The 400,832-nt window shown below is 73.5% G+C and carries 351 protein-coding genes, 2 tRNA genes and 1 pseudogene; 149 read left to right on the top strand and 205 right to left on the bottom strand.

All coding sequences use genetic code 11. The features are described 5' to 3' along the window. The coding region (locus tag AB0K17_RS06075; protein ID WP_365982226.1) for a transglycosylase SLT domain-containing protein at positions 1-624 on the top strand (624 nt) is incomplete at its 5' end. A 31-nt stretch (positions 625-655) separates the two neighbouring features. On the opposite strand, the gene AB0K17_RS06070 is transcribed toward AB0K17_RS06075, so the two are convergent. Continuing rightward, positions 656-1,078, bottom strand: coding sequence for a MarR family winged helix-turn-helix transcriptional regulator (locus tag AB0K17_RS06070; protein ID WP_365968425.1), 423 nt, complete (start codon positions 1,076-1,078; stop codon positions 656-658). A 92-nt stretch (positions 1,079-1,170) separates the two neighbouring features. Between AB0K17_RS06070 and AB0K17_RS06065 the strand changes: the two genes are divergently transcribed. Next, a complete protein-coding gene (locus AB0K17_RS06065; protein WP_365968426.1) occupies positions 1,171-2,187 on the top strand; it encodes a hypothetical protein in 1,017 nt (338 codons plus the stop codon). Continuing rightward, positions 2,091-3,590, top strand: coding sequence for an aldehyde dehydrogenase family protein (locus AB0K17_RS06060; protein ID WP_365982243.1), 1,500 nt, complete (start codon positions 2,091-2,093; stop codon positions 3,588-3,590). The genes AB0K17_RS06065 and AB0K17_RS06060 overlap by 97 nt, the downstream gene beginning before the upstream one ends. Before the next feature lie 50 nt (positions 3,591-3,640). Here the strand turns inward: AB0K17_RS06060 and AB0K17_RS06055 are convergent, their stop codons facing one another. From AB0K17_RS06055 to cynR, 3 genes are all read right to left on the bottom strand, one after another. Further along, complete coding sequence (locus tag AB0K17_RS06055) at positions 3,641-5,215, bottom strand: FG-GAP-like repeat-containing protein (protein ID WP_365968427.1); 1,575 nt, start codon at positions 5,213-5,215, stop codon at positions 3,641-3,643. Positions 5,216-5,409: 194 nt separating this feature from the next. Then, positions 5,410-7,020: an ABC-F family ATP-binding cassette domain-containing protein gene (locus tag AB0K17_RS06050; protein ID WP_365982225.1), complete on the bottom strand. Its 1,611-nt coding sequence runs from the start codon at positions 7,018-7,020 to the stop codon at positions 5,410-5,412. A gap of 153 nt (positions 7,021-7,173) precedes the next feature. Continuing rightward, positions 7,174-8,088, bottom strand: a complete 915-nt coding sequence (cynR, locus tag AB0K17_RS06045; protein ID WP_365982224.1) for a transcriptional regulator CynR — start codon at positions 8,086-8,088, stop codon at positions 7,174-7,176. Positions 8,089-8,214: 126 nt separating this feature from the next. Between cynR and AB0K17_RS06040 the strand changes: the two genes are divergently transcribed. Genes AB0K17_RS06040 through AB0K17_RS06030 form a run of 3 tightly spaced genes read left to right on the top strand, consistent with a single transcriptional unit; the run spans position 8,215 to position 9,842 of the window. Further along, on the top strand, positions 8,215-8,835 hold the full coding sequence (locus tag AB0K17_RS06040) for a carbonic anhydrase (RefSeq protein ID WP_365982223.1): 621 nt from the start codon (positions 8,215-8,217) through the stop codon (positions 8,833-8,835). Positions 8,836-8,882: 47 nt separating this feature from the next. Continuing rightward, complete coding sequence (gene cynS / locus AB0K17_RS06035; protein WP_365968431.1) at positions 8,883-9,353, top strand: cyanase; 471 nt, start codon at positions 8,883-8,885, stop codon at positions 9,351-9,353. 15 nt (positions 9,354-9,368) lie between these two features. Beyond that, positions 9,369-9,842, top strand: a complete 474-nt coding sequence (locus AB0K17_RS06030) for a nucleoside deaminase (protein ID WP_365982222.1) — start codon at positions 9,369-9,371, stop codon at positions 9,840-9,842. 24 nt (positions 9,843-9,866) lie between these two features. Here the strand turns inward: AB0K17_RS06030 and bla are convergent, their stop codons facing one another. Further along, complete coding sequence (gene bla, locus AB0K17_RS06025; RefSeq protein ID WP_365968433.1) at positions 9,867-10,787, bottom strand: class A beta-lactamase; 921 nt, start codon at positions 10,785-10,787, stop codon at positions 9,867-9,869. 167 nt (positions 10,788-10,954) lie between these two features. On the opposite strand from bla, the gene AB0K17_RS06020 reads away from it, so the two are divergent. Together AB0K17_RS06020 and AB0K17_RS06015 are read left to right on the top strand one after the other, a co-directional pair. After that, entirely contained in the window at positions 10,955-11,893 is a 939-nt protein-coding gene (locus AB0K17_RS06020) for a LysR family transcriptional regulator (protein WP_365982221.1), read from the top strand. Next, positions 11,890-12,801 (top strand): serine hydrolase, encoded by a 912-nt coding sequence (locus AB0K17_RS06015; protein WP_365982220.1) that lies wholly within the window; start codon positions 11,890-11,892, stop codon positions 12,799-12,801. Before AB0K17_RS06020 ends, AB0K17_RS06015 begins: the two co-directional genes overlap by 4 nt. A 119-nt stretch (positions 12,802-12,920) precedes the next feature. Here AB0K17_RS06015 and AB0K17_RS06010 read toward each other — a convergent pair whose 3' ends face one another. The 3 genes from AB0K17_RS06010 to AB0K17_RS06000 are packed head-to-tail and all read right to left on the bottom strand — an operon-like array spanning position 12,921 to position 15,882. Next, positions 12,921-13,712 carry an ABC transporter ATP-binding protein gene (locus tag AB0K17_RS06010; protein ID WP_365968436.1) on the bottom strand — a complete coding sequence of 264 codons (792 nt, stop codon included), beginning with the start codon at positions 13,710-13,712 and terminating at the stop codon, positions 12,921-12,923. A gap of 8 nt (positions 13,713-13,720) precedes the next feature. After that, positions 13,721-14,800, bottom strand: coding sequence for an iron ABC transporter permease (locus AB0K17_RS06005; protein ID WP_365968437.1), 1,080 nt, complete (start codon positions 14,798-14,800; stop codon positions 13,721-13,723). After that, positions 14,797-15,882, bottom strand: a complete 1,086-nt coding sequence (locus tag AB0K17_RS06000; protein WP_365968438.1) for an iron ABC transporter permease — start codon at positions 15,880-15,882, stop codon at positions 14,797-14,799. Before AB0K17_RS06000 ends, AB0K17_RS06005 begins: the two co-directional genes overlap by 4 nt. Before the next feature lie 162 nt (positions 15,883-16,044). Here AB0K17_RS06000 and AB0K17_RS05995 point away from each other — a divergent pair, with 162 nt between their 5' ends. Genes AB0K17_RS05995 through AB0K17_RS05965 form a run of 7 tightly spaced genes read left to right on the top strand, consistent with a single transcriptional unit; the run spans position 16,045 to position 25,609 of the window. After that, on the top strand, positions 16,045-17,037 hold the full coding sequence (locus AB0K17_RS05995; RefSeq protein WP_365982219.1) for an iron-siderophore ABC transporter substrate-binding protein: 993 nt from the start codon (positions 16,045-16,047) through the stop codon (positions 17,035-17,037). Between the two features lie 11 nt (positions 17,038-17,048). Continuing rightward, on the top strand, positions 17,049-17,843 hold the full coding sequence (locus AB0K17_RS05990) for a 2,3-dihydro-2,3-dihydroxybenzoate dehydrogenase (protein ID WP_365982218.1): 795 nt from the start codon (positions 17,049-17,051) through the stop codon (positions 17,841-17,843). Between the two features lie 50 nt (positions 17,844-17,893). Next, entirely contained in the window at positions 17,894-19,090 is a 1,197-nt protein-coding gene (locus tag AB0K17_RS05985) for an isochorismate synthase (protein WP_365982217.1), read from the top strand. Continuing rightward, positions 19,087-20,727, top strand: a complete 1,641-nt coding sequence (locus AB0K17_RS05980) for a (2,3-dihydroxybenzoyl)adenylate synthase (protein ID WP_365982216.1) — start codon at positions 19,087-19,089, stop codon at positions 20,725-20,727. Before AB0K17_RS05985 ends, AB0K17_RS05980 begins: the two co-directional genes overlap by 4 nt. A gap of 15 nt (positions 20,728-20,742) precedes the next feature. Further along, the gene (locus AB0K17_RS05975) at positions 20,743-21,375 is read left to right on the top strand and encodes an isochorismatase family protein (RefSeq protein ID WP_365968443.1); all 633 of its coding nucleotides are present in this window, start codon (positions 20,743-20,745) and stop codon (positions 21,373-21,375) included. Positions 21,376-21,380: 5 nt separating this feature from the next. Further along, entirely contained in the window at positions 21,381-21,614 is a 234-nt protein-coding gene (locus AB0K17_RS05970) for a phosphopantetheine-binding protein (RefSeq protein ID WP_365968444.1), read from the top strand. Then, a complete protein-coding gene (locus tag AB0K17_RS05965) occupies positions 21,611-25,609 on the top strand; it encodes an amino acid adenylation domain-containing protein (RefSeq protein ID WP_365982215.1) in 3,999 nt (1,332 codons plus the stop codon). Before AB0K17_RS05970 ends, AB0K17_RS05965 begins: the two co-directional genes overlap by 4 nt. Here AB0K17_RS05965 and fes read toward each other — a convergent pair. Continuing rightward, the gene (gene fes, locus AB0K17_RS05960) at positions 25,549-26,805 is read right to left on the bottom strand and encodes an enterochelin esterase (protein ID WP_365982214.1); all 1,257 of its coding nucleotides are present in this window, start codon (positions 26,803-26,805) and stop codon (positions 25,549-25,551) included. The genes AB0K17_RS05965 and fes overlap by 61 nt on opposite strands. 93 nt (positions 26,806-26,898) lie before the next feature. On the opposite strand from fes, the gene AB0K17_RS05955 reads away from it, so the two are divergent. Both AB0K17_RS05955 and AB0K17_RS05950 read left to right on the top strand, forming a co-directional pair. After that, positions 26,899-27,936, top strand: coding sequence for a YncE family protein (locus AB0K17_RS05955; protein ID WP_365982213.1), 1,038 nt, complete (start codon positions 26,899-26,901; stop codon positions 27,934-27,936). Positions 27,937-28,255: 319 nt separating this feature from the next. Further along, positions 28,256-28,966, top strand: a complete 711-nt coding sequence (locus AB0K17_RS05950; protein WP_365982212.1) for a polysaccharide deacetylase family protein — start codon at positions 28,256-28,258, stop codon at positions 28,964-28,966. A gap of 363 nt (positions 28,967-29,329) precedes the next feature. Here AB0K17_RS05950 and AB0K17_RS05945 read toward each other — a convergent pair whose 3' ends face one another. The 4 genes from AB0K17_RS05945 to AB0K17_RS05930 form a co-directional block, all read right to left on the bottom strand. Next, positions 29,330-30,445, bottom strand: coding sequence for a glycosyltransferase family 2 protein (locus AB0K17_RS05945; protein WP_365982211.1), 1,116 nt, complete (start codon positions 30,443-30,445; stop codon positions 29,330-29,332). Between the two features lie 80 nt (positions 30,446-30,525). Beyond that, positions 30,526-31,878 carry a hypothetical protein gene (locus AB0K17_RS05940; protein ID WP_365982210.1) on the bottom strand — a complete coding sequence of 451 codons (1,353 nt, stop codon included), beginning with the start codon at positions 31,876-31,878 and terminating at the stop codon, positions 30,526-30,528. Between the two features lie 84 nt (positions 31,879-31,962). Then, the gene (locus tag AB0K17_RS05935) at positions 31,963-34,272 is read right to left on the bottom strand and encodes an NHL repeat-containing protein (protein ID WP_365982208.1); all 2,310 of its coding nucleotides are present in this window, start codon (positions 34,270-34,272) and stop codon (positions 31,963-31,965) included. A gap of 430 nt (positions 34,273-34,702) precedes the next feature. Next, positions 34,703-35,608: an MBL fold metallo-hydrolase gene (locus AB0K17_RS05930; RefSeq protein WP_365982207.1), complete on the bottom strand. Its 906-nt coding sequence runs from the start codon at positions 35,606-35,608 to the stop codon at positions 34,703-34,705. A 239-nt stretch (positions 35,609-35,847) separates the two neighbouring features. On the opposite strand from AB0K17_RS05930, the gene AB0K17_RS05925 reads away from it, so the two are divergent. The 4 genes from AB0K17_RS05925 to AB0K17_RS05910 all read left to right on the top strand — a co-directional run bounded on the left by AB0K17_RS05925 (position 35,848) and on the right by AB0K17_RS05910 (position 39,180). Then, entirely contained in the window at positions 35,848-36,081 is a 234-nt protein-coding gene (locus tag AB0K17_RS05925) for a hypothetical protein (RefSeq protein WP_365982206.1), read from the top strand. Further along, entirely contained in the window at positions 36,044-37,438 is a 1,395-nt protein-coding gene (locus AB0K17_RS05920) for an amidase (RefSeq protein WP_365982205.1), read from the top strand. The genes AB0K17_RS05925 and AB0K17_RS05920 overlap by 38 nt, the downstream gene beginning before the upstream one ends. 112 nt (positions 37,439-37,550) lie before the next feature. Beyond that, positions 37,551-38,117 (top strand): TetR/AcrR family transcriptional regulator, encoded by a 567-nt coding sequence (locus AB0K17_RS05915; protein ID WP_365982204.1) that lies wholly within the window; start codon positions 37,551-37,553, stop codon positions 38,115-38,117. 856 nt (positions 38,118-38,973) lie between these two features. Then, positions 38,974-39,180, top strand: coding sequence for a hypothetical protein (locus tag AB0K17_RS05910; protein WP_365982203.1), 207 nt, complete (start codon positions 38,974-38,976; stop codon positions 39,178-39,180). Here AB0K17_RS05910 and AB0K17_RS05905 read toward each other — a convergent pair. Further along, positions 39,132-39,689, bottom strand: a complete 558-nt coding sequence (locus AB0K17_RS05905; RefSeq protein ID WP_365982202.1) for a hypothetical protein — start codon at positions 39,687-39,689, stop codon at positions 39,132-39,134. The two genes, AB0K17_RS05910 and AB0K17_RS05905, sit on opposite strands and share 49 nt — an antisense overlap. 13 nt (positions 39,690-39,702) lie before the next feature. Here AB0K17_RS05905 and AB0K17_RS05900 point away from each other — a divergent pair, with 13 nt between their 5' ends. Together AB0K17_RS05900 and AB0K17_RS05895 are read left to right on the top strand one after the other, a co-directional pair. Next, positions 39,703-39,852 carry a hypothetical protein gene (locus AB0K17_RS05900; RefSeq protein ID WP_365982201.1) on the top strand — a complete coding sequence of 50 codons (150 nt, stop codon included), beginning with the start codon at positions 39,703-39,705 and terminating at the stop codon, positions 39,850-39,852. 574 nt (positions 39,853-40,426) lie between these two features. Beyond that, positions 40,427-40,810 carry a tyrosine-type recombinase/integrase gene (locus AB0K17_RS05895; RefSeq protein ID WP_365982200.1) on the top strand — a complete coding sequence of 128 codons (384 nt, stop codon included), beginning with the start codon at positions 40,427-40,429 and terminating at the stop codon, positions 40,808-40,810. Between the two features lie 52 nt (positions 40,811-40,862). Here AB0K17_RS05895 and AB0K17_RS05890 read toward each other — a convergent pair. Then, a tRNA-Pro gene (locus tag AB0K17_RS05890) sits at positions 40,863-40,936 on the bottom strand. A 322-nt stretch (positions 40,937-41,258) separates the two neighbouring features. On the opposite strand from AB0K17_RS05890, the gene AB0K17_RS05885 reads away from it, so the two are divergent. Continuing rightward, entirely contained in the window at positions 41,259-44,561 is a 3,303-nt protein-coding gene (locus tag AB0K17_RS05885) for an amidohydrolase family protein (RefSeq protein WP_365982199.1), read from the top strand. Positions 44,562-44,702: 141 nt separating this feature from the next. Here AB0K17_RS05885 and AB0K17_RS05880 read toward each other — a convergent pair whose 3' ends face one another. Together AB0K17_RS05880 and AB0K17_RS05875 are read right to left on the bottom strand one after the other, a co-directional pair. Then, positions 44,703-45,572, bottom strand: a complete 870-nt coding sequence (locus AB0K17_RS05880; RefSeq protein ID WP_365982198.1) for a chitosanase — start codon at positions 45,570-45,572, stop codon at positions 44,703-44,705. A gap of 171 nt (positions 45,573-45,743) precedes the next feature. Further along, a complete protein-coding gene (locus tag AB0K17_RS05875) occupies positions 45,744-46,928 on the bottom strand; it encodes an MBL fold metallo-hydrolase (RefSeq protein WP_365982197.1) in 1,185 nt (394 codons plus the stop codon). A 144-nt stretch (positions 46,929-47,072) separates the two neighbouring features. Here AB0K17_RS05875 and AB0K17_RS05870 point away from each other — a divergent pair, with 144 nt between their 5' ends. After that, complete coding sequence (locus AB0K17_RS05870) at positions 47,073-48,041, top strand: endonuclease/exonuclease/phosphatase family protein (RefSeq protein WP_365982242.1); 969 nt, start codon at positions 47,073-47,075, stop codon at positions 48,039-48,041. Here AB0K17_RS05870 and AB0K17_RS05865 read toward each other — a convergent pair. Next, on the bottom strand, positions 48,035-48,688 hold the full coding sequence (locus AB0K17_RS05865) for an alpha-ketoglutarate-dependent dioxygenase AlkB (protein ID WP_365966546.1): 654 nt from the start codon (positions 48,686-48,688) through the stop codon (positions 48,035-48,037). The genes AB0K17_RS05870 and AB0K17_RS05865 overlap by 7 nt on opposite strands. A gap of 117 nt (positions 48,689-48,805) precedes the next feature. Here AB0K17_RS05865 and AB0K17_RS05860 point away from each other — a divergent pair, with 117 nt between their 5' ends. Continuing rightward, positions 48,806-49,366, top strand: coding sequence for a carboxymuconolactone decarboxylase family protein (locus tag AB0K17_RS05860; protein WP_365966545.1), 561 nt, complete (start codon positions 48,806-48,808; stop codon positions 49,364-49,366). Position 49,367: 1 nt separating this feature from the next. Here the strand turns inward: AB0K17_RS05860 and AB0K17_RS05855 are convergent, their stop codons facing one another. The 3 genes from AB0K17_RS05855 to AB0K17_RS05845 are packed head-to-tail and all read right to left on the bottom strand — an operon-like array spanning position 49,368 to position 51,467. Next, entirely contained in the window at positions 49,368-50,288 is a 921-nt protein-coding gene (locus tag AB0K17_RS05855) for an SAM-dependent methyltransferase (RefSeq protein ID WP_365982196.1), read from the bottom strand. Between the two features lie 59 nt (positions 50,289-50,347). Beyond that, entirely contained in the window at positions 50,348-50,596 is a 249-nt protein-coding gene (locus AB0K17_RS05850; RefSeq protein ID WP_365966543.1) for a DUF397 domain-containing protein, read from the bottom strand. Positions 50,597-50,600: 4 nt separating this feature from the next. Then, positions 50,601-51,467: a helix-turn-helix transcriptional regulator gene (locus AB0K17_RS05845; RefSeq protein WP_365966542.1), complete on the bottom strand. Its 867-nt coding sequence runs from the start codon at positions 51,465-51,467 to the stop codon at positions 50,601-50,603. A 136-nt stretch (positions 51,468-51,603) separates the two neighbouring features. Here AB0K17_RS05845 and AB0K17_RS05840 point away from each other — a divergent pair, with 136 nt between their 5' ends. Beyond that, the gene (locus AB0K17_RS05840) at positions 51,604-52,059 is read left to right on the top strand and encodes an ATP-binding protein (protein WP_365966541.1); all 456 of its coding nucleotides are present in this window, start codon (positions 51,604-51,606) and stop codon (positions 52,057-52,059) included. 46 nt (positions 52,060-52,105) lie between these two features. Here the strand turns inward: AB0K17_RS05840 and AB0K17_RS05835 are convergent, their stop codons facing one another. After that, positions 52,106-52,897: an SGNH/GDSL hydrolase family protein gene (locus tag AB0K17_RS05835; protein ID WP_365982195.1), complete on the bottom strand. Its 792-nt coding sequence runs from the start codon at positions 52,895-52,897 to the stop codon at positions 52,106-52,108. A gap of 149 nt (positions 52,898-53,046) precedes the next feature. Here AB0K17_RS05835 and AB0K17_RS05830 point away from each other — a divergent pair, with 149 nt between their 5' ends. Next, a complete protein-coding gene (locus AB0K17_RS05830) occupies positions 53,047-53,844 on the top strand; it encodes a tyrosine-protein phosphatase (protein ID WP_365966539.1) in 798 nt (265 codons plus the stop codon). 10 nt (positions 53,845-53,854) lie between these two features. Here AB0K17_RS05830 and AB0K17_RS05825 read toward each other — a convergent pair whose 3' ends face one another. The 17 genes from AB0K17_RS05825 to AB0K17_RS05745 all read right to left on the bottom strand — a co-directional run bounded on the left by AB0K17_RS05825 (position 53,855) and on the right by AB0K17_RS05745 (position 74,243). After that, positions 53,855-55,249, bottom strand: a complete 1,395-nt coding sequence (locus AB0K17_RS05825; RefSeq protein WP_365982194.1) for an aspartate aminotransferase family protein — start codon at positions 55,247-55,249, stop codon at positions 53,855-53,857. Beyond that, positions 55,246-57,219: a 1-deoxy-D-xylulose-5-phosphate synthase gene (dxs, locus tag AB0K17_RS05820; protein WP_365982192.1), complete on the bottom strand. Its 1,974-nt coding sequence runs from the start codon at positions 57,217-57,219 to the stop codon at positions 55,246-55,248. Before dxs (AB0K17_RS05820) ends, AB0K17_RS05825 begins: the two co-directional genes overlap by 4 nt. A gap of 61 nt (positions 57,220-57,280) precedes the next feature. Then, positions 57,281-58,447: a flavodoxin-dependent (E)-4-hydroxy-3-methylbut-2-enyl-diphosphate synthase gene (ispG, locus tag AB0K17_RS05815; RefSeq protein WP_365982191.1), complete on the bottom strand. Its 1,167-nt coding sequence runs from the start codon at positions 58,445-58,447 to the stop codon at positions 57,281-57,283. Positions 58,448-58,452: 5 nt separating this feature from the next. Beyond that, positions 58,453-59,475 (bottom strand): adenosyl-hopene transferase HpnH, encoded by a 1,023-nt coding sequence (gene hpnH, locus AB0K17_RS05810; protein ID WP_365966535.1) that lies wholly within the window; start codon positions 59,473-59,475, stop codon positions 58,453-58,455. Between the two features lie 5 nt (positions 59,476-59,480). Then, positions 59,481-60,140, bottom strand: a complete 660-nt coding sequence (locus AB0K17_RS05805; protein WP_365966534.1) for a 1-hydroxy-2-methyl-2-butenyl 4-diphosphate reductase — start codon at positions 60,138-60,140, stop codon at positions 59,481-59,483. Next, a complete protein-coding gene (gene shc, locus AB0K17_RS05800) occupies positions 60,140-62,158 on the bottom strand; it encodes a squalene--hopene cyclase (RefSeq protein WP_365982190.1) in 2,019 nt (672 codons plus the stop codon). The genes AB0K17_RS05805 and shc overlap by 1 nt, the downstream gene beginning before the upstream one ends. A gap of 135 nt (positions 62,159-62,293) precedes the next feature. Beyond that, a complete protein-coding gene (locus AB0K17_RS05795) occupies positions 62,294-63,433 on the bottom strand; it encodes a polyprenyl synthetase family protein (RefSeq protein ID WP_365982189.1) in 1,140 nt (379 codons plus the stop codon). Next, on the bottom strand, positions 63,430-64,878 hold the full coding sequence (hpnE, locus tag AB0K17_RS05790) for a hydroxysqualene dehydroxylase HpnE (RefSeq protein ID WP_365982188.1): 1,449 nt from the start codon (positions 64,876-64,878) through the stop codon (positions 63,430-63,432). The genes AB0K17_RS05795 and hpnE overlap by 4 nt, the downstream gene beginning before the upstream one ends. Positions 64,879-64,960: 82 nt before the next feature. Next, the gene (hpnD, locus tag AB0K17_RS05785; RefSeq protein ID WP_365982187.1) at positions 64,961-65,899 is read right to left on the bottom strand and encodes a presqualene diphosphate synthase HpnD; all 939 of its coding nucleotides are present in this window, start codon (positions 65,897-65,899) and stop codon (positions 64,961-64,963) included. 8 nt (positions 65,900-65,907) lie between these two features. Further along, positions 65,908-66,774 (bottom strand): squalene synthase HpnC, encoded by an 867-nt coding sequence (gene hpnC, locus AB0K17_RS05780; RefSeq protein WP_365982241.1) that lies wholly within the window; start codon positions 66,772-66,774, stop codon positions 65,908-65,910. Between the two features lie 425 nt (positions 66,775-67,199). Then, a complete protein-coding gene (locus tag AB0K17_RS05775) occupies positions 67,200-67,988 on the bottom strand; it encodes an ABC transporter ATP-binding protein (RefSeq protein ID WP_365966529.1) in 789 nt (262 codons plus the stop codon). Then, positions 67,981-68,916 (bottom strand): ABC transporter permease, encoded by a 936-nt coding sequence (locus tag AB0K17_RS05770; protein WP_365966528.1) that lies wholly within the window; start codon positions 68,914-68,916, stop codon positions 67,981-67,983. Before AB0K17_RS05770 ends, AB0K17_RS05775 begins: the two co-directional genes overlap by 8 nt. A gap of 91 nt (positions 68,917-69,007) precedes the next feature. Continuing rightward, complete coding sequence (locus tag AB0K17_RS05765; RefSeq protein WP_365966527.1) at positions 69,008-69,910, bottom strand: glycosyltransferase; 903 nt, start codon at positions 69,908-69,910, stop codon at positions 69,008-69,010. 11 nt (positions 69,911-69,921) lie between these two features. Continuing rightward, positions 69,922-70,701, bottom strand: a complete 780-nt coding sequence (locus AB0K17_RS05760; RefSeq protein ID WP_365966526.1) for a CDP-alcohol phosphatidyltransferase family protein — start codon at positions 70,699-70,701, stop codon at positions 69,922-69,924. Next, complete coding sequence (locus AB0K17_RS05755; protein ID WP_365966525.1) at positions 70,679-71,740, bottom strand: iron-containing alcohol dehydrogenase family protein; 1,062 nt, start codon at positions 71,738-71,740, stop codon at positions 70,679-70,681. Before AB0K17_RS05755 ends, AB0K17_RS05760 begins: the two co-directional genes overlap by 23 nt. Next, positions 71,728-72,465 (bottom strand): phosphocholine cytidylyltransferase family protein, encoded by a 738-nt coding sequence (locus tag AB0K17_RS05750; RefSeq protein WP_365966524.1) that lies wholly within the window; start codon positions 72,463-72,465, stop codon positions 71,728-71,730. The genes AB0K17_RS05755 and AB0K17_RS05750 overlap by 13 nt, the downstream gene beginning before the upstream one ends. After that, entirely contained in the window at positions 72,462-74,243 is a 1,782-nt protein-coding gene (locus AB0K17_RS05745; RefSeq protein WP_365966556.1) for a DUF5941 domain-containing protein, read from the bottom strand. Before AB0K17_RS05745 ends, AB0K17_RS05750 begins: the two co-directional genes overlap by 4 nt. Before the next feature lie 274 nt (positions 74,244-74,517). Between AB0K17_RS05745 and galE the strand changes: the two genes are divergently transcribed. From galE to idi, 3 genes are all read left to right on the top strand, one after another. Further along, a complete protein-coding gene (gene galE, locus AB0K17_RS05740) occupies positions 74,518-75,504 on the top strand; it encodes a UDP-glucose 4-epimerase GalE (RefSeq protein ID WP_365966523.1) in 987 nt (328 codons plus the stop codon). Between the two features lie 145 nt (positions 75,505-75,649). Next, a complete protein-coding gene (locus AB0K17_RS05735) occupies positions 75,650-76,597 on the top strand; it encodes a cation diffusion facilitator family transporter (RefSeq protein ID WP_365966522.1) in 948 nt (315 codons plus the stop codon). A gap of 135 nt (positions 76,598-76,732) precedes the next feature. Next, on the top strand, positions 76,733-77,344 hold the full coding sequence (gene idi / locus AB0K17_RS05730) for an isopentenyl-diphosphate Delta-isomerase (protein WP_365966521.1): 612 nt from the start codon (positions 76,733-76,735) through the stop codon (positions 77,342-77,344). Here idi and AB0K17_RS05725 read toward each other — a convergent pair. Next, a complete protein-coding gene (locus AB0K17_RS05725) occupies positions 77,319-77,831 on the bottom strand; it encodes an ATP-binding protein (RefSeq protein WP_365966555.1) in 513 nt (170 codons plus the stop codon). The two genes, idi and AB0K17_RS05725, sit on opposite strands and share 26 nt — an antisense overlap. 205 nt (positions 77,832-78,036) lie before the next feature. On the opposite strand from AB0K17_RS05725, the gene AB0K17_RS05720 reads away from it, so the two are divergent. From AB0K17_RS05720 to AB0K17_RS05710, 3 genes are all read left to right on the top strand, one after another. Then, the gene (locus tag AB0K17_RS05720; RefSeq protein ID WP_365966520.1) at positions 78,037-78,789 is read left to right on the top strand and encodes an enoyl-CoA hydratase/isomerase family protein; all 753 of its coding nucleotides are present in this window, start codon (positions 78,037-78,039) and stop codon (positions 78,787-78,789) included. A gap of 87 nt (positions 78,790-78,876) precedes the next feature. Continuing rightward, positions 78,877-79,731 carry a hypothetical protein gene (locus AB0K17_RS05715; RefSeq protein WP_365966519.1) on the top strand — a complete coding sequence of 285 codons (855 nt, stop codon included), beginning with the start codon at positions 78,877-78,879 and terminating at the stop codon, positions 79,729-79,731. A gap of 120 nt (positions 79,732-79,851) precedes the next feature. After that, positions 79,852-82,227 (top strand): Tex family protein, encoded by a 2,376-nt coding sequence (locus AB0K17_RS05710; RefSeq protein ID WP_365966554.1) that lies wholly within the window; start codon positions 79,852-79,854, stop codon positions 82,225-82,227. Between the two features lie 73 nt (positions 82,228-82,300). Here the strand turns inward: AB0K17_RS05710 and AB0K17_RS05705 are convergent, their stop codons facing one another. Next, positions 82,301-82,714, bottom strand: a complete 414-nt coding sequence (locus AB0K17_RS05705) for an SsgA family sporulation/cell division regulator (protein ID WP_365966518.1) — start codon at positions 82,712-82,714, stop codon at positions 82,301-82,303. Positions 82,715-83,134: 420 nt separating this feature from the next. Here AB0K17_RS05705 and AB0K17_RS05700 point away from each other — a divergent pair, with 420 nt between their 5' ends. After that, positions 83,135-84,274 (top strand): oxidoreductase, encoded by a 1,140-nt coding sequence (locus AB0K17_RS05700; RefSeq protein ID WP_365982186.1) that lies wholly within the window; start codon positions 83,135-83,137, stop codon positions 84,272-84,274. A gap of 13 nt (positions 84,275-84,287) precedes the next feature. Here the strand turns inward: AB0K17_RS05700 and AB0K17_RS05695 are convergent, their stop codons facing one another. Beyond that, positions 84,288-84,587, bottom strand: coding sequence for a YciI family protein (locus AB0K17_RS05695; RefSeq protein WP_365966517.1), 300 nt, complete (start codon positions 84,585-84,587; stop codon positions 84,288-84,290). A gap of 72 nt (positions 84,588-84,659) precedes the next feature. On the opposite strand from AB0K17_RS05695, the gene AB0K17_RS05690 reads away from it, so the two are divergent. Next, on the top strand, positions 84,660-85,370 hold the full coding sequence (locus AB0K17_RS05690; protein ID WP_365966516.1) for an endonuclease V: 711 nt from the start codon (positions 84,660-84,662) through the stop codon (positions 85,368-85,370). 231 nt (positions 85,371-85,601) lie between these two features. On the opposite strand, the gene AB0K17_RS05685 is transcribed toward AB0K17_RS05690, so the two are convergent. Further along, on the bottom strand, positions 85,602-87,539 hold the full coding sequence (locus AB0K17_RS05685; RefSeq protein ID WP_365982240.1) for a Xaa-Pro dipeptidyl-peptidase: 1,938 nt from the start codon (positions 87,537-87,539) through the stop codon (positions 85,602-85,604). Positions 87,540-87,773: 234 nt separating this feature from the next. On the opposite strand from AB0K17_RS05685, the gene AB0K17_RS05680 reads away from it, so the two are divergent. Continuing rightward, positions 87,774-89,297, top strand: a complete 1,524-nt coding sequence (locus tag AB0K17_RS05680; RefSeq protein ID WP_365966514.1) for a M1 family metallopeptidase — start codon at positions 87,774-87,776, stop codon at positions 89,295-89,297. Between the two features lie 135 nt (positions 89,298-89,432). Next, a complete protein-coding gene (locus AB0K17_RS05675; protein WP_365966513.1) occupies positions 89,433-90,185 on the top strand; it encodes a MerR family transcriptional regulator in 753 nt (250 codons plus the stop codon). Between the two features lie 55 nt (positions 90,186-90,240). Here AB0K17_RS05675 and AB0K17_RS05670 read toward each other — a convergent pair whose 3' ends face one another. The 7 genes from AB0K17_RS05670 to AB0K17_RS05640 all read right to left on the bottom strand — a co-directional run bounded on the left by AB0K17_RS05670 (position 90,241) and on the right by AB0K17_RS05640 (position 98,685). After that, positions 90,241-92,412 (bottom strand): 3-hydroxyacyl-CoA dehydrogenase NAD-binding domain-containing protein, encoded by a 2,172-nt coding sequence (locus AB0K17_RS05670; RefSeq protein ID WP_365966512.1) that lies wholly within the window; start codon positions 92,410-92,412, stop codon positions 90,241-90,243. A gap of 61 nt (positions 92,413-92,473) precedes the next feature. Then, a complete protein-coding gene (locus AB0K17_RS05665) occupies positions 92,474-93,688 on the bottom strand; it encodes an acetyl-CoA C-acetyltransferase (RefSeq protein ID WP_365966511.1) in 1,215 nt (404 codons plus the stop codon). 56 nt (positions 93,689-93,744) lie between these two features. Then, positions 93,745-94,887: an acyl-CoA dehydrogenase family protein gene (locus AB0K17_RS05660; RefSeq protein ID WP_365966510.1), complete on the bottom strand. Its 1,143-nt coding sequence runs from the start codon at positions 94,885-94,887 to the stop codon at positions 93,745-93,747. Continuing rightward, positions 94,877-96,037 carry a CaiB/BaiF CoA-transferase family protein gene (locus AB0K17_RS05655; protein ID WP_365982185.1) on the bottom strand — a complete coding sequence of 387 codons (1,161 nt, stop codon included), beginning with the start codon at positions 96,035-96,037 and terminating at the stop codon, positions 94,877-94,879. The genes AB0K17_RS05660 and AB0K17_RS05655 overlap by 11 nt, the downstream gene beginning before the upstream one ends. Positions 96,038-96,130: 93 nt before the next feature. Beyond that, positions 96,131-96,511, bottom strand: a complete 381-nt coding sequence (locus AB0K17_RS05650; RefSeq protein WP_365966508.1) for an MmcQ/YjbR family DNA-binding protein — start codon at positions 96,509-96,511, stop codon at positions 96,131-96,133. A gap of 196 nt (positions 96,512-96,707) precedes the next feature. Next, the gene (locus AB0K17_RS05645) at positions 96,708-97,643 is read right to left on the bottom strand and encodes a dihydrodipicolinate synthase family protein (RefSeq protein WP_365982183.1); all 936 of its coding nucleotides are present in this window, start codon (positions 97,641-97,643) and stop codon (positions 96,708-96,710) included. Between the two features lie 70 nt (positions 97,644-97,713). Further along, a complete protein-coding gene (locus AB0K17_RS05640) occupies positions 97,714-98,685 on the bottom strand; it encodes an FAD-dependent oxidoreductase (RefSeq protein WP_365966506.1) in 972 nt (323 codons plus the stop codon). A 163-nt stretch (positions 98,686-98,848) separates the two neighbouring features. Here AB0K17_RS05640 and AB0K17_RS05635 point away from each other — a divergent pair, with 163 nt between their 5' ends. The 3 genes from AB0K17_RS05635 (at position 98,849) to AB0K17_RS05625 (ending at position 106,262) form a co-directional block, all read left to right on the top strand. Next, positions 98,849-100,486, top strand: coding sequence for an ABC-F family ATP-binding cassette domain-containing protein (locus AB0K17_RS05635; protein WP_365966505.1), 1,638 nt, complete (start codon positions 98,849-98,851; stop codon positions 100,484-100,486). Between the two features lie 299 nt (positions 100,487-100,785). Continuing rightward, positions 100,786-104,841 (top strand): Pls/PosA family non-ribosomal peptide synthetase, encoded by a 4,056-nt coding sequence (locus AB0K17_RS05630; protein ID WP_365966504.1) that lies wholly within the window; start codon positions 100,786-100,788, stop codon positions 104,839-104,841. Beyond that, positions 104,838-106,262 carry a M1 family metallopeptidase gene (locus tag AB0K17_RS05625; protein ID WP_365966503.1) on the top strand — a complete coding sequence of 475 codons (1,425 nt, stop codon included), beginning with the start codon at positions 104,838-104,840 and terminating at the stop codon, positions 106,260-106,262. Before AB0K17_RS05630 ends, AB0K17_RS05625 begins: the two co-directional genes overlap by 4 nt. Before the next feature lie 44 nt (positions 106,263-106,306). Here AB0K17_RS05625 and AB0K17_RS05620 read toward each other — a convergent pair whose 3' ends face one another. Together AB0K17_RS05620 and AB0K17_RS05615 are read right to left on the bottom strand one after the other, a co-directional pair. Further along, positions 106,307-106,807, bottom strand: a complete 501-nt coding sequence (locus AB0K17_RS05620) for an inorganic diphosphatase (RefSeq protein WP_365966502.1) — start codon at positions 106,805-106,807, stop codon at positions 106,307-106,309. Between the two features lie 81 nt (positions 106,808-106,888). Next, entirely contained in the window at positions 106,889-107,842 is a 954-nt protein-coding gene (locus tag AB0K17_RS05615) for a DMT family transporter (RefSeq protein ID WP_365966501.1), read from the bottom strand. A gap of 436 nt (positions 107,843-108,278) precedes the next feature. On the opposite strand from AB0K17_RS05615, the gene AB0K17_RS05610 reads away from it, so the two are divergent. Genes AB0K17_RS05610 through AB0K17_RS05600 form a run of 3 tightly spaced genes read left to right on the top strand, consistent with a single transcriptional unit; the run spans position 108,279 to position 114,330 of the window. Further along, positions 108,279-109,835: an NAD(P)/FAD-dependent oxidoreductase gene (locus AB0K17_RS05610; RefSeq protein ID WP_365966500.1), complete on the top strand. Its 1,557-nt coding sequence runs from the start codon at positions 108,279-108,281 to the stop codon at positions 109,833-109,835. Next, positions 109,835-113,113, top strand: coding sequence for a ferritin-like domain-containing protein (locus AB0K17_RS05605; RefSeq protein ID WP_365966499.1), 3,279 nt, complete (start codon positions 109,835-109,837; stop codon positions 113,111-113,113). Before AB0K17_RS05610 ends, AB0K17_RS05605 begins: the two co-directional genes overlap by 1 nt. After that, positions 113,110-114,330, top strand: a complete 1,221-nt coding sequence (locus AB0K17_RS05600) for a cytochrome P450 (RefSeq protein WP_365966498.1) — start codon at positions 113,110-113,112, stop codon at positions 114,328-114,330. The genes AB0K17_RS05605 and AB0K17_RS05600 overlap by 4 nt, the downstream gene beginning before the upstream one ends. A gap of 3 nt (positions 114,331-114,333) precedes the next feature. Here AB0K17_RS05600 and AB0K17_RS05595 read toward each other — a convergent pair whose 3' ends face one another. Together AB0K17_RS05595 and AB0K17_RS05590 are read right to left on the bottom strand one after the other, a co-directional pair. Further along, positions 114,334-115,917 carry an FAD-dependent monooxygenase gene (locus AB0K17_RS05595; protein WP_365966497.1) on the bottom strand — a complete coding sequence of 528 codons (1,584 nt, stop codon included), beginning with the start codon at positions 115,915-115,917 and terminating at the stop codon, positions 114,334-114,336. A gap of 145 nt (positions 115,918-116,062) precedes the next feature. After that, positions 116,063-116,150 (bottom strand) — tRNA-Leu (locus AB0K17_RS05590). Positions 116,151-116,353: 203 nt separating this feature from the next. Here AB0K17_RS05590 and fdhD point away from each other — a divergent pair. Next, positions 116,354-117,196, top strand: coding sequence for a formate dehydrogenase accessory sulfurtransferase FdhD (fdhD, locus tag AB0K17_RS05585; protein WP_365966496.1), 843 nt, complete (start codon positions 116,354-116,356; stop codon positions 117,194-117,196). A gap of 127 nt (positions 117,197-117,323) precedes the next feature. Here fdhD and AB0K17_RS05580 read toward each other — a convergent pair whose 3' ends face one another. Next, on the bottom strand, positions 117,324-119,744 hold the full coding sequence (locus AB0K17_RS05580) for a GTPase-associated protein 1-related protein (protein WP_365966495.1): 2,421 nt from the start codon (positions 119,742-119,744) through the stop codon (positions 117,324-117,326). A 274-nt stretch (positions 119,745-120,018) separates the two neighbouring features. Beyond that, the gene (locus AB0K17_RS05575; RefSeq protein WP_365966494.1) at positions 120,019-120,507 is read right to left on the bottom strand and encodes a MarR family winged helix-turn-helix transcriptional regulator; all 489 of its coding nucleotides are present in this window, start codon (positions 120,505-120,507) and stop codon (positions 120,019-120,021) included. Between the two features lie 152 nt (positions 120,508-120,659). Here AB0K17_RS05575 and AB0K17_RS05570 point away from each other — a divergent pair, with 152 nt between their 5' ends. Then, entirely contained in the window at positions 120,660-121,592 is a 933-nt protein-coding gene (locus AB0K17_RS05570; protein WP_365966493.1) for a zinc-binding dehydrogenase, read from the top strand. A gap of 25 nt (positions 121,593-121,617) precedes the next feature. On the opposite strand, the gene AB0K17_RS05565 is transcribed toward AB0K17_RS05570, so the two are convergent. After that, positions 121,618-122,715, bottom strand: a complete 1,098-nt coding sequence (locus AB0K17_RS05565) for a bile acid:sodium symporter family protein (protein WP_365966492.1) — start codon at positions 122,713-122,715, stop codon at positions 121,618-121,620. Between the two features lie 237 nt (positions 122,716-122,952). On the opposite strand from AB0K17_RS05565, the gene AB0K17_RS05560 reads away from it, so the two are divergent. The 3 genes from AB0K17_RS05560 (at position 122,953) to AB0K17_RS05550 (ending at position 126,756) form a co-directional block, all read left to right on the top strand. Then, positions 122,953-123,825 carry a LysR family transcriptional regulator gene (locus AB0K17_RS05560; protein ID WP_365966491.1) on the top strand — a complete coding sequence of 291 codons (873 nt, stop codon included), beginning with the start codon at positions 122,953-122,955 and terminating at the stop codon, positions 123,823-123,825. Positions 123,826-123,995: 170 nt separating this feature from the next. Further along, positions 123,996-125,819: an AMP-dependent synthetase/ligase gene (locus tag AB0K17_RS05555; RefSeq protein WP_365966490.1), complete on the top strand. Its 1,824-nt coding sequence runs from the start codon at positions 123,996-123,998 to the stop codon at positions 125,817-125,819. Between the two features lie 94 nt (positions 125,820-125,913). Then, the gene (locus tag AB0K17_RS05550; RefSeq protein WP_365966489.1) at positions 125,914-126,756 is read left to right on the top strand and encodes an aldo/keto reductase; all 843 of its coding nucleotides are present in this window, start codon (positions 125,914-125,916) and stop codon (positions 126,754-126,756) included. An 89-nt stretch (positions 126,757-126,845) separates the two neighbouring features. Here the strand turns inward: AB0K17_RS05550 and AB0K17_RS05545 are convergent, their stop codons facing one another. Beyond that, positions 126,846-127,151 (bottom strand): 4a-hydroxytetrahydrobiopterin dehydratase, encoded by a 306-nt coding sequence (locus tag AB0K17_RS05545; RefSeq protein WP_365982182.1) that lies wholly within the window; start codon positions 127,149-127,151, stop codon positions 126,846-126,848. A gap of 185 nt (positions 127,152-127,336) precedes the next feature. Between AB0K17_RS05545 and AB0K17_RS05540 the strand changes: the two genes are divergently transcribed. Next, positions 127,337-129,115: an FAD-dependent oxidoreductase gene (locus AB0K17_RS05540; protein ID WP_365982181.1), complete on the top strand. Its 1,779-nt coding sequence runs from the start codon at positions 127,337-127,339 to the stop codon at positions 129,113-129,115. 69 nt (positions 129,116-129,184) lie between these two features. Here AB0K17_RS05540 and AB0K17_RS05535 read toward each other — a convergent pair whose 3' ends face one another. Beyond that, positions 129,185-131,518 carry a collagenase gene (locus tag AB0K17_RS05535; protein ID WP_365982180.1) on the bottom strand — a complete coding sequence of 778 codons (2,334 nt, stop codon included), beginning with the start codon at positions 131,516-131,518 and terminating at the stop codon, positions 129,185-129,187. A 163-nt stretch (positions 131,519-131,681) separates the two neighbouring features. On the opposite strand from AB0K17_RS05535, the gene AB0K17_RS05530 reads away from it, so the two are divergent. Continuing rightward, the gene (locus AB0K17_RS05530; RefSeq protein WP_365982179.1) at positions 131,682-132,263 is read left to right on the top strand and encodes a TetR/AcrR family transcriptional regulator; all 582 of its coding nucleotides are present in this window, start codon (positions 131,682-131,684) and stop codon (positions 132,261-132,263) included. Between the two features lie 112 nt (positions 132,264-132,375). Next, a complete protein-coding gene (locus tag AB0K17_RS05525; protein WP_365982178.1) occupies positions 132,376-133,137 on the top strand; it encodes a glucose 1-dehydrogenase in 762 nt (253 codons plus the stop codon). On the opposite strand, the gene AB0K17_RS05520 is transcribed toward AB0K17_RS05525, so the two are convergent. Next, complete coding sequence (locus tag AB0K17_RS05520) at positions 133,127-134,557, bottom strand: amino acid permease (RefSeq protein WP_365982177.1); 1,431 nt, start codon at positions 134,555-134,557, stop codon at positions 133,127-133,129. The genes AB0K17_RS05525 and AB0K17_RS05520 overlap by 11 nt on opposite strands. A gap of 481 nt (positions 134,558-135,038) precedes the next feature. Continuing rightward, positions 135,039-135,899 (bottom strand): HAD hydrolase-like protein, encoded by an 861-nt coding sequence (locus AB0K17_RS05515; protein WP_365982176.1) that lies wholly within the window; start codon positions 135,897-135,899, stop codon positions 135,039-135,041. 216 nt (positions 135,900-136,115) lie between these two features. On the opposite strand from AB0K17_RS05515, the gene AB0K17_RS05510 reads away from it, so the two are divergent. From AB0K17_RS05510 to AB0K17_RS05500, 3 genes are read left to right on the top strand one after another with little or no spacing between them, the layout of a single operon-like run. Beyond that, positions 136,116-137,513 (top strand): hypothetical protein, encoded by a 1,398-nt coding sequence (locus AB0K17_RS05510; RefSeq protein WP_365982175.1) that lies wholly within the window; start codon positions 136,116-136,118, stop codon positions 137,511-137,513. After that, a complete protein-coding gene (locus tag AB0K17_RS05505) occupies positions 137,510-138,928 on the top strand; it encodes a CoA transferase (protein ID WP_365982174.1) in 1,419 nt (472 codons plus the stop codon). The genes AB0K17_RS05510 and AB0K17_RS05505 overlap by 4 nt, the downstream gene beginning before the upstream one ends. Positions 138,929-138,953: 25 nt before the next feature. Next, positions 138,954-140,837, top strand: a complete 1,884-nt coding sequence (locus AB0K17_RS05500) for a DUF5107 domain-containing protein (protein ID WP_365982173.1) — start codon at positions 138,954-138,956, stop codon at positions 140,835-140,837. Between the two features lie 43 nt (positions 140,838-140,880). On the opposite strand, the gene AB0K17_RS05495 is transcribed toward AB0K17_RS05500, so the two are convergent. Both AB0K17_RS05495 and AB0K17_RS05490 read right to left on the bottom strand, forming a co-directional pair. Beyond that, a complete protein-coding gene (locus AB0K17_RS05495; protein ID WP_365966477.1) occupies positions 140,881-141,231 on the bottom strand; it encodes a VOC family protein in 351 nt (116 codons plus the stop codon). A 33-nt stretch (positions 141,232-141,264) separates the two neighbouring features. Then, positions 141,265-142,077 carry a class I SAM-dependent methyltransferase gene (locus tag AB0K17_RS05490; RefSeq protein WP_365966476.1) on the bottom strand — a complete coding sequence of 271 codons (813 nt, stop codon included), beginning with the start codon at positions 142,075-142,077 and terminating at the stop codon, positions 141,265-141,267. 218 nt (positions 142,078-142,295) lie between these two features. Here AB0K17_RS05490 and AB0K17_RS05485 point away from each other — a divergent pair, with 218 nt between their 5' ends. Next, complete coding sequence (locus tag AB0K17_RS05485; RefSeq protein WP_365966475.1) at positions 142,296-143,504, top strand: aminotransferase class I/II-fold pyridoxal phosphate-dependent enzyme; 1,209 nt, start codon at positions 142,296-142,298, stop codon at positions 143,502-143,504. A gap of 99 nt (positions 143,505-143,603) precedes the next feature. Next, positions 143,604-144,608, top strand: coding sequence for an MBL fold metallo-hydrolase (locus AB0K17_RS05480; protein WP_365966474.1), 1,005 nt, complete (start codon positions 143,604-143,606; stop codon positions 144,606-144,608). 30 nt (positions 144,609-144,638) lie between these two features. Here the strand turns inward: AB0K17_RS05480 and AB0K17_RS05475 are convergent, their stop codons facing one another. The 10 genes from AB0K17_RS05475 to AB0K17_RS05430 all read right to left on the bottom strand — a co-directional run bounded on the left by AB0K17_RS05475 (position 144,639) and on the right by AB0K17_RS05430 (position 158,539). Then, positions 144,639-145,913, bottom strand: coding sequence for a hypothetical protein (locus AB0K17_RS05475; protein ID WP_365982172.1), 1,275 nt, complete (start codon positions 145,911-145,913; stop codon positions 144,639-144,641). Positions 145,914-146,252: 339 nt separating this feature from the next. Continuing rightward, positions 146,253-146,786, bottom strand: a complete 534-nt coding sequence (locus AB0K17_RS05470) for a GNAT family N-acetyltransferase (RefSeq protein ID WP_365982171.1) — start codon at positions 146,784-146,786, stop codon at positions 146,253-146,255. A 29-nt stretch (positions 146,787-146,815) separates the two neighbouring features. Beyond that, on the bottom strand, positions 146,816-148,813 hold the full coding sequence (locus AB0K17_RS05465) for a prolyl oligopeptidase family serine peptidase (protein ID WP_365966470.1): 1,998 nt from the start codon (positions 148,811-148,813) through the stop codon (positions 146,816-146,818). A gap of 48 nt (positions 148,814-148,861) precedes the next feature. After that, complete coding sequence (locus AB0K17_RS05460; protein WP_365982170.1) at positions 148,862-150,355, bottom strand: M20/M25/M40 family metallo-hydrolase; 1,494 nt, start codon at positions 150,353-150,355, stop codon at positions 148,862-148,864. Next, positions 150,348-151,181, bottom strand: coding sequence for a M55 family metallopeptidase (locus AB0K17_RS05455; protein ID WP_365982169.1), 834 nt, complete (start codon positions 151,179-151,181; stop codon positions 150,348-150,350). Before AB0K17_RS05455 ends, AB0K17_RS05460 begins: the two co-directional genes overlap by 8 nt. 53 nt (positions 151,182-151,234) lie before the next feature. Beyond that, positions 151,235-151,954, bottom strand: a complete 720-nt coding sequence (locus AB0K17_RS05450) for a class I SAM-dependent methyltransferase (RefSeq protein ID WP_365966467.1) — start codon at positions 151,952-151,954, stop codon at positions 151,235-151,237. Further along, complete coding sequence (locus tag AB0K17_RS05445) at positions 151,951-154,305, bottom strand: SpoIIE family protein phosphatase (RefSeq protein ID WP_365982168.1); 2,355 nt, start codon at positions 154,303-154,305, stop codon at positions 151,951-151,953. The genes AB0K17_RS05450 and AB0K17_RS05445 overlap by 4 nt, the downstream gene beginning before the upstream one ends. Positions 154,306-154,790: 485 nt before the next feature. Further along, positions 154,791-157,178: an MFS transporter gene (locus AB0K17_RS05440; protein ID WP_365982167.1), complete on the bottom strand. Its 2,388-nt coding sequence runs from the start codon at positions 157,176-157,178 to the stop codon at positions 154,791-154,793. A 215-nt stretch (positions 157,179-157,393) separates the two neighbouring features. After that, on the bottom strand, positions 157,394-157,852 hold the full coding sequence (locus AB0K17_RS05435; protein ID WP_365982166.1) for an SRPBCC family protein: 459 nt from the start codon (positions 157,850-157,852) through the stop codon (positions 157,394-157,396). A gap of 75 nt (positions 157,853-157,927) precedes the next feature. Then, complete coding sequence (locus AB0K17_RS05430; protein ID WP_365982165.1) at positions 157,928-158,539, bottom strand: HEAT repeat domain-containing protein; 612 nt, start codon at positions 158,537-158,539, stop codon at positions 157,928-157,930. Between the two features lie 338 nt (positions 158,540-158,877). Here AB0K17_RS05430 and AB0K17_RS05425 point away from each other — a divergent pair, with 338 nt between their 5' ends. From AB0K17_RS05425 to pssA, 9 genes are all read left to right on the top strand, one after another. Beyond that, positions 158,878-160,689: a 3-hydroxybutyryl-CoA dehydrogenase gene (locus AB0K17_RS05425; protein ID WP_365982164.1), complete on the top strand. Its 1,812-nt coding sequence runs from the start codon at positions 158,878-158,880 to the stop codon at positions 160,687-160,689. Positions 160,690-160,812: 123 nt separating this feature from the next. Further along, on the top strand, positions 160,813-161,670 hold the full coding sequence (locus AB0K17_RS05420; RefSeq protein WP_365966461.1) for a TetR family transcriptional regulator: 858 nt from the start codon (positions 160,813-160,815) through the stop codon (positions 161,668-161,670). A gap of 371 nt (positions 161,671-162,041) precedes the next feature. Then, the gene (ccrA, locus tag AB0K17_RS05415) at positions 162,042-163,379 is read left to right on the top strand and encodes a crotonyl-CoA carboxylase/reductase (RefSeq protein ID WP_365982163.1); all 1,338 of its coding nucleotides are present in this window, start codon (positions 162,042-162,044) and stop codon (positions 163,377-163,379) included. 132 nt (positions 163,380-163,511) lie between these two features. Continuing rightward, on the top strand, positions 163,512-165,521 hold the full coding sequence (locus tag AB0K17_RS05410) for a protein meaA (RefSeq protein ID WP_365982162.1): 2,010 nt from the start codon (positions 163,512-163,514) through the stop codon (positions 165,519-165,521). Continuing rightward, complete coding sequence (locus tag AB0K17_RS05405; protein ID WP_365966458.1) at positions 165,518-166,489, top strand: CoA ester lyase; 972 nt, start codon at positions 165,518-165,520, stop codon at positions 166,487-166,489. The genes AB0K17_RS05410 and AB0K17_RS05405 overlap by 4 nt, the downstream gene beginning before the upstream one ends. A gap of 5 nt (positions 166,490-166,494) precedes the next feature. Continuing rightward, positions 166,495-167,007 (top strand): MaoC family dehydratase, encoded by a 513-nt coding sequence (locus AB0K17_RS05400; RefSeq protein ID WP_365966551.1) that lies wholly within the window; start codon positions 166,495-166,497, stop codon positions 167,005-167,007. Then, a complete protein-coding gene (locus AB0K17_RS05395; protein WP_365966457.1) occupies positions 167,008-168,213 on the top strand; it encodes an acyl-CoA dehydrogenase family protein in 1,206 nt (401 codons plus the stop codon). It abuts the gene before it with no gap. Positions 168,214-168,393: 180 nt separating this feature from the next. Then, positions 168,394-169,050: a phosphatidylserine decarboxylase gene (locus AB0K17_RS05390; RefSeq protein WP_365966456.1), complete on the top strand. Its 657-nt coding sequence runs from the start codon at positions 168,394-168,396 to the stop codon at positions 169,048-169,050. Next, positions 169,037-169,894, top strand: coding sequence for a CDP-diacylglycerol--serine O-phosphatidyltransferase (gene pssA, locus AB0K17_RS05385; RefSeq protein ID WP_365966455.1), 858 nt, complete (start codon positions 169,037-169,039; stop codon positions 169,892-169,894). The genes AB0K17_RS05390 and pssA overlap by 14 nt, the downstream gene beginning before the upstream one ends. Positions 169,895-170,104: 210 nt before the next feature. On the opposite strand, the gene AB0K17_RS05380 is transcribed toward pssA, so the two are convergent. The 4 genes from AB0K17_RS05380 to uppS are packed head-to-tail and all read right to left on the bottom strand — an operon-like array spanning position 170,105 to position 174,077. Beyond that, positions 170,105-171,223, bottom strand: a complete 1,119-nt coding sequence (locus tag AB0K17_RS05380; protein ID WP_365982161.1) for a glycerate kinase — start codon at positions 171,221-171,223, stop codon at positions 170,105-170,107. Positions 171,224-171,268: 45 nt separating this feature from the next. Further along, positions 171,269-172,255 (bottom strand): Rieske 2Fe-2S domain-containing protein, encoded by a 987-nt coding sequence (locus AB0K17_RS05375; RefSeq protein ID WP_365982239.1) that lies wholly within the window; start codon positions 172,253-172,255, stop codon positions 171,269-171,271. A 45-nt stretch (positions 172,256-172,300) separates the two neighbouring features. Beyond that, positions 172,301-173,341, bottom strand: a complete 1,041-nt coding sequence (locus AB0K17_RS05370; protein WP_365982160.1) for a terpene synthase family protein — start codon at positions 173,339-173,341, stop codon at positions 172,301-172,303. Positions 173,342-173,354: 13 nt separating this feature from the next. After that, the gene (gene uppS / locus AB0K17_RS05365) at positions 173,355-174,077 is read right to left on the bottom strand and encodes a polyprenyl diphosphate synthase (RefSeq protein WP_365982159.1); all 723 of its coding nucleotides are present in this window, start codon (positions 174,075-174,077) and stop codon (positions 173,355-173,357) included. A 315-nt stretch (positions 174,078-174,392) separates the two neighbouring features. Here uppS and AB0K17_RS05360 point away from each other — a divergent pair, with 315 nt between their 5' ends. Next, positions 174,393-174,749, top strand: coding sequence for an SH3 domain-containing protein (locus AB0K17_RS05360; protein WP_365982158.1), 357 nt, complete (start codon positions 174,393-174,395; stop codon positions 174,747-174,749). 34 nt (positions 174,750-174,783) lie between these two features. Beyond that, entirely contained in the window at positions 174,784-175,656 is an 873-nt protein-coding gene (locus tag AB0K17_RS05355; RefSeq protein WP_365982157.1) for a helix-turn-helix transcriptional regulator, read from the top strand. Here AB0K17_RS05355 and AB0K17_RS05350 read toward each other — a convergent pair. Together AB0K17_RS05350 and AB0K17_RS05345 are read right to left on the bottom strand one after the other, a co-directional pair. Further along, positions 175,589-175,957: a nuclear transport factor 2 family protein gene (locus AB0K17_RS05350; protein WP_365982156.1), complete on the bottom strand. Its 369-nt coding sequence runs from the start codon at positions 175,955-175,957 to the stop codon at positions 175,589-175,591. The genes AB0K17_RS05355 and AB0K17_RS05350 overlap by 68 nt on opposite strands. 207 nt (positions 175,958-176,164) lie before the next feature. Further along, positions 176,165-176,527 carry a hypothetical protein gene (locus tag AB0K17_RS05345; protein ID WP_365982154.1) on the bottom strand — a complete coding sequence of 121 codons (363 nt, stop codon included), beginning with the start codon at positions 176,525-176,527 and terminating at the stop codon, positions 176,165-176,167. Between the two features lie 190 nt (positions 176,528-176,717). Between AB0K17_RS05345 and AB0K17_RS05340 the strand changes: the two genes are divergently transcribed. Together AB0K17_RS05340 and AB0K17_RS05335 are read left to right on the top strand one after the other, a co-directional pair. Beyond that, complete coding sequence (locus tag AB0K17_RS05340) at positions 176,718-178,406, top strand: BCCT family transporter (RefSeq protein ID WP_365982153.1); 1,689 nt, start codon at positions 176,718-176,720, stop codon at positions 178,404-178,406. A 64-nt stretch (positions 178,407-178,470) separates the two neighbouring features. Then, positions 178,471-179,202 (top strand): Sir2 family NAD-dependent protein deacetylase, encoded by a 732-nt coding sequence (locus AB0K17_RS05335; RefSeq protein ID WP_365969285.1) that lies wholly within the window; start codon positions 178,471-178,473, stop codon positions 179,200-179,202. A gap of 7 nt (positions 179,203-179,209) precedes the next feature. On the opposite strand, the gene AB0K17_RS05330 is transcribed toward AB0K17_RS05335, so the two are convergent. The 3 genes from AB0K17_RS05330 to AB0K17_RS05320 form a co-directional block, all read right to left on the bottom strand. Further along, positions 179,210-180,628 carry an NAD(P)/FAD-dependent oxidoreductase gene (locus AB0K17_RS05330; RefSeq protein WP_365982152.1) on the bottom strand — a complete coding sequence of 473 codons (1,419 nt, stop codon included), beginning with the start codon at positions 180,626-180,628 and terminating at the stop codon, positions 179,210-179,212. A 45-nt stretch (positions 180,629-180,673) separates the two neighbouring features. After that, positions 180,674-181,501, bottom strand: coding sequence for an inositol monophosphatase (locus tag AB0K17_RS05325; RefSeq protein ID WP_365982151.1), 828 nt, complete (start codon positions 181,499-181,501; stop codon positions 180,674-180,676). Between the two features lie 103 nt (positions 181,502-181,604). Next, positions 181,605-183,455, bottom strand: coding sequence for a gamma-glutamyltransferase (locus AB0K17_RS05320; protein WP_365982150.1), 1,851 nt, complete (start codon positions 183,453-183,455; stop codon positions 181,605-181,607). Positions 183,456-183,569: 114 nt separating this feature from the next. Here AB0K17_RS05320 and AB0K17_RS05315 point away from each other — a divergent pair, with 114 nt between their 5' ends. Next, positions 183,570-183,944 carry a hypothetical protein gene (locus AB0K17_RS05315; protein WP_365982149.1) on the top strand — a complete coding sequence of 125 codons (375 nt, stop codon included), beginning with the start codon at positions 183,570-183,572 and terminating at the stop codon, positions 183,942-183,944. Between the two features lie 150 nt (positions 183,945-184,094). Beyond that, the gene (locus AB0K17_RS05310) at positions 184,095-185,150 is read left to right on the top strand and encodes a biotin/lipoate A/B protein ligase family protein (RefSeq protein ID WP_365969290.1); all 1,056 of its coding nucleotides are present in this window, start codon (positions 184,095-184,097) and stop codon (positions 185,148-185,150) included. A 59-nt stretch (positions 185,151-185,209) separates the two neighbouring features. Here the strand turns inward: AB0K17_RS05310 and AB0K17_RS05305 are convergent, their stop codons facing one another. The 7 genes from AB0K17_RS05305 to AB0K17_RS05275 form a co-directional block, all read right to left on the bottom strand. After that, a complete protein-coding gene (locus AB0K17_RS05305) occupies positions 185,210-186,208 on the bottom strand; it encodes a TIGR03842 family LLM class F420-dependent oxidoreductase (protein ID WP_365982148.1) in 999 nt (332 codons plus the stop codon). Positions 186,209-186,222: 14 nt separating this feature from the next. Continuing rightward, entirely contained in the window at positions 186,223-187,623 is a 1,401-nt protein-coding gene (gene hydA / locus AB0K17_RS05300) for a dihydropyrimidinase (protein ID WP_365982147.1), read from the bottom strand. Further along, positions 187,620-188,894 carry an aspartate aminotransferase family protein gene (locus AB0K17_RS05295; protein ID WP_365982238.1) on the bottom strand — a complete coding sequence of 425 codons (1,275 nt, stop codon included), beginning with the start codon at positions 188,892-188,894 and terminating at the stop codon, positions 187,620-187,622. The genes hydA and AB0K17_RS05295 overlap by 4 nt, the downstream gene beginning before the upstream one ends. Before the next feature lie 41 nt (positions 188,895-188,935). Further along, positions 188,936-189,778: a nitrilase-related carbon-nitrogen hydrolase gene (locus AB0K17_RS05290; protein ID WP_365982146.1), complete on the bottom strand. Its 843-nt coding sequence runs from the start codon at positions 189,776-189,778 to the stop codon at positions 188,936-188,938. Positions 189,779-189,859: 81 nt separating this feature from the next. Next, on the bottom strand, positions 189,860-190,123 hold the full coding sequence (locus tag AB0K17_RS05285; protein WP_365982145.1) for a hypothetical protein: 264 nt from the start codon (positions 190,121-190,123) through the stop codon (positions 189,860-189,862). A gap of 318 nt (positions 190,124-190,441) precedes the next feature. Next, positions 190,442-192,295 (bottom strand): gamma-glutamyltransferase, encoded by a 1,854-nt coding sequence (gene ggt / locus AB0K17_RS05280; protein WP_365982144.1) that lies wholly within the window; start codon positions 192,293-192,295, stop codon positions 190,442-190,444. A gap of 90 nt (positions 192,296-192,385) precedes the next feature. Further along, the gene (locus tag AB0K17_RS05275) at positions 192,386-193,279 is read right to left on the bottom strand and encodes an SGNH/GDSL hydrolase family protein (RefSeq protein WP_365982143.1); all 894 of its coding nucleotides are present in this window, start codon (positions 193,277-193,279) and stop codon (positions 192,386-192,388) included. A gap of 196 nt (positions 193,280-193,475) precedes the next feature. Between AB0K17_RS05275 and AB0K17_RS05270 the strand changes: the two genes are divergently transcribed. Then, a complete protein-coding gene (locus AB0K17_RS05270) occupies positions 193,476-193,931 on the top strand; it encodes an Rrf2 family transcriptional regulator (protein WP_365982142.1) in 456 nt (151 codons plus the stop codon). Between the two features lie 93 nt (positions 193,932-194,024). After that, on the top strand, positions 194,025-195,215 hold the full coding sequence (locus AB0K17_RS05265) for a globin domain-containing protein (RefSeq protein WP_365982141.1): 1,191 nt from the start codon (positions 194,025-194,027) through the stop codon (positions 195,213-195,215). A gap of 23 nt (positions 195,216-195,238) precedes the next feature. Here the strand turns inward: AB0K17_RS05265 and AB0K17_RS05260 are convergent, their stop codons facing one another. The 5 genes from AB0K17_RS05260 to AB0K17_RS05240 form a co-directional block, all read right to left on the bottom strand. Next, on the bottom strand, positions 195,239-196,816 hold the full coding sequence (locus AB0K17_RS05260; RefSeq protein ID WP_365969297.1) for a hypothetical protein: 1,578 nt from the start codon (positions 196,814-196,816) through the stop codon (positions 195,239-195,241). 147 nt (positions 196,817-196,963) lie between these two features. After that, positions 196,964-197,830: an amino acid ABC transporter permease gene (locus AB0K17_RS05255; RefSeq protein WP_365969298.1), complete on the bottom strand. Its 867-nt coding sequence runs from the start codon at positions 197,828-197,830 to the stop codon at positions 196,964-196,966. Beyond that, the gene (locus AB0K17_RS05250) at positions 197,827-198,471 is read right to left on the bottom strand and encodes an amino acid ABC transporter permease (RefSeq protein WP_344437217.1); all 645 of its coding nucleotides are present in this window, start codon (positions 198,469-198,471) and stop codon (positions 197,827-197,829) included. Before AB0K17_RS05250 ends, AB0K17_RS05255 begins: the two co-directional genes overlap by 4 nt. A gap of 11 nt (positions 198,472-198,482) precedes the next feature. Next, on the bottom strand, positions 198,483-199,412 hold the full coding sequence (locus AB0K17_RS05245; RefSeq protein ID WP_365982140.1) for a glutamate ABC transporter substrate-binding protein: 930 nt from the start codon (positions 199,410-199,412) through the stop codon (positions 198,483-198,485). 17 nt (positions 199,413-199,429) lie between these two features. Then, the gene (locus AB0K17_RS05240) at positions 199,430-200,173 is read right to left on the bottom strand and encodes an amino acid ABC transporter ATP-binding protein (RefSeq protein WP_365969300.1); all 744 of its coding nucleotides are present in this window, start codon (positions 200,171-200,173) and stop codon (positions 199,430-199,432) included. A gap of 208 nt (positions 200,174-200,381) precedes the next feature. Between AB0K17_RS05240 and AB0K17_RS05235 the strand changes: the two genes are divergently transcribed. Continuing rightward, a complete protein-coding gene (locus tag AB0K17_RS05235; RefSeq protein WP_365969301.1) occupies positions 200,382-201,137 on the top strand; it encodes a GntR family transcriptional regulator in 756 nt (251 codons plus the stop codon). Positions 201,138-201,172: 35 nt separating this feature from the next. On the opposite strand, the gene AB0K17_RS05230 is transcribed toward AB0K17_RS05235, so the two are convergent. Then, the gene (locus tag AB0K17_RS05230; RefSeq protein ID WP_365969302.1) at positions 201,173-201,613 is read right to left on the bottom strand and encodes a DUF6278 family protein; all 441 of its coding nucleotides are present in this window, start codon (positions 201,611-201,613) and stop codon (positions 201,173-201,175) included. Positions 201,614-201,763: 150 nt separating this feature from the next. Between AB0K17_RS05230 and AB0K17_RS05225 the strand changes: the two genes are divergently transcribed. Then, complete coding sequence (locus tag AB0K17_RS05225; RefSeq protein WP_365982139.1) at positions 201,764-203,590, top strand: SGNH/GDSL hydrolase family protein; 1,827 nt, start codon at positions 201,764-201,766, stop codon at positions 203,588-203,590. A 22-nt stretch (positions 203,591-203,612) separates the two neighbouring features. Here AB0K17_RS05225 and AB0K17_RS05220 read toward each other — a convergent pair whose 3' ends face one another. From AB0K17_RS05220 to AB0K17_RS05205, 4 genes and pseudogenes are all read right to left on the bottom strand, one after another. Then, complete coding sequence (locus AB0K17_RS05220; RefSeq protein WP_365969303.1) at positions 203,613-204,392, bottom strand: exodeoxyribonuclease III; 780 nt, start codon at positions 204,390-204,392, stop codon at positions 203,613-203,615. 68 nt (positions 204,393-204,460) lie between these two features. Further along, positions 204,461-205,105, bottom strand: coding sequence for an MBL fold metallo-hydrolase (locus tag AB0K17_RS05215; RefSeq protein WP_365982237.1), 645 nt, complete (start codon positions 205,103-205,105; stop codon positions 204,461-204,463). Between the two features lie 19 nt (positions 205,106-205,124). Beyond that, a complete protein-coding gene (locus AB0K17_RS05210) occupies positions 205,125-206,450 on the bottom strand; it encodes a carboxymuconolactone decarboxylase family protein (RefSeq protein WP_365982236.1) in 1,326 nt (441 codons plus the stop codon). Then, positions 206,436-207,221 (bottom strand): annotated as a pseudogene (locus AB0K17_RS05205) (alpha/beta fold hydrolase); the annotation flags it as partial. The gene AB0K17_RS05210 and the pseudogene AB0K17_RS05205, both read right to left, overlap by 15 nt. Positions 207,222-207,736: 515 nt before the next feature. Between AB0K17_RS05205 and AB0K17_RS05200 the strand changes: the two are divergent. Next, a complete protein-coding gene (locus tag AB0K17_RS05200; RefSeq protein ID WP_365982138.1) occupies positions 207,737-208,114 on the top strand; it encodes a nuclear transport factor 2 family protein in 378 nt (125 codons plus the stop codon). Between the two features lie 89 nt (positions 208,115-208,203). Here the strand turns inward: AB0K17_RS05200 and AB0K17_RS05195 are convergent, their stop codons facing one another. From AB0K17_RS05195 to AB0K17_RS05150, 10 genes are all read right to left on the bottom strand, one after another. Beyond that, the gene (locus AB0K17_RS05195) at positions 208,204-208,740 is read right to left on the bottom strand and encodes a hypothetical protein (protein WP_365969306.1); all 537 of its coding nucleotides are present in this window, start codon (positions 208,738-208,740) and stop codon (positions 208,204-208,206) included. A gap of 5 nt (positions 208,741-208,745) precedes the next feature. Continuing rightward, on the bottom strand, positions 208,746-209,867 hold the full coding sequence (locus tag AB0K17_RS05190) for an ROK family glucokinase (protein WP_344437191.1): 1,122 nt from the start codon (positions 209,865-209,867) through the stop codon (positions 208,746-208,748). A gap of 158 nt (positions 209,868-210,025) precedes the next feature. Beyond that, the gene (locus AB0K17_RS05185; RefSeq protein WP_365982137.1) at positions 210,026-210,952 is read right to left on the bottom strand and encodes an ATP-binding cassette domain-containing protein; all 927 of its coding nucleotides are present in this window, start codon (positions 210,950-210,952) and stop codon (positions 210,026-210,028) included. Continuing rightward, positions 210,949-211,989 (bottom strand): ABC transporter permease, encoded by a 1,041-nt coding sequence (locus AB0K17_RS05180; RefSeq protein WP_365969308.1) that lies wholly within the window; start codon positions 211,987-211,989, stop codon positions 210,949-210,951. The genes AB0K17_RS05185 and AB0K17_RS05180 overlap by 4 nt, the downstream gene beginning before the upstream one ends. Next, on the bottom strand, positions 211,986-212,957 hold the full coding sequence (locus AB0K17_RS05175; protein WP_365969315.1) for a sugar ABC transporter substrate-binding protein: 972 nt from the start codon (positions 212,955-212,957) through the stop codon (positions 211,986-211,988). Before AB0K17_RS05175 ends, AB0K17_RS05180 begins: the two co-directional genes overlap by 4 nt. 272 nt (positions 212,958-213,229) lie before the next feature. After that, positions 213,230-213,979 carry a GntR family transcriptional regulator gene (locus AB0K17_RS05170; RefSeq protein ID WP_365969309.1) on the bottom strand — a complete coding sequence of 250 codons (750 nt, stop codon included), beginning with the start codon at positions 213,977-213,979 and terminating at the stop codon, positions 213,230-213,232. Between the two features lie 261 nt (positions 213,980-214,240). Beyond that, positions 214,241-215,455: a cytochrome P450 gene (locus tag AB0K17_RS05165; protein ID WP_365966167.1), complete on the bottom strand. Its 1,215-nt coding sequence runs from the start codon at positions 215,453-215,455 to the stop codon at positions 214,241-214,243. 82 nt (positions 215,456-215,537) lie between these two features. After that, positions 215,538-216,119 (bottom strand): DUF4865 family protein, encoded by a 582-nt coding sequence (locus AB0K17_RS05160; RefSeq protein WP_365966166.1) that lies wholly within the window; start codon positions 216,117-216,119, stop codon positions 215,538-215,540. A gap of 104 nt (positions 216,120-216,223) precedes the next feature. Further along, entirely contained in the window at positions 216,224-216,790 is a 567-nt protein-coding gene (locus AB0K17_RS05155) for a TetR/AcrR family transcriptional regulator (RefSeq protein ID WP_365966164.1), read from the bottom strand. An 88-nt stretch (positions 216,791-216,878) separates the two neighbouring features. Further along, complete coding sequence (locus AB0K17_RS05150) at positions 216,879-217,295, bottom strand: ribonuclease domain-containing protein (protein WP_365966163.1); 417 nt, start codon at positions 217,293-217,295, stop codon at positions 216,879-216,881. 142 nt (positions 217,296-217,437) lie between these two features. Here AB0K17_RS05150 and AB0K17_RS05145 point away from each other — a divergent pair, with 142 nt between their 5' ends. The 4 genes from AB0K17_RS05145 to AB0K17_RS05130 all read left to right on the top strand — a co-directional run bounded on the left by AB0K17_RS05145 (position 217,438) and on the right by AB0K17_RS05130 (position 219,201). Then, complete coding sequence (locus AB0K17_RS05145; RefSeq protein WP_365982136.1) at positions 217,438-218,079, top strand: XRE family transcriptional regulator; 642 nt, start codon at positions 217,438-217,440, stop codon at positions 218,077-218,079. Further along, a complete protein-coding gene (locus tag AB0K17_RS05140) occupies positions 218,076-218,201 on the top strand; it encodes a DUF6126 family protein (protein ID WP_344437179.1) in 126 nt (41 codons plus the stop codon). Before AB0K17_RS05145 ends, AB0K17_RS05140 begins: the two co-directional genes overlap by 4 nt. 20 nt (positions 218,202-218,221) lie before the next feature. Next, a complete protein-coding gene (locus tag AB0K17_RS05135; RefSeq protein WP_365982135.1) occupies positions 218,222-218,887 on the top strand; it encodes a transcriptional regulator in 666 nt (221 codons plus the stop codon). Positions 218,888-218,970: 83 nt separating this feature from the next. Further along, on the top strand, positions 218,971-219,201 hold the full coding sequence (locus tag AB0K17_RS05130; protein WP_365966160.1) for a hypothetical protein: 231 nt from the start codon (positions 218,971-218,973) through the stop codon (positions 219,199-219,201). A 44-nt stretch (positions 219,202-219,245) separates the two neighbouring features. Here AB0K17_RS05130 and alc read toward each other — a convergent pair whose 3' ends face one another. Together alc and allB are read right to left on the bottom strand one after the other, a co-directional pair. Continuing rightward, positions 219,246-220,340, bottom strand: a complete 1,095-nt coding sequence (gene alc, locus AB0K17_RS05125; RefSeq protein WP_365982134.1) for an allantoicase — start codon at positions 220,338-220,340, stop codon at positions 219,246-219,248. Then, positions 220,337-221,665, bottom strand: a complete 1,329-nt coding sequence (gene allB / locus AB0K17_RS05120; RefSeq protein WP_365966158.1) for an allantoinase AllB — start codon at positions 221,663-221,665, stop codon at positions 220,337-220,339. The genes alc and allB overlap by 4 nt, the downstream gene beginning before the upstream one ends. Before the next feature lie 195 nt (positions 221,666-221,860). On the opposite strand from allB, the gene AB0K17_RS05115 reads away from it, so the two are divergent. Then, complete coding sequence (locus tag AB0K17_RS05115; protein WP_365966157.1) at positions 221,861-222,643, top strand: IclR family transcriptional regulator; 783 nt, start codon at positions 221,861-221,863, stop codon at positions 222,641-222,643. Between the two features lie 29 nt (positions 222,644-222,672). On the opposite strand, the gene AB0K17_RS05110 is transcribed toward AB0K17_RS05115, so the two are convergent. Next, on the bottom strand, positions 222,673-223,047 hold the full coding sequence (locus AB0K17_RS05110; protein WP_365982133.1) for a DUF5955 family protein: 375 nt from the start codon (positions 223,045-223,047) through the stop codon (positions 222,673-222,675). Positions 223,048-223,229: 182 nt separating this feature from the next. On the opposite strand from AB0K17_RS05110, the gene AB0K17_RS05105 reads away from it, so the two are divergent. Further along, positions 223,230-223,874: a nucleotidyltransferase family protein gene (locus AB0K17_RS05105; protein WP_365966155.1), complete on the top strand. Its 645-nt coding sequence runs from the start codon at positions 223,230-223,232 to the stop codon at positions 223,872-223,874. Between the two features lie 132 nt (positions 223,875-224,006). Continuing rightward, entirely contained in the window at positions 224,007-225,602 is a 1,596-nt protein-coding gene (gene aceB / locus AB0K17_RS05100) for a malate synthase A (RefSeq protein WP_365966154.1), read from the top strand. Between the two features lie 24 nt (positions 225,603-225,626). Here the strand turns inward: aceB and AB0K17_RS05095 are convergent, their stop codons facing one another. The 7 genes from AB0K17_RS05095 to AB0K17_RS05065 form a co-directional block, all read right to left on the bottom strand. Further along, positions 225,627-227,081, bottom strand: a complete 1,455-nt coding sequence (locus AB0K17_RS05095) for a YfcC family protein (RefSeq protein WP_365966224.1) — start codon at positions 227,079-227,081, stop codon at positions 225,627-225,629. A gap of 254 nt (positions 227,082-227,335) precedes the next feature. Continuing rightward, complete coding sequence (locus AB0K17_RS05090; RefSeq protein WP_365966153.1) at positions 227,336-228,730, bottom strand: 8-oxoguanine deaminase; 1,395 nt, start codon at positions 228,728-228,730, stop codon at positions 227,336-227,338. 39 nt (positions 228,731-228,769) lie between these two features. Further along, entirely contained in the window at positions 228,770-229,672 is a 903-nt protein-coding gene (pucL, locus tag AB0K17_RS05085; RefSeq protein ID WP_365966152.1) for a factor-independent urate hydroxylase, read from the bottom strand. Positions 229,673-229,676: 4 nt separating this feature from the next. Continuing rightward, on the bottom strand, positions 229,677-230,015 hold the full coding sequence (gene uraH / locus AB0K17_RS05080) for a hydroxyisourate hydrolase (RefSeq protein WP_365966151.1): 339 nt from the start codon (positions 230,013-230,015) through the stop codon (positions 229,677-229,679). Beyond that, on the bottom strand, positions 230,012-230,545 hold the full coding sequence (gene uraD, locus AB0K17_RS05075; RefSeq protein WP_365966150.1) for a 2-oxo-4-hydroxy-4-carboxy-5-ureidoimidazoline decarboxylase: 534 nt from the start codon (positions 230,543-230,545) through the stop codon (positions 230,012-230,014). Before uraD ends, uraH begins: the two co-directional genes overlap by 4 nt. 90 nt (positions 230,546-230,635) lie before the next feature. Then, positions 230,636-230,938: a helix-turn-helix domain-containing protein gene (locus tag AB0K17_RS05070; RefSeq protein ID WP_365966223.1), complete on the bottom strand. Its 303-nt coding sequence runs from the start codon at positions 230,936-230,938 to the stop codon at positions 230,636-230,638. Between the two features lie 56 nt (positions 230,939-230,994). Next, positions 230,995-231,255 carry a hypothetical protein gene (locus tag AB0K17_RS05065; RefSeq protein WP_344437167.1) on the bottom strand — a complete coding sequence of 87 codons (261 nt, stop codon included), beginning with the start codon at positions 231,253-231,255 and terminating at the stop codon, positions 230,995-230,997. A gap of 128 nt (positions 231,256-231,383) precedes the next feature. On the opposite strand from AB0K17_RS05065, the gene AB0K17_RS05060 reads away from it, so the two are divergent. From AB0K17_RS05060 to AB0K17_RS05045, 4 genes are all read left to right on the top strand, one after another. Next, on the top strand, positions 231,384-232,184 hold the full coding sequence (locus AB0K17_RS05060; RefSeq protein WP_365966222.1) for a TIM barrel protein: 801 nt from the start codon (positions 231,384-231,386) through the stop codon (positions 232,182-232,184). Between the two features lie 42 nt (positions 232,185-232,226). Next, positions 232,227-233,135: a 2-hydroxy-3-oxopropionate reductase gene (locus AB0K17_RS05055; protein WP_365966149.1), complete on the top strand. Its 909-nt coding sequence runs from the start codon at positions 232,227-232,229 to the stop codon at positions 233,133-233,135. Continuing rightward, positions 233,132-234,859 carry a glyoxylate carboligase gene (gene gcl, locus AB0K17_RS05050; RefSeq protein ID WP_365982132.1) on the top strand — a complete coding sequence of 576 codons (1,728 nt, stop codon included), beginning with the start codon at positions 233,132-233,134 and terminating at the stop codon, positions 234,857-234,859. The genes AB0K17_RS05055 and gcl overlap by 4 nt, the downstream gene beginning before the upstream one ends. Positions 234,860-235,041: 182 nt before the next feature. Then, positions 235,042-235,809, top strand: a complete 768-nt coding sequence (locus tag AB0K17_RS05045) for a hypothetical protein (protein ID WP_365982131.1) — start codon at positions 235,042-235,044, stop codon at positions 235,807-235,809. Between the two features lie 308 nt (positions 235,810-236,117). On the opposite strand, the gene AB0K17_RS05040 is transcribed toward AB0K17_RS05045, so the two are convergent. Together AB0K17_RS05040 and AB0K17_RS05035 are read right to left on the bottom strand one after the other, a co-directional pair. Then, entirely contained in the window at positions 236,118-237,791 is a 1,674-nt protein-coding gene (locus AB0K17_RS05040; RefSeq protein ID WP_365966146.1) for an AMP-binding protein, read from the bottom strand. Continuing rightward, complete coding sequence (locus AB0K17_RS05035) at positions 237,788-239,485, bottom strand: AMP-binding protein (RefSeq protein ID WP_365966221.1); 1,698 nt, start codon at positions 239,483-239,485, stop codon at positions 237,788-237,790. The genes AB0K17_RS05040 and AB0K17_RS05035 overlap by 4 nt, the downstream gene beginning before the upstream one ends. A gap of 264 nt (positions 239,486-239,749) precedes the next feature. Between AB0K17_RS05035 and AB0K17_RS05030 the strand changes: the two genes are divergently transcribed. Next, positions 239,750-240,163 (top strand): SAV_915 family protein, encoded by a 414-nt coding sequence (locus tag AB0K17_RS05030; protein WP_365966145.1) that lies wholly within the window; start codon positions 239,750-239,752, stop codon positions 240,161-240,163. Positions 240,164-240,410: 247 nt separating this feature from the next. After that, positions 240,411-241,754, top strand: a complete 1,344-nt coding sequence (gene lysA / locus AB0K17_RS05025; protein ID WP_365982234.1) for a diaminopimelate decarboxylase — start codon at positions 240,411-240,413, stop codon at positions 241,752-241,754. Between the two features lie 52 nt (positions 241,755-241,806). Here the strand turns inward: lysA and AB0K17_RS05020 are convergent, their stop codons facing one another. From AB0K17_RS05020 to AB0K17_RS04960, 13 genes are all read right to left on the bottom strand, one after another. After that, entirely contained in the window at positions 241,807-242,838 is a 1,032-nt protein-coding gene (locus tag AB0K17_RS05020; RefSeq protein WP_365966144.1) for a glutathione synthase, read from the bottom strand. Further along, positions 242,835-244,016, bottom strand: coding sequence for a hypothetical protein (locus AB0K17_RS05015; RefSeq protein ID WP_365982130.1), 1,182 nt, complete (start codon positions 244,014-244,016; stop codon positions 242,835-242,837). Before AB0K17_RS05015 ends, AB0K17_RS05020 begins: the two co-directional genes overlap by 4 nt. Positions 244,017-244,073: 57 nt before the next feature. Continuing rightward, complete coding sequence (locus AB0K17_RS05010) at positions 244,074-245,093, bottom strand: TauD/TfdA family dioxygenase (protein WP_365982129.1); 1,020 nt, start codon at positions 245,091-245,093, stop codon at positions 244,074-244,076. After that, positions 245,090-246,217: an aspartate kinase gene (locus AB0K17_RS05005; protein ID WP_365982128.1), complete on the bottom strand. Its 1,128-nt coding sequence runs from the start codon at positions 246,215-246,217 to the stop codon at positions 245,090-245,092. The genes AB0K17_RS05010 and AB0K17_RS05005 overlap by 4 nt, the downstream gene beginning before the upstream one ends. Continuing rightward, positions 246,214-247,257 (bottom strand): aspartate-semialdehyde dehydrogenase, encoded by a 1,044-nt coding sequence (locus AB0K17_RS05000; protein WP_365982127.1) that lies wholly within the window; start codon positions 247,255-247,257, stop codon positions 246,214-246,216. The genes AB0K17_RS05005 and AB0K17_RS05000 overlap by 4 nt, the downstream gene beginning before the upstream one ends. 57 nt (positions 247,258-247,314) lie before the next feature. Further along, positions 247,315-248,010: an HAD-IA family hydrolase gene (locus AB0K17_RS04995; protein ID WP_365966138.1), complete on the bottom strand. Its 696-nt coding sequence runs from the start codon at positions 248,008-248,010 to the stop codon at positions 247,315-247,317. Positions 248,011-248,073: 63 nt separating this feature from the next. Next, on the bottom strand, positions 248,074-249,300 hold the full coding sequence (locus tag AB0K17_RS04990) for an MFS transporter (protein WP_365966137.1): 1,227 nt from the start codon (positions 249,298-249,300) through the stop codon (positions 248,074-248,076). 10 nt (positions 249,301-249,310) lie between these two features. Next, positions 249,311-250,726 carry a diaminobutyrate--2-oxoglutarate transaminase family protein gene (locus AB0K17_RS04985; protein ID WP_365966136.1) on the bottom strand — a complete coding sequence of 472 codons (1,416 nt, stop codon included), beginning with the start codon at positions 250,724-250,726 and terminating at the stop codon, positions 249,311-249,313. Next, positions 250,723-251,958 carry an MFS transporter gene (locus tag AB0K17_RS04980; RefSeq protein WP_365982126.1) on the bottom strand — a complete coding sequence of 412 codons (1,236 nt, stop codon included), beginning with the start codon at positions 251,956-251,958 and terminating at the stop codon, positions 250,723-250,725. The genes AB0K17_RS04985 and AB0K17_RS04980 overlap by 4 nt, the downstream gene beginning before the upstream one ends. Then, a complete protein-coding gene (locus AB0K17_RS04975) occupies positions 251,936-253,186 on the bottom strand; it encodes an ATP-grasp domain-containing protein (RefSeq protein ID WP_365982125.1) in 1,251 nt (416 codons plus the stop codon). The genes AB0K17_RS04980 and AB0K17_RS04975 overlap by 23 nt, the downstream gene beginning before the upstream one ends. After that, positions 253,179-254,420 carry an ATP-grasp domain-containing protein gene (locus AB0K17_RS04970; protein ID WP_365966133.1) on the bottom strand — a complete coding sequence of 414 codons (1,242 nt, stop codon included), beginning with the start codon at positions 254,418-254,420 and terminating at the stop codon, positions 253,179-253,181. Before AB0K17_RS04970 ends, AB0K17_RS04975 begins: the two co-directional genes overlap by 8 nt. Then, positions 254,417-255,448, bottom strand: a complete 1,032-nt coding sequence (locus AB0K17_RS04965; protein WP_365966132.1) for a pyridoxal-phosphate dependent enzyme — start codon at positions 255,446-255,448, stop codon at positions 254,417-254,419. The genes AB0K17_RS04970 and AB0K17_RS04965 overlap by 4 nt, the downstream gene beginning before the upstream one ends. A 137-nt stretch (positions 255,449-255,585) precedes the next feature. Then, complete coding sequence (locus AB0K17_RS04960; protein ID WP_365982124.1) at positions 255,586-256,719, bottom strand: hypothetical protein; 1,134 nt, start codon at positions 256,717-256,719, stop codon at positions 255,586-255,588. 256 nt (positions 256,720-256,975) lie between these two features. Between AB0K17_RS04960 and AB0K17_RS04955 the strand changes: the two genes are divergently transcribed. The 5 genes from AB0K17_RS04955 to AB0K17_RS04935 all read left to right on the top strand — a co-directional run bounded on the left by AB0K17_RS04955 (position 256,976) and on the right by AB0K17_RS04935 (position 262,791). Next, the gene (locus tag AB0K17_RS04955; RefSeq protein WP_365982123.1) at positions 256,976-257,470 is read left to right on the top strand and encodes a cobalamin-dependent protein; all 495 of its coding nucleotides are present in this window, start codon (positions 256,976-256,978) and stop codon (positions 257,468-257,470) included. Beyond that, the gene (locus tag AB0K17_RS04950; RefSeq protein ID WP_365982122.1) at positions 257,467-258,750 is read left to right on the top strand and encodes a methylaspartate mutase; all 1,284 of its coding nucleotides are present in this window, start codon (positions 257,467-257,469) and stop codon (positions 258,748-258,750) included. The genes AB0K17_RS04955 and AB0K17_RS04950 overlap by 4 nt, the downstream gene beginning before the upstream one ends. Before the next feature lie 105 nt (positions 258,751-258,855). Next, positions 258,856-260,853: an FAD/NAD(P)-binding protein gene (locus AB0K17_RS04945; protein WP_365966128.1), complete on the top strand. Its 1,998-nt coding sequence runs from the start codon at positions 258,856-258,858 to the stop codon at positions 260,851-260,853. A 35-nt stretch (positions 260,854-260,888) separates the two neighbouring features. Further along, positions 260,889-262,649 carry an AMP-binding protein gene (locus tag AB0K17_RS04940; RefSeq protein WP_365982121.1) on the top strand — a complete coding sequence of 587 codons (1,761 nt, stop codon included), beginning with the start codon at positions 260,889-260,891 and terminating at the stop codon, positions 262,647-262,649. 1 nt (position 262,650) lies between these two features. Then, on the top strand, positions 262,651-262,791 hold the full coding sequence (locus tag AB0K17_RS04935; protein ID WP_365966126.1) for a (2Fe-2S)-binding protein: 141 nt from the start codon (positions 262,651-262,653) through the stop codon (positions 262,789-262,791). A gap of 51 nt (positions 262,792-262,842) precedes the next feature. On the opposite strand, the gene AB0K17_RS04930 is transcribed toward AB0K17_RS04935, so the two are convergent. The 7 genes from AB0K17_RS04930 to AB0K17_RS04900 form a co-directional block, all read right to left on the bottom strand. Further along, entirely contained in the window at positions 262,843-263,796 is a 954-nt protein-coding gene (locus AB0K17_RS04930) for a DMT family transporter (protein WP_365982120.1), read from the bottom strand. Positions 263,797-263,979: 183 nt separating this feature from the next. Beyond that, complete coding sequence (locus AB0K17_RS04925) at positions 263,980-264,576, bottom strand: cupin domain-containing protein (RefSeq protein WP_365966124.1); 597 nt, start codon at positions 264,574-264,576, stop codon at positions 263,980-263,982. A gap of 52 nt (positions 264,577-264,628) precedes the next feature. Continuing rightward, on the bottom strand, positions 264,629-265,651 hold the full coding sequence (locus AB0K17_RS04920; RefSeq protein WP_365966123.1) for a helix-turn-helix transcriptional regulator: 1,023 nt from the start codon (positions 265,649-265,651) through the stop codon (positions 264,629-264,631). Positions 265,652-265,817: 166 nt separating this feature from the next. Beyond that, positions 265,818-267,017: an MAB_1171c family putative transporter gene (locus tag AB0K17_RS04915; protein WP_365966122.1), complete on the bottom strand. Its 1,200-nt coding sequence runs from the start codon at positions 267,015-267,017 to the stop codon at positions 265,818-265,820. Beyond that, positions 267,007-267,534, bottom strand: coding sequence for a hypothetical protein (locus AB0K17_RS04910; protein WP_365966121.1), 528 nt, complete (start codon positions 267,532-267,534; stop codon positions 267,007-267,009). Before AB0K17_RS04910 ends, AB0K17_RS04915 begins: the two co-directional genes overlap by 11 nt. 71 nt (positions 267,535-267,605) lie before the next feature. Further along, the gene (locus AB0K17_RS04905) at positions 267,606-268,088 is read right to left on the bottom strand and encodes a hypothetical protein (protein WP_365982119.1); all 483 of its coding nucleotides are present in this window, start codon (positions 268,086-268,088) and stop codon (positions 267,606-267,608) included. A gap of 157 nt (positions 268,089-268,245) precedes the next feature. After that, positions 268,246-269,070, bottom strand: a complete 825-nt coding sequence (locus AB0K17_RS04900; protein WP_365982118.1) for an SDR family oxidoreductase — start codon at positions 269,068-269,070, stop codon at positions 268,246-268,248. Between the two features lie 289 nt (positions 269,071-269,359). Between AB0K17_RS04900 and AB0K17_RS04895 the strand changes: the two genes are divergently transcribed. From AB0K17_RS04895 to AB0K17_RS04870, 6 genes are all read left to right on the top strand, one after another. Beyond that, the gene (locus tag AB0K17_RS04895) at positions 269,360-270,940 is read left to right on the top strand and encodes an AbfB domain-containing protein (RefSeq protein ID WP_365982117.1); all 1,581 of its coding nucleotides are present in this window, start codon (positions 269,360-269,362) and stop codon (positions 270,938-270,940) included. A 53-nt stretch (positions 270,941-270,993) separates the two neighbouring features. Further along, a complete protein-coding gene (locus AB0K17_RS04890) occupies positions 270,994-271,545 on the top strand; it encodes an RICIN domain-containing protein (RefSeq protein WP_365966117.1) in 552 nt (183 codons plus the stop codon). A gap of 32 nt (positions 271,546-271,577) precedes the next feature. Next, positions 271,578-272,222 (top strand): RICIN domain-containing protein, encoded by a 645-nt coding sequence (locus tag AB0K17_RS04885; protein ID WP_365982116.1) that lies wholly within the window; start codon positions 271,578-271,580, stop codon positions 272,220-272,222. Positions 272,223-272,236: 14 nt separating this feature from the next. Further along, positions 272,237-273,325: a hypothetical protein gene (locus AB0K17_RS04880; protein ID WP_365982115.1), complete on the top strand. Its 1,089-nt coding sequence runs from the start codon at positions 272,237-272,239 to the stop codon at positions 273,323-273,325. A gap of 180 nt (positions 273,326-273,505) precedes the next feature. Beyond that, positions 273,506-277,837 (top strand): polymorphic toxin-type HINT domain-containing protein, encoded by a 4,332-nt coding sequence (locus AB0K17_RS04875; protein ID WP_365982114.1) that lies wholly within the window; start codon positions 273,506-273,508, stop codon positions 277,835-277,837. Between the two features lie 42 nt (positions 277,838-277,879). After that, positions 277,880-278,515: a hypothetical protein gene (locus AB0K17_RS04870; RefSeq protein ID WP_365982113.1), complete on the top strand. Its 636-nt coding sequence runs from the start codon at positions 277,880-277,882 to the stop codon at positions 278,513-278,515. 54 nt (positions 278,516-278,569) lie between these two features. On the opposite strand, the gene AB0K17_RS04865 is transcribed toward AB0K17_RS04870, so the two are convergent. The 4 genes from AB0K17_RS04865 to AB0K17_RS04850 form a co-directional block, all read right to left on the bottom strand. Beyond that, entirely contained in the window at positions 278,570-281,344 is a 2,775-nt protein-coding gene (locus AB0K17_RS04865) for an NHLP bacteriocin export ABC transporter permease/ATPase subunit (protein ID WP_365982112.1), read from the bottom strand. Continuing rightward, positions 281,341-283,473, bottom strand: a complete 2,133-nt coding sequence (locus AB0K17_RS04860) for an NHLP family bacteriocin export ABC transporter peptidase/permease/ATPase subunit (RefSeq protein WP_365982233.1) — start codon at positions 283,471-283,473, stop codon at positions 281,341-281,343. The genes AB0K17_RS04865 and AB0K17_RS04860 overlap by 4 nt, the downstream gene beginning before the upstream one ends. 83 nt (positions 283,474-283,556) lie before the next feature. After that, complete coding sequence (locus AB0K17_RS04855) at positions 283,557-284,357, bottom strand: HlyD family efflux transporter periplasmic adaptor subunit (protein ID WP_365982111.1); 801 nt, start codon at positions 284,355-284,357, stop codon at positions 283,557-283,559. 103 nt (positions 284,358-284,460) lie between these two features. Continuing rightward, entirely contained in the window at positions 284,461-284,679 is a 219-nt protein-coding gene (locus tag AB0K17_RS04850) for a hypothetical protein (protein ID WP_365982110.1), read from the bottom strand. A gap of 589 nt (positions 284,680-285,268) precedes the next feature. Here AB0K17_RS04850 and proP point away from each other — a divergent pair. After that, positions 285,269-286,759 carry a glycine betaine/L-proline transporter ProP gene (gene proP, locus AB0K17_RS04845; RefSeq protein ID WP_365982232.1) on the top strand — a complete coding sequence of 497 codons (1,491 nt, stop codon included), beginning with the start codon at positions 285,269-285,271 and terminating at the stop codon, positions 286,757-286,759. A 43-nt stretch (positions 286,760-286,802) separates the two neighbouring features. Here the strand turns inward: proP and AB0K17_RS04840 are convergent, their stop codons facing one another. The 10 genes from AB0K17_RS04840 to AB0K17_RS04795 all read right to left on the bottom strand — a co-directional run bounded on the left by AB0K17_RS04840 (position 286,803) and on the right by AB0K17_RS04795 (position 296,690). After that, the gene (locus AB0K17_RS04840; protein ID WP_365966107.1) at positions 286,803-287,417 is read right to left on the bottom strand and encodes a LysE family translocator; all 615 of its coding nucleotides are present in this window, start codon (positions 287,415-287,417) and stop codon (positions 286,803-286,805) included. A 65-nt stretch (positions 287,418-287,482) separates the two neighbouring features. Continuing rightward, on the bottom strand, positions 287,483-288,304 hold the full coding sequence (gene trpC / locus AB0K17_RS04835; protein WP_365982109.1) for an indole-3-glycerol phosphate synthase TrpC: 822 nt from the start codon (positions 288,302-288,304) through the stop codon (positions 287,483-287,485). Between the two features lie 36 nt (positions 288,305-288,340). After that, positions 288,341-289,402, bottom strand: a complete 1,062-nt coding sequence (gene trpD, locus AB0K17_RS04830; protein WP_365982108.1) for an anthranilate phosphoribosyltransferase — start codon at positions 289,400-289,402, stop codon at positions 288,341-288,343. A gap of 14 nt (positions 289,403-289,416) precedes the next feature. After that, positions 289,417-291,522: an FAD-dependent oxidoreductase gene (locus tag AB0K17_RS04825; RefSeq protein ID WP_365982107.1), complete on the bottom strand. Its 2,106-nt coding sequence runs from the start codon at positions 291,520-291,522 to the stop codon at positions 289,417-289,419. Continuing rightward, positions 291,519-292,223, bottom strand: coding sequence for a YggS family pyridoxal phosphate-dependent enzyme (locus tag AB0K17_RS04820; protein WP_365982106.1), 705 nt, complete (start codon positions 292,221-292,223; stop codon positions 291,519-291,521). Before AB0K17_RS04820 ends, AB0K17_RS04825 begins: the two co-directional genes overlap by 4 nt. Continuing rightward, positions 292,220-292,957: a phenylalanine--tRNA ligase beta subunit-related protein gene (locus AB0K17_RS04815; protein ID WP_365982105.1), complete on the bottom strand. Its 738-nt coding sequence runs from the start codon at positions 292,955-292,957 to the stop codon at positions 292,220-292,222. The genes AB0K17_RS04820 and AB0K17_RS04815 overlap by 4 nt, the downstream gene beginning before the upstream one ends. Before the next feature lie 73 nt (positions 292,958-293,030). After that, positions 293,031-293,645, bottom strand: coding sequence for a pyridoxamine 5'-phosphate oxidase (gene pdxH / locus AB0K17_RS04810; protein ID WP_365966100.1), 615 nt, complete (start codon positions 293,643-293,645; stop codon positions 293,031-293,033). A gap of 56 nt (positions 293,646-293,701) precedes the next feature. Continuing rightward, on the bottom strand, positions 293,702-294,958 hold the full coding sequence (locus AB0K17_RS04805) for a hypothetical protein (protein ID WP_365982104.1): 1,257 nt from the start codon (positions 294,956-294,958) through the stop codon (positions 293,702-293,704). Between the two features lie 239 nt (positions 294,959-295,197). Then, positions 295,198-295,824 carry a phosphoribosylanthranilate isomerase gene (locus AB0K17_RS04800; RefSeq protein ID WP_365982103.1) on the bottom strand — a complete coding sequence of 209 codons (627 nt, stop codon included), beginning with the start codon at positions 295,822-295,824 and terminating at the stop codon, positions 295,198-295,200. Positions 295,825-295,886: 62 nt separating this feature from the next. Beyond that, positions 295,887-296,690 (bottom strand): MgtC/SapB family protein, encoded by an 804-nt coding sequence (locus AB0K17_RS04795; protein WP_365982102.1) that lies wholly within the window; start codon positions 296,688-296,690, stop codon positions 295,887-295,889. Positions 296,691-297,058: 368 nt separating this feature from the next. Between AB0K17_RS04795 and AB0K17_RS04790 the strand changes: the two genes are divergently transcribed. Beyond that, the gene (locus tag AB0K17_RS04790; protein ID WP_365966092.1) at positions 297,059-297,397 is read left to right on the top strand and encodes a nuclear transport factor 2 family protein; all 339 of its coding nucleotides are present in this window, start codon (positions 297,059-297,061) and stop codon (positions 297,395-297,397) included. A 162-nt stretch (positions 297,398-297,559) separates the two neighbouring features. Here AB0K17_RS04790 and AB0K17_RS04785 read toward each other — a convergent pair whose 3' ends face one another. Further along, on the bottom strand, positions 297,560-298,027 hold the full coding sequence (locus AB0K17_RS04785; protein WP_365982100.1) for a hypothetical protein: 468 nt from the start codon (positions 298,025-298,027) through the stop codon (positions 297,560-297,562). A 473-nt stretch (positions 298,028-298,500) separates the two neighbouring features. Between AB0K17_RS04785 and AB0K17_RS04780 the strand changes: the two genes are divergently transcribed. Next, on the top strand, positions 298,501-299,469 hold the full coding sequence (locus tag AB0K17_RS04780; RefSeq protein ID WP_365982099.1) for a hypothetical protein: 969 nt from the start codon (positions 298,501-298,503) through the stop codon (positions 299,467-299,469). Positions 299,470-299,479: 10 nt separating this feature from the next. Further along, complete coding sequence (locus AB0K17_RS04775; RefSeq protein ID WP_365982098.1) at positions 299,480-300,028, top strand: GNAT family N-acetyltransferase; 549 nt, start codon at positions 299,480-299,482, stop codon at positions 300,026-300,028. A gap of 263 nt (positions 300,029-300,291) precedes the next feature. Here AB0K17_RS04775 and AB0K17_RS04770 read toward each other — a convergent pair whose 3' ends face one another. After that, positions 300,292-301,200 (bottom strand): EamA family transporter, encoded by a 909-nt coding sequence (locus tag AB0K17_RS04770; protein ID WP_365982097.1) that lies wholly within the window; start codon positions 301,198-301,200, stop codon positions 300,292-300,294. A gap of 70 nt (positions 301,201-301,270) precedes the next feature. On the opposite strand from AB0K17_RS04770, the gene AB0K17_RS04765 reads away from it, so the two are divergent. Beyond that, positions 301,271-302,134: a LysR family transcriptional regulator gene (locus AB0K17_RS04765; protein WP_365982096.1), complete on the top strand. Its 864-nt coding sequence runs from the start codon at positions 301,271-301,273 to the stop codon at positions 302,132-302,134. 179 nt (positions 302,135-302,313) lie between these two features. Here AB0K17_RS04765 and AB0K17_RS04760 read toward each other — a convergent pair whose 3' ends face one another. Beyond that, the gene (locus AB0K17_RS04760) at positions 302,314-302,910 is read right to left on the bottom strand and encodes an HD domain-containing protein (protein ID WP_365966084.1); all 597 of its coding nucleotides are present in this window, start codon (positions 302,908-302,910) and stop codon (positions 302,314-302,316) included. 47 nt (positions 302,911-302,957) lie between these two features. Between AB0K17_RS04760 and AB0K17_RS04755 the strand changes: the two genes are divergently transcribed. Further along, positions 302,958-303,512 (top strand): GNAT family N-acetyltransferase, encoded by a 555-nt coding sequence (locus tag AB0K17_RS04755; protein ID WP_365982095.1) that lies wholly within the window; start codon positions 302,958-302,960, stop codon positions 303,510-303,512. Here AB0K17_RS04755 and AB0K17_RS04750 read toward each other — a convergent pair. Further along, positions 303,484-303,990 carry a hypothetical protein gene (locus AB0K17_RS04750; RefSeq protein WP_365982094.1) on the bottom strand — a complete coding sequence of 169 codons (507 nt, stop codon included), beginning with the start codon at positions 303,988-303,990 and terminating at the stop codon, positions 303,484-303,486. The genes AB0K17_RS04755 and AB0K17_RS04750 overlap by 29 nt on opposite strands. 220 nt (positions 303,991-304,210) lie before the next feature. On the opposite strand from AB0K17_RS04750, the gene AB0K17_RS04745 reads away from it, so the two are divergent. Further along, positions 304,211-305,296 (top strand): 3-oxoacyl-[acyl-carrier-protein] synthase III C-terminal domain-containing protein, encoded by a 1,086-nt coding sequence (locus tag AB0K17_RS04745; RefSeq protein ID WP_365982093.1) that lies wholly within the window; start codon positions 304,211-304,213, stop codon positions 305,294-305,296. A 234-nt stretch (positions 305,297-305,530) separates the two neighbouring features. Here AB0K17_RS04745 and AB0K17_RS04740 read toward each other — a convergent pair whose 3' ends face one another. From AB0K17_RS04740 to AB0K17_RS04715, 6 genes are all read right to left on the bottom strand, one after another. Next, positions 305,531-306,202, bottom strand: a complete 672-nt coding sequence (locus AB0K17_RS04740; RefSeq protein WP_365982092.1) for a hypothetical protein — start codon at positions 306,200-306,202, stop codon at positions 305,531-305,533. Positions 306,203-306,239: 37 nt separating this feature from the next. Continuing rightward, positions 306,240-307,355 (bottom strand): XdhC/CoxI family protein, encoded by a 1,116-nt coding sequence (locus AB0K17_RS04735; protein WP_365982091.1) that lies wholly within the window; start codon positions 307,353-307,355, stop codon positions 306,240-306,242. 16 nt (positions 307,356-307,371) lie between these two features. Next, entirely contained in the window at positions 307,372-308,832 is a 1,461-nt protein-coding gene (locus AB0K17_RS04730; RefSeq protein WP_365982090.1) for an NCS2 family permease, read from the bottom strand. Between the two features lie 86 nt (positions 308,833-308,918). Further along, on the bottom strand, positions 308,919-311,297 hold the full coding sequence (gene pucD / locus AB0K17_RS04725; protein ID WP_365982231.1) for a xanthine dehydrogenase subunit D: 2,379 nt from the start codon (positions 311,295-311,297) through the stop codon (positions 308,919-308,921). Positions 311,298-311,299: 2 nt separating this feature from the next. Then, on the bottom strand, positions 311,300-311,776 hold the full coding sequence (locus AB0K17_RS04720) for a (2Fe-2S)-binding protein (RefSeq protein WP_365970040.1): 477 nt from the start codon (positions 311,774-311,776) through the stop codon (positions 311,300-311,302). Next, positions 311,767-312,657 carry an FAD binding domain-containing protein gene (locus AB0K17_RS04715; RefSeq protein ID WP_365982089.1) on the bottom strand — a complete coding sequence of 297 codons (891 nt, stop codon included), beginning with the start codon at positions 312,655-312,657 and terminating at the stop codon, positions 311,767-311,769. Before AB0K17_RS04715 ends, AB0K17_RS04720 begins: the two co-directional genes overlap by 10 nt. Positions 312,658-312,865: 208 nt before the next feature. Here AB0K17_RS04715 and AB0K17_RS04710 point away from each other — a divergent pair, with 208 nt between their 5' ends. Both AB0K17_RS04710 and AB0K17_RS04705 read left to right on the top strand, forming a co-directional pair. Further along, positions 312,866-314,560, top strand: a complete 1,695-nt coding sequence (locus AB0K17_RS04710) for a PucR family transcriptional regulator ligand-binding domain-containing protein (RefSeq protein ID WP_365970042.1) — start codon at positions 312,866-312,868, stop codon at positions 314,558-314,560. 191 nt (positions 314,561-314,751) lie between these two features. Further along, a complete protein-coding gene (locus AB0K17_RS04705; RefSeq protein ID WP_365982230.1) occupies positions 314,752-315,519 on the top strand; it encodes a hypothetical protein in 768 nt (255 codons plus the stop codon). Between the two features lie 79 nt (positions 315,520-315,598). On the opposite strand, the gene AB0K17_RS04700 is transcribed toward AB0K17_RS04705, so the two are convergent. Further along, complete coding sequence (locus tag AB0K17_RS04700; RefSeq protein WP_365982088.1) at positions 315,599-316,318, bottom strand: GntR family transcriptional regulator; 720 nt, start codon at positions 316,316-316,318, stop codon at positions 315,599-315,601. 305 nt (positions 316,319-316,623) lie between these two features. On the opposite strand from AB0K17_RS04700, the gene AB0K17_RS04695 reads away from it, so the two are divergent. Beyond that, complete coding sequence (locus AB0K17_RS04695) at positions 316,624-317,685, top strand: DUF2637 domain-containing protein (RefSeq protein ID WP_365970044.1); 1,062 nt, start codon at positions 316,624-316,626, stop codon at positions 317,683-317,685. A 35-nt stretch (positions 317,686-317,720) separates the two neighbouring features. On the opposite strand, the gene AB0K17_RS04690 is transcribed toward AB0K17_RS04695, so the two are convergent. After that, on the bottom strand, positions 317,721-318,248 hold the full coding sequence (locus AB0K17_RS04690) for an ATP-binding protein (protein ID WP_365970045.1): 528 nt from the start codon (positions 318,246-318,248) through the stop codon (positions 317,721-317,723). A gap of 139 nt (positions 318,249-318,387) precedes the next feature. Next, the gene (locus AB0K17_RS04685) at positions 318,388-320,112 is read right to left on the bottom strand and encodes a protein phosphatase 2C domain-containing protein (protein ID WP_365982087.1); all 1,725 of its coding nucleotides are present in this window, start codon (positions 320,110-320,112) and stop codon (positions 318,388-318,390) included. A gap of 331 nt (positions 320,113-320,443) precedes the next feature. Between AB0K17_RS04685 and AB0K17_RS04680 the strand changes: the two genes are divergently transcribed. Further along, positions 320,444-320,947: a helix-turn-helix transcriptional regulator gene (locus AB0K17_RS04680; RefSeq protein WP_365982086.1), complete on the top strand. Its 504-nt coding sequence runs from the start codon at positions 320,444-320,446 to the stop codon at positions 320,945-320,947. On the opposite strand, the gene AB0K17_RS04675 is transcribed toward AB0K17_RS04680, so the two are convergent. The 4 genes from AB0K17_RS04675 to AB0K17_RS04660 all read right to left on the bottom strand — a co-directional run bounded on the left by AB0K17_RS04675 (position 320,917) and on the right by AB0K17_RS04660 (position 325,533). Further along, positions 320,917-321,411 (bottom strand): methylated-DNA--[protein]-cysteine S-methyltransferase, encoded by a 495-nt coding sequence (locus AB0K17_RS04675; RefSeq protein ID WP_365982085.1) that lies wholly within the window; start codon positions 321,409-321,411, stop codon positions 320,917-320,919. The two genes, AB0K17_RS04680 and AB0K17_RS04675, sit on opposite strands and share 31 nt — an antisense overlap. A gap of 4 nt (positions 321,412-321,415) precedes the next feature. Continuing rightward, complete coding sequence (locus tag AB0K17_RS04670) at positions 321,416-322,906, bottom strand: AlkA N-terminal domain-containing protein (protein ID WP_365970050.1); 1,491 nt, start codon at positions 322,904-322,906, stop codon at positions 321,416-321,418. A gap of 152 nt (positions 322,907-323,058) precedes the next feature. After that, positions 323,059-324,156 carry a ribosome small subunit-dependent GTPase A gene (rsgA, locus tag AB0K17_RS04665; RefSeq protein WP_365982084.1) on the bottom strand — a complete coding sequence of 366 codons (1,098 nt, stop codon included), beginning with the start codon at positions 324,154-324,156 and terminating at the stop codon, positions 323,059-323,061. A gap of 198 nt (positions 324,157-324,354) precedes the next feature. Beyond that, positions 324,355-325,533 (bottom strand): YihY/virulence factor BrkB family protein, encoded by a 1,179-nt coding sequence (locus AB0K17_RS04660; RefSeq protein WP_365966992.1) that lies wholly within the window; start codon positions 325,531-325,533, stop codon positions 324,355-324,357. Positions 325,534-325,769: 236 nt separating this feature from the next. Here AB0K17_RS04660 and AB0K17_RS04655 point away from each other — a divergent pair, with 236 nt between their 5' ends. From AB0K17_RS04655 to AB0K17_RS04590, 14 genes are all read left to right on the top strand, one after another. Next, a complete protein-coding gene (locus tag AB0K17_RS04655; protein WP_365966993.1) occupies positions 325,770-327,029 on the top strand; it encodes a GAF domain-containing protein in 1,260 nt (419 codons plus the stop codon). Positions 327,030-327,135: 106 nt separating this feature from the next. Then, complete coding sequence (locus AB0K17_RS04650) at positions 327,136-327,726, top strand: GNAT family N-acetyltransferase (protein ID WP_365966994.1); 591 nt, start codon at positions 327,136-327,138, stop codon at positions 327,724-327,726. A 102-nt stretch (positions 327,727-327,828) separates the two neighbouring features. Beyond that, positions 327,829-327,912: a putative leader peptide gene (locus AB0K17_RS04645; RefSeq protein WP_365967058.1), complete on the top strand. Its 84-nt coding sequence runs from the start codon at positions 327,829-327,831 to the stop codon at positions 327,910-327,912. Positions 327,913-328,070: 158 nt separating this feature from the next. Beyond that, positions 328,071-329,768: a nitrite/sulfite reductase gene (locus AB0K17_RS04640; protein WP_365966995.1), complete on the top strand. Its 1,698-nt coding sequence runs from the start codon at positions 328,071-328,073 to the stop codon at positions 329,766-329,768. Next, on the top strand, positions 329,765-329,932 hold the full coding sequence (locus tag AB0K17_RS04635) for a hypothetical protein (protein ID WP_365966996.1): 168 nt from the start codon (positions 329,765-329,767) through the stop codon (positions 329,930-329,932). The genes AB0K17_RS04640 and AB0K17_RS04635 overlap by 4 nt, the downstream gene beginning before the upstream one ends. After that, positions 329,929-330,612, top strand: a complete 684-nt coding sequence (locus tag AB0K17_RS04630; RefSeq protein ID WP_365966997.1) for a phosphoadenylyl-sulfate reductase — start codon at positions 329,929-329,931, stop codon at positions 330,610-330,612. Before AB0K17_RS04635 ends, AB0K17_RS04630 begins: the two co-directional genes overlap by 4 nt. Before the next feature lie 43 nt (positions 330,613-330,655). Then, positions 330,656-331,189, top strand: coding sequence for an adenylyl-sulfate kinase (gene cysC, locus AB0K17_RS04625; RefSeq protein WP_365966998.1), 534 nt, complete (start codon positions 330,656-330,658; stop codon positions 331,187-331,189). Continuing rightward, entirely contained in the window at positions 331,186-332,118 is a 933-nt protein-coding gene (cysD, locus tag AB0K17_RS04620) for a sulfate adenylyltransferase subunit CysD (RefSeq protein WP_365966999.1), read from the top strand. The genes cysC and cysD overlap by 4 nt, the downstream gene beginning before the upstream one ends. A gap of 11 nt (positions 332,119-332,129) precedes the next feature. Further along, positions 332,130-333,461 (top strand): GTP-binding protein, encoded by a 1,332-nt coding sequence (locus AB0K17_RS04615; RefSeq protein ID WP_365967000.1) that lies wholly within the window; start codon positions 332,130-332,132, stop codon positions 333,459-333,461. Between the two features lie 2 nt (positions 333,462-333,463). Next, on the top strand, positions 333,464-333,613 hold the full coding sequence (locus AB0K17_RS04610; protein ID WP_365967001.1) for a hypothetical protein: 150 nt from the start codon (positions 333,464-333,466) through the stop codon (positions 333,611-333,613). A gap of 75 nt (positions 333,614-333,688) precedes the next feature. Continuing rightward, a complete protein-coding gene (locus AB0K17_RS04605; protein WP_365982082.1) occupies positions 333,689-334,798 on the top strand; it encodes an aliphatic sulfonate ABC transporter substrate-binding protein in 1,110 nt (369 codons plus the stop codon). A gap of 58 nt (positions 334,799-334,856) precedes the next feature. Further along, positions 334,857-335,678, top strand: a complete 822-nt coding sequence (locus AB0K17_RS04600) for an ABC transporter ATP-binding protein (RefSeq protein ID WP_365967003.1) — start codon at positions 334,857-334,859, stop codon at positions 335,676-335,678. Next, on the top strand, positions 335,662-336,555 hold the full coding sequence (locus tag AB0K17_RS04595) for an ABC transporter permease (protein WP_365967004.1): 894 nt from the start codon (positions 335,662-335,664) through the stop codon (positions 336,553-336,555). Before AB0K17_RS04600 ends, AB0K17_RS04595 begins: the two co-directional genes overlap by 17 nt. Positions 336,556-336,596: 41 nt before the next feature. Continuing rightward, on the top strand, positions 336,597-337,370 hold the full coding sequence (locus tag AB0K17_RS04590) for a sirohydrochlorin chelatase (protein ID WP_365982081.1): 774 nt from the start codon (positions 336,597-336,599) through the stop codon (positions 337,368-337,370). Here AB0K17_RS04590 and AB0K17_RS04585 read toward each other — a convergent pair. Continuing rightward, on the bottom strand, positions 337,347-337,817 hold the full coding sequence (locus AB0K17_RS04585) for a MarR family transcriptional regulator (protein ID WP_365967006.1): 471 nt from the start codon (positions 337,815-337,817) through the stop codon (positions 337,347-337,349). The genes AB0K17_RS04590 and AB0K17_RS04585 overlap by 24 nt on opposite strands. Before the next feature lie 76 nt (positions 337,818-337,893). Between AB0K17_RS04585 and AB0K17_RS04580 the strand changes: the two genes are divergently transcribed. Next, entirely contained in the window at positions 337,894-338,739 is an 846-nt protein-coding gene (locus AB0K17_RS04580) for an NAD(P)H-binding protein (protein ID WP_365967007.1), read from the top strand. Here AB0K17_RS04580 and AB0K17_RS04575 read toward each other — a convergent pair. Then, positions 338,723-338,863, bottom strand: coding sequence for a hypothetical protein (locus tag AB0K17_RS04575; RefSeq protein ID WP_365982080.1), 141 nt, complete (start codon positions 338,861-338,863; stop codon positions 338,723-338,725). The genes AB0K17_RS04580 and AB0K17_RS04575 overlap by 17 nt on opposite strands. Before the next feature lie 57 nt (positions 338,864-338,920). Here AB0K17_RS04575 and AB0K17_RS04570 point away from each other — a divergent pair, with 57 nt between their 5' ends. Beyond that, complete coding sequence (locus tag AB0K17_RS04570; protein ID WP_365982079.1) at positions 338,921-341,758, top strand: NACHT domain-containing protein; 2,838 nt, start codon at positions 338,921-338,923, stop codon at positions 341,756-341,758. A 1-nt stretch (position 341,759) separates the two neighbouring features. Here the strand turns inward: AB0K17_RS04570 and AB0K17_RS04565 are convergent, their stop codons facing one another. After that, entirely contained in the window at positions 341,760-342,386 is a 627-nt protein-coding gene (locus AB0K17_RS04565; RefSeq protein ID WP_365982078.1) for a LysE family translocator, read from the bottom strand. A gap of 208 nt (positions 342,387-342,594) precedes the next feature. Between AB0K17_RS04565 and AB0K17_RS04560 the strand changes: the two genes are divergently transcribed. Continuing rightward, positions 342,595-343,464 carry an aminoglycoside phosphotransferase family protein gene (locus tag AB0K17_RS04560; RefSeq protein ID WP_365982077.1) on the top strand — a complete coding sequence of 290 codons (870 nt, stop codon included), beginning with the start codon at positions 342,595-342,597 and terminating at the stop codon, positions 343,462-343,464. Positions 343,465-343,556: 92 nt separating this feature from the next. Here the strand turns inward: AB0K17_RS04560 and AB0K17_RS04555 are convergent, their stop codons facing one another. Continuing rightward, positions 343,557-344,510: a zinc metalloprotease gene (locus AB0K17_RS04555; RefSeq protein ID WP_365982076.1), complete on the bottom strand. Its 954-nt coding sequence runs from the start codon at positions 344,508-344,510 to the stop codon at positions 343,557-343,559. 185 nt (positions 344,511-344,695) lie between these two features. Here AB0K17_RS04555 and AB0K17_RS04550 point away from each other — a divergent pair, with 185 nt between their 5' ends. Then, a complete protein-coding gene (locus AB0K17_RS04550) occupies positions 344,696-345,010 on the top strand; it encodes a hypothetical protein (protein ID WP_365982075.1) in 315 nt (104 codons plus the stop codon). 13 nt (positions 345,011-345,023) lie between these two features. Here the strand turns inward: AB0K17_RS04550 and AB0K17_RS04545 are convergent, their stop codons facing one another. Next, positions 345,024-345,761, bottom strand: coding sequence for an exonuclease domain-containing protein (locus tag AB0K17_RS04545; protein ID WP_365982074.1), 738 nt, complete (start codon positions 345,759-345,761; stop codon positions 345,024-345,026). A 94-nt stretch (positions 345,762-345,855) separates the two neighbouring features. Beyond that, a complete protein-coding gene (locus AB0K17_RS04540; protein WP_365967015.1) occupies positions 345,856-347,109 on the bottom strand; it encodes an SAV2148 family HEPN domain-containing protein in 1,254 nt (417 codons plus the stop codon). Between the two features lie 286 nt (positions 347,110-347,395). Here AB0K17_RS04540 and glgX point away from each other — a divergent pair, with 286 nt between their 5' ends. Then, positions 347,396-349,519 (top strand): glycogen debranching protein GlgX, encoded by a 2,124-nt coding sequence (gene glgX / locus AB0K17_RS04535; protein WP_365982073.1) that lies wholly within the window; start codon positions 347,396-347,398, stop codon positions 349,517-349,519. A gap of 30 nt (positions 349,520-349,549) precedes the next feature. Next, positions 349,550-351,871: a malto-oligosyltrehalose synthase gene (treY, locus tag AB0K17_RS04530; protein WP_365967017.1), complete on the top strand. Its 2,322-nt coding sequence runs from the start codon at positions 349,550-349,552 to the stop codon at positions 351,869-351,871. A gap of 113 nt (positions 351,872-351,984) precedes the next feature. Here treY and AB0K17_RS04525 read toward each other — a convergent pair whose 3' ends face one another. Next, a complete protein-coding gene (locus AB0K17_RS04525; protein WP_365982072.1) occupies positions 351,985-352,857 on the bottom strand; it encodes a polysaccharide deacetylase family protein in 873 nt (290 codons plus the stop codon). A gap of 9 nt (positions 352,858-352,866) precedes the next feature. Beyond that, complete coding sequence (gene zapE, locus AB0K17_RS04520) at positions 352,867-353,922, bottom strand: cell division protein ZapE (protein ID WP_365982229.1); 1,056 nt, start codon at positions 353,920-353,922, stop codon at positions 352,867-352,869. A 139-nt stretch (positions 353,923-354,061) separates the two neighbouring features. Between zapE and AB0K17_RS04515 the strand changes: the two genes are divergently transcribed. Together AB0K17_RS04515 and AB0K17_RS04510 are read left to right on the top strand one after the other, a co-directional pair. Continuing rightward, a complete protein-coding gene (locus AB0K17_RS04515; RefSeq protein ID WP_365982071.1) occupies positions 354,062-354,868 on the top strand; it encodes a pyrimidine reductase family protein in 807 nt (268 codons plus the stop codon). Between the two features lie 160 nt (positions 354,869-355,028). Beyond that, entirely contained in the window at positions 355,029-355,538 is a 510-nt protein-coding gene (locus AB0K17_RS04510) for an indole-3-glycerol phosphate synthase (RefSeq protein ID WP_365967020.1), read from the top strand. 54 nt (positions 355,539-355,592) lie between these two features. On the opposite strand, the gene AB0K17_RS04505 is transcribed toward AB0K17_RS04510, so the two are convergent. Continuing rightward, positions 355,593-356,264: an ABC transporter ATP-binding protein gene (locus AB0K17_RS04505; RefSeq protein WP_365967021.1), complete on the bottom strand. Its 672-nt coding sequence runs from the start codon at positions 356,262-356,264 to the stop codon at positions 355,593-355,595. Next, positions 356,261-357,325 (bottom strand): FtsX-like permease family protein, encoded by a 1,065-nt coding sequence (locus AB0K17_RS04500; protein WP_365982070.1) that lies wholly within the window; start codon positions 357,323-357,325, stop codon positions 356,261-356,263. The genes AB0K17_RS04505 and AB0K17_RS04500 overlap by 4 nt, the downstream gene beginning before the upstream one ends. A 174-nt stretch (positions 357,326-357,499) precedes the next feature. Here AB0K17_RS04500 and AB0K17_RS04495 point away from each other — a divergent pair, with 174 nt between their 5' ends. From AB0K17_RS04495 to msrB, 4 genes are all read left to right on the top strand, one after another. Further along, the gene (locus AB0K17_RS04495) at positions 357,500-358,732 is read left to right on the top strand and encodes a sensor histidine kinase (protein WP_365982069.1); all 1,233 of its coding nucleotides are present in this window, start codon (positions 357,500-357,502) and stop codon (positions 358,730-358,732) included. An 8-nt stretch (positions 358,733-358,740) separates the two neighbouring features. Beyond that, complete coding sequence (locus AB0K17_RS04490; protein ID WP_365982228.1) at positions 358,741-359,391, top strand: response regulator transcription factor; 651 nt, start codon at positions 358,741-358,743, stop codon at positions 359,389-359,391. Between the two features lie 93 nt (positions 359,392-359,484). After that, positions 359,485-360,879, top strand: a complete 1,395-nt coding sequence (murC, locus tag AB0K17_RS04485; protein WP_365982068.1) for a UDP-N-acetylmuramate--L-alanine ligase — start codon at positions 359,485-359,487, stop codon at positions 360,877-360,879. Positions 360,880-360,897: 18 nt separating this feature from the next. Then, positions 360,898-361,305 carry a peptide-methionine (R)-S-oxide reductase MsrB gene (gene msrB, locus AB0K17_RS04480; RefSeq protein WP_365967026.1) on the top strand — a complete coding sequence of 136 codons (408 nt, stop codon included), beginning with the start codon at positions 360,898-360,900 and terminating at the stop codon, positions 361,303-361,305. Between the two features lie 24 nt (positions 361,306-361,329). Here the strand turns inward: msrB and AB0K17_RS04475 are convergent, their stop codons facing one another. The 4 genes from AB0K17_RS04475 to lpdA form a co-directional block, all read right to left on the bottom strand. Next, positions 361,330-361,620 carry a hypothetical protein gene (locus AB0K17_RS04475; protein WP_344433627.1) on the bottom strand — a complete coding sequence of 97 codons (291 nt, stop codon included), beginning with the start codon at positions 361,618-361,620 and terminating at the stop codon, positions 361,330-361,332. A 39-nt stretch (positions 361,621-361,659) separates the two neighbouring features. Continuing rightward, positions 361,660-363,438, bottom strand: coding sequence for a malto-oligosyltrehalose trehalohydrolase (gene treZ / locus AB0K17_RS04470; protein ID WP_365982067.1), 1,779 nt, complete (start codon positions 363,436-363,438; stop codon positions 361,660-361,662). Between the two features lie 121 nt (positions 363,439-363,559). Beyond that, positions 363,560-364,471: a GNAT family N-acetyltransferase gene (locus tag AB0K17_RS04465; RefSeq protein WP_365967028.1), complete on the bottom strand. Its 912-nt coding sequence runs from the start codon at positions 364,469-364,471 to the stop codon at positions 363,560-363,562. 77 nt (positions 364,472-364,548) lie between these two features. Then, positions 364,549-365,964: a dihydrolipoyl dehydrogenase gene (gene lpdA, locus AB0K17_RS04460; protein WP_365982066.1), complete on the bottom strand. Its 1,416-nt coding sequence runs from the start codon at positions 365,962-365,964 to the stop codon at positions 364,549-364,551. Between the two features lie 85 nt (positions 365,965-366,049). Between lpdA and AB0K17_RS04455 the strand changes: the two genes are divergently transcribed. Then, positions 366,050-366,925, top strand: coding sequence for a LysR family transcriptional regulator (locus AB0K17_RS04455; RefSeq protein ID WP_365967030.1), 876 nt, complete (start codon positions 366,050-366,052; stop codon positions 366,923-366,925). Positions 366,926-366,973: 48 nt separating this feature from the next. Here the strand turns inward: AB0K17_RS04455 and AB0K17_RS04450 are convergent, their stop codons facing one another. Continuing rightward, positions 366,974-367,645 carry an ABC transporter gene (locus tag AB0K17_RS04450; RefSeq protein ID WP_365967031.1) on the bottom strand — a complete coding sequence of 224 codons (672 nt, stop codon included), beginning with the start codon at positions 367,643-367,645 and terminating at the stop codon, positions 366,974-366,976. Then, positions 367,642-368,469 (bottom strand): ATP-binding cassette domain-containing protein, encoded by an 828-nt coding sequence (locus tag AB0K17_RS04445; RefSeq protein ID WP_365967032.1) that lies wholly within the window; start codon positions 368,467-368,469, stop codon positions 367,642-367,644. The genes AB0K17_RS04450 and AB0K17_RS04445 overlap by 4 nt, the downstream gene beginning before the upstream one ends. Before the next feature lie 44 nt (positions 368,470-368,513). On the opposite strand from AB0K17_RS04445, the gene AB0K17_RS04440 reads away from it, so the two are divergent. Next, a complete protein-coding gene (locus AB0K17_RS04440) occupies positions 368,514-369,230 on the top strand; it encodes a peptidyl-tRNA hydrolase (protein WP_365967033.1) in 717 nt (238 codons plus the stop codon). Between the two features lie 29 nt (positions 369,231-369,259). Here the strand turns inward: AB0K17_RS04440 and AB0K17_RS04435 are convergent, their stop codons facing one another. Next, positions 369,260-369,604, bottom strand: coding sequence for a MerR family transcriptional regulator (locus AB0K17_RS04435; protein ID WP_365967034.1), 345 nt, complete (start codon positions 369,602-369,604; stop codon positions 369,260-369,262). Between the two features lie 883 nt (positions 369,605-370,487). Here AB0K17_RS04435 and AB0K17_RS04430 point away from each other — a divergent pair. The 4 genes from AB0K17_RS04430 (at position 370,488) to AB0K17_RS04415 (ending at position 373,310) form a co-directional block, all read left to right on the top strand. Next, the gene (locus tag AB0K17_RS04430; RefSeq protein WP_338781459.1) at positions 370,488-370,691 is read left to right on the top strand and encodes a cold-shock protein; all 204 of its coding nucleotides are present in this window, start codon (positions 370,488-370,490) and stop codon (positions 370,689-370,691) included. A gap of 337 nt (positions 370,692-371,028) precedes the next feature. Then, positions 371,029-371,343 carry an SCO5918 family protein gene (locus AB0K17_RS04425; RefSeq protein ID WP_365967035.1) on the top strand — a complete coding sequence of 105 codons (315 nt, stop codon included), beginning with the start codon at positions 371,029-371,031 and terminating at the stop codon, positions 371,341-371,343. Between the two features lie 209 nt (positions 371,344-371,552). Further along, positions 371,553-371,903 (top strand): MerR family transcriptional regulator, encoded by a 351-nt coding sequence (locus AB0K17_RS04420; protein ID WP_365967036.1) that lies wholly within the window; start codon positions 371,553-371,555, stop codon positions 371,901-371,903. A 150-nt stretch (positions 371,904-372,053) separates the two neighbouring features. Continuing rightward, positions 372,054-373,310: a hypothetical protein gene (locus AB0K17_RS04415; protein WP_365967037.1), complete on the top strand. Its 1,257-nt coding sequence runs from the start codon at positions 372,054-372,056 to the stop codon at positions 373,308-373,310. Positions 373,311-373,350: 40 nt separating this feature from the next. Here the strand turns inward: AB0K17_RS04415 and AB0K17_RS04410 are convergent, their stop codons facing one another. From AB0K17_RS04410 to AB0K17_RS04380, 7 genes are all read right to left on the bottom strand, one after another. Beyond that, the gene (locus tag AB0K17_RS04410) at positions 373,351-375,417 is read right to left on the bottom strand and encodes a transglycosylase domain-containing protein (RefSeq protein WP_365982065.1); all 2,067 of its coding nucleotides are present in this window, start codon (positions 375,415-375,417) and stop codon (positions 373,351-373,353) included. Between the two features lie 96 nt (positions 375,418-375,513). Further along, the gene (locus AB0K17_RS04405; protein WP_365982064.1) at positions 375,514-376,206 is read right to left on the bottom strand and encodes a nuclease-related domain-containing protein; all 693 of its coding nucleotides are present in this window, start codon (positions 376,204-376,206) and stop codon (positions 375,514-375,516) included. A gap of 178 nt (positions 376,207-376,384) precedes the next feature. Further along, the gene (locus AB0K17_RS04400; protein WP_365982063.1) at positions 376,385-378,511 is read right to left on the bottom strand and encodes a 3-hydroxyacyl-CoA dehydrogenase NAD-binding domain-containing protein; all 2,127 of its coding nucleotides are present in this window, start codon (positions 378,509-378,511) and stop codon (positions 376,385-376,387) included. Beyond that, positions 378,508-379,728, bottom strand: a complete 1,221-nt coding sequence (locus AB0K17_RS04395) for an acetyl-CoA C-acyltransferase (RefSeq protein WP_365982062.1) — start codon at positions 379,726-379,728, stop codon at positions 378,508-378,510. Before AB0K17_RS04395 ends, AB0K17_RS04400 begins: the two co-directional genes overlap by 4 nt. Before the next feature lie 230 nt (positions 379,729-379,958). After that, positions 379,959-381,230, bottom strand: coding sequence for a ribonuclease D (locus AB0K17_RS04390; RefSeq protein WP_365967042.1), 1,272 nt, complete (start codon positions 381,228-381,230; stop codon positions 379,959-379,961). Positions 381,231-381,422: 192 nt separating this feature from the next. Continuing rightward, positions 381,423-382,082, bottom strand: coding sequence for a response regulator transcription factor (locus AB0K17_RS04385; RefSeq protein WP_071963467.1), 660 nt, complete (start codon positions 382,080-382,082; stop codon positions 381,423-381,425). A 247-nt stretch (positions 382,083-382,329) separates the two neighbouring features. Continuing rightward, positions 382,330-383,013, bottom strand: a complete 684-nt coding sequence (locus tag AB0K17_RS04380) for a DUF3000 domain-containing protein (RefSeq protein ID WP_365967043.1) — start codon at positions 383,011-383,013, stop codon at positions 382,330-382,332. Positions 383,014-383,103: 90 nt separating this feature from the next. On the opposite strand from AB0K17_RS04380, the gene hemE reads away from it, so the two are divergent. Continuing rightward, entirely contained in the window at positions 383,104-384,180 is a 1,077-nt protein-coding gene (hemE, locus tag AB0K17_RS04375) for a uroporphyrinogen decarboxylase (RefSeq protein WP_365967044.1), read from the top strand. 49 nt (positions 384,181-384,229) lie between these two features. On the opposite strand, the gene AB0K17_RS04370 is transcribed toward hemE, so the two are convergent. From AB0K17_RS04370 to AB0K17_RS04350, 5 genes are all read right to left on the bottom strand, one after another. Further along, a complete protein-coding gene (locus AB0K17_RS04370; protein WP_365982061.1) occupies positions 384,230-385,603 on the bottom strand; it encodes an FAD-dependent oxidoreductase in 1,374 nt (457 codons plus the stop codon). A 30-nt stretch (positions 385,604-385,633) separates the two neighbouring features. Then, positions 385,634-386,086 carry a protocatechuate 3,4-dioxygenase subunit alpha gene (locus AB0K17_RS04365; RefSeq protein ID WP_365982060.1) on the bottom strand — a complete coding sequence of 151 codons (453 nt, stop codon included), beginning with the start codon at positions 386,084-386,086 and terminating at the stop codon, positions 385,634-385,636. A 1-nt stretch (position 386,087) separates the two neighbouring features. Continuing rightward, on the bottom strand, positions 386,088-386,789 hold the full coding sequence (locus AB0K17_RS04360; protein WP_365982059.1) for a protocatechuate 3,4-dioxygenase subunit beta: 702 nt from the start codon (positions 386,787-386,789) through the stop codon (positions 386,088-386,090). A 74-nt stretch (positions 386,790-386,863) separates the two neighbouring features. Continuing rightward, the gene (locus AB0K17_RS04355) at positions 386,864-387,469 is read right to left on the bottom strand and encodes a DUF4232 domain-containing protein (RefSeq protein WP_365982058.1); all 606 of its coding nucleotides are present in this window, start codon (positions 387,467-387,469) and stop codon (positions 386,864-386,866) included. 136 nt (positions 387,470-387,605) lie between these two features. Next, positions 387,606-388,799, bottom strand: coding sequence for a thiolase family protein (locus tag AB0K17_RS04350; RefSeq protein WP_365982057.1), 1,194 nt, complete (start codon positions 388,797-388,799; stop codon positions 387,606-387,608). Between the two features lie 121 nt (positions 388,800-388,920). On the opposite strand from AB0K17_RS04350, the gene hemG reads away from it, so the two are divergent. Then, a complete protein-coding gene (hemG, locus tag AB0K17_RS04345) occupies positions 388,921-390,366 on the top strand; it encodes a protoporphyrinogen oxidase (RefSeq protein ID WP_365982056.1) in 1,446 nt (481 codons plus the stop codon). A 5-nt stretch (positions 390,367-390,371) separates the two neighbouring features. Further along, positions 390,372-391,085, top strand: coding sequence for a hydrogen peroxide-dependent heme synthase (gene hemQ / locus AB0K17_RS04340; protein ID WP_365967051.1), 714 nt, complete (start codon positions 390,372-390,374; stop codon positions 391,083-391,085). Between the two features lie 188 nt (positions 391,086-391,273). Here the strand turns inward: hemQ and AB0K17_RS04335 are convergent, their stop codons facing one another. Then, positions 391,274-392,818, bottom strand: coding sequence for an alpha/beta hydrolase (locus AB0K17_RS04335; protein WP_365982055.1), 1,545 nt, complete (start codon positions 392,816-392,818; stop codon positions 391,274-391,276). Between the two features lie 171 nt (positions 392,819-392,989). Continuing rightward, positions 392,990-394,015, bottom strand: a complete 1,026-nt coding sequence (locus AB0K17_RS04330) for a hypothetical protein (protein ID WP_365982054.1) — start codon at positions 394,013-394,015, stop codon at positions 392,990-392,992. Positions 394,016-394,141: 126 nt separating this feature from the next. Here AB0K17_RS04330 and AB0K17_RS04325 point away from each other — a divergent pair, with 126 nt between their 5' ends. After that, positions 394,142-394,534 (top strand): NTP pyrophosphohydrolase, encoded by a 393-nt coding sequence (locus AB0K17_RS04325; protein ID WP_365982053.1) that lies wholly within the window; start codon positions 394,142-394,144, stop codon positions 394,532-394,534. 27 nt (positions 394,535-394,561) lie between these two features. Here AB0K17_RS04325 and AB0K17_RS04320 read toward each other — a convergent pair whose 3' ends face one another. Continuing rightward, entirely contained in the window at positions 394,562-396,106 is a 1,545-nt protein-coding gene (locus AB0K17_RS04320; protein ID WP_365982052.1) for an amino acid permease, read from the bottom strand. A gap of 202 nt (positions 396,107-396,308) precedes the next feature. Then, positions 396,309-398,246 carry a 1-deoxy-D-xylulose-5-phosphate synthase gene (gene dxs / locus AB0K17_RS04315; protein ID WP_365967056.1) on the bottom strand — a complete coding sequence of 646 codons (1,938 nt, stop codon included), beginning with the start codon at positions 398,244-398,246 and terminating at the stop codon, positions 396,309-396,311. Between the two features lie 455 nt (positions 398,247-398,701). Here dxs (AB0K17_RS04315) and AB0K17_RS04310 point away from each other — a divergent pair, with 455 nt between their 5' ends. After that, positions 398,702-400,660 (top strand): putative Ig domain-containing protein, encoded by a 1,959-nt coding sequence (locus AB0K17_RS04310; protein WP_365982227.1) that lies wholly within the window; start codon positions 398,702-398,704, stop codon positions 400,658-400,660. Positions 400,661-400,832: the final 172 nt, after the last annotated feature.

The raw sequence follows: 400,832 nt of genomic DNA, 5'->3' as shown, positions 1-400,832 counted from the left end.
GTCGTGCTCGGTGTCGTCCCCGCCGCCACCGCCGCCACCCACGCCCCGGTCAAGCCGGTCGCCTGGAACGCGGAGGCCTTCGGTCAGACCCAGGACGCCGAGCTGGCCAAGACCGCTGACGCCGCTGCCACCCAGGCCAAGACCACCGCCGCCGCCAAGGTCAAGGCCACCGCCGACGCCACCGCCAAGGCCAAGGCGGACGCCGAGCGCAAGACCAAGGAGCAGGCCGCCTCCCGCGCCCAGGCCCGCACCGCTCTGAAGCCCGCCGCCGCCAAGCCGGCCGCCCCGGCCCCCAAGGCCTACGGCGACAACCTGGACGGCTGGATCACCCAGGCCCTGGACATCATGAAGGCCAAGAACATCCCGGGTTCCTACGAGGGCATCAAGCGCAACGTGATGCGCGAGTCCACCGGTAACCCGCACGCGATCAACGACTGGGACGTCAACGCCGTCAACGGTGTCCCGTCCAAGGGTCTGCTGCAGATCATCGACCCGACGTTCAAGGCCTACCACGTCGACGGCACCTCCTGGGACATCTACGACCCGGTCGCCAACATCGTCGCGTCCTGCAACTACGCCGCCGACAAGTACGGCTCCATGGACAACGTCAACTCCGCCTACTGATCGACCCTGATCACTTCCGACGCCGCCGGCTTCAGCCGGCGGCGTTGTAGCGCTGCAGGTACCCCGCGAAGCGCTCCAGGTCGGTGTCGTCCCAGTCGGTGAAGCGGTCCTCGAAGATCGCCCGGCGCTGCCGGTGGGCCTCCGCGAGCAGCCGCAGGCCGTCCTGCGAGGGGCGCAGGATCTGCCCGCGCCGGTCCTCGGGATCGACTTCGCGCACGATCAGGCCCAGGCGTTCGAGGACCGCGGTCTGCCGGCTGACGGTGGACTTGTCGAGCAGGAAGTGGTCGGCGAGATCGGTGCCGCGGCAGCCGCCGGTCGCCTCCAGGTGGTCGAGCATGCTGTAGGTCACCAGGGACAGCTCGGGGTGGATCTGCGCGGCCTTGTGCCGGGCCCGGCGGGCGAACGCGGTCAGCTCGCGCTGGATGGTGCTCAGGGTCACATCACGGTCCGGCATATCTCCACCTTCCAATCGGTTGCATAATACATTCAGTATTGGTTGCATTTACCAACCTCTGAGACCCGCACCCGCCGGAGGAACCCCCGCTCATGACCGCTCACGCCGCCCACGGGCCGCGCCACCACCTCAAGCACGTGGCCGTGCACCTCCTGACCCCGCTGCTGATGTGCCTGGGCATGGGCCTGGCCTACCTCGGCGCCTTCCACTCCCCCGAGCCGCACGGCATGAAGGTCGCCGTCGTCGGCAGCACCGCCCGCACCCAGGTCCTCGCCCAGACCATCAAGGACCGGGCCGGCGACGCCCTGGACGTCACCACCGTCGCCGACCGCGCCACCGCCACCCGGCAGCTGCGGGACCGCGAGCTGGCCGGCGCGTACGTGCCCGGCCCCGAGCACCCCGAGGTGCTGGTGGCCAAGGCCGGCTCCGACACCACCGCCACCGCCGCCACGGCCGTCTTCCGCAGCGTCACCGACCACCAGGGCGTGCCCCTGAAGGTCACCGACCTCACCACGCTGTCCTCGGGCGACCCCACCGGGCAGGGCATCTTCTTCCTGCTCGTCGCGCTGAGCATCGGCTCGTACGGCAGCGTGGCGGCCATCGGCGCGGCCGGTGCCTCCTTGAGCCTGTGGACCCGCGCGGCTGTCGGCCTGGCCGTCTCCGTCGTGGTCAGCGCCATCGGCATGGCTCTTGCCGGCCCCGTCTTCCACGTCGTCGACCACGACTACGCCACCGTGTGGGGCATGGCCTGGCTCTACTCCGCGGGCGTGATCGCCTTCGGCATCGGACTGCACACCTTCCTCAAGCGCTGGACGACGCTGACAATGATGGTGCTGTTCGTGATGCTGAACTTCACGACCTCGGGCGGCGTGTTCCGCCCCGAACTGCAGAACGGCTTCTTCGGCTCCCTGCACGCCTTCTGGAACGGCGCCGGCTTCGTCGAGGGCGCCCGCTCCCTGCTCTACTTCGACGGCGGCGCGGGCTTCGACGGCCGCGTGCTGTCGCTGTTCGGCTGGCTGGCCGGCGGCCTGGCCCTGCTCGCCGTGGCGGCCGCAGCCGAGAAGCGCCGCGCCCGGCCCCGCCTGACCGCCGTACCGGCCGCCGCCTGATCCCCTCCCCTTTTTCGGCACGTCTTTCGGACCCTTCTTCGGAACCTTCTTCGGAACCTTTTTCGGAACGAGGCACCATGTCGCACCCCGCCCCCACCCCGGAACGGCCCGCCGAGGCCGTCGCCCGGCTCCGCGCCGCCTTCCGCACCGGCCGCACCCGGCCGCTCGCCTGGCGCACCGCCCAGCTGCACGCCCTGCGCACCCTTCTCACCGAGGAGGCCGCGGCGCTCGCCGACGCCCTCCACCGGGACCTGGGCAAGAGCGCGTACGAGGCCCACCGCACCGAGATCGGCTTCACGATCCGGGAGATCGACCACACCCTGGAACACCTCGAGGACTGGCTGCGGCCGCAGCCCGCGGACGTGCCGGAGCACCTGGCCGGGGCGAGCGCCTGGACGCAGTACGACCCGCTGGGCGTCGTCCTCGTCATCGCGCCCTGGAACTACCCGGCCCAGCTGCTGCTGACCCCGCTGCTGGGCGCCCTCGCGGCGGGCAATGCGGTCGTCGCCAAGCCCAGCGAACTGGCGCCGGCCACCTCCGCCGTCCTCGCCCGCCTGCTCCCGCAGTACCTCGACGCGGACGCGGTGGCCGTCGTCGAGGGCGGTGTGCCCGAGACCACGGAGCTGCTGGCCGAGCGCTTCGACCACATCTTCTACACCGGCAACGGCACGGTGGGCCGCATCGTGATGGCGGCCGCGGCCCGGCACCTGACGCCGGTCACGCTGGAGCTGGGCGGCAAGTCACCGGTCTTCGTCGACCGGGGCACCGACCCGCAGGAGGTGGCGCGGCGCCTGGCGGCCGGCAAGTTCCTCAACGCGGGCCAGACGTGCGTGGCCCCCGACTACGTCCTGACCGACCCGGAGACCGCCCGGGCCCTGGAGCCGGCCCTGGCGCGTGCCGTGGAGGAGCTGTACGGCCCCGACCCGGCGGCCGGCGACCGGTACGGGCGCATCGTCAACGAGCGCCACTTCGACCGGCTGACCGCCCTGCTCGACTCCGGCCGCGTGGTGACGGGCGGCGACAGCGACCGGGACACGAAGTACATCGCCCCCACCGTCCTGGCCGACGTCGACCCCGACGCGCCCGTCATGCAGGAGGAGATCTTCGGTCCCGTCCTGCCCGTCGTCACGGTGCCCGGTCTGGACGAGGCGATCGCCTTCATCAACGACCGCGACAAGCCGCTCGCGCTGTACGCCTTCACCGACTCGCCCGCCGTGCGCGAGCGCCTGGCGGCCGAGACGTCCTCGGGCGGCCTGTCCTTCGGCCTGCCGCTGGCCCACCTCACCGTCCCGGAGCTGCCGTTCGGCGGCGTGGGCGAGAGCGGCATGGGCAACTACCACGGCCGCTACTCACTGGAGACCTTCAGCCACCGCAAGGCCCTCCTGGCCGAGCCGCCGCGCTGACCTTGCGCGCGCTTCCCGGGCGCGGGCCCGGGAAGCGCGCCGGCACGACACTAGATCCGCACTTTGCTGCCGGGCTCGCCGACGCCGGTGGCGTAGGTGCCGAACTCGGTCCAGCGGTCGGCCGCGTCGACCCCGTTGTTGATCCACGCCTTCACGGCGCCGTCGTCCTGCACGACGAGGTAGTCGGCCCTGCCGTCACCGTTGACGTCCGCGAAGCGCACCGTGCTGCCCGGCGCGCCGACGCCGCCCGCGAAGCCCTTCACCTCGTTCCACTTGTTGGACCCGGGCGCGCCGCCGTTGATCCACGCCCGCACGGAACCGTCGTCGTGCACGACCAGGTAGTCGGCCTTGCCGTCGCCGTCGACGTCCGCGAAGCGCACCGTGTCCATGGGCTCGCCCACGCCCGAGGCGAGGGCGACGGGGTCCGACCAGCCGCCGTGTCCGGTCCCACCCCGGTTGAGCCAGGCCCGTACCGCACCGTTGTCCATGACGACGAGATAGTCGGCCTTGCCGTCACCGTCGACGTCCGCGAAGCGCACCCTGCCGCCCGCCTCGTGGACGCCCGTGGCGAAGGTGCCGAAGTCGTCCCAGCGGCCGGGACCGGCCTTGCCGTTGTTGACCCAGGCCTTGACGACTCCGTCGTCGTCGACGACGAGGTAGTCGACGAGGCCGTCACCGTTGATGTCGGCGAAGCGGACCCTCTCCCCCGGCACGCCGACGCCGCTCGCGAAGGCCATCGGGTCGGACCAGCTGCCGTGGCCGGTTCCGCCCTGGTTGAGCCAGGCCCTGACCGAGCCGTTGCTCTCGACGACGAGGTAGTCGGCCTTGCCGTCGCCGTTGACGTCGATCCGCTGGTCGCCGCGCGCCGGGGCCGGCCTGACGTCGACACGGGAACGTATCCATCCGTCGGCAGCCGCCCGGGCGAGCCCGTTGGAGAAAGCTTCCGCCATCTTGGCGTAACCGCTGTCGTTCGGGTGTATCCCGTCGGCGAGGTCACGGGTGGTGACGGCGCTCATGTCGACGAATCCCACGTGCCGGCCCTTGGCCCGCCGCTCGGCGACCAGCCCGGGCACCGCGGCGTTGAACGCCTCCACGCGCTTGTTCACGGCGGGATCCGGGGACGGCATGATCGAGCCGACCAGGACGGTCACGTCGGGGGCGGCGTCGGTGATCTTGTCGACGAGGGCGCCGAGTCGCGCGGGCGCCCCGTCCACCCGGTCGTTGCTGAGCATGTCGTTGGTGCCTATGTCCAGCAGAACGACGTTGGGCTTCGCGAGCGGGAGCCACGTCTCCACGCAGGCGGAGAGGTCGGATATCCGCCAGCCGTAGTGCCCCTCGTGGTCGAGGTCGGCTCCCGGCAGTTCGCCGTCCCTGCGGGACCCCACGAAGTCCAGGGAGTCGGCGTGCCCGGTCAGCCGCCGGCCCAACTCGCCGCGGTACCCGGTTCCGTTGGTGCTCTTCGCACCGAACGTGATGGAGTCCCCCAGGGGCATGACCGCGAGCCGGGGGACCTTCCAGCCGGCCGCGGACGCGGACGGTGCGGCGGAAGTGAGGAGAGCCGCCGTCAACGCGGTGGTGAGGATGCCCGCCTTCAGCCGCAGCGCGGAGCGGGAATGCGTGCTCAAAAAGTGATTCCTTATAACTGAACAACTAACGATCAATAATGATCGGCAGTAAACCATAAGGGGTAATCATGGTGAATCGTCGGCCAGTTGCCGCGCCGGTTCGCCCCGGCCCGGTCGGACACCGGGCCGGTCGGGCCCCGGCCCGGTCAGGCCCCGGCCCGGTCAGGCCCCGGCCCGGTCAGGCCCCGGCCCGGTCAGGCGAGGAAGACCAGGTCGCGGTAGTCCTCGCTCCACAGGTCCTCGTCCGCGTCCGGCAGGAGCAGGACGCGGTCGGGGCGCAGGGCGTCGACGGCGCCCTCGTCGTGGGTGACCATGACGATCGCACCCGTGTAGGCGCCGACCGCGGCCAGGACCTCGGTGCGGGAGGCGGGGTCGAGGTTGTTGGTGGGCTCGTCCAGCAGCAGGACGTTGGCGCCGCCGTGGACCAGCCCGGCCAGGGCCAGGCGGGTCTTCTCCCCGCCGGAGAGGACGCCCGCGGGCTTGTCCGCGTCGTCCCCGCCGAACAGGAACGAGCCGAGTACGTGCCGGGCCTCGCCGTCCGTCAGGTGCGGGGCGGCGGCCGCCAGGTTCTCCCGGACGGTGCGGGCCGCGTCCAGCGTGTCGTGCTCCTGGGCGAAGTACCCCAGGCGCAGCCCGTGCCCGTGCACCACCCGGCCGGCGTCCGGGGCCTCCGCACCGGCCAGGATGCGCAACAAGGTGGTCTTGCCGGCGCCGTTGAGGCCGAGGATCACCAGGCGGCTGCCCCGGTCGACGGCCAGGTCGACGCCGTCGAGCACGCGGTGGTCGCCGTAGGACTTGGCCAAGCTGATCGCACCCAGCGGCGTGCGGCCGCACGGCGCGGGTTCGGGCAGCCGGATGCGGGCGGTGCGCTCGGTGCGCCGGGCCGGCTCCAGGCCGGCCAGCATGCGGTCGGCGCGGCGCGCCATGCTGCGGGCCATGACGGCGGTGGCCGAGCGGGCCTTCATCCGGTCGGCCTGCGCGTGCAGGGCCGCGGCCTTGCGCTCGGCACTGGCCCGCTCCCGACTCCGGCGCCGCTCGTCGCTCTCGCGCTGGGCGAGGTAGGTGTGCCAGCCGGTGTTGTGGACGTCGATGGTGGCGCGCGTGGGGTCCAGGTGGAAGACGCGGTTGACGACGTCGGCGAGCAGCCCGGTGTCGTGGCTGATGACCACCAGGCCGCCCTGGTGGCCGTGCAGGAAGGTACGCAGCCAGGCGATCGAGTCGGCGTCCAGGTGGTTGGTGGGCTCGTCCAGCAGCAGGGTGCCGTGCCCGGCGAGCCCGGCGAAGAGGATGCGGGCGAGTTCGACGCGGCGGCGCTGGCCGCCGGAGAGGGTGCCGACCGGCTCGGTCAGCACGCGCTCGGGCAGCCCGAGCCCGGCCGCCACACGGGCGGCCTCGGCCTCGGCGGCGTAGCCGCCGCCGGCCTGGAAGGCGGCCTCGGCTCGGGCGTAGGCGGCCATGGCGCGCTCCAGCTCGGCGGGGCGCGCTGCGCGGGCCATCGCGGCCTCGGCGGCGCGCAGCGCGTGCAGGGCGCGGTCGAGGCCGCGGGCGGAGAGGATGCGGTCGGTGACGGTGACGGCCGGGTCGGCGGCGCGGGAGTCCTGGGCGAGGAAGCCCACGGGCCCGGTGCGGGTGATGGTGCCGGCGGCCGGGCCGGTGGCGCCGGCGAGGGCGGTCATCAGGGTGGTCTTGCCCGCGCCGTTGCGGCCGACCAGGCCGATGCGGTCGCCGGGGGAGACGGTGAAGGAGAGGTCGGACAGCAGCACGCGGGCACCCGCGCGCAGCTCGACACCGCGGACGGTAATCATGGGGAAACGCTCCGAAACAGCGAAAGGACACACTTCTGGCGGGGAAGCGGGTCCTCGGCTAGGAGATTCGGGGCGTAGACATGCCCCTACGGTAACGGGCGCCCCCGAGCGGACGCATCCGCATTTTCGCGGCGCCGCTGCGTCCTCACCGGTTCACCCGGCCGGGGTGTAGGCCCGGGCCGCGACGTGGTCGTGCGCGAGGCGGGTGAACGCCCGGGCGGCGGCGCTGCGGTAGGCGTCCGCGCGGGCGAGCAGGGCGACGGTGCGCGTGGGAAGGGGCGGGTCCAGGGGGACGCGCGTCAGGTGGGGGTGGTCGTCGGTGATCGCGTCGGGCAGCACGGTGACCAGCGGCGTGCACCGGACGATCTCGATCAGGGCCTGGACGGAGTCGGCCTCCACGGCGATGGACGGGTGGACGCCGTGGCGCCCGAAGTAGGCGTCGATATGGCCGCGCGTGGCGAAGTCCCGGCTGAGCAGCGCCAGCTGACGGTCGTTCAGGCTCTGTACGGGAACGGGTGCGCGGTCCGCGGGGGCGGCCGTGTGCGGGCCGGCGACCAGGCCGAGGGTCTCGGTGAACAGGGGCGAGGCGCCGATGCCGGGCAGGTGGGCGCCGGGACCGGTGAACGCGATGCCGAGGTCGAGGTCGTCGGCGAGGAGGGCGGCCTCGATGCCGTCCTGGGTCGTCTCGCGCACGGTCAGGGTCACGCCGGGGTGCGCGGCGTGGAGCGCGGCGGCGAGCGGTCCGACGAGGTAGGCCGTGAACGTGGGCGTGACGCCCACGCGCAGGTCGCCGCGCGAGAGGTCGTGCACGTCGTGGACGGCCCGCTCGGCGGCGGCCAGGTCGCGCAGTGCCCGGCGGGCGTGCTCGACGTACACCAGGCCGGCGTCGGTGGGCCGCACGGTGCGGCCCGTCCGGTCCAGCAGCTGTACACCCACCGTGCGCTCCAGCTGCTTGATCTGCTGGGACAGGGTGGGCTGGGAGATGTGCAGGTCCTCGGCGGCGCGGGTGAAGTTGCCGTGCTCGGCGACGGCGAGCAGGTAGCGCAGGTGACGCAGTTCGAGAGCCATGGAGGCAACTATAGGTGTCATCTATGAACTACATGCCCAACGACTCTTGGACGCTATAGGTCCAGCTCATGCATGGTGGAACGCGTCGGCCCCCACGGCCGACACCGCCATCGAAGGGAGTGACCCATGCATGACCTCGCCGAGGGCGTCGCACGGTTCCGGCGGGACGTCTTCCCCGCCAAGGAAGGGCTCTTCGCCCGCCTGGCCACCGAGCACCGGCCGCACACCCTGTTCATCGGCTGCTCCGACGCCCGTGTCGTGCCCGAGCTGATTCTGGGCTGCGAGCCCGGGGAGCTGTTCGTCGTACGGACCGCCGGCAACCTCGTCCCCGCCCATGCCCCCGGCACCGACGGTGTGGCGGCGAGCATCGAGTACGCCGTCGCCGTCCTGGGCGTGTCGCGCATCGTGGTCTGCGGGCACTCCGCCTGCGGCGCGATGACCGCGCTCGCCGAAGGGCACGACCTCGCCGCCGCTCCGGCGGTCGCCGAGTGGCTGCGCCACGCCGACGCCGCGGCGGCCCGGGCCGCCGGCGACGGCGGGACGTCCGTGCTCGTCCGCGAGAACGTGCACGCCCAGCTGGCGAACCTCGCCACCCACCCCTCCGTCGCCCGCGCGCTCGCCCGGAACACGGTGACGCTGCACGGCTGGGTCTTCGACATCGCCACCGGCCGCGTCACCGACGTGCACTCCGATCTGCACTCCGACGTGCACTCCGACGTGCATTCCGACGCGTTCGCCGACGCGTGAGCCGCACCCGCCACATAGTCCAGAAAGTCCAGAGAGGCAGAACCGCCATGATCCACGCCCAGCTCGACCCCACCGCCCGCCAGCTCCTCGCCGCCACCGCGGTCGAGGCCAAGACCCGCAAGAACCTCACCTGGCAGCAGATCGCCGACGCCTCCGGCCTGTCCGTCGCCTTCACCACCGCCGCCGTGCTCGGCCAGCACGCCCTGCCCGCGGCCTCGGCCGAGGCGGTGGCCGAGCTCCTCGGGCTGGACGCCGACGCCGCACTCCTCCTGCAGACCATCCCCACGCGCGGCTCGATCCCGGGCGGCATCCCCACCGACCCGACCGTCTATCGCTTTTACGAGATGCTGCAGGTCTACGGCACCACGCTGAAGGCCCTGGTCCACGAGCAGTTCGGCGACGGCATCATCTCGGCGATCAACTTCAAGCTGGACGTGCGGAAGGTCGCCGACCCCGAGGGCGGCGAGCGCGCCGTCATCACCCTCGACGGCAAGTACCTGCCGACCAAGCCCTTCTGAGCCCGGGAGACACCCATGGACTTCATCCAGCGCACCATCGACCTCGCCCGCCGCAACGTCGAGGAGGGCGGCCGCCCCTTCGCGACCGTCGTCGTCAAGGACGGCGAGATCCTGGCGGAGAGCGCCAACAAGGTCGCCCAGACCGGCGACCCCACCGCCCACGCCGAGGTCCTCGCCATCCGCGAGGCCTGCCTGCGCGCGGGCACCGAGCACCTGACCGGCACGACCATCCACGTCCTGGCCCACCCCTGCCCCATGTGCCTGGGCGCCCTGTACTACTGCTCCCCCGACGAGGTCGTCTTCCTCACCACCCGCGACGCCTACGCGCCGTACTACGTGGACGACCGCAGGTACTTCGAGCTCGCCACCTTCTACGACGAGTTCGCCAAGCCGTGGCAGCAGCGCCGCCTGCCGATGCGCCACGAACCCCGCGAGGAGGCCGTGGCGGTCTACCGCACCTGGAAGGAGCACAACACCGCCACGGCCTGAGGCCTCCTCCCCCCCCAGCCGCCGTCACGACAGGGTCCGTGCCACCACCGATGCCGCCTGCGCGATCAGCTTGTTGTCGTAGCCCGCGTCTTCCTTGGTGCGGTTGGACATGATCGCCACAACGATCGGGGCACCCTTCGGGCGCCAGAGCACGGCGATGTCGTTGCGGGAGCCGTAGCCCTTGCCGGCCCCGGTCTTGTCGCCGACCGTCCAGTCCTTGGGCACGCCGGCCCTGATGAGCTCGTTGCCGGTGGTGTTGGTCCTGAGCCACTGGGTGAGCCGGCCGCGTTCGTCCTTGCCGAGGACGTCTCCGAGGACGTAGGCGCGCAGGTCCCCGGCCAGGGCCCGCGGGGTGCTCGTGTCGCGCGTCTGGCCGGGGGCCCAGCGGTTGAGGTCGGGCTCGCGGCGCTCCATCCGGGTGGCGTCGTCGCCGATCTCCTTCAGTGCGGCGTTGAGGCCCTGCGGTCCGCCGAGGGCGTCGAGGAGCAGGTTGCCGGCGGTGTTGTCGCTGTAGCGGACGGCGGCGTCGCACAGCTCGCGCAGGGTCATGCCGGTGTCGACGTGTTTCTCGGTCACGGGCGAGTAGTCGACGAGGTCGTCCTTGGAGTAGGTGACCTGCTTGTCCATCCCGTTCGGGGAGTACGTGCGCAGGACGGCGCCTGCGGCCAGTGCCTTGAAGGTGGAGGCGTGGGGGAACCGCTCGCCGTCGTTGTAGGCCACGTCGCGCCCGGTGCCGGTGTCGACGGCGTAGACCCCCAGCCGCGCGCCGAATCGGCGCTCGAGCTCCTGGAAGTCCTTGGCGAACGGCTTCGCGGCCCGTTCGGCTCCGGCCGTGGCGGAGGACGACGCGGCCGGGGAGGCATCCTGGCCGCAGGCCGTGAGCGGGACGAGGGCGAGCAGGGCCAGCGTGCCGAGAACGGCGCGGCGGGCGCGGGTTTTCTGCATGGTCCGAACCTCCGAAGGCGCCCGGTGCACAGGGCGCGTAGGGAACGGGCGGGCGGCCCGTCCCGGTGCGTGGTCGTGACTGACGGGACCACCCTCGCCGCCGTACGGTCATGCGGTCCAATACGCCTGTGCGCGGTTCCATGCGGATCTGACATAGGCTCGGGGCCGTGGATCTGGTGGGAGCATGTCGCGCGTTCATCAGCGTCAGCAGGCACGGCAGCTTCACCGTCGGGGCGGCCGCTGCTCGCATGTCGCAGCCGGTGGCCAGCCGTCGCGTCGCCGCGCTGGAGGAGCACTTCGGGGAGCATTTGTTCGAGCGGACGTCGCGGCGGGCCGTCCTCACGCCCTTCGGCCGGGACATGCTGCCGGTGGCCCGGCAACTCGTGCAGGCGGCCGACGCGCTGCTCCACGAGGCGCAGACGGCCCGGCGCAAACCCTGGCGGCTCGCGGTTCCCGGCACCTGCCCCACCGTCCGCCTCGCGCGCCTGGTCGCCGACGCCCGCGAGCACGACGTCACGCTCGACCTGCGCATCGCGGCACCCGCCCGGCGCACGGAGCTCGTCCACACCCAGCAGGTGCGGGCCGCCCTGCTCGCGGTGCCGCCGGACGAGGCGACGTGGGTCCTGCCGCTCGGGGTCGCCACGGCCGACGACCCCGGCGTGCGACGCATCTACCTCGAAACGCTGCGGATCGGCCGCGCCTCGACCGGGCCGGCCCGCCGGGTGTGGATCCAGCCGGAGGACGACGTCCCGCACGTCCGCGACCCGCTCACACGCCTGCGCGACGCCATCGGCCTGCAGCCCGCGCAGGTCGTCGCCGGGGCCGACCTGACCACCGCCGCGGCGGACGTCCTGCGCACGCGCGACCTGCTGCTGTGCACCCCGGCGCAGGCGGAGGAACTCACCCTGCACTGGCGGCCGATCGGCGAGATCGCACTCAGCCGCGGATACGCCCTGGCCACCGCCGCGGACGGCAACCCCCTGCACATCGAGGCGCGCCTGGGGGACGCCATCGCCCGCTGCCTGGGGGCGTCCGCCCGTGCGCCCGCCCCAGAAGGAAGCACGGCAGGAAGCACGGCAGGAACCACGGGAGGAAGCACGCCGTGAACACCGAGGCACTGCTGCACGACCTGCGCGGCCGGCTGCACGACGGCGGCCTGCGCGCCTGCCTGCTCGTACGGGACCTGCGCACCGGGGACGAACTGGGCATCGAGCCGGACACCCCGCTGCCCTCCGCGTCGCTGGTGAAGATCCCGCTCGCGCTGGCGACGGTGGAGCGCATCCGGCGCGGCGAGCTCGACGGGGCCTCGGCGCTCGACGTCCGACCGGGCCTCATCACCACGCCCGGCCCCACCGGGCTGAGCCGCTTCCGCCACCCGGCCCGGATCGCGATCGACGACCTGCTCTATCTCAGCACCTGCATCAGCGACGGAACGGCCGCCGACGCGCTGTTCGCGCTCACCCCGCCCGCCCGGGTCACCGCCGTCCTGCGCGAGCTCGGCCTGCGCGGCATCACGGTCCGCCACACCCTCCGCGAGCTCTCCGAGACCCCCGCCGAACGCCTCGGCGCCTCCCAGGCCCACCTCGCCCATGCCCTGGCCATCGACGCCGGCACCAGCGGCCGCGGACACCGGGTGCCCCAACTCGACACCACCCGGGCCAGCTCCGGCAGCGCACGCGCCTGGGTCGAGCTGCTGCAGGCCCTGTGGATCCCTTCGGCAATCCACCCCGAGGCCGCCGCGCGCGTGCGCGACCTCATGGCCCACAACCTCCTGCGGCACCGGCTCGCCCCGGACTTCAGCTCCGACGCCACCACCTGGTCCTCCAAGACCGGCACCCTCCTCAACCTCCGGCACGAGATCGGCGTCGTCGAGCACGCCGACGGCCAGGCGTACGCCATCGCCGTCCTCACCGAGTCGCTCGTGCCGGCCGGCACCCAGCCCGGCGCCGAAGCCCTCATGGCCCAGGTCGCCCGCGCCCTGCGCGACCACCTGCGGCACCACGGCGCCCCGTAGGGGGCGCGGGGCGGCGTTCGCCACTGCCGCCGCGTGGGCGCGACAAGCCACGAGGTGCCCGCAGAGGCCCGGGGCGGCGCGTCGGCGGCAAGCCCTGGCCGAGTCCCGGAGGGTGCCGTTCAGCCGCGGGCGCGCGGGACGACCACCGGGGCGGCGTCGCCGGGGGCGTGCAGGATGTCGGCCTCCACGCGGTAGAGCTCCTTGACGAGTGCCTCGTCGACGGTGTCGCGGGGCGGCCCCTGGGCGATGACGCGGCCGTCCTTCATGGCGATCAGCGTGTCGGCGTACCGCGCGGCGGAGGCCAGGTCGTGCAGGACCATGACCACGGTCCGGCCGGCCGCGGCGACCTGGCGGACGAGTTCGAGGACGTCGACGACGTGGCCGAGGTCGAGGGCGCTGGTGGGTTCGTCGAGCAGGACGACGGGGGTGTGCTGGGCGAGCACCATGGCGAGCCAGCAGCGCTGGCGCTGGCCGCCGGAGAGCCGGTCGAGGCGTTCGGCGGCCAGTTCGGTGGTGCCGGTGGCCTCCAGGGCGTCGCGGACGGCGTGTTCGTCCTCGCGGGACCACTGGCGCAGCAGGCCCTGGTGGGGGTGGCGGCCGTAGCGGACGAGTCCGGCCACGGTGACGGCTTCGGGTGCGCGCGGGGTCTGCGGCAGCAGGGCGACCTTGTGGGCGGCCTGGCGCTGGGTCAGTTTCCACACGTCGGCGCCGTCGGCGTGCACGCTGCCCGCTGCGGGGCGGTGCAGCCGGGCGATGGTGCGCAGGAGCGTGGATTTGCCGCAGCCGTTGGGGCCGACGACGGCGGCGACGTGGCCTGCGGGGACGGCCAGGTCGACGTCGTGGACGACGGGCCGGCCGGGGTGGCCGGCGTGCAGGCCGCGTACGTCGAGGCCGGGGTGGGCGGTGGTCATGGGGGTGCTCAGGCCTTTCCGGTGGTGCGGTCCGCGCGGAAGAGGACCCACAGGAGGAAGGGTCCGCCGAGGACGCTGGTGACGACGCCGACGGGCAGTTCGACGGGGGCGGCGACGCGCCCGAGGGCGTCGGCCGCGGTGATCAGGGCGGCTCCGGTGAGCGCGGAGCCGAGGACGGGCACCCGGGTGGGGCCGGCGAGGCGTGCGGCGAGGATCGGTGCGGCGAGGGCGACGAAGGCGACGGGGCCGCCCACGCCGACGGCCAGGCCGGCCAGGACGACGGCGAGCGCGAATGCGGCGGCGCGCAGCCGGCGCAGGTCGACGCCCAGGCCAGCGGCCGTGTCGTCGTCGAACCGCAGCAGTTGCAGGCGGTGTCCGGCGGCCAGGGTGAGCGGGAGGAGGAAGAGCAGGGCGATCAGCAGTGGGATTCCCACGGCCCAGTCGCGGCCACTCAGGCTGCCGACGGCCCAGAGGAAGACGCCGCCCGCGGTGTTGTCGTTCTGGCGCGACATCACGAGGTCGCCGGCGGCCCCGAGGACGGTGGACACGCCGATGCCGGCGACGAGGACGCGGTAGCCGGCGCCGCCCGCCCCGCCCGCGCACAGGACGACGAGGACGGCCGCGGCCACGGCCCCGATCGGGCCGAGCCACCAGTGGCCGATCATGCCGGTCGAGGAGCCGGCGACGGAGGCCACCACCGCGGCGGTGGCGCCCTCGCCCACTCCCAGGAGGTCGGGGGTGGCCAGCCGGTTGCCGGCCAGGGTCTGGGTGAGGCAGCCGGCCGTGCCGAGTGCGGCGCCGACCATGACGCCGACGCACACGCGCGGCAGCCGGAACTCCCGTACGACCATGACGGTGCCGGGGTCGCCGGTGCCCAGCAGCCCGGAGAGGGTCTGCGTCGGGCTCATCCCCGTGGAACTGGCCATCACCGCGAGGGCGACGAGCAGCAGGAGCAGCGGCACCAGGAGGGCGGCGGCCAGCGCGCCGCGCCGGGGGAAGAGCCAGGAGAGCGTGCCGGTGCGCAGCACGAGGCTGTCCGGCGGGGCGATGTCCCCGGCGGCAGGTCCGCGGGCGGCGGGGGTGGTCATGAGGGGGCTCCGGCGGTGGACAGGCGGGAGGAGCGGGCGATCCAGACGAGCAACGGGCCGCCGACGAAGGCCAGCAGCACGCTGACCGGTGTCTCCCACGGGCGGATGACGACGCGGGCGAGGACGTCGGCGAGGGTCATCACGTCGGCGGCGATCAGGGCGGACAGCACGAGCTGGGCGGCGGTGCGTGCGCCGGCCAGGGCCCGGGCGGCGTGCGGGGCGAGCAGGCCGAGGAAGGCGATGGGGCCGGCGACGGCGACCGCGCAGCCGGCCAGCAGCGAGACGGCGCCCGCGACCACCAGGCGGGTGCGGCCGGGGTGGTGGCCCAGGGAGCGGGCGCTGTCGTCGCCGAGTCCGAGCGCGGACAGCGGCCGGGCGCAGCCGGCCGCGAGCAGCAGGCCCACGGCCGCGACGGGCAGCAGGGGCAGGAGGTCGGGGGTGCGGACGCCGGCGAGCGAGCCGATCGTCCAGTAGCGGTAGACGTCGAAGGTGGCCTGGCTGCCGAGCAGGACGTACGAGGTCATGCCGTGGAAGGTGGCGCCGAGGGCCGCGCCGGCGAGGACGAGTCGCAGCGGTGAGGCGCCGGTGCGTCCGCTCGCCGCCAGCAGCAGGACGACGGCGCTGGCGGCGATGCCTCCGCCGAGGGCCCACAGCAGCAGGTCCGTGGTGGAGGAGGCCCCGCACCAGGTGAGTCCGACGACGACGGCGAAGGCGGCTCCGGAGTTGACCCCGAGGAGCCCGGTCTCGGCGAGCGGGTTGCGGGTTGCGGCCTGCAGCAGGCAGCCGGCCGTGCCGAGGCAGACGCCGACGAGGACGGCGGCCAGGGTGCGGGGCAGCCGTACGTCCATGACGGCCAGACGCAGTTGGGGGTCGGCGCGGGCGGCGGGGTCGCCCAGGAGGTAGTCGAGGGCGCGGGCCGGTGAGCTGGAGCCGGTGCCGACGAGCAGTGACAGCAGGCACAGGGCCGGCAGCAGCAGGACGAGCAGGGCCACGCCGGACGGGACGGCGGGGTGCCCCCGGGGCGGCCGCTCCTCGCGGCGGCCGGATCCACGTCCCACCAGCAACCCCCTCGTCATCGTCATATGGTTAGCCTAACCTAAGTAACCGTCCGCCGACGGTCGGCCGCCGAGCATCCGCATGTCCGGAATGCCGGCTGTTCCGCATGCCCTTCGAGGAGTACACGGCGGACCGAACCCGGGTTCCCTCCCCGGGCCCTGACGGACGAACAACGGAGATTCCAGGCCATGACGCCGCCCCGCCCTGCTTCCCGATCCGCCCGCCGTGCGGCCGCCACGGCCCTGGCCCTCGCGTGCGGGCTCGTCCTGAGCGCCTGCGGCTCCTCGGACGACGCCGCCCCGCACGGGTCCCCGCCCCGCAGCGGTGCCCGGAGCGGGACGACGACGGTCACCGACGCCACCCACGCGTCCGTCGAGGTGCCCGCCGCTCCCGAGCGCGTCGTGGCACTCAGCGAGATGGACCTGGACTCCGCGCTGGCCCTCGGCGTCAAGCCGGTCGGCCTGGCCGCCGGGCGCGGGCAGAAGGGCGCCCCCGAGTACCTGGGCAAGCAGGCCGAGGGCATCCCCGTCGTCGGCGCGGTCACGGGCCCCGACATCGAGAAGGTCGTCCGGGTCAAGCCGGACGTCATCCTCGCCGGGCAGCTGTCCGACGAACAAGTACTGGCGCAGCTGCGCAGGATCGCCCCGACGGTCGTCACCATCGGCGGCGACAAGAGCTGGAAGAAGTCGCTGCAGCTGACCGCGAAGGCGCTGGGCAGGACGGACCGGGCGAAGAAACTCCTCGCGGACTACGACAGCGCCGCCGCGACGCTGAAGAAGGACCTCGGCGACGACGCGGGCCTGAGCGTGTCCGTCGCCCGCTACTCCGCCAAGGGCACCGCCGTCATGCAGCAGGGGGTGTTCATCAGCGACGTGCTGGGGGACCTCGGCTTCCGCCGCCCCGGCATCCAGAACGAGCCGGGCAAGGGCCACTCGACGCCGATCAGCGACGAGAACCTCCACGAGATCGACGGCGACTGGCTGTTCATCGGCACCCTGTCGTCGGCCGGCCCGGACGCCGGACTCCTCAGGACGCTCACCGACAAGCCCGCGTACCGGGAGCTGAAGGCCGTCCGCGACGGCCACGCGAGCGTGATCGACGGCTCCAAGTGGACGAGCCTGGGCGGCGCCGAGGCGGCCGCCTCCGTCCTCGGCGACATCCGGAAGGCCATGGTCAAGTGACGACGGAACAAGTGACGACGGAACAGGAACTGGCCGGACGCCTCGCCCTCGTCACCGGCGCGGCCCGGGGCATCGGCGAGGCCGTCGTCGCGGCACTGGCCGAACGCGGCGCCCGCGTCCTGGCCACCGACGCCGACGCCGACGCGCTGGCGGCCACGGCCGCACGCGCGGGCGAGGGGGTGACCGCACGCCCGCTGGACGTCACCGACGCCGCCGCCGTGGAGCATCTGGTCGCCGAGGCCGAGGACACCCTCGGGCCGGTGGACATCGCGGTCAACGTCGCCGGCATCCTGCGCACCGGACCCGTGCTGGAGCTCGACGACGCGGACTGGGCGGCCGTCTTCGCGGTCAACACCCACGGTGTCCTCCACGTCTCGCGCGCCGTCGCCCGCCGCATGACCGCCCGCGGGCGCGGCAGCATCGTCACCGTCGCCTCCAATGCGGCCGGCGTCCCGCGCAGCGGCATGGCCGCCTACGCCGCGTCCAAGGCCGCCGCGGTGATGTTCACCAAGTGCCTGGGGCTGGAGGTCGCCGCGCACGGCGTGCGCTGCAACACCGTCTCCCCCGGCTCCACCGACACCGCCATGCAGCGCGCCCTGTGGGCGGCCGCGCCCGGGGGCGCCGAACACGGCCGGCGGGCCGTCATCGAGGGCGACCCGGCCGCCTACCGCACCGGCATCCCGCTCGGCCGCATCGCCGAGCCGGCCGACGTGGCCGAGGCCGTCGCCTTCCTCGTCTCCGACCGGGCCCGCCACATCACCCTGCACGACCTGTACGTCGACGGCGGCGCCACGCTCCGGGCCTGACCCGCCCGGCCCGCGCACCCGCCCCGCTCCCCCACAGCCCTGGAGACCCCATGACTGCCTCCCTGAGCATCCAGTCCGCCCCGCCCCTGGTGACCCCCGGCGCGGCGGTCGCGCTGCTGGACGCCTACCGCCCCGGCGCGGACCGCTTCCTCGCCACGCCCCGGCGCACCCTGCTCGCCCACGGCACGGCAGCCGAAGTCCCGGACGGGAGCAGACCGTTGCCGCAGCGGGTGCACGCACTGCTGCACTCGCTGCGGGAGCCGGCCGCCCCCGCCCCGGTGGTCCTGGGCGCGATCCCCTTCGCCCCCGGCGCCCCGGCGGCCCTGGCCGTGCCCCGGAGGCTGCGCAGTGCCCCGCCCCTCGCCCAGGACCCGCTGATCGCGCTGCCCGCCCCCGACCCGGCGGACGGCGCCGACTGGCAGGTGCGCGCATGGCCGGCGGCCGAGGGGTACGCGGCGGCGGTGGCCTCGGCCGTCGAGCGGATACGCGCCGGGGAACTGAGCAAGGTCGTCCTCGCCCGCACCCTGGAGCTGACCGCGCCGCACGCCCCCGACCTGCCGGCCCTGCTGAACCGGCTCGCCCGCCGCGACCCCTCCGGCTACACCTTCGCGGTGCCCAGCGGGCCCGGCCGCACCCTCGTCGGGGCCAGCCCCGAGCTCCTCGTCGCCCGCCGCGGCCCCCTGGTGACCGCCAACCCGCTGGCCGGCTCGGCGCCGCGCAGCGCCGACCTGGCCGAGGACGTGCGCCGGGCGGTGGCGCTGCTGGAGTCGCCGAAGGACCTGCACGAGCACGCCGTCGTGGTGGACGCCGTACGGCAGGCGCTGGCCCCGCTGTGCCACCGCCTGACGGTGCCCGAACGGCCCACCCTGGTGCGGACGGCGACGATGTGGCACCTGTCGACCACCGTCACCGGCGAGGTCGCCGACCCCGGCGTCACCGCGCTCGACCTCGCCTCGGCCCTGCACCCGACCCCCGCGGTGTGCGGCACACCCACCGACGTGGCCCGCGCCGTCATCGCCGACTGCGAGCCCTTCGACCGCGGCGCGTACACCGGCATGGTCGGCTGGCAGGACGCCGACGGCGACGGCGAGTGGGTGGTGACCATCCGCTGCGCCGAGGCCGAGGACCACACCCTGCGGCTGTTCGCCGGCGCGGGCGTGGTGGCCGACTCCTGCCCGCAGGCCGAGACCGCCGAGACCGCCGCCAAGTTCCGTACGTTCCTCGACGCCGTGGGGGCCGCCCTGTGACCGCATCCGCACTCACCCCCGGCCTCGACGCCCCCACCTGGCCGCAGGAGTTCGCCGAGCGCTACCGCGCGGCGGGCCACTGGCGCGGCGAGACCTTCGGCGGCATGCTGCGCGAGCGCGCCGCAGCCCACCCCGACCGGATCGCCCTGGTCGACCCGGCGCCGCGGCGCCGCACCTGGACCTACCGCGAGCTGGACGAGGCCGCCGACCGGCTGGCCGCCGGCTTCGCGGCGCGCGGCATCGGCCGCGGCGACCGGGTGGTCGTCCAGCTGCCCAACGTGGGCGAGTTCGTCGAGGTGGTCTTCGCGCTGTTCCGTCTCGGGGCGCTGCCGGTGTACGCGCTGCCCGCGCACCGGGAGACGGAGATCGCGCACTTCTGCTCCTTCACCGAGGCCGTCGCCTACGTCGTCCCGGACGTGCACGAGGGCTTCGACCACCGCGCGCTGGCCGCCCGCGTGCAGCAGCGCACCCCCTGCCTGGAGCACGTCTTCGTGGCCGGCGAGCCGGGCGGGCACACCGCCCTGTCCGACGTGCCGTGCGAGCCGTCCGGGCCGCCTGCGGCGGGCCCGCGCCCGCACGAGCTGGCGTTCCTGCAGCTGTCGGGCGGGACGACCGGGGTGCCCAAGCTGATCCCGCGCACCCACGACGACTACCTCTACTCGCTGCGCGGCTCGAACGAGATCTGCGGCGTGGACGCCGACACGCGCTTCCTCGTCGTCCTGCCGGCGGCCCACAACTTCCCCATGAGCTCGCCGGGCTGGCTCGGCGTGCTGTACGCGGGCGGCACCGCCGTACTGTGCCCGGGGCCCGATCCGGCGACCGCCTTCCCGCTGATCGAGCGCGAGCGGATCACCATGACGGGGCTGGTGCCGCCGCTCGCCCTGGTGTGGACGGACAGCGCGGCCGCCGGCGCGTACGACCTCTCCAGCCTGGAGCTGGTCCTGGTCGGCGGCGCCAAGTACAGCGAGCAGGCGGCGCGGCGGCTGGAGCCGGCGCTGGGCTGTCGGCTGATGCAGGTCTTCGGCATGGCCGAGGGTCTGGTCAACTACACGCGCCTGGACGACGACACCGAGACCGTCGTCACCACGCAGGGCCTGCCGATCTCCCCCGACGACGAGATCCGGGTCGTCGACGACGCCGACCGGGACGTGCCCGACGGCGCGTTCGGCCATCTGCTGACCCGCGGCCCGTACACCATCCGCGGCTACTGGCGGGCGCCGGAGCACAACCGGACCGCGTTCACCGAGGACGGCTTCTACCGCACCGGCGACATCGTGCGTCGCGTACCGAGCGGGCACCTGGTCGTTGAGGGCCGGGCCAAGGACCAGATCAACCGGGGCGGCGAGAAGATCGCCGCGGAGGAGATCGAGAACATCATCCTCGCCCACCCGTCCGTGCACGACGCCTGCCTCGTCGCCGTGCCCGACGACTACCTGGGCGAACGCACCCTCGCCTACGTGATCCTGCGCGCGGACGCAGGCCCGCTGCGGCCCGTCGACGTCAAACGCTTCGTCCGTGAACGCGGCGTCGCCGCCTACAAGATCCCCGACCTCGTCGCCTTCGTCGACTCCTTCCCGCAGACCGGCATCGGCAAGGTCAGCAGGAAGCAGCTGCGGTCGACCGCCGAGCAGCGCTGAAAGGCCCCCCTTCCCATGGCTCTTCCCTCCATCCGCGCCTACCCCCTGCCGTCCGCCGGCGACCTGCCCGCGAACCGCGTGTCCTGGACCGCGGACCCGGCCCGCGCCGTGCTGCTCGTGCACGATCTGCAGCAGCACTTCCTGTCCGCCTTCCCGGCCGGGCAACAGCCGCTGACCGGCATGCTCGCCCACACCGCCCGCCTCCTCGCCCGGGCCCGCCGGCTCGGTGTGCCGGTGGTCTACTCTGTCCAGCGCGGCGGGCAGAGCCCGAAGGAGCGCGGGCTCCAGCTCGACTTCTGGGGCCCGGGCGTCGCCGACGACCCCGCGGCCCTGGCCGTGCCGGACGCCGTGGCACCCGTGCCCGGGGACACCCTGCTCACCAAGTGGAAGTACAGCGCGTTCGCGCGCACCGACCTGGAGGAGCGGATGCGCGGCTGGGGCCGCGACCAGCTGGTCATCACGGGTGTGTACGCCCACATCGGCGTGATGATGACGGCCGCCGACGCGTGGATGCGCGACATCCGGGCGTTCGTCGTCGCCGACGCCGTCGCCGACTTCTCCGCCGAGGAGCACGCCATGGCCCTGCGCTGGGCCGCCGGCCGCTGCGCCGCCGTGACTACCACCGACGCGCTCTTCCAGGAGGCCTGAGCCGCATGTCCCCGACCCTGACCCTGGAGAAGATCCGCGAGGACGTCGCCGACTGCCTCGGCGAGGACCCGGCGGACATCCCCGTGGACGAGAACCTCCTCGACCACGGCCTGGACTCGATCCGTGTCATGACGCTGCTGGAGCGCTGGCGCCGCGAACACGCCGTCACGGCCGACTTCGCCGATCTCGCCGAGCGGCCCGCCGTCGAGGCCTGGGCGGCGCTGCTGGGGGCCTCATGAGCGCCGCAGCGACCGCCGGCCCCCGCGTCGAGCGCGCCGCCCGCACCGCCCCCGAGGCCGTCCTGCCGCTGACGGCCGCCCAGTCGGGCATGTGGTACGCGCAGGCGCTCGACCCGCTCAGCCCCGCCCAGAACACCGCGGAGTGCCTGGAGATCGACGGCCCGCTGGACCCCGGCGTGTTCGCCGCGGCCCTGCGCCAGGTGGTGGCCGAGTGCGAGGCGCTGCGCGTGCGGGTGACGGACGGTCCGCAGGGTCCGCGCCAGCATGTGGCCGAGGCGATGGAGTTGCCGCTGACCGTGCGCGACCTGCGGGGCGCGGCGGACGCGGAGGGCGAGGCCGAGGCGTGGATGCGCGCCGACCTCGCCGAGCCCTGCGACCTGACGGCCGGCCCGCTGTTCCGGCACGCCCTGTTCCGCATCGGTGCGGAGCGCTGGCTGTGGTACCAGCGCATCCACCACCTCGTGATGGACGGCTACGGGTACTCCCTGCTGGTACGCCGCACCGCCGAGGTCCACACCGCGCTCGCCCGCGGCGAGGAGCCACCGCCGCGGCGGTTCGGGAGCCTTGGCGACCTGGTGGCGGACGATGCGGCCTACCGTGCCTCGGAGGCGTTCGCCGCCGACCGTGCGTACTGGGCGGCACAGTTCGCCGACCGCCCGGAGGTGCCCCGCCTGGCGGGACGCGGGGCGCTGCCCTCGCGCACGTTCCGCCGGCGCAGCGCCCGGCTCTCCCCGGAGGCCACCGAGCACCTGCGCGAGCTGGCCGGCCGGCTGCGGGCCACCTGGCCGGACGTGCTGATCGCCGCGCAGGCGCTGTACGTCGCGCGGGCGACCGGGCGTACGGAGGTGGTGCTGGGGCTGCCGATGATGGGCCGGATGGGGTCGGCCGCGCTGCGCGTGCCGGGCATGGTGATGAACGTGCTGCCGCTGCGGCTGACCGTCGCGCCGGAGGCGACCTTCGCCGAACTGGTGCGGCAGGTGGTCCTCGGCATCCGGCAGGTGCGCCGTCACCAGCGCTACCGCTACGAGGACATCCGCCGCGACCTCGGCCTGCTCGGCGAGAGCCGCGGCCTGGTGGGCCCGCTCGTCAACGTCATGCCGTTCGACTACGGCGTCGACTTCGCGGGTGCGCCGGCGCGGGCCCGCAACCTCTCCGCGGGCCCGGTCGAGGACCTGACCGTGGGCGTGTACGACCGCGCCGACGGCCGGGGCCTGGCGATCGACCACGACGGCAACCCCGCCCTGTACGACGACGCGGCCCTCGCCGCCCACCAGGAACGCTTCCTGCACCTGCTGGACGCGATCGCGCAGGCCGACCCCGGGCAGCCGACGGCCCGCCTCGGCATCGCCACGCCTGCGGAACGCGCGCTGGTCCTGGAGACGTTCAACGACACCGAGCACCCGGTGCCGCCGACGACGCTGATCGGTCCCATCGAGGCGCGGGCGATCCGCACACCCGGCGCGCCCGCCCTGGTGGACGGGCGGACCACGCTCACGTACGGCGAGCTCAACGTGCGCGCCAACCGGCTGGCGCACCACCTGCGCACGTTCGGGGCCCGGCCGGGCGAGGTGGTGGCGGTGTCGGTGCCGCGCTCGGCCGACCTGGTCGTCGCCCTGCTCGCGGTCCTCAAGACGGGCGCCGCCTATCTGCCGCTGGACCCGGACTACCCGGCGGCGCGGCTAGCGTACATGCTCCAGGACGCAGACCCGGTCTGCGCGGTCACCGACCACGCAGACCGCCTGCCCGAGGACGGGCGGACCCCGGTGGTCGCCCTGGACGGCCTCGACGTGTCGGACCACCCGTGGGTCAACCCGCCGAAGGCCCTCACGCCCCACCACCCGGCGTACGTCATCTACACGTCAGGCTCGACGGGCCGGCCCAAGGGCGTGGTGGTCGCGCACCGGGCGATCGACAACCGGCTGCGGTGGATGCAGCACGCCTATCCGCTGACCGGCGAGGACCGGGTGCTGCAGAAGACGCCGTCGTCGTTCGACGTGTCCGTCTGGGAGTTCTTCTGGCCCCTGCGGGAGGGTGCCACCCTCGTCGTCGCCGCACCGGACCTGCACAAGGACCCGCTCGGCCTGGCCCGGCTGATCCGGGAACAGGCCGTCACCACCTGCCACTTCGTTCCCTCCATGCTCCAGGTCTTTCTCGCCGAGGAGGAGGCGGGCGGGTGCGCGCACAGCCTGCGGCGGGTCTTCTGCAGCGGCGAGGCCCTGCCCCGGGAGACGGCGCACGCCTTCGCCCGCGCCCTGCCCGGCGTCGAGCTGCACAATCTGTACGGCCCGACGGAGGCCGCCGTCGACGTCACGTACCACGCCTGCGACCCGGCGGCCACCAGCCCGGTGCCGATCGGCCGGCCGGTGTGGAACACCCGTCTGTACGTCCTGGACGCCGCCCTGCAGCCCTGCCCGCCCGGCGTGCCCGGCGAGCTGTACCTGGCCGGGCGCCAGCTGGCCGAGGGCTACCTGAACCGCCCCGACCTGACGGCGACCCGCTTCGTCACCGATCCCTTCGGGCCGCCGGGCAGCCGCATGTACCGCACCGGCGACCTGGCCCGCTGGACGGACGACGGCGAGATCGCCTACCTCGGCCGCACCGACCACCAGGTCAAACTGCGCGGCCAGCGCATCGAACTCGGCGAGATCGAGGCGCATCTCGCCGCCCAGGAGGGCGTGACGGGCGCCTGCGCGCTGGTGCGCGAGGACCGGCCCGGCGAGCAGCTGCTCGTGGGGTACGTGACGGGCGGCGCCGACCCGGCGGCCGTCCGGGCGGCGGTGGCCCGGGACCTGCCCGAGCACATGGTGCCGTCCGCGGTCGTGGCCCTGGACGCGTTCCCGCTGAGCCCCAACGGCAAGCTGAACCGGCGCGACCTGCCCGCCCCCGTCTTCGCCGGGGCGCACGGGGGACGGGCGCCGGCCGACGCCCGGGAGGCCGCCCTGACCCGGCTGTTCGCCGAGGTGCTGGGGCTGGACGACACCGGGCCCGACGACTCGTTCTTCGACCTCGGCGGCACCTCGCTGCTCGCGGTGCGCCTGGTGACGCGCATCCGCGAGGAGTTCGGCACCGAGCTGACCATCGGCTCCCTCTTCGAGGCCCCGACCCCGGCCGCGCTCGCGGCCCGTACGGCCGCCGCCGCACCGGCCGCCGGCGACGCCCTGGGCGTCGTCCTGCCGCTGCGCGCCGGCGGCGAGGGCCCCGCGCTCTTCGCCGTCCACCCGGCCGGCGGCCTGGCCTGGTGCTACGCGGGCCTCGCCGCCCGGCTCGGCCCCGGCCGGCCGCTGTACGGCATCCAGGCGCGCGGGCTCGGCGACGACGAGCCGCTGCCGCGCACGCTGGCGGAGCAGGCGGCGGACTACGCCGCACGGATCCGCAAGGTCCAGCCGCACGGCCCCTACCGGCTGATCGGCTGGTCGGTGGGCGGTGTCCTCGCCCACACCGTGGCCGTCCTGCTGCAGGAGGCCGGCGAGCAGGTCGACCTGCTGGCGCTGCTGGACGCCTTCCCCGCCGAGCAGTGGCGCGAGCATCCCGCCCCCGAGGAGGGCGACGCGCTCACCGCCGTCCTGCGCATGGCCGGCTTCGACCGGGCCGGCGAACGCACCCGCGAGGACGTCCTGGCCACCCTGCGCCGGGCGGGCAGCCCGCTCGCCGGGCTGGGCGAGCGGACCCTGTCGAGGATCGTCGACATCGTGCCGAACCACGCCCGCATGATGCGCGCACACCGGCACCGGCGCTTCGACGGCGACATGCTCTTCTTCACCGCCGCCGCGCCCCGCGCCGAGAACTGGCTGACCAGTGAGGCGTGGCGAGCGCACCTCGGCGGCGGCCTCGACAACCACGACCTGGACTGCACGCATCCGCAGCTGCTCCAGGGCCGCCACCTGGACGCGGTCGCGGCCGTGCTGGCGGCCCGGCTGGAGGAACTGGACGCGGCTCAGCGCGGGGAGAGCAGCCCCACGAGCCCGTCGGCGAGTTCGGTGCGCCAGCACAGGTAGTCGTGGCCGCCGTTGAACTCGCGGTGGACGGCGTCCTCGTAGCCCGCCGCGGCCAGGGTCTCGCGCAGGCGCCCGGCCGCGGGCAGGGCCACCCACTCCTGTGCGCCGAAGGAGAGCCAGAAGCGCACCGGAAGCCGCTCGGTGGCGGCGAGGACGCCGGTCAGCCACTCGGCCTGCGGTCCGACGGGCCACCAGAACGAACCGGACTGGGCGAGCACGTTGCCGAAGCGGTACGGGCTGTGGACGGCCGCGTGCGCGGCGGCGAGCCCGCCAAGACTCTGCCCGGCCACGATCGTGCGCGCGGGGTCCGCGGTGAGCGGCAGCCGGGTCGCGGCCCAGGGCAGCAGCTCCTCCTCCAGGAAGGCCACGAACTCCGGGCGGCAGGTCAGCTGCGCCCAGCGGGTGGCCGCGTCCACGGACTCCGGCAGCACGGCGGCCAGCGGCGGGATGCGGCCGTCGGCGATGAGGTTGTCCAGGAGGTGGGCGATGCCCAGGTGCGGTTGCCAGTGCTCGCCGTCCAGCAGCACCAGGACGGGCAGGTCGGTGGCCTCGCGCGCTGCGGCCGGTTTGTACAGCCACACCCGCCGTCGGTCGCCCAGGTGGCTGCTCGTCACCTCGCCCTCGCTGACGGTGCCGCGCGGCACGTCCGCCCTGGGCAGCCAGTCGTCCGCGCCGGGGGCATCGGGCAATTCGGCGTAGGCGACGGGCTGCCCGCCCCAGCGCCGCGGCAGACGGCGCGGGTTGTACGGGTCGGGGCGGCGGTTGCCGCGCATCCACGGCCAGTACGCGGGGTCCTCGGGCCCCGGGCCGTCGCCCTCGTCCACGTGGATGTCGTAGGTGCCGCGCCAGTCCGCGCGCAGCCGTAGCGTCCAGTGCCACACGTCGGTGCCGGGGACGTGCTGCATGAGGTTGCCCTCGGGGGCCCGCGGGTCGCCGAGCTTGTTGGGCAGCACCTGCACCGCGCGCGTACGGGGCGAACCGCGCCACAGGAACGTCACGGCCCGGTGGTCCGCCCTGCCCAGCGGATCGGGCGCGACCAGGGGCGTACCGCGTCGGCGCACGTCCGCCCAGAACGCTGCCGCTTCGTCGGGGCCGGGCAGGGCGAAGGGCGGTGCGGCGAGCAGCGGCAGCGCCTGCGGGCGCGCGAGGCGGGGCGGGTGCTGCGGGGCGCCGTCGGGCGGGGTGGGCGAGGTCATGCGGGGCGGCTCCGATGCAAGTGGATAACTTAGGTAAGGCTAAGCTAACTTAAACCTCCTCCGCATTCCTTCCCTCAAGGAGACCGACGCAGCATGCCCTCGACCACCCGCCGTACCGCCGTCGTCGCCCTGGCCCTCGCCGCGGGCACCGTGCCGCTCACGACCGGCACCGCCTCGGCCGCCCCCCACCCCTCGACCGTCGTCTCGGCACCGCTCGCCAAGGGCCTGTACCAGTCGGCCTACTCCGAGCGCCATCACGTCCTGTGGGCCACCACGGCCGTCGGCCGCCCGCCGGTCACCTCCTCGGCCCTGCTCAAGGTCGACCCGAAGACCCTCGAGGTGAAGGCGACCTACACCCCGCCGGTGACGGACGCCGCCACCGGAGCCGTCGAGGCCGTCTACGGCGTCGCCGTCGACGACGAGCACGACACCGTCTGGACCACCAACACCCGCAACAACTCCCTCGCCGTCTACAGCCAGCGCACCGGCAAGCACCTGGCCACCCTGCCGAACGTGGCCCACGCCCGCGAGGTCGTCGTCGACGAGCGCCACGACCTCGCCTGGGCCGGCGGCTTCGGGGACGGCACGGTGGTCGCCTTCGACACGCGCACGTTCAAGGAGAAGAAGCGCGTGACCGTCCCGGGCGCGGCCCCCGCCGGCCTCGCGGTCAACGAGCGGACGGGCACGGTCTACGCGACCGACCTGAAGGGCAACCGCCTCATAGCCGTCTCCCCCTACGCCAAGGACCCGTCCTTCATCCCCGCCGGCAACGGCCCCATATCCGTGGCCCTCTCCCCCGACGGCCGCACCGCCTACACCGCCGACCAGGCGGCAGGCGGCATCTCGGTCGTCGACCTGCGCAAGAAGGCGGTCACCAGGACCGTCCCCACCGGCGCCGGCGCCCTGTCCGTGGCCACCGACCGCCGCACGGGCCGCGTCCTGGTGGCCAACCGCACGGCAGCCAACGTCACGATCGTCGACCCTGCCAAGGCCACCGTGACCGAAACCCTCCCGACGAGCCCCAACCCGAACCACATCACGGTCGCCGGCACCACCGCCTACGCGGTCGACAAGTCCGGCACCGGCCCGGAGGGCCGCGACCAGATCCACCGCATCCGGCTGGGGCGGTAAATCCGTCAGCGCATGAGCGGGTCCAGTGAGGTGAAGCCGTAGCCCCGGTCGCCGATGGCCTGGATCAGGTGGGGCACACACCGGCAGCGGCCCTGGTCGGCAGGTGCGGCATCGACAGGGCGGCGCCGCAGGCCGCGAGGAGCGTACGGCGGGGCAGACCGCTTCGGCCGCTGATCGTCACCGCGCCGATATGACGCACACCATGGCAGCCGTCGCCCCGCACCACTCGTCCGAGTGGCCAACTCGCCTTCCCTGGTTGACGGTAGCGTGAGGGACCATGGCCCGTTTCCCGCAAGCAGTCCGAAGGACGATGGCCGCGGTGGTGGCCGCCGCAGCCGTGTTCGCCGCGGCGCCGCCCTCAGTTGCCGTACCGGCAGAGGACGGCGTCTCGTCCCTGTACGGGTCGGAGAACCGCACCATGCCCACGCGGGCACGCGTGGTGGCGCTGACGTTCAACGCCGCCTGGGAGACGGAAGGGCTCGACACGGTGCTGGAGGTACTGCGCCGTCAGCACGCCCCGGCCACCTTCTTCCTCACCGGCGACTTCGCCGACCGCCACCCGGACGCCGCCCGCGCCATCGCGGCAGCCGGCCACGGCATCGGCAACCACTCCTACAACCACCCCCACTTCGAGACCCTGCAACCCGGCGAGCGCGCGGCGGAGGTTCTCCGCGCGGACCGCGCCCTCCGCGCCGCCGCGGGCACGACCCCGCTGCCGTTCTTCCGCTTCCCCTACGGCGACACCACCCCGCAGGAGATCGCCGAGGTCAACGCCCTGGGCTTCGCCGACATCGAGTGGACCACCGACACCAAGGGCTACCTCGGCCCCGCCGGCGGCATGACCGTACCCAAGGTCGTCCAGCGGGCACTGGACGCCCTGCGCCCCGGCGCCGTCATCCAGATGCACGTCGGCTCCGACGGCCAGGACACCGTCCTCGATGCCGACGCCCTCCCCCGGATCATCGACGCCGTCCGCGCCCGCGGCTACGAGATCGCCGACCTGCGCGACAGCCTCGGCGGCAGACGCTGAGCCGGGGCGTCACTGCAGGAGATCCGAGCGCCGCAGGACGGTGCGGCTGGGACGATCGCCCTGAGGCCATCGTTCGCGGCGGAAGTCCCCTCGTGGTGGCTGCACTGCGGTGAGTGCCCGGACGACCCGGCGCCTGGGTGGCAGGAGTTTGCAGACGGAGGCCCCCGCCATGACGAGGGTTGTCGCCGCGACCACCGTGGCCAGGGCCTGAAAGCCGGATCCGGGCCGCGCGAGGGCCTTCACCGAGAGCGCCGATGCCCCGCCGACACCCAGCGCTCCGGCTGGTGGCAATCCTCCGTACACGTGATCTCTGCCCCTCGATGATGGTGCCGAACTGTGCTGGACGGTCAGCCGCGTTGAGGCTCAGGTGGCGCGCCAGTGCTCTTCCCTGCCGCGGGCCATGTCCCACAGGGAGCGGACGTAGACGGCGTGCTGGAACATGTCGTAGGCGAGCTCGACGGCGAGCGTGCCGGCCAGCAGCTGGGACTTCCACCCGGCGCCGTGCGCGGTGACCACCTTCTCCGCGACGAAGACGAGGCCGACGGCGATCCAGAAGGGGGTGAACTGCGGCCGTCCACGGGCCAGCATCCAGCCGGTGAAGACGAGGTAGAGGGCGAGGAAGAGCACGGACAGGCCCATGAAGGCCTGCCGGACGATGTACGGGGCGGTGACCCGTGTCCAGCCGTAGTCGCGCAGGTTCTCCAGGGCGCCGCGCTGCCAGCGCAGCCGCTGGTGCCAGAGCTTGGGCAGACTGGTCATGACCTCGGTGACGACGCCGCAGCCGGGCGGGGAGACGGTCCGGTAGCCCAGCGTCCGCACGGCTTTGGTGATCTCGTCGTCCTCGGTGAGGGAGGCGAGGGAGTAGTAGGAGGTGCCGCCGCCGATGAGCCCGTCCAGGCGGGCCCGTCTGACCTCGCGCAGGGTCCCGACGCGAAAGAGGGTTGCGGTGCCGGTCAGCACATCGGCCCGGAACTCCCGCCGGGCTATCTCGCGGGCATAGCGGTGGAATTCGATGCGCTGCAGCGCCCCGAGCAGGCCGCCGCCCCTTTCGCCGTAGAAGATGCCGCCGACGGCTCCGACGGTGCTGTCCATGGCGGCGATGGCACTGGCGAGGAAGGACGGCTGGAGCACGGTGTCGGCGTCCTGGACGAGGACCAGGTCGGTGTCGTCGAGACCGGTCAGGAGCCGGCCGAGGGCCTGGTTGAGGGCGCCGGCCTTCTTGTGCCGGTTGTCCTGCGACTCGATGACGGTGGCCCCGTTGGCCCGGGCCGACTCCACGGTCTCGTCGGTGCAGTTGTCGGCCACGACGACGATGCGGTGCGGCGGGCGCTCCTGGCGGTGCAGCGCCGCGATGGCGGCGGCGATGCGCTCGGCCTCGTTGTGGGCGGGGATCAGCGCGAGGACGCGGGGAGCCGTGGCCGTCCCGTCGTGTCGGGCACGGGGAGCCGGGCGTCGTCGTCCGGGGCGGGGCCATCGCATGCGGGTGCTCCTGGAGCGGTGTGGTCCGGGTACGAGGAGGAGCGGGGTGCCGCGCGGGCGCGCGGCACCCGTGGCCCAGGTCAGCTCCTGGGGCGGATCTCGATGGTGTCCTGTGCGGTGGCGAAGACCGGTTCGCCCAGCTGGATGCCGACCGGGGCCCGTCCGGCGGGGGCCGTCGCCTCGACCTCCATCGCCGGGTAGACCGACACCCAGGCGTCCCTGCCGGGCCCGCTCGGCACCAGGTCCAGCGGAACGGCCGGGCAGGTGAGGGTGCGGTGGTCGGCCGACAGCACCCCCGGGGCGACGACCTCGCGGCTCTCGTCCTCCCAGCGGGTGAACGCCACCCGGTCCTCGGTGAACCGCATCCCCTCGGGGGCGGTGAAGACCGCCTTGACCGTGCCGATGGTGCGCCGGCCGGTGTTGCGGATGACGAAGGGCGGGTAGATCCAGCGATCCTGGCCGGCGGTCGCCGTCAGGGTCTGCGTCTTGATGGTGGCCCGCAGTCCGGTGTCGATGCTGCGCGGCGCGGTGTACCGGTAGTAGACGCTGCCGAGCTGGAAGGCGTCCTCCGGCTTGGCCTCGTCCCAGCGCAGACCGCTGGGCGTGCCGTCGGGGTTGGCGGACTGCGGCCAGACCAGGAAGCGGTAGTAGCCCGGCTTGTCACCCAGTTGCCGCAGGTCGATCGGGGGCAGGGTGACCTTGCGGCCGGTGCCGCTGTCCTTGTGGCCTTCGGCCTTCTGCAGCTGCGGGGTCGGGGTGTAGTGCGAGGGTGTGCCGTCCTCGTGGACGAGCTGGTAGTAGACGTGGTCACTGTTGTTGCTCGGCACGCCCTGCTCGCCCTGGCGCAGGTTCACCAGGTCGATGATGAACTTGTCGCCGGGGATGCGGCCGTTGTCCGTGACGAAGCCGAAGCCGGCCTGGCTGTTGGGGGCACCGCCCCAGTTGTTGTCGTAGGGCAGGCGGACGAAGGGCCGGCCGACCTTCTCCGGGTCGCTCTGCTGCCAGGCGCCGGCGAGCACCTCGATCTCAGGGCTCGCCGTGCGGACGTCCCCGTTGTCGAGGACGACGTCGACGCGGATCCGGTACGTGCGGCCGTACGCGGGGCGGGGGTCGGCGTCGACGTTGAGGTCGCCGCGCAGGGTGAAGGTGATCAGATCGGCGTCGTCGAGGAAGGTGAGGTCGACGACCTCGAACTCCTGGTCGATGCCGCCCCGGCCGCGCTTGACCTCGGTCGCGGTGATGTCCACCTGCCCGTTGCCCGTGTAGGAGTACGTGATCTCCTTGATCCTCACGCCCATCGGGACGCGGATGCGGCCGTCGTAGCGGAACTCGCTGTCCCAGACGGCGAACCGGTTGGCGTGGCCCAGGGTCCGGATGCCGGTGACCTCGGGGTCGGTCGGCGTGGAGTCCGGGGGTGTCGCAGCAGTGCTCATGCGTGCTGTCTCCGCTTCCTGCCGGGAGTGGGGTGGCGGTGCGGCGCGGGGGTCACCCTCGGTGGGGTGACCCCCGCGGTTGCGCTACGGCGTGTCGATGACGATCGAGGCCTGGCCCGAGGCGAAGGGCGGGGTGCCCAGGCGGAGGGTCACGCTGACCGTGCCGGGAGTCGCGAAGGAGTCGACCTCCATCTCCGGGTAGAGCAGGACCCACTTGCCGGGGGCGACGTCCAGTCGCGCCTGGCGGCAGGTGAGGGTGCGGCCGTCGGGCGACCGCTGGGCCGCGTTGACGACCTCCTGGCCGGTGTCCTCGTGCCACAGCACGAGCCGGTCCTCCGTGAACCGCATGCCGTCCGGGGCGGTCAACTCGATCTGCTCGGTGTCGATGGCGCGCCGGCTGGTGTTCGTGATCTGCAGGACCGCCGGGTACACGTACTGGTCGCCGGGCCGTAAGCGCGCTTGCTGCAACCTCGTCTGTGTCACCCGGGCGGTGAGGTCCGACTGGGTGCCGGTGATCGTGCCGGAGATCTGGACCGGGGCGAGGCGGCCGATGCTCGCCGAGCCGTTGTCGTAGCGGCCGGGCAGGGCGTCCGTCCGGGCCTGCACGGGAATGGTGTAGACGAGCGAACCGGTGTCGCTGGTGGTGGTGTTGAGGTGCGGGTTCCCCTCGATGATCAGGGTCTGCCCGGAGTCCTCGATACGGTGGGTGAAGTGGCCGGGGACGACGCCGTGGATGGTGTCGGGGTACGCGCACGCGGGCTGGCCACTGAAGACGAAGCCGTCCGGCGCGGTGAAACGCTGGACGATGTCCCCCGGGTTGACCGGCTGGCCGGTGGCGGAGGTGAACCTCATGGTGAAGACGGTCCGCTGGCCGGGCGCGGCGGCGGGGATCGTGTCCTGGATGACGGTGAGAGCGCTCTCGTCGCCGATCGGGGCGGGGACGACGACCGTCACCGGAAGATGCTCGATGTTGTCCTTGAGGTTGATGTCGCCGCTGTACTGGATCTCCAGGGTGGACCGGTAGACGCCCGGAGGCGTGGTGTCCGGGGCGCTGACGCGGAAGACACCGTCCAGGGAACCCTGGTTGGCCGGCAGTTGCTGGCCGGTGAAGCTGCGGCTGAGCCGTCGGCCGCTGCTGCCCGGGCCGCCCGACAGGCCGGCGGCGAGGTCCAGGACGACGGTGACGAACCGCCCGTCGACCGGGTTGGGCCCCCGGTTCTTGACCCGGACTCCGAGGTCGAAGTCCTGACCGCGCTGGACCGCGTAGGGGGAGACGCTCTCGGCGTACAGATCGGCTGCGGGCGGCAGTGGCGGCGTCATGTCGGCGACGGCCGTCACGCCGCGAACCCGGTGGTTACTGTAATCGCCGATGTACAGGTTTCCGGCGGAGTCCAGCGTCACTCCGCACGGGCTGTAGAGCCGGGTGGAGGCGGCCGGGCCGCCGTCGTCGACGTAGCCCGCGATCCCGGTGCCCGCGACAGTGGTGATGATGCCGTTGGCGGACACCCTGCGCACGCGGTGGTTGGCGCTGTCGGCGATGTACAGATTGCCCGCGGCGTCCAGCTCCACACCGTGCGGGTGGAAGAGGGTGGTGGCGACCGCCGGGCCGCCGTCGGAGACGTAGCCGGCGGTGCCGTTGCCCGCGACGGTGGTGATGATGCCGTTGCGGGACACCTTGCGGACCCGGTGGTTGAGGCAGTCGGCGATGTACAGAATTCCCTCGGCGTCCACCGCCACTCCGGAGGGGTAGTGAAGCCGGGTGGCGATGGCCGGGCCGCCGTCGGAGACGTACCCCGCTTCGCCGTTGCCGGCGACAGTGGTGATGATGCCGGCGGGAGACACCTTGCGGACCCGGTGGTTGGACCACTCGCTGAAGTACACGCTTCCCTCGTGGTCCACCGCGATGCCGTGGGGGTGGTGAAGCCGGGTGGCGATGGCGGGTCCGCCGTCGGAGACGTACCCCGCTTCGCCGTTGCCGGCGACAGTGGTGATGATGCCGGCGGGAGTCACCTTCCGGATCCGGTGGTTGCCGGTGTCGGCGATGAAGACGTTGCCCGCGTCGTCGACGGCCACGTCCACGGGATCGCTGATCCTGGTCGCGACGGCGGGCCCGCCGTCGGACACGTACCCCGCCTGCCCGTTGCCGGCGACGGTGGTGATGGTCCCGTCCGGGGTCACCTTGCGGATCCGGTGGTTGTGGCGGTCGGCGAGGTAGAGATTCCCCTGCTTGTCGACGGCGAGGCCCAGGGGGAGGTTGAGCCTGGTCAGTGGCGCGGGGCCGCCGTCGGAGACATATCCGGCGGCACCGGTGCCCGCGACGGTGGCGATGACACCGTCGGGCAGGCCGATGGGCTGGGGTCCGGTTCCGGTACTCGTACTCGATACGCCTGCCATCAGTGCTTCTCCCGTCTGCAGGCACGGCACATCGGGCGCGGGACATGCCGCGCCGATGAGGATGGGGTCGGTCCGGAGCAAGCCGGAGCCTAATCGCCGCGCTCCGGTGGCCCCGTACACCTCATCCGGACAATCCGGCCGAGACGGGAACGGCGTCCTTGCGCCGTGACAACGGATGCCAACTGGACCTCTGGCCTCCGGCGCAGGCCGGAGCTCGCCTTCCGGTCGCGGTTCGCATATGTCATGGGTCCAGGCCCACGGGACCTTGCCACCGTCGTGGCCACCTGGGCGAAGACCGGCTTCCGGTGCACCGGAATGCGCCGGGAACGGCCGGGCGCTGGTGGACCGGCGCCCTGCTCGATGGCCGGAACGCCGTGCCGCCCGGTCCATGCCGGTCACCAACGCAGTCGGACAACCGGGCGGCGCCGTCTCAGTGCGATGGGGCAGGGACGGACGAGAGCCGGTAGGCGTCCCCATGGGTGACCACGCGGCCGGCGGTGGGCGGTGCGAAGTGGGTACCGAGCAGGAGGGTGTCCGTGTCGGCCAGGGAGTCGAGCAGCTCACGGCGCGAGGCCTCCGACCGCGCCGGGTCGATGTCGACGCAGGCACCGACTGCGGGCCGGGCGAGCTGGACCGGGTGATGGATGCAGTCGCCGGTGATGAGTGCCCTCTCGCCCCGGCTGGTCAGCTCCACGGAGACATGGCCGGGGGTGTGGCCGGGCGTGGAGACCAGGCGTAGGCCCGGGGCGATCTCGACGCCCCCTTCCGGAACGTCGACGAGGTCGAGCAGCCCCGCCTCCTCGACGGGGATCACGGAGTCGCGGAACATCTGCTCACGCGGCTCGTCCATGTCGTACGTGGCCCAGAACTCCCGCTCGACCCGGGAGGTGAGGTAGCGGGCGTCGGGGAAGGTGGGGACCCATTCGCCGTTCGTCTTCCGGGTGTTCCAGCCCACGTGGTCGGCGTGCAGGTGGGTGAGGATCACCAGGTCGACGGAGTCCGGGGAGAAACCGGCGGCGGCAAGGCGTTCGAGGAAGTCCGTCCGCAGGTTGTGCCAGGCGGGGTTGGCCCGCTCCTTGCCGTTGCCGATGCCCGTGTCGACGAGGACGCGCAGCCCACCCACGACGAACGCGAAACTGTGGCTGTCGAGGCGCAGGGTGCCGTCGTGGTCGGCGTAGTCGGGGCGCAGCCAATCGTGTCCCAAGACCACGTCCGTAGTCGCGCCGGGCAGCAGCCAGGGTCCGGTCGCGGGCGGAAGCGGGACCTCGTCGATGCGGTGGACGGTGATGTCGCCCACGGCCCAGGAGGGAGCGGTGGTGGTTGGCGGGGTCTTCATGGGCTTTTCTCGCCTTCGGTCGTGGACGGTTCGCGGTAGCGGTGCGGGCGGCTCGGCCGGGGCCGTGCGCGGATGCGCTGACGCGGGACACGGGGCGGGAGGAACGCGACCCGCCCCCTTCACGCTAAACGCAATTCATTTGCTTTAAGTCACCGTAGGCCCTACAGTCGCCTAACGCAAACGATTAGCTTTTGCCGTCCGAGGGCATCCGCCGCTCCAGCTGACCAGGAGAACGATCCGTGTCCGCCGATGAACTCACTCCACCGGAGGCGGCCCGCTGGGCCGCCCGTGCCGGACTCCCTCTGCCGACCGACCGTCACGACACGGTCGCGGCCACCGCCGACCACATCCATTCCGTCGTCGCCGTCCTGCGGGAACTCGACTTCGAGGACACCCCACCCGCGTTCGCCTACCGCGCGGGAGAGGAGAAGCACCATGCAGCCGTTCGAACTGTCTCTCACCGCAGCCTCTGACGCGATCCGGACGCGGCAGCTGTCCCCCGTCGAGCTGGTGGACTCCGTCCTCGGCCGCATCGAGAAGGTGGAGCCGCACCTTCAGGCCTACGCCACCGTCACCGCCGAGCAGGCCCGCCAGGAAGCCCGCGAGGCCGCGAACGATGCCGCAGCCGGCCGGCTGCGCAGCCCGCTGCACGGCATCCCCATGGCGCTGAAGGACTTGATCGACGTCGCCGGTGCGGCGACGTCGGCCGGCTCCAGGGTTCGCGCGGGCCACCGCGCGGAGACCGACAGCACCGTCGCCGCGCGCCTGTCGACAGCCGGTGCGGTCCTGTTGGGCAAGACCCACACCCATGAGTTCGCCTACGGTCTGATCACCCCGCAGACCAACAACGCCTGGAACCGCGACCGGATCGCCGGCGGATCCAGCGGCGGGTCCGCCGTCGCCGTCGCCGCGGGCACCGCGACCTTCAGCATCGGCACCGACACCGGCGGATCCGTCCGCGTGCCCGCCGCGCTCAACGGGACCGTCGGCCTCAAGCCGACCTACGGCCTCGTCCCCCGCACGGGCATCACGTCACTGTCCTGGTCGCTGGACCACGTCGGCACGATCACCCGGACCGTACAGGACGCGGCCCTGGTCCTGTCCGCCCTCACCGGTCACGACCCCCACGATCCCGCCTCGCTGGTCGCGCCCGGGGTGGACTACCGGCCGGGGGCGGCGGGCGCGGATCTGACCGGACTGCGCGTCGGCGTGCCGCGCAACTACTACTTCGACCACGTCGACACGCAGGTGGAAGCCGCCGTGCGGCACGCCATCGACCAGCTGCAGTCCCTGGGCGCGCAGCTCGTCGAGGTGGAGATTCCGATGACGCGCTACATACAGGCCACCCAGTGGGGCCTGATGGTGCCGGAGGCCACCGCTTACCACGAGCAGACCCTGCGCACGGTTCCCGAGCTGTACCAGGCGGACGTCCGCATCCTCCTCGAGGCCGGTCAGCTCATGCCCGCCGGGGACTACGTGCGCGCCCAACGCTCCCGCACCCTCATGCGGCAGGCCTGGGCCCGCCTGCTGGACGAGGTCGACGTCATCGCCGCCCCCACGGTCCCGGCCACCGCGGCGGCCGCCGACCAGGAAGTGATCACCTGGGCCGACGGCACGGTCGAGAGCGTCTCCGACGCCTACGTACGCCTCTCGGCCCCGGCCAACATCACCGGCGTGCCGTCCCTGTCCGTCCCGGTCGGCCTCGACGCGGCGGGCCTGCCGATAGGCATGCAACTGCTCGGCCGCCCCCTGGGGGAAAGCGTGCTGCTGCGGGTCGGCCACGCCTACGAGCGGACCCGCCCGGCCCGCGAGCTCGCACCGGTGTCCTGAGGAAGAACGTGGGCCCGGGCGGAACGATCCACCCGGGCCCACTCCCCGGCTCCGCTCGGGCCGCATTCATCCAAACCCTCTAGATGCAACGACTTTGCTTTAAGCTGGTGGCATGAGTCGCCAGATGGCGCGCCCCGGCGGGCGCAGCGCCCGAGTCCAGGCATCGGTGCACGCAGCCGTCCGCGAACTCACCTCGGAGGTGGGTCGGGACGCCCTGACCGTACCGATGGTCGCCCAGCGCGCGGGCGTCACACCGTCGACGATCTACCGCCGCTGGGGAGACCTGCAGGAACTGATGTCGGACGTGGCGGTCGAGCACCTGCGCCCCGACACGGCGCCCAAGGACATCGGTGACCTGACGTCCGACCTGACCGCCTGGGCCGAGCAGTTCTTCGACGAGATGGCCTCCCCCGTAGGCCGCGCCTACATCCGCGACGCCCTGCTCGGCGATCCGGACGGCAGCAACGCCGGCCGGTGCTCCGCCTACGCCGCCGAGCAGATCGACGTCATCCTCACCCGCGCGAGCGAACGCGGCGAGCACACACCCGACACCGAAACGGTCATCGACCGCGTCGTCGCCCCCCTGATGTACCGCATCCTCTTCCGCCCCGACGGGCTCGACGCCTCCTACGCCCGCCGACTCGTCGCCACCGCGGTGGCACCGTCGGGCACGCCTTGAGTCGTGGCGCCCTGGTCCGACTCGGGCCAGGGCCCTTGCGTCGGGGCCCGGTGGATCCGCGCAACCGTGGAAAACACCCCAGGATCAGTACCGCCGGGCTGAGCACCGGCGACGAGGGCGTCGTGCAGCGGCCGACCACGAGCCCTGCACGAGGCGCCACCCTCCTCACCCGACACGGCCGCTGCGGCGGCCTGAAGCCTGTCCGTGGGTGGGCGGCTTCCTCACCCAGGCATCAGCCACTATCGCGGCCGGCGGAGATCGTGTCAGGAATCGCCTCCGGCCAGACGTGGGCGATGTGCATGCCGCGGTGCTCGTCGGGGTCCGCGCCGTGCTCGGGGCCGAATCCGCTGCGGCCGGGGTCGGAGAGGGAGACGGTGACGCTCTGCGTACCTGGGGCACCTGGAAGCGCAGGCGACGCTTGCGCCAGTTCGCCTGGTTGATCCGCTCGGCGCCCATGGACGCGGTGCCGTTCTTACCGGGTGCCTCCGCAGCACCTCGGCAGTCCCGTCGCCGGAGTCGGCCGGGCTGGAACTGCTGTACCGGATGGCAGACTTCTGCCGGCCCGACTGGGTCGTCGTGACCGACGACGACCAGTACTGGACGCCGAGGGCGACCTGCGGGCACGCCTGGCAGCCCTCCCGGACGGGGTGGCCGGCGTGCGGTGCCCACTGGTGTCGTCGTGGAACGACCCGCAGTTCCCGCGCATGGTGCCACTCATGGGCGCGGCAACCAGCATGCGCTGCGCGATCTGGCGGTACCGGCTTGGACTTGAGGCCGGGCGCAAGCCCCTGCACAACCATCACTGGCCGCTCAACCACACCGACCACGGCCGCCTTGAGGACATCGACGGGTACGGGTGGTGCATTCGGGCTGGGACACGCTCGACAAGCGCATCGCCCGGGTCAGGCTCTACCAGAAGCTCGACCCGGACAACGTGCACAACTTCGGCGCCGCCTACGACCGTGCCCTCCTCTTCGGCTACCGCCTGGACGAACTCGACCAGCTCAAAGCCGACTACGCCCGCCGCGCCGCAGCCGAAACCACCGGCGCCACCCCGCTGTGAACGGCGTCGTTGTGCAGCAGACGGGCGACCTCTCCCAGACACAGCTCCAGACGCCAGGGCCGCTCCGGCGCCGCGTTCCCCGACGGATGCAGGCTCAGATCGTCACGCCCGGCGGCCCGGGCCACGCGGGCGATGTCGCCCAGAGTGCGCTCGGTGTGCGGATTTCCGGAGACGACCAGGACGCGTGCCCCAGTGGCCGGGGGAAGGTGCACCAGCCGTTCCTCGGCGCAGCTGGCGGTGGTGTGCCGGGGCGACCCCTGGGGCCGGTGCCGGGCGGCGGCGTTCAGCACCGTCAGCTCCAGCCCGTCCACGGTGCGCAGTTGCTGCCACAGGACGGTGCGGCGAGGAATGCCCACGACGGTGGCCGGGCCGGTGGCCGGGTAGTGGGCGGTGACGGCCAGGGCAGGGCCGAATACGACCAGGGCGGCGACGATGGCCAATTCGTACTCGGTGGCGAACGGGCGCTCCCCACCGGTTGCCGTCCTCGGGGTCGCGGGCGAGTTCGGCACGTACCCAGGGGTGGTGGAGCAGCCGCGGATCGGCGGCGGCCAGCCGGCCGAGGATCTCCTCCAGGCTCCCGTCGCGCTCCTCCCGCAGCCGCTGGCCGCACCACAACGTCACCGGCCCGAGCCGGCACCCGTGCTCCTCCCGCAGCCGGCGCACCAGGCGTAACCGACGCTCGTTGGCCGTCCACAGACCCGCGACAACGGCTGTCTCACCGAAGACCGTGCCCGCCTTGGGCCAGGTCGCCTCCAACAGCCCCATCTCGCCGAACAGGCCCAGCGCCCGGGCCCTTTGGGCGTACAGGAGATGAGGGTCCGGCCGTGCTCCGGCACCATCCAGTGCCGCGCCGCCGCGGCGGCCAGTTCCCCGGCATCTTCGTGCCATGGCACGCCCAGGACCCCGAACAGAGCGCGCAGAGGGGATCGCTGGCGTCCGGCGAACGTCGAAGCAGCCGGGATACACACCGGCGAATCGGTGATCATTTGGCCGGAGCGTAGTCCATGGCGAACCGGTCCGGTCCAACGAGACGGACCCGGGAACGGCCGCCCGCTTCCTGCGGTCCGCCGTACCCGCCCGCCCACTCCTCGCCGCCGTCGTCATCACGCGGCGGACCGTGCCGCTCCCCATCGGCCACCGGTGATCTCCACGGATCAAGGGCACCTTCGGCGTCGCCCTGCGAGAAGGGCAGGTGAAGCCGGACGCTCGCATCCCAGCACGCCCGTCTCACCCCGTACTCGACGCCGTGGGCCACGACCCCATGGCCCGGCTCCTCACCGGGCCGCGCGGCGGGCGGATCATCACGGCCATCCTGCGCGACGCCACCCACTGGGACGAGGTCGCCGTCCAGCTCGGCTACGAACACCTGCGCCGTCACGACCTGCGGCACACCGGACCGACATGGATGGCGGACGCCGGCATTCCCGTGCGCGTCCTCCGCATGATCGCCGGGCACGGTTCGATCACCACCACCCAGCGGTACCTCCACCCGGACCGCCGCTCGATCCACCTGGCCGGCGCCGCCCTCAGCCGCTACCTCGTCGAGGGCCGCCGAGAGGCCCCTGGCCCCGAACCGGTCCCAGGGACCGCGCCCGTGCGGCACCTGCGACTTGTCCGCCGACCCCTATGAAAAAAGCCTCTGACCTGCGGTTTCCCGCTAGTCAAAGGCTTCTTTCACCGTGTCGGGACGGCGGGATTTGAACCCACGACCCCTTGACCCCCAGTCAAGTGCGCTACCAAACTGCGCCACGTCCCGGTGCTTGTCCGGCCCGGGATCTTCCCCGCGCCGACCGCGCACGAGAACAATACCGCACTTCGCGGGGTGGTCGCGCACCGCTTTCCGGCGGCCGGCCGGCGGAGGGTGGCGGTGGGGGTACGGAGGGTGGCCGGGTCGTCAGTGGGGCGGTGGGCTCGTCTTCCTTCGGGTGATCCTCGGTGTCGTTTTCTCGGTGATCAAATCCGTGCACTTCCCCCTTTCCGGACCCCGGGGTGTTGACCTCAGGCACATGAAGCATGCAACGATCACCTTTTGCATGTGATCTTCCGCCTCACGCAACTCCCCTGGACCAGGAGGAAAGTTGGACACGGACACCCACATCGCGGCGGCGGCCTCCGCCGCCCTCTCCCGTCGCGGGTTCCTGCAGGCCGCGGCGGGGGGTGCCGTCGTGGCCGGGGCGGGCGTCGCGCTGCCGGGGGTGGCCGGGGACGCCCTGGCCGCCGGGCGGGGCGGGCGGTCGGACGTGCTGTCGTTCACCGCGGCCACCAATGGGGCGGCGTCCATGGCGCCGGACGGGCGGCATCTGGTCGCCGAGGTGCAGAACGTGCTGTGGTCGGTGCCGCGGAAGGGCGGGGAGGCGGTCGCGATCACGCCCGCCGACCTGGAGCCGACCCGGCCGGTGCACGCGCCGGACGGCCGGCAGCTCGCGGTCTGCGCGTACCGGGGTGGCGGCTTCCACATCTGGGTGCTGCGGCCCGACGGCTCGGGGCTGCGGCAGCTGACGGACGGGCCGTGGGACGACCGGGGGCCGGCGTGGTCGCCGGACGGCACGCGGATCGCGTTCGCCTCCGAGCGGGACGGCGACCCGGTGGCGGGCAGCCCGTACCGCGTGTGGGTGGTGGACGTCCGTACCGGTGCGCTGACCAAGGTCACCGGGTTGCCCGGGCAGGAGGGCCCGGGGCAGGAGGGGGCCTGGGAGGACTTCGACCCGGTGTGGTCGCCGGACGGCCGGCGGCTGCTGTTCGTGCGCGGCCGGGTGGAGGGCACTGCGCTGCAGTCCCGTACGGTCGCGTCGGTGCCGGCGGACGGGCGCGGGCCGGTGCGGGTCGAGCACACCGAGGCGGCGGCCGCGCAGGTGATGACCCCGGCGGTCTCCCCCGACGGCCGGCTGGCGTACCTGCGGACGACGGCCGCGCCGGCCGCCTCCTGCACGCTGGTCGTGGACGGGGCGGCGGTGCCGGTCGAGGGGGACGTGGAGCCGGTGCCCCCGCGGTGGGTCTCGCGGGACGAGCTGCTGCTGACCGTCGGCGGGCACTTCACGATCGTCCAGGTGCCCGCGGGGGCCGGCAGGGCTCCGGCGGACGACCTGCCGCACCCCTCGGCCGCTCCGGCGCCGACCCCGCCGGCGAGCGGTCACGGGGTGACGGCGGTCACGATTCCGTTCCGTGCGAAGCTGCCGCTGTCCCGGCCGCGGTACGAGGTGAAGCGGTACGACTTCGCCGCCGAGGGCGGCGGCGTGCGGCCCGTACGGTCGCTGCATCTGCCGGCGCTGTCGCCGGACGGCCGCCGGGTGGTGTTCGCCGCGCTGAACTCGCTGTGGCTGGCCGACGCCTCCGGCGGCCGGGCGCCGCGGCGGCTGGTGAAGGCCGATCCCACGCGCTACCTGTTCGCGCCGTCCTTCTCCCGCGACGGCCGGGCGCTGATCTACGCCGACGACCGTGACGGGCTGCTGGCGGTGCGCCGCCGCGACCTGACCACCGGCGCCGAGACGGTTCTGGCCGGCGGCGGGCGCTCGCTGCCGGCGCTGTCGCCGGACGGCAGCCGGCTGGCCTGCGTCGACATGTCGGGGAACATCGTGGTCCGTGAGCTCGCGGCCGGCACGGAGAAGGTGCTGGCCGCCCCGCTGGGCGCGGGCGGGCTGCCCGGCAGACCGAGCTGGTCGCCGGACGGGCGGTACGTCGCGTTCTGCGACCGCAACCGTCTGAACCAGCGTTTCCGCGAGGGCTACAACCTCATCCGCGTCGTCGACACCACGACCGGCCAGGCCCGGCTGCATGCGCTCGCCCCGCACGCCTCGATCTCCGACCGCTACGACTCCGGCCCGGTCTGGTCGCCGGACGGCCGCACCATGGCGGTGATCAGCGAGTCCGCGCTGTGGCTGCTGCCCGTACGGCCCGACGGCACCCCCGACGGCGAGGCGCGGCGGCTGACGGACGAGGCCGCCGACCACCCGTCGTGGGCGGCCGACAGCCGCCGGATCCTGTACCTGTCCGCCGGGCGACTGCGGCTGCTGGACACCGCGAACGGCTCCGTGCGCACGGTGCCCGTCGCCCTGGACTACCGGCGCCCGGCACCCGTCGACACCGTGGTGCACGCCGGCCGGCTGTGGGACGGCACGGGCTCGCAGGTGCGCGAGGACGTCGACCTCGTCGTGCGGGACGGCCGGATCGCGGCCGTCGAGCCGCACCGGCCCCGGCGGGCGGCCCGGCGCACCGTCGACGCCTCGCAGCGGACGGTGATCCCGGGCCTGTGGGACGCCCACACGCACCCGTGGCAATACGTCTACGGGGGCCGGCAGACGGCCATACAGCTGGCGTACGGGATCACCACGGCCGTCTCGTTCGGCGGCTTCGCCTACGAGCAGGCGCGGCTGCGCGAGGCGGTGGCGGCCGGGGAGCTGGCGGGGCCGCGGCTGCTGACCGCCGGCGAGCTGCTGGACGGCTCCCGCGTCGCGTACAGCATGGGCCGGGCGCACCGCACGCGTGAGGGCCTGCGCCGCTCGCTGACCCGGGCGGCGGCCCTGGACTGGGACTTCGTCAAGACCTACGTCCGGGCGCCGGGCTGGCTCATGGAGGGGGCGGCGCGCTTCGCGCACGAGCGCCTGGGGGTGCGCAGCGGCAGCCACCTGTGCTCGCCCGGCGTGCAGCTGGGGCAGGACCTGACCACCCATCTGCAGGCCACCCAGCGCCTGGAGTTCGGGCACGCGACGACGGCCACGGGCCGGGCCTACCAGGACCTGGCGGAGATCTACACGGCCACGGACTTCCACATGGTCGCGACGATCTTCACCTCGATGCCGCTGCTGGGCGCCGACCCGGCGCTGGCGAAGGACCCGCGGATAACGGTGCTGACGCCGCCGTGGGACATCGCGCTGGTCGAGCAGACCGCCGCCAAGCCGCCGACCGAGCAGCAGCTGGCCACCCTGGAGCGCGAGGTGGAGGTCTACCGCACGGTGCTGGCGGGCGGCGGCATCGTGGCTCTGGGCACGGACGCCCCGCTGGTACCGGTGGGCCTGTCGCTGCACATGGGGCTGCGGGCGCTGCACCGCTACGGGCTGTCGGCCGCGCAGGCGCTGCGGACGGCGACGGTGCTGCCGGCGCGGGCGTTCGGCGTGGAGAAGGACCTGGGAACGCTGGAGGAGGGCAAGTTGGCGGACGCCGCCGTGGTCGACGGCGACCCCTTCGCCGACTTCGACACCCTCGTGCGCACGACGTCGGTGCTGCGCGGGGGCGTGGAGTTCGAGCAGCGCGCGCTGGTCGCCGCGTACGAGCACGCTCCGGCCGCCGCGGCGCTGCGCGTCGGCGAAGGCCGCCCGGACTGGCTGGCGATCGGCCGGCAGCTGCGCCGGGACTCGTGCTGCGACATGGAGCACCCGGCGCACTGACGCCGCAAGGGCCGCGAGGGCCCGGGTGCCTCCGCCGGGGGCACCCGGGCCGCAGCGGCCCACTGGGGTCTGCCGGGGGTCTGCTGGGCTTTGCAGGGGTCTGCAGGGGTCTGCAGGGGTCTGCAGGAGCCTGAAGGATCGTTACTGCTTGATCTCGTAGGAGTCGCCGTAGACCTTCCACTTCAGCGGCGGCTCCAGGTCGAGGTTGCCGTTGTCGAGGAAGACCCGCTGCGCGGTGTCGACGCGGCTGGTGTCGCTGTGCGCCTCCTCATGCTTCATGGCGACCTTGCGGGCGTCCAGGAAGGCGCTCAGGTACGTGCGCTCGTCGCCGCCCTGGGCCGGGGGCTTGGCCTTGGCCAGGGCCTTCTTGCGGATGTCGCCGAAGCTGTCGCGGCCGGTGCCGGGGCCGTGCATGACGATGGCGTCGTAGTAGGCGAACTGGCCCAGGGCGCGCAGGCCGTCCTGCTTGGCCTGCTTGACGGCGGGGTCGAAGTAGATGCGGTCGCGCTCGGCTTCCTGGGCGTCCTGGAATGCTTTGTCCTCGGCGGCCTTGTGCCAGGCGTCCTCGAAGGGCTTGCCGAGCCCGGCGTGGGAGTCGGTGCCGTTGACCTTGCGCAGGGCGGGGAGGTACTTGGCCAGGGGATTGCCGGGCTTCTGCCGGGTGTAGCGCTCGACGAGTTCGAGCATGTCGCCGGTGCCGGAGCAGAAGCCGATGATGCCTGCGGTGTAGCCGCGGCCGTCCTTGATGTCCTCGATGTAGGTGAACTGGGCGCGCCAGTCGAGCGAGGAGTTCTCCGCACTGGAGACCAGCCGCATGGCGATGTCCTTCTTGTGCGGGTCGTCGAGGCCGGCCCCCTGCGTCCGGGCGGCGGCCGCCGGCGCGGTGGCCGGGGACGACGCGGCCAGGCCGGGGTCGGCCAGGAGCAGTGAGGCGGGCAGGGCGGCGGCCACGCCCCACAGGGCGAGGCGAGTGGTCCTGGTCGTCGTCTTCTTCGTGGCGCGTGCGGGCATGCGCAACTCCGTTCCCGGTGGGTGGTTCTGGACCCTGCCGACACGATGTTAGGAAGGTTTCCTAACCTCGGCCCGGGCATTGAAGCGCCCCGTCCGCATGCCTGACAAGACATACGCGTCACAGATGTACGAGATTCCGCCAATGTTGGCGGTGGTTCTCCGGAACGGCCCTCAGGCCTGCAGCGCAACGTCGGCGGGCGAAGCGGCCTCCGCGCCGCCCTCCTCCACCACCGGGCCGGCCCCCGCGGGCCGCGCCGCCACCGCACGCCACCACGGGTCGAACGGCAGGCCCACGGCCGGCTCGAACGGCTGCCCTGGCCGCGGCACGACCAGGCGGGCGCCGGCGTCACGGGCGGCGGTGACACTGTCCTCGGCCGGCTCCTCCCACGGGTGCGGGGCGAGGTTGAAGGTCCCCCAGTGGATCGGCAGCATGACGCCCGCGGAGGCGTCGCCGCCCTGCAGGTCGGTGTGCGCCCGCACGCCCTCCCGGGGCGTCATGTGGATGTCGGGCCAGAACTCGGAGTACGCGCCGATCTGCACCATCGTGGCGTCGAAGGGACCGTGCTGCGCGCCGATGTCGGCGAAGCCGGGGAAGTAGCCGGTGTCGCCGCTGTGGAAGATGCGGTGCGTGTCACCGGCGACGACCCACGAGGCCCACAGCGTGTGCTGGGCGTTGCGCAGGGCGCGCCCGCAGAAGTGCCGGGCCGGGGTGGCGGTGAGGGTCAGGCCGCCGACGCGCGTCCGCTCGTGCCAGTCGAGCTCGGTGATGCGCCCGGCCGGTACGCCCCAGTGCTCCAGGTGGGCGCCGACGCCCAGGGGGACGACGAAGACCGCGCCGCTGCGGACGAGGGCCCGGACGGTGGGCATGTCCAGGTGGTCGTAGTGGTCGTGGGAGATGACGACGGCGTCCAGCGGCCCGGTCTCGGCGAGCGGCACCGGTACGGGGTGCAGGCGGCGGGGGCCGGCGAAGGCGAAGGGCGAGCAGCGCTCGGACCACACCGGGTCGAACAGCACCCGGTGCCCGTCGATCTCGGCCAGGACGCTCGAGTGCCCCATCCACGTCAGCCGCAGCCCGGAGGCGGCGGGGACGGCCAGGTCGGCGACGGTCGTGGGGTGCACCGGCACGGCGTGGGCGGGGGCGCGGCGGCGGCGTTCCTCGGCGCGGAAGTAGGTGGGCAGGAACGCCAGCATCGAGCCGGAGGGCGTACGCCGGGTGCCCTCGGGGTTGACGAAGGAGCCGTCCGCGAAGTGCGGCGAGCGCCGGATGCGCGCCATCCGCTCCCCCGCCGGATCGGCGCCGAAGGCGGCCGGGCGCAGCGAATCGAGGGGCGAGCGGTACGGACGGGAGCCGGTCACGGCACCTCCAGGGAGCACATCGGTCGGACCGGCCCATTATCCGCCGAGCACATCGCCGCCTTCGGCCGGGCGGGTGATCGCCCGGGCGCGTCCCGGCCGCCCGCACCTCCCCGGCGAAAGTCCGATGAAAAGACTGAAGCCATGGTGGTCATCGGCACATGGAACCTGCAGAACCTCTCCCGGCCCGGCGCCGGCCCGGGCACCCCCAAGGACGAGGCGGCGTACGAGGCGAAGCTCGACGGGCTCGCCTCCACCGTCAACCGCCTCGACCCCGTCCTGCTCGGCGTGCAGGAGGTGCTCGACCCGAAGGCGCTCGACGACCTGGTCGAGCGTCTGGACGGGCACTGGCACGTGCTGCTCTCCGAGCACCCCGACAGGGCTCCCCACCACCCCATCCGGGTCGGCTTCCTCAGTCGCAGGCCGATGAAGCGCCTGGCCGACGCCACCGCCTTCCCCAAGCGGCTGCTGCCCGTCCAGAGCGGGGACGGCGGCGGCACGATCCACGCCATGGGCCGCGGCGTGCTCGCCGTGGAGATCGAACCGGCAGCGGGCCACCGGCTCACCGCGGCGGTGTGCCACTTGAAGTCCAAGCTGCTGAAGTTCCCCGATGCGCAGCACCCGGGCCGGGACCGCTTCGACACGGACGACGAGGGCGAGCGCGCCCGCGTCGGCGCATACGCGATCTTCCGGCGGGGTGCGGAAGCGGCGGCCGTACGGGCGCTGGCGGACAAGCTCCTCGGGGGCCAGGGCGACACGCGCGACGTGGCCGTGCTGGGCGACTTCAACGACGGGCCCAAGGCCGCCACCACCCAGATCCTCTACGGCCCGCCCGGCTCCCAGCTGGACCATCCGCGGGGCGCGGCCCGGCCGGACCCGGGGGACGCGATGCGGCTGTGGAACCTGGCGCCGCTGATCAAGGAGAACGCCTTCTCCCGCGTCTTCGAGGGCGAGAAGGAGCTCATCGACCACATTCTCGTCAGCCACTCGGTGCTGGCCCGGGTGAAGAAGGTGTTCACGGGCGCCGGCGAGCCGCTGGAGAGCACCGGGGAGCAGCCCAAGGCCGGCAAGCAGCCGAGCGACCACGCGCCCGTCCTCGCGGAACTCGCCTACTGAGTCAGTCCGCTGACCCTCAGGGTGATGTTCAGCCGTCCGGTCAGGCCCAGCGGGGCCGGTGCCGTGCCGGGCAGGACGCGCGGCACGCCGTGGTACGCGAGCCGGGAGGGCCCGCCGAAGACGAACAGGTCGCCGCTGTGCAGCTCGACGTCCGTCCAGGGCCGGGTGCGGCCCTCGGTGTTGCCGAAGCGGAAGACGCAGGTGTCGCCCAGGCTGAGCGAGACGACGGGCGCGCCGGACTTCTCGTCGGCGTCGCGGTGCAGGCCCATCTTCGCGTCGGCGTCGTAGAAGTTCACCAACGCGATGTCGTACGCCTCGGGCCCGGCCGGGCGGCCGTACGCGCAGGCCACCGCGGCCCGCGCCAGGTCGTCCAGCCAGGTGGGGAACGGCTTGACCGGCGCGCCGTCGCCGTCGACGACGGTGCGGGCGTAGCCGTAGGGGAACCAGTGCCAGCCCAGGCCGACCGTGCGCACGGACATCTCGCCGCCGCTGGGCATGCGCACCGTGCGCAGGCCCGCCGGGGGCCGGGCCCAGGCGCGGCAGGCCGCCAGGAGGCGGTGCTGGGCGGCCTCGTCCAGCCAGCCCGGGACGTGCACCGCGCCCGGGGCGACCTCGGTCACGGGCCGGGGAAAGAGCTCACCGTCCATGCGGTCAGCCTAGGCCGGGGCACCGACAAAAGATTTTTCACCCGGTGATGTCACATCCGGGGGGGTCCGATTCGTCGTACGGGTGACAGCAACCGTTCTCCTCGGAAGGCACCGGCCATGGCCCGCGTTTCCCTCACCCCGCCCCGTACGTTGATCAACCGCCTCGTCGCCCTGTACAGCAAGCGGACGTACGGCAAGGTCATCGATCCCCTGCTGGCCATGGGGCACAACCGCAAGGTGCTGATGACCGACGCGCGCTTCGAGATGTCGCTGGCCCGGTGGAACAAGCTGGACAGCGGGCTGAAGGAGCTCGCCGTGATGGCGTCGGCGGCAGCGATCGGCTGCTCCTGGTGCATGGACTTCGGCTACTGGATCAGCCACGGCCAGGGCATGGCGCCCGAGAAGCTGCGCGACGTGCCGCAGTGGCGCTCCAGCGACGCCTACACGCCGCTGGAGCGCGACGTCATGGAGTACGCCGAGGCGATGAGCGCCACCCCGCCGGCCGTGGAGGACGAGCTGGCGGAGCGGCTGCGGCGGCAGCTCGGTGAGGCCGCGTTCGTCGAGCTCACCGCGATGGTGGCGGTGGAGAACCTGCGCTCCCGGATCAACTCGGCGCTGGGGCTGACCAGTCAGGGCTTCAAGGACAGCTGCGAGATCCCGGCCCGCCCCGGCGCCTGAGTCAGCCCTTGCGGCCCACCCCGCCGTAGAAGACGGTGTTGCTCAGCTCCTCGGGGCCGGGCACCGGGCCGTCCGGGCGCCACAGCGGCACCCGGACCAGGCCCGGCTCCAGGAGCGCGAAGTCGCCGAAGAGCGGCTCGATCGCGGCCCGCCCGCGCAGGTTCAGGGCGGCGGTGGCGTTCTTGTAGGCGTCGAGCACGCCGTCGCGGGCCACGACGTCGGTGCGCCCTTGGGCGTAGCCGGCGTAGGGCTCCTCCGTGGCGTGGGAGAGGACGAGCAGGCTGCCGGCGGGCAGGGCGTCGCCGAGGGTGGCGATGATGCCGGCGGGGTCCTCCTCGTCCTTCACGAAGTGCATGACGGCGACGAGCAGCAGGGCGACGGGCTCGCGGAAGTCGATGAGGTCGCGGACCACCGCGTTCTGCAGAATCGTTTCAGGCTGTCGCACGTCCGCGAGCGCGAAGCCGACGCCGCCCTCGTTGGTGAGCTTGGCCCCGGCGTGGGTGGCCACGATGGGGTCGTTGTCGACGTACGCCACCCGCACGCCGTCCGCCTCCTCGCGCGCGACCTCGTGGGTGTTGGGCGAGGTGGGGATGCCGGTGCCGATGTCGAGGATCTGCCGGATGCCGCCGCGCACGGCCTCGCGCACCGCCCGGCGCAGGAAGGCCCGGTTGGCGCGGGCGGACAGGCGCACCTGCGGGTGGGCGGCGATGACCTGCTCGGCGGCGAGGCGGTCGACCTCGTAGTTGTCCCAGCCGTCGAGGTAGTAGTCGTACATGCGGGCCGGGTGCGGTCTGCTGGTGTCGATCTCCTCGGCCGTGAAGCCCCCCGCCTCCAGGCCCGGGCCGCCGAAGCGCCCGTCGAAGCCCCACTCCCCCGCGCCCCGCTCGTCCGGGCCCTGCTCCCCCACGCCCTGCTCGCTCATGCCCTGTCCCCTTCGCTTCGCATGTTCTCTCCCCCGTTCCCTCGCGTGCGGTGGCGCGGTCAGTGCCCCGCGAGCAGGAAGTCGGCCTCGCCGGCCTTGGCGCCCCGGATGAAGGTCTCCATCTCGTGACGCGTGTAGATCAAAGCGGGACCCTCGGGGTCCGTGGACTGGCGCAGCGCCACGCGCCCGTCCACCAGTCTCATGGCCTCGACGCAGCTGCCGCCGTTGCCGCCGCTCCACGGCTTGCTCCACCCCTCGGTGCCGAGGGCGGAGGCGGGCATGCCGTTGTAGACGTGCTCCGGATCCATGGTTTCAGATCTCCTTACGAATGCCACCCAGGATTGCCTTGGTGGTGTGTGCCGGCGCGGCCTGCGCGCACATCCGGTCCAGTGCCTCCAGGAAGGACGAGACGTCCTCGCGCTGATCGAAGTACGAGGCACCGACGAGGTTCTCCGCGTACGCGATGTCCGGAAGCTCCTGAAGGGGGAACCGGAAGATGTGGAAGGGACCGTACATCGCCGGGTGCGGGCCGGCGGCGAACGGCATGAACTGCAGGCGGACGTGCGGCATCTCACTGGCCTCGATCAGCCGGTCGATCTGGGCCCGCAGGACGTCCGGCCCGCCGATGGGCCGGCGCAGCACGGTCTCGTCCATCACCACCCACAACAGGGGCGGCCGCTCCCGGGTGAGCAGGCCCTGGCGCTCCCGGCGCACGGCGACGGCACGCTCCACGTCCGCCTGGGGGGCGTGCGGCATGCCGGCGCGCAGCACGGCCCGGGCGTAGTCCTCGGTCTGCAACAGGCCCGGGACGTAGTGCGGTTCGTAGGCGCGGATGAGGTTGGCCTCCTGCTCCAGGCTCACGAACGCGCTGAACCACTCGGGCAGCACGTCCCGGAAGCGGTGCCACCAGCCGGGGCGGTTGGCCTCGCGGGTCAGTGCGAGGAAGCCCTCCACCTCCTGCGGGTCGCTCACCCCGTAGACGCGGAGCAGCTTCTCCACGTACGGGATCTTCAGCCCGACCTCGGCCTTCTCCATCCGCCGGACGGTGGCGTGGGTGACGTCCAGGGCGCGGCCGGCCTCCTCGTAGGAGAGGCCGGCTTTTTCCCTGAGGTCCTGCAGCCGCTTGCCGAGCACGACCCTCAGGACCGTCGCGGCCCCCGCCGGACGCGCGTCCGCCACTGTCCATCCCCTCCAACTGCCGTCATATGCCAGCAGTGTGCCACGCAGCCTGTCGACCCGACAGACTGTCCTTGCGATTCTGCAATTTACAGATTGAACCTTGCCACAGCTCGCACACATCGCACATAGTTGCGGCGTGGTCCCCTCCCATGACGCACCCTCGCCCGGGCTCTGCGGCAGCTATCTCATCGGCCATCTGCAGGACGCCTTCCACTTCCCGGCCCTCAACGCCTCGGTGGCGGAGGCGCGAAAACGAGTTCTCGCGCGGCTGCGGGAGTGGGGAATCGACGACGTCGCCTGCGACGACGCGCAGTTGGTGGTCTCGGAACTGTTCACCAACGCCGTGCGGCACACCGACAGCGACAAGGTCGGCTGCCGACTGCGGGTGAGCGGGGCGGCGCTGCGCATCGAGGTCGCCGACCAAGGACACGCCCCGACGGAACCACGGGCGCGCTGCAGCGGGGCGGACGAGGAGAGCGGACGCGGACTGCTCCTGGTCGGCGCCCTGTCGGCGGCGTGGGGGGTCCGGCCCGACGACAGCGGCCGCGGCCGTGTCGTCTGGGCGGACGTGCCGCACGGGCGGCTCCCCTGAACGGGCCCGCGCCGCGGGCCCGCAGGGGGCAGGTTGCGGCCGTGCGTTACAGCGGCAGCAGGTCCGGGCGCTTGGGCTCGACGTTGTCCCCCGAGGACTCGCCGCGCAGCCGGCGCCCGATCCACGGCACCAGGTGCTCCCGGGCCCAGTGGATGTTGTCGCGCCGCACCTCGGCGGCCGAGCGCTGCCCCTCCTCCGGCCACGGCTGGTCCGGGTCGGCCGGCACCTGAAGGCCCAGTACCTGCGCGGCGCGCAGCGCCACGCGCGTGTGCCCGTCCGCCGACAGGTGCAGCCGGTCCTCGCTCCAGGCCCGGCGGTCCTGCACCGAGCGCAGCGACCACAGGTCGAGCACCGGGCAGTCGTGCCGGTCGGCGATGGCCCGCACATGGGCGGTGTACGTCGCGATCTTGCCCCTCAGGTGCCGCAGGACCGGCACGCCGCGGGTGTCGAAGCCGGTGCACAGCAGCACGGTGCCCACCGTCGCGCGCAGCTCGGCCACGGCCGCCTCGTAGCGCTGGGCCACGTCGTCCGGGTCGCTGCCGGGACGCAGGATGTCGTTGCCGCCGGCGCAGAAGGTGACGAGGTCCGGGCCGAGCTCCTTGGCCCGGGGCACCTGCTCCTCGACGATCTGGTCCAGGAGGCGGCCGCGCACGGCCAGGTTCGCGTACCGGAAGGTGTGCTCCGGCTGCTGGTCGGACAGCAGGATGGCCAGCCGGTCGGCCCAGCCGATGAACGTGTCGTCGGGTCCCGGGTCGCCGACGCCCTCGGTGAAGCTGTCCCCGACGGCCGCGTACGACCCGATTGCGCTCTTGCTGAATGAATGCGAATCGTCTGCCACGTCAGTACATCTTTCACCTTCGCAAGTGACCTACGCCACCGTAACCAGGGGTTGACGTGCCGTGATGTATCCCACCCCGGCAATCTCGCGCCGTGCGGAATACGATGCGGTGTCGCATCGGCGCCGCATCTTTCGCAAGGGAGCAGCACGTGACCTGGACACCGCCCGCCCCGTCGACCGAACCCGAACTCGCGAAAGTCCGCAACTTCCGCGACCTGGGCGGCCTGCCGGCCGCCGGCGGACGGCAGGTGCGGCACGGCGTCCTCTTCCGCAGCGGCCACCTCGCGCACGCCACCGAGGCGGATACGGCCTTCCTCGAATCGCTCGGGCTGCACACGGTCTTCGACTTCCGCAACGCGGCCGACATCGCCCTCGAAGGCCCCGACGTCACGCTCACCGGCGTACGGAACATCAACATTCCGCTGTCGGACCCGGCCGACGGCAGCGAGTTCTGGCGGATGGTGCACGAGGGCGACCTGGCCACCTTGCGCGCGCTGCTCGGCGAGGGCCGGGCGGCGGACCGGATGGCCGACGCCTACCGCACGATGATCGTCACCCGCACCGCCGAGCACAGCCGCGTGCTGCACGCCCTCGCCGACGACAGCGTCCCCGCCCTGATGCACTGCGCCGCGGGCAAGGACCGGGCGGGGCTGTCGATCGCCGTCACGCTGCTCGCCCTCGGGGTGGAGCCGGAGGTGATCGAGGCCGACTACCTGGAGTCCAACGCGCCGCACCGGCGGTACGTGGTGCGGCGGGCGGACGGGGCGACTCCGCCGGAGGTGATGGAGCTGCTGTCCCCGCTGTTCGAGGCGAGGGCCTCGTACCTGCGGGCGGCGTTCGCCGCTGTCGCGCAGACGTGGGGGTCCGTGGAGCGGTACCTCTGCGAGGGGTTGGCCTTGACCCCCGGCACACGGGAGCGGCTGCGGGAGCGACTGCTGTCCGACTAGAAAACCGGACCTACTTCCCCATCGCCTGCTTCATCAAGGTCTTGCCGAAGTCCCACATCAGACCGCCGCCCTCGTGGGCCTCTTCCATGACCGCCGTGAAGGCGTCGACGAAGCGGTCGACCTCGCGCTCGCCGATGATCAGGGGCGGGATGAGCTTGATCACCTCCAGGTGGTCGCCCGAGACCTGCGTGAGGATGCGGTGCTTGCGCAGCAGCGGGATCACGACCATCTGGGCGAACAGGCCCTTGCGGGCCGCCTGCAGCATCGTCCAACGGCTGCGCAGGCCCAGCGACTTCGGCCGGCCGAACTCGATGCCGATCATCAGTCCGCGCCCGCGCACGTCGTGCAGCATCTCGTACCTGTCGGTCAGGGCCGCGAGGCGGGAGCGCAGCAGCTCGCCCGTGGTGCGGGCGTTGGCGACGATCTGCTCGTCCTCCATGACGGCGAGGACCGCCAGGCCGGCCGCCATGGCCTGGGCGTTGGAGCCGAAGCTGGCCGAGTGGACGAGCACCCGGTCCATGGAGGAGTAGACCTTCTTGAAGATCCAGTCCTTGCCGAGCGTGGCGCCGACGGGGACGTAGCCGCCCGAGAGGGCCTTGGCCACGCACACCAGGTCCGGTTCGACGCCGCTCTCGTGCTGGTAGGCGAAGAACTCGCCGGTGCGGCCGATGCCGGTCTGCACCTCGTCCGCGATGAGCAGGGCCTTGTGCCGGTGCAGCAGCTCCTGCGCCGCCCGCAGGTAGCCGGGCGGGGGAACGTGCACGCCCTTGCCCTGGACCGGCTCGATCACGAACGCCGCGACGTCACCGCGCGCCAGCTCCCGTTCCAGCGCGGCCAGGTCGCCGAGCGGGACCGCGGTGTCGGGCAGCAGGGGCGCGAAACCGTCACGGAAGCCGTCCTCGCCGTTGACGGACAGCGAGCCGATCGTCAGGCCGTGGAAGGCGTGCCGGCAGTACAGGATGCGCGGCCGGCCGGTGGCGTACCGGGCGAACTTCAAGGCGGTCTCCACCGCCTCGGTGCCGCTGTTGCCGAAGAAGACGCGGTCCAGGTGGGGGGCGTACGACAGCAGCCGCTCGGCGAGCAGGCCGGGCAGCGGCGGGCAGTCGAAGCGGGTGAGGTCGGCGAGGGAGGCGTCGAGGACGTCGTGCAGCGCCTTGCGCACGACCGGGTGGTGCCGGCCCAGGCCCATGACCCCGAAGCCGGCGAGCATGTCGAGGTGGTCCTGCCCGTCGGCGTCCCAGAAGTACGCGCCCTCGGCCCGTTCGTAGACCTTGTCGAAGCCGATGGTGCGCAGCATGCGCGGCAGCTGGTGGTTGAGGTGGCGGGCGTGCAGGTCGTAGCGTTCGCCGCCGCGCTCGGCCAGCAGCCCGGCCAGGTCGAATCCCTTGGTGCCCTCGGAGGTCATGCCTCGCTCGTCTCCTTCACGACCGCGGCCCGCACGGCCTTCCCCCGGCCGGCCTTCGTGCCGCCGGTCCTCGTCACGGTCTCCGGGGCGTCCTGCGCCCGGGCCAGGGCGGCGCTGATGTGCCCGGCGATCTCGGCCGGCGTGAGCCCGACGTCGGCGAGCACCTCGGACCGCTTGGCGTGCGCCAGGAACTGCTCGGGGATGCCGAAGGTCCGTACGGGCACGTGGACGCCCTCGTCGCGCAGGGCCTGGGCGACGGCCCAGCCGACGCCGCCGGTGCGGCTGTTGTCCTCCACCACGGCGACCAGCCGGTGCTGTGCGGCCAGGGGCGGCAGGGCCGGGTCGACGGGCTTGACCCAGCGGGGGTCGACGACGGTGCAGCCGGTGCCGCGGGCCCGCAGCAGCTCGGCCGCATCCAGCACCACCGGCGCCATGGCCCCGACGGCGACGAGGAGCACGTCGGTCGGGGTCCGGGCGGAGCCGGCCAGGACGTCCATGCCGCCGACACGGCCGACGGCGGGGACGGGCTCGCCCGCGTTCTCCTTGGGGAAGCGCACGACGGTGGGGGCGTCGTCGACCTCGACGGCCTCGCGGAGCTGGGCGCGCAGCTGGTCGGCGTCGCGCGGGGCGGCGATCCGCAGGCCGGGGACGACCTGCAGGATCGACATGTCCCACATGCCGTTGTGGCTGGGTCCGTCGGTGCCGGTGACACCGGCGCGGTCCAGGACGAACGTCACCCCGCACTTGTGCAGGGCCACGTCCATCAGTACTTGGTCGAAGGCGCGGTTGAGGAAGGTGGCGTAGACGGCGACGACCGGGTGCAGGCCACCGGTGGCCAGGCCCGCCGCGCAGGTGGCGGCGTGCTGCTCGGCGATGCCGACGTCCCAGACCCGGTCCGGATAGGCCTCGGCGAACCGGGTCAGGCCGACCGGGTCCAGCATGGCCGCCGTCAGGGCCACGACGTCGGGCCGCTCGGCCCCGATCCGCACCATCTCCTCGCCGAAGACCGACGTCCAGGACACCCCGGCGGGGCGGGAGAGCGGCTCGCAGGTGAGCGGGTCCATCACGCCGACGGTGTGGAAGCGGTCCGCCTCGTGCTCCAGGGCGGGCCGGTAGCCGCGGCCCTTCTGCGTGCGGCAGTGCACGAGGACGGGTCCGTGGAAGCGCTTGGCCCGGCGCAGCGCCGACTCGACGGCCGCGATGTCGTGGCCGTCTATGGGGCCGAGGTATTTCAGGCCCAGGTCCTCGAACATGCCCTGGGGGGCGAAGGCGTCCTTGAAGCCCTTCTTCGCACCGTGCAACGACTCGTAGACGGGCCTGCCCACGCCCGGCACACGCAGCAGGGCCTCCTTGCCGCGGGCGAGGAAGCGCTCGTAGCCGTCGGTGGTGCGCAGGGTGGCCAGATGGTCGGCGAGGCCGCCGATGGTGGGCGCGTAGGAGCGCTCGTTGTCGTTGACGACGATGACGAGCGGGCGGTCCTTGGCGACGGCGATGTTGTTGAGCGCCTCCCAGGCCATGCCACCGGTCAGCGCGCCGTCGCCGATGACGGCGACGACGTGGCGGTTCCATCGGCCGAGGACCTGGTTGGCCTTGGCCAGGCCGTCGGCCCAGCCCAGCACGGTGGAGGCGTGGCTGTTCTCGATGACGTCGTGCTCGGACTCCTCGCGGGAGGGGTAGCCGGACAGGCCGCCCTTGCCGCGCAGCTTGGAGAAGTCCTGGCGGCCGGTGAGCAGTTTGTGGACGTAGGACTGGTGGCCGGTGTCCCACAGGATGCGGTCCGCGGGCGAGTCGAAGGCCCGGTGCAGGGCGATGGTCAGCTCCACCACGCCGAGGTTCGGTCCCAGGTGGCCGCCGGTCCTGGCCACGGCGTGGATCAGGAAGTGGCGGATCTCCTCGGCGAGGTCGGTGAGTTCTTCTCCGTCGAGTGCCTTCAGGTCGCGTGGACCGCGGATGTTCTCCAGCAACGACACGCCGGCCCCCTCCTCCTTGGTCGGCCCGGCAGCCCGGGCTCGTTCCTGTTGCCGCCGCCGTTCAGACGACGGTGACGGCGGGCGGCCCGGAGGGGCCGCCGTCGGTCCCGGTCTTCTCGGCGAGCTTCATGGCCTCCTCGATGAGCGTCTCCACGATCTTCGACTCGGGAACGGTCTTGATGACCTCGCCCTTGACGAAGATCTGGCCCTTGCCATTGCCGGAAGCGACACCCAGGTCGGCCTCACGCGCCTCGCCGGGACCGTTGACGACACAGCCCATGACGGCCACGCGCAGCGGGACCTCCATGCCCTCCAGACCCGCGGTGACCTCGTCGGCGAGCTTGTACACGTCCACCTGCGCGCGGCCGCAGGACGGGCAGGAGACGATCTCCAGCCGGCGCTGACGCAGACCCAGGGACTCCAGGATCTGGATGCCGACCTTGATCTCCTCCACCGGCGGCGCCGACAACGACACCCGGATGGTGTCGCCGATACCCTCGGAGAGCAGGGCGCCGAAGGCGACGGCGGACTTGATGGTGCCCTGGAAGGCCGGACCGGCCTCGGTCACCCCCAGGTGCAACGGGTAGTCGCACTGCGCGGCCAGTTGACGGTAGGCGTTGACCATCACGACCGGGTCGTTGTGCTTCACCGAGATCTTGATGTCCCGGAAACCGTGCTCCTCGAAGAGCGACGCCTCCCACAGAGCCGACTCCACCAGGGCCTCCGGCGTCGCCCTGCCGTACTTCTCCAACAGGCGGCGGTCGAGGGAGCCGGCGTTCACGCCGATACGGATCGGCACACCGGCATCACCGGCCGCCTTCGCGATCTCCCTGACCTTGTCGTCGAACTGCCGGATGTTGCCCGGGTTCACGCGCACCGCCGCGCACCCGGCATCGATCGCGGCGAAGACGTACTTCGGCTGGAAGTGGATGTCCGCGATCACCGGGATCTGCGACTTCCTCGCGATGATCGGCAACGCGTCCGCGTCGTCCTGGGAGGGACAGGCCACCCGGACGATCTGGCAGCCGGAGGCCGTCAGCTCGGCGATCTGCTGCAGGGTCGCCCCGACGTCCGCGGTGACCGTGGTGGTCATGGACTGCACCGAGATGGGCGCGCCCCCGCCGACGGGCACCGTCCCGACCTGGATGCGCCGCGAGGGGCGGCGCTCCGCGAGCGGCCGGGGCGGCAGCGGGGGCAGGCCCAGGGAGACCGGCTCCGTGGTGGCCACGGCCCCTACCCCCGGTTCCCGGAGACGGTCTCGCGTGCCGCGCGCAGGGACTCCTTGAGGGAGCCCATGGTGGCCAGGACGGCCGTCGGCTCGTAGCCGCAGTGGGCCATGCAGTTGGCGCAGCGCTCGTCCCTGCCGCGGCCGTACTTCTCCCAGTCGGTCTCCTCGATCAGCTGGCGGTACGTCGGCACGTACCCGTCGCTCATGAGGTAGCAGGGGCGCTGCCAGCCGAAGAGGGAGTAGTTGGGAATGGCCCAGGCGGTGCAGGGGAAGTCCGCCTTGCCCTCCAGGAAGTCGAGGAACAGCGGGCTGTGGTTGAGCCGCCAGCGCCGCCGGTTGCCGCCGGAGAACGCCTTGCGGAACAGCTCGCGGGTCTGCTCGACGCCGAGGAAGTGCTCCTGGTCGGGGGCCTTCTCGTAGGCGTAGGCGGGCGAGATCATCATCTCGTCCACCTTGAGCTCGTCGTTGAGGTAGTTGAGCACCTCGACGACCGTCTGCGGGGTGTCGGTGTTGAAGAAGGTGGAGTTGGTGGTGACGCGGAAGCCGCGCCGCTTGGCCTCCTTGATGGCCTCCACCGCCTCGTCGAAGACGCCCTCCTTCGCCACCGACGCGTCGTGCCGCTCCCGCAGACCGTCGATGTGCACCGCGAAGGCGAAGTAGGGGGACGGGGTGAATTTCTCGATCTTCTTCCGCAGCAGCAGGGCGTTGGTGCAGAGGAAGACGTATTTGCGCCGGGCGACCAATTGGCGCACGATCTCGTCGATCTGAGGGTGCATCAGCGGCTCGCCGCCGGCGATGGAGACCATCGGGGCGCCGGACTCCAGCACCGCGCCGACCGCCTGGGCCACGGGCATGCGCTGTTTGAGCACGCCGGCGGGGTGCTGGATCTTGCCGCACCCCTCGCACTTGAGGTTGCAGGCGAACAGCGGCTCGAGCTCCACGATCAGCGGAAACTTCTCCCGCCGCCGCAGCTTCTGTTCGAAGAGGTAGGTTCCTACCCTGATGGTCTGACGGAGCGGCATGGCCATCTGGCTCACCTCCTGGGGAGCAGCAAAGAACGGTGCCATTCGAAAAAAGCCGGCAGGACGGTGCGCAGTACGCGGAAAGCTGATATTCCACCGCGCAGGGTCCCGATGCGGACGAGTTCGTGTTCCGGAGCGTCCACGACCACTCTTACGGCGGCAACGGGGCGCGCCCCGGCGCGCACGGCGCTTCGGAGCGTGGCCGCGGACTCCATGTCCACCGCCAGCGCGCCCGAGGCGTGCAGGGCGGCCCGCTCGGCGCCGCGCACGACGTGGTCCGAGCCCACGAGCGGCCCGGTGTGGATGACGCGCCGGGGGGCGACCCGCGTGAGCTCCTTGGCCAGCAGCTCGACGCCGACGCACTCGGTGCGCCCGGCGGCGTCGCGGGTCTCGTCGGCGACGACGAGGTCGCCGGGGTGCATCCCCGGCGCCAGCCCGGCGCAGAAGCCGGTGGCGATGACGGCGGCGTCGCGCATCTCGCCCTGCCGGCGGGCCTCGGCGAGGACCCGGGTGACGGCACGGTCCGCCGCCTGCGGCCCCATGCCCGTACGCAGTACGGTCACGGGCCCGGCGGCACCGCCCGCGCCCCCGCGCAGGGCCAGCCGCTCGATGCCGAGGGCACAGGCGATCAGCAGCGGTGCGGGGTCGGGCGTGTCCGTGCCGTGGGTCATCAGCCCTCCAGCCGTGGAGCGGCGGAGGGCTCGCCGTGCAGGTAGCGGCCGAGCGCGGTGAGCGGGAAGACCTGGCGGTAGAGGTGGTAGTTGATGGAGAAGTCCCAGGGGAAGCCGGTGCCGGTGAAGTACGGCTCGTCCCAGGCCCCGTCCTCCCCTTGCGTCTCCGCCAGGAACAGCACCCCGCGCTGGACGGCCTCGCTCTCGCGCTCCCCCGCGGCCAGCAGGGCCATCAGGGCCCAGGCGGTCTGCGAGGCGGTGGAGGCGCCGCGGCCGATCCAGGCGGGGTCGCGGTAGGAGCGCAGGTCCTCGCCCCAGCCGCCGTCCGGGTTCTGCACGCTCGCGAGCCAGGCGACGGCCCGGCGCACCGCGGGGTGGGAGGCGGGCAGTCCGGCGGCGGTGAGGGCGGGAACGACCGAGCCGGTGCCGTAGACGTAGTTCACGCCCCACCGGCCGAACCAGGCGCCGCTCTCCTCCTGCTCCGCGAGCAGCCACTCGATGCCGCGCCGGGCCCGGGGGTCGTGCTGCTTGCCGAGGAAGGCGAGCATCTCCACGACGTGGGCGGTGACGTCGGCCGAGGGCGGGTCGACGACCTCGCCGAAGTCGCAGAAGGGCAGTCTGTTGGGCAGGGTGCTGGTGTTGTCGGCGTCGAACGCCCCCCAGGCGCCGTTGCGCGAGCGCATGCCGACCGCCCACCGGGCGGCCCGGCGCACCGCCACCTCGACGCGGTCCGGGTCGGGGTGGTGCACCCGTTTGAGGGCGAGGACGACCTCGGCGGTGTCGTCGATGTCGGGGTAGGTGTCGTTGTGGAACTCGAACGCCCAGCCGCCGGGCTCCAGGTGCGGGCGGCGCACGGTCCAGTCGCCGGGGCGGGTGATCTGCTCGTCGAGCATCCAGTCGGCGGCGCGCACCAGGGCCGGGTGGTCGGCGGGCAGGCCGGCGTCGGCGAGGGCGGTGACGGCCAGGCAGGTGTCCCAGACCGGGGACTGGCACGCCTCGATCATCCGCACGGGCTCCCCGTCGGCGCCGGTGTGCCAGACGGCGAAACGGTCCAGCGAGGCCAGTCCCTCGCGCAGGACGGGGTGCTCCAGGTCGTAGCCCAGCAGGTGCAGGGCGATGACCGAGTAGACGGCGGGCGGCTGGATGCCGCCCCAGCAGCCGTCGTTCTCCTGCCGCTCGATGATCCAGCGCGCCGCGGTGTTCAGGGCGGCGCGCCGCAGCGGGGCGAGGGGCAGCCGGTGGTAGGCGTGCAGCGCCTTGTCCAGGCGCTGGAAGAGGCCGTCCCAGCTGGCGGCGGGGGCCAGCGGGCGCGGCGGGTTCGGCCGGTGCGGGTCGGTGTGCAGCTCGTCCAGGGCGAAGGGGCCGGGCCGCACGGGACGCAGGGCGGAGACGACGGTCAGGGGGACGATGGTCTGCCGGGCCCACTGGCCGAAGTCGTAGATGTTCAGCGGGAACCACTTCGGCAGGTACATGATCTCGGGCGGGAGCTCCGGCAGGTCCTCCCAGCGCCACCAGCCGAACAGGGCGAGCCACACGCGGGTGAAGACGCGGCTCGCGGCGATGCCGCCGTGCTCGCGGATCCAGGCGGCGGCCGCGGCCATGTGGGGGGCGGCGGGGTCGTCGCCGGCGAGCCGCAGGGCGACGTAGGCCTCGATGGAGGCGGACAGCTCGCCGGGGCCGCCGTGGAAGGTGGCCCAGGTGCCGTCGGGGCGCTGCTGGGCACGGATCCAGCGGGCGGCGGCCGCGGTGGTCCGCTCGTCGTCGACGCCGAGGAAGCGCCGCAGGAGGAGGTCCTCGGCGTCCATGGTGACGTTGGTCTCCAGGTCGCCCTTCCACCAGCCCTGCTCGTCCTGGCGGGCCAGCAGGTGCTCGGCGGCGCGGGCGGCGGCGCGGGCCGCCGCCTCCTGGATCTTCGGCGGCCCGGGGGGCGCCGTGGGGTTGCGCAGGACGGTCGTGCTCGTGTCGGCCTCGGCCGCGCGGGGCGGCGGGGCCCCGGTGCCGTCGGTCGTCGCTGTCATGTGGTGTCCCCTAGTGCAGTGAGTTCCTTCTCTGCCGTACTGCTGTGACTGCCGTACTTCGGGGTTCCGCCTCGGCCGGTGCCGCGCAATCAGGCACCGGCCGGCGACCGCGTCGAGGAATCAGGTGATGGGCGATCAACTCTTCCGTACGACGACGAAGTCGGCGAGGGCGGTCAGCTGGGCGCGGACCGCGGCGGGCATGTCGACTCCTTCGAGGGCGTCGATGGCGGTGGCGTGCTGGCGGCGGGCCTCCTGGGAGGTCCACTCCCGGCCGCCCGCCTCCTCGATCAACGCCGCCCGGCTGGCGAATTCTTCCTCGTCGAAGTCGGCCAGTTGGGCATCGGTGAGCTTGGCGTCGGCGGAGAGGATGCCGGCGAGGCGCTGGGAGGCCGGGCCGCCGGCCGCGAGGGCGGCGACGACCGGGAGGGACTTCTTGCGCTGCCGCAGGTCGCTCCAGGTCTGCTTGCCGGTGGCCACCGGGTCGCCCCAGATGCCCAGCAGGTCGTCGACGGCCTGGAAGGCCAGGCCCAGGTGGTAGCCGTAGGCCTCCAGCCGGTCGGCGGTGGCCTCGTCGGCGCCGCCGAGGACGGCGCCGATGGAGACGGCGCAGGCCAGCAGGGCGCCGGTCTTGTTGCCCTCCATCTCCAGGCACTCGGCGACGGTGACGCGCTCGCGGTGCTCGTAGGAGATGTCCTGGGCCTGGCCGTCGATGAGCTTGCGGGAGGCCGTGGTCAGGCGGCGGGTGGCGCGGCCGGCCTCGACGGTGCCGAGCTCGAGGAGCACCTCGTTGGCGAGGGCGAAGAGGGCGTCGCCGACGAGGATGGCCTGGGCGGGCCCGTAGGCCTTCCAGACGGTGTCGCGGTGGCGGCGCTGCTCGTCGCCGTCCATCAGGTCGTCGTGCAGCAGCGAGAAGTTGTGCACGAGCTCCACGGCGACGGCGCCGGGGACGCCCACCTCGGCGGGGGCGCCGGCGGCCTCGGCCGACAGCAGGGCGAGGGCGGGCCGGACGGCCTTGCCCTGGTCGCCGTCGATCGGCCGGCCGTCGCTGTCGATCCAGCCGAAGTGGTAGGCGGCGACGGTGTCCATGGGTGCGGCGAGCCGGGCCACGGCGGCACGCAGCACCGGCGTGGCAAGCGTCCGTCCGCGCTCCAGCAGGGCACGTACGCCCGCGGTGTCGACAGCTGGGATCGCCGATGTCACGGTCTCTCCTCTGGTGGTCGTGCTCGTGCGCGTCCCGCCCGGCGGGACGTGCTCCTTGAGGGCTCGCTGGTTCATACCGCCGCCTCCTGCAGGGGGTCCTGCTGCGGCCGGCCGAGCTCGGAGAGTGCTGCGCGGGCGGCGCTCGCACCGCTGCGCACCGCGCCCTCCATGGTCGCGGGCCAGCCGGTGGCGGTCCACGCTCCGGCCAGGTAGAGGCCGGGCGCGTTCGTGGGGGCGTCCGGCCGCAGCCGGCCGACGCCCGGGGTGGGGGCGAACGTCGCCGTGCGCTCGCGGGTGACGAAGAAGTCCTTCACGACCGCGGTGCGGGCGGCGGGCAGCAGCCGCTCGAGCTCGGGCAGGTAACGCGCGCGCAGTTCGGCGACGGGCCGGTCGATGTCGTCCTGGGCGGCCGACTGGGAGACGGCGAGGTACTGGCCGCCGCCGGCCGCGGCCAGACCGGAGGAGTCGGTGCGGTCGAAGACCCACTGCACGGGAGAGCCGAGGGCCGTGAAGAAGGGCTGCCGCAGCACCGTGCGGTCGTAGACGACGTGCAGGTTGAGGATGGGCGCGGTGCCGATGCGCAGCAGCCGGTCGGGGTCGTCCAGGGCGCCGGTGGGCAGCAGGGCGTGGGCCTCGCGCTGGGGCACGGCCAGCACCACGGTGTCCGCCGTGAGGCTCTCGCTCCGGTGCGGGCCGGATTCGGCGTCCACCTGCCAGGTGCCGTCGGGGCTGCGGGTGATGCGGGTGGCGCGGGTGCGCAGGGCGGTGCGCACGCCGGCCGCGTCGAGGGCGGCGCCGGCGCGGGTGTGGTGCAGCTCGCCGAGGGGGACGCGGGCCCAGCCGATGTCGGCGGCGCCGGGCTCGGAGAGCAGCCCCGTCCCGAAGACCTTGGCGGCCAGGCCGAGGGAGGCCTGGTCGGCGGTGGCGTTGAGGGTGGCGATGCCCACCAGGTCCCACAGGGCCTCGACGGTGCGGGGCGACTGGCCGTGGCGGTGCAGCCAGGTGGCGAAGTCGGTGCCGTCGAGGGCGGGGTCGGCCGGGTCGAGGGTGCGCAGCGCGAGCGCGGCGCGGCCGACGGAGGCCCGTTCGGCGAGCGAGAGGTGGGGGTAGGTGGCGAGGCTGGCCGCCAGGTGCAGCGGCACCGGCAGGGCGGTGCGGCGCAGCCGGCCCAGGCGGGGCCGCCCGGAGGGGTGGCCGACGTCGAGGACGGGCACGTCGAGCCGGTCCTGCAGGGGGGCGAGGTGGGAGGCGCCCACGCGGTCGAGGAACCACCGGTAGGCGGTGCAGCAGCGCAGGTAGACGTGCTGGCCGTTGTCGATGCTCAGCTCGCCGCGGGTGAAGGAGAAGGCGAGCCCGCCCAGGCGGGGCCGGCCTTCGAGCAGGGTGACGCGGACGCCGGCGGCGGCGAGCTGGAGGGCCGCGGTGATGCCGGCGAGCCCGCCCCCGATCACTACCGCGGCCGCCCCCTCGGGGCGGCCTGCTTCGTCTGTACGGGGCCGGGTGGTGTTCTGTGCTGTCATGCGCGCTTCCCCTCGGCTGCTGTCAGGGACGCGAGGGCCGGGCGGAGGGTTGCACACCGCTCGCCGTCGCGGGGGCGGGTCATCAGGCGCGCCCCCTGGCGGTCTGCCGGTGGACGCTGCGGGCGTCGTACCCGGACAGCCCGCGCACGGCGACGAAGGCCTTCTCCCGGCCGGGCAGCGAGACGCGGCCGCGCAGCACGGCGCCGGGGTCCTCGGCGATGCGCTCCAGCAGGCGGCGGTAGATGCCGGCCATGGCGGCGACGCAGGCGCCGCTGCGCCGGTCGAGCATGGGCAGCAGCCGGGTGCCCTCGGCGAACAGCGCGCGGGCCCGGCGGACCTCGTGCTGCACCAGGCCGGTGAAGTCGGCTCCGGCCGGGGGCCGGGGGGAGGCGAAGCCGGCGGAGCAGCCGAACTTGGCGAGGTCCTCGGCGGGCAGGTAGGTGCGGCCGTTGGCGGCGTCCTCGCGCAGGTCGCGCAGGATGTTGGTGAGCTGCAGGGCCAGGCCCAGGGTGTCGGCGTACTCGGGTGCGCGGGCGGCGTCCCGGGCGCCGGGGACGGTGCCGAAGACGCCGAGGGACAGGCGGCCGATGGCGCCGGCCACGCAGCGGCAGTAGCCGGCGAGGTCGTCCCAGGTCTCGTAGGTCTGGCCGCGCACGTCCATCTGGACGCCGTCGATGAGCTCGTCGAGCCCGCCGATGGGGATGGGGAAGCGGCGCACGGCGTGGGCGAGCGCGACGGCCACCGGGTCGGTGTCGTCCTCGTCGACCTCGCCGGCGCGGATGCGCTCCAGCGTGGTGCGGGCGTCCTCCAGGCGCAGCCGCTTGGCCTCGGCGTCCAGGGGGCCGTCCCCGATGTCGTCGACGCGCCGGGAGAAGGCGTACAGGGCGGACATGGCCCGCCTCTTCGCGGCCGGCAGCAGCCGGATGCCGTAGCTGAAGTTGCCCGCCTGTTGCCCGGTGACGGCCTCGCAGTAGCTGTACGCGGCGAGTACCGGTGGCGACGCGTGCGGTGTTGCGGTCATGATCCCGCTCACCCCTCTCTTCGCAGTGTCGCCCCCACCGCGCGCAGCATGCTGAGCCTGGTGGGCTTGGGCGGTCCGGGGAGAACGTCGTGCCCCGCGGCGGCGACCGCACGGAGTGCGGCCCTCCCCCCGCCCACGAACCCCGCGAGCAACAGCTTGAGCCTGCCGTGGACGCTACCCACCAGGGGGGTGCCTTCATTCAGCAGGCGCCCGGCGCGTTCGGCCTCGAACGCGACCAGGGCACGCACTGATGCGCTGGCCGTGGGCCGGGCGAGGTCGGGCACGGCGACGCGGAAGCGGCGCAGGTCCTCGGCGGGCAGGTAGACGCGGTCGCGCCGCAGGTCCTCGGCGACGTCCTGGATGTGTTCGACGATCTGCAGGGCGGTGCAGACCGCGTCCGAGCGGCGGATCCGCTCGGGGCTTGTGGTGCCGGTGATGCCCAGGACCAGGCGGCCGACGGGGTTGGCGGACAGCTCGCAGTAGGCGAGCAGGTCCGCGTAGGTCTCGTAGCGGCGCACCCGCTGGTCCTGGCGGTTGGCCTCGATGAGGCCGAGGAAGGGCTCGGGGGTCAGGCCGCACCGGCGCACGGTCGGGCGCAGGCGCATCAGGAGGGGGTGGCGGGGGCCGGTGCCGCCGTGGTCGAAGACGCGGCGCAGGTCGGCCTCGAAGGCGTCCAGCATGGCGAGGCGGTCGTCGCTCTGCTCGCGGTCCAGGCCGAGCAGCTCGGCGTCGCGGCCGCCGGGGGCGAGATCGCCGTCGCCGATGTCGTCGACGAGGCGGGCGTAGCCGTAGACGGCCATGAGGTCCTGGCGCCAGGCGCGGGGCACGAAGAAGGGCGCCACGGGGAAGTTCTCGTGCGCGGCCTTGTCGAGCACGGCGCGCGCGTGCGCGTCCGTCCCGGCGGTCACTGCGGGCTGCCCGGACCGGGGACGGCGTACGCGCCTGTGACCTGGAGAGGCCCCGTAGCCAATGCCGCCATTGCCGTCACATCTCCCGTTCTACACTGCCGACCCAGAACATCCTATTTCGGACACGCCGCAGGGCGGGCCGCGCCCCCGGCCTCCCTCCGGGTCGCCCCCTGCGAAGCCGGCCGCAAAACGGCCGCAAAAGAGCAGGCTACAGCGTACGCCGTACAAACGTCCGACGCCCGCCGGGGTACGTGCTTGATCCATACAATGCCACGCGGCGCGCGAATCAACCCTGCCAATAAGCCAGTTGATCGTCACGGATGGGTCAAGGCCCCCGCCGGAGGGCTCCGGCGGGGGCCTTGTACGTCACATTCGTACGTCACATTCGGACGTCAGCGGGCCGTCTCCTTCTCGTAGGCCCGCACGACCTCGTCGGTCGGCCCGTCCATCAGCAGTTCCCCGCGCTCCAGCCACAGCACCCGGTCGCAGGTGTCCCGGATCGACTTGTTGTTGTGGCTGACGAGGAAGACCGTGCCGGCCTCCTTGCGCAGCTCCCGGATGCGCTCCTCGGAGCGCTTCTGGAAGGCCCGGTCGCCGGTGGCCAGCGCCTCGTCGATCATCAGCACGTCGTGGTCCTTGGCCGCGGCGATCGAAAAGCGCAGCCGCGCGGCCATGCCGGAGGAGTACGTGCGCATCGGGAGCGTGATGAAGTCGCCCTTCTCGTTGATCCCCGAGAAGTCGACGATGTCCTGATAGCGCTCCTTGATCTGCTCCCGGCTCATGCCCATCGCCAGGCCGCCGAGCATCACGTTCTTCTCGCCAGTCAGGTCGTTCATCAGGGCGGCGTTGACGCCCAGCAGGGAGGGCTGGCCGTCGGTGTAGACCTTGCCGCGCTCGGCGGGCAGCAGCCCGGCGATCGCCTTGAGCAGGGTCGACTTGCCGGAGCCGTTGGAGCCGATCAGGCCGATGGCCTGGCCCCGGTAGGCGGTGAAGCTCACGCCCTTGACGGCGTGCACCTCGCGCACGCCGGCGCTCGGCTGCCGGCGGATGATCCGGTTCAGGGCGGCCGTGGCACTGCCCCGGCCGGTGTTGCCGCCGTAGACGCGGTAGACGATGTGGACGTCGTCCGCGATCACGGTGGGGACGCGCTCGGCGCCCTGGGGGGTGATCTGCTCAGCCACGGCCGTACTTCTCCTCAGCCTTCCAGAAGTAGACGAAGCCGCCGACGCCGATCAGCACGGCCCAGCCGACCGCCAGCGCCCACACGTGCGGCGGCAGGTGCTTCGCCCCGTAGTCGTCGATCAGCGCGTAGCGCATCAGGTCGATGTAGACGGCCGCCGGGTTGGCCCCCAGCAGATCGATCACCCACTGGGACGCGTGGGTCCGCTTGAGGTTGTCGACCAGGCTGTACATCACGCCCGAGGCGTACATCCAGGTGCGCAGCAGGAACGGCAGCAGCTGGGCCAGGTCGGGGGTCTTGCTGCCCGCGCGGGCCAGGATCAGCGCCAGTCCGGTGTTGAAGAGGAACTGGAACGCCAGCACCGGAATGATCATCAGCCAGGCCATCGACGGCATGTGACCGCAGGAGACCAGGACGAGGGCCAGCACGATCATCGAGTACAGCAGCTGCTGGAGCTGCTGGAGCGCGAAGGAGATCGGCAGGGCCGCCCGGGGGAAGTGCAGGGCCCGGACCAGGCCCAGGTTGCCCGCGATCGCCCGGACGCCCGCCATCGCCGAGCTCTGGGTGAAGGTGAAGACGAACACACCGGTCACGAGGAACGGGACGTAGGTGTTCGTCGCCATCGCGCGCTTCTGGTCCATCATCACGCCGAAGATGAAGTAGTACACGACGGCGTTCAGCAGGGGCGTGGCCACCTGCCAGACCTGGCCCAGCTTGGCCTGGCTGTACTGAGCGGTCAGCTTCGCCCGGGAGAAGGCGGAGATGAAGTGGCGCCGCTCCCACAGCTGCCGTGTGTACTCGGCCAGGGACGGCCGGGCGCCGCTCACCGCGAGGCCGTACTTGCGGGCCAGCTCGGCGGCGGACAGTCCGTCGTCGGGTGACGACGGCACAGTCAGGGCGACCGCACTGTCGTGCGTTGTCTCGCTCACAGTTGACACTTTCGTCCTCAAGGCGCGCCCCCGGGGCCGGACCCCGGGGCGCGCCCCATGCTCTTCGACACGACTCTCGGATACGAGCTTGTCAGATCACGGGCGGTCGACCCAGTCGGGTCAGGCGCCACACGGTACGCCACTTCATGGGGCGCCGCGGCCCGCACGGGGTCGTCCACCCCTCGCGGAAGCCGCCCATCCACGCGCGCAGCGCGGGCAGGGAGGGCCGCCGGGCCAGGGTCAGCAGCAGCCAGACCCCCACGTACACGGGGACCAGGGGGGCGGGCAGGTTGCGGCGGGCCAGCCAGACGCGGTTGCGGGCCACCATGCGGTGGTAGACCGCGTGCCGGCTGGGGGCGGTCGTGGGGTGGTGCAGGACCATGTCGGACCGGTAGTCGATCATCCAGCCCGCGTCCAGGGCCCGCCAGGCCAGGTCGGTCTCCTCGTGGGCGTAGAAGAAGTCGTCCGGCAGCCCGCCGACCTCGGCGAAGACCCGGGTGCGCACCGCGTTGGCGCCACCCAGGAAGGTGGTCACCCGCGAGGAGCGCATCGGGTCCGCGGCGCGCAGGCGCGGCACGTGGCGGCGCTGGGTGACACCGGTGTCCGGGTCGGCGATGCGGAAGCTGATGATGCCGAGCCTGGGGTCGGCGGCGAAGGCCGCGCGGCACAGGTCGGCGGTGTCCTGCCGGGGCAGCAGGCCGTCGTCGTCCAGGAAGAGCAGGATGTCGACGTCGCGGCCGGCCGGGCCGAAGGCCTCGATGCCGGCGTTGCGGCCGGCGGGGATGCCCACGTTCTCCGGCAGCTCGACGGTGCGGATCGCAAGGCCCGCCACGTTCAGCTCCGGCAGCGGGCAGCCATTGCCGACCACCGCGACCTCGATCGCGTCGCCGCTCTGCTTGGCGACCGACTCCAGCAGCGCCCGCAGGTCGTCGGGGCGGTTGCCCATGGTCAGCACGACCGCGCCGACCTTCGCGTGCTTGCGTGCGTCACTCATCGCGCCCCCGCTCATCGCAGCCTGCTCGACGCCAGGACGGACACCAGGTGCAGCACCGTCTGCAGCAGGGCGATGCCGGCCAGGACGGCGGTGCCCAGACGGGTGAAGAACAGATCGCCCCTGACCGCGTCCATGATCGCCAGGAGCAGGATCAGCAAGGACGCCTCGATGCCGAGGATCAGGCGGTGGAACTTCAGCGCCGCGGCGGCCTTGCGGGCCAGCGCCATGCCGGAGGAGCGCGGCTCGGAGGCGGCCTCCTTGACGGGCGGCAGACCGGCCTGGTGGCGGGCGACACCGACGAGGTCGGTCTCGGCCTTGATCAGGACGGCGCCGAGCGCGGCGAGGGTGCCGAGGAAGGCCCACAGCCAGTCGATGCGGCCGCCGCCCCACAGGTCGGCGGCACGCAGGCCCAGGCCCACCAGGACGGCGGCGTCGCACAGGTAGGCGCCGACCCGGTCCAGGTAGACGCCGGAGTTCGAGTACTGCTTCTTCCAGCGGGCGATCTCGCCGTCGACGCAGTCCAGCAGCAGGTAGAGCTGCACCATGACCACGCCGAGCACGGCGCCGGCGATCCCCGGCACCAGCAGGGCCGGGGCCGCGAGCACGCCCGCGACGGTCATCAGATAGGTGAGCTGGTTGGGCGTGACCCTGGTGTTCACCAGATGGCGGTCGACCCGCAGCGAGATCTCCCGCATGTACAGGCGGCCCATCCAGTGCTCACCACTGCGCCGGTCCTTCACCCCCTCGGGGTGGACGACCGGGCGGAGTTCAGCGACTGACGGTTTGTGCATAGTCGGCGTACGCGTCCCTGATCTGGTCGGTGGAGAGGTCGAGGTGCTCCAGGATGGTGTACCTCCCGGGGCGGGTCCGCGGCGCGTAGTCGACGACCTCGACGAATTCCTCGTCGCTGAAGCCGATCTCGCCCGGCAGCACGGGCAGGCCGTGCCGGCGCAGGACCTCGACCATGAGCGCGGCCTCCTCGTGGGCGCCGCGCAGGTGCATCGCGAAGGCCGCCCCCAGGCCGCACTGCTCGCCGTGGGGGGCGGAGCGCTTGGGGTGCAGCAGGTCGAAGGCGTGGTTGATCTCGTGGCAGGCGCCGGAGGCCGGGCGGCTGTCGCCGGCGACGGACATCGAGATGCCGGTGAGCACCAGGCCTTCGGCCAGCACCTGCAGGAAGCCGTCGTCGCCGACGCCGCCGGGGTGGCGCAGCACGGCCTCGCCGGCCTGGCGGGCCATGGCGGCGGCCAGGCCGTCGATGTCCTCGCCGGTCTCGCGGTGGGAGAGCTCCCAGTCGGCGACGGCGGAGATGTTGGAGATCGCATCCCCGATGCCGGAGCGCACGTAGCGCACCGGGGCCCGGCGGATGACGTCGAGGTCGATGACGACGGCGATCGGGTTGGGCACGCCGTAGGAGCCGCGGCCCGCGTCGTTGTCGAGGGTGGCGACCGGCGAGCACAGCCCGTCGTGGGAGAGGTTGGTGGCGACCGCCACGAGCGGCAGGCCGATGCGGGCCGCGGCGTACTTGGCGCAGTCGATGATCTTGCCACCGCCGAGGCCCACGACGGCGTCGTAGTGCCCCTTCTTCATGCGGTCGCCGAGCCTGATGGCGTCGTCCAGGGTGCCGCCGCCCACCTCGTACCAGGAGGCGCCGGGCAGCGCCGGGGCCAGGCGCTCGCGCAGCTGGGCGCCGGAGCCCCCGCTGATGGCGATCGCCAGCTTGCCGGAGCTGGAGATGCGCTGGTCGTGCAGGAGACCGGCGAGGTTCTCCAGCGCTCCGGGGCGGATGTCGACGACGACCGGCGAGGGGATGAGCCTCGTCAGTACTGGCACGCGATCTCCCGGCCCTTGGCGAGGTCGTCGTGGTTGTCGATCTCGACCCACCGCACGTCGCCGATGGGGGCCACGTCCACCTGGAAGCCGCGCTCGACGAGCTCCTGGTAGCCGTCCTCGTAGTACAGGTCGGGGTCGCGCTCGAAGGTGGCCTTGAGCGCGTCGGCCAGCTCGGCCGCGGCGTCGGCCTCGATGAGGGTGACGCCGATGTACTCGCCGGTGGCGTCGCCGGGCTCCATCAGCTTGGTGATCTTCTGGACGCCCTTGTCGGCGTCCACGACGACCTTCATCTCCTCGTCGGCGAGGTTCTTCACCGTGTCGAGGGCGAGGATGATCTTCTTGCCGTCGCCGCGGGCGGCCAGCAGCGTCTTCTCGACGGAGACCGGGTGGACGGTGTCGCCGTTGGCGAGGATCACACCGCGGGTCAGGACGTCACGCGCGCACCACAGGGAGTAGGCGTTGTTCCACTCCTCGGCCTTGTCGTTGTCGATCAGCGTCAGCTTCAGCCCGTAGGTGGCCTCCAGGGCCTCCTTGCGGGCGTAGACGGCCTCCTTGCGGTAGCCGACGACGATGGCGACCTCGGTCAGACCGACCTCCGCGAAGTTGCCCAGGGTCAGGTCGAGAACGGTGGTCTCACCGTCGACCGGCACCAGCGCCTTGGGCAGGGTGTCGGTGTAGGGACGCAGGCGCCGTCCGGCGCCGGCGGCCAGCACGAGGCCGATCATGCGGGTTCTCCTGTTTCGTCGTGGACTGCGGGCGCCCCGGCGGACACCCAGAACCGGATGCTCTCGAAGAGCACCAGGAGCGCGATGCCGGCCGCCAGGGCCGTCAGCGCCACGGTGAAGCCCTGGCCGTGCCAGAGGGCGGCGGCGATGGTCACCGCCACAGCGCGTCCCTCGTGCCCGCCGGTGGCGCGGACGAGCCACGGCGGGGGGGCACCGGTGCCACCGCGGATGCGGTAGACCGTGTCGTAGTGATGGTAGGCGACCGCGGCGACCAGCCCGAACGCCGCGGGCAGGGCCCCGGGGGCGTCGGAGCGGGCCGCCAGACCGAGGACGAGCCCGTACTCGGCGGCCCGCAGGATCGGCGGGACCAGCCAGTCCAGCGGGCCCTTCAGGGAGCGGTGGACGGCCATGGCCGAGACCACGGCGTACAGCCCGGCCTCCTCGACCGCCCGCCAGGTGCCGGCGGTGCCCAGCACCAGCGGGCCGACCAGGAGGACGAACGCGGCCAGCACGGCCAGCGCCGGTGCGGCGTAGGCCTTGCCGGGCGCCTTGCGGGCCGGCAGCAGCGTGAGCAGGAGCGAGTCGGTCAGCTCCCCCAGCGCCCGCGCGGCCCGGTCGGTGCGGCGGGCCTTGCGCGTGAGCGAGCGCAGGACGCGGCCCGCGGTCGTGTAGCAGGCGGCGAACGCACAGCCGATGAGCAGCACGACGAAGACGGTGCGGGGGGTGGTGAGCGCGGTGAGCACCGCTATCAGGGCCCAGCGCTCCCCGATGGGCAGCACGATCATGCGGCGGACCCAGACCGTCCAGCCGACGCTGTCGAGCCGGTCGGACAGGGCGGCGGTCGGGCTGGTGTTCGCCGTCGCGTCGTGGTTGGCCTCGTTGAAGGCGAAGTCCACGACGTGCCGGCAGGTCTGCAGCACCATCGCGCCCAGGGCCAGCGCCCAGACGTCGTCGCCGCCGCGGGCGGCGCCGAGTGCGAGGCCCGCGTAGTACGCGTACTCCTTGGCGCGGTCGAAGGTGGCGTCCAGCCAGGCGCCGAGCGTGGAGTACTGCAGCGAGTAGCGGGCCAGCTGGCCGTCGGTGCAGTCGAGCACGAACGAGGCGATCAGCAGGGCGCCGGCGGCGACGAAGCCGGCGCGGGTGCCGGTGGCCGCACAGCCGGCGGCGATCAGCGCCGTCAGCAGGGAGGCGGTCGTCACCTGGTTGGGGGTCAGACCGCGGCGGGCGCACCAGCGCGCGATGTAGCGCGAGTACGGGCTGATGAAGAAGGTGGTGAAGAAGCCGTCGCGGGACTTCACGGCGCTGCGCAGCCGCACGGCCTCGTCGTCGACGGCCGCGGTGGCCGCGTGGGCCTTGGCCCGGGCCTCCTCGTCCGCGGGCACCTCGGCGACGAGCACGCCGAGCTCCGGGCGGTGCACCGCGACGTCGGCGGCCTCCAGCCGGGCGGCGAGGAGGTCGGGCAGTGCTTCGCCGGGCGCCGGCGCGGCCGGCGCCAGGGCCTCGGTCAGTGCGGTCCGTGCCTCGGCCTGGACCGCGAGCGCGCCCGGCACGGCGCCCGCGGGGAAGCGGGGGTCGGTCAGGGCGAGGCGCAGGGCGTGGACGTGGCCGGTGAAGCGGGGGTCGACCACGGCGACGCGGTCGGCGGCCGGGACGGCGGCGAGCTCCACGGCGGTAGCGGCGGCTCCGGCCGCCGTACGCACGCTGAAGCCCAGCGACCGCAGGTCGTCCTCGACGGAGGACCCGGCGGGCGGCGTACCGGTGAGGATGGCGGTCGGCAGACGAACTCACTCCTTGCAGCTGACGTGGCCACCCCGACAGGCCGCGGGCGTCGCGGCGCGGTGGCCGGGGGTGCGGCGCGCGGGGCCCCGGCTGCGGGGCGGCGTACGGCACGTCGGCAGAGGCTATCGGATCAACGGAAGCCGCCGTTCACCGCACGTGCACCCAGCGGTCCCGTCGCTGACAGGACGCCCGCCGGGCGCCGGCGGTTCCCACGGACGGAGGATCCCCGGGAGGAAACGTTTCCCGTCAGTCGGCTGGATTAGGGTGCGGCATATGACGTGGCTGATCACAGGCGGAGCGGGATACATCGGGGCGCACGTGGCCCGGGCGATGACGGAGGCCGGGGAGCGGGTGGCGGTCCTGGACGACCTGTCCACGGGCACGGCCGACCGACTGCCCGAGACCGTTCCCCTGGTGCGCGGCTCGGTCCTGGACCGGGAGCTGCTCGACCGCACGTTCGCGAAGCTGGGCATCACCGGGGTGGTGCACCTCGCGGCGAAGAAGCAGGTCGGGGAGTCGGTCGAGAAGCCGCTGCTGTACTACCGGCAGAACCTGCACGGGCTGACCGTGCTGCTGGAGGCGGTGGTGGCGGCCGGGATCCGCAGCTTCGTCTTCTCCTCCTCCGCGGCCGTCTACGGCACGCCGGACACCGACCTGGTCACCGAGGCCACGCCCTGCCTGCCGATCAACCCGTACGGCGAGACCAAGCTGGCCGGCGAGTGGCTGGTGCGGGCGACGGGTGCCGCGCACGGGATCTCCACCGCCTGCCTGCGGTACTTCAACGTGGCGGGCGCGGCGCGGCCGGAACTGGCCGACACCGGCATCTTCAACATCATCCCGATGATGTTCGACCGGATCACCCGCGGGGAGCGGCCCCGGATCTTCGGTGACGACTACGACACGCCCGACGGCACCTGCGTGCGGGACTACATCCACATCGAGGACCTGGCGACCGCCCACCTCGCCGCGGCCCGCCACCTGCAGCAGCGCCCCGGCGCGGGCGACCTGACGCTGAACGTCGGCACGGGCCGGGGCGTCTCGGTGCGGGAGATGGCGGATCTGATCGCGGACGTCACCGGCAGCACCGCTCTGGCGCCGCTCACCGAGCCGCGCCGACCGGGTGATCCGGCGCGTGTCGTGGCATCGAACGAGCTGATCGCCAAGGAGCTCGGCTGGAGCGCCCGGCACGACCTTCGCAGCATGGTCGTCTCGGCCTGGGAGGGCTGGTGCCTGCACCACCCCGAGGCGCATCGTCGCTGATCACCCGCTTGCGGCATCGCCGCAGGTCAGAGGCAATGACAACGGTGTTCAGTGCCGCGTTGCCAATACCCCCCACCCGTAGTTCACTGGGCTCGGCCGGCGACCGCCGGCCGCGTCGCGGTACGGCCACGGAAGGCGGGTTTTCATGGGAGCGGGGCACGATCACGGTCACTCGCACGGGGGACCCCCGCCCGGGGCGAGCGGCACCGCTGCCGCCGCCTACAAGGGGCGGCTGCGCATGGCGCTGGGCATCACCCTGGCCGTGCTGCTGACCTACGCCGTCGGCAGTGCGCTCACCGGTTCGCTGGCGCTGTTCGCCGAGGCCGGGCACATGGCGACCGACGCCATCGGCGTGTCCATGGCGCTGCTGGCCATCCACTTCGCCGGCCGGCCGCCCTCCCCCCGGCGCACCTACGGCTACGCCCGGGCCGAGATCCTCGCGGCGCTGCTGAACTGCCTGCTGCTGCTGGGCGTGGGCGGCTTCATCCTCTACGAGGCCGTCCAACGGCTGACCAGTCCGATCGAGGTGCCGGGCGGGCAGACGGTGGTGTTCGGCCTGGTCGGCATCGTGGCCAACGGGATCTCGCTGGCCCTGCTGATGCGCGGGCAGAAGGAGAGCCTCAACGTCCGCGGGGCGTTCCTGGAGGTCCTCTCGGACGCGCTCGGCTCGCTGGCCGTGGTGATCTCCGCGCTGGTGATCATGACCACCGGGTGGACGCAGGCGGACCCCATCGCCTCGCTGCTGATCGGCCTGATGATCGTGCCGCGCACGGTGAAGCTGCTGCGCGAGGCGCTGGACGTGCTGCTGGAGGCCGCGCCCAAGGACGTGGACATGGAGGAGGTCCGGGCGCACATCATGGCGCTGCCGGGCGTGGAGGACCTGCACGACCTGCATGTGTGGACCATCACCTCGGGCATGCCGGTGCTCTCGGCGCACGTGGTGGTCGACCCGGCCGCGCTGGACTCGGCCGGCCACGAGAAGATGCTGCACGACCTGCAGGGCTGTCTGGGTGAGCACTTCGCGGTGGAGCACTGCACCTTCCAGCTGGAGCCCAGCGGCCACGCCGAGCACGAGGCGAGGCTGTGCCACTGAGCGCCCGGCGCCCGCCCCCGGACCGTGCCCGGGTCCGGAGGGCGGCGAAGGGTGCCGGTCAGGACTCATCCGGCCGTGCCGTGGGCATCTCGTACGGCAGACTGGAGGGTCGACGACCGGAAACGAGGATGGTCAATGCCGATCACATCAGCCACGGGCCGCTCCGCCGACTCGGCGCAGCCCCCCGCCGCCGACGACACCGCTGAACCCATCATGCTGGAGCTGGTCGACGAGAACGGCAGAACGGTCGGCACGGCCGAGAAGCTCTCCGCCCACGTCGCCCCGGGCCGGCTGCACCGCGCCTTCTCGGTGTTCCTCTTCGACGACGAGGGCCGGCTGCTGCTGCAGCGCCGCGCGCTGGAGAAGTACCACTCCCCCGGTGTCTGGTCGAACACCTGCTGCGGCCACCCCTACCCCGGCGAGCTGCCCTTCGTGGCCGCCGCCCGGCGCACCGGCGAGGAGCTGGGGCTCGCGCCGGAGCTGATGCGCGAGGCGGGCACGGTGCGCTACAACCACCCGGACCCGGCGTCGGGCCTGGTGGAGCAGGAGTACAACCACCTGTTCGTGGGACGGGTGGGCCAGCGGCCGCAGCCGGATCCGGCGGAGATCGCGGAGACGGCCTTCGTGACCCCGGCGGAGCTCGACGAACTGCGCGGGCGCCATCCGTTCTCCGCGTGGTTCATGACGGTGCTCGACGCCGCCCGGCCGGCGATCCGCGAGGTCACCGGGGCCGGCGCCGGCTGGTAGCCGGCGGGCGCAGCGGCAGGGCGGCCCAGACCACCTTGCCGCCGCCCGGCGTGTGCTCGACGTCGCACAGGCCGCCCGCCTCCTCGACGGTCGCCTGCACCAGCAGCAGGCCGCGCCCTCCGGTGCGCGGCTCGTCGTCGGGGCAGGCGGCGACCGGCCGCGGCCGGTAGGGGTGGCTGTCCTCGACGGCCACCCGGACCCACTCCGGGCCCAGGGAGACCTCGACGGCCACCTCGGGGGTCAGCAGCGCCGCGTGCTGCACGGCGTTGGTGACCAGCTCGGAGACGATCAGCAGCAGCCCGTACAGCAGGTCCTCGCGCAGGGGGACGCCCCGGCTCTGGATCAGGTCGCGCACCGCGCGTCTGGTGCGGGGCACCGAGCTGTCGAGTGCGGGGGCGAGATAGCGCCATGTGCCGTCGTACTCGGCCGGCTTCCGGGGCGGAGGCGCCTGCCCCGGCTCGGACGGGACGCTCCCGAGGCTCTCCATGTCCGATACCAACCCCTCGCCCTGGCTCGACAGCACAGCCATGAGTGTGGGAACCCCCGGGTGACCTGCGGCGAGCTGCTCGGAAGTCACCGTCTTTTCGGCGGCTTTTGACCGGGTGGTTATGCCGGAGTCACGCCACCGACTGTTCCTGGCGACCCCGTTCGGCGTTCCCTGCCCGGTTCCGGCCCCGGCTACCATCCGGCGCATGGAGCCCGCACTGCACCTGGACATCGACGGCCCCACGGCCACCATCCGCATCGCGCACCCCGCCAAGCGGAACGCCATGACCACCGACATGTGGCGCGACCTGCCGCGGCTCCTTCAGCGGTGCGCCACGGACGCGGCCGTACGGGTACTGGTGCTGACCGGCGAGGGCGGGACCTTCTGCGCGGGGGCGGACATCTCCTCGCTCACGGCCGACGGCGGCACGCTCTCCCGGGACCTGGCGGTCGCCGCCGAGGAGGCCCTCGCGGCCTTCCCCAAGCCGACGATCGCCGCGGTGCGCGGCCACTGCGTAGGCGGTGGCTGCCAGCTCGCCGCCGCCTGCGACCTGCGGTTCGCCGCCGAGGACGCCCTGTTCGGCGTCACCCCGGCCCGGCTGGGTCTGGTCTACCCGGCCTCCTCCACCCGCCGCCTGGTGGAGCTCGTCGGCCCGGCCACCGCCAAGTACCTGCTGTTCTCGGCCGAACTGATCGACGCCGAACGGGCGCTGCGCTGCGGCCTGGCCGACGAGGTGTGGCCGGCGCAGGGGCTGCAGGAGCGGGTGGCGCAGTTCGCGCGTGTGCTCGCGGCGCGCTCGCAGCTGACCCAGGCCGCGGCCAAGGAGTTCGCGGCGGGCCCGGTGGAGGCCGATCGCGTCGCACACTGGGCGCAGCGGGAACGCGGCAGCGGTGAGCCCACGGAGGGCGTGAGCGCCTTCCTCGACCGCCGTGCACCGCGCTTCACATGGACGGTCTGACGGGGCGTCGGCCCGTACGTTCGATGTGATCTTCATTGCGCTCTCCGCCCTTCCCGCTGTACCAACCAGTAGGTACAGTCACGGGACATGACATCTCTTCCCGACGGCGCCGTGCGGCGCTGCGCGATGCTGGTCAACCCCTTCCACTCGGCGCACTACTTCGCCCCCGAGACCCGGCAGGAGCTCACCGCGCTCGGTCTGAAGGACCAGGGCGTCTACTTCGCCGGCCGCTCCGCCGCCTTCGGCCGGGTCGGCGCCGGCGTGGTGACGGCGTCGTTCCACAACTTCAAGCCGGAGCTGGTGGCCCGGTACGTGCCCGCGGTGTGGGAGGTCACCTCCCCGCAGGACGTACTGGACGCGCGGCTGCGGGCCGTCGACGCCCTGCTGCGCCGGCTGCTGGGCGAGGACGCCCTGGCCTCCGCCGAGCTGGCCGAGGCCGCCACCCTCGCGCTGCGCGCGACCGAGGGCTGCCGGCCGGAGGGCCGGGCGCTGTACGCGGCCCTGGCCGAGCTGCCCGTGCCAACCGAGCCGCACCTGGCCTACTGGCACGCCACCACGCTGCTGCGCGAGCACCGCGGCGACGGCCACATCGCCGTCCTCCTCGGGGCCGGGCTCGACCCCGTCGAGGCGCTGGTCGCCCACGCCGCCACCGGCAAGGGCATGTCCGAGAAGTGGAACCGCGATCTGCGCGGCTGGAGCGCCGAGGAGCTGGAGGCCGGCCGGCAGCGGCTGCGCGAGCGCGGCCTGATGGACGAGGGCGGCGCGCTGACGGAGGCCGGCGCCGCGCTGCGCGAGGAGCTGGAGCAGCGGACCGACGAGCTGGACCGCGGCCCCTACGAGCACCTGGGCGCGGCCGGCACCGCGCGCCTGACCGAGCTGGCCCACCGCTTCACCACCACCGTTGTCGAGGCCGGAGCCTTCCCGGCGGACCTGCGCGGCTGACCCGGAGCCTGTGACCCCGCGCGGCGACGCCGCGCCGCCGCGCACCACGGCACCTGCCACAATGCAGATCACGACACGGGGCACCGCCCGTAGGACACCCGGAGAAAGCAGAGCGTGATCGTGACGACGCCGATGTCCATCGAAGGCAGGATCGCCGAGGAGCTCGGCGTACGGGAAGCGCAGGTGCGAGCCGCCGTCGACCTGCTCGACGGCGGCTCCACCGTGCCGTTCGTCGCCCGCTACCGCAAGGAGGCGACCGGGGCGCTCGACGACGCACAGCTGCGCACCCTCGAGGAGCGCCTGCGCTACCTGCGGGAGCTGGAGGAGCGGCGCACGGCCGTCCTGGAGTCCGTCCGCTCCCAGGGCAAGCTGGACGCGGAGCTGGAGGCGCGCATCCGCGCCGCCGACTCCAAGGCCCGGCTGGAGGACATCTACCTGCCCTTCAAGCCCAAGCGGCGCACCAAGGCGCAGATCGCCCGGGAGGCGGGTCTGGAGCCGCTCGCCGAGGGGCTACTGGCCGACCCCGGCGTGGAGCCGCTGGCGGCGGCCGCCGCCTTCGTCTCGGCCGACAAGGGCGTCGCGGACGCCGCGGCGGCCCTGGAGGGGGCCCGGGCCATCCTCACCGAGCGGTTCGCCGAGGACGCGGACCTCATCGGCGAGCTGCGCGAGCGGATGTGGGGACGCGGCCGGCTGGCGGCGAAGGTCCGCGACGGCAAGGAGGAGGCGGGCGCGAAGTTCGCCGACTACTTCGACTTCGCCGAGCCCTTCACCGCCCTGCCCTCGCACCGGGTGCTGGCCATGCTGCGCGGCGAGAAGGAGGAGGTCCTCGACCTCACCCTGGAGCCGGAGCCCGCCGACGAGCGCACCGAGGGGCCGGGACCGTACGAGCAGATGATCGCCCGCCGCTTCGGCATCGCCGACCGGGGCCGGCCCGCGGACAAGTGGCTCGGCGACACGGTGCGCTGGGCCTGGCGCACGCGTGTGCTCGTCCACCTCGGCATCGACCTGCGGCTGCGGCTGCGGCAGGCCGCCGAGGACGAGGCCGTGCGCGTCTTCGCCGCCAACCTGCGCGACCTGCTGCTGGCCGCCCCCGCCGGCACGCGCGCCACGATGGGCCTGGACCCCGGCTTCCGCACGGGGGTGAAGGTCGCCGTCGTCGACGCCACCGGCAAGGTCGCCGCGACCGAGACCGTCTACCCGCACGTGCCGCAGAACAAGTGGGACGCCTCGCTGGCCACCCTCGCCCGCCTGGCGCGCGAGCACGGCGTGGAGCTCGTCGCCATCGGCAACGGCACGGCCTCGCGGGAGACGGACAAGCTCGCCGCGGACCTGATCGCCCGTCATCCGGAGCTGAAGCTGACGAAGGTGATGGTCTCCGAGGCCGGCGCCTCGGTGTACTCCGCCTCCGCCTTCGCCTCCCAGGAACTGCCCGGCCTCGACGTCTCGCTGCGCGGTGCCGTCTCCATCGCCCGCCGGCTGCAGGACCCGCTCGCCGAACTGGTCAAGATCGACCCCAAGTCCATCGGCGTCGGGCAGTACCAGCACGACCTGTCCGAGGTGAAGCTGTCCCGCTCGCTGGACGCGGTGGTCGAGGACTGCGTCAACGGCGTCGGTGTCGACGTCAACACCGCCTCGGCGCCGCTACTCTCCCGCGTCTCGGGCATCGGCTCCGGCCTCGCCGAGAACATCGTCGCCCACCGGGACGCCAACGGCCCCTTCCGTTCCCGCAGGGCGCTCAAGGACGTGCCCCGACTCGGCCCCAAGGCGTACGAGCTGTGCGCGGGCTTCCTGCGCATCCGCGGGGGCGACGACCCCCTGGACGCCTCCAGCGTCCACCCCGAGGCGTACCCCGTGGTGCGCAAGATGGTGAAGGCCACCGGCGGTGACGTCGCCTCCCTCGTGGGCAACACGGCCGTGCTGCGCTCGCTGCGGCCCGAGGACTTCGTCGACGACACCTTCGGCCTGCCGACGGTCTCCGACATCCTGCGCGAGCTGGAGAAGCCGGGCCGCGACCCGCGGCCGGCCTTCCGCACGGCCACGTTCAAGGACGGCGTCGAGAAGATCGGCGACCTGGCGGCGGGCATGGTGCTCGAAGGCGTCGTGACGAACGTGGCCGCGTTCGGGGCCTTCGTGGACATCGGCGTCCACCAGGACGGGCTCGTGCACGTCTCGGCGATGTCCAAGACGTTCGTGAAGGACCCGCGGGACGTGGTCAAGCCCGGCGACATCGTGCGGGTGAAGGTGCTGGACGTCGACATTCCGCGCAAGCGCATCTCCCTGACCCTCCGGCTGGACGACGAGGCGACGCGCGAGCGGGGCGAGCGCGGCGAGCGGAGCGACCGCCGTGACCGGGGCGAGCGCGGTGAACGTGCGGAGCGCGGTGAGCGCTCCGAGCGACGGGCACCGCGGCAGCGCCGGCCCGAGCCGAAGACCGCCGCGGCGCCGCCGGCGAGCGGCGCCATGGCGGACGCCCTGCGTCGCGCCGGCCTGCTGTAGCGACAGCCTCCCCGGGGCCGCGGCCCCGGGGCTGTGTCCCCCGGGGCCCTCTCGCGCACCCGGCCTGCTGCGGTCAGGCCTCCCGCAGCAGGTCGGCGAGGTCGCCCTCCACGTCCAGGTGGCCGGCCTCGCCGCCCGCCGGCACCTGGGCGTAGGTGTGGGCGAGGAAGGAGCGCAGCTCCGGGGTGTCTATCTGCACCATCGCCACGCCCTCCGGCGCGTGGAACTCCAGCACCGTGCGGTGCGGGCCGCACGGCCACACCCGTACGTCACCGCCGCCCGCCGACCTCAGCAGGCCGCGGGCCAGCAGGTCGCGGGCGAAGGTCCACTGGACCTCGGCGCCGTCGAGGGAGGCCACCGGCGGGAAGGCGACGCGCACCGCGAAGGGGTCGGAACGCTCGTAGCACAGCCGCGCGGGAACCGTCCGGGACGGCGGGGCCGATGCGATGATCCGTGCCTGGACAGGCTGTTCGATGACAGTGGACAACGCCAGCTCCCTTGCGTGGTTTCCCTGGTGGTGCGCTTCCCGTGCCGCTGGGATTTCTGGGGCTTCCCTCTTCCCCGCATGGTGAGACGAGTGAACGATCGTGGTCGTGCACCGGACTCCTCCGTGAGTTGCGTCACGGACCTTGAGAGGCAAGACATTTACCTGTCAGTTCCGTCAATCGCCACGGAGCGGTAGGCCCATGAGCATTTCCCGGCCACTGCCGGGGGCGGGGCGTCAGGGGCATCTCGGTCATGCCTGCCACGTTAGGGGCCGGGACCGGCCCGGCGGATCGCCCGTGCGGCCACCGGCTCATGGCCGAAAGGATGAAAGTCCGATGGCCCCGGCGGCCCTCGACGAAGCCTCGGAGAGACTTTCGAATGGCCTGCCGGACCCGTCCGTCCTCCGTTAGCCTCCCCGCCCATGAGACGGATGGGGAAGTCCATACGAGCCGTACGAGCCATACGAGCCGCACGCGCAGCCGCCGCCACAGTCCTGGGAGCGGCGCTCCTCCTCGCGGGGAACGCGCCGGTGGGCGCGGCCGTCACGCCCGCCACCGCACCCGCCGCCGCGGACGCCGCGAACCCGGCCTGGCAGGAGCGGCCCACCGGCAGCGACGCCCGCTTCCGCGGCCTGGCGGCGGTCGGCCGCACCACCGCGTGGCTGGCCGGCAGCAAGGGCACGGTCCTGCTCACCCGGGACGGCGGCAGCACCTGGCGCAACGTTTCCCCGCCCAGTGCCGGTGCGCTGGAGTTCCGTGACGTGACGGCCTTCGACGCGCGGCACGCGGTGGTGCTGGCGATCGGCGAGGGCGAGGCGTCGCGCATCCTGCGCACGGACGACGCCGGCGCGACCTGGAAGGAGTCCTTCCGCAACCCCGACCCCAAGGCGTTCTACGACTGCCTGACCTTCTTCGACCACCGCCACGGCATCGCGCTCGGCGACCCGGTGGACGGCAGGTTCCGCGTTCTGGCCACGCGGGACGGCGGACGCAGCTGGCGGACGCAGCCCGCGGCGGGCATGCCCGCCGCGCTGCCGGGCGAGGCGGCCTTCGCCGCCAGCGGCCAGTGCGTGGTGAGTTCGGGCCCGCGCGACGCCTGGATCGCCACCGGGGGCGGGGCCGCCTCCCGGGTGCTGCACTCCGCGGACCGGGGCCGTACCTGGCACGCCGCCCAGGCGCCGCTGCCGGCGGGCGACGCGGCCCGCGGCGTCTTCGCCCTCGCCTTCCGCGACCGTACTCATGGGCTGGCCGTCGGCGGGGACTACCGTCCGGGGCAGCCCTCGCCACACGCGGCCGCCGTCACCGGCGACCGCGGGGCGAGCTGGACGGGCGCGCAGCGGCCGCCGGCCGGCTACCGCTCGGGCGTGGCCTGGCTGCCCGGCAGCCGCACCACCGCCGTGGCCGTGGGCCCGGCCGGCAGCGACGTCACCACGGACGGCGGGCGCACCTGGCGCGGCTTCGACACCGGCTCGTACGACACCGTCGACTGCGTCCCGGGCGGCTGCTGGGCGGCCGGCGAGAAGGGGCGGGCCGCCCTCCTCGTACCGCGGCGGGGGCGGTGAGCCGGCGCGGGCTTCAGGAGGGCAGTTCCTGGCGGTAGGCCTCCAGCGCCGGCGCGGTCTTGGTCGGGATGAACTCGGTGATGGTGTACTCGCACACGCCCGCCACCGTGAAGGGGTCGCTGCGCGTGATCTCCTCGATCTTGGCGCGGTCGTCGCCGAGCGCCAGGATGACACCGCCGTCGCGGGGCACCTTGCGGCCGGAGGCGATGAACACCCCGGAGGCGTAGTGCGCCTCCAACCAGGCGACGTGCTCGGGCAGGGCGGCGTCGATGCGCTCGATGGGCGCGATGTAGGTCAGTTCAAGTACGAACATGATCGACAGGCTACGCCCCGGCTCCGCCCCGCCCGACACCACGCCACGCCCGTCCCGTAGCGTGGACGGATCATGAGCGACGCACCGGCGAACACCCTGTACCCGCTGCCCGAGGGCTGGCCCTCGACGGAGGCCGAGGCGACCGCCGTCCAGAACGAGCTGCGCGGGCGGGTGGTCCTGGACGAGCCCGGACCGCCGCCCGGCGCCCCGCTGGTGGTCGCCGGCGTGGACGTGGCCTACGACGACGAACGCGACCTGGTCGCGGCCGCCGCCGTCCTGCTGGACGCCCGCACGCTCCAGGTCCTGGAGGAGGCGACGGCCGTCGGCCGCGTCTCCTTCCCCTACGTCCCGGGCCTGCTGGCGTTCCGTGAGGTGCCCACCGTCCTCGACGCCCTCGGGCGGCTGAGCGCCGAGCCCGACCTGGTGGTCTGCGACGGCTACGGGATCGCCCATCCCCGCCGCTTCGGGCTGGCCAGTCATCTCGGCGTGCTGACGGGCCTGCCCACCATCGGCGTGGCGAAGAACCCGTTCGTCTTCCGCCACGAGCCGCCCGGCCCGCGCCGCGGGGACGCCGCGCCCCTGCTGGACGGCATGGACGAGGTGGGCCGGGCGCTGCGCACGCAGGCGGACGTCAAGCCCGTCTTCGTCTCCGTCGGCCACCGGGTGACGCTGGACCGCGCGTGCGAGCACACGCTGCGGCTGGCGCCCCGTTACCGGCTGCCGGAGACCACGCGCGCGGCGGACGGCCTGTGCCGCGCGGCGCTGCGCCGCGCGGCCGGCTAGGACGTGTCCGGCGGATCTTCGTCGCGGGGCACCACGGCGCCCCGTAGGGGCGCGGGGCGGTGTCGATCAGCGGCTGCGCCGCGTGGGCGCGATCAACCGGCGACGGCCCGCACCTGACACGCCACCCCGGGGCCCGGACAATCTGCGGGCACGTCGTGGCTTGTCGCGCCCACGCGGCGGCAGCCGCAGATCGGACACTGCCCCGCGCCCCTTACGGGGCACGGTACGGGCTCAGGGCAGGTGCGGCGGGACCGCCGGGCGCAGACCGGGCAGCAGGCCGCCCGTGTCCGCCGACGGCCCGCCGGGGCCGCGGGTGGCGCGGGCGAAGGCCGCGTAGCCGCCCACGAACGGCAGCGTGGCCGAGGAGCGGGCCAGGTCGACGGTGACGTGCGGGGTGGTGGAGGCGGGCTCGATCAGGCCGGCGTCGGTGCCGGCGACGATCAGGGCGAGCCGGTGGCCCGCGGGCACGACGTGGTCGGTGGCGGCCAGGTCCAGGGTGATGTCGTAGGGTCGGCCGGGGGTCACGGGCCGGCCGTGGCGCCTGCTCGCCCAGTGGTCGAGGTCGGCCCAGCCGCGGCTGAGGACGGTGTGGCCCACCTGGGCAGTGCGTGCCGCGGTCTTCCGGAAGCAGCCGGTGTCGCCGGTGGTGCCGCTGCCCCAGCAGGTGCGCTCGGGCAGGGTGGTGATGCCCTCGCCGGTGTCGCCGTAGTCACGGATGGTGGCGGGGCCCATGTCGACGAGCACGGCCGACAGATGGGCGGAGGACGTGGAGGCGGTGACCGTCAGCCGGACCGTCGAGGAGCCCGACAGCCGCAGGTCGCGGGCGAGCGGTCCGGTGACGAAGCCCGTCTTCGCCGGGGTGGTCTCGTCGACGTGCGCGGCCCAGTCGCTCTCGCTCAGGGCGGGGTCGTCGGTGAAGGCCTCGGTGGCGCCGGCCGGGGCGGGCGCGAGGCCGAGGGTGCCGACGCCCGGCCGGGGGCCGGGTGCGGGGCGCAGGGTGGTGCCGAGGGTGCCGGCGGGCGGCCATGCGGTGTCGGTCGTCCACTGGTCGGGGGCGCGCTCGATGTCGGCGGCCGGTTCGCGCTCGATGCCGTTGTCGTAGCCGAGGAGGTAGTGGTCGAACCAGCGGTGCAGGGTGCTCACCCAGGCCTCGCGGCGGAAGTCGAACGGGTCGACGTGCCCGGTCTGCGACAGCCACACCTTGCGTTCGATGCCGTGGGCGGCCAGCGCGTCCCACCACTGGCCGAGGTGCTTGGTGCGCACGTTGAGGTCCTGCATGCCGTGGACGGCGAAGACGCTGGCGCGGACGTTGCCGGCGTCCTTGACGTAGTCGCGTTCGGTCCACAATGCGGTCCAGTCGCCGTTGCGCGGGGCATTGCGGACGAGTTCGTCCTGCACGGCCTTGCAGCGGGAGCGTGCCTGCGGGCTCTCGACGAGGGCGGCGAGGCCGTCGGGGCCGCTGCCGAAGAGGGCGGCGCCCTTGGCGAAGTAGTAGTCGTACCAGGAGCTGATGCCGCCGATGGGCACGATGGTGCGCAGGCCCTCGACGCCGGTGGCGGCGACGCCGTTGGCGATCGTGCCGTCGTAGCTCTTGCCGATCATTCCCACGTCGCCGGTGGCCCAGTCGGCCGTCACCGCGGTGGCCGACGTGCGGGTGGCGTAGCCGCGGGCCCGGCCGTTCAGCCAGTCGACCACGGATTTCGCGGACTGCACGTCGAGGCGGCCGCCGACGTCCGTGCAGCCGTCGGAGCGGTTGGTTCCGGCGAGGTCGACCAGGACGACGGCGTAGCCGCGCGGCACGAAGTAGTTGTCGTAGTACAGCGGGAACTGCACGGGCCGGCCCTGGGCGTCGTAGGTCTTCTTCTGGCTCTCGTTGCCGCGCCCGCAGCAGGCGTAGTAGGGGCTGGCGTCCATGATGACGGGCACCTTGTCGCCGGCCTCGGCGGGTTCGCGGGGCCGGATGACGTCGGCGGCGACCCGGTCGGTGCGGCCGTCGCCGTCGCCGTCGAGCCCGGTGTCCACCCACACGGTCTCGCGCACGGCACGGTCGTAGGAGTAGACGGGTCTGCTCTCGTCCGGTGGCCCGGCGGTGGGCGCCGCCTGGGCCGCGGCGGCCGGCAGCAGAACGGCCAGCACGGTGAGCAGGACCGTGGTCAGCGGCGTGCGCATGGAGGAACGGACGGGAGGCGCGGGGGAGTTGTTCGCACGTATCAGCACGGGCGGAAGGTAGCGCGGTCAACTGCGGTGCAGAAGAGGCGCTGCAGGCATCGCGAGGTGGCCGGTACCCCTCGCATGTCCACTGCGTGTCGATCAGATGTCAGTACGCGGCATGGACATACCCAAAGCGGTGATGAGTACATAGGCTGCGAGTGATCTTTCGCCCCCTACGAGTTGGAGTGACTCGTGCGTCACAGACTCATCGTTCCCAGTGCGGCCGCGGCCCTGATGCTGCTGGCGGTCCCGGCCTCGGCGGCCGACGCCACGCCGGGTGCTCCGGGTGCCGGGGACTCCTACTACCCGACCTCCGGGAACGGCGGTTACGACGTCTCCCACTACGACCTGCGCCTGAAGTACCAGCCGGCGACGGACCGGTTGGAGGGCACCGCCACCCTGACGGCCACCACGACGCAGGCGCTGTCCCGCTTCAACCTGGACTTCGCGCTGAAGGTCAGCGAGGTCCTCGTCAACGGCCGCCCGAGCGCGTTCACCAAGACGGGCGACCACGAGCTGGAGATCACCCCGGCCGCGCCGCTGCCGGAGGGCAAGCAGATCACCGTGGTGGTCCGCTACAGCGACATCCCCTCGCAGGTGAAGGTCGGCGGCTACTCGGCCTGGCAGCGCACGCCGGACGGGGCCGTGGTGGCCAACGAGCCGGAGTCGGCCGCCTGGTGGTTCCCGAGCAACGACCACCCGCGGGACAAGGCCACCTACGACATCTCCGTCGCGGTGCCCGACGGCCTGCAGACCGTCAGCAACGGCGAGCTGAAGTCGCAGTCCTCCAAGCTCGGCTGGACGCGCTACAACTGGCGCGCCACCAAGCCTCAGGCGACCTACCTGACCACGCTCGCGATCGGCAAGTTCGACATCGTCACCGACAGGACGGCGAACGGCCTGCCGGTCCTCAACGCCTACAGCAAGGACCTGGGCGACAACTACGATTCGGCCAAGGCGAGCATCGAGCGCACCTCCGAGGTCATCGACTGGGAGTCCACGGTCTTCGGGCCGTACCCCTTCAACGCCATCGGCGGCTACGTCCCCAACGTCAAGACGGGCTACGCGCTGGAGACCCAGACCCGGCCGTACTACAGCCCGTCCAGCTTCTCCAACGGCGCCAACGTCTCGGTGGTCGTCCACGAGCTGGCCCACCAGTGGTTCGGCGACAACGTCTCGGTGAAGAACTGGCGCGACATCTGGGTGAACGAGGGCTTCGCCACGTACGCCCAGTGGCTGTGGTCGGCCAAGGAGGGCGAGGGCACGACCCAGGAGCTCGCCGACTACGCCTACGCCAGCGTGCCGGCGGACAACCCCTTCTGGAAGGTCAAGCCGGGTGACCCGGGCCCGGACAACCAGTTCCACGGTGCGGTCTACCAGCGCGGCGCGATCGCGCTGCAGGCCCTGCGGAACAAGGTCGGCGACACGGCCTTCTTCAAGATCCTCAAGGGCTGGCAGGCGGACCACACGTTCGGCAACGGCTCCGTGCAGGACTTCGTGAAGCACGCCGAGAAGGTCTCCGGCAAGCCGCTGCAGAAGCTGTTCGACGTCTGGCTGTTCACCGACTCCAAGCCGAGTGCGGCCGTCGCGGCCGAGTACGGCATCGGCAAGCCGGCCGCCGGCGGCCGGTCCCTGGCGGCCGGCAAGGCCGCGAAGCCGGCGGAGCCCAAGTCCTGGAAGAAGATCCAGCAGGCGCTCGACAGCCACCGTCACTGATACACCGCGTGCCGCAGGGCCCGTCGCCACCAGGCGGCGGGCCCTGTCCCGTGCCGGCGGGCGGGCTTTCACAGTGCTGGTGGCACAGCAATACTGTGGGACCGAACGGCACGACGAGGAAGCGAGGCACCGCCGATGGCCGTGGACACCGAGGGCACCGCCGCGCCGCAGGATACGGCCGAATCCCATCTGACCGTCGACGAGTTGGCGGCCCGTGCCGGGGTGACCGTGCGCACGGTGCGCTTCTACAGTGCGCGGGGGCTGCTGCCGCCGCCCGAGATCGGTCCGCGGCGCGTCGGCCGGTACGGCTTCGCGCACCTCTCCCGGCTGGCGCTGATCGAGGAGCTGCAGCACCAGGGGCTGACCCTGGCCGCCATCGAACGCTACCTGAGCCGGCTGCCCGACGATCTCAGCGCCCACGACCTGGCCATCCACCGTGCGCTGGTGGCCTCCTGGACGCCCGACCAGGAGGCGCAGACCACGCGCGAGAAGCTGGAGCGGCGGGCCGGACGGTCGCTCACCGACGCCGACATCGACCGGCTCGCGGCCATGAACGTGCTGGAGCGCGTCCCCGGCGGGGACGCCTTCCGCGTCGATCCGGCGCTGCTGGGGCTGGGTGTGCAATTGCTGGACGTGCCGGTGGGCCTGGAGACCATACGTGCGGCCCGGACGGTGCTGCTCGAACACGCCCGCGCCACGGCCCGGGAGCTGACACGGCTGTTCCACGACGAGGTGTGGGAGCCCTACGAGCGCGGCGAGTGCGACCCCGAGCGGGTGGAGACGATGCGCTCGCTCTCGGCGCATCTGCAGCCGCTGGTGGTCCAGGCCCTGGTCACCGCCTTCCAGCGGGCGCTGAAGGACGAGTTGCGGGCCACGTACGGGGGCTGAGCGCCCGCCCCCGTACGCGCCTGGTGTGCGGTCCTCGGTCGGGTCCGTGCAGTCCTCAGTCCGTGAAGACCTCGCCCTTCTCCGCCTTGGTCACCAGCAGCTCGGGGGGCGCGAACCGCTCGCCGTACGCCTCCTGCAGCTGCTGCGCGCGGGCCAGGAAGCCGGGCAGCCCGCCCTCGTAGCCGTTGATGTACTGCAGGGCGCCGCCGGTCCAGCCGGGGAAGCCGATGCCGAGGATGGAGCCGATGTTGGCGTCCGCCACCGAGGTGAGCACGCCCTCCTCCAGGCAGCGCACGGTGTCGAGGGCCTCGGCGAAGAGCATGCGCTCCTGCAGGTCGACGAAGGGCAGCCGGCGGCCCTCCGGTGTCTCGAAGTGCTCGGCCAGCCCGGACCACAGGCCCGTGCGGCGGCCGTCGGCGTACGCGTAGAAGCCCGCGCCCCCGCTGCGGCCCGTGCGCCCGAACTCCTCCACCATGCGGTCGACGACGGCGTCGGCCGGGTGCGGGGTCCAGGTGCCGCCGGCCTCCTCGGTCGCGCGCCGGGCCTCGTCGCGGATCCGGCGGGGCAGGGTGAGCGTGAGCTCGTCCATCAGCGAGAGCACCTTGGCCGGGTAGCCGGCCTGGGCGGCCGCCTGCTCGACGGAGGCGGCGGGCACGCCCTCGCCGATCATCGCCACGCCCTCGTTGAGGAACCGGCCGATGACGCGGGAGGTGAAGAAGCCGCGCGAGTCACCCACGACGATCGGGGTCTTGCGCAGCTGCCGGACCAGGTCGAAGGCGCGTGCCACCGCCTCCTCGCCCGTCCGCTCCCCCTTGATGATCTCCACCAGCGGCATCTTGTCGACGGGCGAGAAGAAGTGCAGGCCGATGAAGTCCTCCTGCCGCTCCACCCCGCGGGCCAGGCCGGTGATGGGCAGGGTGGAGGTGTTGGAGCACAGCAGGGCATCGGGCGCGACGACGTGCTGGACCTCCTGGAAGACCGTGTGTTTGAGCTGCTGGTCCTCGAAGACGGCCTCGATGACCGCGTCGCAGCCCGCGAGGTCGGCGACATCGGCGGTCGGGGTGATGCGCGCGAGCAGCGCGTCGCGCTCGGCCTCGGTCGTGCGCCCCTTGGCCAGCGCCTTGCCGAGCAGCCCTGCCGAGTACGCCTTGCCCTGGGCGGCGTTCTCGGGCGAGACGTCCTTGAGCACGACCTCCATGCCAGCGCGGGCGCAGGCGTAGGCGATGCCCGCGCCCATCATGCCGGCGCCGAGGACGGCGACCTTGCGCACCGTGCGCTCAGGGACGCCCGCGGGGCGGCTGCGGCCGGAATTGACGGCCTGGAGGTCGAAGAAGAACGCCTGGATCATGTTCTTCGAGGTCTGCCCGATCACCAGCTCCGTGAAGTAGCGGCCCTCGATGACCTGCGCCGTCGCGAAGTCGACCTGGGCGCCCTCGACGGCGGCGGCCAGGATGCTGCGGGGGGCGGGGTAGGGGGCGCCGCCGGTCTGCTTGCGCAAGGTGGCCGGGAAGGCCGGCAGGGCGGCGGCGAAGCGGGGGCTCGCCGGGGTGCCGCCGGGGATGCGGTAGCCGTCCTCGTCCCAGGGCTGCCGCGCGGTGGGGTGCTCCGCGATGTAGGCCCGGGCGCGGGCGAGCATCTCCTCGGCGTCGGCGGCCACCTCGTGCACCAGCCCGGCCTCCAGGGCCCGGCGCGGTGTGTACTGCGTGCCCTGCAGGAGCACCTTCAGCAGCGCGTCGGCGACGCCCAGCAGCCGGACGGTGCGGGTCACCCCGCCGCCGCCCGGGAGCAGCCCCAGGGTGACCTCCGGCAGCCCGATCCTCGATCCAGGGGCGTCGAGGGCGATGCGGTGGTGGCAGGCGAGGGCGATCTCGTAACCGCCGCCGAGGGCAGCGCCGTTGATCGCGGCGACGACGGGCACGCCGAGGGTCTCGATACGGCGCAGGTCCCGCTTGATGCCCATGCCGGCGTCGAAGACGCGCTGGGCGTCGGCGGGGGTCGCGGCGATGAGGTCGCGCAGGTCGCCGCCGGCGAAGAAGGTCTTCTTGGCGGAGGTGACGACGACGCCGCGCAGGGTCTCCTTCTCCGCCTCCAGCCGGTCGGCGACGGCGGTCAGCGACGTCCTGAAGGCGTCGTTCATGGTGTTGGCGGACTGGGCAGGGTCGTCCAGGACGAGGGTGACGACGCCGTCGTCACCGCGCTCGTAGCGGATGGCGGTGGGGGTGGTCATGTCGGGTGCTCTCCTCGAGGAAGGGGTCGGGGGTGTGCGCAGGAACCGGTGGTGGCCCGCCCTACACCCGCTCCACCACCGTCGCGACGCCCATGCCGCCGCCCACGCACAGCGTGATCAGCCCGTACCGACCGTCCCGCCGCTCCAACTCGTCCACGACCGTCCCCAGCAGCATCGCCCCCGTGGCCCCCAGCGGATGTCCCATCGCAATCGCCCCACCGTTGACGTTGACCTTGTCCAGCCCGATGCCCATCTCGTCGGCGAACCGCAGCACGACGGCCGCGAACGCCTCGTTGACCTCGACCAGGTCCATGTCGTCGATGGTCAGCCCGGCCTTGGCCAGCGCCTTGCGGGAGGCCGGGGCGGGCCCGGTGAGCATGATGGTGGGCTCGGAGCCGGAGACGGCGGCCGAGACGATGCGGGCCCGGGGCCGCAGGCCGTACCGCTCCCCCACCTCGCGGTTGCCGATGGCCACCAGCGATGCGCCGTCGACGATGCCCGAGGAGTTGCCGGCGTGGTGGACGTGGTCGATCTTCTCGACCCAGTGGTACTGCTGCAGCGCCACGGAGTCGAAGCCGCCCTGCTCGCCGATGGCGGCGAAGGAGGGCTTGAGGCCGGCGAGGGTCTCGACCGTCGTGCCCGGCCGCATGTGCTCGTCGTGGTCCAGGACGAGCAGGCCGCTGCGGTCGCGCACCGGCACCACGGAGCCGGCGAACCGGCCCTCCTTCCAGGCCGCGGCCGCCAGCTCCTGGGAGCGGGCGGCGAAGGCGTCCACGTCGCGGCGGGTGTAGCCGCCCAGCGTGGCGATGAGGTCGGCACCGATGCCCTGGGGGACGAAGTTGACCGCCAGGTTGGTCATCGGGTCGTTGAACCAGGCGCCGCCGTCGGAGGCGATCGGCACCCGGGACATCGACTCCACCCCGCCGGCCAGGACGAGGTCCTCCCAGCCCGAGCGCACCTTGGCGGCCGCCAGGTTGACGGCCTCCAGCCCGGAGGCACAGAAGCGGTTCTCCTGGACGCCGGCGACGGTCTCGGGCAGCCCCGCGGCGAGCGCGGCGATGCGGGCGATGTCGGAGCCCTGGTCGCCGACGGGGCTCACGACGCCGAGCACGATGTCGTCGACGGCCGCCGGGTCCAGCCCGGGCAGCCGCCGCAGCAGCTCCCGGATCAGGCCGGTGACCAGGTCGATGGGTTTGATGCCGTGCAGCGCGCCGCCTGCCTTGCCGCGCCCGCGCGGGGTGCGGAGGGCGTCGTACACGTACGCTTCGGTGCTCAAGGTCGTTTCCCTTTCGGGGCGGCTTTCGGGGCGGGGGGGGAGGAGGGAGAAGGCGGTCAGGAGAGCAGGGAGCGGCCGATGATCTCCTTCATGATCTCGGTGGTGCCGCCGTAGATGGTCTGGATGCGACCGTCGGTGAACGCCTTGGCGACCGGGTACTCACTCATGTAGCCGTACCCGCCGTGCAGTTGCAGGCAGCGGTCGGCGACGCGCTTTTGCAGCTCGGTCGCCCACCACTTGGCCATCGCCGCGTGGACGGCGTCGAGCCCGCCGTCGACGTGCTCGGCGACGCAGCGGTCCACGAAGGTGCGGGTGACCGCGCACTCGGTGGCCATCTCGGCGATCTCGAAGCGGACGTGCTGCAGACGGGCCAGCGGCCGCCCGAACGCCTCGCGCTCCTTGACGTAGCGGGTGGTGATCTCCAGCAGGTGCTCGGCCGCGGCGACGGCGGCGACGGCGATGCTCAGCCGCTCCTGGGGCAGGCCCGCCATCAGGTGGCCGAAGCCGCCGTGCAGCTCGCCCAGCAGGTTCTCCTTGGGGACACGCACGCCGTCGAAGAACAGCTCGGCCGTGTCCTGCGCCTTCTGCCCGATCTTGTCGAGGTTGCGGCCGCGTGAGAAGCCGGGCATGTCGCGCTCCACCACCAGCAGGCTCAGCCCCTTGGCGCCGCCCTCCGGGGTCGTGCGGGCCACCACGACCACGAGGTCGGCGAGGATGCCGTTGGAGATGAAGGTCTTGGAGCCGTTGAGCACCCAGTGGTCGCCGCGGTCCTCGGCGGTGGTGCGCAGGCCCTGGAGGTCGGAGCCGGCGCCCGGTTCGGTCATGGCGACGGCGGTGATCGTCGCGCCCGTGCAGAAGCCCGGCAGCCAGCGCCGCTTCTGCTCCGCCGTGGCGAGCGAGGTCAGGTACGGGCCGACGATGTCGTTGTGCAGCCCGATGGCCAGGCCCGAGGCCCCGGCACGGGCGAACTCCTCGGCGATCACGGCGCCGTGGCGGAAGTCGGCGACGCCCCCGCCGCCGTACTCCTCGGGCACGGCCACACCGAGCAGGCCCTGGCGGCCGGCGGCAAGCCAGACCTCCCGGGGGACGATGCCGTCCTTCTCCCACCGCTCGTGGTGGGGCAGGACCTCCTTGGCGAGGAAGGTGCGGACGGTCTCCCGGAAGGCTTCGTGGTCGGCGGTGTACAGGTCACGCTTCATCGGTGCTCTTCCCCTCATCGGGCGGTACGAGGCCGGGCACGTTCCAGTCGCGCGCGACGTCGGCGGTGTCCGCACCGGGGCGGGCCGGCGGGCGGCGCACGGCGGCGGGGGTGGCGGAGAAGCGGGGCGCGGGGGCGGGCTGGGTGATGCCGCCGTCCTCGGTGAAGGTGCCGCGCGCGGCCAGGTGCGGGTGGTGGGGTGCCTCGCCCAGGGACAGCACGGGCGCCACGCACGCGTCCGTGCCGTCGAAGACGGCCGTCCACTCGGCGCGGGTGCGCTGCCGGAAGCGATCGGCGACCGCGGCGCGCAGCTCCTCCCAGCGACCGGGGTCCCCCCGGTCGGCCGCGGCCTGCGGCAGGCCCAGCAGGCGTACGAACGTGCCGTAGAAGCGCGGCTCCAGCGCCCCCACCGCCATGTGTCCGCCGTCCGCCGTCTCGTACGTGCCGTAGAAGGGGGCACCTCCGTCGAGGAGGTTGGCCGCGCGCCGGTCCTGCCAGCCGCCGGCGGCGAGCATGCCGTGGAGCATGGCGGTCAGGTGGGCGGTGCCGTCGACGATGGCGGCGTCCACGACCTGGCCGCGGCCGGTGGCGCGGGCGTGGTGCAGGGCGGCGAGCAGACCGACGACGAGGTAGAGGGAGCCGCCGGCGTAGTCGCCCAGGAGGTTGGCCGGGGCGTACGGCGGGCCCTCGGCGGGGCCGGTGAGGGCGAGGGCGCCGGTGACGGCGATGTAGCCGATGTCGTGGCCGGCCGCGTGGGCCAGGGGGCCGTCCTGGCCCCAGCCGGTCATCCGCCCGTAGACCAGGGCGGGGTTGCGGGCGAGGGCGGCCTCGGGGCCCACGCCCAGGCGTTCGGCGACGCCGGGGCGGAAGCCCTCGAGGAGGATGTCGGCGCGGGCGGCGAGGCCGAGGACCGCTGCGGCGCCCTCGGGCGCCTTCAGGTCGACCAGGACCGAGCGCTTGTTGCGGTTGGTGACGTCGTACGCCGGGTCGACGCCGAGCCCTTGGCCGCCGGGCCGGTCGACGCGTACGACGTCCGCCCCGAGGTCGCCGAGCAGCATCGCGGCGAACGGGCCGGGCCCGATGCCGGCGAGCTCCAGCACGCGCACCCCGGCCAGCGGGCCGCCGATGGGGCCCGCATCCGTCTGCACCATGCGGCCCCCGCATCCGATGTCCTGTGACACAACCGCTGTGACACCCGTGATGTTAGGAAGCGGCCGCATCGACCACAAGGGGCCGGACGACGGTCATTCCGCGTCGAGTTGGGCGACGAGCCGCTTGGGCGCGATGGTGCGGTAGCTCTCCTCGACCCAGTCGCAGTACACCTCCACGGCCACCTCCCCGGTGTCCAGCGGCACCGACACCCAACCGGAACGACCCAGTCCGTAGGCCGTGGGCGCCGCGCCCGGCACGGTCAGGGCATGGCCGTGGGCCGCCTCGTCCGTGAGCTTGACCGAGATGCCGGGGGTCTGCGCGTCGTCCGGGGAGCCGAGGAAGACGAAGATCTTCTTGTTGACCTTGACGACCGCGCTGTCGCCCCAGGGGAACTCCTCCACGGCGCCTGGCAGGGACAGGGCGAAGGAGCGGATGCGCTCGCGCGCGGCGAGGGGTGCGGGTTTCGCGGCCATGGTGCCTCCGGCAGTGCTGGTCGTGCGGACGGTACGCACGCGTGTGCCCGTGCGTGTGCGTCCACGCTAGGGCCTGTCCGGCGGCGGCCTGCAGCCGACATCTGCGGGATCGTCGTGGCGTCTCGCGCAGTTCCCCGCGCCCCTGACGGGACGCCGTGGTGCCGCATGGCGAAGATCCGCCGAAGGCTGCCGCCGGTCAGGTCAGCCCGGCCTCCGCCAGGAGCTGCCGCACGCGGGCCACCGCCGCCTCGGACAGGGGCTGCAGCGGGGCCGACGTCGCCGGGCAGTCGATCACACCCAGCGCGTGCAGGGCCGCCTTGTAGCCGCCGAGCGCCGCCGACGTCCAGCTCACCCCGTCCGGGCCGGCGGCCTCGACGAGCGCGAACAGCCCCGCCAGGCGGTCCTGTTCGGCCGCCGCCTCGGACCACCGCCCGGCGCGGGCGTGCGCGTGGAGCCGTACGTACCCGGCCGGGTCGACGTTGCCCAGGCCCGGCACGACGCCGTGGGCACCGGCCAGCAGGGCCGCGTCCACGGTGAGCTCGGAGCCGGTCAGCACGGTGAAGGCGTCCTGGAGCCCGCGGGTGCGCAGGCCGAGCAGCAGGCGGCGCAGGCCGCCCAGGTCGCCGGTGGTGTCCTTCAGGCCGGCCAGGGTGCCCTCGGCCGCGAGGTCGAGCAGGGTCCCGGCCGCCAGGCGGGTGTGCACGGTGCCGGGGTTGTCGTAGGCGAACAGCGGCAGGTCGACCGCGTGCCGAATGCGCCGGAAGTGCGCGGCGACCTCCACCGGGTGCGTGCCGGTGAAGAACGGGGCGGTGGCCACCAGCGCGTCGGCGCCCGCCGCCGCGGCGGCCCGGGCCTGGTCGACGACCCGCTCCGTGGTCGTGTCGATCACTCCGGCGAGCACCGGCACGCGGCCCGCGACGGCCTCGACGACCGTGCGCAGCACCGCAGTGCGCCGCCGGTCGGTCAGCTGGGCCGCCTCGCCGCTGGTGCCCAGGGCGAAGACGCCGTGGACCCCCGCGCCCAGCAGGTGCTCGACGAGCGCGGCGAGGGAGCGCGCGTCGACCTCCCCGGTGCCGGTCAGCGGGGTGCACAGCGGGGGGACGACGCCCCGCAGGGGCACGGGCAGGCGCATCGCGGTCCGCCTTCCAGGCTTCTGGGCACCGAATCTCGCGGCCGAATCTCCCGCCGGGCCGCCGGCGCTGTCAAGGCCGCACCGGATCCACCCCCTCCACCAGGTCCGCGGCCTCGTGGGCGCATCCCCACGCGACGGTGACCCCGGCGCCGCCGTGCCCGTAGTTGTGCACCACCACCCCTCCGTCCGGCAGCCGTTCGGCCTCCAGCCGTACGGCCGGGCGGGCGGGGCGCAAGCCCACCCGGTGGGCGAGCACCCGGGCGCGTCCCACTGCGGGGAAGAGCCGTGCGCAGCGGGCGATGATGGCGTGGGCGGTGCAGGGCGAGGGGGTGCGGTCCCACACGTGCTCCTGGGCGGTGCCGCCGAGGACGAGCCCGTAGGGCTGCGGGAAGAGGTAGGCCATGTCGGCCCTGCCGGCGTCGGCGGCGGTGAACCATTCGTCGATGCCGGGGTTCTCGACGACGACCAGTTGCCCGCGCACCGGGTGCACCGAGGGGTCGGGGACCAGCCGCCGGGCGCCCAGGCCGGTGCAGTTGACGACGGCGTCGGCCTCGGCGGCCGCCCGGGCGAGCGAGGGGACGGGGCGCAGGGCGACCCGGCCGCCCGCGGCGGCCAGCCGGTGGTGCAGGTGGTGCAGGTGGGTGGGCATGTCCAGCAGGGGCAGGCGGGCGCGCACGCCCCGGCCGTGCCCGGGCGGCAGCTCGCCGGTGGTGGCGGCGCGCAGGCCGGGTACGCGGCGGGCCCACGGCCCGAGCTCGTGCGGGGCCGGCCCGGCGTGGGTGCCGGTGACCAGGCGCACGCCGGTCTCCTGCGGCTGCTGCGCCAGCTCGGTCATGACCGCGAGGGAGTGCAGTGCCCAGGCGCCGGCCCGCTCCTCGGGGGCTATGCGGTAGGGCCACCACAGGCCGCCGGCGACGGCCGAGGTGCTCTCGGCCGTGGGCGAGCGCGTCCACACCCGCACCCGGTGGCCGCGCTCGGCCAGGACGACGGCGGTGGTCAGCCCGGCGACCCCGGCGCCGGCCACGATCACATCGCTTGCCATGCGCCGACGGTAGCGGCCAACTCCCGTGGGAGGGGCGGGTTGTGGCAATACCCCGCACAAGCACCCGCGCCGCGCGGCGCGCCGCGGAGGGTTCCCGCGGTCAGTGCAGTGGCCCGCGTCCCTTACGGGGCGCCGTGTGCGAGCGGTTAGAGTCGGTGGCCTCATGAGTGCCACTCTCGTAGCCAAGGATCTCGCCGCCGGCCACGGCGACCGTACGCTCTTCTCCGGCCTGGACCTCGTGGTCGCGCCCGGGGAGGTCATCGGCCTCGTCGGGGCGAACGGCGCCGGCAAGTCCACCCTCCTGCGCCTGCTCGCGGGCCTGGCCGCGCCGGAGGAGGGCACGCTGCGGCTGAGCCCGGCCACGGCGACCGTGGGCCACCTGCCGCAGGAGCCCGAGCGGCGCGAGGGCGAGACGGTCCGCGCCTTCCTCGCCCGCCGCACCGGCGTCGCCGCGGCGCAGTCCGCGCTGGACGCCGCCACCGAGGCCCTGGTCGCCGGCGCGCCGGGCGCCGACGACGCGTACGCCGTGGCCCTGGAGCGCTGGCTCGGGCTCGGCGGCGCCGACCTCGACGAGCGCGCCGAGGAGGTCGTCGGCTCGCTCGGACTGGCCGTCGGCCTGGACCGGCCCATGACCGCCCTGTCGGGCGGCCAGGCGGCCCGGGCGGGCCTGGCCTCGCTGCTGCTGAGCCGCTACGACGTCTTCCTGCTGGACGAGCCCACCAACGACCTCGACCTCCAGGGCCTGGAGATGCTGGAGAAGTTCGTCACCGGGCTGCGCGCGGGCACGGTGCTGGTCAGTCACGACCGCGAGTTCCTGGCGCGCACGGTCGACAAGGTGCTGGAGCTGGACCTGGCCCAGCAGCAGGTGAACCTCTACGGCGGCGGCTACGCGGCCTATCTGGAGGAGCGCGAGACCGCCCGCCGGCACGCCCGCGAGGCGTACGAGGAGTACGCCGACACGCGCGCGACGCTGGAGTCGCGGGCCCGTACGCAGCGCAACTGGATGGACAAGGGCGTGCGCAACGCCCGCCGCAAGGCGACGGACAACGACAAGATCGGCCGCAAGTTCCGGGCGGAGGCGACCGAGAAGCAGGCCGCGAAGGCCCGCCAGACCGAGCGCCTGATCGAGCGGCTGGACGTGGTCGAGGAGCCGCGCAAGGAGTGGGAGCTGCGCATGGAGATCGCCGCGGCGCCCCGCTCGGGTGCGGTGGTGGCGACGCTGCGCGGCGCGACGGCCCGCCGGGGGGCCTTCATCCTCGGCCCCGTCGATCTGCAGATCGACTGGGCGGACCGCATCGCCGTCACCGGGGCGAACGGCTCGGGCAAGTCCACGCTGCTCGCGGCCCTGCTGGGCCGGCTGCCGCTGGAGGCGGGCAGCGCGGCGCTGGGGCCGGGGGTGGTCGTGGGCGAGGTGGACCAGGCCCGTGGCCTGTTCTTCGGGCCCGAGACGCTGTTGGACGCCTTCGGCGCGGCGGCGGCGGAGCTGGAGCCGGCGGACGTGCGCACGCTGCTGGCCAAGTTCGGCCTGAAGGCCGCGCACGTGCTGCGGCCGGCCGCCACGCTCTCGCCCGGCGAGCGCACGCGTGCCGCGCTGGCGCTGCTGCAGGCCCGCGGCGTGAACCTGCTGGTCCTGGACGAGCCGACGAACCACCTCGACCTGCCGGCGATCGAGCAGCTGGAGTCGGCGCTGGCCTCGTACCAGGGCACCTTGCTTCTGGTCACCCATGACCGCCGGATGCTGCAGGCGGTGCACACCACCCGCCGTCTGGAGGTCGCGGACGGGCGGGTGCACGAGCGGTAGGCGGCGGCCGGGCGGCGGATGCTGTGGGCCGCCTGTGTGATCGCTGTCCGAAAAGACCCCCAGCCGATGACCAATAGTTGCCCAAGGAAAGGTCATGTCGGCAGGGGCGGTCGGCCATGGAATCGGTGGTGACGAGCCGGTAGCGACAGCGTTTTTGAAGAGCTGATGGGGTTACCAGCGGTCTGTTCGATTTACGGAACGTTGAATACCGGTCCCCGAACCGGTCCGGGGTGAGCGCCGTCTGTGGGTGCGGACGTCGCCGAGGCGTCCGTGACAAGAGGCCGAATAGAGGCGCACCGATGCCACCCACCCTTCCGGGCTCCCCGCCCGCAGCGCCCGCCCCCTCGGGGGCGCGGGCGCTGTACCGCGGCGCCCCGCCGCCGGCGGAGCGCACCCTCCTCGACGTGTTCGACGCCACCGCCGCCGCGCACCCGCAGGCGCTGGCCCTGGACACCGGCGCCCAGCGGTTCACCTACCGCGAGCTCGCCGCCCTGGTCACGGTCCGGGCCGAGCGCCTGCGCGCGGCCGGCGCCGGGCCCGGCGACCGGATCGGCGTCCGCATCCCGTCGGGCACCGCGGAGCTGTACGTGGCGGTGCTCGCCGTCCTGCGCTGCGGCGCCGCCTACGTGCCCGTCGACGCCGACGACCCCGACGAGCGGGCCGCGACCGTCTTCCGCGAGGCCGGCGTCTGCGCCGTCCTCGGGGCCGACGGCGCGATGGCCCCCGGCGTCGTGGCGCCGTCCGGCGCACCGCGCCCGCCGGGCACCGGGGACGACGCGTGGATCATCTTCACCTCCGGTTCCACCGGCGCACCCAAGGGCGTCGCCGTCAGCCACCGCAGCGCGGCCGCGTTCGCCGACGCCGAGGCGGCCCTCTTCCTCAAGGACTGCCCGCTCGGCCCCGGCGACCGCGTCCTGGCCGGGCTGTCCGTCGCCTTCGACGCCTCCTGCGAGGAGATGTGGCTGGCCTGGCGGCACGGCGCCTGCCTGGTGCCCGCCCCGCGCTCCCTGGTGCGCGCCGGCCACGAACTGGGGCCCTGGCTCGTCGAGCACGACATCACCGTCGTCTCCACCGTCCCCACCCTCGCCGCCCTGTGGCCGGTGGAGTGCCTGGACCGCGTGCGGCTGCTGATCGTCGGCGGCGAGGCCTGCCCGGCCTCGCTCGTCGAGCGCTTCGCCGTGCCCGGCCGGGAGATGTGGAACACCTACGGCCCCACCGAGACCACCGTCGTCGCCTGCGCCGCCCGGCTGCACCCGGGCGAGCCGGTGCGCATCGGACTGCCCCTGGACGGCTGGCAGCTGGCCGTCGTGGACGAGGCCGGCGAGCCCGTCGCACTCGGCGAGCAGGGCGAGCTCGTCATCGCCGGCGCCGGCGTGGCCCGCTACCTCGACCCGGTCAAGGACGCCGACCGCTTCCGGCCCAGCGCCGCCCTCGCCAGCCCTCGCGCCTACCGCACCGGCGACCTGGTGCGGGCCGACGCCGAGGGCCTGGTCTTCGCCGGGCGCGCCGACGACCAGATCAAGATCGGCGGCCGGCGCGTGGAACTCGGCGAGATCGACGCCGCGCTGGGCGCCCTGCCCGGCGTGCAGGGCGCCGCCGCCGCGGTCCGCACCACCCCGGCCGGCAGCCGGCTGCTGGCCGGCTACGTGGTGGCCGGCCCCGGCTGGGACCGGGACCGTGCCAGAGCCCTGCTGGCCGAGCGCCTGCCCGCCGCCCTCGTGCCGGTGCTGGCCGAGGTGCCCGAGCTGCCCACCCGCACCTCCGGCAAGGTCGACCGCGACGCCCTGCCGTGGCCGCTGCCCGACGCCGCGGGGGACGACGCGGGCGAGAGGCTGCACGGCACCGCCGCCCGGCTCGCGGATTTGTGGGAGGAACTCCTCGGCATCCGGCCCGGCGCCGGCTCCGACTTCGTCTCCCTCGGCGGCACCAGCCTGGCCGCCGCCCGACTGGCCTCCGCCCTGCGCGAGCACCACCCCGGCGTCTCCGTCGCCGACCTCTACCGCCACCCCGTGCTGCGGGACATGGCCGCCCACCTCGACACCCTCGCCCCGCGCGAGGCCGTCCGGCGCCCCGTGCGCCCGGTGCGCAGGCGCGCGGGCGCGGCCCAGATCCTCGTCCAGTGCGCGCTGTTCGGCGTCGCCGGCCTGCGCGGGCTGGTGGGCCTGGCCGCCGCCGACAACGTGCTCGGCCTGCTGGCCCCCGAGGCGTGGGCCCCGCACACCTCCTGGTGGCTGGTGCTCGCCGGGTGGCTGGTGCTCTTCAGCGCGCCCTCGCGCTTCCTCCTCGGCGCGGGCGCGGCCCGCCTGCTCACCCGGGGCATCGCGCCGGGCACGTACCCGCGCGGCGGACGTGCGCACCTGCGGCTGTGGACCGCCGAACGGGTCGTGGCCTCCTTCGGCGTCCCCGCCCTGCTCGGCACGCCCTGGGCGGCCTGGTACGCCCGGGCCCTGGGGTGTGCGACGGGCCGCGACGTCGCGCTGCACGCCATGCCGCCGGTCACCGGTCTGGCCTCGTTCGGCGACGGCTGCGCCGTCGAGCCGGAGGCCGACCTGGCGGGCTGGTGGCTCGACGGCGACACCCTGCACATCGGTGCGCTGCGCGTCGGCGCGGGCGCCCGGGTGGGTCACCGCAGCATGCTGATGCCGGGCGCCGAGCTCGGTGCCGGCGCCGAACTCGCCGCGGGCGGCTGCCTGGACGGCGCCGTTCCGCCCGGCCACCGCTACGCCGGCTCCCCCGCCCGCCCCGACGGCCTCGCCGAGGCCGCGCCGGCCACCGGGCGCCCGGGAGCGGTGCCCGCGCCGCGTGGGGCCACTCCGAGGGTGGCCGGCGCCGCCGAGTGGTACCCCGTCGAGCCGCCGGCCGCGTACGACGCGCCGCAGGCGCACGCGCGCGACGCCGCCTCGGCCTCCCGCCCGGCTGCGGGCGGGGAACCCGTGGCGGCCGGCGCCCCGCCGCGGCCGCGGCGTTCGCGGCGGTGGGACGCGGCGTACGCCCTGGCGCTGGGCGGCGTGCCGCTGCTGCCGCTGCTCGCCTCGCTGCCCGCGCTGGTGGGCGCGTACTACCTCGTCAAGGGCTGCGCCACGCTGACCGAGGCCGCGCTGTGGCTGCTGGCCGCCGTGCCGCCGTTCACGTTCGTCACCACCGTCTGCTGGATCCTGTTGCTGGCCCTGGTGGTACGGGTGCTGGGCCGGGGCATCACCGCCGGCGAGCACCCCGCCGACGGCGGGGTCGCCTGGCGGGTGTGGCTGGTGACGCGCCTGCTCGACGGCAGCCGTTCCGGTCTCTTCCCGCTGTACGCGAGCCTGGCCACGCCCGTGTGGCTGCGCCTGCTCGGGGCGCGGATCGGGCGGCGCGCGGAGATCTCCACCGTGCTGCCGCTGCCGTCGCTGCTGACCGTCGAGGACGGGGCGTTCCTCGCCGACGACACCCTCGTCGCGCCGTTCGAACTGCGGGGCGGCCGGATGCGGCTGGGAGCGGTGCGCATCGGCCGCCGGGCCTTCGTCGGCAACTCCGGCATCGTCGGCCCCGGCCGGGAGGTTCCCGACCACGCGCTGGTGGGCGTGCTCTCCGACGCCCCCGAGCGCAGCGAGCCGGGCAGCTCCTGGCTGGGGCGGCCCGCCATGCCGCTGCCGCGGGTGGCGGCGACGCCCGACGCGCAGCGCACCTTCGAGCCGCCCAAGCGGCTGGTCCTGGCGCGCGCCGCGGTCGAACTGTGCCGTGTGCTGCCGCTGATGTGCGGTCTGGCGCTCGCCGAGGCGGTGCTGGTGGCCGAGCAGGACGCCCTGGACGCCGGCGGCCTGCAGCTGGCCGCGCTGGTGGCGGTGCCGCTGCTGCTGGCCGCGGGTGTGGCCGCCGCGCTGACGGCGACGGCCGCCAAGTGGCTGCTGGTGGGCCGGTTCCGGGCCGGGGAGCACCCGCTGTGGAGCTCTTTCGTCTGGCGCAACGAGCTGTACGACACGTTCGTGGAGTCCCTGGCGGTGCCGTGGCTCGTGAGGCCGTTCCTGGGCACGCCCGTCCTCAACTGGTGGCTGCGCAGCCTGGGGGCGCGCATCGGCCGCGGGGTGTGGTGCGAGACGTACTGGCTGCCGGAGACCGATCTGGTGCACCTGGGCGACGGGGCCACCGTCAACCGCGGGTGCGTGCTGCAGACCCACCTCTTCCACGACCGGATCATGCAGCTGGACGGCGTGCACCTGGCCGAGGGCGCCTCGCTCGGGCCGCACGGCATCGTCCTGCCCGGCGCCACGGTCGGCGCGCACGTCTCCGTCGGCTCCTCCTCCCTGGTGATGCGTGGCGAGAGCGTGCCGGCCGGCACCCGGTGGGCGGGCAACCCCATTGCAGGAGCGGCGGCGTGAGTCCTGCGGAGCGCCCCCGGTGCAGCCGCCGCGGTCTGCTGGCGGCCGCGGCGGCGCTGCCGGTGAGTGCCGCCGCGGCGCTGTGCGCCGGTGACAGCCGGCGCACGCCGGACGGCGCACGCTACTTCCCGCGCCACGGTTCGTACGGACACCGCACCCTCGCCTACGACCTGTCGCTCGCCTACGACCCGGGGCGGGCGTGGCTGGAGGGGCGGGCCCGCATCCGCGCGGTGGCCCGCGAGCACACCCGCCGCATCGAACTGGACCTGTCGCGGCTGGCGGTGCACGGCGCGCGGCTGGACGGGCAGCCGGTGGCGGTCCGGCGCGAGGGCGGCAAGGTGGTGCTCACGGCGCCGCGCCCGCTCGCGCCGGGCCGGCCGCTGGAGGTCGAGGTGCGCTACGGCGGCCGGCCGGCGCCGCTGGCCAGCCCGTTCGGCTCCATCGGCTGGGACCGCACCGGCGACGAGCACGGGGGCACGCTCGTCGCCTCCCAGCCGCTGGGCGCGCCCTCCTGGTTCCCGTGCAACGACCGGCCGGACGACAAGGCCGCCTACACCGTCGCCGTGACCGTGCCCCGCGGCCACCATGCGCTGGCCAACGGCACGCTGCGCGAGTGCCGCGAGGACGGCGGTTCCGTGCGCTGGACGTACCACCACCCGGGCCCCATGTCGACGTACCTGGCCGCCGTCTACACCGGCCGGTTCACGCACGACACGCAGCAGCACGAGGTGGCGGGGACGCTGCGCAACGCCTATCCCCCGCACCTCGCGGAGCACGCCCGGCACGACCTGGCGCGTCAGCCGCGGATGCTGGAGCACTTCGCCCGCCTCTTCGGCCCCTACCCCTTCGAGTCGTACGGGGCCGTGGTGGTCGACGCCGAGCTGGGCGCCCCGGTGGAGAACCAGACGCTGTCCGTCTTCGGCCGCAACCACGTCGACGGGCAACGCAGCTGGGAGACGCTCGTCGCGCACGAGATCGCCCACCAGTGGTTCGGCAACAGCGTGGGGCTGGCCGACTGGCGGCACATCTGGCTCAACGAGGGCTTCGCCACGTACGCCGAGTGGCTGTGGTCGGAGCACCTGGGCGAGGACGACGCGGACACGCTGGCGCGGCAGGCATGGCAGGAGCTGGCCGGGCGCCGGCAGAACCTGCGCATCGCCGACCCGGGCAGCCGCCGCCTCTTCGACGACCGCGTGTACGTGCGCGGGGCGTGCGCCCTGCACGCGCTGCGGCTGGAACTGGGCGACGAGGCCTTCTTCGCGGTGCTGCGCGGCTGGCACGCGGCCCACCGCGGCGGCAGCGCGGACACCGACGCGTTCCTGGCCCACGCCGGGCGCACCGCCGGCCGCCGTGTGGACACCGTCCTGCTTCCCTGGTTGTACGACAAACGGCTCCCGGCGCTGCCGGACGCCGACGTGTGACGACGTGTAAGGCCCGCGCTCCATGGAGCGCGGGCCTTACCGGCTCACCATTCGGTCTCCTTGCCCGCCGCACGGGCGCGGGCACGGGAGGCGGTGATCTCCGCCTCCGCGGCGTCGCGGCCGGCCCAGCAGGCGGTCTCGCCGACCTTGCCGGGTTCGAGCTCCTTGTACACCTCGAAGAAGTGCTGGATCTCCAGCCGGTCGAACTCCGGCAGGTGCCGCAGGTCGCGCACGTGCTCGTGGCGCGGGTCGGCCGCCGGCACGCACAGGACCTTGTCGTCCTCGCCCTGTTCGTCGCGCATCCGGAACATGCCGATGGCGCGGCAGCGGATGACGATGCCGGGGAAGGTGGGGTCGCCGGCCAGGACGAGCGCGTCCAGGGGCTCCCCGTCGGCGCCGAGGGTGCCGTCGATGTAGCCGTAGTCGGCCGGGTAGCGGGTCGAGGTGAACAGCATCCGGTCGAGCCGGATGCGTCCGGAGTCGTGATCCATCTCGTACTTGTTGCGGCTGCCTTGCGGGATCTCCACGACGACGTCGAAGTCCACGGGCTCCTCCGGGGATTGGGCCGGAGCACCATGGTGACGCGCGGTGCGCACCGGGCGCCACGGTGCGCACGGGCCCGGGGCTCAGAGCCCGGGACGCCCGGGGCGCGCGGAGACCAGGAGGCGCTCGTGCCGCCGTGCGCCCGGCACCGCGGGCGCGGGCGGTGCGGCCGCCGCGGGCACGGGCCCTGCCTGCGGAGCCCGGCGGTCGGCGTCGTGCAGCGTCAGCAGGACCACGCCCGCCGCGGCGGCGGCGCCGGCCAGCGCGGCGAGGACGGCGCCGGGCACCCCGAGGCGGAACTCCTCGCCGCAGGCGGCGAGGCCGACGACCGCGGCGACCACGGGGTTGACGACGGTGACGGTGGCCAGCGGGGCGGCCAGCCCGGCGCCGCGGTAGGAGGCCTGGGACAGCAGCATGCCGGTGCAGGCCAGCAGCGCGGTGACGGCCAGGCCCGGGGCGAGGGCGGCCGGGTCCGCGCCGCGGGCGGCGAAGTCCTCGGCGACGGCCTTGGTGAAGACCGAGGCCATGCCGAACGCGGCGCCCGCCGCGCCGGCCAGCACGACGGCGCGCACCACCGGCCGGCGGGCCCAGCGCGCGGCCAGGGCGAGGGCGGCCGTGGCCGCCAGGGCCGCGCCGGCGAGCACGGGCCGCTGGGCGGCGGGCAGGGAGTCGGTGTGCGGCGGGCCGGTCAGGCTCAACAGGCCCGCGAGCCCTGCCGTGGCCAGCAGGGCGCCGCGCCAGCCGGCGGCGCCGACGGGGCGGTGCACGAGCAGGGCGGCCATGGGCAGCGCGAAGACGATCGTCAGGGCGCCCAGCGGCTGCACCAGGCTCAGCGGCCCGCAGGCGAGCGCGACGACGTGCAGGGCGGCGCCCAGCCCGGTGAGGGCGGCCGCGCCCCACCACCCCGCCCGGCGCAGCGCCGCCCAGGTCCCGCCGGAGGGCGCGCGGGCGGCCACGCGCTCCTGGACGATGGCCGCCCCGGCGTAGCAGACGGCGGAGACCAGGCTGAGCAGCACGGCGACCAGGAGGGCGCTCACGACCGCCCTCCGCGGCCGGCCGCGGCCGCGCGGTCCCTTGCGCCGGTGCCGTCCTCCCGGCCCGCCCGCCGGGGGCGGATCGTCTCCTGGTGTTCCATGCGTTCCACCTTGCCTTCATCGGCCGCTTTCGTCGTCGTACTTGAGTACGGGCTTTTCGGTACTCCCATAGGAGTACGGGCGGAGTGCGCGAGGGATCACCGGGTGCCGTGTGACGGCGGTGCGGCTCCGCGGACGACGGCGGCGCATGGTCCGTGGGCCGCCCGCACACACCGGGGCCTTATTTTCGGCGTACTTCGTCTAGACATTCGTCGACGCGCCCGGAAAAACCCCGGTCTGATGGTGTGCGACCTGAAATACCATTGCTGCGGGCCCACTGTTGTGAAATCTCTATGAGGGCTCAAACGGGGGAAACAGTAACATTCACGGGGGGACCGCAATGCCCGGCGACGTCTCGATTCACGCTGCCCACCCATTCGAAAAATTCGAACACCAGGGCCGTCGCGTCACCGTCATAGGGGCCGGCATATCCGGTCTCGTCACCGCCTACGAGCTCGAACGACTCGGCTACAGCGTCGAGGTCCTGGAGTGCGACGCACGCATCGGCGGCCGCATCCGCACCCACCGGTTCGGTCCCGGCCCGGACGCACCGTCCGTCGAACTGGGCGCCATGCGCATTCCCGCCCATCACCACCGCACACTGGAATACGTCCAGCGGATGGAGCTGGGCGGCGAACTGCGCGCGTTCAGCACCCTGATGTCGGAGGAGAACGCCTATCTCCGCACTCCCGGTGGTTTCCTGCGCATCCGCAACGCCTCCGCACCGCTGCTGGAGAACTTCCGCCGGGAACTCGCCCGGCACTGCCCCGGACACAATTCCGAACCTCTTTTCGGCGAACGACGGTACGACGATTCCGTGCTCGTCGTCGGGGCCTGGCTCACGGCCATCGTCGACGCGACCGCGCCCCCGGACCTGCGCACCGACCTGCGCGAGGACCTGCGCCGGCAGCTGCTGGACCTGCTGGCCGGCGTGGACCTCGCCCGCCACCTGCGCGGCCCGGCCGGCGAACGCGTCGACCTGCAGGGACTCTTCGCCGCCCACCCGGGCCTGCGCGCCGGCTGCAGCCTACGGCTGAACAGCTTCCTCGACGACATCCTCGCCGAGACCGCCCCCGGCCTGCTGCGGCTGCGCGGCGGCATGGACCGGCTGCCGGGCCGGCTGGCCCGGCGGCTGCGCGGCCAGGTCCTGCGCGAGCACCGGGTCACCGGCCTGGAGGTGCACGAGGACCACGTGGCCGTCCGCGTCCGGGCGGCCGGCCGCACCGGTGTCCGGCGCTCCGACTTCGCCGTGTGCACCGTGCCCTTCCCCGTCCTGCGCCGCATGCGGCTGCGCGGCCTGGACGCGGACAAGCTGGCCGTCCTGCGCGAGGTGCAGTACTGCCCGGCCACCAAGGTGGCCTTCCTGTGCCGCACGCCCTTCTGGCGGGAGTCCGGCATCCAGGGCGGGGCCTCCTTCGCGGGCGGCCGCATCCGCCAGACGTACTACCCACCCGTCGAGGGCATGCCCGGCCGCGGCGCGGCCCTGCTGGCCAGCTACACGATCGGCGACGAGGCCCGGTGCCTGGGCCGGATGTCGGCGCGCCGGCGCCACCGGCTGGTGCTGGACGAGCTCGGCGCCATGCACCCGGAGCTGACGTCCCCCGGCATGGTGCTGGACGCCGTCAGCGTGGCCTGGGGCAGCGACCGTGGCAGCGTGGGCTGCACCACGCGCTGGGGCAGGAACGCCGCCGAGAGCGAGAGCGAACGCCTGCGCGCCGCACGGCCGGTGGGCCGGCTGTTCTTCGCGGGCGAGCACTGCTCGACGGCACCCGCCTGGATCGAGGGCGGGATCGAGTCGGCGCTGCGGGCCGTCGAGGAGCTCGTCCGCTTCGAGCCCGTCCGCCGCCGTCCGGCCGTGCCCGCCCCCGGCCGGCCCCGACCCGCGGGAGCGCTGTGATGAGCGTCTTCGACCTGCCCCGGCTGCACTTCGCCGGCACCGCCACCGTCAAGCTGCCCACCGGCCCGCGCTGCGGTCTGTTCGACCTGGCCTCGGGCCGGGCGCTGACCGACGAGGGCCCCTTCCCGGCCGAGCGGCCCGCCCGCGAGTACCACGACTACCTGCAGCAGCGCGGTCCGCGCTTCGACAGCGCGGGCCGGCTGCGCCCCGACGGGGAGTTCAGCGCCGCCAAGGGCTGGAACTTCGACGGCAACGGGCACTTCCTGATGGACGCACGCGTCGTCGCGGCCGAGGGCCCGCACGCCGGGCCCGGCGATCCCCCGGACACCACCGACCCGGTCGTCGGCCGCTGCGTCGACGTCTGGGGCCACTACAACCCCTATCTGCACACCACCGTCAACCGCGCCCGCGCCTTCGACCTCGACCCCGCCTCGCACTGGACGACGGCCCTCATGGTCGGCCGGTTCGGCTTCGGCCGCCTGGGGCGCTCGCACGACGAGGGGTACATGCTCTCGGGGACCGTCGAGGGCATCCAGCCGCCGCGCTGGGTCGGCTTCCGCCGCATCCTCGACGTCGGCGAGCACGCCCTGGCCCGGGAGCTGCGCTACAGCGCGGTGCACCAGTTCGTGGTCGCCTGCGAGAGCGCCGCGGACGGCAGCGGCTGGCTGCCGGCCGCGGACCTCTCACCCGCCGTGCGCGCGCTGCGGGAAGCGGTGCACGGCGGCGCCGACGGCCTGGTGGTGCAGTTCGCCCTGGACGCCATGGCCTCGCCGACCGCGCCCGACACCCCCTGCGTCTTCCGTGTACGGGGCACGATCGCCCCCTGGTACGCCGGGGAGCTGCGCAGCTACCCCGCCGGCCGGCTGCTGGCCCCGGCCGGCGGGGGGCACGGCCCGCTGCACCACATGAGCGTGCAGCTGGCCGCAGACCGCGCCGTGTTCAACATGGTCACCGCCGTGCCGCACACCTCCCGCGCCCCGCACGCCGGCCCCGGCCCGCTGCACCGGCTCGGGCCCCTGCTCGACGCGGGCGACCTGGAGCTGCGTACCGCCCGCTCCGGCCGGCTGGTCACCCGGCTGCCGGCCGGCTCGTACGGCGGTGAGGCGACGTGCGGCATCGTCACCGTGCCGGCCGGGGCCTGCCCGGAGGCGGAGGAGGAGCCGCTGCTCCTGCTCGGTTGCCCGCCCGGCTGCGAGCAGCGGGTGCTGCTGGCGGAGCGGGAGGTGAACGTCCAGAGCGACGAGGCGCTGGTGGTCCTCCACCACCGCGACGCGGCGCGCGAGCAGGACCACGCCGTGGAGGTGCCGGTGCGCGCGTTCGTGCGCGGCCGCCCCGCCGGTGCCGGGACGGTCCATGTACGGCAGTACTACAACCCGCGGGCGCTGCCGGCCGATCGGCACGCCGGCGCCCCGCGGGCACGGTGCGAGGACGCCGTCCTGCTGGGGGTGGGCACGGGCAAGGACGCCTACGCGCCCGCCTGCACGCTGACCACCGACGAGGCCGGGTACGGGCTGCTCGTCCTGCGCGGCGAACGGGCGGGCGCCTGCCGGGTGCTGCTGGGCACCGGTCCCGGCGACGGCCCGCCCGTCGACCCGGAGGCGGCCGGCTCGGCCTGGGCGGCGTACGACGACGAGGACGCGCTCGGGTACTGGGCGGGCGCCGGCTGGCTGGCCGTGCGCGTTCTGCCCGACGACTGGTACCTGGACGACGTGCCGCGCGAGCAGGTGGACTTCGCGCTGTTGCACCGGGAGGTGTTCGCGCCCTACGAGCAGCTGTCGACGTTCATGCGCTCGGAGGTCTTCAGTCTCGCCGACCGGTGCAAGGTGGAGACGTACGCCGAGCTGGCCTGGCAGATGTGCGATCCGCGCAACAAGCCCCGCACGTACTACATGCCGCCCACGCGCGACCTGTCCGACCCCAAGGCGCGACTGCTGCTGGCCTACCTGCGCAACCTCCAGACCCGCCAGCGCCCGCCACTGACCGTCCCGGCCGTGCCGGGCACCGGACCGGCGATCGGCACCCGCGGGGAGCTGTGCCGCACCCTGCGGCAGGCCGCCACCCTGGAACTGGCAGTCACGCTCCAGTACTTGTACGCCGCTTTCTCCGTGCCCACCCACGGGGCGGGCCTGGAATACGTACGCCGAGGTGAGTGGACACCACGGCAGCTGGAGCTCGCCTGCGGACAGGGGGGAGTGCATCTGGACGACGGGATGCGGGGCACGCTGCTGGAAGTGGCCCGCGAGGAGATGATCCACTTTCTGCTGGTCACCAACATCCTGGCGGCCACGGGTGAGCCCTTCCATATCCCGCTGGTCGACTTCGGCACCTTGAACGACGAGCTGCCGGTACCGCTGGACTTCGCGCTGGAAGGGCTCGGCGCCGCCAGTGTGCAGCGCTACATCGCCATCGAGCAGCCCGCCGGGCTGGTGCCGGAGGTGCGGCAGGCGCAGGGCTCCCGGCCGGCCCCACCGCCGATCGGCTTCACCTGGAGCTCCATCAGCGAGCTGTACGCGGGCATCAGGGAGGGCCTGCAGCGCGTCCCGGACCTGTTCCTGGTGGAGAAGGGCCGCGGGGGCGGGGAACACCACCTGTTCCTGCGCGAGTCGGTCAACAGTGTCCACCCGGACTATCAGCTGGAGGTCGACGACCTCGCCAGCGCCCTGTTCGCCGTCGACCTGATCACCGAGCAGGGCGAGGGCGGCGTCCTGGGGACCACCGCCCCCTCGGACACCTCGCACTTCCGCAGCTTCCTGCGGATGGGCGAGGCGCTCACCGCCGAGCGCGTCCCCGGCCCGCACGGCCACCTGCTGCCCTGGAACCCCGCCTACCCGGTGCTGCGCAACCCCACCCTCGGCCCCGGCGGCGGCGCCAAGGAGGCGATCACCGCACCCCAGGCGCGGGCGGTGGCCCGGCTGTTCAACCGCTCGTACCATCTGATGCTGCAGCTGATGGCGCAGCACTTCGGCCAGAGCCCGGACGGCAGCCTGCGCCGCTCGAAGCTGATGAACGCCTCCATCGACGTGATGACCGGCATGATGCGGCCGCTCGCCGAACTGCTGGTCACCCTGGAGTCCGGGCGCCGCGGCCGCACGGCCGGCCCCACCTTCGAGCTGGACGCGGTGCCCGCCCCCGTCCCCCGCCCCGACGTCGCCCGCCGCGCGCTCGCCCTGCGCTTCGGGCACCTCGCCGCGGCGGCCCGCGCCTGCGAGCCGGTGCCGCGGCAGGTCGCCGACATGGCAACCTTCTACGCCGACTTCTTCGCACGGAACGGATCGTGAGCGCCGACGGCGGGCTGCCCGCCTTCCGCACGCAGGACGTGGACCCGCGCGACCCGTACGCCCGCTACCGCCCCTACCGGGAGCAGGATCCGGTGCACCGGGCCGGGGACACCTGGTACCTCTTCCGCCACGACGACGTGGCGCGGGTGCTCACCAGCCGCTCCTACGGGCGCGGCGCGCTGCCGGCCCGGCTGCCCGCGCAGTACGCGCACCTGCGGCGCGTCGTCGGCAACTGGATGGTCTTCATGGACCCGCCGCAGCACACACGGGTGCGCGCGCTGGTGGCCAGGAGCTTCACCCCGCGCATCGTCGAGACCCTGCGCCCCCGGATCCGCCGGCTCGCCGCCGACCTCGCCGCCGAGCTGTCCCGGCAGGTGACCGCGGACGGCCGGGCCGATCTGGTGGAGACCTTCGCCGCTCCCCTGCCCATCCTCGTCATCAGCGAACTCCTCGGCGTACGGGCGCAGGACCGCCCCTGGTTCCGGGCGCAGGCGGTGGACCTGCAACAGGCCACCAGCTCCCGGGTGGCCCGCCGGGCGGACGGGTACGCGCTGGCGGACGCGGCCGCGCGCGAGCTCGCGGCCTACTTCCGCGCCGAACTCGCCGCGCGCCGCGCCGGGGCCCGCCCCCACGCGGACGACCTCATCGCCGCGATGCTGCGCACGGAGGAACACCTGCCGCTGGGCGACGACGCCCTGGTGGGCACCTGCATCCATCTCCTGACCGCAGGTCACGAGACCACCACCAACCTGCTGGCCAAGGGATTGATGGCCCTGCTCGCCCACCCCGCCCAGCTCGCCGCGCTGCGGGCCGACCCGCACCTGCTGCCGCAGGCCGTGGAGGAGCTGGTGCGCTACGACTCGCCCGTGCAGATCGTCAACCGGTGGGCGGTGGCGGACGACGAGATCGGCGGGCGGCGGATCGGGGCAGGCGAGAAGGTGGCCCTGGTCGTCGGTTCGGCCAACCGGGACGCCGCCCGCTTCACCGACCCCGACCGGCTCGACCTCCGCCGCGACGCACGCCGGCACTGCGGTTTCGGCATGGGCCTGCACTACTGCGTGGGCGCGCCCCTGGCCCGGGCGGAGGCGGAGATCGGCCTGGAGGAGCTGCTGCGGATCGGCCCCGGTCTCGCCGTCGCCCCCGGCCCCGAGGCCGTGGTCTACGCCCACGACCTCGTCTTCCACGGCCCGGAGCGACTCGTGGTGCACCAGGCCTGAGCCCTACTGCCCGGCACCGGTCTTCGGCACGAACCACCGCCCCAGGTAGGCGTCCAGGGCCGCCCGGTCGGCGGCCGCGGCCCGCAGGCCGATGTGCCCGTCCGGGCGCACCAGCAGCATCGTGCCGGGCGCGAGCACACTGCCGTGACCGCGGCCGGCCCGGATCGCGCTCACGTCCACCGGCAGCGCGTACCGGCCGGCCGACCGGCGCAGCGCCGCGGCGTCGGCCGTGCCCTCGGCGGCGCCGTCGACCAGCAGCGTCCACCGGTCGTACGAGAGCATGTCGTGCAGCCGGCGCTGCCGGCCGCCGGCGCTGACCGGTACGTCCGGCACCCGGTCGCCCGCGCGCAGCCCGCGGCGTCCGGCGTACCCGGCGACATCCGTGGACAGCGCGCTGCGGCGGTGGGTGCGGGTCAGTTCGCTGAGCAGGGCCTGACCGCGCCGGTTGAAGCCCTCGCTGGCCAGCAGGGCGGGCCCCAGCAGCCGCATGCCGGCCAGGGTGGGGCGGGAGGGCGGCAGCTCCAGCAGGTTCCGCCGCATCTGGCGCATCACCTCGCGGGCGAGGGCGCGCTGTTCGGCGGAGTAGGTGTCCAGCAGGGCGTCGAGGGCCCAGCCGTGGTGCACGGCGGCCAGCTTCCACACCAGGTTGTGCGCGCCCCGGAGCCCGGTGTTGAGCCCGCGCCCGCCCACCGGCGCCCACAGGTGGGCGCTGTCCCCCACGAGCAGGGCCGGCCCCTGTCGCAGCGAGGCGGCCAGACGGTCGTGGAACCGCGCCCGGTTGAACCACGGCGGCACGGTGGGCACCAGCCGTACGTCCGGATCGTGCGTGGCCCGGGCGATCAGCGCGCGCATCTCCTCCAGCCCGGGCGGGCCCTCCTGCTGCGGCTCGGGATCGTCGCGGAAGCAGAAGAAGCGGTACCCGCCACCCGGCCGCGGCGAGGCGATCAGACAGGTGCGGTGCTCCAGGAAGAAGTACGTGGTGTCCGGCGCGCAGACGTACTTCCACTCCGCCTTGGCATTGATCTGCACGGCCTGCAGGTCGGTGCGCCGCTCCCCCTCGAAGCCGATGCCCAGCGTCCTGCGGACCAGACTGTGCGCCCCCTCGCAGCCGATCACCCAGCGGCAGGCGATCGTCTCCTTCCCCCCACCGGGCCCGCGCACGTCCACCTCGGCCCCCTCGCCGCGCACCCGCACGCCCAGCGCCTCGGTCGACCACCGCACCTCGGTGCCCAGCTCCGCCAGCCGCTCGGCCAGCAGCGACTCCATGGCGATCTGCTCGATGCTCAGCGGCTGCGGGAAGGCCGTCCCGGCCGCCGTCGTCGGATGCCGCCCCACACAGCGCCCGCGCACGTACATCTCGGCCTGCCGCAACTGCAGCCCCCGATCCAGGAACCGCTCGGCGCACCCGAGGTCGCGCAGCACCTCCAGCGCCCGCTGCCACACCACGCTGGCCCGCACCTCCCGCTTGGTGCCGGGCTCCTTCTCGACGACCACCACCCCGAGCCCGTACTGCCGCAACCCCACGGCCACCGCCAGCCCGGCCGGCCCGGCCCCGATCACCACGACATCCCTGCAGAAGTCGCCCATAGGCCGCTCTCCCCCTCTGTCAGCCCTTATCGTCCGGGATGGGAGGGGGAGGGATCAATGGGGCGCATCCGGAGGGCCTTGCGCCGGGGAAACGCCGGGTAACCGGGCAAAACGAAAGGACCCCAGCATCGCTGGGGTCCTTCTGTGGTGTCCGAGGGGGGACTTGAACCCCCACGCCCGATAAAGGGCACTAGCACCTCAAGCTAGCGCGTCTGCCATTCCGCCACCCGGACAAGGTGTCTGTCCTCCGCGGTGTTCCCCGCGGCGACATGGATAACTCTATCAAGGTTTCGGAGTGCCTTTGACCAGGGCTTTCGTCGCCGCATACGGGGCAATGACGGACAAGTGGGGGCGGGCGGGCCACGGGGGCGTCGTCGGCGGGGCGGGGGCATGAGAGCGTGCGGGCGGGCACTGTCATGTGAGGGGTTGGTTCTGGATGGGTCGGGTCACCGCACGCCGCCGCGTCGTCCGCGTGCGCGAGGGGGTCGCCGGGGCGCGGGCGGACACGCTCGTGGCCGAGGAGCCGCTGGAGATCCGGGTGGGCGGCAGACCGCTGGCCATCACCATGCGCACGCCCGGCGACGACTTCGACCTGGCCGCGGGATTCCTGGTGAGCGAGGGCGTCCTCGGCAGTGCCGAGGAGCTGGCGAACATCGTCTACTGCGCGGGGGCCACGGCCGACGGCGGCAACACCTACAACGTGGTGGACGTCCGGCTCGCACCCGGCGTGCCCCTGCCGGACGTCACGCTGGAACGCAACGTCTACACGACGTCCTCCTGCGGGCTGTGCGGGAAGGCGAGCCTGGAGGCGGTGCGCACCACGGCCCGCTGGCCGGTCGAGGACGGCCCCGGCGGGCCGCTGCGACTGGAGCCCGCGCTGCTGGCCGAGCTGCCGGACCGGCTGCGCGCGGCACAGCGCGTCTTCGACCGCACCGGCGGCCTGCACGCAGCAGCCCTGTTCACCGCGGCCGGGGAGCTGCTGGACGTGCGCGAGGACGTGGGCCGGCACAACGCCGTCGACAAGCTCGTGGGGCACGCCCTGCGCGAGGGGCTGCTGCCGCTGGCGGGCAGCGTGCTGCTGGTCTCCGGGCGCGCCTCCTTCGAGCTGGTCCAAAAAGCCGTGATGGCCGGCATCCCGGTGCTGGCGGCGGTCTCGGCGCCGTCGTCGCTGGCCGTCGACCTGGCCGTGGAGAGCGGGATGACGCTGATCGGCTTCCTGCGCGGTGCGTCGATGAACATCTACGCAGGCGCCGAGCGCGTGGTACTGGACGAGGGCTGAACGTCTACGCCGGCGCGGAGCGCGTGGTGCTGGACGAGGGCCGCGCCCCGTAGGGCGCGCGCGGAACTGCGCGACACTCCACGACGCGCCCGCAGATGAGGTGACGGGGCACCGGCGCGCGACCAGGCTAGGGCCGCAGGCCCCGCGTGCGCCAGCGGCCGCCGAGGCGGCCGAGCACGCCGAAGCGGTCCCACTCGTGGAAGATCTCGGCCCACTGGCCGCCGACCTGCCGCAGGCAGCGGCGGATCTCCTCGATCTCCTCGGTCGACATCCGGCGCACCTCGGGCCGCAGCACGCCCGAGAGCAGGTCGGTGCGGATCTCGTCCCACACCGGGCTGATGTCGGGCGCGGTGTGCCAGGCGACGAAGCACACGGCGGCGTAGGTGGGGGTGCGGTGCAGCAGCTCGCGTACCCGTTCGCCGCGGGCTTCGTCGGCGTACGCGGCGAGGAGGTGCTCGTCCTCGGAGTGGACGAGGTCGGGCAGTTCGGTGGGGGCCGGGGGCGGGTCCATGGACAGCAGGTGCCGGGCGAGGGCGTCGCACAGCCGCTCGTCGATGCCGGTCTCCAGCGGCCGGGCCTGGCGGCGCAGGGCGACCACGCGGGCGGTGCAGCCGGGCACGGCCTCGCCGCGGGCGAGGGCGCCGGCCTGTTCCAGCAGGAGCAGGGCGGCGCGGCGGCGGGGGTCGAGTTCGGCGCCGCCGGCGAGGGCGCCGCGCAGCAGCTTCCCGGCGAGGACGGGGGCGACGGGGTCGCGGGGGGCGCTGGTGAGGGCGGCCCGCATGAAGGGCTCCTCCAGGCCGGCCGCGTGGTGGGCGCCGGGCGGGATGCCGTCGAGGAGGGCGTCGGCCTCGGCGGTGGTCAGCGGCGCGTCGCCCCACACCAGGCGGAAGGCCGTGCGCAGGACGGAGGGGGCGTCCTGGTGGTCGGGGCCGGCGGTCTTCATCAGGACGTGCAGGAGGGCGGGGCGGTCCTCCTCCGGGTCCGCGCCGGCGCCGTGCCCCCCGTCGGCGCCGGCGGATCCCGCGGAGGGCGAGAGGGCCGCGGCCATGGCGGCGGCCATGCTCAGGTGGGGCCGGCCCGCGAGGTCGGCGCCGGGCAGTTCCGCGGCGAGCAGGCGGGCGATGGGGCGCGGGTCGTCGGTGGCGGCGGTGTGGTCGAGGGAGTCGAGGACGGCGGTGCGCAGCCGCGGGTGGGCGTCGATGGCCGCGCGGACGACCTTGTGGTCGGGGGACGCCTCGTTGAGCAGGGCGGTGGTCAGGCGGGCGGTGAGCACGGGCATGACCGGGCTGTGGTCGACGCGCAGGGCCTCGGCCAGGCGCAGCAGGGTCAGGAAGCGGACGAGGGGCGTGTCGGAGGCTTCGGCGGCGCGCTGGAGCTCGGCGCGCAGGTCGCGCCTGAGGGGGGCGACGGCCGTGCGGGCGCCGGGTGCGCACAGCTCGTCGGCGAGCGAGGCCAGGACGGTCCATTCCTCGGGGGTGCGCTCGGTGCCGCCGGCGGCGACGGTGGCCAGCAGCCGGGTGCGCACGGTGGTGTCGAGGCTGTCGCCGGGCTTGTGGGTGCGGGCCCATCGCGCGGCGGCCGTACGACCGTTCGAGTCAAGGGGGATGCCCTCGCGGGCGGCGAGGGCGGCGAGCCGGTCGGCCTCGTCGGCGCCACCGCGGCCGGTGGCGAAGGCGGGGGCGGCAGCGGGGCGGGTGGCCTCGGCGAACAGGGCGGGGCGACCGGCGAGCCAGATGCGTGCGGCGACGGCGGCCCACAGGTCGCGTTCGGCGCGGGCGGGGCTGGAGGGGCCGCCGGTGCAGTCGTGGACGCGGTAGCGGTGCTGGGCGGCGGCGGAGACGAACTCGAAGCGGGCGTCGGGGAAGATGCCGACGATCTGCTGCCGGGCCAGCATGGGGTGGCGGGTGTAGGTGGTGAAGGTGAGCCGGTCGGCGAGGTCGCGCGGGAGCACGGCGCTGGCGACGGCGACCCAGTGGGCGATGGCGGCGCTGTCCCGCTCGACGACGAGGATCTGCTGGGCGTCGGGGGTGCGGAAGAGGGTGCGCACGTCCGTCAGGAAGGGTTCGAGGCGCTCGGCGCGGGCCCGGACGAAGTCCAGCAGGCCCTGCTTGTCGATGAGCCGGGCCGGGACGACGGCGGTGAGCGGTTCGGGCACCCCTCCGTCGGGCGTCCGGTCCGACCAGGAGGGCGACTCCCACGCCTCGATGGGCAGCAGCCCGCCGGGCAGCCCGCCGCCCTCGGGCAGCCGCACGGCGTGGGCGTGGAAATTGCCGTGGCGGCCGACGCGCCCGGGCCCGGTGCGCACGGTGCGGCACAGCAACCGGCTGCCGTCGGAGAGGCGGTTGTGGCTGAACGCCACGGGAAACGCGGCCAGTTCCTCAGAGGACGGGCACTCGGGGGCGTCGGACGGGGGCTCGTAGCCGATGAGCTGCTCCGCCTCGCCGAGCAGGGTGATGGGCAGTTCGGGGCTGGCGGCGGTGAAGCGGAACCCGGATCCGTCCGGGCTCGTGGTGGCGGTCGAGGTGTAGTGCAGTTGCTGCAGGTTCACGCGACACCCCGTTCCGCCCTGGTCCACTGGTGGCTTGTCCGCCTCGTCCTCGTCTGCCTGCCCCGCCGGTGCCGTGCCGTACCGCACCGGGCGTCCACGCCGCCGGTTTGCGCCGCTTGAGCCCTGTGTAAGGGCAGCGGGCGCCGTCGGGTCGCCGCCACGCCGCCGCGTCCGCGGCTCCCCTCCGCCGCCCCACTTGCGGGTGACATCCCACCAGATCCGGCCGACCGCCGTCCGGGCTTTCGGGGGACTGCCGCCTGCGGCTCCCCCGACTTCAGCGCTCGTCCTGGCCGGCCACGCGGGCGAGGAGCGCGAGGAAGAGCTCGCGCTCGGCGGGGGTGAGGCCGGCGAGGAGGGCCTCGTTGGCCTGCTCGCCGAGCTCGGCGAGGCGGGCGAGGCGGTCGCGGCCGGCGGAAGTGAGGGTGATGGCGTTCTTGCGCCGGTCGGCGGGGTCGGGGCTGCGCGTGATCAGCTCCTGCGCCTGGAGGTCGTTGAGGATGCCGACCATGTCCTTGGGGTCGAAGCCCGTGGTGCGGCCGAGCTCGGCCTGGGCGACGGGGCCGAGGTCGGCGACGGCGGAGAGCACGGCGTGGTGCTGCATGCGCATCCCGTCCTCGGCGAGCGCGTCGGTGACGAGCCGGCGGCCGCGGGCGGAGGCGCGGTTGAGCAGCCAGCTGGGGAGGGTGCGCAGCCGCGCGAGGGCGGCCGGCCCGGCCTCGGGCGGCGCGGTCGTCACTCCTGCGGGGGAAGCCTTGTCTGCCATGGCACGAGCCTAACGGAAACCATTGGACTTCCCAATGAAGTTGAGTATCGTGGGGGTTGCCAACGTTGGAGTCCCCAACGAATGGCTTTCCGTCCGGTGTGCCTGCTTGGTGCGCCGGCTGGTGTGCCTGTCATGGGAGGGGTGCGTCGCTCATGCGTCGTGTGCGGTATTACGAGAACGGTGGGCCCGAGGTGCTGCGGGTGGAGGAAGCCGAGGTGCCCCGGCCCGGCCCCGGCGAGCTGCTGGTGCGCACGGAGGCGATCGGCGTCACGCTGCCGATGGTCCGCAAGGTGCGTGCGGGCGGCCTGCCGCTGCCCGGCAACCTGGGCGGCGAAGTGGCCGGTGGGATCGTCGCCGTGGGGCCGGACGTCACGGGCTTCACGGTGGGCGAGCGGGTCACGGGCCTGTGCTTCGGGGACGCGTACGCCGACTACTCCCTCCTGCACACCGCCATGGCCTCGCCGGTGCCGGCGGGCGCCGGCGCGGTGGACGCGATCGGGCTGGTGCGGGGCGGGCTGGTGGCGCGCGGCGCCCTGGAGGCGGCCCGGCCGCAGCCCGGCGAGTCGGTGCTGGTGACGGCGGCGGCCAGCGGGGCCGGACACCTGGCCGTGCAGCTCGCCCGGGCCCACGGGGCCGGGCGGGTGGTGGCCGCGGTGGGCAGCGCCGCCAAGGCCGACTTCGTCCGCTCGCTCGGTGCCGACGAGGTCGTCACCTACGAGCAGGAGTCATGGGGCGAGCCCGTCGACATCGTGCTCGACGCCGTGGGCGGAGAGCTCCTCGAGCCTGCGGTCGCCGCCCTGGCTCCGGGCGGGCGGCTGGTGGCCTACAGCTCGGGCGGCGGCACGGTCGCGACGTACGACCTGCTGGTGGGGGCCAAGTCGGTGATCGGCTTCCAGATGGCCCTGATCGCCCGGAACCGGCCGCAGCTGATGGAACGATGGCGGCAGGAGTTGTGGGAGCTGTTCGCCACCGACCGCATACGTCCCCGGGTGCACGCGGAGCTGCCGCTGGAGGACGCGGCGAAGGCCCACGAGATCATCGAGGGCCGCGCCAACCGGGGAAAGGTGGTCCTGCGACCGGTGTGAGCATCGCGCCGGGGGCGGTGCGGCGTTATGCCTTCCGCTGCACCAGGTCGGCCGCGGCCGGCCGGTCCTGCCCCTGCTCCTGCTCCTGCTCCTGCCCCTGCCCCTGCCCCTGCCGGTCCGACACCTCCGGCCGCTCCAGCCGCTCCTGTTGGCGGGCGAAGTGCTTGGCGAGCACGGCGCCGACCATCAGTTGCATCTGGTGGAAGAGCATCAGGGGCAGCACGGCCAGGCTCGCCTGCGCCCCGAACAACACGGTGGCCATCGGCAGCCCGCCGGCAAGGCTCTTCTTGGAGCCGGCGAAGGTCAGGGCGATGCGGTCGCCCCGGGAGAAGCCGAGCCGGCGTGCGCCGTGGGTGGTGAGGGTGAGCATGAGCGCCAGCAGGGCACCCTCGACGACCACCAGGGCGCACAGCTGCCACGGCGTCACCTGGTGCCAGACGCCGCGTGTCATGCCGGCACTGAACGCGGCGTAGACCACGAGCAGGATCGAGCCCCGGTCGACCAGTCCCAGCGCGGACCGGTGCCGGGCGAGCGGTCCGGCGAGCCAGCGGCGGGTGAGCTGGCCGGCCACGAAGGGCACGAGCAGCCGCAGCACCACGGACAGCAGCGAGTCCGCCGAGACGCCACCGCCGCTGCGGCCCAGCAGCAGGGCCGCCAGCAGTGGGGTGAGCACGATGCCCACCAGGGTGGAGTACGTACCGGCACAGATCGCGGCGGGCACATTGCCGCGGGCCACGGAGGTGAAGGCGATGGAGGACTGCACGGTGGACGGCACCAGGCACAGGAAGAGCAGTCCGGTGTACAGCCCGGGGGTCAGCACATGGGGCACCAGTCCGCGGGCGGCGAGTCCGAGGAGGGGGAAGACGGCGAACGTGCAGGCGAGAACCGTCAGGTGCAGACGCCAGTGGCGCAGTCCCGCCACGGCCTCGCGGGTGGACAGCCGTGCGCCGTAGAGGAAGAACAGCAGGGCCACGGCCCCGGTCGAGATCCCGTCGACGGCACTCGCGGCCGCTCCGCGGGCGGGCAGGAGCGCCGCGAGCAGCACGGTGCCGAGCAGGGCGGCTATGTAAGGGTCCAGCGGCACGCGGCGCAGCAAGGAGGGCAAGGACGGCAGAGCGGGCATGGCCTCAGCCTTCCTCCCGGCCGGCCCATCGGGAACCCTGTTCACCCCACTCACTGTTATCACCAATCGCGATAACGAGGGGGCCTTGGCGGCCAGGGCGGGCGCGGGGCAGTGCCGATCTGCGGCTCCGCCCCGTGGGCGCGACAGGCCACGCCGCTCCCGCAACGAAGTGCCGTGCGCCCGCGCCCCTGACGGGGCGCTGCGCGATCCGCCGGACAGGCCCTACGCTCACGGAGCATGTTCGATCCCGTACAGCTGCGGGCCTTCCTGGCGGTGGCCCGGACCCTGAGCTTCACGCAGGCCGCCCGCCGTCTGGGGGTGCGTCAGTCGACGGTCAGTCAGCAGATCCGGCGGCTGGAGGAGGCCGCCGGGCGGCAGCTGTTCTCCCGCGACACCCACGGCGTGGCCCTCACCGAGGACGGCGAGGCGATGCTGGGCTTCGCCCGGACGATCCTGGAGGCCCACGAGAAGGCCGCGCAGTGGTTCTCCGGTACGCGGCTGCACGGCCGGCTGCGGTTCGGCGCCTCGGAGGACTTCGTGCTCACCCGCCTGCCGGAGGTACTGGAGGCGTTCCGCCGCGAGCACCCCGACGTCGACCTGGAGCTGACGGTCGGGCTCTCCGGCGTCCTGCTCAAGCGGCTCGCGGCCGGCCGGCTGGACCTGGTGCTGGCCAAGCGCGACCCGGGCGAGCCGCACGGCCGCCTGGTGTGGCGGGACCGGCTGGTGTGGATCGGCGCGCAGGGGCTGCGCCCCGACCCCCGGCGTCCCCTGCCGCTGGTCGTCTTCCCACCGCCGGCGATCACCCGCGCCCGGGCCCTGGAGGTGCTGGGGCGGCACGACCGGGCCTGGCGGGTGGCCTGCACCAGCGGCAGCCTCAACGGGCTGGTGGCCGCCGCCCGCGCCGGGCTGGGCGTGATGGCCCACGCGCAGGGCATGATCCCGCCCGGTCTGGCACCGGTGCCCTCCCGTGCGGGCCTGCCGGACCTCGGTCCCGTCGACGTCGTCCTGCTGCACGGGGCCGGCACCGGGCGCGACGCCGCGGTGCGCGGCAGCGCGGAGGCGCTCGCCGACGCGATCCTGGCGGCCGGCGACCGCCTGCACTCACCATGAGCACCGGCGCACACACACCACAGTGAACACATGCGACAAATCCTGAAGAGATTGCGTGCAGATCCGCGCCCGGCGGGCCCCGCGCCGAGACGGTCCGCCCGAAAGGGTTCTGGCCGGGACGGGAACGGGTACGGTCACGGCGCTGTGCGAGCGTCCCGAGGAGCGAGAGGTTGCGCGAGTTCACCGTCCCTTCCCTGGTGACGGCGCCCCACGTCGGAGGGCTGGCGGACGTCGTCTTCGAGCATGCCGCGGCGGACCCGGACCGGGTGGCGCTCGGCCGCAGCGCGGACGGCGTCTGGCGCGACGTGACCGCGGGCGCCTTCCGCGACGAGGTGCTGGCGCTGGCCAAGGGCCTGCTCGCCCAGGGCGTCCGGTTCGGCGACCGGGTGGCCATCATGTCCCGTACCCGCTACGAGTGGACGCTGTTCGACTTCGCGCTGTGGACCATCGGCGCCCAGCCCGTGCCGATGTACCCCACGTCCTCGGCGGAGCAGGTCTACCGGATGCTGCACGACGCCCGGGTCACCGCGTGCGTCGTCGAGCACGAGGACCACGCGATGACCATCGGTTCGGTCGTCGACCGGCTGCCGTGCCTGGCGCGGCTGTGGCAGCTGGACGCGGGCGCGCTCGGCGAGCTGACCGCCGCAGGACAGGGCATCGCCGACGAGGTCGTGCACCGGCACCGCATGGCGGTCACGCCCGACTCACCGGCGACGGTCATCTACACCTCCGGCACGACCGGCCGCCCGCGCGGCTGTGTGCTCACCCACGCCAACCTCATGGCCGAGACCGACACCATCGTCGGCCGCTACGCACAGGTGTTCCGGGGCCGGCCGGGTGAGGAGCCGGCCACCTTGCTGTTCCTGCCGCTGGCGCACGTCTTCGGCCGCATGGTGCAGGTGGCGGCCGTCCGGGGGCGGATCCGGCTCGGCCACCAGCCGCAGCTGTCGGCGGCCGCGCTGCTGCCGGACCTCAGGGCGTTCCGCCCGACGTTCCTGGCGGCGGTGCCCTACGTCTTCGAGGGGCTGTACGCCGCGGCGCGGCGGGAGGCCGAGCGGGAGGGACGCGGCCGGCCGTTCGAGAAGGCCGCCGAGGTCGCCGTGCGCTACGCCGAGGCGATGGAGGAGAAGTCCTTCGGCACCGGACCCGGGCCCGGCACCGCTCTACGGGTGCAGCACCAGGTCTTCGACCGGCTGGTCTACGCCCGGATCCGGGAGGCGCTCGGCGGGCGGGTGCGGTATGCGATGTCGGGCGGCTCGGCGATGGAGCGGCGGCTGGGGCTGTTCTTCGCGGGCGCGGGCGTCACCGTGCTGGAGGGGTACGGCCTGACGGAGACCAGTGGGGCGGCGGTGGCCAACCCTCCCGAGCGTCCCCGGTTCGGCACGGTGGGCCTGCCGGTGCCCGGCACGAGCGTGCACATCGCGGACGACGGGGAGGTGTGGTTGCGCGGCGGGCAGGTGTTCGCGGGCTATCTGGGCGACCGGCGCGAGACCGCCGCCGTGCTGCGCGACGGCTGGCTGGCCACCGGCGACATCGGCCGCCTCGACGCGCACGGCTATCTGACGATCACCGGGCGGAAGAAGGAGATCCTGGTGACCTCGGGCGGCAAGAGCGTCTCGCCCCTGCTCCTGGAGGAGCGGGTGCGCGCCCATCCGCTGGTGGGGCAGTGCCTGGTGGTGGGCAACGACCGGCCGTTCGTGGCGGCGCTCGTCACACTGGACGCGGAGGGGGTCGCGCACTGGCTGGCGATGCTCCACCGCACCACTCCCGCATCTGCCGAACTGGTGAACGATCCGGAGCTGGAGGCCGAGATCCGGCGGGCCGTGGTGGCGGCCAACACCCTGGTCTCCCAGGCCGAGTCCATCCGCGCCTTCCGCATCCTGGCCACCCCGTTCGGCGAGGACCAGGGGCTGCTCACCCCGACGCGCAAGCTCAGACGCAGGGCCATAGAGCGGGCCTACGCGGCCGACATAGATGCGCTGTACACAAAGTGACGCATGCGACAACTGTGCCCCGGGAATGCATCCACCGGACCACGGGTTGACCCGTGGAGTAAGTGCTTCCATACGTACGTAAGGACGACTGCTCGTGAGCAAGGTCCCCAGCATCACCCTCAACAACGGCGTCGAGATGCCTCAGCTCGGCTTCGGCGTGTGGCAGGTCTCCGACGAGGAGGCCACCGCCGCGGTGGCCACCGCCCTCGAGGCCGGCTACCGCAGCATCGACACGGCTGCCGTGTACGAGAACGAGGAGGGTACGGGCAAGGCCCTCGCCGCCTCGGGCATCGCCCGGGACGAGCTCTTCGTCACCACCAAGCTGTGGAACAGCGCGAAGGAGACCTGGACGCGCGAGAGCGTCCTGCGCGAGTTCGACGCCTCCCTCGCCCGCCTCGGCCTGGACTACGTGGACCTCTACCTCATCCACTGGCCCCGCGCCATGCGCGACGACTACCTGACGATCTGGCGCACCTTCGCCGAGATCGCCGGCAGCGGCCGCGCCCGCGCCGTGGGCGTGTCCAACTTCCAGCCCGCCGACATCGAGCGGGTGCTGGCCGAGACCGACCTGGTCCCGGCCATCAACCAGATCGAGCTGCACCCGAACTTCCCGCAGGCCGAGCTGCGCGCCCTGCATGCGCAGCACGGCATCGCCACCGAGGCGTGGTCCCCGCTGGGCCAGGGCCGCGGCCTGCTGGAGGAGCCCGTCCTGGCCCGCATCGGCGCCAAGCACGGCAAGACCCCGGCCCAGGTCGTCCTGCGCTGGCACCTGCAGCTGGGCAACGTCGTCATCCCCAAGTCGGTGACGCCTTCGCGCATCCGCGAGAACGTCGACGTCTTCGGCTTCGCGCTGGACGACGAGGACATGGCGGCGATCGCCGGCCTCGACAACGGCACCCGTCTGGGCCCGAACCCGGACGAGTTCGACTGGAACTGACCTCCTGACCCGACGGGGCCCGACGACCCGGCGGGCCCCGACGACCCGGCGGCTCCCGGGACGGCACCGCGCCGGCCCGGGAGCCGGCGTCAGCGTGCCCCGTGCCCGTCGGCGACCGCCTCGATGCGGCGGGCCAGCTCCACGTCCAGGCCGGTGACCTTGCCGCCGACGCTGTGCGTGTTCACCGTCAGCGCGACGGTGTTGTAGCCGAGGGTCAGGTCGGAGTGGTGGTTCAGCTCCTCCTGGATCTGGGCGATGTGCACCACCATGGCCGCGGCCTGGAAGTGCCCGTCGAAGGAGTAGCGGCGCGCGATCCGGTCGCCGTCCAGCGACCAGCCCGGCAGCTCCTGGAGCCGTTCCTCCACGTCCTTCTGCGAGAGCGGTTCGACCGACATCGCGCACTCCTTGGCGTCTCGTGGGTGTGGGACCGGTGGGGCAAGCGTCCCACGTGACGGCAGCGGTTTCCCGCCAATGTGCGCCGGGGGACACGCATGAGCCGCGACCGCTCTTCCGGGGTGCGTGGGGCGCCCCTATGCTCCGCGCCGGACCTGACAGGTTACCGGCGGTAGGGGGCTGGGGCATGGTGGCAGGCACGCGCAGGGGGTTCATCGGCGGGGCCACGGCCCTCGCCGCGACGGCCGCGTTCGGCGGCGCGGCCCAGGCCGCACCCCGCCCGGCCGGCACCGGGCGGCGGCGGACCGCCCGGCGCAGCGTCGCCGTGCTCGGCGGCGGGGTGGCGGGTCTGACGGCCGCCCACGAACTGGCCGAGCGCGGCTTCGCGGTGACGGTCTACGAGCGCAAGGCGGCGCTCGGCGGCAAGGCCCGCAGCATGGACGTGCCCGGCAGCGCCCGCGGCGGCCGCAGGCCGCTGCCCGGCGAGCACGGCTTCCGCTTCATACCGGGCTTCTACCGCAACCTGCCCGACACCCTGCGCCGCATCCCCTTCCCGGGCAACGAGAACGGCTGCCACGACAACCTCGTCCCGTCCACCGAGGTGATGCTCGCCCGCATCGGCCACGAGGACATCCGCCTGCCGTTCCGCAGCATCGGCAAACCGCCGCCCGTCCTGACCCCGGACGCATTCGTGCGCATGCTGACGGCGCTGCTGGAGACCTTCGCCGGGCTGCCGCCCCACGAGATCGCCTACTTCGCGGGGCGCTTACTCGTCTGGTTCACCAGCAGCGAGCGCCGGCGGACGCAGGAGTGGGAGCGCGTGCCCTGGTTCGACTTCACCAGGGCCGGCCGGATGTCGGCGAACTACCGGCAGCTGCTGGCCATCGGCATCACGCGCAACATCGTGGCGACGAAGGCCGAGGTGGCCAGCACGAAGACCGTCTCCACCTGCGTGGAGGCGTTCCTCTACAACGCCCTGGGCCGCGGTGCCGACGGCGAGCCGGACCGGGTGCTGAACGCGCCGACCAACGAGGCGTGGATCGACCCGTGGGTGAGCCATCTGCGCACGCTCGGCGTGGAGTTCCGCACCGGCTGGGCCGTCCGCGAGCTGCGCCCGGCCGGCGGCCGGATCGCCGAGGCCGTGCTGGAGGACGCGACCGGGACGCGCCGGGTGGTCACGGCGGACCACTTCGTCTCGGCCATGCCCGTCGAACACGCCCGCAGGACCTGGAACGCGCAGGTGCGGGCCGCCGATCCGGCCCTGGCCCGCTGCGACCGGCTGCAGACGGACTGGATGACGGGGATCCAGTTCTACCTGACCGAGCCGACCCCGATCGTTCACGGTCACATCAACCACATCGACTCGCCCTGGTCGCTCACGGCCGTCGGCCAGGCCCAGTACTGGTCCGGGCGCGACTTCCGCCGCGACTACGGGGACGGCACCGTGGCCGACTGCCTCTCGGTGGACGTCTCCGAATGGGACCGGCCCGGCATCCTGTACGGCAGGACGGCCAAGCAGTGCACCCGTGAGGAGGTCGCCCGCGAGGTGTGGGCGCAGATGAAGGCGGGGCTGAACGATACGGGCCGTACGGTGCTCAGCGACGCGAAGCTGCACTCGTGGTTCCTGGACCCGGCGGTCGAGCTCGACGGCACCCGGGCGAGCAACGACGAGCAGTTGCTGATCCACCCGACGGGCACCTGGTACGACCGTCCCGCGGCCCGCACCGCGATCCCCAACCTCTTCCTGGCCGGCGACTACGTGGCCGTCGACATCGACCTGGCCACCATGGAGGGCGCCAATGCCGCCGCCCGGGCGGCGGTCAACGCGCTGCTGGACGAGGAGGGGTCGGGCGCACAGCGGTGCGAGGTGATCCCGCCGTACCGGGCGCCGGAGTTCGAAGGGCTCAAGCGGCAGGACGAGTTCCGCCACCGGCTGGGGCTGGCGAACGTCTTCGACCTGGGATAGCCCTCCCCGGCGCACCATCGGCCCGCGGACGCGTCGCGCGTCCGCGGGCCGGTGCGTCCCGGGTGGGGGTCAGCCCGTGCGCAGCGGGCCTTCGCAGGTGAAGTCGGCGGTGCCGGCCTTGCCGTCGGACCAGACACCGACGGTGCCGAAGGCGCAGTTCATGTCGGCGAAGTTGTCGGCGGCGGGCGCCGCGCGGTCGAGGATGAAGTAGTCGACGGTGTCGGACATGTCCTCGAAGACGTGGTCGGGACTGGTGGAGTCGCTGAGGTTGGCGGTGACGCGGCCGGTGCAGGTGAAGCGGGGGTGGCCGGTGTCACCGTTGGAGGTGCAGGCGGCAGGGGTCATGGAGGTGGCGGCTGCGAAGGCCGCGCGCACACCTGCCGGGTCGGCGTAGGTGAGCCGGTCGACGGGCTCGTGGGTGGTGGCGGGGACGTACAGGTCGGCGACGTGGCGGATCTGCTCGTCGAGGAAGGCGTCGTAACTCTTCTGCAGGGCGGCGTCCCGGCCCGTGCGGGTGCGCCAGGCGTCGAAGCCCTTGGGGTCGTCGGCGCGCTCGTAGCCGTACATCTCGCGCAGCAGCGAGGGGTGTTCGCGCCAGAGGAATTCGAAGAAGGTGCCGGCGTAGTCGTAGAAGCGGAAGCCGTCGCCGCCGTAGGTGGCGTGCAGCAGCTTGTCGACGGTCATGCGCGGTTTGCCGCCGGCGGTGTCGTTGATGATGCCCTGGACGAGGGACTTGCGGACCTTGATGCCCTCGTCGCGGGTGGAGCCGTCGAAGAACTCGGCGGTGCCCTCGTCCATGGCGGTGGTCAGGTCACCGGTGTACCAGGGGCCCTCGCCGAAGAAGCCGGGCACGGCCCAGCGGCCGTTGAGGTAGTGGGTGTACTCGTGGCGGAAGAGCTCTTCGAGGGTGAGCCGGGAGTCCTGCGGGACGCGGCGCTGGTAGGTGTAGAAGGTGGCGCCCTGTTCGATGTAGACGCCGCCGTTGTTGGTGGCCATGCCGGTCAGGAAGGGGTGGAAGACCTCGTAGTCGGCGCGCGAGGCGTACAGGTGGATGTGCAGGGTGCTGTTGGGGTCGCCGGCCAGCGGCCGGTCGGTGCCCAGGACCCGGAAGAATTGGTTCTTGACCTGCTTGCTCGCGTAGTAGAGCTGGTCGACGGTGGCGGCGTCGAGGGCGGTGCGCACCTCGATGCCTCCCTTGTCGTAGGTGTAGGTGCGCGGGAAGAGCCGGGTCTCGATCTGCGGCTTGCAGACGTTGTACGGGGCGCAGGCCTGGTAGAAGTTCAGCCACGAGGCGACGCTCAACCAGGGGGCGCTGAGCTCGCCGAAGGTGGTGCCGGTGGTACCGAGCAGGCTGCCGCCCAGCTCGGTGACGATCGCGGTGTGCAGGGCGTCGATCTGACCGAAGCGTCCGTACTCGCCCATGGCGTCGCGCGCGGCCCACGCGTTGGGGGTGTCCTTCAGGTGGCGGTAGCCGGCGAAGGCGCGGAAGGCGGCCCGGTAATCGGCGTCGGCGGCGACGGCCTGCCGGAAGGCGGTGTCGTTGTTGCCGGGGTAGACGCCGAGGTAGTTGACGGTGAGGGCGGCCAGGGCGGCGTTGCCCCAGGCCGGATCGGTGGCGGTGGCGGCGCCGGGCGCGAGGGTGCCCAGCACCTTGCGCACCAGGGCGAGCTGGTGCTGGCGCAGTCCGCCGGAGCTGGCGGTGTTCAGGGCCTCGCGCAGGGCGTCGGCGTTGGGCCGGGTGGGGTCGAAGGCGTGGGGGGCGTCGGCGAAGGCGGCGACGGCCGCGCGCAGGGCCTCGACGGTCGCGGGGTCGGTCAGGTCGATCTCGGTGCGGGAGAAGTCGTGGTAGACGGCGGCGTGGAGGTAGGTGAACAGCTCCACCAGATGGCCGTTGTCGGTGCCGTCGTGGCGGGGGGCGAGTGCGGTGATGCGGGCGGCGACGGCCTGGACGTGGGGTCTGGACATGACCGGTGCGAGCCGGGCGTCCCAGGTCCAGATCAGGCCGCGCAGGCAGCCGTCGGCGGTGACGGCGGGGTCGGTGAGGAAGTCCGCCAGCTGGTTCGGGGTCAGGCGGGTGAGGCCGTCGAGCGTGCAGGGGACGCTGCCGGCCAGGGCGGTGCCGTACGGCCGGCCGGGGGTGCCGGGGGCGGTGTCGCCGGGCAGGTGCCCGGGGGTGATCCTGCCGCCGCCGGGCACGGGGGGTCTGGAGTCTTCCTTGGGCGGCGCGGCGAGCCGGTCGACGTCGTCGTGGGGGTCGTGGACGGACGGGGCGGCCGGGGCCTGTGCGGTGCGGGCGGCGGGCGCCGCCGGGGCGGCGTGGCCGGCCTGGGCCGTCGGCAGGGCGAGGCAGGCCGCCGTGACGGCGGCGAGCAGCCCCTTGCGCGCAGTGCGTAACGCAGACACCTGTACTCCTCGGTGGGGTTGATGTGGCGTCAGGTACGGCTGGGTGTGCGGCGTAACATAGTAATGTGATATTTCACTGACAACCCATTGCGCAGCGGGTTGCTGTTTCTTGACCAGCCGTTAATTCTTGACCGATCGTTCTTGAAACGCCTAGCATCCCGGTGTGGCAAGGACCAAGGAGTTCGACCCGGACGCCGCCCTGCAGTCGGCCCTGGAGCTGTTCTGGCAGCGGGGCTACGAGGCGACGTCGATGGCCGACCTGGTGGCACACCTGGGCATCGCGCGAGCGAGCCTGTATGCGACGTTCGGCAGCAAGCACGCGCTCTACCTCAAGGCGCTCGAGCGCTACGGCGAGCAGCAGGACCCCCGGCTGACCGAGGAGCTCTCGCGGCCCGGCCCGGCACTGCCCGCCGTACGGGCCCTGGTCCGCCGCTTCGCCGCCGAAGCCGGCTGCGCAAGCGGGCGGCGGGGCTGCTTCGTGACGAACACGGCCGTCGAGCTCGGCCCGCACGACCCGGCGGCGGCCCGCCTGGTCGAGGCGTGCTGGGACGCCCTGGAGGGCCTGCTGATCTCCGCGCTGACCCGGGCCCGCGCGCAGGGCGAACTCCCGCAGGACAGCGATCCCGCGGCGCTCGCCCGGATGCTGCTGGTCTTCCTCCAGGGCCTGCGGGTGGCCGGCAAGACCGGCTCCCGGCCCGGCCTGCTGCACGACGCGGCGGAGCAGATCCTCACCCTGCTCGACTGAAGCCACCCTGCTCGACTGAAGCCAGTCGCTCGACGCAGCGGCTTCCGCACGCCCTCTTTCAAGACCAATCGTTCCAGAAATTCGGTTCCGGACATCCATGAGGAGCACTGACATGACCGCGCGTTTCACCGGCAGCACCGTCCTGGTCACCGGCGGCGGCACCGGCATCGGCCGGGCGATCGCCGTGGCCTTCGCCCGTGAGGGCGCCCGGGTGGTGGTGGCGGGCCGCAGGGCCGAGCCCTTGGCCCAGACGGTCGCCGCCATCCGCGCCGAGGGCGGCGAGGCGAGCGCCGTGACCGCCGACGTGACCCGCTCCGAGGACGTCCGGGCCCTGGTGGATCGGACGGTCGAGCGGTACGGAAGCCTGGACGTCGCCGTGAACAACGTCGGCATGCTGCCCCCGCTCGCGAAGACCGCCGATATCGACGAGGAGGACTGGCAGGCCGCTCTGGCCACCAACCTCACGGGCCTGTGGCTGTCGATGAAGCACGAGATCGGATACATGCGGGAGCACGGCGGCGGGGCGGTGGTGAACATCTCGTCCAACCTCGGCGCCCACCTGCGCGTGCCCGGCCTGGCGGCGTACGCCACCAGCAAGGCCGCCGTCTCCGCGCTCACCCGCAGTGCCGCACGCGACCACATCGGCGACGGCGTGCGGATCAACGCCGTCAGCCCGGGCCCGATCGAGACCCCCATGTCCAGCCGGCCCGGCGAGTCGGCCGAGGAGAAGGCCGAGCGCATGCGCGGCGCGGTACCGGCCGGCCGGGCCGGTACGCCGGAGGAGGTCGCCGCCGCCGTGCTGCACCTGGCCTCGGACGAGGCCGGCTACACGGTCGGCGCCGACCTCGTCCTGGACGGTGGCGTCACGGCCTGACGGGCTCCGCGGCCGCCGCCGCGTGCTCGGCGGCCTGCTCGGCGACGGGCGCCTCGGCGGGCCCGGCGGCGGGCTCGGCCGCGGCCTGCTCCCCCGCCGCGGCCGCCTTGCGGCGGGCCGCCAGCCACACGTAGACGAGGATGCCGGCGAAGAGGAACAGCGTGCCCTGGTAGACCGCCGCGTAGCCGGCGCCGGCCACCAGCCAGAAGGAGAAGCCGAAGCCGCCGAGCGCGAGGAGCATGTCGCGGGTCATCCGGCCCGGGTGGACCTTGTCGCGGGCGCCGGTGAGCAGGAAGTACACCTGCGCGGCGGTGGACAGCAGGTAGGGGACGGTGGCCGAGAAGGTCGTGACGAGCACGAGGATCTCGAAGACGCCGCCCACCCCGGTGGTGTAGTTGATCAGGGTCAGCAGCGTGGCCAGCACCGCCGCGGCGAGCACGCCCACCGTGGGCACACCGCGCTTCTTCTTGGCGAAGGACGCCGGGAACAGTCCGTCCTTGGCCGCCGCGTAGGGCGACTGGGCGCTCATGAGCGTCCAGCCGTTGAGGGCGCCCACGATCGAGATCACGGCGGCGAAGGCGATCAGGGTGCCGCCCCAGTGGCCGCCGAACATCGCGTCGACGGCGTCGGAGAAGGGCGCCGTGGACTTCACCAGCTTGTCGTGGGCGACCGTGCCGAAGACGGCCAGCGTGCCCAGCAGGTAGACCAGGGCGGCGCCGATGGTGCCGAGCACGCTGGCCCGGCCCACGTTGCGCTCCGGGTCGCGGACCTCGCCGGCGCTCATGGCCGCCGACTCCACGCCCACGTAGCTGTAGAGCAGGATGGCCGCGGAGGCCGACAGGCCGCCGGTCCAGCTGTGGCCGCCCTCGGTGAAGGAGCCCAGGTTGGACGGGTCGAAGAAGAAGATGCCGATGACGGCGACGAACAGCAGGGGCACGAACTTCAGCACCGTGGAGACCATCTGCACCACGCCCACCCAGCGCGTGCCGGCCAGGTTGGCCAGCGCCGGCAGCCACAGCATGAGCAGGGCCACGACCAGGTCGGTGCCCTTGGACGGGTTGCTGCCGGTGAGCACGTGGAAGTAGCCGACGCCGGCGACGGCGAGGGCGGCGTTGGACACCCAGGTCATCGTCCAGTAGGACCACGCCGACAGGAAGCCGGCGAAGTCGCCGAACGCCTCGCGGGCGTAGACGTACGGGCCGCCGGTGTGCGGATGGCGCTCGGCCAGGCGTCCGAAGACCAGGGCGAGGGCGATCGCGCCGACGGTGAGCACGCCGAAGGCCAGCAGGCTCACCGTGCCGAAGGGCGCGACGGAAGCGGGCAGCAGGAAGATGCCGCCGCCGATGATGTTGCCCATGACCAGCGCGGTGGCCGTGGGAAGTCCGAAACGGCGGCCGGAACGGCCGTCGGTGTCGTGCATGGGGTGGTGCGCCTCTCGTCCTGCGGGCAGGTCGCCGGTCTCGTGCGTCGCACATGTCGGTGCGAGTCCACATAGTGAATGGCACAGGGTGCGGCGCAAAATCAATGATTTTTGTCCCGTGATAAGCGCCACGTGGCCGAAAAAGGTGCGGAAAGAGAGCCTCGGGACCGTGATTCGTCCACCTCGCGACGATCAAGCGGAATCGTCCCGGCCGCTTTCCCGGTCGAGGGTCGGGTCGAGGGCGGAGTCGTACGCGCCGGTCCCCCGGCAGTGCCGACACTGCCCCGCGCGGTGCACCGTCTCGGCGGGGCCGGCGAAGGGATCGGGACCCGCGGTGCGCGCCAGGGCCCGGCTCACATAGCCCGAGCCGTGACACCACTGGCACGTCCTGCCCTCGGACTCCTCCTCGGGAAGGTCTTCGCATTCGCTCAACGGGACCGACCAGCCTCGCGCCACATGATCGCTGCCTGCACTCCTCAGCCTAGACCTCCGGCGGCACGGCGCCCGGCGCCTGCCGGAGAGCACCCGAACGGGTGAAACCGTCCCGGTGCAGGGCGTGCAGCAGCGCCGGGACGTCGGCGATGGAGTCGACGGTGTGCGCCGCCCGCCCGGCCGTCCCCTCGGCGGCCTGCCCCGCGTACTTCCCGGTACGGACCTGGATCGTCATGGCCCCGATGGCCCGGCCACCGGCGGCGTCGGTCGTGGCGTCGTCGCCGATCACGGCCGTGTGCCGGGGGGCGAAGCCCGTGGAGGCGGCGGCCAGTCCGAAGTACTCGCCGGACGGTTTGCCCAGCAGCCGGGCGGTGCGGCCGGTACCGTACTCCAGGGCCGCCACGATCGCCCCGGTATCGAGGAACTCCTGGCCGTCGGGGGTCCGGTAGAGCGCTCCGCGCTGCAGCGCGATGAGCTGCGCCCCGGCCCTGACCGCCCGGAAGGCGCGGTTCAGCAGCGGGTAGTCGAGCACGTGCTGGCAGTCTCCGACGACGACGTGCGTGTGCCCGCCGGTGCCGGCATCGAGCGGGGCGAAGGTGGCGCTCAGCTCCGCCGACATCAGCGCGAGCACCCGGGGGCCGGGGTGGTCGGCCAGGAGCGTACGGGCGGCCACCACGGGGGTGAAGAGCTCCGCCGGCTCGACGTGCAGACCGCAGCCGGAAAGGCTCTCCAGAGTGTCCTCGACCGTCCTGGATTCCGTATTGGTCAGGAAACGCAGCGTGTATCCCTCGTCGCGCAACCGGTCCACGGCCTCGGGGGCGCCGTCCACGGCGATCCCGTGGTCGAAGACCGTGCCGTTGATGTCGATCAGCAGTGCCCGGACGGGATAGTCCACGGCGTCGACGTCCACGACTTCCTCCCGCTCGCCGGCAAACCCTCATCGGCAAACGCTCGTCGGCAACCCTTGTCGGCAACCCTTGTCGGCAAAGCTCCGCGACGGGGTATTTCCCGGCAATTCCGCACCGATAAGCGCAATGTCACCAATGCTGCCATGATGAATTATCGGCCGCCTCCGGTCGTCCGCTGATCGCAGGTCGCGCGCCTGCCGCACGGAAGGTTCCCGGAGATGAGAGCAGGCTTCGATCCGGCACGGATGCACCGGCCGTTCCGGTCCATAGGAATCGCGGCGGAACACGAATCGCCGGAGAACCCCGACGGTTCGGAGGACAGGGTCGCGCTCACCCCCGGCGGTGTCGCGGCGCTGGTCGCGCACGGGTGCCGGGTGAGCGTGGAGCGCGGCGCGGGCGCCGGCACCGGTTATCCGGACGCCGCCTACGCCGCGGTCGGCGCGCGCATCGAGTCCCGGGACGCGCTGTATCCGGGAAAGGATCTCGTCGTCAAACTCAAGGGGCCCGCGCACCACGACCTCGCGCGCATGGACCCCGGTTCGAGCCTGTTGTGCATGGCCCATGTGCGCTCCCTTCCGCAGCGTGCGGCGATCGCCGGGGAGCGCGGTGTGAACCTCATCGCGATGGAACTCGTGCGGGAGTGCCCGGAGTTCGTCTCCGACGAATTCCTGCGCAGCCGGCTGGCCGCGCGCCGGTGGTTCGCGCAGCTGCCCGTCGCCGATCCCTCCCGGCTCTCGGTCGCCTTCATCGGGCACTCCCTGCGGGCCTTCGGCGCCCTGCAGTACGCCGCCCGGACGCGGCCGCGGTCGCTGCGGATCCTGCACGCGCCCCCGCCGCCCGGACCGGACACGGTCAGCGTGGAATTCGCCGAACTCGACGAGATGGCCGCGCGGTTGTCCGTGGAGGAGGTCGACCGCGACCGTGCGCACCACCGCCTGCAGGCGTACGGCAGGCGCAGGATCGAGTGCCTGCACGAGACGGGGCGGGCGGGCGCCCGCTTCGGAATCGCCCTCGCGCTGCGGCAGAACCCGGCCCTGGGAACCCCGGCCCGCATCCGCACCGCCGTCCTCGGCTACGGCAACGTCGCCTTCGGCGCCCTGGACGAGTGCGCCCGGCACGGCGTGGCCCACGTCGAGATCCTCACCAAGCGGACCACCACGAGGCCGGACGTCTGCCACCACCTGCACGCCAGCGACCTGGTGATCAACGGGGCCGAGCCCGCCGACCGGCGGCGGACCGGTTATGTGATCACCGAGGCCGACCTGGGCGGCGTGCTGCGGCCCGGCACCGTCGTCGTCGACCTCGTCGGCGGCTGCGCCACCAACCGCTCGGTGGTCGAGCCGCTGGTGGAGTGCACGCACCCGGGCGATCCGTATCTGGTGCGCAAGGGTGTGTTCCTGGCGGCGGTCTGGGGCTGGCCGCTGCTGGGCTTCAAACGGGAGTCGGTGGAGCGCTACAGCGACCAGATCACCGCGGTACTCCTGCACGAGGAACGACTCGCCGACGGGCTGGCCACGGCGCCGCCGGGCGTCTTGCGGGCCGTGGTCGCCGGCCCCATGCTCTCCCTGAGGCCCTCTTCCCAGCAGATGGCACTCAGTGCCACACTCGGGGGATGATCAAGAGGTCGTCCGAAACCGCCGCCCACGCCTGGCAGTTGCTCGGGGGTGATCCCGCGCTGATCGCCGCAGTCGCCTGCGGGGGCGCCGAGGGCGTGCTCCCGGCCCGGCTGCCCGCGCGCGAGCTGGCCCGGGCCACCGTGACCTGCGCCGCACTGGCCGCGGCCGAGTTGCAGGCCGCCCGGCGCGGCGGGGGCGCCCTGCCGGCGGTGCACGTGGACGACGGCGCCGTGGCGGCCGCCTTCACCAGCGAGCGGCTGGTCCGCGTCGAGGGCCGGGCCCCCACGACGTTCGCCCCGCTGTCGCGGTTCTGGCGCACCGCCGACGGCTGGCTGCGCACCCACGGCAACTACGCCCACCACCGCGAGCGTCTCCTGGCCGCGCTCGGCGTGCCCGACCGGGGGCCCGCGGACGATGCCGCCGCGGCCGAGCGCGTCGCCGCCGAACTGGCCGGCCGTACGGCGGCGGAGGCGGAGGAGCTGATCGACGCGGCGGGCGGGCTGGCCGTGGCCGTGCGCACCCCCGCGCAGTGGGCCGCGCACCCGCAGGGCGCCGAGGTGGCCCGCCGGCCGCTGCTCGCCGTGGAACGGTGCGCCGACGGGCCCCTGCGCCGGTTGCTCCCGGCTCCGGACGGCCTGCCCGCCGCGGGGCTGCGCGTGCTGGACCTCACCCGCGTCCTGGCCGGTCCCGTCGCCACCCGCACCCTGGCCCTGCTGGGCGCGGACGTGCTGCGCGTGGATGCGCCGTGGCTGCCGGAGAGCCAGGAGCTGCACGACGACACCGGGCTGGGCAAGCGCTCGGTGTGCCTGGACCTGGCGCGGCCCGCCGACCGGGCCGCCTTCGAGGACCTTCTCGCCACGGCCGACGTCGTGGTCACCGGCTACCGGCCGGGCGCCCTGGACCGCCACGGGCTGTCCCCCGAGGCCCTGGCCGAGCGGCGGCCCGGCCTGGTCGTGGGGCAGCTCAGCGCCTGGGGCACGTACGGGCCCTGGGGCACCCGGCGCGGCTTCGACAGCCTCGTCCAGGCGGCCTGCGGCATCGCGGTCACCGAGACGGCGCCGGGGGCGGACGCGGACGCGCCGCCCGGCGCGCTGCCTGCCCAGGCCCTCGACCACGGCACCGGGTACCTGCTGGCGGCGGCCGTGCTGAGGGCGGTCACCGAGCAGCACGCCACCGGCGGCACCCGCCTGGCCCGTCTCGCCCTGGCGCAGACGGCGGCCTGGCTGTGCCACGGCGTCGTCGCCGACGAGGGCGAGCCGGAGGGCGACCACGACGTCGCCGCGCACCTCACCGAGGGCGAGGGGCCGCTCGGCCGGATGCGGCACGCACGGCCTGCGGTGGCCTTCGACGGCAGTCCCCGCGACTGGGGCCGGCGACCGGGCCGGCTCGGCGCGGACACCCCTGTGTGGCTGTGAGCCGGCGAGAGGATCGGAAAGAGCCGTGGCAACGACCATCCGTCGCACCGTCCTGACCCTGCCCGCGGCACCGCTGGGCCCGGAGGACCCGCTGCCGCCGCTGGCGGCCCCCGCCGACGTCCACCGCCGCGGCCGCGGCCTGCCGCCGGACCTGCCGGCGGCGATGGCCCGGCGGATGCGCTACGAGCCGCTGCGCTCCCTGCTGCCGGTGCGCCGCCGCGACGGCTACGCACGCGAGCGGGTGCCCACCGACGTGGAGGCGATCGTGGTCGAGAACGACCGGCTGCGCGCCACGGTCCTGCCCGGTCTCGGCGGGCGGGTGCACTCCTTGGTGCACAAGCCCACGGGCCGCTCGCTGGTGTACACGAACCCCGTCCTCCAGCCGGCCGGGTTCGCCCTCAACGGCGCCTGGTTCTCCGGGGGCATCGAGTGGAACACCGGCGCCACCGGGCACGGCACTCTGTCGGTGGCGCCGCTGCACGCCGCGCGCGTACCGGCCCCCGACGGCGGCGAGATGCTGCGCCTGTGGGAGTGGGAACGGCTGCGCGACCTGCCCTTCCAGGTGGACCTGTGGCTGCCGGAGGGGTCGGACTTCCTGTACGCGGGGGTGCGCGTGCGCAACCCCCATCACCACACGGCGCCCGTCTACTGGTGGTCCAACACCGCCGTCCCCGAGGGGCCGGGCACCCGCGTCGTGGCGCCCGCCGACGCCGCCTGGTCCTTCGGACCGGAGCGGGCGCTGCGGCGCGTGCCGGTGCCGGACGGCGCGCACGGCTCGTACCCGCTGCGGTGCGAGCGCCACGGCGACTACTTCTACGACCTGGCCGCGGGCGAGCGTCCCTGGATCGCGGCGCTCGACGCGGACGGGCAGGGGCTGGTGCAGACCTCGACGGGCCTGCTGGGGGGCCGCAAGCTGTTCGTGTGGGGCACGGACGAGCCCGGGCGGCGCTGGCAGGAGTGGCTCACCGAACCGGGCACGGGCGGCTACGCCGAGATCCAGGCGGGCCTGGCCCCGACGCAGCTGGAGCACGTTCCGCTGGAGGCCGGCGGGGAGTTCGCCTGGCTGGAGGCGTACGGGCCGCTGGCCGCCGACCCGGCCGCCGTCCACGGGACCGACTGGGCGGCGGCGCGCGCGGAGGCCGCCGGCCGGCTGGAGGCCGCGCTGCCACGCGAGACGGTGGACGCCGCGTACGCCGCCTGGCGCCCGTACGCCGACCACGAGCCGAAGCAGACGCTGGCGACCGGATCGGGCTGGGGAGCACTGGAGGTCGAGCGGGGCCGCCTGGAGCTGCCGGGCACGCCCTTCCCCGCCACGACCCTGGGCGCCGAGCAGCAGCCCTGGCTCGCCCTGCTGCGCACCGGCACGCTGACGGAGGACGGGCCCGAGCCAGGGCCGTCCCTGGTGTCACGGCCGTGGCGGGAGATGCTGGAGACCACGGAACCGGGGCCGGCCTCGGCGTATCACCTCGGCGTGGCGCAATGGCATGCGGGCGACCGCTCGCAGGCGGCCCGCAGCTGGGAGACGGCCGAGCAGTTGGGCGCCGGCTGGCCGGCCCTGCGGTGCCTGGCCGCCGCGGACGCGCTGAGCGGCCATCCGCAGCGGGCCGCGCAACGGTACGCGGCGGCAGTCGTGGCGGCACAGGAGGGTCGCGCATCGCGGGCGGCCCGGGTGGCGCTGGCGCGGGAGGCGATCACGGCACTGCTGGACGCACGGCAGGTGGACGAGGCGGCCGCCGTCCTGGCGGGACTGCCGCCGGCGGCCCGCCGGCACGGCCGCTTCCGGCTGCTGGAGGCCCGGATCCTGCGGGCGCGCGGGGACGAGGAGGGGGCGCAGGCCGTCCTGGCGGAGGCGGAGATCGCGGACCTCGCCGAGGGGGAGGGCACGCCCGCCGCCCGGCCCCGCCCCTGAGCCGTTCGTGCGGGGCGGGGGCGGAGGCGGGCCGGATGGGGGATCAGCCCTCCTTGCGGTCCACGTACTCGAAGACGGACCCGTCGGGGTGACGGGCCACCAGGTTGCGTCCGATCGGGGTGCGCACCGGGCCCGCGACGATGTCCGCCCCCACGGCCTGCAGGTCCGCCAGCGCCTCGTCCACGTCGGTGACGGCGATGGTCGCCTTGATGGCGCGCAGCACCGACAGCTCCGCCTCCGGCCCGCTCATCAGGAAGAAGCAGCCGACGGCGGCCACGGACACGCCGCCGCGCCGGAAGCGCATGGCCTCGGCGCCGGTCAGCCGTTCGTACACCGCGATCGCCGCTTCCAGGTCGCCGACACACACCCGTAGCGAGGTCCCCAGAATGTTCATGAAAACAAGGCTAGTTGGCGGCGGTGGGCCCGGTCACCGGGGAACGGACGAGCCAATCCTGCACAACAGTTCGCCGTTGAGGACGGCGAACCACGCGTCCTCGTGCCGCCCCCACTCGTGCCACGCCTCGGCGATCGCCGCGAGCCGCGCCGCGTCCGCCCAGCCGCCCTCGACGGCGTGGCGGGCGAAGGGGGAGGCGAGGGTGCGGTCCGCCCACAGGCCGCTCCACCACTGCCGTTGCTCCGCGCCGGTGTAGCACCAGGCGCCGGCGGTGGCCGTGACGTCGGTCAGTCCGGCCTGCCGGGCCCAGGAGTACAGGCGGCTGCCGGCGTCCGGCTCCCCGCCGCCGGCCCGGGCGACCTCCACGTACAGCCGCTGCCAGTCCTCCAGGCCGGGCACGCGCGGGTACCAGCTCATGGCTGTGTAGACCACGTCGCGGACGGCGACGACGCCGCCGGGACGGCACACCCGACGCATCTCGCGCAGTGCGCCGACAGGGTCGTCGAGGTACTGGAGCACCTGGTGGGCGTGGACGACGTCGAAGGCGCCGTCGGGGAAGTCGAGGGCGCGGATGTCGCCGGTGGTGAAATCCACGTTGTCCAGGCCGCGTTCGCGGGCGGCCGCGCGGGCGGTGGGCAGGATGTCCGCCGCGGCGTCCAGGCCGGTGACGTGGCCCTGCGGGACGAGCGCGGCGAGGTCGGCGGTGATGCTGCCGGGCCCGCAGCCGATGTCCAGCACGCGGTGGTGCGGGCGCAGTTCGGGCAGCAGGTAGGCCGCGGAGTCGGCGGCCGTGCGGCGGCTGTGGGAGCGCAGGACGGATTCGTGGTGGCCGTGGATGTAGTGCATGGTGACCCCCCTCGGTCGCCCGGGTCGGACGCGGTGCCGGATTCACCGTACGCCGCTTTCTCGTATGGCGAGAGGGCGGTCTTGGGATGTGGGACGACTCCGGGGAACGGCTCGTCGTGCTGCCGCCCGTGTCGGCCACCGTCCTCGCGCCATGATCTGCGAAGGTGGGTCAGAGGACCCATCGAGGCGCCCGGCGCGGCGCGGAGGTGTGCGGACGGATGCAGCAGCGCTTCCCGGCACTGACCGGCCTGCCGGCCCCCGAGCGCGGAATGCCCGTCCTGCCGGAACTGGCCGAGCACCTCGCCGGGGCGGCCGCGCACGGCGACCCCGAACCCGTCGGCGGCGGCCCGCAGCTGCGCGAGGCCGCCTGCGGCCACTGGGCCCGCCGGGGCCTGCCCACCGACCCCGGGCAGGTGCTCGCCGCCCCGGGGGCCGCGCCGCTGCTGCTGGCCCTGCTGGCCTCGGCGGGCGGCGAGGTGCTGCTGACCCGGCCGTGCGCCGCCTGGTACGCGCCGGTCGCCCGGCTGGCCGGGCGGCTGGCCTACCACGTGCAGGTACCGGCCGAATGCGGCGGGGTGCCCGACCCCTTCGCCCTGCTGGAGACAGTGAGCCGGATCCGCACCGAGGGCGGCCGGCCGCGCTTCCTGGTGCTGTCGGTCGCCGACGAGACCACCGGCACCGTCGCCCCGCCGGAGATCGTGCACGAGGTGTGCGAGGCCGCGGCCGCCGAGGAACTGACCGTCGTCAGCGACGAGACCTGGCGCGACGCCCTGCACGACGCGCACGCCACCGTCCACGTCGGACCGGCCGAGATGTACCCCGACCGGGTCGTCGTCCTCACCGGCCTGGCCGGACCGCTGCTGCCCACCGCCTGGCCGGCCGCGGTGGCCCGCTTCCCCGCCGGCGGCACCGGCCCGGGCCTGCTGGCCCGGGCCGGCACGGTGCTGCAGGCGATCGGCGCCGAACTGCCGCCGCCGCTGGCGGCCGCCGCGCGGTGGGCGCTGACCGAGCCCGGGCCGGTACGCGCCCGCACCGCGGCCGCCGCCCGGCTGTACGCGGCACTGGGCGCCGCGGTGCGCGAACGGCTGGACGCGGCGGGCGTGCTGTGCCGGCCGCCGCAGACCGGTCCCCACCTCTACGCCGACCTCGGCGAACTGCGCGGCGCCCTGGCCGCCCGCGGCATCACCGACTCCGTCGAGCTGGAGGCGCACCTGGGCGAGGTGCTCGGCCGGCCGGTGCCGGGCGGCCACCGGTTCGGCGACGCCCCCGACGCGCTGCGGGTGCGGCTGTCCACCCTGCCGCTGCTCGGCCCGGACGACGAGCGGCGGCGGCGCGCCCTGGCGGCCCCCGACCCGCTGGCCGAGCCGGATGTCGCGGAGGCGTTGTCCGCTTTTGGATCGGCGTTCAGTGAACTCGCCCGCACCTGATCTACCGTCGACCGGTGAGCGTGCCACGGCGCGGGGCACGCACCCGGCGCGCCGCGAGCCCCGCGTCCAGGTTCCGGTTCCCCACGAATGGAGCCCCAGATGACCGAACAGACCGAGCGTCCCCTCGCGGAGCCGCGTCCTCTCGGTGAGATCCGCTCCTGGCCCCGGTCGTTCGCCGACCGTCTGACCGCCCCGCTGCCGGGCGTACGCGCCCTCGCGCGACTCGCCCGCGAGGGCCGGCTGCGTCCGAGCGCCGCCTCGCTGCACGAACTGGCCCTGCTGCCCCTGGAGCCGGGCCCGCTGCCCGCCGTGGACGCCGACTCCCTCGCCCTGACCTGGGCAGGGCACGCCAGCTGGGTGCTGCGCATCGGCGGGCTGACCGTGCTGACCGACCCGGTCTGGTCCCGCCGCATCCTGGGGACGCCGCCACGCGTGACGCCGGTGGGGGTGCGCTGGGAGGACCTGCCGCACATCGACGCCGTCGTCATCAGCCACAACCACTACGACCACCTCGACCTGCCCACCCTGCGGCGGCTGCCCCGCGACACCCATCTGCTGCTGCCCGCCGGCCTGGCCCGCTGGGCGCGCCGGCGCCGCTTCGCCCGCGTCACCGAGCTCGACTGGTGGGAGGCGGTGGAACTGCCCGGGCCGCGCGGCCCGGTGCGCTTCGACTTCGTACCGGCCCACCACTGGAGCAAACGGACACTGACCGACACCTGCCGGTCGCTGTGGGGCGGCTGGGTGATCACCGCGCCGGGGGGTCCGCGGGTGTACTTCGCGGGCGACTCGGGCTACGGCTTCTGGTTCGAACGGATCGGCGAGGCCTACGCGGACATCGATGTCGCGCTGCTGCCGATCGGGGCGTACGACCCGCGCTGGATGCTGGGGCCGGTGCACACGGACCCGGAGGAGGCCGTGCGCGCCTGCACCGACCTCGGGGCCCGGGTGATGGCCCCGATGCACTGGTCGACGTTCCTGCTGTCGGCCGAACCGCCGCTGGAGCCGCTGCGGCGGGTGCGCGCCGCATGGGAGGCGGCGGGCCGGCCCCGCAAGGACCTGTGGGACCTGCCGGTGGGCGCCTCACGGGTGCTGACCGCGGTGTGAAGTGGGGCGCGAACCCGTACGGCACCTGCGTCAGCGGCTCCAGAGGAACGTGAACCGGTTGGCGCCGTGGCCGGTGCAGGTGAGGTACGAGGGGAACCGGCTGGCCCGCGTGTCGATGCCCGTGGTGCGGGTGGCCTCGTCGTAGGTGAAGCGCACCGTACCCCGGCCCACCAGCTCCTCCCCGTGCCGGACCACCAGCTGCACGTCCTCGCCCTCGTGGACGGCGAAGTCCACGGCGCCCTGATGGGAGGTCAGCACGACGTCCGGACCGCCCCGCGGGTCCCGCAGCCGCAGGCTCAGGGCCCGCTCGGGGCCGCCCTCGCGGGTGCGGAAGTCCGCGCGGGCCGTGCGCCCGGTGGGGCCGTCGCCGGCGACGACGGCCAGACTGTGCCGGCCGCCCGCGGCGACGGCCGCGACGCGCCGCCCGGCGGCCGCGGCCAGCAGGCCCGAGACCTGCCGGTCGCCGTCCTTGCCCGCGCCCACGAGCTGTCCGGCGGAGGTCAGGGCGAGGCTGTGCAGGTGGCCCGCGGCCACGGCGGCCACGCGCTGCCCCTGGGCCGCGCGCAGGATGCCGGAGACCTGGTGGTGGGCGTCGTGGCCGGCGGCGAGGATCCGGCCGTCCTCGGTGACGGCCAGGCTCTGCAGGGCGGCCGCGGCGACGGCGACGACCTTGTGGCCCTCGGCCGCCGCCAGCAGGCCGGAGACCTGCTGGTCGTCGTCGCGGCCACTGCCGAGGAGACGGCCGTCCTCGGTGACCGCCAGGCTGTGGAAGTCGCCGGCGGCGGCCGCCACGACGCGGTGACCGCGGGCGGCCGCGCGGATGCCGGCGACCTGTCCGTCGCCGTCGTGGCCCGCGGCCAGCAGGTCGCCCTCCTCGGTCACGGCGAGGAGGTGCACCGCGCCGCAGTCGGCCCCGGTGACCTTCCTCCCGCGGGCCGCCTCGCGGATGCCGGTGACCTGATGGTTGCGGTCGTCGCCGGCGGCCAGCAGCCGGCCGTCGGCGGTCACGGCCAGGCTGTGCGAGCCGCCCGCGGCCACGGCCGCCAGGCGCAGCCCACGGGCGGCGGCGAAGATCCCGGTCACCTGGGCGTGGTCGTCGAGCCCCGCGGCGAGCAGCCGGCCGTCCTCGGTCAGCGCCAGGCTGTGGCGGTCGCCCGCGGCGACGGCGACGACGCGCTCGCCCTCGGCCGCCATCAGGATGCCCCGCACCTGCCCCTCGTGGCCCAGGCCCGCGGCCAGCAGCCGGCCGCCGGGGTGGCCTGCCCCGGCGGACGTGGCGGGCGGCGGGGGCGACACGTCGGACACGGCGGCTCCTTCGGCGCGGGGCGGGGGCGGCACGGCGCGTGCACCGCCCCCCGTCCACGCTCTTCGCTCGGCCGCCCGCGGGCACGTGCGGTGCGGCCGAACGTGTGAACCGCCGTCCCCCGACAGGGGGCCCGGACAACTGCCCGACAAGCCACGACGCACCCGCAGACACGGGACCGCGCGGCACCACGACGCCCCAAAGGGGCGCGGGGAACTGCGCGACAAGCCACGACGCGCCCGCAGACGGGGTGCCGTGCTTCGCCCGGCCCGCGGGCCCGCGCGGCGGCAGCCGCAGCGGCACTGCCCCGCGCCCCTATGGGGCGCCGTGGCACGCCCGGCCTACGGGCACGCCTCCAGGACATGGACGCACAGCGGCACCCCGTAGCGCGGGTGGGTGGTGCGGCGCTCGGGGCGCATGCCGAGCTTGCCCAGGACGCGCTCGCAGGCGTGGTTGCCGGTGGCGTGCACGCCCACGATCCGGGCCAGGCCGCGGTCGCGCAGTGCGAAGTCCAGCACGACGCGGGACGCCTCCGTGGCCAGCCCCCGGCCCCAGAAGGGCCGGGCCAGGCGCCAGCCGAGCTCCACGGCCGGCAGGATCTCCGGCAGGAAGGACGGCACGGACAGCCCGGCGAAGCCCACGAACTGCCCCGACTCCCGGCATTCGACGGCGAACAGGCCGACCCCGTGCTCCTCCCACTCCCGCTCGCTGGCGTCGATGCCGGCCCGGGTGCGGGCCCGGTCACGGACCGATCCGTCGTCGATCCAGCGCATCACCTCCGGGTCGGCGTTGATGGCCGCCATGGGGCCGAGATCGTCCTCGCGCCAGCGGCGCAGCGTCAGTCGGGGCGTCCGGAGCACAACGGTCGTCGTCATGGGCAGAGCCTGCCCACATCCCCCGCCGGCTACTTGGCCAACTCCAGCACGGGTATGCCGGGGACGTCGATGCCGAAGGTCTGGGCGTACAGGGAGAGCTCGGCCTCGAGGGAGCGCACGATGCTGGCGGCCTTGCGGAAGCCGTGGCCCTCGCCCTCGAAGGAGAGGTAGGCGAACGGCACGCCGCGCCCGGCCATCGCCTCGACGAACCGCTCGCTCTGCTCGGGCGGGCAGACCGCGTCCTCAAGGCCCTGCAGCAGCAGGAAGGAGGCGGTGACGCGGTCGGCGTGGGTGAGCGGGGAGCGGTCACGGTAGCGCTCGGGCACCTCGGCGAGCGGGCCGATCAAGTACTCCAAGTAGTGCGACTCCAGGTCGTGGGTACCGCCGTCAGCCCAGGTCAGCAGGTCGAGCACGGGGTAGGCGATGGTGGCGCAGGCGTAGGTGGAGGTGGTGGCGAGGGAGGCGGCGCTCGTCCAGCCGCCGGCGCTGCCGCCACGGACGGCGAGCCGGGCGCGGTCGGCGGTGCCCTCCTCGGCCAGCGTCTCGGCGACGGCGGCGCAGTCCTCCACGTCCACCACGCCCCACCGCTCGCGCAGCCGGTCGCGGTAGGCGCGGCCGTAGCCCGTGGAACCGCCGTAGTTGACCTGGGCCACGCCTATGCCCCGGGAGGTGAAGTAGGCGATCTCCAGGTCGAGCACGAGCGGCGAGCGCCCGGTGGGGCCGCCGTGCGCCCACACCACGAAGGGGGGCAGCTCGTCGGCGGGTGCGGTGTGATCGGGGCTGTGCGGCGGGTAGATGTGGGCGTGCACCTCCCGGCCGTCGGGGCCGGTGAAGGTGCGGATGAGCGGCTCGGGGTAGTAGGCGGGGTCCACCGCGTCGGTGTGCCGGGCGCCGATCGCCCGGGCCCTGCCGGTGCGGGTGTCCAGCTCCACGACCTCGTAGGCGGTGCGGGGGCTCGCGGCCACCCCGACGACCCGGGTGCCGCTGACGGCCAGGGTGGAGCGCCACTCGGTCCAGGGACCGGCGGCGTCCACCACTTCACCGGTCTCGGGGTCGAGTATGCCCAGGCGCTGGGCGCCGCGGCCGTGGACGACGGCGACCGTGCCGCCGGGCAGGGGCGCGAACCAGCGCTGCCCCGGCACCCAGGGGGCGCCGGCGAACTCCTCCTCGCGGCGGCAGAGGTTGACGGCCCGGCCGGTGCCCACATCGACGCGGTGCAGGTTCCACCAGCCGGTGCGGTCGGTGACGGCGAGGAGACTGCCGTCCGCGGCCCACTCCACCTGGGCGACGGACTCCCGCTCGCCGCCGGCGACAGTGCGCACGTCGTCGAAGCGGGCGCCGGCGCCGGGCGCGGTGACGTCGGCGACCTTCAGCTCGGTGCCCTCCCACGGCATGCGCGGGTGGTCCCAGGCCGTCCAGGCCGCGCGCCGGCCGTCCGGGGAGAGCCGAGGGCCGGTGACGAAGCGGTGCCGGTCGTCGGTGAGCTCCCGTACGGCGGCGCGGTCCTCGGCGGCGGAGCCGTCGAGCGGGACGGCGGCGATGACCCGGCGCACGTCCTGCGGGCCCTCGCCGGTGAACTCCTCCAGCACGCACCACACTTCGCCGCGCTCGGGCAGCAGCAGCGGGTCGGCCCAGCGCAGCCCGCCGCCGACGGCCGAGACGGGGGTCAGGGGCCGGGGCGCGCCGCCGGCCGGGTCGTCCGGCTCCCAGGCGTACAGCCTCTGGTCGGAGAACTCGGTGAAGACCAGCAGCGGGCCCCCGGTCTGCCGGGTGACGCCCGCCCAGGGCCGGCCGCCGTACTCCGTCAGCCGGTTGCGCACGTTCCAGGGCGCGGGCAGCGCCGGCGCCTCCGCTCCGTCGGAGAGGCGGCGCACCAGGGTCTTGCGGCCGTTCTCGGCCGGGCGCGGTGCGACCCACCACACCTCGTCGCCGATCGTGCCCACGTGCTCGGGGGCTCCCTCGTGCGCCGCGACGAGCGCGGCGTCGATGGGTGACTGCCAGGCTCCGTAGGGCACCGTGGACACCATGATTGCTACGCCTCCTCGTGAAGGGGGTCAGGGGGGATCGCTCGGGGATCAGTACGGATCGGCAAGGGGCTCGGTCGGGGTGCGGCCCAGCAGACTGCGGTCCGTCAGGCTGGGGTCCGTCAGGCTGCGGTCCATCAAGCTGCGGTCCATGAGGAAGTGGTCGAGCACCCGCACGCCGAAGTGCAGCGCGTCGACGGGCACCCGTTCGTCGACTCCGTGGAAGAGCGCCTGGTAGTCGTAGCCGGCCGGGAGTCTGACGGGCGAGAAGCCGTAGCCGGTGATGCCCAGGCGGGAGAAGTGCTTGGCGTCGGTGCCGCCGGACATGCAGAACGGCACCACGCGCCCGTCGGGGTCGAAGCGTTCGAGTGCGGCACGCATCCGGGCGAAGACCGGGGCGTCGACGGGGGCCTGCAGGGAGGTCTCCCGGTGGTGGTACTCCCAGTCGACGTCGGGCCCGGTGAGCTCGTCCATGATCCGCTCGAACTCCGCCTCGCCACCGGGCACGGTGCGGCCGTCGATGTGGCCGACGGCCAGCCCCGGGATGACGTTGATCTTGTAACCGGCGTCGAGCATGGTGGGGTTGGCGCTGTTGCGCACGGTGGCCGCCACCAGTGCGGCCGCCGTGCCGAGCTTGGCGAGCAGCTCGTCGGCGTCGAAGCCCGGCGCATCGGGGTTGGCCTCGATGCCGTGGACGGCGGCGATCTCCCGCAGCGCCGCACGAACGGTGGGGGTGAGCCGCACGGGCCACTTGTACTCCCCGATCCGGGTGACGGCGGCGGCCAGACGGACCACGGCGTTGCGCCGGTTGACCTTCGAGCCGTGCCCGGCGGTGCCCTGTGCGGTCAGCCGGACCCAGGCCGAGCCGCGCTCCCCCGCCGCCACGGGGTACAGCCGCAGGCCCCCGTCGGCGTGGAAGGTGTAGCCGCCGGACTCGCTGATGCCGACGGTGCAGCCCTCGAAGAGCGCGGCGTGCTCGGCGGCGAGGAAGGCCGCGCCGGGCAGGGAGGTGTCCTCCTCGTCGGCGGTGTAGGCGATCACCACGTCCCGCGGGGGGCGCACGCCCGCCCGGGCCCAGGCCCGGACGACCGCCAGGACCATGGCGTCCATGCCCTTCATGTCTATGGCGCCGCGCCCCCACACCACACCGTCGCGCACCTCGCCGGAGAAGGGGTGCACGCTCCAGTCGGCGGGCTCGGCCGGGACGACGTCCAGGTGGCCGTGGACCAGGATCGCCTCGGCGCCCGGGTCGGTGCCGGGGATGCGGGCGACGACGTTGGTGCGCCCGGGCTCCTGCTCCAGCAGCAGCGGCTCCAGGCCGGCGTCGGCGAGCTGCTCGGCGACGTACTCGGCGGCCGGACGCTCCCGGCAGTCGCCGCCCCCGCGGTTGGCGGTGTCGATCCGGATCAGGTCCGAGGTGAAGCGCACCGCCTCCGCCAGCGCACGCTCGTCGATCCGGCCAGAGATCCGGCCGGAGATCCGCTCGTCGATCCGCTCGTCGGGTCTGCTCGCTCCCCCGTTCCCCCCGTGGGTGGTTTCAGCCATACTGCTCCTCCACCGCCGCCGAGACGACGGTCGTGACCGCCTTGAAGCAGCGGATTGCCTCGTACATGGTGGGCAGGGTGCAGGCCACCAGCCGTTCACCGGTCTGGCCGACGCCGGGCACGGCCGTGGCCGCTCCGGCGAGGTGCTCGGCGTCGAACTCCACCTCGACGGTGAACGGCCCGCCGTGCACCGGCTCGTGCCGTGCCGCGAGCACGGCGGCGGCCTTGGCGGCGGACCGGATGTCCGCCGCCGTGCGGGCCGGCGGGCGGCAGACGGCCGCGTACCGGGAGACGTAGTCCTTCACGGCGACCGAACGGGCCTCGGGCGCATATCCCTTGGCGTCCTCGCACGTCCGGTCGTCGCCGGTCACCAGCACCACCGGCACACCGTATTCGGCGGCGACCAGAGAGTTGAGCAGGCCCTCGCTGGCCCGCCTGCCGTTCACCCGGACGCCGGTGATCGAGTTGGCCAGGTAGGTGTGCGCCAGCACGCCCTCGGCGCCGGCCGCCGCGTGGTAGCCCACGAACGCGATGCCGTCGACGTCTCCGTGCTGCACCCCCTCGACCATGCTGAGCGTCTTGTGCTTGCCGGTGAGCATTTCCGCTCGCTCGTCCAGCTGCTCCAGCAGCAGGTTGCGCATGCTCCAATGCGCTTCGTTGACGAGGACGGCATCGGCACCGCCGTCGAAGAACCCGGCGATCGCCGCGTTCACGTCGGAGGTGAACAGGTGGCGGCACCGCTCCCACTGCGCCGCACCGGGCAGCACGTCACCGGGCCAGGTGACGCCGGTGGCACCCTCCATGTCCGCGGAGATCAGGATCTTCATGTCCCGTCACGTTACGCGCCCGGGCAGATGCGGACCAGGCCTGTGGATAACCTTCAGCGCCCCGTCGTGACGAACCACCGGGCCGGCAGCCGGACCCTGCGGCCGTCCGGGTGGCAGGCGGTCATGGTCAGTTCCGTGTCGCCCTCGGCGAGGATCTTCAGCCCGGCGCCGGTCAGCAGTCCGGCCACCTCGCCGTCGGCCGCCTCGGCGGGCCGCAGCCCGTGCTCCAGAACGCGCCGGAGCCCCTCGGGCGGGCCGCCGGGCGCCTGCGCGAGCTCGGCCAGCACCGTACCGGCGGCGGGCTTGAGCTCCACGACGAAGGCCCGGCCGCGCTCCCCCGCCAGCCGCGCCACGGCCGCGGCGACCGGGCCGCGGTCGGCCGCGTCGCTCTGGTGGATCACGGCGCGCATGTAGACGTTGCAGTCGCCCAGTCTCTCGTGCAGGCTGCGCACCGCCGCCGCGTCGACCAGGTCGAGCTGCTCGTACTCCGCCAGGCCCTCGGGGTCGGCGCGCCGGGCGCGCTCGACCGCCGCGCGGGAGAGGTCGACGCCGACCGCGCGGGGGAAGTGCCCGGCCAGGTGCCGGGTGCGGGTGCCGTTGCCGCAGCCGAGGTCGACCACCGGCAGGGCCGGGTCGGCGTAGGGCAGCAGGAGGGTGAGGTGGGGCTCGGCGGCCAGGGCCGGGTCGGAGTCCCAGATGACCTCGCCGGGCGCCTCGGGGACGCCGCCCCAATAGCCTTCCCAGGCACTGCGGTAACGCTCCGTCACGCTCATGGATGCACCAGGGTCTGCTCGAACCACACCGTCTTCCCCCGTCCCGTGTGACTGGCGCCCCATTCCCGCGCCAGTGCGCTCACTACCCGCAGACCGCGCCCGTATTCCTCGTCCGCCTCGGTGCTCAGGAGCACCGGCAGGGTGTGGTCGTCGTCGGTCACCTCGCACAGCAGCACGTCCGTGCGCACCAGGCGGACGCCGATGCGCCAGGTGCGCGCGTGGCGCACGGCGTTGGCGACGATCTCGCCGACGAGCACCTGTGCGGTCGGGGCCGCCGCGGCCAGGCCCCAGCGGGCCAGTTGCTCGCCCACCAGGTGCCGGGCCCGGGCAACCTCGGCGGCCCGGGGCTCGATCTCCCACTCGGCCACCTGCCCGGGCGGGATGCCGTTGAGGCGGGCCATGAGCAGGGCCACGTCGTCCTTGCGTCCCTCGCGGGTGTTGAGGGCGCGGACGATGGCGTCGCAGGCGTCGTCCATGGAGGCGGCCGGATGGGCGGCGGACTCGCACAGCACGGCCAGCCCGGCGCCGATGTCCTGGCCGCGCACCTCGACGAGGCCGTCGGTGCACAGCACCAGCCGGTCGCCGGGGGCGACGCGCACGGTCACCGCTTCGAAGGGCACCCCGCCCACGCCGATGGGCGCGCCGGTGGGCAGCTCCAGCAGCCGGCTGCGGCCGTCCTCGGCCCGGACCAGGACGGGCGGGATGTGCCCGGCGTTGGCGAGGGTCAGCTCCGAGCGGATGGGGTCGTAGACGGCGTACAGGCAGGTGGCCAGGTAGTGCTCGCCGAGCCGCTGGGCGAGGTCGTCGAGGTTGCGCAGGAGCTGTTCGGGCGCGAGGCCCAGGGTGGCCATCGTCTGCACGGCCGTGCGCAGCTGGCCCATCATCGCGGCGGAGTGCAGGCCGTGGCCCATCACGTCGCCGACGACCAGTGCGGTGCGCGAGCCGGGGAGCTTGACGGTGTCGAACCAGTCGCCGCCGACGCGGCCGAGCCGGGCGCCCGGCAGGTAGCGGGTGGCCGTGTCGCAGCCGGGCGTGCGCGGGGCGACCTGCGGGAGCATGCTGTCCTGCAGCGTGTCGGCGACGTTCTCCTGGTGGGTGTACATCCGGGCGTTGTCGAGGACGAGCCCGGCGCGGGCGGCCAGTTCGGCGCCGGTGGTGCGGTCCATGTCGCCGAAGGGCTCGCGCCCCGGGCGGCGCAGCAGCACCATGAAGCCCAGCACCACGTTGCGTGCCTTCAGGGGTACGACCAGCAGGGAGCGGCCGCCGATCAGCGGTCGCAGGTCGCGCTTTTCGAACTGGCCGGAGATGCGGGCGGACAGCTCCTCGTCGATCCGCGGGATGAGCACCGGCTCGCCGGTGACCATGCACCGGAAGAACGGCGTGTGCTCGGGGAAGGAGATGGCCTCGCCCACGGGCACGGTGTCGTCCCAGCGGCCGGGCTCGTCGTTGTGCTCGACCCAGACGCGGTGCCAGACGGTGGTGACGTCGGGCGGGCCGTCGGGGAAGCCCTCGCCGGCCAGGACGGCGGCGCGCAGGTGGGTGCCGGCGAAGTCGGCGAAGCGGGGCACGGCCGCGCTGGTGACCTCGCGGATGGTGCGCTCGAGGTCCAGGGAGCTGCCGATGGAGCCGCTGACCTCGTTGAGGAACTCCAGCCGCTCGCGCACCGCGGCGTGTTCGAGGTCGGCCGCGATGTCGCCCTCGACGTCGGCCGCGAGCGGCTCGCCGGCCGGGCGCTGTGCCGGTACGGGCGGGCGGGTGCGCCGCCCGGCGCGGCGCGGCACGCCCCAGTCGGGGGTCACCGGCACCCTGCGGCGCCGGCTGAACTCCAGCACCGGGTAGCCCAGTTCCAGCACCTGGGAGACGATGCGGGCACCTGCCGCCGGGCCCATGTTGGGCAGGATGTCGGGCAGCCGGGCGGCGAGCTCCTCGGCGTCGGGGAAGCCGGTGTGCGGGGCGAAGCCGGGGGCGGCGACCACGGAACGTTCGGTGTCCTGTTCGACGTCCTCCGCCCGCGCGGCATCGGCAGCCAGCACGAGCAGCCGCTCGGGTCCGGACCCGATCAGGGGGTAGGCCCACCACAGCACGTCGAGCGGGCCGCTGCCGGGCACCTTGCAGTGGGCGCGGCCGGCGCTGGGGTAGCCGGGGACGCCCTGCAGGGCGCCGCATATGGGCATCAGGTCGACGGCGAGAGCGCCGACGGCCTCCTCCCGGGTGGGCCCGAAGAGCCGGCGGGCACCCGAACTCCAGTGCGTGACCGCTCCGGTGGGGCCGACCACGACCACCGCGAGCGGCAGGCGCCCCAGGGCGGCCGTGTGCCGGCCGTCACCGGGCTCCGGCGTGCCACGGTCCATGGGCGGTTGCTCCTTCGTACGCGTACGCCAAGATCTGCGCCCCCCGTCACCACGGTAGGGCCCGCGGGGCCGCGAGGGGGCGTCCTTGCGCCAAACGACCTTGCCGTGGCGTCCGGTTCGCCCCGCCGCGACGGTTCCACGGCCCGGGCGCCGGCGGCCAGGGCGTGTCCGGCGGGTCTTCGTCACGCGCCACCACGGCGCCCCATCAGGGGCGCGGGGCGGTGTCGATCTGCGGCTGCGCCGCGTGGGCGCGATCAGCCGGCGACGGCTCGCAGCTGATACGCCACCCGGGGTGGCAGGCATCTGCGGGCGCGTCGTGGCTTGTCGCGCAGTTCCCCGCGCCCCTTTCGGGGCACTGCGTGATCCGCCGGACACGCCTGGCCGTCGGTGGCTTGTCGCGCCCACGCGGCGGCAGCCGCAGATCGGCACTGCCCCGCGCCCCTACGGGGCGCCGTGGTGGCGCCTGACGAATGGCCGGACACGGCCTAGTCCGCGTGGCCCAGCTGGAGGTCCCTTTCGGTGCGGCCGCCACCGGCGACCTGCAGAACCGTGGCCACGGGCGGGTAGCCGGCGGCCACGACGGTGTACTCGCCGGCGGACAGGTCGACGAAGCGGAAGGTGCCGTCGGCGCCGGTGATGGCGGAGTCGACGACGTTGCCGGCGGCGTCCAGCAGGGTCACGCGCGCGTCCTCGACGGGCCGGCCGCCGCCGGCGCGGACGGTGCCGCGCAGCACCGCGCCGCCGGCGAGTTCGACGTCCTGGCGGGTCTCGCGCGCGGACTGGACGGTCACCTGCAGGGCCGCGGGCCGGAACGCGGGGGCGCTGGAGGCGAGGGTGTACTCGCCCGCGACGAGTTCGTCGATCACGTAGGCGCCGTCGGGGCCGGTGCGGGTGGAGGCGACCACTTCGCCGTGCACGTTCGTCAGGGTGACCAGGGCCTCGCGCACGGGGGTGCCGTCGGCGGTGCGCACGGTGCCGGCGAGGCGGCCGGCGCCGCCGAGGACGACGTCGAGCTCGACGGGCCGCTCCCCCACGGTGACGGTGACGGCCTGCGGCTGGTGGCCGCCGGCCGCGGCGATCAGGACGTACGAGCCGGTGCCGGGCGTGCTCAGGGCGTACCGGCCGTCCTCGCCGCTGGCGCCCCGGCCGATCTGCCGGCCCTGGACGTCGATGAGGGTCAGGGCGGCGCGCGGCACGGTGGTGCCGTCGTGGTGCTGGACGGAGCCGGTCACGGGGATGCCCGCGACGAGGGGCACCGGGTCGGCCGGCGGTGCGGGGCGCGCGGAGGGGATGGCGGCGCCGGGGGCGTTGTAGGACACCAGTGGTTTCTCTTTCAGCAGGAAGGCGAGCAGGAAACCGACGACGAGCACCGGTACGAGGACGAGGAGCACGTGGGGCACGGCCTGGGCGTAGGCCCGGACGTAGGCGTCGTGCAGCGGTGCGGGCAGGGCGCGGACGAGTTGGGCGGTGACGGCGCCGGGTGCCGGCAGCCCCGTACCGGGCGGGAGTTGGGAGGCCAGGGCAGAGCCCAGGCGGCGGGCGAAGAGGGCGGCGAGGACGGCGGCGCCGATCGAGGTGCCGAGCTGCCGGAAGAGGTGGTGGGCACCGGTGACGGCGCCGGTGTCGGCCGGCCGGGCGGAGTTCTGCACGGCGAGGACGAGCACGGGCAGGGTCAGGCCGATGCCGACGCCGAGGATGGCCATCCAGACGCTGTGCACGAGCCGGCCGGTGGTGGCGTCGAGGTGGGAGAGCAGGTACATGCCCTCGGCCGAGAGGGCACCGCCGAGGACGGGCAGGAGTTTGTAATGGCCCGTTCGGCTGACGAGGTGCCCACAGACGAGCGAGGCGACGGTGATGCCGCCCATCATGGGCAGCATGAGCAGTCCGGACTGGGCGGCGTCCACGCCGTCGGCCATCTGCAGGAACGTGGGCAGGTAGCCGGCGGCGCCGAAGAGGGCGAGGCCGCAGACGGCGCCGAGGAGCGCGGTGACGACGAAGACGGAGTCCCGCAGGAAGTGCGGTGGGATGATCGGTTCTGCGGCGAAGTGCTCGACGACGGCGAGGAGCAGGGCCGTGCCGATCGCCCCCGCGCCCAGTCCCAGGACGGTGCGGGAGGTCCAGGCGTACTCGGTGCCGCCCCAGGCGGTCAGCAGCACCACGCAGCCCGAGCAGGCCGCGAGCAGCAGGGCGCCCAGCACGTCGAACCGGGCCCGGCGCGACGGCGCGGGCAGCCGCAGGCTGCCGGCCACGACGGCGAGGGCCAGCAGGCCGAGCGGGACGTTCAGGTGGAAGCACCAGCGCCAGGAGGCGCGGTCGGCGACGATCCCGCCGAGCAGGGGGCCCGCGACGGCCGCGAGTCCGTAGGCGGCGCTGATCACGCCGAGGTGGCGGCCGCGCCGGCGCGCGGGCACGAGGTCGGCGACGGCCGCCTGGACGCCGGTGAGGATGCCGGCCGCGCCGAGCCCCTGCAGGGCGCGGAAGGCGACGAACTGGTCCATCGTGCGGGACCAGCCGGCCAGGGCCGAGCCGGTGACGAAGACGACCAGCGCGAGGACGAGGGCGGCCTTGCGGCCGCGCAGGTCACCGAGCCTGCCGAACAGCGGCAGGGCGGTGGTGGACGTCAACAGGTAGGCGGTGACGGCCCAGGAGGCCCGCTGCGGCCCCTGCAGCTCCACCGCGATCCTCGGCAGGGTGCTCGCCACGACCGTCTGGTCGAGGGCCGCGAGCAGCAGGGCCAGCAGCAGGGCGGCGAACGCCGGCCCCGCCCGGGTCGCGTCCCGGGCGGGTGGCGGTGCCGGGGCGGGCGGGGCCGGGGGCAGGGCGAGCGTGCCGTCGCTCTTCTCCAAGGTGGTCTCGAAGGTGGACCCGCCCACGAACTGCTCCCCTCGTCGCGCCTGCACTGCCGCCCATTTCTCGCATTACGCGACAACGGCCAGCAAGCGCGACGATTTGCGCGGGAGCGCCGGGCACGGCACTTTTTGCCGGTGGGAGGCGGTTTGGGCACAGCAGGACCGCACCAGGAAAACCACCCGAACCGGTGAGCCCGGCCGACCCCGCGGTATCACCGGGGAAGCGGTATCACCGGGAATCAGTCGAGGCCGGGCCTGCCCTCCACCTCGGCGGCGAGCCGGCCGAGCATCGCGTCGTAGATGCGGCCCAGGCCCTTGGGCGCGAAGGTCCGCTCGAAGAAGCCGCCGATGCCGCCGGCGCCCGTCCAGGTGGTGGTGACCACGACCCTGGCCCGGCCCTCGCCGGCGGGAGTGACGGTCCAGGTCGTGACCATGGAGGAGTTGCGGTCCTTCTCCACGAGCTGCCCGTCGGTGGGCTCGTCGACCTCCATCAGGCAGTCGCGCACGCGCTTGCTGGTGGCCTGGAGCTTCCAGTACACGACGGTGCCCTTTCCGTCGCCGCCCTCGCGCACCTCGTACTCGCTGAAGTGCTCGGGCAGCAGCTTGGGGCGGGTGCCGCTGTAGTCCGCGAGCGCGTCGAAGACGTCCTCCGCGCCTGCGGCGACGATGCGCTCCGTGGTGGCCTCGACCTGGCCCATGGGTGGTCCTCCCGGACGATGAGTGGTGCTGCGTGCAGGCCCGACCATACGGGAGCGCCGGACCGCCCGCGGGCGTCAGGGAGTCACCCCCCGGCGGCCCAGCCGGGCCAGGGCCGCGATCGCCGCGGGGCGCAGCTTCTCGTGCTCGCGTGCCGCCACCAGCGTCGCCTCGGCGCGGCGGTCGCCGAGGATCCCCAGCCCCTCCACGCACGCCCGCGCCACGGGCCACACGTGGTCGCGCGCCGCCAGCAGCCGCTCCAGCGTGGCCAGCAGGGCGGGGACGGATTCCGGCGCCCGCAGCTCGGTCAGCAGCCGCACGGGGTAGACCGCGTAGGCGGTGCGCAGCGGGTTGGTGGCGAGCGCGGCCGCGGCCTTGGCGGTGCGGGGGTCGCGCAGGCGGGCCAGGACGTGGGCGGCGGTGGCGCACCGTACGGGCTCGCGGTAGTTGAGGAGGAGGACGAGGGTCTCGAAGGCCCGCCGGTCGCCCTTGCTGCCGAGGGCGAAGGCGGCGATCTCGCGGGCCCACAGCGGGCGTTCGGGTGCGACGAGGACCTCGGCGAGCTCGTCGCGCGCCGCGCGGGTGTCGGAGCGCACGAGCGCGAGCAGCTTTTCGTACGCCGCGAACTCGGCCGGGGAGACCAGTTCGGCCCGGACCCGCTTCAGCAGCGCGCGGAATTCCTCTTCCATGTCCCGCTCTCCTCCCCGAGTGGCCTGGGCCACATCGTAAGTCGCGCGCACGACCCCTGGCGCTCTTGGTTACCCGTCGGTTAATCTCCGGCCGGAGCAGCATTCCCGCTCCGGTGGCCTGGTGACGCAGCCGCCGCAGCATTGACGTCGGTTCGGCATTCTCGAGTACGGCACGGCCCCGGGACAGGGCCCGCCGGTCGCACGATTCCCGCCCCCCGGGCGCCCCTTGGCGCGCCCCGGCGGCAGGGACCTGCTTTAGCGAGCCCGCCGCGCTGCGCGCGGCCCGCCCACCGCCGTCCTTCCCCTCGTGCACGGGGAACACCCACTGGAGTCTCGCGATGGACCGTTCGTCCACCTCTGACCCGTCCTCCCGGCCCCGCCTGCAGACCGTCGCCGTGATCGGCCTCGGCACCATGGGCACCGGCATCGCCGAGGTGCTCGTCCTGGCCGGACGTGACGTCATCGGCATCGACATCAGCGACGCGGCCGCCCTGCGTGCGGGTGCGGCGCTGGAGGCCGCCACCGCCCGCGCGGTGGAGCGCGGCCGGATCACCGAGGCCGAACGCCGGGCCGCCCTCGCCCGCTTCCGCACCTCCGGCGACCTGACCGCGGCCGCCCCGGCCGATCTGGTGATCGAGGTCGTGCCGGAGGACTACGCGCTCAAGCACGAGGTGTTCACCGCCCTCGACGCCGTCGTGCGCCCGGACGCCGTCCTGGCGACCGGCACCAACGCCCTGTCGGTCACCCGGCTGGCGGCCGACTCCGCGCACCCCGAACGGGTGCTCGGCCTGCACTTCTTCAACCCTGCGCCGGCGATGAAGCTGGTGGAGGTCGTCTCCTGCGTGCTGACCGACCCCGCGGCCGTCGCCGCGGTCACCGACCTGGCCCACGAGCTGGGCAAGGAGCCGGTGACCGCGGGGGACCGGCCGGGCTTCGTCGCCGACGGCCTGCTGTTCGGCTACCTCAACCAGGCCGCGGCCATGTACGAGTCGCGCTACGCCACCCGCGAGGACATCGACGCGGCGATGCGGCTGGGCTGCGGCCTGCCCATGGGCCCGCTCGCCCTGCTGGACATGATCGGTGTCGACACCGCCCGTACGGTGCTGGAGGCGATGTACGCCGCCTCCGGCGACCGGCTGCACGCCCCCGCACCGGTGCTGGGCCAGCTGGCGGCGGCCGGGCTGACCGGCCGCAAGGCCGGGCGCGGCTTCTACACGTACCAGGCGCCCGGCTCCCCGGTCGTCGTGCCGGACGCCCTGACCCCCGATGCGGCCGCCGCGGCGACGGGCGCCCGCGAGGTGCGCTCCGTGGGCGTGGTGGGGTCGGGCACGATGGCGGCCGGGATGGCCGAGGTGTTCGCCAAGGCGGGGTACGCGGTCGTGCTCGCCGCGCGCTCGCCCGAAAAGGCGGAGACGGCCAAGGGCCGGATCGCGAAGTCCCTGGACCGCTCGGTGGCCAGGGGCCGGCTGACGGCGGAGCAGCGGGAGGCGACGCTCGCCGCGATCACGCCGGCCGGTTCGCTGGAGGCCCTGGCCGCGGTGGACCTGGCGATCGAGGCGGTCGCCGAGGACCTGGAGGTCAAGCGCCAGTTGTTCGCCGCGCTGGACAAGGTCTGCAGGCCCGGCGCGGTGCTGGCCACCACCACCTCCTCGCTGCCCGTCATCGCGTGCGCCCGTGCCACCTCCCGCCCGCAGGACGTCATCGGGATGCACTTCTTCAACCCGGCGCCGGCGATGAAGCTGGTGGAGGTGGTGCGCACGGTGCTCACCGCCCCGGACGTGCACGCCACGGCCCGCGCGGTGTGCGCGAAGGTCCGCAAGCACCCGGTGGACTGCGGGGACCGGGCCGGGTTCATCGTCAACGCCCTGCTGTTCCCCTACCTGAACAACGCGGTGAAGATGGTGCAGGAGCACTACGCCTCGCTCGACGACATCGACGCGGCGATGAAGCTCGGCGGCGGCTACCCGATGGGGCCCTTCGAGCTGCTGGACGTGGTGGGCCTGGACGTGTCGCTGGCCATCGAGAAGGTGCTGCACCGGGAGTTCCGCGAGCCCGGCCTGGCGCCGGCGCCGCTGCTGGAGCACCTGGTGGCGGCCGGGTGCCTGGGGCGCAAGACCGGGCGCGGTTTCCGCGAGTACGCGAAGGCCTGACCGGCCGTGCCCGGCCAGGGGGCGGGTTGGGGCGGACTGCTGGGGCCCGGCGGGCCCCTCCCGGCGGCAGCCGGGGGAGGTCCGCCCCGGCACACCCACACGGACGCGTGTTACGTTCCCCACATGTCCCAGCCCGCCAAGTCCGCCCCCGCCCGCCGCGGGGCCGCCACCGAGCCGCCCGGAGCCGAGGGCCCGAAGGCGGCCAAGGATCGCCCGGAGCCCGGCGCCGTGAGCGCCGGCTCCCGCCGAGCCGCCGCCCAGCGGCTCGGCATGCGCCGCAAACTGGCGGCCGCCGCCATGGAGTTGTTCGCGACCAAGGGCTACGAGGGGACGACCGTCGACGAGATCGCGGCCACGGCCGGGGTCGCCCGCCGGACGTTCTTCCGCCACTTCCGCTCCAAGGAAGAAGCGATCTTCCCCGACCACGACGACACGCTGGTGCGGGCGGCCGCGGTGCTGGACGCCGCGCCGCCGCACGAGAACCCGCTGGACACCGTGTGCCGGGGCATCAAGGAGGTCATGCGGATGTACGCGGCCTCCCCGGCCGTCTCCGTCGAGCGCTACCGCCTGACCCGTGAGGTGCCGGCGCTGCGCGAGCGCGAGATCGCCTCGGTGGCCCGCTACGAGCGGCTGTTCACCCGCTACCTGCTCGGTCACTTCGACGAGACCGCCCACCACGTGGGCGACGACGACCCCCTGCTGGCCGAGGTCGCCGCCTCCGCGGTGGTCACGGCGCACAACCACGTCCTGCGCCGCTGGCTGCGCAGCGGCGCCGAGGGCGACCTGGAGGCCCAGCTCGACCACGCCTTCGCCATCGTGCGCGAGACGTTCGGTGCCGGCATCGGGGCGGGCCGCGCCGCCGAGGAGACGCCGGTGGCGTCCGCGCGCAGCGAGGGCGAGGTGCTGGTGGCGGTGGCGCGCACGGACGCCCCGCTGGAGGAGGTCATGCGCACCATCGAGAAGGCGCTCAGGAAGAAGTAGCCGTATAAAACCAGACATTTCCCAACAAAGGCCGCCCCTCGTGGGCGGCCTTTGTTGCTCATGCGTGCCCTCCGGATGACATCTGAGAGAAATTGTTGGCACGCAGTGTCTTGTCGCGTGGCACGCGGTGCCATACCTTGTCGGTGTCCGGGCGGCCGGCGCGCAGACACGATCGTCGCGTGCCGGCTGTCCCCGCAAGCACCTTGCGCGCCCGGACGCCTGCGTCACCAGGCACCGCACCCGCGCCCACCGGCGCGGCCCCCGCACCACCCCGCCGAACCGACGGCACCGCCTCGTGTTCCACCCGACGCATCACCCCCGACGTTCCCTCAAGCCCGTTCGCACCCGACGTGCTTCGCCGGAGGCCATCCGTGAACCAGATACTGGACGCCATCGTCGCGCCCGACACCAGCGCCGAGGACTTCGCCGCGCTTCCCCTGCCCGAGTCGTACCGCGCGGTGACCGTGCACAAGGACGAGGCCGAGATGTTCGCCGGCCTGCCCACCCGTGAGAAGGACCCACGCAAGTCCCTGCACGTCGAGGACGTGCCCCTGCCCGAACTCGGGCCGGGCGAGGCGCTGGTGGCCGTCATGGCCAGCTCGGTGAACTACAACTCGGTCTGGACCTCGATCTTCGAGCCCCTGCCGACCTTCGCCTTCCTGGAGCGCTACGGCAAGGCCTCGCCGCTGGGCAAGCGCCACGACCTGCCGTACCACGTCATCGGCTCCGACCTCGCGGGCGTCGTCCTGCGCACCGGCCCCGGCGTGAACGCCTGGAAGCCCGGCGACGAGGTCGTCGCACACTGCCTGTCCGTCGAACTGGAGTCCGCGGACGGCCACAACGACACCATGCTCGACCCGGAGCAGCGCATCTGGGGCTTCGAGACCAACTTCGGCGGCCTGGCCGAGATCGCACTGGTGAAGTCCAACCAGCTCATGCCCAAGCCCGGGCACCTGAGCTGGGAGGAGGCCGCGGCCCCCGGCCTGGTCAACTCCACCGCCTACCGCCAGCTGGTCTCCCGCAACGGCGCCGGCATGAAGCAGGGCGACAACGTGCTGATCTGGGGCGCGAGCGGCGGACTGGGCTCGTACGCCACGCAGTTCGCGCTGGCCGGCGGCGCCACCCCCATCTGCGTGGTCTCCAGCGAGCAGAAGGCGGAGATCTGCCGGCGGATGGGCGCCGAGGCGATCATCGACCGCACCGCCGAGGACTACCGCTTCTGGAAGGACGAGCACACCCAGGACCCCAAGGAGTGGAAGCGCTTCGGCAAGCGCATCCGCGAACTGACCGGCGGCGAGGACATCGACATCGTCTTCGAGCACCCCGGCCGCGAGACCTTCGGCGCGAGCGTCTACGTCACCCGCAAGGGCGGCACCATCACCACCTGCGCCTCGACCTCGGGCTACATGCACCAGTACGACAACCGCTACCTGTGGATGTCACTGAAGCGGATCATCGGTTCGCACTTCGCCAACTACCGCGAGGCGTGGGAGGCCAACCGCCTGATCGCCAAGGGGAAGATCCACCCGACGCTGTCGAAGACCTACACACTGGCGGAGACCGGCCAGGCGGCGTACGACGTCCACCGCAACCTCCACCAGGGCAAGGTCGGCGTGCTGTGCCTGGCGCCCGAAGAGGGCATGGGCGTGCGCGACGAGGAGATGCGCGCGCAGCACATCGAGGCCATCAACCGCTTCCGGAATGTGTGACCTCAAATGACCGAGCGTCAGACAGCGCCTGAGCCGAAGGGCGCGCCGGTGTCGAAAGAGACGAAGGCAAGGGAGCGAAGCGACCGCGGCCTGAGGAACGTCGACACCGGATCGCAGCGCCCGGAGGCGAAGGTGCGCAGAGAAAGGGACCGGCCGTGGCTCATGCGGACGTATGCCGGGCATTCCACGGCCGAGGCGTCCAACGAGCTGTACCGGCGCAATCTCGCCAAGGGCCAGACCGGCCTCTCGGTCGCGTTCGACCTCCCGACGCAGACCGGTTACGACCCCGATCACGTGCTGGCCCGCGGTGAGGTCGGGCGGGTCGGGGTCCCCGTCGGGCATCTGGGCGACATGCGGCGGCTGTTCCAGGACATCCCGCTGGAGCGGATGAACACCTCCATGACCATCAACGCCACCGCCATGTGGCTGCTGGCGCTGTACCAGGTGGTCGCCGAGGAGCAGGGCGCCGACGTCTCCACGCTGCAGGGGACGACGCAGAACGACATCGTCAAGGAGTACCTCTCGCGCGGGACGCACGTCTTCCCGCCCGGGCCCTCCCTGCGGCTGACCACCGACATGATCACCTACACGGTGAACACCATCCCGAAGTGGAACCCGATCAACATCTGCAGCTACCACCTGCAGGAAGCGGGGGCCACTCCGGTCCAGGAGATCTCCTACGCGATGTCCACGGCGATCGCCGTCCTGGACGCCGTACGGGACTCCGGGCAGGTGCCACCCGAGCGCTTCGGCGAGGTGGTGGCCCGCATCTCCTTCTTCGTCAACGCCGGGGTCCGCTTCATCGAGGAGATGTGCAAGATGCGCGCCTTCGGCCGCATCTGGGACCGCGTCACCCGCGAGCGCTACGGCATCGAGGACCCCAAGCAACGCCGCTTCCGCTACGGCGTGCAGGTCAACTCCCTCGGCCTGACCGAGGCACAGCCGGAGAACAACGTCCAGCGCATCGTGCTGGAGATGCTGGCGGTCACCCTCTCCAAGGACGCCCGCGCCCGCGCCGTCCAGCTGCCCGCCTGGAACGAGGCCCTCGGCCTGCCCCGTCCCTGGGACCAGCAGTGGTCGCTGCGCATCCAGCAGGTGCTGGCGCACGAGAGCGACCTGCTGGAGTACGACGACATCTTCGCCGGCTCGCATGTGATCGAGGCCAAGGTGGAGGCCCTGGTGGCCGACTGCCTGGCCGAGATCGAGCGGATCCAGGCCATGGGCGGGGCGATGGCCGCCGTGGAGTCCGGCTACCTCAAGGCGCAGCTGGTCTCCTCGCACGCCGAGCGGCGGGCCCGCATCGAGTCGGGCGAGGAGAAGATCGTCGGCGTCAACTGCTTCGAGGGCACCGAGCCCAATCCGCTCACCGCCGACCTCGACACGGCCATCATGACCGTGGACCCGGCCAACGAGGCCCGTGTGGTGGCCGCCCTGCACCGCTGGCGGGACAACCGCGACGAGGTCCGTGCGCAGGAGGCGCTCTCGGCGCTGAAGAAGGCCGCCGCCGGGACGCAGAACCTGATGCCCGCGACGCTGGAGTGCGCCCGGGCGGGCGTGACGACCGGCGAGTGGGCCTGGGCGCTGCGGGACGTCTTCGGCGAGTTCCGCGCCCCCACGGGCGTGGGCGGCGCCCCGGTGGCCGTGACCGCCGAGCCCGGCACGCCGCTCGCGGCCGTACGCGAGAAGGTGCGCCGCACCGCCGAGGACCTGGGCACCGGCAAGCTGCGGCTGCTGGTCGGCAAGCCGGGCCTGGACGGGCACTCCAACGGTGCCGAGCAGATCGCCGTACGGGCCCGCGACGCCGGCTTCGAGGTGGTCTACCAGGGCATCCGGCTCACCCCGGAGCAGATCGTCTCGGCGGCGGTCGCCGAGGACGTGCACTGCGTGGGGCTGTCCATCCTCTCCGGCTCGCACGCCGAGCTGGTGCCCGACGTGCTGGCGCGGCTGCGCCGGGCGGGGGCGGCGGAGGTGCCCGTGATCGTCGGTGGCATCATCCCCTCCGCCGACGCCACCGCCCTGAAGGCGGCCGGTGTCGCGGCGGTCTTCACCCCGAAGGACTTCGGAATCACGGAGATCATCGGCCGTATCGTCGACGAGATCCGCACTGCGAACAAGCTCGACCCCCTGGAGGTCACCGCATGACCGGCAACACCCCCGTGAACCGCCTCCGCCCGCGTCGCTCCTGCCTCGCCGTCCCCGGCAGCAACCCCCGTTTCCTGGAGAAGGCCCAGGGACTGCCGGCGGACCAGGTCTTCCTGGACCTGGAGGACGCGTGTGCGCCGCTGGCGAAGGAGGGCGCCCGGCACACGGTCGTCGACGCGCTGAACAAGGGCGACTGGACGGGCAAGACCCGGGTGGTGCGGGTCAACGACTGGACCACCCACTGGACCTACCGTGACGTGATCACCGTCGTCGAGGGCGCGGGGCAGAACCTGGACTGCATCATGCTGCCCAAGGTGCAGGACGCGCAGCAGATCGTCGCCCTGGACCTGCTGCTGACGCAGATCGAGAAGACGATGGGCTTCGAGGTCGGGCGCATCGGCATCGAGGCGCAGATCGAGAACGCCAAGGGCCTGGTCAACGTGGACGCGATCGCCGCGGCCTCGCCCCGGCTGGAGACGATCATCTTCGGCCCGGCCGACTTCATGGCCTCCATCAACATGAAGACGCTCGTGGTGGGCGAGCAGCCGCCCGGTTACCCGGCGGACGCCTACCACTACATCCTCATGCGCATCCTGATGGCCGCCCGCGCCCATGACCTGCAGGCCATCGACGGTCCCTACCTGCAGATCCGCAACGTCGACGGCTACAAGGAGGTCGCCGGCCGGGCGGCGGCCCTGGGCTTCGACGGCAAGTGGGTGCTGCACCCGGGCCAGGTCGAGGCGGCCAACGAGGTCTTCTCGCCCTCCCAGGAGGACTACGACCGCGCCGAGCTGATCCTGGACGCGTACGACTACTACACCTCCGAGGCGGGCGGCAAGAAGGGCTCGGCGATGCTCGGCGACGAGATGATCGACGAGGCCAGCCGGAAGATGGCCCTGGTCGTCGCCGGCAAGGGGCGGGCGGCCGGCCTGGCGCGCACCTCGCAGTTCGAGATCCCGGAGGCGTGAGCGCGATGCAGTTCGGACGGACCTACGAAGAGTTCACGGTCGGCGACGTCTACAAGCACTGGCCCGGAAAGACGGTCACCGAATACGACGACCACCTCTTCTGCCTGCTGACCATGAACCACCACCCGCTGCACATGGACAGCAATTACGCGGAGAAGACCACCGATTTCGGCCGGAACGTGGTGGTCGGCAACTACATCTATTCGTTGCTGCTGGGCATGTCCGTACCGGACGTCTCCGGCAAGGCCATCGCCAACCTGGAGATCGAGTCGCTCAGGCACGTCGCACCGACGTTCCACGGCGACACCCTCTACGGCGAGACGACGGTGCTGGACAAGACGCCGTCGAAGTCCAAGAGCGACCGCGGGATCGTGCATGTGGAGACCCGCGGCTACAAGCAGGACGGCACCCTCGTGTGCGTCTTCCGGCGCAAGGTGATGGTGCCCACCGCCACGTACATCGAGGAGCGCGGCGGGGAGCAGCCCGGCCGCCCCGAGCCGATCACCGGGGAGAAGTAGATGGGCCGGCTGGCGCAGACCGAGGGGCTGACGGACGTCCAGCGGGAGATTCTCGCGACCGTCCGCGACTTCGTCGACAAGGAGATCATTCCGGTCGCCACCGAGCTGGAGCACCGGGACGAGTACCCCACGCGGATCGTCGAGGGCCTCAAGGACCTCGGCCTGTTCGGGCTGATGATCCCGGAGGAGTACGGCGGGCTCGGTGAGTCCCTGCTCACGTACGCGCTGTGCGTGGAGGAGATCGCCCGCGGCTGGATGAGCGTGTCGGGGATCATCAACACCCACTTCATCGTCGCGTACATGCTCAAGCAGCACGGTACTCAGGAGCAGCGGGAGCACTTCCTGCCCCGCATGGCGACCGGCGAGGTGCGCGGCGCGTTCTCGATGTCGGAGCCGGGCCTGGGCTCGGACGTGTCGGCGATCACGTCCAAGGCGGTGCGCGAGGGCGACGAGTACGTCCTGACCGGCCAGAAGATGTGGCTGACCAACGGTGGCTCCTCGACGCTGGTGGCCGTGCTGTGCCGCACGGACGAGGGGCACCCGGAGGGCACCGCCCCGCACAAGTCCATGACCACCTTCCTGATCGAGAAGGAGCCCGGCTTCGGCCAGGTCCGGCCGGGGCTGACCATCCCCGGCAAGATCGAGAAGATGGGCTACAAGGGCGTCGACACCACCGAGCTGATCATGGACGGCCTGCGGCTGCCGGCCGACCGGGTCCTCGGCGGGACGACGGGACGTGGCTTCTACCACATGATGGACGGCGTCGAGGTGGGCCGCGTCAACGTCGCAGCCCGTGGTTGCGGCGTTGCCCAACGTGCGTTCGAGCTGGGTGTGGCCTATGCGCAGCAGCGCCGGACCTTCGGAAAACCCATTGCGCAACACCAGGCCATCCAGTTCAAACTGGCCGAAATGGGAACAAAGGTCGAAGCCGCCCATGCGATGATGGTGAATGCGGCCCGGAAGAAGGACTCGGGTCAGCGCAACGACCTCGAGGCGGGAATGGCCAAATACCTGGCCTCGGAGTACTGCAAGGAGGTCGTCGAGGATGCGTTCCGCATCCACGGCGGCTACGGATTCTCCAAGGAGTACGAGATCGAGCGGCTCTACCGCGAGGCCCCGATGCTCCTGATCGGTGAAGGTACGGCCGAGATCCAGAAAATGATCATCGGCCGGCGACTGCTCGAGGAGTACCGGATACAGGGATAATTGCCCGTTTTGGGGATGTTTGAAGGTGCGGTTGCAGAGAAGAAGATCACACCCTGTGATCGACGTCCGGCCAGTGACTGGCCCTGGCGCTTAGCCAGTTACCGCCCGCACCCGATAGCATCCCCGGAAAGCCGCCGTCCCCCAATCGTTACGCGGCACCCTCCGCTACGAAGGTCACCCATGCCCCACAGCTCTTCCTCTGCACATCGCGACAGCCTCCTCGGCGTACGCCTCGCGCGCGGAGCATCGCCGTGGCTCCTCCCCACCGTCGCCACCGCGGCGGTCAGCCTCGCCAAGGCCCGCCGCTCCGGCCGCTGGGCCGCGCTGGCCGTGCCCACCACCGCACTCGCGGCGGGCATGCTGTGGTTCTTCCGCGATCCCGAGCGCGAGATCGCCCAGGGCCGGGTCATCTCCCCGGCCGACGGCGTGGTGCAGAGCATCATGCCGTGGAAGGACGGACGCACCCGCGTCGCGATCTTCATGAGCCCGCTCAACGTCCACGTCAACCGCGCGCCCATGGCCGGCACGGTGACGTCGGTCGAGCACATCCCGGGCGGGTTCGTGCCGGCGTTCAACAAGGAGAGCGAGAACAACGAGCGCGTCGTCTGGCACTTCGACACCGAGCTCGGTGACATCGAGATGATCCAGATCGCCGGCGCCGTCGCCCGCCGCATCGTGCCCTACGTGCCGGCGGAGACCAAGGTGGAGCAGGGTGAGCGGATCGGCCTCATCCGCTTCGGCTCGCGCGTCGACATCTACCTCCCCGAGGGCGTCGAGGTCGCGGTCGAGGTCGGCCAGGCCACCACGGCAGGGGTGACACGTCTTGACCGTGATTGATCCGGACACCCAGGCCGCCTGGGTCCCCGAGGCGGAGGCCGAGGACGCGGACGACATGCCACTGTCGACGCGCCTGTCAATAGCGGACACCCTCACGCTCGGCAACGCGATCTGCGGCTTCATGGCGGTGTACTTCACCACCACCGGCGTCCTCATCCCCCACCTCACGGGCAACGAGGACGGCGGCATGGCCCGGCACAGCGCCGCCACCGCCGTGATACTGATGCTGCTCGCCTCCGTCTTCGACCTCTTCGACGGGCTCGTCGCACGCAAGCTGCGCAGCTCGGCGATGGGCGCGGAGCTGGACAACCTCTCCGACCTGATCAGCTTCGGCCTCGCGCCGGCGTACTTCGTGGTCGTCTGGGGCATGGTCGCCGACGACGCCATGCAGCGGGTCTCGGCGGTCGCCGCGATCGTGGTGCTGCTGGCGGTCGTCCTGCGGCTGGCGCGGTTCTCCTGCGTACCGATGCGGGACGGCATCTTCCAGGGCATGCCCAGCCCCTTCGGGGCGCTGACCGTCGTCTCGATCGTGCTGCTGGAGCTGCCGTTCGTGCCGACGCTGCTGGCGATCATGGGCGTGGCATGGCTGATGGTCAGCCGCGTCGAGTACCCCAAGCCGCGCGGGCCCCTGGCGGTGGCCATGCTCAGCTGGATCGTGCTCAGCATGGGCCTGCTGGCGGCGTGGGCGTTCGACGCCCCCGGCGGCGAGCTGCTCCTGCAGACGGGCTGCGCCCTGCAGGTCGTCCTGGGCGCGGTGATCCCCCTCTTCGCGACGGCACGACGGGTGAACACCTTCCGCGGCAACCGCCGCGAGGCGCGCGAGGCCGAGGCGCAGCTGCAGTAAGCACGATTTCGGACAACGGCGTGGGGCCCGGGCGAAAGCCCGGGCCCCACGCCGTTGCGCGTTGCGGGCCCCGCTGCGGGGGGCCTTCCACCCGTTACCGGCGGGGCCGGGTCCGGGCCGGGGGGAGCGGACGGTGCAGCCCGGCCGCGGGGCCGGCACCCCATCGGGGCCGGGTAGCGGGTGGGCGGGTGGGTGGGAACGGCTCCGGCCTCAGCCGAGGTGGTCGCGAGCGATCCGCATCGCCAGCCGCTCCAGCAGCGGCCCGGCGAGGGCCATGCACCGCTCCGGATCCGCCTCCAGCTCGCTCAGTGCGTACGCCCGCTCGATGCCCGCCCCCGCAAGGGCCTCCGCGTCCAGCGCCAGCCGCCCGCAGACGGCCACCACGGGCACGCCCCGCGCCGCCCGGGCGACGCCCACCGGCGCCTTCCCGTGCAGCGTCTGGGCGTCCAGGGAGCCCTCCCCCGTCACCACCAGGTCCGCCTCGGCGACAGCCGCGCCGAAGCCGACCACGTCGAGCACGACCTCGATCCCGGGCCGGAAGACGGCCCCCAGCACCGCCAGCGCGGCGTACCCCACGCCCCCGGCCGCCCCCGCGCCGCAGGCGTCCGCGAGACGCCCCCCGTCCAGCACCTGCGCGTAGTGGGCCAGCGCCGCGTCCAACGTGGCGACGTCCGCCGCGCTCGCCCCCTTCTGGGGCCCGTAGACGGCCGCCGCGCCGCGCGGCCCGGTCAGCGGGTTGTCGACGTCGCCCGCCAGCACCAGGCGCGTACCGGCCAGCCGTGGGTCGAGCCCGGTCAGGTCGGCCTCGGCGAGCCCGGCCAGCGGGCCGCCGCCCGGCCCGAGGGGCCGGCCCGCGCCGTCGAGGAACCGCGCGCCGAGCGCGGCCAGCATGCCCGCCCCGCCGTCGGTGGTGGCGCTGCCGCCGACGCCCAGCACGACGGTGCGCGCCCCTGCGTCGAGCGCGGCCCGCACCAGCTCGCCGGTGCCGTACGTGGTGGCCGTCAGCGGCGCGAGGCGCCCCGGCGGCAGCAGCCGCAGCCCCGAGGCCTCGGCCATCTCGACGACGGCCGTACCGTCGCCGCCGAGGGCGTAGCGGGCCGTGCGCCGCTCCCCCAGCGGCCCGGTGACCACGGCCTCGCGCCGCTCGTAGCCGGCCGCCACGGCCGCGGCCACGGTCCCGTCGCCGCCGTCGGCGACCGGCACCGTGGTCACGGCGGTGCCCGGCGCGGCCCGCCGCAGCCCGGCGGCCACGTGCCGGGCGACCTCGACGGCCGTGAGCGATCCCTTGAACTTGTCCGGAGCGACCAGTACGCGTCGTGTGTCCGCCACCGTCTCCTCGCCTTCCCCAGCCGGGTCCGTCGCGCCGCGGCGACCCTACCCGGGGTAGAACTGCCGGGCCCAGTGCCGGTAGGCACCGATGGGACCGTCGCCGTCGTTGAGGCGGGGGTGGGGCAGGTAGGTCTTGTGGTGCCACATCCGCAGGTCGTCGTTCAGGTCGTGCCGGGTCCACCGGTTGACCACGGAGCTCAGCGCGCCCTCGACGGCACGGTGCAGGGGTGCCGGGAGCCTGCCGCCCGTGGCGATGACATTGGCGGCCGTCCACACGCGCATGCGTCCGGTCGAGGTGGGAGTGGCCAGCAGCCACTGGGCCGCGCGGACCGGAAGGCGCGATGCGTGGAAAAGGATGAGCGTGCCCCCGAGACCGACGAGGTGGAAGGTGGCCTCCTGCACGGCGGGGGGAAGGAGGGGCAGACTACGCCCCACTCGGTAGGTCAGTGAGATGAAGGGACCGTCGCTCCTGGGTTCCTGTACCACCTCCATGGAGTCGAGCCTGTGAAGCACACAGGTGTGCCCGTAGTCGAGGAGGTTCTCCGCCACGTCCTGCGGATGGCCGGCCGCGTCCACCCCGAGGAAGGACCGAGGGCGGGCCACGGCGGGAAAGGCGGGGATCTCCCACGTAGGTGGTGTGTTCCCGGCAGAGTGCCACAACCAGACGATTCCGTGATCCTCACGAACGGGAAGCAGGTCCAGGGACGCCTTGGGGGGCTTGCCGTACGGTGTGCGCGCGCACCGTCCGTCGAGGGCGAAGGCGAACCCGTGGAAGGGGCACACCAGCAGGTCGCCCTCGACAGTGCCGCCGGCCCCCAGGTGGGCGCCGAGGTGCGGGCAATGGGGCCGAGTGGCCCGCAGTGCTCCGGAGCGCGACCGGTAGACCACGGCCTCGCCCCCCATGAACGGGCGGGTGCGCACGTCCCCCGGCGCCCACTCCCCGGAGAATCCGACACAGAACCACCCCGTGGGGTGGGGCAGCGCAGGTCCGGTCGTGGCCCGCGCTTCGTACCCGGATGTGAATGTACGCACACGCACGCGCACACGTGCCTCCTCTGGTTCGTGGGCGGCAGACGCTCACGGCGTCAGAAACCCTGAAGTACGCCGATAACGTGCGGTCGTCTCCTGCCAGCGGAAGTAGCCGGAGATCGCGTCCTCCAGCATCCCTACCGCTTTGAGCACCTCGTGCCGGGCGCCCGCGTGCGGATCGCAGGGCATGTCCACCAGCGTTCGCAGGCGATGGGCAACCCCGGCGAAGTCCCGCAGCCGCTGCTCGACCATGTGCACCGCCTGGTCGGCCGCCTCCTGGAGGGGCAGGCCCCGCGCAGCGCGCAGGACGAGGACGAGGTTGTGCGGATTGCGGTAGTGGAGGTCCTTCAGGACGGTGAACGTGTCGTTCGACCACAGCCACAGCTCACTGGCGAAGGCTCGCAATTCTCCGTACAAGCCGTGCCGCAGCGCGTCGGGGACCTCGACTCCCTGGAGGATCTCCAAGAGGTCTATGGAAGAGCGCGTCGCACCGTTGATCCGGCGCAGCCGGAGGTAGGAGTCGAGGTCCGGCACCGTGTCGGCGGCCCGGTTGCGCGTCTCTTCCGCCACCGCTCGCAGGTAGATGCGGACCGACTCCGGGAATCGCCGGCGAGTGACCTGCGGGGCGCGGGCATGGATGGTCCGCCAGAGATCCGCCAGGGCGCGCGCGAGCGGATGGGTCAGGGAGGGGTCCTGCGGGTCGGGGGGATCGGCCAGTGCGCGGTCGACGGGCCCGAGTGCCTGCTGCAGGGCGCGCAGATCACGACCGGATGGGCCGTCGTCGAAGGTGTCGTCCCAGAGGAACAGCCAAATGATCCACTGGGCCATGACGACCGCGCCCTCGCGGTCGGTGCGCGGGCAGTACAGCCCGGAGAACGTACCGCACTCCATGTCGGTCAGTCGTTGCCGTGCCGCCGGTGTGCGGCCCAGGCCGTGGCGGTGGGCCCAGGCGAGGGCGGCCTGTTGCGCGTACTGGTGGTGAGGGTTGAGGAGGGTCGGGAACGGGGCCGTGAAGACCGGGGCCCGGTAGGCGCTCACCGACTCGAGGGCACCGTCGAAGACTTCCGGGAAGAGCAAGGGTTTGGTCAACGCTCATCCCCCCTCAGAGACCGTACCGACGGTCGCGCTCCGCATAGGCCGCGAGCGCCCGGTCGAACTGGGTGCGGTCGAAGTCGGGCCAGCACACGGGGGTGAAGTACAGCTCCGCGTGGGCGCTCTGCCAGGGCATGAAGCCGGACAGGCGCATCTCGCCCGAGGTGCGGATGAGCAGGTCGATGTCGGGGTGACCGGCGGTGGAGAGGTAGGACGCCAGCAGGTCCTCGGTGATCTCGGCGGCCGGGTGCCGGGAGGCGCGGGCGGCCGCGGCGACGATGTCGCGGCGGCCGTCGTAGGCGACGGCCACTGTCAGGACGCTGCCGGGGGCGTCCGCGGTGCGGCGCTCCACCGAGCGCAGGGCGTCGGCCTGTTCGGTGTGCGGGAGCAGGTCGAGGGAGCCCGTCACCTTGATCGGCCAGCGTGCCTCGGCCGCCATGCGCCACAGGCCCTTGATGATGGCCTGGACGATCTCCTCCACCAGCCGGGGCGGCCGGCACAGGTTGTCGCGGGAGAGCGCCCACACGGTCACGAACCGGATGCCGGCCTCCTCGCTCCAGGTCAGCAGTTCCCGGACGCGCTCGGCGCCGGCCTCGTAGGCGTCGGCCAGCGGGCGGTTGCGGCCCTCGGCCCAGCGGCGGTTGCCGTCGAGGATGACGGCCAGGTGTCCGGGCACCGTTGCACCGCGGGTGGGCGGCCGGTCCGGGGACGGGGTGGGCGGTGCGGGCGTCATGACGGGCCTCCCGCAGGGGAGTCGACAATGGCTTATTTCTCTTTTCATCCTGACATCAGATGAACAGGGGGCCAGGGCGCAGGCGCGGGGCGCACGGTTGTACGGACGTCGCGCCCCGGCCGGCGCGGTGGCAGCGCATCGTCGTCGCGGCGCACACGCGCCGCACGCGCCCACGAATGGCGCGCAAGGCGGCCCGGGGGCCGGGAGGTTGTGACAGGGACGTGACAAGATCGCCGCCGGCTGGTCGATCCACGCCTCCTAAGCTGATCACCGCCGTGGCAGACGTCGCGGCGAAGAACCACCCTCGGAGGAACCGTGCGACGCATATCCCTCGCGCTCACCACCGCCGCCGTCATCGGCGCCACGGCCGCCATGGCCGCCCCGGCGCAGGCGGCCGGCCCCGCGGCCGCCCCGCAGGCCGTGCGGGCCGCCTCGGCGTGCCACGAGGACAACGCCATGATCTACACCGACGGCACCCGGCTGCGCACCAAGGCGAGCACCTCGGGCGGGGTCATCGGGCAGCTGTACTTCGGCGACCCGATCCGCATCCTGCGCTCGTCCGGCGGCTGGGACTACGTCCAGCTGAAGGAGAAGAGCAAGGGCGGTCTCGGCAAGGGCACCCGTGGCTGGGTGGCCCACAAGAACATCATCCCGCCCTTCTGCGGTCGCTGATTCGGCCGGGGGGCGTGCGGTTTACGGTCGGGGCATGACGACTGTCCCGTACGCCCCCACCACCCCCACCGTGGGCTCGCTGCTGCGCGAATGGCGCGACCGACGGCGGATCAGCCAGCTGGAGCTCGCGCTGCGCGCCGACTCCTCGGCGCGGCACATCAGTTTCATCGAGACCGGCCGCTCCACGCCGAGCCGGGAGATGGTGCTGCGGCTCGCCGACCGCCTGGAGGTGCCGGTGCGCGAGCGCAACGCGCTGCTGGTGGCGGCCGGTTACGCCCCGCAGTATCCCGAGCGGCCGCTGGACGACCCGGCCCTGGCGGGCGTGCGCGAGGGGCTGGAGCGGCTGCTGCACGGCTACGAGCCGTTCCCGGCCCTGGTCGTGGACGGCACCTACCAGGTGGTCGCCGCCAACAGCGGCATCGCGATGCTGCTGGAGGGCGTGGCGCCGCACCTGCTCGCGTCCCCGCTGAACGCCATGCGCCTGGCCCTGCACCCCGAGGGCCTGGCCCCGCGCATCGTCAACCTGCCCGAGTGGCGGGGCCACTTGCTCCACCAGATGGAGCGTCAGCTCGCCCTGCTGCGTTCGGCAGCGCTGCGTGAGCTGTACGACGAGGTCAGCGCGTACCCCGTACCCGGGCGCGGCGGGGTGCGCACGGGCGCCGGGGAGACGGGCCGGCCCTCGTTCGCGCTGCCGATGGTGATCGAGCACGCGGGCCGGGAGCTGTCGTTCGTCTCGACCATCGCGACGTTCAACACACCGATGGACGTGACCGTCTCCGAGCTGGCACTCGAGGCGTTCCTGCCCGCCGACCCGGGGACGGCCGCGTTCCTGCAGGGCCTCACACAGCCGGCACCCGGTCCAGGAAGCCCAGCACCGTGCGCAGGCGACCATCCTCGGCGAGGGTGACGACGTCCGACCCGGCGACGGGCGCCGACCCGTCGGCCACCGAGACGAGCTCCCAGGAGAAGCGCGCGATGCCGTGGTGCCCGTCGACGTCTCCGGTGAGCCGGAACTCGTGTCCGGGGAACTGCTCGTGGACCCCGGCGATGAGGCCGGCGATCCCCTCGTGTCCGCTGACGTCCGCGAGCGGGTCGATGTAGGCCCCGTCCTCGCTCCACGCGTCGGCGACGGCCTGCTTCAGGGCGACGGGCCCGGCGGCGTTCCAGGCGGCGAAGTAGCGGGCGACGGCGGTCTCGTACTGCGACATGGCGGTGGCTCCCCACGGGTTCGGTGACGGATCTGCCGGCTCCCCCGGACCCGAGTGCGCGGGTCCGGGGAAGCACTGCCCTCACCTTGCCGGGAAACGCCCGTACGGGGCGATTACCGCAGAGGTAATGGCCCCGCCGGCCTCGGAACCAGGCCTCGGAACCGGCCCTCGGAACCGGCCCTCAGGATCCGGCCGCGGAGCCCGTCCTCAGGACGCCGATGCCGCGCGGCGCCTGCCCAGGACGACCGCGACGGCCCTCACCGCGGTGGCGAGCACGATCAGCACCGCAGCCGCGAACGGGAGCCAGGGGGTCTCCTCGCCCCTGGACCAGCCGCCGACCAGACCCGCCCACAGGACGGCCCCGGCGGGCAGCACCATCCAGTGGGAGACGGTACGGGCCCGGCCGGCCGCCCGCTGTCTGCCGTGCGCCCGCAGCACCTCGTCCGCCGCGGACGGCCCGAGCATCAGCAGCAGGGCCGCAACGGTCCACTTGAACCCTTCACCCCGTGCCCAGTCGACGACGACGCTCACGGTCAGGACGGCGACGGAGACGGCGAAAACCCACGCCACGATCCTGCTCCTGCCCGCGGACACGGCCCTCGCCCCGTTCCTGCCACGGCGCAGCACCCTGCGCGCAGCCGTCATTTCCCGGATATCCGTCATGCGAGCAGCATAGGGACACCGATCGATGCGCCCCACGTCAACGGCGGCGGCGTGCCAGGGCGGCCATTCACCCCCATCCCGGGCATAGTGGGGCGCCATGAGCACCCAGAGCCCCGAGGTCACCGGCTCCCGCGCGTCCGAGGACGAGGCCCCCGACCCGCCCCTGGTCGTCATCGGCGGGGCCGCGGTGCTGGCGGTGGTGGGGTGGGCGGCGCTGGGAAAGCACTCGTTCGAGCGGGTGTCGACGGCGGCGCTGGGCTGGGTGCTGTCGAACTTCGCCTGGCTCTTCGTCACCGCGGCCGATGTCTTCCTCGTGCTGTGCCTGGTGATCGCGGTGAGCCGGTTCGGGCGGATCAGGCTCGGAGCGGACGGCGACCAGCCGGAGTTCGGCAATCTGGCCTGGATCGCGATGATGTTCAGCGCGGGCATGGGAATCGGTCTGATGTTCTACGGGGTGGGCGAGCCCCTGCAGCACTTCGTCACCCCTCCCCCGGGCAGTGGCGTCTCGGCCGGTTCGCCCGCGGCCGCCCGGACGGCGCTGGAGTACTCGTTCTTCCACTGGACGCTGCACCCGTGGGCGATCTACGGCATGTCCGGTCTCGCCCTGGCCTACGCCGGCTTCCGCAAGGGCCGCGGCAACCGGCTCAGTTCGGTGTTCGTGCCACTGCTCGGCGAGGAGCGGGCAGCCGGCTGGCCGGGCCGGGTGATCGACCTGCTGGCCGTCCTCGCCACCGTCTTCGGCACGGCGACCAGCCTCGGCCTGGGCGCGCTGCAGGTCGCCAAGGGGCTGAACATCACCACCGGGACGAAGGACTCCACGGCGCTGGAACTGGTCATCATCGCCGTGCTGTCGGCCGCCTTCGTGCTCTCGGCCTTCTCCGGGCTGCACAAGGGCGTCAAGTGGCTGAGCACGCTGAACATCGCGCTGGCCGCGTGCCTGATGGTCTTCGTCTTCCTGCTCGGGCCGACCGTCTTCGTCCTCAACGCCATCCCCTCCGCCACCGGCGGCTACCTCTCCGACCTGGTCACGATGGCCACCCGCACCGGCGCCTTCACCGACCCGGCGTGGCTCGGGGCGTGGACGGTCTTCTACTGGGCCTGGTGGCTGTCCTGGGCGCCCTTCGTGGGCACGTTCATCGCCCGCATCTCCCGGGGCCGCACGATCCGGGAGTTCCTCGTGGGCGTGCTGCTGGTGCCCAGCGGGGCGACGGTGGTGTGGTTCTGCGTGATGGGCGGCAGCGCGCTGCGGCTGGACATGACGGGGACGGCCGACATGGCCGGCACGGTCAAGGAGGGGGCGGAGGCGTCGCTGTTCGCGCTGCTGGACACGCTGCCGCTGGCCACGCTCACCTCCTGGATCGCGATGGCGCTGGTGATGACGTACTTCATCACCAGCGCGGACTCCGCCTCGCTGGTGATGGGCTCGCTGACCAGCCGCGGCGCCCTGCATCCGCGCACCTGGCTGGTGGTGGTGTGGGGGGTGCTGATGGCCGCGGTCGCGGCGGTGCTGCTGGTGGCCGGCGGACTGACGTCGCTGCAGTCGGCGACGATCCTCGTGGCGCTGCCGTTCGTGCTGGTGATGCTGGCCCTGTGCGGGGCACTGCTGTCGGAGCTGCGGGAGGACCCCGGCGCGGGGCCCGCCCGGCACCACGCCCTGCACGGGCTGCGGGACGCGCTGCGCACGATGGTCGGTGACGCCATGACCGGGCAGGGGCCGGTGCGCCACCACCGGCTGCGCCGGGTCGCCGAGAGCGCCCGCGAGCGCGGGGACGAGGGCCCGCGCTGACACCTCGCCGCCCGGCGGCAAAAGTCGGGTGCCCCGGCGGCGCGGCGCCCGTACGCTCGCGGGCATGACCGCAAAGCCCCTCGTGGCGATCCTCAGCGGGGCGGGGATCTCCACCGACTCCGGCATCCCCGACTACCGTGGGCCGAACGGCCTGTGGCGGCGCGACCCGGAGGCCGAGAAGCTCGTCACGTACGCGTACTACATGTCCGACCCGGAGATCCGCCGCCGTTCCTGGCGGATGCGCGGCGACGCCCCCACCCTGACGGCGCGGCCGAACGCCGCGCACGAGGCGGTGGTGCGCCTGGAGCGCTCCGGGGTGCCCGTGCGCGTGATCACCCAGAACGTGGACGGGCTGCACCAGATGGCCGGCATGCCCGAGCGCAAGGTGCTGGAGCTGCACGGCACCGCCCGGGCGGTGGTGTGCACCCGCTGCCACGCGCGCTCGTCGATGGAGGAGGCGCTGGAGCGCGTGGCCGCCGGTGATCCGGATCCGGCCTGTACGCAGTGCGGCGGCATCCTGAAGTCGGCGACGGTGATGTTCGGGGAGCGCCTGGACCCGATGGTGCTCGCCGAGGCGGTGGCCGTGGCCAAGGCGTGCACCGTCCTCGTCGCCGTCGGCACCAGCCTGACCGTGCATCCGGCCGCGGCCCTGGCCGGGGTGGCGGCCGACCACGGGGCACGGCTGATCGTCGTCAACGCCGAGCCGACACCGTACGACGAGCGGGCGGACGAGGTCGTGCGCGAGCCCATCGGCACGGCGCTGCCCGCGCTGCTGGAGCGGCTGGCCGCTGCCTGAGGACGGCTCAGGCCGAGCTCAGCCGCCGCCACACGGCGCGGGCGGCGTGGTGGCCCGACATGCCGTGCACGCCCGGTCCCGGGGGGGTCGCGGAGGAGCAGAGGTAGACCGCCGGGTGGGAAGTGGCGTACGGGACGCGGGCGAGCTTGGGCCGCACGAGCAGCCGCAGCCCGGCCACCGATCCGATGGCGATGTCGCCGCCGACGTAGTTGGCGTTGCGGGCGGCGAGCGACGGGGGGCCGGCGGTCGCGCGGGCCAGCACCACGTCGGTGAAGCCCGGCGCGAAGCGCTCGATCTGGCGCTCGATCACCTCGGTGGCGTCGCCCTCCCAGCCGTTGGGCACATGTCCGTACACCCAGAAGGTGTGCCGGCCCTCGGGGGCCCGGGTGGGGTCGGCGATCGTGGGCTGGGCGGTGATGAGGAAGGGGACGGCGGGGTCGTCCCCCTCGAGGGCTGCGCGCAGGGCCTCGCGGATCTCCCCGTACGTCGGGCCGATGTGCACGGTGCCGGCGCGGCGGGCGGGCTCGGCGGTCCAGGGCACGGGCTCGGACAGCGCGTAGTCGATCTTGAAGACGCTGGGGCCGTAGCGGACGCCCTCGTACGCCCGGCCCAGCCCCGCGATCCGGGCGAGGGCGGTCGGGGAGGTGTCGAAGACGAAGGCGCGGGCGGGCGGCAGGTCGTCGAGGTGCTTGACCTCGAAGCCGGTGTGCACCACGCCGCCGAGCTCGCGCAGGTACGAGGCGAGGGCGTCGGCGATCGACTGGGAGCCGCCGCGCGGCACCGGCCAGCCGCACTCGTGGGCGGCCAGCGCGAACATCAGGGCCATGCCGCCGCTGCCGAAGCCGGTGAGCGGGGCGATGCCGTGGGCGGCCAGGCCGGCGAGCAGGCCGCGGGCCTTCTCGTCGTGGAAGCGGGTCTTCGCCAACAGGGCGGCGGACTGGGCCGCGACCATGCCGAAGCGCGCGTAGGTGACCGGGTCGCGGGGCAGGCCGTCCCACTGGGGACGCAGGAAATCGGCGGCGAGGGTGTCCCAGTGGCCGCGGAAGGGCGCGAGCAGCCTGCGGTAGGCGCCGGCGTCCCGCGGTCCGAACGAGGCAGCGGTCTCACCGATGGAGCGGGAGAGCACGGCGGCCGTGCCGTCGTCGAACGGATGGGCCATCGGCAGGTCGGGGTGGACCCACTCCAGGCCGTGCCGCTCCAGCGGCATGGCGGTGAACGCCGGCGAGCGCACCCCCAGGGGGTGCACGGCCGAGCAGGGGTCGTGCCGGAAGCCCGGCAGGGTCAGCTCCTCGGTGCGGGCGCCGCCGCCGACGGCGTCGGCGGCCTCGAACACCTCGACGGACAGGCCCCGGCGGGCCAGTTCGACCGCGGCGGTCAGCCCGTTGGGACCGGCGCCCACTACGACCGCGTCGAGCATGGTGGCCACTTCGCCGACTCCCCTCGTCGTGCACGGGCCCCGGCTGAGGCCGTGTCAGCCGGCGGACGCCAGCAGCCCCAGGATATGCCGCAGGGTCTCCTCGTCCCGCGCGGCACTGAACGGCAGGGCGTTGCCGCCGGTGATGCGGAACGGCTCGCCCGCCACCGTGCCGCTCGCCCCGCCGGCCTCGGCGACCAGCAGCAGACCCGCGGCGTGATCCCAAGGATTTTCCCAGGAGAAGGCGACCGAATCCAACGACCCCTGGGCGATGTGCAGATACTCCAGGCCCGCCGAACCGCAGGGCCGCGGGGCGACGCCCTCGGTGTGCAGCGTGGCCAGGACGCGCTTCTCCTCGTCGGTGGTGAAGTCGAAGTGCGAGGTGGCCACCCGCAGCGGGCTCCCGGGCTCGGGCGAGCCGCAGCGCAGCGGCACGCCGTCCAGCAGCGCGCCCCCGCCGCGCCGGGCGACGGCGAGCCGGTCGAGCGCGGGCGCGTACGTCCAGGAGGCGAGCAGCTCGCCGCGGTGGGCCAGGCAGACCAGGGTGGCGAAGCCGGGGTCGCCGTGGACGAACTGGCGGGTGCCGTCGACGGGGTCGACGATCCACACCGGCGCCTCGCCGCCGAGAGAGGTCAGCACGGTCGGGTCGGCGTGCACGGCCTCCTCGCCGACCACGACGGAGCCGGGCAGCAGGGCGGTCAGGGCACAGGTCAGCTGCTCCTCGGCGAGCCGGTCGGCGACGGTGACCAGATCGTGCGGACCGTTCTTCTCGATGATCTCGTCGGCCCCCAGCTGCCGGAAGCGGGGCACGATCTCGGTGGCGGCCGCTTTGCGGATGACCTCCTCGACGTCGCTCAGATCACCTGCGAGGAACGTGTCGACCATGTGAACCATACGAACAATCGAACCACGCCCCGCCGACAAGCGGTGACGGCCCAGGGGCCGCACCATGAAGCGCCCGTGAACGCCCGGGCCGGCGGGGCCGCGCTCAGCGCCCGGTGGCGTAGCCCTGCATGCCCCGGGGATTGGCGGCGGCGAAGAGCACGCCCGTCCGCGGATCACGGGCCACCGCGCACAGCCGGCCCTCCGACCAGGGCGCGCCGACGGTCACCCGGTGGCCGCGGGCACGCAGGGCCTCGATCACGGCCCCGCCCAGCCGGGACTCGACGGTGACGGCTCCGGGCCGGGCGGTGCGCGGGTGGAAGGAGCCGGGAAAGGCTTCCTGGTGCCAGTTCGGGGCGTCGATCGCGCCCTGCAGGTCCGGGCCGCCGCGCACCGGCGGGCGCAGCGCGAGGGCGAGGAAGAAGTGCAGCTGCCACTGGTCCTGGCAGTCGCCGCCCGGGGTGCCGAAGGCCAGGACGGGCTCGCCGCCGCGCAGGGCCAGGGAGGGGCTGAGGGTGGTGCGGGGGCGGCGGCCCGGGGTCAGGGAGTTCGGCAGCCCGGCCTCCAGCCAGGTCATCTGCAGCCGGGTGCCCAGCGGGAAGCCGAGCTCGGGGACGACGGGATTGGACTGCAGCCAGCCGCCGCTGGGCGTGGCCGAGATCATGTTGCCCCAGCGGTCGACGACGTCGAGGTGACAGGTGTCGCCGCGGGTGGCGCCGTCCGCGGCGACCACGGGCTCCCCCGCTCCCAGGGCCGGTGCCGCATCGGGGACGGGCCCGTCGCTCACCTCGTGGCGGGCGATGCGCGGGACGCGCCCCCCGGGGCTGCCCGGGCGCAGGGCGTACGAGGCGCGCTCGCCGATCAGCGCGCGACGGCGGGCGTTGTAGTCGCCGGAGAGCAGCGTGGCGAGCGGTACGTCGCCGGTGGCGTCGCCGTACCACGCCTCGCGGTCGGCCATGGCCAGCTTGCTCGCCTCGATCAGCAGGTGGACGTACTCCGGTGTGCCGGGGCGCAATTCTGCGGAGCCGAGTTCGCCGGGGCCGAGTTCGCCGGGGTCCGGCAGCAGGGCGAGCTGCTGGGCCAGGACCGGGCCCTGGGACCAGGGGCCGGCCTTGCACAGGGTCCAGCCGTGCCAGTCGTGGGTGACGGGCTCCTCGAAGGCGGCGCGGTAGCGGGCGAGGTCCTCACCGGCGAGGGTGCCCGCATGCCGCTCGCCGCTGGTGTCCAGGGTGGGGCGGGCGGCGGTGCGCAGCAGGGCCTCGGCGACGAAACCCTCCCGCCAGATGCGGCGGGCCGCCTCGATGCGTGCCTCGCGGCCGCCGCCGGTGGCGGCACCGGCCCGCGCCGCGCCCTCCGCCTCGATGACCAGGCGGCGCCAGGTGGCCGCAAGCCGTGGGTTGCGCAGCAGCTCGCCGGGGCGCGGCGGGCTGCCGCCGGGCAGGTACAGGGCCGCGGAGGCCGCCCACTCCGGCTCGCCGGTCAGCAGCGGCTGCACCGCGCCGACCGCCGCGCCGACCCCCTCGACCGGGGCGTGACCGCGCTCGGCGTAGCCGATGGCGTACTCCAGCACCTCGGCCGGCGACTTGGTGCCGTGGTCGCGCAGCAACAGCATCCAGGCGTCGAACGCGCCGGGCACGGCCGCGGCGAGCGGACCGGTGCCGGGCACGCGATCCAGGCCGAGCGAGGTGTAGTGCGCCGCGCTCGCCCCGGCAGGGGCGGGACCCTGACCGCACAGCACCCGCACGGGCCCACCGGCAGGTGCCAGCACCGCCACCACCTCACCGGCCGGACCGTTGAGGTGCGGCTCGACGACGTGCAGCACGAAAGCGGCCGCCACGGCGGCATCGAAGGCGTTGCCACCGCTCTCCAGCACCGCCATCGCGGACTGCGAGGCCAGCCAGTGGGTGGAGGACACCATGCCGAAGGTGCCCTGCAGCGTCGGACGCGTGGTGAACATGAGTCCACCAAGGCAGAAGGGACGGCCGACGGCAAGACCGCCTCCGGCCGGAGGCGGGTCGCGCCGGCGTCGCTCGGGCAGCTCTGCGAGGGCCCTCGGCGTTATCGTGGCCGCATGGACGAGAAGCGAGCGCTTCACGTCGTGGACGCGCTGCGGCAGCGGGGCACGGATGCCCACCTGGCCCGTGAGGGCGTCTACCGGATCGGTGTGCGCGTGGTCCTGCATGACGGCCGTGAGGCGCTGTGGGACACCGACGACACGGCCGGCCTGGAAGCACAGGTGATGCGGGACGGCGTCCTGGTCGGCTTCGTGCCGTGCATCGAGGGTTCCGAGGACTTCGACGTCGACCGGACCGTCGATGCGATCGTCCGGGCCGACTACGACCAGCCGATCGCCCGCGAGCGGCCCACGGCCCCACCGCCGTCCGACCCGCTGCCCCGGGAGGGCGGCGTCTTCCGCCGCTTCCTCGGCGGGTTCCGCGAACGCTGAGCCATGGACGGGCTGTCAGCCGCGAGTGCGATGATCCGTTCCCCGGGCACTGACAGCACCTCCAGCCGCACCGCCAGGCGTCCTCGGCACGTACGGTGACTGTATCCGCCACTGGGGCCGGCTCAGCGGCATGTTTCTGGAGGGTGCGCAGTGCACGGGGAGTACAAGGTGCCGGGCGGCAAGCTCGTCGTGGTGGACCTGGAGGTCCGCGACGGAGCGCTGCGTGACGTGCGGGTGGCCGGGGACTTCTTCCTGGAGCCGGACGAGGCCCTGCTCGACATCAACCGCGCCCTGGAAGGGGCCGACGCGGACCTGCCCGCGCCTGAGCTGGCCGCCCGGATCGATGCGGCGCTGCCCGAGGGGACGGTGATGTTCGGCTTCTCGTCGGAGGCCGTGGGCGTGGCGGTGCGCCGGGCGCTGGCCAACGCCACCGACTGGCACGACTACGACTGGCAGCTCATCCACGACGGCCCCCAGTCCCCCGCCCTGCACATGGCCCTCGACGAGGTCCTCACCGCGGAGGTCGCCGCGGGACGGCGGCCGCCGACGCTGCGGGTGTGGGAATGGGGCGCGCCGGCCGTCGTCATCGGCAGCTTCCAGTCCCTGCGCAACGAGGTCGACCCCGAGGGCGCGGCCCGGCACGGCATGACGGTGGTGCGCCGCATTTCCGGTGGCGGAGCCATGTTCATCGAACCCGGATCGACCATCACCTACTCGCTGTCCGTGCCCGAGGCCCTCGTGCAGGGCCTGTCCTTCACCGACAGCTACGCATATCTCGACGACTGGGTGCTGGCGGCCCTCGGCGACATGGGCGTCAAGGCCTGGTACCAGCCGCTCAACGACATCGCCACGGACGCCGGGAAGATCGCGGGCGCGGCGCAGAAGCGGATGGTCGCGGGCGGCGGCGCGGTGCTGCACCACGTGACGATGGCCTACGACATCGACGCGGACAAGATGCTCGACGTGCTGCGCATCGGGCGCGAGAAGCTGTCGGACAAGGGCACGAAGAGCGCGAAGAAGCGGGTGGATCCGCTGCGACGGCAGACGGGGCTGTCGCGGGAAGCGGTGATCGAGCGGATGGTGGGGACGTTCCGGGGGCGGTACGGGTTGACCGCGGGGGCGGTGACGGCCGAGGAGATGGCGCGCGCCGAGGAACTGGCGGCGACGAAGTTCGCCACGCAGGAGTGGACGGCGCGCGTGCCGTAGGGGGCCTGCGGCGGGCCCCGGACGGGCCGGCTTCGTCGGGCCGTCCGGCGACCGCAGGCTCACGCCAGCGCCGGCAGCACCCGCTCGCCGTACGCGTCGATCGTCGCCTCCTTCGCATCGTGCATCGCGTACACCGCGAACTGGTCCACCCCCAGCTCCCGTAGCGCGCCCAGGCGTTCGATGTGGGCCTCGGCCGGGCCGAGCAGGCAGAAGCGGTCCACGATCTCGTCCGGAACGAAGTCCGTCGACGGGTTCCCGGCGCGGCCGTGGTGGCTGTAGTCGTAGCCCTGGCGTTGCTTGACGTACGCCGTGAGCGCCTCCGGCACCGCCGCCGAGTGCTCGCCGTAGCGGGCGACGAGGTCGGCGACGTGGTTGCCGACCATGCCGCCGAACCAGCGGCACTGCTCGCGCGCGTGGGCGAGGTCGTCGCCGATGTAGGCGGGGGCGGCGACGCAGATGGTCAGGGAGTTCGGGTCGCGGCCGGCGTCCTCCGCGGCGGTGCGCACCGCCTTGATCATCCACTCGGTCAGGTAGGGGTCGGCGAGCTGGAGGATGAAGCCGTCGGCCTCCCGGCCGGCCAGGGCCAGCGCCTTGGGCCCGTAGGCGGCCATCCAGACGGGGAGCCTGCCGTCGCGCACCCAGGGGATGCGCAGGGTGCTGCCGCCGACGTCGGTCTCCCGCCCCTCGGCGAGGTCGCGGATGATGCGCATGGAGGTGCTGAGCGCGGCGAGGGTGTTGGGCCGGCGGCCGGCGACGCGCATGGCGGAGTCGCCGCGGCCGATGCCGCACACGGTGCGGTTGCCGTACATGTCGTTGAGGGTGGCGAACGTGGAGGCGGTGACCTCCGGGGTGCGGGTGGAGGGGTTGGTCACCATCGGGCCGACGATCAGGCGCTCGGTGTGCTCCAGGATGCGGCTGTGGATGACGAAGGGCTCCTGCCACAGCACGGCCGAGTCGAACGTCCAGCCGTGCGTGAAGCCGGCGCGTTCGGCGCGGCGCATGAGCTCCACGACGGCGGTGGCGGGCGGGTCGGTCTGCAGGACGAGGCCGAAGTCCACGTGCGGTGTGCTCCTTACATGACGTACTGGCAGGTGGTGCGGGGCAGGTAACGCCCGTGTCCGGCGCGGCCGGTGAACGTGCCGCGGTCGAGGACGACCTCGCCGCGGGAGAGGACGGTCTCCACCCGTCCGGTGATCTGTTTGCCCTCGTAGACCGAGTAGTCGACGTTCATGTGGTGCGTGGTGGCGGAGAGCGTCTGGCGGGCGTGCGGGTCGTAGACGACGACGTCGGCGTCGGCCCCGGGGGCGAGGGTGCCCTTGCGGGGGGCGAGGCCGAACATGCGGGCGGGGGCGGCGCAGGCGAGCTCGATCCAGCGGCGGCGTGTGATGCGGCCCTCGACGACGGCCTGGTGGAGGAGGTCCATCCGGTGCTCCACGCCGGGCAGACCGTTGGGGATCTTGGAGAAGTCGCCGCGACCGAGCTCCTTCTGCCCGCTGAAGCAGAACGGGCAGTGGTCGGTGGAGACCACCTGCAGGTCGTCGGTGCGCAGGGCCCGCCACAGCGCGGCCTGGTGCTCCTCGGGCCGCAGCGGGGTGGAGCAGACGTACTTGGCGCCCTCGAAGCCGGGCTCGGCGAGCCGGTCGGAGGAGAGGAACAAGTACTGCGGGCAGGTCTCGCCGAAGACGGGCAGGTCCAGGGCGCGGGCCCGGGCGAGCTCGGCGACGGCCTCCTGGGCCGAGACGTGCACGACGTACAGGGGGCTGCCGGCGACGCGGGCCAGGGCGACGGCCCGGTGGGTGGCCTCGGCCTCCAGCAGGGCCCTGCGCACCTCGCCGTGGTAGCGGGGATCGGTGCGGCCGGCGGCCAGGGCCTGTTCGACGAGGACGTCGATGGCGATGCCGTTCTCGGCGTGCATCATGATCAACCCGCCGTTGGCGGCGGCCCGTTGCATGGCGCGCAGGATCTGCCCGTCGTCGCTGTAGAAGACCCCCGGGTAGGCCATGAACAGCTTGAACGAGGTGCAGCCTTCGGAGACGAGGTGGTCCATCTCCTTGAGGGTGGCCTCGTTGACGTCGGAGAGAATCATGTGGAATGCGTAGTCGATCGCGCACTGCCCCTCGGCCTTGGCGTGCCAGGCGTCGAGCCCCTCGCGCAGGGCCCCGCCGCGCTGCTGCACGGCGAAGTCGACGACGGTGGTGGTGCCGCCCCAGGCGGCGGCGCGGGTGCCGGTGGCGAAGGTGTCGGACGAGGCGGTGCCGCCGAAGGGGAGGTCGAAGTGGGTGTGGGCGTCGACGCCGCCCGGCACGACGTACTTGCCGGTGGCGTCGATGGTGCGCTCGGCCGTCCAACTCCCGGCGCAGGCGCTGCCGTGGGCCGCCAGGGCGGCGATGCGGCCGTCCTCGACGAGGACGTCGGCGCTCGTCTCCTCGGCGGCGGTGATGACGAGCCCGCCGCGGATGAGGGTGCGGGTCATGATCCGGCCTTCCCGTCGAGGTCCTGCTGGGTGCGGCGCAGGGCCTCGCCGAGGGCCGTCGCGCCCTCCTCGGCCTCGGCCACGGTGAGCGTCAGGGGCGGGGCGATGCGCAGGGCGTTGCCCTCGCGCCCGCCCCGGCCGACGAGCAGGCCCAGCTCGCGGGCGTGTTCGAGGGCGAGGGAGGCGGCCTCGGGCGAGGGGGTGCCGTCCGGGCCGGCGAGCTCGATACCGATCATCAGGCCGCGGCCGCGCACCTCCCGGACAACGGGCAGGCCGGCGGTCAGGGCGTGCAGCCGCTCGATCAGCAGGCCGCCGACGCGGCGGGCGTTGCCCTGCAGGTCGTGCTCCAGCAGGTAGGTGAGGTTGGCGAGGCCGGCCGCCATGGTGACGGGGCTGCCGCCGAAGGTGGAGATGGAGTTGGCGCCCAGGCAGTTCATGACCTCGGCGCGGGCGACGACGCCGCCGACGGACATGCCGTTGCCGATGCCCTTGGCGAAGGTGAGCAGGTCGGGCGGGCCGCTCGCGCCATGGGCCTGCCAGCCCCAGAAGTGGTCGCCGGTGCGGCCCCAGCCGGTCTGCACCTCGTCGCTGATCCACAGGATGCCCCGCTCGGCCAGCACCTCGCGGAAGGCGGCGTAGAGCCCGTCGGGCGGGGCGGTGAACCCGCCGACGCCCTGCACCGGTTCGGCGACGAGCGCGGCGACGGTGCCGTGCGCCTGCCCGAGGACGTCCTGAAGGTCCGCGACGCAGGCGTCGATGAACCCGGCGTCGTCGAGGTGGGCGTAGGGGCCGCGGCTGCGCACGCCGCCGTGGACGTAGAGCGTCTGCAGCGGCGAGAGGCTGGTGGGCGACCAGGCGCTGTTGCCGGTGATGGCGACGGTGGAGAAGGATCGGCCGTGGTAGCCGTTGCGCATGGCCAGGATCTGGTTGGAGCGCCGGTACGTGGTGGCCAGGAGCAGGGCGGCGTCGTTCGCCTCGGTACCGGAGGTGGTGAAGAAGACCCGGGCGTCGGGGATGCCGGACAGGGCGGCGATGCGCTCGGCCAGCTCGACCATGTGCCGGTCGAGGTAGAGGGTGGAGGTGTGCAGGATGCGCCCGGCCTGTTCGGCGACGGCCTTGGTGACCTCGGGCAGGGCGTGGGCGGTCATGGTGGTCAAAATGCCGCCGAAGAAGTCCAGGTAGCGCCGGCCGTGGGCGTCCCAGACGTGGCGGCCCTCGCCGTGGGTGATCTCGAGCGGCTCGCGGTAGTACAGGGCGAGCCACTGCGGCATGACGGCCCGGTGCCGGTCGTGGAGCGAGGCAACGGAGGTCGTCACGGCTGCACCAGCCCTTCGTAGGCGTCGGGCCGGCGGTCCTGGTAGAAGGCCCACTGCCGGCGGACCTCGTCGATCAGGCCGAGGTCGAGGTCGCGCACGACGAGCTCCTCCTTGCTGTCGCCGGCCACCTCGCCGACGAACTGCCCGCGCGGGTCGACGAAGTAGGAGGTGCCGTAGAAGTCGTTGTCCCCGTACTCCTCGCGGCCGACGCGGTTGATGGCGGCGACGAAGTACTCGTTGGCGACGGCCGCGGCCGGCTGCTCCAGTCGCCACAGGTGGGCGGACAGGCCGCGCGAGGTGGCCGAGGGGTTGTAGACCAGCTGGGCACCGGCGAGGCCGAGGGCCCGCCAGCCCTCGGGGAAGTGGCGGTCGTAGCAGATGTAGACCCCGATGCGGCCGACGGCCGTGTCGAAGACGGGCCAGCCGAGGTTGCCGGGCCTGAAGTAGTACTTCTCCCAGAACCCCTTGAGCTGGGGGATGTGGTGCTTGCGGTACTTGCCGAGGTAGCTGCCGTCGGCGTCGATGACGGCCGCGGTGTTGTAGAACACGTGCGGCTGCTCGACCTCGAAGACCGGCACGACGATCACCATGCCGGTCTCGCGGGCGAGGTCCTGCATCCGGCGGACGGTGGGCCCGTCGGGCACCGGCTCGGCCCAGCGGAAGTGCTCGCTCTCCTGTACCTGGCAGAAGTAGGGCGCGTTGAACACTTCCTGGAAGCCGATCACCTTGGCGCCCTGCGCCGCGGCGGCACGGGCGTGCTCCTCATGCTTGGCGATCATGGACTCGGTGTCGCCGGTCCAGGTCGCCTGAACCAGTGCTGCGCGGAGAACGTCGGTCACAAGCAGCTCCTCAGCCGGGGCGTCAGCCGGACGGACACACGGCAAGCGAAGATCCGCGTGTGCAAGCGACCGTAGGACCCGTCACAGCGCGTGGCAAGACCGTCGCAGAACCTGTGGAAAACCGTCGCTGCCGGCCCGCCAGCCGGTGAGGGCCACGTATCCCACCATCGCCCCGGCCGCCAGGACGTGGAGCACGAACGCCACCAGTGCGCCGCGGTGATGGAACCGCTCGGCCACGGCCGGGTCGCCGCCGTGCACCGTCCACCGCCCGGAGAGCACCGTTCCGCTGAGGTAGGCCCCGAGGGAGCAGCGCACGAGACCCGAGCGCACGGCATGCGCGCGCACGGCACTCGAGCCCGCAGCACCCGGTCGCAGGGCAAGGGGACGCACGGTGCCTGCACGGCGCGAGGCCGCGTGTGCGGTGGGGGCACCGACCGCGAGCCCTGTCACGCCTACGGCCAGCAGGGCCAGTACGGCCGATGTGATCGCCACGGCCGCCGGCGCCCTGCCCGGGCGCCCGGGGCCCGTCCGGCGGGTCGGTCCGGGTGGGACGGCAGCCCTATGCCTGTCGTCTCTCCCGGACCTGAGCGGAGGAACCGGTACCGTCGGTCGGTTCGCCCGTGTGGGGGATGGACCTCACGCGCCGGCCGGTCAGTCGGCCGGTCAGTCGGCCGGTCGCACCACCATCGCCGAGCCGCCCCCGCGGCGGGTGCGCTCGGCCGCGGCGAGCCAGCGGCCGTCCGGCAGCCGCTGGATACCGGTGGCGGCGCCGATCTCCGGATTCTCCTTGAACACGTGGCCCTTGGCCTCCAGCCGGCCGCGCAGCGGGCTGTTCCACAGTCCCGGCTCCAGCTCGGTGGCCGCCGCATTGCGCTGGCTGGCGCGCGGCGCGGCGATGGCGTCGACGAGCGGCATGCCGCGGTCGACGTGGTTCAGCAGGGTCTGCAGCACGGTGGTGATGATCGTGGCGCCGCCCGGTGAGCCGAGGGCGAAGGCCGGCCTGCCGTCGTCCAGGACGATCGTGGGTGCCATCGACGAGCGGGGCCGCTTGCCGGGCCCGGGCAGGTTGGGGTCGTGGGTGCCGGGGCTGACGGGGGTGAAGGAGAAGTCCGTCAACTCGTTGTTGAGGAGGAAGCCGCGCCCGGGCACGGTGATGCCGCTGCCGCCGGTCTGCTCCAGGGTGAGGGTGTAGGAGACGACGTTGCCCCACTTGTCGGCCGTCGTCAGGTGGGTGGTGTTCTCCCCTTCGTACGGCGTGGGCGCGGCCGTGCCGTACGCGTCGCAGCCCGTGCCCGGCCGGCGGGGGTCGCCGGGGGCGAGCGGGCTGGTGAGCACGGCGTCGTCGCGGATGAGGCAGGCGCGCGCGTCTGCGAACCGCTGGGAGGTCAGGCCCCGCACGGGGACGTCCTCGAAGGCGGGGTCGCCGACCCACCGGTTGCGGTCGGCGAAGGCGATCCGGCTGGCTTCGAGGTAGCGGTGCAGGTAGGTGGCCTGGTCGACGTCCTGGAGGTCGTCGTTCTCCAGGATGTTCAGCGCCTCGGCGACGGTGGTGCCGCCGGAGGAGGAGGGCGGCATGCCGTAGACGTCCAGGCCGCGGTAGGAGGCCCGGGTGGGGCTGCGCCGTTCGACGGCGTAGGAGCGCAGGTCCTTCTCCGTCAGGTCGCCGGGGCGGGCGACGCGCCCGGAGCCGGGGGCGACGGGGGGTTTGCGCACGGTGCGGACGAGGTCGCGGCCGATGGCGCCCTCGTAGAGCGCGTCCACGCCGTGCTGCTGCAGCTCCTGGTAGGTGCGGGCGAGGTCGGGGTTGCGCAGGGTCGAGCCGACGGCCGGGGGCCGGCCGCCGGGCAGGAAGATCCGGGCCGTGTCGGGGAAGTCCTTGAAGCGGTCCTGGTTGTCGGCGGTCTGCCGGGCGAAGGTGGCGTCGACGGTGAAGCCGTCGTGGGCCAGGCGCCGGGCGGGTTCGAGGAGCTGGGCGAGCGGGCGGCTGCCCCAGCTGCGCAGGGCGGCCTGCCAGGTGGCGGGCGTGCCGGGGGTGCCGACGCTCAGGCCGCTGGTGACCGCGTCGGCGAAGGGCAGGGGTCGGCCGTTCTCCAGGAACAGCCGGTCGGTGGCGCTCAGCGGCGCGCGCTCCCGGCCGTCGATGGTGGCGACCTTGTGGGTGCGGGCGTCGTAGTGGACGAAGTAGCCGCCCCCGCCGATGCCGGCCGAGTAGGGCTCGGTCACCCCGAGGGCGGCGGCGGTGGCCACGGCCGCGTCGACGGCGTTGCCGCCCTTGCGCAGCACGTCGATGCCGGCGGCGGAGGCGTCGGGGTCCACGCTGGCCACCGCGCCGCCGTAGCCGACGGCGACGGAGGCCTTGGCGGGCGTACGCACGGGCGCGGGTGCGGTGCCCGCGGCGGCGGGTACGGCCGCGCCGGCGATCAGTGCGACGGTCGCGACCAGGACCGGCAGTCTGCGGCGCCGGACGGGGGGTCGGGGCCGGCGGGCGGCCGGTCTTGCGAGGGCCGGATCTGCCATCTCTGCCTCCGTTTCGTCGGCATCAACCCCGATGGGGCGGACGGGCCCCGGAGCCTACCGGCACGGCCCGTCCGCCGACAGGTCATCGGCTCAGTGGCCGCGCAGCTCCTTCAGCACCGCGCCGGCCATGGCCTGTTCACCCTTGGCGTTGGGGTGGAAGGGGGCGGCGGGGCTCTCGGGGTTGGCGCCCTCGATCCAACGGTCCGCGGCCGGGGTGCACACGTCGTGGCCGACGGTGGGGCCGTAGGTGTCGGCGTAGTGGACGTGCGCCGCGCGGGCCTGCTCCTGGAGCATGGCGTTCAGGCGCTGCTCGGTGTCGCGCAGGTAGGTGGCGTCGCCGGCGGCGATGGGCACGGCCGGGAAGCAGGACGTGCCGCTGTCGGGCATGATCGACGGGTAGCCGACCAGGACGACGTCGGCGTAGGGGGCGCGCTGGTGCACGGCCTGCAGCACGCGGGCGATCTTGGGGGCGGCGTCGTTGATGCGCTGCGCGAGCTGGTCGCCGCCGTCGGGCGCGGTGTACTGCTTCTTGCAGGGCGCTCCGGCGGGGTCGCTCGCCGACAGCTGGGCGCAGGTGCCGATGATCGTGCCGAAGCCGATGTCGTTGCCGCCGATGCCCACGGTGACCAGGCGGGTCCGCTTGCCGAGGGCGTCGAGCTGGGGGGCGTTCTCCCCCTGGGTGCGCCACATGTCGTCGGTCGTCGCGCCGCTGCAGCTGACGTCCTTGAAGGCGGAGACCTTCAGGGCGGCGGCCGTCAGGGAGGGGTAGTTGACGCTGGAGCGGGCGCAGTCGCCGCCGCTCTGCTGGGGGATGCCGGGACCGGAGGTGTAGGAGTCGCCGAGGGCGACGTAGCGCGCGCCACTGGCGTACCCGGTCGCGTCGGCCGCCGTCGCGGGGCCGGTCGCCACCGCCGTCAGGGCCGTTGCCGCACCGAGTGCCGCCAGTACTCTCCCGTTTCGCGCACTGCGTTCGCGCTGTGCCACAAATTGCTCCAAAGGTGAGGGAATCGTGCATGGTTGATGATCGAACCGATCATGCGAGGGTTCAGACTCCCCGCCGGGTTACCGCCTGTCAATCCGGCTACCGATCAGTACGGGGTGGATACCCCACTTCCAGGAGCCCCGTCCCCAGCACCCCCTTAATGCGACTCCGAAATGCCAATTAGCTAGAATCGTGAGCGTGCGACTGACCAAGAGCACCGACATCGCCCTGCGCATCGCCATGCGCCTGGCCGTGGCCCGCGACGACGAGGCGCCGACCACCCGTGAGGTGGCGGCCGCGATCGACGTGCCGTACACCCACGCGGCCAAGGTCGTCAGCCGGCTGCAGCACCTGGGCGTCGTCGAGGCCCGCCGGGGCCGCGGCGGCGGCCTGACCCTGACCACGGCCGGGCGCCTGGGCTCGGTGGGGCGGCTGGTACGGGAACTGGAGGGCACCGGCGACGTCGTCGGCTGCGAGGACGAGCCCCCGTGCCCGCTGCGCGGGGCATGCCGGCTGCGCGGCGCCCTGCGGGCGGCACAGGAGGCGTTCTTCGCGGCCCTCGACCCGATCACGGTCGAGGAACTGACGGGCCCGCCGACCGGACCGGTCCTGCTGACCCTGGGCACGGGCCCCGCCCGCGAGAACACCTCCTGACACACCTTTCGAAACACCCTCTCCCGGGCGGGAGTTGCACGCACCCTTAAATACGACTCTTGAATACCACTTCACGGCGTCAAAGGAGCCTCCATGCTGTCCCCGAAGTCGGCCGGCACCGTCCGTGCCACGCTGCCCGCGGTCGCGGGCGCCCTCGGCGAGATCACCTCACGCTTCTACACCGGCCTGTTCACCGCGCACCCCGAGCTGCAGCGCGACCTGTTCAACCGGGGCAACCAGGCCGTAGGCAGTCAGCAGCAGGCCCTCGCCGGAGCCGTGGCCGGCTTCGCCACCGCGCTCCTGGAGCACCCCGACGAGCGTCCCGACGCGCTGCTCTCGCGCATCGCGCACAAGCACGCGTCGCTGGGCATCACCGCCGAGCAGTACAAGGTCGTCCACCACCACCTCTTCGCCGCCGTCGTCGAGGTCCTGGGCGAGGCCGTCACCGAGGAGGTCGCGGCCGCCTGGGACGAGGTGTACTGGCTGATGGCACACGCCCTCATCGCGCTGGAGACCCGGCTGTACGAGGAGGCCGGACGGGCCGCCGGCGACGTGTGGCTGCCCTGCCGGGTCGTCGCCCGGCACACCGGGACGGCCGACGTGACCACCTTCGTCGTGCGCCCCCTCGACGGCCGCCCGGTGCCCGCGCCCCGGCCGGGGCAGTACGTCTCCGTCCGCGTCACCCTTCCCGACGGGGCGCGGCAGATACGTCAGTACAGCATCTCCGGCTTCCCGGAGGACGCCCTGCAGTTCTCCGTCAAGCGCGTGGCCGGCGAGGTGGCCGGCGAGGTCTCCGGCCACCTGCACGCGGCCGTCGAGGTGGGCGACGAGCTGGTGGTGAGCGTCCCCTTCGGCGACGTGACCCTGGCCGACGACGACTCCCCCGTCCTGCTGGCATCGGCCGGCATCGGCTGCACGCCCATGATCGGCATGCTCGACCACCTGGCCGCCACCGGTGCGCAGAGCCGCGTCGTCGTCGTGCACGCCGACCGCAGCGAGTCCACGCACGCCTTCCGCTCCGAGCTGGAGCAGCTCGTCGGCAAGCTGCCCGACGCCGAGGCCCACGTCTGGTACGAGCACCCGCAGGGCCCGCACCCCGCCGACCGCACGGGCCTGGCCGACCTCTCCCGCATCACCGTTCCCGCGGGCACCACGGCCTACCTGTGCGGCCCGCTGCCCTTCCTGCGCAGCGCCCGGACGCAGCTGCTGGCGGCGGGCGTGCCCGCGTCCGCCGTCCACTACGAGGTCTTCGGCCCCGACCTGTGGCAGGGCGCCGAGGACTGAGCGGGCCGCGGGCGAGGGCGCGCTCAGCCGCCGAGCGCGCTGCGCACGGCGGCCTCGGCGGCGCTCACGCCGAGCCGCGCCGCCATGTCCAGCGCCCACGCCCCCGCCGCGCGCAGGTGCCGGCGCACCGCGCTCTCGTCCTGGGAGCGGGCGCCCTCGGCGGCGGCGCGCACGGCGCGTACCGCGGCGCGCTGGGTCTCGTCGGTGGCCGCCCCGCCCATGGTGACCGCGAGGTCCTCCAGCTCCTCGGCGAGGTGCCGGAAGTCGCCCGGGCGCAGCCCGGTGAACTGCTGGAACCGCTCGGCCCGCGCGCCGTCCCCCGCCGCGCCCACATTGGCGCCGGGGAAGTTGTAGGTGGAGTAGTGGTGCTCCTGGTTCTCGCTCATGTCGAGGCTCCCTCCCGTGCCGCCGCGGCCGCCCTGCCCTCCGTACCCTCCGTGCGAGTGGACCTCCACCCGCCCCTGGGCGCGCAGCTGGGCGGTCAGGCGCTCGATCTCCTGCCACAGTTCGCGCTCGCGCTGGTAGCGCCGCCGGCTGGTCTCCAGCAGCATCTCGATGTTGGACATCTCGAACGGCAGCGAGGCACGCCCGGTCACCGACAGCCGTGCGCTGAGATCGGCGCAGGCGGACCACGCCTGTTCGGCGCGCGTCAGGTGCTCGCGGCAGCGCTGCCAGTCGCGCCGCTCGCGGGCGACGTCGGCGCGCACCCAGCCCTGCCAGCCCCGCAGGTTGGACAGCTCCATGAGCATCACCCGCCGCTGAAGCGGGGCGCAGCCCTGGGCGATGACGAGGTTCATCCACTCCTCGTACAGGCCGACCGCCTCGCAGATGCACTCCTCGGCGCGGTCGGGGTGGCCGGAGCGCACATGGTCGAAGAAGCTGGCCAGCTGAAACATCATGTCGGCGTACGCCAGCTGGGCCTCCACCTCCCAGGCCACCTGGCCGGCGGGGGTGCCCGGACCGGGCGGGCCGCCTCCGACGTCCGGGACGTCGTCGGCGAGCTCCCGCCTGATCTCCTGGTAGGTGGCGCGCACCTGGCGGAAGATCTCGCGCGCCTGCTGGTAGGCGCCGGCGCCCATGGCGAGCACGCCCTGGCAGAAGCCGGCGTCGGTGCCGGACAGCAGGGCCTTGAGCTCGCCGAGTTCGCCGCGGGCCTCCGACTCCTCGGCCAGCTGGCCGAACTGCTCCTGGGCCTGCTCGTACAGGTCGACGGCGCCGCGCAGGTCGCCGGACAGGCGGCGCTGCATGGCCTGGGCCAGCAGGGCCTCGCCCTGGGCGTACACGGCCAGGTCGGCGGCCTCGGCGCGCCAGGCGATGAGGTCCGTGCGGTAGTCCGGGGCGACGCGCTCGGGGCGGGCGAGCTCGCGGTCGGCGCGGGCGAGGAGGGTCTCGTTCAGGCGGACGACCTCGGCGAAGCGCTCGGCGGCGCCGTCGGGGTCGAGCTCCTGGAGGAACTGCTGGGCCTGGGTGAGGTAGAGCTCGTCGAGCTCGTCGGCCACCGCGGCGTACTCGCCGAAGGCGTCGTGCCCCAGCCGGTCGGCCAGCTCGAACTGTTTGACGAAGGCTTCGAGTTGCAGGTGATCGGTCCATGGCGTGGTCATGGCTCCCCCGTCGGCGGGAGGCGGCCCCACCGCGGTTCCGCATCCTGCCTACGGTCATCGTAGGCCCGGGGCAAGGTGGAATACCGGGCGTTTTCTCGAAGATATGACGAGCGCGTCCGCACCGCGCCCGAGTCGGCCCGCCGCGCCCTACGGATGCGCCCCCGCGCCGGGCATGAGGGTGCCCGGTTCGGCCGGGGCCACCTCCACCGCCTCTGTCTTGACGCTGCGCCGCTGGCGTGCGGCCACCCAGGTGGCCAGGCGCGAGAGCAGCATGCACATCCCGATGTAGATCGGCGAGATGATCATCACCACGGGGATGAAGGGCAGGTCGTAGTCGAGGTTCCCGGCGATCAGCTTGCCGGCATGGAGGAACTCCTCGTAGGTGATGAGGAAGCCCAGGGAGGTGTCCTTCAGGGCGACCACGAGCTGGCTGATGATGGTCGGCAGCATCGCGCGCAGCGCCTGGGGCACCAGGACGTAGGCCATCACCTGCGTCTTGCGCATGCCCAGCGAGTACGCCGCCTCGCGCTGCCCGCGGTCGACGGCGCCCACTCCGGTGCGGAAGACCTCGGCGAGGACCGAGCCGTTGTAGAGGGTCAGCCCGGCAACCAGGGCGGGCAGCGGCTGGACCTTGAGGGCCACGAAGATGAAGAAGATCATCACCAGCAGCGGCATCGCCCGGAAGAACTCGACCACGACGGTGGCGGCCCAGCGCAGCACCCGGTGCTCCGACAGCCGCCCGCAGGCCAGCAGTCCGCCGAGGGCGAGGGAGAGCACGGCGGCGAAGCCGAACGCCCGCAGGGTGTTGGCCAGGCCCTCCAGGAGCATCTCCTGGATGCCCTTGTACGTGAACGGCTCCCACTTCGCGGCCGTGAACTGCCCGGTGTCGAACAGCAGGTACACCACCCAGGCGAGCAGCAGGACGATGGCGGCCGAGGCCAGGGTGCCGTAGAGGCGGTGGCGGCGCCGGGCGTGCGGGCCGGGGACGTCGTACAGGGTGGTGGAGGCGGTCATCGGGGCACTCCCCAGCGCTTCTCCAGCACGTTGAACAGCGCGCTGATGGTGAGGGTGACGATCAGGTAGCCGACGGCGATCCAGACGAACGACCACACGACGCTGTAGCCGAGCTCACTGAGGGGTTTGTACGTGCCGAGCAGCTCGGTGACGCTGAACGCCCCGGCGATGGCGGAGTTCTTCGCGAGCGCGATGAGCGTCGAGCCGATCGGCGGGATGACGGTGCGGAAGGCCTGGGGCAGGACGACCAGGGCGAGGGTCTGGCCGAAGGTCATGCCCAGGCTGCGGGCGGCCTCGCCCTGCCCGGTGGGCACGGTGTTGATGCCCGAGCGCAGCACCTCGCAGATGAAGGCCGAGGTGTAGCAGCCCAGGGCGAGGACGGCGAAGAGCTGAAAGGGCAGGACGAGTCCGAAGCGCGGCAGCCCCAGCATGACGGCGAAGAACAGCAGCGTGAGCGGGGTGTTGCGCAGGACGGCCACCCAGGCGGTCCCGAAGGCGCGCAGGGGCGCGACGGGGGCGACGCGGAAGGAGGCCATGACGCAGCCCAGGGCGAGCGCGAGCAGCGAGGCGTAGACGGTCAGTTCGACGGTGCCCAGCAGGCCGCGGCCGTAGAGGGCGAGGTTGTCGGTGAGGACGTTCAACGGTGCTCCCCTCAGCCCGCCGGGTAGCGGTCGACGGCGGGCGGCTGCGGTGCGGGCACCCCCGACAGCCCGAGGGTGGCGTCGTAGGCCTTCTTCCAGTCGCCGTTTCGCTCGTGGGCGGCGATGGCGTCGTCCAGGGCCAGGCGCAGCGCGGTGTCGCCGCGGGGCACCCCGATGCCGTACGGCTCGGTGGAGAAGGGCCGGCCGGCCAGCTTCAGCTCGTCCGGCGCCTTGGCCGCGTAGCCCATGAGGATGGTGTCGTCGGTGGTGACGGCGTCCACCTGGAGGCTGAGGAGGTTGTCGACGCAGATGGAGTACGTGTCGTAGGCGACGGCGTGGGCCTTGGGGTAGTCGCGCTCGATGCGCTGCAGCGGGGTGGAGCCGGCGGCCGAGCAGACGCGTTTGCCGGCGAGGTCACCGGGGCCGTCGATGCCCTTCTCGTCCTTGCGGACCAGCAGCGACTGGCCGGCGGTGTAGTAGGGCCCGGCGAAGCCGACCTGCTTCTTGCGCAGGGCGTTGATGGTGTAGGTGCCCACGTAGTAGTCGATCTGGCCGTTCTGCAGGGCCGTCTCGCGGTTGGCGGAGGCGATGGTGCGGAAGGAGATCGTCTTCGGGTCGAAGCCGAGGGAGGCGGCCATCATGCGGGCGATCTCGATGTCGAAGCCGGAGTAGGCGCCGGTGGCGGGGTCCTTCTCGCCCATGTACGGCTGGTCCTCCTTGGCTCCCACGACGAGGTGGCCGCGGCTGCGGGCGCGCCGCCAGGTGGCGGAGTCCGGCAGGGTGAAGCCGGTGGCGACGGTGTAGACGGGCAGCTGCCCGGGCTTCGGGCCCTTGACGGGCGGGCTGCCCTCCTTGCCGCAGCCTGCGGCGCAGAGGGCGGCGACGGTGAGCAGGGCGGTGAGTGCCAGGGCGGGCAGCAGGCGGTGGACAGGGCGTGGCATGGGCTTTCCTCACCGCCTCAGTGCTTGAGGATCTTGGAGAGGAAGTCCCTGGCCCGCTCGCTGCTCGGTGCGGTGAAGAAGTCCTCCGGCGGGCGGTCCTCGACGATGCGGCCGTCGGCCATGAAGACGACGCGGTTGGCGGCCGAGCGGGCGAAGCCCATCTCGTGCGTGACGACGACCATCGTCATGCCCTCGCGGGCCAGCTGCTGCATGACCTCCAGCACCTCGTTGATCATCTCCGGGTCCAGGGCGGAGGTCGGCTCGTCGAAGAGCAGGGCCTTGGGCTCCATGGCCAGGGCCCGGGCGATCGCCACGCGCTGCTGCTGGCCGCCGGACAACTGCGCCGGGTACTTCTCGGCGTGGGCGAGCAGGCCGACGCGTTCGAGCAGTTCGCGCGAGTGCCGGTCGGCCTCCTCGCGGCCGCGCCCGCGCACCTTGACCGGGGCGAGGGAGACGTTGGCGAGGACGGTCTTGTGCGCGAAGAGGTTGAAGGACTGGAAGACCATGCCCACGTCCGCGCGCAGCCGGGCGAGCTCCCTGCCCTCCTCCGGCAGGGGCTTGCCGTCGATGGTGACGGTGCCGGAGTCCACCGACTCCAGACGGTTGATCGTGCGGCACAGCGTCGACTTGCCCGAACCGGAAGGGCCGATGACGACGACCACCTCGCCGCGGCCGACGGTCAGATCGATGTCCTGCAGCACGTGCAGCCTGCCGTAGTACTTGTTGACGTCGCGCAGTTCGATCAGTGGCTCGCCGGCCATTCCGGCCTCCCCGCTCGCTCGGGACCTCGCGGTCGCCGCACCGTAACCGCGGTACGCCCGGGCAGGTGCCCGCTGACACGCGCGGCGCCGCGGGATTGAGCCGGATCGGGGGCGGACGGACCGCCATTTGCCCTAGGTACACAGACCGAGCCTGGGTACCTAGCCTGTGTGCTCCGGCCGGGGGACTTCGAGGGGGAAGGGAGCCCGCATGGGCGACAGCAGGCCCGTATATCTGCGCATCGCGGACGACCTGCGCCGAAGGATCGACGAGGGCGGGCTGAAGGTGGGCGACCGCATTCCCTCCCGCTCCGAGCTCAAACGCACCTACGGCGCGAGCGACCAGACGGTGGACCGGGCGGTACGGGTGCTGAAGGCCGCCGGCTACGCCGAGGGGCAGTTCGGGCGGGGGGTGTTCGTCACCGACCGGGCGCCGCTGGGCGCGCTGCTGCGCTCCACCGGCGCCGTGGACTCCCCCTTCGCCGCCGAGGTGCGCGGCCTGCGCGGCTACGGCGCCGCGCTCACCTGGGAGGCGTCCTCCAGCGAGACCCCGGCGCCGGCACCCATCGCCGAGCGGCTGGGCATCGCCCCGGGCGAGACGGTGCTGTGCACCCAGTACGAGTACCTGGCCAACCGGCACCCGGTGCAGCTCGCCACCAGCTGGGAGCCGCTGTCCATCACCGGCGGCACCGACGTCGTCCTGCCCGAGCGCGGCCCCTACGCCCGGCGCGGGGTGCGCGGCCGCCTCGCCGCCATCGGCATCCGGGTGGTGCGCGCCCGGGAGCTCGTCGGCTCCCGGCCGGCCACCACGCCCGAGGCCGAGGCCCTGGGCTGCGCCGCGGGCCAGTGCGTCACCGTCGTCGAACGCACGCACTTCGACGGCGAGAACCGGGCCGTGGAGACCTCCGACATCGTCGTGCGCGCCGACCGCTGGCGGCTGGAGTACACCATCGCGTTCACCAGCTGACGCGTCGTGGGGGCATCACCCCGCCCCCACGGGGCTCACCTCTCGGCGAGCTCGGCGTACACCTGCGACAGCTCCGGCGCGCCGTCCTCGGCCCAGGCGCGGCCGACCTCGACGACGTCCGCCTCCAGGCCGTTGGCGAGCCGTACGACGGGCTGCCCGTCGGAGCGGATCGACCAGCCGGCGCCGGCGACCGTGCGCACGACCACCGTGCCCAGGTACAGGCCGGCGTCGTTGCCGAGCCAGGGCACCAGTTCCGCGTCGTCGCGCCAGCGCGGCTGCAGCTGGTCCAGCCCCTCCAGGGACGCCGGCGAGTCGTCGAGCACGACCCCGGCCGACTGCGCGTGGGCACGCAGCAGTTCGCACTCCGAGAGCAGCTCCGCCAGGCCCTGCGGGTCCCGCTCGGCCCGCTCGGGCAGCGGCGTGCCGCCCGGCGTGCCGTGCCGCCTGCGCCAGCCGTCCAGGAAGGGAATGTTCATACCGGACAGGATCCCACCGGCACGGGTGCCGCCACCACCGACTCGGCGACGCCCGGCGTGACCGCGTGGCTTCCTTGACGTTCCCCTGGCGTCTCCCTAGCTTCATCCCGCCACGTGCACGCGCGGGGAACGCTGGGAGGCAGGACGCACATGCTCCGGACACCGACGCCCACCACACACCGCCCCGGGCGGCGCAGACGGGCGCTGCTCGCCGCGGCGGTGGCGGCGGGGGCGGCCTGCGCGCTCGTCCTGGCCTCCACGCCCGCGCCGGCCGCCCCCGCCGGGGCGGCGGCCCCGCTGCCGCTGGAGCGGCTCTTCGACAACCGGGGCATCAGCGACGACGACCGGCCGGAGGCGGCCGACCTCGACGGCTCCGGCGGTTCGCTCTCCGCCCAGGACCTCCGGGCCGCCGGCTGGACGCCCGGCCGCGCCCTCGTCCTGGACCGTACGGTCCTGCGCTGGCCCGCCACCGCCCCCGGCCGGCCCGACAACGTGCGCGCCGACGGGCAACGGGTGCGCCTCGCCGGGCGCGGCGACGCCCTGACCTTCCTCGTCGCCGGTACGGGCGAGCGGGCGAGCGGCACCGGCACGATCGCCTACCGCGACGGCTCGGCCGGCCGCTACACCCTCGCCGCACCCGACTGGCGGCACGGGCCGCTCGCCACCAAGGCCCTCGCCCTGCCGCACCGCAACACCGCCGACGGCGCCCGCGCCGGGACCGTACGGCTGTACGCGGTGACGGTGCCGGTCGTGCGCGGCCGCGAGGTCGCCTCCGTCGAACTGCCCGAAGCGCCAGGCCTGCACGTCTTCTCCCTGGCGCTGCGCTCTCCCTCGAACGGGTGGACCGGCAGCTGGGCGACCTCCACGTCCGGGTACTCCGCCGTCGGCCCGTGGACGGACCGCACCCTCCGGCTGATCGTGCACAGCAGCGTGGGCGGCCCGCGCGCCCGGATCCGGCTGGAGAACACCTTCGCCCGGCAGCCGGTGCGCATCGGGCACGCCAGCATCGCGCTCCAGGAGCGGGGCGCGGCGGCGACGCGACGGCCGGTGCCGCTGACCTTCGGCGGCCGAGCGGGCACGGACATCCCCGCCGGGGCCCAGCAGTTCAGCGACCCGGTGGGCTTCCGGGTGCCGCCCGACAGCAACCTGCTGGTGAGCATCCACCTGCCCGGTACGGTGCGGACGCTGCCCGTGCACAGCTACAGCAACCAGGTCTCGTACCTCACCGCCGACGCCCGCGGCGACCGCACGGCCGACCGCGAGGCCACGGTGTTCGACCAACCGCTCGACGGCTGGCCCCTGCTGACCGGCGTGGACGTCGCCGGCGGGGCGGGCTCGGTCGTGACCCTGGGCGACTCGATCACCGACGGCGAGCGCTCCACGCCGGGCGCCAACGGGCGCTGGCCCGACCTGCTGGCCCGGCGGCTGCGCGACCAGCGCGCCGTACCGGCCTACGGGGTGCTCAACCAGGGCATCTCCGGCAACCGCGTGGTGACCGACCGCTACCCCGGGGACGGCGTCAGCACCGTCAGGAGCGGCGTCAGCGCCGGTCACCGGCTGGAGCGGGACGTCCTCGCGCAGACCGGGGCCCGTACCGTCATCGTCTTCGAGGGCGTCAACGACGTGCGCGGCGACACCACGGCGGAGGAGATCATCGACGAGCTGCGGTCCATCGCCGCCCGCGCCCACGCACGCGGCCTACGGGTGCTGGTGGCCACCATCGCGCCCTGCGGCGGCTTCTGGGACTGCACCGCCGAGGCCGAGGACCGGCGCACCGCCGTCAACCGGCACCTGCGCGCGGCCGGGCGGGCCGGGAACGGGCCGTACGACGGGGTGCTGGACTTCGACGCGGCGGTGCGCGACCCGGAGCACCCCGAACGGATGCTGCCGCGCTACGACGGCGGCGACCACCTGCACCCCGGGAACGCGGGAATGCGGGCGTTCGTCGACTCCATCGACCTGCGCGAGCTGACCTGACGTCAGGCCCGGCGAGCCCTCATCAGAGCTCCAGGTCGACGACGACGGGCGCGTGGTCGGAGGCGCCCTTGCCCTTGCGCTCCTCGCGGTCGACGTAGGCGTCCTTCGCCGCCGCGGCGAAGGACGCGTTGCCGTAGACGAGGTCGATGCGCATGCCCCGGTTCTTCGGGAAGCACAGCTGACGGTAGTCCCAGTACGTGTACGGGTGGTCGTACTTCAGCGGGCGCGGGACGACGTCGCTCAGGCCCGCGTCCCGCAGGGCGCCCAGCGCGGCACGCTCGGCCGCCGTCACATGCGTGGAGCCCTCGAAGACGGACCGGTCGTAGACGTCCTCGTCGGTCGGGGCGATGTTGAAGTCGCCCAGCACCGCGAACGGCCGCTCCCCCGCCGCGTCCGTGGCGACCACGTCGCGCAGCGTCTCCAGCCAGTGCAGCTTGTAGCTGTAGTGCGCGTGGCCGACCTCACGGCCGTTGGGCACGTACACCGACCACAGGCGCACGCCGCCGCAGTCCGCGGAGACCGCCCGCGGCTCCTGCGCGCCGTCGTACTCCGGACCGCCGGGCAGGCCACGCACCACGTTCTCCAGGCCCACTCGGGAGACCAGCGCCACACCGTTCCACCGGCCGTCCGCGTGGACCGCGGACTCGTAGCCGAGCTCGCGCAGCTCCTGCTCCGGGAACTGCTCGGCGCTGCACTTGGTCTCCTGGATGCACAACACGTCCGTACCGCTGCTCTCCAGCCAGGCCAGCAGCCGCGGCAGACGGGCGGTGATCGAGTTCACGTTCCAGGTGGCGATGCGCATGCGGCCACCCTAACGGGAGGCACTGACAACGGGGCGGGGACAACGGGGCGGGCCCGCCCGGGCCCGGTTCAGAGCTCGACGCTGTGGCCCGGCGCCAGCCGCGCGTGCTCGGCCCCCGCGACGCCCGGCCCGTCCGCGCCCAGCATCCGGTCGTACACCGGCCGGGCCAGATCCGTCAGCAGCGCGTCGTGGATGTCGTACGCCCGGCGCGGCTTCACCTCACGGATGTAGTCGATGACCTCGGAGACCTTGTTCCAGGGCGCCATGACCGGGACCATCAGCGTGTCCACCGACTGCCCCGGGACCGTCAGCGCGTCCCCGGGGTGGAAGACGGAGCCGTCGACGAAGTACCCGACGTTGGTGACCCGCGGGATGTCCGGGTGGATCACGGCGTGCAGCTGACCGTGCACCTGGATGTCGAAACCGGCGGCCGTGAAGGCGTCGCCCTCGCCCACCGTGTGCACCCTGCCCGGGAACGCCGCCGAGACCTGCTCGGCGACGCTGCGCAGCGTCCACAGCTCGGCGGCGGGGTTCGCCTCCAGGGCGGCGCGCAGCCGGCCGGCGTCGAAGTGGTCGAGATGCTCGTGGGTGACGAGGACGGCGTCCGCGCCCACGGCCGCGTCCTCCTCGGTGAAGGCACCCGGGTCGATGACCAGGGTGCGACCGCCCTTCTCCAGGCGGATGCAGGCGTGACCGTGCTTGGTGAGCTTGATCGTCATGACGCCCATCCTGCTACGTGCCGGCCTCCTCGGCCATGACGCGGCCCACGGCGTCGAACGCCGCGCCGACGGCGGGCAGGCCGCAGTAGGGCGCGGCCTGCAGCAACGTTTCCTCTATCTCCTCGGCCGACACCCCGGCCCGCAGCGCGGCCCGCGCGTACGCGGCGAGCTCACCGGTGTGCCCGCCGACGGCGAGCGCGGTGAGCGTGACGAGGTACCGCGTCCGCGGATCGAGCCCGGGCCGCGCCCAGGGGCCGCCCCGGGCGAACCGCTCGACGAACTCCTCGTACGCCGCCCCGAACGGGCGCGCGGTGCGGGGGGCCTCCGGCCCGGCGGCAACCGGAACGGCGGCCCCGCCCGCCGGAACCGCGTCCGGGAGCAGGCCGCCGACGCCGGATGCGGCGTCCGCGGACGCACCCGCCTGCTGCGGTGCGCGCTCCCCGCACGCCTTCCCGGCACCGGGCACCGGCGGGCCGAGGCGGAAGGAGGTCATCGCCGAGCCGTCCGCTTGAAGGGAAGCAGCACCCGCGCGAACCGGATCCGCCTCGCCGGCCGGACCACCGCCCTGCGACGTACGGTCCGCGCCCGCCGGTGGCTCATACCGGAAGGAGTCGCCCGCCTCGGCCTGCTGCGGCCCGGCGGCGGCCCGCTCCGGGCCCGGCCGGTCGCCGGAGTGCCCCGCGGCGGAACCATCCGCGGACGCGGCCGCCTGATGCGGTGCGGCCGCCGCACCGCCCGGGCCCGATGCACCACCCAACGGCGCATGGCCCACACCGTCCGCTCCCGGCCGCCCGCCGGACCGGACCGCGGCGTCGGGAAGCCCGGAGACGACCGGCCCCGCACCGGTCACCGGCGGACCCAGCCGGAAGGTCGCCCCGGGGCCGGCGAGCGGCCCGGCAGCCGCCTCGGCCCCGTCCGTCCCCCGGCCGACAACCCTCGCGGAGCCGTCCGCGGACGCGCCCGCCTGCTGCGGTGCGGCACCCCCGTGAACGGGCTTCGGTTCGCCACCGCCCGACTGTGCCCCGGGGAACCCGGTCCCGGGCGCGGGCACGACGCCGGCGGCCGGGAAACCGGAGGGGCCGGCGATCGGCGCGGTGGCGCCCGGAGCCGCTGCTGCCCCCTCCGGGCCCCGGGCCCGGCCGGCGGGCGCCGGTCCGAAGCCCGCCGGGGCCGGCGTCGAGCCGGAGGAGGTCGAGGGGCCGGGGCGCATGGGAGCGCCGGACGCCGGCGGGAATCCGGCCGCTGCAGGCCCCGCGTCGGCGGGACCGGAGGGGGGCGGGGAGGCCGCCGCCCCCGACCCGGTCGCCGCCGGGCGGCGCTGCGCGGAGAAGTGGCGGATCAGCAGGTCCGTCACCGCGATCGGTTGCTCGACCGGGGCCAGGTGGCGGGCCGCCGGGACGACGGCCAGGCGGGCGTCGGGGATGCCGGCGACCAGGGTGCGGGCCTCGGCGGTCGGGGTGGCGGGGTCCTGGTCGCCGACGACGACCAGGGTGGGCACCGTGATGCGGGCGAGGGCGTCGCGCACGTCGTACGCGGCGAGCGCCTCGCAGGCGGCCGCGAAGCTGACGGGGTCGGTCGTGCGCACCATCTGCACGGCCCAGTCGACGATCGCCGGCTGGGCGCCGGCGAAGACGGGGGTGAACCACAGGCCGGGCGCCTGGCGGGCGACGGGTTCGAGTCCGCCGTCGCGGACGGCGGCGGCGCGCAGGCCGGCGTCGGGGGCCGTCTCGAAGCGGGCGGCGGAGCCGGCCAGGGCCAGGGCCTGCAGCCGGTGCGGGTGGCGCAGGGCGAGGTCGGTGCCGACGGCGCCGGACAGGCAGGCGCCGGCGTAGGAGAAGCGGTCGACGCCGAGGGCGTCGAGGGTGGTGAGCAGCCGGTCGGTGAGGTCGCCGACGGTGGCGGCGGGTTCCGCGGGGGCGCCGCCGTGGCCGGGCAGGTCGAAGCGGACGACGCGCCACCGGCGGGACAATTCGGGGACCTGCCGGTCCCACATGTGCCATGTCGTACCGAGAGCGGGGCCCAGAACCAGGACTGGGGTGTCCTGGGGCCCGTCGGAGCGGTATTGCAGGGTGTTCGGCGTACTCTCACTCACCCGTTCACGCTCCCACATCTCACATACTGCCCCTATGACGGGGGCATGGCTGTAGCGGAAGAGTTCCGCATTTGCCCCGTCCGTCCAGTTCTTCCCGCAGGTTCGGGTCGGCACTGAGCAGGACAGCCTTGAGCCGGTTGATCGCCTGGGTGCGGGCCTCGACCGCCGAGCCCTTGGCGAGTTTGTGCATCCGGGCGATCTGCACCGGTCCATCGTGTGACTTGCCTGCGGCCTGCAGCACGACTCCAGCTACGGGTAGCGCGCGCACAACTCCGAACTCAGTGCGCCAGTGCTGCCGCCAACTCTGGTTCGAGGCCCTGACGACTTTCGGCCGGTCGCCAGATCGCCAGGAGCGACATTCAAAAGTGCCTCGCGAGGCACCCGATGCTCTATCAGGTGCACTTGCAGCAGGGGGGGTTCAGCCGGCGCCGCTGATGCACGGGGATCTCTACTGCTGTGACCGGGATGGTTCACGGTGATCGGAAGGCGGATCGCGGGACGAGCGCGCGCGAAACGGCTGGTATTACTGGGGCATGCAGGAAGAGATTGCACGTTCCGCGATCGACACGTTCATCTCCGCGTTCAACGCCTCGGACGACAGCTATGTGCCTGCCCTGCTCTCCCAGGCTCTGACCTCGGACGTGGTCTTCTGGGGGCCGTTGGGTCGCAGCGAAGGAATCGCGGCGGTCGAGCGGTTCGTGCTGGACATCCGGCGCCACCCGGCGGGGCCCGGCACGATGGTGCGCTGCTCGGCGGTGGACATGCCCGACGAGTGGGCCCGGTACCAATGGGTCTTCACCACGCCGGATGGAGGTCCCCACCTGGCGGGAACGGACGTCGTCCATCTGCGGCGGAGCCTCATCGACCAGGTCATCGTCTTTGCAGGGGAGATCGAACCGTCCGCCTCCTGAGTCGTCCTTCTGCCGCTGCCCTTCTCCTGAACTTGCCCCCTTCGGCGCGCGGGCGCTGCGGTTCGCAGCCGCCCCTCGCGGCGGTGGTGTCAGGGGGTGGTGGTGGAGACGACGTAGACGCGGGGCCGCTCGGGGTCGTCCATGTTGGCGACGATCTCGAAGTTCGGCTTGGGCTTGTCCTGGTTGCGTACGGCGCCCTGCCAGTGGTGGCCGCCGGTGAACTTCCAGCCGACGACGGCGGCCTCGTCCTCGTCGATGGGCACCTCGCCGTCGCGCAGGGCGGAGGCGTCGGTGCCGATCTGCCGGAGCCAGGTGTCGAGGGCGCTGCGGGTGGTGGTGAAGCGCAGGTACAGCGAGCTGGCCTTCCACGAGTTGGTCTCGAAGGAGGCGACGTGCCGGGCGTAGGGCGGCACCGTTATCCCGTAGATGCGGCGCTGCGTGCGGGAGGGCCAGCCCGGCTCCAGGCCGGTGGCCGCGGCCTCCTCCCGCTTGGACTGGCTGCCGCTGCGGCTCTGCATCGCGGAGATGTAGAGGTAGCCGGCGGGGATGGCGATCAGCAGGAAGACGACGACGGGTTTGACCCAGCGCGGGCCGCGCCAGGGGACGGGCTGCTCGGTATGGTGCACGGCGCTCACCCCCGGCCGGCCCGGGAGTAGCGCTCGTAGCGTTCGGCGCGGCGCCGGTTGGCGCGGCGGAAGCGGCGGGCGACGAGGCGGGCGAGGTCGGCGGCGCCGACCATGCCGGCCTCGGGGCCGAGCTGGGCCTTGACGATGCGGGCCTCGGGACGGTAGCCGCGGCCGGTGAGGTGGCGGCGGAAGGCGTCGCGGGCGGGGCCGATGAGCAGGTCGTCGGCGGCGCTGACGCCGCCGCCGATGACGAAGCAGGAGGGGTCGAGGGCGGCGGCGAGGTTGGCGATGCCGACACCGAGCCACTGGCCGATGTCCTGCAGGAGCTCGACGCACATGGCGTCGCCCTCGCGGGCGAGCTCGGTGATCAGGGGGCCGGTGATGTCGGGGACGTGCCCACCGACGCGGTCGATGATCCCGTAGGCGACGGGGGATTCGGCGGCGGCCAGTTCGCGGGCTTCGCGCACGAGGGCATTGCCGGAGGAGTACTGCTCCCAGCAGCCGCGGTTGCCGCAGGGGCAGCGGTGGCCGCCGGGGACGACCTGCATATGGCCGAATTCGCCGGCGACCCCGAATTTGCCTCGCTTGACCTGGCCGTCCTCCAGGATGGCGCCGCCGATGCCGGTGCCGAGGGTGATCATGACGAGGTGGTCCTCGCCGCGGCCGGCGCCGAAGCGCCATTCGGCCCAGGCGGCGGTGTTGGCGTCGTTGTCGACCATGACGGGCACGGCGAGCCGGCCGGCGATGCGGTCGCGCAGGGGCTCGTTGCGCCAGGACAGGTGGGGGGCGAACAGGACGCGGTTGCGGTCGGCGTCGACCCAGCCGGCGGCGCCGATGCCCACGGCGTGCACGTCGTGGCGGTCGGAGAGGTCGAGGACGAGCTCGACGATGGTGTCCTCGACGACCTTGGGGCTCTTGGACTTGTCCGGGGTCTCGGTGCGCAGCTTCTCGAGGATGTTGCCGTCGGCGTCGACGACTCCGGCCATGACCTTGGTGCCGCCGATGTCGATGCCGACGGTGGGGACGCGGGGGGCGGTGAGGTGCGAGCGCCGCTCGCGTGTGCCGACCGTGCGGAGCACGGTCGCTCTGCCGGTGCCCCGGTGGACCCGCTCCCGGTACATGCTCATCGCGACTGTCGCCCCTGGAATGCTCTCGTGAGGCCGTGGCCTCGGTCTTTTCGTCGGTCCTGGCCGATTGTGCCTCACCGGCGAGGTGCCCCGCCAAACAGCGGGGGTGACCTCCGGGCCCGTGGCCGGGAGGTCACCCCCGCTGCGGAAGGGGAGCTTCAGCTCTCCTTTTCGGCCTTTTCCGCCTTCTCGGCCTTCTTCCCCGCGTTTTTCTCCGCCTTCTCCGCCGCCTTCTCCGCCGCCTTCTCCGCGGTCTTCTCCGCCGCCTTCTCCGCGGCGTCGAAGCGCTTGCCGCCGACGACGTCGGGCACGGGGGCCCGCTCCAGCTCGTGGCTGAGCTGTTCCAGCTCGCTGCCGCCGGCCATCTGCCGGGTGAGCTCGTCGAGGGCGATCTCCGCCTTGGTGTGGCTGCCGGCCATGGCGCCGCGCTTGAGCAGCACGAAGCGGTCGCCGACGAGGTAGGCGTGGTGGGGGTTGTGCGTGATGAGGACCACGCCGAGGCCGGCGTCGCGGGCCGCGGCCATGTACTTCAGGACGACGCCGGACTGCTTGACGCCGAGCGCGGCGGTCGGCTCGTCCAGGACGAGGACCTTGGCGCCGAAGTACACCGCGCGGGCGATGGCCACGCACTGCCGCTCGCCGCCGGAGAGGGTGCCGATGGGCTGGTCGACGTCGCGCAGGTCGATGCCCATGCGCAGCAGCTCGGCCCGGGTGGTCTCGCGCATGGTGCGCACGTCCAGGCGCTTGAAGGGGCCGGCGCCCTTGACGGGCTCGGAGCCGAGGAAGAAGTTGCGCCAGACCGGCATCAGGGGGACGACGGCGAGGTCCTGGTAGACGGTGGCGATGCCGCGGTCGAGGGCCTCGCGGGGGGAGGCGAGGGCGGCCTCCTCGCCCTCGATCTCGAAGCTGCCGGCGTCGTGCCGGTGCAGACCCGCGATGATCTTGATGAGGGTCGACTTGCCGGCGCCGTTGTCGCCCAGGACGCAGGTGATCTCGCCGGGGTGGACCTCCAGGGAGACGCCTTCGAGCGCGCGGACGTTGCCGTAGTACTTGCTGACGTCGGTCAGCTTGATCAGCGCCGTCATTTGCTCGCCTCCGCGCGCTTGCGGACCCACGCGTTGAGCAGGGTCGCCAGGAGCAGCATCGCGCCCAGGAAGAACTTGAACCAGTCGGGGTTCCACTGGGCGTACACGATGCCCTTGCTGGTCATGCCGAAGATGAACGCACCGACCGCGGAGCCGATGGCCGAGCCGTAGCCGCCGGTCATCAGGCAGCCGCCGATGACGGCCGCGATGATGTACAGGAACTCGTTGCCCACGCCCTCGCCGGACTGCACGACGTCGTACGACATCAGCAGGTGCTGGCCGGAGATCCAGGCGCAGAAGGCCACGGCCATGTACAGGCCGATCTTGGTGCGGTTGACGGGGACGCCGACCGCGCGGGCGGCGTCGGCGCCGCCGCCGACCGCGAAGATCCAGTTGCCGGCGCGGGTGCGCAGCAGGATCCAGGTGGCGAGGGCCACCAGGCCGAGCCACCACAGGACGGTGACCTGCAGGTCGACGCCGGCGATCGTGAAGTGGGAGGCGAAGACGGCGCGGGCGGAGGGGAAGCCCTCCATGTCGCCGATGGTCTTGGTGGAGACCGTGCCGCTGACGAGCTTGGTGAAGCCCAGGTTCAGGCCCGTGAGCATCAGGAAGGTGCCCAGCGTGATGATGAAGCTGGGCAGCTTGGTGCGGGTGAGCATGAAGCCGTTGAAGAAGCCGATGGCCAGGGTGACCAGCAGCGAGACCCCGACGCCGACCCAGACGTTAGCCGTCATCTGGTAGCTGAACATCGACGAGACCAGGGCCGAGCTGGTGACCATGACACCGGCCGACAGGTCGAACTCGCCGCCGATCATCAGCAGCGCGACGGGCACCGCCATGATCCCGATCGTCGAGGACGCGTACAGGACGGTGGAGAGGCTGGAGGTCTTGAGAAACGTTTCGGCCGCGAACGAGAAGAAGGCGAAGACCGCCGCCGCGCCCACGACCGCGCCGAGCTCCGGGCGGCCGATCAGGCGGCGCGTCCAGCCCCGGGTCATCAGGCGTTCGTCCGCCCCGGTGGTGGTCGCTGTCGTCATCGGGTGCCCCGCTTCGTGTACTCGGCCAGGGTCTTCGCGTCGTCCTTGGTGACGATCTGCGGGCCGGTCAGGACCGGGCGGCCGCCGCCGAGCATGTCGCGGTTGTACTTGTACAGCCACAACAGGTCGACGGCCTGGTAGCCCTGGAGGTACGGGTCCTGGTCGACGGCGAAGCCGAGGGAGCCGTCCTGCAGGCCGGCGGCGACCTTGGCGTTGAGGTCGAAGGTGTCGACCTCGGCCTTGCTGCCGGCCTGCTGGGCCGCCTTGACCGCGGTCGGCGCGAAGGGGGCGCCCAGGGTGACCACGGCGTCGACGTCCTTGTCGGACTGCAGCTTGGCCTCCAGCGAGGACTGGACGGCGGGCATGTTGGTGCCCTCGACGTAGAGGTTGTCCACCTGGCCCTTGAAGGACTTCTTCACACCCTCGCAGCGCTGCTCGTGGCCGACGTTGCCCTGCTCGTGCAGGACGCAGACGGCCTTCTTCTTCCCGCGCTGGTTGAGCTGCTCGCCGACGGCCTCGCCGGCGATGACCTCGTCCTGGCCGATGTGGGTCAGGGCACCGAACTCCTTGGACTTGTCGGAGCCCGAGTTCACCGTGATCACCGGGATGCCGGCCTTCTCCGCCTTGGCGACGACGTCCTTCATGGCGTCGGGCTTGGCGAGGGTGACGATCAGGCCGTCGACCTTCTGGTCGATCATGGCCTGCACGCTCTGCGCCTGCTTGTTGCCCTCGACGTCATGGGCGTAGAGGAACTTGATGTTGTCCTTGGCCGCCGCCTGCTTGGCACCGTTCTGCACGATGTCCCAGAACGTGTCGCCATCGCCCGAGTGGGTGACCATCGCGAAGGTCCACCGGGGAGTGTCGACCGCCGCGCGGCCCTGGGCCGCCTTGGCCGCCCGCTCCTCGGCGCGCTTGCCGCCCGTACTGCTGCACCCCGTCAGAGTGGCGCCGAGCACCGCTGCCAGCACGGCACTCACCGCGCGTACGCCTGTCCGAACCCTTGCCACGAGGACTTGCCCTTCTCACTGTCTGTCACGGTGCGGCCGGGTCCCTCGTTCCACGGACCCAACCGCCCAAGTATCCGTCACCATCCGTCACCGCTGTCGGCCGGGGCGTCGGCGGCGGCGTGCGGGCCGCTTCCTGTCCGTGGAGTTGTAGTGGCGCAGGCCACACGGCGTCAATACTTTGTCAGAACATTCTTACTGACTGACAGCGCGGGCCGGCACCGCGGCCCGGCCGCTCAGGACCGGGCCAGGAGCTGGAAGTCGAAGGCGTAACGCGAGGCGCGGTACAGGTGCGAGCCGAACTCCACGGCCCGCCCGGTGTCGTCGAAAGTGGTGCGCTCCATGGTCAGCAGCGGCGCCCCGGCGGGCTCGGCCAGCAGCGCGCCCTCGGCGGCGGTGGCCGCCCGGGCGCCGACGGTCTGCCGGGCACTGTGCAAGGTGATGCCGGCGCCGCGCATCAGGCGGTACAGGCCGGTCGCGGCGAGGGTCTCCTCGTCCAGGTCGAGCAGCCCGGCGGGCAGGTGGTTGCGCAGGTGGGCCATCGGCTCGCCGTGGGCCAGCCGCAGCCGCTCGATCAGCACCACCTCGGTGCCCTCGGCGACCCCGAGGGCGGAGGCGACCCGGGCGGAGGCGGGTTCGAGGCTGTGGCGCAGGACCTGCGTGGCGGGCTTCTGGCCGGCCTCCTCCAGGTCGTCGTAGAGGCTGCTCAGCTCCAGCGGGCGCTTGACCTGGCTGTGCACGACCTGGGTACCCACGCCGCGGCGGCGCACCAGCAGGCCCTTGTCGACGAGCGACTGGATGGCCTGCCGGACGGTGGGCCGGGACAGGCCCAGTCGCCCGGCGAGCTCGATCTCGTTGCCGAGCAGGCTCCCGGGCGCGAGCTCGCCGCGCTCGATGGCGGCCTCCAGCTGCTGGGAGAGCTGGAAGTACAGGGGGACCGGACTGCCGCGGTCGAGGGTGAACCGGAGGGGATGCTGCTTCGCCACGGAGGGAGCGTAGCTCCAGGACCTGATGACGGGAAGTCGTGAGGTCAGGATGTCCGGACATAGCGGCCCCGCGGCCGGGGCCGGGCGCCCCGCAAGGGGCGCGGGGAACTGCGCGACAAGCCACAGCGTGCCCGCAGACGAAGTGCCGTGCTGCGCCCCGGCCGCGGGCCGCCGGTGGCCGATCGCGCCCACGCGGCGGCAGCCGCAGATCGACACTGCCCCGCGCCCCTTACGGGGCGCAGCACTTCCGCAGGAGACCCGCTAGAAGCGGACCGGCAGGCGCAGGGGCCCCCGCATCAGCAGGCCCTCGCGCCAGGTCAGCGCGTCCGGGTGGCAGTCCAGGGCGAGGTCCGGGCAGCGCTCCAGCAGCGAGCGCAGGGCGATCCGGGCCTCCAGGCGGGCCAGCGGCGCGCCCAGGCAGTAGTGGATGCCGTGCCCGAAGGCCACGTGACCGCGCGCGTCGCGGCGTATGTCGAAGCCGCCGGGGTCGGGGAAGCGGGCCGGGTCCCGGTCGGCGTCGGCGAGTGCGACGAGCACCAGCTCGCCGCCGCCGGGCACAACGGTGCCGGCGATCTCGACGGGTTCTGTGGTGAAGCGGTACGTGGAGGTCTCCACCGGCCCGTCGTAGCGCAGCATCTCCTCGACCGCGCTCTCGTACAGGCCGGCGTCGGCCCGCAGGGCCGCCAGTTGCTCGGGGTGGGTGAGCAGGGCGAACACGCCGTTGGTCAGGAGGTTGACCGTCGTCTCGTGGCCGGCGACCAGCAGGATCCAGGCCATGCCGATGAGCTCCTCGGAGGAGAGCCGGTCGCCGTCCTCGGCCGTGGTGCGGATCAGTGCGCTCAGCAGGTCCTCCCCCGGGTCGGCCTGTTTGGCGGCGACCAGCCGGGCGAGGTAGGCGGCGACTTCCCGGGCGGAGGCGGCCTTCTCGGCCGGCGGCGCCGAGCCCACCGCGGTGGCCGTCCATCCGCGGAACGCCTCGCGGTCGAGGTCCGGCACGCCCAGCAGCTCGCAGATGACGCCCATGGGCAGCGGGAAGGACAGCGCGTCGACCAGGTCGGCGCGGCGGCCCGGCGAGGCGAGCATCGCGTCGAGGAGCTCGTCGGTCATCTCCTGCACGCGGGGCGCCATCGCCTCCACCCGGCGCGGGGTGAACTCCTTGGCGACCAGCTTGCGCAGCCGGGTGTGGTCCGGCTGGTCGGAACCGAGCATGTGCGGGCCGGCCGCCACCATCTCGATGCCCAGGCCGGCCGAGCGGTTGTCCCACCGCTTGGAGAGCCGGGGGTCGTTGAGGGTGGTGCGCACCTCGTCGTAGCCGACGACCAGCCAGCACACCGGCCCCTCCGGCATCCGCACCCGGTGCACGGGGCCGCGCTCGCGCAGCGCGGCGTACACGGGGTACGGGTCGCGGGCGAACGCCGCGCCCATCGCCGCCAGATCGACGACGCCGTCCTGCTCCTGCAGCAATGTCGTCACCATGCCATCCCCCTGGGCGTCTTTGTTCGGGCGAACGTCCGTTCAGAGTTCACCTTACGCGCCGGTAGGGGGAGTTGAGCAGGCGTCAGTGGTCGGTGATCTCCCGGAGGTGGGGATCGGACAGGTGCAGCACCTGGTAGCGCTCGCCGGCCTCGCTCTTGGGCACGGCCTCCTGCCACAGCACGAATCGCAGCAGCTGCCAGTCGCGGGGGTCGACGCCGACGGCGGCGGTGTGCACCCCCGCCGTACGGGCCAGTTCGGCCAGCCCGGCCAGCGCCTCGGCGACCGCCTCCGCGGGGTCGGTGTCGGCCGGCAGGGGCGTGAGCTGCCGAGAGGCGGCCTTCGGCACGCAGCCGCGGGCCGGTCCGCCCGCACAGGCCACGCCGGTCCAGTGCCGGACGGCGGGTCGGCCGAAGCTGGCGACGATGCGCTGGAATCCGCCCCCGCCGACCAGGAAGTCGCTCATGGCGCCGGTGTCCTGCCACAGGTAGAAGGGCGCGTACTGGTTGACCGGGGACCCGTCGGCGGTGCGCTCGCGGACGAGGTAGGCCTTCAGCCCCAGGCCGTCCCGGTCGTCGAGTATGTGGGCGCCGGCCGCGACCCGGTTGCGGATGATGCCCATGTCGTAGTCGGCGGGCAGGGCGATCTCGTACTGCATGGCGTACACGGGAGGCGTTCTCCTCGTTGTCGTTCGCTGACGCTGTCGTTCGCTGACGCTGTCGTTCGGTAACGCTGGCGTTCGGTTAACGCTGTCGTTCGGCGGCGGGACGGTCAGGCCGTGGCCTGTGCGGCCAGCAGGCCGAGCACACCGTCGACGGCGCGGGCGAACGGCTCGGGGGAGTTCGCGGCCCGGGCGAGGACGTAGCCGCCCTGGAGCACCGCCATCACGGTCGAGGCCGTGGCCTGCGGATCGAGCGTGGCGGGGAACTCCCCCGCGTCCCGCCCCTGCGCGAGCACCTCGGCGAGCCGCTCGCGCACCCAGGCGAACATCTCGTCGACCGGGGCGCGCAGCACGGGATCGGCCATGACGTCGGGGTCCTGGGTGAGGCGTCCGATCGGGCAGCCCTTGAGCACGTCGCGCTCGCGCCGCAGGTACGCGGTGATCCGTTCCAGGGCCGTGCCCGGCCCGCCCAGCCATGTCTCGGCGGCGGTGCGCATCTCGTCGGCGGTGCGCCGGATGGCGGCCAGGGCGAGGTCGGGCTTGCCGGAGAAGTGGTGGTACATGCTGCCCTGGCCGGCGCCGGCGCGCTGCTGGATGGCCTTGGGGCTCGTGCCGACGTACCCGCGCTCCCACAGCAGCTCGCGGGTGCTCTCGATGAGGCGTTCCGAGGTACTCATGATCGTATCGTACATACCAGTAGGTACAGTCGGGGAACGCAAAAGCCGCCGCCCGTGCGGGCGGCGGCCGGCCGGCGGCCGCGATGGCTCAGCAGCCGAAGTCGACCAGGTCGAAGGTCTCGTAGTGGTCGCCGGTGTAGTAGTCCTCGTGCGCGCCGCGGCCGGTGACGATGCGGCGGGCGCCGCGGTCACGGGAGCCCGGGGTGATGACGGTGTACTCGTGGTAGTAGCCGCTGTTCTGGTACGGCAGGACGCCCTCGCGGTTGGAGAAGACGACGCCGTCCTTGGGGTACGGGAACGGGCCGCCGTTGTCGATCAGCCGCAGGGTGTCGTGGGCCTGCGAGGGCAGCTCGGAGTAGCAGACGTCCCCGACACTGCTCGCGGCGGCGACCCGGGTGACCTGGGCGGGCGCGGCGGGCGCGGCGAGGGCGGGGGTGGCGGTCAGCAGCGTGGCGGCGAGGGCGGCGACGGCGCCGAGGCGCGCAAAACGATGGGGGGTTGACATGACCACAGCATCTCTCGCCGTGCGCATGTCACGTCAAGAGATGTCCGGAAACTTACCTTGCCGTTCACCGGACGGCGGCGGAATATTTGCCTCAGAGGCAAAGATTTTGCCCCCTGGACAACTTGGTGGCTATACCGGAAGCATGTCGCCACCACCCGCCTCCCCCGGCGAACCCGACACCGGGCACGTCCTGCCGCTCGTCGCCCCGCACCTGCGCGACCTGCGCCGGCGCAGCGGCCTGACCCTGGAGGGGGCCGCCGCCCGGGTGGGCCTGTCCCCCGCCCACCTCTCCCGGCTGGAGACCGGACAGCGCACGCCGTCGCTGCCGGTGCTGCTCTCCCTGGCCCGCGCCTACGGCACCACCGTCTCCGACCTGCTGGGCGAGGTCACCGCAGCGTCCGATCCGATCGTACGCGCAGAGCGCATGGCGCCCCAGGAGGCCGGCGGCTGGACCTACTGGCGGGCCGGCGGCTCCGGGCGCGCCATGCAGGCGCTGCGGCTGCACGTGCCGTACCACGGCGGCGGCCAGGAGGAACTGGTGCGGGTCCACCCCGGCGAGGAATGGCTCCACGTCACCCGCGGCCGGCTGCGGCTGGTCCTGGGCGATGCCACCCACCTGCTGGAGGTGGGCGACGCCGCCCACTTCGACTCGCTGACCCCCCACCGCATCGCCGCCGACTCGCCCGGCGGGGCGGACCTGTTGTTCGTGCACACGCTGATGCAGAGCGGCGTCGCCGGGCTGTGCCTGGGAGAGGCCGCATCCGACCGGAGGGCACTGCCATGAGCTTCCACGAGGAGGACCGCGCCCCCATGGGCATGACGGTCCGCGTCTTCATCTACCTCGTCGCCGTCCACTTCATCGCCGCCTTCATGTTCCTGCTGTTCTATCTGGGCGGCGCCGTATAGGCCTCGCTACGCTGGCTGCCATGGCCCGTACCGCCCGGGAAGTCGTCGACGAAGCCGTCCGCGCGCTCGCGCCGCGGGCTCAGGACAACCGCCTGGTCGCCCGGATCGCCGCGGGCCGGGCGCCGCTGGCGGCCGTGGCCGCCCTCGCACTCGAACAGCACCACGTCGTCCCCGCCGACCGCCGCAGCTTCGAGCACCTCGCCCGGCGGGCCACCCCTCTGGGCGGGCCGGCCGTCGTCGCCTTCTTCGACCACCTCGTGCACGGCGAGGACGCCGCGTACGCCCGCCTCGCCCCGCTCGCCCGCGCGTGCGGCCTGGACGAGGCGGCCGTACGGGCCCACGAGCCACGGGCCGGCTGCCAGGCGTACCCGGCGTACGTGGCCTGGCTCGCCCTGAACGCCGAGCCCGTGGACGCGGCCCTCGCACTGACCGCGAACTTCGCCGCCTGGGGCGACTACTGCGCCACCGTGGCCCTCGCCCTGCGGGAGCACTACGGCTTCGACGACGAGGCGTGCGGCTTCTTCGACCTCTTCGGCACGCCCGACCCCGAGGCGGCCGAACGGGCCCTCGCGGCCGTGGGCACGGGGCTGGTCGACGGCCACCTGTCGCAGGACCGGGCGCACCGCTACGGGCGGCTGCTGCAGGAGTACGAGGCCCTGTTCTGGCGCACGCTGGAGGTGCCCTGACGTCGCGCGCCCGCACCACACGGGCGGGTGCTGGATCACCGAAGTCCGGACGCCGCGTGCTGCGCCGCGCCACGATGGCGGCCATGTCGCCAGAGCCGTACAGCCAGCCCGCACCGGTGCGGTGCAATCGCTGCCACAACCCCCTGTGGTGGGACATGACGCCGGGGCAGCCGCCCTGCTGGTACTGCTCGGTGTGCAACCATCCGCCGGAGCGCAAGGTCAACGCCGCTGCGTTCCCGCCTCCGTGCCCCGCGGGGTGTTCCTCCCCCGTCTTCGAGATGAAGGACGGCGCGCGCCGGCCCATCTGCCACTAGGGCCGGTCGGGCGGATCATGCAGCGCCCCGTCAGGGGCGCCGGCTCAGCCCTGCGTCAGCGAACCGTGCACCCGCAGGCGCGCTATGCCGCCGTCCGGATGGATGTCCAGGCGCACGTGCGTGCCCACCGCGGCGTCCTGCGGCACGATCCTGTGCACCGCGTCGGGCTCCAGGCGTACGCGGGGCACGATCTGCCGCCAGGTCGCGTCGGTGGCGGTGTCGAGGACCGACAGGTCGGCCCACCCCGCCGCATTGCCCTTGTAGTGGCCCGTGTCGATCTCCACCGCCCGTATCCGCGCACGTCCCGTCAGCCGGTAGCGCACCCAGTCGTGTCCGTCGTCGCGGCGGCGGCGGGTCTCCCAGCCCTCGCCCATCGCGCGCGAGCGGCCGGGGAGGACGGTGCTGAGGGGGTCCGAGAAGAAGCGGTCGGACGCCTCCTCCACCATGCCGCCGTTCTCCAGCGCGACGAGGTCGAAGGTGTCCAGGGCCGCGAGCCAGGCGGGATCGGGCAGCGGTTCGCCGTGCACCCGCAGCCGGGCGATGCCGCCGTCGGGGTACTGCTTCAGACGCAGGTGGGTGAAGCGCTGCCGCCCGTCGAGCGGGAAGCCGTGGGCCGCGTGGCCGCCGACGGGTGTGCGCGGCACCAGCTGCGTCCATGGCACGTCGTCGGCGAGGAGGTCGGCCACGCCCGGCGTGCCCGGCAGGTCGGTGCCCTCCAGGGCGACCGCCTGCGGGTGGTTGCCGCGGAAGTGGGCCGTGTCGACGACGACGCCGTGCACCGTGCCGGGCACGCCGAGCCGGACGAGCGCCCAGTCGTGGTCGTCGTCCGCGGGGTGCGGGGCGGTGGCGGACGCACCGCGCCGGCGGCGGGTCTCCCAGCCGTCCATCACCTTGCCCTTGGGCCCGTACGCGGTGGGGTCGAACCGTGCGGGGCCGGGCACGAGCAGGTTCTCGCGGTCGGCGAAGAACTCGTCGTTGGCGGCGACGACGGATGCCCCGAGCCGCCGGTCGGCGAGGTCGGGCAGGTGGGTGAAGCCGAAGTCGGCCTCGGCGCCGCGGTAGTCGGCGTACGGGTCGCCGCCGGCGTACGGACGGGCGTTGCCGGTGAACGTCGGGAGGTGGCGCGGTGCGCTGCTCATGCACGCTCCAGGAGTCGGCCGGTGGGTTCGGTCAGGGGGGTGCCGTGGTCGGCGATCCGGCGCCCGCGCAGCCAGGTGGAGCGGACCACCCCGTGCAGTGTGCGCCCCGCGTAGGCGGTGACGGCGTTGCGGTGGTGGAGCCCGGCCGCCTCGACGGTGAAGGTCTCGTCGGGGGCGAGGACGGCGAAGTCCGCGTCGCGGCCCGGGGCGATGGCCCCCTTGGTGTGCAGGCCCGCGAGGGCGGCGGGGGCGGTGGCCATCCAGCGGGCGACGTCGCCGGGGCCGTGCCCGCGGCGCCGGGCCTCGGTCCACACGGCGGGCAGGCCCAGTTGCAGGGAGGAGATGCCGCCCCAGGCGCGGGCGAAGTCGGGCACCTTGAGGTCGGCGGTGCACGGCGAGTGGTCGGAGACGACGCAGTCGAGCGTGCCTGCGGCCAGCCCGCTCCACAACTCCTCGCGGTTGGCGGCTTCCCGGATGGGCGGGCAGCACTTGAACTCGGTCGCTCCGTCGGGGACTTCCTCGGCGGTGAGGGTGAGGAAGTGCGGGCAGGTCTCGGCGCTCACGGGCAGGCCCGCCGCCCGCGCCCCGGCGAGTACGGGCAGCACCCGGGCCGAGGAGACGTGCAGCACGTGCACGCGCGTGCCGTGCCGCCGGACGGCCGCCAACAGCGAGGTGACGGCGTCGCGTTCGGCGTCGTGCGGCCGGGAGGCGAGGAAGTCGGCGTAGCGCGGGCCGCCGGGCTGCGGGGCGCCGGCCAGGCGGCCGGGGTCCTCGGCGTGCACGATCAGCAGCCCGCCGAAGCCGGCGACCTCGGCGGCGACGGCGTCGAGGTCACCGGGCGCCAGGTGCGGGAACTCCTCCACGCCCGACGGGGAGAGGAAGGACTTGAAGCCGAGGACCCCGGCGTCGTGCAGCGGCCGCAGGTCACCGCGGTTGGCGGGCAGCGCCCCGCCCCAGAAGCCGACGTCCACGTGCACCCGACCGCGCGCGGCGGCCTGCTTGCGCCGCAGGTGGGCCACGGTGGTGGTGGGCGGCAGGCTGTTGAGGGGCATGTCGACGAGGGTGGTGATGCCGCCCGCGGCGGCAGCCCGGGTGGCGGTGGGGAAGCCCTCCCACTCGCTGCGCCCGGGGTCGTTCACGTGCACATGGGTGTCGACGAGCCCGGGCAGCAGCACGTCGTCCCCGAAGTCCTCGACGCGGGTGGCGCCGCCGGGCGGGGTGGCGTACGGCAGGACGGCCTCGATCCGGCCGCCGGTGACGGCGACGGCGGCGGGGCCGGTGCCGTCCGGCGTCACCACGCGGGTCGATCGCAGGAGGAGTTCCACGGTCCGCCTCTCGACAAGCCGGGGGAAGGGGTTCAACATTTCGTTGCACGCCGCTCGCCCGCAGTCTCCTGGGCCCCTTCCACCCCGTCAAGGCTTTTCCGGGACACGGAAGCTATATTTCACAAGCCAGAAACCGGTCGGCGGTACCTCGGATGGCCGGTAGGCTTCTGCCCCCATTCCCCCGGAAGGAGCGCCGTGCCCCCGTCCGCCGAGCCCCGAACCGCAGCCAGCAGCGGTGGAGTCCAGTCCCTCGAGCGAGCCTTCGACCTGCTCGAGCGGATGGCCGACGCCGGTGGCGTGGTCGGGCTGAGCGAGCTGTCCGCGAGCAGCGGCCTGCCGCTGCCGACCATCCACCGGCTGATGCGCACGCTGGTGGCCTGCGGATACGTCCGGCAGCAGCCCAACCGGCGCTATGCGCTCGGCCCCCGGCTGATCCGGCTCGGCGAGAGCTCCGCCCGGCTGCTGGGCACCTGGGCCCGTCCCCACCTGGCCCGGCTGGTGGACGAGACCGGCGAAACGGCGAACATGGCCCTGCTCGACGGCGACGAGGTCGTCTACGTCGCCCAGGTGCCCTCCCGGCACTCGGTGCGCATGTTCACCGAGGTCGGGCGCCGGGTCCTGCCGCACACCACGGGCGTGGGCAAGGCGCTGCTGGCCCAGTCCCCGGACGCGGAGGTGCGCGCCCTGCTGGCCCGCACCGGCATGCCGGCGGCGACCGAGCGGACCATCACCACCCCGGACACCTTCCTGGAGGAGCTCGCCCGGGTGCGCGAGGACGGCTTCGCCGTCGACGACAACGAGCAGGAGATCGGCGTGCGCTGCCTGGCCGTGCCGGTGCCGGACTCGCCCACCTCCGCGGCCATCTCCATCTCCGGCCCCTCGGGCCGGGTCACCGAGGCGGCGACGGACCGGATCGTGCCGCTGCTGCGGCAGGCCGCCGCGGAACTGTCGGCCGCACTGGCCGGTTCCGGCGCCTGACGCCCGACAGCGGGAACGGGACCGCGCGCCTACTGCCCCTCGCGCGGCCTGGGCACCTCGACGCCCGCGGCCGGCCCCGCCTCCTGCGCCGCGCCCTCCTGTGGCGCGGCGGAGCCGAAGCGCTCGACCGCGGCCCGCACCTCGCCCAGCGCCGGCGCGAGCGCGCTGACGGATCCGACGGCCCCCGCCACCAGCAGCAGCGAGCGGCGCAACCGGGAGACGTCGGGGTCGCCGGTGCGCACCATCGCGTCCAGGGCGGCGAGTTCGTCCTCGGCGACGTCCCGGTCGGGCAGGGCGGCGGGGTGGCCCGCGAGTTCCCGGCGCATCCGGGACACCGCGGCGCCCAGCTGGTCCACCCTCGGATCCGGCTCCCCGCCGGTCCGGCCCGCCCGTTGCGCGTCCACCACTACGGCGCCTTCCGCCACGACTGCCCCCCTCCCGTGCGCTCGCCCACCCGCCGGATCAGTTAACGCCACTTTCCGTGCGCCGCGCCACACGCACAGCGAAATTGAGGCTGCGCGTTCGCGTGCGGGTGACGAACTGGCGTACAGCGCACATCCGGCCGTGTGTGCGGTATGCAGGAGCCATGACGGCACCCCCTGTTCCCGCGGTCGCGGGGCTCCTGCTGGCCGCGGGCGGCGGCCGCCGGCTCGGCGGCCGCCCCAAGGCGCTGCTGCCGTACGGCGACGGGCTCCTGGTGGACCACGCGGTCCGGGTGCTGCACGCCGGCGGCTGCTCCCCGGTGCTGGTCGTGCTGGGCGCGGGCGCACAGGAGGTACGGGCCCGCCTCGCGCCCTCGCCCGGGGCGGCGATCCGGTGCATCGACAACCCCGACTGGGCGCGCGGGATGGGCACCTCGCTGCGTGCCGGTCTCGCGGCCCTGGCGGCGACGGACGCCGGCGCGGCGCTGGTCACGCTCGTCGACCAGCCGTACGTCGGCCCCGCCGCGGTGGCCCGCGTCCTGGCCGCGCACCGCGCGGGGGCGGGCCTGGTGGCCGCCGCGTACGACGGCGGGCGCGGGCACCCCGTGCTGTTCGGGCGCGAGCACTGGCCGGGCGTGGCGGCGGCCGCCGAGGGGGACCGCGGGGCGCGGGTGTACCTGCACCGGCATGCCGCCGCCGTACGGCTCGTGGAGTGCGGCGACGTCGCGGCCCCGGACGACGTGGACACCCCGGCCGACCTCGCCCTCCTGGACCGCCCCGGCGGCCGGAACGGCCCGGCGCACCATTGAACTTCCACGATGAGAAATCTATTCTCCACAGATCCCTTGCCCCGGTGGGAGGTTGACCGGTGGCAGGTGCACCGGTGGCAGGTTGCACCGGTCGGAGAACACTGTCGGAGATCACCAAGGAGTGAGCGCCCCATGCCCGTACCAGCGCCGTCCCCGCTGGCAGTCACCCGCGCCCCGCACGTGGCACGGCAGGAGGAGGTGCTGACCGACGAGGCCCTCGCCTTCCTCGCCGCCCTGCACCACCGCTTCACCCCGCGCCGCGACGAGCTGCTCGCCCGCCGCGCCGAACGCCGGGCGGAGATCGCCCGCACTGGACGCCTGGACTTCCTGCCCGCGACCGCCGGCATCCGGGAGGATCCGCACTGGCGGGTGGCCCCCGCCCCGCCGGCCCTGGAGGACCGGCGCGTGGAGATCACCGGTCCCGCCGACGACCGCCGGATGACCGTCAACGCCCTCAACTCCGGCGCCCGGATCTGGCTCGCGGACTTCGAGGACGCCTCCGCCCCCACCTGGCACAACGTCATCAGCGGTCAGTTGAACCTCCTCGACGCCCACCGGCGGCGCATCGACTTCACCACCCCCGAGGGCAGGACGTACGCCCTGCGGCCGGATGCCGAGCTCGCGACCGTCGTGGCCCGCCCCCGCGGCTGGCATCTGGACGAGCGCCACCTGACCGCCGGCGGCCGGGCCGTTCCCGGTGCCCTCGTCGACTTCGGCCTGTACTTCTTCCATAACGCCCGTCACCTGCTCGCGGCGGGCAAGGGGCCGTACTTCTACCTGCCGAAGACCGAGTCGCACCACGAGGCCCGGCTATGGAATGACATATTCCTCTTCGCCCAGGAGTACGCCGGCATCCCGCGCGGCAGCATCCGGGCCACCGTCCTGATCGAGACGATCACCGCCGCCTACGAGATGGAGGAGATCCTCCACGAGCTGCGCGAGCACGCCTCCGGGCTCAACGCCGGCCGCTGGGACTACCTCTTCTCCCTCATCAAGAACTTCCGTGACGCCGGCGAGGACTTCGTCCTGCCCGACCGCAACGCCGTCACCATGACCGCGCCGTTCATGCGCGCCTACACCGACCTGCTCGTGCGCACCTGCCACAAGCGCGGCGCCCACGCCATCGGCGGCATGGCCGCCTTCATCCCCTCGCGCAAGGAGCCCGAGGTCAACGCCGTCGCCCTGGAGAAGGTGCGGGCCGACAAGGAGCGCGAGGCCCGCGACGGCTTCGACGGCTCCTGGGTCGCCCACCCCGACCTCGTGCCCGTCGCCCGCGCCGCCTTCGACACCGCCCTGGGCGAGCGCCCCCACCAGAAGCACCGCCTGCGCGAGGACGTCCGCGTCAGCGCCGGCGACCTGCTCGCCGTGGGCGGCCTCGACGCCCGGCCGACCGCGGCCGGACTGCGCAACGCCGTCCAGGTCGCTCTGCGCTACATCGAGGCGTGGCTGCGGGGCATCGGCGCTGTGGCCATCTTCAACCTCATGGAGGACGTCGCCACGGCGGAGATCTCCCGCTCGCAGCTGTGGCAGTGGGTCCGCGCGGGCGTCGTGCTCGACACCGGCGAGAAGGTGACGGACGCGCTCGTGCGCAAGGTGGCCGCCGAGGAACTCGCGGAGGCGGGAGCGGACGGCGCCTGGCAGGAGGCCCACGACCTCCTGCTGGAGGTGGCCCTGAGCGAGGAGTACGTCGACTTCCTGACGCTGCCGGCATACGAACGGCTGGAGTGACGGCTGCCGGGGTCTGCGGCAGGCCTACGGCTCGGCCATGGCGCCCAGGGCCACGAAGCCGCAGATCAGAACCGCCAGGATGAGCAGCAGCGGCCACACGAACCGCAAGTACTTGTCGTAGCCCACCTTGGCCAGGGCCACGCCGCCCACCACCACCGCGGTGGTGGGCACCCACAGGTTCATCCAGCCGCTCGCCGCCTGCCAGGCCGTGACGACCACCGCCCGGGAGACGCCGGCGAACTGGGCCAGCGGGGCCAGGATCGGCATGGCCAGGGTCGCATGGCCCGACGTGGAGGGGATGAGGAAGGCCAGCGGCAGGTTGACCACGTAGACCATGACGCCGAAGAGGGCCTCCGGCGCGCCGCTGACCGCGCTCTCGACGGAGTGCAGCACCGTGTCGATGATCTTGGCGTTCGTCATCAGCACGGTGATGCCGCGGGCCAGCACGATCACCAGGGCCGGGGAGACGAAGTCGGCGACGCCCTGGACGATGGTCGCACTCAGACGTTGCTCGCCCAGGCGCCCGACCACGCCGACGAGCACGGCGGCGGCGATGAAGAGCGCCGCCAGCTGGGCGAAGGACCAGTCGAGTTCCCAGCCGTACGGGGTGGCGTCGGCCCGGCCCGTCAGTGCGCTCGCCCAGGGGATCACCGAGAAGATCATGAAGGCGAAGACCAGGGTCACCAGGACGAGCACGCCCTTCTGCAGCCCCGTCAGCTCCGGTGGCTCCTCGGCCTGGGCGGCGAGCTCGCGGTCGCCTGCGCGGAAGCCGACGAGCGAGCGATCCGGGTCGGTGCGCACCCGGTGGGCGTAGCGGACGACATAGGCGATGGTCACGGCGGTCAGGACGAGCCACATCGCGAACCGCAGGCCGATGCCGTCGCCGAGGGAGACCCCCGCCGCCGAGGAGGCGACCCCGGTGGCGAAGGGGTTGACGGTGGAGGCGAGGACGCCGACGCCGGCCCCGAGGATGATGGCGCCGGTGGCGACCATGCGGTCGTAGCCGAGTGCCAGCATCAGCGGCACCAGCAGTCCGTAGAAGCCGAGCGTCTCCTCCGCGAAGCCCTCGACGGTGCCCAGCAGGGAGAAGACGGTCATGACGGCGGCGATGAGCAGGCCGCCGCGGTGCCGCAGCCGGTGGGCGAGCCGTTCGATGCCACGGTCGAGGGCGCCGGTGGCGAAGACGACGGTGATGAAGGCGCCGATGGCGAGGACGAAGAGGAACACCGCGGCGCTGCCGTACAGCACGCCCACCCCGTCGGGGGCGACCTCGCCGGTCTTGAGGTCCCGCACGCCGTAGAGCCCGTTGACCGGGGCGAGGAAGAGCTGGCCGAGGCGGTGGCCGAAGCCGCCGGGCGCGGCCTCGCGGTGGTACGTGCCGTGGACGGGGCTGCCGTCGGGGCCGCGGTCGTAGGCGCCGGAGGGGATGAAGAAGGCGACGATCCACACCAGGACCGTGACGGCCGCGAGGACGGTCAGGGCGCTGGGGAAGACGAATCCGCGCTTCTCCCCCTCCCTCCCCTTCTCCTTCTGCCCCTTCTCGTTCCCCTCCTCTGGTTGCTCCTCCACGGCGGGACCCCTTCGGCACGGGCGGACGATCGTACCGATTGTCCCGTAATGAGGGTTTTCGCCCTAGCCGCCACGCGAGGACCGGGGCACGGCGGTGCCGCGCCCCGGTCCCGCCGGCCGAGGGCCGTCCCCCTCGGCGGCTCGTGGTGCCCCGCCCGGCCCGGTCAGCCGGCGGCCAGGCGGGCCAGGCGCCGGGCCTCGTCGCGCGCCCGGCGGGCGATGGCGTCCTCGTCGGCGGTCACCAGGTGCCCGTCCTCGACGACCGCCCGGCCGTCGACGAGGGAGAGGGTCACCGGCGCGGGCGGGCCGAGGACGAGCGCGGCGACGGGGTCGGCGATGGTGGAGTGCCCGAGCCCGTCCAGCTTCCACAGCACCACGTCGGCGAGCTTGCCCGCCTCCAGCGAGCCGGTCTCCGCCGCCCGTCCGAGCACCCGGGCGCCGCCGTGGGTGCCCAGGCGCAGCGCCCGGCGCACCGTCAGGGCGTGCTCGTCGCCGGCGAGGCGGTGGACGAGCAGGGCGTTGCGCAGTTCGGTGTGCAGTTCCCCGGACTCGTTGGAGGCGGTGCCGTCGACGCCGAGGCCGACGGGCACGCCGGCGCCCAGCAGGGCGGGCACGCGGGCGGTGCCGGCGGCGAGGCGGGCGTTGGAGGAGGGGCAGTGGGCCACGCCGGTGCCGGTGCGGGCGAAGGCGGCGATGTCGGCGTCGTTCATGTGGACGCAGTGGGCCATCCAGACGTCCTCGCCCAGCCAGCCGGTGGACTCGAAGTAGTCGGTGGGTCCCATGCCGAAGCGTTCCTTGCAGAAGTCCTCCTCCTGCAGGGTCTCCGAGCCGTGGGTGTGCAGGCGCACGCCCTTGCGGCGGGCGAGCGCCGCGGATTCGCGCAGCAGCTCGGTGGTGACGGAGAAGGGCGAGCAGGGGGCGACGCCGATGCGCAGCATCGAGTCGAAGGAGGGGTCGTGGTGGGTGTCGATGGCCTCCTCGGTGGCGATCAGGGCCTGCTCGGTGCTCTCGACGGCGAAGTCGGGGGGCAGGCCGCCGTCGGAGGCCCCGAGGTCCATGGAGCCGCGGGTGGGGCTGAAGCGCACGCCGAGCTCGCGCGCGGCGCGGATCTCGGCGCCGAGGAGGTCGCCGCAGCCGCGGGGGAAGACGTAGTGGTGGTCGGTGGTCGTCGTCACGCCGCCGCGCATCATCATGGCCAGCGAGCCGCGCGCGGCCTCGTACACCATGGGCTCGTCGATGCGGGCCCAGACGGGGTAGAGGGCGGCGAGCCAGTCGAAGAGGGCGGCGTCCTGGGCGAGGCCGCGCGTGAGCCACTGGTAGAAGTGGTGGTGGGTGTTGACCAGGCCGGGGGTGGCCAGGTGGCCGGTGCCGTCCACGCGGCGGACGACGTCGTCCAGGTGGCCGGGGGCCGGGCCGGGGCCGACGGACTCGATCCGGTTGCCGGCCACGACGACGTGCCCGACGGCGTGTTCGGTGTCGTCGGCGTCGACGGTGGCGACGGCACAGTTCTCGATGACGATGCGGCCCGTGGGGCGCTCCGTGGGGGCGGGGGGTGTCATGGGCTGACGTCCTCGTGCTCGCAAGGGTCGGGGGTCAGGCTAGGGGAGGTTGGTGACGTCGACCGGTATGCGGGGCCGGGCGCCGTCGCGCAGGACGGTGGCCTCGATGAGCCCGTAGGGCCGGTCGGCGGCGTAGTAGACCTCGTTGTCGTTCTTCAGGCCGAAGGGTTCGAGGTCGACGAGGAAGTGGTGCTTGTTGGGCAGGGACAGCCGGATCTCGTCGATGCCGGGGCACTCCTGGAGCACGCGCTCCCCCATGCGGTAGAGCGTCTGCTGCAGGGAGAGCGAGTAGGTGGCGGCGAAGGCCTGCAGGAGGTGCTCGCGGATCCGCTCGTAGGAGCCGTCCCAGGGGGTGGCGGGGTCCGGTTCCGCGTCACCGGGCGCGGCGGCGTGCCGCCAGACCGCGTGGACCTCGGTGGCCAGGACGCGGTCCCGGGTCTCGGGCAGGGTGGTGTAGCGGTCCTTGGCGTAGCCGGTGAACTCGGAGTCGGTGGAGTTCAGGACGGTCAGGTGCTTCAGGCCCGTCAGCACCTCCCAGCCGCCGTCGTCGTGGGTGACCTGGGCCGTGCGCGTCTCCTGGCTGCCGCGGACGAAGGAATGGCGCTTCGGGCCGTCGGTGGGGATGCGGCCCCAGGCGTGCTCCTCGATGCGGATGCGCGCTCTGGTGACGGGGTCGTGGTGGGTGACGAAGTGCCGGGCCAGCCGGATGCCGAACTGCTCGGCGGAGGTGATGCCGTGTTCCTTGGCGAAGGCGAAGACGGTGTTCTTGGTGGTGTCGGTGGTCAGGACGTTGGCGTTGGACCCCGACAGGTGGACGTCGGCCATGTCCCCGGAGAGCGCGACCGAGACGGTGAGGTCCTTGATGTGGTGGGTGGGGCCGTCGCGGGTGATGCGCACGACGCGGGTCTCGGCCTTGCCGTACTGGTTCTGGCCCAGGATCACGGTGCTAGCTCCCTCGGTAGACGGAGTACCCGAACGGGCTGAGCAGCAGGGGTACGTGGTGGTGCTCGCCCGGCGAGACGGCGAAGGTCACCGTCACCTCGGGGAAGAAGGCCGCGCCCGCACGGCGGGCCGCCACGTCGAAGCGCAGCCGGGCGGCGGTGGCGCCGGGCGGCAGGGGCGCGAGGCCCGTGCAGCGCCCGTCCGCGTCGGTCGTGGCGGATCCGGCCGGGGTCCAGTGGCCGGCGCACAGGGCGCTCAGCTCCACCGCGAGACCGGCGGCCGGGCGGCCCGCGGCGGTGTCCAGGACATGGGTGGAGACGGTCGTCCCCGGCTGCCCGGTCATGGCCGTACCGTCCCTTCCGCAGCAGGCGATTGCACGGCCAGGCGGGCCAGCCTGAGGCGGTTGATGCCGGCCAGCTCGCCGCGCAGGACCTCCCGCTCGCGCTCGGCGGTGTTGCCCAGGCGCCGGCGCAGCGCGTCACGCAACTGCTCGGCCGTCAGGCCGGTGGCGCAGATCAGGAAGACGTGCCCGAAACGCTCCTGATAGGCGAGGTTGAGCGCGGTCATCTCGGCCCGCAGGGCGGCGGGGGCGTCCGCCATGCCGCGCTGTTCCCGCGCGGAGACGGCATCGCCCGGCCGGGGGCGGCCGATCGGCGGGTGCCCGGCCATGGCCTCGGCCAGCGCGGCACCGCCGAGCCGGGCGACGGCCGCGTCGCTGGCGGTCAGCAGCTCCTCGGCGTCGCGGTACGGGCGGCCGGCGAGGACGTCGTCGACCCAGGCGGTGCTGGTGCAGATCTCGTGCAGGGCGGCGCGGGCGGCGTCCTCCCCGGCCGCGTTGAACCGGGCCAGGCCCGGCGGCGAACTCGCAGTCACGGTGCAGACCTCCGTGGCGCGTCGGACGAGCGTGCGGACAGCTAACGCCCTCCGGGGGACTGCGTCAACAGTTTGTTGAATAAACCCCGGTCATTCGGCCGCCCGTTGGCGGTTGAGGTAGTTGTAGATGGTGAAGCGGCTCACCCCGAGCGCGGCGGCCACGGTCTCCACCCCGTGCCGCAGCGCGAAGGCACCGCGCGCCTCCAGACTCCGCACGACCGCCTGCTTGGTGGCACGGTCCAGCTCCGCCAGCGGCCCGCCGTGCCGGCGCTCCAGTTCGGCGAGTATCCCGCCGAGCGAGGCCGACAGGTGCGGCAACCGCACGGCGACGACCTCACGGCCCTCCCAGGAGAGCACCACGTCGTCCTCACCGGCCTCCTCCGGCGCCAGCATGTCCCCGCCCAGCGCGTCGACGAGGGGGCGCAGGGCCGACCGGAAGGGATGCTCGCTCAACGGCCGCCCGCCTCTTCCCCGTTGATGACGTTGACCTGCAGCGACACCCGCGTGGCGCCGGCCTGCAGGGCCTCGCGCAGCAGCGTGTCCAACGCCCCTAGGACGCCCTCGGCGCCCCCCTCGACGGTGTTGCCGAACGGGCCGATCTCGACCGCATCCAACGCGGCGCGCTGCACGGCGTCACGGGCGGCGACGGCATGCGGCGGGGGCTCGTCGAGGTCGAAGGGCTCGGTGGTGAACTCCAGTCTCAGTCGCACGGGTTCACGGTACTTGACAGGCCGGCGGGGCGGCGGCAGCCTGCAGACACGCTTGAATCTTCGGAAATCCATTTCCGCATAGCGGAAGGAGGCGGCTTCCGGTGGACCGCTTCGCAGCGAACCTCTCGATGCTCTTCACCGAACTCCCCCTGCTGGAACGCCCCGCGGCCGCCGCGGCCGCCGGCTTCACGGCCGTGGAGATGTGGTGGCCCTGGCCCGGCACGCCCGTACCGGACCGCACCGAACTCGACGCTCTTGCAGTGGCGTTGAAACGCGCCGGTACGCAGCTGGTCGCGCTCAACTTCTACGCGGGCCGCCTGCCCGGGCCCGACCGCGGCGCCGCCTGCGTACCCGGCGAGGAATCCGCACGCTTCCGCGCCAACACCGGCATCGCCGCCGCCTTCGCCGGCACCCTCGGATGCCGGGCCCTCAACGCCCTGTACGGCAACCGGGTCGAAGGGGCCGACCCACGTCACCAGGACGAACTCGCCCTGGAAAACCTCGCGCTCGCCGCACGGGCCGCGGCCGACGTCGGAGCGGTGCTGCTGATCGAAGCCCTCAACTCGGCCGAATCACCGCACTACCCCATCACGTCCTCGGCGCGGGCCGCCCGGCTCGCCGACAGCGTGAACGCCGTGACCGGGCTGGACAACGCGCGCCTGCTCCTCGACCTGTACCACCTGGCGGTGGAAGGCGAGGACCTCGCCGAGGCCATCGCCCGCCACGGGGCGCGGGCCGGCCACGTCCAGATCGCCGACGCGCCGGGGCGCGGGGCGCCGGGGTCCGGCTCGCTGGACTTCCCTGACGTCTTCGCGCGGCTGGCGAAGGCGGGGTACGGCGGCTGGATCGGCCTCGAGTACCGGGCCGCGCCGGCGGACCGCTTCACGTGGCTGCGCCGACCGCCCTGGCCGTACCACGGCGCCCCGTAGGGGCGCGGGACAGGGCACCCCACCCCACCGAAAGGACACCGCATGGCCCCCGCAAAACCCGCCGTCGCCTGGATAGGCCTCGGCGTCATGGGCTCCCCCATGGCCGAGAACCTGCTCGCCGCCGGCTACCGCGTCACCGGCCACACCCTCGAACCGCACAAGCTCGACCGCCTCGCCGCCCGTGGCGGCGTTCCCGCCGCCTCCGTGGCGGAGGCCGTCGCCGGGGCGGAGGTGGTGGTCACGATGCTGCCCGCCGACGCCGAGGTGCGGGCCGTCGTCCTCGGGGACGGCGGCGTGCTGGAGCACGCCCGCCGCGGCGCGCTGCTCATCGACATGTCGACCGTCTCCCCCGGCACCGCCGTGGCCCTCGCCCGCGCCGCCGTCCCGCGCGGCGTACGCGTGCTGGATGCGCCGGTGTCGGGCGGGGAGGCGGGGGCGGTCGAGGGGACGCTGTCGGTGATGGCCGGCGGCGAGGCCGACGACTTCGCCGCCGCCCTTCCCCTCCTCCAGGCCCTCGGCACGACCGTCACCCACTGCGGCCCCCACGGCACCGGCCAGACCGTCAAGGCCGCCAACCAGCTCGTGGTCGCCGCCACCTTGCAGGCGTGTGCGGAGGCCGTCGTGCTGCTGGAGAAGTCGGGGGTCGACCTCGCGGCCGCGCTCGACGTGCTGGGCGGCGGCCTGGCCGCCTCCGCCGTCCTGTCCCGCAAGCGGGAGAACTTCCTTTCGCGCACCTACCCGCCGGGGTTCCGGATCGACCTGCACCACAAGGACATGGGCATCGTCCTGGCGGCCGCCCGCGAGGTGAGTGCGGCGTTGCCGCTGGGGGGTCTGGTGGCGGCGCTGGTGGCGGCGGCGCGGGCGCAGGGGGACGGGGGGCTCGACCATTCCGCCCTGCTGCGGGGCGTGGAGCGGCTCTCGGGCCTCACGCCAAAGGGGGAGGCGTCGTGAGCGTGCCGATCGTCCCGGCGATGGCGGCTGCCGTGCACATCCTGCGCGACGAGGGTGTGGACATTGTCTTCGGTTGTCCGGGGGCGGCGATCCTGCCGCTGTACAAGGCCATGGAAGTGGACGGGCGGATCGCGCACCTGATCGTCCGTCACGAGGCGGGGGCCGCCCACATGGCCGACGGCTGGGCGCGGACGAACGGCCGGGTCGGGGTGGCTCTGGCGACGTCCGGTCCGGGGGCCACCAATCTGGTGACCGGTCTGTACACCGCGTTCGCGGATTCGGTTCCGATGGTGTGCGTCACCGGCCAGGCGGTCTCCGGCAAGCTGCACCAGGAGGCGTTCCAGGCGGTGGACATCACCGCGGTGGTGCGGCCGGTCACCAAGTGGGCCGTGCAGGTCAAGGAGGCGGCGCAGGTCCCGTGGGCCTTCCGGGAGGCGTTCCGTATCGCGCGGGAGGGACGCCCCGGACCCGTCCTGGTCGACATTCCGCTCGACGTGGCGCGGCGGGAGATCCACTACGACGCGGGCCTGGACGCGCCCCTGCCGCTGCGGACGGCGGCCCCCCACCCGCCGAGGGTGGAGGCGGCGCTGGAGATGCTGCTGGCGGCCGAACGGCCGCTGGTGCTGGCGGGCGGCGGGGTGGTGCTGGCCGAGGCGGCGGCGGAATTGCGGGCGCTGGTGGAGCGACTGCGGGTGCCGTTCCAGGTGACGTTGATGGGCAAGGGCGTCGTCGAGGACGACCACGCGCTGAACATGGGCACCACCGGCATCCAGACGTCCCAGCGCTATGCCAACGCCTCCTTCCTGGAGTCGGACTTCGTGCTGGCGGTGGGCGCCCGCTTCGGCGACCGGCACACCGGTGACGACCTCGCGGTCTACCGGGGGCGGCGCACGTTCGTGCACGTCGACGTCGACCCCGGCCAGCTGGGCCGGGTCGTCGAGCCGGACCTCGGCATCGTCTCGGACGCCCGGCTGTTCCTCGCCGCGCTGCTGGAGGCGGCCGAGCGCCGGGGCGTACGGGCGCCGTCGCGGTGGCGGGCGTGGCGGGAGCGGTGCCGGCACCTGAAGGGCACCCTGACCCGCCGGGAGGACTTCGCGGAGGTGCCCGTGAAGGCGCCGCGCGTCTACAAGGAGATCAACGAGGCGTTCGGCGAGGACACGTACTTCGTGACCGCCATCGGCCTGTACCAGATCTGGGGCGGCCAGCACCAAAGGGCCCACCGGCCGCGGCACTACCAGGTGTGCGGGCAGGCCGGCCCCCTGGGCTGGGAGGTGCCGGCGGCCATCGGGGTGAAGACGGCGCTGCGGGGCATGGGGCGGGGCGCCACGGAGGTGGTGGGGATCGTCGGCGACTACGGCTTCCAGTACACGGTGGAGGAGCTGGCGGTGGCGGCCCAGTACGACATCCCGTTCGTCCTGATCATGCTCAACAACGAGTACCTGGGTCTGATCCGGCAGGCGTCCGTCGGTTATCGCATGAACTATCAAGTCGACGTGCACTACGACGAGCGGGGCACCGACAACGTGGCGCTGATGGCCGCGTACGGCTGCGCCGGCCGCCGGGTGGAGAAGCCGGAGGAGATCCGGCCGGCCGTCGAGTGGGCCCGCAAGGAGGCGGTGGCGACCTCGCGGCCCGTCCTCGTCGAAATCATGATCGACCGGGAGGCGAACACCCCGCATGGGCCGAACATCGATTCCGTGCGGGAGTTCGAACCACTTCCGTGACAGGAGCCCCTGTGGCCCCGGAAACCTCCGGGCGGCGGCGCACGACAGAAGACCGGTCGCGCCCGGCGCCGCCGTCCGGAGCACATGAGCCGCCCTGCCTTGCCGATTCGCTCCCCGGCCGCCCCTGCATCGTGGACGATGGGGATCCCCACTTCCCCTAGGACCCTTCGCTGGAGCCGAAGATGGCCAAGAGCGTGCCGGTGCACTGCCCCACGTGCCACCGGGAGCACTCCTTCACCCCACCGACCTTCCCCTGCGCCTGCGGAGCACCGCTGACCCTGCCCGTGCCGGCCGACGCGACGCCGGAGTTACTGGCCCACCGCAGCTGGCGCGACTCGTGGGTCGCGGTGCGCTGCCCCGCGTGCGACCGGCAGGGCCAGTGGCCCCGGCCGGAACTGGGCTGCGCCTGCGGCACCGTGGTCCGCCTGCCCGTCGTACCGGCCCGCGGGGACGCCGCCGGGCCGGGCTCGGCGGAGGCGGACGCGACGGAGCGCGGAGCCGCCGAGCAGGGCGCGCCCCGGTCCGCGGCCGGCCGGGAGCGGCAACGGCCGCGGGTCGCCGGGCCGTTCCGCCCCGTGCCCATCCGCACCGAGCGCGATGCGGTCATGTCGGCCGAGCGCTACCTGCGCTGGCTCGGCTTCACGGACGTGCGCCGGCCCGGCGTCCGCGCGGCCCCCACCGCCTCCGGAGTGAACCTCCGCGGCTCGCGGGTGATCGCCCGGATCGACCCCACGACCCTGCCCACCACGCTGCGTGACGTGGAGTGCCTGTGGCTGCGCAGTCTCATGGAGGACGTGACCGGCATCTGCTTCTCGCTCGCCGGCTACGCCCGGGACGCCCGGTGCCGGGCGGACGACCTGCGCCTTCCGCTGTTCGTGATGGACCTCACCGGTGCTCCGCAGGCCCTGAACGACTGGGCGGACGACCTGCTGCGCAGGGGCCGTCCCTGAGGCGCCCGCCCCCTGGGCGCACCCTGGGCATCACGGGATCCCCCACGCTGCGTGAAACCTCAATTCTTGCTCTGAACTGCCCTACGCCCCATGGCCAGTTGAGCGAATCGAGGCGGAGACTGGATACAGGGCCCGCGAGCCACGGGGGACCGCGGGCCCGTCCAACGGGGGAGCACGGGGGAACCAACGGGGGAAACGCAGAAGGGAACGGGGGACAACGGGGGGAACGAGGAAGAGTTCGACGGGGGAACCGGGGGTGGTGGGTACGGCCCGCGAAGGGCCGGCCCACCACCCCCGGCCCGTGTCCGCTAGCCGCCGGCCCTCACCGGCGCCGCGCCGCCCGCACCCGCCGGGCCCGTCCCGGCCAGCAGGGCCGCGCCCTGCTCCCGCAGCTCGACCTTGCGCACCTTGCCGCTGACGGTCATGGGGAAGGCCTCCATCACCCTCAGGTGGCGCGGCACCTTGTAGTGCGCGAGCCGGCCGTCGCAGTAGGCGGCGAGCTCCTCGCGCGTGAGGGGGTCGGCCGGATCGCGCAGGACGACGCAGGCCATGATCTCCTCGCCGTACTTGGCGTCGGGGACCCCGACGACCTGGACGTCCGCGATCTTCGGGTGGGTGTGCAGGAACTCCTCGATCTCGCGCGGGTAGACGTTCTCCCCACCCCTGATGATCATGTCCTTGATGCGGCCCACGATGCGCACGTAGCCGTCCTCGTCCATCTCGGCGAGGTCGCCGGTGTGCATCCAGCGCTCGGCGTCGACGACCTCGGCCGTGCGCGCGGGGTCGTCCCAGTAGCCGAGCATCACCCCGTGGCCTCGGGTGCACAGCTCGCCCGGCTCGCCCCGGCCCACCGTGGCGCCCGTCCCCGGGTCGGTGATCTTCACCTCGGTGTGCGGCAGGACCAGCCCCACGGTGCCGGTGCGGCGTTCGAGGTCGTCGTCGCGCCGGGTCTGGGTGGAGACCGGGGAGGTCTCCGTCATGCCGTAGCAGATGGCGACCTCGGCCATGTGCATCTCGGCGACCACCCGCTTCATCACCTCCGACGGGCAGGGCGAGCCGGCCATGATGCCCGTGCGCAGGGAGGACAGGTCGTAGGTGGCGAAGTCCGGCAGCCCCAGCTCGGCGATGAACATGGTCGGCACCCCGTACAGCGAGGTGCAGCGCTCGCGTTCGACCGCGTGCAGGGTGGCGGTGGGGTCGAAGACGGGTGCCGGGATGACGATGCAGGCGCCGTGCGAGGTGGCCGCGAGATTGCCCATGACCATGCCGAAGCAGTGGTAGAAGGGCACGGGCAGGGCGATGCGGTCCTCCTCGCCGTAGCCGAGGCCCTCCCCCACGAGGTAGCCGTTGTTGAGGATGTTGCGGTGCGAGAGGGTGGCGCCCTTGGGGAAGCCGGTGGTGCCCGAGGTGTACTGGATGTTGACCGCGTCGTGGCAGCTCAGCGTGGCCTCGCGGGCGGCGAGCAGGGCGGGGTCGGCGTTGCGGCCGAGGGCCACCAGCGCCTCCCAGGTGGGATCGCCGACGAAGACGACGTCGCGCAGGGCGGGGCAGTCGCCGCGCACCTGCTCGACCATGTGCCGGTAGTCGCTCGTCTTGTAGGCGGTCGAGGCGACGAGCACGGCGACGCCCGCCTGCCGCAGCACATACCCCAGCTCGTGCACGCGGTAGGCCGGGTTGACGTTGACCATGACGGCGCCGATGCGGGCGGTGGCGTACTGGATCAGCACCCATTCGGGGCAGTTGACGGCCCAGATGCCGACCCGCTCGCCCTTGGCCACCCCCTTGGCGAGCAGCCCGAGGGCGACCTCCTCCACGGCCCGGCCGAACTCGGCGTACGTCCAGCGGCGCCCGCCGCGGACGTCGACGAGCGCGTCCCGCTCGCCGAAGCGGGCGACGGCGCGGGCGAGGTTCGCCCCGATGGTCTCCTCCAGGAGCGGGGTGTCGGTGGGGCCTGCCGTGTGCGCGGGCAAGGTGCTGCTCACCGGTGGTCCTCCTCGCGGTACTCGGTTCCCTCGCCGCGTGCGGTGCGCTCGCGCAGCTCGATGCGGCGGATCTTGCCGGAGACGGTCTTGGGCAGGTCGGTGAACTCCAGGCGGCGCACGCGCTTGTACGGCGCGAGCACGGCCCGCGAGTGGGCGAAGAGGACCTTGGCCGCCTCCGGCCCCGGCTCCCAGCCCTCGGCCAGGACGACGTACGCCTTGGGCACCGACAGCCGCAGCGGGTCGGGGGCAGGCACGACGGCGGCCTCGGCCACGGCCTCGTGCTCCAGCAGGGCGCTCTCCAGCTCGAAGGGGCTGATCTTGTAGTCGCTGGATTTGAAGACGTCGTCGGCACGCCCGATGTAGGTGATGTACCCCTCGTCGTCCCGGGCGCCGATGTCGCCCGTGCGGTAGTAGCCGTCCGCCATGACCTCGGCGGTGCGCTCCGGGTCGCCCGCGTAGCCGGTCATCAGGCCCACCGGCCGCTCGCCCAGGTCGAGGGCGATCTCCCCCTCGTCGGCCGGCCGCCCGGTGTGCGGGTCCAGCAGGACGACCCGGTAGCCGGGGCTCGGGCGGCCCATGGAACCGGGCTTGAGGCGCTGCCCGGGCGGGTTGGCGATCTGCACGCACGTCTCGGTCTGCCCGAAGCCGTCGCGGACGGTCACCCCCCAGGCGCGCCGGACGGCCTCGACGACCTCGGGGTTGAGCGGCTCCCCCGCGGCCACGGCCTCGCGCGGCGGGGTGCGCAGGGCGCTCAGGTCCGCCTGGATGAGCATGCGCCACACGGTGGGCGGGGCGCAGAAGCTCGTCACCTTGCAGCGGTCCATCTCCGCCATGAGGCGGGCGGCGTCGAAGCGGGTGTAGTTGTGGACGAAGACGGTGGCCTCGGCGTTCCAGGGCGCGAAGAGGCTGGACCAGGCGTGCTTGGCCCAGCCGGGCGAGGAGATGTTGAGGTGGACGTCGCCGGGGCGCAGCCCGATCCAGTACATGGTGGCCAAGTGGCCGATGGGGTACGAGGTGTGGGTGTGCTCGACGAGCTTGGGGCGAGCGGTGGTGCCGGAGGTGAAGTACAGCAGCAGGGGGTCGTCGGCCCGGGTGGGCCCGTCGGGGGCGAAGTCCTCCTCGCCGTCGACCGGCTCCTCGTAGCAGACCCAGCCCTCGGGCGCTCCCCCGACGGCGATACGGGTGAAGTCACCGGTGAGCCCGGCGAACTTGGCGGTGTCCTGCGCCCGTACGACCACGTGCCGGGCGCCGCCGCGCCCGATGCGGTCGGCCAGGTCGGCCGGGCCCAGCAGCGGGGTGGCGGGGATGACGACGGCCCGCAGCTTCATCGCCGCCAACGCCGTCTCCCACAGCTCGGCCTGGTTGCCGAGCATGACCACGATGCGGTCGCCGGCCCGTACGCCGTGGGCGCGCAGCCGGCCTGCCACGCGGTCGGAGCGGCGGCGCAGCGCGTCGAAGGAGATGCGCTCCTCGCCGCCGTCCTCCTCCACGATCCACAGCGCCGTGCGGTCGTTGCCGCGGGCGATCGCGTCGAACCAGTCCAGGGCCCAGTTGAAGTGCGCCGGTCGGGGCCAGGCGAAGCCCTCGTACGCCCCCGTCCAGTCCTCGCGACGGGCGAGCAGGAAGTCCCGCGCCGCCCGGAACCCGCCCCGGTCCGGTGCATCCGCCGGGCCGGGGGCGCCGGTCGCGTTCATTGCCGTCACATGTCCTCCCTGTCGCCGGGCGCCTGTCGGGCCCGCACTCCAGCATCGTGCGCCGATGATCGCCCGCGGACCAGACCCGGGGGGAGTGGTTTCCCGCCCGGGCGGGGACCTCGGGCGGCGTCAGCGACGCGTCAAGGGACGGCCGGGCGGGGTCAATGTGCTGTCAAAGCGGCGTACGACCGCGCCGGGAACGGGCATACCGTGACCGACGAACCGACCGATCCTCCGACTGTTCTCCCGAGGAACGTCATGCATGTGAGCCGTACCCCGGCCGAGGCCGCCGCCGTCGCCGCGGCCGCCGCCGGTACCGACACCGACACCCCGCAGGGCCACGCCGGCCGCGCCGGCGAGGACGGGGAACCCTGCCATCCCGGCCCGGGCAAGCCCCTGTACGTACCCGTCAGGCCCTGCCCCTGGGGCTTCGCCCTCCGCGTCTTCCGCACTCCCCTCGGCACCCGGACAGCCGTCGCCTTCAGTAGCAGGCGACGGCTGTCGGACTGTCTGGGACCCGGCGTGCCCGCCGTGCGCCTGTCCCTGCCGGCCGTCCGGGCGCTGGCCGCGCCGCTGGGCGTCCGCGAGGTCTCGGTGGACCCGCAACTGAGCGCTCCCCCGGTGCGGCCGCTGCCGCCGGAGGACACCGCGCCCTCGCTGCCGGCCCTGCCCGCCTAGGCCGTGTCCGGCGGATCTTCGTCACGCGCCACCACGGCGCCCCTCAGGGGCGCGGGGAACTGCGCGATCAACCGGCGACGGCCCGCAGCTGACACGCCACCCCGGGGCCCGGCAATCTGCGGGCACGTCGTGGCCTCTCGCGCAGTTCCCCGCGCCCCTGACGGGGCGCAGCACGATCCGCCCGCGCCCCCTGTGCCGCGGGCGCCCGCCGTTCACTCTTCGTGCCTCTGGAGTCCTTGACGTGACCCTGCCTCTGTCCCCCGCCGCCCTGCCGCCGTTGCCGTCCCTGCTCGGGGCGCCCGCCGCGGTGTGGCCCGCCTCCACCACCGTCCCCTCCCCCGGCGATCCGGCTGTCGGCGGGGTCGGCCTGGCCGAGCTCGCGGACCGCTTCGGCACACCCGTGTACGTCGTCGACGAGGCGGAGGTGCGGGCCAGGGCCCGGGCCTGGCGGGCGGCGCTGCCGGACGCGGACGTCGCGTACGCCGGCAAGGCGTTCCTGTCCCGCGCCATGATCCGCTGGGTCGAGGAGGAGGGGCTCCTGCTCGACGTGTGCTCGGCCGGCGAGCTGGACCTCGCCGCCCACGCCGGCTTCCCCGCCGAGTGGATCGTCCTGCACGGCAACGCCAAGAGCCCGGCCGACCTGCGCGCCGCGCTGCGGCTGGGCGTGGGCCGCATCGTCCTCGACAGCGTCGGCGAGGTGGCCCGGCTGGCCGCGCTGGTGCCGGCCGGGACGCGCCAGCGCGTGCTGCTGCGGGTGGTGCCCGGAGTGGCCGCGGGCGCGCACGCGGCGGTGCGCACGGGGGTGGAGGGGCAGAAGTTCGGGCTGCCGGTCGCGGGCGGCGAGGCCGAGGAGGCGGTGGCGCGGATCCTGGGCCAACCGCGGCTGGAACTCGCCGGACTGCACTGCCACCTCGGCTCCCAGATCACCTCGACCGACCCCTACGTCGACGCCGTGCGGCGCCTGGTCGACCTGCTCGCCCGCATCCGCGACCACCACGGCGTCACCTTCCCCGAACTCGACCTCGGCGGCGGCTTCGGCATCGCCTACCGCGAGGGCGAACCCGCCCTGGACCCGGCCGCCTACGCCGCCCGCGTCACCGCCGAGCTGGCGCTGCGCTGCGCCCACGCCGACCTGCCGGTGCCCCGGCTGACGGTGGAGCCCGGGCGCTGGATCGCCGGGCCCGCCGGGGTGGCGCTCTACCGCGTCGTCGCCGTCAAGCACACCGGCGTGCACACCTTCGTCGCCGTCGACGGCGGTATGAGCGACAACCCGCGCCCGGCGCTGTACGGGGTGCGCTACACCGTACGGCTGGTGGGCCGCGCCTCGGCCCAGCCCATGCGCCCGGTGACCGTGGTGGGCCGGCACTGCGAGGCCGGCGACGTGCTGGCCGAGGGCGTGGCACTGCCGCGGGACGTACGCCCCGGCGACGTGCTCGCGGTCCCGGCGTCGGGCGCGTACCAGGTGTCGATGGCCTCGGCGTACAACCTCGTCGGCCGGCCGCCGGTCGTCGCGGTCGCGGACGGCCGCGCCCGGCTGCTCGTGCGCCGCGAGACCGCGGCCGACCTGCGCAGCCGCGACGTCGGGGCGTGAGGGCCGCGGCCGGGATCGGGCCGGCCGGAATGGCGGCCGGCCCGGGTGCCGGTCAGGAGATCTTGCCCGCCGCCCGCAGGGAGGCCAGGACGGCGTTGACGGCCTCGGAGGACAGGTCCTCGCCGGTGGCACGCCGGTGGTAGTTCAGGCCGCCGGGGTTCTCCATGTTGACCTCGATCACATAGGGGTAGGCCAGATCGATGCCGACGTAGAAGATGCCGTGGTCCATCATCCGCTTGCCGAGACGGCGCAGGAAGGCGTCCTCCTCCTCGGTGAGGGTCAGCCGCTCGAAGCGGGCGCCGACGGTGGCGTTGGCACGGTTGTCGTTCTCCCGGTGGAAGCGCAGGAAGCCGGTGACCGGTGTGTCGCCCGCGAGGATCACCCGCTTCTCGTTCTCGCGGACGTTGGGGATGTACTCCTGGATGGCGGTGTACCGCTTGGCCATGCCGATGATGTCGCGGCCGTAGCTGATGTAGCGCGAGGTGACGTTGCCGGTGGCGGACGCCAGCATGGCCGAGCGGTTGCGGTCGCGCTCGTTGACGACGTAGACGTTCTGGCCGCAGCCGCCGTTGGTGGGCTTGGTGACCCAGGAGCGGTCGGGGTCGGCCTCGACGAGCTCGTTGAGGAAGTCGTAGTCGTTGGAGACGTACGACACGGGCAGGTTCTCCCGGGGCACCAGCGCACCGAGGTTGATCTTCGAGTTGAGGTAGAAGAGGGCGGTGGCGTCGTTGACGAAGGGCACGCGCTGGTTGAGCAGCCACAGCAGCTGGAAGTAGTCGGTGAGGGCCTCGGGGTGGGTGCCCGCCAGCACCCACACGAGGTCGAAGTCCTCGGCGGAGGCGTAGGACTCGCTCAGCTGCGGGAAGGCGCCGCCGGCGACGAACTCCTCCGAGACCCGCATGCGGTCGCAGACGATGACGCCGTCGTGCAGGCAGAGGGTGTCGATGTCACCGATGTGGACGTCGTGGCCCTCGCGGTACAGGGCGCTGGGGATGATCGAGTGGTTGTCGAGCTTGAACTTGTACGCCTCGGACACCAGGACGAGGATCCGGTAGGCCATGGGGGTCGCCTTTCTCGTGGTCATGCGCTCGGCAGGTCTTCCAGGTGCTCCATCAGCCAGCTCTCGGCCTGAAGAAGCCGCTCCTCCACCTCGGCGGCGTCGCGGCCGCGGACGGTGACGAAGCACAGGTACGAGGCGCTGTGGAGGGTGACCGCGTCGGGCGCGATCTGTTCGTTGACCTCGTAGTGGTGCACCCAGTCGAACGGTGGCCGGCCGGGCAGGCGCACCGGCCGGCCCTGCGGGAGGATCGACACCGAGCCGTGCACCTCGGCGGGCGCGGCCGTGGTCGGGGGGTCGGCGGGCAGGCCGCTCGACAGGCGCAGGGCGGCGGTGTGCAGGTCCACGCCGTAGGTGGCGCGGGTCAGGACGGGGATGCGGTCGCCGCCGACGCGTGCGGCGATCTCGCAGAAGACCAGTTCGTCCCCGGGGGTGTGGAAGACCTCCAGGTGGTAGGCGCTGGCCTCGGGCACCTCGAACGCCTCCAGGACCTGATCGAGGTACTCCTCCAGGCGCTTGGCGAAGGGGTCGTCCGGTCGCAGCTGCACGGAGCCGTTGTTGTCGCCGGAGAAGACGCCGAGGCAGCTGCGCAGGTAGCGGGAGGAGGCCACGAAGCGGTAGCCGGGGCCGAGGACGGCGTCGACGTGGTACATCGGCCCCTCGACGAACTCCTCGGCCATGAGGTCCTCGCGCCAGGGGCGGCGGCTGAAGGCGACGAGGTCGTCGTCGCCGCGCAGGACGCAGATGTCGCGCGAGCCGCCCTGCTTGACGGGCTTGACGACCACCGGGTAGCCGGTCGCCTCGATGAAGTCGGTGAGGTCGGTGAAGACCTCCAGCCGGGCGAAGCGGGCGGTGGGCACCGTGCGCGCGGCGACGCGCTTCATGACGGACTTGTCGCGGAAGGACAGCGCGCTGGCGGACGACTGGCCGGGGATGCCGAGGTCCTCGCGCATGCGGGCCACCCGCTCCAGGTCGTACTCGTTGTCCGTGATGATGTGCGTGAAGGGCTTCTCGCGCGCCAGGCGGCGGATCATCAGCTCCGGGTACGGCACGGCCTCGCAGTTCTCGACGTACTCGTAGTGGGCCAGGCCCTCGGTGTTCTTCAGCTCGTGGTGGCTGAAGACGTGGAGCCGGTCCTTGGCGTCGGGGAACATGGCGGGGTAGTCGAGCCGGGGGCCGTAGTTGATCACGGCGACGTTGGTCATGGGAGTCGGCCTCTTCCTGTGGCGTGCGAGGGGCTTCGTCGGGGGGTGCGGGGCGGCTCAGTGGAGCCGGCTGCTGCCGGGGGCGGCCCGGTGGCGGATGTCCCACTGGTTGCGGCGCACGTAGGTGCGCTGCAGCCAGCGGTCCCGGCCGTCGTAGCGGGCGGTGAACTGCGAACGGGCGTGCAGGCCCTTGCGGTTGTTGATCAGCAGTGTCTGTCCGGGCCGCAGGAAGACCTCGTGGGCGACCTGGCGGCAGGCCACCTGCAGGCGGTCGAGGGCCGCACGGGCCTCCTCCGTCATGGGGTGGACGCCGTTGGCCGCGGCGGACACCTCGGGGAAGGCGTCCGGGCCGCTGATCATCGGGACGGGGTCGGAGAGCACGTCGACGCCGCCGGCGACGTCCCGGACGTAGCTGCCGGGGGCGTTCATGCGGAACAGCGGGCTGCGCAGGATCTCCAGGGTCGGGGCGTCGACGGCGCGGCAGATGTCGCGGGCGTCGGCGTAGTACGTACCGGCCACTCCCTCGTGGTCGGCCCGCAGGCAGCTGAGCACGAGGAAGTCGGGGCTGGCCAGGTCGTAGCGGCCGCCGGCGTCGTGGACGATGTCGTTGTGGAAGTTGAGGAAGACGGAGGAGCCCTGGTTGGTCTGGGTCATGGCGCCGCCCGGGACCGGCACGACGTCGTGCACCAGTTGTCCGTCCTTCTCGGTGGCGAAGCCGACGGGCTCGCCGAGCAGGCCGCTCAGGCCCAGCAGTACGCCCTCGGCGACGAAGGTGGTCTTCTCGCGGCTGGGGCGGCCGTCCGCCGGGGTGGCGGGCAGGTGTGCGTCGACGGGCAGGTTGCGCAGGTAGCCGACGCCCGGGGTGTCGCAGTGGCGGCCGAAGTCGAGGATGCGCTGGAGGAGATCGGTGGGCAGCTGGGCGAAGATCTGCAGGTAGCGGGTCATGGCCCGGTCGATGTCCGCGGTCGGCTCGCCCTCGGCGGCCAGTGCCGCGCCCAGGCCGTCGCGCACGTCGTCGGGCAGGGCGATCTCGATGAGGGTGGCTTCCGCGGTGGCCGCGGGGACGTGGACGGTCATGGGCGTGCTCCTGCGGGGAGGGGGAGGTCCGGGGAATCGGTGGTGGGCGGGGGCAGTTCGGCGTGGAGCCGGCGCGCGAGCGTGGTGGCCGCGTCCTCGTCGGCGGCGACGTGGACGGTGGCCCGGCCGCCGCGGATCTGCGTGACGGGGATGCCGACGACGCGCCCGGGGGCCAGGCCGTGGCGGCGCTGGGCCTCCTCCTGGTCCACGTAGCCGCCGACGACGGCGACGTGCGGGCCGTCCTCGAGCCGGAGGGCGTCGACGCCGTCGGCGCGGAAGGCGTCGAACGCCCGGTCCGCGGCCGTCGCGTCGGGGAAGGCCAGGACGAGGGAGCGCAGGTTGAGGACGACCGCGTCGGCGACGGCCTCTCCCGCGCCGATGACGGTGCCGCGCGCGAAGGGGGCCGTGTTGTGGCGGCAGACGATGGTGACGCCGTGCTGTTCGGCCAGGCGTACGGCCCGCCGGTGCAGGACCTTGGCGCCGTGCCGGGACATCTCGGCGGCGTCCCGGTAGGAGACGTGCTGCAGCAGGCGGGTGCCGGTGACCTGGTTCGGGTCGCTGGTGTGGATGCCCTCGACGTCGGAGTGGATCTCGCAGTGGGTGGCGCCCAGCGCGACGGCCACGGCGACCGCGGACAGGTCGGAGCTGTTCTTGCCCAGCCATGTGGGCCGGCCGCGCCCGTCGGCGGCCTGCCCGCCGGGGACGACGACCACGTCGTGCGCGGCGGCGGCCCGCCGCAGCGGTTGCGGGTCGATGTGCTGCAGCCGGGCCCACATGAACGTCTCGTCGGTGGTGAACCCGTTCTCGTGCCCGGCCAGGACGGTGGCGGACCTGCCGACCGCGTTCAGGGCGGCGGCCAGCAGGTGGGCGCTGACGGTGTCGGCGAGGGTGAGCAGGCCGGCGACGCGGTCGCCGGTGGGCCGGGGGTCGGCCTCGTGCAGCCGTGCGCGCAGCAGTTCCGTCTCGCCGGGCATGGCGCTGACCACGACGGCCAGCGGCCGGCCCTCGGCATCGAGGCGGGCGGCCAGTTCGTTCGCCAGCTCGCCGTAGGCGGCGGGGCGGGGGAAGCTGGAGCCGCCGAACTTCAGCACGGCGGGCGTGCGGGAGGGGTCCGCGGCGCTCACAGCACGCCCCGCTCGGTGAGGGCCTCGGCGATCTGGATGGCGTTCAGGGCGGCGCCGATGCGCAGGTTGTCCGCCACGACCCACATCCAGAAGCCGCGCGGGTTGTGCGGGGCGACGCGGACGCGGCCGACGTGCACGTGGTCGGGCTCGCCGGCGGTGCGCGGCGTGGGGAAGGCACCGGGCGTGGTCGCGTCGTGGACGGTGACCTCGGGCTCGGCGGCCAGCAGGCGGACGAGCTCGTCGCGGTCGACGACGTCGTTGCACTCCACCCAGGCGGCCTCGGAGTGGCCGTTGACGACGGGGACGCGGACGCAGGTGGTGGTCACGTCCAGGTGGGGCAGGCCGAGGATCTTGCGGGATTCCTGGAGCATCTTCTGCTCCTCCAGCGTGAACCCGCTCTCCAGCAGCTCGTCGATGAAGGGGATCACGTTGAAGGCGAGGGTGGGGGTGAACTCCTCGGCCGGCGCCTGGGCGGCGGGGTCCGCGAGCGTGACGCGGCTGGCCTCCTGCAGTTCGGCGATGCCGGAGTGGCCCCGTCCGGAGGCGGCCTGGTAGGTGCTCACCACGACCTGCCGGATGCCCCACCGGTCGGCGACGGGCCGCAGGAGTCGGACGAGCGGGATGGTGGAGCAGTTGGGGTTGGCGACGATGCCGCTGTCCGGGCGCCGGTCGAGCTCGTGGGCGTTGACCTGCGGGACGACCAGCGGGGTGGCCGGATCCATCCGGAAGGCGTTGGTGTTGTCGACGACGAGCGCGCCCTGTGCGACGGCGCCGGGCACCCACGTGCGGCTGACGGAGCTGCCGGCGGAGAAGAAGGCGAGGTCGACGGTGGAGAAGTCGAAGGTCTCCAGGTCCTCCACGCGGTAGGGGCGGCCGTCGACGGTCAGTTCGCGGCCGGCCGAGCGCGCCGAGGCAACCAGGCGTACCTCCCGGTAGGGGAAGCCGCGCTCCTCGATGAGGCGGATGAGCGTGGTGCCGACGGCGCCGGTGGCGCCGACCAGGGCGATGCGGGGGGCTGGGGCGTCGGTGGTGAGGGGCATGGCGGTGGTGTCTTTCCGTCCGTTCCGGATTCGGCCGGGCCGGCGGCCCGGCGCCGTTCACAGCAGGTGGGCGAGCACCGCGCGCAGCGCGTCGGGCCGCTCGGTGACGGGCAGGGGGTCCACGAAGTGGACGGGCGAGCCGAGGGCGGCGGCCCCGGCGTCGGCGACGCGGTCGTCGCCGACCATGGCGACGTCGGGCGCGGCCAGGCCGAGGAGGTCGCAGGCGATGCGGAACAGCCGCGGGTCGGGCTTTTGGATCTCGTGCTCGAAGGAGAGCACGAAGGCGTCGACATAACTCTCCATCCCGTGGTGGCGCAGGATGGGCCGCAGGTCGTAGCCGATGTTGCTGACCACGGCGACGGGCACGCCGCGCTCGTGCAGCGTGCGCAGCACGTCCAGGGTGTCGGGGTAGGGCTGCCAGGCGGGCGGGGTCATGTGCCGCTCGTAGAGGGGCTCGACGAGCTCGGGCCAGGGCAGGCCGGCGGCGCGCAGCAGACCGGTGTACGCGGCCCGGTGCCGGACGACGTCGAGGTCCCGTTCCTCCCACAGCCGCATCAGTTCGGGACCGGCGGCGGTGGGGGCCGGGCCGCCGGGCACGGCGCCGAACTCCCGCAGCCGCGCCGCCCACCTGCGCACGTCGTCCTCGCCGATGCCGAGTCCCGACTCCGCGGCGACCGCGCCGAGCCAGGTCTCGGCGTCCTCCAGGTGGAAGAGCGTGCTGGAGAAGTCGAACATGCATCCTTTGACGGCCATGGGGCCTCCTTCGGTCGTGACAGGTGGTGCGGCGCGGGGTGCGTGGTGGGCGGGGGCCGTTCCTCAGGCGGGTGCGCGGTGGCGCCGGGCGCGTTCCAGCAGGTGGCCGAGGAGCGCGGCGAGGGCGGCGAGGGCGGCGATGGTCGTCATGGCCCGGGGCAGGCCGAACGCCTCGGTGAGGAAGCCGATGGAGGGCGGGCCGAGCAGGATGCCGGTGTAGCCGAGGGTGGAGGCCACCGCGACGCCGTGGGAGCCGCCGAGGGCGCCGGCGCTGCCGACGGCGACGGGGAAGACGTTGGCGAGGCCGAGCCCGGTGAGCCCGTAGCCGGCGAACACCAGCCACGGCTCGGGGGCCAGGGCGGCGGTGAGCATGCCCACCGCGGCCAGCAGGCCGCCGGCGACCAGGACGGGGGTGCCGCCGAGGCGTTCCAGGAGCCGGGTGCCCGTGGCCCGGGCGAAGGTCATCAGCAGGGCGAAGAACGCGTAGCCGGCCGCCGCGACGCCGGGCCCGGTGTGCAGGTCCTCGGTGAGGTGGAGCGAGCCCCAGTCGGCGAGGGCGCCTTCACCGTAGGCCGTGCACAGGGTGATCAGGCCGTAGACGGTGAGGAACAGCCGTACCCGGCCCGCCGGCATTCCCCCGCCGCCCTGCCCGGCCTCCGCGGCGCGGGCCGCGGCGCCGCCGGCGGGCGGTGCGGGCGAGCGCAGCAGGACGCGTCCGGCGAGGGCGGTGACGAGCAGGCCGATCAGGGTCAGCAGCAACAGGTGCGGCTGGGGGCCCAGGTGGGGGGCGAGCAGCCCGCCGAGGCCGGCTCCGGCGAGGCCGCCCGCGCTGAAGGCGGCGTGGAAGGAGGGCAGGATCGGGCGCCGGACGGCCTCGGCGAGGTCGACGGCGGCCGCGTTGAAGGCGACGTTGAGGCCTCCGTAGGCGGCGCCGAAGACCAGCAGCACCAGTCCGAGGGCGAGCGCGGAGTCGGCGAGCGGGGGCAGGGCGACCGACAGCGACAGCAGGGCCGCGGTGACGACCGTGACGGGGTGGTTGCCGTAGCGGCGGCACAGCGCTCCGGTGAACAGCATCGTGGTCACCGAGCCCACCGACACGCCCAGCAGGGCCAGTCCGAGCGCACCGGCGGAGGCGTCGGTCTGTTCCTTGATGGCGGGGATGCGCACGACCCAGCCGGCGAAGACGAAGCCGTCGAGGGCGAAGAAGAGGCTGATCGCCCAGCGCAGCCGGGTCACGGGCAGGTCGGTGGCGGTCGGCGCGGGCCGGCCGGTGTCCATGAGCTGGTCCATGAGGGGGCCTTCAGTGGCTGGTGGGGGCGGTGTGGGCGAGCGGGGCGGCCAGGGCGGCCGCGAGGGCCTCGCGCAGGATGCGACCGGCGATCTCGACCTCTTCGGCCGTGCAGTTCAGGGGCGGCAGCATGCGCAGCACCCCGTCGTCGCGGCCGCCGAGTTCGATGATCAGTCCGCGCTGCAGGGCCTCGCGCTGGACGCGTCCGGCCAGGGCGGAGGCGGGCCGGCCGGTGACCGGGTCGGCGAGTTCGACGCCGAGCATCAGGCCGAGGCCGCGGACGTCGGCGACGTGGTCGGTCAGGCCGCGCAGGTCCTCCAGGTGCCGGGTGAGCTGTTCGCCGCGGTCGCGGACGTTGGCCAGGACGCCGTCGCGCCGTACGGCCTTGATGGTGGCGACGCCGGCGGCGAAGGCGGCCTGGTTGCCGCGGAAGGTGCCGGTGTGCGCGCCGGGGGCCCAGGTGTCGAGCCGCTCGTCGTAGAGGATGACCGCGGCGGGCAGGCCCAGGCCGCTGAGGGCCTTGGAGGCGACGACGACGTCGGGCTCGATGCCGTACTGCTCGAAGGCGAACCAGGTGCCGGTGCGGCCGCATCCGGTCTGCACCTCGTCGACGACGAGCGGGATGTCGAGGGCGCGGGTGAGCTCGCGCAGGCGGCGGACGAACACCGGGTCGGCGGGGATGACGCCGCCCTCGCCCTGGACGAGTTCGAGGATGACGGCCGCCGGCAGCGGGATGCCGCCGTTGGGGTCGCTCAGCGCCCGCTCCAGGTAGGTGGCGCAGTTGACGGCGCACGCGTCGCGCTTCAGTCCCAGGGGGCAGTCGTGGCAGTGGGGGTAGGGGAAGAAGTGCACGCCGGGCATGCGGCCGCGCACCGGTTCCTTCTGCTCGACGAGCCCGGTCAGGGACAAGGTGGCCAGGGTGCTGCCGTGGAAGCCGCCCTGGAAGGCGATGATCTCCTCGCGGCCGGTGGCCGTGCGGCAGAGCTTCAGCGCGGCCTCGACGGCGTTGGCGCCCGTCGGCCCACAGAAGTGGATCTTCGTGCGGTCGCGCATGGCGTCGGGCAGCATCCCGAGGGTCAGGTCGGTGAACTCGTCCTTGACCGGGGTGGGGAAGTCCAGGCCGTGGACCAGCTCGTCCAGCTGGCGGTGGGCCGCGGCCAGGGGCTCGGGCGGGTTGTGGCCGAGCGAGAGCACCCCCGCGCCGCCGAGGAAGTCGAGGAAGACGTTGCCATCGAGGTCCTCGACGAAGCTGCCGCTCGCCCGCCGGATCGCGATCGGCAGCCGGCGGGGGTAGCTGCGGGCGTTGGACTCGCGCCGGCTCTGCCGCTGGAGCAGCTGCGCACTGCGGGGGCCGGGCAACTCCCCGCTGACGAAGGGTTCCTTGTAGCGCGGGGCTGCGGGCACGGGAACGTCGGCGGTCTGGGTCACGATCCACTTCCCTCGGACGGGTGGGCGGGGACGGGGGTCCGGTCCCGGCGGGCGGGCCGGGCGGTGAGGAGGACGACGAGGCCCGCGGCGAGCAGGCCCTGCACCCCGGCGTAGAGCCAGAAGTCCTCGGCGGCGCCGCCGGACTGGGCGGCGGCGTACAGCTGGCCGCCGGCGATGCCGCTGGTGAAGGAGCCGAGGCCGAGCGCCAGGCGCTGGCTGCCGACGGCGAGCACCGGGCGGCCGGGGACGGCCGCGAGGGCCTCCAGCTCGTTCTTCAGGAAGATCACGCCCTCGCCGATGCTCATCAGCACGGTTCCGGCGAGGACGAACGGCACTCCCGGCTGCGCGAAGGCCAGCAGGCCGAGGGTGAATGCGGGGAAGGCGACGGCGACGGCGACCGGGTAGCGCACCCGGCCGATCCAGCGGGCCGCCGGCGGCTGGCCGAGGATGACCAGGGCGCTGTTGACGACGAGGGCCAGGCTGTAGACGAACGCCGGGTGTTCGGCGGTGACGAAGACGCCGAGGTAGTTCTGGAAGAACCAGAAGACGTAGGCGGTCACGAAGGCCACCAGGGCGGGCGGGGTGAGGAAGGCCCGTGCCCAGTCGGCGCGGGAGCCGCCCGCGGTGGGCCGGGTGGCCGATGCGCGCGGCAGCAGCACCGCGTGCAGCAGCGTCAGCGTGGCGAACATCGCCGTGACCACCGTGAACACCAGCAACGGCCAGGTGGCGATGAGCACTCCGGAGATCAGGGTGCCCAGCGCCATGCCCGTGCTCAGTGCCGAGTTGTTCAGCGACAGCAGGACGGGCCGGTGCTGCTCGGGCACCTCGCCCACGACGAACGCCTTGTTCGCCGGCGAGTACAGCGCGTCGCCCACGGCGGTGAGCAGGACGGCGACGACGGCGAGCCTCGGCACCGACAGGCCGGCGGCGAACAGGGCGAACCCGCTGGTGCGGACGGCGAGCCCGGTGACCATGGTGGTCTTCAGGCCGATGCGCTCGGCGACGAGGCCGCCGCCGAGCGCCCCGGCGAACTGCAGGAAGGAGGTCACGCCCAGCAGCAGGCCGACGGTGCCCATGGCCATGCCCATGCGCTCGTGCAGCAGGATCGCCAGGAAGGGCAGCACCATGAAGCTGGCGAGCGGCATGAAGAACGAGGTGGCGAGCAGGAAGCGCAGGGTGACGGGCAGGCCCGTCAGCTGCGCCCACAGCTCAGAACGACGGGTGCCAGACATCGCCGTCCTCGAACTCGACCCAGTAGGTGCGGGAGATCTCCTGCTTGGTCGCCTCCGCGGCGGCCTCGTCGGGCACGTGCAGCCAGATCAGGCCGGGCCGCTTGGTGTTGGCGGCGACGGGCAGCGGCACCTCGCCGGGCCGGATGTCGATCTCGAAGTCGTCCACGCCGTCGATGGCGCGCAGGAGTTCGGGGTCGGCGGTGCGGCGGATGCGCTTGGCGGGCGGGATCAGCGAGACGACCATGCCGATCGCGTGGGTGGGCGGCAGGTGGGGGGAGGTGACGTCCCGACCGCCCGGCAGCAGGCTGCGCAAGGCGGTGGCGATCTCGTCGACGCCGCCGGCGTGCTCGACCATCTTGAAGAGGCGGTAGCCGCCCATGCGGGTCTGGGACTCGATGATCACCGGTCGGCCGTCGCGGGCGATCTTGAGCTCGGTGTGGGTCAGGCCCCAGGTGTGCCCGATGACGTCGAGGAAGGTCAGGACGGTGCGGGCGAGGGCCGGTATGTGCCGGTCATGGGGGGCGGGCGGCGGTACGCAGACCTCGGTGATCGCCGGATTGGGGTGCGCCGCCAGGCGGCACAGCGACACGCCCGCGACCGCGTGCCGTCCGCCGAGGGTGACGGTCTCCACGCTGAAGAGCTCGTCGCCCTCGATGAACTCCTCGGCGAGGTAGGGGCCCTTGAGCCAGAAGGGGGCGTCCTCCAGGAGGGCGCGCAGCTCCTCGGGGGTGGTGACCTGGCGCACCCCGACGCTGCCGGACCCGGCGACGGGCTTGACGATCAGCGGCAGGCCGTGGCGGGCGTGGAACTTCTCCAGGTCCCCGGCGCCGGCGACCCGGGCCCAGCCGAGGGCCAGCTCGGGGTGGTCGGCGAGGATCTCGCGCATCCGGTCCTTGTAGCGGGTGACGGCCACCGATTCGAGCGGCAGGCCGGGAATGCCGAGGGCGTCGGCGATCACGGCGCAGCTCTCCAGGCCGAACTCGCCGAAGGAGACGGTGGCGTCCAGCCGGTGGGCGGCGTCGAAGCGGCGGGCGGCGCTCAGGCAGGCGACGACCTGTTCGGCGGGGATCGGGGCGACGAACCGGCAGCGGTCGAGGACCTCCATGTCGCGCGGGCTGAAGTCGGCGGTGTTGCCGATGAAGCTGACGTCGAAGCCCAGCGACAGGGCGGTCTCGACGACTCCGGCCCAGCCGCTGAGGACGAGCAGGTGCGGGGCGCGGTCAGTCACGGCACTCCCCCTCCATCCGGACGCTGATCTCGGCCGCGGCCGACAGGACGTTCTGCAGGGCCAGTTCGGAGGTGGCGCCGTGGGCGAAGACCACGGCGACGCAGCCGTCCTGGTGGGAGGTCGCCTGCACGACCGTGCCGGGCGGCAGGGCGGGGTACAGGGCGGGGTCGCCCGGGTGGCCGTCGAGCAGCTCCTCGCCCTCGACCGCGGTGAACAGGCCCGGGCACGGGGCGTACACCCGGGCGTGGGCGGTGCCGTGGCGCGGGATGAGCGGGGCGTCCAGCAGGGCGGGACGCCGGCGCAGGGCGAGATCGACGAAGGCCCCGTAGACGTTGACGCCGAGGGTGCGGCACATCTGCTCGCCGAGCAGGCCCCCGCCGAGGCGGGGGTTGATCTCGACGACCTCGAAGCCGTCGTCGGTCAGGATGAACTCGGTGTGGGCGAAGCCCTCGGTGTAGCCGACGGCCTTGAGGACCTGCTCGATCCATCCCGAGGCGTCCTCGGCGAGGGCGGGCGGCAGGGCGACGGGGAAGGCCAGGGCCTCCTCGCGCACGACGGGGGGCGCGGACAGGATGCGGCTGCTGACGCCCAGCACCCGGGTGCGGCCCTCCCAGGTGAGGGTCTCGATGCTGTACAGCGGCCCGAGGAAGTACGGCTCGGCGGTCGGCCGGCCGCGCAGCGAGGAGCGTCGGACCTGCTCGAGCGCGGACGCGAGCTCGTCGAAGGTGCGGGCCAGCCAGACGTGCTTGCTGCCGGTGCCGGCGCTGTCCTTGAGGACCAGGGGCAGGCCGACGCGGGCGGCGACCGCGCGGGCGTCGTCGTCCGGGGCCAGGGGGGAGGCATCCGCGCGGGAGAGCCCGTGCTCGTACAGCCGTCGGCGCAGCCGGGCCTTGTCGCGCACCAGGCGTACGCCGGCGGGGTCCTGGCCGGCCAGGCCGAGCTCCTCGCGTACGGCGAGGGAGACCAGGCTCCAGGTGTCGGTGCTGCTGACCAGGCCCGCCACGTCGCCGATGCGGCGGACGGCCGCGACGACCTCGCCCACGTCGTGGGTGTTGACGTCGTGGACGACCAGGTGGGGGCTGCGGACGAGGGACAGCTCGTGCAGGTACTCCGGCCGGTCGCAGGTCAGCAGGTGGACGGTCAGGCCCTCCTCGGCGGCCGCGGCCACGAGGCGACCGAGGCCGAACTGCAGCCACTCCAGGGCGATGATGTTCCGTCCCGAGGGCGTGTTCACTGGGCGTGCTCCTTGAGGTGGTGGTGGAAGGGCCGGCGGTCCCAGTCCATGACCGACCAGGGCAGGGCCAGCTGGTCGAGGGAGTCGATGCGCCGGGGGGCCAGGTCGAGGACGTCGTGGTCGAGCGCCCCCGGGCGGGCGTAGACGTTCTCGGCGTAGCGGTGCCCGGTGTCGGCGGCGAGGAAGACGCAGGGGCGTCCGGGGACCCGGGCCGCCTCCCAGCGGGCGGCGAGGAAGTTACAGCCCGAGGACAGCCCGGCGTAGACGCCGTGCCGGCTGAAGAGTTCGACGGTGGCGCTCACGGCGGCGTCGAAGCCCACCCAGTGCACCCGGTCGAACAGTTCGTGACGCACGTTGCCCATGACGATGGGGCTGCCGATGCCGGAGATGCTGGCGACGGGGTCCTCGACGGGGTCGCTGCCGAAGGTGACGCTCTCGAAGGGTTCGACGCCCACCAGTTGGACGTCGTCGTTGAGCTCCCGCAGGGCGGTGGTCAGGCCGCCGGAGGCGGCGCCGGTGCCCACCCCGGCGACCAGGGTGAAGGGCTCGCCGCCGAACTCCTTGTCCAGGAACTGGGCGCATTCGCGGTAGCCCAGGTAGTGCACGGAGTCGTGGTACTGGCGCATCCAGTGGACGCCGGGCTCGGTCTCGAGGATCTCGGCCACCCGGGCCAGGCGGGCGCCCTGGTCCATCTTGTCGACCAGCGGACCGGGCGGCACCCGGACCTGATCGACCTCGGCACCCAGCATCTCGAACTGCCGCCGGACATTGTCGTCGACCTTCGTCGAGCAGACGATGCGGCATTTCATTCCGTATTTGTGGCAGGCCAGTGCCAGGGAATATCCATAAGTGCCGCTCGAACTGTCCATGAGCGTATCGCCCGGTTTGACGACTCCGGTCGCCAGGAGATGCCGGACGGCTTCGAGTGCGGAATACAGCTTCATCATCTCGAAGCGCAGGACATAAGTGTCACGGTCCAGCCGGACCACATCCGGCTGCTTCATCGCGTCCGCGATGTGATCAAACACGGCCCCATCCTCCAGGGGGTTTCCGGGGATTTCCCGGGATTGTGCGCCGAGGCTGTGCCACTGGTTTCCCGGCGTGTGGGGGGACGCGGCCGGCGCCGGGGGTACGCCGGCCGCGCCGTCGGGGGGAAGGGCGGTCGTCAGGCCGCCACCATCGCCTCCGCGGCGATACCGAAGGTGCGGTGCGCGGTGCGGGCGATGAGGTACTGGATGTCCTGGTCGGACAGGCCGTTGGCCTTGGCGTTGGCGATGTGCCGGGCGAGCGGCTGGGAGCCGGCCGCCACGACGCCGTTCTCCTCGTACCACAGGCCGTTGTCGCCGGTGTGGTGCAGCGGCCGGCCGCCGAGGCGGGCGGAGTCGCACCGGTCGGTCATGATCATGGCGTTGCGCGGGCCCATGAGCTGGACGGCGCGGGTGGCCAGGGCCAGGTCGACGTGTTCGCCGTCGAAGTTGATGCAGGCGGCGATGCGGCAGTTGACGGCCTGCTTGATGATGGCGCCGGGCACGGGGCCGGCGATCTCGCTGATGTTGTCCAGCGTCCAGTTGGGCACGTCGTACGACTCGATGATGCGGTCGCGCTCGCGGCGGGCCCGCTCGGTGCGGAAGGCGTGCCGGATGTTCAGCGGCATGTCGTTGAAGAGGTGGTCGGTGGTCACGCGCACGCCGGTGCCGTTCCACTCCGACTGGTAGGCGGTCTCCACGATGGCGTCCACGGTGTCCGCGCTGCGCTGCGGGTTGTCGCGGGTGAAGTGGCCGAGGGCCGGGCGCACGCCGTGGGCCAGCAGGGTCGGCACGATCCAGGAGAAGTCGCTGGTGCGCAGGTTGGGGTCGTCCTGCAGGACGGACTCCGGGGAGTAGGCGTCGGGGGAGACCACGGTGTAGACCAGGCCGTGCTCGCCGAGGGCGGCCAGGCGCTCCCACTCCTGGCGGCTGGGCGCCCACACGGTGGAGGTCGGGGTGCCGCCGCGGTGGGAGAGCAGCGGGCCCTCCAGGGCCACGCCGGGTACGTGCGGCAGCAGACCGTCGGCCCGCATCTGCGCGTAGCGGCGCATGAACTGCTCGAACTCCGTGAGCCGGTCGCGGTGCAGGTACATGGTGGGCAGCGCGAGCACACCCTCCCCGGCACACCACTGGTCGAGGCGGGCCAGGTCCACGCGGGTGAAGTCGGAGAAGTCCACGTCGCCGAATCCGTGGCAGTGGACCTCCACCGGACGCATGCCGTTCTCGTCCGCCTCGAACGGCTTCATGCCGGTTGCTGCTTCTGTCGAACTCATCGCCCAAAGCTCCCTGTTCGGTCGGGGGGTCGGCATGATTCTGGGCCGCCCGAAGATGCCGTATCCAGTGCGGATCACGGTCATGAAGCTGCATTGCAGCTTGCTGAAGGAGCGGAGCCGCCGGGGCCGGGGCTTATTCTCACGATGCCGGACCACGGGATCTTCACGGGCGGCGGTCGCGTGAACGACGACCGGCCGCAAGGCCTTTCGCGCACGGCCCCGCCGACCCCCCTTCCTTCCACGGGAGTCAACCTCCATGTCCTCTCCTGCGGTCATATCCGACCGGGAATTCACCATGCCCCGCCAGGGGCTGCGAGTCCTCGTCTCCAGCGTTTCCTCCGATTCCCACACCTGGAATCTGGTCTATCTCCAGCTGCTGCTGGAGGAGATGGGCCACGAAGTGCACAACACCGGCGCCTGCGTGCCGGACGACCTCCTGCTGGGCGAGTGCCGCCGCCTGCGCCCGGACCTGGTGGTCATCAGCAGCGTCAACGGCCACGGCTTCCTCGACGGGCGGCGCCTGATCGGCCGGTTGCGGCGCGAGGCGGACCTCGCGGCGCTGCCGGTCGTCATCGGCGGCAAGCTCGGCACCGAGGGCGCGGGCGCCGGCCGGTACGGGCCCGAGCTGCTGGCGGCCGGCTTCACCGCCGTCTTCGAGGGCGACGACGCCATCGAGGACTTCCGCGCGTACCTCGACCCGCACGGTGCCCTGCTGCTGCCGGCGGCGCCGGCCCTGGCGGGCGTGGCGTGAGCGCCGGCCCCGCGGCGTCCGGCGGCTTCGTGCCGGCCGTGCCGTCCTTCGGGGCGGCGGTCGCGGCGGCCCGGGCGGCGGGCGAGCTGGTGGTCCAGCCGCGCATGGGCTTCGCCACCCGGCCGGCCATGCGGCGCGGGCTGGAGGCCGTGCGGGACGTGCCGGTGCGCACCGTCGGCACGATCACGCTGGACAGCTACACGAGGGTCGGCGACCACGCCTCCGCACGCCGGGCCCTCGACGGCGGCCAGAGCCTGAACGGCTATCCGCTCGTCGCCCACGGCGCCGCGGCCACGCGGGAGATGACCGCGGGCCTGGGCGGCGGGCAGCACTTCGCACTGCAGGTCCGGCACGGCTCGTCGCTGCCGCTGGACATCTTCCGCGCACTGCTCGACGCCGGGCTCGACGCCACCGAGGGCGGCCCCGTCTCGTACTGCCTGCCCTACAGCCGTACGCCGCTGGAGCATTCGGTCCGGGCGTGGGCGCGGTGCTGCGAGATGCTCGCGGCCCGCTCCCCCACCGCCCATCTGGAGAGCTTCGGCGGCTGCCTGCTGGGGCAGCTGTGCCCGCCGGGCCTGCTGGTGGCGATGACCGTGCTCGAAGGGCTGTTCTTCGAACAGCACGGGCTGCGCGACATCTCCCTCAGCTACGCCCAGCAGACCCACTTCGGCCAGGACGCGGCGGCGATCGCCGCGCTGCGCCGACTGGCCGGGGAGATGCTCACGCGCTCGCGCTGGCACCTGGTCCTGTACACGTACATGGGCGTCTTCCCCCGCACCGAGGCCGGTGCGCTGGCCCTGCTGCGGCACAGTGCCGCCCTGGCCGCGCACACCGGAGTGGACCGCCTGATCGTCAAGACCCCGGCGGAGGCCCACCGCATCCCCACCGTCGAGGACAACGTCCTGGCGCTGACGGAGGCGGCCCTGGCGGCGAGCGCGTACGGCACGCGGCCCGGTGCCGTGGCCGACGACGGGGTGTACGAGGAGGCCCGGGCCCTGGTGGAGGCCGTCCTGGAGCTCGACGCGGACGTGGGGCGGGCACTGGTCGCCGCGTTCGCCCGCGGCTACCTGGACGTGCCGTACTGCCTGCACGCCGACAACGCCCAGCGCTCGCGCAGCTGGATCGACGGCGAGGGCCGGCTGCGCTGGTTCTCGGTGGGGTCCATGCCCATCCGCGCCCAGGCGCCGCCGGGCACCTCGCGGCTGCGGGCGGACGACCTCCTCGGGATGCTCTCGCACGTGCAGTCGGCCTTCGACCACGCCGCCCTCGCCCGGATCTGACGCCCTCGCCGCAGCCCTGCCCCCGTTCCCCCAGCCTCTCGTTCCCCCACCCCTTCCGCCCCGTGCGGCGCGCATCGCACCCCACCGGGCACTAGGAGAGTCGCAGTGAACAGCCACGCACAGCCGCCCGTCCCCTACACCGTCGTCGTCGTCGGCACCGGGCCCCGGGGCGTCTCCGTCCTGGAGCGCCTCGCCGTCCTGCTGCGCGACGCCGGCACCGATCCGCATCCGGTCCACCTCTACGCCGTCGACGCCGTGGAGGTCGGGGCCGGCCGGGTGTGGCGCACCGACCAGGACCCCTGGTACACGATGAACACCGTCATCGGGCAGGTCACCATGTTCTCCGGTGAGTCCGACGGCGGCCGTCCGCGGCCCGGCGCCGGGCCCTCGCTCGGCCAGTGGCTCGGCCATTACGCACCGGATGCCGCCGATCGCCCGGCCCCCGACCCGGACGACTTCGCCTCCCGCCTCGACTACGGGCGCTACCTGCGCTTCGTCCATCGCACCATCGCCGAGGAACTCCCGCCGCACGTGCGCCTGTTCTCCGTGCGGGGCCGGGTCACCGCCGTGCGTCCGGGCGCTCCGGGCGAGTACCGGGTGACCCTGGACGACTCCCGCACGCTCACGGCGCACAAGGTCGTGCTCGCCACCGGGCATCCCCGCAACGAGCCCGACGACTTCGACCGGGCCATGCACGCCTTCGCCGCCGAGCACCCGGGCCTCGCCTACATAGCCGGCGACTCGGCCGCCGACATGAACCTCGCCTCGGCCGTGCCCGCCGGGGCCACCGTGGCGGTGCGCGGGCTGGGGCTGTCCTTCTACGACGTCGTGCTGTCGCTGACCGTCGGGCGCGGCGGCACCTTCACCCGCGGGGACGACGGCCGGCTGCGGTACGTGCCCGGTGGGCGCGAACCCCGCATCGTCGCCGGCTCCCGCAGCGGCCTGCCCATTCCGGCGCGCGGCCGCAGCCAGAAGGATCCCGGCTATGTGCACCCGGCGCTGTTCCTGACGAAGGAGGCCGTCGCGGCCGCCCGGGCCCGGCGGCGCGAGGCGACCGGCAGCGCGCTGCTGGACTTCGCCGAGGACCTGCTGCCGCTGCTGCTGAAGGAGGTGGAGCACGTCTACCGCACGACGTACGTGCGGATGCGCTCCGGCGAGGAGGCGGCGCAGGAGTTCGCCCGCGCGCACGCGCAGATGCTGCACGCGGACGAGGACACCTCCGTCCTGCTCAAGGAGGCCGGGCTGGACGACGTTCCCCCGCTCGACCTGTGGCGGCTGGCCCGCCCCTTCGAGGGCGAGTCGTTCGCCGGCCCCCTGCAGTGGCGCGAGCGCCTCTTCGACGTCCTGCGGCGCGACGTGGCCGAGGCCGCGCTGGGCACGGTGGACGGTCCGCTGAAGGCCGCCCTGGACGCCCTGCGGGACCTGCGCGGGATCGTCCGCTGGGCCATCGACTACGGCGGGCTGCTGCCGCACTCGCACCGCGACGCGTTCCTGCGCGACTACGTGCCCGTCAACGCCCTGCTCTCCGCCGGGCCGCCCATGGTCCGCACCGAGCAGCTGATGGCGCTGATGGACGCGGGCGTCGTGGAGGTCGCCGGGCCCGGCACCCGGTTCACCACCGACGCCGCCACCGGCCGCTTCGTCGTCGGCTCGCCGCAGGTGGCGGGCTCGGAGCGGACGGCCGAGGTGCTGATCGACGCCCGCATCCCCACCCCGTCCCTGCCCCGCGACACCTCGCCGCTGACGCGCCAGTTGCTCGCCGAGGGCGTCGTCCGCGAGTTCGTGAACACCGACGAGCCGTCCGGCACGCACTTCGCGACCGGGGGCATCGACGTCGTCGAGGGCTCCTTCCGGGTCCGCGACGGCCAGGGGCGCGTGCACCCCGGCCTGTACGCCCTGGGCATCCCGACCGAGCACGTGCGCTGGTTCACCCAGATCGGCAACGGCCGCCCGGGGGTGGCCACCGACTTCATGAAGGTGGCCGACACCGTCGCCCGCGACGTGCTGGCCCCGCTCGCCGCGGGGGGCGGCCCCCGGGCCCACCATGCGCTCGTCGCCGCGCAGGCCGCCCTCGCCGGGCCCGAGTCCCGTACGCACGGCTAGCCCACACCCTTCCACCACGAAAGGCACCACCGGCAATGACACTGCACGAGAGCGAGGCCACGCGCGCCTTCCGGCAGGCACGCGACGTCCTGCTCGACCACCGCGACGACCTCGACACGGCCCGGCGGCTCTTCCGCTGGCCCCGGCCGGAGCGCTTCAACTGGGCGCTGGACTGGTTCGACGTGATCGCCCGCGGCAACGACCGCCCCGCCCTGCGGGTCCTGGGCCCCGACGGCGTCACCGACCACTCCTTCGACGCCATGGCACGCCGCTCGGACCAGGTGGCGTGCTGGCTGCAGGCGCTGGGCGTGCGCCGCGCCGACCCGCTGCTGCTCCTGCTGGACAACCGCGTCGAGCTGTGGGAGGTGATGCTCGCGGCCATCAAGCTGGGGGCCGTCGTCGTCCCCACGTACACCACGACCACCCCGGCCGACCTGGCCGACCGGGTGGAGCGGGCCGGCATCCGGCACGTGGTGGCCGCATCCTCCCTGGTGGACCGCTTCGCGGGCATCCCCGGCGACTTCACGCGCATCGCGGTGGGCGACGACCGGCCCGGCTGGCTGCCGTACGCCGCCTCGCGCACCGCACCCGAGGAGTTCACGCCGGAGGGCGTCACCCTCTCCGGCGACCCGCTGTTCCGCTACTTCACCTCGGGCACCACCTCGCGGCCGAAGATGGTCGAGCACACCCACCTCAGCTACCCGGTCGGCCACCTGTCGGGCATGTACTGGAACGGTGTGCGCCCGGGCGACCTCCACCTGAACGTCTCCGCGCCCGGCTGGGCCAAGCACGCCTGGAGCTCGTTCTTCGTTCCGTGGAACGCCGAGGCCACGATCGTCGTCCTCGCCGACCCGCGGCCCGGGCCGGCCACGGTCCTCGACGCGCTGCGCACCCACGGGATCACCACGCTGTGCGCCCCGCCGACCGTCTGGCGCGGCATGGTCCAGCAGGGCCTGGGCGAGCGGCCCGCGCAGCTGCGGGAGGCGTCGGCCGTCGGCGAGTCGCTGGAGCCGGCCCTCTTCCACGCCGTCCACGACGCCTGGGGCATGCCGGTGCGCGACGGCTTCGGCCAGACCGAGACCACCGCCCAGATCGGCAACCCCCCGGGGCGGCGCATCACGCCGGGCCGGATGGGCTGGGCCCTGCCCGGTTACGACCTGGTGCTGATCGACAAGGAGAGCGGACGCGAGGTGCCCGACGGCACCCCGGGCGAGCTGTGCGTGCGCCTGGACCCGCGCCCCGCCGGCATGATGACGGGCTACGCGGGCGACACGGAGCGCACGGCCCGCGCCTTCGAGGGCGGCGTCTACCACACGGGCGACCTGGTGGTGCGGCACGAGGACGGCAGCTTCGCCTACCTCAGCCGCACCGACGACATGTTCAAGTCCTTCGACCACCGCATCTCGCCGCTGGAGCTCGAACGGGCCCTGCTGCGCAGCCCGCTGGTCGCCGACGCCGCGGTCGTGGCGGTCCCGCACCCGGTGGGTCTGTGGGAGCCGAAGGCGTACGTGGTGCCCGCCCGCGGCCACACCGCGGACGCGGCCTGCGCCGAGGCCGTCTTCCGCCGGGCCGTCGAGGAGCTGCCCCGCGAGAAGTGGGTGCGGCTGCTGGAGTTCACCGACCGGCTGCCGCTGACGCCCTCGGGCAAGATCCGCCGCGCCGAGCTGCGGGAGCGGGCCGAGGTGCCCGGCATGGTCCACCGGCTGCCCACCGCCTGGGAGGAGGAGAGTGATGCAGATGCACACCGAGGAGCCGAGTCCGCTGCTCTGCACGTGCCTGCGGGTGACGGAGCGTGAGGTGATCGAGGCCATCGAGGGCGGTGCCCACGACCTGCCGTCCGTGCGCGAGGCCACGGAGGCCAACACCGGCTGCGGTGACTGCGCCGACGACATCGAGGATCTGATCGCCGACCACGTCGAGCGCCGCCCGGCCTGCTGAGCCGGGCCGCGGGGGGCGGGGGCCGGGCCGGTGGCCCGGCCCCCGCGCCGTTCAGCGCCGGACACGGTTGGCCAGCAGCGTGCCGGCGGTGGCCAGGACGAGCCCGCCGAGGGTGAGCGGGCCGAGGTGCTGCCCGAGCACCAGGGCGCCCAGGACGGCGGTGCTCATCGGCACGAGGTAGAACAGGCTGCTGACCTGGCTCGTGCCGTGCCGCTGCAGCAGGTGGTAGAGCAGGCCGACGCCGACGATGGAGTTGATCAGTGCGCTCCACAGCAGCACGGGCGCGTAGCCGGCGGTGAAGTCCACGTCCCAGCCCTCGTACGCGAGCGCCGGGACGAGCGCGACCAGCGAGGCGGCCAGCAGCTGCACGGCGTTGCCGCCCACCGGTTCCATCCGGCCGCAGAACCGCTTCTGGTAGACGGTGCCGACGGAGATGCCCAGCAGGCCCAGGACGAGGAAGCCCAAGCCCAGCAGGTAGCCGCCGCTCACGTGGATGCCCTCGGCGACCGCGAGGGCCACGCCGCCCAGGCCGAGGACCAGCCCGAGGTACTGGCCGGCCGTCACGCGCTCGCCCAGCACCGGCACGGCCAGCAACGAGGCGGTCAGCGGGTACAGCGCGATGATCAGTGCCGCGAGGCCGGAGGGCACGCCGAGGTCCATGCCCACGTAGATGCTGGAGAACTGCACCGCCTGGACGAGGGCGCCCGCCACGCACAGGTGCAGCAGCTGCCGCCCGCGCGGGAGCCGGTCGCGCCGGGCGAGCGCGATGGCCAGGAGCACCAGGCCGGCGATGGCGAAGCGTAACGCCGCGAAGGTGTAGGGCGCCGCGTGCCGCAGCCCGAGCTTGCCCGAGATGAAGCCCGAACTCCACACCACCACCAGGGCGGCGCGGGCGGTGAGGTCGGCGGCGCGCCCGCCGGACGCGGCCGGGGCCGGGGCCGGGGCGGCTGCCACCGGGGCCGTGGGGCGCTCGGAACTGTGCACGGGCGGGTTCGGTATGGACACCGCTGACACTCCCTCCTGTTCGATAAAAAGCACTGTAGAGCAGAATATCGCTCAAGCTCAACGTCGTCCCGAAAGCCGAACAGCCCCACGGACCGTGGTCCGTGGGGCTGTTGAGCAGGAAACAGGAAGCAGGAAACAGGAAGCAGGAAACAGGAAGCAGGAACGCCTGCGGCAGCGGGCCGCTCAGTAGAGGCTGGAGAAGAGGATGCAGACCAACTGGGCCGGCTCGTCGGTGTCGTTGCGGAAACTGTGCGGATGGCCGGCCGACCACTGGGCGCAGTCCCCGGCGCGCAGCACGTGATCCACGCCGTTGTACCGCGCGACGATCACGCCGCGGGTCACCGTGACCAGGTCGGAGCCCTCGTGCTGAAGGTCCTCCGTCAGGCCGCTGCGGGGCTCGAAGTCGCCGGTGACGACCTGGTAGCCGAGCTCCGGCGAGCGCAGGACGCGGTAGAGCACGCCGGGCGCGCGGTGGAGCACCTCCTGCTTCTCCCGGGGGAAGAGCGAGGGGGTGGCCCGGCCCCGGGAGAAGCCGAGGAAGGAGCCGACGTCGTGGTCGAAGACCTTGGCCAGCCGGCCCAGGCGCTCCAGGGCGATGTCGGTCTCGCCCCGCTCCAGCGCCGCGAGGAAGGACACCGACAGCCCGCACTCGGCGGCCACTTGCCGCAGCGACATCCCCTTGTGCGTGCGCAAGCGGTGCAGCACCTCACCGGGAGGCGGGAAGCCCAGTTCCGGGTCCCGCGGGAGGGCGCCGGGCGTGGAGGGGGACGGGTCAGTCATACCCGGCATCCTAGAGGCTGCCGCCCGCCGGCCGACCGGCCCGCAGCCGGGCTCACCTCTGCCCGAGGAGGCCGGACTGGGCGATGAGCACACCCAGCTGGCAGCGGCTGCGTGCGCCCAGCTCCTCGTAGATCTTGGCGACGTGACTGCGGCAGGTGCGCACACTGACGCCGATGCGACGGGCGATCGCCTCGTCGGTCTCGCCCTCGGCCAGGAGCTGGATGATGGACATCCGCACACCGGAGATGAGTTCGCTCACGTCCGCCGCACGGTTGTGGCTCTCGAAGGGCCGGGCGGCCAGCCAGGCCCGCTCGAAGACGCCAGCCAGGTAGCCGACGACGGCGGGCTGGCGGACGACGAGGGCGGTGCCGCGGTCGCCGTCGGCCGGGATGACGGCCACCTCACGGTCGAAGATCAGCAGGTGCTCGAAGGAGTCGCCGAGGGTGCGCACCTCTCCCCCGGCCGCCGCGATGCGCTCGACGTGTTTCCTGGTGGGCGCATCGAAGCGGGTGGCGTGCTGGTACAGCGCCCGGGTGCGCACCCGGCGGGCGAGCTCGACCTCGGGCGACTCCCAGGCGATCTGCAGGATGTCGGCGGCGCTGCGACCGCCCCCGGGCCGGGCGATGAGGACCTCGGAGCGGCACTCCTCGGCGGCTGCCGCGATCTCCGCCGCGATGGCGTCCTCGCCGACCACCGTCTGGAACGGCTCCGCCACCCGGGCCTCGCGCAGCACCTGTTCGTGCAGTTCCTGGAAGACGGCCAGCTCCGCGCGGATCTCCTCCGACTTCCGCTCCATGCGCGCGATCTGCGAGTGCAGTGGGGCCAGCCGGCGGGAGGCGGCCGTGCGCGGGGCGACGGGGACGAAGACGCTGCGCCCGCTCGCCAGGGGCCGCAGCAACTGCCCCTCCACCAGCACCCGCACGGCCCGGGCCACCCGGGCCTCCGGCCAGTCCAGTTCCTCGGCCGCGCGGCTCAGGCACAAGAACTGCCGCCGTATCGCCAGTTCGTAGAGCTCTTCGACGTCTTCGGTCTCCCTTAACGGGTCGGCGTGCCGACTCTTGAGATCCGCCTGCATCAATCCCCCTTTGTGCGGCTGGGCGAGAAGCCAGTCGTCACTTATACTGGCCAATCGTCCTTAATATCGCACGCAGTTGATGCATCCGTCAACGACGGCGGATGAACACATCGTTTCATGGCAGCAGCCGTCCATCCTGGCGGATGACCGGCCGCCGGGCATCCGTTTATCCGGGCGGACGGAGCGCGGTGGCCGCATCACCTCGGCGCGCGAGCCAGGCGTTGAAGCCGCGCACCGCGGGAGAGGTGTACGCCGTTGCCACCTCGACCAGGAAGGACGTCTCCTCGCACAGGTCCGCGGTGCAGAAGTCGCCGACGGTGGACGGCTCCTCCCCCGGCGGCAGCCCGTCCAGTGCGGCACGCCGCGCCTGGCGCACCAGGCAGGCGAGCACGGTGGCGCCGTGGCCGACGAGCGGCGTGCGCACCGTGCGCAGGTACTCCTCCGCCAGGCCGGGCACCTCGGGTCCGCTGTGGGAGCTCAGGACGAGCAGGGCGTCGCGGATCTCGATCACCTTGCGGTACTGCAACAGCGAGAAGGACCCCTGAGGGCGCAGCAGTTCACTCAGCCGCGAGCGCCGCCGGACGAGGACGACGTGGGGGGCGAGCTCCGTCACATCGCGCCACAGCGGCCACAGCCGCCGGACCGTGACAACGTTTTCCCAGGCGCCGGTCACCGAGGTGACCACGGGCACGAGGACCGCCCCCGCCCGCAGCAGTCCGTGCAGGACCATGCAGTACGGCAGCAGCATGCCGATGCCCGGCACCGGCAGGGTCACCCGCAGCAGCTGACCGGACCAGTACAGGCCGGAGAAGGCGGTGCCCAGGCCGAAGAGCCACAGGCCGCGCCGGGCCGGACGGCTCGCGCTGCGGCGGGCGTAGTGGCAGCACACCCACGTGCAGGCCGCGTCCGCCGTCAGGTGGGTCCCGATCAGCAGCAGCCAGTACGCCGGTCCCGGGTGGCACAGGCCCACGCGGTGGATGGCGTGCAGCGCGTGCGCGTCGCCGGTCCGGTCGAGCACGACCAGCACGGCGATCACCACGGCGGTGGCCAGGTACAGGGCGCACCGGCGTCTTCGCCCCCTGCCCGTCGCGACCATGACAAAGTCCAGAACGGCGCCGGCGGAGACGACCCCGAAGAGGTTGGTGGCCAGCCCCAGGACCTCGGCGGTGCCGAAGAGGCGTTGCAGGAGGGGCGCCGGCACGATGCTGAGCGTCATGGCCGTGGCGGCGGTGGCCACCGCCAGCCACAGCCCGCGCTGCCGGGGCCGGCGGATCGACGACGGGGCGCGCAGCACCACGGCGATCCACAGGACGACGGCCGCCGCGATCTCGAGCCGGCGGCCGAGGGTGGTCAGCTCAGCGATCACGGGACGTTCCGACTCCCAGCGCCGCCTCCGGTCCGGCCGGCGACCCGGCGCCGCCCGGCGCCGGCGCATCGTGCCTGCCCTGCCAGGTCCGCAGCACGCTCGCGAACATCTCCGCCTCCTGCTCCTCGCGCGTGGTGTAGTCGGTGCGACCGAGGAGGCGCCGGATCAGGCGCGGGCTGAGATCCGGCAGCAGGGCGCCGAGCCCCCCGAAGTCGTCCGACCGCAGGGACCGGTGGTCGAAGAGCATGTGCCCGATCTCGTGGAGCACGATGTGCTCCTGGTGCGCGCGCGTGGTGCGCTGCTCGTAGAAGATGTGGTCGTCGGTGTCGGTGGCCAGCCACAGGCCGCACGCCCCCGACGCCGCCGCCTGCAACGGCAGCGGGTGTAAGTGCAACGGGCGTCCGCGCCGGCGCACCAGGGCGCGGCGGAGCTCGTCCAACGAGAACGGGCGGGGCGGGTCCAGCTCGTCCAGCATCGCCTCGCACCGGCGGCGAAGTTTGACATACCTGGCCGGCATCGACTGTTCCCCCGTGCTGTGTCGCGTCCGCTCCGAGCGCCCGTGAGCACCCGCGCCGGCGGATGGGCGGTTCAGTCCTGCGCGGCGGTCCGCGGGCCCTCACGCCCCTCGTCACCGATCCGCGGCAGGTCCTGCATCCGCCGGACGTCGTCCACCATCGCCAGCAGGGCGTCCAGGCTGGCCGGCGAGAGCCCCTGCGCGCGCAGCGCCAGGTTGCGCACCTGGGCGTCTCCGAGGGCCGAGGCCAACGCCAGCTGGGAGTTGACCCTATCCGCCACGCCGTCATTCAGGAAATACTCGGTGGGAACGCCGAAGAACTCGGCGAGCGCGTCGAGATGATCGAGCGTCACATTCGACTTCTTGCCCGTGGCCAGCTCCCACAGGTACGTACCGGAGATGGGCCGCCCGGTCGTCTCCCGTATTTCCTCGGCGAGTTTGGCGTACCCGGGCCGCTTGCGCTCGTCCGGGTAGACGGTGGCGATGAGCGCGGTGAGCCGCTCGTCGATCCTTCGTCCGGTGGCGGCCCCCGGGCGACGGGACTGGCCTCTCGTCATGTTCCTCTGCGCTCCTCGTTCATCGGACCGGCGCCGCGCGCCCTCCGCTGGCGTGGACGAGGACGGCGCCTATAGCAGTACAGCCAACCGCCAACGTTGACAAGCCGACCATGAACGCCATGCGCGAACACGCGCCGCGAAGCCGCGGCCGCCGCGGTCAGAGCGACGACGTACGCGGTTCGATGCGGAATCCGAAGCCGACCGTGCCGGGGTCGACGGCCGTGACGCCGCCGTCCACGGTGAGCACCGCGCCGTTGACGAACGAGGCGGCGGGCGAGAGCAGCCACGTGACGGCCTCGGCCACCTCGTCGGGTTCGCCGGGGCGGCCGGTGGGGATCAGCCGGGTGGCCTGGGCGTAGGCGGCCTCGATGCCGTCCTCGCCCGGGCCGAGGTCCGCGTCGTCGGCGAAGCGCCTCATGCGCCCGTCGGCCATGTCGGTGCGCACCCAGCTGGGGCACACCACGTTGGCCCGCAACCCCTGGGGGCCGTAGTCGACGGCCACCGAGCGGCACAGCTGCAGCAGGCCCGCCTTGGACGTGGCGTAGGCGGGGTTGCCGATGCCGTTGCGCAGGGCGGCGACGGAGGCGACGGCGACGACCGCGCCGCGGGTGCGCAGCAGGTGCGGGAGCGCGGCGCGCAGGAGCAGGAACGGGCCGGTGAGGTTGGTGCGCAGCACCGCCTCCCAGTCCTCGACGGGCAGCTCCCCCACCTTCCCGGGCCGCCCGGTGCCGGCGTTGAGGACGAGCCCGTCGAGCCGCCCGTACGCCGTCACTGCCGCCTCCACCAGGGCGGTGACGTCCGCGGGGTCGCCGGTGTCGGCCGGATGGGCCAGTGCGCCGCTCTCGCTCGCGAGGCGCTCCAGCGGCTCCGGCCGTCGCCCGCTGACGACCACGTTGTGGCCGGCCGCCCTCAGGGCGCGCGCGGTGGCCGCGCCGATGCCGGTGCCTCCGCCGGTGACGAGGTAAGTCTTCTGCTCGGCCATGGTGTTCATCCCTTCCCAGCCGGTCGGCGCAGGGTGCGGTGAGCACCTTACCCGTGGCCTTTACCGGCGGCCCGACAAAAAGCGGAATAAGCAATTCCGGCAATGGGCGCACCGAGGCCATTGTTCCTGCAACGCATGGAGTCGGCACAGGCGTTGCAAGTCATAGCTATGCTGATCATATCCATCACTTCCGGTTTGACTACCATCCGGTAACTCTTCAAGACTTCGCCTTCACCAGCCCTTTACTTACGGGGGGCTTATCGCGATGAAAAGGGTCAGTCGAACCAGCATGGACTTCAGACACACCACGTCCGCCCGCCTGCGGCGGATCCTCACGCACGGCCTTGTGACCACCACCGCCCTCGCCGCCGTCACCGCCGTGGCCGCGCCGCAGGCCGCCCTGGCCGCGCCCGCCGGCGCGGTCGCCGCCGCCGGCATCGGGACCACGGACACCCAGCGCGTCGACGCGGCCGCCGTCGTCCGTCTCGACCCCACCCCGGACGTGCTGCTGCTCAGCGACGAGGACTTCATCCACGCCCTGTGGCAGAAGGCCCGCGATGCCGGCGAGAGTCTGGAGGCCGTGCGCCTGGCCGCCGAGGAGGCCATGGTCGGCGCCAGCGCCGAGGACCAGGTGCGGTTCATCACCACCGGCATCCACGAGGCGTACGCCGTCGACAAGCAGCGGGAGAAGGACCGGGCCGACGCCGACCGCGCCGCCCGGCTCGCCAAGTCCCAGGCGCTGATCGCCGTGGGCATACCGAGCACCCCGGACCTGCTGGCGCTCAGCGACGACAACTTCATCCGCGCCGTCATGAAGCACGAGGCCGCGGGCCCCGAGGTGCGGGCCGCCGCCGCGGCCGCCCTGGCCGGCGACGCCGCCGCCTGGCAGGCGTTCATCGCCAACGGCGCCCGCGAGGCCCACCAGCGCGACGTGGCCAACGAGCTCAAGGACCTGGAGCAGAAGAACCGCGAGGAGGCGCAGCGCCGTGCGGAGCTGGCCGCCCGCAGGAACGCCGCGGCGCTCTTCGGCCTGACGCCCTCCGACGCCGTCCTGAGCCTGAGCGACGACAACTTCATCCGCGAGCTGCTGCGCAGCGTGCCGGCCGACGCCCAGGGCACCGAGCTGTACGCCGCGGCCCAGAAGGCCGTCCTGAGCCCGGACCCGGCCGTGTGGAAGGAGTTCATCCACACCGGCGCCGAGCAGGCGTACAAGCGCGACGACGAGGCCCGCCGCAAGAAGATCGCCGAGGTCAACCGGCGCCGCGCCCTGGCGATCCAGGCCGCCGCGGAGAAGACCGGCATGAACCCGTGGCTGGTGGCCCAGGCCAAGAAGGCGCTGGCCGGCAGCGACGAGGCCGTGGCCGCCTTCCTCAAGGACGAGGCCCAGTACCGCGCCAAGCGCCAGTCGCTGGCCCCGGCGAACGGCAAGCCCGCCGGCTTCCACGTCCGCCAGTCCTCCCCCGACGGCGGCGAGGTCTTCCTCGCCCCGGTCGACCCCAAGGGCAAGCAGGCCGACCGCGACGACGCCACCTGGGTCGTGGTGCCCTCGCTCAACGCCCAGCCCGGCTGCTACTCCTTCGAGTCCGTCCGCAAGCCCGGCTACTACCTGGCGCAGAAGGACCTGCGCGTGCGCCTGATGGCCGACGACACCGGCGCCGCCTTCCGCAAGGACGCCACCTGGTGCCCCCGCAAGGGCCTGGCCGGCGCCGGCACGTCCTTCGAGTCGGCCTCCCAGAAGGGCCGCTTCCTGCGCAGCTCCTGGGGTGACCTGTACGCGGCCTCCGGCAAGGGCGGCAAGAACCGCTACGACGCCGAGAAGGACTTCGCCCAGGAAGCCACCTGGAAGATCTCCGCTCCCCTCGCGCCCTGAGCCGTCCGGCGCCGCAACCCCCCATGAGATCTCCTGAGAAGAACGGAACACCCATGTCTCGGATCACCCGGGTCGCGCTGGCCATCGGCGCGAGCGTGGCCGCCCTCGCCGGCGGCGTGAGCGCCGCCCACGCCGACGAGGCCCCCGCCACCGCCGCGGGCAGCCCCTCGGTCGTACAGCTGCAGGCCGCGCACAGCGGCAAGTGCCTGACCATCGCGGGCGGCAGCCTGCGCAACGGCGCCGACGCCGTGCAGGCCAAGTGCGCCGACGGCCTGGACAACCAGCTCTTCGAGCTGGTGCCCGGCCCCTCCGCCACCTTCGAGCTGCGCGCCGAGCACAGCGGCAAGTGCCTGGAGGTCGAGAACGGCAGCATCAACTCCGGCGCCAAGGCCCAGCAGTGGTGGTGCGTGAACGCCCCGCACCAGCGCTGGCGGCTCGTCCTGGCCGACGTGACCAAGGACCTGTACGAACTGCACCCCGACCACGCCGACGCGCGCTGCCTGGACGTCAAGAGCTCCAGCAAGGACGACGGCGCCGTCATCCAGCAGTGGAACTGCAACGGCACCACCGCCCAGCAGTGGCGCATCCAGACGGTCAAGGGCTGAGCTCGAAAAGTCGAGAGGAAACGAGACACACCATGGCACGGATCACCCGGGCCGCGCTGGCCCTCGGCGCGAGCATCGTCGTCCTGAGCGGCAGCGCCCTGACCGCTTACGCGGACACCGACGACCCCTCCGACGCCGCCAAGAAGGCGGCCGAGGCCGCGTACAACGCCACCCAGGCGGCCGCCGCCGGCGCCCAGGAGGCCAAGAACCGCGCGGCCATGCCGGAGACGGTCGTGCGCCTGCAGGCCGCGCACAGCGGCAAGTGCCTGACCATCGAGGACGGCAAGACGGCCGACGGCGTCAAGGCCACCCAGGCCGCGTGCACGGAGGGCAAGCCGCAGGAGTGGCGCATGGTCCCCAGCGCCGGCTCCTCCTACCAGCTGCGCTCCGCGGCCAGCGGCAAGTGCCTGGAGATCGAGAACAGCGGCACCCAGCTGGGCGCCGACGCCCAGCAGTGGAAGTGCATCGACGGCGCCAAGCAGATGCGCTGGCAGGTCGTTCTCGTCGACCCGGTCAAGAAGCTCTTCCAGCTGCGGCCCACCCACGCCGAGGACCGGTGCCTGGACATCCCCGAAGCGAGCAAGGCCGACGGCGCCATGGCGCAGTCGTGGAGCTGCAACCAGACCCCGGCCCAGCTCTGGAAGATCGCCCCGGCCAACGTCAGAGGCCCGCAGTGAACCGTCGGTGGCGCGTGGCACAGGCCGTGACGGTCGTGCTGCTGGCGAGCGGCGGCGCCGTGGCCGGGGTGGCTCCGGCGTGGGCCGCCGGGCCCGTTGCCGTCGCCGTCACGGCCACCGGTCAGCCGGCCGGCACGGCCGCGCAGATGCAGGCCACGGCGGCGGAGGACGCGCGGGGCCGCGTGCTGTACTACGCGAAGTACCACCCGGCCGCGGAGGTGCGTGTCTCCGCGTGGAATGCGCTGCGCAGCTCCGGCGGGGATGCGGCGATCGCGCAGTGGCTGGCTCCGGGCGGTGGTTTCGACGCCGCCAAGCAGCGGGCGCGTGAGGTCCGTGCGCGCAACCGGGCGTTCTGCGAGCGGGTGGTGGCCACCCACACCAAGGAGTTCTCTCCTGAGGTGCGGGCGGCGGCCGAGCGTGCGCTGAAGGGTACGGCCGCGGACCAGGCGGCGTTCGTCAAGAGCGGGTACGCCGCGGCGCAGGAGCGCGACCGGGCCGTGCGTGAGGCGGATGCCGCGCACCGGGCGGAGGTCACTGCGAAGGACCGGGCGTTCGTCGGTTCGGTGGCCGAGCACGATCCGGGCGAGCAGGTGCGGGTGGCGGCGCAGTGGGCGCTGCGGCCCGGTGCCGCGGATGCGGACGTGGCCGAGTTCTTCGGCTACGGCTGGGCCACGGGCGGAACGCTGGACCTTGAGGCGTACCGGACGCGGGTGGCGGACGCGGAGATGCTGCGGCATGCCGTGCTGTCGCAGCTGATCGCGAAGGCGGCGGCCGCCGAGGAGGCCGTCAAGGGCGCGGCGGACGCGGCGAAGGCGCGGGCCGACGCGGAGGCGGCGTGGAAGGCGGTGGCCGATCACGCCGGTGCCGCGCGTGCGGCGTGGCTGGCGGAGCAGGCGGCCGCCGCCGCGCAGGCGGAGAACTGGCGCGCCATCGCCGCGGCGGCCCAGGAGTCCGCGGACGTGCTGTGGAAGAACATGGGCAAACCGGCCGAGGCCAACCAGAGCTCCTGGTCGCTGGAGCAGGCCGAGGCGGCCAAGGCCGCCGGTTTCTGGCAGGACATGGCCGATCAGGCCCAGGAGGCGGAGAACCGCGTGAGGGGCTGACCGGCCCCATCGCCCCGGTGCCCGGCCGGCCCGACCCGCCGGCCGGGCACCTTTTCGGCCTTCTGCCCGGCTCTGCATGCCGGGCAGGGGCGGCTTTTTCTTTTTCGTCAATTGAGGGGGATTCATCCCGTGATGGGTAGATTCCGGCCGAGGGCCGGAAGACCACGCAGCCGTTGGGCCGTGACGGCGTCGAGGACGGTGTCCGCGGCGCTCGCGCTGGCGATCCTGGGCGGTGCGACCGGCCAGGCGACCGCCGCCACGACCGCCCGCGCCGAGCAGGCCTCGTACGCGAACTCGCTGGCCGCGCTGGACAAGCTGGCCGCGGCGCTGCCGAAGCCGGCCGGCGCGCCGGCGGCCGCCGCCCCGAAGTCCGAGCTGGACAAGCTCAGTGCGGACCGGGACCGGCAGCTGGTGGAGGACTTCGCGGAGTTCGACGAGGAGGAGGAAGTCCGCGCGGCCGCCAAGGCTGCGCTGGAGAGCTCCGACCCGGGTGCGATCAAGGCGTTCCTGGAGCACGGCGAGGCCGAGGCCCGTCAGCGCGCCAAGGACAAGCGCGACGGCGTCGACGTCGAGAACCGCAAGAAGATCGAGGCGATGCGGGGCACCGGCGGCCCGGTGTTCAACGCCGAGGTCGAGCGCGTCCTGAAGCTGGATGCCAAGGCGCGGGCGGACTTCCTGGCCTACGGTGCGGACATCGCCCGCGCGCAGGACAAGAAGAACGAGCAGAACGCCAAGGACCGCGCGGCCGAGCTGCGCAAGCGCGTCGAGATGCTGGCCGCCTCCGGTGGCCCGGAGGTCAAGAAGGCGGCGACTGCCGCTCTGGCCACCAACGATGACAAGGTCATCGAGGAGTTCCTGGAGAAGGGCTACCAGGTCGCGGCCCAGAAGGACGCCGACGACCGCGCCGCCCACGAAAAGGCCCTGAAAGAGGCCCAGGAAGCAGCAGAGAAGCTGCGCCAGCTGGCGGAGAAGGCCGCCCGCGCGGCCGAGGCCCGCACCAAGCTCATCGCCGCCCACGGCACCGCGGTCAAGGCCCTCAAGGAGGCCTCCAACGCGATGACCTCGGCGGCCGCGCAGGCCCGCGAGGCCGACCGGATGCTCTCGGCCGACCGGGCCGGCAAGCGCCTGTCGTCCTACGACGGCGCCAAGGCCGAGGCCGCCCGCCAGGTCGAGATCGCCGGCGGCGCCGCGAAGGCCGCCCAGGTGGCCGCCGCGCAGGCCAAGGTCCAGGCCGACGTCCTGGTCGAGACGGGCCTGACGTACGGCACGCAGTGGTCGGACGTCGCCTCCGGCATCGCGGCCGCGGCGGACGCCGCCGTCCAGGCCGCGAAGACCGCGCAGAACGCGATCGACGCCACCGAGGCCGACGCCAAGGGCCTCAACGCCAAGAACCAGGCGGAACTGCACGAGCAGCAGGCCAAGCAGTGGCGCGCCAACGCCGAACAGCACGCCAAGACCGCCGCCAAGCTGGCCGAGGCCGCCGACAAGCAGGCCAAGATCGCCGCCGATGCCGCCACGCGGACCCGCGACGCGCGCATCGCGGCGGAGAAGGCCGAAGCGGAGGCGTGGGAGCACGCCAAGAAGACCCGTGAAGCCCGCCTGGAGGCGGAGCGCCAGGCGAAGATAGCCGCCGAGCAGCGCGCGATCGCCGAGCGCGAGCGCGACCTGGCCGCCGCCGCCCGGGCCCGCGCCGAGCAGGAACGCGACAACGCCGCCGCAGCCCGCGCCCGCGCCGAGGCCGAGGCCCGGACCGCGGCCGCGCAGCGGGCGGAGGCCCTTTCCGCAGCCGCCACGGCAGCCGCGGCGCGTGCCGATGCGGCGGAGAAGGAAGGCATCGCCGCCAAGGCGGACGAAAGCGCCCGGGGCGAGGAGAGCAAGGCTCGCGAGGCCCGCAACAAGGCCCGCGCGGCGGAGAAGGAACACCAGGAGAAGGAAGCCCGCGCCAAGGCGAGCGAGGCGTTGGCCGCAGCCCTTCGGGGTGATGCTCAGGCCGGTGTCGCCAAGTCCGCGGCCGAGGACGCCAGGGCGGACGCCAATGCCGCCGGCAGCGCCGCGGGCCAGGCCCGTGGTGCCGCCGACGCGGCCAGTGGTGCGGCTGTCAGGGCACGTTCCGCAGCCACCGAGGCTGCCGGTGCAGCGGCTCGGGCGCGGGCCGCGGCTGCCGAGGCCACCGCGCATGCCGCGCGTGCGAACGCCGCGGCGAACAAGGCGGAGGCCGCCGCGGCCGCCGCCAACGCCGCTGCCAACCGTGCCGAGGCCGAGGCCGCCGCCACCCACGCAGCCGCCCTGCGGGCGAACGTCAAGGCCGCCGAGGCCACCGCGCAGGAGGCCCGCGCGGGTGTCGCCGCCCACGAGGCCGCGCGACTGGCGGGTCTGGCCGCGATGGAGGCCAAGAACGCCCTCCAGGCCGCCAACCGCACCAAGGACGAGGCCGAAGGCGCCACCCGCGAGGCGGCCATGGCCAAGGTCCAGGCCACCGTGGCCGTACAGGCCGCCGCCGCTGCCCGCGGTACCGCCGCCGGCATCGCCGACCCGGCCAACACCGCGATCCAGCTGACCGCCCCCTTCGCCGGCAGCGACGTCGACGCGGACTTCGCCGCCGCGGTCGCCACCGCCGCCCAGGAAATGGGCGACGAGCAGGTCGCCTCCGCCGAGGCCAAGGCCGCCGAGGCCCTCAAGGCCGCCGACGCCGCCGCAGCCGCCGCCAAGAGCGCCAACGCCCAGGTCGCCCCCGCCTTCAAGGCCGCCGCCGACGCCGCCCGCTCCTCCGCCGACGCAGCACGCTCCATGGCCGCCGCCATGAAGTCCGCCGCCCAGGCCGCCGTCGACGGCGCCAAGGCACGCGCCGCCGCAGCCCGCGCCAACCAGGCCGACGCCCAGGCCCAGGCCGACGCCGACCAGGCCCGCAAGGCCGCCAACCAGGCCTACGCCGACGCCGCAGCAGCCCGCCAGGCTGCCAACGACGCCGAAGCCGAAGCCGCCCGCGCCCGCAACGCCGCCGCCCAGGCCGACAACGAGGCCGCCGCGGCCGACAGTGCCGCCAGCCGCGCCGAGAACGACGCCAGCGTCGCCCAGAGCGCCGCCACCCAGGCCGAGAAGGACGCCGCCGACGCCGGAAAGCTCGCCGATTCCGCCGAGAGCCACGCCAAGGCTGCGGAAGAGGCCGCCAAGAACGCGCACAAGTACGCGACCGAAGCGGACGAGGCGGCCAAGCGGGCCGAGGAGTACCAGAGGAAGCTGGAGGACGACGCACGCCGCGAGGCCGCCAAGGCGGGCAAGGAGCACGGCGAGAACCTCACGGACGAGGAGTTGGAGGCCCTCGCCGAAGCCGGCATGACGCGGGAGGAGTACGAAGAGGCCCAGAAGCTCTCGGACCAGGACCTCATCGACTACCTGATGGAGAACGGGGGCGAGCTGCTTGTCGAGCTCTTCCTCGAGGACATCAAGAAGTGCATTGAGGACCCCGACATCCCGACCTGCCTCTGGGCGATCGTCCAGAACGTAGGCCCGGGCAAGGCCCTCAAGCTCCTGGAGAAGTTCCCGCGGATCGCCAAGGCGATCAAGGGCATCACCGGCTTCCTGGACAAGGTCACCGAGGCCAAGGGGAAGCTCAAGAAGGCCCAGGAGATCCTCCAGAGCGTCTGGAAGAAGCTCGACTGCCCCCGGAAGCACAGCTTCCTGCCGGGAACGCAGGTCCTGCTGGCGGACGGAAGCCACCGGGCCATCGAGGATGTCCGCATCGGTGACCGGGTGATCGCCTCCGACCCCGAGAGCGGGCAGACCGAAGCCCGTCCGGTGACGAACCACTTCACCACTGAGGACGACAAGGACTTCACCCGCCTCACGGTCGCCACCTCCCAGGGACCCGCCACCATCACGGCGACCGCCAACCACCCGTTCTGGGCGACCGACCGCAAGCAGTGGGTGGATGCCGGGGACCTGCGCACGGGCAACATCCTGCGCACCCCGTCGGGTTCCGGCCTGGCGGTGACCGCGGTCGTCAACTACCACAAGCGCCAGCGGACGCATGACCTCACGGTCGGCGAATTCCACACCTACTACGTGGGTGTCGGCGCAACGGACGCCCTGGTCCACAACTGCGGCGACCTGTCGGCCGCGGAACGCCGTTTCGGGGAGGACTTCGCCCACACGCTCAAGGACCACGTCCGCATCACCAATGACCAGATGAGGGCAAAGGCCGCCAGGGACGGAATCGCCACCCGCTGGACGGACGCGGACACGGCGCAGAAGGCGGTCGACCACGTCCTGACCGACCCGGACATCAAGGAGTTCATCAGCAAGCGGATGGCCAAGTGGGAGGAGGGCCGTACGCTGGAACTTCCCTCCAGGTTCTACAAGGACCTTCCCTCGCTGGGCACGTACCTCAAGAGGGACGGCTCTGCCGGAGCCACGGGGAACAAGGTCAGGGTCGTCCTCATGAGGGCCAAGAAGGACCCGTCGGGCAAGAAGGTCCCGGGCGGTTTCTACGTCTACACGGCCTACCCGGAGTAGACAGGAACAACAGTTCCGTTCCGAGAGACGAAAGGGAGACAGTTGGAATTCGATTTCGGGCTGACCGCGCTGGGCGAACAGTTCCACATGGACTGGCGGTACAGCGGGGACACCCCTCAGGACGTGGTACGCAGCTGGGCCAGGACCGCCGGCGGCGACGAGGGAAGCCCGGAAGAGATTCGACTTCTCCGCGAGGACATTCAGCTGTTGCTCGCCTCATCGCTGTCCGATGAGGAGTTGCACGCCTTGTGGAGGGTGGCGGCCGCGTACTATCCGGATTTCCCGGCGGACGGCGTGGAACCCCCGCGTGGACGCGCCTGGCTGCAGGACGTCGACCGCGAGATCCGGCCGTTCCTCCGGGAACCGGTGGACGCAGCCCCCGCCCCCCGGGATGCGAGCGCATCGGCGCAGTCGGCGGTCTGTGCACTCGCCGAACGCCTGACGCCGCAGCGAGAGCTTCCGCTGGAGCCCCTGCCCGCCCGGGCGGTGATTGCGGCATTGCAGCGTTGCGCAACGGAGGTCGGCGCGGCCCTGGCCTTCCGCTTCCTCCTTCGCGCCTACGCCGCATACGAAAGTCCCGTGACCGCTGATTCCTGGCGCACTTTCGAAGAACTCAATCGCCATTTCGGATACGGCAAATTCCTGCTCTTGACGATCGACTACCTCAAGGAGGACTAGGCGAGAAGCGCGCGGTGCCCCGCCGGGATACTCCCGGCGGGGCACCGCGCGTTTTCACCTCATCTGCCGCCGCACCAGCTCGTGGAAGAGCCCGCCCTCATCGGCCAGCAGCTCCCCCGGCGTGCCCTCCTGGACCACGCGGCCCTCCGACATCACCAGCACCCGGTCCGCGTCCATCACCGTCGACAGCCGGTGGGCGACGACGATGCGCGTGGCCCGCAGCGCTCGCGTCGACTCGATGACGATGCGCTGGGCCTCGTTGTCCAGCGCACTGGTCGCCTCGTCCAAGAACAGCAGGCGCGGCTTGCGGACGAGGGCCTGGGCGATCATCAGGCGCTGGCGCTGGCCGCCGGAGACGGTGCCGCCGCCCTCCGAGAGCATGGTGTGCAGGCCCATGGGCATGGCCTTGATGTCCTCCGCCAGGCCCGCCAGGGCCGCGGCCTCCCAGGCCTCCTCCGGGGAGTAGCTCTCGGCGCCGCCGATGCACTCCAGGATGGAGCCCGCGAAGGGCTGGGCGTTCTGCAGGACGACGCCGCACTGCCGGCGCACCGCGGAGCGGTCGAGGGCGGCCAGGTCCTGGCCGTCGTACAGGACGGTGCCCGAGAGCGGGGTGTCGAGGCCGATGAGCAGGCGCAGCAGGGTCGACTTGCCGCAGCCGCTCGCGCCGACGATCGCGACGAACTCCCCGGGGTGGATGCGCAGGGAGACGCCGTCGAGGACGAGGGGGCCCTCGTCCGTGTAGCGGAAGGTGAGGTCGCGGGCCTCCAGGGCGCCGGTCAGTTCGCCCGGTGGGGCGTCGCCGGAGCGGGTCTCGGGGTGGGCCTGCAGGAGGGGGCGCAGCTGTTCGTACATCGGCTGCACGGCCGCCGCCGACAGCAGGGCGCCCGTCAGCTGCGTGACCGAGGTCAGCAGCATCGTCACCGACGTGCTGAACGTGAGGAAGTCGCCGGCCGTGAGGCTCCCCCGTGCCGGGCCCGCGAGCAGGACGAAGAGGACGAGCGTGCACAGGGGCAGGCAGACCGCGTTGAGCACGGTGACGGTGTTCTTCAGGCGGCCGATGCGCTGCTGCAGTTCCCTGGTGCGGGCGAATTCCTTGGCCCACGCCGCGTACGCGAAGCTCTCGGCCGCCGCGACGCGCAGTTTGGGCAGGCCGCGCAGGGTCTGGAAGGCCTGGTTGTCGAGCTTGTGGCTCAGGGCGACCAGCCGGCGCTGGTAGCGCAGCTGCCACCAGCCCAGGCCGAGGAAGACCACGGCGATCCCCAGCAGCATCGCGAGGGCCACCAGGGCGAGCGGCACGCTGTAGACGAGCAGCAGGACGAGGTTGACCGCGCCCACCGTGCCGGCCTGCAGGAGCACGGGGGCGATGCCGGAGACGGTGCGGCGGATGGCGCTGATGCCCAGGGCGGCGCCGGCCAGTTCGCCGGTGGAGCGGCCGGCGAAGAAGGCGGCCGGGAGCCTGAGGAGCCTGTCCCACACGGCCGGTTGCAGCGCGGCCTCGACGCGGCCCTCCAGGCGCAGGACGCCGATGTTCTGCAGGAGCATGAAGGCCGCCGAGACGATTGCCGCGGCCACCAGGGCCAGGCCGGTTTGCACGATGAGGCCGGTCTCGGCCCGCGGGACGTACACGCCGAGCACCCGGCCCGTTGCGACAGGGACGAGGGCGCCGAGGAGGACGGCGAGGAGGACGCCGAGCGCTATGGCGCGCAGTTCGCGGCCGCTGCCGCGCAGGCCGAAGCGCAGCAGGGTGCGCAGGGTCACCGGGCCGTCGGGCAGGGGGCGGTAGAACATGACGGCGCGGGGTGCGTAGTGGTCGTGGTTGTGCCGGCCGATGCGCTCGCGGCCGCCGGTCGCCGGGTCGAGGGCCTCGTAGCCGCCGCGGTGCCAGAGCAGGGCGACCGGGGCCGCGTCGTCCTCCCGGTGGCCGACGAGGGGGCCGGTGTCCTCCTGCCACCAGGGGCCGGCCAGGCGCACGGTACGGGTGCGGACGTGGGAGGCGAGGGCGATGCGGGCGACGGGGTCGTGGCGGGGGGCTGCGCCGGGGGGGTCGGCGGGTTCCCGCAGGGCGATGCCGGCCGCCTCGGCCACCAGGCGGCAGGCGGCGTACGTCGCGTCGGTGCCGGCGGCGGTGCGGCGGGAGCGGCGGCCGGGGCCGCCGATCGAGGCCAGCAGGGTGCGGTCGGCGCCGGCGCGGGCCGCCTCGCCGGCCGCGATGCCGGCCGCCGCCCGGTCCTCGTGGGCCCGTTCGCTCTCCTCGATCCAGCGGTCGACGGCGTACAGCAGCCGATGCTGCTGTTCGACCATGCCCTGCCACAGGGCGGGGTCGACCAGGAGCGTGCCGTCCGCGTACCCCTCGTACGCCGCGCCGTAGCGGACGCTGCCCGCGGGGACGTGCACGCCGAGGACGTCGTCGGGGGTCTGGCACAGCACGCGCAGTCCACGGCCCACGCCGAGCGCGAAGGACTGTTCGAGGGGGCCGGGTTCGCCGGTGCCGTACCAGGACCAGGCGTCCTGCTCGGTCCACTGCAGTTCGCGCAGGTCGATGCGGCGCAGGACGCAGCCGCGGCCGGGGCGCCCGACGAGGGTGTGCCGCGGGCCGGGGGCCGGGCCCAGCAGCAGGGAGCCGGGCGCCAGGCGGCCGAGGGGGTGCCAGGGGCCGGCCGCCTGCGCGTCCACGGCGAAGAGGTCCATCTCGCCGGCCGCGACGAGCCAGAGGACGTGCGGGCCCTCCAGAGCGAGGCTGCGCAGGCCGGTGCAGTCGACCGGGGTGCCGAGGGCGCCGAAGGCCGCAGCCACGGTGTCGTGGTGCCAGGTGGTCGTCTCGGTGGTCATGCCGGCAGTGCTCCTTGCCCGCTGATCAGCCGGGCGTAGGCGCCGCGGGCCGCGAGCAGGTCCTCGTGCCGGCCGCGTTCGACGACGGTGCCCCGTTCGAGGACGACGATCTCGTCGCTGTCGCGGACCGTGCTCAGGCGGTGGGCGATGACGACGCAGGCGCAGCCGCGGCGGCGCAGGTTGTCGATGACGAGCCGTTCGGTGACGGCGTCCAGGGCGCTGGTGACCTCGTCCAGGACCAGCACGCTGGGGCGGCGCACCAGGGCGCGGGCGATCTCCAGGCGCTGGCGCTGGCCGCCGGAGAAGTTGCGGCCGTCCTGCTCGACGCGGCTGCGGATGCCGCCGGGCCGGCGGGCGACCACGTCGTACACGGCGGCGTCGGTGAGGGCGGCGACGACGGCCTCGTCGGTGACGGAGGGGTCCCACAGGGCGACGTTGTCGCGGACGGTGCCCTCGAAGAGGAAGACGTCCTGGTCGACGAAGGAGACGGAGGCGGCCAGCGCCCCGCGCGGGATGTCCTCCAGGCGCATGCCGTCGATGCGGATGGTGCCCTCCCAGGGGGCGTGCAGGCCGGACAGGAGGCGGGAGACGGTGGACTTGCCGCTGCCGGAGCCGCCGACGAGCGCGACCTGCTGTCCGGGGCCGACGGTCAGGTGGAAGTCCTTGAGCAGGGGTGCGTCCAGGGGGCTGTGGCCGAAGGTGATGCCGTCCATCTCGACGTGGCCCGCGAGGCGGCGGGTGGTGCCGGCGGGTGCGGTGCGGGTGTGCAGGGGGTCGGCGGGGAAGTCCTCGACGTCCTTCAGCCGGGCGACGTCGGCGGCGAAGTCCTGGATGCGGCCGGCCACGCCGTTGAGGCGGGTCAGGGGTGCGGTGAAGCCGGTGATCAGGGCCTGGAAGGCGACGAGCAGGCCGATGGACAGGTGGCCCTCGACGGCACGGACGCCGCCGGTCGCCAGGATCAGCGCGCTGTCGATCGCGGCCAGCGCGGGCGCGGTGACCGCGAGCCGGGCGGCGGGCACGCCGAGGCGCTGCTGGACGTCGAGGGTGACCGCGTGCCGGCCGGCCCAGCGGCGGAAGAAGCCGTCCTCCGCGCCGGTGGCCTTCATGGTCTCGATGAGCTGCAGGCCGCTGTAGGAGAGGTTGGTGAGCCGGGCGTTCTCGGCGCGCAGCTTCTGCGCACCGGTGGCCCGTACGCGCACGGTGATGCGCAGGGCGACGACGTTGAGCAGGGCGATCAGGACGCCGAGGACGGTCAGTTGCGCGTCGTACGTCCACAGCAGCACCGCGTACAGGACGACGACCACGGCGTCCACCGCCGCGGCGGCCAGGTCCCGGGCGAGGGTCTCGGCGACCGCGTCGTTGGAGCGCAGGCGCTGGACGAGGTCGGCGGGGTTGCGCTGGGCGAAGAAGGCGACCGGGAGCCGGAGCAGGTGGCGCAGGAAGCGGGCGCTGCCGAGGGTGGAGGAGATGATGCGCCCGCGCAGGAGGTTGGCCTGTTGCAGGGCGGTGAGGGTCGCGGTGAGCACCAGGGCGGCCGCCATCGCCGTGAGCAGCACGCCGAGGGAGGAGGTCCGCCCGCCGATGAGGAACTCGTCGATGTACGTGCGGCTGAGCGCGGGCACCGCGGCGCCGGTGACCACCAGCAGCAGGCTGGCGAGGACGGCGGCGAGCAGGGTGCCCGACATGCCGCGCAGCCTGCCGCGCAGGGAGGTGGCGGGGCCGGGGCGGCGGCCGGAGCGGCGGAAGCCGGGGCCGGGCTCGAAGGTGAGGACGACGCCGGTGAAGCTGGTGTCGAAGTCCTCCATGGGCACGTGTCTGCGGCCGCTGGCGGGGTCGTTGACGTACACGCCGCGGCGGCCGGGGCGGCGGGCCGTGCCGTCGTAGACGACGTAGTGGTTGAACTCCCAGAACAGCACGGCCGGCGGGCGGACCCCGGCGAGCGCGGCCAGGTCCATCTGCATGCCCTTGGCCTGGAGGCCGTAGCTGCGGGCGGCCTTGAGGAGGTTGCTGGCGCGCGAGCCGTCGCGGGAGACGCCGCAGGCGATGCGCAGCTCCTCCAGGGGCACGTGGCGGCCGTGGTGGGCCAGGACCATGGCCAGCGCGGCGGCGCCGCACTCGACGGCCTCCATCTGCAGCACGGTGGGGGTGCGCACGGCCCGGGGCGGGCGGCCGGCGGGGCGGGTGCGGCGGCGGGCGCGGTGTGCGGTGGTGCTCACGGCAGGAGACAGTCGACGGGCCGGCGGTCGGCGAGGTGGACGGCGGCGGTGACGGCGGTGGTGGTGCGCGGGGCGTCGGGGGGTCCGCCGGCGCGGGACCAGCGGTAGCCGGAGGGGGTGGCCGCGCGGTCGAGGCGCACGACGACCGCGACGGGGTCGCCCTGGCGGGCGAACTGTGCGGCCAGGCGGGTGTCGCCGAGGAAGCCGGTGATCTGTTCGGGCGTCAGGGGGGTGCGGCCGACCTGGGCGACGTGGCCGCGCAGGACGCCGTACCGGGCGGCCGCGGTGGGGACGGTGAGGTCCACGGGGGCGCCCGCGGCGATGCCGGCGCTGTCCGCGCCCGGCAGGTACAGGACGGCCACCGGCGCCTCGGCGGGGTCCGTCACCTTCTCCACGGTCGCCACGTCCGCGCCGGTGGCCAGGACCGATCCGATCCGGGTGCGCAGGGTCGTCACCCGGCCGGCGGCCACGGCGCGCACCGTCTTCTCGCCCCGGTCGGTGGTGAGGGTGAGCAGGGGCGCGCCCGGGGTCAGCTGCTGGCCCTCGCGGGCGAGGACGGCGGTGACCTGTCCGGCGTAGGGGCTCTGCAGCAGGTAGCTGCCCTCGGCGTGGGTCAGGACACCGCTCGCGCCGAGCGTGGCCGGAACCGTACCGGTGAGCGCCCAGCAGCAGCCGGCGGCCAGGACGGCGAGGGTGACGGCGAGCACGAGCCGACCCTGCGGCCGGGCGAAACGCACGGGCAAATCGAGTTCTTCGGGCGATTGCAGCTTGGAAAGCGCCTTTTGGCGGAACTGCACGGATGGGTCCTTCAACTGCATTCGTGACGCGGCGGCAAAAAGAACGGAACGGCAATGAACCCCGGAACGGGGAGGGTTCCGGGGTTCATTTGCAAGCCGTCGCTCAGAGGCCGGCAATACCGACGTGGACGCCGGCGATGCCCTCGACCTGGCCGGGCAGGGCGGTGGCGGCGTGGACGGTGTGCAGGCCGGTCACGGTGCCCAGGACGGTGTCGACGTCGCCGGTCACGGCGCCGAGGAGGCCGCCGGAGATGCCGACGCCACCGGCCACGGCGTCCAGCTCGGCGTCGGCGATCTCGCGGGTCTCGAGGTTGTCACGCATGGGTGCGCACCCTTCTTTCGTGTTTTCCCGGGGGAATTCGGGCAGGAATCGGGCAGGCGCGGCCAAAGGCCGGCCATTCCAGCAGCGGCCCGGTCTGATCGACCACCGTTCGAAGAGCCGCTGCGGTGCGCAGATGTAAGCACGGGAACGGGTGGTAGTTCCAACCGCGTTGCCCTGCGGTGCCGCATGCACGGGCCACCCAAATGGCGCACTTTCCTGTTCCTTTACTGGATCATCACAACTTCTCCACATGATCGAGTAACAGATCCGGGCCGCCCGCCCCGCTCGGGGAACACATCCGGACACACGGTCACCAAGCGCGTGCGGCAAACCCGGCATTTCGCGGGACGGCCGTGTGGTGACGGACACACAGCTTCCGCCATGTGAAGATTCATTGAAGTGACGATGCGTGACCGGTCCACCACGGGCATCGCACGTGTGGGCCGCGCCCGGCCGGGCAGGAGCCACCGCGTCCCGGCCCCGAGCACAGCAGGTGAAGGATTTGAGCGCCGATCGCAGAAGATTCCCGAAGCGGCAGCCCGCGCCCGGGCGCACCCCGCAGCGCGGCGGCACTTCGGCCACCGACCGGATGCTCAGGACCGTGCTGCGGCGCGGCAAGAAGTCGCTGACCATCGAGGACGTCACCGTCACCGACCGCCCCGAGGTCCACCGCGCCGTCTCGGCCGCGGCGCTCGGGAACATGATGGAGTGGTTCGACTTCGGCGTGTACGCCTACATGGCGGCCACGCTCGGCAAGGTGTTCTTCCCCGCCACGTCCCCCGGCGCCCAGGTCGTCTCCGCCTTCGCCACCTTCGCCGCGGCCTTCGTGGTGCGCCCGCTCGGCGGCCTGGTGTTCGGCCCGCTGGGCGACCGCATCGGACGGCAGCGGGTGCTCGCGGCCACCATGATCATGATGGCGGTCAGCACCTTCGCGGTCGGCCTGCTGCCCGCGTACGCCACGGCCGGCTTCGCCGCCCCCGTACTGCTGCTCCTGTGCCGCTTGGTGCAGGGCTTCTCCACCGGCGGCGAGTACGCGGGCGCCACCACGTACATCGCCGAGTACGCCCCGGACAAGCGGCGCGGCTTCCTCGGCAGCTGGCTCGACTTCGGCACCTTCATCGGCTACGCCCTCGGCTCGGGCCTGGTGACCCTGCTCACCGCGGCCCTGGGCACCGACGGCATGACCGACTGGGGCTGGCGGCTGCCCTTCCTGGTCGCGGGCCCGCTCGGGCTGATCGGGCTCTACATGCGCATGCGCCTGGAGGAGACGCCCGCCTTCCGCGCGGAGGCCGAGAGCGAGGCCGAGGTGGCCAGCGCCGAGCAGGCCCGGCAGTCCGGGCACGGCAGACTGAAGGAGATCTTCACCGGGCACTGGCACGCGGTGCTCATCTGCATGGGCCTGGTGGTGGTCTACAACGTCACCAACTACGTGGTGACGTCCTATCTGCCGACGTTCATGACCGAGACGCTCGGTCAGAACCCCACCACCGCACAGCTGCTCGTCCTGGCCACGATGATCCTGGTGGCGCTGACCATCACCACCGTCGGCCGGCGCTCGGACACCTGGGGGCGCCGCCCGCTGTTCATGGCGGGCAGCGCCGCCCTGGTCGCCCTGGCCATCCCGGCGGTGCTGCTGATCCGGGCCGGCGGCGTGCTGCTGCCGGCGCTCGGCTGCTTCGTCCTCGGACTGCTGCTGGTGGTCTTCGCCGGCACCTCGGCGGCGACGCTGCCGGCGCTCTTCCCCACCCGGATGCGCTACGGGGCGCTGTCGGTGTCGTACAACATCTCCGTCTCGCTGTTCGGCGGCACCACGCCGCTGGTGGTCTCGGCGCTGCTGGAGAGCACGCACAACGAGATGATCCCGGCCTACTACCTGATGGGCGCGGGCGTCATCGGCTTCTTCTCGGCGTTCTTCCTGCACGAGACGGCGGGCAAGCCGCTGCGCGGCTCCGGCCCGATGGTCGAGACGCCGGAGCAGGCGCGGCGGCTGGTCGCCCGCAGCCGCACCGAGGCCGGCCGCCGGGCCCGGGACATGTGGATGCACCTGCGCCACCCCGCCCGCCGGCACGACGAGGAGTGAGAAGGAGTCCTGACGGCGGGCCGGCGGCCCGCCGTCCTCCGCCTCAGATGTTGGTGAACGCCAGCTTGGCACCCAGCGCCACGAAGGCGCCGGCGAAGGTGCGGCGCATCCACATCATCACGTGGGGCCGGGAGATGACGTGGTCGCGGACGGAGGCGGCCAGCAGGCCGTAACCGACGAAGACCACGAACGTCATCAGCATGAAGACGGCGCTCAGCTCCAGCATGCGCGGCACCGGGTCGGCCTCGTCGGTGCTGACGAACTGCGGCAGGAAGGCCAGGAAGAAGATGGTCAGCTTGGGGTTGAGGATGTTGAGCAGGATGCCGGTCAGCGTCACCCGAGCGGCCGAGGGCGGCTCGCCCTGCTGCTCGTCGACGCTCAGGGTGCCGCGGTCGCGCCAGGTGTTCCACGCGACGTACAACAGGTAGGCGACACCGAGGTACTTGAAGGTCTGGAAGGCGAGGGCGCTGGTGTGCATGAGCGCCGCCAGGCCCATGATGGTGGCGGCCATGTGGGGAACGATGCCCAGGGTGCACCCGAAGGCGGCCACGATGCTCGGCCGGAAGCCGCGCGAGAGCCCGGTGGCGAGGGTGTACAGGACGCCGGTGCCGGGCGAGACGGTCACGATTAACGACGTGACCAGGAATTCGATGCCCACGGGCGGTGCTCCTTAGCGACGGAGGCGGGATCGGATCGTACGGAAGTCACCGTACGAAAGACGTTCTACTCGATCGCCGCGTCGCGCTCGGGCGTTTCGCGCGTCAGGATCGCACGGGTGGCCGCCTCGATGTCCGGTTTCCGCATGAGCGACTCGCCGACGAGGAAGGCGGTGATGCCCACCCGGGCGAGCCGGGCGAGGTCGGCGGGGCCGGTCAGGCCGCTCTCCCCGACCACGACGCGCTCGGCCGGCACCCGCGGCGCCAGGCGCTCGCTGGTGGCCAGCGTCGTCTCGAAAGTGTGGTGGTCGCGGTTGTTGATGCCGAGCAGGCGCGAGCGCAGCCGCAGGGCGCGCTCCAGCTCCCCCTCGTCGTGGACCTCGACGAGCACGTCCATGCCGAGGCCGAGGGCGGTGTCCTCCAGATCCTTGGCGGTGGCGTCGTCGACCGCGGCCATGATGATCAGTACGGCGTCGGCGCCCCAGGCCCGGGCCTGGAGGACCTGGTAGGGGTCGTAGAGGAAGTCCTTGCGCAGCACCGGCAGGGCGGTCGCCTCGCGGGCCGCCGTCAGGTGCCCGGGGGCGCCCTCGAACGAGCGGGCGTCGGTGAGCACCGACAGGCCGGTGGCGCCGCCGGCCTCGTAGGCGCGGGCGATGGCGGGCGGGTCGAAGTCGGCGCGGATGAGGCCCTTGGAGGGACTGGACTTCTTGATCTCGGCGAGCACGGCGTACGCGCCGCTCGCCGTGCGGGCCTCGATCGCGGCGAGGAAGCCGCGCGGCGGCGGGGCCGAGGCGGCCTCGCGGGCGAGGAGGGCCGGCGGGCGCTCGCGCTGGGCCGCCGCGATCTCCTCGCGCTTGTAGGCCTCTATGCGGGACAGGAAGTCGGACAAGACACGCTCCTCGCAGGACGGTTGCGGTGGGGCAGGTCAGGCGTTCGAGGCGGCCACCAGGAGCTCCAGGCGGCGGTGGGCCTCGCCGGAGTCCACGGACTGCGCGGCCAGCGCCACGCCCTCCTCGAGGTCCGCGGCCCGGCCGGCCACCACGAGCCCCGCGGCCGCGTTGAACAGCGCCACGTCGCGGTACGGCCCCGGCTCACCGCGCAGCACGGCCCGCAGCGCGGCGGCGTTGGCCGGCGCGTCGCCGCCCCGCAGCCGCTCGGGGGCGACGCGGGGCAGGCCCACGTCCTCCGGGGCGACCTCGAAGGTCGAGACCGTGCCGTCCTCGAGCGAGGCGATCGTGGTGGGACCGGCGGTGGTGATCTCGTCCAGGCCGTCGGAGCCGTGGACGACCAGGGCCCGCTCCGAGCCGAGTTCGCCGAGCACCCTGGCCAGCGGCTCGGTCCACTCGCGGGCGAAGACGCCGACGACCTGCCGGCGCACCCCGGCCGGATTGGTCAGCGGGCCCATCAGGTTGAAGACGGTGCGGGTGGCGAGCTCGATGCGGGTGGGGTGCACGTGGCGGGAGGCCGGGTGGTGGTCGGGGGCGAACATGAAGCCGATGCCGGCCTCGGCCAGGCACCGTTCGATGGCGGCGGGCGGCAGCTGGATGCGTACGCCGAGGGCGGCCAGGACGTCGGCGGCGCCGCTGCGCGAGGACAGCGCCCGGTTGCCCTGCTTGGCGACGGGCACACCGGCACCGGCGACGACGAAGGCGGCGCAGGTGGTGATGTTGTACGAGCCGGAGGCGTCGCCGCCGGTGCCGAGCAGGTCCATCGCGCCGGGCGGGGCGGTCACGGGGAGCATCCGCGCGCGCATGGCCGTGACGGCGCCCGTGATCTCCTCGACGGTCTCGCCGCGCAGCCGCATGGCCATCAGCAGCGCGCCCATCTGGGAAGCGGTGGCCCGGCCGGCCATCATCATCTCGAAGGCGTGGGCGGCCTGTCGGCGGGTGAGCGCCGCCCCGGTCGCCACGGTGCGGACCACGTCCTTGAAGTCGGTGAACGCGGCGTCGGTGGATGCGGGGTCGGTGGATGTCGCAGCTCCGGTCATGGGCTTCGTCTCCTTCAGCGCGTGGCCCGCAGGTCGGCACCGAGCAGGGGCAGGGGCCGCTCCGGGCGGAGCTCGACGTTCTCCCGTCGGTAGGGCGTCTCGTCGGTCAGGGCGGTGTCGAGGGTGCGGGCGAACAGGTGGCCGCTGTGCACGGCGGCCGCGATGATGCCCGGCCCCAGGCAGTCGCCGACCCGTACGACACGGCGGATGCCCGCGGCCTCCAGCGCCTGCTCGCCGTGGGCGCGCAGGTCCCGGTAAAGATCGTCGCGCGGCACCATGCCGGTGACCAGGACGACGGCGTCCGCGGCGACGGTCCGCTCGCGGCCGGTGTAGGTGCAGGCCAGCACGGCGGCCTCCGGCTGGAGGCGGACGAGGGCCGTGGTCGGCAGGACGGCGGCGCACACCTCCATCACCCGCCGCTGCACCCGCTTGTGTTCGGCCGTGAACTGGGTGAAGGCCGACACCAGTGGCTCGGGGGTGACGAAGGTGACCTCGCAGCCGTGCGCGGCCAGCCGCTCGGCGAGGACCCCGCCCATGTAGTAGTGGTCGTCGTCGAAGACGACGACCCGGCCGGTGGGCAGGCGCCCGGCCATGATGTCGTCCGGGGTCCAGGCGGGCACGGCGCCCAGGCCCGGCAGGGGCTCGCTGTGGACGCGCCCCATGCCGTCGGCGCGCCAGGCGGCGCCGGTGGCCACGGCGACGAGCGAGAAACCGGCCTCCAGCACCATGTCCGCGGTGATCTCGTTGTCCGGCGCGATCCCGACGTTGCGCATCCGGCGCAGCTGCGTCAGGCGCCAGTCGCGTACCCGGGCCCACTCCCCCAGGCCGGGCAGCCGGCTCTCCAGGGTGACCCGGCCGCCGAGCTCGCGGGCGCGCTCGGCCAGCAGCACCTCGTACCCGCGCTGGCCCAGGGCGCGGGCGGCCTCCAGGCCGGCGGGGCCGGCGCCGACGACGAGGACGGTGTCGTCGGTGTCCTTGGGCGGGATGTACTCGGGGTGCCAGCCGCGCCGCCACTCCTCGCCCATGGTGGGGTTCTGGGTGCAGCGCATGGGCACCCCCGCCTTGTCCCCGGCCACGCAGATGTTGCAGCCGATGCACTCGCGCAGGTCGTCGAAGCGGCCTTCCTCGATCTTGCGGGGGAGGAAGGGGTCGGCGATGGAGGGACGGGCGGCGCCGATGAGGTCGAGGGTGCCGCCGTGCACCATGGCGGCCATGGTGTCGGGCGAGGTGAAGCGTCCGACACCGACCACGGGTTTGGTGGTGACGCTCTTGACGAACTTCACGTACGCGGCCTGGAAGCCCTCGGCGGCGAAGCGGGAGGTCTGCCCGTCGTTGTCGAAGTTGCTGAGGTTGACGTCCCACAGGTCGGGCAGCTCGGCGAGCATCTCGACGACCTCGCGCCCCTCGTCCTGCGCGCCGATGCCGCGCGGGCCCATCAGCTCGTCGACGCCGAAGCGCAGGGCGACGGCGCAGGTGTCGCCGACGGCCTCCTTGGCGTCCTCGACGAGCTCGCGCAGAAAGCGGACGCGGTTGGCCAGGCTGCCGCCGTACTCGTCGGTGCGGTGGTTGTGGCGGCGGGAGAGGAAGTGGACGGGCAGCGACATGTCGTGGCCGGCGTAGACGTAGATGATGTCGAAGCCGGCGCGCCGGGCGTTGAGGGCGGCGGTGCGGTGCCAGCGCCGGGCGGCGCGGATGTCGTCCTTGTCCATGGCCCGGGCGGTGACGGGCGCGATCCCGCGGGTGGGCCGGAGGCTGGGCGCGATGGGGACGGTGCGGCTTTCGAGGTTGGCGACGTGGAAGCCGTTGTGCGCGAGCTCGATGCCGGCCAGGGCGCCGTGGCGGTGGATCGCCTCGGCGGCCCGGGCGAGGTGGGGGATGTCCTGCTCGTCCCACAGGCGCAGCTCGCGCAGGTGGTTGCCGGAGTGGTGGACGTCGCACTGCTCGGTGACGACCACCCCCCAGCCGCCCTCGGCCTTCACCCCGCGCATGGCGGCCATGGAGCTGGGGAAGGCCCGGCCCATGCCGTTGCAGTGCGGCACCTGGAAGAAGCGGTTCTTCGCGGTGACCGGGCCGATGCGCACCGGCTCGAAGAGGATGTCGAAGCGCGCCGGCCTGCTCATGCGGCCGTCCACGGCGGCCGCGCACCGAATATCGCGCTGCCCACGCGCACATGGGTGGCCCCGTGCTCGACGGCACTGGCGTAGTCGCCGCTCATGCCCATCGACAGCAGGCCCAGCCCGTTGCGCTCGGCGATCTCCGCGAGCAGGGCGAAGTGCGGCTGCGGCGGCTCACCGGCCGGCGGGATGCACATCAGGCCGCGCACGTCGAGGCCGTAGGTCTCCGTGCAGGCGGCGACGAAGGCGTCGGCGGCGTCGGGCAGGACGCCGGCCTTCTGCGGCTCGGCACCGGTGTTGACCTGGACGAAGAACCGGGGCATGCGGCCCTGGCGGGCGCATTCGCGGGCCAGGGCCTGGCACAGGCTCGCGCGGTCCAGGGAGTGGACGACGTCGAACAGGGCCACCGCCTCGCGGGCCTTGTTGCTCTGCAGGGGCCCGATCAGGTGCAGTTCGAGCTCCGGACATCGCTCGCGCAGGGGCGGCCACTTGGCGCGGGCCTCCTGGACGCGGTTCTCCCCGTACACCAGGTGCCCGGCGTCGATCGTGCGCGCGAGGACGTCGGGCGGCACGGTCTTGGAGGCGGCCACGAGGGTGACCGAACCCGCCTTCCGCCCGGCGCGGGCGCACGCACGGTCCACGGCCTGCCGCACGGCCGCGAGGCCGGCCGCGGGATCGGTGCGCGGGGTCTCCTCGGTGGTGGTCACGGCCTCTCCTCGCTCGGGGATTCCTCGCTGGCGGATGGGGAGAAGAACTCCAGCCGGCGCTCGGTCGGCCGCACGAGCTTGGTGGCGCCGACGCGCACCCGGCACTCGCCCAGGACGGTGGTGATCTCCTGCTGGAGGGCGGTCAGGTCGGCCTCGGCGCTCGGGTGCAGGGCCTCGGCGACGATCAGGACGCGCTCGGTGTGCGGGCCGACCACCGAACGGGCGCTCTGCCGGAACGTCCAGCGCCGGGAGTGGGCGTACCCCGCGGCGTCGGTGAAGACGACCTCGCCGGGCGCGGGGTGCTCGCTCTCGCCCTGGAAGGTGGTGTACTCCTCGGTGCCCTCGGCGGGGCGGACGGTGATGCCCTCGGCGACGCGGTCGCAGTCGAAGACGGCGACGGGCACGGCGAAGGCCATGGAGACGGTGTTGAGGTAGTCCACCAGCGGGTGGAAGGCCGGCAGCGAGCGCTCCTTGCGGTAGCGGCGCAGCAGGGCCTCGGAGGCGCAGCGGTACTGGGTGGGCTTCAGGCCCATGGCGGAGAACGCCTCGCGCCAGGCGGAGATCTCCGGCATGGCGGATTCGCCGCCGGCGGCGAGGCGTTCCTCGATGCGCGGCAGGAGCTTGTCCTGGTAGGCGCGGGTGGCGGTGATGCCGAGGACGCCGTCGACGGCGATCACGGCGGCGCGCAGGCCCGGGTGGGCCTCCCAGACGGCATCGGCGTGCGTGAAGTACATGCGTGCTGTCCCTGAAGTGTGTGCCGGTTACGGGATCGTGCGGTGGTACGGGCCGCTGGGCGCGGGGCCGTCACTAGGGGTAGAGCCGGCCCCTGTCCCAGTCCCCTTCCGGCTTGTCCCGGGTGAACACCAGGCGGTCGTGCAGCCGGAAGGGCCTGTCCGTCCAGAACTCCAGATAGACGGGCCTGACACGGTAGCCGGTCCAGTGCGGCGGGCGCGGCACCTCGCCCGCGGCGAAGCGGGCGCTCTCGCGGGCCACGGCCTCCTCCAGCTCGGCGCGGCCGGACAGCGGGCGGGACTGCCGGCTGGCCCAGGCACCGATGCGGCTGTCGCGGGGGCGGGAGGCGAAGTAGGCGTCGGCCTCGCTGTCCGTGACGCGCTCCACGGGCCCGCGGAAGCGCACCTGCCGGCGCAGGGACTTCCAGTGCAGGACGCCGGCCGCCTGCATGTTGGCGGCGAGTTCGGTGCCCTTCTGCGACTGGGTGTTGGTGTAGAAGACGAATCCGTCGGTGTCGTACCCCTTGAGCAGCACCATGCGCACGTCGGGCAGGCCGTCGGGGCCCGCGGTGGCGATGGCCACGGCGTTGGGGTCGTTGGGCTCACCGGCCTCCGCATCGGTGAGCCAGGTGCCGAAGAGCTCGAAGGGGTCGCTGTCGGGTGAAGGCAGTGCTCGGTCGTCGGTGGGCACGGGCCCGCTCCTCGCCGTGGGGTGGAAATCGTCCGGACGCTGGTGGCGATCGGGCGCTAACGCCCGACGGGCTGCTTCTCGTGCAGCAGGTGCCGCCACTTGTCGAGGTCGTCGCCCCGGGCGGTGATCAGGTGCGGCGTTCCGGCGGTGTCGATGAGCACTTCGGCGGCCGGCGGGATGTTGAGGAACTCCATGTGCTGGGTGGCGCAGTAGGCGCCGACGTCGAGGATGAGCAGGTGGCCGCCGGCCCCCACGCCCTCGGGCACGGCGTACTCGCCGGGCAGGATGTAGTCGTGGCGCAGGATGCTGCGGCCGCGCAGCATCGCCTCGACGCCCTTGGTGCCGTCGCCCGGCGGGATCTCCTTCATGTCCGCGTCGAGGAAGACCACGTTGTGGCGGCGGTCGCGCAGCTGGGCGGAGGGCATGAGCATGCGGGAGCCGTCGGTGACGACGAGGCTGCCGACGGAGTGGGTGATGACGTTGCGCTCGACGCTCAGCAGCAGCGCACCGGTGTCGGCGAGGACGTCGCGGGCCGGCTCGAAGAGGAAGGTGACGTGCTCGGGGATGCCCATCCGGTCGGCGATCGCGCGCAGGGCCGCGAAGTACTGCCGCCAGTCGAAGTGCTTCTCCTCCTCGTCCCATTTCTCGTACACGAACCCGTGCCCGCCGGCGAAGTTGATGGACCGCGCGGTGGGGAAGTGGGTGGTGTGGATGCGGAACAGGTTTTCGATGATGCCGACCATGTCGTCGAGCGAGTTGCCGCTGCCGCAGTAGACCTCCAGGCACTCCAGTTCCCGCCCGTGGTCGGCGAGGAGTGCGGAGAGTTCGCCCAGCTGGCTGAACTTCACCCCGGGCTTGCCCGAGTCGAGGCTGTCGATGCGCGCGCTGATGGTCGGGGCGCCGGTGCGCAGGGAGTGGGCGACCTCGTCGAGGCTGGAGAGGAAGACGGGGTGGCCGGCGCGGTCCCAGAAGGTGATCTCCTCGTCGGAGACGTGGCCCGGCGAGACGATGAACTTCTCGAAGCCGAACCGCCGTAACAGCCGGTACTCGCTGGGCAGTTGCAGCAGAATCCCCACGCCGAGCTCCTGGAAGGGCTTCAGGACGTGGGGATTGGAGTTGGGGAAGAACGGTACGTACAGCTCGACGCGCGAGCCGAGCCCGGCGGCCTGAGCGGCCTCTTTGATGCGGGCTATGTTCTTGAGGATCTGTTCCTGGCTGTAAAGGAAGACCGGCGTCCCTACCTGATCGGCTATCAGCCGAAGATCGGCTCTGCCGACCCAGGAGCCGGTCAGCCTACAGTCGCTCGCGGTCATGTGCCGCCCTCGCTCTCGTGATTACCGAAGCTCTTGCCGTGTGTCGACGTGCCTTGGTGCGTGGAGAGAAACGGGAGGTGCGTGAAGGAGAAAACGCGCGGGAACGAGAAGTGGAAGGAAACCATCCACAAGGAAGCCGATGACGGAGCCACGGTCACCGAAATGACGTTCACTCATCGTGTCGGCGTTCGAAGCATACACCGGCACCGTGTTCCGCGCGGCGGCCGGTCTGATTCCGTTTATTCCCCGGAACGGACGGCGGCGGAGCGGGCCGCGGCAATGAACTCCTCGATGAGGACGGGGTCCTTGACGCCGCGGCTCGCCTCCACGCCGCTGGAGACGTCCACGCCCCAGCAGCCGGTGGACCGCACCGCCGCACGGACATTGCCGGGGGCGAGGCCGCCCGCCAGCAGCCAGGGGCCCTCGGGCGCGACGAACCCCTCGTCCCCCCAGTCCCAGGGCCGGCCCGCCCCCGGCGCCGGGGCGTCCAGCAGCAGGTGGTCCTCCCCCAGCTCACCGCAGCGCAGCGCGGTGCCCCGGAAGGACGTGGCACGGATCAGCGTCCAGCCCTCGGGCCGCAGCGCCTCGTAGTGCTCGACTCCCTCGTCGCCGTGGAGCTGTACCGAGCGCAGGCCCGCGGCACGGGTCAGCTCGCGCACCTCGGCCACGGACTGCCCGCGGAAGACCCCGACCGTCAGCACGTTGCCGGGCACCCGGTCGGCCAGGCGCCGGGCCGTGTCCGCGTCCACCCGGCGGGGACTGTCGGCGAAGACGAAACCGACCGCGTCGGCACCCGCCGCGACGGCGGTGTCGACGTCCCGCGCGGTGCTCAGCCCGCAGATCTTGATGAACAGCGACGATCCCACGCGCGGCGTTCCTCCCCCTGCGTCCTGCTGTGTCCCTCGGCCCCGAGAACGTACCCCATGTCTCACCCCCGGGTGAACAGGTTGCGCACCCTGCGCTGGGGGCGCCCGCCACGGCCGTAGTCGTCCGCCTCACCGTTGTCCTCGTCCGCCGGGCCGCTCAGCACCGTCCAGCTGACGGCCGAGACCGCCGGCTCCAGCGACAGCCTGCTGACGGCCTCCTCCAGCATCCGCTCGTCGCGCCGCTCGGTGCTGAGCTCCGCCGAGACCGTCACCTTCCCCGGCGTCTCGGCGTCCCTGCTGTGCACCGACCGCAGCAGGAACCCCGGCCGCGCCACCGCCTGCACCACCAGCGTGCGCACATGGGCCTCCTCCGGCTCGGTGCACACCACCTCGAAGAGATAGTCGGTGACGACCTCCGCGCCGCCCCGGCTCCCCCGGTCCAGCCCCCGCGCCAATGGCCGCAGCGCGGTGTTGGCCGCGATCACCCCGGCCGTGCCCAGCCCCGCCAGCACGTACAACCCCGTACCGGCCAGGGCGCCGACGGCGGCCGAGCACCACAGCGTGGCCGCGGTGTTCAGCCCCCGCACGTTCAGCCCGTCGCGCATGATGACACCGGCACCGAGGAAACCGATGCCCGAGACGATCTGCGCCGCGACCCGCGAGCCGTCGTAGCCCGCGCTGCTCGTCGCCGTCGAGAACCCGTACGTCGACAGCAGCACGAAGAGAGCGGACCCGGCGGCCACCAGGGCATTGGTACGCAACCCCGCCATCCGCGCCCGCCACTGACGCTCCAGCCCGATACACGCACCGAAGCCCAGGCCCGCGCCGATGTTGGCCGCCATGTGCCACTCGTTGATCACGGCCATGGTCCGCTCTCCTCCTTCGTCGTCTCCTCGCCTGCGTACCGGCGGATGCACACGACGGCACGGCGGCACAGCTGCATGATGAATTCAACGAAAACGAAAGCCGTGCCGGGCAGAATGACGGGCGGCAGAAATTCGCCCGAAAGAAAAAGCCCATCAGGGGCTCAGGGAACAGGAAATCCCGCGCAACAGCGCGACACGGCTCAGTGGGCCGAAAGGCTGATGCGAGGACTTCCCTCGGGACTCCGACTCCTCATCCCGACCACCTCCTCGCTCGCGGGCCACCGTCGGCCACCCAGGATGCCACAAGCGGTGCAGAGGGCCACCATGGGGAGGCAATGAACCAGCCAAAGGAAACGGAAAGGATTTCCATGAACGACACGCCGGCGAGCGTCGTCGCGGCGGCGTTCCACCACTACCGTTCCCAGAACCGCGAAGCGGCCCTGCAGCTGTACGCCGAGGATTTCACGTTCACCAGCCCCCAGGACGACCACATCGACAGGACCGCCTTCTTCGACCGCTGCTTCCCGACGGCGAGCCGTATGAAGGAACAACACCTGCTGCACATCACCCCCGCCGGCCCGGAGCTCGTCTTCGTGCTCTACGAGTACGAACTGACGACGGGCGCACGGCACCGCAACATGGAGGCGATCACGGTACGGGACGGCCTGATCCACGAGGCCCAGGTGTTCTTCGGGGGCCCGGCGTGACCGGCACCGGCCGGTACTCCACGACGCAGCGGTTGCACGCATAGACATGGGCGGCGACCTGATCGCCGTACACGACGTCCACGACGTCCACGACGTCCACGACGTCCACGACGAGGGCCTCCCCCGGCGGCACCATCTCCTGGTGCCAGGCGCACCACCGCATCACGATGCCGCCACCAGTGCAACCACGGCCGCGGCGCTGCACAGCTCGCCCGGCCCCTCCGGCGGGGGCAGCAACCAGTAGCTGCCGGGCGGTGCGTCCCGCTCCACGGCGGGTACGCCGAGGTAGTCCCCGGGCCCCGCACAGGCGATCCGGCCGTCGTCCCACGTGCGGGACGTACCGGGCGGCACGAGCACGTAGTACGACCGCCCGTGCACCCCCACGATCACCCCCCGCCCCACCCCACCCCGCCGCAACGCCTCCCGCACGACGCCCGGCTCCTCCCCACCGGCAACCCGATGCACGAGCCCGGCCGGCAACCGCAGCGCTTCGAGGTGCGCGCCCATGCGCAGCATGGCGGGCCGGCCGTAGGCCCACTCCTCCCAGGCGTCACGCGGGTGCGTCGTGCGGGAGACGAGCCAGCGGGCGGCGGCTTTCTCTTGAAGGGCACCAAGCCGGTCATGCGTCATCGATCGTCCTCCTGCCGGGGTCGGCGAGCACCGTCGGCACTCGCGACGAGACAACCGCCCCCGTCGCCTCACCGGCGGACACACGAGCGGACTTTGCGACGGACTTTCCGGAGAACGGACTTTCGCCGGGCGCAACGGTCGGTACCGTCGCGGTCGGGGCTGACTCGGGAGGGGAAACCGTGGCGGAGGGCAGGACGCTGTTCGCCCGTGAGTGCGCAGCGCGGGGCTGGGACCAACCCGCTGCCTTCCTGCGGGCATTCGCGAAAGCCGCCGACATGGCGGGCGAGTGCGTCGCGCTCACGGACCGACAGCTGCGCCGCTGGCGGCAGCCGAACCCGCCACGTCCGCGTCCCCGCGCCTGGCGCGTCCTGCACGCCATGTTCGGCATGTCCCCGGCGGAACTGGGCTTCCCGGAGCCTTCCTCCAGTGCCACGGTGGATGCGCAATACAGCCGGCTGTGTGAGGAGGGTGGCGTGGACCGGCGCTCCTTCGTATCCGATTCCCTGGGCAGCGCCGCTGCCCTGGCGTTCCGCCCTGCCGATGCCGTGGGATCGGCACACGTGGTCGAACTCCGCGAGGGCCTGCGCTCCCTGTACACCCTCGACGACGCCTACGGCGGTGATGCGGTGCGCTCACTGGCCGTCCGCCACCTGCGCCGGATCTCCCGCGTGATCAACACGGGCACGTTCAGCGACGCGATCGGAAGGCAGCTGCAACTACTGGTCGGTGAAACCGCCGAGCACTGCGCCTGGCTCCACTACGACGCCGATGAACAGGACACCGCTCGTCGCTACTGGGGCCAGGCCCTGGCCACGGCCACGATGCTGCAGGACGACGGCCTGGAAATCCTGGTCCTGGCCAGCCTCGGCATGCAGGCCATCCACGAGAACCGGCCACGCGAGGGCTACGACCTGGCAAGGGCGGCCCACCAGCGCGCCGTCCCCCTCGGGTCACCGACCCTGCTGTCACTGATCGCAGCCCGCGAGGCACGCGCCCTCGCGGGCATGCGGGACCACATCGGGGCCCGGAAGCGCCTCGCCGATGCCATGCGCCTTGCGGGACACCCCGGCCGGGGGCGACCTGCACCGGCCTGGGCCGCCTTCCATGGACAGGCCGAATTGGAGTTCGCGCAGGGACTCGTCAACACGGAAGCGGGCCACCACAAGGCGGCCGTGCCCTTCCTGCGGGCCGCTCTCGCCCGGCAGAACAAGGTGTACGGCCGCAACCGTGCCCTGTACCGCCTGACTCTGGCACGGGGGCTCGCCCGCGCCGGCGAGGTCGACGAGGCAGCAGCCGAGGCCGTCGGCAGCCTCGAACACCTGGCGGAGGTCGAGTCGGGACGCGTCATGCGTCGCTTGACGGAGGTACGGGACCTCCTGGCCCGGGCTGACACTCGCACCGCCCGGGAGTCCGTCGAAGCCCTCGAAGTCCACATCCGGTGAGGAAACCAGCGTGACCGAAGTGACCTACCAGCGCACCGACGGCCCCCAGGCGGCCGGGCAGCTCGATGCCTTTTTGCCTGCCTACGAAGAGGTGTACGTCGAGCCGCCGTACTGCGAGGGCCCCCGGGACGTCGCCGAGTTCCTGGAACGTTTCCGGCGCCAGGCGCGGCGCCCGGGCTTCCGCCTCGTGCTCGCCCGGGCCGGTGAGGAAGTCGTCGGCTTCACCTTCGGGTACCGGCTGCCCGCCGACACCACCTGGTGGAACGGTCTACTGGACCCGCTGCCCCAGGACTTCACGCGCGAAACCGGACACCGCACGTTCGCCGTCATCGAGCTCGCCGTGCGCAAGCCATGGCGCCGGCGGGGCATTGCGGCCACGCTGCACGCGCACCTCATCGATGGCGCCGGCGTCGAACGCATCACCCTGACCATGCGGCCGGAGCCCGAGGCCGCACCGGCGCAGTGCGCGTACCGCGCGTGGGGGTACGCGAAGGTGGGCCGGTCCCAGCCGTGGGACGAGGCCCCGGTGTACGACGCAATGGTGCTGCGGCTCACTTGATGTGCGGGACGAGTGGCGCAGTGTGCGCTGCGCCGCTGCGCGGCTGAAGAGCCAGCCCGCCGCTTCGCGGCTTGGCAGCGTTACCCCGCACCGTGGGGGCACCCCCACGAGGAGCTCCGCTGCCAAGACGGCACCCGTGACCAGCGCGGACCTCCTGGCAGCGCAGCGAAGCGGAGCGGTCTGCCCGCGGGGAGGGGAAACGCTGCCACTCTGGGACACGCCGCGCAGCGGCGAGCCCCGCTCCACCAAGCAAACGATTCCGCTCAGCCGCGCCGTCCCGTTCGTACCGCGCCCGCGCTCGCCGCCACCACCAGGGCGATTGCCGCGCACTGTGACAGCGACAGGGACTGGTTCAGGATCAGGAAGCCTGCCAGGGCCGCCACCGCCGGGGCGAGGCTCATCAGGACCGCGAACGTCGCTGCGGGCAGGCGGCGCAGGGCCAGGAGTTCCAGGGCGTACGGGACACCCGAGGACAGGAGGGCCACCGCCAGGCCCAGGCCCAGGACGTGCGGTTCCAGCAGCGTCGTGCCCGCCGCGACGGCGCCCAGCGGCAGGCTGACGAGTGCGGCCACCGTCATCGCCAGTGCCAGTCCGTCCAGGCGGGGGAAGCGGGCTCCCGCGCGGGAGTTGAAGACGATGTACGCCGCCCACAGGGCGCCCGCGCCGAGGGCGAAGGCGGCACCTGCCGGGTCGGTGCGGTCGAGGCCGTCCCGGCCGAGGAGGAAGACGCCGGCGAGAGCGAGTGCGGCCCACAGCAGGCTGGTCGCGCGGCGTGCGGCGACCACCGACAGAGCCAGCGGGCCGAGGACCTCCAGCGTGACCGCCGGTCCCAGCGGGATGCGGTCGATCGCCTGGTAGAAGAGGAGGTTCATGCCGCCGAGCGCCAGTCCGAAGGCGCCGACGACGGCCCAGTCGCCCCGGCTGTGGCCCCGCAGCCGGGGCCGGCACACGGCCAGCAGCAGGGCCGCCGCGAGGCTCACCCGCAGGGCGACCACGCCGAGGGCGCCGGCGCGCGGGAAGAGGAGGGCGGCCACGGCGGATCCGAACTGCACCGAGAGCGTGCCGGCCAGGACCAGGGCGATGCCGCCGAGGCTTCCGGGGCCGGGGGTGGTCGTCCTGCGGATGCGGGCGGGCGCCGCCACTGCCGCCACCGGGGACTTCGTTCGCGTCATGCCCTCCACGCTACGAAGCGGACCGGCCTCCCGTGAAATGCCGGTTCATCGGCCATTATGCTTGCCAGGCATGACCATGGAGCTGCGCCACCTCCGTGCCTTCCTCGCCATCGCCGACGAAGGCACGATCACGCGCGCCGCCGCCCGGCTGCACACCGGCCAGCCCGCCCTGTCCCGTACGCTGCGCCAGCTGGAGGACCACCTCGGTGTGCGCCTGATCGACCGTTCCACGCACCACTTGGAGCTGACGGCCGCGGGCCGGGCGTTCCGGGAGAGGGCGGCGGCCGCGCTGGCGGCGGTCGACGCGGCTCTCGACCCGCGCGCGCTGCCGGTGCTGCCGTTGCGCCTGGGGCACCCGTGGGCCGCGTTCGGGGAGCACACGGTTCCGCTGCTGCGCCGCTGGGACGCGGAGCACCCGGACGTACCGCTGCAGCTGCGCCGCATCGACGACCGGACGGCCGGGCTCACCCGGGGTGCGGTGGACGTCGCGCTGCTGCGCGGCGAGGTGACGGCGCCGGGGCTGGTGACGGAGCTGCTGCTGGAGGAGGAGCGGGTGGCCGTGGTGCCCGCGGGCAGCGAGCCGGCCGGCCACGAGACCCTCACGCTGGCGGATCTCGCCGCCTGGCCGATCGCGCTGAACACGGTGGCGGGCACCACGACGCTGGATCTGTGGCCGGCCGGGGCGCGCCCCACGCGCACCATCGAGGTGGCCAACACGGACGAGTGGCTGACGGCCATCGCCGCGGGCCGGGCGGTCGGCATCTCGACGGCGGCGACGCCCCGCCTGCACGACCACCCGACGATCGCCTACCGCCCGCTGGCGGACGCCCCTGCGGTGCCCCTGTTCCTGGCCTGGCGCGCCGGCGTCCCGGTCCATCCGGCGATCCCGGCGCTCGTCCGGTTGGTCCGCGAGATGGTGGCCGCACGTCCTTGAGGCGTGCTCAGGTGATGCGGGTGCATTCGACGAGCGCGGACTTGTAGACGGTCTTTTCTCCGCGGAAGCCGGGCTCGGACCAGAAGCAGATGTTGCCGGCCGTGCAGTCGTCGTGGGCGACGGCCTGCCCCCTGTCGTGGGCGCCCGCCGCGGCGCCACATGCGGCCCGGGGACGACCCTCAGCCGTCCAGGGGGTTCGTCGTGGCGCGCTCGGTGATGCCCCCGGCGATCGCCGAGGCCGCCGCGCTGCCCGGCTTGCGGGTGGCCTGGTCCTTGAAGCAGGTGATGAATTCGTCCGGGAGCCCCAGGCGCGGGTAGCGCTCCAGGACGTCGGTGCGCAGGGCCGCGGGGAGGGCGTCGGCGCCTCGGCCCGAGATGTCCAGGGAGGTGGCGTACTCCAGCAGGTGGCCCTCGGGGTCGTCGGCGAGGTCGACGCGGCTCCACATGTGCCGGACGATGACGTCGGAGACGCGCCGGCGCCGGTCCGCGGGCCAGCCGGCGGCGGCCGCGAAGACCCATGCGACGTGGCCGCCGGCCTCCTCGAAGGGCACGGTGTGGCTGTCGAACTCCGGCACCAGGCCGAGGTCGTGGAGGAGGGCTGCGACGTACAGCAGCTCCGCGTCGAAGGCGATGTCGTGGGCGGTGGCGTGGGCCGCGCCCCACAGGTAGGAGCGGATCGAGTGGTTCAGGAGGGCGGGCGAGCAGTACGCGCTCGCCACCTCCAGGGCCGCCGCCGAGGCCCCGGTGTCGGGCAGGACAAGATCGTCGATTCTCATGGCACGATTGTCGCCCACCGGCCACAGCCCTGGAGGGGGGCGTCACGGTGACAGTGACGTACGAACGGCACGAGGGCCCGGAGGCGGCGCGGCTGCCGGGCGCCTTCCTGCCCGCCTACGAAGAGGTCTACGCCGAACCGCCGTACTGCGAAGGCCCGCAGGACGCCGAGGCGTTCGTCGGGCGCTTCCGGCAGCACGCGCAGCGTCCCGGTTTCCGGCTGGTGCTGGCACGGGAGGGGGCGGAGGTCGTGGGGTTCGCCTTCGGCTTCCCGTTGCCGGCGGAGGCGACGTGGTGGGGGTTCATGCTGGAGCCGTTGCCGCCGGAGTTCACCCGGGAGACGGGGACGCGTACGTTCGCGGTCGTCCAGCTCGCCGTGCGCAGGCCGTGGCGCCGGTGCGGCACGGCGGCCGCGCTGCACGCGGCGCTCCTGGACGGCGCCGGCGTCGAGCGCGCCGCCCTCCACGCGTACCCGGCGGCGGGACCGGCCCAGGCCGCGTACCGCGGGTGGGGCTATGTGAACGTGGGCCGGTGCCGGTTCGCGGACGGCGGGGACGAGTTCGACGCCCTGGTGCTCACTCTGCCTCGATGCTCAGGTGCGTGAAGCCGGTGCTGTGCCGGATGCCGCCGGCCAGGGCGCAGTCGGTGGGCAGGCCGTCGGGCAGCGTCTGAATCGTCTTCTGCGCCGTGGAGCCCTTGCCGCGGCCGGCGACCACGACGCCGTGGAGGGTGGCGCGGTTGACGCCCAGCACGCGGGTGGATGTGCCGTTCTTGTACACGATGACCGACGTGGTCCCGTCGCTGTACCGCACGGTCTCCCGTGACTGGTTGGAGGCGAACAGCAGGCACGTGCCCGGCGTGGTGCCCTCGGTGTGGTACGGCGCCGTGGCCTTCCAGCCGGAGTCGTCCGTGCAGTGGTAGAGACCGTCCACCGACACCGTGGTGGGCTCGGACGACAGGCCCAGGCCGCCGTAGGTGATGTTCTCCTGGCCGGTGCACTCGAAGGACGACGACCCGTGGGCGTGCGCGGCCGGCGCCCCGAGGGCGGTCGCGGCGACCATCGCGAAGGAGCCCAGAACCATTCCGACACCACGCCTGCTGACCGGCATTGCTTCCCCCTCGTCCGTCTCCTCTTGAGCCTCCTGGCTACCCGGCCGTGCCGCGCGTTGCACCGTCCGCCCGAGCCCTTCCGAAGCACTGCCGGCCCACAGCGCCGGATCCCGCACTTCGCGCCCTGCCCGTACGCCCCGGCGCCCCCGCACCGTGAGGCGACGTGAGCCGCGCACGCACCCAGGGGGATCCGTGACCACCGATGCGCACGTCCCCGGTCCGCGCGTGGCCGCCGTCGCGGTCGCCGTACCGCCCCACCGGTACCCGCAGCGGGACATCGCGGCGGTGTTCGGGGAGGCGTTCCTGTCCGACGACGCCGCCGTGCGGCGCCGGTTCACCGCGATCGCCGCGCGCTGCGGCATCGCGCACCGCAACTTGTCGCTGCCGCTGGACGCGTACCGCCGGCCGCGCACGTTCACGGAGTACAACGAGGTCTGGACCGCCACCGCGTCCCGGGTCGGCCACGAGGCCCTGACCCGGGCGCTGGCGGCGGCCGGTGTGCGGCCGGACGAGGTCGGGGTGCTGGTGAGCACGACCACCACGGGCGTGTCCGTGCCCTCCTACGACGCCGGGCTCGTCCGCGACGCCGGGCTTGCGCCGGACGTCGTGCGCGTGCCCCTGCTGGGGCTGGGCTGCGCGGGCGGGGCGGCCGGCCTGGCCCGGGTGCACGACCACCTGAGCGCCCACCCGGAACGGGTGGCCGTGCTGGTGTCGGTCGAGCTGTGCTCGCTGACCTTCCAGTGCGCGGACACCTCACCGCCCAACCTCGTGGCCACCGCCCTCTTCGGCGACGCCGCGGCGGCCGTCGTCGTCCTCGGCGCCCGTCATCCGCGCGCGGCGGCGCACGGCCCGGCGCTGCTGGCCGGACGCAGCCGCCTGCACCCCGGTACCGGGCACCTGATGGGCATGCGCGCGGGGACGCACGGTCTCGCCGTCTTCCTCTCCCCCGAGGTGCCCGAGGTCGCGGAGAAGCACCTGCCCGACGAGGTCCACCGCTTCCTCGCCGACCACCGCCTGGCCGTGGAGGACGTCGCCGCGTGGATCGTCCACCCGGGCGGTCCCAAGGTCGTCGACGCCGTGGCCCGGCCCCTGGGCCTGCCGCCCGCCGCGCTCGTCCACACCCGCGCCTCCCTGGCCGAGCACGGCAACGTCTCCTCCGCCTCCGTGCTGGACGTCCTGCGCCGCCACATGTCCGCCCCGCCCGCCCCGGGGTCGGCGGGCCTGCTGGTGGCCATGGGCCCGGGCTTCACCACCGAACTGGTGCTGCTGCGCTGGTAACCGGGCACAGGAGCGGCGGGTGGCGCCCCCGAAGGGGCGCCCTAGGGCATGTCCGGCGGATCATGCAGTGCCCCGTAAGGGGCGCGGGGAACTGCGCGATCGGCCAGCGACGGCCCGCAGCCGACACACCACCCCGAGGGGCCGACTGCGGGCACGTCGTGGCTTGTCGCGCAGTTCCCCGCGCCCCTTACGGGGCGCCGTGGTGGCGCGTGACGAAGATCCGCCGGACACGCCCTAGAAGCCGCGGTTCCCCGCGCGGGCCTTGGCGATGCGGGGTCCCAGGACGCCCACCAGCACGGCCGGTACGGCCAGGAGGGCACCGAAGAGCACGTCGCCCACGCCGAGGGTGCCGAGCAGGACCGTGTCCGCGACGATGACGGCGGTGGGGGTCAGCAGCAGCCAGCCGGCGGCGAGGAAGCCCGCGGGCGGCCGGCGCGGCACCGCCGCGGCGAACGCCGCGACCCCGAGCAGGAGCCAGCAGACGGCGAGCCGCCACAGCAGCGAGCTGCCGGAGTCGGGCAGCAGGCGGGTGGTGCGGCCGCCGACCGCGACGCTGGTCACGGTGCCCTGCCACATGCGCAGGTCGGCGGGGGCGTGGACGTGCGCCGCCTCGAAGGTCTCCCGGTCGACGCTCAGCCAGGTGGACTCCTCTCCGTGGCGGACGCGCAGGCGGTGGTCCTCGTGGCACTCCTCGCCGGGGCATCCTCTGATGCCCTTGTCCACGACCTCGCCCCGCACCTGTGCGACGCAGTGGCCCTCGGCATGCGCACCGGCACACGCGGGCGCCTCGCGGTACGCGACGCGGTCGCGGTACGCCTCCTCCGCCCACGAGGTGGCCCGGACGAGGCCGAGGACCGCGACCGCCAGGATCACCACGCGCAGGCACACCGTGAGCCACCGGCTCATTTCCGGCTCTCCCCCCCTTGTACTGAACGGGCTCAGCCTAGGTACGCACCAGGCTGTGCGCATCGGGGTGGATCGGCATGGTGCCGGCCGTCAGGGGGGCGCCGGAGCCGCCGTGCCGTACGGCGACGATCTCGGCGGCGATGGACAGGGCGGTCTCCTCGGGGGTGCGGGCGCCCAGGTCGAGGCCGATCGGGGAGTGCAGGCGGGCCAGTTCGGCGTCGGTCAGGCCCGCCGCGCGCAGCCGGGCCAGGCGGGCGGCGTGGGTGCGGCGCGAGCCCATCGCGCCGACGTAGGCGACCGGCAGCCGCAGGGCGCGTTCGAGCAGTGGGATGTCGAACTTGGCGTCGTGGGTCAGGACGCACACCACCGTGCGCGCGTCCAGCTGCTGGCGTTCCAGGTAGCGGTGGGGCCAGTCGGCGACCACCTCGTCGGCCTCGGGGAAGCGTGCGGGGGTGGCGAAGACGGGCCGCGCGTCGCACACGGTGACGTGGTGGCCGAGGAACTTGCCGGCGCGCACCAGCGCCGCGGCGAAGTCGATCGCGCCGAAGACGAGCATCCGCGGCGGCGGGACGCGGCACTCCACCAGCAGCCGGACCGGCTCCCCGCAGCGGGCGCCGTCGGCACCGACCTCGACGAGGCCGGTGCGGCCGGCGTGCAGCAGGGCGCGGGCCTCGCGGACGGCTGTGGCGTCCAGTGCCGCGCCGCCGCCCAGGCCGCCCTCGTACGTGCCGTCCTGCGTGACCAGCAGGGCCCGGCCGAGCAGGCCGGGCGGGCCGGCCAGGAGGCGGACCAGCGCCACGCTCGCGCCGTCCGCCGCCGCGCGGACGGCCGCCGTGGTCACCGGGTCCACGGGCGCGACGAGCATCTCGATCTCGCCGCCGCAGGTCAGGCCGACGGCGAAGGCGTCGTCGTCCGCGTAGCCGAATCGCTGCAGCACCGGCTGCCCGCTCGTCAGGGCCTCGCGGCACAGCTCGTAGACGGCGCCCTCGACGCAGCCGCCCGAGACCGACCCGGCGGCCGTGCCGTCCGCGGCGACGGCCAGGGCCGCCCCCAGCGGGCGGGGGGCGCTGCCGTGCACGCCCGCGACCGTGGCGACGGCGAAGGTACGGCCCTGCGCGCTCCAGCGGGCGAGTTCCTCGGCCAGTTCCAGCACGGTGGTCGCACGCTCCTCACGTGACGCCGAGCCACTGCTCGATGGGGTGCAGGGCGAAGTAGCCGGCGAAGACGGCGGTGAGCACCCACATGAAGGCGCCCGGCTCGCGCCACCTGCCCTGCGCGGCCTTGATGACGGTGTACGCGATGACGCCGCCGCCCACGCCCACGGTGATGGAGTAGGTGAACGGCATGAGGACGACGGTGAGGAAGACCGGCACGGCGACGGCCCGGTCGGCCCAGTCGACGTGCCGGGCGTGGGTCGTCATCATGGCGCCGATGACGACGAGGGCCGCGGCGGCGATCTCGCCCGGCACGATGCGGGTGAGCGGGGTGAGGAACAGGCAGGCCGCGAACAGCAGGCCCGTCACGACCGAGGACAGGCCGGTGCGCGCGCCCTCGCCCACGCCCGTGGCGGACTCGACGAAGACGGTCTGCCCGGAGGCGCCCGCCACGCCCCCGACGGCTCCGCCTGCGCCGTCGACCAGCAGGGCCCGGCTCAGTCCGGGCATCCGGCCGCGCTCGTCGGCGAGCCCGGCCTCCGTACCGACGCCGATGATGGTGGCCATCGCGTCGAAGAAGCCGGCCAGGACGAGCGTGAAGACGGTCATGGCGACGGTGACGCCGCCCACGTCGGCCCAGCCGCCGAACTCGACGCGGCCGAGGAGGGAGAAGTCGGGCAGCGAGACGGCGCCGCCGTCGAGCGTGGGGGCGCCGTTCTGCCAGGCGCGCGGGCCGGGATGGAACACGGCGTCGACGACGACGGCGAGGACGGTGCCGCAGGCGATGCCGATGAGGATGGCGCCGGGCACCTCGCGCGCCTGCAGCACGAAGATCAGCAGCAGGGTGACGCAGAACAGCAGGACGGGCCAGCCGGCGAGTTCGCCGGCCGGCCCGAGGGTGACCGGGCCGCCGGCCTTCGCCGCGTGCACGAAACCGGCCTTCACCAGGCCGACGAGGGCGATGAACATGCCGATGCCGATGGTGATGGCGTGCTTGAGCGCGAGCGGGATGGCGTTCATGACGCGCTCGCGCAGCCCGGTGAGGACCAGCAGCATGATCACCACGCCGTAGACCACGCACAGGCCCATGGCCTGCGGCCAGGTCATGTGCGGGGCGACCTGGGTGGAGACGACGCCGGAGACGCCCAGGCCCGCGGCCAGGGCCAGCGGCACCCGGCCGACGAGGCCCATGAGCAGGGTGGACACCGCGGCGGCGAGGGCGGTGGCGGTGATCAGAGCGGTGCGGGCCAGGGTGTGCTGCTCGGCGTCGGGGCCGGAGAGGATCAGGGGGTTGAGCAGCAGGATGTAGCTCATTGCCATGAAGGTGGTCACGCCGCCGCGCACCTCGCGCGCGGGCGTCGAGCCCCGTTCGCCGATGCGGAAGTACCGGTCGAGCCGGGACCGTCCGGCGGGTGGGCGCGGGTGGGGGCCCGCCCGGTCGGCGAGGCCGTCCGGTTGCACGGGTGCATGGGTCATGGTGCCTGCTCCAGGGATGTCCGGGTGGGGGCTGCACGACCCGGCCCGGGGGACGGCCCGAGACGGTGGATGCGGGGTCGGGGGGTTCAGGTGCCGGTGAGGTGCTCCGGTCGCAGGGGTACGCGGGTCAGGGCCAGGCCCGTGGCCTGGCGGACGGCCGCCACGACGGCGGGCGTGGAGGAGAGCGTGGGGGCCTCCCCCACCCCGCGCAGTCCGTACGGGGCGTGGGTGTCGGCCAGTTCGAGGACGTCGAGGGGGATGGCCGGGGTGTCGAGGACGGTGGGGATGAGGTAGTCGGTGAAGGAGGGGTTGCGGACCTTGGCGGTCACCGGGTCGACGACGATCTCCTCCATGAGGGCCAGGCCCAGGCCCTGGGTGGTGCCGCCCTGGATCTGGCCGGCGACCGACAGCGGGTTCAGGGCCTTGCCGACGTCCTGGGCGCAGGCCAGCTCCACGACCTTGACCAGGCCGAGTTCGGTGTCGACCTCGACGACGGCGCGGTGGGCGGCGAAGGAGTACTGCACGTGCCCGCGGCCCTGGCCGGTGCGCAGGTCGAAGGGCTCGGTGGGGCGGTGGCGCCACTCGACCTCGGCGTCGACGCCCTCCTCGCCCAGGACGTCGGCCAAGGAGGCGAGGACCTCGCCGGCGTCGGTGACGACCTTGCCGTCCTCCAGCAGCAGTTCGGCGGTGTCCCAGGCCGGATGGTACGTGCCCAGCCGGGCCCGGCCGAGGGCCAGCACCTTCGTACGGACCTCCTCGCAGGCCCGCTTGACGGCGCCGCCGGTCACGTACGTCTGCCGCGAGGCCGAGGTGGAGCCGGCCGAGCCGATGCGGGTGTCGGCGGGGCGCAGGGTGACGCGGGCGACGCCGAGTTCGGTGCGCACGATCTGCGCGTGGACGGTCACCCCGCCCTGGCCGACCTCGGCCATGGCGGTGTGCACGGTGGCCACCGCCTCGCCGCCGACGATCCGAAGGTGCACGTGGGCGGTGGAGTAGTCGTCGAAGCCCTCGGAGAAGCCGACGTTCTTGATGCCGACGGCGTAGCCGACGCCGCGCACGACGCCCTCGCCGTGGGTGGTGTTGGACAGCCCGCCGGGCAGGGCGCGCAGGTCGGCGGCGCCGCCGGCGCTCTCCCACTGCCGCTCGGGCGGCAGGGGCATCGCCTTGACGCGGCGCAGGAGTTCGGCGACGGGGGCGGGCGCGTCGACGACCTGGCCGGTGGGCATGACCGAGCCCTGGGACATGGCGTTGCGGCGACGGAACTCGACCGGGTCCATGCCGAGTTCGGCCGCGAGCCGGTCCATCTGCGCCTCGTAGGCGAAGCACGCCTGGACGGCGCCGAAGCCGCGCATGGCACCGCAGGGCGGGTTGTTGGTGTAGAGGGCGAGGGCCTCGACGTCGACGTGGCCGACGTCGTACGGGCCGACGGCCAGGGAGGCGGCGTTGCCGACGACGGCCGGGGAGGAGGAGGCGTAGGCGCCGCCGTCGAGGACGATGCGGGCGCGGACGTACAGCAGCCTGCCGTCGCGGGTGGCGCCGTGCTCGTAGTGCAGGCGGGCGGGGTGGCGGTGGACGTGGCCGAAGAAGGACTCGAAGCGGTTGTAGACCATCTTCACGGGCCGGCCGGTGCGCAGGGCCAGCAGGCAGGCATGGGCCTGCATGGACAGATCCTCGCGGCCGCCGAAGGCGCCGCCGACGCCGGAGAGGGTCATCCGGACCTTCTCCTCGGGCAGGCCGAGGACGGGCGCGATCTGACGCAGGTCGGCGTGCAGCCACTGGGTGGCGATGTACAGGTCGACGCCGCCGTCCTCGGCGGGGACGGCCAGGCCCGACTCGGGGCCGAGGAACGCCTGGTCCTGCATGCCGACCTCGTAGTCGCCGGTGACGACGGCGTCCGCGAGCGCCTCGACGGCCGCGACGTCGCCGCGCACGACCGGCTGGCGGTGGACGACGTTGGGGTGCGGCACATGGCGGGCGTGGGCGTCGGTGCGGCCGGGGTGCAGGACGGGGGCGCCGGGGGCGGTGGCGCTGCGCTCGTCGGTGACGACGGGCAGGGGCTCGTAGTCGACGACGATCTTCGCGGCGGCGCGCCGGGCCGTCTCGGGGTGGTCGGCGGCGACCAGGGCGACGGGCTCGCCGTGGTGGCGCACGACGCCGTCGGCGAGGACGGGGGTGTCCTGGATCTCCAGCCCGTAACGGGTGGCGGCGGGCAGGTCGGCGTACGTCAGGACGGCGCGGACGCCCGGCGTGGCGAGGGCGGCGGAGACGTCGAGGGAGCGGATGCGGGCGTGGGCGTGGGGGCTGCGCAGGGTCTGGCCCCAGAGCATGTCCTCGTGCCACAGGTCGGAGGCGTAGGCGAACTCGCCGGTGACCTTGAGCGTGCCGTCCGGGCGCAGGGTGGACTCGCCGATGCCGCCCCTGGTGCGGCTGCTGCGGGTCGGGCCGGCGGGGGTGATGTCGCGCATGCTCACGGGGCCTTTCCGGTGCGGGCGGCGGCCAGGCGCACGGCGTCGAGGATCTTCTCGTAGCCGGTGCAGCGGCAGAGGTTGCCGGAGAGGGCCTCGCGGATGTCGGCGTCGGAGGGGTCGGGGTTGCGGGTCAGCAGGTCGTCGGCGGCGACGAGCAGGCCGGGGGTGCAGAAGCCGCACTGGACGGCGCCGGCGTCGACGAACGCCTGCTGCACGGGGCCGAGTTCGCCCTCGGTCGCGGCGAGGCCCTCGACGGTGACGACGTCGCGGCCCTCGGCCTGGCCGGCCGCCACCAGGCAGGCGCACACGGGCACGCCGTCCAGGCGGACGGTGCACGAGCCGCACTCGCCCTGTTCGCAGGCGTTCTTCGAGCCGGGCAGGCCGAGCCGTTCGCGCAGCACGTACAGCAGGCTCTCGCCCTCCCAGACGTCGTCGGCCTGCCGCTCGCGGCCGTTGACGGTGAACGTCACGCGCACCGTGCCGCCCTCCCTTCGCCCCGCCGGTAGGCGTCCCAGGCCCAGCCGAGCGTGCGGCGGGCCATGACGGCGACGGCGTGCCGGCGGTACGCGGCGCTGCCGCGCACGTCGTCGATCGGGTTGCAGGCGCCGGCGGCGAGGCCGGCGAACTGGCGTGCCACCGCCTCCGGCACGGCCGCGCCGGACTCCCACAGGCCCTCCTCGGCCAGGGCCGCGGCGAGGAACTCCTCGGCGGCCCGGGCCCGTACGGGCGTGGGCGCCGCCGAGCCGATGCCGGTGCGCACCGTGCGGCGGTCGGGGTGCAGGGCGAGGGCGAACGCGCAGACGGCGATGACCATCGCGTTGCGGGTGCCGACCTTGGAGAACTGCTGGGGGCCGGTGGCCTTGCGCACGCGCACCGCCCGCACCAGCTCGTCCGGGGCGAGGGCGTTGCGCTTGACGCCGGTGTAGAACTCCTCGACCGGGATCAGCCGCACCCCCCGCACGGACGCGGCCTCCACCTCGGCGCCCGCGGCGAGCAGCGGCGGGTGGCTGTCGCCGGCCGGGGAGGCGGCGCCGAGGTTGCCGCCGACGCTGCCACGGTTGCGGATCTGCGGGGAGCCGACGGTGCGGGCGGCCAGGGCGAGGCCGGGCAGCGGCGCGGCGAGCTCGTCGATGATCCGCGCATAGGGGACGGCGGCGCCCAGGCGTACGTACGTCCCCTCGTCCTGCCAGTCGTGGAGGTCGCCGATGCGGCCGAGGTCGAGCAGGTGTGCCGGCCGGCGGTGGTCGAAGTTGATCTCGACCATCACGTCCGTGCCGCCCGCCACCGGAACGGCCGAGGGGTGGGCGGCCTTCGCGGCCAGCGCCTCCTCCCAGCTCGCGGGGCGCAGGAAGTCCATGGGCGGTCTCTTCTCGTGGAGCCGGATGGAGCGGGATGGAGCCGGATGCAGCCAGTACAGCGAGGGCCGGGCGGGCGGGTGCAGTCACCGAAACCATGAAGCGGTTGGCTGGTCGGGCGCAGTGTCTTGTAGATTCGAACGAAAGACGGGGTTCGGAAACCTCACTGCATTCCACTGGTGACAAGAAGACAGATCGGCGGCGACGACGATGCGGCTGCGCGCACTCCTGGAGACCGAGGCGCTGGGCCTGAGACTGCTGGGCGGCGAGGAGGAGCTCGACCGCACGGTGCGCGGCGTGATGACCACCGACCTGCGCGACCCCAGCCGGTACCTCTCCGGCGGGGAACTGGTTCTCACGGGTCTGGCCTGGCGGCGCGAGCCCGCGGACTCGGAGCGCTTCGTGCGCATCCTGACGGCCGCCGGGGTGGCCGGGCTCGCCGCGGGCGAGGCGGAGATCGCCTCCACCCCCGACGACCTGATCGAGGCCTGCGGCCGCCACCGGCTGCCGCTGTTCTCCGTGGACGAGACGGTGTCCTTCGCCTCGATCACCGAGCACGTCGTGCGGCAGGTCTCCAGTGAGCGGGCGGGCGACCTGGCCGCCGTCGTCGACCGGCACCGCCGGCTGATGACCGGCGGCCCCGCGGGCGGCGGCCCCGAGGTCGTCCTGGACCTGCTCGGCTCCGACCTGGACCTGCGCGCCTGGGTGCTCTCCCCCACCGGGCGGCGCATCGCCGGCTCCTCCCTCGCCGACGCCGGCCCCGGCCTGCCGGCGACCGCCGGGGCCGCCCTGGCGGGCGAGCACCTGGCCGCCGCGCGCGGCGGCCGGCCCGGCCCGCACCGGGTCACGGTCGGCGGCACCACCTACTCCCTCTTCCCCATCGCCGGCGACAGCCGCCCCGCACCCGCCGACACCCGCGAGACCCTGCTGTCCGACTGGCTGCTGGCCGTCGAGGCCGACGCCGGCGACTGGCCCGAGGAGCGCCTCGACCTGCTGCAGGGCGTCACCCAGCTCATCGCCGTCGAGCGCGAGCGGCGCGACGCCGCGCGCACGGTGCGCCGCCGCCTGGCCCAGGAGGTCCTGGAGCTCGTCCAGGCCGGCGCCGCGCCCGCCGAGATCGCCGCCCGCCTGCGGGTGGCGGCACCCGTGCTGCTGCCGGGCCTGGGCACGGCCCCGCACTGGCAGGTCGTCGTCGCCCGCGTGGAGTGGGAGGGCGCGGACATCCCCGGCGGCCCGGTGGCCCAGTCCCTGCTGGAGGAGGTCCTGGTCGACCCCGGCGCCACCGGACCCGAGCCGTCCGACCGCATCGCCGTCGCCCACACGGGTGATGAGGCGGTGGCCCTCGTCCCGCTGCCCGCCGTCTCCCCCACGGTGGCCGACGACACCACCGCCACCGGCCTCGACGCCGCCGGTCTGCATGCCGACGCGCTGCTCGCCGCCGTGCGCGACCCGCTCGCCCGCGGCCTGGACGGCGACGGGCGCCTGACCTTCGGCGTCAGCGCCCCCGTGCACTCCGCCGAGGGCCTGCGCGGCGCCCTGGAGGAGGCCCGGCACGCCCGCCGCGTCGCCGCCGCCCGGCCCGGCCGGGTGTGCGCCGCCGGCCACCAGGAGCTGGCCTCCCACGTACTGCTGCTGCCGTTCGTCCCCGACGACGTGCGCCGCGCCTTCACCGCCCGGCTGCTGGACCCCCTGCGCGACTACGACCGGCGCCACCGGGCCGAGCTCATCCCCACGCTGGAGGCGTTCCTCGACTGCGACGGCTCCTGGACCCGCTGTGCGACCCGGCTGCACCTGCACGTCAACACGTTGCGGTACCGGGTGGGGCGCATCGAGCAGCTGACGGGCCGCGACCTGTCCCGCCTGGAGGACAAGCTCGACTTCTTCCTCGCCCTGCGCATGAGCTAGCCGCAGCGCTCATCCGACTTGGACCCCCGCTCACATGCGGGGGTCTTCGGTAAGGTGCCCCTGCCCGCTCCGTGGGTTTGTGAATTCCTTCACACCGGACCCTTGGCCGCGCCGGGGTCCGCGTGCTGAGATCGGAGCAGGCTTCCGGCTCGACGGCGCGCTTTGGGGAGGGCACTGTGGCGGAAACCGCCATGCGGAACGCGGGGTTGTCGAAGCAACGAAGGCCACCGGGCAGAACATCCCTCGACCGGGCCGTCTGGCGGCTGCGCTCCCGCGCCTGCTGGCACGACGCCGCAGCCCTCCTCACCCCCACCGCCACCACCGACCCGGCCGCCGCCCTGCACCGCACGGCCGTCCTCGTCGAACAATGCCTCTACACCGCCGACGGCTGGGAACCCGCCGAGGACTCCCTGCGGGCCGCCGAGGCCCTCGCCACCGGCGACGAGGAACGCGGCGCCGCCGCCTGCGAACGCGGCCACCTCGCCTACGCGGCCACCCTGCTCGGCGTGCGGGACCGGGCCGACGAGGCCCGCTCCGCCCTCGGCCGGGCCGCCGCCCTGCTGCCCCCGGGCTCGCCCACCCGGCCCCTGCTGGACTTCAGGCGCGGCCTGATCGCCCAGCACCTGTCCGACAACCCCTCCGACGCCACCGCCGCCTTCGAACGCGCCCACGCGGGCGCCGCCGCCCACGGCCACCGGCTGCTGCTCTCCGCCACCTGGCGGCACCTGGCGGCCATGGCCGAGCACGACGGACGACAGGAACAGGCCCGGCACGGGTTCGCGGAGTCGCTGCGGATCAGGGAGGAGCTGGGGTACCTGGTGGGGATCGCGCCGGCGCTCGCGTCGCTGGCGGCGGTCACGGAGGAGGAGGCGGAGGCGCGGCGGCTCCGCGAGGAGGCGCGGCGGCTGGTGCGCGTGCTGGGCGGTGTGCCGCGCTGGCTGGCGGACCAGCTGGGGTGACCGGGGTCCGGGGCGGAGCCCCGGGAGACGGGGAGTGGGGGCACCTCCCAGCGGTGGCCGGGGGAGGCGGGGCCGGGGCTCAGCCCGCCGCAGGCGCGCCGCAATGGCGCGTCGCCAGGGCCTCGACCGCCGCGAAGTCCTGCGCGGCCAGCGCATCGAGGAGCTGGACGTGCTCCGCCGCGTCGGCGGCCAGCGCCCGCGCCCCCGCCGGGCACTGGGCCCGCCGGTGCACCTCCGCGGCCACCGCCACCAGCTGCCGGTTGCCGGTGAGCTCCAGAACGCCCGCGTGGAAGGCCCGGTCCGCCTCCGCGTACGCGGCCCGGTCGCCGGTCGCCGCCGCCCGTACGCCGGCCTCGGCGAGGGGGCGCAGGTCGTGCCAGCGGTGGGCGGGCACGGTGCGGGCGAGGCGGAGGAGGACGGGGACCTCGAGCAGGGCCCGCACCTCGCCGAGCTCGGCGAGGTCGCGGGGGCTGCGGCTGGTGACGCGGAAGCCGCGGTTGGGCACGACCTCGACGGCACCTTCGAGGGCCAGCTGCTGCATGGCTTCACGGACGGGCGTGGCGGAGACGCCGAAGCGTTCGGCGAGGGCGGGGCCGGAGTAGACCTCGCCGGGTGCGAGCTCGCCGGCGACGAGTGCCCGGCGCAGGGCGTCGAGGACCTGGCCGCGCACGGAGTAGCGCTGCGGCATGCGGCGCGGTCCGTAGGCGTACTCGCTCTCGTCGTGCGTGTGCTCTCCCCGTGCGGCCGGCACGTCGGCCCGGGGGCGTGCCAGGGGGCCGCGGGGTCTGCCCTGCTCCATGGGGGTTCCTCCTGTGTTCACCCGGAACCATAGGCGGCCTGTCGCGCAGGTCAAACCCCGGACCCCGCCCACTAAGGCAAGGCTTACCTATAAACGATCGGCACCACGCATCGTCCACGCCACCCGATCGAGTGGATTGACGGGAACGCAATTCCCTTACCCGGCCCGCCCGTTCGAATTCTGTCGTCGCTCTCCGTATATCCTTGCCGTCCATTCGCGGGGAGTTGCCGTGAAACCCCTTGGCAGCGGGCGGGATTCCGTCAGGATGGCGCGCGAATCGCCGTACTGCATGCAAGGGAAGCAAGATGAGAGTGACCGACATACCGCTGAATTGGGCGCTCCCCAGTGCCGTTGCACTCATCGGGGCAGTGGTGGCGGTGACGGTGTACGCGCGCGGCCGGCAGCCCGGCCGGGAGGACACGGCGGCCGGCACGGACTCCTGGGAGCGCAACGAGGAGCGCAGACGCCGCAAGGAGGCCGTCTACGGCGTGGCCTCGTACGTCCTTCTCTTCTGCTGCGCCGCGGTCGCGGCGGCCCTCTCCTTCCACGGCCTGGTCGGCTTCGGCCAGCAGAACCTGGGACTGAAGGACGGCTGGGAGTACCTGGTGCCCTTCGGCCTCGACGGCGCCGCGATGTTCTGCTCGGTGCTGGCGGTGCGCGAGGCGAGCCACGGCGACGCGGCCCTCGGCTCGCGGATGCTGGTGTGGACGTTCGCGGGGGCCGCCGCCTGGTTCAACTGGGTGCACGCACCCAGGGGCCTGGACCACGCGGGGGCGCCGCAGTTCTTCGCCGGCATGTCGCTGTCGGCGGCCGTGCTCTTCGACCGGGCGCTCAAGCAGACCCGCCGGGCCGCGCTGCGCGAGCAGGGACTGGTGCCCCGCCCGCTGCCGCAGATCCGGATAGTGCGGTGGCTGCGGGCGCCGCGCGAGACCTTCGGGGCCTGGTCGCTCATGCTCCTGGAGGGCGTGCGCACGCTGGACGAGGCCGTGGAGGAGGTCCGCGAGGACAAGCGCCAGCGCTCCCAGCACCGGATCCGCCGCCGGGAGGCGGGCAAGCTGGAGCGGGCCCGGCTCAAGGCGTACGGGCAGCAGTACCGTGGGTGGGGCAAGGCCCGCGGCGGCCGGCAGGTCGAGATGACCGGCCCGGCCATGCCGGCGGCCCCGCAACCGGCCCAGATCGGCTCCCAGGCGGGGGCGGAGCCCTCCATAGTCGGCGAGGACCACCTTCCCCTGCGCCCCCGTCCCCGGCAGCAGGTCGCCGGCAGGTCCGATCCCATCGACCTCACCGCGGAGGACGACACACAGGCCATTCCGCGGCTCGATTCACTGGAGGCGAAACTCGCGCAGATCGAGCGGCAGTTCGGCTGACGCTCGTCCGCCCTGAGCCGTCGCGTGCGACCGGCTCAGGGCTCTTTCGCGTGCAGCGCCGGGTCCAGGACGAACCAGACGGCCTTGCCGACGGCGTGCCGCCGCACGCCCCAGGCGTCGGCGAGGCAGTCGACGAGCAGCAGGCCCCGCCCGGAGGTGGCGACGGGCCCGGCGTCGGGTGAGGCGTCCGCGGTCCACTCCGCCGGGCCGGTGACCGCAACCGGCGGGCGGGAGAGGAAGTCGCGCACCGCGACGTGCAGCCGCCCGCCGGTCAGGCGGGCGGTGAACACGGCGGCGCCGTCGGTGTGCACCAGGGCGTTGGTGACGAGCTCGCTGGCGAGCAGCTCGGCGGTGCCGGCCAGTTCGGAGCCGGCCCGGCCGGCGAGCAGGGCGCGCAGCCCGGCGCGTACCTCCCGGACGGCGCCGAGTTCATGGGGGCGCAGTCGTCTTTCCCATGACGGCCCGGATTCCTCCCCCGCCCCCTCGGATATCCCCTCTCCCGCGGCTCCTTGCCTGCCCCCGCGCCCGTGCGCGCCCGCCCAGTGTGCAGTCCGCCGCTTCATCCCTCGCCGCCCCGACCCCTCCCCGGCCATCGAACACGTTCACGGCAATGCATGCCCCGCGCCAGGGGGAACAACTCCTGTTGACGCATCAACAGGACACCTCGGCAGAACAATGGCCCGTAAATTCACGAGGTGTTCTTCATTCCTCCCAGACGGCGCACGCGGTGCGGTCGTCGGCGTAGCCCTTGACCCGCAGCTGGACGTCGGCGAGGAACTCCGCAAGGCCCGGGGGTTCGGTGGTGCCCGCCCAGCGCTCGGCCAGGCGGACACCGAGTTCGGCTTCGCCGCGGAAGGGGTCGGCCAGGCCGGCGGTGCACAGCAGCAGCGCGTCGCCCGGGCGGGCGATGGAGGCCCGGAAGCGGAAGGGCTCGCCCGGCACTTCCTCGGGGTCGATGACGGGGGCGGTGCCGGGGGTCTGGATGCCCAGGTCGACGGTGAGGCGGTCGGCGGCGTCGTAGCCGGAGAGCGGATCCGCCCCGGTCGCGACCGGGTCCGCCTCGTGCGGCTCGGGGTCCAGGTCCTGCCAGGCTCCCTCGCGCAGCCGGAACAGCCCGCCCGGGCCCACGCCGAAGAACAGGCGGGTGCGGCAGCGCACGTCGGTGGGCAGCAACAGGCAGCGCAGGGCCGCGGTGTACTCGCAGGACTGCAGGCCGAGTTCGGCCGCGCGGGAGCGCAGCCGCCCGTACGTGCGGTCGGTGAGCCGGTGCAGTCCGGCCTTCAGCTCGTCGCGGCGGCCGGCGTGGATGTCCTCGACGAGCCGGGGGTGGCTGCGGCCGACGGCGCCGGCCAGCCACTGGCAGACCTCGCGGGCCGCGCGGTGGGCGCCCTCGGCCGCCCGGGCGCCACTGGCCATGGCCACCAGCAGCAGGGCCGTCTCGCCGCTGCCGAACCGGGCGGTGAGCAGGGCGTCGCGGCGCGGTTCGCCGCGGAAGCGGGCGGAGTCCCCGCGCAGGGAGGCCGCCCGCAGGGTCATCGTGCCGTAGCGGGCGCCGTCCAGGACCGTGTCGGGGACGAGGTCCTCCAGGGCTGCGGCGTCGGCCTGCGGCCAGCAGGTCGGCTCGGGGTCGTACGTCGGGGGGCGCCGGCCGACGAACTCGGCGGCGCGCAGCCGGGAGCCGTTGCGCGAGCGCAGGACGGGCTCCGGCTCGGGCACCCCGCCGGCCCGCAGGCCGGCCGCCGTCGCGGAGACGTCGCGCACGGTCCGTACGCCGAGCACGTCCCGTACGTCGGCCGCCTCCGACACCTCGGGCACGTCCCGGCCGGCGGGCACCTCGGTGGCCTTGGTCACCTCCGTGGCCTCGGTGATCCGTGCGACCTCGGCCGGCGGCCCGGCGGTCTCCACCGGGGCGGCGGTCTCGCGGGGCACCGGCAGGGGCGGGGGCGGCGGGGGCGAGACCCGCGTGCGGGGGTCGGGCGGCGGCGGGGCCTCCGGCCGCTCCTCGGCGCCCGCGGGCGGCCGTGCCTCGGGATCGGGCGGCGCAGGCGGCGGCCGGTGCCGGGAGGCGGCGGGGACGGGCAGGGAGCCGTTGGTCGGGCCGGCCCAGCGCTTGGTCTGCCGCGGCACGCCGCCGGCCAGGGCGGGCGAGAGCCCGGTGGCGGCCACGGTGGGCGGTGCGGGCGGCTCGTCGGCGGGTCCGCCGCGCCGGGGCCCGGGCCGCTGGGGGCCGCCGCGCTCGGGCGCGGGCCTCCTGGGCTCCGCTCTCGGACGCAGCGGCTCCGGACCGACCACGGCCGAGGCGGAGGAGAAGCGCTCGTCGAGGCTGTCGCCGCCCGGGCAGCCGCCGGTGTCGGACTCGCTCCGGCCGTACAACTCGCGCCACCAGGCGTCCTCTTGTTCGGCGTGCTGGTCCCCCTGCTGACTCATGCCCTTATTGTCCACACTGCGGGGCATACGGGAAGAGTGCACGGCGAACACCACCCCAGGGATGATGTCCGCAAGTCACGAGGACGATTCCGGGGACGGGGAAGGAAGTCACGTGCTCGATTCGGTGGGTGGGGGCGCCGTCCGGCAGGCGCCGCACGGGGAATGCCCGGTGGCACGGCCTGTACGGGTGGATACGGTGGAGGTGGTGACGGGTGCGGACGCGGTCGTCCGGCGGCTGCTGGGACTGCGCTCGAGTGCCGTCAACGAAGTGTGCGTCATGGTGTCCGATGGACGCAGCGTGTTGACGGACGGTCCGACAGGAGGCGCTGCGGTGCCCCGGCGGATCGTGGTGGACTCCGCGGCGGTGCACGTGCCGCAGGACGCCGGGCGGCTGCGGGTCGTCGACCGGATACCGGCGGAGGTGGTCATAGCCGACCGCAGCACCGCGCTGGTGCGGCTGGCCACCGGGGACGCGGCCCCGGCCGCGCTGCTCGTGCGCGGCGGCCCCCTGCTGGACCGGCTCGTCGGCCTGTTCGAGGACGCCTGGCGGGCCGGGCGGCCACCGCGGGCGGACGACGCCCACGGCCGGCCCGTCGTCCCCGACCCCACGGACCTCGCCGTGCTGTCGCTGCTGCTGGACGGGCTGACGGACGCCAGCGTCGCCAAGCAACTGGGGCTGGGCCTGCGCACCGTGCAGCGGCGCGTGAAGCGGCTGATGGAACTGGCGGGCGTGACCACCCGCCTGCAACTGGGCTGGTACGCCGCCGAGCGGGGCTGGTCGGCCCGCGGCGGCCGGGGCCCGGCTCAGGCACCCGCTTCCAGGGCCAGCAGGTAGCGCTTGCGCTCCAGGCCGCCGGCGTAGCCGGTCAGGGCGCCGTCGGCGCCGATCACACGGTGGCAGGGCCGCAGCACCAGCAGGGGGTTGGCGCCGATCGCGCCGCCCACCGCCCGTACGGCCGCGCGCGGGGCGCCGATGCGGGCGGCGAGTTCGCCGTAGCTGGTGGTGGCGCCGTACGGCACGGCGTCCAGCGCGTCCCACACCCGGCGGCGGAACTCCGTGCCCGCCACGGCGAACGCCAGGTCGAACCCCTGCGCCCCACCGGTGAAGTACGCCGCCAGCTGCCGCTGCGCCTCCGCGAAGGCAGCGGGCTCGCGCTGCCAGCCGGTCGCCGGCACGGGGGCGTTCTTCTGCCCCGGCACCGTCAGGGAGCACAGCGCGGTGCCGCCGGGGGCATCCACGGAGGGCACGCCGGTGAGCAGCAACGTGCCGAGGGGGCTGTCGACTTCTGTCCAGAGCACGGGGTCAGGCGTCCTTCGGTGCGGTGGCGGCGTGCCACAGGTGGTGCAGGGCGTACGAGCGCCAGGGACGCCAGGCGTCCGCATCGGCGGGGGCGGCGCCGAGGGCGGCGAGCCCGTGGCGGGCGCCGGCGTCCGCGGGCAGGAAGACGTCGGGGTCGCCGAGCGCGCGCATGCGCACGTACCCGGCCGTCCACTCCCCGACGCCCGGCAGGGCCAGCAGGGCGCGCGTGGTCTCCTCCCGGTCGGCGCCGGGATCGAGCCGGACGGCCCCGTCGGCCAGCGCGGCGGCCAGGGCGCGCAGGGCGTCCCGGCGCCGCTGCGGCATGCCCGTCTCCTCCAGGGCGGCGCCGGCCAGTGCGCCGGGCTCGGGGAACAGGTGGGTCAGGCCGCCGTCGGGCGCGGCCAGGGGTTTGCCGTAGGCGGCGACCAGCGCGCCGGCGAGGCCGGCCGCGGCGGCGACGGAGACCTGCTGGCCGAGGACGGCGCGCACGGCCAGCTCGGCGCCGTCCGCGGCACCGGGCGAGCGCAGCCCGGGCCGGGCGGTGACCAGGGGCCGCAGCCGGGGGTCGGCGCCGAGGTGCTCGGCGACGGCGTACGGGTCGGCGTCGAGGTCGAACAGGCGGCGTACGCGCTGCACGGCGGCCGCCAGGTCGCGCGGGTCGGTCAGGCGCAGCCGGCACGCCAGCCAGTTGCCGGCCTCCCGGTCGGGGGCGGGCTCGGCGACCTCGGCGATGCCGGTGCCGTAGGGCAGGAGCAGGGTGCGGCGGTAGGTGCGCCCGCCGGGCGGGCCGAGCACCTCCTCCACGCCGGGGACGGCACGGCGGGCGAGGAAGCCGAAGACCTGGCCGGCGGCGTAGGGGCCGCGGTGGGCAAGCCGCAGCGGGATGCCGGCGGCGGCCGCGCCGTCGGCGGCCCGCCGGTGCGCGGGGGCGGCGCGCAGCTCGCTGGGCGTGCGGTCGTACACGGCCCGGACGGTGTCGTTGAACTGCCGTACGCTCGCGAAACCGGCGGCGAAGGCGATCTCGGTGATGGGCATGCCGGTGGTCTGCAGCAGGATGCGCGCGGTGTGGGCGCGCTGGGCGCGGGCGAGTGCCACGGGGCCGGCGCCCAGTTCCTCGGTGAGCCGCCGGTGGACCTGGCGGGAGCTGTAGCCCAGCCGGGCGGCGAGGCCCGCGACGCCCTCGCGGTCGACGACGCCGTCGCCGATCAGGCGCATGGCCCGGCCGGCGAGGTCGGCGCGCACGTTCCATGCGGCGGAGCCGGGGGCGGCGTCGGGACGGCAGCGCCGGCAGGCACGGAAACCGGCCTGCTGGGCGGCGGCGGCCGAGGGGTAGAAGCGCACGTTGGCGCGCTTGGGGGTCACGGCCGGGCAGCTCGGACGGCAGTAGATGCCGGTGCTCGTCACGCCGAAGAAGAACTCTCCGTCGAAACGTGCGTCCCGGCTGCGGACCGCCTGGTAGCGGGTGTCGTCGAGCGGTGGTGCGGGGGCCGTCATGAGTACCAGTCTGCGCCACCGCCGGCCGCGGCACTGGCGGAAATCGGACACGGCCCTCGCCCCCGTAAAGGGGCGCGGGGAACTGCGCGACAAGCCACGACGCACCCGCAGAGGGTGGTGCCGGGCTGCGCCCCCGCGCCCCTTACCGGGCGCTAGTGGGCGGTACCCCGCTTGCGCTCGTACATCATGCGGCCCTCGGCCTGCTTGCGCTTCCATTCGCGGCGGATCTCCGCACGCAGCCGGACGTCGGTGCGGGCGGTGATCCACTCGTTCTCGCGCAGCAGCTTGTGGTAGCTGTCCAGGCGGCGCTGCGGGAGCTCGCCGCTGTCGACCGCGGCCAGCACCGCGCAACCCGGCTCCACGGTGTGGGCGCAGTCCTGGAAGCGGCAGCGGCCGGCCAGCCGCTCGATCTCGGTGAAGGTCCGGCCGACACCGCCCTCCGCGTCCCACAGGCCCACCCCGCGCAGCCCGGGGGTGTCGATGAGGACGCCCCCGCCGGGCAGGGCCAGCATGTTGCGGGTGGTGGTGGTGTGCCGGCCCTTGCCGTCGCGGTCGCGCACGGCCTGCACCGTTTGGACCTCGGCGCCCAGCAGGGCGTTGGCGAGGGTGGACTTGCCGGCGCCGGACTGCCCCAGCAGCACGGAGGTGCGGCCGGCGAGCACGGCGGCCAGGACGTCGACGCCCTCGCCGTCCTCGGCGCTGACGGCCAGCACCTGCACGCCGGGCGCGGCGGTCTCGGTGTCGGCTATCAGATGCGCGAGGACGACCGGGTCGGGGACGAGGTCGGCCTTGGTCAGCACGACGAGCGGCTCCGCGCCGCTCTCCCAGGCCAGCGTGAGGAACCGCTCCACCCGGCCGAGGTCGAGCTCGGCGGCGAGGGAGACGGCCACCACGGCGGCGTCGATGTTGGCGGCCAGGATCTGGCCCTTGGAGTGCTTGGAGGAGGCGGACCGCACGAAGGCGGTGCGCCGCGGCAGCAGGGCGCGGACGAAGCCGCCGGCGAGGTCGACGGCGGCCCAGTCGCCGGTGCACATGATGGCCACCGGGTCGCCGGTGGCGACCAGGGAGGTGTCGGCCAGGACCGTGCGGACGCCGTCGCCGTCGGCGACGACGAGGTCGCAGCGGCCGCGGTCGACGCGCACGATCCGCCCGGGCACCAGGCCCTCGGCGGCGTGGGCGGCGAAGTCGTCAGCGAAGCCCGCGTCCCAGCCGTAGGCGGTGAGCGGGTGGTCGGCGGTGAGCTCGGACAAGGTGGTGGTCCTTATCGAAGGAGGGGGAATGGATCTGCTTCTGAGTGCGGGCAGGGCCCGTGACGACGGCAGCCATTGCGTACTCACCTCCTGTTGGAGCTCGGTCGGTCACCCGGATCGTAGGGCGCGGGTGCCGCCGGCCGCGAAGGGTTTTTTCTCCCCCTTCTCAGCCCTCCCCCTTCCCAGCTCTCCTCCTTCTCAGCCCTTGCGGTGGGGCTTGGCGTGCTTGGGCCCGTGCTCGGGCTTGTGGAGCCGGGAGCGGACGTCCTCGGGCGGCAGGAACTGGGCCCAGCGCTCGGGGAACTCCGAGGGCGGCTCCCGGTCCTGACCCATCACGCCCTCCTCGGGCTCCTCGAAGGGGTCGTCCTCGATCTCGTGCACCAGCGCGACGGCGGCCCGCTCGGCGGCCACGCGGGCCGCGGCGGCCGCGCGCAGCCTGTCGACCTCGGCGCGCGCGGCGGCAGTGGTGACGGAGGGCCACACGCGGTCCAGGGCCGCGTTCACGGCGGCGCCGACGAGCACCGCGAACGCCGAGACGCCGATCCACAGCAGGACGGCGACGGGTGCGGCCAGCGAGCCGTAGATGGTGACGCGTTCGACGGTGTGGGTGAGGTAGATGCGCAGCAGGAAGCTGCCGAGCACCCACATGGTCAGGGCGACGAACGCCCCGGGGATGTCCTCGGCCCACGGTGAACGCACGGGCACGGACACGTGGTAGAGGGTGGTCAGGAAGGCGATCGACAGCACGATGACCACCGGCCAGTACAGGAAGCGGACGACGTCCGCGCTCCAGGGCACGAGGTGGACGACCGTCTCCGGCCCCACCACCATCAGCGGCAGCGCGACGGCTCCCACGACGAGGGCGACGAGGTAGAGCAGGAAGGCCAGCAGCCGGGTGCGGATGATGCCGCGCTTGCCCTCCAGGCCGTACATGATCGTGATGGTGTCGACGAAGACGTTGACCGCCCGCGAGCCGGACCACAGGGCGATGGCGAAGCCGACCGACATGATCTCCGGCCGGCCGATCTTGATGACCTCGCTGACCAGCGGCTCGGCAATCTGCCGGGTGCCCTTCTCGGAGAGCACGGCGGCCGAGGCCGTCAGGATGTTCTCCTGGATGCCCGGGATCGTGCGGGTGCCCGTCCAGTCGTCCAGGTACTGCAGCAGGCCGATCAGTCCGAGGAACAGCGGCGGCAGCGACAGCAGGGTGAAGAAGGCCGCCTCCGCGGCCAGTCCGGTGACCCGGTGTTCCATGCAGGAGTTGACCGTGTCCTTCAGGAGCAGCCAGGCCGTCCTGCGTTTGGAGACGTTCCGGTACAGGGCCCGGGCCCTGTGGAGCCGGCCGGGCCGGCCCGAATGTTCTTTTGCTGCCTGCACGCGCTAACCGTATCGGCCGCGGGCACCTTGCTTCACCCGGCGGACCGGGCGCGGGCGGGGGTACGGCGGCGCAGGTGGAGGGGCCGCGGAGGGTGATGCTGCGCCGACTCGGCACCACCCTCCGGCCGCTCACCGTCACCTTCCGCCCTGGGGCGGACCGCCCGCAATGGTTGCACGGCGTTGCAATATCGCCGATGCACCGGCGTGGCAGGGTCCCCGACGGGCACCATTGCAGCGTGAAGCGCATACCAATCGATGCGGGGCAGCTGCCCGCCGTGTGGGAGGCGACACTCGCCGGCCAGGCGCCGCCCGCACGCCCGCGTCCGTTGATCGGCGAGTCGTGGCACCGCGTACGCCGGCACGGCGTCGACCCCGAGACCGGCCGGCCCGCCGCGCCGATCGGGCCCGACGAGATCGAGCACCGTCGGCACACCTCCCAGCTGGCCGGGCTGCTGCCGCAGGTGCGCGAGGGCCTGCGCGAGACGGTGGACGCCGTCCACCACCTGATCGTGGTCGCCGACGCCGACGGACGGCTGCTGTGGCGCGAGGGCACCGCGGCAGTACGCCGCAGCGCCGACCGGCTCGGCTTCGAAGTGGGCGCCGCCTGGACGGAGGAACAGGTCGGCACCAACGGCATCGGGCTCGCCCTCGTCGAGCGCCGCCCCGTCCAGGTGCACTCCGCCGAACACTACGTACGCAGCCACCACTCCTGGACCTGCGCCGCGGCCCCCCTGCACGACCCGCGCGACGGGCGGCTGCTGGGCGTGCTCAACGTCAGCGGCCCCGCCCCCGCCTTCAACCCCGCCACCCTCGCCCTGGTGACGGCCGTCGCCAAAGTGGCCGAGGCGGAGCTGCGCACCCGGCACTGGGAGTCCGTCGACCGGTTGCGCTCGGTCGCGGCCCCCATGCTCGCCCGGCTCGGCGGACGGGCCCTGGCCGTCGACCGCGACGGCTGGACGGCGGCGGTCAGCGGCATGGCACCGGTCGGACGGGTCGTGCTGCCGCGCGAGGTACGGCCCGGGCCCGCGTGGCTGCCCTCCCTCGGGCCCTGCACCGTCGAACCCCTGCCCGACGGCTGGCTGCTGCGGCTGGACGAGGCCCGCGACGCGGACGCGCCGCCCGGCCGCGTCGTGCTCGACCTGCGCCTCGCCCGCTGCTGGACGGTCACCGTCTCCGGCCCCTCCGGCCGCTGGTCCCACGAACTCAGCCCGCGCCACGCCGAGCTGCTGTACCTGCTGGCGCGGCACCCCGCCGGGCGCACGGCGGCCGAGCTCGCGGCGGACCTGTTCGGCGACGCGAGCCGGACGGTGACGGTACGGGCGGAACTGTCGCGGTTGCGGCGCACGCTGGGGGGTGTGCTGGGGCATCGGCCGTACCGGTTCGCCGACGGCTTACGGGTGGAGCTGCGGACGCCGCAGGACCCGGCGGACCTGCTGCCGTACTCGACTGCGCCGGCGATCGTGGCCGCACGGCGCGGTGCGCCTGCGGCGGGCTGAGCCCCTCAATCGCCGGACGGGCTGCAGTGCAGCCCGTCCGGCGATTGAGGACACCGGGGCCGGGCCCGCGGCAGGCGCACCCCCGCCGTGCGGAGTGGTTTCGGCCATGAGCGACACTCGCACCATGGCCACCACCCGCCCCGTCACCACCTGGTCGATGGCGCAGACCTCGCCGGAGGACCTGCGCCCGTCCCGCGTGCCGGACTCCTCGTCCGGCATCCGGATCGAACAGGCCGCCGTGCCCTCGCCCGAGTTCAGCCGCTTCCTGTACACCGCCGTGGGCGGCGGCATCAGCTGGACCGATCGTCTGCCCTGGTCGTACGCGCGCTGGCAGGAGCACCTGGCCAGGCCGGGCGTGGAGACGTGGGTGGCGTACGAGCACGGGACGCCCGCCGGCTATGTGGAGCTGGACCCGCAGGACGAGGGCGTGGTGGAGATCGTCTACTTCGGTCTGCTGCCCTCCTTCCAGGGGCGCGGGATCGGCGGCCACCTGTTGTCGTACGGCACCGCGCGGGCCTGGGACCTGGCCGAGCGGTGGCCGGGGCGGGAGGCGACGCGGCGGGTGTGGCTGCACACGTGCAGCAAGGACGGCCCGCATGCGCTCGCCAATTACGAGCGGCGCGGGTTCCGGGTGTTCGAGACCCGCGTCGAGGAGGAGCCGGACGTGCCTGCTCCGGGCCCCTGGCCCGGGGCGTAGGAGCCCTCGCCACACCCCCGGCCGTCCCGCCATGCGGGACGGCTTCGCTCATTATTCGGACAACAGTGGACTGGCCGAAGAGCGTCGTGCAACGCTTCCGCCATGTCCCGAGCTGGAATAGCCTTGGTGACCCGACGTCACATCGACCTCTGCCGCATGTCCAGCGCCATGTGTCCCGCGGGCTGACAGTCACAGCGCCGCCGTTTCCACGCCCTCGTTGCCACCGTTGCCGACGAGGAGCCCCTGGGCAATCTTTCTGTTATTTCCGTTTTTGCCGTCCCGCTTTCGCTGCCTTTCCCCTGCCTTCCCGACCGGCATGTGCGGACATTTAAGGACATTTCACCATGACTGACAGCACCCCTCGTCGCGCCGCGGCCCCGCCCCGGCGCAAGGCCGGCCGCCACCGGGGCGAAGGCCAGTGGGCCGTCGGTCACTTCACGCCGCTCAATCCGAACGAGCAGGTCAAGAAGGACGACGACGGTCTCAATGTGCGGACACGCATTGAGACGATCTACTCCAAGGCCGGCTTCCACTCCATCGACCCCGCCGACCTGCGCGGCCGAATGCGCTGGTGGGGCCTGTACACCCAGCGCAAGCCGGGGATCGACGGCGGGAAGACCGCGGTCCTCGCGCCCGAGGAGCTGGACGACGAGTACTTCATGCTGCGGGTGCGCATCGACGGCGGCCGGCTGACCACCGCCCAGCTGCGCGTCGTCGGCGAGGTCTCCCAGGAGTTCGCCCGCGGCACCGCCGACATCACCGACCGGCAGAACATCCAGTACCACTGGATCCGCATCGAGGACGTGCCGGAGATCTGGCGCCGGCTGGAGGCCGTGGGCCTGTCCACCACCGAGGCGTGCGGGGACACCCCCCGGGTGATCCTGGGCTCGCCGGTCGCGGGCATCGCCGAGGACGAGATCGTCGACGGCACCTGGGCGGTGGAGGAGATCCACCGCCGTGTCGTCGGCAACCCCGCGTTCTCCAACCTGCCGCGCAAGTTCAAGTCCGCGATCTCCGGCTCGCCCCTGCTGGACGTGGCGCACGAGATCAACGACGTGTCCTTCGTCGGCGTGCGTCACCCCGAGCACGGTCCGGGCTTCGACGTGTGGGTGGGCGGCGGGCTGTCGACCAATCCGAGAATCGGGGAACGCCTGGGCGCCTGGGTGCCGTTGGAGGAGGTGCCGGACGTCTTCGAGGGCGTCATCGGCATCTTCCGCGACTACGGCTACCGCCGGCTGCGGGGCCGCGCCCGGCTGAAGTTCCTCCTCGCCGACTGGGGCGCCGAGCGCTTCCGGCAGGTGCTGGAGGAGGAGTACCTGCACCGCACACTCCTCGACGGCCCGCCACCGCCGCAGCCGCTCGCCCGCTGGCGCGACCACGTGGGCGTGCACCGGCAGCGGGACGGCCGCTTCTGCGTCGGGTTCGCCCCGCGCGTCGGCCGCGTCGACGGCGCGACGCTGACGAAGATCGCCGAACTGGCCGAGAGCCACGGCTCGCAGCGCGTGCGCACCACCGCCGACCAGAAGATGATCGTGCTCGACGTGTCCGAGGACCGGGTGGAGCCGCTGGTGGCGGGCCTGGAGGCGCTGGACCTGCGGGTGAGCCCCTCGCCGTTTCGGCGCGGGACGATGGCGTGCACCGGCATCGAGTTCTGCAAGCTCGCCATCGTCGAGACCAAGGCGCGCGGCGCGGCGCTCGTCGAGGAACTCGAGCGCCGGCTGCCGGAGTTCGACGAGCCGCTGACCATCAACATCAACGGCTGCCCCAACGCCTGCGCCCGCATCCAGGTCGCGGACATCGGCCTCAAGGGCCAGCTCGTGACCGACGACGCCGGCCGTCAGGTCGAGGGCTTCCAGGTGCACCTGGGCGGCGCGCTGGGTCTCGAAGCCGGCTTCGGCCGCAAGGTGCGCGGGCTGAAGGTCACCTCGGACCAACTGGCCGACTACATCGAGCGCGTGCTGCGCCGCTACCTCGGCCGGCGCGCCGACGGCGAGCGGTTCGCCCAGTGGGTGGCGCGGGCGCAGGAGGCGGATCTGTCATGAGCGAGCGCGCGGCACCCTTCTACTGCCCCTACTGCGGCGACGAGGACCTGCGCCCCGGCGAGCAGGGGCACGGCGCCTGGCACTGCGCGGCCTGCAGTCGCGCGTTCAAGCTGGCGTTCCTGGGCCTGCTCGCCCGGGGCACGGCCCACCGGGAGGAGCGATGAGCGAGCTGCGGGAGCTGGCCGAGCGGGCGGGCCGGGAGCTGGAGGAGGCCCCGGCGGAGGAGATCCTGCGCTGGGCCGCGGAGACCTTCGGCGAACGGCTGTGCGTCACCGCGTCGATGGCCGACGCGGTGGTCGCCCACCTCGCCGCCCGCGTCCGGCCGGGCATCGACGTGCTCTTCCTCGACACCGGTTACCACTTTCCCGAGACCATCGGCACGCGGGACGCGGTGGCCGCCGTCATGGACGTCACCGTCGTCACGCTCACCCCGCGGCAGTCCGTGGCCGAGCAGGACGCGGCGTACGGGCCCCGGCTGCACGACCGCGACCCGGACCTGTGCTGCCGGCTGCGCAAGGTCGAGCCGCTGCGGGCGGGCCTGGCCGGCTACGACGCGTGGGCGACGGGGCTGCGCCGCGAGGAGTCCCCCACCCGGGCGCACACGCCGGTGGTCGGCTGGGACGCCCGGCGGCACAAGGTCAAGGTCGCGCCCATCGCCCGCTGGACGCAACAGGACGTCGACGCCTACATCGCCGAGCACGGCGTCCTGGTCAACCCGCTGCTGACGGACGGCTACGCCTCCGTCGGCTGTGCCCCGTGCACCCGCCGCACGGCACCGGGCGAGGACGTACGCGCCGGCCGCTGGGCGGGCACCGGCAAGACCGAGTGCGGGCTGCACGGATGACCGCACGGGACCACCGCACGACACGACGGGGAGATCGACGAACATGACGGGCGCCACCGTGTGGCTGACCGGCCTGCCGAGCGCGGGCAAGACGACCATCGCCCGCTCGCTCGCCGAGCGGCTGCGCGGCGAGGGGCACCGGGTCGAGGTGCTCGACGGCGACGAGATCCGGGAGTTCCTCTCCGCCGGTCTCGGCTTCTCCCGCGCGGACCGGGACACCAACGTCCGCCGCATCGGCTTCGTCGCCCGGCTGCTGGCCGGGCACGGGGTGACGGTGCTCGTCCCGGTCATCGCGCCGTACGCGGATGCGCGCGAGGCCGTACGCAAGCAGCACCAGGCGCACGGCACGCCGTACCTGGAGGTGCATGTGGCGACGCCGGTCGAGGTGTGCTCGGCGCGCGACGTCAAGGGGCTGTACGCGCGGCAGGCGGCCGGCGAGATCAGCGGGCTGACCGGGGTGGACGACCCCTACGAGGCGCCCGAGGCGCCGGACCTGCGGATAGCGGCGCACCGGCAGGGCGTCGGGGAGTCGGTCTCGGCGGTGCACGCGCTGCTGGTGGAGCGGGGGCTGATATGAGCATCGAGCCGATCGGGGGCGCCGGCGACACGCCGTTCGCCCTCTCCCACCTGGATGCGCTGGAGTCGGAGGCGGTGCACGTCCTGCGGGAGGTGGCCGGGGAGTTCGAGCGGCCGGTGATCCTCTTCTCGGGCGGCAAGGACTCCATCGTGATGCTGCACCTGGCGCTGAAGGCGTTCGCGCCCGCGCCGGTGCCGTTCGCGCTGCTGCACGTGGACACCGGGCACAACTTCGACGAGGTGCTCGCCCACCGCGACCGCACGGTGGCCGAGCACGGGCTGCGGCTGCACGTGGCCTCGGTGCAGGACTTCATCGACCGCGGCGAGCTGCGCGAGCGCCCCGACGGCACGCGCAACCCGCTGCAGACCGTGCCGCTGCTGGACGCCATCGCCCGTCACCGCTTCGACGCCGTCCTCGGCGGCGGCCGGCGGGACGAGGAGAAGGCGCGGGCCAAGGAGCGGGTGTTCTCCCTGCGCGACGAGTTCGGCGGCTGGGACCCGCGCCGCCAGCGCCCGGAGCTGTGGCAGCTGTACAACGGCCGCCACTCCCCCGGCGAGCACGTGCGCGTCTTCCCGCTGTCGAACTTCACCGAGCTGGACGTGTGGCAGTACATCGCCCGCGAGCGGATCGAGCTGCCGTCGATCTACTACGCGCACGAGCGCGAGGTCTTCGCCCGTGACGGCATGTGGCTGGCCCCCGGCGCGTGGGGCGGCCCGCGGGACGGGGAGCGCCTGGAGAGACGGCTGGTGCGCTATCGCACGGTCGGCGACATGTCGTGCACCGGGGCCGTCGACTCCGACGCGGCCACCGTCGAGGCCGTCATCGCCGAGATCGCCGCCTCCCGGCTCACCGAACGGGGCGCGACCCGGGCCGACGACAAGTTGTCGGAGGCCGCGATGGAGGACCGCAAGCGCGAGGGGTACTTCTAGCCATGACCGCCATGACCACACTGTCCGACACCGGCGCACCGGCCTCGCTGCTGCGCTTCGCCACTGCCGGCTCCGTCGACGACGGCAAGTCCACCCTGGTGGGACGGCTGCTGCACGACTCCCGGTCCGTGCTGGCCGACCAGCTGGAGGCCGTGGAACACGCCTCGCGCAGCCGCGGCCACGAGGCCGTGGACCTGGCGCTGCTGACCGACGGGCTGCGCGCCGAGCGCGAGCAGGGCATCACCATCGACGTGGCCCACCGCTACTTCGCCACCGCCCACCGCCGGTTCGTCCTCGCCGACACCCCCGGGCACGTGCAGTACACGCGCAACATGGTCACCGGCGCCTCCACCGCCGAGCTGGCCCTGGTGCTCGTCGACGCCCGCAACGGCGTGGTCGAGCAGACCCGCCGGCACGCCGCGGTCGCGGCCCTGCTGCGGGTGCCGCACGTGGTGCTGGCCGTCAACAAGATGGACCTCGTCGGCTACGAGGAGGCCGCATTCGCCAAGATCGCCGAGGAGTTCGGCGCGTACGCCGCCTCGCTCGGGGTGCCGGAGGTGACCGCGATCCCCGTCTCGGCGCTGGCCGGCGACAACGTGGTCCATCCGTCCGCGCACATGGACTGGTACGGCGGCCCCACCGTGCTGGAGCACCTGGAGTCGGTGCCCGTGGTCGCCGACCCCTCCGCCGAGCCCGCGCGCTTCCCCGTGCAGTACGTCATCCGCCCGCAACGCGCCGAGCACCGCGACTACCGCGGCTACGCCGGCCAGCTCGCCGCCGGCGTACTGCGCACCGGCGATGCGGTCACCGTGCTCCCCTCGGGCCGTACGACGACGGTCGCCGGCATCGACGCGCTGGGCCACCCCGTGGACATCGCCTGGGCGCCGCAGTCGGTCACCGTGCGCCTGGCCGACGACCTCGACGTCGCGCGCGGCGACCTCATCGCGCCGGCGGCCGCCGCGCCCGACGTGACCCGCGACGTCGAGGCCACCGTGTGCCACCTGGCCGACCGGCCGCTGCGCCCGGGCGACCGGGTGCTGCTCAAGCACACCACGCGGACCGTCAAGGCGGTGGTCAAGGCCGTGCCGTCCCGGCTGTCCCTGGAGGACCTCTGCGACCACCCCGACCCCGGCGAGCTGCGCTCGAACGACATCGGGCGCGTGGTGCTGCGCACCGCCGAACCGCTGGCGCTGGACCCGTACGCCGACTCGCGGCGCACCGGCTCCTTCCTGCTGATCGACCCGGCCGACGGCACCACGCTCACCGCCGGCATGGCTGGTGCGGCCTTCGCGGCGCCCGCTGCCGCGGGCGCGGCCGCCGACGACGAGGGCTGGGACTTCTGACGATGCACGGACGGGGGGCGGACGTCCTCGCGGCGTTCACGGACGTCTACGCGACGTTCCACAAGGAGGGCGGCCGCATCGGCAGCGGCTCCCTCGGCAGCGGCCAGGGCGGGGTCGGGCGATGTGCGTGCTGCGGCGCGCCGCGCCGCTGACCTGCGCCCCCCTGCGGGTCGCCCGCTTGTCGTCCCCCACCGCCGGATCTCCACCCGACGAGAGGATGTCCCCTCGTGTCCGCTGCCCCCCGCCATCGCCGGCTGCTGCCGGCGCTCGCCGCCGTCCCCCTGCTCCTGACCGCCCTGGCCGCCTGCGGCTACGGCTCCGCCAAGGGCTCCGGCACCGCGGCCGGATCCGGCGCCGCCGGTGCGCAGAAGCTCTCCGCCGACACCGTGCGCCTGGGCTACTTCCCGAACATCACCCACGCCACGCCGCTCGTCGGCGAACAGGAAGGGATCATCCAGAAGGAGCTGGGCGGCACCACGGTGCGCTCGACGACGTTCAACGCCGGGCCCTCCGAGATCGAGGCGCTGAACGCCGGCTCGATCGACATCGGCTGGATCGGCCCGTCGCCGGCGATCAACGGCTACGTCAAGTCGGGCGGCAAGAGCCTGCGGATCGTCGCCGGTTCGGCCTCGGGCGGGGTGAAGCTGGTGGTCGACCCGAAGAAGATCACCTCGCCGGAGGACGTCAAGGGCAAGCGGATCGCCACCCCGCAGAAGGGCAACACCCAGGACGTGGCGTTCCTCAACTGGGCCGCCGAGCAGGGCTGGAAGGTCGATCCGCAGAGCGGCAAGGGGGATGTCTCCGTCGTCCGAACGGACAACAAGGTCGTGCCCGACGCCTTCAAGTCCGGCTCCGTCGACGGCGCGTGGGTGCCCGAGCCGACCGCCTCGAAGCTGGTCTCCGAGGGCGGCAAGGTGCTGCTGGACGAGAGCACGCTGTGGCCGGACAGGAAGTTCGTGATCACCAATGTGATCGTCTCGAAGAAGTTCCTCGACGCCCACCCGGACGTGGTCGAGGCCGTGCTGCGCGGATCGGTGAGGACCAACGCCTGGATCGCCGCCCACCCGGAGCAGGCCAAGGCGTCGGCGAACGCGGCCCTGAAGCGGCTGAGCGGCAAGGGGCTGCCCGCCGAGGTCCTCGACCCGGCCTGGCAGTCGCTGACCACCACCGACGACCCGCTGGCCGCCACCCTGCGGGCGGAGGCCGACCACGCCGTCACCGCCGGCCTCCTCGACAAGCCGGACCTGACCGGCATCTACGACCTGACCCTGCTCAACAAGGTGCTCAAGGCACAGGGCCGGCCCGCGGTCGCCGCGGCCGGGCTCGGAAAGCAGTGATCCCGTGCACGCGGCAGTAGGGGCGCGCATGCCCGTCCGCACACCAGGAGGTGACCGGATGACCCCGGCGCTGACCACCGGCACACCGGAGCCGGCCGTCGTCGACGACGGCACACCGGCGGCCGTCCGCATCGACCACGTCCGCAAGAGCTTCGGCCACCCGGGCCGCGGCCGCACCGGCGGGGACGTCCCCGTGCTGGAGGACATCACCCTCGACGTCCGCCCCGGCGAATTCGTCTGCCTCCTCGGGGCGTCCGGCTGCGGCAAGTCGACCCTGCTCAACCTGGTCGCCGGCCTGGACCGGCCCAGCGGCGGCAGCATCCGCGTGCCCGGCGGCCGGCCGGCGCTGATGTTCCAGGAGCACGCGCTGTTCCCGTGGCTGACCGCCGGCCGCAACATCGAACTCGCCCTGCGGCTGCGCGGGGTGCCCCGGGCCGCACGCCGCCCCGAGGCCGAGCGGCTGCTGCAGCTCGTCCGGCTGGGCGAGGCGTACGGCAAGCGGGTGCACGAACTCTCCGGCGGGATGCGCCAGCGCGTGGCCCTCGCCCGGGCGCTGGCGCAGGACAGCCGGGTGCTGCTGATGGACGAGCCGTTCGCGGCCCTGGACGCCATCACCCGCGACGTGCTGCACCACGAACTGACCCGCATCTGGTCGGAGACGAACGTGTCGGTGCTGTTCGTCACCCACAACGTGCGCGAGGCCGTGCGCCTGGGCCAGCGGGTCGTCCTGCTCTCCTCCCGGCCGGGCCGGGTGGTGCGCGAGTGGACGGTGGACATCCCCCAGCCGCGCCGCATCGAGGACGCGGCGGTGGCCGAGCTCTCCGTCGAGATCACCGAGGAGCTGCGAAGGGAGATCCGCCGCCATGGCCGCCAGCAGTAAGGCCGCGGGCGCCACCGCCGAGCCGGACGTCGCCGGCCTGGAGGCGGGCCTGGACGCCCTGGACACCGTCCAGGTCCGCCGCACCCCCCTGCGCCAGGTGCTGCTGGGCAAGGTGCTGCCGCCGGTGGTGGCGGTGGTGCTGGTGCTCGTGGTGTGGAAGCTGCTGGTGCTGGCCCACGTCACCGAGGACTACAAACTGCCCGACCCCGGCGCCGTCTGGCACAGCCTGCGCGCCCTGTGGCTGAACGGCACGCTCCTCGGCATCATCTGGACCAGCGTCTCGCGCGGCCTGCTGGGCTTCGCCGCCGCCCTGGCCATCGGCACCCCGCTGGGGCTGCTGGTGGCCAGGGTGCCGGTGGTACGGGCCGCGCTGGGGCCCGTCCTCTCCGGTCTGCAGTCGCTCCCCTCGGTCGCCTGGGTGCCCGCCGCCGTCATCTGGCTGGGCATCACCGACTCCGCGATGTACGCGGTGATCCTGCTGGGCGCGGTGCCCTCCATCGCCAACGGCCTGGTCTCCGGCATCGACCAGGTGCCGCCGCTGTACCTGCGGGCCGGCCGCACCCTGGGCGCCACCGGACTGCGCGGGGCGCGCCACGTGCTGCTGCCGGCCGCCCTGCCCGGGTACATCGCCGGGCTCAAGCAGGGCTGGGCCTTCTCCTGGCGGTCGCTGATGGCGGCCGAACTCATCGCCTCCTCCCCCGACCTGGGCCTGGGCCTGGGGCAGTACCTGGAGAACGCCCGCACCGACTCCGACATGCCGGGGGTACTGCTGGGCATCACCCTCATCCTGTTCGTGGGCATCGCCATCGACCTCGCCGTCTTCAGCCCCCTGGAGCGGCGCGTCCTGCGCAGCCGCGGGCTGGCGGCGGCGCGGTGACAGGAGATCCGGCGACGAGACGTCCGGCGACGGCAGACCCGGTGGCAGGGCGCCCGGTGCTGGTGCTCGTCGCCCACGGCAGCCGTGATCCCCGGCACGCGGCCACCGTGGAGGCGCTGCGCCGCCGCGTCGCGGCGCGGCGGCCGGGGCTGCGGGTCGAGGTGGGCTTCCTCGACTTCTGCGCCCCGCCGGTGGGCCGGGTGCTCGAAGGTCTCGCGGCGCAGGGCGTACGGGAGGCGGTCGCGCTGCCCCTGCTGCTGACCCGCGCCTTCCACGCCCGGACCGACGTCCCGTCGGTCCTGGCCCCGGCGGCCGCCCGGCTGCCGGAGCTGACGGTGCGCCGGGCGGACGTCCTGGGCCCCTCCGCCCTGCTGACCGCCGCCCTGGAGCGGCGGCTGCACGAGGCCGGGGCCGGCCTGGCGCCCGGCGCACGACGCTCGACCGGGGTCGTCCTGGCCTCGGCGGGGTCTTCCGACCCGGAGGCGAACGCGGTGATCGCAGACATCGCGCGGGAGTGGCGGCGAACCGGTCGATGGTTCGCCGTGCGGCCCGCGTTCGCCTCCGCCCGCTCCCCCCGGACCGAGGACGCCGTGCGCGATCTGCGCGCGTCCGGCGCCCGCCGGGTGGCCGTGGCCCCCTACGTCCTGGCCCCCGGGCGGCTGCCGGACCGCATCGCCGCCGGCGCCCGGGCCGCGGGGGCCGACGTCCTGGCGGACGTCCTGGGCCCGGCGCCCGAGGTCGCCGACCTGGTGCTGCGCCGCTACGACCGGGCCGCGGCGGCCCCGGCCGCGCTACCCCTCGCCGGCACCGCGTAGCCGCTCGGCCTGGGTGCGGCCCACCTCGGTGCCGCGGGCGAGGTAGTCGCCGATGAGGGCGAGTTCCTCGTCGCTGTAGCGCTCCAGGACCGCCCGGAAGGCGCCGCCCGGCACCTCCCAGGCGGCCCCGATGCGGGCCGCGGCGCCCGGGGCGAGGCCGACCAGGGCGCGCCGTCGGTCAGCGGGGTCGGTACTGCGCTCGACCAGCCCCGCCCTGGTCAGGCGGTCGACGAGCCGGGTCGCGGAACCGGGCGTCAGCCCGGTCAGCCGGGCGACCTCACCCGTGGTCAGGGGCCCGCTTTTCAGGTCGAGCATGCTGATGCACTGCAGGTCGGTGGGGTGCAGACCGAGGTGGTCGGCGAGCGCCTGGTTGAGCAGGGTCCAGGCGGCGTAGTGCCGGCGGGTCTCCTCGGTGATGCGCCGCAGCAGTTCCACCCGGTCGGTCAAGGGTGCGTCCTTTCGGTTCGGTCTCGCGAAAATAATTACTTGCGCGACGCAATATCAGCGCCACACAATCTTAGGTATGACGATTCTAGTGACCGGAAGCCGCGGCCGTGTCGGCCGCACCCTCATCGACCTCCTCCACGACCGCGGCCTCGCCGTGCGCGCCGTCTCCCGCAAGCCCGAGGAGCTCGACCTGCCCGACGGCGTCGAGCGGGCCCGCCTGTCCCTCGACGAGCCGCAGACCTTCGCCGACGCCCTGCGCGGCGTCACCGCCGTCTTCCTCTACGCCGAGCCCTCCCACATCGACGACTTCCTCAAGGAAGCGGTCGCCGCCGGCGTCCAGCACATCGTGCTGCTCTCCTCGACCGCCGTCCTCGAGCCCGACGCCGCCACCAACCCCATCGGCGGCTTCCACTGGGAGGCCGAGCAGGCCCTGATCGCCGCCCCCGTCACGGCGACCCTCCTGCGCCCCGGCCACTTCGCCACCAACGCCCTCGGCTGGGCCCCGGCCATCACCGCCGGCACCCCGCTGCGCCTGCCGTACCCCGACGCCTACACCGACCCCATCCACGAGAAGGACATCGCCGAGGCCGCCCTGGCAGCCCTCACCGACCCGCACCCGACGGGCGGTGCGTACGAACTGTCGGGCCCCGAGTCCCTCACCTTCCGCCGGCAGGCCGAGGTGATCGGCCGGGCCACCGGCCGGGACGTCACGATCGAACCCGTGACGCCCGAGCAGTGGAAGCAGGACGTGTCCGCCTTCATGTCGGACACGTTCGCCGACGCCCTTCTGGGCGCCTGGGCGGCCGGGGTCGGCCACCCGCTGCCCGTACGCCCCGGCGTCGAGCAGCTGACGGGCCACCCGGCCCGCTCGTTCGCGAGCTGGGCCGAGGACCACGCGGCGGACTTCACGGCTGCCGGCTGAGCAGCGCCAGGAGATTCAGGAGATTGGCGACGACGGACAGAAGGGCGGCGGGGTCGTCGTCCTTCCGCACCGTCGCGACGACTGCGGTGACGAGGACGACTGCTGCCATCAGGTTTGTGGTCATGAGGTGAAGTTCGCCGATCGCGCGTTCGCCGGCGTTCGCGCGTACGAAGATGTACGCATGAGTGAGGCCCTGGCCCAACTGGCCGCTCGGCTCCGCCTGTTGCGCATGGAGAAGAAGCTGACGTACGTCGCGCTGGAGCGCCGCTCCGGGCTGGGCCACACCACCGTCAGCCAGGCCCTCAACGGCCGCAAGGTGCCCACGGAAGCCACCCTGGTGTCCCTGGCGAAGGCGCTGGGCGCCGACGCCGGCACCCTGATGGTCCTGCGGGACCGGGCGGCCGCGGAGGCGGCCCCGGTCACCGCCCGGCAACCGAGCGACGAGGACACGGCGTTCGAGGAGCGCTACCGCGACTACATCATCGAGCGGCACAGCCGCCTGGCCATCGTGGGCCTCGACCTCCACGGCCCCCAGGCCGCCTGCTGGCCCCTGGACACCGCCTACCTCAGCCTCGAACTGGCCGTCCGCCGGGACGGGCCCGAGGCCTTCGAGGGCCACGGCCCCGGCACCGTCGTCGAACGCGCCGAACAGGCCCTCGCCGGCAGGCAGCGCACCCTCGTGCGCGGCCTCGCCGGCAGCGGCAAGACCACACTCCTGCAATGGCTCGCCGTCATCGCCGCCCGCGGCAACCCGCCCGAGCCCCTGGCCCACCTGCGCGGCCTGATCCCCTTCGTCCTCCCCCTGCGCACCCTCGACCTGCGCAGCGCACTGCCGAGCTCGCACCGCTTCCTGGAGGCCACGCGCAGCGCCCTCGCCTCGTCCCAGCCCCTCGGCTGGGCGGACCGCGTCCTGGCCGCCGGACGCGGCCTGATCCTCGTCGACGGCATCGACGAGGTACCGGGACACCGGCGCGAGCAGACGCGGGAGTGGCTGCGCGACCTGCTGGCCGCCTACCCGCGCTCGTACTTCATGGTCACCACGCGTCCTTCAGCTGTTCCGGAACGCTGGCTCGACGGCTCCGGTTTCACCGAACTGACCGTACGGCCGATGAACCGCAAGGACGTCATGGTCTTCGCCGAACGCTGGCACACGGCGGCGGGCGCGGGCTCCGCTCTGGAGGAACGCTTCAAGGACGCGGTACGCGCCCAGCCGGCGCTCGCCCAACTGGCCACCACCCCCCTGATGTGCGCACTGATGTGCGCCCTGCACCGCGACCGCCACGGCCACCTGCCGCGCAGCCGCACGGAACTGTACGAGGCGGCACTGGCGATGCTGCTGGTACGGCGCGACGACGAACGCGGCATAGAAGCCCCGGAGGGCATCAGCCTCACGTACCCGGAGGCGGTGCAACTGCTGCAGCGGCTGGCGTACTGGCTCATTCGCAACGGGCAGGCGGCGATGGAGGAGGAGACGGCACTCGCCCTCGTCGAGGAAGCCCTGCCGTCGATGGCATCGGTGGCCCGGCAGGGCAACCCGGAGCAGGTGCTCCGGCACCTGCTCACCCGCAGCGGCCTGCTGCGCCAGCCGTCGGCCGACACGATCGACTTCGTGCACCGCACGTTCCAGGACTACCTGGGCGCGAAGGCGGCGGTCGAGGCCCGCGACCTGGGCGTCCTGGTCGGCCACGCCCACGACGACCAATGGGAGGACGTCCTGCGCATGGCCGTCGCCCACGCGCGCCCGACGGAACGGGCCACGCTGCTCCGCCGTCTGGTCGCCCGCGGCGACCGCACGGCCAAGCACCGCACGCGGCTGCACCTGCTGGCGATGGCCTGCCTTGAGCAGGCGACGGAGCTGGACCCGGAGGTCCGGGCAGCGGTGGAGGAACGCGGGGCGATGCTGTTGCCGCCGCGGAGCTCGCGCGAGGCGGAACAGCTGGCGCGGGTGGGCCCGGTCGTACTGGGGCTGCTGCCGGGGCCCGAGGCGGCGGACAAGGACGAGGCGCAGGCCGTCATCCAGACGGCGCGCGCCGTGGGCGGAGATGCCGCACTGGCGCTGCTCAAGCGGTATCGCTGTGTGCACGCCGGTGCTCACCCCTTCTTGGCCGACGCGTGGAGCTCGTTCGATGAACGGGAATTCGCTGCGGAGATTCTGGAGCACCTTCCAGCGGACTGCCGCATCGTGGTCAGGAATCCTGAAGCCCTGAAGATCCTGCCTTCGCTGCCGCAGAAGACCTCGATCGGCTTCGCCGGGGACTTCTCGGCCGACGAGATACTCACCGCAGTCGATGCGGGCGCTTTGCAGCGGCTCGAGGTGTACCAGAACACCCGGCTGGAGGAGCTTGCTTTCCTTCGCCGTCTCCCCGAGGTTCAGCACTTCGTGCTGTCGGGCAGTCCCATGGTCCAGGACCTGGGGCCGATCGATCGGCGTCCGCTGACGAGCCTGGCCCTGTGGTATCCGGCCGGACGGCTCCTCGGCACGCTCAACGAACTTCCCGAGCTGCAATCGCTCAGCCTGGGCCCGCCCGTTCCGCACTTCGACGCCGACCTGCTCCCCCACCTACCGGTGCTCCGTACGCTCAGCATCTCCAGCAGCAGTCGGTCCGGGCGCCCCTTCGAGGGGATCCCGCGGCTCACCGGACTCAGCTCGCTGACGATTCCGGCCTGGGGCATTCCGGAGCCGGCGCGAGTGGAGCTCACCGCCCTGCCCGCACTCTCGTGGCTCAACATCCTGGACCAGGACGCCTTTCGGCTCGACGCGCAGACGCCCTTACCCGGCATACGCGAACTGATCCTCACCAGGCCGGCCAATCTCACCACTGCCGAGCCCATAGCGAAGGCGTTTCCCGGTCTGCGCATGCTGGAGATCACGTACAACTCGAAGGCCCCCACCCTCGACCTCACCCCGCTCGCCGGCACCGCCGGCCTCCGCATCACCGTCCGCAACGCGCACCGCGTCACCGGCCTCGACCGCTTCCCGCCGGGGGCGGTGACCGTCTCCCCCCGCCCCCGTACCTGACCTACGCCGTCTCCACCGCCGTACCGACCCCCAAAGCAACAAGCACCCCGCCAGTCACCAGCTCCAGGTTGCGGTTGACGTGCGGACGGCGCAGCCACGTCAGGGCGCGGGTGGCGCAGAAGGCCACCAACAGAAGCCACGCCGCCGCGATGACCGCGTCCAACGCGCCGAACAGCAGCGTCGGCGCGAGGAGCGACGAGGAGTCCTCCGGCAGGAACTGGGGCACGACGGCCACGAAGAAGACGCCCACCTTGGGGTTGAGCAGGCAGCTCATCAGGCCCTGGCGGAAAGCACCGGTCACCTCACACGCGGGCCCTTGCTCCGGCACCCTCGGCGCGGTCGCCCGCCTCTGGGCCCACAACGCCTGGGCACCCAGCAGCACAAGATAGGCCGCCCCCGCGAGGCGGACGACCGTGAAGGCCGCTTCCCAGCGTTGGAGCGCGGCCGCCAGGCCGAAGGCCGCGGCGATGCCCCAGGCCAGGGAGCCGATCGCGGCGCCGAGGGCCGTCGTGGCGCCGGCCCTGCGGCCGCCGCGCAGGCAGTTGCGCAGGACGAGCAGCGTGTCGGGGCCGGGGGCCATGGTCACCAGAAGAGAAAAGAGCGTGAAACCGATGATCGCACTTGCCATACCCGGCGAGCGTAGCGGCCGCCGCACCCCGTGGGGGTTGGGTACGGCGGCCGATGGGGAGCGACCGTACCAGGGGGCCGGGCGGTCCGGGGCGCGACGGCCCGCGCGCACGCCCGGCAGAAGCGTTTCGGCCATCCTGTGGTGCCGCGCTCACCCCGTCCGGGGGACACTGGGTCGGACATCTGCACGAAAGGCGGACATGGGACCGGTGGAACCGTTCACGGAACGACGGGCGCGCGAGCTCCTCGCGGCGTCCGGCGCGCCCCTTCCGGCGGCGGAGGCGACGTTGCTGTCGCTGGGCGAGAACGCGGTCTTCGCGGATGGCGGGCTCGTGGCCAAGGTGGGCCGGGACGCCTCGCTGCTGGAGCGGGCGGTGCGCGAGGTGCGTATCGCCTCCTGGCTGGCGGAGTGCGGCGTCCCGGCGGTACGGGCCGCGGAGCCGGACGTCCGGGTGGCCGACGGCCACCCGGTGACCGTCTGGCACCGGGTGCCGGCGGCCGGGCGTCCCGCGGGGCCGGCCGATCTGGCGCAGTTGCTGCGGCAGGTGCACGCCCTTCCGGCACCGGACTTCGCACTTGCGCGCCGTGACCTGCTGGGCGGGGTCGAGCGGTGGCTGCGGCTGGCCGGGGATGCGATCGAGCCGGCCGACGCCGACTATCTGCGCGAGCGTCGCGACGGCTTCGCCTCGGCGGCGGCCGCGCTCGTGCCGCAGCTGCCGCCGGGGCCGATCCACGGGGATGCGCTGCCGCGCAATGTGCATGTGGGTCCGGACGGGCCGGTGCTGGTCGATCTGGAGACGTTCGCCATGGATCTGCGCGAGCACGATCTGGTGGTGATGGCGCTCAGCCATGACCGCTACGGCCTGGGCGCGGACGCGTACCACTCCTTTGTGCACACCTACGGCTGGGACGTGCGCGAGTGGGAGGGCTGTGCGGTGCTGCGTGGGGCGCGGGAGACGGCGAGCTGCGCCTGGGTCGCCCAGCATGCGCCGGGCAATCCGGCGGCCCGGGCGGAGTTCGACCGCCGGGTCGCCTCGCTGCGGGAGGGCGACCCGACGGTGCGCTGGTACCCCTTCTAGCGCTCATCACGGCGCCCCGCCAGGGGCGCGGGGAACTGCGCGATCGGCCGCCGACGGCCCGCAGTCGACGCGCCACCCCGGGGTGCCCCCCCCTACGGGGCACCGTCGGGCAAGGCCGGGAAGCCCGCCCTCGGCCCGTCGAGGGTGGCGTCGACCCGCGTCGCCTGGCCTTGCGTGAACATGAACATGGCCGCGTCGTCGACGTAGTCCATGAAGTTCATGAACATGTCCCCGTCGGGTGCGTTGTGGCAGGACTGGCGGGGGAAGGCCGGTGCGCCGAAGTTGGGGCCGCCCTGGTTGGGCGTGTCGGCGACGAAGTCGCTGCCGCTGCAGCCGGTGCCGTCGTCGCCCCAGATGTGCAGGAGGTTGAGCCAGTGGCCCACCTCGTGGGTGCTGGTGCGGCCGAGGTCGAAGGGCGCGGTCGCGGTGCCGGTCGTGCCGAAGGCCAAGTGGAGGATCACCACGCCGTCGGTGGCCGCCGGGCCGCCGGGGAACTGGGCGTAGCCGAGGAGGGAGTCGCCGAGCGGGCACACCCAGATGTTGAGGTAGCGGTCGGCCGGCCAGGCGTCGTGGCCGCCGCGGGCGGCGGACTTGACGGCGTCGTCGGTGCCGAAGGCGGCGACGTCGGTGGCGGTGCGGGTGATGCCGGTGGTGGGCTGTCCGGCGGGGTCGGTGGTGGCCAGGCGGAATTCCACGCGGCAGTCGGCGGCGCGCTGCTGCCAGACGGGGGGCACCCGGGCGACGTCGGGGTTGCGTTTGCGGAAGTCGCGGTTGAGGACGTCGAGCTGGCTGTGCACCTGGGCGTCGTCGACGTTCTGCTCGTCGGTGTGGTGCACGACGTGGACGACGACCGGGATGCAGGTCACCTCGGCCCGGGCGGTGCGGGCGAGGCCCTGTTCGTAGGCGAAGGCGCGGTTCTCCAGGGCCGTGCGGGCCACTGCGTACGCCGGGTGCTGGGTGAGCAGCCGGCGGTGGACCTCCATGGTGCCGCACAGCAGGCTCTCGGGCGGCCGGGCCGCCCTGTTCGTCCGGTGGTTCTCGGGCACGGTGGGCCTCCTCGAAACGCCGCGCGCTGCGGTGGAGCCGGTGCTGGGCGGGCCCGGTACGGATTACCGTAGAGCCGCACAGCCCGGGCATCCATGGACGTCGCAGAATCCACGGCAACTGCGAGGACATACTCCGCATTCCTGGAGAACCGGGCGTTCCGCGGGACGACGGAGGTGCCCGAGAGATGACCGAGCCGCCCGAGGAGCTCTTCCGGCGCTGGACGCACTCCTTCGAGGAGGACGGGCCGGGAGTGGCGGTCTACCGTCCCGACGGCTTCCCCTTCCCCCGCGCCCGCGGCCGGGACGGCATGGAGTTCGCGGCGGACGGCGGCTTCGTCGACCGCCCGGTGGGGCGCGGGGACGCCCCGGGCTCGTGGCGCGGCGTCTGGCGCAGCGACGACGGCCGGCTGCTGGCGGTCTCCTTCCCGGGCACCGGGCGGCCGGGCCGGACACTGGAGGTTCTCGCCTGCGACGGCCGGGCGCTGGTCCTGCGGGCCTGAGCGCCCGCCCGCCTCAGGCCGGTGTCGTGGCGGCACGTCCCCCGGGTCGGCGCACGGGCCATTGCGGGTCGACGACGGCGTCCGCGCCGGCGCCGCCCTGGCGGCGCAGCCAGCGCTGGTAGCCGTCGGCCCACTGGGCGTACCACTCCACCTGGGCGCGGTGCAGCTCCCACGGCGCGAACCGGGCGGTGCGCGCATGGCGTACGGCTATGGCGCGGGCGACGCGCACCGCGGCCAGGGCGTCGGCCCCGGCCTCGTGCGCCGCGTCCAGCTCGACCCCGTACTCCCGGCAGACCGCTTCGAGGGTGCGCCGGCCCTTGCGGTAGCGGTCGACGGCCCGGTCGATGGTGTAGGGGTCGACGACGGGCCCGGCCTCGCCGCCGAGCCGCTCGGTGAGCGGGGGCAGGGCGTGCCGGCGCAGCTCGGCTTCGAGCAGGGTGAGGTCGAAGGAGGCGTTGTAGGCGACGACGGGTGTGCCGGCGCGCCAGTGGGCGGTCAGGGCGGCGGCGACCTCCTCGACCACGTCGGGTGCGGGGCGGCCCTGGGTGCGGGCCCGCTCGCTGGTGATGCCGTGGATGGCCGCGGCCTCGTCCGGTATGGCGATGCCCGGGTCGGCCAGCCACAGCCGGCGGTCCGTCACCTGCCCGCCGTGGGTGTGGACGACGGCCGCGGTGACGATGCGGGCGTGCTGCGGGTCGGTGCCGGTGGTCTCCAGGTCGAAGCCGACGAGCGGCCCCTCGTGCCAGGGCATGTGTGTCCCCCTTCGGTGGTGCTTCCCCCGTTTGGTGCACCAGCCTCGCACGGGCCACTGACAACGCCGGGCGCGCACCCCTGCGCCCGGCGGGTCAGGAGACGGGCCGGGAGTCCTCCCAGACGCCCTCGAACTCCTCGCGGTAGGTGCCGAAGAGCCCGCCGTCGTCGTCGGCCGGCCGGCCGTCGCGCAGCAGGTTGCGTCCGTTGCCGCCGCGCAGGACGAGCACCGGCGACTCCATGCCGCGGGCCTTGCGCAGGTAGGACTGCACCACGGCGAGGCCGTCGGGGCCGTCGCCGTTGACGAGGTAGGCGGTGAAGCGGGGGGTCTCGTCGAAGACGCGGATCTCGAAGGAGGAGGGGTCGCGCAGGGCGGCGCGCACCCGCCGCATGTGGATGATGTTCATCTCCACGGAGCGGCTCATCTCGCCCTTTTTGATGCCCAGTTCCCGCTCGCGGCGGCGGACGGCGCTGCTGGCGGGGTTGAGGAAGAGCAGCCGGGTGCGGCAGCCGGACTCGGCCAGGCGCACCAGGCGGCGGCCGGAGTAGTTCTGGACGAGCAGGTTCAGGCCTATGCCGACGGCGTCGAGGCGGCGGGCGCTGCCGAAGAGGTCCTCGACGGGCAGCTGGCGCTGCAGGCGGACCCGGTCGGGGTGGACGCCGACGACGTCGGCGTAGCGGTCGCCGACGAGGTCCTCGACGGCGTCGACGGGCAGCCGGTCGGCGGAGTGGGCGCCGCCGGCGTGGGCGCTGCCGAGGATGGCGAGCAGCCGGGCGGAGGCGCGCTCGGCCTGGTCGAGGACGGCGCGGGAGAGGGCACGGTTGCGGGAGACGACGTTGCGGGCGACCTCGAGCTCGTCCAGTGCCAGTTCCAGCTCGCGCCGGTCGTCGAGGTAGGGCTCGAAGCAGGGCCAGTGCTGGACGAGCAGCTCGCGCAGCTGGGGCAGGGTGAGGAAGGACAGGACGTTGTCGTCGGCCGGGTCGAGGAGGTAGCCCTTGCGGCGGCTGACCTCGCGCACGGCGACGGCGCGCTGGACCCACTCCTGGCCGGCGGGCCCGGCGGCGGCGACGACCCACTCCTCCTCGCCGTGCACCGGTTCGTACACCGGGCGCAGCACGGCGGCGACGACGGCGCGCAGCCGCTGTTCGACGAGGTTGAGCCAGATGTAGGCGCGCCCGGCCCGGCGGGCGCGGGTGCGCACCTCGTCCCAGGCCGCGGTGTCCCAGTCCAGTTCCGCCCCGATTTCCCTCGGGCGGGTCAGGGACACCACGCCCGGTGGTGTGTCGGTGGGGCCGTCCTCGTCCGGAGTGTCGTCTCCGGGGGGCAGCTCCAGCCCGCCCGAGCTCACGTGCGCACCACCTTTCGCCCCCGTTTGTCGATGATCAAGCCCGTTGTCGATGATCAAGGCAGACTACTGTGCGCCCGGGAGGCGCTGCATCCGCTCGCGCCCCGGCTTCCGGCCAACTCGGCCGTCCGAGGTGCGGGTTGTCCCAGGGTGCTGCGGGGTGACGTGAGCTGATTCATAGCCAGAAGTGTGGTGGTGTGCGGCCGGAGCGGCCGTGGCGGGGCCGGTGCGGCGACGCCTTTTGCCGAAGATCTGCGGAAAGGGGCCGCAGGGGTGGAAGACTCACTGCATGCAGGTCTGGCCGGGACAGGCTTATCCACTGGGCGCCACGTACGACGGCGCCGGGACGAATTTCGCGGTGTTCTCCGAGGCCGCGGAGCGGATCGAGTTGTGTCTGCTGCACGAGGACGGCTCGGAGACGGCGGTGGAGCTGAAGGAGTCCGACGCCTTCGTGCGCCACGCGTATCTGCCGGGGGTGATGCCGGGGCAGCGGTACGGCTTCCGGGCGCACGGCCCGTACGATCCGGGGCGCGGGCAGCGCTGCAACTCCGCGAAGCTGCTGCTGGACCCGTACGCGAAGGCGGTCAGCGGCGCGGTGGACTGGGGCGAGGCGGTGTACGGCTACCGGTTCGGGCGGCCGGAGAAGCGCAATGACATGGACTCGGCACCGCACATGATGACGTCCGTGGTGGTCAATCCGTACTTCGACTGGGGGGACGACCGCCCGCCGCGCACGGACTACCACCGCACGGTGCTCTACGAGGCCCACGTCAAGGGCCTGACGATGCTTCACCCGGCGCTGCCGCCGGAGGTGCGGGGCACCTACGCGGCGCTGACGCATCCGGCGGTGATCGAGCACCTGACGGAGCTGGGGGTGACGGCGCTCGAACTGATGCCGGTGCATCAGTTCGTCAACGACCACCGGCTGGTGGACGCGGGGCTGGCCAACTACTGGGGTTACAACACGATCGGCTTCTTCGCGCCGCACAACGCCTACGCCTCCTGGGGCGACCGGGGGCAGCAGGTGCTGGAGTTCAAGTCGGCGGTGCGGGCGCTGCACGAGGCGGGCATCGAGGTGATCCTCGACGTGGTCTACAACCACACGGCGGAGGGGAACCACCTGGGGCCGACCCTGTCCTTCCGGGGGCTGGACAACGCCTCGTACTACCGGCTGGCGGACGACCCGCGGTACTACATGGACACCACCGGCACCGGGAACTCGCTGCTGATGCGCAGCCCCCATGTGCTGCAGCTCATCATGGACTCGCTGCGCTACTGGGTGACCGAGATGCGGGTGGACGGCTTCCGCTTCGACCTGGCGGCGACGCTGGCCCGGCAGTTCCACGAGGTGGACCGGCTGTCGTCGTTCTTCGACCTGGTGCAGCAGGATCCGGTGGTCAGCCAGGTGAAGCTGATCGCCGAGCCGTGGGACGTGGGCGAGGGCGGCTACCAGGTGGGCAACTTCCCGCCGCTGTGGACCGAGTGGAACGGCAAGTTCCGGGACACCGTACGGGACCTGTGGCGCGGCGAGCCGGCCACCCTCGCGGAGTTCGGCTCGCGACTGACCGGCTCCTCCGACCTCTACCAGGACGACGGCCGGCGCCCGCTGGCCTCCGTCAACTTCGTCACCTGTCACGACGGGTTCACCCTGCACGACCTGGTCGCCTACAACGACAAGCACAACGAGGCCAACGGCGAGAACAACCAGGACGGCGAGGGCTACAACCGCTCCTGGAACTGCGGCGCCGAAGGCCCCACGGACGACCCGGAGGTGCTCGCCCTGCGCGAGCGGCAGATGCGCAACTTCATCGCCACCCTGATGGTCTCGCAGGGCGTGCCCATGCTCAGCCACGGCGACGAGTTCGCCCGCACCCAGCACGGCAACAACAACGCCTACTGCCAGGACAGCGAGCTGTCGTGGGTGCACTGGCCGGACCCGCAGGACGGGGCGGACGCGCTGGCGCGGCGGATGCTGGAGTTCACCCGGGCCATGGTGCGCCTGCGCCGGGAGCACCCCGTCTTCCGGCGCCGCCGCTTCTTCCACGGCCGGCCGTCCCAGGGCACCCACGACGAGCTGTCCGACATCGCCTGGTTCACCCCGGACGGGGAGGAGATGCAGGACGGCGACTGGCAGGTCGCCCACGCCCGGTCCCTGACGGTGTTCCTCAACGGCGGGGCCATCTCCGAGCCCGGACCCCGCGGCGAGCCCATCCTGGACGACTCCTTCCTGCTGATGTTCAACGCGCACGACCAGCCGCTCGACTTCACCGCCCCCGTCGACCACGGCCGGCAGTGGCAGATCGTCGTCGACACCGCCCGCGCCGAGGCCACCGCCCCCGGCCCCAAGGTGCAGGCCGGCGACCGGCTGAGCGTCGCCGGGCGCAGCCTGGTGATCCTGCAGCGCCCGGCCTGAGCCGCACCCGATCCGGGTACATACGTTCTTGTGAAGCGGAAGAGCTGGGCACCACCGACGGCCACCTACCGGCTGCAGCTGCAGCCGGCCTTCCCCTTTGCGGCGGCCGAGCGCGCCGTGCCGCGGATCGCAGGGCTGGGCGTCTCCCACCTGCACCTCTCCCCCGTCCTGGAGGCCGTCCCCGGCTCCACCCACGGGTACGACGTGGTCGACCACACGCGGGTGCGCGAGGAACTCGGCGGCGAGGAGGGGCTGCGCTCCCTGGCCCGCACCGCCCGGGCGCACGGGCTGGGCCTGGTGGTGGACATCGTGCCCAACCACATGGCCGTGCCCGCCCCCGAGCACCTCAACGGCCCCCTGTGGCAGGTGCTGCGCGACGGGCCCGCCTCCCCCTACGCCCGCTGGTTCGACATCGACTGGGCCGAGCACGGCGGCAAGGTGCTGCTGCCGGTCCTCGCCGGGCGGCTCGGCGAGGAGCTGGAGCGCTTCACCGTCGGCGACGACGGCGTGCTGCGCCACGGCGAGCACGCCTTCCCGCTGCGGCCGGGCACCGAGCGCCTGCCCCTGCCCGAGCTGCTCGACGCCCAGTGGTACCGGCCCGCCTGGTGGCGGCTGGGCCGCACCGAGCTGAACTACCGGCGGTTCTTCACCGTCTCCGGCCTCATCGCCGTCCGCGTCGAGGACCCCGACGTCTTCGCCGCCACCCACGCCACCGTGCTGCGCCTGCTGCGCGAGGACGTCATCGAGGGCTTGCGCGTCGACCACCCCGACGGGCTCGCCGACCCGGCCGGCTACCTCGCCCGGCTCGACGACGCCACCGGCGGCCGGTGGACGGTCGTGGAGAAGATCCTCGCCCACGACGAGCACCTGCCGGCCGGCTGGCCCGTCGCCGGCACCACCGGCTACGACGCCCTGCGCCACCTCGACGGGCTCTTCACCGACCCCGAGGGCGCCCGCGAACTCGCCGGCGCCTACCGCGCCTTCACCGCCTGCCCGCCCGACCGGGGCGGCGACTGGCCCGCCACCGTACGGCGCGCCGCCTACCGGGTGATCACCCACGAGCTCGCCGCCGAGGCCGAGCGGCTCGTGCGCACCGCGCTGCGCCTGTGCGAGAGCGACCACCGGCTGCGCGACCACGCGCCCTGGGCCATACGCACCGCCCTGCGCGAGATCCTCGTCCGCCTGCCCGTCTACCGGCCCTACGCCCTGCCCGGCCGACCCCCGGCCCCCGCCGACGCGGCCCTGCTGGAGACGGCCGCGCAGGAAGCCCGCGGCGCCTTCCCCGTCCCGGAGGAGGCCGCCGCCGTCGAACTCGTGCGCGATGCCGCCCTCGGCCGCCTCGGCGACGGCCCCGACCAGCGCGACTTCTGCGCCCGCTTCGCCCAGACCGCCTCGGCCCTGCGCGCCAAATCCGTCGAGGACACCGCCTTCTACCGCTACGTGCCCCTGCTGAGCGCCAACGAGGTCGGCGGCAGCCCCGACCGCCCGGCCGTCACCCCCGAGGAGTTCCACGCCTTCTGCGCCCGGCTGCAGCACGACTGGCCGGCCACCGCAACGGTGCTCACCACCCACGACACCAAGCGCAGCGCGGACGTGCGCGCCCGCATCGCCGCGCTCACCGCCCACCCGCGCGCGTGGGCGGACCTGATGGAGCAGCTGTGGGCGGCCGTCCCCGGCCCCGACCCGCACGTGGCCTGGACCGCCTGGCAGACCGCCTTCGGGCTGGGCACCGCCGACGCGGAGCGGCTGGTTCCGGCCGTGCTGAAGAGCGTGCGCGAGGCGGCCCTGCTGACGACGTGGACGGAGCCGGACGCGGCGTACGAGGAGGCGGTACGCACCTTCGTCACCACCGGCCCCGGCGGCCCCGCCCACGCCGAGCTCGCCCCCCTGACCCGGGCAACCGCACCGGCGGTACGGGCACACGTGCTGGGGGCGACACTGCTGCACCTGACGATGCCGGGAGTACCGGACGTGTACATGGGCACCGAGCGCGTGTACGCGGCACTCGTCGACCCGGACAACCGGCGACCGCTCCGGTTCGACGGGACGGCGGAGGGTCTGTCCGCGGAGAAGCTGCACCTGACCCGCACGGCCCTGCGGCTGCGCCGGGCCCATCCGCAGTGGTTCGGCCCGGAGGCGACGTACGAGCCACTGCCGTCACCGCAGCACGTGGTGGCGTTCACCCGGGCGGGGTCGGTGATCGCGGCGGCGGTGCGCCTGCCGCACCGGGCGGCGGGGGACACGGTCCTTGCGCTGCCGGGGGGCGAGTGGCGGGACGTGCTGACCGGGCGCACGCACGAGGGCCGTGTCCGGCTGGACGAGTCGGTGGCGCTGCTGGTGCGGGGCGGGTAGCCCCGCGGCCGGCCGGGGCGTCAGCCGGTGAACGCCGCCGTGACGCCGAGGCCGCACAGGACGAACTCCCCGATGACGGGCAGGGACATGGGGCTCCTTCTGTCGGCCGGAGGTCAGGGGCGGGGCAAAAGGTCCGAGACGCGCACAAGTTCGTAGCCGCGTGCCCGCAGCTCCGGTACGACGCGTCGTAGCGCCTCCTCCGTCGTCGGGGCCGCGCTGCGGGTGCAGTGCATGACGACCACCGATCCCGGTTTCACCTGGGAGAGCACCTGGTCGGCCACGGGGCCCGCGTGCTTGGCGAAAGCGTCCCCGCTCACCACGTCCCACTGGACGGCCGTCACCTTCACCGGTGCCAGTTCCTTGAGCATCGCCGCGTCGTGGCAGCCGCCGGGGAAGCGGAAGTACGGCACCACGTGCTCGACCCCCGCCCGCCGGAAGGCGTCGAACGCGCGCTGGACGTCGGTGACGGCCGTGCCACGGGGGACGGCCGGCAGGCCGTAGCAGGGCTGGGTGAAGGCGTGGTGGCTGTAGGAGTGGTTGGCGACCTCGAAGAGCGGGTCGGCGCCGATCGCCCGGGCCTGGTCGGGGTACTGCTCCGCCCACCGGCCGGTCATGAAGACGGTGGCCGGCACCTTCAGCCGCCGCAGCGTCGCGATCAGCTCGGGGTTGTCGAAGTGTTCGCCGCGTGCCGCCCGCGGCCCCTGATCGGCCGTCATGTCGGCGTCGAAGGTCAGCGCCACGCGCTTGGCCCCATCCCGTCGCCCGTGCGAGAAGACGGGGGTGGCGCCGTCCGGCCCGGGCGGCAGCGTGGGGACGGCGGACGGCGCCGAGGACGACGCCGCGCGCGGGGAGGAGCCGCCCTGGGCGGAGGGGGCCGCCGCCGGCTTCCCCGGCTGCGTACCGCCGCCACAGGCGGTCAGCGCGCAGCCGAGCACGACTGCGGCGAGCGCGGAGCGGAAAAGGGTACGGGAGCGTGGCAGCGGCACGGGGGAACGCTACCCCTCGGCCAGCCCCTTCGCGTCACGGGCCAGCGCGGTCAGCCGGGAGATGGCCCGGAAGTACTTCTTGCGGTAGCCGCCCTCCAGCATGTCCTTGCCGAACAGCTCGTCGAAGGGGCGACCCGAGGCCAGCACCGGGACCTCGCGGTCGTAGAGCCGGTCGGCGAGGACGACCAGGCGCAGCGCCGTGGACTGGTCGGGCACCGGCTCGACGCCGGTCAGGCACACGGCCCGGATCCCGTCGCACATGGCGCCGTACCGGCTGGGGTGCACCTTGGAGAGGTGGTCCAGCAGGTCGGGGAAGGTGTCGAGGGAGGCGCCGGGGGTGGCGTGGGCGACCCGCTCGACGGTGGCGTCGTCGTAGGGGGCGGGGGCCTGGGGCAGGCCGCGGTGACGGTAGTCCTCGCCGTCGATGCGCAGGGGGCGGAAGTGGGCGGACAGGCCCTGGATCTCGCGCAGGAAGTCGGCGGCGGCGAAGCGGCCCTCGCCGAGCTTGCCCGGCAGGGTGTTGGAGGTGGCGGCGAGCGCGACGCCGGCGTCGACGAGCTTGCCCAGCAGGGTGGAGACCAGGACGGTGTCGCCCGGGTCGTCCAGCTCGAACTCGTCGATGCACAGCAGCTTGTGCCCGCCCAGGGTCTGCACGGTCTGCTGGAAGCCGAGCGCGCCGACGAGATTGGTGAGCTCGACGAACGTGCCGAACGCCTTCTGCTCGCGGGGGGCGGGGGTGGCGTGCCACAGGGAGGCCAGCAGGTGGGTCTTGCCGACGCCGTAGCCGCCGTCGAGGTAGACGCCGCGCGGGCCGGCGGGCGCGGCGGCCTTCGGCTCGCGGCGGAACCAGCGCTTGCGGCCGCTGCCGCCGGCGGCAGTGCCCAGGCCCGCGGCGAAGCCGCTCAGCGTGGCGACGGCCTCGGTCTGGCTGGGCTGCTTGGGGTCGGGGATGTACGTGTCGAAGCGCACGGCGTCGAAGCGCGGCGGCGGCACCATCTCGGCGACCAGGCGGTCGGCGGGGACGTGCGGGGCGCGCGAGGTCAGCGCGACGGGCTCTGCGGCCACGGCGTCGGTGCCTGTGGAGCCGGAAGGGCCGGTCGAGCCGGTGGACGGTGCGATGGAGGTTGACACAGCCGTCCAGCCTAGCCCGCGGCAGGGGGGAGGGGCGGTTCCGCACGGGGCGAGCCGTGTCACACTGCCGCCTATGCGACGCCTGTTCCCGTACCCCGTCAGCCCCGCCGATCTCGAGGACCGCGAGTGGGGGCTGGACGAGCTGGCCGACCTGTACGCCTATCCGGAGCACGGCGGCGGGGGCGCGTGGCTGCGGGCCAACATGGTCTCGTCCCTGGACGGGGCCGCGCACCACGAGGGACGCTCGCAGCCGCTGTCCTCCGCGGCCGACATGCGGATCTTCGGCACCCTGCGCGGGCTCGCGGACGCGGTCGTGGTCGGCGCCGAGACCGTACGCCAGGAGGGCTACCGGCCCACCCGGGCCCGGGAGGCGTTCGCCGCGCGCCGGGCCGCGCTCGGACAGGGGCCCGCGCCGGTGATCGCCGTGGTGAGCGCGGGGCTCGCCCTGGACTTCACGCTGCCGCTGTTCACCTCCCCGCTGGTGCCCACCGTCGTGCTCACGGGCGCGGCCGCCCCGGCGGAGCGCGTGGCCGCCGCGCGCGCGGCGGGTACCGAGGTGGTCGTGGCGGGCGAGGGGCGCGAGGTGGACGCCGCGCGCGTACCGGCGCTGCTGGCCGAGCGGGGCCTGACCCGGCTGCTCACCGAGGGCGGCCCCCGGCTGCTGGGGCAGTTCGCCTCGGCCGGAGTACTGGACGAGATGTGCCTGTCCCTGGCACCGATGGTGGCCACCGGCACGGCACCCCGGATCATGGCGGGACCACCGCTGGCGGTGCCGGCGCGGTTCTCGCTGGAATCGATGCTGGAGGACGCCGGCTTCCTGTTCACCCGCTACCGCAGGATCCCCGACCACGGGGAGCGTCATGGCTCGGCAAGGATCTGACAATAGACGGAATTTTCCGTTCCGCTTCTCTTCCGGCGGGCAGAATTGAGTCAGACAATCCCCTGAGGGCACAGCATCAAAACAGGCGTGCTCCCGGGGAGCACGCGCAGGATGGGTTCTGTAGGGGCCCGGTGGCCCATGGAGAAGAAGGGCTCCCACCGTGTTCACGAGCGTACTGATGATCGAGCAGCCACTGTCGGCGGCAGATGTCGAATTCGTCACGACCCTCCACGACGACGACATGTCCTTCGTCGTCCTCATGCGCCCCAGAGGCGACGAGGACCGGCTGCTGCGCGCCATCGACGACGTCGCCCTCGGCGAGCTGGAGCGCGCCCTGCACGAGGCCGACGAACCGGAGGGCGAGGCCGCCCTGCGCCCCGCGGCCCTCGCCCTGGAGCACTCCCTACGCCGCTTGCGGGACGCCGGATGCGAGGCGGTGGGCCAGATCATCGACGGGCACCCGCTGGATCTGCTGCGCTCCGTGGTGGAGCAGACGCATGCCGACGAGGTCATCGTGCTGACCGCTCCGCACCTGGTGGAGGAGTTCTTCCACCGCGACTGGGCGTCGCGGGCGCGGCACAAGGTGGGGGTGCCGGTGCTGAAGCTGTACGCGCATGCGGACGGGGAAGCGGAGCCGGAGACGGAGACGGAGACGCCTGCGGCGGGCTGATCCCGGGGCTCCGCCCCGGACCCCGATCGAGGACACCGGGCGCAGCCCGGTGTCCTACCCCAGCCGGCCGTCCACCATGTGCAGCACCCGGTCCGCCCGCCCCAGCAGGCCCGTGTCGTGCGTCACCAGCACCGTCCCCGTCCCGTGCCGGCGCGTCACCGTGGCCAGGAGGTCCGTGACCGCCTCGCCGCGGGCCCGGTCCAGGGCGGAGGTCGGTTCGTCGACCAGCAGCACCGACGGCTGCCCGTACAGGGCTCGCGCGATGTTCACCCGCTGGCGTTCGCCGCCCGACAGCTGGTGGGGGCGGCGCCGCCATGTGGCGGCGGCCAGGCCCACGGATTCCAGCAGCTCCCGTGCCCGGGCACGGTCGCGCGGTGCGCCGCGCAGGTGGGCGACTGCCAGGAGTTGTTCCTCGGCGGTCAGGGACGGCAGCAGGTTGGCCTGCTGGAAGACGATGCCGATGCGGTCGCGCCGCAGGGCGGCCAGGGCGCGTGGGCGCAGCCCGGCCGTGTCCTGGCCGGCCACGACGACCCGGCCGGTGTCGGGGCGCAGCAGCGTGGCCGCCACGGCCAGCAGGCTGGACTTGCCGGAGCCGGAGGGTCCGGCGACCGCCACCAGCTCGCCGGGTGCGACGGTCAGGCGGATGCCGTCGAGGGCGGTGAGCCGGCGGCCGCCGTCGCCGTCGGGGTAGGTCAGGTCGACGTCTTCGAGGGCGAGGGCGGTCATCGGGAGGCTCCCAGGGCGATCAGCGGGTCGACGGAGGTGATGCGGCGTACGGCGAGCGCGGACCCCGCGAGCCCCAGCAGCACCATCGCTCCTACCGGTACGGCGACCGTGGCCGCCTTCAGTTCGAACGGCACGGCCGCCGCGGCCAGCACCCCGCCCAGTGCTCCGGCACCGGCCCCGGTCAGCGCGCCCGCGACCAGCACGGCCGCCGCCTGTCCGAGCGCGTCGCGCACCAGGTAGCCGCTGCTCGCGCCGACGGCCTTGAGGACCGCCACGTCGGGCCGGCGCTGCACCGTCCAGACCGTGAAGAAGGCCCCCACGACCAGCGCGCTGACCACGAAGAGGAAGCCCTGGACCATGCGCAGCGTCCCGTGCTCGGCCGCGTAGCCGTCGATGCCGTCCAGCGCCTCGGCCCGGGCCACGGCCTGCGTCGTGCGGGCCGCGGCGCCCCCGGGCGTGCCGGGGCCGCCGACCGCGAGGGCGGTGGGTTCTCGCAGGTGGCCGACCTCCTGCCAGGTGGCGGGGGTGGTCCACACGGCGGGCGCGTGCCCGTACGAGCGGTCGGCCGTGATGCCGGAGACGGTCAGCTCGCGCGTGCCGAGCGTGATCCGGTCGCCCGGGCGCAGCCCGTGGTCGCGGGCGGTGCGCTCACCGACCGCCACCTGCCCGTCCTGCGGCCCGTGGCCCGCGGCCACGGGCGGCAGCAGCCGTGCGGGCACGCCGAGGACGCTCACGGAGGCCGCCGAGCCGCCGGCCGTCAGCCGGGTCATCGCCACGCCCACCGGCTCCGCCCACCGCACGCCCGGTGCCCGGCGCCAGGCCTCGGCCTGCTGCGCGTCGACCGTGCTGTTGGCGAACGACACCTCGGGTGCGGCCCCCGCCGGGGCGCCGAAGACGATCCGGTCGGCCGGCAGGCGGGCGATCGCGGACGTCGCCTCCCGGGCCAGGCCGTCGGTCAGCCCGTAGAGGAAGACCACCAGCGTGGTGATGAGGGCGACGACCGCGCCCATGAGGGCGAAGCGCCCCCGGGCGAAACGGATGTCACGCAGCGCGACGAACACGACCAGGCACAACCCTTCGAGAAGACGACGCCTCCACCCTCGCGCGGGCGCGCGGGCCTGCCATCGGGGCAAGGAGCGGTTCGGCTGCCGTACGTCCGGTGCACCCGGAAATCAATCGAACGGTTGATGGGGACGCCGCGAGGGCCCCGTTCACGGGCCCGTACGCTCGATGGGGTGAGCCGAACGAGCCCTTCCGACGTCGTCGCGGACATGCCCGCGCTGCGGCTTGTCCGTCTCGCCCTGCACTGCGCCTTCTACGCCCTGCTGGCCGTCGCCCTCGCGCCCGTCGTCACCGGCTCCGAGCCCCCGGTCACCCTGCTGCCCGCCCTGGCGCTGGCAGCTGCGTACGCCGTGGGCGTGGTGCGACGCGGCGCGCGCCGCCCGGGTTTGTGGCTCGCCGTCGTCACCGCCCTGTGGCTGGTCCTGCTGGCCATGGACCGCGGCTTCAGCTACCTGGCCTTCCCGCTGTTCTTCCTGTACCTGCACGCCATGCCGGTGCGCTGGGCGCACCCGGCGGTCGCGGCGGCCACCGGGGCCGTCGTGGCCGCCCAGGCGGCCGGTCCCGGCGGGCTGACGGCCGCCAAGGTCGTCGGGCCGGTCGCGGGGGCGGCGGTGGCCATCCTCACCGGGTACGGCTACGCCGTGCTGTACCGGGAGAGCCGCCGGCGCCAGCGGCTCATCGACGACCTCGTGCGCACCCGCGACGAGCTCGCGGCGGCCCAGCGCGAGGCGGGCCGGCTCGCCGAGCGGCAGCGCCTGGCCCGGGAGATCCACGACACCCTGGCCCAGGGCCTGTCCAGCATCGTGCTGCTCGCCCGCGCCGCCGAGACGGCCGGGCCGCAGGGGGCGCTGGAGCGGGTGCGGGAGATCGGCCGTACCGCCGCCGACAACCTCGACGAGGCCCGGCGCTTCGTCGCGGCCCTCACCCCGGCGGCCCTGGAGGACGCCCCGCTGCCCGAGGCCCTGCGCCGGGTGACCGCCCGTACGGTGCCCGGCGCCGTCTTCCGTCTCGACGGCGAGCCGTACCCGCTGCCGGTCGAGACCGAGGTCGCCCTGCTGCGCCTGACGCAGGAGGCGCTCGCCAACGTCGCCCGGCACGCCCGGGCCGAGCACGCGGCGGTGACGCTCGCGTACCTCGACGGGGAGGTCGCCCTGGACGTGTACGACGACGGCACCGGCTTCGCCCCCGGCGACGTGCCGGCCGGGGGCCGGCGCACCTTCGGCCTGCACGGCATGCGCGAGCGCATCGCGGAGCTGGGCGGCACTCTGAGCGTCGAGTCCGCCCCGGGCGAGGGCACGGCCATCGCGGCGACCGTGCCGGCCCCCTCCGGCGGGCGAACCGCCGCCGAGGACGGTCACGGCGCGGCGGACCGGCCGGTGCGCGCCCTCCGGAAGGAGGCCGCATGAGCGGCGGCATGAGCGGCACCACCGGCACCATCGGGGTTCTCCTGGTCGACGACCACCCCGTGGTGCGGCGCGGGCTGCGCGCCATGGTCGACGAGCTGCCGGACGTGACGGCCGTGGGCGAGGCCGGCGACGGCGCCGAGGCGCTGCGGCTGCTCGCCGAGGGCGCGCGCCCGCACGTCGTCCTCATGGACCTGCAGATGGGCGACGGCATGCACGGCGTGGAGGCCACCCGGCGCATCACCGCCCTGCCGTCCCCGCCGGCCGTGCTGATCCTGACCACCTACAGCACCGACGCCGACATCCTGGCCGCCGTCGAGGCCGGCGCCACCGGCTACCTGCTCAAGGACGCCCCGCCCGAGGAGGTCGCGGCCGCGGTCCACGCCGCGGCGCGCGGTGAGACCGTCCTCGCCGCGCCCGTCGCCGCCCGCCTGCTGGGCCGGGTGCGCTCCGGGGGCCGGCCCGCGCTCTCGCCGCGCGAGACGGAGATCCTGGGGCTGGTGGCCGAGGGCCTGCCCAACCGGCAGATCTCCAAGCGGCTCTTCATCAGCGAGGCCACGGTCAAGACCCACCTGGTGCACATCTACGACAAACTGGGCGTCGACAGCCGTACGGCGGCCGTCGCGGCGGGCCTGGCCGCGGGGCTGATCAGGGCGGTGTGAGGGGCCGGCTCCGGGAGGGTGCAAGAATCGGCCTGTTCCTGTTTCCGAACAGGAACAGGCACCACCCCGCACACGACCCAGGGAGCACCGCACATGGCACCGGCCGTCCCGGCGACGATGGAACGACCGCACTTCATCGGCATCGGCGGTGCCGGCATGTCGGGCATCGCGAAGATCCTCGCCCAGCGCGGCGCGTCCGTCGCCGGCAGCGACGCCAAGGAGTCGGCGACCGCCGCGGCCCTGCGCGCCCTGGGCGCCACCGTGCACATCGGGCACGCGGCCGGGCACCTGGCGGCCGACGCCACCTGTGTCGTCGTCTCCAGCGCCATCCGCGCCGACAACCCCGAGCTCGCGGCCGCCGCCGAGCGCGGCATCCCGGTCGTGCACCGCTCGGACGCCCTGGCCCGCCTGATGGACGACCTGCGCCCGATCGCGGTGGCCGGCACGCACGGCAAGACGACCACCACCTCGATGCTGGCCGTCTCCCTGGCCGCACTCGGCCTGGACCCCTCGTACGCGATCGGCGGCGACCTCGACGGCCCGGGCACCAACGCCCGGCACGGCAACGGCGAGATCTTCGTCGCCGAGGCGGACGAGAGCGACCGCAGCTTCCACAAGTACGCGCCCGAGGTCGCGATCATCCTCAACGTGGAGCTCGACCACCACGCGAACTACGCGTCGATGGAGGAGATCTACGATTCCTTCGAGACCTTCGTCGGCCGCGTCCGCCCGGGCGGCACGCTCGTCGTCAGCGCCGACCACGCCGGCGCCCGCGAGCTGACCGCCCGCGTCGCCGGCCGGAGCGACCTGCACGTCGTCACCTACGGCGAGGCCGAGGACGCCGACGTGCGCGTCCTGGACGTCACCCCCCGCGGCCTGACCAGCGAGGTGACCGTCGACCTCAAGGGCAGGCAGCTGACCTTCGGCGTCAGCGTCCCCGGCCGCCACTACGCGCACAACGCCGTGGCCGCGCTCGCCGCGGGCGCCGCCCTCGGCGTCCCGGCGGACGACCTCGCCGCCGCGCTCGGCAAGTTCACCGGCGTCGGCCGCCGCCTGCAGCTCAAGGGCGAGGCCGGCGGGGTGCAGGTCATCGACTCCTACGCCCACCACCCCACCGAGATGACCGCGGACCTGGAGGCCATCCGCGGGGCGGCCGCCGACGCCCGCGTCCTGGTCGTCTTCCAGCCGCACCTGTTCAGCCGCACCCAGGAGCTGGGCACCGAGATGGGGCAGTCGCTCGCCCTGGCCGACGCCTCCGTGGTGCTCGACATCTACCCGGCCCGCGAGGACCCCATCCCCGGCGTCACCAGCGACATGATCATCGATGCGGCGCGGCAGGCCGGCGCCGACGTCCGCCCCGAGCACGACATGGCGGCCGTCCCCGGCGTGATCGCGGGAATGGCCCGGCCCGGCGATCTGGTTCTGACCATGGGGGCGGGCGACGTGACGGACCTCGGTCCGCGGATCCTGGCCCGCCTGGAGAGCTGATCCGGGAGGACGGACGAGATGCCGTACGAGGTCGACAAGACGGACGAGCAGTGGCGGGCCGAGCTGAGCCCCGAGGAGTACCGGGTGCTCCGCGAGGCCGGCACCGAGCCCGCGTTCCGCGGGGAGTACACCGACACCACCACGCCCGGCGTCTACAGCTGCCGGGCGTGCGGGGCGGAGCTGTTCCGCTCCACGGAGAAGTTCGCGAGCCACTGCGGCTGGCCCAGCTTCTTCGACCCGAAGGACACGGACGCGGTCGAGCTGCTGGAGGACCGCTCGTACGGCATGGTGCGCACCGAGGTCCGCTGCGCCCGCTGCGGCTCCCACCTCGGGCACGTCTTCGAGGGCGAGGGCTACCCCACGCCCACGGACCAGCGCTACTGCATCAACTCGATCTCCCTGCGCCTGGAGCCGGAACAGGGCTGACGGGCCGACGCCGGTCCTGGCCGCCTATCCCAGGGCGGCCAGGCCCTTGCGCAGGTCGTCGGCGTTCATGACGGGGTACAGCTCGACCTCCGCATCGGCGTTGAGGAAGAACCGTTCGACGACGGAGGGGATCTGCGAGGGGTCCTGCAGGTCGAAGACGAGCAGGCACGTGCGGCCGCCGTCCATCGCCGTGAAGTAGGCGGCCTCGGGCTTGAGCTGTCCGAGGAGCTCCTCGATCACCTCCGGCATCGTGCCGTCGCGAATGCTCTCGTTGGAGGCCGCGGTGTCCAGCCGGGCCCTGAGCAGCGTGCGCATGACGCCTCACTCCCTTGCGTCACTGGTGCCCACCTCACTTCAAGGGTCCGTCTCGTCGCCGGAGTGGTGCAAGCGCAGCACGGCCGGGGTGTGCGGGGGCAGCCGCAGGGTGCCGTCCGGGGTCGGTGGGGGGACGGGCTGCCAGGCGGCGAGGAGCTCGGCCCCGGCCGCCGCGGGGCCCAGCGGGATGCGGGCCGCTTCGGCCGAGAGGTTCACCGCCACGTGCACCGGTCCGCGGGCGAGGTGGACGGTGTGCGGGGTGACGTCCAGCGCTTCGTAGTGCCAGTCCGGGTCGGTCAGGGCCGGCTCGGTGCGGCGCAGGGCGATCAGCCGCCGGTACCAGGCCAGCAGGGCCGCGTGCGGTGCGCGGCGAGCCTCGTCCCAGTCCAGGCAGGAGCGCTCGCGCGTGGCCGGGTCCTGGGGGTCGGGTATGGCGTCGGCCGCCCAGCCGTGGGCGGCGAACTCCCGGCGGCGGCCGGTGCGCACGGCCTCGGCCAGCTGCGGGTCGGTGTGGTCGGTGAAGAACTGCCAGGGCGTACGGGCGCCCCACTCCTCACCCATGAACAGCATCGGGGTGAAGGGCGCGCACAGCACCAGCGTGGCGGCGCAGGCGAGTTGTCCGGGCGTGAGGCGGGCCGTGAGCCGGTCGCCGCGGGCGCGGTTGCCGATCTGGTCGTGGGTCTGGGCGTAGCCGAGCAGCCGGTGGGCGGGGGTGGTGCGGGTGTCGAGGGGGCGGCCGTGCGGGCGGCCGCGGAAGGACGAGCGGGTGCCGTCGTGGAAGAAGCCGCCGCGCAGGGTCTTGGCGAGGGCGTGTGCGGGGTCGGCGGCGAAGTCGGCGTAGTAGCCCTGGGACTCGCCGGTGAGCGCGGTGTGCAGGGCGTGGTGGAAGTCGTCGTTCCACTGGGCGTGCAGGCCCAGGCCGCCGGCCGGGCGGGGGGTGGTGGTCAGCGGGTCGTTGAGGTCGGACTCGGCGACGAGGAACAGCGGCCGGCCCAGGCGGGCGGCCAGTGCGTCGACGGCGCCGGAGAGTTCGGCGAGGAAGTGCTTCGGGCGTGTGTCGTGCAGGGCGTGGACGGCGTCCAGGCGCAGCCCGTCGAGGCGGTAGTCGCGCAGCCAGGCGAGTGCGCTGCCGGTGAGGTAGGCGCGCACCTCGTCGGAGCCGGGCGCATCCAGGTTGACGGCGGCGCCCCAGGGGGTGTGGTGGGTGTCGGTGAAGTACGGGCCGTAGGCGGGCAGGTGGTTGCCGGAGGGGCCGACGTGGTTGTGCACGACGTCCAGGACCACGCCCAGGCCCAGGTCGTGGGCGGCGTCGACGAAGCGCACCAGCCCGTGCGGCCCGCCGTACGGTTCGTGCACGGCCCAGGGTGCCACGCCGTCGTACCCCCAGCCGTGGGTGCCGGGGAAGGGGCACACGGGCATGAGCTCGACGTGGGTGACGCCGAGATCGGCCAGGTGCGGCAGGCGGGCGGCGGCCGCGGCGAAGGTGCCCTCGCGGGTGAAGGTGCCCACGTGCAGCTCGTAGAGGACGGCCCCGGGCAGTGGGCGGCCGCCCCACCCGCCCGGCCGCTCCCGCCAGGGGAAGCGGCAGACGTCGACGACGGCGCTGAGCCCGTCGGGCCCGTCGGGTTGGCGGCGCGAGCGCGGGTCGGGGCGCACGGGCCCGCCGTCGAGCGCGAAGCCGTAGCGGCTGCCGTCGGCGGTCGGCGCCTCGCGGCGCCACCAGCCGGCGCGGCCGGGGTCGGGCTCCATGGCATAGCGGCGGCCGTCGGCCAGCACGTCCACGGCGCCGGCCCCGGGCGCCCACACCTCGAACAGCACGACGGCTCCCTCCGGCGTCCTGCGGCGGCGATCCCCTCCATGGTGCCGCCCGGGACCGGCTTCAGGGAACGAGGTCTCAGGGGACGAGATCTCAGGGAACGAGATCTCAAGGAACGAGATCTCAGGGAACGAGGTCGATGCGCTCCTGCGTGACGGGGTAGCCGGCGCGGGCGAAGGTGGCGGCCATCGGGTGGTTGCCCTGGTCGGTGGCGGCGGCGATCTTCTCGGCGCCGTGGGCGGCCAGGTCGTGGGTGCAGGCGGCGAGCAGGTCGTAGGCGTAGCCGCGGCCGCGGTGCTCGGGGACGACGCCGACGTAGGCGATGCAGGGGCTCACGGGATTGTGCGCGGGGATGTGCAGGCCGACGACCTCGCCGGCCGGGGTGTGGGCCAGGCGCCACCAGGCGCGGGGCGAGGGCATCCAGTTCCAGATCCCCATGGCCTCGTCGAGGGCGGCCTCGATGCCGTGTTCGGCGATGTTCCTGGTGTCGTGGGCGTCCAGCGTGCCGTGCATGGTGCGGCGCAGCACGTCGCGTACGACGGCGTCGTCCGGTTCGGGCCGGAAGAGGAGCCGGCCGGGCTGCTCCGGCAGTCCGCAGGACGGCGTCCACTCGTAGCGGTACCGCTCGACCAGCGGCTTCAGGCCGGCCGCGACCGCCGCGTCGATACGGGCCCGCGCGGCGGCCCGTACGTCCGAAAGCTCCCGCCAGCCGGGCGGGACGAGCAGGGCGTACTCGGCGCGGAAGGGGGCGCTGCGCAGCAGCAGGGCGCCGGCGTCCTGCTCGCCGTCGGCGAAGTCGAACCAGTCCAGCGCCTTGGGTGCGGTGTCGTCGGGCCCCGCCCACCAGGCGGCGCGGGCGACGACGGCCCCGTCGCGCAGGGCCACCCACGTCCACTCGGGGCGGTACTCGCCGCCCTCGTGGCGCGGGAGGTAGCGGTGGCCGAAGGCGGCCCGGCCGACGAGGCCGGGGTCGGGCAGGGTGGTGAACAGGGCGGTGTCGTGCTCGGTGAGGGCGCGGACGACCAGTTCGCTCATGGGGTTCCTTCCGGTGGGCGGCCCGGTCACGGTAGGGGCGGGCCGCCGTGCGGAGCCACCGGTTTTCCGACGCGCCGTCAGGTGCGCTGCTGGTGCAGCCCGCGCCCGGCCAGGGTGAGCATGACCTCGCCGACGGCCTCGGAGAGGGTGGGGTGCGGGTGGATGTGGCGGGCCACGTCGGATGCCTCCGCTTCCCAGCCGACGACCAGCTGGCTCTCGGCGATCATCTCCGAGACGTGCGGGCCCACCAGGTGCACGCCCAGGACCCGGCCGCCGCGTTCGGCGACGACCTTCACCATGCCGCCCTGCCCGTGGACCATGCCCTTGGCGACGGCGGTCAGCGGCATGGTGGAGCACACCACGTCGTGGCCCGCCTCGCGGGCACCGTGCTCGGTCAGGCCGACCGAGGCGGTCTGCGGGCTGGAATACGTCACGCGCGGTACGGCCGGGTAGTCCACCGGGCCGGGGGTCTGTCCGGCGAGTGTCTCGGCGACGAGCAACCCCTCGGCGAAGGAGGCATGAGCCAGGCCCGGCGAGGGCGGCGGGAGCAGGTCGCCCACCACATGGATGCCGGGCACGGCCGTCTCCAGGCGCGCCCAGTCGGCGGGGGCGACGAACCCGCGGGCGTCCGTGGCCAGTCCGGCCGCCGCCAGGTCGAGCCCGTCGGTGACGGGCTCGCGCCCGACGGCCACCAGCAGCCGGTCGGCGCGCAGCTCGTGGACGGCGCCGCGGGCGGTGCGCAGGGTCGCCCGTACGCCGTCCTCGTGCGAGCGCACATCCTCCAGCCGGGCGCCGGTGTGCACCTCGATGCCCCGCTTCTTCAGGCCGCGCGCCAGGTGGCGGCCCACGTCGGCGTCCTCCAGTGGCAGCAGCCGGTCGGCCGCCTCCACCAGGGTCACCGCGGATCCGGTCGAGCGGTGCAGCGAGGCGTACTCGATGCCGATCGCCCCGCCGCCCAGCACCAGCACCGAGCCGGGCAGACCGGGGGCGAACAGCGCGTCGTCGCTGGTGACGACGCGCTGCCCGTCGGGCCGCAGGCCCGGCAGCGGGCGCGGCCGCGAACCGGTGGCCAGCACGATCCCGCGCCGGGCGCGGTACTCCTGCACCGCCCCGGCGGTGGTGACGCGGACGGTGCGGGTGCCGGTGAGGGCGGCCGAGCCGCGGACGACGCGGACGCCGGCGTGGGCGAGGTGGCCCTCGACGCCGCGGTGGTTGCGGCGCACGATGTCGTCCCGGGTCGCCGTCAGGGCATCCCAGTCGATCCCGTCGAGCCGGGCCCGTACGCCCCAGCGCTCGCGCGCCTCGGCGATCCCGTCGACGAGCTCGGCGGCGTGCAGCATCGCCTTGCTCGGTATGCAGCCGCGGTGCAGGCAGGTGCCGCCCACCAGGTCGCGTTCGGCGAGGACCACCTCCAGGCCCAGGGCCGCGGCGCGCAGGGCGGTGCTGTAGCCGCCCGTGCCGCCGCCGATGACGATGACGTCGGTCTCATCCATGCCCTCACCTTCCGGCCGTCGGGGATCATGAGTCCAACGCAATGTTTCGATCGGTTCGATGAAGGCTGTTCATGGGGGGCCTGCGGTGAGCCTGCGGCAGATGGAATACCTCGTCACGGTGGTCGAGGAGCAGTCCTTCACCCGGGCCGCCGAGCGCCTGAACGTCAGTCAGTCCGCGCTCTCCCACCAGATCAAGGCGCTCGAACGCGAGACCGGCGGCCCGCTGCTGGAACGCCTCGCGCACGGCGTCCGGCCGACCCCCATGGGCCGCGCCTACCTCCCCCACGCCGAACGCGCCGTCCGCAGCGCCGGCCAGGCCAGACGCGCCGCCCGCGCCGCCGCCGGCGCCGAGGGCGGCGAACTGCACGTCGCCACGCTGCACGCGCTGGCCGTCGGCGTCCTGCCGCCGGTCCTGGCCCGCTGGGGGCGCGAGGTCCCGGGCGTACGGCTGCACCTGCACGAGTACGTGACCTCCGAGGACCTGCGCGACGGCGTCGAACGCGGCGTCGCCGACCTCGCCGTCGGCCCCCGGCCGCACGACTGGCACGGCCCGGTCGTTGCGGTCGGCGAGGAGCACATCGTCGTCGTCACCTCCGTCGACGACCCCCTGACCGGACGCCCGCACCCCGTTCCTCTCCCCGCCCTCGCCGACCGCCTGTGGGTGCGCTGCGCGCTCGAACCCCTGGTGGAGGGACGGCGCTGGCTGGACGTGGTGTGCGCACGGGCCGGTTTCGCCCCGCGAACGGCACTGGAGACCGAGCACTCCTCGACGGCGGTCCGCATGGCGGCGGCCGGGGTCGGCATCGTCGCGGCCCCGACCCACCTGGCGGCCACGACACCGGGCACGGCGACGGTCCCGGTCGACCCGGCGTGGCGCCGCGAGCTGGCGGCGTTCACGCGAGTGGAACTGACGGGGGCGGCGGCACGTTTCGTGGAGCTGCTGGCGGAAGCCGTCGCCTGATGCCGGCCGGTTCGTGCCCACCCCGCGGCAGCGCATCTGCGGGACGTCTCACCCCCGGCGCCGCCCGCTCGCCGCGCACGCGACGCCCGTCGCCACCGCGGCAACGACCACCGCACCGCCCAGGGCCGGCACCGGCATCCGTACCACCCCGTCGTGGGAGCCCGTGACGAGTCCCGTCACCGCCGCCCTCGCCGGGGAGGCGCCCGCGAACAGCACCGCGAAGACGGCCAGCATCGTCGCCGGCACCGCCCTGCCCGTGCTGCGCAGCAGCGGGCGGTTGCACAGGGCTCCTGCGGCCGCGCCGAGCAGGGCGCAGGTCAGGGCCGTGAGCAGGCCTGCGGCTGCCGCCGGCCCGGCCGGCACCGCCACCCGGTGGTCGGCGCTGTGCGGGTCGCCGATCAGGGCGACGGCTGCCGTGCCGACCGTGCCCAGGAGCACCGTCGCGCCCAGTGCGGTGAGGATCGCGGCGAGGTGCGCGCGGCGGGGGCCGAACGCGGCCGCGACGCAGTCGCGGGCCGCGTCGGGTTCGCCGGTGACGCACACGCGGACCAGCCATGCGCCCACCGGCACCAGGGCCGTGGCCGCCCAGCCGTAGGCGTCGAGGACCGGCTCCCCGGTGCGGACGCCGATGGCGACGAAGGCGGCGTACAGCAGCAGGGGCGGCAGCCACCGGTGCGAGCGCAGCAGGAGGGCGGCCTGATAGCCGATCAGTGCCGTCACGGGCGTTCTTCCTTCTCCACCGGCGTCACGCTGCGGATGTGCCACGACGGCCGGGCCGTCAGGAGGGCGTGCAGCAGCGCGTCGGAGTGTTCGGCCGCAACGGTGAGCCGGTGGCCGTGGGTCTGCGGGTCTCCGGGGAGGCCGTCCGGCAGCGGGAGACCGGGCGCCCCCTGGACCTCCACCCGTACCCGCGGTCGCTCGTCGAGGGGGACGGCCGACCGCTGCACCCGTCCGCCCACCACCTCGTACACGGCGTCGGGGCGGCCCGCGAGCCGGTGCGGGTCGTGGTCGACGAAGACCACGGCGGTGCCCTCGGCGACGCGTTCGGTCACCGTGCGGTCCAGGACCTCGCGGGAGGTGGGGTCGAGGCCGGTCCAGGCCTCGTCGAGGACGAGCAGGCCGCCGGGCGGGGCGAGCAGTCCCTGGGCCACGGCGACCTTCTGGCTGCTGCCCTTGGACAGTTCGCCGAGCGGGGTGTCGGCGTACGGCCCGGCGCCCAGGCGTTCCAGCCAGATGCGACCGGCCCGCTCGGCCGCACCACGGCGCAGTCCGTGGACGCGGCCCATGGCCGTGAGGTAGCCGGCGGCCGTGAACGGCAGGGCCGGGGGGAAGCGTTCGGGTACGTACGCGGTGGGCGGCCGGCCGGTGATGCGGCCGGTGCTGGGTGTGTCGATGCCGGCGATCAGGCGGAGCAGGGTGGACTTGCCGCTGCCGTTGGCGCCGTGAATCCGTATCAGTGCTCCCGCCGGCACGTCGAGGGCGACGTCCCGCACGATCCAGGGGCCGCCGGTCCGGTGACGGCGCCCCACCCCCTCCAGTCTCATGGCCCACACCGTAACCCGCCCGGGCCGGCTGGCAGACTGGAGCGATGACCGGCACCGATGTCCCCGAGGATCCGCGCGACGACGCCCCGCAGTACGTGCTGCCGCTGGTGGTGCGGATCGAGAAGACCGCTCCCCCGGCCCGTACCGACGCGCTGCAGACCGCGGCGCGGGCCGTGCTGGTGCTGCTGGCGGACGAGCGGGCGACCGAGCCGGACGGCGAGTGGGCGCAGGCCGTGCGGAACTGGCAGGACACCCGGATCCGCAAGGTGGTGCGGCGGGCGCGCGGGGCGGAGTGGCGCAAGGCGTCGGCACTGCCGGGCATCACGGTGCACGGCGAGGCGGCCGAGGTGCGGGTCTTCCCGCCGGTGCCGCTGGACGGCTGGCCCAAGGAGCTGGTCAAGCTGCAGGTCTCGGGCACGGAGCTGGCGGACGCGGACCCGGTGGCCCCGCCGGACGCGCACCGCCCGGTGCTGTGGCTGAACCCGGCGCTGGAGATGTCGGCGGGCAAGGCGATGGCCCAGGCGGGGCACGGTGCGCAGCTGGCGTGGTGGGCGCTGGACGACGCGGCACGCGCCGCGTGGCGCGCGGACGGCTTCGCGCTGTCGGTGCGCACGGCGGATGCGGACCGGTGGGCGGAGCTGATGACGAGCGGGCTGCCGGTGGTGCACGACGCGGGTTTCACGGAGATCGCGCCCGGGCCGACCGTTGCCGCCGAAGGTGGCGAGCGCTACTGCCCGCTCCCGCGCCTACGACGCCCGTAGCCGGGAGCGCGCAGCGTCGGCGGCGGCACTCAGGGTGCGCTCTTCGGCTGCGGCTCGGTGCGTTGGGCGCGCAGGTGCTCGTTGATGCGCTGGGCTTCCTCGAGTTGGTCTTCGAGGATGACGATGCGGCAGGCGGCCTCGATCGGGGTGCCCTGGTCGACGAGTTCGCGGGCTCGGGCGGCGATGCGCAGCTGGTAGCGGGAGTAGCGGCGGTGGCCGCCCTCGGAGCGCAGCGGGGTGATCAGGCGGTGTTCGCCGAGGGCGCGGAGGAAGGCGGGGGTGGTGCCGAGCATGTCGGCGGCCCGGCCCATGGTGTAGGCGGGATAGTCGTCGTCGTCGAGGTTGTCGACGGGGCGGGTACTGCGAGGGGGCATAGACCTCTTCTTCCGGAGGACGCGTCGGGGGGCCCGGGTGCCGTACGGCACCCGGGCCCCGAGCTTTCAACACCATCTACCGGCCTACTGCGCCGGCCTTCTTTGTCCGCAGGGACCGCCTGGGAGGGCGGGGCTGCGGGGATCGCGGATGCGTGACCGGGGACCACCTTCCAATCCGGGGCCTGCGGTACCCGGGCGGACACCTTCCTCTTCCTCGCCCGGGCGATCCTGATGGCGGCTGATCGCTCCTTACTTTCGGTTGCGCGGTTGTCCTACTACTTGACCTGCTCGCACGGCAGTTCGTCTCTGCCGTGCCCACGTTGACTTCCTGGGTACAAGGAAAACGGTAGCTCCACGGCGAGCGAATGTCTACGGTTGCCACGACAGATTTCCTTCAAGGGTGACGAACGAAGTTCTCCTGCGCATACACCCGGGAGAGTGAGTCCACGGGCCGGGTCCCCGGAGCGGCGTTGCCGGCACGGACCGCTCGGGCCCTCGCGGGGCGTGCACCCCCGGGCGTGCTGTCCGGGGGGGGACCCGCAAGCCGGTGATCACCAGAGGGGGCTGACCACCGCCAGGGCACCGTCTCCGGCCGGAAGGAGCACGACCTCCCGACAACGAGGTGCGCGGCAGAAAAGGCCGCCCCCGCGGGGGCCAATATCTGTTCCCGTGACATGAGGAATAGGTGTGGGGCCCGGCGAGTATTCCTCGACCGCCGACCGGAGCGGAATTATTTACCCTGCAGGGCCGATCGCACCGTGCTACTGTCGACGCAGTTGCAGGTGTGGTTGCCAGAAGGTTCATTTCCGACAGGGTGATCATCACGGCGACATGGAATTCACACAGGGTGATTTCCTGACACCGTCTCCCAAGGAGAAATGACATGGCTACCGGCACCGTGAAGTGGTTCAACGCGGAAAAGGGCTTCGGCTTCATCGAGCAGGACGGCGGCGGCGCCGACGTCTTCGCCCACTACTCGAACATCTCCGCCCAGGGCTTCCGCGAGCTGCTGGAAGGCCAGAAGGTGTCGTTCGACATCGCGCAGGGCCAGAAGGGCCCGACGGCCGAGAACATCGTTCTCGTCTGACATCGGCGCTGACGCATCACTTCGCAGCTGGGGCCCGCACCTCTGGGGTGCGGGTCCCGGCTCGCTGCTTTTCGGGGCGTGTGGCGGAAAGCCGGAAAGGCTCCACCGCATCCGGCGACGGGTGCCGCATTCCCCCCACTCAGGCTCGGCCCCCTTCGCATCCGGCTCGTCTCTCGAGATTCTCTGCGCCGCTCATCCGCTGCGGGAATTCCTTGCTGCGCGCCTCGCCGAGGAAGGTTCCGCATGAAGCGTGCCCACACCCCGTCTCCGTGACGTCCTCGCCGGACCGTCCCTCTCGCCAGGTCAGCCCGCCGTACTTCTTCCCCTGTGAGGCATCATGCGCTGTGTCATCGCCCGGTACCCGTTCGATCTGACCAAGAGCGGGGTGATGGCCTCGATGAAGGGCGTCACGCCCGAGACCGTCACGGGTGAGTCCGTGACCATCGGCCGCCGCCGCTACCCGGTCAAGCAAGTGGGCCAGGTCATCACCCGGCAGGACCGCCGCGACTTCACCAGCGGCGAGGTCGTCCGGGCCATGACCCGTCTCGGCTTCACCTGCCACGAACACCCCGAGGCCGCCCCCGCGGGTGTCCCCACCCCGCTCGAAGCCGCGTCGACGCTGTTCGGGGGCATCGTCCCACCGGAGGCGTGAGCAGGCGGAAAACCGCCATCAGGGACCCGGCAAGGGCCCTGCCGACCCACGTCGGCAGGGCCCTTGTCGTCGTTCCGTCTCCTCGCCGCCCGCAGCCGGGACAAGAGGGGCGGCGCCATGTGGGGGTCGCCGGATGGTGTTGAATTCCCTGCGGGGCCCTGGTGCCGTACGGCGCCGGGGCCCTTCGACGCGTTGCACAACGAGGTGACATGACAGCAGACATTCCACTCAGCGACCGCCTGGACGACGACGACTACCCCGCGTACACCATGGGCCGGGCCGCCGCAATGCTCGGCACGACCCCTGCCTTCCTGCGTGCCATCGGTGAGGCTCGTCTGATCACTCCGCTGCGCTCGGAAGGCGGACATCGCCGGTACTCCCGCTACCAGCTGCGGATCGCCGCCCGCGCCCGCGAGCTCGTCGACAGGGGAACCCCGATCGAGGCCGCCTGCCGCATCGTCATCCTTGAGGACCAGCTCGAGGAGGCCCAGCGCATCAACGCCGAGTACCGCCGTGCCGCGAAGCAGGCGTCCGGCGATTGCGGTCCCGGTCCGGGCTGATCAGGCGGGTGCGGGCGGTCGGCCCGCCGGAACCGTGATCGCCCTCGGCTCGGGCACCGTGGCCGCGGACCACCCTTCCCTGCGGAGTTGTCGGACCGGCCTGTGATACTGGCGGCCTGAACACCTGTACCGTCGCCAGGGAGTGCGAAGTTGCTGAAGAGGTCTGTCTACGTCCCGACGGCTCTGGGCTCCCTGTGCGTCGTGACGGCCCTGGTGGTCGGCCTGATGCGCGGTGACGGCGACGGGGACGGTGCGCGCGCGGCGGGGGCGTCGGCCTCCGCGCAGGCCGGGGCGAACAGCGAGGCCAACGGCGGCAAGAAGCCGGAGGAGGTCTGGGACGGCAAGGTCCACGTCCTCGGCGACGGGTCGACGTCCTACACCGGTCCGCAGCCGAACGTGCCCAAGCCGGAGAAGCTCAAGCCCGGCGAGAAGCCCCCGCAGTTCGTGGTGTTCTCGTGGGACGGCGCGCTGGAGGGCGACGACCACCTCTTCTCGCACTTCAGCCGGATCGCCAAGGCGAACAACGCACAGATGACGTTCTTCCTGACCGGCATGTACCTGCTGCCGAAGTCGAAGGCGACGCTGTACAAGCCGCCGCAGCACAAGCCCGGCGAGGCGGCGATATCGTACGCGACCGACGAGCACATCAAGGACACCCTGGGGCAGCTGCGCACGGCCTGGCTCGCCGGCAACGAGATAGGCACCCACTTCAACGGGCACTTCTGCGGCGCCAAGGGCGGCGGGGACTGGAGCCCGCAGGAGTGGAAGAGCGAGATCGAGCAGTCGTACGCGTTCGTGGAGAACTGGAAGACGAACACCGGCTACAAGGACCTGCCCCCGCTGCCCTTCGACTACAAGAAGGAACTGGTGGGCGGCCGCGCGCCGTGCCTGGAGGGGCAGAAGAACCTGCTGACGGCGGCCAAGGAGTTCGGCTGGCGCTACGACGCGAGCTCGCCCGGCGACTTCCAGCTGTGGCCGTCGAAGGTCGACGGCATGTGGAACTTCCCGCTGCAGCTGCTGCCCTACCCCAAGAGCGACAAGCAGGTCCTGTCCATGGACTTCAACTTCCTCTTCAACCAGTCCGGTGACAACACCAAGGGCGATCCGGCGAAGTACGACGAGTGGCGGAAGCTGACGCGGGACGGCTACCTCAACGGTTTCGAGCGCGTCTACAACGGCAGCCGGGCGCCCCTGTTCATCGGCAACCACTTCGAGGACTGGAACGACGGCATCTACATGAAGGCCGTGGAGGACGTCATGAAGTCGGTGTGCAAGCGGGACGGGGTGCGCTGCGTGTCCTTCCGGCAGGTCGCCGACTGGATGGACGCCCAGGACCCGAAGGTCCTCGCGAAGCTGCGCACCCTGGATCCGGCGCAGGCGCCGGACTGGAAGACGTTCCTGAAATAGACCGCCCCGGCGAGCCCTGCGGCAGGCCCTGCGGCAGTCCCTACGACGTGCCCATGTAGGCCGTCCAGATCTGCAGCGGGTAAGGGCTGCCCTGGGCGGCCTTGACGCCGCCCAGCCCGTCCAGGGGCAGCAGCTCCTGGCTCTTGGGGTCGATGCGGGAGAGGGAGACGGCGGTGGCGACGGTGCCGCGGTAGCCGGCGAACCAGGCCGACTTGTTGTCCGGGCCGGTGCCGCTCTTGCCGGCCGCTCCGGGGCCGGCGGCCTTGGCGGCGACCGCGCTGCCGCGCTGGACGGACTCGTGCAGGGCGTCGTCGACGGCCCCGGCCGCGCCGGCGGTCAGGGCGCGCTGGGCGGCGGGCTTCTCCACGGGCACCGGGTCGCCGTTGCGGCTGAGCGCGGAGACGGAGTACGGCTCGGTGTGCATCCCCTTGCCGGCGAACGTGGCGTAGGCGCTGGCCATGCGGATGGCGCTGGGGCGGGTGGTGCCCAAGGAGAAGGCGGGCACCTGGGGGCCGAGGCTCTCGGGAAGCAGTCCGGCCTGGACGGCGGTGCGGCTGACGCGGTCGAGTCCCACATCCATGCCGAGCTGCATGATCGGGGAGTTCACGGACTGGGCGACCGCTTCCTTCAGGGAGATCTTCCCCCATGACCTGCCGTCGTCGTTGCGCGCCTTGACGATCTTGCCGGAGCGGTCCCAGTAGGGGCCCTCGGGCGTGCGCACGGCGATCTTGTCGTTGCCGTCGTAGACGGTGGCGGGGGTCACGGGGGTGCGGGTGGCACCGCGTTCGCGCTGGATGCCGTTGGTGAGGGCGGAGGCATAGACGAAGGGGGCGAAGGCGGTGCCGGCCGGGACGACGGTGGAGTTGGCATCGTTGAAGCCCTGCTTGAGGTAGTCCGGTCCGCCCTGGAGGGCGACGATGCGCCCGTCGGTGGTGACGGAGGCGGCGCCGATGCGCACGTCGCGGTCGATCTCGCGGTTGGCGGGGTCGAGCTTCTCGCGCACCGCGGCCACCGCCTTGTCCAGCGCCTCGACCTTGGGCTTCTCGAAGGTGGTGCGGATCTGGTAGCCGCCGAGGTCGAATTCGGCGTCGGAGACGTCGCTGTGGGCGCTGACGTAGGCGCGGGCGGTGTCGACGAGGTAGCCGACCTGGCCGGTGAGCCCCTTCGGCTTGGGTGGTGTCCTGGGCTCGGGGAAGGTGGTGTAGCCGGCGCGCTCGGCGGGCGAGAGTTTGCCGATGGCGACCATGCGGTCGAGGATCCACTTCCAGCGCTCGACGGCGCGCTCGTGGTTCTTCGGGCCCATGGCCGGGTCGTACAGGGCGGCTCCCTTGAGGAGGGAGGCGAGGAAGGCGCCCTCGCTGGGGTTGAGCTGGGAGACGTCCTTGCCGTAGTAGGCGTGGGCGGCGCGCTGGATGCCGTAGCTGCCGCGCCCGTACCAGCTGGTGTTGAGGTAGCCCTGGAGGATGTCGTTCTTGCTCAGCTTGTCGTCGAGCTTGATCGCGATGATCATCTCGGTGAGCTTGCGGGTGAGCGTCTGCCGCTGGTTGAGGTAGGCGTTCTTGACGTACTGCTGGGTGATGGTGGAGCCGCCCTGGGTGTCGCCGCCGGTGAGCATGCGGGTGGCGGCGCGGGTCATGCCGCTGACGGAGACGCCGTCGTCGGAGTAGAACGTCTCGTTCTCCGCGGCGAGGGCAGCCCAGCGGACCTTCTCCGGGATCTTCTCCAGGGTGGTGTCCTGGCGGTCGACGGGGCCGGTGCGGGCCATCTCGGTGCCGTCGGCCCAGTAGTAGACGTTGTCCTGCTGGGTGGCGAAGGCGTTGAGATCGTCGGGTATGTCCGTGGTCGCGTAGAGGATGCCGAAAAGGGTGATCGCGGTGCCGGCGAAGGAGCCGAGGAGCCCCAGCGTCTGACGCCACGACGGCACCCAGCGGCGGAAGCCCTTCTTCCCCGGGCGGGGGTAGGCGGGCTTGAGGCGCTTCCAGAGGCCCAGCGAGGCGAACCGTTTCAGCCGTCGCAGCGCGGGCGGGTCCGTACGGGGCCGGGCACGCCGGCCGCGCGAGCCGGTGGAGTGGTTTCGGCCGTGCGCACTGCCCTGTTCTGCCACCACCGGTTGAACCTGCCCTCGCCCGAACATCCATCGCTGGATCTCTTACTCGATTTCGGGCCGAGTCTGCCACAAGCGGAATATGCGGGCTCCACCTCTTCAGGCGGCGAACCACACCCGGCGGTTGCGTGCCACGGTGTGGATCCGGTCCACCCGGTCCGGGCGCAACACCCCGCCCAGGGTTCCCAGGCCGGCCGCCACCTCGTCCTCGCGCAGCACCCGTACGTCGCGCAGCGCCGGCGTCACCCGGGCCTCGGCCGCTCCGGCCAGCACCAGCACGGCCCGCACCGGCACCGGGTAGCCGCAGCAGCGCGAGAGCACCGGGGCGCAGCGCTGCGCGCCGCGCCGGGCCCGCCGTACGCAGGGGCGCGGCTGCCGCTCGCGCCCCACCCGTACCTCGTCCTCGCCCACCTCGACGTGCGTCGCCGGCACGGGCTCGGTCTGGACGCAGAAGACGCCGCCGGGGCCGATCAGCAGGTGCGGGATGACGGCGTCCCCGGGCAGCACGAGGGAGTGCACGACCTCCCAGCCGCCCGGGGTGAGCCCCTCCAGTTGTGCCCCGACCCGCACTTCGGCGGCCAGCGACCTGCGCCAGGAGTCCTCCACCGGCCGCCGGCCCAGCAGCCGGGCCAGGGCCAGGGACAGCCGGCCGCGGCGCGAGGCCTCCAGCCGGGCGCGCAGCGTCTCGCCCGGCCGGTTCGGGGCGAGGTCGTCGTCGGGTGGCAGGAAGAGCCTGTCCGGGTCGTAGACCCTCCCGTTGGCGCTGCGCTTCGCTTCCGGCCGCTCTCGCACGCCCATCACCCCCCACCCGCCATACTGCCGCAGAAGTGCGGGAACCAACCCATTCGCCCACCCGTTGAACGCGGTGAGGCCCCGCGGCGTCCCCCCGACCGCGGGGCCTCACCAGTGTTCCGGTACGGGACGGGGCCCGGTCGCCGCGCGACCGGGCCCCGTCCGGGTACCACTTCGGCTACGCCGGGACGCTCGCCACGCCCTGCGGCAGGAAGCGCTTGCCGTTCACGCGCTCGGAGACGCCCTCACGGTCCAGGTACGGCGTGACGCCGCCCAGGTGGAAGGGCCAGCCGGCGCCGGTGATCAGGCACAGGTCGATGTCCTGCGACTCGGCGACGACGCCCTCCTGCAGCATCAGGCCGATCTCCTCGGCGACCGCGTCCATGACGCGGTTGCGGACCTGCTCCTCGGTCAGGACGACGTCGCCCTGCTGCAGCAGCGCCGCCACCTCGGGGTCCAGCTCCGGCTTGCCGGAGTCGTAGACGTAGAAGCCGCGCTTGCCGGCCTTGACCACGGCCGCGAGGTTCGGGGAGACCTTGAAGCGGTCGGGGAACGCGCCGGCCAGCGTCTCGGAGACGTGCAGGCCGATCGCCGGGCCGACCAGCTCCAGCAGCACCAGCGGCGACATCGGCAGACCGAGCGGCTCGACGGCCTTCTCGGCCACCGCGACCGGGGTGCCCTCGTCGATGACGTTCTGGATCTCGCCCATGAAGCGGACCAGGATGCGGTTGACCACGAACGCCGGGGCGTCCTTGACCAGCACCGCGGTCTTCTTCAGCTTCTTGGCCACGCCGAAGGCGGTGGCCAGCGCGGCGTCGTCGGTCCGCTCACCGCGGACGATCTCCAGCAGCGGCAGGATCGCGACGGGGTTGAAGAAGTGGAAGCCCACGACCCGCTCGGGGTGCTTGAGCTTGGAGGCCATCTCCGACACCGACAGCGAGGAGGTGTTGGTGGCGAGGATCGCGGTCTCGGGGACCACCGCCTCGACCTCCGCGAACACCTGCTGCTTGACGCCCATCTCCTCGAAGACGGCCTCGATGACGAAGTCGGCGTCGCCGAAGGCGGCGGCCTTGTCCAGGGAGCCGGTCACCGCGGCCTTGAGGCGGTTGGCCTTGTCCTGGTTGATGCGGCCCTTGAGCAGCAGCTTGTCGATCTCGCCGTGGACGTAGGCGACGCCCTTGTCCACGCGCTCCTGGTCGATGTCGGTCAGCACGACCGGCACCTCCAGACGGCGGGCGAACAGCAGCGCCAGCTGCGAGGCCATCAGGCCGGCGCCGACGACGCCGACCTTGTTGACCGGGCGGGCCAGCGACTTGTCCGGGGCACCGGCGGGGCGCTTGCCGCGCTTCTGCACCAGGTTGAAGGCGTAGATGCCGCTGCGCAGCTCGCCGCCCATGATCAGGTCCGCGAGGGCCTGGTCCTCGGCGTCGAAGCCCTGGCGCAGGTCGCCGTTCTTGGCGGCGGCGATGATGTCGAGGGCCCGGTAGGCGGCCGGGGCCGCGCCGTGCACCTTGGAGTCGGCGAAGGCGCGGCCGCGCTCGACGGCCCGGTCCCACGCCTCACCGCGGTCGACCTCGGCCCGCACGACCTCGGTGTCGCCCTTGAGGACGGAGGCCGTCCACAGCAGCGACTGCTCCAGGAAGTCCGCGCCCTCGAAGAGCGCGTCGGCGATACCGAGCTCGAAGACCTGCTTGCCCTTGAGCTGGCGGTTCTGGTTGAGCGAGTTCTCGATGATGACCGAGACCGCGCGGTCCGCGCCGATGATGTTCGGCAGCAGGGTGCAGCCGCCCCAGCCCGGGACGAGGCCCAGGAAGACCTCGGGCAGGGAGAAGGCGGGGATCGCCTTGGAGACGGTGCGGTAGGTGCAGTGCAGGCCGACCTCGACGCCGCCGCCCATGGCCGCACCGTTGTAGTACGCGAAGGTGGGCACGGCCAGCGAGGACAGGCGCTTGAAGACGTCGTGGCCGCCCTTGCCGATGGCCAGGGCCTCCTCGTGCTTCTTCAGCAGCTCGACGCCCTTGAGGTCGGCGCCGACGGCGAAGATGAACGGCTTGCCGGTGATACCGACGCCGACGATCGAGCCGTCCTTCGCCTCCGCCTCGACCTGGTCGATCGCGGCGTTGAGGTTGGCGAGGGACTGCGGGCCGAAGGTGGTCGGCTTGGTGTGGTCCAGGCCGTTGTCCAGCGTGATGAGCGCGAAGCGGCCCGCGCCCGGAAGGTCGAGGTGGCGCACGTGCGCCTGGGTGACGACCTCGTCGGGGAACAGCTCGGCCGCGCCCTTCAGGAGCTCAGCGGTGGTGCTCACTTGTTGCCTCCGTCGAAGTGCGGGTTCTCCCAGATGACCGTGCCGCCCATGCCGAAGCCGACGCACATCGAGGTGATGCCGTAGCGGACGTGCGGCTGCTCCTCGAACTGGCGGGCCAGCTGCGTCATCAGACGGACGCCGGAGGAGGCCAGCGGGTGGCCGAAGGCGATGGCGCCGCCGTACTGGTTGACGCGCGGGTCGTCGTCGGCGATGCCGTAGTGGTCCAGCAGCGACAGGACCTGGACGGCGAAGGCCTCGTTGATCTCGAAGAGACCGATGTCGTCGATCGTCAGACCGGCCTTGGCCAGCGCCTTCTCGGTGGCCGGCACCGGGCCGATGCCCATGACCTCCGGCTCCACGCCGGCGAAGGCGTAGGAGACCAGGCGCATCTTCACCGGCAGGCCCAGCTCGCGCGCGACGTCCTCGGCGGCGATCAGGGAGGCGGTGGCACCGTCGTTGAGACCGGCCGCGTTGCCCGCGGTGACCCGGCCGTGCGGACGGAAGGGGGTCTTGAGGTTCGCCAGGTTCTCCAGCGTGGTGCCCGGGCGCATCGGCTCGTCCGCCGTGGCCAGGCCCCAGCCCGTCTCGCCGCCCTCGGGGGACGTGCGGCGGATGGAGATCGGCACCAGGTCGGCCTGGATCTTGCCGTCGGCGTACGCCTTCGCGGCCTTCTCCTGGCTGCGCACCGCGTACGCGTCGGCGCGCTCCTTGGTCAGGTGCGGCAGGCGGTCGTGCAGGTTCTCCGCGGTCATGCCCATGAACAGGGCCGACTCGTCCACCAGCTTCTCGGAGACGAAGCGCGGGTTGGGGTCGACGCCCTCGCCCATGGGGTGGCGACCCATGTGCTCGACACCGCCGGCGAGGGCGATGTCGTACGCGCCGAGGGCCACGCCGCCCGACACGCTCGTCACGGCGGTCATCGCACCGGCGCACATGCGGTCGATGGAGTAGCCCGGCACGGACTGCGGCAGGCCCGCGAGGATGCCGGCGGTGCGGCCCAGGGTCAGCCCCTGGTCGCCGATCTGCGTGGTCGCGGCGATGGCGACCTCGTCGATGCGGGCCGGGTCCAGGTCCGGGTTGCGGCGCAGCAGTTCCCGGATGCACTTGACGACCAGGTCGTCGGCGCGGGTCTCGTGGTAGATGCCCTTCGGGCCCGCCTTGCCGAACGGGGTGCGGACGCCGTCGACGAAGACGACGTCCCTAGCGGTACGAGGCACGTTGGCTCTCCTCCAGGTGGATCGCTGCGCGCGGGCATGCCGATACGGCTCCGCCGCGGTGCGGGCTGACACCGTCATGCTACTTGCGGGTAACCACACTGCACAGCCCCCCTGGCGGGGCGTCGAAGGTCACATTCCACGAGGCGGGGGCGGGTCCCGCAACGCGAACGCCGGACGGGCTGCGCTGCAGCCCGTCCGGCGTTCGAGGACTTTGCCGTGCCGGCGCGCGCTCAGTGCGCCGCCAGCGCCTTCGCCAGGACCGGGGTCACCTGCTCGACCTGCCACGGCCGCGCCCCGTACCCGACGAGGATCTCCGCCACGGCCTCCGCCGTCACCACGCGCGGCGGCTCCCAGCACAGCCTGCGCACCGTGTCCGGCGTGATCAGGTTCTCCTGCGGCATGGACAGCCGTTCCGCCAGCTCGGAGACGGCCGTGCGGGCGGCGGCCAGGCGGGCCGCGGCGGCCGGGTCCTTGTCGGCCCAGGCGCGCGGCGGGGGCGGCCCGGTCAGCGGCTGGCCCGGCTGCGGAAGCTCCGACTCCGGCAGGGCGCGGGCCCGCTCCACGGCGGCCATCCACTGCTCCAGCTGCTTGCGGCTGGTGCGGTGCCCGAAGCCGGGCAGCGCCGCCAGCGCCTGCGCGGTGGCCGGCAGGGCGAGGGCGGCCTCGACGATGGCCGCGTCGCCGAGCACCTTGCCCGGGGAGACGTCGCGCCGCTGGGCGATCCGGTCGCGTACGGTCCACAGCTCGCGCACGACGGCCATCTGCCGGCGCCGGCGCACCTTGTGCATGCCGGAGGTGCGGCGCCAGGGGTCCTTGCGGGGCGGGGCCGGCGGTGCCGAGGCGATGGCGTCGAACTCCTGGCGGGCCCACTCCAGCTTGCCCTGGCGTTCGAGCTCCGCCTCCAGCGCGTCACGCAGGTCGACCAGGAGTTCGACGTCGAGGGCGGCGTAGCGCAGCCACGGTTCGGGCAGCGGGCGGGTGGACCAGTCGACGGCGGAGTGGCCCTTCTCCAGGGCGTAGCCCAGGACGTTCTCGACCATGGCGCCGAGGCCGACGCGGGCGAAGCCGGCGAGCCGGCCGGCGAGCTCGGTGTCGAAGAGCCGGGCCGGCGTCATCCCTATCTCGCGCAGGCACGGCAGGTCCTGGGTGGCGGCGTGCAGCACCCACTCCGCGTCGCCGACGGCCTCGCCGAGGGCGGTCAGGTCGGGGCAGCCGACGGGGTCGATCAGGGCGGTGCCGGCGCCTTCGCGGCGCAGCTGGACGAGGTAGGCGCGCTGGCCGTAGCGGTAGCCGGAGGCGCGTTCGGCGTCGACGGCGACGGGGCCGGTGCCCGCGGCGAAGGCCGCGACCACCCGGTCCAGGGCGTCGGCGTCGGCGACCACCGGGGGGATGCCCTCGCGCGGCTCCAGCAGGGGGATCGGCGCCGGTTCGACGTCGTCCGGGGGGCCGCCCCCGGTGGTTCGCAGTGTCGTGTCTGCTGCGGTCTCTTGGGCGTCGGTCACCGGTCAAGGGTATCTGTGCATGGCAAGCGCCCGTCGCCGGAACGTTCCGGCGACGGGCGCGGCCGTCTCGTGGCGCGCTGTGCGCACCCTCGGTGCCCGCTGTGCGCGGGCCCGGCGGACCCGGTTGGCTCAGCGGACTCAGCGGACTCAGCGGACTCAGAGGGCCCAGCAGGCCCAGCGGGCCCAGCGGACTCAGTGGATGATGCCGGTGCGCAGGGCGACGGCGACCATGCCGGCCCGGTCGCCGGTGCCGAGCTTGCGGGCAATGCGGGCGAGGTGGCTCTTGACGGTGAGCGCCGACAGGCCCATGGAGACGCCGATGGCCTTGTTGGACTGGCCCTCCGCAACCAGCCGCAACACCTCCACCTCGCGTCCGGAGAGCTCGCGGTAGCCGCCGGGGTGCCCGGGGGCGCCCGGGGGGCGGCGCTGCATCCGCGCGGCGGCGGAGCCGATGGGGGCGGCGCCGGGTCGACCGGGCACGCCGAGGTTGGTGCGGGTGCCGGTGACGACGTAGCCCTTGACGCCACCGGCGAGGGCGTTGCGTACGGCGCCGATGTCGTCGGCGGCGGACAGGGCGAGCCCGTTGGGCCAGCCTGCGGCGCGGGTCTCGGAGAGCAGGGTCAGGCCGGAGCCGTCGGGAAGGTGGACATCGGCGACACAGATGTCGCGTGGACTGCCGATGCGCGGCCGGGCCTCCGCGATGGACGACGCCTCGATCACGTCGCGCACGCCCAACGCCCACAGATGGCGGGTGACCGTGGAGCGGACCCGGGGGTCGGCGACGACGACCATGGCCGTCGGTTTGTTCGGGCGGTAGGCGAGGCTAGCGGGTTGCTCGAGGAGAACGGACACCAGGCCTCCAGGTGGGGGGAGTGGCGGGGACGGGTGCCGACTTGGGGATAAGCCGGGGCGTTCCGTATCGGAAGGGTCACAAGGTGCTTCGGCAACCGAACCGCCCGGCTTTAGGGAATGATCACGAATTGGTGAGTAACAATTCGGGCAATACAGACGATTGCCCGATCGTGTTCGTCACCCGAATGACCGAAACCCGCCGGTCGCAGGCGCGACCGGCGGGTCGGAAGGGGCGGGTGGGGGGAGCTCAGCGGGGGTGCGGCCCCCGGCGCTGCGGCAGCGTCACGATGCCCGCCTCCGGGCCGCCGCCCGGCGGCAGCCCCGCGATCTGGCACAGCAGGTCGCACCACGCCGCCAGATGCGCCCCGGTGTCCGGCGCCACCGGCTCCGCGCCCCGCGCCCCGGCCTGGCCGCCCGGCCGCGTGGCGGGCGAAGGAGCCGGCGACCACGAGGCCCGGATCTCGATGCGCGTGGACGGCTCCCGCTCGCGCAGTCCCCCGAAGTAGTGGGAGCCGGCGCGCGTGACGGTGCCGCTGGGCGCCACGTACGGCACCCGGCGCGCCTCCAGGGCGCCGGTGAGCCACGACCAGCACACCTCCGGCAGCAGCGGATCGGCCGCCATCTCCGGTTCCAGCTCCGCGTGCACCAGCGTCACCAGGCGGAAGGTGCCGCCCCACGCCTCGTGCCCGGCGGGGTCGTGCAGCAGGATCAGCCGCCCGTCCGCCAGTTCCTCGTCGTCCACGACGACCGCCGCCTCCAGCGCGTACGAATACGGGGCGAGCCGCTGGGGCGGCGGTGTCGCGTCCAGCTCGATCTCGGGCCGCAGGCGTACTGCTTGCAGCCCGGCGACAGCCTGCCGGAAGACGGACGGGGTGCCCTCCCCATCCGCGTCGTCCGGACCGTCCGAGAGGTGTCCCTGCGCCGCAGCCATGCCCGGAAGACTAGGCGGAAGGGCGCGCGGTTCCGGGTAGGACACCCACACGGGCGGGTCACTCGTTCGGCCCGTGCGAAGATTTGGGGCATGAGTGAGCGCAGCCACCAGCAGACCGGCCGCACCGCGGCACACGAAGCGGCCCACGACTCGGCCTTCCTGCGGGCGTGCCGGCGTGAGCCGGTGCCGCACACGCCGGTGTGGTTCATGCGCCAGGCCGGCCGCTCGCTCCCGGAGTACCGCAAGGTCCGCGAGGGTGTGCCGATGCTGGAGTCGTGCATGCGCCCGGAGCTGGTCACCGAGATCACCCTGCAGCCGGTGCGCCGGCACGGCGTCGACGCGGCGATCTTCTTCAGCGACATCGTCGTGCCGCTGAAGGCCATCGGCATCGACCTCGACATCAAGCCGGGCGTCGGCCCCGTCGTGGCCGACCCGGTGCGCACCCGCGCCGACCTCGAACGCCTGCGGCCGCTGGAGCCCGGCGACGTGTCGTACGTCACCGAGGCCATCGGCATGCTCACCGCCGAGCTCGGCGCCACCCCGCTCATCGGCTTCGCCGGCGCGCCGTTCACCCTCGCCAGCTACCTCATCGAGGGCGGCCCGTCGCGGACGTACGAGCGCACCAAGGCCATGATGTACGGCGACCCGCAGCTGTGGGCCGACCTCGTCGGGCGCCTGTCGGCCATCACCTCGGCGTTCCTGCGCGTGCAGATCGAGGCCGGCGCCAGCGCCGTCCAGCTCTTCGACTCCTGGGCCGGCGCCCTGGCCCCCGCCGACTACCGCCGCTACGTCATGCCCGCCTCCTCCGAGGTCTTCGCCTCCGTCGCCGACTACGGCGTCCCGCGCATCCACTTCGGGGTGGGCACCGGCGAACTGCTCGCCCTCATGGGCGAGGCCGGCGCGGACGTCGTGGGCGTCGACTGGCGCGTCCCCCTGGACGAGGCCGCCCGCCGCATCGGCCCCGGCAAGGCCCTGCAGGGCAACCTGGACCCGACCGTGCTCTTCGCCCCCCGCGAGGCCGTCGAGACCAAGACGGACGAGGTCCTGGCCGCGGCGCGCGACCTGGAGGGCCACGTCTTCAACCTGGGCCACGGCGTCATGCCGTCCACCGACCCGGACGCCCTGACCCACCTCGTCGAGTACGTCCACGAGCGCACGGCGCGCTAGCCCCGGCGACGGATCCACGGCGCCCCACAGGGGCGCACCGCCACCGGGCTCAGCCCGCCGCCACCGCGCCGGCGGCGCGCCGCGCCGCCACCAGGACCGGGTCCCACACCGGGGAGAACGGTGGGGCGTAGCCCAGGTCCAGCGCCGTCATCCGTTCCACCGTCATGCCCGCCGTCAGTGCCACCGCCGCCACGTCCACGCGTTTCGCGGCGCCCTCGCGGCCCACGATCTGGACGCCCAGCAGGCGTCCCGTCCGCCGTTCGGCGAGCATTTTGACCGTCATCGATGCGGCGCCGGGGTAGTAGCCGGCGCGGCTGGTGGATTCGACGGTGACGGCGTGGAACGCCAGGCCCGCGGCGCTCGCCTGGGCCTCCAGCAGGCCCGTGCGGGCGATCTCCAGGTCGCAGACCTTGCTGACGGCGGTGCCCACCACGCCCGGGAACGTGGCATAGCCGCCGCCGACGTTGGTGCCGATGACCTGTCCGTGCTTGTTGGCGTGCGTGCCCAGCGCGATGTGCCGCATGCGCCCGGAGACCAGGTCCAGGACCTCGGCGCAGTCGCCGCCGGCCCAGACGTTCCCCTGCCCGCGCACCCGCATCGCGAGGTCGGTCAGCAGGCCGCCGTACTCCCCCAGCGGCAGTCCGGCCGCGTCCGCCAGGGACGTCTCGGGGCGGACGCCGAGGCCGAGGACGACCACGTCGGCCGGGTACTCGCCGGCGTCGGTGGCCACGGCCGCGACCCGACCGTCGGGGCCGGTGCACACGCCGGTGACGGCCGTGTCGGTCACCACGTCGATGCCCATGCCGCACATCGCCTTGCGTACGAGCGCGCCCATGTCGGGGTCGAGCGTGGACATGGGCTGGGACGCCTTCTCGACGACCGTGACCGCGTAGCCGCGCCGCAGCAGGGCCTCCGCCATCTCGACGCCGATGTAGCCGGCACCGATGACGACCGCCCGGCCCCCGTCCGGCCCGTCGAGCCCGGCGAGGAGCGCCTGCCCGTCGTCGAGGGTCTGCACCCCGTGCACCCCGGGCGCGTCGATGCCCTCCAGCGGGGGGCGCAGCGGCCGTGCGCCGGTGGCCAGGACCAGGTCGTCGTAGCCGTGCCAGCTCTCCTGACCGGAGGTCAGGTCGCGGACGCGGACACGCTGTCCGGGCAGGTCGAGCTCGGTCACCTCGGTGCGCATGCGCAGGTCGACGCCGCGCCGGCGGTGCTCCTCGGGCGTGCGGGCGACCAGGGCGCCGGGCCCGTCGACGAGCCCGCCCGTCCAGTACGGGATGCCGCAGGCGGAGTACGAGGAGAAGCGGCCGCGCTCGAACGCCGTGATGGTCAGCTCTCCTTGGTCCTTGAGCCGGCGGGCCTGTGACGCGGCGGACATGCCCGCCGCGTCGCCGCCCACGACCACCATCCGCCGCTGCGTCATCGCCGCTCCCCTCGTCCTTTGTCGATCACGTTACGGGCCGGGCACCGGCCGGAGGAAGACCGTTTCGGCGGCGCCGCCGAGCCGTACGTCGAAGCGGAACCGGTCCCCGGCCTCGCGCACGGCCAGCAGCGTCTCCCGCCGCCCGGACGGCAGGCGGTCCAGCAGCGCGTCGCCGTCCGGTACGCCGAAGTAGGCCCGGGTGAACAGGTGCCCCGGCATCCCGCGGGCGAACACGCACACCGCCGCGTACGGCCGGCCCCCGGGCAGCGAGGTGCGCGCCCCGTAGTGCCCGTCGGGGCCGGTGGCCGCCCGGACCAGGTGGGGTCCGGCCTGCCGGAACTCCAGCAGCGCGTCCGGCACGGGCACGCCGTCCGCGTCGTACACGTACCCGTGCAGCAGGACCGCACCGGGACGGTCGGGGACGGACAGGCCGAGCGTGAAGAACGGGCCGATGGTCTGGCCCGGGGTGACCGGCAGCGGCATGTCAGCCCTCCCCCTCGCGCCAGGTGGCGTACGGCCCGTCGAGGACGACGTCCCAGCGGAAGCCGCACTCCTCGGCCGGGTCGGGCACGGCCAGCAGACGCCGGCGCGCGGCCTCGCCGGGCACGGCGGCGAGGATCGCGTCCTGGCCGAGCAGCGGGTCGCCGGTGAAGTACATCTGGGTGACCAGGCGTTGGGTGAAGTCCGTGCCGAAGAGGGAGAAGTGCACGTGGGCCGGGCGCCACCAGTCGCCGGGCCCGGGCACCGGGTAGGGGCCGGGGCGAATGGTGGTGAAGCGGTAGCGGCCCTCGGCGTCGGTCAGGCAGCGGCCGGCGCCGGTGAAGTGGGGGTCGAGCGGCGCGGGGTTGCGGTCGGCGGGGTGCGCGTAGCGGCCGGCGGCGTTGGCCTGCCACACCTCGACGAGCTGCCCGCGCACGGGCCGGCCGCGGCGGTCGGTGACGCGGCCGTGGAGGGTGATGCGCTGCCCCAGCGGCTCGCCGGCGTGCTGCCGCGTCAGGTCGTCGTCGTACGGCCCGAGGTCGGCACGGCCGAAGACGGGCCCGCCGAGCTCGACCGCGTCGGGGTCGAGCACGAGCGGCACGGGCGCGTGGCGCGGCCGGCGTGCGGCCAGCCCCGTGTAGGGCGGCACCGTCCCGCCCGGCGGGCGGGACGATCTTTGGTCCGGGGACGTACCGGGCGCTGTCATGCGGCTGACCTACCCCGCGCCGCAGCGCCCCTCCCGTTCGATTCCCGCCGTTCCGCAGGCGGCGGGGCGATGCGTCACTTCGACATGATGAAGTCCAGGGCGAAGCCGGAAGCGGTCGTCCAGTAGGTGACGAGCTGCCCGTCGTCCGCGTACAGCGTGTCCACGGGCAGGGGGACGTCGATCGGCTCGCTCGTGGTGCTGCCGGGCGTGCGGCCCTGCAGGCCGAGCGTGATGCTCTTCGCCTCGTACACGTCCCTGGCGCCCCCGCTGACCAGCAGGGCGGCGTACGCCTTGGCGCCCGGGGCGAGGGTGACGGGCACCCCCGGGTCCGGGTCGCTGTCCTCGATCACGGGGACCGTGGTGCGGGCATCGGCACCGAGCCGTATGCGGGGATGGCGGTAGAGGGCGCACTCCTTGTCGCCGACGTTCCGGGCGGTGATCAGGAGGTGTCTGGCCTCGGTGTCGTCCGTGGGCTCCGTGGTGGCGGAGACCGTGAGGGCGTCCGCGGTGCAGGCGGCGACCGTGTTCGCCGTGCCGGGGCCTTCGGCCGCGCTCGCCTCACCCGTCATGGTCCCCAGCAGCGCGGCGACCGCCGCGGCCCCGAGGGCGGTGGACTTCCAGCCCCCGAGGCTCGTGCGGGTCCTGGGGCTCGTGCGGTTGGTGCAGGCAGGACTGTTCATGGTGCTCCCTGTGATCGACTCTGGACGGAAGCCAGAGTCTTCACCAGGAATCACCCTCGACCCGCCTGCCACATGGCTCTGTTACCGATCACGCACAAGGAATGGACGATTCCGTCAAATCCCCCGTACCGCCCGGTCAGCGTTCCAGGACCAGCGCCTGTCCCTGCCCCACCCCGATGCACAGGGCCGCCAGGCCCGTGCCCGTGCCGGCGGCGGCGAGGCGGTGGGCGAGAGTGCCGGTCAGGCGGGCACCGGAGCAGCCGAGGGGGTGGCCGAGGGCGATGGCGCCGCCGTGCGGGTTGACCAGGCGGGGGTCGAGTTCCGGCCACTCGGCGAGGCAGCCCAGGGCCTGGGCGGCGAAGGCCTCGTTGAGTTCGACGTCCGTCAGGTCGGCGAAGCCGCGGCCGGCCTTGGCCAGGGCCCGGCGTACGGCCTCGACGGGGCCGAGGCCGTACAGGTCGGGCTCGATGCCGGTGACGGCGGTGGCGCGGATGCGGGCGAGGGGTTCGCGGCCGGTGGTGCGCAGGCCTTCCTCGTCGCACAGCAGCAGGGCGGCGGCGCCGTCGTTGAGGGGGGAGGAGTTGCCGGCGGTGACGGTGCCGCCGTCCTTGCGGAAGGCGGGCTTGAGGGCGGCGAGCGCCTCGAGCGAGGTGGTGTCGCGGATGGATTCGTCGCGGGTGGCGGTCACCTCGGGCAGCGGGACGACCTCGGCGTCGAAGGCGCCGTCCTGCCAGGCCCGGGCGGCCTTGCGGTGGCTGGCCAGGGCGAAGGCGTCCTGCTCCTCGCGCGTGATGCCGTGCTTGTCGGCGACGAGTTCGGCACCCTCGCCGAGGGAGACCGTCCAGCGCGGCGGCATGGCGGGGTTGGTCATGCGCCAGCCGAGCGTGGTCGAGTACAGGTCCTGGTGCCCGGCGGGGAAGCCGCGCTCGGGCTTGGGCAGCACCCAGGGGGCGCGGCTCATCGACTCGACGCCGCCGGCGATCATCACGGAGGCGTCGCCGAGGGCGATGGCCCGGTAGGCCTGGACGACGGCTTCCATGCCGGAGGCGCACAGCCGGTTGACGGTGGCGCCGGGTACGCGGACGGGCAGGCCGGCCAGCAGGACGGCCATGCGGGCGACGTTGCGGTTCTCCTCCCCCGCGCCGTTGGCGTTGCCGAGGACCACGTCGTCGATCCGCGCCGGGTCCAGCTGCGGGGCCCGCGCGACCAGGGCGCGCACGACGTGCGCGGCGAGGTCGTCGGGGCGCACGCCGGCGAGGGCACCGCCGTACTTGCCGACCGGGGTGCGGACGGCGTCGACGATGTACACATCCCGGATGCGGTCGTTCATGGGTTCTCCGTAAACGGTCGGGGCGGGTGGGACGACTCGTGCGCGCGAGTCTTCGCGGGGCGCACAGTGCTGTCAATGGGCTGCCGGTGGCTGCCGACCGGGGGTTTGAGACAGTGGGCACATGAGCGCAGCGCACACCCCTTCGCGGCACGTGGTGGTCATCGGTGGCGGGATCTCCGGGCTGGCGGCAGCCCACCGGCTGCTCGAAGGGGGGGTACGCGTGACCGTCCTGGAGGCCTCGGGGCGGGTCGGCGGCAAGCTGCTGGCCGGGGAGATCGCGGGCATGCCCGTGGACCTGGGGGCCGAGTCGATGCTGGCGCGCCGCCCGGAGGCGGTGGACCTGGCGCGGGCGGTGGGTCTGGGCGAGGCCCTGCGGCCGCCGTCGGCGACCGCGGCGATCTGGAGCCGTGGCGTGCTGCGGCCGCTGCCGACGGGGCACATGATGGGCGTGCCCGGCGATCTCGGCGCGCTGGCCGCCTCCGGCGTGCTCTCCGCCGAGGGTCTGGCGCGCGTCGCGCGGGACGAGAAGCTGCCGCCGGCCGAGCTCGGCGAGGACGTGGCGATCGGCGCGTTGGTGGCCGAGCGCATGGGCCGCGAGGTCGTGGACCGGCTGGTCGAGCCGCTGCTGGGCGGCGTGTACGCCGGTGACGCGTACCGCATCTCGCTGCGCAGCGCCGTCCCCCAGCTCTTCGAGGCCGCGCGGACGCACGGCTCACTCACGGCCGCCGTCCGTGCCCTGCAGGCCAGGGCCGCTGCCGCGCCCCGCCCGGGCGGGCCGGTGTTCGTCGGTATCGAGGGCGGCATCGGTCGGCTGCCGCTCGCGGTCGCGGACGCCGTGCGGGCGCTGGGCGGCGAGATCCGTACGCACGCACCGGTGACACAGGTCGCGCGCCACGGCGAGGGCTGGCTGGTCGAGGTGGGCGAGGAGACGCTGGCGGCCGACGGTGTCGTCGTGGCCACGCCCGCCCACGACGCGGCACGCATCCTGGCCCGCGTCTGCCGCGGCGCGGGAGCGGGCGGCGTCGTCGACGATCTGGCGGGCGTCGAGTACGCCTCGATGGCTCTGGTCACCATGGCGTTCCGCCGCTCGGACGTGGAGGGGCTGCTGCAGGGCAGCGGCTTCCTGGTGCCGCCGGTCGACGGCCGCACGATCAAGGCGTCCACCTTCTCCAGCAACAAGTGGCGCTGGAACGCCGACGCCGGCCCGGACCTGTTCGTGCTGCGCACCTCGGTCGGCCGGTACGGCGACGAGGAGGACCTGCTGCGCCCGGACGCCGAGCTGGTGGCGATGTCGCTGAAGGACCTCGGCGACGCGGTCGGCCTGGCCGCCGCCCCCGTCGACACACGCGTGACCCGCTGGGACGCGGGGCTGCCGCAGTACCCGGTGGGCCACCCGCAGCGCGTGGCGCGCATCCGGCAGGAGGTCGGCCGCCTCCCCGGCCTCGCGGTGTGCGGCGCGGTGTACGACGGCGTGGGCATCCCCGCCTGCGTCTCCAGCGCGCACCGCGCCGCGGGCGAGCTTCTGGCGACCCTGGCCGAGGGCGCGCGGGACGAGGGGGGACAATAGGAGCCATGACTGACGCGCAGAAGATCCCGAACGCCGGCAAGAAGGCCAAGGACCTCAACGAGGTCATCCGCTACACCCTCTGGTCGGTGTTCAAGCTGCGCGACGTGCTGCCGCAGGACCGCGCCGGCTGGGCCGACGAGGTCGAGGAGCTCTTCGCCCAGCTCGCCGAGAAGGACGTCACGGTGCGCGGCACCTACGACCTGTCGGGCCTGCGGGCCGACGCCGACGTGATGATCTGGTGGCACTCGGAGACCTCCGACGCCCTCCAGGACGCCTACAACCGCTTCCGCCGCACGCGGCTGGGCCGGGCGCTGGAGCCGGTGTGGTCGAACATGGCCCTGCACCGCCCGGCGGAGTTCAACAAGTCGCACATCCCGGCGTTCCTCGCCGACGAGACCCCGCGCGACTACGTCAGCGTCTACCCGTTCGTGCGCTCGTACGACTGGTACCTGCTGCCCGACGAGGACCGCCGTCGCATGCTGGCCGACCACGGCAAGATGGCCCGCGGCTACCCCGACGTCCGCGCGAACACGGTCGCCTCGTTCTCCCTGGGCGACTACGAGTGGATCCTGGCCTTCGAGGCCAACGACCTGTACCGCATCGTCGACCTGATGCGCCACCTGCGCGCCTCCGAGGCCCGTATGCACGTGCGCGAGGAGGTCCCCTTCTACACCGGCCGCCGCAAGGCCGTGGCGGACCTGATCGCGGGCCTGGCCTAGGACGTTTCCGGCGAATCACGCAGTGCCCCGTAGGGGCGCGGGGAACTGCGCGACAAGCCACGACGCGCCCGCAGATTGCCTCCAGGGTGGCATGTCAGCTGCGGGCCGTCGCGGGCTGATCGCGCAGTTCCCCGCGCCCCTACGGGGCGCCGTGGTGGGGCGTGACGAAGATCCGCCGCGGGTGCGGCCTACGCCGGGTGCGGCTCCGCCCGACCGGCGCAGGTGACGTCGTGGGTGGGCACCTCGCCCGTGAGCAGGTAGTGCTCCAGGTGCCGGTTGACGCAGGTGTTGGGGCCGCCGCCGATGCCGTGCGTACCGGCACCGCGCTCGGTCACCAGCGCCGAGCCCGCCAGTCGCCGGTGCAGCTCCAGTGCCCCCTTGTACGGGGTCGCCGCGTCCCGTTCGGCCGCCAGCAGCAGGGTGGGGGGCAGGCCCGAACCGCGGGGCATGCGGATGTCGAGGGGGCGCTGGCGCGGTACCTGCCAGAAGGCGCAGGGCAGGTTCAGGAAGGCGTTGCTCCACGTCTCGAACGGCGCGCGGGCGGCGACGCGCGTGTTGTCGCGGTTCCAGCGCTCCCACGAGTGCGGCCAGGGCGCGTCGTTGCATTCGACGGTGGTGTAGACGGCGTTCTCGTTGTCCGCGGAGTGGCCGGCGGCCCCGCCGGCCAGGGTGAGCAGCGGCCGTTCGTCACCGTCGAGGTAGGAGGCGAGCGCGTCGGCGGCGCGCGCCCAGTAGTTGTCGGAGTAGCCGGCCTTGAGGAAGACGGCCTGCAGCTGGGCGGGGCCGACGACGCCGCCGGCAGGGTGGTCGGCGAGGCCGTCGGCGGCGTCCTCGTAGGAGTCGAGCACCTCCTCGGCCGTGCTGCCGAGCCGGTAGACGGAGTCGTGGCGGGCGGCCCAGCGGCGCCAGTCTCCGAAGCGCCGTTCGAAGGCGAGGGACTGGTCGAGGTTGTTGCCGTACCAGATCTTGCGGGGGTCGGGGTTGACGACGCTGTCGAAGACCATGCGGCGCACGTGGGTGGGGAACATCGCGGCGTACAGGGCGCCGAAGTAGGTGCCGTAGGAGGCCCCGACGTAGGTGAGCTTCTTCTGGCCGAGTGCGGCGCGCAGGACGTCGAGGTCACGGGCGTTGTTGAGGCTGGTGAAGTGCTGCAGGGCCGAGCCGTTGCGCCGGGCGCAGGCGCCGGCGTAGGCGCGGGCCTTGGCGATCTGGCGCTTCTTGTACTCCTCGCTGGGGTGCTCCGGGGCCTGCAGGCTGCCGCCGGAGCGGGCGGAGCCGAGGCAGGTCAGCGGGGCGGAGCGGCCGACGCCGCGCGGCGCGTAGCCGACGAGGTCGTAGGCGTCGGCGATGGCGCGCCACTGGGGCAGGCGGGCGAGCAGCGGGTAGAACATGCCATTGCCGCCCGGGCCGCCGGGGTTGAAGACGACGGCGCCCTGCCGGGGGGCTCCCCCGCCCAGGGCGCGGGAGCGGCTGACGGTGAGGTTGATCTGTTTGCCGTCGGGGTGGGCGTAGTCCAGCGGAACGGTGACGGTGCCGCACTCGATGGGAGCGGGCAGGCCCTCGACGGCGGGGCAGTCGTCGAAGTCGACGCCCCGGGCTGCGGCCCGCTTGGCGGCGAGGGCGACGCCGCGGGCCTCGGCGGTGGCGAGGCCGTGCGCCGGGGCGGAGGGGACGCCGGTGAGCCCGGTGAGGAGGAGGGATCCGAGGGTTCCGTACAGGACTGCTGCTCTCACGGGGCACTATCCCTTCATATGAAATACGACAAAAGGGATAGTCGAGTCGCCAGTTGACGAAGTAAAGCACCGCGGTGCGATGTCGGCCCGGATGCGCCCGAAGGGACCCCGGGCGCATCCGGCCGGACGCGCTGTGCGCCCGCGTCCGGCCCCGGTCTGCTGCGAGCGCTCCTACGCGCGCGCCCAGGCGCCGAAGGCCGCGCCGTCCTCGCCGCGGCGGTGGGTGAGGCACAGGCCGCCGTCGGGGGCGATCGCCGCGAGGGTCAGGCGGCCGGCGCCGTCGTGGGCGAGGGCCGGGGCTCCGATGCAGTCGGCTCCGGTGTCGCTCCACGAGACGTCGCCCGGCTCGCTGCCGGGCCGGTAGGCGGCCACCTGCACCCGGCCGGAGTCGGCGCGCTGGGCCAGGACGCCCCCGAGGGCCGCCACCGGGCCGCTGCCGCCGCCCAGGGAGGGCAGGGCGCGGACGTCGTCGCCGATGCGGACGTGCAGGACGCCGTCGCCCTCGGTGCGCCAGAAGTGGGCGATGCGGCCCTCGCCGGCGGGAGCGGAGGAGAAGGAGCCGGGCACCGCCTTCCCGGCGGTGTTCGCGGTGCGCTGCGGCTGGGTGCCGGGCTCGTCCTGCCGCCAGCGCAGGACGTGGTCGGGCCCGGGCACGGCCAGCTCGATGCGCCCGTCGTCGGTGACGGCGGCGGAGCCGGAGTCGGCGACACGGCTGCCGGCGAGGTCCAGCCAGGGACCCCAGATGCCGCGGGCGTCCTGGCGGCGGCCGCTGACACCGCCGCCGGCGTTGCGGAAGTACAGGTGCAGGCCGGTGGTGTCGGCGGCGGCGACGGGGAAGCCGATCCGCCCGGCCTTGTCCCAGTCACGGCCGTACGGGGTGCCGATGGTGCGCCAGTTCGTCATGGCGCGGCCCGACTGGAACTGCGTGGAGTACACCACGTCCGTCTCGGTGCGGCCGTCCTCGTGCGTACGGCGGCGCAGGCCGGCGATGTAGACGTAGCCCTCGGCGCTCCGGGCTATGGACAGGTGGGGCTCCAGGCCGGGCACCTCCAGGTGCTGGGGGCCGGTCCACTCGGGGCCGCCGGGCCGGTTCTGGGTCCAGCGCAGGAGCCCGCCGGGGGCCGGGGCGTAGGCCGTCAGGCGGCCGTCCCCGCCCCGCAGCAACCAGCCGGTGGTGATGGCCGTGCGCACTGCCATGACTCGCTGACCAGCCTTCCTCGGGACAGTGGTGCCCTCATCGTCGCGATGTTGCCGAACCCTGACGATAACACTGTCCTGAGCTGGGGTTTTGGGGCCGGCGGGGGCCATGGAAGGCTGGTGTGCATGCGTGCTCTTCTCATCGTGGATGCGGCAAATGTCGTGGGTTCGGTGCCCGACGGCTGGTGGCGCGACCGGCACGGGGCGACCGAGCGGCTGCGCGAGCGCCTGGTGGCGTACGCCGCCGGGGGGCTGCCCGGGCCGGTCGCGGATCCGCCGCTGCCGGGCCCGCTGGAGGTGGTGCTCGTGGTGGAGGGCGCGGCCCGGGGCGTGGCGTCCGTGCCCGGGGTGCGGGTGGTGGCGGCGGACGGCAGCGGGGACGAGCGCATCGTGGCGCTGGTGGCGCAGCGGGAGCCGGGGCGGCGCTGCGCGGTGGTCACGGCGGACCGTGAGCTGCGCGAGCGGGTGCGGGCGCACGGCGCGCAGGTGCTCGGCCCGCGCGCGGTGCGGCCGGCATAGGGCCGTACCGCGCGCGGAGGGGCCCTTTCAGACCGTGGGTGCCGTCGGGGTCTCGCCCTGGCCCAGCCGGCTGCGGCGCCGGCCGTGGGCGAAGTACACGACGACTCCGAGGGCCATCCACACGGCGAAGCGCAGCCAGGTCTCGGCGGGCAGGTTGAGCATGAGCCACAGCGAGGCCAGGACGGACAGCACGGGGACGGCGGGCACGAACGGGGTGCGGAAGGAGCGCGGCAGGTCGGGGCGGGTGCGGCGCAGGATGATCACACCGAGGGCGACGACGACGAAGGCGAAGAGGGTGCCGATGTTGACCAGCTCGGCCAGCACGTCGATCGAGGTGAAGCCGGCCACGACGGCGACGACGACGCCCAGCAGGACGGTGGAGCGGTACGGCGTGCCGTAGCGCGGGTGGACGGTGGAGAAGAAGCGGGGCAGCAGCCCGTCGCGGCTCATGGCGAAGAACACCCGGCTCTGCCCGAGCAGCAGGATCATGCACACGGAGGTCAGGCCGACGGCCGCGCCGAAGCTGATCAGCCCGGCCCAGAAGGGGGCGCCGGCGGCCTTGAAGGCGTCGGCCAGCGGGGCGTCGGTGGACAGCTCGCTGTACTTCTGCATGCCGGTGACGACGATGGAGACGGCCACGTAGAGCACGGTGCAGATGGCCAGCGAGCCGAGGATGCCGCGGGGCACGTCGCGCTGGGGGTTGCGGGTCTCCTCGGCGGCGGTGGCGACGATGTCGAAGCCGATGAAGGCGAAGAAGACGACGGCCGCCGCGGCGAAGATGCCCATGACGCCGAAGTCGGACGGGGTGAAGCCGAAGATCAGCTCGATCAGGGGGGCGGCGAGCCCGTTGCCGCCGACGGCGGGCTTCGAGGGCGGGACGAAGGGGTGGTAGTTGGCCCCGCTGACGAAGAAGGAGCCGGCGATGATGACGATGAGCACCACGGTGACCTTGACGCCGACGACCACGGCGGTCACGCGCGAGGAGAGCTTCATGCCGGCGACGAGGATGCCGGTCAGGGCCAGGACGAGCACGCAGGCCAGCACGTCGAAGCCGAAGCCGCCGTCGTGCGAGCCGGTCAGGGCCTGGGGCAGGTGCCAGCCGGCGTTGTCCAGCAGCGAGCGGATGTAGCTGGACCAGCCGACGGCGACCACGGCGCAGCCCAGCGCCAGCTCCAGGATGAGGTCCCAGCCGATGATCCAGGCGGGCAGCTCGCCCAGCGAGGCGTACGAGAAGGTGTACGCCGAGCCGGCGACCGGCACGGTGGAGGCGAACTCCGCGTAGCACAGGGCGGCCAGCGCGCAGGCCACACCGGCGACGACGAAGGCCACGGCGACGGAGGGACCGGCGTTCTCCTTGGCGACCTTCCCGGTGAGGACGAAGATGCCGGTGCCGATGACGACACCGACGCCGAAGACGGTGAGGTCGAAGGCCGACAGGTCCCGGCGCAGGGTGTGTTCCGGCTCCTCGGTGTCCTGGATGGACTGTTCCACCGTCTTCGTACGGAACAGGCCGCTGCGGCCCCACCCGCCGCGGCCCGCCCGCGCGCCCGTCGGACCGTGCTGTGCGCTCATCGGCTCACCTCCACCTGGTCGGCATCGCTCGTCCACCCGAACTGGGCGAGTGTCCGCGATGATCCGGGCCCGGAAGGGGTGAGCACGGCCATGCCGCCGCGGATTCACCCGATGGAGGGCAGGGCCCTCCATGCCGAAAGGGCCGACCGGACCACGCGAGGTGGTACCGGCCGGCCCTGTGGTGCACGGCGGCGGGGGGACGTCAGTCGCGCACGACCTCGGCGGTGTCGGTCTCGCCGGGGGCGGGCTGCTCCAGGCGACCGTCGAGGGTGGCGACCAGGCCGGTGACCTGACGGGCGATGTCGGGGGCGGTGAGCCCGATCTCCGCCATGATCTCCTTGCGGGAGGCGTGGTCGAGGAAGCGCGGCGGGATGCCGAAGTCGCGCAGCGGCAGGTCGACGCCGGCGTCGCGCAGGGCCTGGGCGACCGCGGAGCCGACGCCGCCGACGCGGCCGTTGTCCTCGACGGTGACCACGACGCGGTGCTCGGCGGCGAGGCCGGGCAGCGCCGCGTCGACGGGCTTGACCCAGCGGGGGTCGACGACGGTGGTGGTGATGCCCTGCTTGTCGAGGAGGTCGGCGATCTCCAGGCACATGGGGGCCAGGGCGCCGACGGAGACGAGCAGGACGTCCGGCCGCACGACGTCCTCGGCGGGCCGGCGCAGCACGTCCATGCCGCCGACGCGGCCGACGGCCTCGACGGCCGGGCCGACGGTGCCCTTGGAGTAGCGCACGACGGTGGGGGCGTCCTTGACCTCGACGGCCTCGCGGAGCTGGGCGCGCAGCTGGTCGGCGTCGCGCGGGGCGGCGATCCGCAGGCCGGGGACGACCTGCAGGATCGACATGTCCCACATGCCGTTGTGGGAGGCGCCGTCGTCGCCGGTGACGCCGGCGCGGTCCAGGACGAAGGTGACGCCGCAGTTGTGCAGGGCCACGTCCATCAGGACCTGGTCGAAGGCGCGGTTGAGGAAGGTGGCGTAGACGGCGAAGACCGGGTGCAGGCCGCCGGTGGCCAGGCCCGCCGCGGAGGTGGCGGCGTGCTGCTCGGCGATGCCGACGTCGTAGACGCGGTCGGGGAACGCCTTCGCGAACTTGCCGAGACCGACGGGCTGCATCATGGCGGCGGTGATGGCGACGATGTCGGCGCGCTCGTGGCCGAGCTCGACCATCTCGTCCGCGAAGACCGAGGTCCAGCTGGCGCCGCCGGAGGCGACGGGCAGGCCGGTGTCGGGGTGGATGGCCCCGATGCCGTGGAAGCGGTCGGCCTCGTTCTGCTCGGCGTGCTTGTAGCCGCGGCCCTTCTGGGTGAGGCAGTGCACGAGGACGGGGCCGTTGAAGCGCTTGGCGCGCTGCAGGGCCGACTCCAGGGCCTGGATGTCGTGGCCGTCGATGGGGCCGACGTACTTCAGGCCCAGGTCCTCGAACATGCCCTGGGGGGCGATGAAGTCCTTCAGGCCCTTCTTGGCGCCGTGCAGCGTCTCGTAGAGGGGCTTGCCGACGACGGGGGTGCGCTCGAGGAGGTCCTTGCCGCGGGCGAGGAAGCGCTCGTAGCCGTCGGTGGTGCGCAGGGTGGCCAGGTGGTTGGCGAGGCCGCCGATGGTGGGCTCGTAGGAGCGCTCGTTGTCGTTGACGACGATGACGAGCGGGCGGTCCTTGGCGACGGCGATGTTGTTGAGCGCCTCCCAGGCCATGCCGCCGGTCAGGGCGCCGTCGCCGATGACGGCGACGACGTGGTCCTTGCGGCCGAGCACCTGGTTGGCCTTGGCCAGGCCGTCGGCCCAGCCCAGCACGGTGGAGGCGTGGCTGTTCTCGATGACGTCGTGCGCCGACTCGGCCCGCGAGGGGTAGCCGGACAGGCCGCCCTTGCTGCGCAGCTTGGAGAAGTCCTGGCGGCCGGTGAGCAGCTTGTGGACGTAGGCCTGGTGGCCGGTGTCGAAGAGGACCTTGTCCCGCGGCGAGTCGAAGACCCGGTGCAGGGCGATGGTGAGCTCCACCACGCCGAGGTTGGGACCGAGGTGACCGCCGGTCTTGGAGACCGCCTCGACCAGGAAGGAGCGGATCTCCGCGGCCAGCCGGTCGAGCTGCTCCGGGCTCAGCCGGTCCAGGTCGCGTGGTTCCCTGATGCGGGTCAGCAGGGCCACCCGTGCCTCCTTCATCGAGCTGTCGGCTTGTAGAAGCTTGCAAAAGAAGCCTGAAGCTTCTAGATCCGTCGAGTCTAATGTTCCGCCCGCAGTGCCGGTGAACGGGTGATGCGAGGTATGTCACGCGATCGGCGTAGGGGGCTCGCAAACCGCCCGAAGCCGCCCGGCGGCAGGTGCGACGACGGGGAAACCAGGAGGCGCCCGATAGCAAGCCTTTGCCATCGGGTCAGTTGTTCCTTGGCGACGGGCGTCGTTACGTTCGAGCCGTGCCACCGCCCACCGGGTGGCACTTTTCCGGCGCGGAATTTGTCATGCTCGCGACATTCTTTGACCCCTTCTCGCGGCCTTTCCGTGCCGTCGCCCGCACCCCAGGGCACCCCACACCCCCCGATGGAGGGCTTTCCGTGCACTCGAAGAGATCCTTCCGCACCAGCCGGCCCCACGGCCGGGCCACCATGGCGCTCCTCTCCCTCGCGGCACTGGTCACCGGCGGCCTGATCGCCGCCTCCCCCGGTGCCGCCGCGCCCCCCGCGACCTCGGCATCGCAGGCCACCGCCTCCTCGACCGTCCCCACGCAGCGCCTGTGCGCCCGGCCCACGACCGCCGGCCGGATGGCCTGCCTGGCCCTGGCGCGCACCGACGTCGCCCACCACCTGGGCCTCAGCGCGAACGCCACGCCCTCCGGCTACGGCCCCGCCGACCTGCGCAGCGCCTACGCCCTGCCGGCCGGCGCCGGTGCCGGCGCAACGGTGGCGATCATCGACGCGTACGACGACCCCAACGCCGAGGCGGACCTCGCGACGTACCGCCGGCAGTACGGCCTGCCCGCCTGCACCACCGCCGGTGGCTGCTTCCGCAAGGTCGACCAGAACGGTGGGACGCACTACCCCACCGCCGACTCCGGCTGGGCCGGCGAGATATCCCTCGACGTGGACATGGTCAGCGCCGTCTGCCCGCAGTGCCGCATCCTGCTGGTCGAGGCGAACAGCGCCTCCATGGAGGACCTGGGCGCGGCCGTGAACCGGGCCGTCGCCATGGGCGCCAAGTACGTCTCGAACAGCTACGGCGGCGGCGAGGACGCGACGGACCCCACGTCCGACTCCGCCTACTTCGACCACCCGGGCGTCGCGATCACCGTCAGCTCCGGTGACAGCGGCTACGGCGTGGAGTACCCGGCGGCCTCCCGCTTCGTCACCGCCGTCGGCGGCACCACGCTGAGCCGCGCCGGCAACAGCCGCGGCTGGAGCGAGTCCGTGTGGGGCTCCGGTGCGGGCGGCCAGGGCGCGGGCTCCGGCTGCTCGGCCTACGACGCCAAGCCCTCCTGGCAGCAGGACGGCGGCTGCGCCAAGCGCACCGTCGCCGACGTCTCGGCCGTCGCCGACCCGGCCACCGGCCTGGCCGTCTACGACAGCTACCAGAACGGCGGCTGGAACGTGTACGGCGGCACCAGCGCCTCCGCACCGATCGTCGCGGCCGTCTACGCCCTGGCCGGCACCCCCGCCGCGGGCGGCTACCCGGCCTCGTACCCCTACGCCCACCCCGCGGCGCTCAACGACGTGACCTCCGGCGCCAACGGCAGCTGCTCCCCGTCCTACCTGTGCGCCGCCGGCTCCGGGTACGACGGCCCCACCGGGCTCGGCACGCCCAACGGCACGGCCGCCTTCGCCCCCGGCACCACCGGCGGCAACACCGTGACCGTGACCAGCCCCGGCGACCAGACCTCCGCGGCCGGCACGGCCGTCTCGCTCGCGATCAAGGCCGGCGACTCGGACACCTCCCAGACGCTCGCCTACAGCGCCACCGGGCTGCCCGCCGGGCTGGCCGTCGACGCCGGAACCGGCGTGATCAGCGGCACGCCCACCACCCCGGGCACCTCGGCCGTCACCGTCACCGCACAGGACCGCACCGGGGCGAGCGGCAGCGCGTCCTTCACCTGGACCGTCACCGGCACCGGCGGCGGCTGCTCGGCCGCCCAGCTGCTGGGCAACCCCGGCTTCGAGACCGGCACCGCGAGTCCGTGGACCGCGTCCTCCGGCGTGATCGACAACGGCTCCTCGCAGCCCGCGCACTCCGGTTCCTGGAAGGCCTGGCTCGACGGCTACGGCAGCAGCCACACCGACACCCTCGCGCAGGCCGTGACGATCCCCGCCGGCTGCCACGCCAGGCTGAGCTTCTGGCTGCACATCGACACCAAGGAGAGCGGCGGCACCGCCTACGACAAGCTGACCCTCCAGGCCGACTCGACCACGCTGGCCTCGTGGTCCAACGCGAACAGCGCCTCCGGCTACGTCCAGAAGTCCTTCGACCTGTCCTCCTTCGCGGGGCGGACGGTGACGCTGAAGTTCACCGGCACCGAGGACTCCTCCCTGGCCACCGACTTCGTCGTCGACGACGCGGCGCTCGACGTGAGCTGAGCACCGGCGGCACGAGAAGAGGCCCGGACCGCGCGGCGGTCCGGGCCCCTTTCATCCGCATGACCGCTAGGGCGTGTCCGGCGGATCATGCAGTGCCCCGTAGGGGCGCGGGGAACTGCGCGATCAGCCAGCGACGGCCTGCAGTCGACGCGCCGGGGGCGAAGCGCGGCAC

Source organism: Streptomyces sp. NPDC049585 (genome assembly GCF_040675615.1).
GTDB lineage: Bacteria > Actinomycetota > Actinomycetes > Streptomycetales > Streptomycetaceae > Streptomyces > Streptomyces luteosporeus.
This window is presented reverse-complemented; position numbering and strand designations above follow the sequence as displayed.

What these genes read in the sequence shown, in the direction of transcription:
- AB0K17_RS06070 (WP_365968425.1), bottom strand. Translation starts at nt 1,078, where the DNA reads ATGCCGGACCGTGATGTGACCCTGAGCACCATCCAGCGCGAGCTGACC.
- AB0K17_RS06065 (WP_365968426.1), top strand. Translation starts at nt 1,171, where the DNA reads ATGACCGCTCACGCCGCCCACGGGCCGCGCCACCACCTCAAGCACGTG.
- AB0K17_RS06050 (WP_365982225.1), bottom strand. Translation starts at nt 7,020, where the DNA reads ATGATTACCGTCCGCGGTGTCGAGCTGCGCGCGGGTGCCCGCGTGCTG.
- cynR (WP_365982224.1), bottom strand. Translation starts at nt 8,088, where the DNA reads ATGGCTCTCGAACTGCGTCACCTGCGCTACCTGCTCGCCGTCGCCGAG.
- AB0K17_RS06040 (WP_365982223.1), top strand. Translation starts at nt 8,215, where the DNA reads ATGCATGACCTCGCCGAGGGCGTCGCACGGTTCCGGCGGGACGTCTTC.
- cynS (WP_365968431.1), top strand. Translation starts at nt 8,883, where the DNA reads ATGATCCACGCCCAGCTCGACCCCACCGCCCGCCAGCTCCTCGCCGCC.
- AB0K17_RS06030 (WP_365982222.1), top strand. Translation starts at nt 9,369, where the DNA reads ATGGACTTCATCCAGCGCACCATCGACCTCGCCCGCCGCAACGTCGAG.
- bla (WP_365968433.1), bottom strand. Translation starts at nt 10,787, where the DNA reads ATGCAGAAAACCCGCGCCCGCCGCGCCGTTCTCGGCACGCTGGCCCTG.
- AB0K17_RS06010 (WP_365968436.1), bottom strand. Translation starts at nt 13,712, where the DNA reads ATGACCACCGCCCACCCCGGCCTCGACGTACGCGGCCTGCACGCCGGC.
- AB0K17_RS06005 (WP_365968437.1), bottom strand. Translation starts at nt 14,800, where the DNA reads ATGACCACCCCCGCCGCCCGCGGACCTGCCGCCGGGGACATCGCCCCG.
- AB0K17_RS06000 (WP_365968438.1), bottom strand. Translation starts at nt 15,882, where the DNA reads ATGACGATGACGAGGGGGTTGCTGGTGGGACGTGGATCCGGCCGCCGC.
- AB0K17_RS05995 (WP_365982219.1), top strand. Translation starts at nt 16,045, where the DNA reads ATGACGCCGCCCCGCCCTGCTTCCCGATCCGCCCGCCGTGCGGCCGCC.
- AB0K17_RS05985 (WP_365982217.1), top strand. Translation starts at nt 17,894, where the DNA reads ATGACTGCCTCCCTGAGCATCCAGTCCGCCCCGCCCCTGGTGACCCCC.
- AB0K17_RS05975 (WP_365968443.1), top strand. Translation starts at nt 20,743, where the DNA reads ATGGCTCTTCCCTCCATCCGCGCCTACCCCCTGCCGTCCGCCGGCGAC.
- AB0K17_RS05970 (WP_365968444.1), top strand. Translation starts at nt 21,381, where the DNA reads ATGTCCCCGACCCTGACCCTGGAGAAGATCCGCGAGGACGTCGCCGAC.
- AB0K17_RS05965 (WP_365982215.1), top strand. Translation starts at nt 21,611, where the DNA reads ATGAGCGCCGCAGCGACCGCCGGCCCCCGCGTCGAGCGCGCCGCCCGC.
- fes (WP_365982214.1), bottom strand. Translation starts at nt 26,805, where the DNA reads ATGACCTCGCCCACCCCGCCCGACGGCGCCCCGCAGCACCCGCCCCGC.
- AB0K17_RS05955 (WP_365982213.1), top strand. Translation starts at nt 26,899, where the DNA reads ATGCCCTCGACCACCCGCCGTACCGCCGTCGTCGCCCTGGCCCTCGCC.
- AB0K17_RS05945 (WP_365982211.1), bottom strand. Translation starts at nt 30,445, where the DNA reads ATGCGATGGCCCCGCCCCGGACGACGACGCCCGGCTCCCCGTGCCCGA.
- AB0K17_RS05940 (WP_365982210.1), bottom strand. Translation starts at nt 31,878, where the DNA reads ATGAGCACTGCTGCGACACCCCCGGACTCCACGCCGACCGACCCCGAG.
- AB0K17_RS05935 (WP_365982208.1), bottom strand. Translation starts at nt 34,272, where the DNA reads ATGGCAGGCGTATCGAGTACGAGTACCGGAACCGGACCCCAGCCCATC.
- AB0K17_RS05930 (WP_365982207.1), bottom strand. Translation starts at nt 35,608, where the DNA reads ATGAAGACCCCGCCAACCACCACCGCTCCCTCCTGGGCCGTGGGCGAC.
- AB0K17_RS05920 (WP_365982205.1), top strand. Translation starts at nt 36,044, where the DNA reads ATGCAGCCGTTCGAACTGTCTCTCACCGCAGCCTCTGACGCGATCCGG.
- AB0K17_RS05915 (WP_365982204.1), top strand. Translation starts at nt 37,551, where the DNA reads ATGAGTCGCCAGATGGCGCGCCCCGGCGGGCGCAGCGCCCGAGTCCAG.
- AB0K17_RS05880 (WP_365982198.1), bottom strand. Translation starts at nt 45,572, where the DNA reads ATGCCCGCACGCGCCACGAAGAAGACGACGACCAGGACCACTCGCCTC.
- AB0K17_RS05865 (WP_365966546.1), bottom strand. Translation starts at nt 48,688, where the DNA reads ATGGACGGTGAGCTCTTTCCCCGGCCCGTGACCGAGGTCGCCCCGGGC.
- AB0K17_RS05860 (WP_365966545.1), top strand. Translation starts at nt 48,806, where the DNA reads ATGGCCCGCGTTTCCCTCACCCCGCCCCGTACGTTGATCAACCGCCTC.
- AB0K17_RS05855 (WP_365982196.1), bottom strand. Translation starts at nt 50,288, where the DNA reads ATGAGCGAGCAGGGCGTGGGGGAGCAGGGCCCGGACGAGCGGGGCGCG.
- AB0K17_RS05850 (WP_365966543.1), bottom strand. Translation starts at nt 50,596, where the DNA reads ATGGATCCGGAGCACGTCTACAACGGCATGCCCGCCTCCGCCCTCGGC.
- AB0K17_RS05825 (WP_365982194.1), bottom strand. Translation starts at nt 55,249, where the DNA reads ATGACCTCCGAGGGCACCAAGGGATTCGACCTGGCCGGGCTGCTGGCC.
- hpnH (WP_365966535.1), bottom strand. Translation starts at nt 59,475, where the DNA reads ATGGCCATGCCGCTCCGTCAGACCATCAGGGTAGGAACCTACCTCTTC.
- AB0K17_RS05805 (WP_365966534.1), bottom strand. Translation starts at nt 60,140, where the DNA reads ATGACCCACGGCACGGACACGCCCGACCCCGCACCGCTGCTGATCGCC.
- shc (WP_365982190.1), bottom strand. Translation starts at nt 62,158, where the DNA reads ATGACAGCGACGACCGACGGCACCGGGGCCCCGCCGCCCCGCGCGGCC.
- AB0K17_RS05795 (WP_365982189.1), bottom strand. Translation starts at nt 63,433, where the DNA reads ATGAACCAGCGAGCCCTCAAGGAGCACGTCCCGCCGGGCGGGACGCGC.
- hpnE (WP_365982188.1), bottom strand. Translation starts at nt 64,878, where the DNA reads ATGACAGCACAGAACACCACCCGGCCCCGTACAGACGAAGCAGGCCGC.
- hpnD (WP_365982187.1), bottom strand. Translation starts at nt 65,899, where the DNA reads ATGACCGCAACACCGCACGCGTCGCCACCGGTACTCGCCGCGTACAGC.
- AB0K17_RS05765 (WP_365966527.1), bottom strand. Translation starts at nt 69,910, where the DNA reads ATGAGTGACGCACGCAAGCACGCGAAGGTCGGCGCGGTCGTGCTGACC.
- AB0K17_RS05760 (WP_365966526.1), bottom strand. Translation starts at nt 70,701, where the DNA reads ATGCACAAACCGTCAGTCGCTGAACTCCGCCCGGTCGTCCACCCCGAG.
- AB0K17_RS05750 (WP_365966524.1), bottom strand. Translation starts at nt 72,465, where the DNA reads ATGATCGGCCTCGTGCTGGCCGCCGGCGCCGGACGGCGCCTGCGTCCC.
- galE (WP_365966523.1), top strand. Translation starts at nt 74,518, where the DNA reads ATGACGTGGCTGATCACAGGCGGAGCGGGATACATCGGGGCGCACGTG.
- AB0K17_RS05735 (WP_365966522.1), top strand. Translation starts at nt 75,650, where the DNA reads ATGGGAGCGGGGCACGATCACGGTCACTCGCACGGGGGACCCCCGCCC.
- idi (WP_365966521.1), top strand. Translation starts at nt 76,733, where the DNA reads ATGCCGATCACATCAGCCACGGGCCGCTCCGCCGACTCGGCGCAGCCC.
- AB0K17_RS05725 (WP_365966555.1), bottom strand. Translation starts at nt 77,831, where the DNA reads ATGGAGAGCCTCGGGAGCGTCCCGTCCGAGCCGGGGCAGGCGCCTCCG.
- AB0K17_RS05720 (WP_365966520.1), top strand. Translation starts at nt 78,037, where the DNA reads ATGGAGCCCGCACTGCACCTGGACATCGACGGCCCCACGGCCACCATC.
- AB0K17_RS05715 (WP_365966519.1), top strand. Translation starts at nt 78,877, where the DNA reads ATGACATCTCTTCCCGACGGCGCCGTGCGGCGCTGCGCGATGCTGGTC.
- AB0K17_RS05700 (WP_365982186.1), top strand. Translation starts at nt 83,135, where the DNA reads ATGAGACGGATGGGGAAGTCCATACGAGCCGTACGAGCCATACGAGCC.
- AB0K17_RS05695 (WP_365966517.1), bottom strand. Translation starts at nt 84,587, where the DNA reads ATGTTCGTACTTGAACTGACCTACATCGCGCCCATCGAGCGCATCGAC.
- AB0K17_RS05690 (WP_365966516.1), top strand. Translation starts at nt 84,660, where the DNA reads ATGAGCGACGCACCGGCGAACACCCTGTACCCGCTGCCCGAGGGCTGG.
- AB0K17_RS05685 (WP_365982240.1), bottom strand. Translation starts at nt 87,539, where the DNA reads ATGCGCACGCCGCTGACCACGGTCCTGCTCACCGTGCTGGCCGTTCTG.
- AB0K17_RS05675 (WP_365966513.1), top strand. Translation starts at nt 89,433, where the DNA reads ATGGCCGTGGACACCGAGGGCACCGCCGCGCCGCAGGATACGGCCGAA.
- AB0K17_RS05670 (WP_365966512.1), bottom strand. Translation starts at nt 92,412, where the DNA reads ATGACCACCCCCACCGCCATCCGCTACGAGCGCGGTGACGACGGCGTC.
- AB0K17_RS05660 (WP_365966510.1), bottom strand. Translation starts at nt 94,887, where the DNA reads ATGAAGCGTGACCTGTACACCGCCGACCACGAAGCCTTCCGGGAGACC.
- AB0K17_RS05655 (WP_365982185.1), bottom strand. Translation starts at nt 96,037, where the DNA reads ATGGTGCAGACGGATGCGGGCCCCATCGGCGGCCCGCTGGCCGGGGTG.
- AB0K17_RS05650 (WP_365966508.1), bottom strand. Translation starts at nt 96,511, where the DNA reads ATGGCCGCGAAACCCGCACCCCTCGCCGCGCGCGAGCGCATCCGCTCC.
- AB0K17_RS05645 (WP_365982183.1), bottom strand. Translation starts at nt 97,643, where the DNA reads ATGCGCCTGCCCGTGCCCCTGCGGGGCGTCGTCCCCCCGCTGTGCACC.
- AB0K17_RS05640 (WP_365966506.1), bottom strand. Translation starts at nt 98,685, where the DNA reads ATGGCAAGCGATGTGATCGTGGCCGGCGCCGGGGTCGCCGGGCTGACC.
- AB0K17_RS05635 (WP_365966505.1), top strand. Translation starts at nt 98,849, where the DNA reads ATGAGTGCCACTCTCGTAGCCAAGGATCTCGCCGCCGGCCACGGCGAC.
- AB0K17_RS05630 (WP_365966504.1), top strand. Translation starts at nt 100,786, where the DNA reads ATGCCACCCACCCTTCCGGGCTCCCCGCCCGCAGCGCCCGCCCCCTCG.
- AB0K17_RS05610 (WP_365966500.1), top strand. Translation starts at nt 108,279, where the DNA reads ATGCCCGGCGACGTCTCGATTCACGCTGCCCACCCATTCGAAAAATTC.
- AB0K17_RS05605 (WP_365966499.1), top strand. Translation starts at nt 109,835, where the DNA reads ATGAGCGTCTTCGACCTGCCCCGGCTGCACTTCGCCGGCACCGCCACC.
- AB0K17_RS05595 (WP_365966497.1), bottom strand. Translation starts at nt 115,917, where the DNA reads ATGGGCGACTTCTGCAGGGATGTCGTGGTGATCGGGGCCGGGCCGGCC.
- fdhD (WP_365966496.1), top strand. Translation starts at nt 116,354, where the DNA reads ATGGGTCGGGTCACCGCACGCCGCCGCGTCGTCCGCGTGCGCGAGGGG.
- AB0K17_RS05575 (WP_365966494.1), bottom strand. Translation starts at nt 120,507, where the DNA reads ATGGCAGACAAGGCTTCCCCCGCAGGAGTGACGACCGCGCCGCCCGAG.
- AB0K17_RS05570 (WP_365966493.1), top strand. Translation starts at nt 120,660, where the DNA reads ATGCGTCGTGTGCGGTATTACGAGAACGGTGGGCCCGAGGTGCTGCGG.
- AB0K17_RS05565 (WP_365966492.1), bottom strand. Translation starts at nt 122,715, where the DNA reads ATGCCCGCTCTGCCGTCCTTGCCCTCCTTGCTGCGCCGCGTGCCGCTG.
- AB0K17_RS05560 (WP_365966491.1), top strand. Translation starts at nt 122,953, where the DNA reads ATGTTCGATCCCGTACAGCTGCGGGCCTTCCTGGCGGTGGCCCGGACC.
- AB0K17_RS05545 (WP_365982182.1), bottom strand. Translation starts at nt 127,151, where the DNA reads ATGTCGGTCGAACCGCTCTCGCAGAAGGACGTGGAGGAACGGCTCCAG.
- AB0K17_RS05540 (WP_365982181.1), top strand. Translation starts at nt 127,337, where the DNA reads ATGGTGGCAGGCACGCGCAGGGGGTTCATCGGCGGGGCCACGGCCCTC.
- AB0K17_RS05525 (WP_365982178.1), top strand. Translation starts at nt 132,376, where the DNA reads ATGACCGCGCGTTTCACCGGCAGCACCGTCCTGGTCACCGGCGGCGGC.
- AB0K17_RS05520 (WP_365982177.1), bottom strand. Translation starts at nt 134,557, where the DNA reads ATGCACGACACCGACGGCCGTTCCGGCCGCCGTTTCGGACTTCCCACG.
- AB0K17_RS05510 (WP_365982175.1), top strand. Translation starts at nt 136,116, where the DNA reads ATGAGAGCAGGCTTCGATCCGGCACGGATGCACCGGCCGTTCCGGTCC.
- AB0K17_RS05505 (WP_365982174.1), top strand. Translation starts at nt 137,510, where the DNA reads ATGATCAAGAGGTCGTCCGAAACCGCCGCCCACGCCTGGCAGTTGCTC.
- AB0K17_RS05495 (WP_365966477.1), bottom strand. Translation starts at nt 141,231, where the DNA reads ATGAACATTCTGGGGACCTCGCTACGGGTGTGTGTCGGCGACCTGGAA.
- AB0K17_RS05490 (WP_365966476.1), bottom strand. Translation starts at nt 142,077, where the DNA reads ATGCACTACATCCACGGCCACCACGAATCCGTCCTGCGCTCCCACAGC.
- AB0K17_RS05485 (WP_365966475.1), top strand. Translation starts at nt 142,296, where the DNA reads ATGCAGCAGCGCTTCCCGGCACTGACCGGCCTGCCGGCCCCCGAGCGC.
- AB0K17_RS05480 (WP_365966474.1), top strand. Translation starts at nt 143,604, where the DNA reads ATGACCGAACAGACCGAGCGTCCCCTCGCGGAGCCGCGTCCTCTCGGT.
- AB0K17_RS05470 (WP_365982171.1), bottom strand. Translation starts at nt 146,786, where the DNA reads ATGACGACGACCGTTGTGCTCCGGACGCCCCGACTGACGCTGCGCCGC.
- AB0K17_RS05465 (WP_365966470.1), bottom strand. Translation starts at nt 148,813, where the DNA reads ATGGTGTCCACGGTGCCCTACGGAGCCTGGCAGTCACCCATCGACGCC.
- AB0K17_RS05460 (WP_365982170.1), bottom strand. Translation starts at nt 150,355, where the DNA reads ATGGCTGAAACCACCCACGGGGGGAACGGGGGAGCGAGCAGACCCGAC.
- AB0K17_RS05455 (WP_365982169.1), bottom strand. Translation starts at nt 151,181, where the DNA reads ATGAAGATCCTGATCTCCGCGGACATGGAGGGTGCCACCGGCGTCACC.
- AB0K17_RS05450 (WP_365966467.1), bottom strand. Translation starts at nt 151,954, where the DNA reads ATGAGCGTGACGGAGCGTTACCGCAGTGCCTGGGAAGGCTATTGGGGC.
- AB0K17_RS05445 (WP_365982168.1), bottom strand. Translation starts at nt 154,305, where the DNA reads ATGGACCGTGGCACGCCGGAGCCCGGTGACGGCCGGCACACGGCCGCC.
- AB0K17_RS05435 (WP_365982166.1), bottom strand. Translation starts at nt 157,852, where the DNA reads ATGGGCCAGGTCGAGGCCACCACGGAGCGCATCGTCGCCGCAGGCGCG.
- AB0K17_RS05430 (WP_365982165.1), bottom strand. Translation starts at nt 158,539, where the DNA reads ATGGAAGAGGAATTCCGCGCGCTGCTGAAGCGGGTCCGGGCCGAACTG.
- AB0K17_RS05425 (WP_365982164.1), top strand. Translation starts at nt 158,878, where the DNA reads ATGGACCGTTCGTCCACCTCTGACCCGTCCTCCCGGCCCCGCCTGCAG.
- AB0K17_RS05420 (WP_365966461.1), top strand. Translation starts at nt 160,813, where the DNA reads ATGTCCCAGCCCGCCAAGTCCGCCCCCGCCCGCCGCGGGGCCGCCACC.
- AB0K17_RS05405 (WP_365966458.1), top strand. Translation starts at nt 165,518, where the DNA reads ATGACCGGCAACACCCCCGTGAACCGCCTCCGCCCGCGTCGCTCCTGC.
- AB0K17_RS05400 (WP_365966551.1), top strand. Translation starts at nt 166,495, where the DNA reads ATGCAGTTCGGACGGACCTACGAAGAGTTCACGGTCGGCGACGTCTAC.
- AB0K17_RS05395 (WP_365966457.1), top strand. Translation starts at nt 167,008, where the DNA reads ATGGGCCGGCTGGCGCAGACCGAGGGGCTGACGGACGTCCAGCGGGAG.
- AB0K17_RS05390 (WP_365966456.1), top strand. Translation starts at nt 168,394, where the DNA reads ATGCCCCACAGCTCTTCCTCTGCACATCGCGACAGCCTCCTCGGCGTA.
- uppS (WP_365982159.1), bottom strand. Translation starts at nt 174,077, where the DNA reads ATGACGCCCGCACCGCCCACCCCGTCCCCGGACCGGCCGCCCACCCGC.
- AB0K17_RS05355 (WP_365982157.1), top strand. Translation starts at nt 174,784, where the DNA reads ATGACGACTGTCCCGTACGCCCCCACCACCCCCACCGTGGGCTCGCTG.
- AB0K17_RS05350 (WP_365982156.1), bottom strand. Translation starts at nt 175,957, where the DNA reads ATGTCGCAGTACGAGACCGCCGTCGCCCGCTACTTCGCCGCCTGGAAC.
- AB0K17_RS05340 (WP_365982153.1), top strand. Translation starts at nt 176,718, where the DNA reads ATGAGCACCCAGAGCCCCGAGGTCACCGGCTCCCGCGCGTCCGAGGAC.
- AB0K17_RS05335 (WP_365969285.1), top strand. Translation starts at nt 178,471, where the DNA reads ATGACCGCAAAGCCCCTCGTGGCGATCCTCAGCGGGGCGGGGATCTCC.
- AB0K17_RS05325 (WP_365982151.1), bottom strand. Translation starts at nt 181,501, where the DNA reads ATGGTCGACACGTTCCTCGCAGGTGATCTGAGCGACGTCGAGGAGGTC.
- AB0K17_RS05320 (WP_365982150.1), bottom strand. Translation starts at nt 183,455, where the DNA reads ATGTTCACCACGCGTCCGACGCTGCAGGGCACCTTCGGCATGGTGTCC.
- AB0K17_RS05315 (WP_365982149.1), top strand. Translation starts at nt 183,570, where the DNA reads ATGGACGAGAAGCGAGCGCTTCACGTCGTGGACGCGCTGCGGCAGCGG.
- hydA (WP_365982147.1), bottom strand. Translation starts at nt 187,623, where the DNA reads ATGACCCGCACCCTCATCCGCGGCGGGCTCGTCATCACCGCCGCCGAG.
- AB0K17_RS05295 (WP_365982238.1), bottom strand. Translation starts at nt 188,894, where the DNA reads ATGCCGCAGTGGCTCGCCCTGTACTACCGCGAGCCGCTCGAGATCACC.
- ggt (WP_365982144.1), bottom strand. Translation starts at nt 192,295, where the DNA reads ATGGCAGATCCGGCCCTCGCAAGACCGGCCGCCCGCCGGCCCCGACCC.
- AB0K17_RS05265 (WP_365982141.1), top strand. Translation starts at nt 194,025, where the DNA reads ATGCTGTCCCCGAAGTCGGCCGGCACCGTCCGTGCCACGCTGCCCGCG.
- AB0K17_RS05260 (WP_365969297.1), bottom strand. Translation starts at nt 196,816, where the DNA reads ATGACCACGCCATGGACCGATCACCTGCAACTCGAAGCCTTCGTCAAA.
- AB0K17_RS05255 (WP_365969298.1), bottom strand. Translation starts at nt 197,830, where the DNA reads ATGACCGCCTCCACCACCCTGTACGACGTCCCCGGCCCGCACGCCCGG.
- AB0K17_RS05245 (WP_365982140.1), bottom strand. Translation starts at nt 199,412, where the DNA reads ATGCCACGCCCTGTCCACCGCCTGCTGCCCGCCCTGGCACTCACCGCC.
- AB0K17_RS05240 (WP_365969300.1), bottom strand. Translation starts at nt 200,173, where the DNA reads ATGGCCGGCGAGCCACTGATCGAACTGCGCGACGTCAACAAGTACTAC.
- AB0K17_RS05235 (WP_365969301.1), top strand. Translation starts at nt 200,382, where the DNA reads ATGGGCGACAGCAGGCCCGTATATCTGCGCATCGCGGACGACCTGCGC.
- AB0K17_RS05230 (WP_365969302.1), bottom strand. Translation starts at nt 201,613, where the DNA reads ATGAACATTCCCTTCCTGGACGGCTGGCGCAGGCGGCACGGCACGCCG.
- AB0K17_RS05225 (WP_365982139.1), top strand. Translation starts at nt 201,764, where the DNA reads ATGCTCCGGACACCGACGCCCACCACACACCGCCCCGGGCGGCGCAGA.
- AB0K17_RS05220 (WP_365969303.1), bottom strand. Translation starts at nt 204,392, where the DNA reads ATGCGCATCGCCACCTGGAACGTGAACTCGATCACCGCCCGTCTGCCG.
- AB0K17_RS05200 (WP_365982138.1), top strand. Translation starts at nt 207,737, where the DNA reads ATGCAGGAAGAGATTGCACGTTCCGCGATCGACACGTTCATCTCCGCG.
- AB0K17_RS05190 (WP_344437191.1), bottom strand. Translation starts at nt 209,867, where the DNA reads ATGAGCATGTACCGGGAGCGGGTCCACCGGGGCACCGGCAGAGCGACC.
- AB0K17_RS05185 (WP_365982137.1), bottom strand. Translation starts at nt 210,952, where the DNA reads ATGACGGCGCTGATCAAGCTGACCGACGTCAGCAAGTACTACGGCAAC.
- AB0K17_RS05180 (WP_365969308.1), bottom strand. Translation starts at nt 211,989, where the DNA reads ATGACGACAGCGACCACCACCGGGGCGGACGAACGCCTGATGACCCGG.
- AB0K17_RS05165 (WP_365966167.1), bottom strand. Translation starts at nt 215,455, where the DNA reads ATGGTGACGACATTGCTGCAGGAGCAGGACGGCGTCGTCGATCTGGCG.
- AB0K17_RS05155 (WP_365966164.1), bottom strand. Translation starts at nt 216,790, where the DNA reads ATGAGTACCTCGGAACGCCTCATCGAGAGCACCCGCGAGCTGCTGTGG.
- AB0K17_RS05150 (WP_365966163.1), bottom strand. Translation starts at nt 217,295, where the DNA reads ATGTCAACCCCCCATCGTTTTGCGCGCCTCGGCGCCGTCGCCGCCCTC.
- AB0K17_RS05145 (WP_365982136.1), top strand. Translation starts at nt 217,438, where the DNA reads ATGTCGCCACCACCCGCCTCCCCCGGCGAACCCGACACCGGGCACGTC.
- AB0K17_RS05140 (WP_344437179.1), top strand. Translation starts at nt 218,076, where the DNA reads ATGAGCTTCCACGAGGAGGACCGCGCCCCCATGGGCATGACGGTCCGC.
- AB0K17_RS05135 (WP_365982135.1), top strand. Translation starts at nt 218,222, where the DNA reads ATGGCCCGTACCGCCCGGGAAGTCGTCGACGAAGCCGTCCGCGCGCTC.
- AB0K17_RS05130 (WP_365966160.1), top strand. Translation starts at nt 218,971, where the DNA reads ATGTCGCCAGAGCCGTACAGCCAGCCCGCACCGGTGCGGTGCAATCGC.
- alc (WP_365982134.1), bottom strand. Translation starts at nt 220,340, where the DNA reads ATGAGCAGCGCACCGCGCCACCTCCCGACGTTCACCGGCAACGCCCGT.
- AB0K17_RS05105 (WP_365966155.1), top strand. Translation starts at nt 223,230, where the DNA reads ATGACGGCACCCCCTGTTCCCGCGGTCGCGGGGCTCCTGCTGGCCGCG.
- aceB (WP_365966154.1), top strand. Translation starts at nt 224,007, where the DNA reads ATGCCCGTACCAGCGCCGTCCCCGCTGGCAGTCACCCGCGCCCCGCAC.
- AB0K17_RS05090 (WP_365966153.1), bottom strand. Translation starts at nt 228,730, where the DNA reads ATGACACCCCCCGCCCCCACGGAGCGCCCCACGGGCCGCATCGTCATC.
- uraH (WP_365966151.1), bottom strand. Translation starts at nt 230,015, where the DNA reads ATGACCGGGCAGCCGGGGACGACCGTCTCCACCCATGTCCTGGACACC.
- AB0K17_RS05070 (WP_365966223.1), bottom strand. Translation starts at nt 230,938, where the DNA reads ATGCTGGCGCCGGAGGAGGCCGGTGAGGACGACGTGGTGCTCTCCTGG.
- AB0K17_RS05060 (WP_365966222.1), top strand. Translation starts at nt 231,384, where the DNA reads ATGCTCTTCACCGAACTCCCCCTGCTGGAACGCCCCGCGGCCGCCGCG.
- AB0K17_RS05055 (WP_365966149.1), top strand. Translation starts at nt 232,227, where the DNA reads ATGGCCCCCGCAAAACCCGCCGTCGCCTGGATAGGCCTCGGCGTCATG.
- AB0K17_RS05045 (WP_365982131.1), top strand. Translation starts at nt 235,042, where the DNA reads ATGGCCAAGAGCGTGCCGGTGCACTGCCCCACGTGCCACCGGGAGCAC.
- AB0K17_RS05035 (WP_365966221.1), bottom strand. Translation starts at nt 239,485, where the DNA reads ATGAACGCGACCGGCGCCCCCGGCCCGGCGGATGCACCGGACCGGGGC.
- AB0K17_RS05020 (WP_365966144.1), bottom strand. Translation starts at nt 242,838, where the DNA reads ATGACCACGAGAAAGGCGACCCCCATGGCCTACCGGATCCTCGTCCTG.
- AB0K17_RS05015 (WP_365982130.1), bottom strand. Translation starts at nt 244,016, where the DNA reads ATGACCAACGTCGCCGTGATCAACTACGGCCCCCGGCTCGACTACCCC.
- AB0K17_RS05010 (WP_365982129.1), bottom strand. Translation starts at nt 245,093, where the DNA reads ATGACCGTCCACGTCCCCGCGGCCACCGCGGAAGCCACCCTCATCGAG.
- AB0K17_RS05000 (WP_365982127.1), bottom strand. Translation starts at nt 247,257, where the DNA reads ATGCCCCTCACCACCGACGCCCCAGCCCCCCGCATCGCCCTGGTCGGC.
- AB0K17_RS04995 (WP_365966138.1), bottom strand. Translation starts at nt 248,010, where the DNA reads ATGGCCGTCAAAGGATGCATGTTCGACTTCTCCAGCACGCTCTTCCAC.
- AB0K17_RS04990 (WP_365966137.1), bottom strand. Translation starts at nt 249,300, where the DNA reads ATGGACCAGCTCATGGACACCGGCCGGCCCGCGCCGACCGCCACCGAC.
- AB0K17_RS04980 (WP_365982126.1), bottom strand. Translation starts at nt 251,958, where the DNA reads ATGTCTGGCACCCGTCGTTCTGAGCTGTGGGCGCAGCTGACGGGCCTG.
- AB0K17_RS04960 (WP_365982124.1), bottom strand. Translation starts at nt 256,719, where the DNA reads ATGAGTTCGACAGAAGCAGCAACCGGCATGAAGCCGTTCGAGGCGGAC.
- AB0K17_RS04955 (WP_365982123.1), top strand. Translation starts at nt 256,976, where the DNA reads ATGTCCTCTCCTGCGGTCATATCCGACCGGGAATTCACCATGCCCCGC.
- AB0K17_RS04940 (WP_365982121.1), top strand. Translation starts at nt 260,889, where the DNA reads ATGACACTGCACGAGAGCGAGGCCACGCGCGCCTTCCGGCAGGCACGC.
- AB0K17_RS04925 (WP_365966124.1), bottom strand. Translation starts at nt 264,576, where the DNA reads ATGACTGACCCGTCCCCCTCCACGCCCGGCGCCCTCCCGCGGGACCCG.
- AB0K17_RS04920 (WP_365966123.1), bottom strand. Translation starts at nt 265,651, where the DNA reads ATGCAGGCGGATCTCAAGAGTCGGCACGCCGACCCGTTAAGGGAGACC.
- AB0K17_RS04910 (WP_365966121.1), bottom strand. Translation starts at nt 267,534, where the DNA reads ATGCCGGCCAGGTATGTCAAACTTCGCCGCCGGTGCGAGGCGATGCTG.
- AB0K17_RS04905 (WP_365982119.1), bottom strand. Translation starts at nt 268,088, where the DNA reads ATGACGAGAGGCCAGTCCCGTCGCCCGGGGGCCGCCACCGGACGAAGG.
- AB0K17_RS04900 (WP_365982118.1), bottom strand. Translation starts at nt 269,070, where the DNA reads ATGGCCGAGCAGAAGACTTACCTCGTCACCGGCGGAGGCACCGGCATC.
- AB0K17_RS04895 (WP_365982117.1), top strand. Translation starts at nt 269,360, where the DNA reads ATGGACTTCAGACACACCACGTCCGCCCGCCTGCGGCGGATCCTCACG.
- AB0K17_RS04890 (WP_365966117.1), top strand. Translation starts at nt 270,994, where the DNA reads ATGTCTCGGATCACCCGGGTCGCGCTGGCCATCGGCGCGAGCGTGGCC.
- AB0K17_RS04885 (WP_365982116.1), top strand. Translation starts at nt 271,578, where the DNA reads ATGGCACGGATCACCCGGGCCGCGCTGGCCCTCGGCGCGAGCATCGTC.
- AB0K17_RS04865 (WP_365982112.1), bottom strand. Translation starts at nt 281,344, where the DNA reads ATGACCACCGAGACGACCACCTGGCACCACGACACCGTGGCTGCGGCC.
- AB0K17_RS04860 (WP_365982233.1), bottom strand. Translation starts at nt 283,473, where the DNA reads ATGGAGGCCGTCGAGTGCGGCGCCGCCGCGCTGGCCATGGTCCTGGCC.
- AB0K17_RS04850 (WP_365982110.1), bottom strand. Translation starts at nt 284,679, where the DNA reads ATGCGTGACAACCTCGAGACCCGCGAGATCGCCGACGCCGAGCTGGAC.
- proP (WP_365982232.1), top strand. Translation starts at nt 285,269, where the DNA reads ATGCTCAGGACCGTGCTGCGGCGCGGCAAGAAGTCGCTGACCATCGAG.
- trpD (WP_365982108.1), bottom strand. Translation starts at nt 289,402, where the DNA reads ATGACCGGAGCTGCGACATCCACCGACCCCGCATCCACCGACGCCGCG.
- AB0K17_RS04825 (WP_365982107.1), bottom strand. Translation starts at nt 291,522, where the DNA reads ATGAGCAGGCCGGCGCGCTTCGACATCCTCTTCGAGCCGGTGCGCATC.
- AB0K17_RS04815 (WP_365982105.1), bottom strand. Translation starts at nt 292,957, where the DNA reads ATGTACTTCACGCACGCCGATGCCGTCTGGGAGGCCCACCCGGGCCTG.
- AB0K17_RS04805 (WP_365982104.1), bottom strand. Translation starts at nt 294,958, where the DNA reads ATGACCGCGAGCGACTGTAGGCTGACCGGCTCCTGGGTCGGCAGAGCC.
- AB0K17_RS04795 (WP_365982102.1), bottom strand. Translation starts at nt 296,690, where the DNA reads ATGGCCGTGATCAACGAGTGGCACATGGCGGCCAACATCGGCGCGGGC.
- AB0K17_RS04790 (WP_365966092.1), top strand. Translation starts at nt 297,059, where the DNA reads ATGAACGACACGCCGGCGAGCGTCGTCGCGGCGGCGTTCCACCACTAC.
- AB0K17_RS04785 (WP_365982100.1), bottom strand. Translation starts at nt 298,027, where the DNA reads ATGACGCATGACCGGCTTGGTGCCCTTCAAGAGAAAGCCGCCGCCCGC.
- AB0K17_RS04770 (WP_365982097.1), bottom strand. Translation starts at nt 301,200, where the DNA reads ATGACGCGAACGAAGTCCCCGGTGGCGGCAGTGGCGGCGCCCGCCCGC.
- AB0K17_RS04765 (WP_365982096.1), top strand. Translation starts at nt 301,271, where the DNA reads ATGACCATGGAGCTGCGCCACCTCCGTGCCTTCCTCGCCATCGCCGAC.
- AB0K17_RS04760 (WP_365966084.1), bottom strand. Translation starts at nt 302,910, where the DNA reads ATGAGAATCGACGATCTTGTCCTGCCCGACACCGGGGCCTCGGCGGCG.
- AB0K17_RS04750 (WP_365982094.1), bottom strand. Translation starts at nt 303,990, where the DNA reads ATGGTTCTGGGCTCCTTCGCGATGGTCGCCGCGACCGCCCTCGGGGCG.
- AB0K17_RS04740 (WP_365982092.1), bottom strand. Translation starts at nt 306,202, where the DNA reads ATGAGCCGGTGGCTCACGGTGTGCCTGCGCGTGGTGATCCTGGCGGTC.
- AB0K17_RS04730 (WP_365982090.1), bottom strand. Translation starts at nt 308,832, where the DNA reads ATGACCCATGCACCCGTGCAACCGGACGGCCTCGCCGACCGGGCGGGC.
- pucD (WP_365982231.1), bottom strand. Translation starts at nt 311,297, where the DNA reads ATGCGCGACATCACCCCCGCCGGCCCGACCCGCAGCAGCCGCACCAGG.
- AB0K17_RS04715 (WP_365982089.1), bottom strand. Translation starts at nt 312,657, where the DNA reads ATGGACTTCCTGCGCCCCGCGAGCTGGGAGGAGGCGCTGGCCGCGAAG.
- AB0K17_RS04710 (WP_365970042.1), top strand. Translation starts at nt 312,866, where the DNA reads ATGCGGCTGCGCGCACTCCTGGAGACCGAGGCGCTGGGCCTGAGACTG.
- AB0K17_RS04705 (WP_365982230.1), top strand. Translation starts at nt 314,752, where the DNA reads ATGCGGAACGCGGGGTTGTCGAAGCAACGAAGGCCACCGGGCAGAACA.
- AB0K17_RS04700 (WP_365982088.1), bottom strand. Translation starts at nt 316,318, where the DNA reads ATGGAGCAGGGCAGACCCCGCGGCCCCCTGGCACGCCCCCGGGCCGAC.
- AB0K17_RS04695 (WP_365970044.1), top strand. Translation starts at nt 316,624, where the DNA reads ATGAGAGTGACCGACATACCGCTGAATTGGGCGCTCCCCAGTGCCGTT.
- AB0K17_RS04690 (WP_365970045.1), bottom strand. Translation starts at nt 318,248, where the DNA reads ATGAAGCGGCGGACTGCACACTGGGCGGGCGCGCACGGGCGCGGGGGC.
- AB0K17_RS04685 (WP_365982087.1), bottom strand. Translation starts at nt 320,112, where the DNA reads ATGAGTCAGCAGGGGGACCAGCACGCCGAACAAGAGGACGCCTGGTGG.
- AB0K17_RS04670 (WP_365970050.1), bottom strand. Translation starts at nt 322,906, where the DNA reads ATGACGGCCCCCGCACCACCGCTCGACGACACCCGCTACCAGGCGGTC.
- AB0K17_RS04650 (WP_365966994.1), top strand. Translation starts at nt 327,136, where the DNA reads ATGAGCGACACTCGCACCATGGCCACCACCCGCCCCGTCACCACCTGG.
- AB0K17_RS04645 (WP_365967058.1), top strand. Translation starts at nt 327,829, where the DNA reads ATGTCCCGAGCTGGAATAGCCTTGGTGACCCGACGTCACATCGACCTC.
- AB0K17_RS04640 (WP_365966995.1), top strand. Translation starts at nt 328,071, where the DNA reads ATGACTGACAGCACCCCTCGTCGCGCCGCGGCCCCGCCCCGGCGCAAG.
- AB0K17_RS04635 (WP_365966996.1), top strand. Translation starts at nt 329,765, where the DNA reads ATGAGCGAGCGCGCGGCACCCTTCTACTGCCCCTACTGCGGCGACGAG.
- AB0K17_RS04630 (WP_365966997.1), top strand. Translation starts at nt 329,929, where the DNA reads ATGAGCGAGCTGCGGGAGCTGGCCGAGCGGGCGGGCCGGGAGCTGGAG.
- cysC (WP_365966998.1), top strand. Translation starts at nt 330,656, where the DNA reads ATGACGGGCGCCACCGTGTGGCTGACCGGCCTGCCGAGCGCGGGCAAG.
- cysD (WP_365966999.1), top strand. Translation starts at nt 331,186, where the DNA reads ATGAGCATCGAGCCGATCGGGGGCGCCGGCGACACGCCGTTCGCCCTC.
- AB0K17_RS04615 (WP_365967000.1), top strand. Translation starts at nt 332,130, where the DNA reads ATGACCACACTGTCCGACACCGGCGCACCGGCCTCGCTGCTGCGCTTC.
- AB0K17_RS04610 (WP_365967001.1), top strand. Translation starts at nt 333,464, where the DNA reads ATGCACGGACGGGGGGCGGACGTCCTCGCGGCGTTCACGGACGTCTAC.
- AB0K17_RS04600 (WP_365967003.1), top strand. Translation starts at nt 334,857, where the DNA reads ATGACCCCGGCGCTGACCACCGGCACACCGGAGCCGGCCGTCGTCGAC.
- AB0K17_RS04595 (WP_365967004.1), top strand. Translation starts at nt 335,662, where the DNA reads ATGGCCGCCAGCAGTAAGGCCGCGGGCGCCACCGCCGAGCCGGACGTC.
- AB0K17_RS04580 (WP_365967007.1), top strand. Translation starts at nt 337,894, where the DNA reads ATGACGATTCTAGTGACCGGAAGCCGCGGCCGTGTCGGCCGCACCCTC.
- AB0K17_RS04575 (WP_365982080.1), bottom strand. Translation starts at nt 338,863, where the DNA reads ATGACCACAAACCTGATGGCAGCAGTCGTCCTCGTCACCGCAGTCGTC.
- AB0K17_RS04570 (WP_365982079.1), top strand. Translation starts at nt 338,921, where the DNA reads ATGAGTGAGGCCCTGGCCCAACTGGCCGCTCGGCTCCGCCTGTTGCGC.
- AB0K17_RS04565 (WP_365982078.1), bottom strand. Translation starts at nt 342,386, where the DNA reads ATGGCAAGTGCGATCATCGGTTTCACGCTCTTTTCTCTTCTGGTGACC.
- AB0K17_RS04550 (WP_365982075.1), top strand. Translation starts at nt 344,696, where the DNA reads ATGACCGAGCCGCCCGAGGAGCTCTTCCGGCGCTGGACGCACTCCTTC.
- AB0K17_RS04545 (WP_365982074.1), bottom strand. Translation starts at nt 345,761, where the DNA reads ATGCCCTGGCACGAGGGGCCGCTCGTCGGCTTCGACCTGGAGACCACC.
- glgX (WP_365982073.1), top strand. Translation starts at nt 347,396, where the DNA reads ATGCAGGTCTGGCCGGGACAGGCTTATCCACTGGGCGCCACGTACGAC.
- AB0K17_RS04515 (WP_365982071.1), top strand. Translation starts at nt 354,062, where the DNA reads ATGCGACGCCTGTTCCCGTACCCCGTCAGCCCCGCCGATCTCGAGGAC.
- AB0K17_RS04505 (WP_365967021.1), bottom strand. Translation starts at nt 356,264, where the DNA reads ATGACCGCCCTCGCCCTCGAAGACGTCGACCTGACCTACCCCGACGGC.
- AB0K17_RS04490 (WP_365982228.1), top strand. Translation starts at nt 358,741, where the DNA reads ATGAGCGGCACCACCGGCACCATCGGGGTTCTCCTGGTCGACGACCAC.
- murC (WP_365982068.1), top strand. Translation starts at nt 359,485, where the DNA reads ATGGCACCGGCCGTCCCGGCGACGATGGAACGACCGCACTTCATCGGC.
- msrB (WP_365967026.1), top strand. Translation starts at nt 360,898, where the DNA reads ATGCCGTACGAGGTCGACAAGACGGACGAGCAGTGGCGGGCCGAGCTG.
- AB0K17_RS04475 (WP_344433627.1), bottom strand. Translation starts at nt 361,620, where the DNA reads ATGCGCACGCTGCTCAGGGCCCGGCTGGACACCGCGGCCTCCAACGAG.
- AB0K17_RS04465 (WP_365967028.1), bottom strand. Translation starts at nt 364,471, where the DNA reads ATGAGCGAACTGGTCGTCCGCGCCCTCACCGAGCACGACACCGCCCTG.
- lpdA (WP_365982066.1), bottom strand. Translation starts at nt 365,964, where the DNA reads ATGGATGAGACCGACGTCATCGTCATCGGCGGCGGCACGGGCGGCTAC.
- AB0K17_RS04445 (WP_365967032.1), bottom strand. Translation starts at nt 368,469, where the DNA reads ATGAGACTGGAGGGGGTGGGGCGCCGTCACCGGACCGGCGGCCCCTGG.
- AB0K17_RS04440 (WP_365967033.1), top strand. Translation starts at nt 368,514, where the DNA reads ATGACCGGCACCGATGTCCCCGAGGATCCGCGCGACGACGCCCCGCAG.
- AB0K17_RS04435 (WP_365967034.1), bottom strand. Translation starts at nt 369,604, where the DNA reads ATGCCCCCTCGCAGTACCCGCCCCGTCGACAACCTCGACGACGACGAC.
- AB0K17_RS04430 (WP_338781459.1), top strand. Translation starts at nt 370,488, where the DNA reads ATGGCTACCGGCACCGTGAAGTGGTTCAACGCGGAAAAGGGCTTCGGC.
- AB0K17_RS04425 (WP_365967035.1), top strand. Translation starts at nt 371,029, where the DNA reads ATGCGCTGTGTCATCGCCCGGTACCCGTTCGATCTGACCAAGAGCGGG.
- AB0K17_RS04420 (WP_365967036.1), top strand. Translation starts at nt 371,553, where the DNA reads ATGACAGCAGACATTCCACTCAGCGACCGCCTGGACGACGACGACTAC.
- AB0K17_RS04380 (WP_365967043.1), bottom strand. Translation starts at nt 383,013, where the DNA reads ATGGCTGCGGCGCAGGGACACCTCTCGGACGGTCCGGACGACGCGGAT.
- hemE (WP_365967044.1), top strand. Translation starts at nt 383,104, where the DNA reads ATGAGTGAGCGCAGCCACCAGCAGACCGGCCGCACCGCGGCACACGAA.
- AB0K17_RS04370 (WP_365982061.1), bottom strand. Translation starts at nt 385,603, where the DNA reads ATGACGCAGCGGCGGATGGTGGTCGTGGGCGGCGACGCGGCGGGCATG.
- AB0K17_RS04365 (WP_365982060.1), bottom strand. Translation starts at nt 386,086, where the DNA reads ATGCCGCTGCCGGTCACCCCGGGCCAGACCATCGGCCCGTTCTTCACG.
- AB0K17_RS04360 (WP_365982059.1), bottom strand. Translation starts at nt 386,789, where the DNA reads ATGACAGCGCCCGGTACGTCCCCGGACCAAAGATCGTCCCGCCCGCCG.
- AB0K17_RS04355 (WP_365982058.1), bottom strand. Translation starts at nt 387,469, where the DNA reads ATGAACAGTCCTGCCTGCACCAACCGCACGAGCCCCAGGACCCGCACG.
- AB0K17_RS04350 (WP_365982057.1), bottom strand. Translation starts at nt 388,799, where the DNA reads ATGAACGACCGCATCCGGGATGTGTACATCGTCGACGCCGTCCGCACC.
- hemG (WP_365982056.1), top strand. Translation starts at nt 388,921, where the DNA reads ATGAGCGCAGCGCACACCCCTTCGCGGCACGTGGTGGTCATCGGTGGC.
- hemQ (WP_365967051.1), top strand. Translation starts at nt 390,372, where the DNA reads ATGACTGACGCGCAGAAGATCCCGAACGCCGGCAAGAAGGCCAAGGAC.
- AB0K17_RS04330 (WP_365982054.1), bottom strand. Translation starts at nt 394,015, where the DNA reads ATGGCAGTGCGCACGGCCATCACCACCGGCTGGTTGCTGCGGGGCGGG.
- AB0K17_RS04325 (WP_365982053.1), top strand. Translation starts at nt 394,142, where the DNA reads ATGCGTGCTCTTCTCATCGTGGATGCGGCAAATGTCGTGGGTTCGGTG.
- AB0K17_RS04320 (WP_365982052.1), bottom strand. Translation starts at nt 396,106, where the DNA reads ATGAGCGCACAGCACGGTCCGACGGGCGCGCGGGCGGGCCGCGGCGGG.
- AB0K17_RS04310 (WP_365982227.1), top strand. Translation starts at nt 398,702, where the DNA reads ATGGCGCTCCTCTCCCTCGCGGCACTGGTCACCGGCGGCCTGATCGCC.